Genomic DNA, 461,373 nt, shown 5'->3' with positions numbered 1-461,373 from the left:
AGTAATACGGCATGTACAACATCTGATCCAATAATTCGAATCATTGGCAAGTTCGGGAACATAATCACGAGTGCCATAATTCCAAAGGCACCAGCACCAACAGATGATAGTGTTACGAATACACCTAAAATGATGCCCATAATCACAATGTAGGTACGCTTATTTTGAATAGCTAATTGTTCATTTTCACTATGAGCAGTTTCTTTGTTGCGGAATTTACTAAAAAACTTCTCAATACGAGAGCGGAAAATAATAGAAACACCTGTCAAAGTCAGCATAAAGCCTAACACCATTGTTAATACGGCTTTATAGTGCGTAGATTGACTTAAATAGTGCTCGAGTACCCAAGTGGTAACGAAAGAAGCAGGAATACTACCGACTGCGAGCCATAAAACGATAGGCCACACGATATTCAATTTCTTTGCGTGAACCATTGATCCACAGAACTTTGAAATTGCGGCATAAAGTAAATCGGTACCAATTGCGATATGAGGTTCAATTCTAAAAAGGCCAATTAAAATTGGTGTCATTAATGACCCACCACCAACTCCTGTAATCCCTACACAGAAACCAACTAACATACCCGCTAAGATAAATTCAAAAGCACCAGACATCTTTATCGCCACTTATCACGAAACGCAGATATCTTATTCCTTTTAGAGATAAACTTTTGTCATGAATAATGATTTACTTATGCAAAAAAAAGCTAAGCAATGCAAATATTACTTAGTTTGTTTTATTTTTAATCATTATTTCTAATAAAGAGATTACTTTGATGGCTTGAGTGGATTAATTAAAAGTATCAGAGCAAAAGTTAAAGGTGTTGCAAATATCCACCAGCTAACAAAACCAATAGATAAACCATTTTTTCTGATAAGAATAAATCCGCTCAAAACAAACAACAGACAAGCGGATATTCTTAACAATGAGTGAGATTTCTGAGCTAAGGTTTTGAAATAACCAGTTGATTTCGGTGATCGATATTTCTCGCTCGATATGAATAGTAAATACATACCTAGCACAGTCAGGGTAAAAACAATAATCATCATGAATTCACCTCAATATTTAACTTACTCAGTTTCTTTTGAATTTTTTGTGTAGCTTTATGCTGAATAGGTCTAATTTTGCAGAATATGAAAAGTGCTAAAGCTGCAAATATCCATAAAAATACGTCTATACGTGCAAACGTCCAATAGTCGCTGAGGCTTTGAATGTAATTATATTTGATTAAATAACTTAGATTTAAGATTGGAAGTACAATACAAAGCAGAATAAAAATACTCAATTGAGTTCGCCACAAATGCTGCTTTTTAGTGATCAATGCAATAATTAGGCTCATCAGCCAGACTAAAAAGAAGCTATAAATTTCATAATTGATTGTAGTTATAGTGACGGTAAACAATCGATTCGCATATAAATAAGCAAGTGTTGCACAAGGCAAGCCTACAAATGTGGCAACATTTAAACGGTCAACTAAATAGTGCCCGAAATGAAACTTAGTATTTTTATTTTGAAGTTGGCGTTTAAGGCTCCAAAGTAACAAGCCAGACGCAATCATCACACAACCTAAAATGCCTGAGAAAAATAATCCTAAGCGAAGTAAAGGTTGAGCAAAAGTTGCCATGTGCAAACCATATACTCCCGCATAAAGTGTGGCAACGGCACTATGATTACGTGTATCACTTAAGACTTTGCCAGTTGTAGCATCTAGGATGATTTGCGCTTGATTACGAGTAATGGAGCGGTCTTCTTGCTGAATAAATGTAATTTGAGCCTGATTCGTATTTGGGTTTTTAACACTCATAGTTGCTAAAGTTTGATTTCCCCAGCGTTGTTCAAGTTGAGCTAATAGTTTTTCGATGGATAGATTTTGCGCAGGATGCGGAGCATTACTTTCTGAGGCTGTTTTGCTACGTATATCATTGAAATATTGATATGGATTATCTGGATAGAGTTTTTGCATTCCCCAAGGTAGATATAAATAGAAGAAAATAGCTAAGCCTGTAAAAGTAATAGTCAAAAAGAAGGGTAATGCAAGTACAGATGATACATTATGAAAATCTAGCCATGACCGCTGAGACTTAAAGGTGCGTAAGGTAAAAAAGTCGGTAAAGATTTTTTTATGGGTAATAATGCCTGAGACTAAGGCGATTAACATAATAAAAGCTGCTAAAGATACAATTAGCCGTCCAATGAATATCGGAACACCAAAAAGTTGATAGTGAAAACGATAAAAGAAGTCACCACCTTCGGTTGCCGAAAGTTTTAGTTCTTGACCTGTGTTTGCATCGAGTGTGGCATTGCCATAACCACCGTCAGGTTTTTCCCAATACATGGTGTTAACGGGGCTTTCTGCGGTAGCAACAGTTAAATACCAAGACTTGGCATCTGGAGCATGTTTTTGTAAATATTGATATGCTGTTTTAACTGCTACATCTTGTTTTATTTCGTACTGTGCAAGTGCTGGTTGCATCCATAAATTAATTTCATGGCGGTAATACGACAAACTTCCCATTAAAAAAATAGCAAATACGAGCCATCCAAAAATTAATCCAGTCCATGAATGTAGCCATGCCATAGATTGGCGTATACCTTTATGCATAACTCACCATCCGTGTCACAAAAAAGAAAAGAAGACATAACGCGATTGATAGCCCAGTGAGTTTCAAAAGTGATTGAATGCAGAAACCTATAATCACGAAAAGTACATAAAACAAAATAGAGATAAATGCTGCCAAATAAATGGCTTCAGGTTTGTCTAGGGTCAAATGAAAAATGCCAGTAAGACCAAGACTTAAATAAGCCATACAGGCATAACCCATACCGAAAACGACTAAGAATCGATAGAAAACTTTTATGCGATATGACATAGGGAGACTTAAAGTTTTGGACATCTTTACTGGCACATAAAAAATAGAAAGAAAGCCAACACCTAAACTGGAGTTGGCTACGCGATTAATATTTAAACTTTACAGCAACTGTATAGTTAGCTGAGGGTCCATAAAAACCTTGACCATTCGGGAAACTATACAAATATTTCTTATCGAAAATATTATTACCGTTGGCTTGAAGCGTAATGTGGTTATTCACCTCATAGCTCGCCATTAAATTCACTAAGGCATAGGAATCTTGTTTAATGGTGCTGTTTGCTGTCGAGTCATATAGTTTCACGGCGTCTTGCCATTGTAGCCCTGCACCAACTTTCAGCTTAGGTAAAACAGATGGTGTATAGGTCGTCAGCAAGTTAAGGGTTTGGTTCGGATTATACGTTCTCGCTTCACCACCATTTTTAATATCTTTAATACTAAATTGAGCATAGCCAAAAGCAAGATTGACGTTATCAGTGATTTGACCTGATAAGCCAACTTCAACACCTTGTGATTCTAAATCACTGGTTGGTACTTTTCGGTTAAATGGATTTCCGTCTGAGTTGCGTAGCGGATAATTATTTTGCTCAGTTTTAAATACTGAAAAAGTACCTGTTAAACGGTCGTCTAGCCATGAGCTTTTAACTCCCATTTCATAACTTTTACCCTCAACAGGTTTTAAAGCTTGATTGGTATTTTGGTCGATACCAGTTTGCGGGCGGAAAATAGACGTATAGCTCATATAACCTGTATATTCAGGCGTAAAGTTATAGGTTAGGCCTGCATAGGGAGAAACTTTACTTTCACTATACTCCATGGGTGAACCATAGCTTTCGCCTTTACTCTCGGCTCGCACATAGTTTGCGCCAAGCAAAAGTTTTAAATCTTCATTGAGATGTAAACGTGTAGCTGCATAAATTGAATCTATATTTTGCGTATAGTTCGCTGCTTCCGTGAAATCTGACCACGTTATAGATTGAGGTGTCCAGCTTGCCCAATTTGTAGTGGTCGAATTGATAACATTGGTGTCGTTAATTTTTCCCGTAGATTGATTATCATGCTGACGACTACGTACATAGTTATAGCCTAAAGTTGCTTCATGCTCTCGATTAAAAAGTTTATAAGTTCCTTCAAGATTAAAATCTATAGCATGTTGTCCTTGATGCTCTTGACCACCCCATGGTGTCAAAGACACTCCTGAACCATCAGCTTTTGGATAACCATAATAGTAAAGAAGGCGACTATTATGTTTACTATCAAGATAGTTATAAGTCAGCTTAGCTGCCCATTGATCATTAATTTTCTGTTTTAATTCAACAAAAGCATTTTGCGTTTCATTATCCCAATGTGCCCAGTCAGGGTTTGGGTTATAGGAGCGATCATAAGAAATTTGTTTACCACTGGCATCAAGTAAGGGTAGAGCACCCCAATTGTTTGCATTCGGTTTATTTTTTTCTTGGCTATAACCTACGGTAAGTAACGTGGTATCTGTTAAATCAGCTTCAACAATACCAGCGAAACCATTTTTTTCTGAAGAATATCGGTCAAGGTATGAGTCACCAGTTTGTTCATAGCCCATAATGCGACCACGGACTTTTCCACTCGGTAGAATTGAGCCAGAGACATCAGCCTCATAACGCTGAGTGTCCCAAGACCCGTAACTTATACCGCCGCTTGCTTGAAATTCTTGAGTTGGGCGTTTTCGAATATTGTTGATAGTTGCACTTGGGTCACCAAATGCATTCGTTAAAGAGTCAGCACCTTTAACGACTTCTACACGATCATAAAAATAAGTATCAGGATTGGTGTTGTTGTAGTTATAACCTGAGAGGGGAAAACCTACGCCGTCAGTCAATATATTTGAAATCTCGAAACCACGAGCCATATAAGTAGTTCGCTCGGTTTCCTGATTGGTAACTGTGACTCCGGGTGTGTTGTTTAGAACATCTCGGGTGCTGGTAAGGCCAAAGTCCTCAATTTGTTGACGAGTAACGACATTGATAGTTTGAGGCGTTTCTTTTGCTTCTATATTAAGCTTGGTTGCACTACTAGAGTTTTTAACATTATATGCTTTTGTTTGTTCAGAAGACTGCTCAGCATTGGATGCTTTAACTTGAATCGTCTGTAAAGATTGCACATCTGTGTCTTGAGCATAAGTGAGATTTGCGTAACAAATCGCGCAAGCGATTACAGAAAGTTTAAATGGTCGAGGTGGGAAGGTCATAATAGTAAAGATAATGTAAATAATTCTCATTTATTTTATTGTTTGTAAATGTAAGCTACAATTCAAATTGCATTGTTAATTTTGATTAAAATATAGTGAATGAGTGTAATTCTAGATTATGGCGTGCGGAGGTAGACTTTCGCCAGCATGTATCTAGCAAGTTCAAGATTAATAAACCTCTATGCTAGAATGCATTATTTCAAATTCTTGGGTAAACCGACTTGGCAAATCGAAAACTTAAAATAGGCATTGTAGTTGGGGAAGTTTCTGGAGATACGCTAGGTGTCAAACTTATGCGTAATTTCCGTGAGCAAGGAATTGATGCTGAGTTTGAGGGAATCGGTGGATCCCAAATGATTGCTGAAGGTTTTAACAGTTATTACCCGATGGAAACTCTATCTGTGATGGGGATTGTTGAGGTATTAAAAGACTTAAAAAAATTGTTCTCCGTACGAGATGGTTTAATTAATCAATGGACTCAGCATCCGGTTGATATTTTTATTGGTATTGATGCACCTGATTTTAACCTCAGACTTTCAAAAAGTATTAAAGTAAAGAATCTTCCAATAAAAACAGTTCACTATGTCAGTCCATCTGTTTGGGCGTGGCGCCAAGGACGTGTTCACGGTATTAAACAAAGTATCGATTTAGTACTTTGCTTATTTCCGTTTGAAAAAGTTTTTTATGAACAATATGAAGTTCCAGCGGCATTTGTGGGTCATCCATTAGCTAGACAATTACCACTTGAAAATTCAATTCAAATTGCCAAACAGCAATTAGGCCTTAATGAAAATCAAAAGCATATTGCTTTGTTACCAGGTAGCCGTAAAGGTGAAGTAGAGCGACTTCTTCCTATGTTGCTGGGTGCTGCTAATATTTTGCATACCAAATATCCAGACATCCAATTTTTAATTCCGGCAATTAATGATGCCCGTAAGCAACAGATTGAGCAGGGTGTTCAACAACTAGCACCTCATTTAAAGGCTTCTATTCATATTTTAGAAAATACTGATAGTGAATCTAAAATTGGCCGTATGGTCATGAATGCAAGTGATATTATTGCGTTAGCTTCTGGAACGGCGACTTTAGAAGCCATGTTAATGCATAGACCGATGGTCACTTTCTATAAGTTGCATTGGTTGACCTATATAATTGCTAAGCTTTTGGTGAAAATTCCTTATTATTCTTTACCGAATATTATTGCGGGTAAGAAAGTCATTGAAGAGCTGATTCAGGCCGATGCAACACCGGAAAATTTAGCTGCTGAAATAGAAAAACTGATGAATGTTGAAACAGCTCAAATTCAAGTGATGCAACATTTAACTATGCATAAACAGCTAATTTCTGGGAATACAGAAGATCCGGTACAGGCCATTTTGCAATGTTTGAATCGTTAATTTTTAAGATTTGATTGGCTAATTGCTTTTAATCCTGCCAATGAAAATTTTTTTAAATGTTCAATTAAATCATGCAATGGCATCTGAGCAATATTTTTAAGCGGCTCAGGTGCTTGAGCATTTGGTCCAGCAATAATGAGCATCATGCAAGGCGTCATCACGCTTAAAATACAAGGCAAAACAGCTGGATCATTTTCATTTAAACCTGCAAATTGACTAATGAGCTTACGAATAAGAAAAAATTTTCTCATACCTGCAAATTCAATAAAACTTAATAAGTGCTCAGAAGGTGAAAAGAGTTCACGAATAAAGACTTTGCCATGCCATAGGTGTAAGAGAATTTTTGTGGGTTATTGTTCTTATCAGTTTTAAACTTGTTAAGTTATTAAATTTAAATAATAAATTTTTTTATTATGGAGCTTTGATAGTCCAGCCAATGCTAACAACATCTATGCAAATCTTACCTAATCTAAAGAAAAAGTATACCTTTTAGTGTACCTTTTTTGAGTCAAAAGTGTGCGAAAGGTTAACTTAAATCTTCACGGTTGCCATCTGAAAAATTGAAACTGACTAGCAAAAGGATTCCAAAAATGAGCAAGGAAATAAACAATAAAAACAAAGTAGCTTTATCAGACCGTGCAATAGACAAGATGAAGGTCGGAGATCCAGATAAAAGTGATATTATTGCTGTAAAAATAGGGTTTTTCATAAATTTTCATATTTTTAGTAAGTCTAATCTAAACAACTTTTTTGAAATAAAATCCACAAAAGCCCTGATTTTGGGAGAAAGATGACGGTTTGACGGCCATAATGCCCAGAACTGAACGAGTTCCTGTTCTGCATTATTTAATACAATTTGAAGTTTTCCCTCTTCGAAAGCTTTATGCACCAAGAAATCAGGCATGTAAGCAATCCCGTGTCCATCAATCGTAGCAGTCAATACGGCCTCCATGTTGTTAAACGTTAAGATAGTTTGTAGCCGTAGTTGTGACCAGAGGGGATCGGCTGACATCGTCCATGCCATGAGCTTCCCAGTATTTGGAAAGCGATAACGTATGCAGTCATGCTGTTCCAATTCAACAGGTGTGCGTGGGATGCTCCTACGTGCAAGATATGCAGGCGCTGCACACAATACGTGACGACACGTTCCTAGCCGCTGCGACATAAGTTTAGAATCTGGCAGATCTCCACTACGTATGACAATATCAAAACCCTCCTTAATGACATCGACAAGTTGGTCATTAAAATCAATGTCTAGCTCAATTTCTGGATAAAGTCTGCGAAATTCAGGTAGCTCAGGAAGTAAGAAGTGGTAACCGATGGTTGGCAAGCTTAATCGTAACTTACCACGTGGTGTCTGGATGGCATGCGACAGCATGGCCTGTGCTTCGTCGAGATCGTCCAAGATCGATCGACAACGCTGATAGAACATCTCACCTTCAGTAGTCAAATGAACTTTGCGCGTGCTGCGCTGAAACAATCGTACTCCCATCGCATGTTCAAGCTTAGCAATACTTTTACCCACAGCAGATGCGGACACACCGAGTGAACGGGCAGCACCGACAAAGCTGAGTGCTTCAGCTGTTTTTACAAAGTAGACAATTCCATTAAAGCTATCCATGAAATACCCGATTAATTATAGAATTTTATTCCATTATAAGTGGAATTGTATCGTATTTATCTAATATTAAGTCGAATTTATACTCACCATAGCAATTCACTCACTGAATCCATTCTTCTCAGAAAAGATATTTCTATGACAAATACGACTTTCAACACTGTCCGCAGCAAAGTACTCATTCTGGTTTCGATCTGCCTTGCTGCGGTAGTTCTGCCATTAAGCTTTACCGGAGGAGTAGTTGCAACACCTTTGATTGGCCATACTTTGGGCGGTAGTGCCACAGCCCTTACATGGATCACCAATGCTTTTATGTTAAGTTTTGGCAGTTTATTAATGGCCACTGGGGTCTTGGCCGATAAGTTTGGCCGGAAACGTATGTTTATTCTAGGCATGACCTTATTCATTATTACTTCGCTGGTTTTAAGTATGTGCTCGACTGTAGTATGGCTTGATGCATTACGTGCCATACAGGGAATCGCTGCAGCGGCAGCGCTGTCTGGTGGTTCGTCTGCGCTGGCACAGGAGTTCGAGGGACATGCGCGTACACGCGCTTTCAGTATGCTAGGCACAAGCTTTGGGGTAGGCCTTGCTTTTGGTCCTTTAATGGCTGGTGCATTAATTGACATATTTGGTTGGCCATCAATTTTCTTTGCAATTGCAGGCATTGGTACTGTGGCACTGATTTTGGGAATGTCACAAATGCGTGAAACACGTGATTCCGATGCGGCAGGATTTGACTGGTTAGGTATGCTGACCTTTACAGGGGCCTTGTCACTTTTCACATTTAGTGTCATTGAGGTGCCTGAAAGTGGCTGGACGAGTCCAAAGGTGATAACTTTATTGATTGCTTCATTGGTTTTGTCAGTCATCTTTATTTTTATTGAACTACGGGTGACGAAACCAATGCTTGATCTCAGTTTATTTCGTTATCCACGTTTTATAGGTGTGCAGATGCTGCCTATCGGAACTTGCTATTGCTATATCGTGTTGATTGTATTATTACCGCTGCGCTTTATTGGAGTTGGTGGTTATTCTGAAATCGAAGCAGGTCAGTTGATGCTGGCTTTATCGGCACCATTGCTCGTGATCCCCATGCTGGTTGCTTCGTTGACACGCTGGATCTCAGCCAGTGTTCTGTGCGGAATTGGTTTTTTAATCGCTGCCATTGGGCTTTACTTGCTTGGCTTGATCAATGATGGTCACTCTGGGTATGCTGTCATCATTGCAATGTTACTTATTGGGATTGGTGCTGGTATGCCGTGGGGACTCATGGACGGGCTTGCAATCAGTGTTGTGCCTAAAGAGAGGGCAGGGATGGCGACTGGTATTTTTAATACCACGCGAGTTGCGAGTGAGGGTGTTGCGCTAGCCATTACCGTAGCTTTGCTGTCGACTTTCGCTAGCATGAAGCTACAGTTTTTATTATCAAATGGTGCGAGCTCTGTTACAGCTTTGCGAATCACGGAAGCGTCACAGCATATTGCAGTAGGTGATCTCTCTTCTGCATCTGTAATGTTGCCGGAGATAAGTCACAACCTTCTTCTTTCGAGTTATACCAATGCGTTCCAGAGTCTGACTCATGTTTTGATCATCATTACTCTCTTGTCTGCTGTTATTGCCTTCTTTTTCCTGAATCGCACATCGCATACGAATTGCGGTTATTCAGACAATGAGCATATTGAATCAAAGTCAGACACGATATGACTGGGGGATCTCACCAAACGTCACTACCTTAAGCCATCGTCAAGAACAGATTCGTTTTCTGAAGGTAGTGATGCTGAGTGGACTCTTACCTCAAATTATGCAGAGTCTCGACTTTGTTGTCATTCGGGCTGCCGACTCGCATAGCCGCTGCTACCATTCGTGCAACTGTTTCAAGATGCTGGTTGTCCGACGATCCACCAATGACTACCAGTCGCCAATAAAGTGCCGAGACCATGAAATCGGCTGCTGTCTCAATGTCAATTGTCTGTGGCACTTCACGACGTGCGATTGCGCGATCGATAAGAATCATAACTCGCTTGCGTCGGGCTTCAATAAAGGGCTGAATCGCGGCTTTCAATAAAGGTTCGCGTTCAGTTTCAGCATGGAGATCAATCAAAATCCGTCGGATGAGTGAGTGGCGCAAGACTCGACTAAGAGAGCACAAGAAAGCAAGCAAATCTGCCTCAAGGGAACCCTTATCAGGCAGATCGGTAAATCGAATCCCTACTTTTGATAGTAGGTCACTGGCCATATTAACTTTTGAAGACCAGCGTCTATAGATCGCAGCTTTTCCAGCCCCTGCATTCTTAGCAACTCGTTCAAGGCTGATCGCTGCGAAGCCTACTCGCGCCCATTCTTTAAAAAAAGCTCGAGTAAGGGCGTTAGTGACATCCGCTTGAAATACAGCAGCACCCGCAGGACGTCGCGTAACCAAATTATTATCATCGGAACTATTGCGTTCCATCGTAATGTCCTCTACATTAAATGTGGTGGAACGATTGCGTTCCGCTTAGGGAAAGCATAGCTGATTATTGATCTATTGAATAGTTTTATGATCCTAATGCACTAGGCTTTTTTTAGCGTAGTCTCAGGGCTATACAGAATCATGGATTTTCAAACTAAGCACCATTTTCCCGCACATATTGGAGAGCAGTCCATGAAAGTTGCATTCAAAGATGATTCATTTGCATTTGAGTTTGTTCGTAATCTGGGTTTTGTCTACTACGGTGGATCAGATATCGGTGAAATGATAGCAACCGCAGAGCGCATCACGGAAGGAGATTTTGAAAGTTGGTTCGCGGAGTGGGATGCACTTGCACGTCGGATTTTGTTAAGGGCCGACGCGAGTTTTAGCGCAGGTCATTTGGAAAGTGCGCGTCAAGGTTATTTACGTGCCTCAACCTACTTTCGGCTGGCCGAGTTCTATCTACATGGCAATCCTAGCGATCCCCGTATTCTGTCAGAGTCGAGGGCATCGCAACAGGCATATGCCGAAGCTGCGAAGCTTAGTGGCTCAACTTGGGAACCCGTGGAGATTCCCTATGAAGGAACCACACTCCCTGGTTATTTCTACAAAGTAGATAATTCGGGTAAGCCGCGCCCGACCTTGATCTTTCATGGTGGCTATGACTCAAGTTTGGAAGAACTTTACTTTGCCGCTGCGGCTGCGGCAGTACAACGGGGCTATAACTGTTTGACTTTCGATGGTCCAGGGCAAGGTGCACTTATTCGTGAGCAAAATCTTCCCTTCAGACATGATTGGGAAGCGGTGGTGACACCTGTCGTGGATTATGCGTTGACCCGCCCTGAAGTGGATGGTAATAACTTGGCACTGATGGGGATGAGCCTAGGTGGTATTCTTGCTGCACGGGCTGTGGCTTTTGAACATCGGTTTCGTGCAGCGATCTTGTTTGATGGCGTGTATAGCTTCGGTGAAAGTGTTCGAGGTGTACTGCCGAAAGAGGCCGTTGCTGTTCTTGATGCCGGAGATTCTGCAAGATTTGGGCAAATCATCGGCACTGCCACACAGCACAATACCAATCTACGTTGGGCCATTACTCAAGGTCTTTGGTCATTTGGGGCTTCGAGTATTAGCGACTTTTTGAGTAAATCAGAGCAATTTACGCTAGATGGCATCATAGAACAAATCAAGTGTCCAACTCTTGTGCTTGAAGCTGAAGAGGATATGTTCTTCGCGGATCAGCCGCAGAAAGTTTATGATGGATTGAAGTCTGCAAAGACTCTGTTTCGATTCACTAGAGAAGATGGTGCCGAAAATCACTGCCAATCGGGTGCTTTTGCTTACTTACACGAAGTCGTGTTCAATTGGTTGGATGAAACGCTCAATCTGCATAATCAAACTATAAAAGGGTAGAGAATAGTTTGCTGGGTGAGACAAGGATGCGTTCGTTGAACTCTTTGTTTAGCCCATGCGTAAACGGCAAGAAAAAAAGTGTAGGTAGGAATTGACCATCTACCATTATAGTTAAAAGGTACGTGGTCAAATCTGGCAGAAACGTTGGGTCAAGTCCAACTGGAAGGAGTAAGCAAGTTGAGTAGGATTTTGTACATATTTCATGATCAGCAAAAATAAGCCCCATGAAGCATCTACATTAATATTTTTTTATTTAAAGGTCCTTTTTTTAATTAATATATAAATTATGACGCACTCTAATATTCAGAATGCTTTTCATAGTTTGCGCAAATTTATGGCTATTGATTGGTAGTTTAACTAAATAACTAATATACTGTCATTAATAGTAAATATTTGCTTTTTTTATTATAGGGGTAGAATAAAATTGATTTTGAGTTTTGTTTTTTTATTGAAATCAATCTTTAGAAGATAATATAATAATATTATTTTATTCAAGTTATAAAATTGATTTTTGTTTAGTGGTTAAGAATAAATTTACTGTCCTAGAATACTAACTAATATTAAAAAACTTGAAGGGTCAAAAAATAATATATTTATATAAGTGTATATTTTAATTAAATTTAAAAAAAACTTTTATAAAACAATTATAGAAGATCCCCATGCCAAACATCTTTTTCAGTTAACTTATGCAGCAAAGTTTCAAGTAATAAGCTCAGCTTTTCTTCTGGTGAGTGAGTGCTCTCGACAAGTTCTAGTAAGTATTGTTCATCTAGATAGTGGGCATGCGCTTCCACCAAAACTGCTTGATATAGTCCATCTCGACCATCAAAGTGATAATTAATTGCAGCTAAATCGACATTGGCAGCGCTAGCAATTGTTTTGTTTGCTGTCTTTGCAAAACCATATTGGGCAATTAGTGGTCCTGCTGCCTCAATAATTTTAGACTTGGTTAAGTCACCATCACTTCGTCTAGATCTGGACATGTTTAAACCTAATTTTCATCCACCATAAAAGTATATCTTTTATTCAAAGATTGGAGTAATTTAAATTTAAATTGAATTTAAACTAAGAAAATTTGAATTTAATAAGAAGGATAATAAGATGAATAAAAAAGTGATTGCCATAGTCCTAGTTATTTTAGCTCTGGTTATCATCAGCTTCTGGGTATGGAAATATAATAATAAGAATCAAAAAGATAATGATTTAACTCTATATGGAAACGTGGATATTCGCCAAGTTTCCCTCGCATTTGAACAGTCTGGCCGTATAGAGAAACTCTTAGTTCAAGAAGGCGATAAAGTTAAAGCAGGTCAAGTACTGGCGACCCTGAATACCAATTCTTTAGAAATTCAGGCTAAGCAAGCTCAAGCACAACTTAAAGCTCAACAAGAGGCAATTGTTAAACAACAAGTCGGAGCTCGGCCAGAAGAAATTAGTCAAGCAAAAGCACAACTTGCTTCTACACAGGCTGACTTAGATAAAGCCAGTAAAAACTTGCAAAGGTTGCAAATATTGGTGAACAGTACCGATGGTCGGGCAATAAGCCAACAAGAGCTCGACTATGCCAAAAGCAATCAATATAGTGCTGAAGCAGCAGTCCGTGAAAGACAAGCTAATTTAGAATTGATCATTAAAGGGGCTAGACAAGAGGATCGGGAAGCAACCAAAGCACAATATGACGCAACCAAAGCTAATTTAGATCTAATCAACTATAACCTTAGTCAAGCTGAACTAAAGTCTCCTGTAAATGCAGTGGTACGGGCACGGTTACAAGAAGTTGGAGATATGACCACTGCGCAAAAGGCAGTTTATACATTGGCTTTGACTGCCCCTAAATGGGTTCGTGTATATGCAAATGAAAAAGATTTAAGTTCCATTCATATGGGGGGTACGGCACAGGTCATTCGAGATTCTTACCCAAATCAACCTATCAATGGAAAAATTGGCTATATATCTTCTGTGGCTGAGTTCACTCCTAAAACTGTACAGACTGATGAGATAAGAACAACTCTAGTTTATGAAGTTCGGGTTTATGTAAATGACCCGAATGATCAATTGAAAATGGGTCAACCAGTGACTGTAAAAGTACCACTTGTTTCAGGTGAGAAAGCTCATGACTGATAATAATGTAGTGGTTCAAGCCCATCATTTATCGATGACTTTTAAAGGTGAAAATAAAAAGTTAGCAAATACTAAGGCAATTGATGATTTGAATATGCAAATCAATAAAGGAGAACTTATTGCTTTAGTTGGCCCAGATGGCGCAGGAAAAACAACTTTATTAAGATTAGTTGCTGGACTATATAAAGCTACTTCAGGTTCTCTGAATGTGCTTGGGTTTGATATCGATAAACATCCTCAAGCTGTACAAGACCGTATTAGTTATATGCCACAACGCTTTGGGCTATATGAAGACTTAAGCGTACAAGAGAATTTAGATTTATATGCTGACTTACACGGCGTTCCAAGGGAAGTACGTAGTCAAAGATTTAAACGTTTATTGGAAATAACGGATCTTACTCAATTCACTGAGCGTCTAGCTGGGCAACTTTCTGGTGGTATGAAGCAAAAACTAGGTCTGGCATGTACTCTAGTTCGTTCACCAGAGTTATTGTTACTTGATGAGCCTAGTGTTGGAGTAGACCCTTTATCAAGACGAGATTTATGGATCATTATTGAACAGCTTGTTCAAGAGGAAAGCTTAAGCGTTATTATAAGTACAGCTTATATGGATGAAGCAGAAAAGTGTGACTACGTGTATATCATGTATGAGGGCAAAATTTTAAAGCAAGGTTCACCTGAGCAATTAAAAGAAATAGCGCATGGACAAACATGGAAAGTAAAGTTTTCAGAGCAAATTAAGGCACGGACTTTACAAGCTCAATTGCTTGGAAATTCTGTTGACATTATTGACGCTGTTCCAAAGGGTGAACAAGTAAATTTTATCGGTCGCCAAAAAGAATTATCAACAGATATTTTACCTCAGGGGCTAGTCGCTCATAGGCGATCAGCAGAACTTGAAGATGCGTTTATGATGTTGTTGCAGCAGACTCAAAAGCAACGAAAACTAGTATCTGTTCCTGAGCAGAATTTTCAATTAGAACAAAACAATCATTTGAAATCAGAACAACCCGTCATTGTGGTTAAAGATTTAGTTAGAACCTTTGGTGATTTTACTGCCGTTGCCAATACATCATTTGATGTAAAGCGAGGCGAAATATTTGGATTACTTGGGCCGAATGGCGCGGGTAAAACCACAACATTTCGGATGTTATGTGGATTGTTACCAGCAAGCAGTGGGTATCTAGAAGTTGCTGGTAAAAACTTACGTACAGCTCGTGCTGAGGCCAGAGCCAAAGTGGGGTATGTCTCTCAAAAATTTGCGCTTTATAGTAATTTAACAGTTTTGGAAAACTTAAAGTTTTTTGGTGGGGCCTATGGATTAACTGGCAAAAAACTAAATCAACAAATTGATAAAGCCTTACAGCAATACGATTTAAATCCAAATATTAAAAGCGGTGATTTACCAGGTGGTTATAAACAGCGCCTATCTATGGCTGCTGCACTATTACATGAACCAGAAATTTTATTTTTAGATGAACCTACGAGTGGTATTGATCCACTTGCACGCCGCTCATTTTGGTACAGCATTGGTGAGCTGGCAAATCAAGGGATTACTATCATTATTACCACTCATTTTATGGAAGAAGCAGAATATTGTGACCGCATTGCAATACAGGATGCTGGAAAGTTATTGGCCTTAGGTTCACCACAACAAGTACGCAATTTAGCCAGTCAAGATAAGCATGTTGGTGATATGAATGAGGCTTTTATAGCGATTGTGGAACAAGCACGTGCATTAAGGCACGCTGTTTAGGAGGTCTGCAATGAGCTTAGGGTTTTGGAATCGCTTGATCGCATTAGTTCGTAAAGAAACTAAGCAGCTCATTCGTGATAAAAGCAGCCTTGGAATTGGACTCGTTTTGCCTGTTATTTTAATTTTACTGTTTGGTTATGGACTTTCCTTTGACTTAAATCAGGCCCGGGTCGGAGTTGTAGTTGATCAGTCTTCACCACAAATCCATCAGGTTTTAGCGGGTTTGAATGGCTCACGATATTTAACAAGTCAAGAGTTTCATAATTTGCCTGAAGCAGAGCAGGCCATTCGAGATGGCGAAATTGATGCCATTTTGCATTTTCCTTCAGATTTCGCCACTCAGGCACAGCAAGGTAATGCAAAGGTTCAACTATTATTAAATGGTACATCCACCACCATAGCAACAGCCTTAGAAGGTTATGTTACAGGTGCTTTAGCTACCGCGCCGTCTATACAAGTTGACCGTGGGCAAATATTAGCAACGTCAAGCGCCGTTAATATTGAACAACGAATATGGTTTAACGAGTCTGCTAACAGTACTTGGTTTTTAGTCCCTGGCTTAATGGTACTTATTTTGACTTTAATCGGTGCATTTTTAACTGGTTTACTTATCGCCCGTGAAAGGGAGCGAGGAACACTAGAAGCCTTATTTGTCACACCTGTAAGACCATTTGAAATTGTATTAGCAAAGCTTATTCCTTATGTTGTTGTGGGCATGATTGATATCGTGATCTGTATTATTGCTGCCTATTTTATTTTTGAAGTGCCCATGCGCGGTTCATTATTCTCAATTTTATCGGCTTCATTTCTCTATTTAGTTGTTTCTTTATTACTTGGTTTAACTATATCCGGTTTTGCTCAAAGTCAGTTTCAGGCAAGTCAAATTGCTTTATTGGCAAGTTTTATGCCCGCACTTATGCTGTCAGGATTTGTTTTTGATACCCGTAACTTACCTTTAGTCGTGCAAATTATTAGCCAATTGCTTCCAGCTACACATTTTATGATTTTAATTAAAACTTTATTTATGGGAGGTGATGATTGGAAGTTATGGCTTAAAGAATGTGGCTTTTTACTGGGATATATCGTTGTTTTGATATGTGCCGTGAACTTTTCACTAAAAAAACGGTTGAGATAAAGTTATGTGGCAGCAACTAATCGCTTGGCTAAAACACTTAAGTTTTTTGGTCAAAAAAGAATTCTTAACCATTTTTAGTGACCCTGCAAATAGAGTCATTCTATTTGTACCTGCACTGATGCAAGCGCTTTTGTTTGGTTATGCTGCAACTTATGATGTTAACCGTGTGGATTATGCAATTTTAGATCAGAGCAATGGGCAAGTTTCACATGAGCTAATCTCAAAACTAGATGGCTCTGGTATTTTTAAGCGTGTTGCAACACTTGAATATACCGAACAAATCAAACAAGTAATTGATAGCCGTCAGGCACTGGTCGTGATTACGATTCCATCAGATTTTGAGGGCAAATTAAATGATAACCAAAGTTCACCTATACAAGTCATTGTTGATGGCAGGAATTCATCAACCGCGGTTGTAGCTGGTTCATATCTAAATAAAATAATTGGGGAGTTTAATCAGCAAAAATTTAACTCAGCTTTGCCGATTAGTCTTGAAACACGAACTTGGTACAATCCAAATCAAGAGTCTCGTTGGAGCTTAATGCCATCATTAATTGCAGCATTAAGTATGATGCAGACATTACTTTTATCTGCTTTATCAGTTGCTCGTGAACGTGAGCAAGGTACATTCGATCAGTTACTAGTGACACCATATACACCATTACAAATTATGATTGGTAAGGCCTTACCACCAATTTTTGTAGGGTTGATACAATCAACTATTATTCTCTTGATCATTTTGTTCTGGTTTAAAATTCCCATGAATGACTCGATTGGGCTACTTTATTTTGGTTTGCTAAGTTTTAATGTGGCTGTAGTTGGTGTGGGTTTATCTATTTCAGCGTTATCTTTAAATATGCAACAAGCCATGCTATTTACGTTTTTACTCATTATGCCTTTAATGTTACTTTCAGGCTTACTGACACCTGTAGAAAATATGCCGAAAGTATTACAAATAGCAACGTACGTAAATCCATTAAGGTTTGGAATTAACTTGGTACAACGAGTTTATTTGGAAGGTGCAGGCTTTGCACAAGTCAAATACAACTTTATCCCAATGATTATACTGGGAGTAGTTACTTTACCTTTAGCAGCTTGGCTATTCAGAAACAGATTATCTTAATTAAAAAGCCCCATTTTAGGGGCTTTAAAACTTATCTAGGCACGTATAATAAGCTCGTAACCCGTATATTTACGAATGTTGATAACACCAATATCAAAGATTAAATATTGGCCTTTAATACCCTGTAATACACCACGAATTTTTGGTGTTTTATCTAGGTTTAGAGATTTAATTTTTTCAGGATATTGTTCTACTGGGTAGACAAATTCTCGTGGTAACTCATCTTCTAATAATTCTACAGTTTCGTTAAATTCAAGATTTTGGCTAAATTCCTCACGAATCGTTTGAATTTTTGGTGCAAACTCCTTGATTAATTGATCACGCTGTTCTGTCAGTTTGAGAGGTTCAGCTTCACCCTTAAGGAGTTTACGCCAATCAGTTTTATCAGCAATTAAAGAACCAAACATAGTTTCAAGCTGACCAGATAAACGGCGTGATCCAACTTTCATAATTGGTAAAGCCTGAGTTGCTCCTTGATCTAACCAACGACCTGGCATATGACTAACACGAGTAATACCTACTTTTAAAGCACTCGAATTTGCCAAATAGACAATATGGGGTTGGAAACAAACATTATGGGCAAAGTCATCTTCACGACATGTACCTAAATGGTAGTGGCATGTTTCTGGTTTCATAATGCATAGGTCACATTCAGCTTTTGTTTTAAAACATTTAAAGCAGTGACCTTGAGAATAAGACTTCGGTGTTTTAGTGCCACAAGAAGTGCAATAAATATTACCTGTCCATTCGATTTCTAGTTCTTGTCCTAAATTAAAAGGAAGATCAATTTCTGAACGGTCTAATACAAATTTGTATTTAACATTTGCCTTGGTTGTCTGTTGATCAGTTACACTAGCATCTTTTAGGCCTGCATGCATTTTATGGCAAATGCCTTGTAGTTCCATAAAGTTTAAACTCACATCTTTCAATTAAGGGTTGCAGTTATGGCTGAACAAAATGTCATCACTTCTATGCTAGACGATTTATCAAACGAACAGCCCATTCATACTGCACTTTGTATTGGCCAGAAAATTGACCAGAATAACGCAATTCAATGGCACTATTTTACCGTAACTGAGCTTTTAAGTCTGCCTTTTACTCAGCGTTATGATTTGGGTTTTGTATTGTTTGATACAGATGAAATGCAGAACATAACTGAAGTACAAAAATCACAATTATTAGTGAAGCTAAGAGATTTGTTGGCAAAACGGATTGTTGTGGTAAGCAAACGCAGTGATGAACAGCTATTACGTTCTTTAGGCTTCACGCAACTTATTGATAAAACATCACATGATAGTGATTTTGCTTTATGGCAATTCAACATTTTGACCTATAAACATGTGCCAGACTGGTTTAATTCAAAGTTTTGGGCGAACCCAGAGAACTGGAATAAATTTCGCTGGTAAAAGGCAAGCAAATCTCTTTCAAAATTTAACAATTTGGCTTTTGCTGTGTTCATAAGAATCCGCGTATGCTCATGTATAAATCATGCATAAGAGATACACATGACAAATTTAAGCAGTATTGTAGAAGTTTTGGCTCAACAAGCTTTAGGTGGGAACCAGCAAGCATCAGGTCAAGGTGGTTTGGGTGGAATTTTAGGTTCTGTATTGGGACAAATGGGCGGTAATACTTCTTCTGGTGCTCAAGGCGGTCTAGGTGGTGTATTAGGTTCGGTATTGGGACAAGTGACAGGCAACAACAATGCACCTCAAACAGGAGGTGGCGTACAAAGTTTATTAATTGCGGTTGTACCTTTAATTTTAGGTTGGGTTCAACAACAAGGTGGATTACAAGCTGCTTTAGAAAAGTTAAAAGGCGCTGGCTTAGGTAGCCAAGTTCAAAGTTGGGTTGACCCAAATCAAAGTAATAGTGAAGTTCCTACCCAGCAATTACAAAGCCTATTTAACCCAGCAGATATTGAGCAAGTTGCCCAGCAGGCTCAAGCGCCAAAAGAACAAGTTTATGGTGCGATCGCATCTGTGTTACCTCAGGTTATTGACTCTTTAACACCTCAGGGTGACAGTACAGATCATCAAGAAGCAAATCAAGACATTCAAAATGTGATGAATCTGGTAAGTGGTTTCTTAAAATAAGAGATATACTTTAAAAAAAGCCGATCATTTTTATATCGGCTTTTTTAGTACGTACAATAAAATAAAAGGGCTTAAGCCCTTTTATTTTATGAAGGATGGTTAATAACTTAGAAGTTATATTCCATACCAGCACCTACAACAGTACGTTTGTCGTCTTGAGCAAGCCAGTCACGTTTTTGTTGAGCAACAATACCGTAGAAACGTGCTTGTTTATTGATTTTGTAGTCTAAGCCTACGCCGTATTGATCAATTTTACGATCTTGTTGACCATCTACAGAAGCTTTAGATGATTGGTATTGTCCTTTTACAACAAAAGGTGTTTCACCAATTTTGTAAGTTATAGCACCAACCCATGCATCTTCTTGTAAGCCTTTATATTTAGTCAACTCATCAGTTGGTTCAGCATGTTGCCATAAACCACCCAACACAAGACCAGTTGCACCAAGCTTGCTAAAATCGTAAGAACCAGTTACACGGTAAGCATCAGAGAAAATATTGCTAAGGCCATAAGCATTGTATTTACCTTGTACGCTGTAGTTAGCAGCAGCAGCCAATGCTAAACCAATGTCTTTATTTTCGTAGCCGAGAGAGCCTGAAACTGAGTCGCCAAAACCATTACGTTTGTCATCGTTACCAGATGCGCCTGGAGTTGGATCAGCAGGCGTTTCACCTTGTTGGAACATTACGTTGAATGTTACACCAGCAAGAAGTTTAGGATCAGATTCAAAGCCAATAACGTTATTTAGACGTTCTTCACCATACATTGTGTTGGTAATATCTAAAATAGTGTGGTCGTTATAGATGTCTTGGTAGTTACCAGCGGCATTTTTGAAGTAAGAGTCAAATTTACCAACTTTCAATGTACCAACATTATTTGATTTGATACCGATATAACGGTTACGTTGACCAAGATCTGTACCATCACCATCAGCATTAATTTGCCATTCAGCTAAATAAACTGCTGACAAGTTATCAGTCAATTTCTCTTCGCCTTTTACCCCAATACGAGACGCGTTAGAGTTAACTTCGGTAACGTCACTTTTACCATCGAAATTTTTGTTGTCAACTTGGTCAATGGTAACATTGAGTTTACCGTACAAAGTTGGCGCTGCTTGCACCGCGTTTACGCTTAGAGTTGCAACTGCGGCAGCGAGAAGCAATTTCTTCATTGAGATTTCTCCAAAAGGTATTTTTAAATGGCGTATGCCTAGCTAACTTTTATTTTCTAGTTGGCTTATGTACAAAAAGTTACAGAAGCTCACCAACTTGCTAAGAAGTATCTGTAAACTTTGTGACAGTGGAGTGAAGAAGAAATGACAGTTTTATGACAAATAAGAATTAGAAATACTTTATTTTATTTTGATTTTATTACACTTTTTAAATAAAAAAAGCGGAGCCTAAGCTCCGCTTTTAACTCTTTAAATCAAAGAGCTGCTTTAATTTTTTCGGCTAAAGCCTTGATTTTATCTTGATCTCCTAATTGCGCAGCATGTTTACCAAGCTGGTGAACATTTGTTGGAATTAGGTGAAAGTGAACGTGAGGGACAGTTTGTCCAGCAGCGGCCCCAGATAATTGCATGAGAACAATACCATCTAGGTTTAGTGCTGTTTCCATTGCTTTCGCAATCTTTTGCACAATCTGGATGGTGTAAGCTGCTGCCTCAGGGGGTAAATCAAGTAAAGTTACTGCAGGAGTTTTTGGAATAACTAATGCATGACCATCGGCTTGGGGCATAATATCCATAAAAGCTAGAACTTGATCATCTTCATAGAGTTTTATCGCTGGAAGTTCACCACGTAAAATTTTTGCGAAGATATTTTGATCATCATATGCCATGAATTATTCCTTTAAGTACTATTTACACTTCAATTCTTTTTGACGTTCTTTAATTGCGTCTAGACGTTGCTGCTCTTTATCAGAGAATTTTGGCTTAGTCGTATGACAGTTTTCATTACCATATTTTTCTTTAGCATCTTGGTCTTTAAAGCAAAAGCCTTTTGATGCATAAATCAAATTGTAATCATCTTGCAATTTTTGACATTCTTGCTCAGGTGTTGCAGCTTGAGCACTGAAGCCGGCAAGAGATACCATTCCAGTGAATACTGCAACCAATAATTTATTCATGAGCTTTTCCTCAGTTAAGGTATGAACCTGTACTCAATATAAGGTTTATTCCCAATATTTCAATGACTATTAATTACTCAAGTGTTATTAAAAATCATGTTTTATCTTATAATACAAAAAAGCTTTACATATCAATATCTTTTTTAAAATTTAAATTAAATCAATTGGTTATATTTTATTTTAGATTAAATAATAAAAATATATACATAATAAATATTTAAAACGATTATTAAAATTTCATAGTGATGAATTAAATACGCTATATGAGTAACATCGGTTCTTGTTTATGTAATCAAGAAAATTTCTATATTTCTTTAAATGAAAACTGTTTATTACGGTCATTGCAGTTTATGGCGAAAAAAAACGGGTATGGGAGCGAATGCGGGACTTTGGTCGAAGAAAGCTTTTTGTATAAAGTCAAAACATGAATGGGTAGGTTAGCGAACGCTCATAAAAGTTTCGACCCTTTGCCTGTTATTGAGGAATTCTTAAAATACTTCGAATAACATCTTTTTAATTTTATATCTTTTAATATTTCTTAAGTGTTCGTTACATAAATGATGTGTGTTCACTGTTGAATATATCCGGTATTTAATTGAGCATGAAATGACATAATTTAAAAAGGATGAATCACATGATAGATGAAGAAAAGCCTTTAAACTTTGAAGATGATGAAGAGCCTCTTGATTTTGAAGATGAAGAATTTATAGACGATAAAAAAGAGGATGAAATGTATAACTCGATCACTAAGGATGGATCTAGCGTTGATCCTGCCGATGACGGAACAAGACATATTCGCCCTGAAGATGGTGATCCGATAGAACTTGATGAGTAAAAACATCAATTTAAATAATATTATTCTTTTTAATATTTAAGTATAAGTGTAATATCCGATCGCTGTCACAAACAGCAAAAGTCCTGAATGATCAGCGCAAAAAATCAAAAGGGTAGAGCCTGCTTACAAAGCGGGCTTTTTATTTTTTGTATAAATTTAAACTGAAAAATTGGCTGAATGAGAAGAAAATATTCTTGTTTTTAAACTAATAAAATATGCATCAAAATAATAGCTTACACCTAAATACTCCACTTATTTATAGTGAGCATTTAAAAGAAGCACGAATGTAAATAATAAAAATAAAAAAAGTAGAAAAGCCATAAGTTAAAGCATATCGTTAAATTATTTAGGTATTTTACACAATTTAACATTTTATGCAAATTGGTTTGCATTTTATTAAGATTTGTTAAAAATCGATCAAAGCCTGATCGTTTTAAATATATGACAATTTTTGTTTAATTTGATAGGTTGTTTTATTTTTTACAACAATGGGTAGGCTGTATGGAAAAATTGTTATTCGCTTTTGCTGTGGTGCTGACGCTGAATGGTTGTGCATCACTCACCCATAAAGCTGATGAAAATTATGTTAGCAAGTCACCAGTTACTCCAGTGAATACCGCATTTAATGGAACGAAAGTACCTGAGCATGGAATTTTTACTGAGCAAGATATTGCTAACATGCCTGAACATTCAAATATCAATTCACGTTATGAGGTAGCATTTTAATAAGTGAACAGAATTTGAAATTGAATAGTTAAACTAAATAAACTGGTCAATTAGCTGAAATATTAAATTTACTAGCATTCTATTTAGTAAAAGCTGCTAAGTATAAAACCACCAGTTTGGTGGTTTTTAAAAAGATAAAATGTTAAATTTTAATCATTGAAAAAATTGGTTTTATAAATGAAAAGTATCATTATTTTTACTTCTATATTTTTATTATGCGGGTGCGCAATTAATACTAAGTCATTATCATCACCAAAAAGTAATGATGATAAAACGATATTAGAAGCTGAAAAATATAAGCAACAATATCAGAAAAAAATCTTTCGAACTTGGGATGTCCCATCATCTTCATCTGGTATGAGTGCTAGTGTTAAAGTTTTTTTAACTGACACAGGTCAAATTGAGCAAATTATTTTTCTTGATAAAGAAGACCCAAAGTTTAAATCAAGTATTGAAAAAGCTATATGGCGTTCAAGTCCATTTAATTTACCTACTAATCCTGAGGTTCGTAAGCAAGCTAGAAAATTCAATATAAAATTTATATCTAAGTAAATTTTTCAATATGAACTTGTTCTTTACTTCAAGAAACCACCGGCAGGTGGTTTCCTTGTTTTTATAGTGAATTTTACGATTGATTGATAACTTTAGGTTATTAATTATTTAAAAACTAATCATTATTTTTTATCAGCTTTTTCTTCTATGTTTAGTTTATCGAAAAAGAGGAATAAGCCATGTTGAATCAACATGAGATTAATTTAAAGCAGTACCACAATAAATCTTTAAGTTATTTGAATAGCACCGCTCATTCTGAAGGGGTTGAATTTGATAAATTTATTAAAGAAATTGAGAAATACCCAAATGCGGTTGTTTTAGATTTAGGTTGTGGTGGTGGTCATGTGGCTTATAGCGTTGCTCACCATGCTGATCTGGTTTTTGCTTATGATTTATCTCATGAAATGCTCGATACTGTTTCAAAAGCTGCCAATGACCGAAAAATAAAGAATATCTTTGTACAACAAGGTATAGCTGAAGATATGCCTTTTACAGATGAACAGTTTGATGTAGTCATTAGTCGATATTCTGCTCATCACTGGCAACATGTACCAACGGCCATGAAAGAAATAAACCGGGTTTTAAAACCTAATGGTACCGTTATTTTTGTTGATATTGTTAGCTCAAGTTTTCCCATATTAGATACCTTTTTGCAAACTATAGAAGTGATTCGAGACCCGAGTCATGTAAGAAATTACAGTATTAAAGAATGGGTTTACTTTATTGAGGACGCTGGCTTTGAGTTAACTGCTTTAGATAAACAATCACTCATGCTAGATTTTGATAGTTGGGTACAGCGTATGAAAACACCTGAAGATCAGATAAAAACGCTTAAGTATCTACAAGAAAATGCATCAGATATTGTCAGAAAATATTTCAACCTTCAAAAAGACGGAAGTTTCGAAAGTAAGGTAGGGTATTTTGTATTTAAAAAGATATCTTTTTAACTCGGTTGTATGTTCAAGATTTCTAATATTAGCAATCTTCAAAACTGATCAAATATACAGTTATGGTTTATAAAAAATGAAAAAGCCCTTTATATCAGGGCTTTTTCGTAGTCGTTTTTTAAATTATAGTCGAACGTTCCGTCAACCAATCTGCCAGTTTAGGCCAAAATTCTTGTGCACTTGCTTGGCTAGACATCAGTCCTAAATGACCTCCGGGAATAAGGGTAAAGGTTACATCTTGGCTACTGGTTAATTGACTTAATGGCTGAGCAGCATCTGCTGTGACTAATTGATCGCTACGACCTGCACCGACTAAAAGAGAACAAGCAATATTTTTTAATTCAATTTTTTTATCTTTTAATTGAATAGAGCCTTGATTCAACGGATTTTGTAGCCATACGTTGAATAACATGTCCTGATTAATACCACCAGGATAATCAATCATATTGTTTAAAAAACTACTTAATGTGGCGTGCTCTTGTACAAATTGAAGGTCATGAAGGTTTTTGAGTAATTGAATATGACCGTCGAACCAGCCTTTAGGGTCAAGAATTTTAAATCCCAAAGAATTTAAAATACCTGGAGTATGAATCAACCGCTTTGGTAAACCAGAATAAATACGTTGCTGAAGTTTTTTATTATGACTAATAGCATTATTTATGGTTCTGTAGAGTTTTCCAATATAACCAGATGCATAACTATTGATAGGGCTGCCTAAGACTATAAGGTTTTTGACATAATTAGGTTGGTTATGCGCCGTATATAAAGTAACGAATATGCCTGCCATACTCCATCCATGTAGTGAAATTTGATTGCTACCTGAATGCGTTCGTATTACCTCGATGGCTTTAGGAATAAAATCTTCAATAAATGATAAAAAGTTTAGATGTCTATCTTTAAATCCTAAACGTCCCCAATCGACAAGGTATACGTCGAAACCTGCATTCTGGAAATGTTTAATAAGAGAACGATAAGGATATAAATCATAGATCGCCATATTAATCGCTAAAGGTGCAACAAATACTAATGGTTCTTTAAAGCGCTTTTGAGCAGCAGCATAGTAACGAATGCGAGTTTCATTAAATTGACCAATAACTTCGTAATGCGTGCTTTGAGACAACACCAGTGTTTTGGGGTGGAATAGTCGGGTAGAGAGGTGCTTGATTTGACTTTGTTCAGAGACAAGGGACTTTAAGCGTTTCATCTTGTTTTACCAACTATACTAAAGATTGATTGAAGTCTAAGCGATAATTTTCAGGTTTACCTTGACCTTAAATACCCTAGGCACTCAAAATGATGATAGTTTTTAGTACATGACCAGTAAAGGCGAACATTTAATGAACCAGTCTGATGATTTAGAATACCAACTTGATACTTTAGCCATTCGTACCGGGCATACTCGTAGTTTTGAAGGTGAGCATGGCGAACCGATTTTTTTGACTTCATCTTTTGTGTATGAAAACGCTGCTGAAGCGGCTGCAAAATTTTCTGGTCAAGTTCAAGGAAATATCTATTCACGTTTTACCAATCCGACTGTATCGATGTTCGAAAAACGCTTAGCAGCTTTAGACGGTGCTGAACGTGCTGTTGCGACAAGTTCTGGAATGGGCGCGATTTTGTCAGTTGCTATGGCATATTTAAAAGCGGGTGATCATGTTATTTGCTCAAGAGCAGTTTTTGGTTCAGTTGTTGCCTTGTTTGAGAAATATATTGCCAAGTTTGGTGTAGACATTACATTTGTCGATTTATGTGATTTGGACGATTGGAAAAACGCAGTACGTCCAGAAACTAAACTTTTATTTGTTGAGTCACCATCGAATCCTTTAGCTGAGATTGCAGATATTCAAGCACTTGCAGATATTGCACATGCGAATGGTGCATTACTTGCAGTTGATAATAGTTTCTGTACGCCTGTTTTACAGCAACCATTAAAATTTGGTGCAGACCTTGTGATTTACTCGGCAACTAAATATTTAGATGGACAAGGGCGAGCATTAGGCGGTGCTGTTGTCGGTAATCATCAGTTGTTAGAAGAAGTTTTTGGTGTCGTCCGTACACTTGGGCCATCAATGAGCCCGTTTAATGCATGGGTTTTCTTAAAAGGTCTAGAAACCTTACGTTTACGTATGAAAGCCCATTGTGAAAGTGCTCAAAAGCTTGCCGAATGGTTGTCTACTCATGAAAAAGTAGAGAAAGTCTATTACGCAGGCCTTCCAACTCACGAAGGACATGAACTTGCAGCAAAACAGCAAAATGGTTTTGGCGGGATTGTTTCTTTCGTTGTTAAAGGCGAACGAGAAGGTGCTTGGAAGGTGATTGATAACACCAAATTTATTTCAATTACTGGTAATTTAGGTGATGTTAAATCGACAATCACACACCCTGCGACAACAACACACGGCAAACTTTCTGCTGAAGCCAAACAAGCAGCAGGAATTCAAGAAGGTTTAATCCGTGTTTCAGTTGGTTTAGAAGATATTAACGATATTATTGGTGATATCTCACGCGGATTAGATTTAATCTAATTAATTTATATATTTAAGACTGAGCCATACTGGTTTTAGTATGGCTTTTCTTTAAATTCACTTTTACTTTTAACCAACGATTGAAATAAAAAAACTACATTTTGTTGTAAATGACTTTAAAATCGAAACGTAAAAAAGTTCTAAAGTTAATAAAAATAACAAAGCGAGTTTTAACCATGCTTAAACCTATAATTTTTTTAGTCGCTATAGGGGCAATTGGTTTAATTGGATATAGAGTATTTGCCCAAAAAGATGAACCAACTCAAATCAGCGAAACTGTGTTGTTGATTAATGATGCGAACAAATCAGTTGAAGATGCCGATCATTCAATTGAAAAAGCAAATGCTTCTTTTCAGAAAATGCCTTTAAATGAATACAAATCTGACAATAAAAATCTTCAAGCTTCACAGTAGTGTCAGTTAAATTAGAGAACCGGTTCCTAAGTCTCAAAACTTTTGTATAGAAAACTTTAAATGGATGAGTTAACGAAAATAGTTTCATAGATACCAATAGAAAACATTAATTTATTGTGTCAGAATTGCGGATTAATTTTGATTTAAACGTAATGACCTCAATGATCTTGATGATCGGTGGGGGTAATAAAAGAGTTTAAGTTCCGAAGTGTTATGTGACTATCAATCATATTTGATAGAGATACGGAGTTAGGTTTATGAATATCAATATGCTCATGCAGCAAGCGCAGCGCATGCAAAAAGATATGGAATCAAATATAAAAAAGGCCAAAGAAGAGCTTGCTCAAACTGAAGTACATGCTGAGGCTGGCGGCGGTTTAGTTAAAGTAACAATGACTGGTCGTTATATCGTAAAACGTATCGAAATTAATCCAGAATTACTTCAAGATGAACCAGACATGATTGAGGATTTGATTGCTGCGGCAGTTAATGACGCTGTGCGTCAAGCAGAAGTAATTTCTGAAGAGAAAATGCAAAAAGCTAACTCAGGTATGGGTTTACCTCCTGGTTTAGCAGGCATGTTCTAAGGAAATTCAGTGTTTAGTGATAGATTTGAACAACTCGTTCAAGCTTTACGTATTTTGCCTAGCGTTGGACCGAAGTCGGCCCAACGTATGGCTTTACATCTGTTGATGAAAAATCGTGAAGGTGCCTTTGCTTTAGCGCATGCTCTCCATGAAGCATCAAGTTATATTCATGAATGTAGTGTTTGCCACTCTTTAACAGAGCACGAAATTTGTGACATTTGCGCCTCAACAGAAAGAGAAGATCAACTGCTTTGTGTAGTTGAGTCTCCGGCAGATGTGATGGCAATTGAGCAAAGTGGTAGTTTCCGTGGCAAATACCATGTATTAGGTGGTCATCTTTCTCCATTAGATGGTATCGGGCCAGAGGAAATAGGTATTCCTTACCTAATTCAACGCTTAAGCCAAGGTACTATTGAAGAAGTTATTTTGGCAACTAATGCTACAGTAGAAGGTCAGGCGACAGCACACTACTTGGTCGAAGCCACGAAACATTTACCTATTCATATGACACGTATTGCTCAGGGTGTACCACAAGGTGGTGAACTTGAATATGTTGATAGTCATACATTAAGTCAGGCTGTTCATAACCGCATGCGTATGAAATAAGTACTTCGGTGCTTATTTCAAAGTTTTTAAAATCAATCCTATTATTAAAAATAGTTTTAGAAGACAAAAGTATATTTTTAAAAATTATTTAGTGAATATATAAATTAAAAAGAAGCGGTTGTGGAAAAATAAATTTTATAAGGGTGTTAAATTGAAAAACTTTAAAATAATGATCAAAAAATTATCTCTTTTTAGGGAAATTGTTCAAAAATAGATTATTCATCCGAGATTCAGTAGCATTTTTCTATTGCTATGTTATATATACCAGAGTTTAAAGCACTCTTTGCATTTACTTGAGAAAGCATGTTTCAGTTTATCCAACAGCAAACCGAATTGGTTGATGTTCTTCAACAAATGGATCAATGTTCAACATATGGACTTGATACAGAATTTATTAAGGTTGACACCCTTTGGCCTAAACTTGGAGTATGTCAGGTCAATGTCAACGAAAACGTATATTTGTTGGATGGGGTATCGTTAGATTTAACTGAGTTTTGGAAAAAAATCTTTGTTGCTCAACAAAATATTTTTCACGCATGTAGTGAAGATATCGATTTAATTTACCATTATGCCGATGAACAAAACCTGTTAAATGTTTTTGATACTCAAGTTGGACTTTCTTTTCTCGGACATGGTTTACAAGTCAGCTATCAAGGTGCTTTAAAGCTTTGTTTAGACATTGACATTGAAAAAGATCAAACACGTTCAGACTGGTTGGCGAGACCTTTATCTCCTCAACAGCTATGTTACGCTGCAAATGATGTTTTATATCTTATGCAATTGGCTACCCATATTCAGGAGCAGCTTAAGCAAAAAGGGCTTTACGACTATGTTGTTGAAGATTGCAGTAGTCTCACCAAAGAAATTATTAGTGAAACACCAACTTCATTGCTTTATACAGATGTAGGGAATTATCGACATTCGCGTCGTCAATTAATGCAGTTGCAGAATTTGAGTGAATGGCGAGAACATATAGTGAAAGCAACTAACCAGCCACGTAGTTTTGTTCTTAGAAACTCGACAATGATTGATTTAGTCGAAAAGAATCCGCGTAATAATTTCCAATTATCTCAAGTCAGAGATATTCGTCCAAATGTTGTTCGTGAATATGGCAAGATTATTCTGGATCTTTTAAAAGACTTACCAATAGAAGGGCAATGGCCAGCTAAAATTGCTAAACCTTTTAAAATTACTTCGAAAGAAACTTTAGATAAAATGGATGCGTTAATTGCTAATGCTATAGAGCAGACCTCCATTCCAAAAGAAGTTTTGCTTCGTAAGAAATGGTTAAATGCGATTCATCAGCATGTGCTTTCTAAAGGTGACGAACAAGATTTACCTGATTACTTGTTGGGATGGCGTTACGAATTACTTACCAAACCACTTATTGAACTATTCACAAAAGAGAAGGCAAGTCTCTTATTTTAAATTTATAAAGGTGTTTTTAGTTCAAATAAACTCTTTGTATTTAAGAAATAGTTTGGTTGGTTAATATTTATTCAAATAATACTTATTAATATTACTTTAAAATAAGACTCTTTTGTAAGCACAGCTTTATGAAATTAATTTTTTATTTAGCTTTGCTTTATATTGGTAGACTTTTTTAAAGTTTAATTACTATAAATATGAGTTAATCTTAATTATATATACCTATGCTGAATTAAATTAACTTTATTCATGAGAAAAATTCAATTGCGTATATATACAGGTCTGTATATTCTTGGCAGCAAGAAAAACAATTTCAAAATAAATAATATATAACTATAAGTTTGTTTCGGTGCAGAAATATAGAGGCCTTCTCGGGGAGAGGAGGCCTCTAATTTTATTTGTGCAATCTTAAAAAGTTTTTAAAATCAATAATAAGTTAATATTGAAATTAATTTTTTATGCTATAAATAAAGCTTACTAATAACTAGAGAGATAAACATGACTAATAATTTTAATGCTGAACAGGCAAGAAAAAATGCTAAAGATGTAAAAATTGATCAAACAATATTGTTAGAAAAAATCTTATCTGGAACTGAGGAAATTTCCAAAGAAGGTAAACGCCGAGCAGTGTTTCAATTTCCAATAGATGCCTTACATCCTGAACATATTACCCAAGTAGAAGAAGAGCTAAAAGCTCGAGGTTTTAATGTTTCAACTAATATTGAACAGTCTGGTACAACAGTCAATATTGAAGTTAGTTTCTAAATTTTTTATCAGACGCCCATACTTTAGGGCGTTTCTTATAATTTTTTACAATCTAAATTTATAAAAATCAATATATTGTTTGACAGGCTTGTACTTCTTCTGTAGCTTTACTTTTTGAGTGGAATATGGATATGAACTTCCAAACAATACTTTCATCTTTCAAAAATCAATCTACTGGTACGGATGCATTTAAAAACTTAAAAAATGCGTGTGAGCAGTATCTAAAACAATCTCCAGATCTAAACCAAAAATCAGCGACTTATCTTATTTATGGATTTGCTCGTAGTTATGTAATCTTATATGAAGATGAAGCAGTGACTACCGAGTTTGCGCAAGCTTCAAAAGAAACATTAATGAATTACATGAGTCAGTTAAATGAGGCCTTACTTACTCAAGATGACAGCTTAATTTTGAGTGCGTTAAATCAGGTGAGTAATGACTATATGCAAGGCTCAAGAGTCTTTTAAAATCTTTGTTAGCTTATTAATAGGATACTTCTTTAGTCATCAAGTTAACCAAAGAAGTATCCAGTGGTAATTTTAATGTGATTTTTTCTTACCACCGCCATCTTGTTTATTGACGGTAGACCATGCAATACGTTCAGCTTCTTCTTGAGAATGACCTCTATCTACTTCACTCTCAACAATATGTTGAGCCTGACGCTTTTGCTTTGCTGTATAAGATGATTTATCGCCACGAGACATAGCATAGACCTCCTATTTATAGATCTATAGTTATTGAAACACATCCGAATTTATAATCGGTTAAATAATGTCTTATCCTGTATGCATAAGTTAAAGCTTATCAATGTTTAATTTAAAGCAGAATTTAAATTAAATTTATAATTTTCAATAAATTAAACTGGATTAACTTCAGTTAAATTAAAGTTTGATTGTTTTCAAAATGTAATTTTTTCATTTTATAAAAGTAGTTCAAAGGATTTTTTATGTAAAATTAATAGGTTATTAAAGGTAGAAAATTTAAAACTTTAGAAAATTAAAAGTTATTTGTCGACCTTAATGATTGTTGTGGGTTAATATTTCGCAAGAAAAGAAAAAACGACTGATGCGTAAACAAACCTGCGTGTGTCTGTTGTTTTTTTTCATGTATGCTGTCCTTAGTTCAAGAGTTGATTTGAAATGCACTGTGATATTTATAGATCGAGCAAAAAAGATGAAATGTACATTTATATTGCTCGTCCAAACTATCCTGATGATACGGAGCAAACCGATCCGTTTGAAAAAGTTCCAGAAGCTGTTTTACAAGCATTTGGTCGTGCAACGTTTGTCATGCATTTAGAATTGGCTCCAACACGTAAATTAGCGCGTGTAAATGTTTTACATGTTCTAGACTCATTACAAACAAAAGGTTTCTTTATTCAGATGCCGCCAGAAGGGTTAATTAACCCAAATGCAGTTGAACCAGAGGGCTTACGTGGTGCGTGAAGATCAAGCTGGAATTTTAAATCAATTACTTTCTTCTCTCGATGCAGTTCCTGAGGAAATCATTGCTTTAACAGCTTATGGCGTTGGCGCTCTTATTGCTTTGTGGTGTTGGTGGCGTTTAATGCGCCGCTTACCTACTACTTTTGGCGCAATAAGCTGGTTAGTTGTGTTTGCTATTTTATTGACGCCAACCGTTTCGGAAGGGCCTAATGCATCTGTAGCACCAGCTATTTTTGGTTTACTGTTTGGTGTGTTAACTAAAGACAGTCCTTTAATCTGGTCAAATTTATCCTTAATTCTGTTTGTGGTTGGTCTAGGTTTGGTTATTGGCTATTGTTGGTCAAAATATTCAACAAACAAGAGCATGCGTTCCATCTAACCATTGAAATAGAAAAATAAGGTCTCTACATGTCTGCTGATACCCAACATTTTACCGGTACAGATCAATATATTGCGACTGATAGTCTTAAACTTGCTGTAAAAGCAGCTCGTGCTTTGCAAAAGCCTTTATTGGTTAAAGGTGAGCCAGGTACAGGTAAAACTTTACTTGCTGAGCAAGTTGCAGAAAGTCTAGGTTTAAAACTCATCACTTGGCACATCAAGTCAACGACTAAAGCACAGCAAGGCTTATATGAATACGATGCTGTGTCCCGCTTGCGTGATAGTCAACTCGGTGATGATCGCGTTTACGATATTAAGAACTATATTAAGCCCGGTAAACTGTGGGAAGCTTTCACCAGTGAAGAGCGTTGTGTGCTTTTAATTGATGAAATTGATAAAGCAGACATCGAGTTTCCAAATGACTTGTTACATGAACTTGATAAGATGTCTTTTTATGTTTATGAAACAGGCGAAACGATTACGGCTACTCAACGTCCAATCGTAATTATTACTTCAAATAATGAAAAAGAATTACCAGATGCGTTCCTGCGTCGTTGCTTCTTCCACTACATTGAGTTTCCAGACGAAGCAACTATGCGTGAAATTATCTCGGTACATTTCCCAAGTATCTCTGCAACCTTAGTAAATGAAGCACTTCAAGTTTTCTTCAAACTCCGTGAAATTCCTAATTTGAAGAAACCACCATCTACTTCAGAATTAATTGATTGGTTAAGTCTGCTTATGGCAGATGATATGCCTGAAGATGTATTACGTAATCGAGATACATCAAAAGCGATTCCACCTTTGTATGGCGCACTCATTAAAAACGAGCAAGATGTGCAACTGCTTGAACGTTTGGCTTTCATGTCACGACGTTAAAGGAGGGAATAACCCATGTTTGTGCGGTTATTTTACACCTTACGTAAATACGGTGTTCCAGTTACTACACGTGAGCTCATTGACTTAAACCGTGCAGTAAGTGAAGGTTTAGTTTTTGCCGATCAGGAAGAGTTCTATCAGCTTGCTAAAACCATTTTAGTTAAAGATGAACGCTTTTTTGATAAGTTTGACCGTGCCATGAAAGATTACTTTGATGGCATAGAAACCTTTGATATCGATGAATTACTCAAGCAAGTCCATAAATTACCAAAAGACTGGTTCGATTTAGAACTTCTCGAAAAGCATTTAACACCAGAGCAAAGAGCTGAACTTCAAAAAGCAGGCTCTTTAGAAGAACTGATGAAAATGCTAGAGGAACGCTTACGCGAACAGCATAAAAAACACCAAGGTGGTAACCGTATGGTTGGCACAGGTGGAACTTCACCCTTTGGCGCTTTTGGTGACCATCCAGAAGGCGTCAGAATTGGTGGGCCGGGGCGTAAACGTTCGGCGGTTAAAGTCTGGGAACAGCGTAAATACCAAAACCTAGATGACGACCAAGTCCTTGGAACTCGTCAGATGCAAATTGCGTTACGACGTTTACGCAAATTTGCTCGTCAAGGTGCTGCTGAAGAGCTAGACGTTGACGGAACAATTCGGGAAACAGCCAAGCAAGGTATCTTGGATGTTCAGATGGTGCCAGAGCGTCGTAATCGAATAAAAGTACTCATGTTGTTTGATGTGGGTGGTTCAATGGATGCTCATATTGCCCAATGTGAAAAGCTTTTCAGCGCAGCTAAAACAGAATTCAAAACACTTGAATACTTTTATTTCCATAATTGTCTTTATGACTATGTTTGGAAAGATAACTACCGAAGAACAGCTACACGTATGAATACATGGGATTTGTTTCATACTTACGGACGCGACTATCGTGTAATTGTAGTCGGTGATGCCAGTATGGCACCGTATGAGCTGAAATCGGTAGGTGGCTCGGTTGAATATATGAATGATGAAGCTGGTGAAGTTTGGTTACGTCGCCTACGTCAACATTTTGATAAAACAGCATGGTTAAACCCTGAAACAGAAGGGTATTGGCATTACACACAAACAATTGGTTGGATTAAAGAGATTTTTGAAAACCATATGTATCCAATGACCCTAAAAGGCATTGAGGATTTAACGCGTTACCTTTCTCGATAAACTTGATAACTTTAATAATTTAAAAAGAGGGATGATATGCAACATCAAATTAATGGTATTGCTTTACCGAATGAACAAGGATTTTTTGGTGAGTATGGAGGACAATTTATTCCTCCACATTTAAAAGAAGCAATGGATGAAATTAATGTTGCTTATGAAGAAATTCGCCACACACCAGAATTTCAAAATGAATTAGCAGACCTCTTTGCAAATTATGTAGGCCGTCCAAGTCCCTTATTTCATGCAAAGCGTCTATCTGAACAGTTAGGTGGCGCACAAATTTACTTAAAGCGTGAAGACTTAAATCATACGGGTGCCCACAAAATTAATCACTGCTTAGGTGAAGCTTTACTTGCTAAATATATGGGCAAAAAGAAAGTCATTGCTGAAACTGGAGCAGGCCAACATGGAGTTGCTTTGGCAACAGCGTGTGCTTTAGTGGGTATTCCGTGTGAAATTCACATGGGTCAAGTTGATATTGAAAAAGAACATCCAAATGTCGTCAAAATGAAAATTTTGGGTGCACATTTGGTGGCAGTTACACGTGGTACAGCAACCTTAAAAGATGCGGTAGATAGCGCATTTGAAGAATATTTAAAAGACCCTAAAAACTTTATTTATGCCATTGGTTCTGTGGTTGGACCACATCCATTTCCTAAAATGGTTCGAGATTTTCAATCGATAATTGGCAATGAAATTAAAGATCAAACGCACCAGCGCTTTGGTAAAAATCCAGATTATGTGGTGGCATGTGTTGGTGGCGGTTCAAATGCTATAGGTGCGTTTACGGCATTTTTAAATGACTCAGATGTAAAACTCGTTGGGGTTGAACCAGCTGGGCATGGGTTAGACACCAATATGCACTCGGCAACCTTAACTTTAGGTAAACCAAGCCAAATTCATGGGATGGCGTGTTATGTCCTTGAAAATGAGGCTGGTGAACCTTTACCTGTGCATTCTATTGCTTCCGGTTTAGACTATCCGGGTGTTGGGCCACAACACAGTTTTTTAAAAGATTTAGGTCGTGTGGAATATAGCACTGCAACCGACCAAGAATGTTTAGATGCTTTTATGACACTTTCTCGTGTAGAAGGAATTGTTCCTGCACTAGAAAGCTCACATGCGGTGGCTTGGGCAATTCGTGAAGCACCAAAGCTGCCGAAAGAAACCATGATTGTGGTGAATCTGTCGGGTCGTGGAGATAAAGACTCCGATTATGTTGCAGAAAAGCTTAAGCTTTAAGCCAACTAGAGTTCATAAGCGGTCAGTATTTAAAGGCCGCTTTTTTGTTTCAGAGACTATATATTGCGCTACTTATAAAGTTCATTATTTCTTAATTAAAACAAAGTATTCTAATTTAAAGCCGTGATTTCTATAGATTGAGATGTAAAACACTGGTTCACAAGGCAAAGCGTTGCGTTGCTTTGTCTCACTCAGTAGAATAGTCACTTTGCAAAATTTGCCTTTGGAGACGCCTAAGTGGAGCGACCGACGATTAGCCCTGAACATTTACAGGAAGCTGCTGAAAATTTATCAACAATTCGAGACTTTATTCGTTTTGGGGTATCAGCATTACGTCAACATGATGCACATTTAGGACAAGGTACTGAAGATTATTTTGCAGAAAGCTCTGCATTAGTTTTACAAACCTTATCTCTTGAATGGTCAGCAGATGCAGAAATTCTAGATGCTAAGCTTTTACCAAGTGAAAAAGCAGAATTCTTAAGCTTGCTGGAACGTCGTATTAATGACCGTATTCCAACTTCTTATTTATTAAATTTAGCTTACTTCTTCAATAAGCCATTTTATGTTGATGAACGCGTACTTATTCCTCGCTCACCAATTGCAGAGTTAATTGAGCAGCGTTTTGCACCATATTGCTTAGATGAAAATGGTCAAATGCGTGAAGCGCTCAACAACTTACCAGAAAATACCAAACCTAAGACTCCGCAACGCATTTTAGACATGTGTACAGGTTCTGGTTGTATTGCTGTGGCTTTAGCTTATGCTTATCCAGATGCTGAAGTGGATGCAACAGATATTTCTAAAGAAGCTTTAGAAGTAGCCTCAATTAATGTTGAACACCACAATAAGCAATATCAAGTTGCGTTACTTGAATCTGATTTATTCGCCAAGATTCCAGCTGAAAATCAGTACGATTTAATTGTAAGTAACCCGCCATATGTTGATGCCGAAGATATGGCTGACCTACCAGAAGAGTTTTTACATGAGCCTGAACTTGCATTGGCAGCGGGTCAAGATGGTTTAGACTTAGTTCGTAAAATGCTTGCTCAAGCAGCAGATTATTTGACAGAAGATGGTTTAATTGTCATTGAAGTGGGTAACTCTGAATGGGCAATGCGTCAGAACTTCAATACAATTGACTTCAACTGGCTTACTTTCCAAAAAGGCGGTTCAGGTATTTTTGCTTTGACTGCTGAGCAATGTCGTCGTTATAGAAAATTATTTGCAGAACAATCTTAAGGAGTTGTACGTATGGCAGGGAACACTATTGGACAACTCTTTCGTGTAACTACATGTGGTGAATCACATGGTGTTGGCTTAATGGCAATTGTTGATGGCGTGCCACCGGGCCTTGCATTGACCGAAGAAGATCTGCAAACAGATTTGGACCGCCGTAAGCCTGGTACATCGAAATTTGCAACTCAACGCAAAGAACCTGATCAAGTTGAAATCATTTCAGGGGTATTTGAAGGGAAAACCACAGGTACTCCAATTGGTTTACTTATTCGTAATACTGACCAAAAATCGAAAGATTATGGAAATATTGCGCAAACCTTTAGACCGGGTCATGCGGATTATACCTATACACAAAAGTATGGTTTCCGTGATTATCGTGGTGGCGGTCGTTCAAGTGCTCGTGAAACTGCTATGCGTGTTGCAGCAGGTGCTATTGCGAAGAAATATTTAGCAGAAAAATTTGGTGTCTTGATTCGTGGTCACGTCACTCAAATCGGCAATGAAGTTGCCGAAAAACTGGATTGGAATGAAGTTCCGAATAATCCATTTTTCTGTGGCGATGTAGACGCTGTTCCACGTTTTGAAGCTTTGGTGACTTCTTTACGTGAACAAGGTACAAGCTGTGGCGCTAAGCTAGAAATTTTAGCTGAGAAAGTTCCTGTAGGTTGGGGTGAGCCTGTTTTTGACCGTTTAGATGCTGACATTGCACATGCAATGATGAGTATTAATGCGGTGAAAGGTGTGGAAATTGGTGATGGTTTTGCAGTTGCTGGACAGTTTGGTCATGAAACACGTGACGAATTGACGAGTCATGGCTTCTTAGCAAATCATGCTGGTGGAATTTTGGGTGGTATTTCAAGTGGTCAAACCATTCGTGTAGCGATTGCCCTAAAACCAACAGCAAGTATCACAACTCCGGGGAAAACGATTAATTTAAATCGTGAAGATACCGATGTATTAACTAAAGGCCGTCATGATCCGTGCGTCGGCGTTCGAGCAACTCCAATTGCGGAAGCAATGTTGGCTATCGTTTTAATGGATCATTTCCTACGCCATCGTGCTCAAAATGCAGATGTTGTTCCTCCATTTGCTCCGATTGAACCTTAGTCATAGCTCTGGTTGAATTAAGAAAAGCCACATAATTTAAAGTATGTGGCTTTTTATTTATTGATAGCAATTTTTTTAATTATATAAACTTATAAATAACTAAGTTAAGTCTACAATTTGTTCTTCATTTACAGCAATTTGATATTGATTACGACCATTTGTTTTTGCTTGATAGAGTGCATGGTCTGCGCGGCTAACAAAGGCAGAAATTGAATCATTTAAACGCGGAATAGTAGTTGCCACACCCACACTAATGGTTACATACGGTGAAACACTGCTACATGGATGAACAATTGCAATTTTTTTAATTGCGTTCATTAATCTTTCAACTTGAATTTGAGCCTGTTGTGGGTTTGTCATAGGGAAAAGAAGTAAAAACTCTTCACCACCATAACGAGCAACCAAATCTCCACTACGAGCGGCAATAGATGAAATTGCAGTAGCAATATCTCTTAAGCACTGATCACCCTTAAGATGGCCCAAGGTGTCGTTATATGACTTAAAAAAGTCGATATCAACCATCATAATGGTAAGTGATGTCTCATGACGTAGTGCACGTCGCCATTCATTATCTAGTGTTTCATCAAGATAACGTCGGTTAGCAAGCCCAGTTAAAGCATCTTGTTGTGAAAGCAAAGATAGCTGCTGCGCTTGTTGCATAAGTTCAATACGGTTGAGCTCAATCATACAGTTTTGTAAATAGTTTTCTCGGTGTTGACGGTCTGTCGCGTAAGCAAGGGTCATTCCTAAGAAACTACTAAACGTATATGTACGGTTTAAAAAGGTCCAATCAATATCACCTTTTACATAAGTACTGACTAAAATACCAACAAAACCACCAACCCATCCGGCAATAATGGCAGTATAAAAGCGCATACCTACAGCACCGTAGATAATCACAATTGCATACATCATCGCTGCATGAAAAAGAACATTATCTTGGCCATTTTCTAAAACGTTAATTAAAATAAAGGTGATAGCAACGGCGGAAGCAGAGCCAATTCCGACATAATAATCAAACCACTGATTTAATTTTTTAATAAATGATAAAATCCATGCAATTAAAACTATTATACCCACCCAAGAATAATAGTTTAACCAGGATAAAACTTGTTCAGTCGGTAAAACTTGGTATATACCAAAGCTTAAAAATAAATATAATATTAAAATAATAGGTGCTCTATAGCGAAACTCATAGGCCGCACCTTCTTGATATTGAAAACGATAAATCGTTTCAAGTTGCTTTGGAAACCTGAGGAAATTTAATCCGCGTGTGGTTAATAAATCTATTTGTTCCTGTCCCAATATATTGGAACCTTGCAACTTCATAATTAATGCTCTCTATATTGGAAGTTGGCATAAAATGAGACTTGGTTTATTAAAGTTCCATCTAAAAGTATTGGTTATATAATGTGTGGATTATTTAAAAATAATAATACAGATTTTTTAAAAAAGTAATGATTTTTATACTCTCTAATTGTGATAAAAATCACGACATTTCAATGATTAGCGTCACAATTATCTAAAGACCCCAAACCTTTGAGAAAAAATGACAAATGGTCGATTAAAGATTGTATCTTTATCATTTTCGGATAGACTTATAGCCGTGAAGTACAGATGATTGCTGTCATATAAATAGGAAAATTAGCAATGACTGCTTTAAATCAATATGGAATGAATTTAGAAATTACAGCGCATAATGAATGGTCTCAGCGATTTTGGGATAATCTTTTACCAGTTAAGGAGCGAGTCAGTAAACATCCGTTTTTTACTGAAATGGCCAATGGGGGATTGAGCCTAGAGAGTTTCCGTTATGCATTACTTAATTTCTATCCATTAGTAGCGCACTTTCCATCATATATGGCTGGTGCATTAGCTAAAGCGACTGCTTTTGCTGAACCAGGTGTAACGGAAGCACGAGACTGGTTAATTCAAAATATTAAAGTCGAAGAACGCCATTTGCGGTGGTATCGTGATTGGGCTAAAGGTTTTGGATTAACTATAGAACAGCTTGATAGCGTGCGACCACCAGCTGCAATGAATGCGGTGAACCATTTCCTATGGAACATGAGTCATCGTGGTAATTTAGCTGAATGTTTAGCTGCCACCAACTTAGCAATTGAATGGGCGACAGGTGACTGGTCTATTCAAGTCTATAAAGGTATTCATGTTTATACAGATCACCCTGAAGTCACGATTGATAAGCGCTCTTTAGCTTGGTTGCGTGCCCATGCGCATTATGATGATTTACATCCTTATGAAGCCATGGAGTTGATTAAACGTTTGTCGAATGGCCGACCCGATTGGCAGCAAAAAGCATTTCATGCTGCTGAAGAAGGATTGCGTTATTACGAGCTGGCTTTAGATGATTGCTATAGGATACAGCTTAAAGCTTCTGCTTAAGCTGATCTTGAAAATGGAGAATATTTATACAATATTCTCCCTTTTATTTTATTCAAGTTATTTTATTCAAGCAATTTTAAAAGCTTTACTCTATAAGGTGTATCTTCAGGTAATAATTCAAGTAAGCGTTCAACAGCATCAACTCGATCAGGCACACGACTGACTACACGTAACAATTGATCTATATCATCAATTTGATAAATCACATGGCTCAATCGAGCATCAAAACAATCTCTCCAAGCACATAAGAATGGGCTTTCTGATTTGGCTAAAAAACTACCTCTGTAGAGTGTTAAAGTGGTTGCAGTAAACCCTAGGTTTAACGCCTGCTCAGCCATAAGAAAGTCACATTGAATTTCACAGTTGAGTCTATATGGCCGTGACTCGATAACATCTGGAATTAAGTTTCGAAGTTGAGAGAGTTCAGATTTTAGTGTGGTTGTACTCACTGGGCGGTCGCCATATAAAGCGTAGTGTAGTTCTTCTAAGTTTATACCTTCTGGACACAAGGCAAGAATACATAATATTTCGATTTGGCGCTGTGTGAGTGTTAAGCCTTGTTGATTATATTGAACTTTAGGTGTGCCTAGAGCCTTAATATATAAAATGTTTTTTTGATGAAGTTGAATGGCTTGTTTTACAATATCTGCACATCGTTCAACTGCTAAAATTCCAAGTGAATTATGCTTTTGATACTTAGTGGATAAGTTCATAATGCCATAAAACTGGCCTGTGTTTGCATCGGTGATTGGGGCTGCATAACATACCCAGTCTCTAACGCTGTTCATCTGGTTTTCATGTGAATAAACACAGCTTGCTGAATGTGTATTGAGTGCAAGACCAATTGCATTTTGACCAACCGCTTGAGTAGACCATTGCCCACCTTCAACAAAGTGGACTTGTTCAGCAGATGAACGCATAGGTGTACTACTCCATGTCCAGAGTAAAGTACCGTGAGGATCTGTCACGCCAATTGCCATATCCGCATCTTCAGCAATATTCATCAAATTTCTATGGCACTCTTGGATTGAACGACCAAATAAGGAATGTTGCCATTCCTGATCAAGATCAAATAAAGGGGCTGCATCTAAATCGAGTGACGGCTTTTTCACTGAATAGGCTGTTTCAGAGGTTATTTCCGTTCTAAAGAAAGACGGAAGGTTATCTGTAGAAGGCAATAATAGTTGTTTTGACATATCCATATCGAAATTCCTTTATCGTTGAAATGGCGTATCCTTAGCCGCTCAACAGGTTTAACTTTATTATTGTGACAATTTCCTCTTATTTCATTTACCTTAAATAGTTTTAATGGGTTTGACCATTAGCCAATTGGATAAGTTTTGTTATTTCGGATTGCGCTAAGACAAAACATCTTCTCTTGAAAATGGCTTCGGTACAGGTTCTCCAAAGTATTGCCGATCGGCAAAATAGCTAGAACGTACCATTGGTGCACTCCAAATATTTTTAAAGCCTAAACGCTTTCCATGCTGAGTGTATCTTTCAAACTCTTTTAAATGGACAAAACGATGAATAGGGGCATGTGACTTTGAGGGCTGTAGATATTGCCCAATAGTCACTAAATCTACATCGTGATCTTTTAAATCATTGAGTAGAGCAAGCACTTCAGCCTCAATTTCTCCTAATCCAACCATTAGACCGCATTTGGTTTTAATATCTGGACAGTATTTCTTAAAACGTTTTAATAAATTTAACGAATGCTGATAGTCCGAACCAGGGCGCATCGCTTTATATAAACGTGGCACTGTCTCGATATTATGATTAAAAACATCGGGTGGCGATAAACTTAATGTCGAAAGTGCAGTTTCTAAACGACCACGAAAGTCAGGGACTAAAATCTCAATCAGCGTGTCTGGACAACGGTTTCTGATTTCTTCAATACATTTTACAAAATGTGCTGCGCCACCATCGTGTAGATCATCGCGGTCTACAGAGGTAATCACGACATATTTTAAATTTAGGTTGGCGACTGTTTCTGCCAGATGCTTAGGTTCATTTTCATCTAAAGGCATTGGACGACCATGAGCTACATCGCAGAAAGGGCATCGTCTTGTACAAATATCTCCCATAATCATAAATGTTGCCGTACCGCCACCAAAACACTCAGGTAGATTTGGGCATGCCGCTTCTTCGCAAACGCTATGCAACTTTTGTTGGCGCAGCAGATTTTTGATACGTTGAATTTCTTCGAAATCCTTTATTTTTGCTCGAATCCATTCTGGTTTTTTAGGTAATTCTTCGGTAGGTAAAATCTTAATCGGAATACGAGAAACTTTATCTATTCCTCTTAATTTAATACCTGTCTCTATTTGCCTTTTAAAGTCCATATATAAAATTCCATTTTATATTAAATTTATTTAAAACTAGGTTGTGTACAATAGAATCTTAATTTATAAAATAATAAAAAATGAATTTATTAATACACACAGTACACAGCAAATATTATAAATTAACAAAGGTTGGTTAAAGGTTTGTTTTATAAGTTAATGAAATAAATTAAAATTATTTTATTTTATTTTTGCATTACAAGTTTTTGAAAAATAAAAAACTAATAGTTAAAAACTTATTTAAAACTTTTTAGTCTAATAGCATATTAAATTAAATTGAGCTTTATTATTTATAGCGAAATATATAACTCTCGCTGAAACTTGGTTGATTTTTAATAATCAAGATAATAAAGGAAAAGGATATGCAATTAACGGAAGAGCAATTACTCGCAGCATACAAACGCATGCGTGATATTCGTGAATTTGAGGATCGACTTCACGAAGAAAATACCAATGGTGATATTCCCGGTTTTATTCATTTATATAGCGGAGAAGAAGCTGTTGCAGTTGGGATTTGCGAAAACTTAACCGACAAAGACTATATCACTTCAACACACCGTGGACATGGACACTGTATTGCAAAAGGCTGTGACATTCACGCTATGATGCTGGAAATTTTTGGTAAAGATGACGGACTCTGCCGTGGAAAAGGCGGTTCTATGCATATTGCCGATTTAGACAAAGGTATGCTCGGTGCCAACGGGATTGTGGGAGGAGGACCTCCTTTAGCAATTGGTGCGGCGTTGACAGCGAAAACCTTAAAGACTGGTGGTGTCGGACTGTCTTTTACAGGTGACGGTGGCTCAAACCAAGGCCTTACTTTTGAAGCGATGAACATGGCTGTTGTTCTTAAACTTCCAGTAATTTTCGTTTTTGAAAATAACGGCTTTGGTGAAGGAACAGGGCATGATTACGCAGTAGGAAGCAAAGACATAGCTGGTCGTGCAGCAGGTTTTGGTTTACCTGCGGTTAAAGTTGATGGTACCGATTTCTTTGCCGTCTATGAAGCTGCTCAAACTGCCATTGAACGTGCACGTCGTGGTGAAGGACCAAGCGTGATTGAAACCATTACAAACCGTTTTTATGGCCACTTTGAAGGTGACCCTGGCTTGATTCGTTCTAAGGAAGAAGTCGAGTTTATTAAAGAAAACAAAGATCCTTTGAAAATTTTCCGCGAAAAAGTCAAAGACAAAATTGATGATGCCAAACTAGACGAGATTGATGCAGCTTCAAAGGCAAATGTTGATGATGCCGTTGCAAAAGCTCGTGCTGCGGCATATCCAAAACCAGAACAACTCCTTACCGACGTCTATGTCTCTTACTAAAGGAATAGTAAAGATGCCAAATAAAAGTTTTCGTAATGCAATTAAAGAAGCCATTGAATCAGAAATGCGCCGCGACCCAACCGTATTTGTTGTTGGTGAAGATGTTCGCGGTGGACATGGCGGTAAAAACACTGAAGACAACCAGTTAGAAGGTTTCGGTGGGGTACTTGGCGTAACCAAAGGTTTATGGACAGAATTTGGTTCGGAACGTGTGATTGATACGCCAATTACCGAGTCTGCAATTATTGGTATGGCCGCTGGTGCAGCTGCAACAGGTTTACGTCCTGTTGCTGACTTAATGTTTATGGATTTCTATGGCGTCTGTCATGACATGCTTTATAACCAAGCCGCTAAATTCCGTTATATGTTCGGTGGAAAAGCAAAGGCGCCAATGGTTGTACGTGGCATGATTGGCGCAGGTTTTTCTGCGGCAGCTCAGCATTCTCAGTCGCCATATAATGTATTCGCCGCGGTTCCGGGCTTAAAAGTTGTGGTTCCATCTAGCCCATATGATGTGAAAGGACTATTAATTCAGGCTATTCGTGATGATGACCCTGTGGTGTTCTGTGAGCATAAAATGCTCTATGACATTAAAGGTGAAGTTCCAGATGATGCCTACACCATTCCTTTTGGTGTAGCAAATTACACCCGTGAAGGGACAGACGTGACCATTATTGCTTTAGGTCTGATGGTACACCGTGCCAATGAAGTAGCGGACAAACTGGCAAAAGATGGTATTTCGGTTGAAGTGGTAGACCCTCGCACAATTTCACCTCTGGATGAAGAAGGAATTTTAGAGTCTGTTGCATCAACTGGACGCGTGGTCATTGTGGATGAATCAGCAGCACGCTGTGGTTTTGGTCATGATGTGGCTGCATTGGTTGCTCAAAAAGGTTTCCACTATTTGAAAGCACCTGTTGAACTCGTAACGCCACCACATACGCCTGTTCCATTCTCTCCAGTTTTAGAAAAAGAATGGATTCCAAGTGTAGAGCGTATTGAGCAAGCTGTGCGAAAAACATTGGAGGCTTAGGATGAGCGAAATTAAAACGCTGGAGATCCCGAAATGGGGATTATCCATGGAAGAAGGCACGATCGCCCAATGGTTGATTAAAGAAGGCGATAGCTTTAATAAAGGCGATGAAATTTGTGAAATTGAAACCACAAAAATCGTCAATGTATTAGAAGCGCCTTTTGCTGGAACACTCCGTAAAATTTTAGCGAAAGATGGTGATACTTTACCTGTTGGTGGACTTATTGCTGTATGTGCTGAAAGTGAAGTTTCTGATGCAGAAGTTGAAACGTTTATTGCATCACTAGGTGGTTCAGCACCTAAAGCCCCGGAAGCACCTTCGGAGCAAAGTAAGGCGGAAACATCTGCACCTGTTGTTGAAAAAACAGAACAACCACAGTCTGTAGCTGCAAGTGCTTCAGCTCCAGTAAAGGCTGCTAAAGGTGACTACGCTGTACCAGAGCCATTACAAGGCTATCAAACACCTGATGATTTGTTTGCAACACCACATGCGTTAAAGCTTGCAGAAAAGCACAATGTAAACTTGGCAAAAGTCACAGGTTCTGGTCGTGAAGGACGTATTAGTGTTCAAGACATCCAGAAGGCTGTACAAGCTGCTGGTGGTCAATGGCCTGATGTTAAGCAGCAAACTCAAGCTAAAGTGGTTAAATCTACTGCCGATGATAGCCAAGTTTTAGCGACACCTGTAGCACGCCGTTTAGCAAAGCAATGGGGCATCAATCTAAATGACTGCCGTGTTTCAGGTACTCGTGGCCGTGTCTGTAAAGAAGATGTTGAAGCGGTTTACTATCGTGATAACCCTGCATCGGTAAATGAACAATCTACTCAATGTGCTGTTCAACAACAATCGACCGTTACTACTGTAGCGATGAATGGGATGCGTAAGGCGATTGCTTCAAGGCTACAGGCTGCAAAACGTAATGCACCACATTTTCGCTTAGTCGTCGATCTAAACGTAGAAGCTTTGCAAAATTTACGTAAGCAGATTAATGAGACTGTTCCACAAGTTAAACTTTCTATTAATGACATGCTCATTAAGGCAGCAGCAGCGGCGCTGATTAAAGTACCTGAGGTGAATGTTCAATTTGATGAGGCGACTCAATCAATTTTACAGTTCTCTCAAGCGGATATTTCGGTGGCTGTAGCGATTCCAAACGGTTTAATTACACCGATTGTAAAAGCAGCAAATCAGAAGTCTTTAGCACAAATTTCCGATGATATGCGTGATTTGGCAACGCGTGCCAAGACTGGCAAGTTACAGCCTGATGAATTTCAGGGCGGTAGCTTTAGCATTTCAAATTTAGGAATGTTAGGCATTAAACAGTTCGACGCCATTATTAATCCACCGCAAGGTGCAATTATGGCATTAGGTGCTTCTGAATCACGTGCTGTTGTTGAAAATGGCAATGTGGTGGTTCGTGAGATTGTCACAGCGACATTGTCTTGCGATCACCGAGTCATTGATGGTGCAGTTGGGGCGAAATTCTTGGCCAGCTTTAAGCAGTTTGTTGAAAACCCTGCTTTAATTTTGGTGTAGGAGAACCCGCATGTCAGAAGCTCAATTTGATTTAATTGTGATTGGCGCGGGACCGGGTGGGTATGTGGCTGCAATTCGTGCAGCCCAGCTCGGGTTAAAAACCGCAATTGTAGAAGAGCAACATTTAGGCGGAATTTGTCTAAATTGGGGCTGTATTCCAACTAAAGCTTTGCTTGCAGGGGCTGAGCTTGCAAACCAGTTTAAACATGCTGGACAGTTTGGTTTTCAGGTATCTCAACTCGATTTTGATATTCAAAAGCTTGTGCAGCATAGCCGACAAGTGTCAGCTCAGTTAGTACAAGGCATCGACTACCTGCTGAAAAAGAATCAGGTGACAGTGTTTAATGGCCGTGCTCAACTTACGGCTAAAGAAAAACTTGAAGTGACAGATGCTCAAGGTAAAAGTCAGGCTTTGAGTGCACCGCATATTATTTTGGCAACTGGAGCTAAAGCTCGACATGTTCCTCAGCTTGCTGTCGATGGAAAGTATGTGTGGAGTTATAAAGAAGCGCTTGTACCAGAGCAATTACCGAAAAGCTTATTAGTTGTTGGCTCAGGTGCAATTGGCAGTGAGTTTGCTAGTCTTTATCAAGATTTAGGATGTCAGGTCACGCTTATTGATTTAGCCAAGCAAATTTTACCAACTGAAGATGCGGAAGTTGCTCAATTTGTCAGAAAGCAATTTGAACAAAAAGGAATGAAGGTCTTAACCGATGCTGTTGTTCAAAGTATTCAAATTGAAAATGATCAAGTCCACTGTGTAATTGAAACGGCAAATGACGTTCAAACGATTATTTTCGACCGTGTGCTTTCGGCAATTGGTGTACAGCCGAATACCACAGGGTTAGGACTAGAGCGTTTAGGTGTAGAACTGAATCCACAAGGTTTTGTGGCAATTGATGACTATTGTAAAACCAATGTAGCAGGGCTTTATGCGATTGGTGACGTGGCTGGAGCACCGTGTCTTGCCCATAAAGCAAGCCATGAAGCCATGATATGTGTCGAGAAAATTGCTGGTGTAGCAAACATACATTCACTCGATCGTAGTCAGATTCCGGGTTGTATTTTTACTCATCCACAAGTGGCGAGTATTGGTTTAACGGAAAACGTAGCAAAAGCTCAGAATTTACCTGTACGAATCGGCAAGTTTTCTTTAACTGCAAATGGTAAAGCTTTGGCAATTGGAGATGCGTCAGGTTTTGTGAAAACTATTATTCATGCAGAAACGGGTGAATTACTTGGTGCACATATGGTAGGTCATGAAGTGACTGAACATATCCAAGGCTTTGCGATTGCCAAATATCTAGAAGCAACTGATGAAAGTTTAGCTCAAGTGATTTTCCCGCATCCAACATTATCAGAAGCCATGCATGAATCCATTTTGGCGTCCATGCAACGAGCGATTCATATGTAGAAATTCTACATTTACAGGAGTTGAACATGGTTAAGGGATTAAAAAATAAAGTCGTTTTAGTGACGGGGGCAGCTCAAGGCATTGGCCGTGGGATTGCCCTGCGCTTGGCGCAAGAAGGGGCACATATTGCATTAGTGGATATGAAACAAGATCGACTGAACGATGTGCAGCAGGAAATTCAGGCTTTAGGTGTAAATGCGAGCACATTTATTGCTGATGTAAGTGACCGAGAGCAAGTGTATGCCGCTATAAATCATGCTGAGCAGACACTTGGCGGGTTTGATGTCATGATTAATAATGCTGGAATTGCACAGGTTCAGGCGATTGCGGATATCACACCTGATGAATTTCAAAAAATAGTCGATATCAATATTGGTGGCGTACTGTGGGGTATTCAGGCGGCTGCTGCAAAATTTAAGCAACGCCAACATAAAGGTAAAATCATTAATGCCTGTTCAATTGCAGGCCATGATGGTTTTGCTTTACTCGGTATTTACTCGGCAACCAAATTTGCAGTACGGGCACTTACGCAAGCTGCGGCAAAAGAATATGCCAGTCATGGTATTACGGTAAATGGATATTGCCCCGGAATTGTCGGAACAGACATGTGGGTTGAAATTGATAAACGTTTTGCTGAAATTACTGGTGCCACTATAGGTGAAACTTATAAAAAGTATGTAGAAGGCATTGCTTTAGGTAGAGCCCAAACACCAGATGATGTGGCTGCATTAGTTGCTTTTCTGGCAAGTGAAGATTCAGACTATATTACGGGTCAATCCATTTTAACGGACGGTGGAATAGTCTATCGCTAAAACAACATCCTGATTTGAGGGAGATAATAATGAAAGCAGCGCGTTTTTATGACAGAGGCGATATTCGTATTGAAGATATCCCTGAACCAGAAGTCAGTCCTGGCACTGTAGGCATTAAGGTAGCTTGGTGTGGAATATGTGGTACAGATTTGCACGAATTTATGGAAGGGCCAATTTTTATTCCACCATGTGGACATCCACATCCTATTTCAGGTGAATCTGCACCGATTACCATGGGCCATGAGTTTTCAGGTGTTGTCTATGCTGTAGGTGACGGTGTTGATGACATTGAAATTGGTCAGCATGTGGTGGTAGAGCCTTATATTGTGGCCGATGATGTACCGACTGGACCGGGCGATAATTATCATCTTTCCAAAAATATGAACTTTATTGGTTTAGGTGGTCGTGGCGGTGGTCTATCGGAAAAAATTGCGGTTAAACGCCGTTGGGTGCATCCAATTTCTAATAAAATTCCACTAGATCAGGCAGCCTTAATTGAACCGTTATCGGTGGGTCACCATGCTTTCGTGCGTAGTGGTGCAAAGGCTGGTGATATTGCACTGGTTGGCGGTGCTGGGCCAATTGGTTTATTGCTTTCGGCAATTTTAAAAGCGAAAGGTCTTAAAGTCATCATTACCGAGTTAAGTGCCAAACGTAAAGAAAAAGCCAAAGAGTCGGGAGTCGCAGATTATATTTTAGACCCATCTGAAGTTGATGTTATTTCTGAGGTTATGAAAATTACCAATGGCGATGGTGTCGATGTCGCATTTGAATGTAGTAGCGTTAACAAGGTATTAGATACTTTAGTTGCAGCAGTGAAACCAACTGGTGTGATTGTCATAGTTTCGATTTGGAGCCATCCAGCATCAATTAATGTGCATAGTGTGGTAATGAAAGAGCTTGATGTACGAGGCACAATTGCCTATGTAAATGACCATCAGGAGACGATCAAACTGGTTGAAGAAGGTAAAATAAATCTTGAACCTTTTATTACGCAGCGTATTCAACTGGATGATTTGATTTCACAAGGTTTTGAAACCTTAATTCATAACAATGAGTCGGCAGTTAAGATTATTGTACAACCCTAAATAGAAACTTAAACATGTAAAAAAGAGCGAATCATCGCTCTTTTTTATTAAAGTAAATTGTTGTTTTTGGCTTCAATAATAGGAGGTAATGGCTGTCCTAAAGAGCTTAGAGACTCACGTTCAATCAAACGTACAATAGAATCGAGCGGTAAATCATTTTCTTGCAAACCAAAAGGTTCTTCAATTTGAGCACTTAAAGCATCTAGCCCTAAAAACATATAAGCGATTAAGCCAACAATAAGCGGTGTCCAAATACCTAAAGCAGCTTCAAGGCTAAACGGTAATATGAAACAAAAACAATAAACAGCGCGATGTAAAAGTACAGAATAAGAGTAGGGTAAAGGTGTACCGGCAATACGGTCACAACCTGCTTGAATATTGCCTAACTCAATAATATGTCGATTTAGCGTGCTATAGATAATGTCACTAATTTCGCCGTCCTTTAGTATTTTAACTAAATCTTTTTGAATGTTTTCGAGTACAAACTGTGGTGCATTAATATGTTCATTTAAATAATCAAGTGAAGAGTTATTTAAATACGCATGTTCGAGAAATTTGGTCGGTTCAGCGGTTTGCTGGCGCAGTCGATCACGTAGTAAATTACTAAAAATTAAAACCTGATGAATTAAATGTTCACGTTGTTCATTAGATAGAACATGGCTGTCTCTAACAATATGTCTGGCATTAGCAATTAATGCACCCCAAAGTTTGCGGCCTTCCCACCAACGGTCATAACAGGCGTTATTTCTAAAGCCAGTACAAATAGAAAGAATTACACCAAAAATAGTAAATCCAATCGCGGGTACGGTAGGAATTTGAATCCAATGATAATAGGAAAGCCAAACTACACATGCTGAAATAAATACAACAAAACTTAATGCTGGCAAGACCTTGGGTAGAACAGTTCCTTTCCATGCAAATAAGAGTTTAAAAACGTTGCTTTTATCGCGAACAATCATAGAAAGCCTTTGAATTTAATGGATCTAACCAACTGCAATATGATACGCCTTAGATCTAACAAATACCTAGCTAAAGCTTATGTTTTTGTCTATAACGCCAAAGCGTTGTACGGCTAATACCAAAAATATTAGCAACCATATTCAGGTTATGGTCATATTTTTCTAAAGCAGCTTGCACATTTTCTGGACTAAGCTCGGTATTTGTCTCAGGCAATTTAACGTAATCGTCAGCATTTAAAAGTTCATTTGGTAAGTCTTCAACTTCAATCTCATCCTTACCATTTGCCATCGTTAACGCATAAAGTAGGGTGTTTTTAAGCTCACGAACATTTCCTGGCCAGTCATAATTTAAAAGAACTTGCATGGCTTTTTGATTGACATGACGAGGCATGGTGTCGAGTTGAGTTGAGCTTTCTTTTAAAATCTGATCGACAATGAGTGGAATATCGACTTTTCGTTCTCTGAGTGGCGGTATAAAAATTGGAATTACGCGTAAACGGTAAAGTAAATCATGACGGAACCGTCCAGCTTTAGCTTCTTCGCGTAAAGCTTTATGTGTTGCAGTAATAATTCGGACATTGGCCTGAATCGGTTTTTCACCACCCACTGGAGTAAACTCACCTGTTTCTAACACTCGTAATAATTTAGCCTGAAGCTCTAAAGGAATCTCGGCAATTTCATCCAGAAAAAGTGTTCCACCAGCGGCACGTTCAAACACGCCTTTATGATCACGAATTGCTCCCGTGAAAGCACCTTTTACATGTCCAAACAGCTCACTTTCTAAAATATTTGCATTGAGAGCAGCACAGTTAATCGCTACAAAAATTTTGTTTTTGCGCTGGCTATAATCGTGAATGGCTTTTGCTACCAATTCTTTACCACTGCCAGATTCACCGCGGACAAGCACTGGAAACTCAGTTATAGCTACTCTTTGAATAATCGAAAACATACGAGCCATTTCTGGTGAGCAGCTATTAAAAACTTTGGCTAAGTCTTTCAATTGCTCTGTTATTTCTAACGGTTCTGTAATGTCATTTTCATTGCTTATCGGCTGTAAAATATGTAGCTTCCCAATAATCCGATGCTCGGCAATATAAATATCATGTTCTTGATAGATAAATCGCTTTCTAACTTTAGGAGTATTGATCTCAAGATATTGATTGTGATGATCTTGAGTAAGCGCTGCCATGCTCTCGACAGAAATATCATCTGTGTTAAATTTATAGTAAATTGCGTGAGTCGTTGTGTCTGCTAAAAACAGACTCGCATTTGGGAATAAAGCCTTAAGTTGCTCAAATAAAATATAAAAATCTTGTTCTGACTCAAAATTTAGCTTTGCCATTTTATATGTTTCACAATCGTTTCATTGAAACATACTTGAGTTTCACAGAAACATCAAGAAAAGTTTATATTCTCATTTTAATTTTAAATTTTTAATTAACTATATGATTTTTAAACTTATTATTTAAATAAAAATAATTGGCATTGTATTTGCAAAATATAGGATAGAAATAAATTATCGGGGTATAAATCATGTTCTTTAAGCAATTTTTTGAACAAGAAAGTTCGACTTATACATATATGCTTGGATGTGAAGAAACACGAGAGGCTGTTTTAATTGACCCAGTTGCATCAGATATAGAAATCTATGCAAAAGAATTAGAAAAGCATCAATTTACGCTCATCTATACCTTAGATACACATGTTCATGCAGATCATATTACTGCTGCAAATTTACTGCGTGAAAGTTTTCATTGTAAATCGGTTTTACATAAAAACTCAGATGTAAGTTGTGGAGATATTCTAATTACAGATGGTTGTACGCTGAAACTAGGCAAACTTAGTATTGAAGCACGTTATACACCAGGTCATACCAATGCTTGTACGAGTTATTTGGTGGGAAATATGGTTTTCACTGGTGATGCATTATTAATTGATGGATGCGGTCGAACTGACTTCCAGCAGGGAAATGCAGGCACACTATATGACAGTATTCATAAACAACTATTTAACTTGCCTGACGAAACAATTGTTTACCCGGGACACGATTATAAAGGTCGTTTATCTTCAACGATTGGCAATGAACGTTTAAATAACTCACGTTTAGGCCAGAATCGTTCGCGTGAAGATTTTATTAAATTAATGAATAATTTAAATCTTCCATATCCAAAGCAGATCGATAAAGCACTTCCTGCTAATCAGGCCTGCGGCTCAATTTCACAATCATAAGGTGGCAATATGGAAATTAAACGAGTTAATCAAGAATTTTATGTTGCTGCTCAAATCACCGCTGATGATGTCGCAAAAATTGCAGATCAGGGAGTAAAGACTCTGATATGTAACCGCCCGGATGGAGAAGGTGCAGACCAACCCAATGTGATTGAAATTGAAGAAGCATCTCAGCGACATGGCCTAAAGGTAATTTATCAACCTGTTAGCAGTGGCAAAATTACCGATCAACAAGTTGCCGAGTTTAAACAGCTTTATCAGAATGCCCAAAAACCTGTTTTAGCGTATTGCCGTTCTGGTATGCGTGCAATCAGTTTATGGGCTTTGGCCGAAGTTGCTCCAAAAGATGCAGCACTGTTAGTTGAATCGGGTAACAAACTTGGTTTTAACTTAAAAGGCCTAGTTCCACGTATTTTAAAAAGAGATCATGAACCAAGCTCAGTTCCTTGCTATAGCGTTGTGATTGTGGGAGCAGGCGCAGCTGGAATTTCTGTAGCATCAAGTTTACTGTCTCGTGAACCTCATTTGGATATTGTCATTATTGATCCGGCAGACACTCATTATTATCAACCGGGCTGGACTATGGTGGGTGGTGGTATTTTTAAACCGCACGTCACTGCACGCTCAATGGCAAGTGTGATTCCTTCAAAAGTAAAATGGATGAAAGCCGCGGTTGCTGGATTCGACCCTGAGCATAATCAGGTTATTTTGGAAGGATGTCAGCCCATTCAATATAAAGCCTTAGTCGTTTGTCCTGGTTTAAAACTCAACTGGCATGGAATTGAAGGTTTAGTCGAAACCTTAGGTAAAAATGGGGTAACGTCTAACTATCGTTATGATCTAGCGCCGTATACATGGGAACTGGTGCAACAGCTAAACGGTGGAAAGGCGATCTTTACTCAACCGCCTATGCCGATTAAATGTGCTGGTGCTCCTCAAAAAGCAATGTATCTTTCAGCTGACTACTGGTTAAAGCAAGGCAAACTAAAAGATATCTCTATACATTTTTATAACACTGGCGCTGTTTTATTTGGTGTGAAGGAATATGTGCCTGCACTCATGCAATACGTCGAAAAATATGGCTCTGAACTTCATTTTAATCATCAACTGATCAAAGTAGATGGGCCTGCAAAAAAAGCATGGTTTAAGGTAGTGAATGAGGAAAATGCAGCATTAGTCGAGACCGATTTCGATATGTTGCATGTTGTTCCACCACAACAAGCCCCAGATTTTATTCGTGCAAGTACTCTCACTGATGACGCAGGCTGGGTGAGTGTGAATCCTCAAACTTTACAACACACACAGCATGCCAATATTTTCGCTTTAGGTGATGTGATGAATGCGCCTAATGCCAAAACGGCTGCTGCTGCACGCGCACAAGCTCCGATCGTCGCTGTGAATGTGATAACGCAGCTCAAGGGTGAACAAAACTTCTGTGAATACAATGGGTATGGCTCATGTCCACTCACAGTAGAGCGTGGAAAAATCGTTCTAGCCGAGTTTGGTTACGGCGGTAAATTGCTTCCTAGTTTTCCAAAATGGGTGATTGATGGACAAAAACCATCTCGTTTGGCTTGGTTGCTTAAAGAACAGATTTTGCCACCGATTTACTGGCAAGGCATGCTCAAAGGCCGCGAGTGGATGGTCAAACCTGAGCGAGGATAAGTAAAGCAACGCTTTACCCTGAGAAGCGACTGAAGCTTCGTAAGAAGACGAGAACTATGTTCGAGTTAAGAGGTTAAGCAAAGCAACGCTTTGTACGAGCGCAAGGCGAGAGCTATGCTCGAGCGGAAGAGGATAAGTAAAGCAATGCTTTACCCTGAGAAGCGACTGAAGCTTCGCAAGAAGATGAGAATTTGCTTACTCATCAAATGGCAGTCCACAGCAAATGAAATATATGCAATTTTAGGCTTTTGATATGTTACTACTTGTCGTTGAAGGCATTGTGATTGGCTTTTTACTTGGTCTTACTGGTGCGGGTGGCGGTATTCTCGCTGTACCTGCACTTATGACAAGTCAAGGCTGGACAGTGGCTCAAGCAGCGCCTATTGGTTTGCTGGCTGTCGCGCTATCTACCCTGATTGGAACCATTGAAGGCTTATTTAAAAAGATTGTGCGCTATCGCGCTGCAATCTGGATAGCAATTATTGGTACTCCAATGGCCCATATTGGAATCTTAATATCCAATACGATTTCACCTGTCTGGCTCATGTTAATGTTTAGCTTGGTCATGTTTACAGTAGGCTATCGACTTATTAGTAACCGAGTATCAGACTTTCATAACCCGCCGTGTCAGGTCAACCCAAGTACGGGACGCTTTATCTGGAATTTTAAAACTGGTGGTGTACTTGCTGGCATTGGAATTATTGCGGGGCTTTTAACTGGTATGCTAGGGGTTGGTGGTGGCTTTGTAATTGTACCAGCGCTTAGAAAAGTCACAAATTTGGATATGCATAGCATTGTTGCAACCTCACTTATGATTATTTTTCTCATTAGTGGCATAAGTATTGTGATGCATATTGCAGAGGGTTTTCATTATCCAGTCGCCATTACGAGTGCGTTTGCTTTTGCATGTGTAGCAGGCATGCTATTAGGTCGTCGAGCTATTCGCTTTATTCCACCTGCGATTGTACAAAAAGTCTTTGCTTTAATGGTTTTTGCTGTTGCAATTTATATGGTCATTAAGATTGTTAATCTAACAAATATATGAGCGATATAGTATTTTAACTTATCTATATAAATATAAAGTTTCCAGAGATGATGCATTGAAATTGTCTATGGAAACTTTTTGATTTAAATCATATAAATTTTTGAGAAAGCGATATGAAGCGAGTTAACGTGGCAATTTGTGGTTTTGGACGGATTGGGCAACAAATTGCAAAGCTTCTTTTAAATCGATCGGCATACTATCAACAAAAATATCAAATTGATGCCCGTTTAGTGGGTGTCTGCAATTCATCATCAGGTTTAATTGATCAAGAAGGTTTACAAGCTGCAAAGTGGCTAGATAAAACACAATATCAAGCAGGTCTAACTGAGCAAAAATTTTTAGAACAGGTTCAGGCGGATGTCATTATTGAGACAGGGCCAAGTGACTATATGACAGGTGGGAAAGGCCTATTTTATTTAAATTATGCTTTAACACATAACATGAATGCGATTGCGGTATCTAAAGGCGCGTTAGTCGTAGATGGTAAAAAATTAATTAACTTGGCACATCAGCAGAATAAAAAACTATTTTTTAGCGGTGCAACGGCTGCGGCCTTACCGACGGTTGATTTGTTTGAATATAACTTGGCGGGCTGCCAAATTTTAGAAGTTGAAGGTGTGTTTACAGGCACCACGAATTTTATTTTGAATGATATGTTGCAACTTGAATGTGCGTTTACAGCATCTCTTGAAAAAGCTCAAGCAAAGGGTATTGCGGAACCTGACAGTTCTTTCGATGTAGATGGATGGGATACCGCTGCTAAAATTACCATACTAGCGAATACTGTTTTGGGAGCTGATATAAAAATTCAAGATATTCCAAAACAAAGCATTAGCCATGTGACTGCTGATCATATTCGTGATTGGAAAAAAGAAAACGTAGTTCCTCGTCTGGTCGGTTTTATTCATATTGAAAATCAGCAAATTCAAACAGGTGTTGAATTACGGCTAGTCCCAGCAAATCATCCTTTTGCTCATCTGCAAGGTTCTAATAAATGCATTCGAGTGTTAACGAAAGAAATGGGGGAGCTTGTTGTAAGTGGAGGAGCATCTGCACCCTTAGCCACTGCTGCTGCGGCTTTAAAAGATTTTGAGCTAATGCTAAAAACTTACTGCTAAATCTGTATCAGCACTTATAAAAAAGCAGGCTTTTAAGCCTGCTTCTCACAATTTTTTTGACTACTAAATAACTTTTTTCCAATTTCAAACTTACTAAACATTAAGTAGTTGCCAAGTAAGATTAATAAAATTCCAAATACAGCATTTAGCGTCCATACATAACCTTCAAAGAAAGTAGAAACAGTTAGAGCAACTAAAGGAAAAAGCAACGTGCTATATGCTGCTTTGGCTGCACCAATGCGCCCAACCAAAGAAAAATAAGCAGAAAACCCAATAACCGTACCAAATACAGCCAAGTAAAGTACCGAACTTAAAAATGGGAAATTCATCGGTGGCATTAAATCTTGTCCTGTAAATAAAGCTAGACTTAACATCACCAATGCACCATAAGTCATGGCATAACAGTTTGTTGAAAAGATATTTAGACCACGTTTTTGGTGTCTAACACTAATCATATTTCCTAAAGAAAAACCGTAAGTGCCTATTGCACATAGCCCAATACCCATTAATAACTGCGCATTAAACTGACTATTAATGAGGTCATGCCAAAACAGTAGAACAATACCACTTAGACCCAAAAGTGTAGCTGGCGCAAAGTTTGGAGAAGGTTTCTGTTTAAAAAAGATAAGCGCATTAATGGCATTAAAGAAAACAGCCATCGAAAAAATGACAGACTCTAAACCGCTATTTACATATTTAACCGCAGTATAAAAACAAATAAAGTTTAGGCCGAAAACACAGAGTCCTTGTAGCATACAAAACAAGTGATCTTTTAAAGCAATTCGCTGTAATTTTCCTGAAAATAGTAAAACAACCCACAGTAATAAGGCTGAAATGGCAAAACGCCATAAAATTGCGACAACGGGTGTTGCATAGTGGCTTTGAACGGCAATTCCAATCCATGTTGTTCCCCAAATCAACACCACCGCAACATAGAGTAAAATATTCATAACTTCATCCTCGATTACCAAGCTTAAGTATCTAGGAATGCTTCATTTTTCACGTATATATTCTTGTGTTATACATGCAAGATCTTGCGTTTTTTATAGATCTAAACTAGCTGAACTTTGCTGAATATGGTTAACTTAAGCTCAATGATATTCGTTTTAATTTTGCATGGCCTATCAAACTTTAGAACAGCTACAGCAATCTAAAGCCAAGCTTCACGAAACTGTGGTGCTTGATGAGAATATGCAACTTGCATTTTGGTCTAATCAGCAAGATCGTGTAAGTGTCTGTAGCGATCATCACACTCTAAGCCTATATATTCAAGATGGCTATGAAAGCTATCAAAAAACACCTGCGGGTTGGAAAAACGGCGGTGGGCCGGGGCGTTTTTGCTTATTGCCTGAGCATCAGGAGTCGACTTGGGATATACGTGGTGGGCTTAAATTCGTTCACTTGTATTATACCGACCAACATTTGCGTGATGTCGCCGAAAAAATATGGGACAAAGAACCCAATCAAATTGAACTAAACGAAGTTGTTTTTAACGATGACGAAAAGATTCGAGCGTTATATCAGTTTTTCCTATTAGATTGTGACTGGAGCGATTCAGCAAACCACTTACAAATGAGTACTACAGCCAGTTTATTGTTGAATCATTTAATTCGAAGATACAGTAGTGTTCAATGGCAACAGCCTGCCATTAAAGGAGGCCTTGCTCCTCATAAACTCAAATATATTCAAGAATGGATTGAAGGGCATTTAGACCAAGCACTCACTTTGTCTGATTTGGCAAATGTTGTGAATTTAAGTGAATACCATTTTGCTCATATGTTTAAACAATCTATGAATATGGCACCTCACCAATATGTCATGCAAAGACGCTTAACTAAGGCAAAAGGGTTAATTCAGTCATCTCAACTTTCTTTACAAGATATTGCCCTAGTATGTGGTTTTAGTTCAGCAAGCCATTTAAGCCATCGCTTTAAACAGTTTTATGGCATGAGTCCTTCGCAGTTACGTTAAAGGACTCATGACTCATTTTTTTATAAAAGATAAATACCTAAACCAATTAGTGCTGATGCAAAAATGACATACAGTACATTAATGTTAAAGCGGAATAAGGCAATAAATGCAGCTACAGTAATGAGGGCCGCGATAATATCAAAATGGCCTGAAAAACCCTGTGGCCATAACACGTGATAACTAAAAAATAGTGCTAAATTTAAAATGACACCGACCACAGCCGCGGTAATAGCAGTGAGTGGTGCGGTAAACTTAATTTCATTGTGTGTAGATTCAATAAAAGGACCACCTGCAAAAATAAATACAAATGAAAAGAGAAAGGTAAACCAAGTCACAATGACAGCACCGAGTGCTCCAGCAAAAAATAGATGTTCAGGCCCAAGTAATGAATGATTAACGCCTCCTAAAAAACCCACAAAGGCAACAACCATAATCAGTGGGCCGGGTGTAGTTTCCCCAAGTGCCAATCCATCAATCATTTGCGTAGGTGAAAGCCACCCAAAATGATTTACAGCGCCTTGATAGACATAAGGTAAAACTGCATATGCACCCCCAAAAGTCAGCAATGCAGCTTTAGTAAAAAACCACGCCATTTGGGTATAAGAATGATGCCATCCAAAATATGCGCCTAAAGCTAAAATTGGCAATAACCATAGAACGATTGCCACAAAAATAAGTTTAGCTAACCGCAACCAATGGAATTTAGCATGCTCTGGTGTCGGGGTATCATCATCAATAAATGCCGGACCATAATCCTTTTGACTAGCTTTATGTCCAGCCGCTGAGGAAAATAGTTCCGGGTATTTTTTACTTGTTAAATAGCCAGCAATACCTGCTGATAAAACAATAAGCGGGAAAGGAAGCTTTAAGACAAAAATGGCAAGAAACGCAGCAATTGCGATGAACCATAAAAATTTATTCTTAAGTGAGCGGCTTCCTATACGGTACGTTGCATGAAAAACAATTGCGGTAACAGCAGGCTTGATCCCGTAGAAAATGCCTGCGATAACGGGAACATCTCCAAATTTTATATAAACCCAAGACAACCCAATTAAAATAAATAAAGACGGTAGGACAAATAGAATGCCTGCGACTAATCCTCCCGCAGTTCTGTGCATAAGCCAACCAATGTAGGTTGCTAATTGCTGCGCTTCAGGGCCGGGTAACAGCATGCAGTAGTTAAGTGCATGGAGAAATCTTTTTTCAGATATCCAGCGCTTTTGTTCAACGAGTTCCTGATGCATCACAGCGATTTGTCCAGCTGGTCCTCCAAAGCTAATAAAGCCTAACTTGAGCCAAAATAAAAAGGCTTGCCAGAAGGTGACTTGAATAATACTTTCAGGTAAAGGGGATTTTTCGTTTTCCATTTTTTATCCCATCAAAAAATTGATTTATATAGATCAACAGCATCAAACTCAAAATTGCTAATGAATTAAGCAGGTGCGTTGTACTATGTAGTTATAAGATACAGAACAAAAATGAATTTCTTATTATTTTAAAAAGATATTCTTCTAAAAAAAGCTCTAGAAGAATATCTAACTTTTAGTTTTTAGTGATCATGTTCTAAATAATCTGGATTTTTCGGAAGCGCAAGGCTACATAAGAAACAGATAATCAGCATGACAATGACGTAAATAAAGAAAGTATTTTCAATTCCAGCAGCTTTGAACTGTAAGGCAACTGAAGGTGCAGAACCACCAAACAGCGCATTACCTACTGCATACGAAAAACCTACGCCTAAAGCTCGTACATGAGGTGGGAACATTTCAGCTTTTACCAAACCACTAATAGAGGTATAGAAACTGAGTAACATCATCATAAAGATGAGTAGCAGGGCAATAATAATCGGAGAGTCAATATTGGCTCGCATCCCGACCACCATGACTGGATAGATAAATATGGCGGACAATAAGCTAAATGCCAACATTGAAGAGCGGCGCCCAATACGATCGGATATTGCACCAAATACAGGTTGAGCACACATATAGACAAATAGCGCGAAGGTCATGATATAACCAACGGTTTTTCCATCCATCCCTAAATTGGTCAAATAAGTTTTTGAGTAAACAGTTTCTACATAAAACGTTAATGAACCAGCAGAAGTGTATCCGACCACCAATAAAAAGGTTTTCCAATGCTTTTTAAAGAGTTCTCTTAAGCTACCAGACTCTTTACGCTCACTGTCTTGATGAGAAAGTGTTTCTTCTAAACGACTACGAGCAAGTAAAGATAAAATTGCCGCGATACCACCAATCACAAATGGAATACGCCAACCGCCGTCATGTAATTGTTGCTCACTTAAAAATGCCAACAAAATAACGCCAAGTAAGCTTGCGAGTAACTGACCACCAGAGAGGGTGACATACTGGAAAGACGAGTAAAAACCACGCTGACCTTTTAAGCCTAGTTCACTCATATAAGTTGCAACTGCACCATACTCGCCACCCACAGATAAGCCTTGAAGTAATCGCACTACAAGTAAAAGAAAGGGTGCAAATAAACCAACTTGGTCATAAGTTGGCAAAGCTGCAAACAAAAATGAGCTTAGGGCCATCAGACAGATTGAGATAATCATCGACTTTTTTCGACCATGTCGGTCTGCGATGCGTCCAAATACCCAACTACCAATCGGACGCATAAAGAAACTTGCAGCAAACACACCCCAAACATAAATAGACTTAGTCGTACTATCCATATCTGGTGCAGTTAGGGCTTGAGTAAAGTAGGCAGCAAATACTGCATAGATATAAAAGTCGAACCATTCAACTAAATTACCAGAGGCTGCGCCTACAATCCCACGTATCCGGCTACGTTTTTCTTCCTGAGTATATGTCATATTTATTCCATCGTTTTGTAGACAAAAACTAGGAATTTTTTAGGTATGCTATACAGAAAATAGAATGAAACATTAAAAATCACTCGACCTTGAGCACTTCCTTAAAATTCCTAACCATTCATTTTTTCTAATTTTAAAATTCGATTCTAGTAAAATTACGTCCTTTTGTTCGATTTAAAGATAAATTAACCAATGATCGAACATTTCCTTTCATTCAATTTGATAATGAATTGCATTTAAAATCATTGAGGTAATTTTAAAAATATATCTATTGTTAAATTTCTCCTGACTCCTCTAGTTTTGAGCTTAGTTTCATTTTTGCTATTTTGTAATACTTAAAAAGTTATAACCTCAATTTCCAAGAAAATAAAAGAAATTTATATATTGATAAGTAAGTGCATAAAAGTTGCATCAAATTCACTTAATCGAAAAAATACAGAATGTGTTGTTTCTCAATATGGGTGCCTGTATTCTTGCGTGGCTGAAAAATAGGGCACATAACCGTTTTTTAGCTTTATAAATTATGCTCGCTATGGCAGGTAACTATTCAATGGAAAGACGCGCGTTAAATCTTCACTTCATGACATGCTCTAAAACAGCATTGGCTTCATCTATTGCACTTATAAGCTCTGTAGTTTATGCAAATGAAGCGGAGGTTTCGCAGCTCCCAACCATTACTGTGAATGCCACACAAAATAGTGATGCGCTATACACCTCAAAGAAAGTTAATCTATCTGGTTTTCAAACTGGCGATGTAAAGAAAGTTCCTGCCTCCATTACAACCATTACTTCTGAGCGTCTAGCAGATCAGCACGCAAAAACACTCACCGATGTTATTAAAAATGATTCATCGCTAGGCGATGGCTACGCTGCTATTGGCTATTATCCAAACTTTGTCGCTCGTGGTTTCGCACTCGATTTAGGTTCAAGTTATCTCATTAATGGTCATAGTATACGTGGCGAGCAAAATGTAGCTTTAGAAAATAAAGAGCAAGTTGAAATCTTAAAAGGTATTTCTGCGATTCAAAGTGGAATGTCTACACCCGGTGGTGTGGTTAACTACGTGACCAAAAGACCTGCCGATATTAAAACTATTACGGTCGATGCAAATTCAGAAGGCGGCTATACACTGGCAACGGATGTAGGCGGCTTTTTAAATGATAATTTTGGCTATCGAGTCAATTTAGCGCATGAAAGTATTCACCCAAACGTTGATCATGCAAATGGTAAGCGCGAGTTTGGTTCAGTTGCTTTAGACTGGAAAATTAATGATCGCTCTAAACTACTGTTTGATATTGAAGCGCAGCGTCAAAGCCAACGTTCGGTACCGGGTTATCAACTGCTTGATGGACAAGAAGTACCAACAAATGTAGATCAAGACCGTTTATTGGGTTACCAGTCTTGGAGTAAGCCTGTTGTAAATAACAGTGTAAATGCCAGTTTGAAATATCAATATGCATTTAACGATCAATGGAATGGTAGCTTAAGCGCATCACAAAGCCGTGTTGTGATTGATGATAATAGCGCTTTCCCATGGGGATGTTATAACGATATTTGTGAATATTCTGGTTTAGGTAATACTTTTGATAAACAAGGTAATTATGATATTTACGATTTCCGCAGCCCAGATGACACACGTATAACTAATCAGTTTGCTGCAGGATTAAATGGTGAATTCAACACTGGTAACATTCAGCATCAAATCGCTTTCGAATTACAACGTACATATAAAACCTTAAAGCACCATACACCTCTGAATGTAGCGGTAGGAACAGGCAATATCTATGAAGATACGGTCGACTACAGTCCATCATCAGAAAGTCCAGGCGATCGTTACAAAGCTCTAGAGAGTGATCAGACTGCATTTACTGTATCTGACCGAGTTCAATTTAATGATCAGTGGTCAACTTTATTGGGTGGGAAACTTATTCACCTTGATGAGCAAGCTTATAATTCAGATGGGCAGCAAAGCCGTGATACGGATTTAAACAAATTCTTGCCACAATTAGCGCTCATGTATAGCCCAACTACTACAACTAATCTTTATGCTTCATATGCTAAAGGTTTATCAGATGGTGGTGAAGCACCATGGTTTGCTAATAATGCTTTAGAAGTTCTATCACCTAAAAACTCTGAACAATATGAACTTGGAGTTAAACAACAGATACGCAACTTCTTGGTAACAGCAGCTATTTTTGATTTAAAACAAGATAATCAATATAGCAAAGTAAATGCAGATGGAACTTTCGATTTTGTTGAACAAGGTGAGCAACACAATCAAGGTATTGAGTTAGGTTTAACGGGTGCCTTAACCGATACACTCGATGTAAGTTCAGGTGTTACCTATACCAAATCTCGTCTTGTTGATATTGATACTGACAACTACAAAGGTCATCAGACTCAAAATGTACCGAAAATCCGCGCAACTGCGCAGCTATCTTATAAAGTTCCTTCTGTTGAAGGATTACGATTACTGAGTGGTATGCAATACAGCAGCAGTAAATATGCAAATAAAGAGGCAACGGCAAAAGTAGGTGGGTACAGTGTCTTTAATATTGGTGCTGCCTATAAAACAAATTTTGCTGGGCATGACACAACTTTTAGACTCAATATTGATAACTTATTTAATAAGAAATATTGGCGTGATGTAGGGGCATTTATGGGTGATGACTATTTATTCTTAGGTAATCCACGTACAGCCCAGTTCTCTACAACGTTTAGTTTTTAAAAAATTATGAAACAAATAAAAAGGAGCTTTAAAAGCTCCTTTTTATTTTTCAGGAATTAAGCCGACATTTTTGGTTTAACCATATTATTAATCGACAAGATATCATCAAGCACTTGAGTTGATAATAAACCTTCTTTTTGAACTAAAGCCAATACGCTTTGTCCAGTTTCGTTTGCAGTTTTAGCAATACGAGTTGTAGTTTCATAACCCAAATATGGGTTGAGTGCAGTCACAATACCAATTGAGTTTTCAACTAAAGCTTTACAGTGTTCAGGATTCGCCGTAATTGTATCAATACACTTGCTTTGGAACATTGCCATTGCTCTACCAAGTAAGTCCATAGACTCAAATAGTTTAAATGCAATAAGCGGTTCCATTGCATTTAACTGTAATTGGCCAGCTTCAGCAGCTAAAGTTACTGCCAAATCGTTTGCAATAATTTGGAAGCAAGCTAAGTTCATCGCTTCAGGAATAACAGGGTTTACTTTACCCGGCATAATTGAACTACCAGGTTGACGCGCTTCTAAGTTAATTTCATTAATGCCAGTACGTGGGCCACTAGAAAGTAAACGCAAGTCATTAGCAATTTTTGAAAGTTTCGTAGCAGTACGTTTTAATAGACCAGATAAAAGAACAAAGTCACCCATATCTGAAGTTGCTTCAATTAAATCTGGAGCTGACTTAATTTTCTTATCAGAGATTTTTGCAAGTGCCTGAATAGCCAGTTCGCGGTAATTATATTCAGTCGTAATTCCCGTACCAATTGCTGTACCACCAAGGTTCATATAAGCTAAAACATTTGGAATAAGCGTATTAATTTGCTCAAGATCTTTCTGCAAGGTAACTGCAAATGCACCAAACTCTTGACCTAAAGTCATAGGTACAGCGTCTTGTAATTGAGTACGGCCCATTTTTAAAATGTGCGCAAACTCTTGAGATTTGTTAAGAAAACTTAAAATTAAATTGTTAAAAGGAAGATTTAACTCATCTAAGCTTAATAACAGACCTAAACGGATTGCAGTAGGGTATACGTCATTTGTTGACTGCGACATATTAATGTCGTTATTTGGATGCAAGTATTGATATTGCCCTTTAGAATGGCCCATATATTCCAAAGCAACATTTGCTAATACTTCATTTGCATTCATATTAGTTGAAGTACCAGCACCGCCTTGCATCATGTCGATTGGGAACTGGTCATGGAAATTACCACGAATAAGCTGATTACAGCTGTATTCAATTGCTTCGAATTTAGTTTGATCTAGGTTTTTAAGATTATAGTTTGCTTCAGCACAAGCTAGTTTAACCATAGCTAATGCTTTAATTAAATTAGGAAAATTTCCAACTTTGCTATTTGTTAAGTTGAAATTTTCTAAAGCACGTAATGTTTGAACTCCGTAATAATGGTCATTGTTGATTTCTCGATGACCAATAAGATCCTTCTCAATACGGGTAGTAATATCAGCGTTCATCATTAAACTTCGATTCATTAAAGATGATTCATCTTAGAATTCGAAATGCTTCACTTCTAATGCATTTATTAAACCAATTATGCATTTTTTGCATATCAAAAAATGAGTTAAGCTAAAATGAATAGTTAAAAATTGAATAGATCAATAGACTTAATTTCTATTAATATTTAATTATTTCAAATAATTATATTCATAGTTGATGTGCAGAATTGTAAAAATAATTACGTCAATTGAGTGTTTTAAATATGGTTAGGCCATAATTTTATTTTTTAAAAACAGTAAATTTAATTGAAATTTCATGTGAATATTAATTTTAAAGAATAAATAATGAGCTTTGTTTAATAAATTTTAATAAAATTGTGATGCATTTCACATAAAAATACATATAATACAGAAAATTTTGATTTATTAAGTTTATGTTAAAAGTAACTGCTGGATTATTAATATTGGGAAGTTTTGCTTGCTATCTTCTTTGGTGCACTGAAGAAAAAGCTGAAACCAAAAGTTCACACATGCTTAAAGAGGCTGAGCAATCAATAAAAAATGCTGAGCTATCCATTCAAAAAGCAAAGCAAAATATTCCAACTGCATCGTATCGATGAGTTATAGCTTGAGATTGTTGTCTATTAAATAATCTCTTGATTCAAAATTATTGAGATGTAAGCGCTGTAAGAGACAAATGCATGAGAATGAAGTTTATTGCATATGACCCTAATTCTGGTGAAAAATTAAGCTTAAAAGAGCATGTTCATCACATGGATAAATATACAACTTATGTTTTTTTTAGCGATGAAAAAGACAACATGGTATTTAATCCACAAAAAAAACAAATATTTGAAATTAGTCAATATACTGCAAATATGATGGTTGAAATTTCAAGAAAATTATACTACTTGATTGGAGAGTATTAGTTTGCTTTGAATATCTCCATTGTCCATAAAGTCATTATTGTGAATGATGACTTTATAAGTTCAAAATAAGCAAATCGATACTTTAGTATAATAGTCGGAATTGAATTTTCACTTTATACTCTTTATAAATATTGTATGAAATACAATTAATTATTATCACTACATAGAACTTGAAAATAAGTTGTAGTAATTATTCATTAAATTTATTTTTACTTTATAAGCTATTGTAAGAGTAAATAAAAGATTCTTATTTCTTGGTGAAATAAAAATGGAAAATGTTGTTTAATCAGATTTTATGATTGCTCTTAAAGTTGAATAGTGTACTAATTTAATAGCATCAAAATTTAGTCAATAACTTAACAATAGGTTATTGAAACAGTTCATAGTCCGCATTCTTCCCCAAGGTGCGGACTTTTTTTATCCAAATTTTACTTCATTCCTGAAGCTATATTTTTTATAAAAAATGATTAAATAAAAGCCTATAGTTATTTCTAAAACTTATTTGGTTGAACTGAATTATTTATTTTTCTGATGTTCTTTTATTCATTGATTTCAAAATTTTTTTTTATTAGATCGTACTTATGTTCATCTCTTAACGTGTTAAAACAAAACCTATTATTCTCTTATCTTGTTTTCTATGTCAGAATTATTAAATACTTCATTTTCATAGTTTGGCATTGTCCAATCTTTTCTCGCATTTTTGCAGGTACTCCCTATGTTTTACCATTTTTATTCATCTCTACATTTATTCATACGACTTCCCAAAAATATCAATTAATAAAATTATAAATATAAAAGGGAATAGATAAGATGAATTTAGAAGTTCGCTGGGTAGAGGATCTCCTCACTCTAGAGCGTGAACGCTCAATTTCAAAAGCAGCAGAGAAAAGGTTCATTAGCCAATCTGCCTTTACTCGAAGAATTCAGCAAATTGAAGAAATGATTGGTGCTGAAGTCATTATTAGAAACAATAAGAACAATATCGAATTTACAGACATTGGACGAATTTTGTTGGTAATGTCTAAAAACATTGAAAAGCAAGTCGAGGAGACTGCAAAACTCATTAAAAATATTAAAAATGAAACTGAATCTACTATTCGTTTTTGTGTTGTTCACTCACTAGCTTCAGGTTTTTTAACAACATTTTTAAAGAAATTTCCTACTCTTATTCGTGATTTAAAAATTGAAATTGTCGCAACGAATAGTGGAGAAGGCCTATCTTTGTTAAAAGAAGGTGCCTGTGATTTCATGATTTGCTATGCAGATAAAAGCAATATTAGAAAAGTCGGAGATGATATTTTAAGTGGTATTAAAATTGCCGAGACAGTTATTGTTCCTGTTTCTGCTACAGAACCTGACCATAGCCCTAAACATACAATACAAAGCAATTTTGCATTGCTTGCTTATAGCAAACATGCTTACTTAAGAAAATTGGTAGACCAACTGATAGAAGGTAAACTTGTTTATAAAACGTTATATGAAACGGACAATGCAACTAACTTAAAAGAACTGGTTTTACAAGGTTTAGGGGTTGCATGGATTCCGAAAATTAACGTTGAAGAAGACCTTGCAGCTGGAAAATTAGTTATTTTAGATCAGCAAGAATATTGCCTCGCACAAGATATTTATATCTTTAAAAATAATTTGAGCGATAATAAATCGGTACAACAAATATGGAATGGTTTTAAAGCCCAGCAAGAACAATAACGCATACTCATTCGCAAGATGAAGTACACGATATTTATATATAAATTAATCAAATAAGTAGATTATGCTTGGGTCTTCATGATGAAAGGCATGATAAAGCATTGCCCCTCATCTAAGTTCTTTGCTAATTTAGAGTAAATTTCAATAAGTCAAAAGTAGGGCATAGGAATCTTTCTATCATTTATACCTGCTTTTGAACTTATTTCACTGGATTATTGAGTCCAAGCGGAGACAATTTTGTTTGATCTAGACAGTAGATTATTAAATATTTTTTATCATATTTATCGGTTCAAAAGTGTTTCAATGGCTGCAGATGCTATTGGTTTAACACAGCCGAGTGTAAGTAACGGTCTAAACAAAATTCGCCAACATTTTAATGATCCTTTGTTTATTCGAGTTGGAAATGAAATGATTCCGACCGAACTTGCAAAGCAGATTTTTCCTCTGATTAGTGAAGTGATTGATAAAGTTGAAAGTATTAATAACTTTAATGTGAACTTTGATCCGCTAACGTCAGATCAGCTGTTTACCATTGCAATGACTGATGTATCACATTTGGTTTTATTGCCACAATTAACTAACTATTTAAAAGAAAAAGCACCTCTCATTCGTTTAAATATTAGACCAATTACGCCAGAAACCAGTTATCAAATGGCAAATGGTGAAATTGATTTGGCGATAGGTTTCTTGCCACAATTAGAAGAAGGTTTTTATCAGCAGAAGTTTTTCCGTCAACACTATGTCGTGATTAGCTCAAAAAGCCACCCGCGTTTAGATCCGAATAACTTTACTTTAGAAGATTATATGCGCGAATATCATATCGATATTGATGCAGGTATTGGGCATTATCACATTAAAAATGAGTTGCAGAATAAAGGGTTGGATCGAAATATTTTGATCCGATTACCAAGTTACTTAGGGGTAGGTTTAGTTGTTCAGGAAACAGATGCAATTGCCACTGTTCCATATTATTTAAGCCAAGTTTTATTGGTTAGAGAGAATTTACAGATTTTACCTGCACCGCTTGATTTTCCAACTTATGACGTTAAGCAACATTGGCATATGTCTTGTCATCATAAGAGTAGCCATAAATGGTTCCGTCAAACTTGCTATGAGCTATTTAAAACAGCTTAAGAATTTTATCTATAAAAAAGAAGATGCAAGGAAAGTCCTTACATCTTCTTTTATTTTTTAATTAGATTTCAATTGCAACAGCAGTTGCTTCACCGCCACCAATACATAGCGCAGCAACACCTTTCTTTTTACCTAAGCGTTTTAATGCATAAATGAGAGAAAGGATAATTCTTGAACCTGTAGCGCCAATTGGATGACCTAATGCACAAGCGCCACCATGTACGTTAACTTTTGCTTCATCTATTCCTAGCTCATGAATTGGTGCCATTGCCACCATTGCAAAAGCTTCATTAATTTCCCAAGCATCTACTTCGTCAACAGACCAGCCAGCGCGCTCAAGCACTTTTTGAATCGCACTAATTGGAGCAATTGTAAATTCGCTTGGATGCTGCGAGTGAGTTGAAGTTGCAACAATTTTCGCCAAAGTATTTAAGCCATGGCTTTGAGCATATTCTTCAGTAGCAAGTACTAATGCAGCAGCACCATCTGAAATTGAGCTTGAGTTTGCAGCTGTAATTGTACCGTCTTTACTAAAAGCGGGACGTAGAGTCGGAATTTTCTCAAGATTAGCTTTTAAAGGTTGCTCATCTTGATCAACAACTTCCACGCCTTTACGTGTTTTTACTTCAACAGGAACAATCTCTTCTTTGAAGTAACCTTCGGTAATGGCAGTTTGCGCTTTTTTAAGTGAAGAAATCGCAAAGTTATCCATTTGCTCACGGGTAAAGCCTTTGGTGTTTGCCATGTCCTGAGCAAAAGAACCCATTAAACGACCTGTTTCAGCATCTTCAAGGCCATCTAAAAACATATGATCCTTAATTTCGCCGTGGCCCATACGGTAACCACCGCGAGCTTTCGGCAAAATATAAGGTGCATTGGTCATAGATTCCATGCCGCCAGCCACAACGATATTGGCACTGCCTGCTTTTAAAGTATCTGATGCCATTAACACAGCTTTCATAGCAGAGCCGCAAAGTTTGTTTATGGTCACAGCTCCGACATGATCAGGTACACCAGCTTTACGCATAGCTTGTCGAGCAGGGCCTTGACCAATACCTGCACTCAATACACAACCGAAAATAACTTCATCTACTTGTTCAGGTTTAACACCTGCACGTTGGATCGATTCACGGATGACAGCAGCGCCAAGATCTGGAGCGGTTAGAGAAGATAAACTACCCTGAAAACCACCCATTGCCGTACGGCTACCTGAAACTATAACTATTGAACTCATCTTAATATCTCTTATTGGTGTTTTTGCTAAATTTGCCTTTAGCCTAAACCAAAGGCGCCACTAAATTAAAAAGTTGGAGGGGTGTAACTGAGCGTTCTACCAAAGAACCACAGCAAGAATAAAACTAATGGAAAATGCACAACGAGCTGAGTGACTGTAAACCCAATCACATCTTTTGCTTTTAGTTTTAAAATGCCTAACATTGGAAGCATAAAAAATGGATTGATTAAGTTTGGTAAAGCTTCGGCTGCATTATAAATTTGTACAGACCAGCCCAAATGAACCTTTAAATCATTTGCTGCTTGCATAACATATGGGGCTTCAATAATCCATTTTCCACCGCCAGATGGCACAAAGAACCCAAGGATGGCAGAGTAAATTCCCATCACAATTGCAAAGGTTTCTTTTGAAGCAATTGAAACGAAAAATTCAGCTATATAATGCGACAGCGATAAATCTTGACTGTTTAAAGCTTGCGTCATAATAAATGCGATGCTTCCGTAAAGTGGAAACTGAATTAAGATTCCTGATACAGCTGGAACTGCCTTTGAAACAGCATTTAAGAAGTTTCGTGGTGTGCCATGTAACGCTAAACCAAGCATTAAAAACACAAAGTTGTAGGTGTTTAAACTTGAAATAGCAATGATTGGATTACTTTTTGAAAACTCAAAAAACATCCAGATTAAACCTAATGCGACCACAATAATCGTTAAGATAGGCGAGTTTTCCAACCAATCACCCGGACGCGTTGATTTCTCCTCATGTGGCTTGTCTTCTTCAAACTGCGCATCAAAACTATCAATCGTTTTAACACTATTGCCTTTTGGAGCTGAAAAATATGCAATCGCGATTGAAACAATCACCAAAATAATAGTCATCGCAATTGATTGCCAAAGGAAAATCGTTTCAGTAAATGGAATAACACCAGTTAGGTTGTAAATTGACTCAGGTAAGCTACTTTTATTTGCCTGAAGCTGTGCTGCTGAAGAACTGATTCCTAGTGCCCAAGTTGCACCCATACCAATGATTGCTGCCGCAGCCGCTGCGCGGTAATCCATATTCAGCTCTTTACGTTTTGCTAATGCAATCACTAAAAGCGCCGTAAGGATTGTACTAACAGCCCAATTGATCAGCGAAATTAATAAGCTGACGGTTGCTACCAAAACAATGGCACCGCGACCAGAGCTTGGAATACGTGCCATTTTTTGGATGATGTATTTGACGGGCTTAGATACAGAAACGACATAACCTACAATAATGAGCATGGTCATTTGTAGGGTAAAGGGAATAAGACTCCAAAAACCGTTACCAAATGAAGTGGCCACATCGTGAATTGGGGCGCCAATACTCAAAGCGGCAATAGACACAATAATGACGCCAAGCAAAGCAAAAATATATGAATCAGGAAACCATTTTTCAGACCAATCACTAATCCGAAGAGCAAATCTTTCAAAAATTCCTTGCTGTTTTTCCATAGCTGAAAAATCCTTCTCGTTCTTATTTATAAACAGCACATCCAGTGCTTAAAAGGGCTAAGACTCAAGCTCACTTTCTAACTTGAGTCTTGTACAGCTAACTAAATCTTAGAATTTACGCGACTAAGGTTTTATAAAACTCGACACCTGTAGCGGCTTGAATTTGTTCAAGCGTGACATCTTTAGCAAGTTCAATCAGCTCTACGCCTTGTGGGGTAATATCCATTACACCTAAGTCAGTAATGACTCGATGAACCACGCCTTTACCTGTTAAAGGTAAACTACAGTTTTTTACGATTTTTGGCGTACCATCTTTTGCACAATGTTCCATAAGAACTACAACTTTTTGGACACCAACAACCAAGTCCATTGCGCCGCCCATACCTTTAACTTTCTTACCTGGAATCATCCAGTTAGCCAAGTCACCATTTTCAGAAACCTCCATTGCACCTAAAATTGCAATGTTGACATGACCACCACGGATCATGGCAAAAGATTCAGAGCTTGAGAAAAATGCAGCACCAGCGCGAGCAGTAACCGTTTGTTTACCAGCGTTAATTAAATCAGCATCGACGGTTTCTTCTGTTGGGAACTCACCAATACCTAATAGACCATTTTCAGACTGAAGCCAAACATTAATATTTTCTGGAATATAGTTAGCAACAAGGGTAGGTAAGCCAATACCTAAATTGACATAAAAACCGTCTTTAAGTTCTTTTGCAGCACGTTGTGCCATTTCGTTACGTGACCAAGCCATTTTATACTGCCTCCGTGCTTAAAGTTTTATGCTCAATACGTTTTTCAGGTGATGCATTCAGTACAATGCGGTTTACATAGATACCCGGCAAATGGATTTCATCCGGATCTAATTCACCAATTTCAACCACTTGTTCCACTTCTGCGATTGTAATTTTTCCAGCCATCGCACATTCAGGGTTAAAATTTTGAGCAGTTTTACGGAATACTAAATTACCTGCTTTATCTGCCTTATATGCTTTTACAAGAGCAACATCAGCTGTTAAAGATTCTTCTAGAATGTAGTTTTTGCCATGAAAAGTACGTTCTTCTTTACCTTCCGCAATAAGGGTACCTACACCAGTTTGAGTATAAAATGCAGGAATCCCAGCACCGCCAGCACGTAACTTTTCAGCTAAAGTGCCTTGTGGTGTAAGCTCCACATCAAGTTCACCATTTAAATATTGGCGTTCAAACTCTTTGTTTTCACCAACATAAGAAGAAATCATTTTTTTGATTTGTTTGGTTTTAAGCAAAATGCCTAAACCAAAATCATCTACGCCTGCATTATTTGAAATACAAGTTAGACCAGTTACACCACTTTGCTTAACTGCAACAATTAGTTTTTCAGGAATTCCGCATAAACCAAAACCGCCTACAGCGAGTGTTTGATTGTCTGCAATAACATCTTTCAGTGCTGCCTCTGCATTGGCATAAACTTTATTCATTCTGTTGTTTTCCTATATCCCTTAGTAATTTAGTTTTAACATCACAATTTGCGTTATAGAAGTTAATTTTTTTAAAGGATTAATAAGTATAATCAATGAATAGTATCAAATTTATAACAAGAGATCAGTTTTTCACTAGGTAAAAAACTTTAAAAATAATCTTAATTTATTGAAAAATATCATAATTAATTAATTTTTATTAAACATGAGCGAAACCAACCCTAAAACACAGTATTTAATTTTTTAAAATTTATATTGAATCAAAGCCTCGATAAATTGAGTAGAAATATTTGAAATTTCAAAGTTCTTCTTATAAACAATTCCCACAGTCTTATGAATAGCTTCATCCTTTAACTCAATCAACACGTTATGTTCTTTATCAATGTGTTTTGCGAAGTGTCTTGGAATTGCACTTACCCCAATACCATAAGCCACAAAACTTGAGAGTGATGAAATTTGATGACATTCCACTTTTAAATCGAGCGTTATGTTATTTCGCAAACAATTTTGTTCAACTAAATAACGAACAATTGAAGGTTTCTGTAAGGTCACGAATGGATTTGAACAAAGCTCATGCCATGTAATAGAAGATGATTGAGCAAGTGGATGAGTCTTTGGCAATAGAGCCAAGAAATCTTCTTCAAATAGAGGTTTAAACTCTAAGCCTTCGGTGAGATCTGGTTCAAAACAAATACCAAGCTCAAAAATACCATCTTGTACTTTTTCTATAATGGTCTCATTTGGAATATCGTGAATTGAAAAATTAAGATTGGGATGAACAGCTAAAAACTGGTGAATTACTTCAGGTAAAATGGCATGAGTCACAAAGGGCATAGATGCAATACTTAAAGTTCCCCGATTAAGTTTAAAGCGTTGTTTAACATCATTTTCCATCTCATCCCAATTGGCGAGTAACTTTTTCGCATAGGGAATAAGAGATTTACCTTCCTGTGTAAGCTCAACACGGCGTGTATTACGGTTAAAGAGTTTACCGCCTAACTCTTCTTCTAAACTTTTGATGGTAAGACTTAAGGCAGATTGGCTTAGATGTAGCTCTAAAGAAGCATTGGCATAGTTGAGAGTACGTGCAAGAGCTAAAAAAGCTTTTAATTGTTTCAGCGTCATTTCTTACCTTTAGATTACTCAACTTACCTTGAAGAGTAATTTATACGAAAATTTGCCTAATATGATGTTTTTTGAAAAAATTATGAAAAATAAAAATCATGGACTTATTTGATAGAGAACAAAATCTAGGATAGTAAAGAACAAGTAATAAAGCTAATTTTCTAACGAGGATTTTAGCTTTCTGTACATGCTTATTAAGATATATCACTAATATTATTAAGACCAAGTATGCAAGATTTATGTATCAAAGCCCTTTGAAGAGAGCTTCTTCTAAATATTTACATTTGATATTTTTTCAGGAATTTTTTTATTTCAAGAGAATATTTGAAAGGGTGTGAAAATCGAAACATATGACCCGTACGCTTGATAATCACTTCTTCTGAGTTTTTAATATTCTTTAAAAGAGTTTTAGAAGCTTCTTCTCCAATTAGCTTGTCTTCATCAGGTGTAAGAATTAATGTGGGTACTAAAATGTTTCCTAAGAGAGAGAGATAGTTGATTTCTTCAATTGATTGAATACGATTGATATACGCTTTGTGAGGCGTGGATTTAATAAATAAATCTCTACTTAGATTTGTTGACCAGGGTATTTCTCCCTCTTTATCAAAAGATGAAGCGAGCTGTGCAGCATGAAATCGAAGTGTTAGTTGTCGATAAAATGGACCTAAAAAGAAAGGGGCAAGCATTGATAAAAATTTGAGTAGTGGAGAAGTAATCGGACTTTTAGCAAAACCGCCAGAAATGACCAAACCTGTTAAACCTTTTGGTTGACGTATTGCAACAGCAATTGCTGCTATAGCACCATAAGAATCACCAACTAAAACGTAATTATCTAGATCTATTACTTGGTCTATAATGAAATCAGCTAATTCTTCTATTTTATTAATATCATTCGGTAAACAAAAAGTGCGCATATTATAATTTTTTAATTCAGTAAGTTGGTTAAGTTGCCACGCTGCTCCTGAGAAGCAAGGAATCATGACTAGGGTTGGCTGGTTATTCATGAATTACTCCAATAATTTATATAATCGTATCAGAGTGATTCTAATCAGCTGAAATTATGATCTCTAATGGCATTCATTCATTGAATGCATGCATAAAATTAATAATTAAAAAAGAATTTTTTAACTGGCTGATTGCGCTGATATTAGTATGTTTGTAATCCATTCGATCATAGGTTCATTAATCCTATCTCTCGATCGAATAATATAAACCTCCCAAGTTGGTAATACCAAAGGTAGCTCAAAAATGCTCAATTGAGCAGTCTCTTGTAATTTTAATGCTACTCGCTCAGCTATTACTGCTATTGAATCTGAACTACCAACTAAGAATGGTACAGCCAAAAAACTAGGACAAATTACGCTAATTTTGCGTGTAAGCTTATGAGTTTTTAGTACTTCATCCACAATTCCTCGTATATCTCCATTCGGTGAGACTAAGATATGCGGAGATTTGATAAAATTATTGATATCTATGTACTTTTTGTTGTCGCGCTTGATTAAAGCTGGGTGATTTTTACGAGCAATCCCTACAAATCTTTCCTGATGGACAAATTGGCAGTCTAAACGCTGGGGGATTTGAAAAAAAGATCCTGAGCCAATTACAATATCAATATCTCCATTATCTAACATGCTTAAAGCTGATTCAGTATTAGCTTGTTTTAATTTCAAAACTATATCAGGAGCAGCCTTCTGAAGCTGAGCAAATGCAGGATTGATAACTGTTAATATTGCATGGTCAGTAACTGCCACTACAAGGGGCCTCTTTAAGTTCATTGGATCGAATTGCCCTCTAGGAGTAGCAACTTGTCTTATTAATTCAAGAGCTGTTTTTACTTGTGGCATTAATTCAACTGTTAGTGGAGTAGGCTCTATTCCTTTAGGGTTACGAATGAATAAAGGATCCTCTAGTGTATTACGTAGCCTTGATAAAGCATGGCTAGTTGCAGATTGTGTTATATGCAAGCTTTCTGCCGCACGGCCAACGTGTCTTTCATTCCATAAAGCTTCAAGTACAACCAGAAGATTAAGATCAAAGCGAGTAAGATCCAAAGATTTCATAGCTTGTAAACCAAAAGTTGAATTTAAAAAATTTAAGCTATACAGAATTTGAAATAAGTACGCTCAATGCTTTCATAGTGTTTTAAACTTATATTACTCTTATTAGAGTTCATACTAGAATGCTTTCAATAGATATACTTTAAATCTAAAAAATAAATGATTATATCTAGTTAAATATTTCAATTAACTCGACTCTAGCTTTGGCTGCAGAAGTAAGGCTAGCGATGCACAGACTGTAAGAACAAGGCCCAATTGTTGTACTAACCCAGCAAGTCCGAGCATACAACCCAACAGTAAATAATATGTTAGACCAAATAATGAACCAGCTTTTCCTGCTTGTTCTCGATAATGACACAATGCCCGACTAAGTATGTTTGGGATGGCAATACCATAGGCTAGAACGACCCCAGCCATCGGAATCAAGAGCCATACGGTTGTTTGTAATATCCAAGCAATCATGCTTGATAATATTGCGATGTAACAAGCATGTCTTACCAATATTTCTGGTTCAATATTTGAGGCAAGTAGTTTTCGATTTAGTAAACTACCCATAAGAGAAGAGATTGCTAATAATAATCCTGTCCAGCCAAATGTTTCTGAACTCCAGCCAAGTTGATTAAAAAGAAATGGGGCAAGGCTGTAATAACTGAAAATCATTGTATTAAGCAAGGCAATTAGCATGGCATTTTGCCAAAGCGAATTATCATGGAACATACGGCCAGCTAATGTTCGTATGCGAGTGTGAGTTATTGCGTGAGACTGAGTTTCAGGAAGAAAAGCAGCACTTAGTATTAACAATAGTATGGCAAGTAAAAATAAGGCAATAAATACGCCCATATAACCCCAATGACTTACTAACCAGCCTCCACTTACTAAACCAAAAACAGGGCTTATAGCTAGGGCGGCTCCCATAAGAGAAAATACACTCGCTAGTTTTGTCGATTTATAACTATCCCGAAGCATGGTTTGTACTACAACAGATCCAGCGGCAGCGCCAAAAGCTGAAATCATACGGGCGAATAATAAAATTTTGAAATTTACTGTTGTAATAGCTAATAGTGTCCCAGCCCCATAACAGATAAGTCCTAACATCATTGCATAGCGGCGACCAATTTGGTCACTTAACCATCCCCATAACCCTACACCTATAGCAAAAGCGATGAAATAAACTGAAAGCGTCTGAGCTGCTTGTTTACTAGTAACTGCAAATGAGTGGGAAATGTAAGGTAGTGCCGGGCTGTATATGGTTTCAACTAGTTGAGGGAACATAATCAGAAGTGTTAAAAGCCACAAGGGTGGACGATGTATGGCATTCATAAAATGTCTTAATAAATGAATATTAAAGGTTATTATTCTTGAAAGATGAAAGTCTGATTATCATAATAAGGACTGAATATATTAATTATTGGACAAATTTTGAAAATTGCATCAGATAGTATTTTTGATCCAGATATTTTCTCTGATCCAGTGATTGGTATTGCATCAGATATAGGAAAACATGATTCTGGTAAGCATTGTCATCTTCGTCATCAGTTACTGTTTTCGGCTGCTGGTAGTATCACAATAGAAATAGGTAAAATGACTTTTTTACTTCCACCACGACGTGCTGCATGGATTCCTGCAGGCACAATTCATCGAGTGATCATGCGTGGTGTAATGGCTTACCGCTCACTGTATTTTTTACCAACATCAAATTTATCTCAGTTGCCAGTACAGATTGTTGAAGTCAATCCATTATTTTTTGAAGTAATTGAAAGAATGGCATTTTGGCCATGGGGAATGCAGGCTGAACAACAAGCAAGTTTAATAACTGTTTTTTGTGAAGAGATATGTGCTGCACGAAGTGAAAATTGGCAATTAATGTATCCATCAGATGCCCGTCTAGAATCTTGGTTAGAGCACGTCCGTATGGGAGGACTACCTCCACGTTTAGGTCAGCTGGCTCAGCTAGTAGGTGCTTGCGAACGTACTATTAGTCGAATATTCATTCGTGATACAGGAATGAATTATCAGAACTGGAGACAACAATGGAGATTATTAAGAGCAATAGAAATGCTATCTGAAGGTATGCAAATAAGTGAGGTGGCGCAACAACTGGAGTTTATCAGTGATAGTGCATTTATCGTTTTTTTCCGTCAACATACAGGTACTACTCCAGTCCGTTATCTACAGAATATTTTTAGAGAAAGCTTGTATAAATAAAATTTTCTCTATCGGTAATATTAGAGTTAATCTTAAAACAAGTAGCAAAAAGACTCTCTTTTACTACTCTAATTTAATCCAAGTTCTTCATAAAAATTGATCTTATTAAAACTATTGAAAATAGGAAAGTGTTTAAAAAAGTTAAAGTATCTTCTGGATTTTTTATTCAAGTTAATTTATTACTTTTATGTTAAAAAGCAGTTTCTCATATAGAATTTCCACTAAAATCCCTGTTTTTTACTGATTACATTATGGTTATTTATGGGAAATTTAAGAATTTTAGGTGAATCTCTGGAAAATGCGGAAATATTAAAAGACGTTCAATATCATATTAAAGATAGGAGATTACCTATCTCTTTAAAAGATGATTTAAACAAACAAATTATTGAGATTGAAAAATATTTTGGTGAAGATGACTTTGAGAAACTGGAAGTTAAGAAAAACAAAATTAACATCTGGACAGGAATTCTTGCAGTTCCTATCTTAATTTATTGTATTGCCTTGTTCTTAAGTCGATATGTACATAATTTTGGAATTAATATTGATGTAGACATGATGAATCATATGTTATTTGAAAATATATTGAAGTACATATGGGTGATTATTCTTTATGCAGCAGTATTTTTTGGATTAATTTTTTACTTTTATTTAATGAATAATCAAAGTAAAAAATTAATTGAAAAGAATGTTGAGAAGCTTCTGAGTAAATAAATTTTAGAACATTTAAGCCTCGCATTGGCGAGGTTTTTTTGTCGGCATATTTAAACATTCTCTGGGCAATTTTTTCTAAAATTTCTTCTAAAATAAATAGTAATGATCATTTTTAAAAATCAGAAAATAAATTATGTATGTTTGACGTGATGATAGTGATAAGAGGATCCTTAAAATATTTAGGCATAAATTAGCAAGAAAATAATTAATGTTTAAAAAATGAATTATTTCAAGTATAAAAGAATCTATTACTTTATAAAAATGAGTTATTAAAAATGTCTCCTATCAAAGTACTTTTTGTTGCTGGATTTGGACCAATTACAAGAGTTAATGAAGAGAGTAAAGCACTCTATCAAGACACATTAAACCTTCCAATAAAAGCGATGGAAGGTAATGAATCTTATATGAGTACAGAAGATGGCGAGCTTGGCGGTGTAAAACACTTTGCACTGTGGCCATTACATCAAGCAGCAGAGTCCTGCTTTGGTCGAAAAGAATGGCCCGACGAGTTTACTGTTCCTCAAAGTTGGATTGAGTTTGAAGTTGAGGATATTAATCAAGCTTCAGCTCATATGATTTCTAAAGGATATCAACTACTGGTAAATAATCGTTTAGAACCATGGGGGCAGTCAGTTACTCGCTTTTTAAGTCCTGAAGGAGTACTTACTGGGTTAACAGTTACGCCATGGCTACGTACCGCAAATGAATAAATTAGTAATTTTATCTAAAACATATGAGAAAAAATGTTTACTCAGGAATACCGTAGTTTGGTTTTATTTGTCAGAATCTTGATAATCTTAAAGACCTGATTATTCAGTCTTATTTTTTGATGAATGGTGGCATTGTCAAGTTGATCCCATAGTTCAAATGGGAAAAACTCTGAACTATGATCAAATACCCATAACCATTGGTAACTATGAGTCAGTGTATTACTATCAAAACGAACATCTTGAACTTTGACAATCTTAAATTGTTTATGATGTTCGTCTTGAAGAGTGATTTCATGGTTCTCCATTAGACATCCACAAATTAAAGACAGTTTAATTTTACTAAAATTAAAAGTATCTGTTTAGTTGATTAAGTTGGCATTCATTTACAAAAGATTTCTGCTTGTTAAAGTTTGTCATTTTCAAAATGATAATAATCTTTACTTTTGAAATACAAGGTTTTAAGTAGGCCGCATTGTAAGGATAGAATGTAAGTGTCAGAATGCACCATTGACATTTATCTTCGAGTTATCGCTATGAGTTTAATAGGCTTTATGTATGCAAGTAAAACCAATAGTGAACATAGTCAAATAAAACAAGATTTAATTGATATTCTTACAGAAGCTGTCAAATTTAATTCTAAAAATGACATTACTGGTGTGCTTTACTATGGTAATGGTTACTTCTTACAATACTTAGAAGGTGAGAAAGAACAAGTTGAGGCGCTGTTCTATAAATCAATTTTGAAAGATTCGAGGCATCAAAACTGCGAAATCATCTTTTTGGAACCATCTGAACAACGGTTATTTAAACATTGGAGTATGAAATTTGCTCCTATCAATACAAAAATAAAAGATTTCTTTTTTCATCATCATGTTGATGAATTTAATCCATATTTGCTTAACACTACATCAATTCCATCTTTTATTGAGTTACTTGTAGATCAACCCAATTTGAAAGCGGATCAATATCAAGTTTAATCAATATTATAATTTTTGTTTAGATATAACTCGAAAAAGAAAATAGTAAAGGGCGATTATATTACAGCTTCTAAAAAAGCCCTGCATCATCAGGGCTTTTAAATTTTTATCAAATATAAATATGACAACTTAATGTTTATGGATGACTACTAACTAGTGATTTTTCAAACGCCATTTCCGCATCTTTTACAATACTAGAAAGTTTTTCTGGTTGAATAAATGCATTGGTTTGTCCAGCGTCTTTACGCGCCTTATTGCCCAAGACATCTGCAACTTCTGGATGACTAGTAAGCACAATATCTGCCTTCATGTTTTTCAAACGCTCAAAACTCTTACGATAATCTGCAACAATATTAGGATACTGATGATTATTTTGTAAAACATTGCCAGCAACAGAGAGACTGCAAGGGAAAACAACTGTTAGGTTCTTATCGTTAGATTTAACTTCAGTTGACCAAGTTGTACAACCTGGGGTATGTCCAGGAGTAAGCGTGGCTTTAAGTTTAAATTTACCTAGTTTAACTACTTCTCCATCGTGAATGACTTTATCAACTTTAACTGGAGTAAAAGGAATAGTTTGGAAGGTGTTTTCACCTATAGGTTTTCCTATTTCTAAAGCCTTAACATCCTGCTGCATTGTAATTAATTTAGCACCAGTATCTTGTTTAATGCGTGCAAGTGCACCTACATGGTCCCAATGAGCATGGCTCGTAACCATAATTTTTACATCTGATAACTTAAAACCTAATTGTTTAATGTTCTGCTCTATTTTCTCTGTATTTTCTGGAAGGCCCGTATCTATCAATAGGGCTTGGTGACCAGAAGCTAACAAATAAGCTGCAAGACCATGAGTACCTACATAGTATATATTTTCAGTAATTTGAAATGGCTGAGTATTTTGAGTCCAGTCATCGGGTAACTTTAATGGTGCAGCTGAGGTAGATAAAGAAGTCAACAATATACTTCCTATAAACAACATCTTTTTCTTCATCTTTATTGGACTCGTAGGTTGGTCACAGTAATTAAAGTTTTATATTTTAACGCCTTTACCATGATTAGGCCCTAATCTATTCATTAAAAACCTGATTATTCGGATAAAAAATTTTCTGCTTAATTATTAATGTAATGGATGGAATGTATTTAGTAATGAGAAGTTAACCTCCTTAATATTTATTAAGTTCATTTAAGAAAGTTAATTAAACTATGGGTAAGTAAAGCACTAGTAGTATTAAAGCTCATCATTTGGTGGGCTTTTTTTGTTATAATCAAAAATAAACTAGCATCGAAAATAAAAAATGATCAACAAATTATTTGAAGATATTGGTGAGGCTGCACAAGCAGCTTTTGATCACCTTAGCAAACACAAGTAAGAGATCCCATTAGCTGAGATTGTGCTACTGATTTATATATTTGGAGATAGGTGAGTGAGACTAATAGCTATAGTAATTTTAATGTCAGTTGGAAGTCTTTTGCATGCTGAAGAAAAAGAATCAACGGTCTGTGAAAAGCTTAACAGTGCAGCATATCAAATCATGTTAGAAAGGCAGACAGGTATTAAGCCTCTTGATTTGCTTGAAAAGCTAATGATTCCTTTGGACCAAGATAAGGAAAATATGATAATCAATTACCATATCAATAACTTTTTTGGTCATGTAAGTGGTTTGGCTTATGACACACCTCTATATACAAAAGAAGATGAAAAACAAAAAGCGGCTACAGATTTTGGCTTGAGAATTGAAAGAATTTGCACAAAGGATAAGACGGCATTATTTGCTCCTCCGGAATTTCAGACTTTTGAGGAATAATTAACCTAATGCAAAATCAAAATGAACAGATTAATAATGTTGAGCAATTAGATACCGAGAATGAGCAAAAGCAAGAAAACTCGGTGCTTAATTATGTTAATCCTGATCTAGTTGAAGTTAAAAATTTAATTGTAGAAATCGGAAAAGATATAGTTGATTTTGCATCATCTGTTTTCGATAACATCGATATCAATTTTTAACTTAAGACCTCCCTAATAGTGAGTTTTTATATGTTATAAAAAGATTTCCAATAATAAGGAGATCGAAGTGGAACTTACGCAAATTAAGGCAACAATAGATCGAGAATATGATCTCTTCGTAAATTCACACGAATTTAAGACGTGTCAGCACGATAAAGAAAAGCAAGCTAAATTTTTAGGCCATGCATTAACAATATTGAAATATCCTTATACGAACATCATTATTTTAGGTGGTGGAAAATATAAAGTTGTATGTCATCATGATTTAAATGTTGATATCGATCTATTCCAAGCTCCTTCTTTCGTCTCAAAGCAAGCATTTAATACGTGGTTGGCTAACATCCTATTCCAACACTTATATTCTTAAAATATATTGTAAATACATATTTTAATTTGTATTATCAGTATCAAATACTGCGCTGAAAGTTTTTTGTTTTTATGGCCCGTTTCTATTTGAAAGCGGGTTTTTTAATTTATAATTTGATTTCATTACAATAATTTAGATTGGAAATTTATGAAACGGGGATCCTTTTAGAAAAATCTTTAAACATGATTTTAGAACTTAAAGACGAGATTATTAATAGCGAAGTGACTGATTGTGGACCACGGTTAGACTTGGTTGAACAAAGTGTTTATATTTCATTTGAGCATGGAATAGGGGTTAATACATTATTGACATTAGATATGCCAATTCAAGCAATGGTTTTATTCCGTTCACAGTTTGAGTCTGCAGTACGAGCTTAATGGCTATTGTTTTTGGCATCTGATCATCAAATATCTAAGTCAAGTTTTAGTTATATTTTTGAGGAGCAGTTTATAAAAGATAAATTCCCATCCTTAAGTGAAATGTTGGAAATGCTTCATAGTGCTGATTTACCAGCCAAACCTGTAATTAATATGTTAGTTGAATTTAAAAAGTATCATCTCAACCAGCTGAACTCATTTGTTCATACAGGTAAACATTCTTTTACTCGCGATAAAATAGGTTTTGATGAGAACCTTGTGATGACATTAATGAGGCAATCTAATAATTTAATTACAGCTTCATCGCAAATTATATTGGCACATACTGTTCCGGATAAACAGAAATTTTTACACTTTTTGATTGAAAAATATCGGGATTGTTTCTTTATGCAAGAAGATTTAGATCCCAAAGTGAAAGCTAAAGTAGATAGTTATTTTAGCTAATTTTTAATTTGCCAGACCAATTACGGCACAAGAAGTCCCGCTAAATATCGATTATTGGCGGGGCTTTTGGTTTATAATTCATATCCAATAAATTTTTAAGAATAATATTAATGAAGTTATTTTCAATTTTCCTTTTTATTATTATTTGTAGTTCAACATATCTGCATGCTGAAAAACTAGGCAAAGAGAAAATTGAAGTTTATGCAAAATTGATGGAAAATTATCGAATTGCTGATCAAAATTTAATAAATTACATAAGTGAAATTCATACGATAGGACAAGCTAATTTTAAAGATCAAATGAAGTTGGCTGATCTTTACTGTGAACTAGGGAAGGCACAAGAACCCCTAATAGAATTCATGAAGTTAAATAAAGCATTTTTTGGATTGAAAGATGAGGAAGTTATAACTCTTTTCCCACCTGAACGACAAAAATTACTTGAAGAATTAGAAGAAGTAAAGGATACACCCTATGAATGTGGTAAGCAGAGTTATAAACACTTACTGTAATGATTTTAAAAATTATTTGTTTTAAAACTATTTTCCTCTTTAGCGATATACTTTATCAATAAATCTATCTCCTTATAGTGTTGATTAATATGAAATTGCATTTAGCAATAAGTTTATTACTTTTGGGACTTGTTTCATGTCAGGCATATCCAAAATCAAAATTAGAGTTTTTAACAGAGGCCACTGAGCTATTTGATGCACGTGCAGATGCTATCAATAGATTTCAAGCATTGGGAATGCTATCAGAGGAAAGACAACTTAACTTTAAAGAGCAGTTGGAACTTACAAATTCAGTTTGTGATCTTGCTAAGGCAAATGAGCAGATTAAAAAATTTTATAATGATAATTTTGAACAATCTCAAGAATTAGCAAAAGAGAAAACCACCCGTGAACAATTGAATCTGAAATTAGAAAAAGAAAATCAGTCCTATCTTGATATTGCTAAACAATTAATTGGTACACCTTATGAGTGCGGTAAGCAAAATTATAAGAAGTTGCTGTGATAGTTTTAATATTTAAAAACCACCTTGGGGTGGTTTTTTTATGGGTGAAATATGGAAGCTACTGAATACTTTTGGCTTACACAAAAAAAAGAACCAAGAACAAAACCCAAAAGTCGTCCACTACCAAAAGCAACTCAAAAATATCTGGAAGCAGAAGAAGAATTTACCCAAGCCTTAGATGTACTTGAAATCAAATACGAAAAGAAATTCCAATTTAAATCAACGAAGCATTGGCGATTTGATTTTTATTTAATTGAACATCGCATATTAGTTGAAATTGCTGGTGGACCTTGGTCTGGCGGTCGTAAGGGCAAACTTAAAAATAAAGCATGGAGTCTTGATCGTTACGATGTGGCTGAAGAGAAGATGGGCTATACTGTAGATGGCATTTTCATTCATAAATCATTTAATGGTAAAGAGGCCACCGAAACTCCTTTGCCAAGTTAAAAGGTACTCCATGGTTAATACTGATTATGTGCTTGAGTAGTACATTTCACCGTTTAAGCAAGTGCAATACATGCTGGCAAGAAGTTAAATAATAAAAAGGTTTTAAAGAAATAAAAATTACCGCTTGTCAGTTTTTAATCAATATTTTTATATGCTTGGCTATACTGCTTGTTCAAATAAAAATGGAAGATTACATGAATAAAATTATTTTGGGTTTATTAATCACCAGTGGAATTTCAGTAAATACTTATGCTGCCTGTACTTATAGTTTTGATGCAACTCAGGCTCAAGTCGATGCGGTAAATGCAGCAGGTGGAAGACAGATAAAATTAATGTTTCCAATCAGTATTGCTGAGCAAAAAGGGACAGCAACAATTACTTATGTGGGAAGTACGCCTGTAGACCAAGTTGTGACTTCTAGTAAACTTATAGGTATAGCTTCTAGTCAAACTCCACTAGTAGATAAAGCGGTTGTAGGAACTAATATTGTAGCTACAGAATTTGTTTTTGATGCTTCAAATCTTAAAAATGTTGTGCTTGGTGACAGTTATGAAACTCAGCAAATGGCCTTTCAGATTTTGGGTGCTTCTAATTTAAAAAATGAAATAAGTATTGATCTAGGCTATGCATTAATGAATAAAGATTCAACACGTGCAGATGGAAGTTATGTCTCTCTTCTTGGAATTACTAGAACACGAGATTCTTCAGGTTCAATAGTTGTTAAAGATATTGCTCAAAAAACAATACCTATTACTTTACCTTCAGATGGCAAAGTTAGAGTTGGACTTTACTTTAATCAAGTTAGTAAACAAGTAGGATATATCATCAATGGTACAAATTATGGATATCTTAATTTAATTGCTGAGAATGCCCTTAAAAATATTGGCTTTAATGGTGTGGGTTTACAATCACCAAACCCTAATTCTAAATTTTTAGGTAAAACCGTTTCAGTACAGTTAATTACTAGTAAAGCAAATATGCAGTTTACATATCCAACAGGTACCACTGATATTTGTGGAAGTACTAATTAAGAACTTTTTGAAAAAGAAAAAACCACTCTTATCTGAGTGGTTTTTTTATGGAGAAATTTATGGGATGGAAGGGGAAAAAGCCAACTGACTTTATTTTTGATGTAACTAAATCAGAAGAAGATAAAGTAAAGAAAATTACTATGGATACTGTCCAGTCTTTGGTCGTTTCAAGTCCCGTTGATACTGGCGCTTATCGTGCTTCTCACATTGTTTCTATTGGATCTGATGATTATGGAGTACGTGGTCCTGAAACAAATGCAGTGCAAGATGCAGCTATTCAAGCCGTTAAGTTTAAGCTGGGTAATTTGGTCTATATTCAGAATAACCTTCCATATGCTGAACGTTTAGAAAACGGTTGGTCTGATCAAGCACCACAAGGTATTTACAACACTACTTTTAACTATATTTCTCAAAAGTATGGTGGTTAATATGGCAATGACTTTAGAGCAAACAAGACAAGCTATTATCGATCGAATGCAAAGCTTTACTGGTATTGCCCAGGACAGAATCCATTATCCAAATGTACCAGGTTTTAAGGTCCCACAAGAAGGCTTATGATGTCGTTTAACGATCGCTGGTGGGCCTAGTTTTATAGTTGTGATTGCCGACAATCCTTGTGCCGTACAGGAAATATTATGGTCCAGTGTTTTGCTCGTCATCATACTGGTGTCAAAGGTTTAACAGAGCTTGGCGGTGCTTTACTTGCTCATTTTGAGTTTTTCACAAAAGATCATCTTGAGTGCTTACAAGGACAATCTAGTTATGCTGAACAAAACAAAGATTTTTTTCAGAATAACTTAATAATTAATTACGTAATTAATTAGTAATTCTAAATTATTTTTATTAATATTATGTAAAAATGTAAACAATGTGGATTAATCCTTTTCTTTATTTTTTTCATATTTTATTTTAGTACCAAATATTATTTTTTATAAATGAGAAATATGCAAAATAAAAAGTTTATGTGGTTAATTGTCTCAATATTAATAATTGTTGGTTTTATCTATTACCTCTATCCTAAAAATCAAGAGGATAGGGTAAATTCTAAGCAAGATAGCTCGCAAATAAAAGATCAGTTAAATAAGAATAATTCAATAGCTTCAAATGAGGCTAATCAAAAAGTTAAGTTCGAGAAATTCAAACCACAACTGAATTGGAAGGATAAAAAACTCACAATTAATGGTAAAGAAATTAATTATAGATTTGGAGAAGGCAATCCAGATGAAGTAGCCTTAAAACCTGAAGATTACCAAGCTAAAGGTGATCATGATGGAATTCCGTATGTAACTCCAGAAACTGAAAAAAATCTTAATGATTTTTTGTCTGACTCAGATTTACCGGATATTTTAGATAAATGTGAAAATTATAATCGTAATGAGATGGCTCGGCTTAATCCAAATATTCCTGCTGATCAATTACCTGTTTTATTAACCTCAAGTGACTTTGATATTGAAAATTTGATGAAGGTTGATCCAAATACTGGCCGCAAAGAAATAGATTTATCAATTATTAATAGAATAAATGACTTCATGAATACATTAAGTAATCCTATGTCAGGAGATGAATTCGCTGTGAAATGTGCAGGGACTTCTTATCTACAAAGTATTGATCGTATAAAACAAAAATTTACTACATTGAATAAATCATATACCAATACGGGAGGAGGCGTATTAGGTAAAGAGTGGACGCGCTAATTTAAAAAACTTAATTATTCCTTTGAGGATATTTCTATGAGAAAAAAGCTTCCTACAATAATAATGGCTGCTATTTTAAGCACATCTGTACTTGCTGATGCACCGCGTAAATCACCTTGGAATTATACGTCAGCTTCTAATTATGCTTATCAATGGGCCTTGTCTCGCAATGCAAATTATATAAATTTTTCTAATGATTGTACTAATTTTGCTAGTCAAGCTTTAAGAGCTGGTGGGTGGAAAGATACCGTTTCTTTGCAATCGACGCAAGCTTCAAGTTGGTACTATAAATCTGCTACAAGTTATGCTCAAACATGGTCAACTGCAAATGGTCTACGATATCGTTTTACTAATGGCTATGAGCTTGGAACAACTAAACTACCGAGAAGTCTTTTAGGAACCGTACCTGAGTATTTACATACAGATATTCGATTAGGAGATATTATTTTTGCTGATTGGAATGATGATGGAATTTATGACCACACTATGGTCGTTACTCAGGTAAATCTAACATCAACTTTGGTTAGTTATCATTCCAATGATAATAGAGACAAATCTATGTTAACTATCTCTTTGGAAAATCCAAATGCTCGTTTTGAGGTTTACCACATAACTTAATTTGCAGTAATTTAAAAGGGTGCATTTAGCATCCTTTTTATTGTTTTTTATAGCGACCTCATAGGTGGTTTTTTTATTTTTACAGGAATCACTTATGAGCAATTTTGTTTTTAAGCTTGGTGACACATTCAACTTGAATTTGCAGCTCGTTGATACAGATGAGGCTTTGCAATATCCACCCGATAATGTACGCCGTGCCATCGACTTAACAAGCTATATATTCACATCGCAAATTAAATCGTTAGTCGATGGTACTACGGTAGCAACTTTGACTTGTGCAGCTTTAAGCCAAAGCACACAGAAAGGTTGGCTTAATGTGAAATCTGGAGCAAGCGCAGCCGCATGACCTGTAGGTTTATGTCAGATGGATATTAAAGCGGTTGTGAGTGGTAATACACAACACACCGAAACTTTGACTTTCCAAGTGATTGATGGGGTAATAGCATAATTGCAAATCTTGTATTTAAATTTAATTGGGACCATCGACCGCTCCCATATAATGCCTTACAGGGGAAGCGGCAATTTATGCTGCCGTTTGCATCCGGCATTCCTAATTTAGACCCTAACTTTTCACAAGTAATTGGTACAGCAGCTATCTCCCAAGGTGGTACCGGAGCGACAACCGCAGCAGATGCTCGAAATAATCTTGGAGCTGCTGAAAAAGGCGTGAATAGTGATATTACTCAAATTAAGGGCTTAACAACTGCTCTTGCTATAGACCAAGGCGGTACAGGTGCATCTACTGCTGCAGGAGCTCGCTCAACTCTTGGGTTGGGTGATAATGGTACACAAGGATTCTCGGGTAGCAAAACTAGTGAATTATTTGACAAGGTATCAGTCCCCCAATGGGTTGCTGCACTCGGCGATAACAAGTTTGCATTTATTTCGAATGGTGATTGGCAGGGCGGTAATGTAAATAACTCTTTAAATATGCCGAATCGCTATGGATCATTAATGTCATATTTGGGGTCAAACTCATACGGAACTTATTCTTGGCAAATGTTTAAGTCAGTAGTTGGAGGACTTCTTTATTATCGATATGGTGCAGGAAATGATGTTTGGTCATCATGGGGACATTTAAAGACAAGCTTTAACACTTCCGTCGATGCAAACGGATTCTTAAAGTCAGCTTCTCCTGTAGTGAAGTTATTTAAAGATCATATTGAACTTAATAGTGATGCAGAAAAACAGCCGATTGAATTGAAGAAAGTCGATTTAGGCGACTATTTACTTAAAAGCTCTTTAGGCTTTGCTCAAGAAGGTTGGTATACCGAAGTACCCAAAGACGCAAACGGCAACACAATTGTCGCTGTAGTGTATGACACCCTAGAAAATGGTGACATCTCAATTAAAACTTATAAACGTAAGTTCGATTTTGAAATTGCTGCTGTAGTTGCAGATCTTGAAAATCCAGTTGAAATTCCTGAAGCACGCTGGATTGATATTCGATTGCATGAAGAACGCGAACCAGAGCCTGAAGAAGAACATTCATCAGAAATACCTTTTAATTTCCAACATACCAATTTATCAGAAGCAGTTTCGGCTGCCATGGTCGGCGTAGCCCCGCCAGAACTCTCAGAAGAAACTAAGTAATGACCAGCTAATTTAGCGGTTTTTTTTACGCCCTCTATTTTTACCGACCCGCTCATGAAGCGGGTTTTTTTATGCCTAAATTTTGGAGAACTATAAATGAGTTCAGGCGCGAAAATTCGATTATATGCTTGTGAAGAAGCAGTATTAGGGACGACTCCAGCAAACCCAATTTGGTACACAGTTCGCCGTGTAAGTGATGGCTTATCAGAAAACGTATCTACAGAAGAAAGCAGTGAGGTTGTAGATTCACGCTATCGACAAGGTGGTGTTGTTACTGAATCTGAAGTTGCTGGTCAGTTAGAGTTTGAATTGTCACTTGGTACCTTTGATTTATTCTTAAGTGCCTTAGCCTTCAACAAGTGGGCAACAAACAGTTTAACTATTGGTGGTACCGTCCGTAAGTCATTAACGTTAGTTAAAGTTTTTGAAGATGTAGGTCAGGTATTTATCTACCGTGGCGTGCAGGTAAATACGGGTGAAATTACCATTCAGACGACAGGAAAGATTACTGATAATTTTGGTTTAGTAGGTAGCTCATTTACACTCCAAACAACAAGCCCAGTTGTAAACCCTGTTGCAGCTTCAACTCGACCACTGGTCAGCATGCCAAACGTTGAAAATTTACTTGTGAATGGTCAATCTACTCAAGGTAAAGCATGTATGCAGTCGCTTACACTTTCAATCAATAACAACCTTGAAGCAATTCGCTGTATCGGCTCGGGCAAGTACACACCAGAGTTTTACTTAGAGAAGATGATGGATATTGAGGCGAAAGCTTCCTTCATGTTCTCAGCCACAGCTGCAGGTTGGATTGATGCCATCAAAACTCGTGATGTGTTTACGCTGGCCTTTGACATTAAAGACAGCAAAGGCAGTAAATACTCGTTCAACTTCCCGCAGCTAGAAGTCATGGAAGCTAATCACCCAGATGGCGGTGGTGATGACATCATCACTTTAGATATCAACTTTGCTCAAGTACGAACAGCCCCAACGATTGTGCGCGCTCTTTTGTAATTCAGTTTAAATCAATAAAGGCCCGTGGAATCCCATGGGCTTTTTTATTTTCAAATTATTCGAGGTAGATATGGCTTTAAAAGTCGGAATTGTACGAAGCTCAGAAGTGGCGAAATTGAAGGTAAGACTGTTGAAACTGAGCAGCCCTATACACCTGAGAATGCCTCTAAGCTACTAAACCTTGGTGATATTAGCCTAGTAATTTGGACATTTATCAAAGATCAAGCTCAAAAGATTCAGGAAGACGCAGATAAAGACAAGGCGACGATATTGGGAAAGTCCTCGAACTCTACAAATATCAAAAAACCTACGCGTCGAAAACGCCGCACGAAATCGAACAAATCAAGTTCTTAGGTGGACTTGTTCCAGAGCCACCAGAATATTCTTATGCGGCTCAGTCCATTCTTTCAGCATTTAGCACTATTTGCAGATCTAGGAGATATGAGTAAGGTATACCGCTATCGTTAGATCAGCAGGCTATTCATGTCTATGCTGAGCATAATGATTTACCTGTTGATGCTCATATCTTTAATGACTGTATCTTTGCTTTGGATAATTTATTTATTGATGAAGTACATAAGAAAATAAACTCTAAGCACCTAAAAAATAACCCTAGAGGTATTTAATAAAAATAACCCTAGGGTTATAATTATCTCAACAAGTTAAAAAGGGAATGGCGTGAAAAGTCTGGATTTAATCAAAATGATTGAAGCAGGCGGTTGGTATGAGGTTAGGGTTACAGGGAGTCATCATCACTTCAAACACCCAACCAAAAAGGGGCTAGTAACAATCCCACATCCTAAAAAGGATTTACCAAACGGAACTGGTAAAAGCATTTTGAAGCAAGTGGGTCTAAATTGACTCGCTGTTCCCGACTTTAAATACAATATCCCTTATAACTAATCATAACGCAGTGGGCGATATGTTTATGCCAAGGGCATGGAGTGTTGAGATGTTATATCCAATTGCAATTGAACGAGGATCAGATACCGAGGCGTTTGGTGTCAGTGTTCCTGATATTCCAGGTTGTTTTAGTGCAGGTGATACACTTGAAGAAGCTATTGAGAATGTCAAAGAAGCTATTTCAGGTCATTTAGAAATCTTGGCAGAAGATGGTGAAGAGATTCCATTAGCTTCAGAACTAGTAAAATTTATTGATGATCCTGAATTTAAAGGAATGATCTGGGCCGTTACCGAAGTTGATGTTAGTCGTTATCTGGGTAAACCAGAAAAAATCAATGTAACTTTGCCAAGCCGATTAATTCGAAAGATTGATGACAATGTAGGTAAAGATAAAAGATTTAAAACTCGATCTGCTTTTTTAGCTGCAGGTGCTGAGAAACTATTACATGCATAACCTGATTTAAAAGACCACCTTCGGGTGGTTTTTTAATATATATCATCTAGAAATAATGAATTTAAATAATTATAAATATATAATTTTTTATAAAATAATTTGTATTTAATATTAATATGTTAGTAAAACTTTTTTATACATTGGGGTTATCTGTTTTTCTAGTAGCTTTGGTTAGCTGTACTAAACAAGTGGAAAATAAAACACTTCCTCCTTCAGTTGAAGCGCAATTCATGAGTGCGGATCAACAAATAGGAAAGATGCTCGATGATTTAAATAATCAGAATGTGCCACTCGATCGGAAGCGGGAGATCCTTTGTAAGACATACCGTGAAGTCTAAAAAACACAGTACATGCCAGCTCTACTGAAGCTTTCCCCTCATGACTACACTGAGCAAAGTATTACTAGAGATTTTGAGGCTGTGATTAGCTTTTATAAAAAACTTTTATAGTTAAATGTCTTTGAAATCATTTATAATTTTATTGCTTTTATACTTTCAAATAAATAATTTACTTCTTGGATTAATATGAAAATTTTCTTAAAATTTTTATTAAGTTTAATGTTTGGTTTCTCATTTAATGTGTATGCCAATGATTCAAATGATGATTTAACAGATAATATTTCTTATTATCGATGGAAAAATCCTCCTCAAGTACATATAGATACCTCTTATCTTGAAGGATATGATAGGGAAGTTATAGTAATTTTTGAGGCCAATAAAAGAGGCAAGATAACAAATACAGCTATCATTAAAAGTAGTGGTATCGAGTATGTAGATAAACAATGTGAAAAAGCAGTAAAAAAGGCTAGTATATATCCTTATCAAAAAGATGGAGTATATTATCCTTCTCGTTTCACACAACCATTTATTATAGAAGTTTCTAGAAAACCAATTTTTGAATTTTTTCCTGAGATCAAAGTAAAAAAAGAGGATCTTAAAGGACAAATTAGATATTTGAGTATTTATTCAGAAGCAGATGATAATGGAAACATCATTGTTGCAAAGATTCGAAAAAGTACTGGCTTACAAGAATTAGATAATCTAGTCTTAGATGAATTTCGTAAAAAGGCTAAATTCTTTCCTTTAATAATTAACGGTAAACCTTATCCGATTAGTGATACTACAAATTTAACATTAACGAAATTTTTTACTCTTCATTACTAAAATATCATGAATGAAAAAACCACCTTTTGGTGGTTTTTCTTTATGTGACAATTAGTAACCAGTTTGTTAAATTAGTCTCATTAATAATAGTGGTTAATTTCATGAAAAAAATAATTTTATTAGGTAACCTAGTCCTTTTTTCTCCTTTTACTATTGCTGAGAACTCTATTTCAAGAACCAAGGATACTGAAGCAATCTTTTAATGAATGGAACATGCACAGAAGCATTAATTAACTCAAAAGAAGAAAACTTGTGCAAAGGTATACTTTCACATTCTGTTTTTAAAAGTGGCACCCTATTGTTCATATATGTCTTTTCTAAAAGTGAGACTGATTTTTTCGCACTGAAATTCTTTGGTGATTCAGAAATAAATACAGGGTATGATGAAAAAGTTATGCCTGTTAGTTATATTGAAGTTAATTCTTCTAACACTAAAAAGAGTTATAAAGCTGTGGGGAAGTGTATTTTTCAAAATCCTTATAATGGTATGCCAGCTAAAATAGAGTGTGAAGCAGATACAGGGAATGGAGTTATGAAAGCTAAATTTTTAACAGATGGAAATGAGCCAAAGAATTTCTAGAGATTTATTACAAGATTTGAAGATTATTTAAGGTTGGTTGATATGAAAAAGATTGTTTTATTTGGTTTTGTTTTTGAGTTTAAGGATGACTTCATAGGGAAAAGCTAATGGAACAAAAAATTTTAGGGGAACTTTTTGGAATTAATGTTCATTCGCCTATCATTAGAGATGAAGTGCGTGAGGTCTTAAAAAGACAATTAGAATTTAAAGCTGCATTACAAACTGAAAAAGCTTTAACAGAAGATCAAGCTTTCCTGGAGGTAGCTGATATTTTTGAAGGATTTTTTAAAAACATCTCAGTAGAGGATAAAAGGATCTTTGAAAAACTCATTCTGAAGAAGTTAACGCAGCACCAAGAGAATGGTTTAATGTAGAAGGTAACAGTTCTATCCATAATGCAGAATTCATAAAAGCAGGTAATGCAGGTGAATTATTTGGAGTAAATGTCACTTACCCTTTTACCAGAGAAAATATTAGAAAATTAGTTCTTCAAAGAACCGAACTTATGAAATCTTTAGCTAATTCAAAGGGTATAAGTTTATATCAAGCATCTAATGATTTGAGTGATATACAAAATGAGTTTATTGAAAGATTTAATTATGATGACCAAGAAAAATTTTTAAACATTATGACTGATGAAATGTTAGCCCATGCTAATGCAACAAACGACGAGGTGGAAAAACTAAATCAACAAGTATTCAAACAAGAAATCTCAAATATTAATCTTACCAATACCATGGCGGGAATAATTGTATTTTGCTGTTTGATGTTTTTATTCTTTGTCGTATTTAAATAAAAGATATTTCTTGAGAAGAAAACACTCTAGGGTGATTTTTTTATATAGTTCAAATTATGTTGAATTTACTTATTTTTTAGGTATCTACTAGGCTGGCCAATAACATCAATATTTTAGCGTTAGCGAATGTTGCCGACTTATAAAAATGGAGCAATGACAACCGAGCTATTTCCAACTTCTAATTTTGCCGATGCTTTGGTATCGATGGCTCTCGATGACAAGATAGGCCGCCGTACGATCGACGAAATTGATATCGAAAACATCTATCGTACTTATAACGATATTGTCGATTATTTCGGAACTCCTTTAGCAGCAGAATTCTGTACGACTATTGATGATACAAACCTATCTTTTGAAGAGCTTGTTACTAATCTTTGTGATGCTGTGTTTTGTACTGCCTATCGTCAGAACAACAAGCTTAAAATCTACTTTGAGCGACCTACGGATAACTCAGTATTGCTTTTTAACTTCAGGAATATCATCCCTGATAGTTATAAGCATGATCTGACTTCGGTGTAATAGATGATTACGATAGACTGATCTACGAATACACGGATCCGACTGATGATAGTCGTATTAATATCTACTTGCCGGATAAGGGTGCCAAAAACCCCAAAGAGGTTAAATCAGTAGGAGTACGGAACAAGTGGCAAGCGCATTTCAATGCATATCGGCTCTGGAACAAGCTCCGCTTTCAACGTAAATCCATTACTTTCGATGCTGCTCCTGAATCTGAGTTACTTGTTTTACGTGACCGGATTGCCGTTGCAGATTATCGAAATGGTATTCATCAAAGCGGTGATGTAATTCAGCAAGAGGGCTTAATCCTTACATTGAGTCATGATGTCGATTTCATAGCAGGCAAGAGCTATGTGATTTATCTGCAAATGGGTAATGGTACAGTGGACCTTATTCCTGTTACTGCTGGATCTGCAAAGAACAAGGTAGTTTTAGGCCGATTACCAAACGGTGCATTAAAGCTAAGTCCAGATGATTTTGTTAATACGATCTATACGGTTGTTAATGACGATACAAAAGACTCATTACCATACCTTGTCGCTAAAAAAGATCCAGTTGATAAGTTCTCAAATACGATTACGGCAGTCAATTACGATGGGCGCTATTATCTCAACGATAAAGACTTCATTGACGTACCCGTAGATGATTCACCGATTTACATTCGATATGACCAGCTAGACATTAATTTAGCTCGCTTATATCAGATGCAAAGAGGTGACTTACCAACGACTGGAGAAATTAGTTTTGTGGTTGAAGCTGGTGCTTTGGTTTCAAGTTCAAGTTCGCTTAGAACTGAAACACGAATGATTTATAAGCATACGAATAACTCAGAAACTAAAGAGTATGTTGTTCCTGCTGCACCTGAATTACCAGCGATCGATACAGGGGAATTTCCTTCTGGCCTTACAGTCAATCTAACGATCAAAGGTTCGGTCGTTGGACGTGGTGGTGATGGTGGATTGCCACATTTGGCATTTGGTGCCTGGTCAAGTGATCCAAATTATAGCTTTACCAGAACACGCCGTGATGGGTTCCAAGGTGCACCAGGTTTAAAGAACCGACACAGCAAATTGAACCTCATTATTGATGGCGGAACACTGGCCCGAGGTGGGTCTGGTGGAGGCGCTACTCCTAGTGGGATTTACACTGAACTTGGCTATGGGGTGCAGGGTGTTCCCGGTGGAGCTGGTGCGCCATTCGGCCGAGTTATGACAGGGCAACCAATTTACAATGATACTCAGGACTGGCGCTGGTATTTAGATGGCGGTTACTTGCTGGTCTTTAAAGTTACTGATGCTGAAGCTTCAATACCTGGCAAAGGTTATCGCTTTCAAGATGATCGATACGGATCTCCATTGTCTGGTGATGGTGGAGGCTGGGGCCAACGTGGTACCAAGTCGACTAATGATGGTACTTGGAACTGGCAATACCATGGCACAACTGAAAGCGAACCAGGTGCAGGTGGAGCTGCAATTGTGGGAGTTGCTCCACTTACAACTAAATTGATTAATGGAGGGAAAATCTTACAAACCCTTTAATACTTTGAAAGAACTTAGAGCACCCAACTGGGTGCTTTTTTATTACCCCTCCAATGATGGATTGGACACCGAACAACTATCGCTTTCTAGCGATTTTTTTATTTCTGGAGATATCAATGGAACCAGTTTCCACTAGCGGTTTAACAGCATTATTAAAATTTTATGGAGCAGCAATTATGGTGACTTTAGCAGTCGCTTTAGTTGCAGCAGTTGTTTTGATGACACGTATGCCTCGCTCACCACAAGAATGGGCTGTTGGTCTGATTTGTACAGTTGTATCAAGTTTGGCTGGCGGCTCTTTTATTATCGTGAAGTGGGGACTACATGAATGGATTACAGATATTTGGGGAATGATTACGCTGGGTGGATTCTTCTTTATTTGTGGCATCCCCGGTTGGGCTTTGGTCCGGTGGATCTTCAATTTTATTGATAAGCAGGAAGGTAAGACGATTGTTGAAGTACTTAAAGAAGTAAAAAAAGCCAAGGATGATATTCAAAATAGTTAACCGCCTTCGGGCGGTATTATTAGCTAGAACACATATACTTTTGTCATTTGTCGGATTTAATTAAATTATTTAGAGACTTGTATATACTAAATGTTCAAAATAAAAAATAGGATAACGCCGTGAAAAAGATAATTTTAGCAACAGTAATTGGTTTTAGTGGAATAGGTAGTGCTTTTGCCGAGTGTACCTATAGCTTTGATGCAACTTTACAGGACTTAAAAGCTTATGAAGCAGCGGTAGCTGGAAATACAGCAAATTACCGTTATATTGAGAAAGTTGCCAATGTAAATAATATTAATCAGTCTGGTTATGATCTTATAAATTATTATTCAAATAAAAATGTAGATTTATACTTAGCCTCAAAGAAATATGCACAATTTAAAACCTTGTATCATATTAATACACCAGATAATGTTGTTTTAATTGATAAACCTATTACTACTTCAGATATTTTTGCTCAGGAATTTGTTTTTGATGTTAGCAAATTGCAAGTCGATCTTGGTACTACTTCGCAAGTTTATAATTACGGTTTTTTAGTCACAGGTTCTTCGCAGAGCAAAATAGAGTTAGCCTTAAATGTAATTTTTATTAAAGCAAATAATCATCCAAGCGCGATAAATGGAAACTCTATTACTGTGTTAGGTGTAACTAACAAGTCAAATGGTGCAGGTTATCTAGCGCCTTTAAGTGCTGATAGCACAAATATTCCTGTACAAATACCAGCTGATGGAAAGGTCAGAGTAGGTATTTATATAAACCAAAATAGCAAACAAGTTGGTTATATAATTAATGGTACTAACTATGGCTATCTAAATATTGTTATGGAAAACAAATTAGGGAATATTAGCTTTACTGGCGTAATTAATCAAAATCCATTTGCTAACTCTGCTTTAACTGGGAAAAGTGTTGGGCTTCAATTGGTAACCGATAAGTCAAAAATGCAGTTTACTTATCCAACAGGGACTAAAGATATTTGTGGGGTAGCTTTGTAAAAAAACTATATAAGTAACAAGTTTCTCTCAACAACCGCCTTCGGGCGGTTTTTTATTACATGGAAATCGGGCCGGAGGAAACTCATAGCCAAGTTTTCTATGATCAAAAAGCAAAAACCTCAGTGTTGACGCACTGAGGTTTTTTATCAACTTAACCAGAGCTAGATTAAGGAGAAGATATATCTATATGGAGCATTTTAAACCAATAGTGGAGCTTATGAAAGTATCTATTGAAAAGTACGGCTTATGGCAAACAATAGTTGCATTTATTCTTTTGTTTTCCATACCAATCTTAATATGGAAGTTGGATGTAATCATTGCTTCTATAAAAGCATGAACCAACTTGAAAATCTGTGCCACCTTCGGGTGGCTTTTTTACGTCTAAAGGAAAGTGAAATGAATATTGAACAATATCTTGATGAGCTGATAAAACGCGAAGGTGGCTATGTTAATAACCCAGCAGATCGAGGAGGGGCAACAAAGTACGGTATTACTGAAGTAGTTGCTCGAGCAAATGGTTTTAAGGGCAACATGAAAGATTTACCGCTTGAAACTGCTAAAGCCATTTATAAAAAGCAGTACTGGACAGCTCCGCGATTTGATCAGGTGAACTCGATTAGCTCAGTTGTTGCTGAAGAGCTTTTAGATACAGGCGTGAATTGTGGTACCAGCTTTGCAAAACCACTTTTACAGCGTGCTTTGAACTTGCTCAATAATGAAGGTAAAGCCGGATATGCAGATTTAAAGATTGATGGCGTTTATGGTTCTAACACTTTAGGAGCTCTCAAAACTTACTTGGCCAAACGTGGAAAAGAAGGTGAGAAAGTTCTGGTGCGAGTTCTGAACATTATGCAAGGTCAACGCTACATTGAAATCTGCGAGCGTAATCCAAAGCAGGAACAGTTTTTCTATGGCTGGATTGCAAATCGGATTGTTATGTGAAAGTCTTTCATTGCAAACGCTTAAGAATAGCTTCCGTAATTACATTGCTGTGCATCTTATTATCAGGATGCACAGCTCATACGATGAATAATAAGGATAGTATTCAGATCCTTGTACAAGCCCTGAGGGGTTGTTTAAGTTAATTCGTGTTAGTTCTTTTGCCTAAAGGACTGGGCGAAAACAGGCCAGCCAAAAAACCGACAACGGATGTAAAAATAGCTAATACGGTACCACTAGCAATATTATCATGATCCACAAAGACTCCAATACATAAACTAATTGTTGTAATTAACATAACTCCACTAAATGCAAGTATGACTATTTTCCATAACACGTCATTTACTTCTTTAGATGGTTTTTCCACACCAGTGATAGGGTATTCGTCTTTTACTTCATTGTTTAAACGTATTAAAGTGGGAAGTGGATCACTCTTTAGTTCATCGATTAATTCATTACTCGATGATAGTTTTTGTAATAAGACATCAGAGGATCTCTTTTCAGTTTGTTTAGGATTTACATCAATTGTATTGGGTTGAATATTATTAAAATTTGACATGACATTCTCCTTTTAATTTTACCAACTAATACCAAGTTTTTTTGCTGTTTTGGGGCCAACAATTCCATCAGGAACTAATCCATTCTGATTTTGAAAAGCCCAAACTGCTGCAATAGTAGACTGTTCATAATTTCCATTGATTTCATATGGATAGTAACCTTGTTCTCTTAAAATCTCTTGAATTTTTTTTACAATTTCTCCATGGGTCACTGGATTTGTTAAAGTTAAAAACTTAGGTTTGTCAGGAACACTAACAGGAGCATTTGACTTTGAATATTCAACTCCTGGAATCATCAAATAATGATCCCAACCCCCAGATAGTTTTTCATTAACGACTCCCCATAATTTTCCTTTGGCCTGAACTCCATTGCCTTTACCATCAGAAATTACTATATGTCCCATTTTTCCAGGACCAGGAGGGTCTCGTAGTAAAATTACTCCCGGAGTAGCAAGGGCAGTTTTAAAATCTGTTTCACTAAAGAGTTTTTTATTTACATCATTAACCCAGTAACCAGTATAGGCATCTTGGGTATGTGGATTTCCATGGTTATTTGCACAACCAAATAGTTTATGTGTTGTTTGATATACGACCCAACTAACGAATTCTGCACAGTCCCATGGACCATGATAATTAGGGTCATCCTTGGGCACCACTTTGTGCTCATATTTTTCGCCTAGTCGTGTTAAACCAAGTTTTACAAGATCTTGTCCATTTGGCATGACTATCTCCTAGCTTTTGTTGTGGTTGTAATAATTATTATTGTGTATTTCTATTTATAAAATTATTCCCTATATTAAATAAAGTCTATGAAAAATAAAAAAATTTAATTAATTTTTTCTTATTAAGAATATATATTATTAAAAGCAAAATTGATAAGAATTGAGTATGAAATTTGAAGGGAGGTTTTTAAGTTATTTAAAGCTAAAACATGAAGGAAGAAACGACGTCAAATTATCTTGTAAAAGGGGTATAAGATTAATAGATTTATAAATTAGTAAAATTTTTTCTTATGAGATAAAGCAAACGATATATTAAAAACTGTGAGCGTAATCCAAAACAAGAGCAATTCTTTTACGGGTGGATCGCTAACCGCGTTTCACTATGAAAGTTATGATTTTGCTGTGCATCCTTAAAACAGAATGCACAGCCCATTGATTTAACAAACGTTCATGTCGCTGAATGTGTATAGTGTGCCAATTAAGAAAGTCTATAGATATAAATGCATTGGAATTCCTGCTTTAAATACAGATATTCCTTTTCTAGCAACTTCACTATCCTCGACAATAAAGCCATGGCCCTCAAAGAAAGGTATGAGGTCTATATTTGCAGCTGTTAGACTTATTTGATTTATGTCATGCTGTGTACAGTATAATTTTGCATTTATAATGAGCTGAGAAAATGCGTTTAGCCCCTCATACTTTTGAAGTGTGTATTTTTCCTTTGGTTTAAATATGTTTTGAAAACATACATCATGTATTTTTAGTGGACCTTTTAAGGTGGTTGATAAGAAAAGCTCAGCTACAGGAGTAGGGTTATCGTCAATAAACACTTTCGTTGCGATTAAATCATCAAAGATTAGCGCCCCAACCCTTTGTTCGATTTGCTTATAAAGTATTTTATTATCAGCATTGAATGACTCACCAATTTGAGATTGTTCTTTAGGTACTTGATTTTTTATACAGTGATTGTGCCAACTTGATGCACAGTTTTCGAAAAAGGCGCCTTTAAGTTCAGAATTTTGTAGAATAGATTCTAAATCTCTAAAATATTTAATTTTATAATTGTACTGTCTACCAAGAGTCTGTTGTATTAACTCTAATGGCAATATATCTTTCAAATGCATCGCGTCAGATATAGGTGAGACTCGCTTACTAAAATCCGCGTAATTTTCAGTTTGCGCAATCCCTACTGCGCCCTCGGATTGTTTTTTTTGGTTTTCCCAAAAAATATTCGTTTCGATATTACATCGCTTTGCTGTACTCTCAAGATTTTTTATATAAGCCATATCAATACGAGGTAATTTATCTTCAAGTACAGTAAACTCTTCTGCATCTGGCAAAAATAATATTTCTTTGTTGCATTCTAAATCGAAACTTATTTCATATAACTCATTTTCATTATTTTTCCAAACAGCATGTCTTTCAGCCATAATATAAGCATCTTCTAAGTACCAGATTTTATAACCTGCAACCAATGTGCCTCCATCTCTCTGAATTTTATTTCTAACATTGATATCACAATTGTTTAATGAAGAGTCTGGTTCGGGTGTAACTTTTAAATAAATGGGTTCAACTTTAGAAATTTGATTACAAAAACTTTTAACTTTATCGTCGATTATTCTTGGGACTTTAAGGTTAGTTGGATCTTTAAGTAATTCTTCATATTTCTCATTAGAATATAAATTTACAGCTTTTGCTTCGGCTAATTTTATACGTTCTGCTAAGCTTCCGCGTTGTTTTGCTTGTCCCATAATTTTCTCTAAATTTTACAATCGTTTGTAAGTTATTAGACTAATCATTAATAGTCAACATACTTTCCAAATTAAAATAATCTCGTATCAAAACATTGAGATGTGAAGCTGAGTAGAAGCTTTTTTTGAAATTAATAGTCCATGAAATTAATTTCAAAAGATTTCCGAGAATTCTTAAAGTGAATTTCATCGGAATATTGGGTTTATATGTTTTTTATGAGGAATAGTGTAATTTATAAGCAGTATGCGGGAAAGTATATTGTTTTGTAATCTTCTTAATAATATTGGACTTTCATCATGGCTAATATCAGTTATTTATGGTCAATAACTCATTCCACCTAAACGGATTTCTACTTAACTTATCCCTACTCATTGACCAGTTTCGATTAGGGATAAAGCAGGGACCCACACTAATCTTTTTCTTTCCAAATTTACTATGGATACCATCCATAGCCTGCATCAAACATTCCTTTTTCTCTATATGTTTAAAATCAGAGCGTAGGGGATAAGCATGCGAGTTGATGGTACAACTTGATTAAATGATAAAGCCTCAGATAAAACAATATTTTGAAGATATGGCTTTATCTGAATAATGGATGGTGCAATTTCACTCATAGACTTCCCCTAGCTTGATTTTGTTACGTAATCAAAATGATATGCTAGAGCTAAGTCGAAATTCAAATTTAAAAAGCTGTGGATAAACAAGCAGAAGTCAAAAATTGACGTCTGCTATTGTGCATTTGGTCGGAAATTCTACAGCCTTATTTGTCACCTTTTGTCTTGCTTGTAATATTCATTATAAATATTCTAAGTACAGAAAATTCTGTATATCTATCAACTAATTGTCAATTTTACCTGAAACAGTTAATTCTAAGTAAATACAAGATTCCATTCAAAATAGATATATACATCTTTTAATAATTGGTACGGAAAACTTTATGAAAATTGTGGCTAACATTCTCTTAGGTGCCTTATCCCTAACATTCAGTTCGATTTCAATAGCAGAAGAAACTGCAAAGTCTAAATATGTATTAAGCATAAATCTTGTAAAGCATTGCGCCACTGAATATGGCTTTCGCAAGCTAGGTTCCGGTTGGATAGATACTAAAACTGAATATAAAACTTTTAATTATATAAAAGAAGAAAATGAATTGAACTATTCTCAAAAGGATGTCTCTTTAGTGCAGGATTGTGTGCAAGAGCAGTTACCAATAATTATATATGGTTATGGATGGACTAAACTTAGTAAAGCAGAACTTAATATCAAAAAAAAAGAAATGGATGAACTATATAATTCGTTTGAGTATTCTCAAAATACAATTATTGATAAAAGTAAGAAATTTAAATTTGAACTTACAAATGTAGTTCCGCCAAAACGTGCAGAAATTTGTGCGGATAAGAAAGGCAAGTTCGATTATGGCTTTGATGAATATGCATTCTGCATGGGAACAAAAGTACATCAATCACCGACCTGCCAGAATCAATATGGCGACCCTTGCGGTACAAAGTATGATAAAGGTCGAGCAGGCTATACAATTAAAGAAAGCTAACATTATTTTTCAATAATTAAATTTTTTAAATTTAAAAGGCTACATTGGCCTTTTAAATTATTAATTTGTAGATTTTCTAGGTTTAGGAAAATAGTCAGCAGTAAATTCACCTAGTGGCATTTCAAAGAAAAATTGGTGCGCTTCTTCTTTTTTACAATTCAACCAGTCATTTCTGTATTTATCAGGAATAACAATAATCGATCTTTTCTCATCTTCTGGTTTATGGAACTGGTTCATAAAAGCATGATTGTCTGCATTAATTGTCAGCATAGACATAGATCTAATTTGTTTGCCATCAATCATAGTTGAATCGTATATTGCTGCAACGGTGAAAGGTAATCCATCTTCACGATAAATTCCCCATCTTTCGGCTTTGCCATTCACATACCTAGGCTCATAAATTTTTTCTACAGGTATTAAAGCAAATTGGCTTTTAGCCCATGCATGCCTAAAACTTGGCTTTTTATCTACCGTCTCAGTTCTAGCGTTATATGTATACTTGGAGAACTTTAAATCGTGCTGCCAAGTTGGGATCATACCAAACTTAACTTGGCGCCATTCTATATGACCGTCTTTAGAAAAAATAAGAGGGCAGTCGTAACCAGGATAAACATCAACTTTATAATCGAAGGTTGGTTCGAATAGATCTAAGAGGTGTACTCGGTCTTTTGATATCGGCTCATAGTTTGCACACATAATCTGCTCATTCATATTTTTTATAATTCTTGATAGATTATAAGTTTATAAAAACCTTATGAACGTAAGACTATGGTTAAAAATGTTGTAAAAGTTGGGTGGATGCTTACTTTTATCTGGATTTTAATAATTGTTTTTTTATTAATTAAGAAACCAATACCCTCTACATTAAATGAAATAGGAGATTTTATAGCAGGTGTATCATCACCACTTGCTTTTCTTTGGGTAGTAGTTGGTTACTATCAAAGTCAACAAGCTTTAGTTATGCAAGCAGAAGAGTTGAGCCACAATACTCAAGCTTTAACTGCTCAAGTTGAAGAAATGAAAAAAACAACTGAAATACAAGAAGATCAGCTCTCAGAGATGAAAGCGCAATATGAAGAAACAGCACTTAATGAACAAAAGAAATTACAACCTTTTTTTCACATCAAAATTGAAAATGTAGCTAATATGAAGGAATATCAAATTATTGAGTTGGGCCTTTGCTGTGAAAATGGATTCGCAAGAAATATTGCTATTGAACATGTAGAAAGTGGGAGTATAAGTGATTTTCAAAGTTTCATAAAAAGTAAAGATAAGCTTAATTTGAAAATTAATATAATAGTAAAAAGTATGAGTGAATTGAATAATAATTCTTTTGATATAATTTATTGGGATATTAATCATCAATATATGAAACAACGATTTAAATTTTTCAAAAACAATATGGATAATAATAATTTTTTATTTGATAAATTTATTTATTCTCAAAAAAAAGCACCCTAGGGTGTTTTTTTATATCTACATATTTTTATTTGATAAATTTATCAATAATTTACTCTCCGCTTCTAGTCGAGCCTTTTCTGATAATTCTATTATTTGTGATAATTGGTTAATCATTTCTGTTTGAGACTTTACTAGATTTCCTAAGTTAATCATTTCTTGTTGATAAACTTCTATGTTCTCAACCAAAGAATGAATATGTTCAGCTGTAATATCAGTTGAGAATCCAAAACTTTGCTCTAGACGAGCAATGATATCAGCATTCATAGAGCGATTGTGCTTTTTAGCTGATTCAACAATCTTGTCTTTAAGATCCTGCGTCATACGCATCTTATATTCAACATCCGCCAGATTGCGCCCCATATCTATCACTCTAGTAAAATTTCAGTTATTAAATTAATAATAATATCCCTAGCAGGGATTGACAATATATTTTTATAAGAATAAATTACAAAACATCCCTACTAGGGATATAAAACACCCCGATGACTTTGGACGGCTATCGGGGCATGTTATCAACCACATGAGGTAATTGATATGACTAGTTTAGCATTAAGCTTTAACGATGAGAAATTTAAACCCATTGTTCAGCGTGATGGTCAAATTTGGCTTTCATCTGGCGAATTAGCGCAAGCATTGGATTACAAGAATGTTAAGTCTGTAAGTAATCTTTATAGCTCAAATAAAGATGAGTTTTCAGATTCTATGACTCAGGTCATCGAATCAGTGACCTCAGGAAATTATAAGAAAAAGTCACGTATCTTTTCGCTACGTGGTTGCCACCTAATAGCAATGTTTGCTCGTACTGCTGTAGCAAAGCAATTCCGTAAATGGGTTTTAGATATTCTAGATCGGGAAGTTCAACCAAAACATAAGACACATAAATCCGAGCGTACCTCTTTACATGATGCACATGCTCTTCTTGTAGCTAAAACAAAGCATCTCAGCTCAAGTGATGCATGGAAATTAATTCATCAGAGGTTCAATGTGGATCACATTGAAGAGATCCCTTACGACATGATTCCTGTAGCAGTTGAATACATTCATCATCTCATTGCGCTTATGAGCAATAAAAACGGCAATACAGGACTAGACACTAACGTTAAAGCTATGGCGATTTATTTAGCTTGGTTAAGCGGCTGGTGGAGACAATTTGGACCTGCCGTGAAAGGGATCAATCCTCACATGGCCGCAGCAATCCATGACTATTTCAATGATGGCGGCTTTGTCGCTTGGTCATTCATTGAGAAAGATAAGAGGGCCGAGCTACATAAACGTATAGATACCCATCCTTGGCATTTACCACCAATGGATCGATATAATTTACTGAATAGAAACTAATATTTCGTTGAAGATGGCGGGAGTTGAACCCGCGTCTTTAAGAGCTCTCTACGGAGGGCTTTTTTATATAATGAGCATATAAAAACTAGAAAATTAATATTTTTATGCTTTTGTAATTCCTATCAAATATCAGTACAAAAATAACTCTAATAGATGTAATGTCTAGATGGTTATTTACATGAAAATTACAACATCTTGAAAAAGAAATCTTTAAAGAAAGCTTCAAAATAGATGTTGTCACTTATGTCAGTAAAATGATTATTAGATTTAACTGTTTTGCAGGAATTTTGCATTTATTTTGCAGGACATCGAAATAAATCTAATAAACTTAAAATTAATCAAATAGATATGGAATTTCTAAAATATTTATTCTTTATGGAGAAAGAATATATGTGGGAATTATTTGTAATTCTACTTTCACTTGGGCTGTTAATGTATACAGCTTACAAGGGCTTTTCTGTCATTCTCATGGCACCCATTTGTGCCTTACTTGCAGTTTTACTGATTAACCCAGCCAATGTTTTACCGTTTTATTCGGGTGTATTTATGCCCAAAATGGTGAACTTTATTAAAGATTACTTTCTTGTATTTTTACTCGGGGCAATTTTCGGTAAAGTCGTTGAAATGTCAGGAATTGCTGAGTCTATTGCTAGAACCATAGTAAGATGGATTGGAGCAAAAAAAGCAATTTTAACCGTTGTATTGTTAGGTGCAATTTTAACATATAGCGGTGTAAGTTTATTTGTTGCTGTATTTGCCATTTATCCTTTTGCAAACCAGCTATTTAGACAAGCCAATATTCCAAAACGTTTAATTCCGGGAACTATCGCGCTTGGTGCATTTACATTCACTATGGATGCATTGCCGGGTACTCCACAAATCCAAAACGTAATTCCAACCACTTTCTTTGGTACCAATATTTATGCCGCACCTTTCTTAGGAATTATTGGTGCTATTTTTGTTTTATGCATGGGTTTAAGCTACTTAGAATGGCGTCGCCGTGCTGCTGCAAAAGCTGGGGAAGGATTCTCTGATTTTGGTATAGACAATATGCACTCTCAAGAAATTGAAGCTGATATGGCTCTACAAAATAATGGAAGTTCGGCTCGTCAGTTTCTAGCATTTGTACCGCTCATTCTTGTTGCAGTAATGAACAAATATTTATCTAAAGCAATCAAAGAATGGTATCCAAATGGCTTTGATTTTTCCTCAGTTGGTCTTGCTGATTACACCGTAGATGTTGCAAAAACTGGTGCGATCTGGGCGGTTGGTCTTGCGCTAATTGTCGGGATTATTACTGCAATTTTGTTTGATTACCAACGTGTAGTGACGAACTTTAAAGAAGGCATTAATGCCAGTATTGGTGGCTCACTTTTAGCAGTGATGAATACGGCTTCTGAGTATGGCTTTGGTGCAATTATTGCGTCATTACCGGGCTTTGCCATGATTAGTCATGCAATGAGCAGTACCTTTACAAATCCTTTAGTGAATGGGGCGGTGACGACAACCGTTTTAGCAGGTATTACCGGTTCAGCTTCTGGTGGTATGAGTATCGCTTTAAGTGCGATGGCTGAACATTATAACGCCGCGATTTTAGCTGCGGGTATTCCACCAGAAGTTATGCACCGTGTGGTTGCAATGGCCTCAGGTGGTATGGATACCTTACCGCACAATGGTGCTGTAATTACTTTACTCGCTGTTACAGGTTTAACCCATAAACAATCGTATAAAGATATTTTTGCAGTTACGGTAATTAAAACATTAGCAGTATTTGTGGTGATTACGGTCTTTACCCTAACGGGTATTGTTTAAATCAGCACGTTATAAGTATTAAGGAGTAAATAGATGACTAAACTTTTAGACGGTAAAGTTGCTTTTATTACAGGTTCTGCAAGTGGTATCGGTCTAGAGATTGCTAAGAAATTTGCTCAAGAAGGCGCCAAAGTTGTCATTTCTGATATGAATGCCGAAAAGTGCCAAGAAACGGCGAATTCACTTAAAGAGCAAGGCTTTGAAGCATTATCTGCACCATGTGATGTAACTGATGAAGATGCTTATAAACAAGCGATTGAGCTGACTCAAAAGACCTTTGGTACCGTTGATATCTTAATTAATAATGCTGGCTTTCAACATGTTGCGCCTATTGAAGAGTTTCCAACGGCTGTTTTTCAAAAGCTAGTTCAGGTTATGTTAACAGGGGCATTTATTGGTATTAAACATGTTTTTCCAATTATGAAAGCTCAAAAATATGGACGTATTATTAACATGGCTTCAATTAATGGCTTGATTGGTTTTGCTGGAAAGGCAGGTTATAACAGTGCTAAACACGGCGTGATTGGTCTAACAAAAGTTGCGGCATTGGAGTGTGCACGTGACGGTATTACTGTAAATGCTTTATGTCCGGGTTATGTAGATACACCATTGGTTCGTGGGCAAATTGCAGATTTGGCTAAAACCCGTAATGTAAGTTTAGACAGCGCACTTGAAGATGTAATTTTGGCAATGGTTCCTCAAAAGCGTTTACTCTCTGTTGAAGAAATTGCTGACTATGCGATTTTCCTTGCGAGTAGCAAAGCAGGTGGGGTAACAGGCCAAGCTGTTGTTATGGATGGTGGTTACACAGCTCAGTAATTTAAGTATTTTATAAAAGCCGCTTATTTTAAATAGGCGGTTTTTTTATTCATTAAAATTTACGATAGTCTACTGTTCAAAATAATGATTTATATCTACTCTATATGTTTATAAAAAATCTAATAAAATAAGTTTGTTAAAGTATGAAATTATACTTTAAAGGTATTTAACTTATTTCCATTTTTAAAATCTAATAGAGTATGAGAAAGTAATCTTTACTCTCTTTCTTGATTAGATATTTTTCAGGAAAATTCGTCAATTAAAGGATATTAATTGGCATACAAGTTGCTTTTTAAGCAATAAGTTATTTAGCTAGGTGAAAAGGATATGATATCACTCAGCCAACAGACGGAACTCAATCATTATTCACGCAGAGCTGAATTTGCGCAGAATTTGATGTCCACAATTTGTGGTGAACACCGTCTAGACACAATTTACAAAGACACTCTCGATTTTCACTATGACGGAATGCGTTTGCCCAATAAAAAAATGGCAATCGGCACAATCAGTTATGGTGCAAACGTCGCTATCAACATCTCAAATTTAAAAGCTTATAGCATTAGTTTACCTATACAGGGGCGACAAGCTCTCAACATTCGTGGTGCACATTATCAATCTGATGAAAACAGAGGCCTAATTGTTTCAAATAATGATCAACAAGATCTGATTATCGATAAAGATTGCAGAAAATTTCAGGTGGTTATTCCTGAGCGAAGTATGCAGATTGTTCTTGCGGATCTACTCAATAAACCTATAGAAACGCCTATCATTTTTAACCCTGAAATGCACTTAGACTCTGAGCAACTGATTGGAGCGTGGTGGAAGAATATTCAGAATTTTTTACAGCTAAAATCGCAATATAGCAATTTTTATGGTTTACAGATGTTATCTGAAGACTATGAAAATTTTGTAATTAAAGCCTTACTATTATCTCAAGAAAACAACTACTCTAAAGCTTTAAAGTCACTCTCACATCAAGATGAGCCAGCTTATATTCGAAAGGTTCGTAATTTTATTATTGAACATGCTCACGAAGAAATCTGTGCAGAAGACTTGCAGCGTTTGGCTGGGGTTTCAAAATCAAAATTGTATGACGAATTTCAACAATACTACGGCACAAGCCCTATGTCGTATTTAAAAAAATATCGTCTCCAACAAATTTATAAAATCTTGAGCACCACAGGAGCAGATAGGAAGGTTTCTATTTCAAAGCTTGCCTATGACTGGGGCTTTAACCATTTAAGTCGTTTTTCTCAAGAATATCGCGAAGAATTTGGCGAAAATCCAAGTGAGACTAAAGGCAAAATTTTCTGATATTTAATTTTCCCAATAAAAAAACTGATTTAATTACTTAAATCAGTTTTTTTATTTATTGATTAATATTTATAGACTTTCTTCTAGCTTTAACACTTGTTTGTTTTTAGATTTCTCATAAATCACTTTCAGGCTAAGTGCAATAAATGAGATGAATGTTGGTAGCGCGAGAATAAAGAAAATACCGCTTAAGCTTAGGTTGAAAGTGAAAATGAGCGAGCCAAAGAAAGCACCTAAAATTGCACCGATACGACCAATACCATGCATCCATGAAACACCAACTGCGCGGCACACTGCTGGATAGAACATAGCTGCAAGTGGCAGTAATGAAGACTGAGCACCTGCGAGTAAGGCCCCAATTAAAAAGATAGTAAGACCTAGCAAGAAAATATTTGAGCTCACCAGACCTGCAACAATGAATAGTCCAAAAGCAATGAGATATGAATATTTAATCACTGTAGTTGGGTTCAGTTTATCCATGTACCATCCGATAATGGTTGCACCAATGACACCACCAAAAGGGAAAATCGCTGCAATTAAACTAAACTGCTGAGTACTAAAACCTGCTGTTTTTAAAATCGTTGGCATCCAGCTTGTTAAAAGATAAAACACCAATAAACTGGTAAAACAGCAGAGCCAAAGCATGCTTGAACCCCAAAGATATTTTCCTAAAACCACTTTAACTGGATTTTCATCAGAGGCATTTTCTGCTTGAGTTAAAACAAGTTTTACCGGCTCTTGAAAAGAATGACCTTGAATGCTTTCTAAAATACGCTGAGCTTTGTCTTGTTGATGACGTGTAATTAAGTATTGAGTTGATTCAGGTAATTTAAGTAATAAAGCAACCACTAAAATGAGCGGAATGCTTCCGCCAATAATAATCACCTTAGCCCAGCCATAGCTTTCTAATAGATAAGCTGAAAGGACACCACCACAAGAAATACCCAGCATGAAACCACAGCCAGCAAGACCTGTCAGGAATGCTTTACGTTTTACAGGCATATATTCAGAAACAATGGTACTGATGTTTGGCATGGCTGCACCTAAACCAACACCTGTAATAAATCTATAAATCATTAAGTCTTGGGTTGAATTAGCAAAGCCACACAAAATCGTAAATATGGAAAATAAAAGACTTGTAAAAACAATGACGCCTTTACGTCCAAATTTATCGGACAGAGGCCCCGAAATGATTGCACCGATCGACATGCCAACTAAAGCAGCACTTAAAACTGGAGCAAGTTGCGGCTTGGTAATTCCCCAATCATCGAGCAGTGCAGGGGCAATAAAACCAATAATTCCGGTGTCTAGACCATCACAGAAAAAGACGAAAAAGCCTAGGATAAAAACCATCCACTGTAGCGGAGACAGTTTCTCACGGTTGATAATCGTGTTTGCATCTATCGTTTTCATAGGTATTCCTTATTCATTAAAATTTTTTGCTGTAATTGACGAATAAACGGTTTTCAGAGAAATCGTTTCCATGTTTAACGTCGTAATTGATGAAGATGTACTGAAGAGCTAAGCCTTTGAGGAATGGCTGTTGAAGGGCATAATTGACAATAACGTTTGCTTCACTTTCTTTGTTTTTTAAGCCATCTGCTTTTTTGAAGTGATCGCCGTATACATACTTCAAAGTGGTATTTAGGCCCGGCACATGATCTTTAAAGTCATAGCCATAAATGAAGTGATAAGACTTTTCATCTTGTTTGAAGAAACCAGTCGTATTCCAGTTAATGAAATAAGTTTCAGGCAAGAAACCATCAGGTAGTGGGTAGGCTGACTCGCCAATAATTTGCTGATAACCCACACCAAAGCTGTGATTTTTTACTTTAAGTGTTTCTAGTAACCCTACATTTTGCGCATCGATGTCAAAAAGGTGTCCATTATCTTTGGCATTGAAATATTTGAATTTTGAATTAACTGAAAAATTAGCGTTTTTCCATATGTGGTCGACGCCGACATAATGTTTGTTATATAAATCCTCCATATTTCCAAAGTAATATTCGCCCTTCAACGTAGGCGTAAATTGATAGCGAAAATCTATATAGTTAAGGCCATCAGAGTAGCCAGTCACACCTTTTGAAGTAAAAGAAAATCGATGGAAATCTTCTTCATTTCGCGGTGATACTTTTTCAATACGGCCAATTTCAGCAAAAAGCTTATCGTTTAGCTGGCTCTTAAGATTAGTTCCCCAATAAGACGTGAGGAGTTGTCGACTTGCATCTACAGTGGTTACGGGTAAATCCAGCCATAATTCACCAATGCTTAGTAGCGTCTTGTTATAGCCTAACTTTAAAGTCGCGCCATATTTTAGATAATCAGGTGCTTGGGACTGCGTGGCTTTATCAAAAGGTAACACCGTATCGGCAACATGTTTATCTTGGCTTAAACGAACCGCATATTGTGCTGAAGCATTTGCGCCAATTTGAATTGGAGTTTCACCAATTTCTAACGGCGTATCATGCATATTTGAGTTGTAAAATAGAGAAACTGATTGTGACCAGCTACCTGTGTCTTTTACATCTGGATTGTCATAGTTTCTATCTATATATGCATTTTTTGATGTAAATTTCCATTCTTCATCCGCTGAATAAGCCTGAGTAGAAAATGCACTACAACATAAAATATTGATGAGCATTAACGTTTTTTGTTGTCCATAAATTGGCCATGGTCGATGCATAAATAAACGCCTTAATTTAGAAAATGACTGGGCTTTTTTTATGTAATCAAACGAATTACATGACTTGATTGAACTATTTTTAGCCAATAGTCACTATCCAATAAGTCCTAATCTTCATCCATTTTTTCCAAATTAGATAAAAAGTATTAATTTAATTTTTTAATTTAAAGTTATGAAATTTATTAGTTTTCTTATTTTTTGTGTTTTATCCAGTTTGATGAATTTTGATAATTGCGCAGAGATTGGATAGTGCTTGCAGCTTTTGGACAGTCTAAAAAAATATTCGGATAGAAGATAAAGCCATAACAATGTCAGGAGTTGACACTATGGCTGGTCAAACCGTTCAAATTAAAACTGCATCTGGAAAACAGTTCAGTGCGTATCTAGCAACACCAGAAACAGGAAAAGGGCCGGGCGTCGTACTTTGTCAGGAAATCTTTGGGGTGAATGCAGCCATGCGAGAAAAAGCAGAATTTCTTGCAGAAGAAGGCTATACCGTTTTAGTTCCTGACTTATTTTGGCGTGTAGCACCTAATATTGAACTGGGTTATACACCAGAAGATTTTCAAAAGGCTTTTGAACTTTATCAGCAATATGATGAAAATCTTGGGGTTGAAGATATTCAAGACAGCTTAGCTTTTTTAAAGACACGACCAGAATGTGATACCTCTACAGGTCTCGGCGTGGTGGGCTATTGTTTAGGTGGAAAGCTGGCGTATCTGGCAGGCTGCCGACTTCCTGACGTGGCATGTGCCGTAGGTTATTACGGTGTAGGCATTGAAAAAGCGTTAGATGAGTTAGCCAACGTAAAAGGGCGATTGGTTTTACATATTGCAGAACTGGACCAATTTACACCGCCAGATGCAAGGCAAGCGATTGTGAATGCAGCCAACCAATATTCAAATGTACAAACTTATGTTTATGAAGGTGTTGATCATGCTTTTGCACGCCCTAAAAGCAATCATTATCACAAACCGTCAGCACGTTTTGCCCACGAGCGTACAGTAACCGCTCTACATGACACGATTGGACCGAAATATGACTTAGTTGCGCTATGGGAAGAGCATATTCGTCATGAGTTTGATACGCGTGATGTGCCAGCAACCATGGCAACGATGGTCGCAGAACCTTATGTCAACCATATTCCAACTTTAACTGGTGGTGTAGGCCAAAGCCAGCTTGCTCGTTTTTATCAATATCATTTTGTTCACCAAAACCCAAAAGATATGAAGATTACTTCGATCTCTCGTACGGTTGGTTCAACGCAAGTGGTAGACGAGTTCATTATGAGCTTTACACACGACGCTGAAATTGACTGGTTATTACCGGGTGTAAAACCAACTGGTAAATACGTCGAAATTCCAATGTTAGGTGTAATTCAGTTCCGAGGTTCAAAGCTGTGTCATGAACATATTTACTGGGACCAAGCATCGGTGCTCGTTCAAATTGGTTTATTAGACCCAACAGGCTTACCAGTTGCAGGTGTCGAGACAGCGCGAAAACTTCTTGATGAAGATCTTCCTTCCAATACGTTGATGCCATCTTGGTCAAGTAGTGAAGGCAAGCCAGTTAGTTAAGGAAGATCTGCAATGAATATAGATTTAAAAGGAAAAGTTGCTGTGGTGAGCGGCGGTGCAACACTGATTGGTAAAGCTGTTGTACAAGCCTTGGTGAGTGCAGGTGCTCATGTCGCTATCTTAGATATCGATGCCAAAGGCAAGGCAATTGCAGAAAGCTTTAATCATGATGTGATGTTTATTCAAACCGATTTAACCAGTGATGCGGCTATTCAACAAGCTGTAGCAGATATTCACCAACATTTAGGTGAAGTGAGTTACTTGGTGAATTTGGCATGTACATATTTAGATGATGGTTTTAAATCTTCACGTCAGGACTGGTTACAAGCACTCGATATTAATTTGGTGTCTACAGTTGAGCTGAGCCGTGCTTTATACCATGACCTAAAAAAGCAGCAAGGTTCAATCGTTAACTTTACTTCAATCTCGGCCAAAGTAGCACAAACAGGGCGCTGGTTATATCCAGTTTCCAAAGCCGCAATACGTCAACTCACACAAAGCATGGCAATGGATTTTGCTGCCGATGGTATCCGCGTCAATTCAGTTTCTCCCGGTTGGACATGGTCTCGTGTCATTGCAGAAGTCAGCGGTAATAACCGTGAAAAGGCAGATAGCGTGGCAGCCGATTATCACTTACTAGGCCGATTGGGGCATCCCGAAGAAGTCGCCAATGTTGTTTTGTTTTTATTGTCACCCGCTGCAAGCTTTGTTACCGGAGCAGATTATGTGGTCGATGGCGGATATTCAGTGATGGGCCCTGAAGGATCACAGCCCGCTATTCCGCGTTTAGCCGAATAGCACAGCGTTTTAAAAGCACATTTAGAAAATTATGGAGAATATTATGCGCCGTATTGCAATTGTTGGAGCAGGACAGTCTGGTTTACAGCTTGGTTTGGGCTTATTAGATACAGGTTATGACGTGACCATGTTCACCAATCGAACTGCCGATGAAATCCGTCAAGGTAAAGTCATGTCAAGCCAGTGTATGTTTCATACCGCTTTACAAACTGAACGTGACTTGGGACTAAATTTTTGGGAAGAACAATGTCCAGCGGTAGAAGGTATTGGGATGGCTTTAGTTAACCCTGAAAATGGTGGTAAAGCATTTGAATGGAATGCTCGTCTTGAACGCTACGCTCAATCGGTCGATCAACGCGTCAAAATGCCATATTGGATGGAAGAATTTGAACGCCGTGGCGGTCGATTGGTGATTCAGGATGTGGGAATAGAAGAGTTAGAACAACTTGCAAATGATTACGAGCTTGTATTACTCGCCGCTGGTAAAGGTGAAGTCGTTAAACAGTTTGAGCGTGATGATGCACGTAGTGTTTTTGATAAACCACAGCGCGCTTTGGCATTGACCTATGTCAAGAACATGAAGCCAATTTCACCTTATTCACGAGTGACTTTTAACATTATTCCTGAAGTCGGTGAGTACTTTTCATTTCCAGCACTTACCGTGAATGGACCCTGCGACATCATGGTGTTTGAAGGAATTCCAAATGGGCCAATGGACTGTTGGCAAGATGTCAAAACACCGGAACAGCATTTGCAGTGCAGTTTGGACTTACTCAAGAAATTTGTGCCTTGGGAACATGAACGCTGCGCAAATGTTGAACTAACCGATGCTGGTGGATATTTAGCAGGCCGTTTCCCACCGACAATACGCAAACCAATTTTGACATTACCCTCTGGCAAGCAAATTTTTGGTATGGCAGATGCCTTAGTGGTCAATGATCCAATTACTGGTCAAGGCTCAAACAATGCTGCTAAGTGTAGCAAGATCTATTTCGATGCCATTTTAGCCAATGATAATCAAAGCTTCAGCGAACAATGGATGTTTCAAACTTTTGAACGTTATTGGGCTTATGCAGAAAAAGTCGTGGCTTGGACCAATAGCTTGTTATTACCTCCAGAGCCTCATGTCGTTGAACTCCTAGCAGCTGCAAGCCAGAACCAAAGCATTGCGTCAATTATGGCCAATAACTTTGATGACCCGCGCTCTTTTGCCCCTTGGTGGTTTGATGCAGATCAAGCTCAAGCATTCTTGGCCTCAAAAACCACAGCAAAAGTGGCTTAAGGGCAAAACAGCAAAGGGAGAATGAAAAATGGACACAATTGAAACTTTAGCTTTACAAGCGATTAATGCGGAGAACCCAAGAGAAATCCGTAATTTACTTGGGCAATTCGCAACTGGCGTTACCGTGATTACAACTCGTGGTAAAGATGGTCGGAAAATAGGCATGACCGCCAATTCATTTTCCTCACTGTCTTTAGACCCACCATTAATTTTGTGGAGTCTTTCAAAAACAGCGCCAAGTTTATCTGATTTTGTAGAGGCTGAATATTTTGCCATTCACATGTTGGCACAGGAGCATCACCAGCTTTCGGGACATTTTGCTCGAGGTGCTGAAGATAAATTTGCAGGTATTGCCCATCAACAATGCAATGCAGGCGTTCCAATTTTGTCCGATGCACTCGCAACCTTGGTTTGCCGTAATGTAAATCAGTATGAGGGCGGAGATCACCTGATTTTTATTGGTCAAATTGAACAATACCAACAGCGCCAAGGTGAACCATTGGTATTCCACGCAGGAAAGTATCGGATTGCCGCTGAGCATCCAGAATTAGCAGGTTAATTCACCACAATCACGATCAATCCGGTCGTGATTTTTTTATAGGAAATAAGAAGATGAAAAGCACTTTAATTAAACATGGCTTTTTAGCAGGGACATTGTTGGGTTTGCCCTTGGTTACACATGCCTATGATTTACCGACCGTAAACTTAGGTATGACCAGCTTTCTTGATGGTGGATTACCCGCAGGGCCCGGCTGGTATGCTCAAACCTATCTTCAAAATTACGATAGCAATAAACTGGTCGATGCCAATGGACAAAAACTCGGTTTACCTAAAACAGATTTAAATTATCATGTACTGGTTGAGCAGATTAGTTATTTATCGAATGTCCGAGTAAAAGATAAAGCCAGTCTAGGCATAAATTTTTTAATTCCTTTTGTCAGCAAAATGGACATGGATGATGGCTTGAATAATGCTGCTATTAAGGCTCAAAGTGGCTTTGGGGACATTATGATCGGTCCCTTTATTCAGTTTGATCCAGTTATAGGTGCACAAGGACCGAAGTTTGTACATCGTTTTGAGTTTCAAGTGAATTTACCTACTGGCGAATACAATCAACAAAAAGATATTAACCCAAGTAATAACGCCGTTTCATTTGACCCTTATTGGGCTGCCACATATTGGTTTAATCCAAAATGGACAGCTTCAACGCGTATCCATTATCTCTATAACTTTAAAAATGATGACCCAAGCTATGCGTTTGCAGGTGCAAATGATATGCAAGCTGGGCAAGCAATTCATGCAAACTTCGCAACAGACTATGCCATTACTGAACAGTTCCGCTTGGGACTAAATGGCTATTGGCTAAAACAAATCACTGACACCGAAGTCGATGGTGAAAAAGTTAAAGGTCGACGTGAGCAAGTCTGGGCAATTGGTCCGGGGGCGATGTATAGTTTTTCTAAAAATGATCACTTGGTTGCAAATGCCTATTTTGAGCAAGACGCTGAAAACCGCCCAGAAGGTACGCGACTACAAGTTCGTTATGTTCATCATTTCTAAGTCATAAAAAAAGCCTTTTATATCAAAAAATATAAAAGGCTTTTATCTATTTTTTAGTTTAAGAAAAAATTGAAGTAATGATGCCTGAGCCTTCATTTTGACCAGATCGGCGAGTAGACGAAGGTAACTCACCATAACGGCGTTTGTACTCTTGTGAAAAACGGCCTAAATGGGTAAATCCCCATTTAAATGCAACATCAGTGACAGATAGATTTTCATTGTGCATGAGCTCTAAATGGGCTTGTTCAAAACGTAATTCTTTTAAATAAGACATTGGGGTTGTCCCCAAATAATTTTTAAAACCAGTAAATAGGGTTCTTACGCTCACGCCTGCATGCTCGGCCAGAATTTCGACATTAAGCGGCTCATGCAAATGTTCTTTAATATAGGCTTCTGTACGCTTCACGAAATAAGGAGATACCGTTTTTTCTTTATAATGATCAAGCTTATGTAATGCATTGTTGGGTTGACCATAAATCAGTGCATTAAATAGATTTGACTCAAATTGTTTAAAGGCTAATGGATGATGGAGCGGGTGCTGATCACATGCTAAAGCATCCATCAATGTTCTAACGAGCTGTAAAAAATAGGCTCCACCTTGGGTAGAAAAATCTAATTTAGGGTCAAAAACGAGTAAGTTATTCTCTGAATCCGCAATGTGTTGACGGCAATGGTAAGTAAAATCATCCTTTGACACTTTTAGAATAAGCTGGGGTGAGTTCGCATGCCAGCGCATACGTAAAGATTGCTGAGGTGAAATAAGAGAAGCAACTTGAGAATAAGAAATAAACTTTTGCGAACCAAACTCGATTTCTGCATAGCCTTGAGTTGGAATCTGAATTAAGTAAAAGTTATCCAGATGATCTGGTTCAATAATGACATCCGCGCCATATTCCAAGCGGCTAATAGACAATGCGCCTGTTTTAACATGGTGCATAGTTGCACTGAAATCTCGCTTCTGATGAGAGATTTTAAGATCATGCGGTTTAAAAATTTGGCCTACATTGCGGCAGGTTTCGCTTAAATCGTGGTGATCGAACACCAAATTATGATTGGTAAAGATAGACTCATTTTGAAAATGACGTCCATTGAGTTCGTGGGAGTTGGCTTGGTTCATATTTATCCCTTTTGGCTCACTCCTGTATTTACCTATGTTGCAAAAGTTTTAAACTTTCACTGTGCAATAAGTAAATACGGCACTTAAAAATTAAGTTAAGCGTAAAATACAATGAGATATAAGCAAGATATAGACCAATCTAACCGCTAGTTATTGTGATTTTCTCAAACTTTTACGTCGGATTTTGTCCATCAATTTAATACATTCGAGCAATAGAATAGGGGGATATAAAAGGTGCTATAACTTAATCTCATCATGATCTTATTCCTTAAGATCTATCAAAATTTATAACAAATCCGTGCGAACTGGTCAATTTATTTTGTCGGAATTCATTATTTTATATTATTGATATATAAAAGCTTTTAATTTAAATGCAAAAATTCAATATACCCCTTATAAGAGTATATTGAATCATTTCAGGTTTAGTAGTTTTTAAGCTATTTATACTTTTAACGTGAGGTATTGCTCTGTAAAAATTTCTCGCTGTAGATACGGTAGTTTTGCAAAGCTTGTTCATCTAACCAATTTTTAACGGCTTCAATCATTGGCGGTGGGCCACATAAATACATATCAAAAGCTTGCTCGGCCAGTTGATCTTTATTTAAGTGCTCATGGATATAACCGGCTTTACCTTGCCAAGTTTCCGTTGCCTTAGTCACAATCGGGTGATAGCTAAAGTTGGGTAGCTGTTCTGCATAGGCCTGTAAACGCTGTTGTTCACACAAGTCGGTTTCACTATTTACGCCGTAGTACAACTGAACTGCAGGCGAGTTAGGCTGATCAACCAAGTTATCAAGCATTCCCAAAAAAGCAGATAAACCAGTTCCACCTGCCACAAAAACCAGTGGTCGCTCTACTTCACGTAAATAGAAACTACCAAGCGGTGCTTCAATAAGTAAGCTTTGTCCAACCTGACAACGATCACGCAGGTAATTACTCATCACACCGTCTGGTAAGAGACGAATGAGAAATTGCAATTGATTGGTCGCATTTGGTCTATTTGCAAATGAATATGAGCGCCAATCTTCAGTATCCGGTATTTGCAAACGAGCATATTGACCCGGTAAAAACTGAAGTTGTGCAGCATGACTACTTGCATCAAGATGCAAAATTGCTGTGGTTTCAGAAACTAGCTCAACAGCGGTCACTTTGGTTTCAATTTTTAAAGTATCACCAGCGTTACAGATAGCAGAATCATGATCGAAATAAAAAGCAGCATCGGATTTCACACGCGTCTGGCAAGCTAACATTTTACGCTCAGCCAAATCACGCTCACTTAATGCATCTTCATCAACATATTCTTGTTCATAAATACCAGTTTCACACTGCCCCTGACAGGTTCCACAAACACCTTCACGGCAGTCTAGCGGTAAGTTAATTCCTTGACGAACTGCTGCATCAAGCAGCAATTCATCGTTATTTACTGAAATGAAAAAGGTTTTGCCATCGGCAAAGTTAAGTGCAACTGAATGTCCCATTTTCATTCCCCTTAAACGTGATAGAAGTCTAAAACGGAATCAATTTTGTCATTAAGCAAAATGCTGTGCTGACGACGAATACGGAAACCATCTGCAGTTTGGCGTAAAAGATAAGTAGCGTGTCCATAAAAACAACCTTCTAATCCTTGACGGTTATACAGCGTTTGCCATGCAACTTTTGCTTCAATTAATCCATCATCAAGTGTTTTAACTCGAATGTTGTTTATGCTGTGCAAAGTACGTGGTAACGGCGTTGCAGAGGCTGCTTTTCCGGTACGAATACGGAATACACGGTCTTCGAGTCCAGTACGGTCTGCATAATAAATATAAGACAAGCCCTGATTTGGATCTTGAACATAGTTATGGTCATCAATCCACTGTGGAATATGATATTCACTATCTTCATCGTAAAGCTCTAGGTAGGCATCCCAGTCATAAGCGTCACAAAGTTCTGCTTTTTTGTACAAAAACTGAGATACAGCAAAATTTAGTTCTTGTGACATGGTTACACCTCATCCATTGCGGCATTGTTTTCAAAAGTAATATCTTGCATTTTCAAGGCTTTCTTGTTTAAGCCATCGAGCATTAGACGTTGCCAGTGTCCATGTTGATTTACATAGAGTCCTTCATGGGTAAATTCACGGCCAGTAATAACTGGTTGAATGCCTAAATCTTGTGAGTTTTTGGTCGCGCCATATTCCCAAGACTGACAACCGCGAGAAATATCGCTCCAACGTTCAAGTCGTGCTTGGAAACCTTTTTGTTGCTCACGGAATTCAACTAAATCGTCTGGTGTACCAAGGCCGGATACGTTAAAGAAATCTTCAAACTGGCGAATACGGTTACGACGCGCTTCAGCAGATTCACCTTTAACACCAATACACTGACTAATGACTTCAGTTTTATTCCAAGCCACTGGACGAACAATACGAAGTTGTGAACTAATTTGGTCCATAAAAAATAGGCTAGGGTACAAGTTCAAGTTTCTTAAACGGTGCATTGCCCATTCAGCATATTTGTCACCATATTTTTCGACCATATATGGCATAACCGTGCTGTAGCCCGGACGAACTGTTGGGTTCGGCATGTCACTAAATAAAACACTATGACCATTTTTAAAACTAAACCAGCCATCGTCAGTTTCTGAATCACCGGCACCTAACTTGCTGTAGTCAAGCGTATCGAGTTCTTCACCTTTTGATGCATTGACTTGCTGACGGTGTTGAACTGTAGAGACATAGTTATAGTGAACAGTGCTGACATGGTAGCCATCTAGGCCATTTTCATTTTGTAGCTTCCAGTTACCTGCAAAGGTATAAGATGACTTGCCTTGAAGTACTTCGAGTTCACCTGTTGGCGACTGGTTAACCATTAAATCAAGGAACAATTTGGCATCGCCCAAAAAGTCTTCTAGAGAATCTGTTGCTTGAGTATCGAGGCTTACAAATACAAATCCACGGTAGCTGGCAATACGGCCTTGTTTTAAGCCTCGGCTTGATTTATCAAAATCTTCACAATATTCACCAGGTGCTTTGACTTTCACCAAGCGACCATCTGACTTATAGCACCATGCGTGGAACGGACATGTAAAGGTTGACTGGTTGCCTTTAGCAACGCGTGTTAAAGTTGCGCCACGATGCTCGCAAGCATTGACCATCGCATGTAATTCGCCTTTACCATCACGGCTCACAATAATCGGTTGGCGACCAATTTGAACTGTTAGGAAATCATGATTGTTTGGAATCTCACTTTCGTGACATGCATAAATCCAAACCTTTTCAAAAATAAGTTCCATTTCCAAGTCAAATAGTTCAGGCTCAGTAAACATATTGCGTGCAATACGAAACACGCCATCGTTAGGACGGAAGTCGATACATCCATCTACAAAATCATTCCATTGTTTTAAATTAGATGAGGTCATTTGCTCAATCCTATTCATTCAGCTTTTAACTGATTGAACCGCGATTAGGCTTTGGCCTCTATCCGTTTTTTCCAGATCTTTATCCACTTTGTGCAGTTTTGATTTTTTTAATTGAACTCTTTTTAGGAAAGAGTAGAGATTTAAATTTGTATATGTCTTAGCTTGTTAAATTTCCCTATAATGTTAACGAGCATAAAATAAACTTTTGTGAACTAAGTCTATGAAAGAACAAAACTTAAAATTACAGATTAGAATTCTTTTAGAGCAGAACATTGCGTTTGGTCCGGGTAAGGCAGACTTACTTGAAGCAATTGAGAAAACTGGTTCGATCTCACAAGCCGCAAAATCTATGAATATGAGCTACCGCCGTGCGTGGCAGTTGGTAGACACCATGAATCAATGCTTCGAAACAGCTTTGGTGGAAACTCAAACAGGCGGAACACATGGTGGTGGGGCAGCCGTTACAGCTTTGGGACAGAAAGTCTTACAACACTATCGTCAAATGGAAATCAATGCTCGACAAGCCTTAGAACATGATTATCAAATTATGAGTAGCTATTTAAAGAAATAAGATGAGAAATACTTTATAAATCAAAAAATTTAAGTGCGAATCAGTTTTACTTACCTATAATTTTTAACTGCTTAGAAAAAAATATCCATCTTTATAAATAATTTCTACTTTTCATTGTATATGCTTATCGCTATATTCTTGAGTATATATCGCTGCAAAAAACGACAAAAAGGTAAATATAATGGTAAGTGATACGAAGATAAAAAAGTTGGCTTTAGCGTATTCGGTGCTCAGCATAGGATTGGTCTTTAATGTTCCAGCTAAAGCTGAATCGGTTACCGTTTATGCAGCAGCGAGCTTAACCAATGCGATTAACGATTTAGAAAAAATTTATGAAAAACAAAATAAAGTAGAAGTTAAAACTTCATATGCAGGCTCATCGACCTTAGCGAAACAAATTGAAGCTGGGGCACCAGTGGATGTATTTATTTCAGCAGATACCCAGTGGATGGATTATCTGCAAAATAAAAAATTAGTTGCAGCAAATGACCGTATAAATTTACTAGGTAACCGTCTGGTTCTAATTACCCCTAAAGGGAAGTCACTAAATATAAAACTAGATAAAACGATCGATCCAAATAAAGTATTTACAGGCAAGATTTGTACAGGGGATACAAAAAGTGTGCCTGTAGGCAAATATGCCAAACAAGCTTTTACTAACCTAGGTTGGTGGAGCCGTATTGAGCCAAAGTTAGTTGAAACAGAAGATGTTCGAGCTGCATTAAATTTTGTTGCGCGTGGTGAATGTCAGGTTGGGATTGTCTATGCAACTGATGCAGCGATTAGCAAAGATGTGAGTGTAGCTGGCGTATTTCCAGAAAATACCCATTCGCCAATTACTTACCCTGTAGGGATAGTTAAAAAGAATCCGAGCTCAACAAAGTTCTATCAATTTTTACAAAGCAACCAAGCCAAAGCTGTTTTTAAAAAATATGGCTTTAGCGTATTGGCTTCAGTCAAACCATGATGTTTTCTTTAACCCCAGAAGAGCTCAGCGTGCTACAACTTTCTTGTAAGGTTGCAGCAAGTTGTCTTGTGGTCAGTATTATTCCTGCAATTTGTGTGGGATGGTTTTTGGCACGTAAAGAGTTCTGGGGTAAGTCATTTATTGAAACATTGGTGTTTTTACCTTTGGTGTTACCGCCAGTGGTTCCTGGTTATTTGCTTTTACAAGTTTTTGGGAGCCGAGGCATTATTGGGCAATATTTGGCACCGCTCGGAATTCATTTTGCATTTAACTGGAAAGGTGCCGTTCTTGCTTCAGCAGTAATGGGTTTTCCGCTATTGGTACAATCTATTCGATTAGCGATTGAACTGGTCGATCAACGTTTAGAAATGGCAGCAAAGACATTAGGTGCCTCATCTTTAGGGGCATTTTTTCATGTCACGATGCCGCTTGCCAGCAGTGGTATTCTAATTGGTGCTATTTTATGTTTTTGCCGCAGTTTAGGTGAGTTTGGTGCGACCATTACCTTTGTGGGTAATATTTCAAATGAAACACGTACTTTGCCTTTGGCCATGTATAGCCTAATGCAACAACCCGATACCGAGGCCGCTATTCAAAGGCTAATTATTTTATCGTTAAGCGTGGCTTTTTTAGCCCTATGGTTTGCACAGTGGTTTCATCGTTATCAAAAAAAGCGCTTAGGACGGTGAGATTATGTTGATTGAATGCCGTTTTCAGCTACAGATGGGTCAATTTCATATTGAAGCTAGTTTCCAGTCAGATGCTACTGTTATTGGGCTATTTGGTGCCTCTGGGTCAGGTAAAACATCGATTTTACATGCCATTGCAGGGCTGAACACACCGCGTAGTGGATTCATTAAGATACAGGACCAAACATGGTTTGATTCAAATCAAAACATTAATTTGAGCACCCAAAAGCGGCATGTTGGATTAGTTTTTCAAGATGCTCAGCTTTTTCCCCATAAAACGGTAAAGCAAAACTTATTATTTGGTCTTAAGCACCTTTCCCAACAAGAACGTCACTTTGAAGCAGATTATATTATTGAGTTATTAAAATTAGAGCACTTATTACAACGTATGCCCATCAAACTCTCTGGTGGGGAAAAGCAGCGCGTGGCACTGGGTCGAGCATTATTATATTCACCTAAGTTGTTACTACTTGATGAACCTTTATCGGCACTAGATGCGAATCATAAAGCTGAAATTATTCCTTTTTTTCAGAAAGTAAAACAGGAAATAAAAATTCCAATGATTTATGTGAGTCATGATATTCAAGAAATTAAACAACTGACCGAAACAATGTGGGTTTTATAATTTCTCATATTTCACACATTGTTTCAGCTATGTTGATTTATGGTTGTTAGCTAGCCCATAAACTGCCCGTTGGAGCAGATTTTCGACGATCTTGAGCTTGTTGATAAAAACGCCAGAAAGCAAAAGCAAAAATGATAGCTAAGAAATCAACCACTAAGATTTCTCCACCATGTACCCATAAGCCACTTTGAGGAATGACGTAAGCTAAAAGAGATGTAAGTGGAATCGCAAATAACACTAAAACCACGGTTAACAGCAGTTGCGGTAAAGCTTTTGCATAGCCAATCACAAAGGTGTAAATCATAGTCAGTAGGAAAATCGCATAATAACCATACATAAAGAGGTGATTCATGCTTTCAATGTTAAGCGCTGCGAAAAGCCAACGACTGGCCAACATTGTACCTACGACAGCTAAAACACAACCTAAACATGCACCTATCGTTAAGTTCGCAAGGAACACTACATCTTTACGTTGAACAGGAACAGGATCTTCAGCACGCTTTTGCTTACGTGCGCGGGTTTCAACCCAAAGGATGTTTCCCGTATAAAACAAGAAAGCGCCACCGACACCTAACACAAAATAAATCCAACGTACGCCCGTACCACCAAAACTTCCAAAATGTAGGCTAAACATGGCATTGATTAACTTATTCCCAGCATCAGTCTGTGTGTTAATGCCTTTATGATTAAAGTGCTCAACTGCATATGGGTTCATACGCATAAAGTCATGATTTGCACCGCGCAACATCTGATCTGCGCTATAGAGGGCAATACGTGCATTGGCTTTTTCAGGTTTGTCTAGGCCACTGAACTCGATATAGTCAACTGAATATTCAGGTGCAACTTTTTTTGTTTGAGCTAGTATTTGCTGTACATCAACCTGTGTTTGTTTAGGTTGAATAAGCGCAGGGGGAGAACGCTGAAAAACAGGCTGTCCTTTGAGTGCAAGCTGACCAATCGCATCGTAAAAAAAGTCATGAAAAGCAAAGACAATAACGCTAATGCTTATAATGATGTGAAAAGGTAAGCTGGTAATTCCAATCACGTTATGCGCATCTAACCAAAAACGCTTTTTATTTTTACCAGGGCGAATAACAAAGTAATCCTTTACCAAAGTTGGTAAAAGAATAATCACCCCTGAGAGTAAAGCAAGAAAATATAAAATAGAAACCACGCCCATCACATAGAGACCTAAACCGTGATGGCCTGCCATGCCCGGTATGCCTGCTGTTTCATGCAACTGTTCGATTAGCCAGCCTGCTTTAGATAAGTTTTCTTGAGCAACGATTAACTGACCTTTATCATCTAAGCTTGCCATCCACGTAGTCTGAGCCGCATTAAAGCCATCTCCACGTTCATGTTCACTCCAAGTAATGGGTGCATAGTGAAATTCATTGGACGCTAAGTTTAGTGTGAAGTTCTTTTGTGCAGCAGGATAGGCAGCCTGAACTTTTTGAATAAGTTCATTATATTGATCGGGTGAGACTTTCGGTAGAACTTGCTGTGTTGGCGTAGCCCACTTACTAATATGGTGCTGAAACATGCTGAGCCCACCAGCAAAGAAACAGATAAAAAGCAAAATCCCTGCACATACACCCACCCAAGTATGCATGCTTTTTGCTAATTTCATGATGTCTGAACGTACTTTCATGTTTAACCCCGTAAGACAAAAATACAGCTATACGCTAGGGCATTCGCAATCGATAAATAGATCAGCGCTTTTCGTCCAGTCGTAAAAAAATAACTGCCAAACATAATAGGCATCCAAAACCAAGGAACACTCCACATTCCCACTTGCACTAATAAATCCATGGCAACATAAGGTTGGCCTAATAAAACAATCAAATTACCAATCGCAATAGAAAGACTTAGACCAAAAACCCCACCTGCAAAAGTTTTACTCCACCAGTCTGGCTGAATCGGAGACTGAATTTTAGCTTTCATGAAATCAGTTTCCGTTTAAAAAGCGCCATAAAAGGAAGAAACGACCACGCAAAAATGATGAGCATGAACCAACAAAAAGCGGCAACCACTTTTGGTAAGCTTGCAAAGAGCGCAATAAATCCAATGCCTAATAGCACTAGACCCAAATACTTAAAGAAAGTAGGAAGATGTTGAGACAACAGATTTTGGTTGCTATGACTACAATAAATACTGACCGCTCCCAACAGGGTCAAAAAAAGTCCTATAAGTTTCATAATCGATGTTTATAAGTAAATTAAAGTCAAAATTTACCCAATAGTATAAGTAAATAATAATTATTATCAAATGATAAATATAATTATTTATAGATTTGCAGTAAGTAAGTTAAGATAGAAGATAACTCATTAAAAATATTTATTTTGAAGTCGAATACAGTGAGTCATTATCTATACATTCCTGAACAACTCAGTACATCAATTTATGAAATTTCGAATCCTATTTTTTTTACATCAGAGCTATTTTGTTATGGGCTAGATTTATCGCAAACAACGCATTTGCATATAGACCAACAATTAGAGCATCCTCTAAAAATTGCTCAAGCGCGTGTCAAACGTAAAAATGAGTACTTATGTGGCAGAGTATTAGCTCAGGCAGTTTTAAATCATCATTTCGGTCTAGATCAGCCAATAACTTCTATGCACGAACATTTACCCATTTGGCCATCCCATGTTTTGGGGAGTATTAGTCATTCACAAAATAAGTTAATTGTTGCGCTATCTAGCAATGCGGTTTATTTGGGAATTGATATTGAGCACTGGGTGACCTCAGAATTTGCTCAAGAGAGTGCACATCTAATCTTAACGCCATGTGAGCTTGAATTATGGAAAAATAAAGCCTGTGAGTGTTTTGGTTTTGATTTTGCCCATTATGTGAGCTTAATTTTTTCTATAAAAGAAAGCCTATATAAAGCGGTTTATCCCACTGCAAAGCAATATATCGATTTCTTAGAAGCATCTATAGTTGATATTAATTTTGAAAATCAAACATTAACGCTAACTTTTTTGCCAGAAATTCAACAACGCTATCAACTTTTAGAACAATATCAAGGTGGCTGGGTCGTAGAGCAAGACCATATTATGACTTGGGTTTTTAAAGCGAATACATCTGCTTAAAAAAGAAGGCAACGAATTGCCTTCTTTTTATTTAGGGTTTAATTTTCTTGTAATTTAGGATCTTGGAACCCTGTTTCACGCATATCTTGAGAGTTGAATAAGAACATAAATCCTACTGCAAAGCTTAGTATGCCAAAGAAGAGGATACTTCCTGATATTGGTAAAAACCGAGTTAAGAGACCCAAAGTTGTAGTGGCAATCGAGTCGCCTAACGCATCTTGTGCGAGCCAGATTGAATTAATACGTCCTAAATATTCATCAGGCGTATGTCCTTGCACAATGCTGTATTGAAGCAAGTTGGCAATCGACATCAAATATCCAAACACACATAAAATGGGTAAAGTTACGATGAACCAAGGTGAAAGCCCAATCATAATCATGCAGCTAAAAACACCTAAGCACGTATAGAGCATAACTAAGCCGGGTTTGAGTAACCTTGTTGTCCAACCACTGAGCAAAGCACCTAAAGTCGAGCCTAACGGAACAGCTGAATACATAAGTCCGAGTTCAAATGCGCCGCCGTGAAAAATTTCATCTGCCATTTGCGGAAAAATAATACGAATAGCACTGCTAAAACTGAGCAATGTTCCAATTAAAATGGTACTACCGACCACTTTATTTTTAAAAACAAATTTAAACCCTTGAGCTAATTGGCGAAGAGGACTTTCGCCATTTGATGCATGTTGTGGTTTAAGCGCAGGTAGCCCCATCAATAAAAATACGGTAAGTAAAGTACCCACCGTTGAGACCCAATACACGGTCGCAACACTGCTAGCAGCAATTAAAATACCGCCGATTGCTGGTGAAATAACGGTTGCAAGACGTACGGATACCATACTGATCGCACGGGCTTGTACAATATTTTCGCGTCCTACAATCACAGGCATAATCGCCATCATTGCGGTTACACCGAGTGCACCAAAGAAACCATCCCATGCCGATAAAAAATAAATCGCATAGAGCGAAGGGTGCTCAAACATGGCGTTGATGGCAAGGCCTGCAAAGCCTAACCCACACACACCACGTGCCAATAAAATTAGCCATTTTCGATCTTTGCGATCTGACAGCAAACCGCCAAGTAACAAACCAATAAACATAGCAATGCCTTCAAAAGCCATTGCGACAGCAACGTTAAGCGAGTTCCCCGTAATGTCATAGACTTGTTTTGGAATAGCTACGACCAGCATGCCAATCGTTAACAATGACAATGTGCGAGCAATAAATACATGTCGGAAATGAGCATTACGTTTTAAAAGACTAAAATCGGTCAATATAGATTTGAAGCTCATGGCGTGTGCTCCTCTAAACCGCGTGCCTGACAGATCATGCGGTTTAAAATCGGGCCAAGTGTTTCAAGCTGCTGCGGTGACAATATATCGGTATGGTCTGCTTCGCTTAGTCGAACAATATTGAGTTTTTTAACTAAAGGTGACCATTGTTGTTCTGGTTGGATATACGGAAGCAAGTCTTTTTCAGCGACAACTAAGTGTAATTCACCATCAAAGTTCGGCATCTTATAAGGTTTTAATAAACGGACGGCATCGCGATAGTTCGCAAAAATATCCTCTTGTAAACGACGGGTTTCTTCACTTAATGCCGTATCTGCATCGGCTAAAATATCATTGAAGAATTGAAGCTGTTCTTGTTCGGCTTCTGCATTCATTTCCTCTACCGACAAATCTAACCATTGATGAATTTCAGCAGGGTAAGTGTCTAATAAGCCGAGATAATCAACTTTTTCACCTTGTTCAGTGAGCTTCGCCGCAACTGCATAGGCCACAGTGCCGCCAAGTGAATAACCTAGTAATGTATAAGGGCCTGTTGGTTGTTGCTTGCGAATAATCTCAAGTTGTTTTTCAACCAGCTCATCCATATCTGTACTATTTGCCAATAGGCCATCTGGTCGAGGAGACTGCAAACCGATAATTGGTAAATCAGGATGTACATAACGATTCAGAACCGTATATTGCCATGCTGAACCAGAACCTGGGTAGAAACAGAACAATGGATGCCCTGAGCCGGAACGGATTGGTAAAATAGGTTGCATGCCAGTTTGTTCAACTTCTGCCAAACGTTCTTGTGTAAGAAGTAAAGCCGATAAACGTTGAATCGTGACATGACTCATTAACTGGCCAATTGGAATGGTCCGCTTAAATACTTTTCGGATCTCAATTGCAAGCCTCATCACCAAAATGGAATGCCCACCAATCGCAAAGAAATCTTCGTTCACACCAATATTTTGATCTGTATTTAAAACTTGCTGGAAAATACGTGTCAGTTCATGTTCAAAAGCAGTGGTGGCGTACTGTTTTTCTGTATTTGAAGGATTAATTTTTGGTTGCGGCAGTGCTTTACGATCTAGCTTCCCATTATGGCTTAATGGGAATTGTTCGACCAACATATAGTGTGTTGGCACCATATATGCAGGAAGCTGTTTCGCCAATTGTTTCTTTAGCTGCTCAATGTCCACAGGTGCTGTTGTTTGTAAGTAAGCAACTAACTGAACATCAGCTTTATTTTGTTCAGAAGAAATAGGGTGTACAACCACATCAAGACCGCTGAGTAAGCGTAATTGTTGTTCAATTTCGCCCAGCTCAATACGTTGCCCACGTATTTTTAACTGGTCGTCAGCACGGCCCACATATTGAATGCTGCCGTCTGCATGCCAACGGGCAATATCACCAGTACGGTACATGCGTTGACCTGCTGCGAATGGATTTGCCACAAAACGTGTTGCTGTTAAGTCCGCTCGATGCAAATAACCCATGGCCAGTTGATGGCCTGCTAAATAAAGCTCACCATCTACTCCAACAGGAACGGGGCGTAAGTATTGATCCAAGATATAAAGCTGGGTATTCCAGACTGGATAGCCAATTGCAACGCTACTTTCTTCTGGGTGTAATCCCAGTGTTGCATCCATATAACTCACATCTACTGCAGCTTCCGTTGGGCCATATAAATTATGTAGCTCACAGCTAAAGTGCTCGGTAAATGATTTTGCTAAAGCCGTTGGTAAGGCCTCACCACTACAGAACACTCGGCGGATTGGCAAACTTTGGCGCTGAGCAGATGACAAAATTTCGGTAGCAGCATTTTCAAAAACAACCAACATTGAAGGTACAAAATGTAATGTTGTTACCTGATATTTTTGAATGAGGGTTAACAATGCCAATGGATCACGGTGTGCATCCACAGGTGCCATAACCAATCGTGCACCCACTAAATATGACCAGAAAAACTCCCATACTGAAACATCAAAAGTGCATGGCGTTTTTTGTAAAATTGTATCGGCTGCTGATAGTGGATACTCTGATTGCATCCATAAAATACGGTTCACAATGGCTTGGTGAGAAACCATAACACCTTTTGGTTGGCCTGTTGTACCAGATGTATAGATTAAATATGCCGGATGCTGTGGCGTAATGACTGTTGTTTTATAGCTGCTTAAATCAACCTTTGTTTCATCAAACAATTCATTAAAAGCAAAGGTAGCTATTGATTGAGGGGCAATAGCAGCTAGATCTTTTTGTTCACCAATCACAAGTTTAGATTTGGCATCCTGCAACATAAATTTGATACGTTCGGACGGATGTTGTAAATCAATAGGTAAATAAGCTGCACCTGCTTCAATCACCGCTAAAATGGCAATACTCAGTTTGACTGATCTTGGTAGGGCAACAGCAACAATATCTCCCGCCTGTACGCCCGCGTTTTGCAATTGCTGTGCTAACGCACAAACTTGCAAACGTACTTCAGTGAAACTGAGCTGATGATTTTCATCAGATAACGCCGTTTGTTCAGGCGTAATTCGAGCTTGTTCTCTGAGTAATTGCTGTAACGTGCTCTGGCGAACATAGTATTGGGTTTGATTAGTTTTCTGGATTAAATCGCGTTCTTCGGCCAGTTGTAAGCGATAGTGAGCTAGAGAAGTCTCTGGTTCATTTAATGCAATTTCAATCAATTGAACCATTCGCTCTAAGAAATGTTCAGGCTGATCAATTACACCACGCTGTTCGAGTAATAGCTCAATTTGATGATCAGGAATAACCAACAAAGCAAGCGGATAATGGCTATAACCACGATTTGTGAGTTTTGAAATCGCAGCATCACCAAGTTTTTGCTGTAAATACTGATTATCAGGATAGTTTTCTACGACTAACAAACTATCGAAAAGATTGCCTTGAGCCATCAATTGCTGAATTGCACCCAGTCCCAAACCATCGTGTTCTAAATGTTCAACATGCAATTGCTGTAACTGAGGTAATTGTTCCCAAAGTGTTTGCTGCATGTTGAGCTTTACACGTACCGGAATCGTATTTAAAAACAATCCAATCTGCTGCTCTAAACCATTGATAGGTGCCGAACGCCCAGAAACAGGTGTACCAAACACAATATCTTCACGATGAGCATAAATATTTAAAGTCATTGCCCAAATCATTTGCATGAAGACATTCAGTGTGATGCCTTGCTGGCGTAATTTGTGTTGAAGTTTCGCACCCAACTCGGCACTTAAACGATATGAAGTTTCTTGCACAGCTTGCTGTGGTTGATTAAATAAAATAAGTGGTTGTAAATCAGCTAAATCACGTTGCCATATAGCTTTTGACGTTTCATGATCACGCCCAGATAAAGCTTTAATCACCGTTTCATAACTATGTTCAAGCACTGGCAGTGGTTGGTTAGTTTGCTGATAGGCTTTAATAAAGTCTTGTAAAAATAGTGGAGTTGACCAGCCATCTGTTAAAAGATGATGCACCATAATCAATAGTTCTGACTGTTCTGGAGCATGTTGAATTAAGGTTGCCCGAATTAAGCCATAGGGTTGGTCAAGGTGAATCGGTTGCTGCAATGCTTCTTGAATGGTTTGCTCAAGCAGATCGGGAGTGACTGAGCAAAACTGAACTGGCCAAGCTTGAGTAGGATGTAATGAATAGATAAAAACAGGTTCTTCAGCTAATTCACTATCAAAATGTCCACCTAATTGAGGGTGACGTTTTAATACGGTAATCAACGCTTGCTGTAAACGTACCGGATCAATATCTCCATTTAAACTAAGACGAGTAAAGGCATTATAATTCGATTGTTTTTCTACTTGAGATAAGAACAGCATGCCTTTTTGCAAAGGAAGCAAAGGTAAAATGGTGCTATTTTTTCCATATTTTTCTTGAACTTTTTGTTCTAGCTCTGCTGAAAATAATGGTTTTGAAATAGCCGCTTGTTGTTCATCTAAACGGGTGAGTTGTGGTGCCATAGCGGCGACTGTTTTAAATTGGAATACATCACTTGGTCTTAAGCCATAACCATGTTGGCGCAATTGAGTACAAAGCATAATGGCCGAAATACTATCGCCACCTGTCATAAAGAAGTCGTCATCAATTCCAATTGCGTCAAGCTTAAGAACAGACGCAGTAATTTGACATAAAAGTTGTTGTTCAGACGTTTCGGCCATTCGGCTATGGGTACGAATTTGAGGTTTTGGCAGTGCTTTTTTATCAACTTTGCCACTTACATTTCGTGGAAATTCGGACATAACCGTCAGGGCAGAAGGCACCATATATTCTGGTAAGTTTTGACGTAACTGACTTAAATACTGCTGACTTAATTGCTCACTGGTTTTTTCATCAAGCTCAATGTCTTTGATCACACAATAACCGAGTAAACGATGACTGTTATTAATCGGTTCTGCAATCACGACTGCACTTTCAACATTGGCTAAAATTGAAAGCGCATTTTCAACTTCACCAATCTCAACTCGATAACCACGAATTTTAATCTGGTCATCACAGCGCCCCATAAATTCAAGTTTACCCGCGCTATTCCAGCGGACTAAATCACCCGTACGGTACATGCGCTGTCCATGTTCAAATGGATTTGCTACAAAGCGGGCAGCACTTAAGTCAGCGCGACCTAAATAACCATTGGCAATCCCAAAACCAGAAATATAAAGCTCACCAATGACACCAGTTGAGCATCGTTGCAAGTAGCGATCTAGTACATAGGCCTGTGTATTACCAATAGGGTTGCCAATGACAGGGCGAGCTGTCTGTTTTAATTCTGCTCGGAAAGTATCAACCGTATATTCTGTTGGACCATATAAGTTATGAGCAAAAAGCGCTGGCTGAGCATTCAGCTGTTGCCATAAAGCTAAAGGTGCAGCTTCACCACCAATCAAAATAAGACTTGGGTGGTGCTGATTTTCAGCAAATAAACCATTCGTCATCATTTGCGCACAAAAAGATGGCGGTAAATCAAGTGTATCGATTTGTCGTTGCTGAATTTCTTGCACTAAACCAAATGCATCACGACGCATGTTTTCATCAAAAATATGTAGCTCTTGGCCCCATAACATCCAGAAAACTTGCAACCAAGATGAGTCAAACGAGAAAGAGTGTGTATGCGCTGCACGTAACGGACGGTCAGGGAAACGCTGATTTACAGCTTCTAATACTGGCCAGTAAATGGTTGGTTTATGTGACAAAATGAGGTTGAGTAAAGAACCATGTGTGTTCATTACCCCTTTAGGACGACCAGTACTACCTGAGGTAAAAATCACATAAGCAATGTCTTGGAAATCAAATTTACGATTTTCGGCAGGAATATCACTCGCATCTTGCTTTCGAATTTGTGTTTGAACATCTTCATGATCAAGATATAACTGCTGAATGCTTTGTGGTAGTTGCCGTGCGAGTGCTTGTGTGGTTAATACAAATAATGGGTTGGCATCTTCACACATCATTTGCATACGATCGATTGGGTAATCTAAATCGAGAGGCAAGAAACTCGCACCAGAGTTTAGTACAGATAACATCACCACAACTGAATCAATCGAACGAGGAATAGCTCCAGCAATGACCGTTTGCTTTTTGGCTCCATTTTCTTGTAAAAAACGAGTGAGTTGATTCACTTTTACTGCAAGCTCAGCAAAACTCAGATGCACAAGGTTTGGACGTTCGCCACTCACGATTGCCGTACGTTCGGGATACTTTTTAACTTGTTCATAAAAAATATCTAGAACATTATTATATTGTTCAGGGTGATTAACACGTGGACCAATACCACTTTGGGTCAGGGCAGCAAGTTCCTGCTGTGGGGTAATATTAAAACTATTCCATTGTTGTTCTGGTTGAATCAGCGCTTGTTCAAGCAATAGAGTTAAACGTTGCCCATGCATAAAGAGCTCATCTTGTGTATAGCGCTCTGCATCTGCACGCAGTTCTATAATGAGTTCTTGATCTTGAACAATAAAAGAAAACTCAAAATCATCAATTGGACCTGTAGAAATGTGGTGTGTTTTGACCTTTTCACCATCTAACACCAAATCTTGGTCAAAAGCTTTATAGTTTAAAATAGGGCCATACATTCGTTCATAAATGTCGATACTATTTAAATCTCTTAAAATTTGTTCAGCATCATATTTTTGATGTGGACGTATCTGTTGCAGTTGTGCCTGCACATGCAGCGCTAAACTCGCCCAACTATCTTTTTCACTCACACTGAACTTTACCGGTAAGACATTTACTGCGGGTAAAGTCGAGCGAATTGCTTTTGAACCTAAACGGCGCATAAATGGAATACCGACAACCAATTCTGCTTTTTCGGTCATTTTGTAAATATATTGTAATGACAATGACATCATCATGTCATTCAAACCGACTTTGAGATTTGAAGCAATCTGTTGTATCAGGGCTAAAATTCCTGAAGAAAATCGAAGGTGATGCTTAACAAATTGTGCTGTCGTTTTTGCTGCCAAGTGATGAGTACTTAAAGTGACAGGAGTTGGTAAATCTTGACAGTAGTCTTTCCAGAAGTTCTGATCTTGCTTAAATTGATGGCTATTTTCATAAGCCTGACGTTCTTGAATAACATGTCGAACTTCAATAAAAGGCGAAGGACTAAGATCTTTTCCTGATTGTAATTGCTGGTATAAATCAACAATACGTTTAGTCAGGTTAATCATGCTAAAACCATCAAGCATGATGTGGTGATAACGCTGATACCAATACACTTTGTCATGCGTCGTAAATAACACCTGACGGTATAAGTGATTATCGATTTCTTTAAGTGATTTTGCGCATAACCGATCGGTTGGCATCCAATCCCATAAACGTTGCTGAGCTTTTTTAGGTGTTAAATGACAAAAATCAAACTCCTCTATTTGTATTTGAACTTGATTGTTAAGCTCAATAAACGGTTGAGACGGGTCAGATGAATATGAAGCAATGACCGTATCGGCTTCATTTAAACCAATTTGAATGGCTTGTTTAAATAATGAAAGATCAACCGATTTAGGAAGTTCAAGACAGTGAGCAATGGTATATAGATCATTAATAGAACTTAAATGATCGGCTAGAAATATCCCCAATTGTGTAGAAGTAAGCTCAAAGCGTATTGGCCCAGAAAGCTCTTGGGTAAATTCATTATGTAATGCTTGATTCATGACTGTTCTCCATTACGCTTGTTGAAAAGGATTAATGGTTAACCAATGCTTTTCTACATATGCAATACATGAAGCCCGCGTATCTGGTCCATGCTGAATATCCCACCCCGATGGCACCTGATGTTGAGCAGGCCATAAACTGAACTCACCTTGCTGATTTTTTAAAACCTGAAAAGACAAACTTTCGTTATCAAATGGATTGATATAATTTTCCTGTAAGTTGCTCATGATATTGTTATCCTTGATGAAACAAATGGTTATAGTGAAAGAGTTTTTTGCAATCCCTTAAGCAAGTCAGTACGCCAATTCACAGCATCATGTCCGCCCTGAAAAGTCTGAAAACTCACTTGATTGAATGATTGCAATTGTTGATAAAGTTGAAGGGCATCGTCCCGCATATCGGTTTCATACGTGCCGGCACTGATATAAATTTGAGTTGTTTTTGATAATTGATCAGATAAGTTTTGAAGCAGTTCTAAAAAATTACCTTTGTGTTTTCGCCCTAAAATACTGTTTGAAAAATCTGACCACCAATAAGATCCAGACTGTAAAATCAGAGAAGTAAAAATGGTCGGAAACAACAAGGCGCTATGTAAAGCGCATAATCCACCTAAACTTTGGCCACATAACGTAATGTCGGTTTTAGAAATAAATGCATATTCTTTTAAGAGTATTTCAATGAGTTCATCAACCAACGCCTGACTAAATGCATCATGGCAACCATAATCTTGTTGACGTTGTTGACGTTGTTGACGTTGTTGACTATTTAAACTATGAACAAAAACATAAATTGCTGGACGAATCTTATTTGAATCAGTCAAATGTCGAATTTCGGGCAGAATTGAAAGCTCTCGACTCCAGATTTGTCCATCAAGCAAAATAACTAATGGCAGACTTTCTTCTGCTAATTCACCACTAATAAAAATATCAACCAAATAATCCTGTTGGCATAAGCGACTTGACCATTTAAATGTCTTTGTAATTGGGCAATCGCTTATTAAAGATTTTGTGTTCTCGAGTTGAATCTGATTGATATAACGCGCTAAATGTCCTGTATAAACTGCTTGGTGGCTTAAAGGATCAATTTGAGCATTTTGTTTAAGCTGTGTCTGCCACCATAAGCGGCGTGTGGACGCGCAATCTGTTTCTGGCGCTTCTTCACTAGCCGTAACTACAACATAACTACCAGCCCAAGCTAGGGGCAGCACTATTTCAAAAAAATACACATCTGTCCCAGCTATATGGCTAAAACGATTCCACTTTTGATAGATAGAAGGGCTCTGTGAATAGATATCAATATAGACAAAGGTACTTTCTTCAGGCTCAGGACTACGCCAAACAAAGGTACAGAGCGCTTTATTTTTTTGTAGGTTAACTAGTGGACTACCTATTTTTTTAACGATATTCCACCAAACCTCACTCCCAACATTGAGTTGTTGAAATAGGGGATGTAAGGGATGAGAAAATGGCTTCATTTTGAGTCCATCTCGACAAGAAAGCGCGGTAAAATTATCAAAATGATTATCACTAGTAAATGAAAACAATTATCATTATAATCAATAAAGAAATGCTTATTTTTATAATATCAATTAAAAACAATAACTTAATTTAAAATTATGGTTAATAAATAGCTTAATTTAGATTGTAATCATATGTTTGATATTTATTGCACTTGATAATAATGATAATTATTTGCAATTATGTTGCGCAATTTAATATTGCTTCAAACAGGAGTTAAATATGAGCTCTACCATCGTGGTCACAGGTGCTGCAAGAGGTATTGGAGCTGCTATTGCAAAAAAATTATTGCAGCAAGGGTATCAAGTGATTGGTATTGACCAACAGGAAAACCCAGAACAATGGGAAATCATTCAAAAGCTAGAAAACTATGAAATATCACGTTGGCAAGGAATTTCACAAGACATTACACAGCAACAAACTACTCAAAATTTGATTGCGGAGCTTTTGGAAAAGCACAACATTACAGGCTTAGTAAATGCAGCGGGCGTATTAATTATGCGGTCTATGCTTGAAGCAAAAACAGAAGACTGGCAAACACTTTTTGCTGTAAATGTCATGGCACCCATTGCGATTAGTCAACAACTTGCTAAACATTTTTGTGAAAAAAAGCAGGGAAGCATTGTCACGATTAGCTCGAACAGTTCACGTATGCCACGTATACAACTTGGCATGTATGCAACGAGTAAAGCTGCACTGAGCCATTACTGCCGTAATCTTGCACTTGAAATCGCACCTCACCAAGTCAGGCTCAATATTGTTTCACCAGGCTCTACGCTCACTCAAATGCAGCAGCAGCTTTGGACAGATAATTCGCCTCCACCTGCTGTTATTGATGGTGACTTAAACCAGTACCGCACTGGTATTCCACTTAGAAAACTTGCTCAGCCTGAAGATATCGCTAATACCGTTAGCTTTTTACTTTCAGACCAAGCAGCACAAATTACTATGCAAGAAATTGTGGTCGATGGGGGAGCCACATTAGGCGTTTAAATATTAATTCATCACAACAAAATAATTTTATAAGGAGTTGCGAGATGTCGGTACAGCATCCGTATTTTATCCAACGAGAAAATTTTACTGAAAGCAGAATTACACTCGCAAAAGAAGTTTTAAATTGCACTGATAACGCTGGTTTTATATTTACGACTCCTGAATACATCATATCGAGTCATCAAAAACTTAAAGATATTGAGGTTACAAAAGACACTCAGTTAAAAGAGTGGCTAAACGAAGCCCGTCTACAATTACAACAAGCAATTGCAGATGGTTATAGCGATGCCAAGGTTATGGGTGGGTTGCCATTTAGTTCATCGGCAGATGTCAATTTAATGCTGATGCAAGATGCCAAGGTTTACCAGAAAGCTTTATTTTCACAAACTGATATTAATCTTGATGACTTAATATTAAAGCAGGCCGATTATTTACCTTCAGGTGAACACTATCAACAGCAAGTTGAATATTTAGTACAACAAATGCGGGCACAAAAGCTAGATAAAGCAGTACTTGCTCGTATTTTACAACTTGAATTTGAAGACAATCTTCCAATCTCGGATGTATTTTATAACTTGGCCAAGCATAATCCTGAAGGATATAACTATGCAGTCGCAAGACATCCTCAAAGCGAAGGTTGGTTTGTTGGTGCAAGTCCTGAACTTTTAATTGCAAAGCAAAATAATAAAATCTGGAGTAAACCTGTTGCGGGCACATTAGCACGCGATGATGATCCGATTATTGACCAAAATAACGCCAGAGCATTACTTGCTTCACAAAAAGATCAACATGAGCATGCTCTTGTCATCGAAATGATTGCCGATGAACTCACTCCTTTTTGCAAGCAACTGCATGTGCCCAAACAGCCTTCACTTATTCGCACCAAACGTCTTTGGCACTTGGCCTCACACATTACGGGTGAACTTAAGCAAGCCGATACTCATGTTTTTGACTTAATTGAACGTCTACATCCGACACCTGCAATTTGTGGTGAGCCAAGCGCCGTAGCAAAAAATTTGATTCAGCAACTTGAACCATTTAACCGTGAACTATTCGCCGGAACCATGGGGTGGGCCGATGCCGAAGGTAATGGTGAATGGTCGGTGACTGTTCGCTGTGCTCGTATTTATCAAAATATTGCCCGTTTATTTGCCGGTGCAGGAATTGTGGAAGCCTCACGTCCACAAGCTGAACATGCCGAAACCGCTGCAAAGTTTCGTACCGTACTTGATGGCTTCCAGATTTCACCAGACCAATTACCATGATAAGGAATAAATAAATGACAACTAAGAATTATTTAGTTGGCGCTGTGCCATATCCAGCAGAATTTGCTGAGGTTTACCGTAAAAAAGGTTATTGGCTTGGACAAAACTTGAGTGATTTTTTGCGGGAAAGTACTCAAAAGTATGCACAAAATATTGCAGTATATGATGGGGATAAAGCTGTTAGTTATGAAGAATTTGATAGCTTAGTTGACTGTTGTGCAAGCCATTTATATCAACATGGTTTACGTGCGGGTGATAAAGCCGTCGTACAAATGCCAAACCGCTATCAGTTTTATGTTCTATTTTTCGCACTGATTCGATTAGGTGCTTTACCTATCATGTCTTTGCCTGCCCATCGATATGCTGAACTCAGTAGCTTTTTTAAACAAACGCAAGCAAAAGCTTATTTCTGTGCAGATTTTGGTGCACAAAAATTTGATTATCGAGAACTTGCCGAAAAGCTTCAGCAAACTGCAGCTTGCTTAGAGTATGTATTTGTACTTGGAGATGCTGGTAATTTTGTCGCTATCGAAAACCTATTAAAAGAAACAGAAATTCTAGCGGAAGCAATCTCGCCAACTACAGCAAATCAAGTGGCTTTTTTACAGCTTTCGGGGGGTAGCACAGGTGTTCCAAAACTGATTCCACGTACTCATGATGATTATCTCTACAGTGTGCGTGAAAGTGCCAAAATTTGCGAACTCAATCAGATTTCACGTTTATTGATGGTTTTACCTGCGGCACATAACTTTTCAATGAGCTCGGCTGGTTCTTTAGGCATTTTTTATGCTGGTGGCGCAGTGGTTTTAGGTACAGATCCAAGTCCGGAAACTGCATTTCCACTTATTAAAAAACATGGTGTGACAGATGCTTGTTTAGTTCCTGCATTGGTTCGACCGTGGATGGACAAAGCAGCCAAAGATCAAGATCCAATATTATCGACTCTACGTTGTTTACAAGTCGGAGGAGCGCGTTTACCGGATGCTGTTGCCTTACGTTTAATTGATGAGTTTAAGGTTAATTTGCAACAAGTCTTTGGAATGGCTGAAGGGCTGGTGAATTACACCCGTTTTGGTATGTCAAAAGAGCAAATTATTCATACTCAAGGTTTAAAAATATCACAAGATGATGAAATTTTGGTATTGGATGATCATGACCAACCCGTAGACGCTGGAGAGGTAGGGCATTTACTCACTCGTGGTCCTTATACCATTCGCGGCTATTACCAAGCACCAGAGCACAACGCTCGTTCTTTTACACCAGATGGTTTTTATCGTACAGGCGACCTAGTTCGTATTCGTGAAGATGGCTGCATTGTTGTAGAAGGGCGTTCAAAAGAACAAATCAATCGTGCTGGTGAAAAAATTGCGACTGAAGAAGTGGAGCAAGCTTTATTAACTCATCCACAAATTCGCCTTGCAGCGCTGGTTGCTATGCCTGATGAGATGATGGGTGAAAAAAGCTGTGCCTTTATTGCATGGCAATCACAAACCGATGATCCAAGCCCAATTCGCCTTGCGATGTCAGTTCGTCAACATCTGAAAGACTATGGGCTTGCTACCTACAAAATTCCCGATCGTGTCGAATTTATCGAACAGTTTCCATATACAGCCTTTGGAAAAATTGACAAAAAAACACTACGTCAACAACTTGAAACTAAAACCAATGTTCTTGCTTAAAGATAAAAAAGGAAAAATTTGATGAGTATTCCCAAAATTACCAGTTATAGCATGCCTAAAGCCCACGAATTTACAGCGAATAAAACACATTGGCAGTTGCATACCAATCGCGCCGTATTATTGGTCCATGACATGCAGCAGTATTTTTTAGATTTTTATGATCAAACTCAAGCGCCTATTCCAGAGCTCATTAAAAATACCAAAGAACTGATTGAAACTGCGCGTAAGTTTAATATCCCTGTCGTCTATACTGCACAGCCCGGTAACCAGACACCTGAACATCGCCAGTTATTAACTGATTTTTGGGGAACTGGTCTAAAAGATGATCCGTATATTACTCAAATTTTGCCGGAAATATCACCTCAGAAAAATGATACCGTTTTAACAAAATGGCGTTATAGCGCATTTAAGTTTTCACCACTTGAACAACTCATGCGCGAGTCAGGTCGTGATCAACTTATTATTTGTGGTGTTTATGCCCATATTGGCTGCCTCATGAGTGCCGCAGAAGCATTTATGCTCAACATACAACCATTTTTATGTGGTGATGCACTCGCTGACTTTAGCCGTGAAGAACACGACATGGCATTAAAATATGCAAGTACACGTTGTGCTCAAGTCATGACAACTCAACAAGTGACTCGCACTTGGACACTTGAACAAGCAGCCTCGCCATTAACCCAAGCAGGGATTGTTCAAGCGGTAAGTGAGCAACTACAGATTCCAGCTTCAGACATTCAGTTAAATGATGATTTACTTATGCTTGGGCTTGATTCAGTTCGTTTAATGACTTTGGTGGGCAAATGGCAGGCTTATGGTGCTCAAGTGAGCTTTGAAGATTTAGCGGAACAACCTACATTAGAAGTATGGATTGAGAAACTAGTCGCTTAAAATTAAATAATAAAAAAGCAGATCATTGATCTGCTTTTTTTGTTCTATAAAGAGGAATGATCTTTTCTATATTTAGATACACGTCTAAACAAAACCCGTCTAAGCGACCATTGTAACGTCGGTAAACTATGTACCAAGACAAAGAAAAACACCGTAAATACAGGGACTAGTACGGTTCCAATAACCACACTACCAAATACACTCATACCAATTTCATGGCGACTCACTGCACCAGCACCTGTGGCAACAACAAGGGGAATAACACCCGCACCAAAAGCCAGCGAGGTCATTAAAATTGGACGTAAGCGTAGAGCTAAAGCCTCACATGCCGCAGTAACATAGCCTTTACCTTGTTTTATGGCTTTAGTTGCGAACTCCACAATTAAAATCGCGTTTTTACAAGACAAACCAATACCCGTTAGTAACGCGATTTGAAAATATACATCGTTTGGTAAGTTAAAAATTTGAGCAAATACAATAGTTCCAGTAATTCCTAGCGGAAGTCCTAGTAAAATAATAAAAGGTACTTTCCAGCTTTCATATAAAGCGGCTAAACATAAGAAAATAAATAAAATAGAGATAATGTATAAGAATAAGGCTTGCTGACTCGATTGCTGCTCTTGTAAAGAGAGGCCACTCCATGCGACATCTACACCAGACTGTTTACTCACCATATCACTTAACTGTTGCATTGCCTGACCTGAGCTAAAGCCAGAACTAACACTTGCTTCAAGTTGTATTGCAGCAAGTCCCATAAATCTTGTTAGTGTTTCTGGACCACCAGTCCACTCACTTTGTCCAAAATGCGCAAGAGAAAGCATTCCACCTGTATTATTACGGACATGCCAATAAGCTAAATCTTCAGGTTTAGAGCGAAATTCAGCATCACCTTGCATAATGATTCGTTTAATTTTGCCTCTTTCAACAAAATCACCCACATAGTTTCCACCCCAAGCAGTCGATAAAGTTGAACGAATCGCTTGTTGATCAATCCCTAATATCTTGGCTTTATTCTGATCGAGTTGAATAAAAACTTCAGCCTTATTTTCATCTACAAGCGGACTTAAATTTTCAAACGCAGGATAATTGTGAGATTCTTTTTCTAAAGCTTTATATTGTTTAATGAGTTCATTGCGTCCTTGACCATTTACATCTCTGAGCCAAAGTTCTAGGGCATCAGATTGGCCCAAACCAGAAACACTTGCAGGCATACCCACCATAACTTTGGCTGGTAAGTTTTTTTGCAAGTAATTTTGCGCACGCTCACGTATAGCACTTGCAGTATTAGCTTCACCTTTACGTTCATTCCAATGTTTTAAGGAAACAAACGCCATGCCTAAATTTGGACCACTTCCTGAAAAGTTTTGTCCATTGACTACAAGAACAGTATTAATATTTTTAGCTTCATGTTCAAAGAAATAGTTATTAACCAGTTTACCTACTTCTTGTGTTTGGCTCATAGACGCACTGTTATGCAAACTATAAGGCACAGCTAATAAACCCTGATCTTCATTGGGAATAAAGCTCGTCGGTAAACTACGATAAATCACAATTAAAACAGCAGCTAAAGCTAACACCATAAGACATGAAAGTGCTTTAAATTTGATTAAACTTGTTGCTAAAAAACTAAAACCAACTTTAACTTTTTCAAGCAAAGTCTCAAGTTTTTGTCCCCATTTAGGTTGTTTAGTTTGTTTTTTTAGTAAGACAGCACACAAAGCTGGCGTAATAAACATGGCTACCAATAAAGATAACAACATCGCAGCCGCTAGGGTGATTGAAAACTGGCGGTAAATCATACCCGTTGAACCACTAAAAAAAGCCATCGGGATAAATACGGCGGTTAGTACCAAGGTAATACCCATCAATGCACCGCTAATTTCTTGCATCGATGCTAAACATGCATCCCGAACACTTAATTGTTGCTCATGCATAAGCCGTTCAACATTTTCAACCACGACAATCGTGTCATCGACCAATAATCCGATTGCTAAAACCAGTGCAAACAGGGTAAGTGTATTAATACTCATTCCAGATAAATACAACACAACAAAGGTACCGCAAATCACAATAGGTACAGTAATGGTTGGAATAAGTGTAGCGCGCCAATTTTGTAAAAAGAGATACATGACAATGACGACCAACACCACAGCTTCAAGCAGAGTAATGATGACTTGTTTAATCGACTCTTCAATAAATGGTGTATTGTCACGTGGATAAACAATTTTATATCCAGCAGGTAGATGCTGCTTGAGCTGTTCAATTTTTGCTTTAATTAGACCAGAGGTTTCAATGGCATTCGCATCAGGACTGAGTGAAATGCCTAAACCAGCAGAAGGATAGCCATTTAGCGTATTAATACTTTCATAGTTTTCGGCACCTAATTCAACTCTCGCTACATCTTTTAAATAAACCAGACTGCCATCTACATTCGCTTTAACCACAACCGATTTAAAATCGTTGACTGTTTTTAGCCGAGAACCTGCAGTGACTTTGGCATAAATATTCTGGTCAGAAGCCGAAGGCATGGCACCAATCGAACCTGCAGCAATTTGGGTATTGTAGTCTTCAAGTGCCTGTTCAATATCACTCGGCATAAGTTGATAATTTCTAAGCTGATTTGGATTTAACCAAATACGCATGGCATAACTTGAACCAAATACATCCACCTCACCAATTCCTTGCAATTGTGAGAGTGGTTGTTCAAAGTGATTGACCATATAGTCCGATAATTCGATATTGCTGGCTTTACCTGTCTCATCGTATAGACCCACAATTAACAGCATATCACCTGTGGTTTTCCAAATATTTACCCCTTGCCGTTGTACTTGCTCGGGGAGACGGTTTAATGCACTGTTAATGCGGTTTTGTACTTGTAGTTGTGCCTTATCAATATCTGTACCAATTTTAAAATGAATATCAATACTGGCCGTTCCTGAAGATTCACTATTTGATGTGAAATAGAGTAAGTTATCCAGTCCTTTGATTTGTTGTTCTAAAATCTGAGTTACGCTTTCTTCAACAGTTTCAGCAGACGCACCTCGGTAATTAGCAACCACTGTGACACTTGGAGGAGCTAAGTTTGGATAACGCTCAACGGGCATTGCACGAATAGAAAAAAAACCAAAAATAAGAATAGTGATGGCAAGGACAGATACAAAAATAGGGTGATAAATAAAAAATCGAGAGAGCATTGTTATGTCTACTTTAAGCTTGTTTTCAATAGGTTTTTAGGCACACCAAATTGCAATATTAACTTTTTTAAATCAAATTAACAATAATGATTATCATTATATAAATAATAATTACTTTTATCTTGAACAATAAAAGTCATGAGGCTATCATGCTCGGCACATCATAAATGATAACAATTATCATATGGTAATCGTTATAAAATATAAGGACCGAGAAATGACATTAACGAAAAAGGCGCTGGTGGTCGCTCTCTCAACACTGCTTCCATTCGCAGTCCAAGCAAATACAGATATTGAGCAACAGGGTACAAATGAACCTGTTCAAAAACTTAAAACTATTGTGGTTTCTGCTGCTTTAAAAGAACAAGATGTAGATAAAGCACCCGCATCGATTAGTGTCATCACAAGTGAAGATATTGAACGTAGTGCAGCACTGAGCCTTGCAGACGTTTTACAAAAACAAGCAGGGGTTTATAACTATAACAGTGGACAGGACAAAATTATTATCCGAGGGATGCAAGATACGTCTGGTAGTTATACTTTAATTCTAATCAATGGAAAAAGAACATCTTCTCTGGGAGCAATGTGGCGAGGTAATGATTTTGACTGGAGCGCAATTCCTTTAAATAGCATTGAGCGTGTTGAAGTGATTCGTGGGCCTATGTCATCACTCTATGGCGCAGATGCGATGGGCGGTGTCATTAACATCATTACTAAAAAAGCAGAAGATGGACAATTACATGGTTCTATTTTTGGTCAATATAACCGAGCAGACCGAGGCGATGGTAAAAACCAGTACCGTTATGGATTTAACCTATATGGTGGTTTAACCGATAATTTAAGTTTCACTCTGGCAGGTGATGCCTATAACCGTGATGCGTGGTATAGAAAAGGCAAACCAGATCCGGACGGTGCATATTTTGTAGAAAAAGACACCAAGAATGTAAATGGTACTTTAAGCTGGAATATTAATGATCAGCAAACTCTAGATTTAGATTTGGGTTATAACAACGATAAACGCCCGCTGACGCAAGATGCAGCTACATCTATTCAAGAATCTGAAATGAAGCGAACCAATGTAGGCATTGCTCACCGTGGTAAATGGGCTTGGGGTAAAACAGAAGCTTATATTGGTAAAGAAACAGCTAAAATCTATGACTATGACAGTGAGTACGATGCGCCGCAAAGCCGTCACTATAAACAAGAAAATTTAATTGGCCGTGCTTTTGCCAACTTTGACTGGCTCATGAATAATACGACCAGTGGTTTTGATTATAAAGATCAGAAAATTACAGATGTCGTAAGTTATATCGGCACAGGGAAAAACCAGCAAAAAAGTTATGGCATTTTTGTGCAAAACGATACCCATATTAATGATGCACTTACCTTAACATTAGGTGGTCGTTACGACGATTTTGATGACTTTGATGGTAAAACGACGGGTAAAGCCTATTTAGCATATCAACTCGCTGAAGGAGTCATACTTAAAGGTGGTGTGGGACAAGCTTATAAGGTACCAGCACCTGCTCAGCTAGATATTAACTACTCGATGATTTCATGTGGAGGTAGTTGCCACATTCGAGGTAATCCAAACCTAGCGCCAGAAGAAAGTACAAACTATGAAGCATCCTTAATTGTGACACGTCCAAACTGGAATGCTGGCGTTACAGTTTTCCAAAACGATGTGAAGAACTTGATTGAAGCCATTACCTTGAGTAATGGGGACCCGCGTTTAGTAGGTGATTTTAGAAAAATCTGGACCAATGTCAGTCGTGCAGAACTCAAAGGTGTTGAGCTTACAGGTGGATATGATTTCACTGACAATTTAGGTGTTAAGGCAAACGCAACTTATCTGGATGCGAAAAACAAAACTACAGGTAAAGACTTAACTGAACGACCAGAATGGCTTGCCAATGGCTCTATTTCTTGGGCACCAGTTCAAGACTTTCGTGTAAATGCAGGCGTGAGTTATGTAGGCAAACAAATGTACTCTGCAACTAAGGAGTTACCAGCTTATACGACCTATGACCTTACGTTTACCTCGCCAATTTCGCCACGTTTAACACTGGACTACGGTGTAAAAAACTTGACCGATGTTGACTTGGAAGATAAAAACAAAACTTTTAATACCAAACTTTATGGCCGCAATTACTTTGTGAAAGCGACTTATAGTTTCTAAGTTAAATCTAGGCTCAAAGCTTATTCATAGGGGAATAGGCTTTGAGCTTTTTAGTGAGTAAATATCCATAATTTTCAGGTAAATATAGACAAAATAATTTTAAAACTTTCTATATTTCTAAACTTTAAGGTTAATTAACATGACGACAATATCAAAATCATTATTAAATGGACTACCGATAAAAAAATCGAGAATACAGGTTTTTGAAATTTTAAATCAGAACCCACATGGCTTAAGTGCGGATAGCATTTATGCACAAATTAAAAATGAATATAAAATTACACTAGGCACCATTTACCGAATTTTATCTGAGTTTGAAAATCGCAAACTCGTTAAAAGAGTGTTTCTGGGAAAAAGTAAAAGTATTTATAAACTCAGAAAAGATAAAATGAGTTGTAACCTGATTTGCCTAAAAACTGCTGAAACCTCAAGTTTTGAGCATGAAAAAGTGAAGGAACTATTGCATGAAGTTATGGATATTATTTTTGCAAATACTGGAGCAGACATCAGCAGTGTAGAACTTAATCTCTATACTGAATAAAAGCGCTTTTAGCTTTTCATATAAAAAAATAAAGGACAGCTTCGTACTGTCCTTTATACGTCATTAAATGAAATTATTTGATGACTTTAATTCGAGTTGTAGCCGGAATAATGAGTGGTGAATTTTTAGCAACATAGCTTTCAAAGGCATCAATATCTTGACCACCACCAACACGGTTCTGACCATCTTTTAACACAGTAAAGTTGTCACCACCATCTGCCAAGAAGCTATTGACTGTTACGCGATACACCTTGATGTCAACTAATGGAGAGCCTGCCACCATAATATTGCTTGCTCTCGGTGAAATAGTTGTATTTGCCGAATATTGATAACTTAACTCTTTAGATGGCTGTAAAATTTTAGGTGAACTTGCATTTCCACCAGACCATTGTTGCTCAAGGACATCTCGAATTTGTTTACCGGTTAAACTCAGCGTCACAATCGAATTACCAAAAGGCTGAACAGCAAAAATATCACCAAAGGTAATTTGGTTACTGCTGTTAATCAGTAGATCGGCACGTACACCACCTGGGTTCATGAGTGTAAAGTCTGAACCTTGGTCGCTTGCTTTAAGAGCAGAGGCTTGTTGTGCATCAGCAATCATATCGCCTAGCGGACTTTCACCACTTTCAGCCTGTGTACGACTCACGACGGCCGTTGAAGTTCCAACCACGCGTCCAGAAATGGTCGTTACTGCCTGACGGTATTTGTCTAAAATCGCTTCGATACTTGGTGTCTTACTAAATTTTTGATAAAGATCTGTAAGGCTTACAGTGGTTGTACCTGAAGTATAGGCCTCACTTTGAACCGGAACTTGTTTAGCATCTTTTTTAATAATGTCACCAGTTTTACCATCTAGCTCAATCTTAATATCGGTAATCAGCGTGCCATATTGGCCAGCGGAAGTCAGTAAGAACGGTTTAGCCGGATTTTTAGTTGCATAGTCACAAATATAAGATTGATGCGTGTGACCTGAAACAACAATATCAACTGCTGGATTTAAGCGATCTAAAATACCTAAAATAGGTCCACTTAAACCATCACATGTTTTTTGATTAAGCTTAGTACTTGGTGCTGCACCTTCATGGACTACCACCACAAAAGCCTGAATTCCTTGTTTTTGTAGTTCAGGAATGAGGGCATTTACCGTATCGGCCTCATCACGAAACTCAACGTCTTTTATACCAGCTGCAGATACAATGCTTGGAGTTGCTTTAAGTGTTAAACCAATAAATGCAACTGGAATTCCGCCATAAGTTTTGACTTTATAAGCTGGAAAAATTGTTTTGCTTGCATCGTTTTTCATTGCAACGTTGGCGGCAAGGAAGTTAAATTTTGCACCACTAAAGTTTTTATTAATTTGGCAGGGTGCTGTACTTGTGTATTGTTGACAGCCACCATTTTGCAAACGACGTAACTCATCTGTACCGCGGTCAAATTCATGGTTACCCACAGCATTAAAGTCAATTTGAATATCATTCATGACATCAATCGTAGGTTCATCTAAAAACAACGAAGAAGTGAGTGGGGAAGCGCTAATTAAGTCACCCGCTGAAACAACAGCATTATTAGGGTTTTGAGCTCTAAGTTTCTTAATTGCGTCTGCGAAGTAACTCACACCCCCAACTGGAATACGTACTGTCTGAGATGCATCATTTGGGTTAGTTGCATCAACATAGCGTTTAGGTGGTTCTAAATTTCCATGAAAGTCGTTAAAAGCTAAAATATCGACCGTCTGGTTACTTCGGGGTGCAGATGTATTTGAATCACTGTCATTGTTATCATTACAACCAGCTAATAAAGCCATTGCCAGACATAAAGATGTTGTCTTAAATAATATATTTAAAGTCGTCATTTTTTATCAATTGGTGAATTAAGATGCATAAAAAATACGCATACTATATGAATATTTAATGAAAACTAAATCTTTATCAAAATCAGATGATCTTTAAAAAATTAATGCTAAGATGATAATAGATACCCATAAACGTAAGGAAACAAGCAAAAGGTTAAAATAGATCGTAATTTTTAAGGTTTTCATAAAAAATTCATGAATTTGCAATAAAATAGTTACAAAATGTCCGGTGAATAAAATCGGTTATACATTATTAAATTAATCTTTTTTATTCATGTACAATTTTTATCAATTATAAGAGTCAAGAATGACATCATTACCTACATTATCTAGCCCAAACCAGCATAATTTAGAAACGTATATTAATAGAGAACTCTCTTTATTAGAGTTTCATAAGCGAGTGCTTGCTCAGGCCAAAGATATTGAACATCCATTACTTGAACGTTTAAATTTTTTAATCATTTTTTCGCGCAATCTGGATGAGTTTTTCGAAATCCGTGTGGCAAGTTTAATCCAGAAAATTAGCTTAATGAGTCAAGCAACTGGGCCAGAAGGCTTGCCATTAGCAGAAGTATTAAAACAAATTTCGAAAAATGCGCATGAAGCCGTTGAAGAACAATATAACATTTTAAATTATACCTTGTTGCCACAGCTACAAGGCTATGGCGTTCATTTTATTCAGCATGGCGATATATTAGAAAAGCATAAAGACTGGATTAAAGAATACTTTTTCAAAGAAGTACAACCTGTCGTTACTCCAATTAGTTTAGACCCAGCACATCCATTTCCACGGTTAGTTAATAAAAGTCTTAATTTTATTGTGACTTTGGAAGGCAAAGACGCTTTCGGACGACAAATTGATTTAGCTATTGTGCCGGCACCACGCTCTTTACCAAGACTGGTTAAAATTCCCGAACATATTTCTGGTGGTGCAGAACATTACATTTTGCTCTCGGCTATTATTCATCAGCACATTTCAGATTTATTTCCGGGCATGAAAGCCACAGGTTGTCATCAATTTCGTGTTACTCGAAATGCCGATTTAACCGTATCAGAAGATGTAGAAGACTTGGCCGTGGCTTTAAAAGGTGAGTTATCTTCACGCCGTTTTGGTCAAGCGGTTCGTTTGGAAGTTGCAAAAAAATGTCCTGAAGAAATTGCAAACTATTTATTAGAGCAATTTGATTTAGATGCTGAACATCTTTATTACGTCGATGGTCCCGTCAACCTAGCCCGTTTTATTTCAAACTTTGATTTGCCAGATTTACGCTATAAACCGTATCAACAAGTTTTACCAAAACTCCTCTATAGCAAAAAGCCAATTTTTGATGTGTTAAAAGCAGGGGATGTTTTACTTCATCATCCGTTTGACTCATTTGCACCTGTCATCAAGTTTCTTCGGGAAGCTGCCCAAGATCCAAATGTCTTGGCAATTAAACAAACCTTATACCGTAGTGGAGCGAACTCGGAAATCATTCAACTTCTTGCAGAAGCTGCACGTAATGGAAAAGAAGTTACTGCGGTCATTGAGTTACGGGCACGTTTTGACGAAGAGTCCAATATTGAAGTAGCTAACGTATTGCAAGAAGCAGGTGCAGTTGTGGTTTACGGCATTGTTGGTTATAAAACTCACGCTAAAATGATTTTAGTTGTTCGCCGTGAACAAGACAAAATGAAAAGATATGTCCACTTAGGTACAGGCAACTACCATGCGGTGAATGCCAAAATTTATACCGATTTTGGCCTACTTACCAGTGATGCTGAAATTTGTGAAGACGTGCATAAGATTTTCCAAGAACTTACTGGTATGGGAAAAATGGCAAAGCTTAAAAAACTTTTTCATGCACCATTTACCTTGCACTCTCAATTGCTAGAGCTTATTGAGCAGGAAATTAAAAATAGTCTTGCTGGCAAGAAGGCACATATCATCATTAAAGTGAATGCGCTTACTGAACCACAGCTCATCAGCGCGCTTTATAAAGCCTCTCAAGCAGGTGTACAAATTGATTTAATTATTCGTTCCATTTGCTGTTTAAGACCACAAGTTACAGGACTGTCAGATAATATTCGGGTACGTTCAATTGTTGGCCGTTATTTAGAACATACTCGGGTTTACTATTTTTATAATGATGGCGATACAAAAGTGTTTTGCGCTAGTGCAGACTGGATGGAACGTAATTTGTTCTCTCGTATCGAAACTTGTTTCCCAATCGAAAGTAAAAAATTAAAGAAACAAGTGATTGAAGATGGACTAAACAATTATCTAAAAGACAATCGTCAAGCGTGGGAATTACAAGCCGATGGAACTTGGGTGCAATGTCAGCCTAAAGAAGGGCAAGAGCTTTATATTGCGCAGCAACACTTAATGAACTTAGCCGTGTAAAACATCTGCCATAGCAGAATATTCATTTGCTATGGCTTTTTTAATTGCCTTTGATTGATAAGGAGTTATTAAAATTTGGACAAAAAACACAATTATCGAACAATATCTTGTACCAACCTTATCTACAAACGTGACATTTTTAATTAGAATAAATTTTTAATTGCTTTATAAGATTTGATCAAGTGATTCATTTCACAACATTAATCCTGACTGGAGAAAAATTTATGCAATGGACAAAACCAGCTTTCACTGATTTACGTATTGGTTTTGAAGTAACAATGTACTTTGAAGCACGTTAATTATTTCTATTCAAATCTGTCATAAGCCCTAGTTTTGTTCTAGGGCTTATGTCTTTCTAATAAGATATTAATTTTATGTATATTTATATTTTAGGTTCAGCAGCTGGAGGCGGCTTCCCTCAGTGGAATTGTAATTGTCCTAATTGTCATGGTGTCCGTACAGGTACGATGAATGCCAAAGTGCGTACTCAATCTTCAATTGCGGTTTCAGAAAACGGCGTAGACTGGATTTTATTAAACGCATCACCAGATATCCGTCAGCAATTATTTGACTTTAAAGCAGCTCAACCTGCGCGTAAATTACGTGACACGGGCATTACCAACGTTATTTTAATGGATAGCCAGCTTGACCATACCACTGGACTTTTAACTCTACGTGAAGGCTGCCCAATGAAAGTGTGGTGTACTGAAATGGTCTATCAAGACCTGACCACAGGTTTTCCAGTCTTTAATATGTTGAAGCACTGGAATGGAGGTCTTCAATACAATGAAATTAATCCTAAACAAGCTTTTAGAATTGATGGTTTCGAAAATCTAGAATTTTTACCTTTAATTATTCAAAGCGCTGCACCACCATATTCACCACATCGCCATGACCCGCATGAAGGCGACAATATTGCTTTAATCATCAAAGATCATAAAACACAAAAACAGTTGTTTTATGCGCCAGGGCTTGGAAAGATTGACGATCAAATCATGCAGATTATGCAAAATTCAGATTGTGTCATGATTGACGGTACTCTCTGGACCGATGATGAAATGCAGCAAACGGGTGTAGGTAAAAAAACTGGCCGTGAAATGGGGCATTTATACATTAGTGGTGAAGGTGGTTCGTTGTCTTATTTGAACCAACTCAATACACCCCAAAAAGTGCTGATTCATATTAACAATACCAATCCAATTTTAAATGAAGACTCCGCTCAGTTTGCCGAACTAAAGGCAAATGGTGTAGAGGTTGCCTATGATGGCATGCAGATCGAACTCTAAGGTGCGCTATGACACAAACACCTGAAGCTTTAACAACCGAACAATTTAAACAGGCTATTATTGATAAAGGTCAGTATTATCATATCTATCATCCATTTCATGTAATGATGTATGAAGGTAAAGCGACTCAGCAACAAATTCAGGCTTGGGTTGCAAACCGTTATTATTATCAAATCAACATTCCACTCAAAGATGCCGCGATTATGGCAAATTGTCCAGACCAGCGCGTGCGTCAGGAATGGATTCAACGCATGATTGACCAAGATGGTGAATATCCTGACGGTGGTGGTCGAGAGGCATGGCTACGCTTGGCAGAAGCTGTTGGTTTGAGTCGTGAGCAAGTGATTTCCGAAGAATTGGTTTTGCCAGGTGTTCGCTTTGCTGTAGATGCCTATGTAAATTTTGCACGTCGTGCATCATGGCGTGAGGCAGCAAGCAGCTCTTTAACTGAATTATTTGCACCTCAAATTCATCAGTCTCGCCTTGAATCATGGCCACAACATTACCCTTGGATTGATGACAAGGGCTATGAATATTTCCGCTCTCGTTTAAGTCAAGCACGCCGTGATGTTGAACATGGTTTAACAATCACGCTTGATTCATTTACTACTCATGAACAACAACAAAGAATGCTAGAAATATTGCAGTTTAAACTGGATATTTTATGGAGCATTTTAGATGCCTTAACACTGGCATATGTACACAATGAAGCACCGTATCATAGCGTGACTCAAGAACGGGTATGGCACAAAGGACTATTTAAATGAATAAAGAGCAATTTGATGTAAATCTTGTGCCGACATGGCGACAAGGTTATCGTTTCCAATTTGAACCCGCTCAAAATGGTTTTGTGATTTTATATCCTGAAGGCATGATCAAGTTAAATGAAAGTGCAGGGGCTATTGGACAGTATATTGATGGGAAAAATAACGTTTCTGCCATTATTGCCCAACTCAAACAACAATTTGGCGATATAGCTGAAATTGACAACGATGTTATTGATTACATGTTAGTTGCCCAGCAACAGCACTGGATTGATTTTATATGACCAATGGTGTTGGTTTACCATTATGGCTACTAGCGGAGCTAACGTATCGTTGTCCGCTACAATGTCCATATTGTTCAAACCCTTTAGACTATGCACAGCACAAAAATGAATTGACCACACAAGAGTGGTTTGACGTTTTCGATCAAGCGCGTCAAATGGGTTCTGTGCAACTCGGGTTTTCAGGTGGTGAGCCTTTAGTACGTCAAGATCTAGAAGAGCTTGTAGCACATGCGCACCAACTTGGGTTTTATACCAACCTCATTACCTCTGGTATGGGCCTTACCGAACAGCGTATTTCCCATTTAAAGCAAGCTGGCCTAGACCATATTCAAATTAGCTTTCAAGCAAGTGACCCAGTTGTTAATGACGCTTTGGCAGGTTCAAAACATGCTTTTGAACAAAAGTATGAAATGTGTCGTCTGGTAAAAGAATATGATTATCCGATGGTTCTTAATTTTGTGATTCATCGACATAACATTGACCAGATTGATAAAATTATCGAGCTTTGCCTTGAACTTAATGCAGATACAGTCGAGTTAGCTATTTGTCAGTTTTATGGTTGGGCATTTTTAAACCGTCAAGGTTTATTACCAACACAAGAACAACTCATACGTGCAGAGCGTATTACCAATGAATATCGCGACCAGTTAAAAGCAAAAAATCATCCTTGCAAACTTATTTTTGTGGTGCCTGACTATTACGAAGAAAGACCAAAAGCCTGTATGAATGGCTGGGGCAAAATTTTCTTTACGGTAGCTCCAGATGGTATGGCTTTGCCTTGTCACGCCGCTAGACAGTTACCTATTTCTTTCCCAAATTTTCGTGAACAAAGCCTTTCCGATATTTGGTATAAATCTACAGGTTTTAACCACTTCCGTGGCGATGCATGGATGCCAGAAGGTTGCCGTAGTTGCCCAGATAAAGACCGTGACTTTGGCGGCTGTCGTTGCCAAGCTTATATGTTAACAGGCGATGCAAGCAATGCAGACCCTGTCTGTGGTAAATCGCCATATCATCAGCTGATTGAACAGGCACGTGCCGAGAGTGAACTCGATTCCTCTCTAGAAAAACTAGTGTTCCGTAATACTAAAAATTCAAAGCAATTTACGGTTCAGCAAAACATTCCTGTTCAAAATATTGCAGATGAATAGTGGTGAGAACGTAAATATGAACCATAGCTCAATTCCTGTTTTTGATGGTCATAATGATGTACTAACGCGCCTTTGGTTAAGCGATCATCGCAATCCTGCTCAAGCTTTTATTCAGGAACGTTTAGCAGGGCATCTCGATTTAAAACGCTGTCAAGAAGCGGGTTTTGTTGGCGGTATGTTTGCTATTTTCTTACCACCTTTTGCCTATGTTCAGCAGCACCATCCTAATAAGCTTTTTGACCAAACTTCATCTGACTTCACACAACAGCAAATTGAACAAATTTGTCTGGAACAACTCGATTTAGCAAAACAACTCGCCGAGTATTCTAATGACATTCAAATTTGCACAACTGTTCAGGATATTCAGCACTGCTTAGCAAAACAAAAGTTAGCCATTGTATTGCATATGGAAGGCGCCGAAGCACTACAACTTAATCCAGATTTACTCGATGTATTTTATGATGCAGGGCTTCGTAGCATCGGGCCGCTTTGGAATAGACCTAGTCGTTTTGGACATGGTTTAAATGCTAAGTTTCCACATTCACCAGATACGGGAGCCGGCCTTACACACGAGGGGAAAGCATTTATAAAGCGCTGTGTTGATAAAAAAATGGTGGTTGATGTTTCCCATATGAACGAAAAAGCTTTTTGGGATACCGCTAACATTCTTCAACAGCCCATTGTCGCGACTCATTCGAATGTCCATGCCTTATGTCCACAAGCCAGAAATCTGACAGATGACCAACTCAAAGCGATCAGAGACTCTAAAGGGATAGTTGGATTAAATTTTGATGTGGCTTTTTTACGTAAAGATGGACAGCGTGATGCAAACACATCCATTGATATCATTTTAAAACATCTAGAATATTTAATAGACGAAATAGGGATAGATCATGTTGGTTTTGGTTCCGACTTTGATGGGGCGCTTATTAGTCATGAAATTGGAGATGTAAGAGGACTACACCTACTCATCGAGAGAATGCAAAAAAGGCACTATTCGCATGAAATCATAGAAAAAATCTGTTTTTCTAACTGGTTGACTGTGCTTAATCGTATTTTAGATGAATAATCTATCGCTAAACTTATTGAAAATAGCGAATTATTTTACATTTTTTATTGGCCGAAATGACTAGAAAAAGTACAACTGGTTTAATTGTCAACCATTCGGTAAATTAACTAGAATCAATATTACTGAATGTAAGAACATTTGGTATTTCAGGTCTTTAGTGGTTTTCACTTGCGCCCATTTTTTCTTGAGAAGTAGAAATGGGCGTTTTTTATTGGTTATAAAAAATGAGAATTTCATCACAGAATTTACTAATTAACTGCAAATCATCTCTTTACTATCTTGACTAAAAGTTCAGCATTAAATACATTTAAGTTGTATTCAAAGATAAATAATATTGCTTCAAGCAATTAATAATACTGCTTAATCCTGAAATACAGTAGAAAGCCTATTCTTTTTTAGAATAGGCTTTTTGCTTTGTATGAAAATTTATTTTTGAAACTATTACACTCTTCAATTAACATAAAAATTAAATACCTTACAAAAGCGGTTCAAATCAAAGCCCTTAAATAACAAAGAATGTGCTATTAATTTAAGCTGATTTATAAAAAGTTTCTCCGTCGATTAAAGAGGTGTAAAATGTTAAAATCAATTTTAGTACTAGGAACAGGTATTGCAATTGGCATGTGCATGTACAAGAAAAAGCAGAAAAATAGTAAGAGCTTTAGCACAGGTAGTGACACTGACTCATTAATTAATAAAGATAATAACAAAGTTAAAGATGATAGTTCACTCGATAATGCGGTACAAGTTTAGAACTTCATAAGGGTTCATCAGTGAACCCTTCTAATATTTAAAATTAACTTTATCTAAAATAAAAATAAGACTAATAAGTTAATTTAAAAATAAATTTCATGTTATATAAAATTTTATTATTCATTTAATTATTTGAGACATATTTAATAAAACAAAAAGAACACTTTAAATGTTAAATTTTACACATTGTAGCAAAACAAACTCTATTATTTTTTATGTTAAGAATAAGAAAATGGAGACTAAAATGTCTAAACGTCATATTTTAAAAGAAGTTAATGCGAAAAGTATGTGCGGTATGGAAATTGTAGTAGAACAAATTTTCGAAAATACATTTGAAAAAAATTTGGCTTCAAGTGAAATACAACAAAACTGGTTACCTCTTTCTAAGATTGTGATTTCAGACAAAGTCATCAATTTAGATCAAGACAATACCTTTGCTCATCCTAGAACAGGTAAAGTCTTTAAGGTGTTAAACTCTTAAATAATTTGGCTTTAGATGAATATAAAAGAAATGATTGAGGCGAAACACTTAACTGTCTCGCCTCAATGAGTTTTATGAGTTAGTTTTCTTCTTTAAAAATAGTTTTTCTGCTGCTCCCAACACAAAAATAAAGAAGACCGGTACGAAAAATATAGCCAGAATTGTCGCAGAAATCATACCTCCAAACACGCCAGTCCCTAACGCATGCTGGGTTTCAGAACTTGCACCACTTGCAATTACCAGCGGAATCACACCAAAAGTAAAGGCAAGAGAAGTCATTAAAATTGGACGTAAACGTAACTTCGCTGCCGCAACCGCCGCTTCAATTAAGCTCATACCTTCTTCTTTAAGCATTTTTGCAAACTCAACAATTAAAATCGCATTTTTGGCAGACAAACCAATAATAGTAATCAGACCAATTTTGAAGAAAATATCATTTGGCATTCCTCTTAACATAATAGCCAAAATAGCTCCAAAAATACCTAAAGGAACAACTAACATAACTGAAAGTGGAATTGACCAACTTTCATAAAGTGCAGCTAACACTAAGAATACGACCAACATCGATAAAGCAATGAGAAATGCCATTTGCGATTCAGACTGTTTTTCCTGCAAAGAAATACCTGTCCATTCATAGCCAATTCCTTGAGGAAGTTTGGCAATCAATTTTTCCATTTCTCGCATTGCATCGCCTGAAGAAACTCCAATATTAGGAACCCCAGCAATACTTAATGAAGGACGGCCATTATAGCGATTATATTGCTGCGGCAACTTGTTCCACTGTGGAGTGACCACCTCAGATAAAGACACCAGTTGTCCATTTGCCCCAGCAACTTTCAAGCTCAAAATATCTTTTAAATGCATGCGTGATTGTGGATTGGCTTGAACAATCACTTGTTGCATACGACCCTGATTTGGGAAGTCATTGATATACATTGACCCCATAGAAGTTGAAATAATATCTGAAACAGAAGCAAAGCTTACGCCTAAGGTATTTAATTTCTCACGGTCTATTTTCAAGCTAATATTGTCGCCTTGTGGCAGACCTTCAGGGTAAACCATATAAAACTTTTTGTTTTGAGCCGCCATTTCCATGAGTTTTGTTTGTGCTGCGATTAAAGCTGGCATTCCTAAATTTGCTTTATCTTGTAAGCGCAAACTAAAACCTGAAGAGGTACCTAATTCATCAATGGCTGGAGGAAGTACTGACATCGTTGTACCTTCCTTACTTTTCGCCATTTCTGCATTAACGAAATTGGTATAGTCGGTTGTAGATTTATTACGTTCACCAAAATCTTTTAAGGTTGTAAATGCGAGCGCGACGTTTTGACCTGCACCACTAAATCCCCAACCCATAATTGAAATATTGCTTGTTACATCAGACTGTTCATTTAAATGATCTTCAAATTCTTCAACAATTTTTTGAGTGCGTTCAGCAGTTGCATCTGAAGGCAATTGGAACGAAGTTAAAAACCAGCCCTGATCTTCTTCAGGCATAAAAGCGGTTGGCCAATATCTCATACCAGCAAAAGTCAAACCTGTAATCACCACAAAAATGATGAGAGTCGGAATTGTATGCTTAACAACTTTTAGCAGGATAACTTCATACTTTTTTGTGACCTTATCAAAGCTTCGATCAAACCATGCGAAAAAACCTTTCTTTTGATGATGAGCATCAATTGGTTTTAGCAACGTTGCACAAAGTGCGGGAGTGAGGGTTAAAGCTAAAAATGCCGAGAATAAAATTGAAACCGACATGGTAATCGTAAACTGACGATAGATAATGCCGACCGAACCACTTGCCAAAGCCATAGGTAGAAATACAGCCGCCAACACTAAGGTAATACCAATAATCGGGCTGGTAATCTCTGTCATGGCCTTAGAGGTCGCTTCTTTGGGCGATAAGCCTTCCGTTGCCATAATCCGTTCAACATTCTCCACCACCACAATTGCGTCATCGACAATAATCCCGATTGCAAGCACCATACCGAACATGGTCAACACATTAATTGAGTAACCTGTCAAAAGCATGATGGTAAAGGTGCCGAGCAGGGCAATTGGCGCTACAATCGCAGGGATTAAGGTGTAGCGAACATTATGAAGAAATACATACATCACAATAAAAACCAGCACCATGGCTTCAAGTAATGTATGAACTACTTTTTCTATCGAGATTTTAACAAAAGGCGCAGTATCATAAGGAATACTGAATTGCATACCTTCAGGCAGGTTTGGTTTTAATTCATCAAGTTTCTGTTTTACTGCATCAGCTGTTTTTACTGCATTTGCACCAGGACTAAGCTGAATTGCCGCAGCCGTCGCAGGTTTACCATTTTCTAAAATTGCAAAGTTATATGATTGTGCGCCCATTTCTACATCGGCTACATCCGATAACTTAATATGGGCTCCGCTAATATTGCTCTTTAAACTAATGTTTTTAAACTGTTCAACTGTTTCGAGTTGACCTTGGGCAGATAACGGCACTGTTATTAGCTGCCCGTTGACTAAAGGGCGGTCACCAAGCCGACCCGGTGCAATATCAATGTTATTGCTGCGAATCGCATTGTTTACATCACTAATTGAGAGTCCATAAGAAACCAATTTGTTTGGATCCACCCAAATCCGCATTGCTTTTTCAGCACCAAAAGACTGAATTTTTCCGACACCCTCAACACGTTTAAGCTCTTCGACCACATTACGGACTAAATAATCACTTAAATCGACTTCTGAATAACGATGGTTAGGTGAGTTTAAACCGACTAGCATTAAAAAGCCCGAGGATGATGCTTCGACTGCTAAACCTTGTTGACGAACAACTTGCGGTAAGCGGGCTTCAACCGCTTTAATCTTATTCTGTACGTCAACTTGAGCCATGTCGACATCAGTACCCGGTTTAAACGTCGCAGTAATTTCAGCAGTCCCTGACGAATCAGTTGTAGCGCTATAGTAGAGTAAATTTTTTACTCCAGACATTTCCCGTTCAATGAGCGTAATAACACTATCATTAATTGTTTTAGGAGTAGCGCCAGGATAGCTTGCCGTAATATTCACCTGAGGAGGTGCAACACTTGGAAAGCGTGCAATAGGCAACTTTGGAATACTCAGTACACCAAATAAAATAATAAAAATTGCAATTACCCATGCAAAAACAGGACGGCGAATAAAGAATTGAGACATCATTTAGCATCTCCTTGCTTCACCGTATTTGCTGCCGAAGCGGCTTTCCATGCTGAAATCGCTAGCTTTTGGTTGGGCTGAATACGCTCAATCCCTTCAACGACAACTTTATCTCCAGCATTTAGACCTTTATTGATGAGATAAAATTGTTGATATTGTTGGCCTAGCTCTACAGGGCGTACATCTGCACTACCTTTGGCATTTACAACATAAACTTGTGGGTCGCCATTCATATTGCGCTGAATAGCTTGTTCTGGAACAAGTAAAGCCTGAGGAACAGAGGCGCGTTCAATGTTGACGCGAACATACATGCCCGGTAATAATTTTCGTTCAGGATTAGACACTTCAATACGGATAGTGACATCACCTGTTTCAGGGTCGACATTAATATCTTCAAAAAGCATTTTTGCCGATACGTTATAAGGCTGTCCCAAACTATTTAAGATTTGTACACCTTTTTGATTGTTGGCAGATAACTCGCCACTTTGTAAAGCTTCCTTTAAGCGCTCATATTCACCAATAGATTGTTTTACATCGACATAAACACGGTCAATTTGTTGAATGGTAGCCATTGTATTGCTATCAGCTTGGCTGACTAGAGCACCTTCGGTCACAAACGATTTACCAATACGGCCTGAAATTGGTGCTCGTACTGTGGCGTACTGTAAATTAAGATTTTGACGAGCCAGCAAAGCTTTCATTTGGGCAACATCTGCAATCGCTTGTCGATATTGCGACTCGGCATTACTTACTTCTTGCTTACTAATTGCGTTGCTTGGTAAGAGTTGTTGATAGCGTTCAAGTTGTACTTTTAAACGATTAACTTCTGCTTCTGCTTTATTTAGGCCAGCTCGATTACTATTTACATCAGCTTCAAAAATTTCCGAGTTTATTTTATATAAAGGTTGTCCAGCCTTGACTTCACTACCTTGGGTGAACAGAACTTTTTCAACAATACCGCCTACCTGAGGACGAATTTCGGCTGTACGGAAAGCCTGAACACGTGCAGGTAGATTTTCACTAAAGTTCACAGACTGTGGCTGAATTGTTAAAACGGTGACTTTAGCCTCTTGCGCTTGTGTTTGATCTGTCGCTTGTTCTTTACCACAGCCATGCAAAACAAGACTAATTGAGAATATGAATGGAACTAAAAAATGCTTCTGCACTTTTGTAACACCTAATGGACTTCTAGATGCTGACATTATTTTTGATGTGTGTGTAACCAAAATCGCTAATATGTGGAAAAAGTGTGGAGACTTAAGAAAAAATGTGCGTATCATAAATCAAATTTTTATCGCGTTTTATTGCTATGTTTGAGTCAACCTTTACGTTTAATTGTCAGGATAAGCTTATTCTTGTGGTAGAAGATGACTATGATATTGGCGATATAATTGAGCATTATTTAAAACGTGAAGGCATGCGTGTTGTACGTGCCATGAATGGTAAACAGGCCATTGAAATACATGCAACTCAACCTATTGATTTAGTCATACTTGATATAAAAATGCCCGAATTAAGTGGATGGGAAGTTCTAAATAAAATTCGGCAAAAAGCAGCCACACCTGTAATTATGTTGACTGCTTTAGATCAAGAAATTGATAAAGTCATGGCTCTAAGAATTGGGGCAGATGACTTTGTTGTAAAACCATTTAATCCCAATGAAGTGGTTGCACGCGTACAAGCAGTATTACGGCGCACCCAACAAAATCAGCAAATGTCTAACCGAAATCTGATTTATAAAAATATTGAAGTAAATACCGAAATACATACTGCCTATATATATTTAGATAACAAGCAACAAGCGCTTAATTTGACCCTAACTGAATATAAAATTTTGCTGTTGATGCTACCTCATCCACATAAAGTTTTTACCCGCTCGGAACTGATGAATCATTGCTTACCAGATCGGGATGCTCTTGAACGTACTGTTGATAGCCATGTCAGTAAGCTACGAAAGAAAATGGAAGAGCTGGGTTTAGAGAACATGCTTATTAATGTTCGTGGAGTAGGCTACCGTTTGGATAATCCGTATGAAAAATAAAACCGGCATTAGTAAACAACTGATTATTGCACTTAGCTTTACCAGTCTAATTGTTACGTTGAGTTCGCTCATATTAGGTTATGGTACTTATTATGTTGCGATCGAAGTCGGTCTTATTTCTCTTAAAAAATTAAAAGAAAGCGATGAATTTTTCCACTATTTAGACGGCATATGGCTGTTCGCCGTGCTTCTGTTTGGTACGGCATTTTCCATTATTTTGGGTATTAAACTTGCTCAACGTTTTATTGTTCCAATTAATCTACTAGCAGATGCAGCAAAAAAAATTAGTCAGGGTGATTTAACTGCACGTGTAGAAAGCTCTATGCATCATACTTCTGAAATTGCTGAACTCATGCATAATTTTAATGATATGGCACAAAAGCTTGAAACTTCTGTACAGAACGCTCATGTCTGGAATGCTGCGATTGCACATGAGCTAAGAACACCTGTCACCATTTTACAAGGACGGCTACAGGGTATTATCGATGGTGTTTTTAAACCAGATCCGGTTTTATTTAAAAATTTACTGAGTCAAGTTGAAGGCTTATCAAACCTTGTGGAAGACTTACGCACTCTAAGTCTTTTTGAAAACCAACAGCTCAGACTTAATATTGAAACGATAAATTTTAATGAGACTGCCTATAAAGTCGTGCATATGTTTCAAGAAAAACTACAGACTGCTCAACTTAAAGTAACTTTCAATATTCAGGCACCAGAAGTGAAGTGCGATCATAGACGAATTGAACAAGTTTTAATTGCTTTACTTGATAATGCCACGCGATATGCAAATCCGGGCAAGTTAAAAATTTCAACCCAATGTGATCAACAATATTGGGTTTTAGAAATAGAAGATGAAGGCCCAGGCATTTCAGCTGAGCATCATAAAGAATTATTTAATCCTTTTTTTCGGCTTGAGCAGTCAAGAAATAAAGAATTAGGTGGAACTGGTTTAGGGCTTTCGGTTGTACAAGCACTAGTGATTGCACATAAAGGAAGGGTAGATTACATCAACGAGAACTCACATAGCATTTTTAAAATCAGCATACCTCAACAATAGGATATGGAATAACTTAACGTTTTGATTAACAGAATTTGCATTTATTGACTCGTGATTAATCTGAAAATGCGTTAAGTTATTTATAAACTTTGAAGTAAATACTGATTTTTTATGATAATTGAGATAGAAACCCATCCACTACAACCATTTTTACCTGAAAATGCTCGTTTACTAATGCTAGGGAGTTTTCCACCACCTCGTAATAAATGGAAGATGGATTTTTATTATCCAAATTTTCAAAATGATATGTGGAGAATTTTTGGCTTAATTTTCTTCAAAGATAAAACCTATTTCTTAAGTGAAAGTCAAAAAACATTTAATGAAGAACGTATCCGAGAGTTTTTAACTGAAACAGGTATTGCTATTTTCGATACGGCTTATCAAATTAAACGGCTCAAGGGTAATGCTTCCGATAAATTTCTGGAAATTGTGATTCCAACGGACTTGGCTGCTTTACTTCAGCAAATTCCTTTATGCCAGACAATTATGACGACAGGCGATAAAGCCACTGATACCTTAATTTCAGTTTTACCTGAAAATACGGAAAAACCTTTAATTGGGACATCGACATCAACCTACTTTGCAGACCGCGATATTGATTTATATCGGTTACCATCTTCTTCTAGAGCATATCCTTTAGCACTTGAGAAAAAAGCAGAGGCCTATCAACAATTCTTTAATAAAATCGGATTCTTGTAATATTGAAAAATTACATCATCCATTCAATAGGCAGGTAAGAAACAGCTTTAATCATTGTTCGTTGAAAGCGGCTAGTTCCCGGGTCTTTATTATATTCAATCACTTGCCCATTCGACTGGTAATCGAGCCAGACAATTTGTCCTTCGCTATTTAATTTCAGTTGATAGGCCACTTGAGTTAAGTGTTGATCTAACATAACGGAAATTTGGGTTTGTAATTGATTAGACTCAATCACTAAGCCAACTTCGGTATTTAAATAGGTAGAGCGGGGGTCAAAGTTAAAAGAACCAATAAATACTTTGCCGTCTACATCAAAAAATTTAGCATGCAAACTGGATTTATTTTTACCTTTTGCTGGTATAACGCTACCCGTTACGATTTCGTACCAAGTTCTACGCCGCCGTTCTAGCACAGGTTTAAACTCATAAAGCTCAACACCATTTTTAAGCATTTCTACGCGGTATTGACTATAAAAAGCATGTACGATCGCAACATCATTTGCGGCAAAAGAGTTGGTTAACGCGCGAACTTTAATTCCTTCAACTCGTAGTTGTTTTAAGTAATATGTACCTTGTTGGGTTGGTACAAAATAAGCCGAAGCTAATTCTAAATGCTGCTTAGGTTTACCCATAATAGACATGACTTGTCCATATAGCATTTCATGTTCAGTTGCTGTTCCTAAAATCTTCTTGGGTGAGTCTGCCACAAAGTGTGCTTTAGACCACTGAATAGGATTATGCTCTAAAAGCTCTTTTAAATAACTCTGGGCATCATAAAGCTTATCTTCTGTGAGGCTTTGGCCTTCATGATGTAATTGTTCATAATGCTCTCTTAGAGCTTTTAAATGATGCTCAGCACAAGTTCCAATAATATCAGTTGCATTTACACTTAAGGTACTTTCCCAAAAATCAGTAAATACAGCTTGGGCATGTCTTACGGCATCTCCATAGAACAAAATATCCATATCAGTAAATTGAAACTTACTGCTTGCTTCAAAGTATTCACTACTAATATTTCTACCGCCTGTTACTGCAATCGTGGCATCCGCAATAATAAGTTTATTATGCATGCGGTGATTCACTTTTTTGAAGCGAAAAATATAATCAAATATTCTTAAGTATCTAAATTTATAAGGATTAAAGAGTCTGATTTCAAAGTTGGAGTGCTGTAAAAGACTTCTTAATATGCCATCAAGCTTTATACCGTTTTGATCATCAATTAACAGTCGAACTTTTATTCCTCGATCTGCCGCTTTGAGTAACTCATGCAGAATCAGGTTACCTACAAAATCATTAGTCCAAATATAATATTGTAGATCTATACTTTCCTTGGCATTTCTAATGACATATATACGTGAGGCGATACTCATAAATGCATCATCGAGGGCTACAAAGGCGGTAAGACCCTGACGCGTTTTTTCTTCTGCTGCATCATCATTCAACCAACTATTTGTCTTTATCACTATATCTTTCTCATTAGGATCGTATCTGTCTGTATAAGAAGGTAAATCAGTAAAACCCCAAGCACTTAAGGCCATAGTACTATATTGCTCGTACATCTGATGAAATTTAGTCATATATTTTGGTTAACATTACCAATTTGACTATTTTTTGCATATTTTTATGAAACTAAAAAGAAAGTGAAAAAAATAGAAGTGAAGCTTATCTTTTACGATGTTAAAAATATATCTATATAATTAATATATATAATTTTTTTAATTAAATCTCTTTAAATATTCAAGTTGAATTTAATAGTTGTAAAATAAAAAATTTAAAATAAAAGGGTGCATAATCCTTTGATAATAATTCATAAATTAAGAAAAAATCGTAATTATATTAATCAATATAATAAAGAAAAATAAATTAATTTTTATCTCATCTTTAGAAGATTTTTCTAATACTGTTATCTTATATATTATTTTTTGGTAAATTTTACCTTTCAAAAAAGACTAACCTTTAAATCCTTCTTTAAAGATTAGAATCATTAGCTATGAAAACGATAACTTTAACGACATTAAAAGCTATGAAAGAACAAAAACAAAAAATAGCTGTTCTGACTTGTTATGACTCTACCTTTGCTAAGGTCGCAAATAATGCAGGAGTAGACGTTTTGCTAGTTGGAGATACTTTAGGAATGGTATTACAGGGATATGACAGCACTTTACCTGTAACAACTGAACAAATGGTATATCACACTGCTTGTGTTAAAAGCGGAAATACTAACGCATTTATTATTTCTGATATGTCATTTATGACCTATGGAACGCTGGAAGATGCGCTAAAAAATGCTGGCCTTTTAATGCAAGCGGGAGCGCATATGGTAAAAATCGAAGGAGATTCATGGCTTGCTGAATCAATTCATAAATTAACTCAAAATGGCGTACCTGTATGTGCTCATATTGGATTAACACCTCAATCTGTAAATGTTTTGGGTGGATTTAAAGTTCAAGGTAAAACTGAAGACCAAGCAAAAAATTTAATTAATACAGCAAAGCATTTAGAAGAAGCTGGAGCAGCAATGCTGTTGATTGAATGTGTGCCTTCTGTTGTTGCAACACAAATCAGTCAATCAGTTTCTATACCAGTAATTGGAATTGGTGCTGGTGCCGATACAGATGCACAAGTATTGGTCTTACATGATATGTTGGGTTTAAACGATAAGCCTGCAAAATTTGTGAAAAATTTCATGAAAGGACAATCAAGTATTGAGTCTGCTATTAAAGAATATGTTAAAGCTGTAAAAGAAGGTTCTTTCCCAAGCGAAGCACATCAATATATTTAGAAAATTGATTTAAACATAAGGGAAGATAATCAAAAGTTAAAAATGATTATCTTCTTTTTTTAAAATTGATGTAGTTAAGTATTTTGAAAGCTGCTATTACCAACACTAAAAATTTATCGTTAAAAACCGAGACACACCACATCTTCAGTCCAAATACTGTGAATTATTTATCAATAGAATTTCACAACTAAACATTAATTACATTTAGATATTTAAGAATCACAAGAAAACACATGTTTTGTATCATACTTCTTTAAAAGGCTGAGTAAGCAACCGACTAAGAAGGAAGGTAAAAAGGAGATAGGACATGCCCCAATATTTGATGATTGCTGAAAAGGTTTATAAACGATTTAAAGATCAAGATCTTTTTTCAAATATTCCCACCGAACAACTAAACAACTTAATAGCAGTGATTCGTAAAGAAATTAAAGACACCAAGTTTAAGCTTAAATATAACTTCATTGATTTTGAAGAGTGTCTAACCAAACCACTAGATCAGTGCGCCGTTAAAATTGATATTAGTTTGATGCCTAGTTATAAAAATAAAGATGAGTATATTTTATGGCTAGCAGGATTCATTGAAAGAATCACTACTGGTGGAGAAACCAGACTTCCGTCTATTTCAAAGTTAATTCCCCCAGATTTTAAGTTTAATAGTGAGTTTGACCACTATAAAAATTCGTCAGAAACTGCACAGAAAAATGATGATGGTGAACTGATCATTAAGTACTTTAAATCGGAAGATTTTAAAAAAATGGTAAAAGAAAGAAAATAATTTAAAGAATATAGAAGTGTTTCCACCACACTTCTATATATCGCTGTTAAAATTCAGCAACCGCCTTCTGGGGCGGTTTTTTATTCAAAATTTCATTAAGCCGAGTTAATTTATCACGGTTCATGACGTGGAGCAGAATTCATCTCATGTCTAGTTCTACTTATATCTTCGTAAATAATTTTACGCATTCTATTTATTCCGCCTAAAGGCTTATGCTCAGGTAAAGCATGCCACGGCGTAAAAGAGAGATTTTCACAAAATTGATTTTGCTCAGGTGTATCAAAGCTCTGTTTTGGTATATGAAGAGTCGCAACTTGGTAAAAAGGTGCTTCCGTTTCTTTCCACTCAGTCATTGCATCTTCAACTTGCATTTTATTTGAAGTTCTTGGCTGTATTAAAAATTCCATACAAATATCTTGCTTCTGCAAAGTATCTTTTAAAGCTTCTCTTAAAAAATTATGGCTTGGATGATCAGGGAAAGCTGGGGACACCGCCGAGCAATTTCTTACTGAATATTTAACAGCTTGACGGTCATTACCTAATCCTAATTGATAGGGCACCATAGACCAATAACGTGCATAGAGTGGATTGGAAATTTTAGAATTACGAGCTCCTAAAGCATTGATTGTTCCTTTAAAACCTAGGGCAAAAGGAATGTGGAGTTTATTAAAGAAACCCTTATTGTTCACATCATGAATAAATGAAAGATATCTTTGACCGTCATTTACAAAAAAGACTGGATGATTGATCATGATAAAATCTTGAGTTGTCGCTTCCTTTTCACTCTCTAAAATTTTGTCACCCGGTACACCTAAGACTTTTATAGCCATGCCGCGGGCATCTTTTTCAATATCTGCTTGAGAAGCATCGTTAGATGCATTGGAAAAGCGAATCCATGCCTCATAGCTTTTATCGGGAACAAATACACCTTTTGCAAGTTGAGTTGGAATATTTTTAAGTACATGAAACTCGGCACGAACACAGCCATGTGCTTTCGGATGTGCATCTCTTAAGGCTTTGCCGGGTGAGTATTCTTTTCGAATAGATTCTTCAATAACTGTGGATATTTGCTGAGCCACTAACTTTTCATTTGGTTGCAGCTTTTCACCCAAGTATGTATCTGGCTCAGGATAAGATTTCGCAATACTTGAAGAAATAACTGTGGGCTTATTATTTTTATGAAATGCTGTATCAGTGCAACCATTTAATAATAAAGCTGGAGTCAAAAGTAACACTATTCTAAAGTGTCTTAACCGAGAAGGATTTGGCATTCATTGTTCCTTATTGCAAAGTCCACTTTAGAATTAAAATAATGTGTTAGGTTCATATTATTTTAATAATCATAATAATTATCTACTCTTCGTAGATTAAACTCAATTGTTACTTATCCTAACAATATAAATAAAATAATTATTTAATATAAGACTTCTTAAAGCCATTAAGAGCATTATGACATGATAAATAACTCACAAAATTTACAAAATAATTCTACGGTTTCTCCTCAACCCATTACTCAAAATATACTTATTGATAGGTTCAGTCCAAGCTATTGGACAATAGATGGCCCACAAAGTATGTCTTTTGCTATTACCAATTATGGCAATGGTTTTGAGGCAACTTTCCGCTCACGTATGACTACAGACTTAGCAGGTATTAGTTGGAACTCGTATGACACTAAAGATCATAAACTTTTAGCTTATGAAACCAAGTATAGCTATTCAGGTGTGATATGGGACTTTGACATTGAACTGTCATCCTCTATGCCTGTTTTAAATAATGAGTCATTAACCCCAACTCTAACTGTTTACTATAACGACAATGGGGTAGATAAAATCGCGTATATTGTTTTGTTCAACTACGCGAATAATCCATCTTCAAGATCTGCTCATATTCATATTAATTGGGATACAGTTAAAGCAGGTTTCTCAGCTACAGACAGCTTTCCAGTTACCAATATTCAGCGAATTTCATTTTCAGCGTTTACGAGTAGCTATAACGCCCACTCATCTTTGCCCTTGAGTCAGTCAGAAGATGGTTATATTCGTATTACTAATTCAGTCGTTACTGGTACAAATGCACAGTTAAATCTAAGCCGAGTGATCGTACCTCAGCATAATTATGGCTTATGTACCAGTTATGACGACCATTACGATCTAAATCCACAGCGAATAGTAAATAACATGGCTGCTTTGGGATACCACGGTTTTATTAATCACTACTGTGGTATGTCACATTATCCTGAAATGATCTGGAGAAGTGATATTAATAGATTCCAGATTCCAGACACACTCGTTACAGGCCAAGATGTCGTTAACCCATGTACCCGTAAATGGCATGAGAAATATGCTCAAGCTCTGCATAATGCAAATATGCAGCCCGTTTTTGGGGTAAGTTTTGAGATGTACTCGTTAGGAGCAAATGAGTTTTGGGCACAGCGCGACTGGAATAGTAATTTGGGTAAAACAGGCTACCAGCCACCAAGTTATTTCTTTAGTTTATGTGATCAAAATGCTTTGGCATACTTACATAAAGTTTTTATTGAGTTTGCAGATACCTTGGTGACGGGCGGGTGTGATGTCAACATGCAAATTGGTGAGCCTTGGTGGTGGTACAACACGGATACGAACTTACCATGTGTCTATGACTATCCAACCAAGTTAGCTTTTAATGCAGATACAGGTTTATATGCGCCAGACTTGGGAACAATTTATGATGCAATGAATAAGACTGGAACGCCTTACGATGAGTTTAAGTCATGGTTACGAAATAAATTAGGACAAACATGCCAAGATATTCGAACAGCGATTAAAGCAAAATATTCAAATGCTCAAGTGTGTCCATTAATCTTTTTCCCATCTATTCGTTCTCCAATACAAACCTTAGCAACTTATATCAACTACCCAAGCGAACACTATTCTTATCCAAATTTTGATTACATCATGACGGAAGCCTATGATTGGCTTTTAGAAGCGAAACTAGATTTAGCTCATCAGGCTGTTTCACAAATACCCACTCAAGATTTAGGCTACCCTGTAAATAAAGTGGCTTATTTATCGGGATTTGTACCAGATGCATCTATTGCTTATATCTACGGGTTCGATAAAAACAAACCATATCGTACACCGATCTGGCAAAGGATTTTTGGAGATATGCAAAACAACTTATCGCTTGGTCTGATGAAGCAGTTTATCTGGGCATATCCACAAGTGATGTTTGACTCGATTACAATTGATACTACTCAAGCTCCAAATGGCTTTTTTGTTGAAAATACGCTATATACACCTATTAGTGATAACACACCATATCCACCAGATATTTACCTATAAGTAAAGACAAGCTGTTTAATATATAAACAATTTAATCAAAAGCCTCTTAACATAAGAGGCTTCTTGTTTTTGAAAAACGTGCTTGCCTAGACGTACTTGACTGGCTATGCTGTGATGGATTGTCATGAAAGCCAATTTAATTTAAGCAAAATTAAGCTCTTGTATTACCAATATATAATCTATTTTGCTCGACTATAAATACCGAATGATTTAAAGGAAACCCAAAGATGAAATCTCGTGCAGCTGTCGCCTTTGCCCCAGGAAAACCTTTAGAAATTGTTGAAGTTGATGTTGCACCACCTCAAGCAGGTGAAGTTCTCATAAAAATTACTCATACAGGCGTATGTCATACCGATGCTTTTACACTATCTGGTGATGATCCTGAGGGTGTTTTCCCTGCGATTTTAGGTCATGAAGGCGCAGGTGTCGTAGTTGAAGTGGGTGAGGGCGTAACAAGCGTTCAGCCGGGTGATCATGTTATTCCTCTTTATACTGCAGAATGTAAAGAATGCTTATTCTGTAAATCTGGAAAAACAAATCTATGTGTTGCCGTACGTGCTACACAAGGTAAAGGTGTAATGCCAGATGGAACTACACGTTTTTCATATAATGGTGAGCCGATTTACCACTACATGGGTTGTTCAACTTTTAGTGAATATACGGTAGTTGCTGAAGTATCTTTAGCTAAGATCAATCCTGAGGCGAATCACGAGCAAGTTTGTTTACTTGGATGCGGCGTGACGACTGGTATTGGCGCCGTGCATAACACAGCTAAAGTACAAGAAGGTGACTCGGTTGCGGTATTTGGCTTAGGTGGTATTGGCCTAGCTGTTGTACAAGGTGCACGTCAAGCAAAAGCAGGACGTATTATTGTAATTGACACAAACCCAGATAAATTTGAACTTGCTAAACAGTTTGGTGCTACAGATTTCTTAAACCCAAAAGATTATGATCAACCTATTCAGCAAGTGATTGTAGAAATGACAGGCTGGGGTGTAGATCATTCATTTGAATGTATTGGTAACGTAAACGTTATGCGCTCGGCTCTAGAGTGCGCACATCGTGGTTGGGGACAATCCGTTATTATTGGTGTTGCTGGTGCAGGTCAAAAAATTTCGACACGCCCATTCCAGTTAGTGACAGGCCGTAAATGGTTAGGTACTGCTTTTGGTGGTGTGAAAGGTCGTACACAACTCCCTAAAATGGTCGAAGATGCGATGAAAGGCGAAATTCAACTTGAACCTTTTGTGACTCATACTATGCCTCTACAAGAAATTAACGAAGCTTTTGATTTAATGCATGAAGGTAAATCAATTCGTACTGTCATTCACTTTTAAATGAAATAAAAAAAGGGCTGTGATTCAGCCCTTTTTTTACGCTTCATAGTTTTATATTTCAAATAGCATTACCGCACATGTCAGTTGTGCCTTGAGGATAGCTAAACTGTAGAGCATTACGGTCAGTAATGAGTTCATTAGATAATTCTTGTCCAAATAATTGATTAGAATATATTCCTATACTACTTGAGACAGAAAAACGTATATTCTCTAGTGGAGCAGGTAAAGTAGATTGATACCCCTGATCAACACCATTTACAATAAAGCCAACCTGCTTAGTGTTTTGATTAATATACATCCCTAATCTTTGGTATCCATTTGAATTATTTGTCATATTTTGACCTTTATAATATGGATTGTTAGGCCCACTATTATCACTAAGTCGATAAGCTACATAATATTTTAATCTAGCAGGATTCTCACCAAAATCTGGATCATACCCACCCATATCAAACCAATAGCCAGATCTAACTGTATAACCATTATTTGTTACCCCACTAAATCCAATGCTAGCGGAGTAATAAGTAGAATTTCCAAGTGATGAACTTCCAAGAGTTGATGTTGGAATTTTAAGTTCCATTTCAAATGCAACAATACCTGTGTGAGGTATCGTTAAATCACCAATTTCATTAACCGAATTCAGACTGTCTACTTTACTTGTAGCTACATAATCTACGTAGCCATACTGACTTTCTGGCGTAGGTTCTACTTTAAAACCAAATTTTTGACCAGTTATCAATGGGAATATTTTCATAGGAAAATCAGGGTATTCTTTATTCCATACATCGAAATCTTCTTGAGTTGCATCAAAATTGTATTTGCAGACTGGGGCTGAAGAATTAAGGGAGGTAGTTTGAGCCAAAAGCATTTGAGGCGCTAATTTTTCATTCTTTGCTGTTGATGAAAAGTTTTTAGATGCTACTTTTTGACTGGATTCATTCTGCGATACGGTAGTCGTATTATCAGGAGATACCTCATACATAGCCCAACATAATGTCACTGCACCAACAGCAACTATACCGATTTTTTTCATAGATATTCCTATTGAGTTGAGTATTAAGTTCTTAGAAAGTATTAAGAAAAAAGTTATTATTAATATTTAAATACTTGATATTTTTTTAATTTATAAACTATTGAATATGATTAATCATATTCAATAGTTACAGTTGCCATAGCACGTACTTTACCAGGTGAAACATTCGTTGCTGTTTGGTAGTAGCGGGCAGTCATTGGTACGTTATATTGAAGTGTCTGGTTAGAAGACAAAGTACCTAAGGCTAATTTATCGCCTTTTTTAATGACTTGATTTTTATTTTGATAGTTCCAGAGTAATTGTACACCCACACCATTCGCTTTTTCAGAAGCTGCAGCTGTATTTGCCAATACCTGATTGTTTGTACCGTCTTGTGTAAAGTCGTAACTTAAACTAATGACGTTTTTCTCTTCATAACCCGTTGGGTTAATACCGCCATTACAAAGAATGTTCATATCAAAGGTTTGTTCACCTTGAGTAGAGCCAACACCTTTGAAGCCTGCTTTTGTAACTGTTGGGAGCTGTACAACTTTATTAATATTACCCTGGATTTCACACGAAGAAGACGCAATGGTAATCGCATTAGCATTAACAGTACTTGTTAAAAAAGGTTTATCAGGATAGCCACGGATATAATAACTACTATATCTGCCTGGTACTAAGGTTCCAGAGCCAGTTTGTGGAGCAATTTTAATGATTTCCACCACAAAATACCCAGATGCTAAATAGCGAGTACCTGAAATTCCACTACGCACATAAGGATAGTAACCCGAGAAATTCGCATTATTCTCCGCTTCACGATATAGACGAATACCAATGCCAGGAATATTAGTGGTATAGATGCTATTGCCTAAAGAGCTTAAAGGATAAGCTTGGGTTAATTCCGCAACTACTACATCTCGACTATCACAGTTATTCGCTTGTGTATCAGTACGACTAATAGGAAAAGTCGCTTTTCTTAATATTGCACCAATTGGATCACTAGGGCGAACTACAACACGTCCTACAGCCATAAGTACATCATTTGGTTGATAACCAGTTATGTAGCATGAAGCATTAGCCTCACCATAAATCCCAAGACCAGCAGTAAATAAAGCACCAGTTAATAATATTTTTTTCATTTGCAGACAGCCTCAGTCATTACTACACTTTGTTGCTTGTTTTGCAACTGATTACTAATGTTGTACTCAACAGAACAACGCTCATTACTTTCATCACCCCATTTTACATAGAGGTGATCTTGAGCTTGTGGGGTACGCAAGTAAATCATACTACCTTGTGCAACAATACCTACAGCTTCGTCTTTTTGGTTAAAGACTTGTGCAGCAAACGGTAGACTGTTGCCATCTACAGTTTTACTAGTAATATAAACTGCATAGCCTGTTTTGGTTGCAAAGTCGACTTTAGCAATTGCACCAGCAAAAGGAGCAATACGTTGACTTGTTTCTTCAAGTTCTACTTCACTCGACATTTCTTGTGGGTCAAGGGTAATGTCATTAAGGCGATAAGGCGTAACATAAGGAACTACAGCATAACCCTGTTTATTTACGCTTAAACCAACAGCATTGTTGACTTTTGCTCCAGCAGCTTCTGGTGCATGCACAAGTACCATCGTTTGACCTTGTTCAGGTCCAAATAAAATACCTTCTGAGTGTGCAACCACACTACCAGTTAAGCTAACCATTGCTTGTTGGTAAGAATCAGCCACACTATAAGATCCACCAACAGTTGTATAGTTAGTACGATAACGTCCATTTATGTTAAATGATGGATTTGAATAGTCCTGATGTGACATTGAAGCGCCGTAACTAAAGCGATCTCCCACCATGCCACTTGCACCAACAGTACGACTGTCTTCAGAAGCAGTAACGTTGACGTTAACCGAGTTCTTCTTGAAATCAATCGGGAATGACAACGTCATTAAGTATTCAGTATCGTGTGTCTGGCTAGTTGAGCCATATTCAATCTTACGGTTAATTGCAGATAAGCCATAAGTTAAGCCATGGAAGTTATTACTGTAACCAACCTGATATTGTTTAGTACTTTCACTGCGATTCCAATAGTCAACCCACGAACCCACTACATAAAAATTACCCCAACCTTCAGGTAAGCCTTGGTTTAAGGTAATTTGGAACTCACTACGTTGACGACCAGCAGAATAGGTATTAATACCTTTTTCTTCAAAATCACGAATCAGCAAGGCATCACGTAATTTATAGAAGTTTTCTGTTGAGTAACGATAAGCTGCTAGTGTTAAGTTTGTGTTAGTTGGAGTGATTAATTTACTATAGCTTAAACGGAAACTTTGACCAGATTGAGATGACTGTTTCTCAAAGTCAGCTTCAGAGTGGGTAACGTCAAATGCAATCGCACCAATTGGTGTAGCAAAAGCAGCACCTAATAAAACAGCCGCATAATTTTCTGTTGCTTGTATACCCGTATAGCCAGTTAGGTAATTATTAATACCTTGTTGATATTTACCCTGAACCACCCAAGGATCCAAATCAATATCAGAGTCGCGGAACTGACCTATAGTCAAAGAATAACGATTCATACCAGGACGTAACATCTGTACAACAGATGCATAAGGCACGGCAAATTTTTGTATTTCACCATTTGCTTCAATAACAGTGACTTCGATTTCACCACCAAAACCAGTAGGGTAAAGGTCATTAATTTCAAAGTTACCCGGTGCTACCGTTGTTTGATAAATCAGTTGACCTTGCTGACGAACTTCAACTTTCGCATTGGTTTTCGCATTACCACGAATACGTGGAGCATAACCCAACATACTATTTGGTAACATTCGATCATCACTTGAAAAATCGATACCACGGTAGCCATAAGAGTCAAAAATTTCGCCGTTGGTAAAGCTATCACCCAGTGTCAACACGCCGCGATATTTTGGGAACGCACGTTGTAAATAAGTACTAGTTTCGTCGTAGCTCGATTTAGACTGATTTTCGGCAGGAGTATCTTGCCATTGCCATTGACCATTATGACGTAATTGCCAGCCACCTAAATTTAGTCCAGCTGTAATCCCCATAAAGGCATTCGACGTTTCACTTGTATCATTAGAATTAGTAAACGTTTTATAAGCACTACCGTTATAAGATAAAAAGCCAGCATTAATACCACGATCCCATACACTTGGGTCGACATAACCTTGAGCATTTTTTTGTAATGCGACTTGAGGAATTGAGATATCTACACGTAATCGTGAGTTATCAAACTCATAAAATGCATTTTCTACCCAATCTTCTATTTTATAACAAGCATTATTTTCTTTTTGAAGTGGGGCATGTTTAGACAAAATTTCTTGTTTTACACCATATTCAAGAAGATTCATTCCTGTAAAGCAGGTCACAGCATTTTGTTGCGTCGAATCTATTGCTTTAAATACCATGCGACGTTTACCAAACCATTGACCATTTACATATACGTCAACGTTATATTCGCCTGGTAAAACAGGATTACCATATTTAAAACGAGAAATATCAACTTTTTTTGCATCGCCAATTAAAAAAGCAGAATCAAACTCAGCTTCGACAGGAGCATTCGCAGCTGTTTCTTCAGCATGTACGAATACAGGCATTGTCATTGTAACAACACCAGAAGCCAAGTAATAACAAATATGGCGTTTTAATAATTTATAAGATTCTTGCCGTTTTTTTGGCATAGCTAAGTCCGCCTACTCACATAATAGGTGCTTAAAATTTATTAAAAATATAAATCTGATTATTGAAGCTTTATTGTGTGTTCGACTCGACCACCGTAGTCATTCACATTAATAAAACTCATATCCTGAACATTGCCATTCTTAAGCTGAACGGATGCATCAGAAAAAGGCTTTACCATTAGCCCTTCAGGTAATAAATCAACTTTTTTATCACCGACTTTCTGAAAAACTGAAGTCATTGTGATATGAAAAGGAGTTGGATTTTTTACCGTTAAGTTTTGACCAGATTTAACCCATTGAAGTTTATCTGCTGCTAAGTTCGCGTCATCTTTAATCGAAGCTGGACGATAAAAGAATTTAATGCGTGAGCGAATGGCTAATTGCAGAAAATTATCAGGTGTCGTATCTGCACCCTTTGAGGTTGGTCTTGGAGGAATATCCAAAACGTTTAACCATAAAACAGTTTCTTGCTTTTGATTCAATTGAGAAGCTGTAGGGAGGGCCGTAATACGAAAAGTCTGACTTTTAGTTGCTTCAACACGAGAAATTGGAGGAGCAATCATAAAAGGAACTTTTGATTGGTCTGGAGTACTTTTTGCATCACCTTCATCAATCCAAGCTTGAACAAGAGCTGGTTTTGAACCGTTATTGCTAACTTGTAGCGTCACTTCACGAGCATCTGATGGATAAATTACACGAGTACCATGAATTACAATTTCTGCATGAGTGGCAGGTACAACTACCGCCGAAGCAAATGCCAAACCTAACAAAAAATTATAACTGTTCAATTTCATTTCAGATTCTCAGCCAACGAAGTTTGGGAAAGTGCTACACAAAATAGGGTTTCTATACGAATATAGAAACCCTATGATCCATCAATTATTGATAGATAATTGTGTATTGAACAGAAGTGTTCACTTTACCAGCAGTAGAAGCGCCAGTTGCATAGTATTCAGCATAGTAGTTAAGGTCTGCGCTACCAGCTGCAGCTACGTCAACCCATTGTGAGTTAGCTTGAGCACCGTTTGCACCAGCAGCAAGAACTGGGATGAAGTTGTTGTTGCTACCTAAAAGTTGAACGTTAACGTTTTTAGCACCAGTAGCGTCTTTGTTAAGTAAACGACCAGTATTAAAGTCAACATTTGCACCTGGTTCAAAGTAAGTAGCTACTTTACCTTCAGAACAGTTAGCTAATTTAATTTGGAAAGGAGTACGACCAGCAACATCCCCAGCAACAGCTAAAGTTTGTTTAGAAACAGTTGGAAGAGTAACTGTGAAATCTTTACCAGCAGGTGTAACGATGTCACAAGTTTTGTCTGTTACTAAACCATTAATTGTAATTGTACCATCAGCAGCTTGAGCGTTCGCAATTCCTACAACTGAAAGAGCAGCGATTAGAGCAAGTTTTTTCATAGTGTTTTCTCAAAAAGTCTGGATAAAAGTTTAATCTCTTACTTTTCCAGAGTTTGGCATCTTGAAAAGTAATGCGGCGATACTAACACTTTTAAAACAAAATGCAAACTAGATCACAATATTTTTAAATAAAAAGAAATAAAACACTGATTTTGACTAAAATCCAAGGATATAAAAAAACTAAGTCTATGTTTTAAAAAGAATTTCTAGTTATTGTAAGTATGAGAAAAGTACTAAAAAAGTATTTCAAGAAAAAAATAAATACTTATAAAAAATTTGGTAAAACAATTATATACGATAGTTTATCTTTTTGCTAAACAAAGTGTGATCAATTAATCTTTTTTTAAGGTAAAAGGTGAATTGCTTCTTTTTTGACTAAATAATAAGCAATTCACCTTAATCTTTACATAGAGTACTTCATCCAGAGCAACAAATCTGGACTAATATTTTTAGTGATAATTTAGAACTACTACTTTTTTATTAGCAGTTATTGTTTCAATACTTGTATCCATTTTTTCAGTATGTCGTGCCAAGTTGAATACATTGTCTTTATTTAAATATTGAGTATCGATAGTCGTATTCAGCGTATTGATTTGAGCACATGCTTTTTCAACATTTACTGTAGAACAAGTGTCTTCAACAATATTTCCTTTAATCATTATTGTGTTATTTGCATAACAAAATAGTGGGGAAGTGGAAATTACCGCTAAAACCATAAGTTTAAATATATTATTTTTCATTTTATATATACCTATTTATTAAATAGTTAATATAAGAGATACAATAATTTTTATTTAAAAACAATATAAAAATTCATTTTAATAAAAAATAAATAAATAACATGTGACCTATATCTCACTCATTATTTTATTTATATAAGTAGTTAATACTTTATAATTAATTTAATAAAAATGATAATAAAATCACACTTTTACAATAATAATGAATTACAGTCCATATAAATTTAAATTACTGATAATAAATGCTTTTAATCAAAACACGATCTTTTAGCGATAGATTAAACTTATTCTTAGATATTTTTTATTAATAATGGAATTTATATAATATAATTTTTAAATAATCACAAAAATAATTGATAATATAAAATACAAACCTTTAAAGCTCTTTCAAATTTTCAACTAATAAAAATAGCCATATTTTAAAATATAGTTAAATAATTGCAAAAATTTATTTAGAATAAATTAATAGTTTTGAAATTGAACTTTGAAGCCACTTAAAGCTCCAAAGGCTAATTCTTGTGCTATGACAACTGCTATCTACTTGTATGAATTTGTTTTAACCCTTAACTTTGAACAAAAAAGAATTATCTAATGATATTCATAAGAGTAAACACAAAAAAGTGCCTAGAGAATGTTGTAGTGACTCTTAGGGCTTTATAAGTCTCTTAAATTTGTATTAGTGGATAAAGCTCAATACATAGTCAGCAAACAAGAAGCCAGAGTTGGAAATATATTGCTAGCTATGGCCAAATATACATTACAAGATAGTTCGCATAATGTATATTATGTTAAATAAGATATGTAGAAATCTACCTATATAAGACTCTGGCTGCTCTACGTTGTTGCTGCGCCGTTTATTCTTTACTGTGGTTAATTATTAAGCTTGCACCTCTGTCTGCTGGGCCTTAGCGCTCTTAATTACCTTTGGTATAACCCTATTTCTAGTTTTAACCAGAATAATTCTCTAGGCAGCCTTCTACAAAATGTAATTACACTTTTATATTTGCCCCTAGTGAGCTGAGTTATTCACTACATCCTAAATTTACGACCTGCATTTGTGGTTGCTGGCTACCTAGAGATTATTTTGCTAAATTGCCTTTTGGTTCTTAAAGTTATTAATTTGCTTAGGCTAAATTGCAACATACAGAATATTTTCTATCTTATTGAAATTTATATAAATATTTTTAAAAACCCTCTTTACATGCTCTTAAAAAATGATATAGTACGTGTGTGCAGCTATTCTTTAAATTTAGCCTGCTGCTAGATCTCAAATTATATAAACCATAGCTAAATCACAAAAAAATAAGATCCAACTCAAAGCTGTCTTTTGACCTTTTCTCTTTAAATTTTTATTGAGGTGTCATATCTAATTTAACCAAGATTCATACAATAATTTTTATAATTTAAATAATGGATAATTAAATATGGATCGTTTGAAAGTTATTTTATTGATTACAAGTACCTGTTTAACAACAACACTTTATGCCAAACAACAAGTTGTCTGTGTTTTTGACCCAATTGGTAAGTCTGGAGAAGCTTTTGCTTTAGCAAAGGATTATGCTCTTGAAGCTAAAAATTGGGGAGCTGATCTATCTTTAAAAGCATATGTTGATGAACGTGTTGCGGCTGAAGACTTAAAAGTTGGAAAATGTGATGGCGCTATTATTAGTGGTTTACGTGGCCGTCAATTTAATAAATACACAGGATCCTTAGATGCGGTTGGCGCATTAACAAATATGAAAACGGCAATTAATGCCTATAAGCTGTTGTCATCACCTATGGCCGCAAAAAATATGGTGGTAGGCCCATACGAAATTGCAGGTTTAGGGACTATTGGCCCTGCATATTTATTTGTAAATGATAGAAGTATAAATACACTCGCTAAAGCTGCCGGCAAGAAAATTGGAGTATTTAAATATGATGAAGCTCAACCAAAGCTTGTGCAACAGGTTGGCGGTCAGGCTGTATCGGTAGACGTCACCAACGCTGGCGCAAAGTTTAATAACCATGAAATTGATATTGTGCCCGCTCCTATTGTGGCCTTTAAACCTTTTGAGCTATATAAAGGTTTAGGTGAGAAAGGCGCTATCGTTCGTTTTCCTTTGACTCAAATTTCAGCAAACTTCATTATTCGTAAAGACCAATTTCCAGCAGGTTTTGGGCAAAAGTCTCGAACTTGGGTAGCCAGCCAACTAAACAGAACGTTTGGCGTTATTGCTAAATATGAAAGTGATATTCCTTCAAAGTACTGGATGGATATTCCTAAAAATGAACAATTAAACTATATGAAAATGATGCGCGAAGCACGTATACAGCTAACCAAAGCAGGTATTTATGACCCTAAAATGATGATTTTTTTGAAAAAGGTAAGATGTAAAGAAACCCCAAGTAATTTTGAATGTGCGTTAAATGATGAATAAATTAAGCAAACTTCTTCTTTCATCATTAACTTAAACCAATTTTCTTACACGGATGTTTTGAGATATCCGTGTTTATTTAATTAATAGCAAAATTCTAATCATTGACTCAAACTATAAGTCTTATGCGCAGCTATTTTTTATTAAAATTTTCTTTTAACGCATCAATTAAGATATTTAATAAAGGTGCTTGCTCACGTCTGTGGGGATAATACAGATGATAAGGTTCATAGCTATGTCGCCAGTCCTTTAGCGTTTCTTCCAGTTCACCACTTTCAATATAAGGCTGAACCATATCAATAGGTAAATAAGCGATTCCTACACCGCTCCTTACTGCTTGAAGCACTGGAGATAAGGTTGTAAAAACGATTTTAGCATTAACAGTAATTATTTGTGTTTTACCTTGTTTGGTAAATTGCCAACGATAGAGTTCACCATGTGTTGGTAATCTTAAATTAATACAGTGGTATTCCACTAAATCTTTTGGATGCTTTGGGTGACCATAACGAGCTAAAAACTCTTTGGTTGCAACAGTGAGCATTTGTATTGGCTCACTCACCTGTAAAGCGATCATATCTTTAGAAACTAAACCACCTCTTCTAAGTCCTGCATCAAAACGCCCTTCTACAATATCAACAAGACCATAATCAGATATGATCTCTACTGAAATTTTTGGAAATTGTTGTATGACTTTTTCAACTGCTGGCCATAAAACACTTTGTATTCCATATTCATCTGCGCTAATACGTAATGTTCCTGCTGGATCATTTTTTAAAGCACTAATTTGATTTATGCCATTTTCTATTTCTTCTATTGCAGGTTGAAGCAAATTTAATAGATATTCACCTGCTTCTGTCGGTGCCACACTTCGTGTTGTTCTTGATAATAGTTTTATGCCAATTCGGTCTTCTAAATTACGGAGTGTTTGACTAATGGCTGACTGTGAAGTCCTGAGTTTTGCGGCTGCGCGTGTAAAGCTACGTTCCTGAGCAACGACCATAAAAGTGTGCAAATCATTTAAATTTTCTTTCATTATTTATAAGTATTCAGTATAAGTGCTATCTGATTATAGTGGATTATCATAATAAATCACCACGGTTATATTAATTTCATCGACCTAGTTCTTCTTTCGGAGAGAAGATGATGAAAACTGTAACTTTCAAAAATAAAAACATCGATGTTTCTGCAACTATACGTTTTCCAAAAGATTTCGATGAAAACAAAACATATGCAGCCATTGTATGTGCGCATCCAATTAGTAGCTGTAAAGAACAAACTGCCGGCGCAATCTATGCTGAAAAACTCACTGAAGCTGGGTTTATTACTTTAGCATTTGATGCATCGTATCAAGGTGCTAGCGGTGGTGAACCTCGTTTTCTTGAAGACCCTGCAACACGTGTAGAAGATTTCCGCTGTGCAGCCGACTATTTAACAACGCTTGCTTATGTTGATGAAAACCGTATTGGTGTATTAGGTGTGTGTGGTGGCGGTGGTTATGCTGTTAATGCTGCTATGACTGAACGCCGTTTTAAAGCAGTCGCAACTGTGGTTGCAGCAAACTATGGTCGTTTAATGCGTGAAGGCGACCAAACACCTGAAGCTGCCATTAAAACTTTAGAAGCCATTGCAGCACAACGTACAACGGAAGCTCGTGGTGCCGAACCGTTTATTACCCAGTACATTCCAAACTCACAACAAGAGCGTGAGCAAGCTGGCATTCATGATATTGATATTAAAGAAGCTGTAGATTACTACAAAACCCCGCGCGGTCAGACAGAAGGTTCACCAAATAAACTTCGCTTTTCAGGTTTAGCGGCTGCTGTTGGGTTTGATGCCTTTCATTTGGCAGATCACCTACTCACCCAACCCTTACAAATTGTGATTGGTGGAGTTCCGGGAGGCTTCGGTTCATATCGTGACGGTTATGAGCTATATAACAAAGCGGCCTCTAAAGATAAAAACCTCTTTGTGGTTAAAGATGCAAGCCATTATGACTTATATGATCAACCTGAACCTGTTGTTCAAGCCTTAGAAAAAATTATTCCATTTTTTCAAAAACATCTTTAATTCATAAATTGGAAAGTTTCCCAAGCGGGGAAACTTTCCAAATAGATAGGCTTTAGCGATAGTTAAACAAGCCTTTTATAATAAATCGCTGTACCGTCATAGTTCCCATTTGAACTTAATGCAAAACTTGGAATTACTCCCACACGAACAAATCCAATTTTACTATATAAAAGTTCGGACACATCACCTTCACGTGTATCTAAGACAAGTAAGCGCAAATCCTTTTCTCGTGCAAAGTTTTCTAGTTCGTTCATTAGTAATGTTGCTATTCCTTGTTTTCTTGCAGAAGTAAGCACCATGAGTTTTTCAACCTCGGCTCTATGAACGCCATTCTTTTTACTTACCAAAGACAATTGAACACTACCTACAATTTTTCCTTCTCGTATGGCAATCCATAGACGGCTATTACCTTGTGCTAATTTATGGTTGACCTCACGCCAGTAATTTAAGACTTCGTTCTTTTCTATAGGGGCTAAGAAACCTATTGAGGCTCCGTTATTTACAGAATCTTCTAACAATAGCGATAGGCCTTGTTCATGGTCATCAATTTCCTTTATTTCTAAAATTTCAATATCTTTCATATTTTTCTCTACGTTATTGGATATTAATTGAATAATTATTTGTGAAGAAATTATATATAAAAATGACTTCATTTTTACCGACCATCTTCATGAAGTTTCTTAAATAAAAACATACAGAACCGTCTACCTACCATTGCTATCATTCTGACACTTCTCAAGAAAATAAGAAGGAATCGTTTTGGCAACACCATATATAACAATAGGCTGCCCAACTTCAAGTGGTGGTCAAGTAATTTCTGGGAACAGTATGTTCCTCATTGACGGTATTCCCGTTGCCTGTGTCGGTGATAAAGCTACATGCCCAACTCATAAAATCGTTGCGACAATTGTCTCAGGCGATTCATACATGCAAATTTTTGGTAAAGCTGCCGCGCGTGTAAATGATTCACTTTCATGCGGTTGCAAATTATTGCCTCAACAAAATTTAGTTGTTCAGGATAATGGCGGTGGTTCGTCTCAAAGTGCAGCTAATACCAATACGGCTGCTCAAGATAGATTTGTAGAAGATAAACCTAAAGAATATGGAATTCAGTTCCAGTTAAAGGATGAGAAGACACAAAAGGTCTTTTGCGATATTCCCTATTCAATTATTTATAAGAAGGATGGAAAGGTAGAAACTGGTTGGACTGATAAAGAAGGTAAAACTCATGTTATCAATGCTGCTACACCTGATGAGGTGGAGTTTCAGACGATTGATGCTTCTAAACCGCTACCACCGCTTTAAGGATTGATAATGGCACAAGATAAAGTATTTTCACCGACATTAATTCCCTCTTTGGATAACGAAGTTAAAGTCTGTCATGCGGATGAATTACTAGATCCTCTCTTATGTAATAGCATTGTTAAGATTCTAAACTATCATACAACAGTACCTTATACTTTTATGATGAACCAAGCACAATGGGACTGGGTGAAACAGCATTATCCATTTGAGCATGATCTTGCAATACGCTTTGGTCTTGAATTCGATTTACGTCAATTTTCAGATGAAGTATTGGGACGCTATTCATTTCATACGATGATGTACTTAAAGTTCACTCTATATGCTCAAAAGCACTCTAGGAATAAAGGTGCTGAGATGATTACAGAGCTTGCAAAGGATACCTTTAAAGCTCGTATGGCAATTACTAAACAAAACTTTGGTGAAATAATAGATTTGGCCTTATCCAATGCGAGTAAACCTGTTCTTGCCGCTAATGCTTTAGCAACGTTTACCAACAATGGACCATATGGTATTAACGAGTATATGTACAAAAATGTATTTGGTCGTCCTTACGATCAAGCAACTGTTTCGTTATATATTCAGAATTACCACTACTCTCCACCTAATAACCGCTTCTCAATATGAAAATTACATTAATACCAATACTTTTACTTTCCTGCTTATTCCTGACTTCTTGTAAAGCTTCAACAGATAAAGAAGACATTGATAACTATGTGAAAGTAGACCTTAAAAATTATGCTACTGACAATTATAGATTGATCATTGAAGCAAATAAGAATGTGAACAATGAGCCTGCTTTGAAAAACTCTTTGTTTAACAATTCCTATGTTAAGTTAGAAACAGCACGGAACCTTTTAAATGATGAGTATCCAGATTGGGTTCAAGGCTTAGATAAAAACGGTTATGACTATGGTGACCTCAACACAATATGTTGGATGACTGTATTCATGGAAAATTACGTGAACAAAGTTGAAGGTTCATACAAAAGCCAGCTTAAAAATGAAACAGTAAATGATGTTCACAGTCTTTATGGTGAAAGAAAGAAAATTATTAAGTTACGCGATAGCAAAGATAAGACTGCTCGAAACTTTGTAGAAGTATGTGAATAGATCATTATTATAAAAGCTCTGAATATTCAGGGCTTTTTAAATTGCTTTAACGAAAATCGAAGCATCTGACTTAAGCACTTTAAGCTGGCTATATATTTCGTTAGTAAGCCATGTTTTATATCTCACGGCAGTTGTATAAGCTTTTGGAAGTTTTTTCTAGTTTCAAATAAGCTTTTTATAATAAATCGCGGTGCCGTCATAGTTCCCGTTTGAACTTAATGCAAAACTTGGAATTACACCCACACGAACAAATCCAATTTTGCTATATAAAAGTTCGGATACATCGCCTTCACGTGTATCTAAGACAAGTAAATGCAAATCCTTTTCTCGCGCAAAATTTTCTAGTTCATTCATTAGTAATGTTGCTATTCCTAGTTTTCTTGCTGTTGTCAGAACCATGAGTTTTTCAACTTCGGCTCTATGAACGCCGTTCTTTTTACTCACCAAGGACAACTGAACACTACCTATAATCGTTCCTTGTTGAATAGCAATCCATAGGCGGCTGTTACCCTGTGCTAACTTATGGTTGACCTCACGCCAATAATTTAAGACTTCATTCTTTTCTATAGGAGCTAAGAAACCTATAGAAGCTCCACTATTGATAGAATCTTCTAACAATAGCGATAAGCCTTCTTCATAATCGCCTATTCCTTTTATTTCTAAAATTTCAATATCTTTCATATTTTTTCTCAAATTTATTTGAATAAAATTTACTAGAATAGTTCGCAATCCTTAATTAGATTTAGCATGTGTAGAAAGGACAGCTTTCAATTAAGAAATCTTCTCATCATTGTTAATATTTTCATAGTTTTATATACTAAATCTATATGAGGAATGTTAAATTAACTTATAAATTTTAGAGTTTTCATATGAATAAAAAATTATACTATTGGGGTGATAATTTAGAACAATATTCTTCTGATAACGAGGAAGACTATGGAGAAATTATTGAAATAAAGCGTCTAAATTTTTTTATTGGTAAAAATAATTCTGGAAAAAGCCGTTTCCTTAGAAACTTATTTGTTTCTAATTACCCTAGCAATTTTTTTAGTCATATTGAAATTTTAAAAAATATAAAAAGATTAGAAGAATTTTTAACCAATAAAAATTCTTCTCACCATTTTGAAAGTTTAGGTGACTTGAAAAGATTTCACGGTCAGTTTCTTTCAGAAGCTAAAATAGGAAAAGTTGATAAATTTATTTTTAATCTTTCAACAATAGATCAACTATTTTCTACGTTACCTGACACTTATCGTTCAGAAGCTAATTATAAAAATATTGAATTTACGAGAGATGATATAGAAAAGATAAATGACCTTTTTCAAGATAAATTTTATATTCCCACTTTAAGAGGTATGCGACCTGTAACAGATATAAATAATAAACAACCTTATCTGGAGCGTGCCCAAAAGGATTATTTTAAGGATAAGTCTAGGTTTAATGCTCAAAATATAATTACTGGTGAATGTTTATATTATGAATTAAAAGTTCACTTACTTGGCAAACCTGAACAACGTGAACTTATCAAAAAATATGAAGAAAAATTGAGTCAATATTTTTTTGATAATGAATTAGTTACTCTAATTCCGATGTTTGGTGAAGATAAAAATGGAAATGAAAATGATGTAGTACATATTAAAATTGGTGATGATGAACAATTTCCAATTTATGATCTGGGAGATGGTTTACAACAGGCTATTATTATGACCTATGAAGCTTTTATCAAAAAAGATAAGACACATGCTTTTTTTATAGAAGAACCTGAACTGCACATGCATGCAGGAATGGTGCGTCAGTTAATGAATTTCTATTTAAATGAAACACCGCATTACTATTTTTTTACCACACATTCTAACCACTTGTTAGATATGGTAGATGAATCAGATCAAGTCATTATCCAAAAAATTATCAAAGAAATAGATAAAGATAAGAGGTTTTCGTTCAAAATTTATAATTGTGACAAAGACCATGAATTATTAACTTCTTTAGGAGTTCGCCCCTCGTCTGTTTATCTAGCCAATTGCACAATTTGGATCGAAGGTGTTACTGATAGAATGTATTTATCTAAGTTAATGGATAAATATTTAAAAGAAATTGAACTATTAGAACCTGAAAACTATAAAAAATATAAAAGTTTTATGCCTAATTTTCATTATACATTCATCGAATATGCAGGTGGAAATATTACACACTGGAGTTTTATTGACGATTATCCTTCAAAAGAAGCAGCTCTTGAATTTCTTGAACACAATAAAGGCCTTACTGCCAAAGCCATTTCTAAAAATATCTTATTATTAGCGGATGGAGATAATGAAGGAAAAGCAGAAAGGCTACAAGAATGGGAATCTGAGTTAAAACCAGAGAATGTATATATTCTTCCTTGTAAGGAAATTGAAAACACAATCGATCCATCAATAATTTATAAAGCTTGTTTAATAAAATTCCAAGGAATAAGCAATACAAAAGATCAAATCACATTAAATGATGAAACCATTAGTAAGCTAACTCATAGAGGATTTGCTAGAGATACTTCTAATTTTGATATTAGCCAATTGAACCCTTCTATTAATTTTATAAGCAATAAAGGTATCGGAAAAATTATTGATGAGATTATTATCAAAGATAAGGACTTATTACTTCAGTCAAATCCACCTCGCTTATTTTCAGATGCTTCTGGTACAATTGATGATAAAGTTGGTTTTTGTGAAATATGCAAAATTTTAATGACTTACGAAGATTGGGTGCTCACCGAACCTGCAAAAGAACTTTGCGAAAAGATCTTTAAACATATTGAAGACTGCAATACTTAATTTCTTCTCAGAAAAGCACCTAAACTTATGTTCTAAAAAGGGTATTATAAAAGGCTTAAATAATACCCATCCCCCTCAAAAACACCCCCAACACTCTCTCATCAACTTCATCTGAGCTTAAACGCTGAATGATTGCACCATCAATCATATATAGAAATAGTTTGGCATCGGTAAAAGAAACATCGGAGTTAAGTGTTCTAAGCTGGCTATATATTTCGTTGGTGAGCCATGTTCTATATCTCACGGCGATTGTGTACGCGTTTGGGTAGTTATTTTTCGTTTCAAAAATGGCTTTAAATAGCAGGTAATACAGCCCGTCTATGTCTACGTGTAAGTCATAGAGCTTTTTGAGTTTATCGGCTGCGCTGGTGTATTCGTCGTATTCGACCATAGAAACTACTTTTTCTTGTAGTCGTTCTTTTTGCACGATCAGGCAAATATCAATAAAGCGTTCTTTAGAGTGAAAGTAGCGATAAAACGTCATTTTGGTTATTTCGGACTCGCTCGTAAGTCTGTCGATACCGACCAAATGAAACCCGTGGTAATGGAACAGCTCAATTGCTTTATTTACGACGTTAAAAGCACGTGTTGGGAGAGTTAAATTTTGCATATTTTTACCGTTATAAATTAAATTTTTGTTGTATATAAATGAGATATAAAAGTCTTCCACTTTTCTAAAGGTGAAAAAAAGGCGTAGCAAAGCCGTAAAGACTGTGCCGAGCACATCTCAAGTTTTAGTTGTTGATGAAAGTTTTAAGTAATAACGAGCTAAAGCCTGAAAAGCCTTACGGCGATCAAGCTGCGTTAAATGTTTTAAGCTGTGTTGTTATAGCTTTTGGCAAAGGTTGCCAAGAAATGATGGATGTGCAAAGCCAACTCCTTATATATGGAGTTCTGCCAGAGCATAAAATTTATGGTGGCAGAACGGAAGAGGGTTAGCAGACTTGGTAATACACAAGCACACCCGAAGGTGTCCCTCTCCCGTCCTACCGCTACGGGAGGAGACTAGGAGCTTACACACAAAACTATCCCTCAGAAAGGAATAATTCTGATGCGGTATTACAAGCGGTCTGCTAAAACCGACTGGCAATGTGGCCAGCAGGCAAATGGTAATCTCCAATATTTGAGGTGTCAATGTGAAATTGGCTAGAAATTATTTAAATAGTTATTATTTTTCATTTAATTAGATAATTAAGGAAACTCTTAAGTAATATTTACAATCTACTTTTATATCATTAAGTTAAAGTTTAAAATTTTAAGGACTTAATTGCTCTTATAAAAAGTTATTTTAAATATCTCATAAAAAATATTTATTAGAAAATAATATTTTCCCTATAAAAATATGCCCTTAAGGGCATATTTTTTAGGACTGATTCACACACTTTAACTTATCTTGCAAATTGAGTATTTGTTGTTGATATTCTTTAGCTATTACTTCGTTATCAGCTCTGATTTCTTGATCTGTCTTGTTATCAAAAACTGACCTTGCATGACCATTTCTAGCATTTTGTTTCTTTAATTCCAGATTACTGATTTTTTGAAGAATATCAGCATTTTCCTGATAGTTTTTAAGATGTGCCAGCAACTTTTGATTATCAGCATAGGCTTGGTCTAATTTTAAATTCAAAGTATCCTTTTCATTATTCAATTCTTTAATTTTGTTATTTAAATTCTGTACATTGTAATGATTTACTGTTAACTCACTATTGCTCTTATGGAGGTTGGTACTGAGCGTATCCTTTTTGTCCCCTAGATCCTGAGATTCTTTTTTGCTGGCATCTTTTTCATCTTTCAATTCGTTGTTTCTAGTCTGCAAATCTTTATTGATAATCTCCAAAGCTTCAACTTTAGGGGTATAGACAAACTGATTAACGAACCACAAACAAGCTGGAAAAGATATAACCATTGAAGCCATAAATGACGGCGCATTTCTTTTCACAAAATCAACAACATCCATAAATTTTCCAAAGTATTTCTAAATTATCGAGTTAACTAATTGATTTAAAGTTCTAAATATTGATGAAATAGTACGATATTTTATCATTAGCCACATCTATTTTGTCTTCTAAAAAGGGCTTTACAGGAATTTTTTATTTGACTGTAGAAACCTTTATTCTGTTTATAAATCCCATTTATTGTTAATTTTTCTATTAATTAAAATAAGTATATATTTTCTAAAAATACTTTTGCGCATTAATCACTTACGGCGAACCTATCTCAGGCTTAAATACGACCAACCTCTAGGTATGGAATCAGGTTTTTAGCAAAATTTGATCATGGTTAACCTTTAAAACAAGTATGTCTCACTTAGCTATTCAGTATAAAATTATGACCTAAGCGACTAATCTCACCCATTAGGCCGCCTCATATACTTAAATTGATAAGAGCAAAAAATGACTCAAAATCAAGTTGAACTCGCAGAAAAATTGTCAAAAGAATCTCATCAAGGTCAAAAGTATGGCCCTCATGATTACTTTGAGTACCATATTAAAGGTGTGGTCAATTCATTAATCGAGCATCAATTTTCAGAAATCTACATTATTACCGCCCTTCTACACGATAGTGTTGAAGACACGCCTCTTACGCTAGACAAAATCGAAAGCTTATTTGGAAAAGAAATCCGCGATGCCGTCGATGCACTAACTAAACGTGAAGATGAAACACGCGAAGAATACTTACTCCGTTGTGGTTTAAATCCAATTGCTAGAGTGGTGAAACTTCATGATGCAGCCTTTAATGCGCATAACTCACATAAGGACAATAATCACTCACGTGTCGATTATTACCTTCAAACGATGCTAGCTGTTTCAACGGCGCAAGATAAGTTGGGCTAAAGGGTCAAATTTACTAGGTTTATTAAATCCAAAACGAGTTATCTTGATTTTGTAACGTAATCAAAATCACTGTTAAAAAGTCTCTTGCTCTAGCGAACATTCATCATTTTGCGCATATATTTGCTCAAATCTATTTAATTTGCCTAAAAATGAGCAAATTTTTGCGCATTCATGACCTACGGCGAAGCTATATAAGGGTTAAATACGCCCAACTTCTAAGTACGGAATCAGGTTTTTATCAAAATTTGGTCTTGGGTCGCCCTCATAACTAATAAAACCATGCATACCTGTTAAACGCTCACCTTTATAGAACTGGTTTAACTGATAACGCGGGTCTTTATGGGAAAGCGTAAAACTCACCACACCAACACCTTGATGTTTTGACTGGTTATAGGCATCTTCAAGCATTTTATGATGCAAAGCTAAATCTTCAGGATGGCACATAAGCGTATGCAGTACGTGGTACTGAATAGAGTCACCCAGTTTAGGCAAACGCATGCCTTTGGTAATTGGGGTTAGCAAGTTATAAACGGGTCTAAGCACACCTATAGCCGAACTATAATTTAAAATTTTGGTTTGCTTAATACTATGCTGATCCCACAAGCCAAACATACCCACCAGTTTTTCACCGTTAAAGTAAAGTGAAAAGTCTGAGAGTTTCATCCCTGAAAAATATTGATGCCCTTGAGCAAGTTCTTTAAAGTCATAGGCAGGTATAAAGTTATAGTGTTCTGCCATGTCGGCAATAAACTGATTCATTGCGGCTACATGTTCAGCTTTGGCTATACAACTATGAATCTCTTGAAGATGACTCTGTTTAGCAGTCTGCTTTAAAAAAGCCGTGATTTTTCGTTTTGCGCCAGTACTCGTCAGGCTGAGTGTCTCTATAAGCCCTTCATCATAATAATCAGGCATTCCCGTTTTGCCCGTTTGTATAGCGGCGCGTGCGGCATGGTTATCATCAAAAATAATCATTTGGCTAAAGTTGGGTGCATGCATGGTCTGTTTTACATGCTTGGCTAATACCTTCACCAGTGATTTACCACGGTAGTTGTGATCTACCCGTAAGTCGCCAGCGTATCGCAAGTTTTGAACGCTCCGATCGACATAACAAGGACGATAGCCATTGCTATAACAAGCGAGCTTCTTTTGACTCTCGGTGTCTTCAATCACAACATGCAGTTTATGCCGATAGACAATGTCAGACGCTTTAAAATAACTCGGTTCACGCTGAAAACTAATTTGTATGCCTTTGGTGGTCATGGGCACCGCAATTAAGTCTCGTAAAGCCTCATCATCTGCCAAAGTTGCTTCACGGGTAATCAGGGTATTTTCTGCGAGTGGTGTATTTGTTTTATTCATTATTCACCTGTTGTACGGTCTGCATAGGAACCAAACTGTTTAAACGTCCCATTTGATCGAGTAGCTGATAAACAAACACTACTTCGTCTTGGTCATTTACGGTTTTTTGGGTTTGTGCATCGAGTAGCTTCTGCTCGGTATTAAGCAAATCAAAGGTCGTTTTGGTGCCGACATCAAACTCTTTACGTGTATAGACAAAGGCAATAGATGCTGCCTCTATAGCATTTGCCAATGCGTCTTTATTTTGTCGAATGGTTTGAAGCTGCGCATAGGTGGTACGGGTACGTTTATTTAAGTCCAGTTCAAGGCTTCGTATTTTCTGGTGAGCCAAATCGATATCGGCCTGCGCTTTTTTGACATTGGCGCGATTTAAACCATCGTCATAGAGCGGTACATTAAGCTGTAACCCGACCATATAGTTGTTACTTTCAGAACCTATATAACTTGCTTCATCCTGCTTTCCGGCACGACTGGTCAGCATAACTGTTGGCCAGAGTTCCCGTTTAGTTAAAGCGTATTGTTTCTCTGCGGCTTGCATTTCATATTTAGCGCGCATTAAAGCCGGATGGTTCTTGGTTTGCGCCAAAATTTCATCTAGTCCATTCGGTATAGCAGGCAATTGTTTAATTGCAACAAGGTTGTCAGGTGTTGTACCTGTTACTTGGTAAAACTGTGCTTCGCTTACGGTCAAATTAGACTGCGCCTGTGTAATATCGGCTTGACCTTGTGCAACTTGTGCCAAAACTTGAGCCAAGTCTGCACGGGTAATCATACCGACATCAAAACGGCGCTTTGACTCATATAGAGACCGTTGTAGGTTCGCCATGGTCTTTTGTCTGAGTTCTAAAATGGCTTTCTTTTTTAATACGTCGGTATAGACCATGACGGTATTTAAAATGGTTTCCGACCGTTGATCTGACAAGCCTTGGTGTTGGGCGGAAAGCTGACTCTCGGCAATATCTACACCTAAACGATGCCGCCCAGAGGTATAAATCGGATAATCTGCCTGTAACTGCAAACTTCGTCCTTTACGGTTTCCTTCAGTCGGAAACATGACTTTTGGTGGCGTATCTATTCGTTCATAGTCAAGCTGCCCAACTAAATTGACTTTGAGTCCATCACGCTGTTTAGCCTGTTCAAGCATAGCGGTAGACTGGTTTACGCTTAAACGGCTGACTTCAAGCTGACTTTCATGTCTTAAACTGGCAGACAACGCCTCGTCTAAAGTCATGGCATGTGTATTCGACACAACCAACACGCCTAAATACAAGGCGTGTCGAAGTGTTAAAAATCGAGTATTAAATGACTTCATCCCTTTCATAGTTGTTCCAAACTATTGAGGGTGACTTTTTTAAGTGGCTCAGGTTTGATATTGCCTTCGATAATGCCATCAAACATGACCAGTTGCTTATACGCATTCCAGCCGTTATTGGCTTGTCGAATTTGAGGCTGGTCGAGCTGTCCCAAGTTTCGTGCAAGTTCATAGTGGAAGTTTTGACGTAAAATACTATCGATATATTCATTGCTAATGCTGTGGTGAATTTCACCTTCAAAAAGCACGCAATAAAATGGTTTAACCTGTTGTTGGGTATCAATCGCAAGTAAAGAAATCGCTTTCGATTCCGTTTCATTTAACTGAGACAACAACTGCTGGGCGGTTTCAGGTGCAAGTTTCTCACCGACCAGATCTACCCCAAAACGGCGGCCTTGGAACTCAAAGCAAGGTATTTGCTCTATAAAGCCAGTCACTTTTAAGCAGTCATCTAAACAGTAACGTAGCAAACCATTACCCGAAGTAATGAGCGGGCTAACCACATCTCCTTGTTTAAGCTGCCATGAAGGAACGATTTCGCCTTGTTTCTCACCTTCTAAATATTCAAATTCATAGAAATGACTTTGGTAAGCCAATGGGTATTGGTCGTTATAGGGAATAGTCACTACACCTTCCGTCGCCCATAACCCTTTGCCTTCAAACTGAACGCTGGGTAATTTCTCTTTTAATTTTTCGGCCCAAGCTTTTGAGCCTGCGGTATCCCAACTCGAAACCAGACTTAACTTTGGCCAGAGCTTTTTAAAGTCGATCTGTGCGCCGTTTGAACTTGCAATTAATGCTTGAGCACTTTCAGGGCTATGCGGTGCAGTGACTTCTTTTAATGAAGTCTGACGATTGCCCCATTTACCACTGTTAAGCACCTCTATCACGTCTTTTTGTAGTGACTCTAAACGCTCAAGTAATTGCAGTGCAAAAGTCGGACTCCATACCGAAATCATGGCTAAGTTACGGTTTGCGACTAAATAACAAATGGTGGCAAAGAGAGCATCATCTGCATTGGCTGCAAAGGCAACGTTGCTTGGAACCGCTTGGGTAAACTTAGACAGTATGCGTTTACCTACGCCAAGTAGCGCACTATCATCATTTAAGTTTTTATCTTTTAAAACTTCACGCTGACTTTCAGGTAACCATGACACCGACCAGTAGTGTGTACCCGAACTCAGCTCTGGACACTTACGGTATAAACTTGCCATCCACGGCGCAATTGCATGGTCAAGTTCATCTAAAAACAGCTTGGTATATGGAATAAACTTGATTTGTTCACTCGAACCACTGGTTGGCTGGAAACGAACCAGTTTACTGCTAGACAAAGACAACTTTTGTTCACGGTAACGCTGAATGTCTTCTCGCCATGCGCTATAACGAGTCGCGGGAAATGCTTTTACAAACTGCTCATAATTTTGAACCTTTTTATCTTTGGCAAAGGTGGAAGTCTGTAATATCGAATGCAAAATTTGACGTTGTGTGGTTTCTAAAGCATTAAACTGTTTTTGGAAGTTACGGTCAGATGCATCACACCATTTTTTTAAAATAAGATGCGAGCCTAGAGTCAGCCATTCATTAGATTTCATTGGATAGCCTCTCTACGTTTTGTTTTATGGGTTACACAAGCTTCAAACTTTCCTTTACTGGTCGGCTTCGTCATGAGCTTAACTGGGAAACGGGCAATATCTTTCCAGCCCAGACGGCCTATACACGGTAGTTCTGTGCCTGCTTTCCAAGTTGGATTTTTTTGTTCAAAGAAATGAATGTTTGGATTCTTTTCTCGCATTTCGGCGGTAATGGGTGCAACTTCGCCTTTTAGTGGCTGATAGTCATCACCAAAGTTGAGTAAACCAGCTTCACGGTCGTAATATTCACCAAAGAATTTCTCACAGTAGTGCTCAACCACTTCCGAAAGGTGTTGGTTTTCATCTTTAATGTTTGGGTAATAGACATAGTAGTTATTGGCAAGTAATAGATAGGTCTTATAGCCCTTAGAAATGAGTAACCAATAGAGTTCGTTAAAAGGATATTTGATTCGAAGCTTAATCATGAGTTTAAGCATGGTACTTTGTAATGTACGCGTGCCCCAGAACTTCTTCAAAATGACCGTATCACCGCTAAAGAGCACGGTGTAGTCTTTACCGTTTAAGTAGAAATGCTGCACCACCACAGTCGAGAAACCGACTATTTCGTCTGTTTCTGAGTCAAAAATTAATATCGCACCGCTTTTATTTTCAAAATCATCTACAAAAATAGAAAATCTGGTATTTTCATAATACTGTTCGTAAATGGAATACATCTCTTTTAGTCGATCAGTATCAATTTGCTCTTTTTCAAAATATTGCCCATAAGTTGCGTTTTTCAGGTTCAATTTTGAAATCAGTTTATATGTTGTATTAATCATAATACTTTAATCTCCCACATCCAGATCTGTGAGTTCCGCTCGCTCATAAGGCGATGTTGGAAACTCGTATAAATGTTCTTTTTCTAAGAAGGGATACGTTTTGATATGCCCTATTGTTTTTCATTCTTTAAAAGCTGCCCTCTACTGCTAAAACTTTACATATTCATTTTCTTCCCCCTGTCCATAAAGATGGTTAAAAAGGCGGTCACAAACATAATGATTGCGAGCATGCGTAATAAATCATTGAAGCTAGATGTCAGTGCTTGAAAATGAATGTCGCGGTAAATCACACTCAGCGCGATTTGCTGAGCATTTGCACCGACTTCTTGATATTGCGCCGTGAGCTGATCAAGTCGCTCTGTAAATATCCAGTTTTGTGGTGTCATCGCCTGATTAATTTGGGTGACATGCATAGCGGTCAACCAGTCTAAGGATGAGTTAATCAGCGCCAGTCCAACCGCGCCGCCGATATTGCGCATGAGGTTATAAATACCGCTGGCATCGGCCACTTTACTAAGTGGCAAAGTGCTCATCGCCAAATGCGACACCACAATTAGGCAAATCATAAGACCAATACCGCGGTAAATTTGCGGCCAAAACATAAAGTCATAATCGCTGTGAATGCTGAGGTGCGAATTGAGCCATACACCAAAACCAGCCAGAACCATTCCGACAAATACGGTTTTACGGGTATCAAAGTTAGGAATAAGCCACGCAAGGAACGGCGCAAAACAGAACATGACAATGCCTGTCACCATCATGACGTGACCAATTTGGCTACTGTTCATTTCACGGACTTGCCCAAGAAACACGGGAATCATGTAACCCAAGCCATACAGCGCCATACCGATCACAAACGTTGTGATGGCACTTAAGGTAAAGTTTTTATTTTTAAATACCGATAAATCGAGCAAAGGCTTAGGCTGGGTAAAACTTCGAGAGAAGAAAATCATGCCGCCTATTAGGCAGACCATAAAAGCAATACGAACGCCTGTGTCTGCAAGCCAGTCATGTCGTGCACCTTCATCGAGGAAATATTCAAGCCCTCCCAAAAACATCGCCATACCCACCAGACTAAACCAGTCCATGCTTTTGATGAGTGAATAGTTCGCTCGGTCGATATTTGGGCCTGAGTAAATGACCGTGGCAATGATAATGCCCGGAATAATATTAATCAGGAACATCCAGTGCCATGAGAAGTTATTGGTGAGCCAACCTCCTATGGTGGGGCCAATCGCTGGCCCTAAAGTACTGATCATGCCAAACATGACCAAAGGCAATGACCGTTTTGGTTCGGGGAACAGTAAGTACAACGCCGTCATTGAAGTCGGAATCATCCCGCCGCCCATAAAGCCTTGAATGCCACGGAACACCAGTAAACTTTCCAAGTTCCATGACAAAGCACAAAGTAAAGAACTAACCGTAAAGCCGATTGCACACATGGTGTAATACACCCGTGTTGAAAGCACCCGCGAGACAATACTCGACATTGGAATTGCAATAATTTCGGCAATTAAATAAACCGTTTGTACCCAAGTGACTTCATAACGACTTGCACTCATGCCAGCTTGAACTTCGTTTAGAGAACTCGCCACAATCTGAATATCAAGAATCGCCATGAAGTTGCCAAAAATCATGGCAGCAAAAATTGCCCATGCAGTTTTTGCAGGAAACCTCCACTCGGCTTCAACATGCTTATTCATTTTCTTATTACCTAAAATTTTTTATTAAGTTCTTAGGTCAACGGTGGCACTCACCGACATTCCAGGTTTTATCAAATCAATATGCGGGCTTGAATCTATGGCAATACGTACAGGAATACGCTGTACAACCTTGTTAAAGTTGCCAGTGGCATTGTCTGGTGGCATGAGTGAGAAAGTTGCGCCTGAAGCTGGTGAAAAACTCTCAATTTTTCCGGTATAGGTGAGGCTCGGATAAGCATCAAGTTTTAACTTCACCTTCTGACCAACATGCATTTTTTCAATTTGGGTTTCTTTGAAGTTGGCTTGTACATACAAACTATTTTCAGGAATGATTGCCATTAAGCGGGTTTGTGGAGAAACACGTGAGCCTTTTTGAATTGCAAGGCTACCGATCTTGCCGCTCACAGGACTAACTACTTTTGAGGAAGCCAGATCGACCTGATAGAGATTCAAATTTGCATTGGCACTTTGAATATCTGCTAAAAGCTGCGCTCGACTCGCTTGTAAACTCCCCAACTGAGCTTCTGCTGCATTTACTGCGGCTTGTGCTTTACTGAGCTGTGCTTGAGCGGTTAAATATTGAGACTGAACACCCTCAAAGTTTTGTCGGGTAATCACGCCATCTTTTAATAAGTCTTGATAACGCTCAAACTCTTTTCTTAAGCGAGTTAAATCGGCTTGTGCTGCCACTACGCCACTATTTGCTTCTGTAATTGATGACTTGGCAGACTTTTCATTTTGTTGTTGTACACCGAGTGCGGCTTCTTTCAAACTCACCACAGAACGGGCTTGATCATAACGAGCTTGATAATCGCGGTGATCTAATACCGCTAAAGTTTCCCCTTTTTTTACCACCTGATTATCATTAATTAATAACTCCATCACTTCGCCTGAAATCTTTGGCATCACCCAAGTTACATCGGCTTGCACATATGCATTATCAGTAGATTGATAAAATCGGTATACAAAAAAATAATATACGATACCAGCAACTAAAAATAACAACAGGACACTAAAAACACCCCATGTTATTTTCTTTCGACTTTGGAAATTAGTATCAGTTTCTAGCTGAGCTACGTTATCCATATTCATTCCGCTTATTTGTAATATTCGATTTTTTATTTAAGCCAATAAAATTATTGGTTTCTTATTTACGTAACTTTTCACTTGGTTTTATTCAATGAATCGTGACAGCGTAAAATTTGGTGCAAATTATGGTTCTGAAGTGAATTAAATATCATTGACCTCTTTGCCATATATTTTTTCTATTTATGTCAATAAATCATGTTATATAAACTATATTTAAAAAATATTTAATTCTAATTACGATAGATTTCTCTTAATAAATCGATTTAAAAATCAAACATAAACATTTGTTAATTAACAAATTACTAAAGTTATTTATATTTTATTCAAAACTCCAAATCGGTTAATTTATTGCAGAAATGTTAACAAAAAGTTTTATTGTGTAATATTTAAGTATTATTAATTAAAATAACATGTAATTTAAAAATGAGTTAATAATCAAAATTTTTATACTTATACATATAGAATACATATAATTTATAAATATTATATTTTTTAAAAACAACAATAAGAAATCTAACAAAATCATTAAAGATGATAAACGGTAATTTTTAATAATTAAGTCACTCTACCGAGTAAAGTGACTTATATTTTTCCAGATAAAATAAAAGCAGAAAACAACCTCAAACCCATTATTTAAAAGCAAAAACAAACCTTTAAAAATAGTAGTTTAAGTGATTTTTTATTGATTTAAACCTTTGAAAATTTTTTCTAAAGTTATTCCAATAGCAAGTATTTCACTATCTTGATGAGCTAAGCCATCTATTTCTAAACCAACTGGCAGTTTTGATTTCGCCCCCTTTCCAATAGGTAAACTCAGCCCTGGTATTCCTATATTACTCCCGGGATCTGTATTTCGCATGAGGGTCTGGAAAGTTTCAATTGAATAGACTTCTTCATTTGCTAGTGGTGCCACAATTGGTGATGTTGGGAATAATAAAGCATGTAAATTATGCGCTTTAAATGTGTTTTGATAGAGTTCAAGCAATTGTGGCCGAGCTTCACTAATCGCTTTTTCATACAAAGGTAAAACAGGAACAAGTTGACCATTCGGATCTAGAGTTAACTCAGGAAGAATATTCAGTTTAAAAATTGCCTGTACATCTGGACTTGAGATCTGATCGACTAAAGATTCTAAGGTTAGGTCTAGTTGTATTCGCCAAATTGTTGCCTGCTATTTGGAAAAAATAAATTTCCTCTAAAAAGACTAAAAGCTAACCTCTTTTAGCTTTTAGTCTTCTGAAAATCAAAAGTATTTAGTAAACTTACTTATTAGCTTACTTCATTAGATTTATTTATATCAAAAGCCACTAGTAATCTTGTTATAAAAGTAATAGGTTCTATGTTTTATTCTGATGAGAAAATAAAAATCTCATTAATTACATTGCTATTAATCATATGAGTGGAGCAAAAGGAGGATTTTTATTGTAATATTTTTATTAGATATAAATTTATAAAATCAGAATAAAAAGGAATAATTATGGATAATATTAATGCAGATCTATATCAACTTAAAGAAGATATAGCTTATGAAATCAAAGTGACTAAAGCAAACCGTGAAAAAGATAGAGATAAATCTACTTTTGTTAGTATATATACTGGTCTAATATCGGCCCTTACCACATTTTGTATTGGCCTAACTCCTTACGTATCTGAAGATTACACCAATTTTATTGGAGGTTTTTCTTTGTTTATTAGTGCTTCTCTAACTGTTGTTCTGGCCTGGAATGGGCTCTTTAATCATAAAAGTCTATGGATTAATTCCGCAATAAAACTATCAGAGCTTTACGATTTAAATACAGATATAAAACATTCTGAAAGTAGTAAATCAATAAATCAAAATTTAGTAAACAATTTCTATAAGCGCTATAAAACAATTATGAATGATGCAAATGTTCGTTGGCTGAAAATTAGAGAATAGTAATACTTTAAAAAGTATAGTTTGCTGTGTCACGTATGGGATATGGTTTGCCATTAATTATTAGAGGATAAAATTTTGCTTGTTTGCAAAAAACTTCTAATACAACCGTGTCTTGTTCGTGTAAACCACTATTACTTTGGATCTTTGCAAGGGCTAAGTTTCTAATATCATAAGTTTCTGAATAAATACTTATATATCTAGTTTCTCCTTTAAGATCGCTTGTATTAATGTTAATTTTTAAAAATACTTTAAATCTCAGTTTTCTAGAGGCTTCTTTATAAAAAGAATTTAATTAGAGATATAACTTAAACCTCAGTCGCTAAATACCAATTTTTCCAAGAACTGGTTCCTCTGGTTTCAATTGCTACTGTAGGAATTAATTTCTCTTTTAATATTTCAGTTTGTTCAACCGCTTTTGCAAGTCTCGCTTTGACTGAATGAATACATTCACGGTCACCAAATTCACAGCGATCTAAAGTTGTACCGCCACAAGGCCCATTGGCTAAACCTTTTGGACACGTTTCAGGACAAATATATAAAGTGTCACCTAAACGACACTGACCACAGCTTTCACAGCCCACTAAGCTATGTTTACTCAGTACTTCTGTTTTAAGTAATACTTTAGCAACTAAAGTGTTATCCCAAAAAGATGCTTTAAAAATAAAACGTCCAACACCTTTAGCAATTTTTGATCCAAACATTGCTTCATGCATAACATGCAATTGGCGATATTTGATTAATTGTTTAGACGTTGGCTGACGCGAAAACCGAGCAATTTCAGGTGAAAACTCGTTGCCTGACGTGACTTGCCAAAGTGAATTCCAAAGCTCTTCTAACGCTTTAAGCTCCAAATGTCTGTATTGCTCAATGTAACTTTCAAGCAGCATTTGCTCTTCTGGCTTATGACAAGCAGATAAGTGAATTCCTGCAAACCCTAAATGTTTACATATCAAAATCTGTAAAGCACAGCGCAAATAAACTCGGTCCGTATGCCCTGCTTGTTTTTCGTCTGCCAAGACTTTTAGCATGTGTGGAGTAATTACAATACCCGCAACTTTATGCTTCACCATAAAATTGGCACGACCTAAAGTCAGTGGCATGACGCAAGCCAGTATTTGCTGTGAATAATTGTTTTTGGTTAAAAATGCTTTGGCTTGTTTTAAAGCTTCAATATCATAGCCCAATTGGGTAATGATAAAGTCAGCACCTGCTTTAATTTTCTTATGTAGTTTTAAATACTGTGCATCACGCTCAGCTTCAACATATTTAAATGGGTTAAAAGCAACCCCAATACGAAACCCGCCATGTTGCTTGGCAGCCATTACGGAGTTTACTGACTCTAAGTAACGACTACGAGGCTGCCCATCTCGACCATTATGGTGTTCTTTAAGTTTATCGCCTGTAAGCAATAACAAGTTTTGAATATTGGCTGCTTGAGCTTGTTCTAAAAATTGCTCGAAGTCTTGTATGTCTCGGGCCTTACCTGAAAAGTGTAAGACTTTATCGATTGAGTCAGGGTAACTTTTGCTGGCTTCAAGCGGAGCAATATCATGATCTGAATGTACACGATCTGCCAATGTCATTGCAGCCGGATATCCCGCAAACTCATGTTTCACAGGATAAATTTCATGCAGTGAAGTGAGATATTCCACCAACACAAAAAACTGGTTTTGTTGGAAGCAGGGAGAAACGTGTGACATAGGCAAAGTGCTGATCAAAACATGACATCAATCATAAGCGCGGCATTATAAATCAAAGTGCATCAAGATGCGCTAGTCAGAAAGCTCATTGTTTTGCTTATCTTCACCCTCTTTGTTTCTAGGTAATTCGAGTGAGCGAGGAAATATAAAATCAAAAGAATCGAGTGCATAGCGGTAAAGCTGAGCTGGTCGTTTGCCTACAATTTTCCTTTGATTGGTTTCTTCAACTGCACCCGCTTCTATCATACGGCGTCTAAACGCTTTTTTATCTAACGATTGCCCAAGAATAATTTCATAAATGGTTTGTAGCTCAGTTAGCGTAAACAACTCAGGCATAAGACTCGCTGGCAATGCGGTATAGCGGGTTTTATTGGTTAAACGCTCTAAAGCTAAGCTGAGCAATTCATTATGATCAAAAGCTAATGCTAAATCTTGTGCTTTTGCTACGGGCACCCATTCACTGTATTCAGCCAAAGCTTGGTGTTCATAAGCGTTAAAATCAATTAAAGCAAAATACAAAATGGTTACGGCCCAACCACGTGGGTCACGTTTAGCATTACCCACAGAGGCAACTTGTTCCAAGTAAGGTGAAGCAATTCCTGTTTTTTCGACCAGCTTACGATAAGCCGTGGCCATCAAATCTTGATCGTGCTTTAAATCGGCAAAACCGCCCGGTAAAGCCCATTGGTCTTTGGCTGGAAAGTTGGGCCGCTTAATGAGTAATACCTGCAACTGACCATTAAATACCGAGAAAATAGCCATATCTACAGTGAGTAAAGGTGCGTCATAATCTCGGCGATCATAACTGGCAAGGAATTCTTGTTCAGTTTGAATAGTCACGTTCAGTCTCTCAATGAAAATGATGAGCCGATACCCATGCAACGGCTCATCTAAACTCAGTTATGCGATGGATAAACGCTCACGTATTTGATCCAAAGTACACTCATATTGAAGTTTACCATTTTCAAAGACGGTTTTTAGTGCTCCACCTTGTTCTTGTTCGGCTGTTTGCTCATCAAACAAGGTAAAACCATTTTCACTTTCTTCGATGCGTAAAAGACCTTTCGCAGATTTTTTCACACCTGAGTCAGTAATTGGGTCTTTGAACAGCTCTCGGCCTACACCATTCACTTGGCCCCAAGTTGCTTTCACAGCAAACCCAAAGGTATCTCGAGTTAAATAGTTATAGGTAAAGCTACCGATCCCAAACACCAAGTTGTTTGATGCAAAACCTTTGGCTTCTAGCCCTTCTAAAATGCGCTGCGCACGTTCTAGTGTAATCGAGTCACCGTAAATTAAACCGACACGCTCATTAAGTACTTTATAGCCTTGCTCAGTTGTTGTACCGCTAAACACTTCCCATAAACATTCAACTGCGCCTTTATACGCTGGGCTGCCAAATTTGGCATCTGGGTCACCACAAATAATTTTAACAGGGTCACCAGAGTCAGGACGGAAAACCAATTTAGCCAAGCCTAAAGCATTAGGTTGTCTTGCTAAAATTTCAGGTTTTAAAGCCACCGTAAACTCTGTAATCACTCGCCAAAAATCCCAAGTATCAGACACAATACTGACAACACCCGACGGATAAAGTTCACAGATTAAACGCTTAAATGTTTCTAGCTCACTGTTTTCTGTGCCCATACACATCACACTGTGTTCGGTCGCTGGTACAGATACCCCAATCACACCTGTGGCATTGTAATATTCTTCTGCATAGTCAATTGAAGCAACCGAATCTGTTCCAATAAAACTGGTTAAGTGTCCCACACCCGATTGTGCCGCATCATAAATTCCACTCATACCACGGCTACTAAAATCGTGTCCTTGCACAGGTACAAAATCGAGCGGTGCGCCAGTTTTTACAGCATATTGCGTTAATAAACGTTTGTACTCATAGGCAATTGTGGCCGTAGTACAGCTTTTCCAAAGTTCAGCACTCAATACGGTTTCAATATAGTTCGTTAACCAAAAGAAACGTGGGGCAGTGTTAATCACGGTGAGCACAGGTACACGCATATTGACACGGCTGCCTTCTGGCAAGGCTTTAATGCGTAATGGTAAATAGCCCAAGTCGTGTAACGCTTCAATGTGATCAACAGGTACTGCGTCTTCACCTAGTGAACTATCCATACGGCGTTTATAAGCAGCCACAACTTTTTCTTTAGGTTGTTTGAAAAAGCCTTCATTCCATGTATTTATTAAAAAGTGTTTGATAAAACCCTGAAGCCCAAAGAACACAACTTTATCGTCAAAGTCAGGTAGCATTTTTGCGAGTCGAGATGAACGCGGCGTAAAGTTTGCATATACGTACTCTGTGCCTGCTGGATACTGACGTCTGTGATCCGCTTTATAAAAATCGATAGCGTTTAATGGATTAAGTTTAATAGTCATCTTTGTTCTCTTTATTTTGCTGCAAAAGCAATTACTGAAATTTTGTCTGTTTCTTGTTGTGGAAAGCTGTCCGAGGTAAATAGTTGGTCAAGCAATCCATCAAAAACCTCTATTCCTTTACTGAAAATACCGTGGGTCACGTATAGAACGACCTTATGGCAATTGAGACGACGGAGTTCTTTGGCAATACCAATAAAGGTTGCACCGCCGTCGCAAATGTCATCGGTAATGACCGCTGTTAGGCCTGATAAATCAGTCGCATGTACATGTGTGCCCAAAATTTTGCCAGTTACAGGGTCACGTTTTTTATCACACTGAACAACAGTGATGGGTTGTTTGCGCTCCAGATTAAAAGCGTCTGCAACCATTTGTGTGCGTGCTTTTGCGCCTTTGTCTGGGCAAACCAGCACTGTTTTTTCATCTTTTAACAATTTGCTTAGCACTTCACTCTTCGCGATGATGTCGACTGAACTGACATTTACAACTTCTTTAAAAGAAGTATTAGCAGCAAGTAATGCTGTTGTTACTTCACTATGGCAGTCCCAAACAGTCACCTTGCCTTGTTTACCCGCTTTTTTTTCGGCATTGATGTTAAGTAGCTTGGTCATCACATCGAGCGAGAACGCTTGGCCTACTGCACAAATACGGTCCTGACGAGCGTATGGAAAATATGGAATTTCTAAGTCAACTGTTAGCCCGTGATTCAGCAATATATTTTCAAGTAACAAATAGTCCATCACATCGTGACTTGAGATCATTTGCGCACGCACCAATACCTTGCCAGATAGTGAACCTAACGTTGTCTCATCAATCTGAACATGACGCTCTCCACCAGAAAACTGCGTGAATTTCACTGGAATTTCATTTCTTGCCGCATCTAAAAGCTGGATAGCCATATCATCCTCTTTTTGTCTGATGACCTTCGATGAATATATAGTGGCATAAAGCCACTATATATTTCAAGTCTATTTTTCAAACTTTTTTCAAAACCATTTAAGGCATAAAATTTACGGTTTTAGAGTATTTAGAGATTTAATTTTTAAGAGGGATTATTCTTTAATTAATTGAAATAAAAAGTTAATTTACAAAAAGCATGACGAGTAGAACTATTATTAAAAGTAGCGGATACAATCTTGCCCGCCATAAATCAGGTAGTTTTGAGATAACTTTTTCTGAAAAATATAGTCCAATCCATGTTCCAGCAACCAAGAATAAAGCAGCTTCAAACCAAATTAGACCGATAAATCCGTTGACTGCCCATGTAGATTGCCAAAGTGACAATACACAATAAGTCAGCGTTGCAGTTAAAGACAAAGGCAGCGTGAGAATGTTTGCAATAGCCGCAGCCTCTGCCATAGAACTACCCCGCCGCCGTAATAACGGAACTGTCATTACACTGCCACCCACACCTAAAAGCGCTGCAACCCAACCAATAATTCCACCTTTAATGAGTTCACAGTTTTGACCATAGTTTTGCGTTTGTCTTGATGCCACCATAAAGCCTGGTCGGTAATAACAATCTAGAATGGTTATGAATACATAACCCATAAATATCCAGCGAAGCCAATTTCCATTAAACAATGAGGCCATTACCGCACCGACAACCCCACCCAATGCGATACCACTCCATAAAAAGCGGATTTTTTGCCAATCAATCTGTCCGGACCGATAGTGTCGAAAAGTTGCAAAACTTGCCGAACACAGCATCACAAAAGCTGATGTAGCTACGGCGATTTGCATGGCATGTATCCCAACCATACTTTCGCTACTGTACTTTTGAATAATGACTGTATAAAGCAAAGGCACAGCAACAAAACCGCCGCCAAAGCCAAATAACCAAGTGGTAACGCCTGAAAGTAGTCCAAATAAAAATAGCTCATATAGCATCGTTATCTTCCTCACATTTATAGAGGCATGATATAAAATAGCCCTATGGCAAACTAACGTAGAAAAGCCATATTTTTAATTATTTCAGACAAAAATATATGCGTAATATTCCAATTAACGATGTAGACCATCTACCGCAAGCGGTTTTAGCGTTAGGATCGGACTATCCTGCTGATACTTTGTTAGATACGCATAGCCATCGCCGTGCTCAGTTCTTATATGCACCCGAAGGGCTTATGAAAGTTGAAACTGAAGATGGACAATGGCTCGTGTTACCGTACAGTGGTGTATGGATACCCGCAGGCAAACCACATCAGGTATGGCTATCTAAAGTCAGTACTTATAGTTTGTATATAGAAGTAAGTAATGCTCCAAGACAGGCAAACTATTGCGAGGTCGTGCAAGTTTCACCGTTAATGCATCAGTTACTGATTCAAGCAAATCAACTGCCTGTTGACTACCAACATGCAGGCCGAGACGGAGCGGTTATCGATTTATTGTTATATGAATTAGAAGCTGCACCAGCCCTGCCTCTGTTTATTCCATTGCCTCACAACACATTACTATCTAATCAGTGTGCTGAGTTTATGGAGCATCCTGATATTCATAGCAGCCCTAAAGATTGGGCACATGTCCACAATAAAAGTGAACGAACTTTTCATCGTTGGTTTAAGGCAGAAACGGGCATGTCATTTCAGGCTTGGCGTAATCGAGTCTGCATCATCTATGCTTTAGATGCGTTAAAAGCAGATATCTCGATTACTGAAATTGCCTTTAGTTTGGGCTATGAGCACTCGGCAGCATTTACTGCAATGTTCAGTAAAATTATGGGTTATCCACCTACCCATTTTCAAAAAAGATTTCATACGCATAATAAAGCGCTATAAAGATTTACTCATGTGAATGGTGTCATAGGTCTCGATCCACTCACGGTTAATGACATCAAAGCCTTGTAGACGCCAAAACTTTTCAGCCGCTGGCAAAAATGGATGAGTGTGCAAATACAAAGTCGTAATTTCATTGTTTTTTGCATGGCTAAACAACATGTCACATAGCTGAGTTGCGATACCATTACGGCGGTATTCAGGCAATACAAACAACTTAACCACTTCCACTGTATTAGATGGCAAATTTAAATCAAAACGATGGTCATACGCCCGATATGCAATAGTGCCAATAATACGGTTTTTATCTTTTACGGTAATAAAGCAACCTAATGGATCATTAACATAATATTGCCCAAAATTTTTTAAATCTTTGGGAACTTGCCCATGATAGATTTCTGGGAATAATAAATGTCTTGTATAAAGTGCAAACTCTACAGCAGATGCATAGTCTGATTTGTCTGCTAGATGATAGTGAAAAGTCATATTTATAGCCAAGAATGGTCAGGGATAACAATGGTTTTGTCTTGAATCATGGCTTCATGGAACTCAACATCATAGACACTTTTTAAAAACTTCGGATCGGTGATTCGTGTTTTAGATTCAGGCTTAACTACTTCATGTTGGCGCATAAAAAACAAATGATCTGCAAATAAAAAAGCCAAGTTGGGATCATGCATAATCGCAATCACCGTAAAATTTTGCCGCGACAACTGACGCAATTTTTTCATTAAATAAGACTGGTAATAAACATCGAGATGATTGGTTGGCTCATCAAGCAAAATCACTTTGGGTGCTTGCACTAAAATTCGGGCAATCATAACCAATTGCCTTTCACCACCTGATAGTTCTGTATAAGGACGGTCACGTAAATGCTCAATATCTAAATCAAGCAAAGCTTGATCCACACGCTCCCAGTCTGATTTTGAAGGTCTATATCTGCTAAAAGCGGCACGTCCCGTAATCACTACATCTTTAACTAAAAATGGAAATACGGTTTTATGAAACTGTGGTAAAAAGCCAAGTAACGCAGCCCGATCTTTGCCTTTAAAGTCTGATAATGGTTTTCTAGAGTAACGGATCAACCCATCTTTTACAGGTTCTAAGCCAGCCATCAATTTAAAAAGTGTCGATTTTCCACAGCCATTGCGCCCTAAAATGACGGAAAACTGATTTTCAGGAAACTCCAGATGGATGTTTTTGAGAACCTGTTTATGCCCATAGGCATAATTTAACTGATCAATTTGAATCATGCCCAATGAGTCCTCTGTGTTTTCATTAATAATAAGAAAAATGGCGCACCAAGTAGCATGGTAAAAATGCCAATTGGTATTTCAAAGGTTAGTAAAACACGTGAAAAGTTATCAATCATGAGTAGGAAACTGCCGCCCAAAATCATATTGGCAGGAATACTGTAGCGGTGATCTGGCCCCACCAACATTCTCACAATATGCGGCATAAAGAGTCCATATAAACTAATAATGCCAGCAGCAGCCACAGAAGTTGATGTACATACAGTCACTAGTACAATTAAAAGAAACTGCTCCCAGCGTGGATTAACACCAACCGCCTGCGCTTCTTCAGCACCGAGTGCCATTAAGTTTAAACGCCAACGCATTGCAAATAATCCGACAAGGCCAATACAAATCGGTAGCACAGCGTATTGAACTTTTTGCCAAGAAGCTTGATGTAAATTGCCCATCGTCCATTGCACAATGGCTTGTAATTTAAATGGATCACTTAGATATTGAATAACTGTAAGTCCTGCCAAAAACAGCCCCGACACAATCATGCCGGATAAAATTACCATCACTAAAGACGTCTGGCTTTCATGTTTTTGATGTGCAAATAAATACGTTAAGGCAACAGCACAAACACCAAAAATAAAGGCGGATAGATTGGGCGAAAGCCAACTTAGAGAAAGTGCCAAAGCTGCACCAAACGCTGCACCGGAAGAAATACCGAGTACATACGAGTCAACCAAAGGGTTACGAAACAATGCTTGCAAACCATTACCCGCGGTTGCTAACGCAGTTCCCACCATAAAGGTCAGTAAAATTCTGGGTAATCTGACATTGACCAGTATGTTCTGCATCAGTCTAAATTGTTCAGCATCAAAATATGGGGTACCAAAGACTGCTTGCACACCCCACCGCAAATAGTCCCATGCACTCAAAGTCTGCGTTGGCCCAATGAGCAAAGAGATAAAAATCATCATGAACGGTAACGGGTAAAACCAATAATATTTGAGCTTTTCCATATTCATGACACCAACGCTTTCGCAAGGTGCTTACCATACAACTTGGTTAAAATACGCTGCTGTAAAGCACTTACTGGTAAATCGGACTGTTCAGGGTAAATGCTGTGGTTCAAATAAATCGCCGTAATAATGATTTTGATGGTATGTGGGTTATAAATAAATGCAGGGCTCAAATTAAATACCTTACGGTTTTGTACGGCACTTAAGCCTTGTAATTCTTTTCGTTCATAAATCAGTTTTGGGTTGGTGTTCCAAAGCACAATATTGTCAGGGTTCCATTCAATGAGAGTCTCGGGATTTACATTGGGTTGGTTAGCATTGGTCTGAACAATGTTGTAAGCACCTGCCAGCTCAATAAAATCATTGGTAATAGACTGACGTCCCGAAGTGGAAAAAATTCGCCCACCTGACCACGCATAGTAAATCGATTGCTTATTTGGCTGACGTGCTGTTTTGGCTGCGACTTCTGCCATAATTTCATCAGAAAAACTCAAAATTTCTTGAGCTCGCTTTTGAGCTCCACTTAGAACAGCAATTTCAGATAGCTCTTCTTTCACTTGCTGGTAAGTGCCAGACTCCATTACATATACAGCAATACCAAATTGTCGTAATAGTGCGATCGTTTGGGTCTGCCCGCTTCCCAAAATTACTAAATCGGGTTTCAACAACACAAGACTTTCAATATTGGTTGCATTGGCACCTTGTGAAGGCGTTGCAAGCTGTTGATTGGCAATGCGTTGATCTATTTTTGAATAGGCGTTAAATAATAAAGGTTGAATGTATACTTCGGCTGGTATGCCAATCACTTTATGACCTTGCCCTAGCATATATAAGCCATCTAAACCTGACTCAAATAGAGAAACAATTCTTTGCGCTGGCTTGGCTACACACACTTTTGTATTTGTACTATCAAAAACGCATATCGAATGAACTGCTAAGCTTTCTTTAGTTTTTCTACTTTGTTCAGATGAAGAACATCCACATAGAATGAGTAAAGTGAGTATTGAAGCCCCAAACCTCATTACACCTCTCCATGCACAAATATGGTGCAAAATAAAAATATGTATTTATTTGGTGCAATTTTCATGTAAAAAAAACACCATAAGAGAGCAAAACGGTTTGAATCATCATTTATATGGGGTGCAAATTAAATGTTTAATTGAAGATATGAATAATTAAGCAATAAAAATGCCAGAATTAAAAAATAAATTTACCCATCAATCGGTTGTCATACTTGTTTCAAGTCAGAAAAAATATTTATGGGCTTTCACACTTCTCTAATAATGAGTTAACTAATACCAGTTATTTTAAAATCTAATTGAGTAAAATATTTAAAAATAATGAGATCTAAAAACATAAAAATTAAAAAAACGAAACACAATACTCAAAAATATAGTTATTTTCTCATTTTTAATTTTATCAATTAAATAAATAATTAATAATAAACAAAATCTTAGTTAAAATAATAAAATTAAGTTTTTCTAAAAAATTACAGCTTTAAAAATTAAATTAATCTAAAGTTAATATTAAAGATAAATCTTTAATAATGACTATTTTATGTGCTAGATTAATGTACAAGAATTATCCAATTATTTGGAAATTTCTCATACTACAAATAACTTACGAACTATAAGAATATTAAACACAATAAGGATTTTAAACCATGAAAAGAAATTATTATATATTAGGCACTCTTTTATGTGGCATGAGCTTAGCAACACATGCCGACTCACTGCGAATGAGTGCCACGGAGTTTGCAAAAGACCCAGCCAAAGTAAGCGCACTGCAAAAAGGTCTGGAAAAAATGCGAGCAAATAATAATGCAAATCCATTATCTCCGGAGTTTCGTACAAGTTTTAATTATTGGGCAAATACTCACGGCTATTTTGGTACGGGCACACATGGCACTGATAAAACTACATATCTTAAAAACCGTATGGCAGGTTGCTTACAAGATAATAGTCAAGCCTTGTGTGATAGTTACTATAAACATATTCAAAATTCTACAGTTCCAAAAGATGGTTTTACCGATGAAGTTTGGGGTACATGCCAACATGGCAATCTAAACTTCTTACCTTGGCACCGTATGATGCTTTATTTTTACGAGCGAACAGTGCGTAAGTATGTTGGACAAGATTACTCTCTTCCTTATTGGGACTATTACCAAGAAAAAGCGGCTAATGGGAAAGGACTAGCGCTGCCTCAATTGGTTCGAGGTAAACAAGCAGGTAGCTTATATGACCAGTTCCGTACACCTGGTTTAAATGAGAATATCAGCGCTATAGATCCAGACGATGCCAGCGCTGCCCAAGCATTTAAATGGAATGACTTCACATCATTTTCCAATCAGTTACAGTCTCAGCCCCATGGTGTAATGCACTGCGCGGTAGGTAAAAACTGTGTGCTGCCAGATATGGGATTTGTACCAATTGCAGGTTTAGACCCTGTATTTTATATGCACCATGCCAATATCGACCGCTTGTGGCAATGTTGGCTAAATAAAAAAGCCAATGGGCAACCCATTACACTTGAGTGGGCAAAGAAAAACTTAGGTATGCCAGATAGCTGGTATGACACTCGATACACCTTTGCAGACGAAAACGGCAATAAAGTCACCATGACCATTGCTGATGTATTTACCCCTGGTAAAATTCCGGTGCGTTATACCAATGAAAACGCATGTAAAATTCAAGCACCAGTTATGAGTAGTCAAGCAGGAAAAGTAAATCTATTTAAAAAAGCGCATAAACCAGTCAGCAGCAATAAAACCATTAAACTGATGGGTGTAAGTCAAAAAGTAGCTTTAGCGCCTCAAACCACAACGTTCTTAAAAAGTGCTAGTCAACTTTCTCAAACTACACTTTCATCAGGACAAACTTATTTAATCTTAGATAATGTACAAATGGTGGGTAATCCAAATCTAACTTATAAGATTTATTTATCTCCTAAAAATAAACCTGACCAAAAAATTTATGTTGCCACAATTAACTATTTCGGTGTGTTAGATCATAACCACAGCGGGCATGCGAGCAATGGTGCTATGGGTCAATTGGTCTATCAAGTCAGCGATCAAGTTAATCAATTAGGCGTACCTGCTGAAGACTTAGAGGTTCAGTTTGTTGCTACCGATTTAACCCTTAACCCAGTGAAGCAAAAAGTAAGTTCTCAAGGACTGAGCATTTCTCAAGTTCGCTTAGAAACTTCAAAATAATAATTAAGGGAGAGGCCTGATTTTTCAGGCCTATATTTATTATGAAAATAGCTCATTTAATAGTATGTACCCCTCTAACGTTAGTGAGTGGGTATGCCTTAGCAGAGGAGTCTTCTGAACGTATATTAGAAGACCCTCCTGAAATGTCTGTTGCACGTAATCATCAAGCTTTACTTGCGGCACCAAGCCCTACTACTGCCACAACAAACGTTCCGCAAATGCAGTCTTCAAATGAAGCATTGTTTACTTGGGAGGTAAAAAAAACAATAAATAGACTCTGGAACCCAGCAACAAACAGTTATGACAAAGTCATGTTACGCAGCTATCAAGGCACAAATACACAGCCCAATACGCCTTATATTGCTCCAACCATTGAGGTGTTTCCTGGTGAAACTGTACGAGCAACTTTAGATAATCAGCTTGATATAGATCCAATTACCCATAAAAAACTTCCAAAAGACCCAAGTTGCACTGGCGATCATTTTGACGTGAATAAACCACATTGTTTTGATGGTACCAATATGCATACACATGGGTTATGGATTAACCCAGCAGGAAATAGTGATAACGTTTTAGTTTCGATTAATCCAGGTGTTAACTTCCAGTATGAATACAACATACCGCCTGATCATCCAGCCGGAACATTTTGGTATCATCCGCATCGACATGGTTCAACCGCGATTCAAGTCGCAAGTGGTATGGCAGGTGCTTTGATTATTCGTGGATATCGTCAACCCACACCAAATAAAACAGGTGATTTAGATTTACTCACCTATGGTTTTAAAGAAAGAACGCTGGTTTTTCAGCAAATTCAATATGCTTGCTATGATGCTAACGGTAAAATCCAAACTGACTCAAAAGGTAATTATATTTGCCCAAATAATCAAATTGGTGAAATTAGGGATTATCAGGGCTTTGGTGTCGGCGGTTGGGGGAAATCAGGACGATATACAAGCATTAATGGTGAAGTTCAACCTTTCATTACTCAAGCTGTAGCAGGACAAGTCGAACGTTGGCGAATGGTTCATGCTGGTGTGCGCGACAGTATTAACCTGAGCGTTCGTCAAATGCAAAACATCCCTTCTAAACTCGATTTAACACCAACGGGTGAAAAGCAATTATTAAGAGAAAGCTGTACAGGCCCGATTGTAAGTCAACACCTTATTGCAGCCGATGGCTTAACTTTCAAACAAGTCATGGATAAAACAGTCACTGTTTTTCAACCGGGTTACCGTTTTGATGCCTTAATGCAATTCCCGCAAGAAGGCCGCTATTGTCTGATTGATGAAGCTGCTTCAGTTTCTGCTAACGTGGACCGTATATCTTCTGAGAGACGCTTACTTGGGATTATTCAAGTCAATAAATCCACTTCAGCACCTCAGTCTTTAACAACAGCATTAAGTAATAATGCAACACGCAATATTGCACCAGATATGCGTCCCGCTGTGCTTCAAGATTTACAACAAAATTTAAAGCTCAGTCATTTTGTTCCTCATCAGGATTTACCGGCAACACCAAATAAACAATTTTTAGAATTTAATATTGATACTAAGGCTAATCCAACTCAATTTCAGGTCGATGGAAAACCATATAAACCAGACCGAATTGACCGTACGCTCGAGTTGGGCAAAACCGATGAATGGATACTCACCTCTAAATTAGCCAGCCATCCATTCCACATTCATGTAAATCCATTTCAGATCGTTGAGATTAGAGATCCGAGTGGAAAAGATGTCAGTGATATCAACGCCGTTGATGACTACGACAAATCCGCTCCACCCGACCCACAATACCGTGGTCTAAAAGGCACATGGAAAGACACCATTTGGGTTAAAAATGTAAAAGGAGCCAGTTATAAAGTCATTGTTAGAACCAAGTACCAACGCTACATTGGTGACTTTGTATTGCACTGCCATATTTTAGATCATGAAGATCAAGGCATGATGCAAAACATTCGCATTAGCCTTCCAGATGGTAATGGTGGTGTTTCACAGGGACATCATTAACCATAAATCTTTTTGAGACAGAATTAAAAAGGCCGCTTCTCGCGGCCTTCGTTTGATCCTTTATATAGAACGCTTATTTTCTTGATAATTCATATTCTTTAAAAATAAATCGACTACATATTCAACCCAAACACTAATTTCACTCTCAGATATTAAATAATCAGGATGGGTCAGACATTTTAAATGAGCATCACTTCGTAAAAGCGATAAAAAGATATTTGCCGCAGCTTCAGAGGAAGAACTTAACTCAATTTCTCCTTGTTTGACCGATTTTTCAAGATAACCCGCAATAATATTTGCCAGTTTTTGTGGTCCAAGTTCAAAGAATTTTTCAGATAATTCTGGGAATCTGACTGCTTCAGCAATACAAACCCTAAAAAAAGCCAAACCTGAATGTGACAATATAAAGCAGAGATAAGTTTTACCCATCTCTGTTAAAGCTGAACTTAAATTTTTAGCTTGCGTTTCAACTAAAATAATTTGCTTTTGCATGTTGGTGCATTGACGTTCAATGACTGCAGCGAACATCGCTTCTTTATTTTTAAAACAACCATACATGGTGGCTTTTGAAACACCAGCTTCTTTTTGAATCATGTCTGTCGTTGTGCCACTAAAACCGTGGATCAGAAAAAACTTTGTTGCTGCATCCAGAATTTTTTGATCTTTCTCATTGGCTTTAATGCAATCAGACATACGAACCTACAAATATATTTAGAAATTTCATGTTTAGTGTAACTCATCGAAAAGTTCAAAATCGATAATTGACGTAATTTTAATAAGATAGTACAGTACCGATCGGTACAGTTGAGCTCAATAACTGCTCTATGCAACGAGTTCATTTTTAAAATTTAAGGTAAAAGATGAATATACGACCACTCATCGGTTTGGCAGGTGCAATTTTTGCAGCAATGACTGTCGAATTTAATAACCGAATTACCAGTATTACTTTGGTCGATATTCGCGGTGCAATGGGTATTAGTGTCGACTCTGGTTATTGGGTCAGCAGTATTTATGCCAGTGCCATGATTATTGGCATGATCCTCTCTACCAGTTGGGCCGTTATTTTTTCAATGCGTAGAGTCCTTCTTTTTGCCATAGGTCTTTGTCTCGTCTCTAGCGTTTTAATTCCTTTTAGTCCCAACATTGAAATATTTTATTTATTGCGTGGCTTGCAAGGACTTGCCAATGGGTTAACCATTCCTTTACTCATGGCCTGTGCACTTAGATTTTTAGGGCCAGAAATCCGTTTATGGGGTTTGGCCTGCTATGCGCTAACAGCAACTTTCTTTCCCAACTTAAGTGCTGCACTCTCAGCTTTTTATTTAGATGTGATTGGTTGGAAAATGATATTTTTCCAAACCATTCCTTTTTGTGCACTAAGCGCTGCGCTAGTTTATTTTGGTATTCCCCAAGATCCATTAAATTATTCAAAAATAAAAACTTACGATTGGACAGGTGCCATTTTAGCCATTATTAGCTTAGCAAGCTTAAGTACCATGCTTTTACATGGCAATCACTTGGACTGGTTCCATTCTAAATTGATTAGTGTTTTGGCTTTAATCAGTGCCATTACCTTACCTTTATTTTTAATACATGAATGGCGCTATCCAACTCCATTAATTAAACCGCAAATGCTCGAAATACGAAATTTTGCCTATGCCGTTATTGCCCTATTTTGTTTTGTGGTTATTGGCATGTCAACAAGCACTTTACCACTCAATTACTTAAGCGCTGTACATGGTTATAAACCAACTCAAACCATGTGGATTGGTTTACAAATTGCGGCCTTACAATTTATTTATATTCCAATTGTTATTAAGCTTTTAAATCAAGCTTGGGTCGACAGCCGTTATGTACATGGCTTTGGTTTGCTTCTGGTGATGGCCGGTTGCCTAGGTGCAAGCCAACTCGATACCACTTGGAATCAAGACCAATTTTACTTTTGGCATGCCATCTCATGTTTGGGCCAAACCTGTGTCGTGCTCTCACTCTTAATGATGGGTACAAACAGTGTTCATCCAACCATGGCAATTTATGCATCACCGATGATTAACACGCCGCGTGCGATTAGCGGTGTACTGGGTGTGTGCATATTGGATTGGGTCAATCGCGTACGTGGTGAATACCATTCAACACGGTTGATTGAAAATACCGCACAACATGTTTTCCAAAATATTCAAGGCCCTGTCATTAATCCGCTTACTCCCCCTGTACTTAACGCAAATGGTGCAGATCGTGTTTCAGGCGGTTTATCTGCCCTAAATTCTGCGATTCAAGCGCAACAATCTGTTTTAGTAATTAGCGATCAATATCTAATTTTAGCTGGCCTTACTGCAATTTTATTCATTGTGATGCTGATTTTACCCGTTAGAACTTATCCACCACGCATTGCTCTCATTAAGTTAATGAATAGTCATAACTCAGGAAAATCTTTATGAGTACTCTAGAAGCCCAAGATCACTCTGCGACCGAGTCAGCCAAATTAACAAAGGTGCAATATCTCAAAAAGCATTGGGTTATGGTTATTGCGTTCATTATTGTTTTAGTCTCTATTTTATGGGTTTTAAAACTTATATTTTTACCATCTTCGACTATTGAAACAGACGATGCACGTGTAGATGTAGAGTACTCAACCATTGCTCCTAAAGTCTCTGGAAATATCGAAGAAATTTATATTAAAGATCATCAGACCGTAAAAAAAGGCCAGCTTTTGGCACGGATTGATGCAAGAGATTATGAAGCTGCTTTAGCTGAAGCAGAATCTAATTATGCTAAAGCGGAAGCTGATTTAAATGAAGCAAAACTGGCAGTAGAAAGACAACCGACTGTTATTCGAGAAACAGAGGCTCAGCTTAGAAAAGTAGAAGCTGGAATTAAACTCACCAAAGATAATACAGCGCGTTATGAGCAACTACAGGCACTTGGTGCTGAGTCTAGATTAATTACACAACAGTCAAAAACCACATTGACTGAGCAATATGCTGACTTAGACAGCAGTAAAGAAAAAGTTACCGATGCACAGTATCAGCTCAACCAATATAAAATTCAGGTTCAAGCCAAACAAGCTGCTCTTAAACAAGCACAAGCGGCACTTGATAAAGCAAAACTGAATTTGAGTTATACAGAAGTTCGAGCACCTATTGATGGCATGATTGGTCAAAAGTCAGCTAACGTAGGTAACTTTGTAAGCGCTGGTAATCCACTCATGGTCGTTGTGCCTTTAGATCAAGTCTATGTAGAAGCAAACTTCCGTGAAATTGAGCTAAAACAAATTAAAATTGGTCAGCCTGTCACTGTCTATGTTGACGCTTACAATGTTGAGTTAAAAGGTATAGTAGACAGCTTCTCTCCATCTACTGGCGCATTTTTCTCTCCAATATCGGCGACCAATGCGACAGGTAACTTTACCAAGATTGTTCAGCGTTTACCTTTACGCATCAAGCTTATTGAAAATCAAAAAGATATTAAGTTGTTGCGCCCAGGTCTATCTGTTGTAGTTTCTGTGGATACGACTAAAAAGTAAATTTGAGGATGCTGGGGCAATTAAGAAAAAAGAGACCTTAAATGGTCTTTTTTTTATTTATAACAAGTATATAGACGCTAAGATGAATCAATATTTTCCTACTCCTATATAAAAAACTATAAGTTTGTTGGTGTTTACTCCAATAAAAAAAGCCCATCTTCCGATGAGCTTTTTATTTAACTAAATTTAAGAATATGCATTAGACTTTAAATTCTGCTAATACAAAGTTTTTACTATTTCATCAAAAGTTGGTTTCAGAAGAGCTGGCTTGCTATCTTTTATAGTTTTATACCAATAACTTGCTGCAACTCCCATGCTAATCAAAGCTAACAATTTCATTGCTCACCTCACTTATTGGGAAGAGTGGAATTCAAATTAGCATCAGCGTTTGTAGCGTTCCAACTCGTTTTAAAGAGGTTTGTGTATATTTTTAATCAATGTGTAATAAGAAAGCTCATCTATCGATGAGCTTTCTTTTAGAACAATAGTGAAATTTACTGATGCTTAGTCCACTATAATGCAATCCTGTATTTATTTGTTTACATCTTATCGTTATGCATTCTTACCTTTAAGGGGCATGATTGCGTTATATTTAGGAAAAAAACCAACTTTACGGAAAATACAAAAGTTGGGTTAGGTTTTATAAAAAATATTTAATTAATTAAAAAAAGAGACCAATGTATGGTCTCTTTTTTTATCATTATTTTTTATAAATAATTACCATCAGCATCCACTTCATCTTTGGGTTTATTATTATGATCAGAAATTAAAAATGAAAAATAATCCATCATATTAACAACTATACTTCTTGATATACTTAAACTCATATAAGCACCATACTTTATATCACGATTTGAATCAAAAAAAGTCTGCACCAAAATATTAAAAAAAGCTAACCAGTCTTCATTAATATTTTTTTTATTTTTATTAGTAATATTAACTAATAAAAATTCATTTCTTTTTTCTAAAAAAATACCAGTTAAATATCCTCTTAAATAATCATGAAATGAAGATAAGTTCCCTCCAAATGATTTTGTATTAACAAGAATATCATTTAAAGACTCCCGACCATTACCATACACACATTCACCGAATAAATTATAAACTTCTTGCAAAAATTCAAAATCAGATATATCAAAAGAAATATCAACAATCAGCTTATCAATATTATCTTGTTCACAATAAAAATGACATATATCATCTTGTAATTTTATACTCTTCACATCAAAAATCCTATATTAAAAATTTTAAGGTAATTTTCCTAATACACGCCAAGTATTAGTCGCTCCTGTTTGTGCAGTGCCATAATGATTAGGTGTGTAATATAATATTCCAGTATCTCTATCTATGACAATTCGTTGATTACCTCTACTAGCAATTCCAGGTGTTGGTACAGTCCATTCTTCAAAATTTTTACCAGTTGAAACAGGCATGCCAGGTTGTTTATAAGGGATAGATGGTTTAGAAATATTTTGGTATTTTACTCCATCACGACTATTTAAAGGTTTATTATTAATAATACGGTTTAATGTTGTTGTTAGATCAACATCTATTGCTTTACCACCTACTGTAACTTTTTGCTTAACTATAGTCTGAGGTAATTGAGTAATCCACGCATTTTTTTCAGCTTGGGTTAGAGCCCTAAGTGTTACCATGTCTGGATGATATGGTGTTTTAGGTAAGGCTGGTGTATTGACATTTTTTCCAGCTAAATTCTGAACAAATGCTTTATCACGTATCAATTCTTCTACTTTTCTAGAAGCAATACCATTACCTTTCTTTAAATCGGTTCCAACGATTAAATCAATTGCTGCCAGAACTCTATCAAAATTAGAAGTATTTCTTGCAAAAATGCTATATAAATCATCTGCCATTCCGAGCAAATCGTCAGCACCTTGTTTTTTTATAGAAGCTTTTAAATCATTTACCGTAAAATTTTTCCCTGCTTTTCTAAGAGCATTTATCTCATCTAATGATTTAACTAAAATTTTACCAGTAGTAGAGGCTAATTTTACTAATGAATTATTTTGTATAGCTATATCTGCAGAATTAGCAGCAGTATTTACATCATAGCCCGCGTAAGCAGAAACTACACCAGCAACAATTTTTCCAGTGCTTTTAATTTTGAACTTTTCTTCGTCATTATATTCGATTCCGTTGACTGGGTCAGGCATCAGACTAGCAACGATTTCCCCAACTCCTGCTCCAATTGCACCTGCCTCACAACTTTGCTTGGTTACAGCTGCTGTTGCACATCCTACCGCTGCATGTGCAATCTTATGAATAGTATATTCCCATACATTTGGATCTACTTTATCTAAATTATCTCCAATTTGACTTGCCAGCTCACCTTGTAATGCACCAGCTAAACCAGACAGTAAAGCTACTTTAAGGTTCTCCTCTAAGTCTCCACCTTTAATTGCGGTTTGCACTAATGTTGAACCAACTGAACTTGTAAAGTTATTAACTAATCTATCTGATAAAACCGTACTATCAGGTTTTAAGTTCAGTGCCGAGCTAACCTGACTCATTAAACCAGCTGTTACAACAGAAGCTGCCAAGTTCTTAGCCGCGTCTTTACTTCCCAACTCTTTAAGCGTTTTCCCTATATTTCCGCCATTATTAATTAAACTTACACTTGCTTGGGTTGCTAAACTTGTAACAGCTGCATTTGCCATAGCACCTAGAGCAGATGGAACGATTGCTCCTGCTGCTGTGGTAGTCACACCAGCAGCACCAATCATACTCGCACCAAGCCCAACAGTAGTACCACTTGCAGCCGCACCTCCTGCTGCACCAGCCGCAGCGGCTGTACCTGAACCCATCGTAGCAATAGTTACAATGATAACAATAAGTGCAGCACCAGCAGCCGTTAACCCTTGTGACTTATAGTCCCAATCTTTTTGAGTAAGAAGGACTTGCTGCCAATCTACATCTTTACGGTTAACTAATTCTTTTAAGTAAGCATTTCCGGGCTGATTTGCCAGTTTTAAAATTTCATCTCTTAATTCAGCTTTATTCGCATCTTTTTCACTAATAGGAACTTGGACTACTAAACCTCCTGCAGCATTAATGGTTGGTAAAACAGGCCCATTGAATCTTGGCAATTGAGCTGTTTCGGTAATTGACCCTTTATCTTGCATCGATTGCCAAACCACAGAATTTTTTTCTTTTTTCACGAGGTCTGTAATAGATGTTTTCGCGGCAATTAACTCTAACTTACCACCAGCTTCAATTGATGCACCTTTTAAATACTCAAACTCTGTTCCAACAAGTCTGGTATCAAAACCCGATTTAGTACCAATATAGTCAGCTTTTAAAGTTGCAGGTAACTCACTCACTTGGGTACGTGTTGCGTTGGTTTTAGAAGTATTGTATTTAATACCGGCAAATGATGATTTTTTAGTAATATCTACATTACTGCTAGTACTCTCTTCTACCGAGTAAAAATTAAGATTACCACCAGAGTTAATCGAAATTTGTCCACCATCAGCAGTGAATCGGCCTGAATAAATATCAATATTATTATCTGGAGTATTTAAATATCTAGAAGGGTCTAATTTTTTAGTTTCAATAAAAATATTTTTACCAGAAATATCAACTGAAGCTGCATTAGTACTATTACTTTCAGCTACAGTAGTAATATATTTTTTCTTTAAACCACCCCATGATTTTTTCTTCTCGGTAGTTGTTGAGCGGTCATAACTTTGTTCAATTGCAACATCAAATAAAATATTTTTGTTTGATTCTATTTTTACATCACCATTTTTTGAAGTAATACCTGTAGCTTGTAAAACTAAACCATCACTTGTACTTTTACCTACAGTTCTTATACTAACCCCTTTATCACCATTAATAATAGTAGGGCTGACTAATGTTCTGAAGCTATAATTTTGATTACTTTCATTCCCTTTATCATAAAAGTCTGAATGTCCATCTATAATAATACTTGCACTAAGTGTTTTTGATTGTGTGCTTGCACCTATAGTAGTTGCAGGACTGTATGATTGTGTCAAAATACCATTTGCTTCTAAGTTAACTTGACCTGACTGGGCAGAAATATTAGCACCCGTAATAGACAAACCTAGAACAGAAGATATATTAATATTTCCAGTTCTTGAAATTAAATTAGATTCAGCATGTTCAAAACCATTAACATTAGAACTAAAATAGTTAAAATAATTAGTTTTCTCATCCAATAAATTATTTAATTTACTTTCTTGATCGATAATATATTTAAATTTATTTTTTAAATTTTCTCTTTCTTGCTCCAAATTCTTTAGTTGTTCCCAAAGTCCTCTTTTTTTTGCATGAAGATCATCACTTACTGCCCGTTCATACTCTTTTTTCTTTTTTTCAACTGAAATATTTATATTATTAATACTATTTTTATACAAATTATAGTTTTCACTATTTTTAAATTGTTGTATTAAATTATTAATATTAGCTAAATCTTGTTTAGTATACTCTAATTTACTAGTGCTTATTTTATTGATAATATTATTTTTCACCCCATCAATCAATAAATCATCATGACTTGCAGTAATTTTAATATCTTTCTGTGCTGTTAACTGTGAACCTTGAATATCGACTTTGGCACCTTCTAAAGTAATACCACCATTGGCTGTATCCAACTTAACAACTTGTTCAGATCCATTACCCGCAGTTCCTTCATAGCCTTTTAAAGCTAAAGTGCCATTCTTGGAAATAAGTTCAATATTACCTGCTGCTTTTAAGTTGTGAATTTTAGGATCAATAGTCAAGTTTGAATTCGTTTGGATACTTAAATCACCATTAAGGTTATTTAATTTGGCATCATTTTTAAGTAAATCACTTCCTATAGCATTTAAGTCTACTGATTTTGCAGTATTTAAGAACTCACCTTCAATTAAAACAGCTCCGCCTGTAAGCTTAGTATTTTGAACATTTAAGCTTCCTCCACCAACTAGTGACAACACACCTGTTGAATTCAGCTCACTGCTTTTGGTCGAGCTAAAATCTGCTACTCCATACGCATTCACATGACTATTTATATAAAGGTTCTTTTTAGAATTTAATGCGGTATGCTGTTGCGATGTAGATTTAACACCATCTAGAGTAAGGTCATCTGTAGCAAATATTTCAATGTTATTTTTAGCAGTTAACGTACTATCAGTTAACGTATTTTTGGCCCCACTAGTCGCAACAATATTGCCATTTTGGCTTTCTAAAATTGCATTCTGTACTGTTAAATTACCTATGCCAGTAGTTCCAACAGTAACACCCTGACCACCTTTTAATACTGTGTTGGTTGTGCCTGCATTAGTGAAGAGAGTATCTTTTGCACCTAATATTGAAAGTTTGCCTTGAGAAGACGTTGCATTTAACCCCGTTGCAGTAATTTTTCCATCTAAAGATGTAACGTCAATATTATTTTGTGCAGTAAGTGTTTTATTTAAATTTAGATCACTTTGAGTCGCATTAAGGCTTAAGTTTTTGCCAGCATTTAGATCTGTTCCTATATTTAGAGCCTTAGCTTGTAGTTTTAAATCTCCTGTACTCGATAGATTAGAGCCTTTTAAATCAATCAAGTTAGCTGCTTCAACTTTTACATCACCACCAATTTGTGGTAATGCTCTACCTGTGCTATCCCAAACTAAATTACGGCCACTATAAGCAGTAATATTTTTGGCGCGGGTAGCAGAGTTCTCAAGTACAAATCCTAAATTCTTTAAATTAATATCACCTAAACTATATAAATTGATATCTTTTCCTACATTAAAACTATCTGAATCCAATATAAGATTTGAATTGGTGTTTGCAGCATTAAGATTTAGGTTTCCCAAATGGGCCCAAAGATAGGTATTATTGAATGATAATAAGCTTCCAGCATATAAATTCACATCATACATACCAGAAATATTTTTAACATAATCTGCTATTAGATTTTGCTTGGCTTGTAATGAAATTGAACCATTTACACCTAAATGTGTATCACTACCAATATTGATATTATTTGCATCTAAGTAAAGGTCTCCACCTTCACCAAAGTTTTGTATATTTGCACTGTTTTTGATATTAATGTCATTTTTTGCGCTTAAAGAAACAATATTTTTATTATCGGCACCGTGTTTTTCTATTCTAGCATGATCGACTATTATATCTTTTCCAGAATCTAATATTAAATTACCATTTGTGATCATTGTTCCTGTATGAACAATATCATTTCCCTCACCTGAACTTAGGCTTAATAAACTATTTTGAGGATTTTTATTGTAGAGCGCTCCTGTGTTTTCAATTTTACCAGCACTCGTCACAACAAGACTGTTTAATGCTTCAAGAGTTCCAGCATTACTAACACCCAAACCTTTTTCAGTTCCCATCAAATAGATATTATTAGCATACATCCCACCCAGTGCTTTAACATCTACGGCTAATGTTGGCGCAGTCCCCGCTCCTGTTTTAGCTGTAACATCCTGTAAATCTGCACTAACATCATTTGCACCTGCAATGACCTGAATATCATTTTTGGCACGAAGTTCAGCACTGAGTTCTAATGCACGTGCATAGAGGTCTACATAATTTGCATCGTTATTATTTCCGCCCAGTCCAAATTTAGAATTAGGGTTTGCTGAGACCGTAATTTTTCCTTGATCTACAGTGAACTGCTTGATACTGCCATCAGCATTTAACTGAGGTTTACCAGTAGTGAAAATTGCTTTATTGGCATTAATAAAGCCACCACCTTTAATATTGATACCAGACGGGTTGGCAATAATTACATCCGCCATTTGCCCTGCAACTTCCAAGTTCCCTTCAAAACGTGAAGCGGCTGATGAATTTACTTCATTTAAAATAACTCTCGCTTCACCTGTAGCCAAAAATGGGTTGGCAGATACATTACCGACGGTTTGAGTAGCAGCACCTTGGCGACTGTTGTTCAATACAGCACCTTCAGCTAATACATCAAATTGTTTATAAATATTATGAGACACACCATTTTTTGGCGTTTGAATATTGACCACAGGAACAACTGTACCTGCCGAGTTCTTACCAGCACCAATCACTGCTCTATTCGCAGCATTTGCAGCACTGTCCGCTACAATATCGGCATATACAGGTGCTAAAGGCATCCATAGGCTAATGCTGGCAACCAACGCTTTTACTTGCCAGAGTTGATGAAATGCCTGAGATTCAGTATGCGCAATATTGTTCGGTGCACTTGCTTCACTTTGGCCCGACGTTTTGGTTTGGCTTTTTACATTTTCAGCCACGGCAACAAACATTTGACGTGCTTTGCTATAAATAATGCGATAACTATTCTTGTTCATGAATTAAGTCTTTTCTAAAGTAAATTAATAAGAAAGGTTGATACTAAAACCGGTAATCCAGTCTTTTTTTATGCTGTCAGGTGCAATAAGCCCCCGACCTGTAAAGGCATCCAGATAAAAACTATTTTGATAGGTGCGTAGCCCTAAAACACTGCCGAGTAAATAACGCTGCCCCGGTATGCTATTACGCCCATTGACCCAGCCCTGATCAACCGCCATATAAAACTGAGTGTTAGGCATAGGAGTATTTAGGCTAATTTCTTGCTGCAAATACTGTCCGTTATCCCCTGAAAGCATGAGCTCGCCATCAAAACCGCGCACGCTATAGCGTCCGCCAATATAAAAACGGTCATTAGGTACTAAAATTTTCGGTGCATATTGTCCACGCCAATTAAGGCGATATTGCGCGGGGGTCTCTAGCAAAAGAAAAGGCATGGTAAAACGGAGGTCGGCACTCCAAAGCGGAGCGCGAGAGTAACCTTCTACAGCAAGACGTTTACCATTAATATCGGTAATATTTTCTTCTGGTGCAGTCAGTGCATTTATTCCCATACCATGACGGTAATCAATGCTGCCATCTAATACGGCATTTCCCAAATATTGACGGTGCTGTAGACCCAAAACCCAACCTGAAGTTTTACGATGTAAGACATTAATCTCAATATCATTTAGAAAACTTTGACTTTCTTTATGATAAAGCTTGCCATAAATGCTGGTTTTATGTTGACCACTACGGCTAATGACACGAGAGAGATTTAGGTTGGCTTGCTGACTATTACCATGATAGATAACAGGATATTTAGGAGTAACCGTTCCTTGTCTATATTGATAATCGTTATAGCTAACACCTAAATCATAATAGCCAAAAGGTAATTGATAACTAATGAAGTAACTTCGATTTAAGTTTTCATGGAAGTCATCTAATGAATGGCTCACGTTTAAAGATAAAATATCATTTAAATGAAATGGGTTATTAACTCCTACACCTATATTACCCATATAGGTACCAGTTTCCTGATTACCTGAGTTATCTACACTTAAATTGAAATTAACTTTTTGTAAGGGTTGTAGTTTAAGTATTAAGTCGGTATAGCCCATTAATTCTTTATCTGTAGAAACTGCTGGGGTAAGTTGCATATCTACAGCATAAACACGTTTTAAGTTTTCCAATCCTTGATCTAATTTTTTTAGATTAATGATATCGCCCGTTTTAAATGGTAGTCCTGTTTTAAGCTGTAATGACGATATTTTTCCTTCTTGTATAACGACCTTATTCAATCGACCAATTTGTATACTTAAATATAAGTTACCCTGATTTAAATCTTGAGGATTCACGACAATTTGACTGGTAATAAAACCCTTCTTTAAAAGCTCATTTTGGGCATAGTTCACAATGTTATGTAGGCTTTGTGTGCCAATACATTTTCCTAAAACAGCCTGAGGATGTTTTTGAATAGCTCTTACCACAAAGTCAAATTGCTGCAAGTCTGCAACAGACTGCTCTTTTAACGGCACAAGACTAATTTTTTTAACTGCTACACAGGGGCTCTCTTCAACAACCAGATGTTTAAAATCCTGTAAAGTCTTGCTGTTTTGATAAGGAGTTTGCTGAGTAATTTGGTCTTGTAATTGCTGATTCAGCTCTTTGAGTCGTTGTTCCTGTAGTACTTGACCTGGTAAAGAGACATCTTCGATGGCGTAAACATATTGAATAAAACCCGTAAAAAGAATAATGGAAGAAGTTATAAAGTTTTTAGTTAACATCTAATATACAGAATTGTACGTATAAAAACATTATTTTACATAAAAATACAAATTATTCAATTTCCCCTTTACTTACATAAGATTAACTTTCAAACAAACAGTTAAATTTTTTATTTCATTGAATAGATATATAATAATCACTCAAGATTAATTAGTATAAAAAGATAATTAAACATTAACTTTCTTTTCAATTTCTTACTTAATAAAAGAGCGCGAGTTTAAGAACTAGAAATTAAAAAGAATCATTATCTAACCCTAAAAAACCTCTCCACCACCACATCCCTTTCATCCAAACTATTTGAGCTTAAAATCTGGAACATCAAGCCATCTATTAGGTTTAAAACCAAGTCAGCATTTGGTTTTAACTTATGAGTTTCTAAACTAAAAATAAGGTCAAAAATCTCATGATGCAGCCATTTTCTATATTCCATTGCCATACGGTAAGCCTGTGGATAAGCGATTTTAATTTCAAAAAAGGCTTTGAGTAAAAGGTAGTACAGGCTATTAAAGTTGGCATGTAAAACGACAATCTCTTTGAGTTTGTCTTTTGAAGTGCGGTAACAGCTTGAGTAAATAATGGCGAGCACTTCTTCTTTAAGTTTGCTCTTTTGAAAAGCAATGCACATTTCAATAAGATGCTCTTTCGACCGAAAGTAGTTATAAAGGGAGCCTTTCGGTATTTTAGCTTCTTTGGCAATGAGGTCGACCCCTGCTGTGCAAAATCCGTAAGTTGTAAATAGGCGTATAGCAGTTTGAACAACATGTAGTTTTTTCGAAGATATTTCTAAATTTGACATAGTTTTACCGTTTTAAGTTCTTGTTGTTTCTAAAAGAGATTAAAAAGCCTGTGCCTTTTCTGGGAGAAAAAAAGGCACAGCAAAGCCGTAAAGACTGTGCTTGGCACATCTCAAGTTTTATTGTTGAAGCAAGTTTTTTAGACGTAATGATTTAAAGCCCTGAAAACCTTACGGCGATCGAGCTGCTTTAAAGTGATTTAAGTGGTGTCGATATAGATTTTGACAGTGACTGCCAATAATTTATGAATGTGCATAGCCAACTCCTTCTTTTGGGAGTTCTGCCAAAGCATTATAAATTATGGTGGCAGAACGGAAGCAGGTTGACGGACTGGTTTGAACTCCAGCACACCCAAAGGTGTCCCACTCCCGTCCTACCGCTACGGGAGGGAACGGGGTGTGCACACAAGACTACTCCTCAGAAGAAATAATCCTGATGTGGTTCAAATAGCGGTCCGTCAAAACCGGCTGGCAATGTAGGCCAGCCCGCAAATGGTAATCTTCAAAAATTAAGGTGTCAATGTGAAATTGGCTAGAAATTATTTAATTAATTATTATTTTTCATTAGATTACATAATTAACTAAAACTATAAATATCAACTTAATAATATCTTATAAATACAATCATTTTCTTAGACTAATACGAACCCTTAATAGCTTATTAAGTGGAATTGTGTTACTATTTTTTTAGTAGTCACCATTAAGTTGATTAATTTGATATGAGTAAAAATAGCAATCTTGAAGTCTGCCCAATTGCCAGAACACTTTCAGTTTTAGGTGATGCGTGGAGCATGTTAATATTACGAGATGCTCATGCAGGTTTTACACGTTTTGATCAGTTTCGTAAAAGCTTAGGCATTGCACCAACCATGCTAACAAAACGGTTATCTGTTTTAGTAGAAGAAGGCTTACTCGAAAAAAGACAATATTCTGAACACCCACCACGTGAAGAGTATGTATTAACTCAAGCAGGTAAAGATTTTTTACCAGCTTTATTTGTGATTGGTGCATGGGGTCGAAAATATAAACCCTTTGAGCAACCTGAAAAAATGGTGACTTTTATTGATGCAGAACAAGGCACAGAAATTAAGCCTATTGTGATTGACCAAATGACTGGCGCCGAAATTGGCACCCGCCCGATCAGTCAAAAGTAATGAATGATTTAAATATAAAAGCACTCAATTGGAGTGCTTTTTATTGGCCTGATGTAAAGTAAATGGGTTATTTTGCTCGGCTACGTTGGGTGGCATAAGTTCCCCAACCACTGCGTAAAACTGATTTAATAAATGCCCATAAGCCACTTTCTTTAGGTTTCGGTTCTTTACCTTTTCCAATGCGTTTTAGTTGTTGGGTGTACCAAAGTACTTCCATAATACCTAGACTATCGACCTTCTTAATACCAGTTTTGATGGGTTTCACCGACTGAAGACCATTTTTACCTGCCAGCAAATATTTAGGGACATCAGGTTCAATCGCCATAATTCTTGCAATCCCAATAACATCACATGCTTGAGACTGCAAAGCTTGATCCATACCTTCTACAGTTCGGAATCCACCTGTTACCATCAACGGCGTTTTTACGAGTTTTCTTACTTTTTCTGCGAAATCAATAAAGAAAGCTTCGCGTGCGATTGTCGATGCTTTTTGTGGTGCTTTGGCTACGCCAGACTCATAGGTACCGCCTGATATTTCAATCAAGTCAATGCCTGCATTTGCTAAAGCCTGAATTGTTTCTAAAGAATCTTGTTCAGTAAAGCCACCTTTTTGAAAGTCTGCCGAGTTAAGCTTAATGGCAATCGGAAACTCTTTACCGACTTGTTTACGGATTTCTGCATAAACTTCCATTAAAAAGCGACGACGTTTTTCAGGTGTCCCGCCCCATTCATCATTTCTTAAATTATGTAAAGGCGACAAGAACTGATTAATCAGATAACCATGTGCAGTATGAATCTCGACTCCACTAAATCCAGCCTTTTTACATATCGCAGCACTACGACCAAAACGCTGAATAATTTCTAAAATCTCTTCGTGGGTTGCTTCATCAGGTGTTGCAAATAAAGACTGCATTTCTGCACCAAATGGTACTGCAGACGCAGAAATATTACGTACATTTAATCCTTTCGGTGATTGTTTCCCTGGATGATTCAACTGTGCCCACAATTGAGAACCTTGTTCGGTCACGATTTTGACCATTTCTGTAAAATTGCAAAATCACGCTCATCCTCAACCACCACATTGCCAGCCTCACCTAAGGCTTTGCGGTCAATCATAATGTTGCCAGTTATGATCATCCCAATCCCTGATGCGGCCCAACGCTGATATAGCCGAACATGTTTTTCGTTTGGATTATTTGAATAACTAGCTAAGGTTTCACTGGTTGCAGCCTTTGCTAAACGGTTTGGAATGATGACACCATTCGGTAAAGTTAAAGGCTGATTCAAAAGATTCGTTTTTAATTGCAAATGAGTCATGGCCTTATCTCACACGGTTAAAGAAGGTTTTGAATGAGGTTGAATAAAGTCCACTAAACTTTGAAACCACATCACATCTACATAATTTCCCGTAATAACAAGGTCTTGTGTTTTAAGTGCAGTTAAAAAAGTGTTTACACTGTCTTTCGCTGACAACACGGCAAACCCTTTGCTACCCGTTTTAAACGTAAAGGTAAAACTTGGTGATTTGGTTAGCCCTGAGTAAGAGTTAATCTTGCCGTTTTTTACTTCGAAATAGCGGCCTTCACCACTTGCTGTTTGAATCTGAAAGATGACATTTTTATCTTTCACATACGCTGCACATTTCGGGTTCTTTTTTACAGCACGCTGCATGAGCTTGGTCAGCATCCACAGCAATAATTTAAATTTCATCATTTTTATCTTCTTAATTCATCAAATTGAATGGACCGAACTCATGGGCATTATTCATCTAAAAACTGGATTGCATGTTTTACGAAGCGTTCAGGGTACTGAAATTGGGCACCATGTCCTGCATCGGGATAAATAAATAGCTGAGCGTTTGGAATGTTAAGTGCCATGTGATATGCATTAATGGTCGGAATCATCACATCATCGACACCATTTAAAATGAAAGTAGGTTGTTTAATCTCACGTAAATGTGCAAAAGGATCTTGTTCATCAAGTTTAGGTAAAAAATGCATATTGGCTTCTATCTGTGCCTGCATGACTTCAACTGAACTTGCTGGATCTTGGTTTTTACGCTCATGGCGACGTTGCCAAAATTCATGCCCCGCCTGAATAGCAGCTTCAGATCGGCCAAAAAATAAAAAGAGGAAGTTTTCTTCAGAAGGCACAGCAGTTGTTGCATGCTTCAATACCAAAGCCGCGACTTCTGGATCATCGCCACGTGTTTTACCCCCTCTTGGCCCTGTACCTAAAAGCATCAGTTTTCTGACGAGTTCAGGATGGCGGCGTACTAAATCTTGTGCCTGAAACCCGCCCAGTGAAAAGCCTAATAGGTCAACCTGCTTTAAGCCTAGTGCACGAATAACTGCTGCCGCGTCGTCTGCCATATCTTCAATGCGAGTACGGGGCTGGCCAGTAGATGAAGCAATGCCGCGACCGTTAAACAAAATGACTTCACGTCCTTGAGCTAAACCATCAGTAATCAGTGGATCCCAATTGTCTAAACCACCTCGGAAATGCTGAAGAAAAAATAGCGGTGGTTGCTCTGTATTTGCATTACCCCATCGACGATAGGCAAAATTTGCTCCATCTACTTCAATGAATTGGGTCTCGGCTGTTTGGTGTGTAATTGTTGTCATGGTCATAGTCCTAAATTTAAGTTCTTATTTCGCTAAGAATGTAAGTGACTGTTTTACAAAATCTTCATTAAACTGAAATATTCCCCCATGACCTGCATCTGGATAGATTACAAGTGAGCTATTCGGTAAACGCTTTGCTAAATCATAAGTATTTACTGTTGGCACCATTCGGTCATGATCACCGTTGGCAACAAGAACAGGTTGTTGAATCACAGAAAGGTCAGCAGGTTTTTTACTTCCCCATTTTTTTAATGCTTTAAGCTGGGCACGATAGGCAGAAATAGTGATTTCTTTATCACGGTTTTCAGTACGTTCATTAATACGTTGAATAAAGGCTTTTGCAGAAGCTTTACCATTTTCTGTACGAGTGAAGAAAAGATAAACCTTAGGGTCTTGACCAGTCACCATTCCACGAACTAAATCCCAATTAGAAACTCGCCCGACTGTACTAATTCCAGTACCGCCCGCAGGGCCAGTTCCCGATAAAATCATTTTTCGAACTAAATTTGGCTGCTTCAAAACAATCTCTTGTGAAATCATGCCGCCCATCGAGAAGCCGAATAAATCAACCTGCTTAAAGCCTTTTGCTTGAATGAAAGTAATCGCATCATCTGCCATTTGTTCAATTGACTTTGCTAGTTCACCAGTCGAAGCACCAACGCCGCGATTATCAAACACCACAACATGATGTTTAGCCGCAATTCCATCAATAATTCGTGGGTCCCAGTTATCTAGTACAGCAGCTAAATGGTTTAAGAAAATGACAGGTGTTCCACCGTTTTGTTGACCATATTCTCGGTAAGCGAAGTTAACGCCACCTGCACTAATAAATTGAGTTGGTACATTCTTCCAATTTGTATCTTGCTCGGCGTATTGCCCTGCTTGCGGATTGCTAACAGCACTTGATGACACTTTATTTGCCTGAATTGATGTTTCATTAAAAGAAACCGATGGCACAACTTCTGCCTGAGTTAAGGGAGCGCTAAAAACAGATAATGCCGTCAAACTCATAGCAACTGTATTTAATAAAAATTTCATTTCTCTGATCCTCAAATTTAATTCATTGATCTGATTCATCTGTTTTTTATGAGTGATCTTTCAAAGGGAGAAAAGATAAAAAACAGAGTTAATATCGATTTAGTACTAACTATACATGGACAAAAATGTATTGTCACTATCTTTTTAGTAGTAACTATTTTATTTTTAGATTATGATTAAAAAATCAAGTCGAAATTCATTCGTGAATTGACTACAAAATTTAAGTGAGGAACATGATATGGCTGGTAAAGTAGTTCTCATTACAGGTGCATCATCGGGTATTGGTTTGGCAACAGCAGAGCTTTTACATGAAGCAGGATTTACGGTTTATGGCACAAGCCGACGAGCAAAAGATTCATCAAATCATAAGTTTCATCTTATTGAGTTAGACGTAAATCAAGACAATTCAGTTGCCCAAGCCGTTGAGAAAGTAATAGCGACCGAAGGAAAAATTGATGTCTTAATTAATAATGCTGGGTTTGCAATAGCACCTGCTGGTGCCGAAGAAAGTTCAATGCAGCAAGCACAGGCTATTTTTGATACCAATTTTTTTGGTGCGGTTCGAATGACTCGTGCAGTGATTCCACATATGCGCCAGAAAAAATCAGGACTTATTTTAAATATCAGTTCAATTCTTGGGCTTTTACCTTTGCCTTTTGGCGCACTTTACTCTGCATCAAAACATGCACTTGAAGGTTACTCTGAATCTTTAGATCACGAATTAAGATCTCAAGGCATTCGTGTGTCACTTATTGAACCTGCTTACACTAATACTTCTTTGGGAGTAAACTTACTCGAAGCAGATAATAAAATTTCTTTTTACGATCAAACGCGTGAAAAGCTACATAAACAAATGATTAATTCAATTAATAAGTCAGATGACCCGAGTGTGGTTGCCAATACAATTTTAACCGTCATTCAAAGCCAACAGGTCGTACCACGCTATACAGCAGGAAAAACTGCAAAAAGCTTAAAAGCGTTAAGACGATTTGCACCAGCAAAGATCTTTGACAAATTAATTCACCGCAGCTTGAAAGTTTAGAACAAACCCAAGCCTATAAAACTTTAAAAATAATTTTGAGAAATAGAGGTTTCAAATGAAAGCAGCCTACATTAGCCGTTATGGCAACATTGATGACGTACAGCTCGATGAACAATCTCAACCACCACTAACAGCAGACGCTGTGCTCGTTAAAGTTCATGCAGCCAGCATTAACCCTCTCGACTTAAGGGTTTTAGAGGGTGAATTTAAAGCAATTCTTCCAGTGAAGTTTCCGTTTATATTAGGCAATGATTTTGCAGGTACAGTTGTAGAAATAGGCTCGAATGTAAGCCAGTTTAAAGTAGGTGATGAAGTTTATGCCAAGACTGATTTAAACGGTGCATTTGCTGAATATACAGTCGTTCAACAGTCTTCACTTGCACTTAAACCGCAAAATATTTCGATGGAACAGGCAGCAGCCCTGCCTTTGGTTGCCTTAACTTCATGGCAAGCACTGGTTGAAATTGCAAAAGTTAAAGCTGGTCAAAAAGTGCTGATTCATGCAGGTTCTGGCGGTGTGGGTTCAATTGCAATTCAACTTGCAAAATCATTAGGCGCCATCATAGCAACCACCACCAGTGGCAAAAACATAGGTTGGGTGAAAGAGTTAGGTGCCGACATCATCATTGACTATAAAACCACAGATTTTGAGCAAGAGCTTAAAGATTACGACGTAGTCTTAGATACACAAGGCGGGAAAACCTTAGAAAAATCACTGAACGTTCTTAAACGTGGTGGACGTCTTATTAGTATTTCAGGACCGCCTGACCATGCTTTTGCAGAGGCAATTAATCCGAACTGGTTCCTAAAATGTGTTATTCCGATGTTAAGCTGGTCAATTCGACATAAAGCAAAAAAACGCGGGATTACTTATACATTTTTATTTATGCAGCCAAATGGTCAACAGCTCTCAAAAATTACTGAACTGGTAGAAGCTGGAAAAATTAAACCCGTAGTTGACCAAACCTATGACTTTATTCAAATTAAAGAAGCGCTTCAATATGTAAATACTGGACGAGCAAAAGGGAAAGTTGTTTTACAATTTGATGAATAAGGTACATAGCTCAAATATTATCTAGATTACGCAAGGGTTCGAAAATTATATAGCCGCTCATATGGCGGCTATAGACTATTAATAAGATGAATTAAAAGGTCTTATTCATTATTTTTGAGCCTAAAAGAAGCAATATTCGTACAAGCTTTTATTTAGTTAAGTTCTTTTATTGTAGATAAAAAAGTTAAGGCTTGCTCAGTTGACCCTTCATTTAAAGGGCTGTGGTTGGGATTAAAGTATCGCAAACATGCAAATATTATATTATCAATTTTAGGCACACGGTCTTGTCGAGCTGCTCGGAAATAATCTTTGAAACGAAAACGATGTGGTAATTGCGCATCTTGTTCTACTAGATTTTCGACAGCAACATAAGCCAAAACAATAAATAGAGGGAACGTGAAAACCGCTGCCCCCACTCGAAGTACATTACTATTGCTAAAATATCTAAACATTGCATCGGCTACTTCACGGTGCTCTACCTCTTCAGCTCCGTGCCATTGCAATAAACGTAACATTTCCACATCGACAGGTGCTTGTTGTAATCCCTCTGCATTGAGAACCCAATGCCCTAATACTCCTGTTAGATGCTCGGCAGCAGCCACCATTGCTAATCGGGTCGTTAGCCACATCGACTTTAAGCGTGGATGCTTCAATTCATAGCCTAATGGTTTTGGGCCAATCATGTCATTAAATATCCAATTCGTCATCTTGGTATAACGACTTAAATCAATCCCTAACGCCTCTATATGCCGAGTTCCGAGAGTGTGCCCATAACTATGAGCACCCTCTTGTTTAATGAAAGCAATTGCTGCCTCTTTCAGTTTTTCATCTTTAATATAAGGCAATGCATCTCTAAACGTCTGACAAAACCAACGTTCTGGTGCAGGTGTAATTGGGTTAATTGAATTTAATATCTGTGAAACTATGGGATCATCATAAATCCAATGACATGGGGTTTCAGTAAAATTAAATACTGGACGCCGCGGCACAATGACATGGTTTTGTCTGATTAAACTATTCATGATAATAAATCCTTATATATCAAAAGCATTTACCATTAATCCTGAGTCAAAATGTTAAAACCCATACGTGGACCAAAGGCAATCAATGTTCGCACTAAGCCCTTAATCGCTTTGGGTTGTTGCCCACTGCTAATACGGCGAAATTGCGAAGCATGCCAAGCGAGTTGCAAATAGGCATCTACTGGTTTGTATCCAATGGCTGGAATTTTTGCTGGTTCTAATACCGATTTTCCTGCTAACAGTTGTTTGGCTAAATCAGGCTGTACTGCAAAAGGTCGAGCCAATCCAACCAAATCGACCGTACCATTGGCAACAATATGGTTCATAAAATCTACATCGCGCAGTCCACCTGTTAACATGAGTGGTAATTTGCTTTGTTTACGAAGTGCAGTGGCATAGTCAATAAAATATGCATCACGCTGAGCAGAACGATCTGGTGCATAACCTAACTGTGCAGGGGACTCATAATTCCCGCCTGAAATCTCTAAGAGGTCGATCCCTTCTGCTTCTAAAGCTAATGCAATGTCTATCGATTCTTCCTGACTTAAGCCACCTTTTTGAAAATCGGCAGAGTTGAGTTTTACACTTAATATTTTGTCTTTGCCTATTGCAGCTCGTACAGCTCGAACCGTTTCGATCAATATACGGCGTCGGTTTTCAGGACTACCGCCCCACTTATCTGTCCGAACATTGGCTAGAGGTGATAAAAATTGTGAGAGTAAATAGCCATGTGCTGCATGAACCTGTACTCCATCAAACCCGGCTTTAACAGCAAGCTCTGCGGTTGTAGCAAAGCGTTTAATTTGCTCTAAAATATCTGCTTCAGTCATTGCTCGTGGAATACGAATAATATTCATAGCAGGTAAATCAAGCCCAACTGCTGAGGGCGCGATCGGCTTTTTCAAAAGTGGTAAAACTGCAACACGGCCGGGATGGTTAATCTGCATAATAATTTTGCTGCCATTGGCCTGAGCAGCCTGAGCCCATAACTTATTTGCTTGCAGAAATTCTGCTGACTCTAAAACCACATTTCGTGGTTCCACAAAAGCACGATGGTCAATCATGACATTGCCGGTAATTAACAACCCTGCTCCACCTCTGGCCCAAGCTGCATAGAGTTGCTGTAAGTCAGTGGTCGGTGAACCATGCCGATCAGCAAGTTGTTCACTCATTGCAGATTTGGCAATTCGGTTTGGAATGGTAATGCCACAGGCTAACGTTAAAGGGCTTGCTAATGTGGGCTTTGGATTAGGTTTTGTCATTTTCTTTCTTCCTAAATTTAAAAAATCATTCATTGAGATATATGTCTTTTAATTTCATCATTTGCTCACGGTTATCGTGTTGCCAAGGGTGAAAATCTTTAGAATAAAAATCTAAGTAACTGCGGCTAATTTTTCGGATCACACCTTGACCGCCAAGCAAATATTTCAAACCCACATATAGATTTTTAAAATCTCTATTTTTGCCAGAAGCCTTTAAAAGCTCTTTTGTTCCTCTGGTGGTAATGATGAGAAAAGAAAGCGTGGTTTCTAACATCACCAACCGTAAGAAGTAAGGTCTATTCACTAAAGATTGGTAGACATCAAACGCCACAGCTTTATGCTCTGTTTCTTCAATGGCATGCCAAGCCCAAATTTTTCGCAAATGAACATTAAACAACTCTAAGTCTTCGGGCGCGATACTAATAAAATAGTCCGCTAAAATTGCCGTTAAATGTTCCATACATACCGTGCAAGCCAACTGATGCTCTAAAGAAAATCGTTGCTGCAACATACGGTTCATTTTTTTAAAACGTTTATAAATAGGTTCAACTGGATAACCTTTTTTAAGCATGACAGCGTTAAGCGCATCGTGCTCTTTGCCGTGATGGGCTTCTTGACCAATAAAAGCTCGGACTTGTTTAAGCAAAATAGGATCGCTAATTTTGTCCTGATAATTACGCACACTATGAATAAATTGACGTTCACCATCTGGAAATGCGCTCGATAATGCAGTCAACAACATCGTAAGTAAAGCATTGTTATCAAACCAGAACTCAGGAATTTCATCTGGAAAAGTAAAATCCATTGTTCTTACAGGAATATCAATTGAAGCCGAGATTTTAGAAAAATCATGTGTTTGTTTTGACTTAAAGAACGCATTCATCTTTATTCTCCAGTTATAAAACGCGAGGATTAAATTGGCGCAATAAAAATAACGGCGTGCGTAGACGAGGTATTTGAATTGGAGGAATTAACCCACCCGATAAATCAACTCGATGCAATCTTGCCTCAATGACTTTCCCTAGTCCCATATCATGTAAAGGATCATTTTCAGTGCCCGTAAAACGTAAGTTCATTTCTACACGACGGACTTCAAGTGGGTGTTCTTTAGGGGTAAATCGAACCTCACGTGGTAGACCAAGGCCCAACCCACCTGTGATATTACGATGTGGTAGCCCTAAAATTGGAGGCGCATCATCAATGACTTCACCAAGCTTAGCTTCCATTTCAATGAGTGTTGTACCGCGGCGTGAGGCATTGCTAACAATACGTTTGCCATCATTTTCCCAACTAATCTCACCCATCTTTTTAGGATAGCCAAGCAACTCACGTCCAATAATCATGGCGCGGTCATCGTCTAAAATCATCCAAGGGCAAAAGATTCCGGTTTTATTGCCTACTTTAATATGAACGAATAAACCCGCTTCATGGTAAGCACCCGTATAGACGTTTTCCGGGAAATAAGCACAGAACAAATCAGCTCTGGCAGGCTGAACCAGTGTCATCCCAGACGGTAACCAACGAGCCATCGCTTTTTCATCCACTTCAACAACAGCCGTCAAATACTGCGCATTGTGGTACAGCTTATTGCCAAGATTGGCTAAGCCCACTGGAACACTTAAATCATTGATGAGTTGTCTCATGATTTTAATCTCGAAAATACTTGTTTCAGAATTGGGAGCAAGATGATGCGCGGGGTATAACGTCCCCCGAAAGTTTGCGCCTGCGCAATAAAACCGGGAATCACAATACGGCGATTGCAATCCATGCCTTGAATCGCTTCTTTAGCTACTCGTTCTGCTGTTACCCAAACAAAATTTCCACCGACTCCATCAATTTTGGTAATTCCAGCAACTTCATTAAAACCTGTTTTAGTAGGACCCGGAGCAAGTAAAGTACAGGTCACGCCTGTACCACTTAATTCGCTATGTAAAGACTCTGCAAATGAGTTTGCAAATGCTTTAGTTGCCGCATATGTGGCATTTGCCGGAGTGGGTTGATGACCAGAAGTAGAGCCTACAATCAGTATTGCTCCAGATTTTCGTTTGAGCATTTGTGGCAACACCGCTAAAGTCAGATCATGAATTGCCACCGAATTAACTTCAACTTCTTCGCGCTCTCGATCTGCATCTAAGTCTTGTAGGCAGCCAAAAGTTGCAAATCCAGCGTTATTACAAAGAATGGCTACTTCAATATTTTCTAAATAATCACGAAATTTAGCTCGCGCCGTCCGATCACCCAAATCACATGGATATAAATCTACAGATATTTGATATTCGGCTTTTAGTTTTTCTGCGAGTGCCTCTAATTTCTCTACACGACGTGCCACCAAAACTAAAGAATAGCCTCGTACAGCAAACTGTTTTGCTAGCTGTTCACCAATGCCCGATGAAGCACCAGTAATCACAACTCGAGAGGAAGCTTGTGGAATATGTAAGCTCATAATTGATGCTCAAAATACAATAGTTTGATTATTCCGAACTTTTAACTTGAGCGTGAGATGTGGATCAGACATACTGATAATCATTTTCGGCCAAAACAAAAAGTAATATGAAAGATCCGTATGGGCTTTCCAAAGCCAGCATTCCTATTTCTTATGCGCATTTATTATTTGAAATCATGGTCGACAAAGGATTTTCAGCCCTTGAGATTTTGAAGAAAAGTAAAATTCCCTTAAACCTTTTAGATCAACTAGATGCGCGAATTACTCCTGTGCAGTGGTCTAAGCTAGCGTGGGAAAGCTTGTTATTGTCGAAAGATTCTGGCTTAGGATATGAATATGGACTAAAACTGCGTTTAACTGCTCATGGCCCGATGGGATACGCCCTTATGAGTAGTCCAAACCTTCGTCAAGCCATTGAGGTTTCAACGCAATTCTTTAACATGCGATTAAAAGATTATCGTATTGCTTTGCTTGAAAATAATGAGTTTTCTATTATTGAAATAAATGAAACTCACCCAATTGTCAGCAATCAACCCGAACAAGCTGAAACGCTTAGACGATTTTTTTATGAATGTTTAATGATTGGTGTGATTCAAACTGGCCAATTTCTAATAGAGCATGATTTTGCTGAAATCGAGTTATGGGTGGATTGGCCAGAACCTACCTATCACAAAGCCTATCAACACGTATTGCCACCTATTCGCTTTAATCAAGCGACTAATCAAATTCGATATACCCAAAAGCTTCTAGATTTACCCATTAAAATGGCAGATCCCATTGCTTTTAAACAAGCTCTGGCGCAGTGTGAAGCTGAACAAATCCGTTTTTCAGAGCAAATTAAAGATATATGCCTGACCGTAAAAGCCGAACTAAACTTAAAACCACAAGTGGGTTATCCCTCATTTGATGAAATTGCGACTCGCTTAAACATGTCTAGCCGAACATTACGGCGCCATTTGAACCAAGTCGGTTCTTCATATCTACAACTGCTTGAAGAAGCTCAACAAAAAGAAGCTGAACATTTGTTAATTCATAGTGATATGGATATACAAGAAATTGCGCTTTATCTGGGCTATATACAACCTACAAATTTCACACGAGCCTTTAAGAAATGGACAGGTCAAACACCCATTACATTTAGAAAAAATTCGATATAATTTTAAGAAAAGCACTCTAGCTAGTTAAATTATAAACTTAATAAAATGGGGCCTGTAAATACGCCCCATTTTGGTTAATCCTTTCTATTTATTAGTTTTTATTTAAAAATTCCAAGTCATAGATAAAGTTGCCTTTAAAGGTTCACCAGGTTGTACCCATTCATCTGTATAACTTGAAACGTAATAATCTTTATCAAAGATATTATCAACATTTAACTGCACCCTTAAATCTGGGCGCACTTGCATATACCCACCGACATTAACCACTGTAAACTCAGGCAAACTTGTTCCATTATCAATATAGTTGGCACTACGTTTCCCAAAGTAATTGACGTTGCCTACTAAGCCAGCTGCCCTTCCAAATAATTCAAACTGATAATCTGCGTTTAAGTTTGCAGTGTGCTTAGGAATATTTTTAAGGCGAGCGCCTTTCGCATCGACTTCACTTTCTAAAACAGAAGCTTTCGTTAAAGTATAATTCGCGCCTACATTAAGATGATCGCTAAACTTGTGCTTTAACTCTATTTCAACACCATGACTTTGGACGCGACCACTATCTACATAACTGTCGGTTATACCTTCAGTCAGTAAATGTTGTTTATCTAAATCAAAATAAGTTAGACCAAACCAGCTTTGCGGTAAAAATTGGTATTTTGTCCCAATTTCCCAACTCTTGGTTTTCTCTGGGTCATACAGTCGATTATCTTTATTAAGACCTGTATTTAACTCAAAAGATTTCCCCCAATTACTATAGAAAGAAAGCTTTGTTGTAGGTTGATAGTTCACTCCAACACGTGGACTCAAGGGTGTAAATTTTTGCTGAGCCGATATTCCTGTTCTGTAGTCATCAATTTGTTGTTCAAGACGATTAAAACGCCCTCCAAGCAACAAATTCCATTGATCATTCAAAAAAATCTGGTCTTGTAAGTTCAGTCCCAGCATATTTTGAATTTCTTTGGTATTTTTGGTTGTTCTGGTCAGAGCTAAAATATTTTGTCCGTAAACTGGATTATAAATATTAATCGGGCTAGATGTACCGACTGCATTACGAAGCTGAATTTGGTCAATGGTATAGTGCCCAGCTTCAATGTTTGCGACTACTTCGTGCCTGATTGTTCCTGTATTTAGTTTCCCGCGTAAAATCGATTGGAACTGAAATGTATCTGTTTCAAATTGACGGTAACGTCTAAATCGGTTTGCAGTTTGACCATCTGCTGAAATACTCGAAATTTCAGTAGAGGTTCCTTCCCGTTCGCCATGACCGTAGCTTAAAGCTGTCGTGTTATTCCAGTTTTCATTAAATTGATGATTTAACCGTAACTGGTACAGTTGATCTTTAACCTTAATGTCCCCATCTGAAGGCTCACCCAAAAAGGACTTTTTATTGACAACAAATGCCCCGTTTACCATTGGAACACCGCGATCAAACACGCCTTGATGTTCAGAAAATTCTGTATCTAAATTAAGCTGTGTCTGATCCGAAATTTTCCATGCAAGTTGTGGAGCAATAAAATAATGCTGACTGTCGACATGGTCTCTGAAACTCTGATTATTTTCATAAGCCAGTCCAAGCCTATAGGCAACAGCATCATTTAATGCGCCTGTGCTATCTAGTGAAGCTCGATATTCTTCTAATGTACTACCACTTAAACTTACTTCATTTTTTGGCGTCCATTCTGGTTGTTTGGTGGTAATGTTCATAATGCCACCTATAGCTCCTTGCCCATACATGGCTGCCATAGGTCCTTTTAAAAAATCGATTGCCTGAACATTCACCATATCTCTTGCAGTATGAATACCACTTAAAGAACTCAAACCATTACGTAAATAGTTTGTTCCCATGTTGGGGTCGGTACTAAAACCACGAAATGAATAGTTATCCCAAAAACCACCACCATAACTATCTTGATACACCACACCATTAACTAAAGCTAATGCATCACTCACACGTTGAATATTATTATTTTTAATATCTTGAGCCGATACATGAGACTTAGTAAATGGAACATCTAACAAACTATGGTCAAATTGGGTTAACACTGTTGAAGAATTAGAGTTTTCACTGCTCTCTTCGGCTTTAACCATAATTTTTTCTAGCTCGGCAATCTGGCTCTCAGGTTGGCTTTGTGCCATGGCTGACATAGAAAATTGAGCAAATAAAATGCTCCACGCAAGTGGATGAAGTAAAAATTTAGACATGACAAACTCTGTTTAGTAATTAAATAGGAACAGCCACGTACCTAGTAATAAATTAAGCAAAACAAAGTTGTTTAGGCGGAGCTCGCCCTTGCGGTGAAAGAAATAAGCGTCTTAAATAAAATAATATATAGCTCATCGTTGCCAGCATAATAAGACGAACAACGACACCAATTGCAAACAAGGTGAACTTGAAGCCATCAATATTTGCAATGTGGCTATAGAGATAACAAAAATGACAGCTTAAGCTTGAGTCGTGCTGAACGTTTTTGTTTAAGAGCTTTTCATGAGAATCATTTTTTATATGGTGAGATAAATGTGGTTCAGACTGCATAGTTGAATGATTCATCATTCCACTAATTTGTTCACATACCATTTGCTGATGCATTTCGCTGGGCAATAGGCTTTGCCAGAACACGAGGTTCTGTAGCAATATTGCTAGTAAGCCGATTAAGAGCCCAAATCGATACATGAAAAATTAGTCTCACCAAAGTGCTGTGAAAAATAGCATATTTTTTTATAGGCCACAAAGTAAACCAATCGCAAAAAAATATTGAATATACTTTTTAAATCAATAATATATTAATCAAACATTAACTTATATAAGATAATCTGCCTAAGGTATAAGCTTTCATGATTTTTTTTCTTAATCGATTAATATTTTTAACTTTAACTATTATTTTTCTACAAAGTACTGTTTATGCCGAAAGTAGAACTATCAATATGGAAAAAGTTTCAGCAGCTGTTGCGAAAGGAGATGTAGAAGTTATTCACTTCATGGGCAATTCATACTTTGAGGGATTATATGGGAACCCTAAGGATTATCATAAAGCATTTGAATGGTATGAAAAATCAGCAAAACTTGGCTATACCAAATCACAAATTGCTGTAGCAGATATGTATTTTAATGGTTTTGGAACTGATAAAAATCCTGTCAAGGGTGTTGAATGGCTTCAAAAAGCCATAAATAAAAATGATACGAATGCAATGGTCCTCTTAGCTATAATGTACTCAAAAGGTAATATCATTGAAAAGAATAATAAAAAGTATCTTGAACTATTAAAGAAAGCAGACGCTCTTGGAAATTATGGAGCTACATCTCTATTAGGTGTTGCTTACCTACAAGGAGATGGCTTAGAAAAAAATCAAGATAAAGGGATTGAACTTTTAACCAATGCATCTAATCATGGCAATACTGTAGCTCAATCAATGTTAGGTTCTATTTATTATCAAGGTAAATTAATAAATCAAGATTATACAAAAGCACTTACTTATTTATTAAAGGCAGCTGAATCTAATGATAATTCTGCTGAATTTCTACTAGGCTATATGTATGAAAAAGGGCATGGCGTAGAAAAAGACAAAGTTAAGGCAAAAGAATGGTATGAACGATCAAAAGCGCATGGCAATAAAATAGCTGAATTAATGATTAATCTTTTGTTTTTATCCTAATTATTACGCAAATATTTTGATTCACTTGCACTTTGCTAATTTCGGTGTATGATTGAGTAATCACTCAATTAATATGTTTGTATATGGCTCGTCCTCGTAGTGAAGATAAACGTAATGCAATTTTAAGCGCTGCTATTGAAACATTAGCAGAGCTTGGCGAACGTGCATCTACCTCAAAAATTGCAAAAGCCGCTGGTGTCGCGGAAGGTACTTTATTTACCTATTTTAGTAATAAAGGAGAATTGCTGAATCAGTTATATCTTTCGCTCAAGGCTGAGCTACGTCAGGTCATGATGCTTAGTTACCCAACTAACGCTGACCTACAAACACAAATGTCGCATATCTGGCAAAGCTATTTGGACTGGAGTTTAGAAGCTCCCCTTAAGCGTAAAGTAATGGCACAGCTTTCGACCTCGGAACAAATTACCGAGCAAAGCAAACAAATTGGCATGCAAACCTTTTGTGATCTCACCCAAAACATTCAAGAACGTATTAACGATGGCAAATTAAGAGATTATCCACCGTTATTTATTGCTTCAATTTTAGGTGCGCTTGCAGAAGTTACACTTAATTTTATTGCCCAAGACCCTTCTCAAACCGAGCGTTACCGCAAATCTGGCTTTGAAGCGTTTTGGCATGCGGTTTCAATATAGATAAAAGAGTAAGGATGCACGGCGTCCTTATTTTTAAACCAATTAATGAGTGAGTAAATACTCATTTAACTAAATCAAAATAAGTACTTAGCCCAAGTTCTTATTTGCATATATAGGTTTGTTCCAATAAGGAAAAACAAGATGACGATTTCAAACACAACAGACTTGCCTTCTCCCTTAATGCCATCTCAGCAGCACAATGGTAAATTTAGAAATACGCGTCCAAACCAACACAAGCCTTCTTTTGGCAAAACGCTCCAACTTATGTGGAAGTTTCTATTTAACAAGCCCAAAGATACAGTACCCAACAAAGAAATTCCTGTTTTAAGCTTAACCAAAGAACAGCTTTTAACTGCGCCTGACCGCTCTCTATTTCGTTTGGGCCACTCAACCATTTTGTTAAAACTACGCAATGAATTTTGGTTAACCGACCCTGTTTTCTCGGATCGTGCTTCACCTTTTCAGTGGATTGGTCCAAAACGTTTCCACCAACCACCGATTAGCATTGCCGAATTACCACCCATTAAAGGTGTGATTTTGTCGCATAACCACTACGATCACCTCGACTACCATGCGGTTATGCAACTTAACGATAAAGTTGAGCATTTCTTAACACCGCTTGGTGTGGGCGATACCCTTATTAAATGGGGAATTCCAGCAGGAAAAGTTCAACAACTTGACTGGTGGGACACCACGCATGTAGATGGGCTTAAATTGGTTGCCACCCCTGCTCATCACTTTTCAGGCCGTGGTATGGGCGATAGCAATGCGACGCTTTGGGCTTCGTGGGTGATTATTGATAATGACTTACGTGTATTTTTTAGCGGTGACACGGGATATTTTGATGGGTTTAAAGAGATTGGACACCGTTATGGTCCGTTTGATTTGACTATGTTAGAAACTGGTGCTTACGACCCTGAATGGCCCGATGTTCATATGCAACCAGAGCAAACTTTACAAGCACATATCGATTTAAAAGGTCGTCATTTGTTGCCTGTACATAACGGTACTTTTGACTTAGCGCTCCATGCTTGGGACGACCCATTTGAACGTATTGTCGGTTTAGCTCAAGAAAAAGCGTTAGCGATTAGCACACCGCAAATGGGACAACTTTTGAACTTAAACAAGCCGAATGTTGAAAATTATTGGTGGCGTTCATAGTTTGATATAAATAAGCCGAGCACTCATTTTAAGTGTTCGGCTTATCTTATTTATAACTTTGAGTGATTTTTACGAAGCACTCTTTTCAAGCGTTTCTATAATCGCTAAAGCTGTTCTTTTAGCAGAAAACGGGTTTTGTCCCGTAATTAAGTTGCCGTCTTGAACCACATACGGTGCAAATGGAATAAAAGCTTTTTCATAACGGGCACCATTTTCTTTAGCGAGCTCTTCGGCATTGTACGGCACTTTTTTCGCTACCCCTGCCAGAACCTCTTCACTCCATGCAAAGCCTGTTAATTTTTTGCCTTCTATGAGTCGTTTACCATTTGAAAGTCTGACATTGAGCAAACCGCAATATCCGTGACAAACACTCGAAACAATCCCACCTTTTTCATAAATATTTTTGGTGATTTCTTGCAGTTCAGGATTATCTAAAAAATCCCACATCACACCGTGACCACCCGTATAGTAGATCACGTCATAATCTTGCCAATTAATATCGGAAGGTTTAAATGTATTTGCCAGCAGCGTAATAAAAGCTTGATCTTTTTCTCGGTCTTTAACAGATTTATCAGCAACTAACGGCAAAAGTGACTTAGGTTCAATCGGTGTTTTACCACCATTTGGACTGACGATATCCTGCACATAGCCTTGCTTTTCAAACTCATCATAGGCATGGGTGAGCTCGCCCAACCACAGTCCTGTCGGTTCATCTACATCCTTATAGCGTGAAATATTCGTCACGACATGTAATATGCGTTTAGACATTTTCTCACCTCATTTTTCATATTTATAATTCTATTCTTTCATCTATCAAAGCATAGAAAGCTGTTACTGAAAGTGTGTGCTTGGTAAAGTTATGAACCTTGCTTTTAAGCGACTATAAGTCTAAAGTTAACTTGAATGTTAATAGAGTATGTGGCTATGAATATTAGCGAGTTATCGAAACTAAGCGGTTTAAGTACCCCTACAATTCGTTATTACGAACAGATCAAACTCTTACCTAAAGCAAAAAGAAAATCGAATGGTTATCGTGAATATACCGATAACGATTTGAAGCAACTTTCTCTCATTCAGCAAGCCCAGCAAGTTGGTTTTTCTTTAGCAGAAATTAAAGCTTTTTTGCCTTCAAAAGTTGCCACTTGGAACCATGACGCACTCATCCAAACAATTGAATTAAAAATTCAGGAAATAGAACTTTTAGAACAAAAGCTAAAGGTGAGTAAGCAAAACTTACGTACCATGATTGATGCAATCAACAACAAACCCGATGAAATTACCTGCGAGCAAAATGCAGAACGTCTTATGAATCTCTATTTCGACAAAGCAAAAACACCGTAATTTTTTAACAACTCTATTGACCTTAAAGTGTGCTTTAAACATACGATTGGCTACAGGTGATAAATGAGGAGCCTGTGATGTTTAAAGTTTGGAATTTTCAGCGTTGGTTAAGCATTATTTTTGCCATTTTTTTGACTACAGATGTGGTACATGCCGCAGAGTCAGATAAAGCTCAAAGCCTTACCAAAGCAAATGGAAAAATTTTAGTCATAATGACCAATCACTCGGTTTACCCTTCCCGTTCGGATACAACAGGACTTTGGCTGACTGAACTCACTCATTTTTACGATGTGGCCTTAGATGCTGGCTATGAAATGGATTTTGTAAGCCCTTTAGGTGGTGAAGTGCCTCTAGATGAACGTAGCTTAAAGTCTATTTACCTAGACAAATCTGCTCGTCAGCATTTAGCGGACCCAGCATTTATGTATCGGTTAAAAACCACATTAGCTCCGAACGCGATAAATCCTACCCAGTACAAAGCTATTTACTATACTGGCGGGCACGGCACCATGTGGGATTTTCCAAACAATAAAGCTTTGCAAAATATTAGCGAACAGATCTATCGCCAAGGTGGAGTCGTTTCAGCGGTGTGTCACGGCGTGGGTGGTTTATTGCCTTTGCAGGATGAAAGTGGCAAACCCTTAATTGCAGGTAGAACTGTTACAGGTTTTGCAAATATAGAAGAAACACTTTCAGGTATTAAGTCTCAAGTTCCATTTTCTTTACAAAATGGACTCATTGAACGTGGAGCAAAATACAAAGAAGCATTTATTCCGTTTACGTCGTATGTGGTTTCAGACGACAGAATTATTACTGGACAAAACCCTCAATCAAGTAAAGAAATTGCTGAAGCAGTGATTAAGCGTTTAAGTACAATTCAATAAATCTAAAAAGACGAATTACAGACTACCCCTGTAATTCGTCTTTTTCATATAAATATTATAGAAAAAATTAACTTATCTTTTGATAGTGAAGAGCTATCGCACCAGAAGCAAAAGTTTTATTTTCAATAAGCTTAAGATTGGTCTTTTCCTGAATACCTTGGAATAGTGGTAAGCCACTACCAATTAAAACGGGCGAAACCGTAATTTTATATTCATCAATTAAACCAAGTTGCATGAGATAGTGCGCGAACCGTGGACTTCCCAGAATCACCATATCTTTACCCGCTTTTTGTTTCAGCTTATTAATTTCTTCTTCGACATGGTCTTTTACAAGACGGGAATTATTCCATTCAACTTTATCTAGGGTGGTTGAAAAAACAATTTTTTCAGTCTTTTCAATCCACTCAGCGTGATTTCGTTCATGCTCCGAAGCTTCTGGATTTGAAAGCATGGTTGGCCAGTAATTATGCATCATTTGGTAAGTCGCACGTCCCCAAATCACCGTATCGGCAGTGCTCAAAATTTCTTTTGCATGATTTGCCAAATCGACATCGTAAGCAATCCAGCCTATGTCCATTGCCCCATTTGGACCTTCCACAAAACTGTCTAGCGATGCATGTAGAAAGAGTATAAGTTTTCTCATTATTCTCATTCCTTTGTTATGAAAAATATTTATCGCTTTTTAGTATATTCAATTTGAATTATTTCTTATGGAGTGTTTTGTTTTCTGTTTTGCTTTTTATCTATAGAAAGCTATATTTAATTGAAATATTTAAAAATAACCCGAACAAGAATGACTCCTTATTCGGGACTATCAATCAACATGCTGTTTTAATAAGGGCTTTATTAATTAATGACTAACGGACCAGAACCCGGCAGCTCAGTCACTAGTTTATAACCCATCAGTTTTGCTGGCGTATATGTACCGCCTTTCACGGTATTTTTGAGTAAATAATTCACTACAGTCAGTGAGCCATTTACGGTAAGGCTATACGCATTTTCTGTTTGAATACGGGCAGTTTTGATTTCCCCACGGGTATTTCTTGCCTCACCCCAAACATAGGTAGGTACTTTCGCTCGAAGCTCTTCATTTGGTCCCACGACTGTTTTTTCAATACGCGACTTAATAAACTTCTGCACGGCATTGATTTTTAATATTGGACGTACATAGTTCATCATTTTCGCACCAAAAATCATTTTGGGAAATGCGGGTACAAATACTTCAATGTTTGGAATACCTGTTGTATAGAACGCTGTAGATACGTCTCCCCATGGAACACTCATGGCACTTTTTTTACCGTCACCAAAATCAATAGTCCGGACATAATGTGCTAATGGAACGGTGGTAATTTTTCCGTTCTTACGAATTTTTCCTCCTTCGGCCATGCCTTCTGTACTTGTTTTAGCAGTACCCGGTGAAAATCCTGTTCTAGAGTCAAAACCAAGTGCTAAATGGGTCGCATCTGGCAGTGCTTCTTTTAGTGCAGCAGCAACACAATCTGTCGGAATCACATCGAAGCCAACACCCGGACAAATCACAATATCGGCTTTTTCAGCTTGGCTGTTCAGTGACTGTGCCAGTTCAAATACAGCGATTTCACCCGTAATGTCGAGATAATGAGCGCCGGCATTTATACACGCTTCCATCATGGGTTTTGAGGTTGCTGAAAATGGCCCTGCACAGTGCATAACCAGTTTAAAACCTTGGAGTTGCTCACTGACCGCATTTACGTTATCAAGTCCAAAAGCTTTATAATCAAGCCCCAACTCTTGAGCAAGTGCTTCAACCTTAGCTTTGTTACGGCCAGCCAAAGTCGGTTTTAGACCTTGGCGTACAGCTTCACGAGCGATTAACTCGCCCGTGTAGCCATTTGCTCCATAAATTATCCAGTTTGAATCGTTAAGATTTGTCATAACACAACTCACTTTTTAAGAAGCAAATAAATAGTCACGCATGCCTTTTTTATACTGGCGAGTACGGCATGACATCGCTGATTGTTGCAAAATTAAAGCCCAAGCTGGTGAAACATTTGGGTTTGTTTTTTTACCAGCACTTACATTACGTAACTGGAATTTGACCACAGCCATATTGGCAAGTGAAGCCAATGTTTTATTTTCCCATGTAATTGGCTTGAGTTCAGGTGAAATATGTTGACCTTGTTTCCAAGCATTTGGCAAATTAGGTTCAATGGCTAAAGCTGTGGCAATGCCAACCATATCGACACCGCTTTCAATTACTTTCTCTGCCACTTGTTTACGGCGTATACCACCTGTCACCATAACAGGCATTTTGGCAACTTTACGAATTTCTTGTGCAAATTCTAAAAAGTAAGCTTCGCAAGCAAGTGTGCGACCATCACGTACTTGACCTTGCATGGCTGGTGCTTCATAGCTACCGCCTGAGAGTTCAACCAAATCAACTGCATGTTCATTTAGCATTTTAACCACTTGTTGAGCATCTTCCGCGCTAAACCCACCACGTTGGAAATCGGCTGAATTTGGTTTCACTGCAACAGTAAACTGAGGCGAAACCACTTTACGAACTGCTTCCACAATCTCAATTAAAATGCGAGCACGGTTTTCTAAAGAACCACCCCATTGATCTTGGCGTTTATTGCTCAGTGGAGAAAGAAATTGGCTTAACAAATAACCATGTGCTGCATGAATTTCTACACCAGTAAACCCTGCTTTTTCACCTAAACGCGCCGTGTTTGCAAAACGCTGAATCACCTCTGCAATCATAGATTCAGTCATTTCGATTGGCGTATTAAAGCGATTTGACATTTTGCCAAGATCAAGTGAAATAGCCGATGGCGCCCAAGTCTGCTGACCAAGGTTCGCTTGCATTTGACGCCCCGGATGGTTAATTTGAAGCCAAATCTGAGCACCTTTTGAGCGACCAATTTGTGCCCATTTTTTAAAAGTATCCAGATGCTTTTCATCTTCAAGCACTACACCGCCCGGTCCAGTCATCGCTCGGCGATCTACCATTACATTTCCAGTAATGATTAGACCGACACCACCATTTGCCCAAGCTTGATATAAAAGCATTAATTCTTCTGATGGTGCGTGGTTTAAATCAGCCATGTTTTCTTCCATTGCTGCTTTAGCAATACGGTTAGGAACATATGAGCCATTTGGGAATACTAATTTTTCGAACACTTTCATTGGAATGACCTCATTCAGTATGGCTTTACTTTAAGGTTAAAGCTAACTTTAATGTCAATACCTTTTAGCATTTCTATATTTATTAGTTTTAATTTCATTTACTTATAAAGAAAAAAGAGGCACTTAGTAGGCCTCTTTTTAAAGTTTAAAGCTTTAAATTATTCACGAATAAATGCCAACAAGTCAGCATTAATCACTTCATGGTTTACAGTTAACATACCATGAGAAAAACCCGGATAGATCTTGAGTTGGCTATTTTGAAGTAACTCTGCAGATTTTACGCCAGACGTTTTATAAGGCACGATCTGGTCGTCGTCACCATGCAACACCAAAACAGGAACCGTGATTTTCTTTAAATCTTCGGTGAAGTCAGTTTGTGAGAATGCCACAATACCGTCGTAATGTGCTTTTGCACTGCCTGTCATACCCTGACGCCACCAGTTAGCAATAATACCTTCTGATGGTTTCGCATCTGGTCGGTTAAAACCATAGAACGGGCCAGATGGAAGGTCTCGGAAAAATTGTGCACGGTTTGTGAGAACCTGATTTTGCAGATCGTCAAAAACTTCTTTTGGTAAACCATCAGGATTATTTTCAGTTTTAACCATCAATGGTGGAACCGCACTCACAAGAACAGCTTTCTTAACATTTTCCTGACCATGGCGTGCAATATAGTGAGCTACTTCACCGCCACCTGTTGAGTGGCCAATATGAATTGCATTTTTAATATTCAGATGCTTCACCACTTCTGCAACGTCATCTGCGTAATGGTCCATATCATGACCATCCCACACCTGACTCGAACGCCCGTGCCCACGGCGGTCATGAGCAACTACACGAAAACCTTCTTTAAGGAAAAAAAGTAATTGAGTATCCCAATCATCTGAACTTAAAGGCCAACCGTGATGAAAAAATAATACTTGGGCATCGCGTGGACCCCAATCTTTATAGAAAATTTCTACGCCGTCTTTTGTGGTTACATATCCCATCTTTGTTCTCCTGCTGAAAAACTGCTTGTTGATTCGTTATAAGGGTTTAGATAGTTATATTAAGCTTAAAGTTAACTTTAAGGTCAATCACCTTAATTGCATTTTAAAATCAAATTTATATGAAAGTTCCGCCTTAAATTCTTCTCATCTTTCCCCTTTTTTATTTCATTTAAATGTCAAAGACTTTCATCATCAAAATTAAAATCTTGACTTTAAAGTTAACTTTAAACTTATAGTTTCTGAACTGGTTCTAAATTAACACGTCTTGAAATATACAGCATTAGCTACTCGGTCAATTAATGTAAAGGTGAACTTTCATGAATACAAAACAACAGTTTACTGAAGTTGAATTTGGGCAACAAAAAGTCAAAGTACCCAAAGGTGGTTATTATGACCGTTTCAGAATGAACCCCGATTTAGATGAAGTCGCTCAAGATCCTGCTGTTGGTGACATCGACTTTTTCCGTCATGTTCCTAAAAAAATTGTGGAATCACGTGTAGGTCCTGTCTGGGCACCCAACTTTTATTATCGTAGTGCGAATGTACAACTGCTCATGCTTGCGCCTATTAAGCAAATTAAAGCAAAACTTCCAGCTGGCTTAACACCATTACAACCATTTCCGGGTTACGGGTTGGTCGCTGTTACTTTTTTTACCTATTCTGTTTGTGACAATGACCCTTATAACGAAGTATCGATTGCGATTGTGGTCCGTAAACCTAATGCTCGTGGTTCACATATTGCAGAGTTAATGAAATCGATGCGTCAACGTCATTTTTATGCACATGTTTTAGCTTTGCCTGTTGATACTGAAATCGCCAGAGTACGTGGTGTATATGGTTACCAACTACCAAAATGGTTAACTAAAATTGACGTCGACATTAACTCAAAAGAAGCTCAAGCCAATATTTTTGATCTTAATGGAAAGTTAGATTTAAGCTTAAAAACCCCTGTACCGACTTTAAAACGTGTCGATTCTGAAACACATATTAATAAAGCAACTATGCTGCATGTAGTTGATGGAAAATGGCACCGAACAGACGTTCAATCTAATATCCTTTCTTTTGCACAAAACCTTTTTCCAAAGAATGTTCAACTTCAGAAACACGATGGGCCTTTAACAAAGTTGCTTAATGAAGTTGGCGCTTCAAAAATTCTCCGTTTAGATGTTATTGAAGATGCGCAAGTCGTCCTTAATTTGCCGACCTTAATTCAATAAAAATTAATTTTAACTGCGTTTGGAAGTTTAAATTTACACCTAACTTTCAAACGTAGTTAATGAGACCATTACTCATAAGTTTAACTTAGAACACCTTTTTTACAGACACTGTAAAAGTCGAATCGATTGGATTTGAAATAGGTGCACCTGCCTCACCATTGCTATACTTTTTATAATAAGCATTTTTATCCCATGCTTTTGTATACGCTAGTCCTGTACTCCAACCATCACCTAAATCTTTAATAAGTTCGGCTTTAACATCCTGAAAATTCGACTCTGAAAAGTTTTTGATTCTTTCATAGCCATAGTGAGCGCCAAAAGTCCAAGTATCACTGATAGGCTGTGTAAAGTTAAGATCTAAATAACTTGATCCTCTCGACCTTTTACCAGCAGGTCCCCCCATGGTTTTAGAGTTATAACCAGCATAATCTGGTGTGTAAGTCACAAAGTATTTAAGGCTTAAAGGACCATAGCCAATTTGAGGTACGATCTCACCATAGTTATAACTGCTACTCCCCGTTTCTGGTGTACTTTTCGCACCTGGGTAGTAGTAGTAAAAAACCGACATCCCAATTGAAAATTTATCGATTGTTTTTAAATAACCTGTATAAAAATCCCATTCAACCGAGGCATCTCGCAGATAGTTAGAGCTGACACTTGATGCCCAAGTCCCTACAAAAAAACCATTAGGATTGGCATAATCCAATCCACCTTGTAAGGCTGGTTTACCCCATGTTTGTTGGAAACCACGTGAAATATATTGACTAGCAAAAGTAACATTTGCGCTATATGGAGAGGTTTTTTCTTGTTCTTTTAATTGTTCTGCATGTACAACGCTAGTAGACATAATAAGTGAAACTAAACCTAAAATTTTTCTCATTCAATAATTCCTTTTACATATTACCTATAGGTTTAAAGTTTTAAAATAACATGAAATATCCACTTTAAGAACCTTAAAGGTTTATAAATTCAAGTTTCTAGACACATCTTCTTCGCTATAAATCTCTTCAATGCAATCTAAAATTTTAGGAATATAGGAACTTTGATCCATGTTGCGCATGGATAGAGAGATTGGACTATAGGCTTCTAAATCCAAGATATTTAAGTAAGTTAAATTCTTCATACCAATATCACAAGCACTTTCCGGAATAATACAAATACCTTCGCCAGATGCCACTAGTCCAAGTGCCATATGAATTTCTCGGACTTCTGTCAGTTTGGCTGGAACTAGACCTAATTTGGTAAATAAAGCTTGAATAGTGGTCGAGAAATTCGGTTTAGGTGTAGTTGGATAAGAGAAAATTGTCTCATTAATAATTTGAGATAAATAAATTCCTGACTCTTGGAACTCACTTAAAGGATGTTTTTTATGAATCGCGAGTTTTAATTTTTCTTTGCGAAGTAAAAGCCTTTTAATGGCAGGGTCACTAATTGGCAAGCGACCAAAACCTAAATCGATTTTACCGAGTTTTAATGCTTCAACCTGATCTCGTGTACCACACTCAATAAGCTCAACATGAATGTCAGGATTTTTTTGTCTAAATAGATAGATGACCTGTGGTAATCGCCCATAAAGAAGCGAGCTTACATACCCTACTTTAACAACGTTCTCGACTAGCTTCATTTTTTTAGCCATCGAAGCAGCTTGAGCGGTGTGCGTCAAAATTTGCACCGCATGTTGGTAAAAAAACAGCCCTGCTTCCGTTACTTTTAATGGACGAGAGCCTTTTTCGAATAAATCGATCCCTAATTCTTCTTCTAGTTTTTTGATTTGGCGTGTTAAAGGCGGCTGGGCAATAAAAAGCTTTTCTGCGGCTTTGGTCAGGCTCTGTTCTTCAACCACGGTAACAAAATAACGTAGATGTCTTAATTCCATTAATATACCTTTTTAGTATCTTAAAATACCGTTCTATATCTATTTTAGGCTATTACATTCTTCTATGGTATACAAACAAGTTCGTAATAGTTGAAACTTCATGTATAGAACCATAGAAACCATACTTGTGGATATTCCAACTATCCGTCCTCACCAGTTGTCTGTGACTACTATGCGTACCCAGACTTTGGTACTCGTTAAAATTACGACCACGGATGGTATTGTCGGTTGGGGTGAAGCCACCACCATTGGTGGGCTGAACTATGGTGAAGAAAGTCCTGAGAGTGTCAAAGCCAACATTGATACTTACTTTGCACCATTACTGACATCAGTTAAAGATTTAAATGTTGCACAAACGCTAAAACTGATTCGTAAAAATATTAATGGTAACCGCTTTGCCAAGTGTGCCATTCAGACTGCCCTACTTGATATTCAGGCCAAACGTTTAGGTGTGCCATTAAGCGAAGTTTTAGGTGGACGTCTGCGTAATAGTTTACCTGTGCTTTGGACGCTTGCGTCTGGTGACACGGAAAAAGATATTGCTGAAGCTCGCAAAATGATTGAGCTAAAGCGTCATAACACGTTCAAGCTTAAAATTGGTGCACGTCCTTTACAGCAAGATGTTGACCATGTGATTGCGATTAAAAAAGCATTAGGTGCTGATGTTAGTGTACGTGTAGATGTAAACCGTGCATGGTCAGAACTTGAATGTATTCATGGTATTCAACAGCTCCAAGATGGTGGAATCGATTTAATTGAACAGCCATGTGCAATTCAAAATACCGAAGCACTTGCTCGCCTCACCCATCGTTTTGATGTAGCCATTATGGCGGATGAAGCTTTAACTGGACCTGACAGTGCATACCGTATTGCAAAAAATCATGGTGCAGATGTATTTGCCGTGAAGATTGAACAATCAGGTGGCCTGATTGAAGCATGTGAAGTTGGCAAAATTGCTGGTTTAGCTGGAATCGACCTATATGGCGGTACCATGCTTGAAGGCCCTGTAGGAAGTATTGCTTCTGCTCATGCATTTGCAACTTTTGAAACGTTAGCGTTCGGTACTGAATTATTTGGTCCGTTATTACTGACCGAAGAAATTTTAAAAGAGCCGCTACGTTACGAAAACTTTGAATTGCATTTGCCAACAGCTCCGGGCTTAGGCATTGAAATTGATGAAGATAAGATTGAGAAATTACGTCGTTAAGGCAACAGGATAAGGAGTTTCCCATGTTATTTCATGTACGTATGGATGTGCATATTCCACTTGATATGCCAGCCGACAAAGCAAATGAAATTAAAGCTGTTGAAAAAGCTTATTCGCAAGAATTACAACGCCAAGGTAAATGGCGTCATATCTGGCGTATTACAGGCCAGTATTCAAATATCAGTATTTTTGATGTTGAGAGCAATGAGGAATTGCACAACATTTTACAGGGCTTACCTCTCTATCCATATATGGACATTGAAGTGATGGCACTTAATCGCCACCCTTCTTCTGTTCGTGATGATGATTCGTAAACCAAAAGAATTTTTTAAATGTGATCTCTGAAGTCCATTTAAAAACCAAGCAGATTATTCAGAAGGTAACAAGGAACGTGGCGGCACTTATTCGCTAGCAAAACAAAATGCCCGCAGCGCTGCCACACAAAACCGTATTGCATACTTAAGGAGTTTTAGTATGAACCGTCAACAAATTGATGCGCTTGTAAAACAAATGAATGTCGACACTGCTAAAGGTGAAGTCGATGCACGTGTTCAACAAATTGTTGTGCGCCTTCTCGGGGATTTATTTCAAGCCATCGAAGATTTAGACATCCAGCCTTCTGAAGTTTGGAAAGGTTTGGAATATTTTACCGATGCAGGCCAAGCAAACGAACTTGGACTTTTAGCAGCTGGCTTAGGTTTAGAGCACTATCTTGATTTACGTGCTGATGAAGCTGATGCAAAAGCTGGCGTTACTGGTGGTACACCACGTACCATCGAAGGCCCACTTTATGTAGCTGGTGCGCCTGAAACCGTTGGTTTTGCGCGTATGGATGACGGAACTGAATCTGGCAAAATCGATACCTTAATTATTGAAGGTACTGTGACTGATACTGATGGCAATATCATTGAAAATGCTAAAGTTGAAGTATGGCATGCTAACAGTTTAGGTAACTATTCATTCTTTGATAAGTCGCAATCTGACTTCAACTTACGTCGTAGTATTTTGACTGATGCAGATGGTAAATATGTTGCATTAACCACAATGCCAGTAGGTTATGGTTGCCCGCCAGAAGGTACAACTCAGGCCCTTCTTAACAAATTAGGCCGTCATGGTAACCGTCCATCTCACGTTCACTATTTCGTTTCTGCACCAGGTTACCGCAAGCTGACTACTCAATTCAACATTGAGGGTGATGAGTACTTATGGGACGACTTTGCCTTCGCAACTCGTGACGGTTTAGTGGCAACGGCAGTTGATGTAACTGACCCTGCTGAAATTCAACGCCGTGGTTTAGATCACGCTTTCAAACACATCACATTTAACATCGAACTTGTTAAAGATGCTGCTACCGCTCCTTCAACTGAAGTTGAACGTCGTCGCGCTAGTGCTTAATTGAAAATATATGTGAGTTAAAAGTTCTCTTTTGACTCACAAAATTTATTCCATTTATTACTACCATTAAGAATTTCAATAAATTTTTAGCGGTAGTAATACATCACGTTACCTCATGCTCTAAGGTTTCTCACATGATTGACAAAAGTAAGTCCTCACTAAGCGAGGTTCTATCGCAAATTAAAGATGGTGCAACCATTCTGATTGGTGGTTTCGGTACCGCTGGACAACCCGCTGAACTCATTGACGGTCTTATTGAATTGGGTATTAAAGATTTAACCATTGTCAGCAATAACGCCGGTAATGGCGATTACGGTCTGGCGAAACTTCTTAAAGCTGGTTCAGTTAAAAAAGTGATTTGCTCTTTCCCACGTCAGTCAGACTCTTATGTGTTTGATGAACTGTACCGTGCTGGGAAAGTTGAGCTTGAAGTGGTACCACAAGGTAATCTGGCTTGTCGTATTCAGGCAGCTGGTATGGGTTTAGGCGCTGTGTTTACCCCAACAGGCTTTGGAACACTTTTAGCTGAAGGCAAAGAAACTCGTCAAATTGATGGTAAAGATTACGTACTCGAATATCCGATCAAGGCTGACTTTGCTTTGATTAAAGCTTACAAGGGCGATCGCTGGGGCAATCTGGTTTACCGTAAATCTGCACGTAACTTTGGCCCGATTATGGCCATGGCTGCTGATGTGACCATTGTTCAGGTTTCTGAAGTGGTTGAACTGGGTGGATTAGACCCTGAGCACATCATCACCCCAGGTATCTTTGTACAGCACGTTGTACAAGTACAGCCCGCACAGTAAGCAATAAGGAGAAATAACATGAGCTACCAGAAACTCAGCCGTGACCAGATTGCAAAACGTGTGGCACAAGATATTCCCGATGGTGCCTATGTAAACCTAGGTATTGGTTTACCAACCAAGATTGCAAGCTACTTACCTAACGATAAAGATATTTTCCTTCATTCTGAAAATGGCCTGTTGGCTTTTGGTCCTCCTCCAGCAGCAGGTGAAGAAGACCCTGAACTGATTAATGCAGGTAAAGAATTTGTGACCATGCTTGAAGGTGGTAGCTTTTTCCACCATGGCGACTCATTTGCCATGATGCGTGGTGGTCACCTTGATATTGCGGTACTTGGTGCATTTCAGGTTGCAGCCAATGGTGACTTGGCGAACTGGCATACCGGTGCGCCAAATGCGATTCCTGCGGTGGGTGGTGCAATGGATTTAGCAGTAGGTGCCAAGAAAGTATTTATCACCACAGATCATGTGACTAAGCAAGGTGAGCCGAAGATTGTGGCTGAGCTGAGCTATCCGGTTACAGGTAAGCACTGTGTGGATCGTATTTACACCGATCTTTGTGTGATTGATGTGACTAAAGATGGTTTGAAAGTGATTGAGAAAGTAGAAGGTCTTAGCTTTGAAGAGTTACAGGCTTTAACAGGTGCAACTTTGATTGATGCAACGAATTAAGTTTGTAAATGATGTAGTCGCTACAGTTAATAAATAGCATCACGGCCTTGAATTACATTGATATTCAAAAGCCTTTTGTATAGGCAGTACCTTACTTTTCAAAGATGAAAAGTAACAAAAATCTATGTTGAACAGAGGAGGCTTCCTTGCCTCCCTGTCCAACGGGTGACATCCATGTCACCTGTCACGATAGCAAACTGCTAGTGGATACGAGGTGGCGACATGGATGTCGCCTCGTTGCTCAGCACAACAGGGATGTTGTGTCTGAGTAACAAAGGGTTTTGTCACTTTTGCCCTGTCAAAAGTGAGGCATTGCCTATGCAAAGGAAGAATGGATAAACCCATCATTTGTGGCAATGACAGCAACAGATTTCAAAATGGAAATGTAAGAATGAAAAACGCTTATATCATCGATGCCATCCGTACTCCATTCGGCCGTTATGCCGGTGGCCTTGCACCTGTCCGTGCCGATGACCTTGGCGCTGTCCCGATTAAAGCCCTCATGCAGCGTAACCCAAATGTAGATTGGGAACAGGTCGATGATGTGATCTATGGCTGTGCCAACCAAGCCGGTGAAGATAACCGTAATGTTGGCCGTATGTCAGCACTGCTTGCTGGTTTGCCGTATCAAGTACCAGCAACCACCATTAACCGTTTATGCGGTTCATCACTCGATGCGATTGCTATTGCTGCCCGTGCTATTAAAGCAGGTGAAGCAAATCTAGTAATTGCAGGTGGTGTAGAAAGCATGAGCCGTGCACCTTATGTGATGGGTAAGTCTGACAGTGCCTTTGGCCGTAGCCAGAAGATTGAAGACACCACCATGGGTTGGCGCTTCATTAACCCTAAACTTAAAGAATTGTATGGTGTAGACACCATGCCCCAGACTGCCGAAAACGTCGCTGAACAGTTCAACGTCAATCGTGCAGATCAGGACCAGTTTGCCTTGGTGAGCCAACAACGCACCGCAAGCGCGCAAGCCAAAGGCTTTTTTTCTAAAGAAATCGTGGCAGTTGAAATCCCTCAGCGTAAGGGTGATGCTGTTGTGATTGATACCGATGAACATCCACGTGCATCAACCACCCTTGCAGGTTTAAGCAAACTTAAACCTGTTGTCAAAGCAGAGGGTTCTGTGACTGCGGGGAATGCTTCAGGTATTAACGATGGTGCAGCAGCTCTACTGATTGCTTCTGACGAAGCAGTTCAAGCTTATAACCTCAAACCACGTGCCAAGATCATTGCTTCAACAGCAGTGGGTGTAGAACCCCGCATTATGGGGTTTGCTCCTGCACCAGCCATTAAGAAACTACTTCAACAAGCCAACCTGAATTTAGATCAGATGGATGTGATTGAGCTTAACGAAGCCTTTGCTGCACAAGCTTTGGCCGTGACCCGTGATTTAGGCTTGCCAGATGATTCTGAAAAGGTGAATCCAAACGGTGGTGCAATTGCTTTGGGCCATCCACTTGGTGCATCCGGTGCACGTCTTGTGACTACAGCCCTAAACCAGCTTGAGCAAACAGGTGGTCGTTACGCTTTGTGTTCAATGTGTATTGGTGTAGGACAAGGTATTGCTTTGATTATTGAACGTGTTGAAGCACTTTAAGGAGAAATAAATGCCATCTTTTCAATCTGCCGATGCACAAATTAACTATCAAACCTTTGGCGAACCGTCTTCCCCTGCTCTGGTATTTTCCAATTCTTTGGGCACCAATTATGGTATGTGGCAAAAACAGTTTAATGAGTTAAAAGATCAATTTTTTGTGATCTGCTATGACACTCGTGGTCACGGTTCATCATCTACGCCTGACGGCCCATATACTCTAGAGCAATTAGGTGAAGATGTTGTCCGTTTACTGGATCATCTGAATATTAGCAAAGCTGCTTTTTGTGGTATTTCAATGGGCGGTTTAACTGGTCAATGGCTTGCGATTCACTACCCTGACCGTTTTAGTCATGTGGTTGTGGCAAATACTGCCGCTAAAATTGGACAAGAACAAGCATGGCTTGACCGTGCAAAATTAGTACGTGAGCAAGGTTTACAACCAATCGCAGCTACAGCAGCTTCGCGATGGTTTACAGATCCCTTTATCCAAAGTCATGCTTCAATCGTCAACAACCTGTGTAACGACTTAAGTGCTGGCAGCGCAATGGGTTATGCCAATTGTTGTGAGGCTTTGGCTAAAGCGGATGTCCGTGAACAGTTAAAAGACATTAAAATTTCTGTATTGGTGATTGCTGGAACTCAAGACCCAGTCACTACAGTTGCAGATGGTGAATTTATGCAGCAACGCATTCCACAATCAAAACTTGCAGAAATAGATGCCTCTCATATTTCCAATGTAGAACAGCCAGAAGCTTTTAATAAAATCTTAAAGAACTTTTTATTAGGTTAGTTTTAATGTTAAAAATGGCCTATAAAGGCCATTTTTTTATATCTTGTAGCTTTTAAACTTAATACCGAATCATAACCGATTTTAATTCGGTGTAATCTTCAATAAATGCATCTGAAAACTCTCTGCCAATTCCTGAAGCTTTTACCCCGCCAAATGGAACAGATGGATCTAAGAACGTATGCATATTGACCCACAAGGTCCCTGCTTCAATTTTAGGAATTAAACGCAAAGCTTTAGATAAGTCATTTGTCCAGATACTAGCGGTTAAACCAAAGCGCGACTGATTCATCAGTTGAACGAGTTCTTCATCAGTTTCGAATGACATTACCCCAACTACTGGACCAAAAGTTTCCTCTGAAAATAAAGGATCATCCGTATTTTTGAAGGAAATCAAAGTCGGCTGTACAAAATACCCTGTCTGATCTAGAGCCTCTCCCCCTGCAATAATCTGGTTGTTGGCTTTAGCCATATCTAAATAATGTTTCACTTTATTAAAATGTGGCTGATTAGAGAGTGGACCAAACATACTTCCTTCATCCATAGCCGATCCAATTTTGAACTGCGAGAGTACTTTCGAGAGTTTCTCGACAAGTTCATCATATTTTGTGTGGTGTACAAAAAAACGCTCTGGGGATGCACAAACTTGACCTTGATGCACAAAAGTTGCTTGCAACAAAGTCGGTAAAATCTCATCAATATTTGCATCTGCCAAAACGGCTATGGCATTTTTACCGCCTAACTCCAGACTTACACGGGTTAAATCACTGCTAATTGCAAGTTTACCAATCGCAATACCTGTTGGTACTGAACCTGTAAACGAGACTTTCTTAACCAGCGATGATTCAATTAAATATTGTCCTGTCTCCCCCTTACCCGTAACCACATTAATTACACCAGCCGGAATACCTGCCTCAATGGCAAGTTCAGCTAAACGTAATAAAGATAAGCTGGCAAACTCACTTGGTTTAAGCACAATGGTACAGCCAGTTGTTAAGGCTGAACCGATTTTCCAAATACCAATCATCAGTGAAAAATTCCAAGGCACAATTCCTGCAACCACGCCAATCGGTTGTCTTAAAGTAAAGGCCGTATATTTTTCACCTTGCATAGACGGAATAGAGGGCTGCATGGTTTGACCATTAATTTTGGTTGCCCAACCAGCAAAATATCTCAAGAAAATAACGGATTGTACGACCTCAAGATGACGGGAAATATTGATAAGTTTTCCAGTAGACAACGATTCGAGCTGTGCAAGTTCTTCACTATATTGCTCAATTAAATCGGCTAGCTTGTTCAGTTTAACGCCACGTTCATACGGCGTTGTTTCAGCCCAAGCATTTTGAAAAGCATGTTCAGCATTTTTTACTGCACTATCTACATCTTGTTGACTACCAATACTAATTTGAGCAACAACTTGTTCAGTCGATGGATTCACAATATCCACTTTATCTAAAAGCTCGGCAGCAACTAACTTTCCATCAATAAAGTGTCCATGTTGACGTGCCATAAATTGCTGTACGCTTGCTAAAATCTGAACTTCACTCATTTTCTTTTCCTCTTTTCATTTCTAAAATTTTGTTATGACAGCAACTACGCGACTTGATTCAAAATAAAGTCTGCACCGCGTTCACCAATCATGATGGCAATTGCATTGGTATTACCGCTTGGAACTTGTGGGCAAATAGAACAATCCACCACACGTAAGTTTTTAAAACCATGTACTTTAAGCGTCTGATCTGTGACCGAATCTTGCGGAGCATTGCCCATTTTGCAGCTACCCGCGGGGTGATAGACCGTTTTAATGTTCTGACGCATCCATTGATCAATCGCTTCAATATCATCAGGATCGATATTTGCAGGCTCAATCACTTCTTTGATAATCGCTTTCAATGCTGGTTGTTGTAATAGGCGAAGTCCGGCCTGTACCGCACGGATATTTGCGTCAATATCTTCTTGATGACCTAAATAATTAGGGTCAATAACAGGTAAATCTTTTGGATCTTTACTGCTTAAACGTAAAGTCCCACGTGCTTTTGGCTGTACATGTCCGACTTTAATGGTAAGGCCATGTGCCTGAGCCGCTGCTTTTTCACCAGGGGTATTATCGAAATTATCCAGCACAGGTAAAAAATGAAATTGGACATCAGGTCGACCGTTGTTATTGGTGTCAATAAAACCACCACCTTCTAGAATATTGGTGGTTAACAATCCTGAACGTGTAAAACACCATTGTAAAAAGTGTCGTACTGCGGCTAAACCTTGGTCTTCACCGAGCAGACTATTATTGGTTGTTACTGTTGCATTAACCGACATATGCAAATGGTCGTGAAAATTTTCACCTACCGGTAAGTCACGAATACATTCAATGCCGAGTTCATCTAAATGCTGTTTTGGACCAATTCCCGAAAGTAATAAAACCTTAGGACTGCCAATTGCACCAGCACTCAGAATGACTTCTTTTTGAGCCTGTACCGTAATTGGTGATTTTCCGCCAACACTATAAGTCACCCCAGTAACCTGATCACTTTGAGTTTCAATTTTATGTACCAAGGCGTCTGTAATGACCGTAAGGTCTGGGTGGTTTTCGACTGGCTTTAAATAGGTTTTAGAAGTACTCGCCCGAGAACCGTTTTGAGTAGTAGTTTGATAAAACCCTACGCCTGCCTGATCCCAACCATTAATATCATTGACATAATTCATCCCCATTTGTTGACCTGCTTTAATACAAGCAAGCGTTAAAGGATGGCGATAGCGATTTTCACTGACAGGTAAAATGCCATCTTGTCCATGATATTCATCAGCAAGACTTTCATTTTTTTCTGCTTTCTTAAAAAAAGGCAGTACATCCTGATAAGACCACTGATTGCATCCCCATTCCGAGGCCCATAAATCATAATCCTGTCGTTGGCCTCGGCAATAGATCATGCCATTAACCGAGCTTCCACCTCCCAACACTTTTCCTTGTGCAAGGATCATTTCACGATGATTACAATATTTCTGCGGAACAGTCATGTATTGCCATGATTTTTGCTGGAATACTTTAACTACTGTTGCAGGTATAGTATGAAACATACTGCTATCTCGGCTTCCTGCCTCTAGAACAAGAACACGCCCTGCCTTGGCTTCTAATAGTCGTGCTGCGACTACACAGCCTGCTGAGCCAGCACCAATCACGATATAGTCATATTGTTGATTCATCTGATTTCATCCTAAGTTTATTTTTATGAATGCACCGCCAATAAACACGGTCTCCTTCGCTCTGATTTAATAGATGTATTGCAGAATCAACTGCGCATACACATTGGTCTTGTCATCGTAGTTTTGAGTACCACCACTATGGATATCGTGTTTTGGTTTATAGAGTCCCACTAAAGGAATAACATTGAATTTTTTATTGACCGACCAGACCGAAAATACATCCAGCTCCTGTCCATCCACATTACTTAAAGACTTATTTACTGTTTTGAACTTATAGGCCAAAGCACCCAGCATAAAATTTTCTTTCAAGTTCATCATGTAAGAAACTTGATGAATATCTGCATTTTTATTGAGTGGACCAGCATAGTTTCCGGCAACTTCACCCTGAAACCATGTGCCAAAGCCGACTGTATTTCCATAAAACATGGTGTCGTATTGGTCTGAAAAATGGCTAAAACGGTAGCCAAGTGAAGGTGTATATTTTGAAGATAAAAAGTTATAGTTCAGCCCTACGTAACCTGCATTTTCTTGACTATCTTTTTTATCTTGTACAACAAACTCAGTTTTAACTTGTAACTCTGGCAAAGGTTGATAATTCAAACGTAAAGCATAGTTTTTAAGATCTTCGCGCCCTGAAACGTGTTCAGCATCTTCAAGGTCTAATACATTTAAGTAAGTAAACCCAACGCCCTTATCTTTAAGCTGATACATCAGATCAGTTACAAAGAGTTCAGATGAAAATTGTGCTTTATTATTCGATTTTAAATAAGCCAGTTTTAGCGTTGTATTCTCTTGCGGTTTGTATTGAAGCAAACTTGTAAAATCAAAGCTTCGACGAGCTGCTAGATAATATGCTCCGCCCCGATCTAGTGTGCCGTCCGCAGGCGCTTTACCGAGATTTAATGCATCACCCGCAATAAAGAACCCATCACCAATCATGATATTTTGTCGACCGATACTTAAATCATAGGTCGTTAACTCATCTTTATTGGTACCGTCTTTAAAACCAATGATCCATTCATTCACATCCGTTTTACGTTCTTTGCCATTACTATTTTGGCCTGCGTCGCCATCACCAAATGTTGCCGAGCTAATACCGCTCAAGCTTGCATAGAGTTGATTGTTTTTAAAGGTATATTGCCCTTTAGCACCATATTTAAGATGGCCTTCTTGCCAATTGATTCTTTCATCATCTAGGTTTTCACCGTTATAGCTTTTACCACTACTAAAAGCCCCAAAAGTTGCTTCAAAAGTTGGCTTAATTTCAAGCTCACCAGCATGCACAGTTGAAAAAAATGAGACAAAGAGAGTCCCTCTCATAACCTGAGAAAATAAATTTTTCATTTAGAAATTCCTTTTGCGAACGGCCTAACCGTGCTCACGTATGGGTAACCGATTCGTTACCCATTCTGGCTTATTCACATTTTTAGTGATGGTCGTGGTGTGTGTTTTGCTCTTCTTCACCCAAATTTAAAGTCGGGGTGTTGTCAAAGAAGTTCCAAGGTTTGATGAGTGTATTCACCCATTCTGTCGGCATGATTGGCCACTCTTCAGCACGTGCCACATGGGTTGTCCCTGTTGTCATCCACACCACAAGGTCTTTATTTTCAATATTTTCATTGTTGCCAATGAATTTTCCTAATCCTGTGTCATGAGTCGAACGGTTTGAATATTTCCCTTCAGGATAGCGTTCGTCTGGATTGTACTGAGTCACCCAAATTTGCTTATCCATAAAGTTCAAACGTTTAAATAACCATTCATCTTTAGAAAAATTGGCTCCTTTTGCCACAGGGTGTGTTCCACCTGCAAACGGAATCAATTGGTAAGAAACTGGATTACCTAATTTATTTTCCTTGTTGAAATTCGTGAGTAAGCGAATGGTAGACGGATCAAATTTTTCAGCCGCATTTTGCTCATTCGTAATGACTTTACTGTCAATTTGCATTGAACTTGTACGAACACCACCTTTCTCATTGGCTTTCACCACTGGGTCCATATGCATAAAGCTGTTGTTTTCCCCATCTACATCCATATCTAAGCGGAAGTTATAGATGTGCTGATGCGTTGTGCCCACAATATTATGGTCAATTAAAGTTCCATATTTGGTGTCTTCTTTGGCAGTACTGTCATGCATGGTGCGTGATTTAACGCCTTTAACAGCTTCAATACCGGTTGCACCCGCATTAATCCCAATTACACCATTTTGGGCAAATACCCAGTCAAACATGTAATCGTAGTTTCCAACCGTACTAATCCAGCGCACCACAAGTTCACGGCGAGCTTCACTCGCATCCTGATTGCCAAAAATTTCATGATGTTTATATTCAGGTCCAGCATAACGTTCAAATACAGCTATGGCATTTGGAATCACTTGTGGCTGACCTTTATAGTCTGCAATCACGGCATCAAGTAAAACAGAGTTGTCAGGTGCATCTGTTCCCGGAAGAATAGATGATGTGAGTGTTCCCATACCGTATTCGCCAGAGTCTAAATAAGATTTGAAGTACCAGCCAATATCAGGGTCACCATATGGAACTACCATTCCACCCAAGTTCCCTTCATACATGACTTTACGCTTCACACCTTTATCTTTATAGGTCACTGTTGAAAGCTGCAAGCCAACACGAGAGTCTAACGCCACATGCAAACACCAATTCCCCCAATGTATGGTTTGGCCAGTAATACTAAAGTTCTTACCCTCGGGTTCAGTAATATTGAGTGGTTTTAGCTTACTTGCTACGGGCTTATTCGACATATAAGGTCGATTTGCCATTGGCACAGGAATGATTGCGCCTTCTTCAATCTTGATAATTTTTTCTTTATCTAAATCGACTACAGCAACTAAATTTTCAATTGGATGCGCCCAGTAGTTACCATCACCGACATCGAGGTAAGCGACGACTTTTAATATATTGAGTTGTTTGTCCAGACCATCTTTACCGCCAAAATATCCAACAGTTAGTGGAGTAGCAATCACTTTCTTCACATCAGTAATGCCGCGTTTCCGTAAAGCCTCCTGATATTCTTTACTTGTCTCAATTACACGCTGTACGGCTTCAAAATTATCGAGCAACACCATTCCATGAGTGTCTTTAAGTACATTCCATTTGGTGACTTGTTGAGTGTTAAGGTTAACTTCACCTTCAATCGCTTGACTCCCCTTTAATAAAATAAATGAGGCAATACGATCTTCTTTAAATTCTTTGTGATTAATAAAGTAATCCCAGACTTTGGCTTTTTCAGGTTCTTTAAGCTTTAACTCGGCAAAACGCATATTTTTATAGGCGTATTTCGAGCGGTTAATCACATCAAAGGTCTTTTTGATTTCGTCAGAATTTAAGCTATTGAGCGGGTGAAACGTATTTTCAATTTTGAAAGTTTGATCTAACCCAGACTGGAATACTTCATTAAAAAAATCTTTTCCAATAACAGGCTTACCATCCTTAATTAATAAAGGCACGCTGAGTTTGAAAGGTTTGCCATTCACCAAAACCTGATCTGAATTGGGTTTGGCCCGAACCACCATAGAACCTTTGGTGATCATATAAGTATTGGTAAAATCATCTTTGACAACTTTAGCGCCTTGCTCACTCATGTTTTGATAAAGTGAGACCATTTCGGCCTTGCCACCATGCGCAAACGCTTGAGTATTGAGTCCCCAAAAGCTTGCAGCGATTGATAAGTTAAGTGCCAGTATTTTTTGTATGTCATTCAATAATCGTTGTTTACGCATTGGTTTCATCCTTTTCATCTATCCCTGAACTATCTGAATCAGATAGTTAAAATGCACTTCCTGTGAGTGAAATTCATTAGACCAACTTAATAGTTTTATGGTTATTAAGCTTATCTAACCTGCTCTAATGAATTTAATTTCAACACAGTTACATAGGGCTAGCTTGTTCAAGAATGACGTCGAACTTGTCTAAAAATGACATTGAGAGATGAAAGAATTAAACCGACATACCCTCTCTAAATTCTTTAGGGGAAATACCATAAGTCTTTTTAAAGATTTTTGAAAAATGAGCGCCATCCCAAAAACCCCATTTCAAGGCAACTTGGGTAATTGAGCTTTGTTTGTTCTTTTTATCAAGCAAATCTGCTTTAACTTTTTCTAGGCGTTTGAGCTGTATATATTTGTTAATAGATAAATTTTCTTGAAGAAATAGACGGTAGAGATGACGTAGCGACACTCCAATATGCTCTGCAATTAATTTAGGTGTTAAATCTGGTTTTGCTAAGTTTTCTATAATATAACGCTCAGCTTTTTCCATTAGATTATTGGAGCTATTAATATTTTTATAATTAATTGTCGGTTTGATTAAGGCAATCAATGCATCTTCAAAAGCATTACCATCTTCAGTTGCGTACCAAAGTTTGATGTTTTCAGCAGACATATTTTTCAAAATATTCTTGAGTAAAAAACCACTCATATTTTGCGTAATCAGTTTTCCAAAATACTCGGTACTAATATTTTCTTTAAGTAATTTTTCACGCGACAGATGGACTGAAATCTGACTTACCAAACCTTGCGGATACATCGAAATTGTTTCGACCGGGTCCACCAACACAATATCGCCTTCATTTAGGCTTAAGATTTCATTTTTATACTCAAGCAGCATTTTTCCCGAATACTGCAAAATCAAAAAACAAAAACGATTATTTACTCGATCGATTTCATCAGCTTTTCGGACAATCTTATTTGCATTGTTTTTGATAAAAGCAATTTCGGTATCACCCAATAAAAAGCACTGAACTTCACCAATGAATAAATTACGGGTTCCGTCAAAATCGGTTTCAAAATTGCCACACACACTTTTAATATGGTGCGTCCATTTGAGTAATGCATCGCTTACATATTGGTTCATCCCTTACCTCTCTATACATGTGCCACCGTTCAAGATTTTGCATTTGTGGTGGTGCACTGTCTTGGCTTATTTACAATCATGTTTTATTGATAAACAAATTGTGTGCCAAAAATTCCTTATCCTTGGAATTGTTTTGATGATAGTCAGCTAGATGTAAAGAAGCTGATAAATCAATTCAATTTATCAGCTTAATGGGACTTATGCTACTCCTGCAAAATCTCGCAGCATGGTAATAAAAATATCCTTTTGTTCCTCAGAATACTTTTTAAACACCTCATTTTGATGGCTATCGGCAATATCAAACAAATACTGTGCTGTTTGTTTACCTTTCTCGGTCAATGCATACAAATTATCGTGATCAACCAATAACCCTTCAAATTTTAGAATTTCAGCCGACCGTTCAACTTCCTGCATTGGCATAGCAATATCACGCGGTAAATCTTCCTTACTTGAAGCAGTACCACTGGCTAAAACGAGTAAAAGACGTGATTCACTGGTACGAAAACCAGAAGCCATTTGCTTAGGGATATAGTCGGTTTGATACGCTTTAAAAGCACGACTCATCAAATAGCAAACATTATTATATAAATGCCCATAATGTGTTTGGTCTACGCCATTCTCTTCAGTTTGCTTAACTTGAAGGCTTGGATGCGGCATGACACAAGAATATGCACCCTGATGGTAAACTAGCGGGCTTCGGCCTTGGTCATGGAAACGAACCACTTTGCCAACAATAATCCAGTGGTCACCACCTTCAATCACTTGATAGCGTTCGCACTCAAACACAGCAGAACAATTTTCTAAGATTGGTGCACGTCCTGCACCAAGTTGAAAATTGGTGTCTGCAAATTTATCAATATTTCGTCTCGAAAACTTATTAGACAACTCAATTTGGGTACCCGATAAAATATTGACTGCAAAATGTGTCGCCTCTTCAAACACTGAAAAACTTGAAGACTTTTTATCAATACTCCACAAAATAAGCGGTGGATCGAGTGACACCGAGTTAAAACTATTTGCGGTTACACCGACTTTCTCACCTTGTGCATTTTGTGCGGTAACAATGGTAACGCCTGTTGCAAAATTTCCTAATGCTCGTCGGAACTGTAATGGATCGACCGTAAACTCATCTATTTGTTGTAATACATTCATCATCTTTCTCCTAAACCTTCTCTTACATCCATATAAATCGCGAGAGCATTAGATATCTAAAACTAGTCTCGGTGTTTTAGAGCGCGAACAGCACACCAATATTTGTTCATTGCTGGCTTTTTCTTCGTCAGTAAAATAAACATCTCGATGATCAGGTTCGCCTTCAATTACATCGCACATACAGGTTCCGCATACGCCTTGCTCGCAAGACATTTCAATGTCGATGCCTTCTTTAGCCAAAGCCTGCAAAATTGTTTCGCCAGCTTCAACCATAATGATTTTTCCGCTACGCTCAGCCACCACCTCAAATGAATCTCCAGAAGTATCAGTTTCAACTTGAAAATATTCTTTGTGGATTTGCTGCTCAGGGAAATCGTGAGTCGTGGCAAGGTTAATCACCCAGTCCATGAAACCGACTGGACCACAGGTGTAAATATGGCTTTCCGAGTCAATATCTTTAATGGCAGATTCAAAAAATGCTCTGTGGCTTGCACCTTCGGATTTAAAATGGAAGGTTGTGTATTTTGCTAACTCACCATTTTTAATTTCATCAACAAAAGCACAGTGTTCAGCGCTAGCACCACAGTAATGAAGCTCAAATGATTCACCTTCATGTGCAAGTTGATATGCCATCGTGATTAACGGCGTAATTCCAATTCCACCGCCAATCAATACGCTGTGTTTAGCTTTTAAAAGTGGAAATAAGTTTTTCGGCTCACTGACCTGAATTTGCATGCCATCTTTAATTTCATCAAAAGCCGAGACTGAGCCACCACGTGATTCAGGGTCACGTAAAATTCCAAGGCGGAACTTTCCTTCGTCATTTGGATTTTGACAAAGTGAATATTGGCGCACCATACCATTTGGTAAGTGCACATCAATATGCGCACCCGCTTCAACTTTTGGCAATGTTGCAGAAGTTGCAGATTCAAATTCCATGACTGCAATATTTCCACCTTCCACATGGCGATTTTTAACGACAACATCATAAAGTGTAGTCATGATTTAACTCCCTTTTCATGGTTAAGCGATTGGCTTAACGCATGAATAAACCACCGTTAATATCCCATGTTGCACCAGTCACAAACCCCGCATTTGGACTCGCAAGCAACCCACAAGTTTCGGCAATAAAATGCATACTTCCTAAGGCTTTAACTGGAATATTTTGGATGAACTGTTCCATTTTTTCGTCAGACACTACGCTATGAACGATTGGTGATTCCATCGGTCCCGGTGCAACCGCATTGACCGTCACCCCTTTTGCAGCAAATTCTTTGGCAAAAATTTTTGTTAATGTCACAATCGCACCTTTGGTTGCCGCATAGTGTGCACCCGTTGCCGTACCGCCGTTTTGTCCCGCTAAAGACGCCATATTAATGATGCGTCCATAGCCTTTTTTAGCCATATATTGACCAATAATTTGGCAAGCTTGAAAGGTGCCACGTTGGTTGACTTGCGTGATCCAATCAAAATCGGCTGCGGTAATTTCAAGTACTGGCGTTGCTTTAGTGACGGTAGCATTGTTAATCAACACATCAAGTTTAGAAAATTTCTCTTCAATCCATTGCACCGCAGCATGAAAATCTGCTTCAACCGAAATATCTAATTTCAAGGGAAACATATTTTGTGCATATTGACTTTGTACCTTGGCATTTTCGGCTTTTTCAAGCGTACTTGCTGACAAAATCACTTGATGGCCTTGGCTCGCAAAATATTCAGCAATCACATTACCGAGTCCAGAAGCAGCACCTGTCACTAAAACAACCTGTTTCATATTACTGCTCCTAAAGAATGTAGCTAATACCAGCTAAGGTATCGGTTGAGTTAACCAAGTTAATGATTTTACGGTTAATCTTAAAGCCTGTAGCCGCATCACGCGTCAAATGGTACGTAATATCTGCGGTGTAATGCTTGAGGTTTTCTTTGCGAAACTCACGTAAGTTTTGAGCACAACGCAAAACGATTTCATTATCTTGGTCTTGAATAACACGTACTCGAGAAACACTACGTACGGTATTTGCTTTAGGTGCTGTAGAAATTGCTTCACCATTTTCAAGACGCTCTACACGTAAAGTACGCATATGATTATCGTCATAGGCATAATTTAAGTTGTTTTCGTAGTCAGTGAGGTTTGGGTCAATCGGAATGATATAAACACCTTTTTCATTCCATAAATTGAGCCATTCACGATATTCACTGTGGTCTAACATATCTGCTTCAGCCCAGATGAAAGCAGTGACTTCATTTAATAATTGCAGATTCATATTCATTGCTCTCTCCTTAAGCCTTCATCATCTTTTTCCACTGCTGATATGCTGCACGCATACCTGTTTCAGCACTAACATCACTTTTTAAGCCATCTTCGGTTTTGACTTCGCCCGGTAAACCGCGGTTGAGCATGATCCATAAATCATTGCCAGCATTGGCGCCGTGTTGTACGCGCTCCCAAGCTTCTGAGTCATCTGGTGTACCAAAACCAAATGGACCTTGGAAATGTTCATGCAAACGTAAGCGATATTGGTTGGCAATTTGCGGGCCACCATCCATGGTAATCACCGAGTGATGAATTTCTGTTTCAGCAACTGAAATTGGCTGTAACACACGGAAGAACGCCATTGAACATGCAATATTTGGGAATAAATTTAAGTTAAAGCCAGAACCACCGACTGCACGAACAATGCGGCGTACTTCTAACTCTTCATGGCCTTCGTCGCGCAAAGCTTGAGCCAAGTCTTCAAAGCGCTCTTGAATTGGTCGCTCCATAAGCTCTTCGTCTAAATCAACCAGTTCAGGAATCATCACCATAACACTGTGACCATTACCTAAGTCTTCAACAAAGCCAGGTTGGTTTTCGAAGTTAAAGAGTTCTTCTGTTTTTTCATCTACAGAACTCAAGAATGACTTGTGTACCAACGGGAAGTGATAGGCATCAGTGGTATTTTCAAGCTGGATTTTCCAGTTACCCGGGAAACGGAAACGGTGTTCACCCAACACTTTAATTGGATAACCCGCACCTTGTTTCATAAACAGGTCAATCCATTTTTTTGCTGGCCCAAGGAACTCTTCAAGCGGTTGAATGTCTTCTTTAAATGAAGCGAAGATCATGCCGTTATATTCTTCTACACGAAGGCTCACCAGTGGTAATTCAGACTTATCTAAACAATCGCCGTAACTTTCTGGAGATGGCACACCGCGTAAACTGCCATCAAGTGCATAACTCCAACCGTGATATGGGCACACAAAACTATTAGTCTTTCCTTTTTTATGTTCGCATACGGTTGCGGCACGGTGACGGCAACGGTTTAAAAGTACATGGACTTTCTTTTTACGGTCACGCACTGCAACAACAGGCTGTTTACCGATATTAATGGTTTTATAGCTTCCACCTTCTGGAATTTCACTCGCATGTGCAACCCACACCCAAGTGCTATAAAAGATTTTTTCCATTTCTTCATCAAAAATGCGTTCATCTTTATAAAGAGAAGTATGGGCACGGTCACTTTGAACCAAAGTATCGTAATCAGTGCCAATGTTATGCGTTGGGATAATACTGTTCATATCAATAGTCCTTTTAAATATGTCCTGGGTCATTCCTGGGAAGGTACTGGCAATTCGGCTTCACTGTGCCAATGCGATACGGGACGACTGAAAATATTCTGTGTTTGGAAATGTTTAATTTTCCATGTTCCATCTGCTTGCTTTTGAAACTTCACATTGAGCTTTGCTGCATTTAAATGACTAAGGCCATCTTTAAACGTTGAAGTCTGCAACATCAGCCATGAAGCATTTGCATCATTTTGATTTACATTAATTTGTTCTGAATTTACAAAGTGTGCATTCATAACAAAGTGAGATTCTTTTTGGGTGTAGCTTTTAAACATGTCGTAAATCGACTGCCAAGAATCATAACGGCCAAAGGATTTGGCATATTTCTCGCCAATACCCTCCCAAATGCAGTCTTGATCAAAAAGATTCATCAGCTCATCAAGATCTGTATTTGCATTAAGCTCATCACAGATTTCCATATAACGGTTCAGACAATTACGAATGGCGTTGTGCGCTTCTAACTGTTCTAGTCGCTCTAAGATTTCTGCAATATTCACTTTGTCATTCATTGCCATCGCCTTAACGTTGGATAATCAATTCGCGTCCAACACGAGCTTCAACTTTGCAATATTTCCAAAGCTTGTATGGCCCTTCACCCACCACCGTCGTTCTAAACAAATTACAAGCCGCATGTACTGTCTCAATATCAGGAACATCTGCAAGCAAATAAGTGGTCCAAGGCCAACCTGCACTTGGGCCAACCATGCTTTGGTCATCATCAAGATTTCCAAAAACATGTACACCCGGTAAGTCATGAATGCCATTCCACATTTCACCAAACGCTGCCCAAACTGCTTTTGCTTCAGCAGGTTCTGCATCAAAAAAGTTTTGGTTAATCCCCATGCAGAACAAAACGCGTAATGATTTTTTAGCTTCCATCTCAATGTCCTTTTAAAAATTAAACTTATAAATAACCTGGGGTTGGCTTTAACCCGAAACTGATTGAGCCTGCATTTTGTAAAGTCGCATCGCCCATAAAGGCATGCTGAGTGACCACGTTGGTGTCATTCACAAAACGGCTAAATGGATTGTTGGTATAAATTGCTGTCATGCCCGCGAGCATTTGCATTTTTCGGGTGACTTTGGCGCAAACTCGCGCTGCATGGGTACATGCCAAACGCATATCGCTAATTTGTTCAGCAGTAGCTTCACGACCAGCAATAATTTCATTCCAAACAATATCCATGGTTTGATAAAACCAAGATTTTGCAGCCTGAAACTCTGCATCAGCTTGAGCAAACTCATATTGAGTCACTGGGCGGTTGGCAATTTCTGACCCACCTGTAATCGATGCTTTACCCGGCGCCAATTTTTCAAATTCTTCTAATGCGGCAGCTGCAACACCAATACCCACCACGGTTAAGACTTGCGTCGCTAAAGACAGTGACGGATATTTAAAAAATGGCTCGCTTAGTTTTGACGGTTCACCACGGACAAAGGTCCATTTCTTTTCGACCAATACATCTTCGACGACTAAGTCATGACTTCCTGTACCTTTTAGGCCAACGGTGTCCCAAGTCATTTCGATTTTGGCTTTTTTTGCAGGCATCACTGCCATACGTGGTAAGCCTTGCATTTCATTGTTTTTAAGCGGTGAAATCCCCACACCAACAATGTCAGCGCCCATACAGCCACTTGAGAATTTCCAACGTCCACGAACTACGACACCTTCATCAGTAATTTCAGCAGGTTGCGGTGGAAAAATACCTCCAGCAAACACCACATCTGGGCCGTTTTGATACAATTCTTTAAGTGTATCTTCAGGCAAACTTCCCAAATACGCAGGGCTCATACCGAAACTTGCTACCCAACCGACTGAACCATCAGCTTTAGATAAAGTCTCGATCAATTCGCAAAATTGTCTTGGTGACCATTCTTCACCACCAAAACGTTTAGGAACCAGTGCACGGTAAACACCGATTTGCTTTAGCTTTTCGATAATGTCTTGGCTTACATAAGCCTGATTATCAAATTCACCTGTACAGGCACGCTCACGAATTTCTTGGCACAAAGCATCTAAGTCAACTGCTTTGTCTTGAGAAGCAAACTCCATTTTAGACAACTTATTCATCATCTAACTCCTTGTAATTTATTGCATTGCATCAACACAAAATTTAGCTATAGCACATAATTGCTCATCTTTTTGATGCTTTGATACGATCTGTAAGCCCACAGGTAAACCTTCACTGGTTTCAAGTGGCACTGAAATAGCTGGATGTCCTGATAAATTAAATGGTCGAACTAAACCGGTTAGGTTCAAAAAAGCGACCGTATTTTCAGCTTCAGAAACTTTTGGTGGAATTTGCGGAAGTGTCGGTAGAACCAATGCATCATATTTTTCTAATAAGGCATCGAGTTCTTGGGTAAGCTGCTCTTTCACAGCTTCCGCTTTTTGCACTTGCTCTAAAGTGGTATGTGCCGCTTTTAATAAACGACCATTTACATCAGAACCAATTAAGCCGGTTTGAGTTAACTCGCCGTACGCTTGCCAGTTTTCATAATTAATAATCTGCATGCCTGCATCATAAGCTGCTTCAAAATGTTCAACTTTTTCTAAAGTGGTCTGTAAATTGGCTTTTTGAAGTGCGTGATGAATACAGTTCCAAATAACCTCATCTGCTTTGACATCTAAAACCGCAAGTTTTGGTGTACGAGTAAATTCAGTAGGTTTGAAAGTTGGATCAATAATTTGCATAGCCTTTTCAATCATCTCGACTGAATTTGCAAAAGGACCAACGCAATCTAAAGAACTTGACGGCGGATATACGCCTTTTCTGCTCACGCGACCAAAAGTTGGTTTTAAACCAAAAACTCCGCAGCACGCAGCGGGCATACGGATAGAACCGCCCGTGTCTGTACCTAAAGTAAAGTCAGCTTGTTTAGCAGCAACTGCCGCAGCGGAACCACTCGAAGAGCCGCCTGGAATAAGTTCAGGATATTTTGGGTTGATGGGTGTACCAAAAGCATGGTTAATGCCTGTAATACCAAAAGCCAATTCATGCAAATTTGTTTTGGCAATAATTTCACAGTCAGCTTTTAAAATGTTTTTAACCACCTCAGCATCATCTTGAGCAGGTTCAACATTTAATAAAGCTCGACTACCAGCAATGGTTTTTAGACCTTGAATATCAATTGTGTCCTTGACCATCACCTTGAGCTTGCCACTTCCTTTGTGCACGCTTTGGCTAACAATATTCATTCACTTTTCCATGTATTTTTATTCATTAATTAAAATATCGGAAAATTTAATGGAATTGTCAAGTATTTTTTATAATTTGTTCTCAAGGAAATATCCAAAATTTTGTTTATAATAGGATTACCCTTTTTCACTAAGTTATTGCTTTTAGCTATGCTTGATCATTTAGAACAATTTCTTCCTAATAAAGAACCGTCGAGTATTCAAAACTTCCCTTTTTTTTGGGTTTCTCAAGTTAACGGAAAATACTCACAACTCATTGAAAAATCAATAAAAAAACTAGGTATTGATAATACACGCCGTAAAATCATTTTAAGTACTAATGCTTTGGGTGAAGCCAGTATCACCGATATCGCTAATCTTTCTACCTTAAAGTTAACTACGGCAACAAAAGCTGTATATCGCTTAGTAGAAGATGGTATTGTCGAGGTCTACTCTTCTACCACCGATGAACGCATCTCAATGGTGAAATTAACTGCCAAAGGTGTTGAGCTGGTTGAACAGATTAATCAAATTAGTGTGGTTACCTTGGCAGGCATCCTAAATGCCTTTTCAGAAGATGAGCTTCACAATTTAAATCACCAGTTAAAAAAATTATTTGACCTCATGCCCTCAAGTTAATTATTTGCCTTGTTAATGGGTTCCATACACTCAAGAGCAGCATGAAACAGTTCTTCTTTTCTCGCTGCTCTTTATCAAAATAAGTTTTAATCTTAAAAAATAAATAAAAATCAGTTTCTTAATTCAATAAATTATTACTATCTGTTTACTTAACATACTTTTTAGGTATTCTAACATACTCAATAGGTAATGGAATTTTACATATAAAAAGAAAATAATAATTCCATTATATTTAAAAACCTATTAATTCCTAATCGGGTTTAGACACACTCTTCCGGTCTGTACGAGACCAAACTACTCATTTCTAGCCTATTTATTATTCTTATCTAAAGGGGGAAATATCGAAAACTTCAGAGGAATAATAAAAGTTAGATATCAATTTCTTAAGCGTTTTATACATAAGGATTAAGTGTATGAACCAAAGTAATATCGCTGTTGAAAGGACACAAAAGAAAAGCAATGCTTATGCATGGTATGTGGTCACACTTTGTATGTTGGCATATATATTTTCATTTATTGACCGCCAAATTCTGGCGCTGATGATTGAACCCATCAAAGCAGATCTCCAACTTTCAGATACACAATTTAGCCTGTTACATGGCCTTGCCTTCTCACTGTTTTACGCTGTTATGGGTTTACCCTTAGCCTATATTGCCGATCGTTTTTCACGACCAAAATTGATTTCAATCGGGATTATTGTTTGGAGTCTGGCAACAGCCACTTGTGGTTTAAGTAAAAACTTTATTCAACTGTTCCTGAGCCGTATGGCGGTCGGTGTGGGTGAAGCTGCGTTATCTCCAGCCGCTTATTCAATGTTCAGCGACATGTTTAGTAAGGACAAACTAGGTCGTGCTGTCGGAATTTATTCAATTGGCGCTTTTTTAGGTGGTGGTATCGCCTTTTTAGTTGGTGGTTATGTCATTAACTTGCTTAAAGGCGTGACACTCATTGAAGTTCCACTATTAGGCGCACTTAAAGCATGGCAAATTGCCTTTTTTGTAGTAGGTTTACCCGGCATCATTATTGGTCTGCTATTTATTCTGACCGTTAAAGACCCTGCACGTAAAGGCCAACAGCTAAACCAAAACGGGCAAGTTGATCAAGTTAAATTCACACAATGTCTTCAGTTTATTAAAAAGCATTCGAAAACCTTTGCCTGTCACTATTTAGGTTTTACCTTCTATGCTATGGCGCTCTACAGCCTAACTAGCTGGACACCTGCATTTTATATTCGTAAGTTTCAACTCGCACCGACTGAAACAGGTTACATGCTCGGCACAATTCTGTTAATTGCAAATACCTTAGGTGTGTTTTGTGCAGGTTGGTTAAATGATTGGTTTATTAAAAAAGGTCGTCAAGATGCGCCGATGTTCACTGGTGTGATTGGGATTGTTGGCCTGATTATTCCAATTGCATTTTTTACCCAAACAGATCAACTATGGCTTTCAGTCAGCTTACTGATTCCTGCAATGTTTTTCGCATCTTTCCCTTTAGTGATTTCAGCGACTGCTTTGCAAATGTTAGCCCCTAACCAGTTTAGAGCACGCCTTTCTGCCCTATTCCTTTTGGTGAGTAACTTAATTGGACTCGGTATTGGTACAACATTGGTGGCCATTATCACAGATAAAGTTTTTGGTAGTCCGTTAATGGTGGGTTCTTCTTTATCTATTGTGGGTGGCCTGTCGTGTGTACTGGCTTTGGTCCTACTTTTTAAAGGCTGCAAATTCTTTAGTGAAAGCATAAAGCTTGAAAAATTAAATTAATAGATCTCACCAATTGCCAAAATGTACTCTCTAATTAAACGCTTAGAGAGTACCGAAATATTCAAAATTACGTAGTGCCGAGGACTGGCATACATCTGGGAAATGGATTATGGAATTATTTCACCGTTTTAAACCACACACTTTAGCCGTTGCTACTTTATTACTTATGTGCAGCAACTCATGGGCCGCAAATCCAAATCAGCAAACTGAAGATGAATGGAAATTCACTTTAAAAAATGCCTATATCAACCGTGATTTTGATAACGATGCCTTAAAAGATACAGGTAGTTGGTCTCAGGCAGCATCATTATTCTATAAATCGAAAATGCATGACACTCCACTAGTCATAGCAGATAAGCAAATCACGATTGGGGCTGATGCTTCTGTTCAATATGCTGTGCGCTTAAGTTCAGACAAACATGTCGCAGATACTGTTCTGCCTTTTAATAAAGAAACGCAATCTCAGGCTTCAGACTATTTAAAATACGGCGCGACTTTAAAGCTGGGCTATGACAAAACACTTTTAAGTGTCGGTGAGCTCTGGTTAGACCTGCCTGTAACGGCTGTCGATGCCAGCCGACAATTACTTGCTTCGTATTGGGGAACCAACTTAAAGTCACAACTTTCAGATCAGCTCTATGCCGAAATTGGCCGAGTGGAAAAAGTATCTCCACGAAATGAAGAAGACTTTAAAAAGTTTTCGTTCACATCAAATGGAATTACCAAAGAATCTGATGGTTTGAACTACATTGACCTGCGCTATCAATTTACGCCGTCACTTAAGGGTGAATATTATTTTGGCAATTTGGAAGATCTCTACAACAAACACTATGTAGGACTTGAGCATAATTGGAAACAACCTAACTTTGCGCTTACTTCTAAGTTTAAGTACTTCAATGCAAAAAATGACGGCAATACTTTTGATATCGATGCGCAAAACATTGGAGTACTTGAAACAGTTAAAGTAAAAAACCATACCTTTGGTTTGGGTTACCAACAAATTATTGGTGAATCAGCTTACCCGCTACCAGATGGTTTTTTACCAGAGACTTATTTCATTAACTGGAATGCCACTGGCTTCTTTAAAAAAGATGAAAAGTCTTACCATGTCATGTATGGCTACGACTTTAAAGATTATGTACCAGGCTTAAACGCGATGGTGAAATATGTTTACGGAAATGACTTTAAAGCAGCCAATGGTGAAAAAAACCATGAAACTGAGTCTAATTTGATTTTAAACTACGCATTTCAGCAACCCTTCTTAAAAGGCGTTGCCCTGCAATATATTCGGATTGATTACAACGTAAAACACGGCAATGATTTTGGCGAAGACCGTTTTTTTGTCAATTACACCAAAAAGTTTTGATTGAAAAATACCCCCTAAATTTAGGGGGTATTTTTTATCCTAATTTATTGACCAATCTTAAAGGCAAAACCTTCATGGCAATACTCATTGGTAACCATGGCCACTGTGGCACATAAGCTTTTACAGGTTGTTTTTCGATAGCTTTGACTAAAGCTTTACATCCAGTTTTGGCATCGACTTCAAAAGGTAAATGTTTAGCGCCTTCATTCATTTCAGTTCGGATGTAACCCGGGAAAATGGTTGAGACTTTAATTGGTGTATCTAATAATTCAGCTCGAATACCTTCAGCCAAGTGAGCAACAGCAGCTTTACTTGCCGCATAAGTCGATAAATGTTTTGGTAATCCGCGCATCGCACTCATAGACGACATGACCACCAAATGTCCTGCATTTTGCGCTCTAAAAATTTCAATCGCTGCCTCACACTGTGCTAAAGCAGAGATAAAGTTTGTTTCAGCGGTTGCCTTATTAATTTCAAAATTACCTTTACCAATACGACGGCCATTTCCGACTCCCGCATTTACAATAATTCGGTCTAAATAGCCAAACTCTTGTTTAAAGGCGCGAAATACTTCAAAAACCTGATCGTAATTAGTTACATCCAAGCTTTTTGCAATTACTTTAATACCATACTGATTTTCAAGTTCAGTTTTTAAAGTTTCTAATCTGTCTAAACGGCGTGCACAAATCGCTAAGTTATAGCCTTTGGCTGCAAATTCATGCGCCATACCTGCGCCTAAACCAGAACTTGCGCCTGTAATTAAAATTGTTTTTGCCATGCTTTTATCCTTATTTTAAATCCATGTCAGTAAATCTGGACGCTCAGCTTTTATAAAATGATGTTCATTTAAACTTAAAACCTGAGCTTCATTTCCAACCAAACGCAAAGTCGTGAGGCTTGTATTCGCAATTGCCCAATTCAACGCAAAAGTTCGATTGGGACTGAGTTCAAGCAGTTTTCCAATTGCTACAGAAATCACACCACCCGAGGTAAAAACGACTGCATAGCGAGGTTTGGTTTTTGCTAACTCATCACAAAGTTGCTGCAATGCTGTTTCGACTCTTTCTTTAAAGTGTGGCCAAGACTCATCATATTCATGATGAAAATCGCCATCGGTCCATCGCCCAATGGCACCTTCAAATATTTTGGCAAGATACGCGCGTGGGTTTTGTTCTTGTGCTACGTCAGCTTTTAGCAGTTCAGGCTGTTCAAAACGTGGCTCATAGCGTGCAAAAACTTGTTGATGGTTAAACTCATTCCATAAATTATTATATTGAATCACCGCATCTGGAAAGCATTCATTAAGTGCGAGCTTTGCAGTCTGCTCATGGCGCTGCATAGTTCCAGCAACCACATAAGGTTGTTCTTTCAATATTTGCTTAAAATATTGGCCTAACAAAGTCGCCTGAGCCTCACCATTTTCAGAAAGCTCATCATAGTTACTTTTACCAAATGATGCCTGTCCATGTCTTACCAGATAAATTGTGGTCATTTTCTTAAAATACCTTGTATTTTCTGTAAAGATTGCTGAGCAAATTCCGATTCTTGCAATTTTTGCTGTGCGATAAGTTTTAAAGCTCGGATATGTAGCGCATGAATCACGATCCAGAAATCTTTAAAAGCAGGGTTTCGAGTTTGTTTATGGTAATAACGGTAATAGATTTGCTGGGCAATCACTGCTAAACGGAATACACCAAACACTTCATAAAAAGCCCAGCTTTGAGGCTCCAATCCTGTTTTTTGCAAATAATACTCAACGACTTCTTTACGAGAGAACATTCCCTTTAAGTGAGTAGGCTGACGGCGTGTTGATCTAAAAATCATATTATCCGTTGGCTCAACCCAATAGGCCAAAGCGCTACCCAAATCCATCAATGGATCACCTAAGGTCGCCATTTCCCAATCCAACACCCCAATCACTTCTGTTGGATGCTGTGGATCTAAAATCACATTATCAAAACGCCAATCATTGTGAATAATACAAGTCGTAGAGTCTTGAGGGATATTATCGTTTAGCCATTTTCGAACATATTTAAATGAAGGAACGTTGATTGTACGGACTTTTTCATAGCGTTTATCCCAACCTTCAACTTGTCTGCGGCAATATCCTGTTCCTTTGCCTAGTTCAGCTAAAGGCGTGTTCTCATAAGGAACTTGATGTAATTCAATCAACTTATCAATAACATTTACACAAAGTTGATGAACATCTTCTTCATTAAAACCAAGTTCAGGCGGTAATTTTGCACGAGGAATAATTCCTTCAATGCGTTCCATGACATAAAAATCACAGCCAATGACCGATTCATCCTGACAAAGTGCCACCATTTTAGGAAGCACCGGATAATAAGGCGCAAGATTTTTTTGCACCATATATTCACGGGCCATATCGTGGGCTGACTTCGCTTTTGTTCCTTTTGGAGGTCGGCGCAAAATTAAATCGGTATTTTCATACTTTAAACGATAAGTCCAATTCGATGCCCCACCTGTATATTGAGTAACGACCGCTGGGCCAACCAACTCAACACCTTGGTTCTTTAACCAGTTTTCAACTGCCCCAATATCAAGCTCTTCACCTTCACGTACTTCACCGCCTATATCAATTACCGACATATTCACTTCCTTTAAACTTATACTTTCTTATGACGACCGAAATAACCACGTTTGGCCAACTCTAATTTGGCAATCATGCCTTTATGTACTTCATCCGGACCATCAGCTAAACGTAAACTGCGTGCTTGGGCAAAGAAACCCGTTAATGGCGTATCTCTTGAAACACCTGCACCACCATGTAGCTGAATTGCCATATCGACTACTTTTTCTAAAACGCTCGGAGCGACTACTTTAATTGCAGATATTTCTGTTAAAGCAGCCATATTTCCTAAAGTATCCATTTTATAAGCAGCATACAAGGTTAAAAGTCTGGCTTGATCTATGGCTACCCTTGCATCAGCTACGCGTTCAAGGTTCCCACCAAGTTTTAAAATTTCTTTGCCAAACGCCGTTCTAGACATGCCTCGATCAATCATAAGCTCTAAAGCTTTTTCAGCAGCTCCAATACAACGCATGCAATGGTGAATACGCCCTGGTCCTAAACGACCTTGTGCAATCTCAAAACCTTGGCCAGCTCCACCAATAAAGTTTTCAAGAGGCACTCGAACATTATTAAAATGGACTTCACCGTGTCCATGCGGTGCATCGTAGTCACCAAACACAGGTAACATCCGTTGAATTTCGACACCTGCTGTATCAATTGGTACTAAAACCATAGAGTGTTGATGGTGACGGTCTTTGGTTTCATCTGGAGTATGCGCCATAAAAATAATGACTTTGGCATTTGGGTCACCTAAACCAGACGACCACCACTTTTTTCCATTTAAAACAATTTTATTACCGTCGATGAGTGCAGTGGCTTGCATATTGGTTGCATCGCTTGACGCGACATCTGGTTCAGTCATACAAAAAACAGAGCGAATTTTTCCGTCCAATAAAGGTTCTAACCATTGCTTTTTTTGTTGCTCACTGCCATAGCGCCATAACAATTCCATATTTCCTGTGTCTGGTGCATTACAGTTAAAAACGGTAGGTGCCAATAAACTACGGCCTGTTAATTCAGCTATGTGCGCATATTCTTGAACAGTTAACCCTGCACCGAGTTTTTCATCGGGTAAAAACATATTCCAAAGACCGGCTTGTTTAGCTTTAGATTTCAGAGTTTCTAAAAGCTCAGGCCACTGCCAATTTTTCCAGTTTCCATCTGGATTTAACTCATGAACTTCTTCCCAAAATTTTGCTTCGATAGGTTCTATTTCTTCTAGAATAAATTTTCTTGTTCGCTCGGTAAAATCCTGAGCTTTTTTTGAGAGTTCAAACATTCTTTTTCCTTTACATCATTATCTGGTCTTTACATCAACATAACTTGAAACTTAATATGAATGAAATGATTTTATTAAATACCGTCACATGAATAATATTCATAACCTTCACGGTTTAGACTTAAGCTTTTTTCACCGAATTGATATCAATTTATATCCGCTATTTATCGCAATTTATGAGCAAAAAAGTATTTCAAATGCGGCAAGTAGTCTCAATATTACGCAGTCGGCAGCAAGTCATGCTTTACAACGATTACGCCAGCAACTTGAAGATGATGTGTTTATACGAGTAGGCAATAAAATGTCTGCCACTCCTTTTGCCGAGCAGATTTACCCAACTGTGAAGCAAGCACTTTTAACCATTCAAAACATTAGCCAACAGAAACATGTGTTCGACCCAACAAGTTTAAAAAGCTTAAAAATCGCCGTGCATGATGAAATTGAACCAATTATTCTTCCAAAGCTTGCTCAACATTTTCAAAATCTTAATTTAGATTTGCAGTTTGTCAGTATGAAGCTAGATCGAAAACATATTATGGCGGACTTGGCGACGCAGCAACTCGATTTCGTGATTGACCTAGAACAATACTTATCTCCTAAAATTACCTTTGATCATTTGGTCACAGACAAGTTCGTCATTTGTAGTCAATTTAAAGAAGTCGATTTATCTCGTTATATTAATGGACGACACATCGGTGTTTCATCACGCCGTACGGGCGCTTTGCTTGAAGATATTTATTTAAACCAACATCAGAAAATTTCAAGAAATGTATTTATGCGCTGTCAAAACTACTCAACGGCGTTACAAGTTTTGGGAGCTCAAGCCGACGCAATATTGACCATGCCTCGTATGATTTTGCAGCATTTATCTTATAGTCCTAAAATTTGCTTACATTCTCTACCTTTTGAGATAACCAATATTAAAATGGGTATGTTTTGGCACGAAGATTTAAGGGATAATTTAAGACATCAATTTTTGCGACATGAAATTATTAAACTTTTTCAGTAAAGCAAATTGATCTACTAAGCTTCTATTGTACAAGGACCAGTAATGAGTAAAGATGAACGGATAATCCAGAATCAGGACAACAAAAAAACGATTCGTCATGAAGATTACATTGCTGGCATCGGTAAAGGCATGGCGATTTTAGATAGCTTTAGCAGCAATCAACATCGTTTAAACATTTCTATGGCGGCTGAAAAAACTGGACTCACCCGAGCGGCAGCAAGACGTCATTTATTAACTTTAGAATATTTAGGTTATCTTGAGTCAGATGGTCACTATTACTATTTAACCCCGAAAGTTCTTAAATTTTCAGGAGCTTATTTAGGTGCAGCTCAACTTCCAAAAGTGTCTCAGCCTTTGTTAAATCTTCTAACTAACCAAACTTCTCTCATTTATTCAGTGATGGTGCTTGATGGTTATGAGGCCATTACCATTGCCCGTAGTGCTGCCCACCAACAAACCGACCGTGTAAATCCATATGGTTTGCACTTGGGTAATCGCTTACCTGCTCATGCGACATCGGCGGGTAAAATTTTACTGGCACATTTAAGCCAGCAAGAACAATTGGACTGGCTTCAAAAATATCCTCTTCAGCGTCTAACCAAATATACGCATGTCGAAAATGATAAATTTTTAGAGTTACTAAAAGAAATTCGAGAGCAAGATTGGTGTTATTCACGTGAAGAACACGAATTAGGTGTTCATGCGCTCGCCGTACCCATTTATGGACAAGACTTTAAAGTGGTTGCAGCTTTAAATATTGTTTCTCCAACTATGAAAACAACTGAAGAATATTTAATCCAACACATTTTGCCGTTATTGCAAGAGACTTCGCGGGATTTAAGACAAGTTCTTTAAATCTTGCTTAGGCTATTTTACAGAGTTAATTTTATTAGTTTCTTAGGCTATTCAAACACCTAAAATGATCGAAACGAATCTGCTTAGGCTATTTTTAGAAATAGTTGAATGGGATTTTCAAATAACGGATGCCATTTGATTCTGGTTCCGGAAAGTTTCCACCGTTCATATTAATTTGAATTGAAGGCAGAATTAATTTTGGCATTGCCAAAGTAGCATCTCGCTCTTGACGCATTTTTATGAATGAGTCTTTGGAAACTCTTTGGTTTAAATGAATATTGCTTTGCTTTTGAGTTCTAATATCTGTTTGACAGACATATTCATCACGGCCTTCGGGTTTATAGTCATGGCATAAAAACATGCGCATGTCGTCAGGAAGTGTATAAAGCTTTTGTATCGAATCATAAAGCTCAGCAGCGCTTCCTTTGGGAAAATCGCATCTGGCCGAACCATAATCAGGCATAAATAAAGTATCACCGACAAAAACAGCATCACCTATCACATAGCTTAAGCAAGCTGGGGTATGCCCAGGTGTAGGCATGTTATAGGCTTCTATATCCCCTATTTTGAAATGTTCATGATCTTCAAATAAATAATCAAAAGGCTGATTTTCATTAAATTTCTTAAAATCAAAATTATAAATAGCAGAAAATGTTTCTTGGACGATTGAAATCTTTTGACTAATCGCAATTGTACCACCCAATTGAGACTTTAAATATTGAGCCGCGGTCATATGGTCGGCGTGTACATGGGTTTCTAAAATCCATTGTACTTTGAAGTTTTGCGCCAAGACATAATCGATAATTAAATCAGCGTTGGTTGTTTTTGTAGTTGCTGAAGCTGCGTCGTAGTCAAGCACACTATCAATAATCGCGCATTGACGAGTCGCTAAATCTGCAACAACATAGCTAAAAGTATTGGTGTTTTCATCAAAAAAATCTTTTACTAGAGGTTGTTGCATATCTTTAATTTCCTTTATTTAAAACTCGGTAAATAAACATTCCTAATAACATTGCAACAATAAAATAAAGCGCTTCAAAATGTCCTAATCCGATAAGTGTTAAAGCTGGCGCTGGACATATTCCAGCTATTCCCCAGCCTATCCCGAAAATAAAAGCACCAGCAATTAGCCTTTGGTCAATCTGTGTATTAATTGGTAATTGAATTTGTTCATTAAAGATTGTTTTAGGACTTTTTATAGCCTTTTGAAATGGAATAAATGCCACAGCAATCGCGCCTAACATCACAAACATTAAGCTGATATCCCATTGCCCAAAGATATCTAAAAAACCTAATACCTTTTCTGGATTAGACATGCCAGAAATCATTAAACCTAAAGAGAACAAACTACCAAATATAAAAGCCAAAATGTTTTTCATGACATTACCCCAAAACATGACGAACGATATAAACAGTTAACATGCCAGCAAACATAAAAACTGCTGTTGCTATCATGGAGCGTTTTGACAATCTGCTCATCCCACAAATACCATGACCACTTGTACAACCTGATCCAAGCCGAGTACCAAAACCAACCAATAAACCTGCTAAGATAAGAGCAAACATATTCGCTTTAATTTCAATTTCAGGTTGAAAAAAATAGCCATAAATAAAGGGTGTAATAATTAATCCAGCAATAAACCAGAATGCGGAGCCTTTAAAGATATCTTTAGTCGGATTAATGACTTGAGCAAGCAAACCACTAATTCCAGCGATGCGACCGTTTATATATAAATAACCGACTGTTGCAATGCCCAGTAGCAAACCACCTAAAAAGGCATAAACAATATTTGACATGTACCCACCCAAACAATATATGTTTTTATAATATGTATTATACGCTTATTTATTTAGAAATACTTAAAATAAAACTCTTAAGTCTATAAATATTCTTAACAAGAAAAAGCCCCAAATTGTGGGGCTTTTATCGTTAGATTAAATCTTTGATGCCTAATTGTTCAGGTAACTTTTCCATAACTTTATTTAGTCTGTTGTTTGCTGGAGAAATACAACCTGTGTAATGGCTTAATTTTGTTTCCGTGCCATTAGGTTTAATCCAAGTAATGTAATAGCTAGACATGTCAGTTGCAGTTTGCTGGCAACCCGCAGTTTTTGATTGAGTTCCTGTTTGAGGACGATAAGTTTTTAATTCACTGGCAAGTTTTTGATAATCTTTTACACTACCTTGGATTTCTTTAACACCAAGTGTTTTTGTATATTGTTTACCTTCAAATCGAATTAAACCAGTAGGTGTTACTTCTACAGAGTATATTGGACATGCACCAAAACATGGACTAGAAGCATAACGAATTGTTTCTTGTGTATTAGGTGCTTGCTGAACAGAAGCACAACCCATTAAAGCTAAACCAGATAAAGTTGCAAGAACTAAAAATCTCATTACATCACCTATTATTATCAAGTGGCTTTAATCTAACAAATCATATCTAAATTGTCATTAAAGACTCATTTTTCGTCTCTTTATTTAGTAATGCTTAGGCTATTTTCAAATTTTTATAAAATTAGGATAGAATGCACATAAAAAAAGGCCCATCTTTCGATGAGCCTTAAGCCAATTAAAGCTTAAATTCCTGAAATACAAATTATTACTGGGTAGTAATAACCTGCGCCAACCATTCTAGCGTAATGCAATAAATTATATAAATATAATATAAATATATATTTACGCTCGTTTTTCCAACAAAAAAAACTGGTTTTTGATGATTAAAAACTGAATAATGTTTATTTTTAATTAAAATTCACAATCTTAAGTTAAACAAAACTTAATAAATTTTTAAAGTTTATTTATAGTTAAAACATTATAAAAAATTGCTTAATAGTTAGGCTATGACTAGTGTTCGTGTCGAATCGTTTATAAGAATTTTCTAAGTTTAGTAATAACTTCAAGCACTTTTTTACTATTTGGTAAAGCTATCTAACTAAAAATATAGAATTTCCATAAATACCTTAATATAAAAAAGATATAAAAAAATAAGGGCAAAAGAAAATTTATCCTTTTGCCCTCTTTAATCACTTCTCTAAGCTATATGCGATTACATAATCACCGTGGTCAGGAGACTGACGTGCTCCTCCCGCAGAAACAACCACATACTGTTTACCTGTTTTAGGCGAAACATAGCTGATAGGTGTTCCTTGGCTACCAACAGGCATACGTGACTTCCAAAGTTCTTTACCTGTAGAAGAATCAAAAGCACGTAAATAGTAATCTTGAGTTGCAGCAAAGAATACTAAACCACCCTGAGTTGCCATTGGGCCACCAATAGTCGGCATTCCAATTGGTGCTTTCAAGCCCATCTTAATACCCATAGGTCCCGTGTCTTCAACTGTACCCAATGGTACTTGCCATGCAACTTGACGAGTTTTCATGTCAATTGCAGTCATGGTACCAAATGGTGGTTTTTGACAAGGAATACTTAAAGCAGACATAAAGCGGTTTTTATTCACTTTATATGGTGTACCTTTCATTGGTACTGCGCCCATACCTGTATTTACTTTTTCACCGCCACTCGCCTGAATCTTAATGTCTTCAGGTGTTTGTTTAATCAATTGAACCCATAAACCAAGACGCATGTCGTTTACGAACATGTAACGATGAGTCGGGTCAAAAGCAATACTACCCCAGTTCATACCACCTAAAGAACCTGGGAAACTTAATGAAATATCAGTACCCGGTGCAGTGAATAGACCTTCGTAACGCATTGACTTAAAGTTAATACGACACATAAGTTGGTCAAACGGCGTTGCGCCCCACATATCTGACTCAGTTAAAGTCTGATTACCAATTTGAGGCATTTCAACAGAACGAGGTTGAGTCAAACTATATTGTTCACCCGGAATATTTGCAGCTTTAACAGGCTGCTCAATCACTTTAGTCAGTGGTTTGCCTGTAACTCGGTCAAGAACAAAGAATTGTCCAGATTTGGTTCCAATCACAACAGCTGGTTTCGTCGTACCATCTTTTAATGGGAAGTCGACTAGACTCGGTTGCATTGGTAAGTCAAAGTCCCATAAGTCGTTGTGAACAGTTTGATATACCCACTTCTCTTTACCTGTTGTCGCATCAAGTGCTAAAACTGAAGTGTTGTATTTATGGTCTAATGGATTACGGTTACCACCCCAAATATCAACAGATGAACTACCCATAGGTAAGAAAACTGTATTCATTTGTGGGTCATAAGACATAGCAGCCCAAGAGTTTGCCGAGCTACGTTTATACGTTTCACCCGGTTTTAGAACATGATTAGGATCAGGATTACGAGGGTCAAATGCCCAGCGGAGTTTACCTGTAATCACATCATAACCACGGATAACACCACCCGGCATATCCGCTGCTACGTTATCAGCAATACGGCTACCCACCACAATGGTGGTACCTGCAATCGTTGGTGCAGAAGTGACTTCAAAACGTGGAGCTTTTGTTCCATCGCCTAAGCCTTCGAGTAGATTAACTGTTCCATTCACACCAAAGTCTGCACAGCGCTCACCAGTGTCCGCATTCACTGCAATTAAACGAGCATCTGGAGTATTGGTATATATACGGCGTGGACATGCTGTATTGGTTGCAACCGTAGTTACTGCATTCGCACCAGCCAAAGTTGGTTGAACAAGTGGTTTAGTCGAATCAAAGTATGCAACACCACGGCAACGCTCCCACGCATCGGCTTTAGAGTTCACTTCAGCTTTCCAGAGCTGTTTACCGGAGTCAGCATCTATCGCAAAAATGTTGTTATGTGGTGTACATAAAAAGACTTTATTTCCAACTTGTAGCGGGGTCATTTGGTCTTCAGCACCATTACCACTACCCGTTGTAAAATCACCTGTTCTAAAGCGCCATGCTTCTTTTAGCTTATGAACGTTATCTCGGTTAATTTGATCGAGAGCAACAAAACGACTACCGCCCGTATCGTTTCCATAATTTTCCCAATTTACCTTTTTTTTTGCAGGATCAACTGGTACTAAAGGTAGCTTTTCACCCGAACTTGCTACTGTTGGATGCGGCTGGAACATTTGGTAAAGCACAATCAACATACCGACAACGACTAGACCACCAACAGCATACGCTGGAGCTGCCGAACCGCTTTGAAATTGGTAACGTCGAATTGAAGGCAAAGTAAATAGCAATGCAGCAAAAAGACCAGCAGGAAACATTAAGCGCGAGAATAACGGCCAAAATTCCCATCCAGCGTCAACAAATGACCAAATTACCGTACCGATAAAAACAACTGCAAAAATCCAGACACCAAGTGCTTTTTTACGGAAGATACTAATTGCCGAAATGGTTATAAACAGTCCTGAGATAAGGAAATACCAAGAACCGCCGAGTGATACTAGTTTTCCACCACCGACAATGTAAAAAACACCGGTAGCCAATAAAACTAGACCTAAAATAAAACACCATATTTTGAATAAGATATGAAACTTAGAATCTGACTCAGACATAGATCCTACTCCACATATACTGAACACAAATAGTTCAAGCATTTGGGCCAGTTAAACCATGTCTAACCAGCCATCATCATTGTTAAAAATTGACTTTCACACTCAGGCCCGCCACCCAAACATCGTCAACCTCTTTTACACCAGCAGGTTGATGGATATATTGAATATTTGGACGCAACATGACAGCTGGAGACCATTGATAGGTATAGTTCAGCTCAATATTTAATTCGTCGTCTTGAATTGGAATATAGTTCGATGCGATCGGATCATAGCTATAATATCCACGGCTTTCGTTTGTTGCGATTTGCTTATCTTTAGCACGATCATTGACTACATAATTGGCAATACCAAATCCAATCGAATCATTTGGACGGCTGTCAAATGGCCCTTTATACCAGAGCGCAAGTTGTTGGGTACTTTTAACAAAAGTCGTTGCTTTATCATTTACAACGCCATTAAAACTTACATATAAACCGCGTTTTGGATCTTGGCCGGCATGGCTAAGTTGTTGTTGAGCATTGATCCAGAAACTTTGCTTTCCGTCATGAACTTTACCGGCAGTTTTAATATCATTTGCTTCTGCAGTTGAGTACAGCGCACCGACTTTATATTCACCCGGTAAACCATTAAAGACTGCAAGTTTTGGTTTCCATGCGAGCTCAACTGGTATAGTTGCGCCCTTCACATTATTCATATCCAGATTAAAACCATCACTATTTGATGCTGTTTTAATATTGTCTGGATTGACCTCATACGCACCAATTCCAAAAGTCCACTCAGGTGCAAACTGATATTTAACGTTTGCACCCCAAATACCAACTGGTGAGTTATACCAAATTGAACCAATTGATTTTCCTAACTGTCCACCACAAAGCAATAAGTTCTGAAACTCACATTGAGAACTATTAAAATCCTCTGACATACCCATACGGCCAAATTTGACTTGTACGGTATTATCAGCAAAACCTTTTTTGATCCATGCTTGAGATAAGCGCCAGATTTTTCCACGACCATAAATTTCTTGCGCGTTGCCTAGTTGGCTAGAGCGTGGGTCTTTAATACGCTCTAAAGTAAGCGCATTACCATCACGTTTAGTCACAACGAGACTCGCTGTTGTATCTTTCCACCCAGCGATTTTTTCTAAATCAAAGTTTGCACCTAAAGAAAGCTGTGCAGCATTTTCAAAAGTATTATTGTCGTTGTAGCCACCATCTAAGTTTGTAGCAGCTTGGCTCATGATAGAAGCTGTAAATTTATAGCCTTGTTGCTCTAGCTGTTGGCGCTCGCCATTCCAATCACCAAGTAACCATTGACGGTCTTGCGACCACGGTTCATTTGCAAGAGCAAATTGGCTACCCATCACAGCAATCGTTAACACACTCAGTTTCATTAAATTTGGCATTTTAAATCCTTTTATCTTTTCTAAATGCGCCCCTGTTTGAGGCGCTTTATTTGTTGTTATTTAATTTGCGTAAAGCCAAGCTCAGAAGTGGCGCCAAAGTGATCTGTTACATTCGCTGTAATTGATGCAACTTTGACACTTGGTTTCCAATTGGCTTTTGCGTTGCCTTGTGTATCTGTAGCAACTGTTATTGTTCCTAAATATTGCTCAGCTTCTTTTGAAGTCACTTTTTGGTTGCCAAAAAACTCAACTTGATAGCGCTGGTTTGGTAAACCATTAACTTCGATATTAACTGAACCATTATTTGCTGTTAACTTAGGTGCTTTAATGCCCTGATTAGGTTGAGGGTTACAGCCTTGTTCATTTGGTTGAGTACAAGTTTTTTGTAGCTTAGATGGCTCAATCACTACACCGCCACCACGTGAACCAACAAAACCTTCATGTTCAAGTGCAGGTACACCAAATACAATTGCACCTAAACGCTGATTTGGCACACACGATCCACCAGCTTCACAGCGTTTAATATCTTTAGAATTGTCCCAAATTAAGTTTTTAGTCAATGTAATTCTTGCATTTGCATCTTTTTCTGAGCGAATGGCAACACCAATACGGTTACCATGAACTTTATTGCTATCAAGAATATTGCCATCACCAGTCATATTTAGACCAATCGAGTTATTGGTCATTTCGTTGTAGGCAATATAGTTACGTTTACCCCAGTTAATCTGTAAGCCATCCGAATAATTTTCAAACTTATTACCAACTACAGCATTGTCGTTCCCCCACAAGATTTCAATACCTTGTGAAGGCTCAGGGTTTACTTTAGTAGAAATAAAATGGTTATTTGCAATCAGGTTAAAAGCAGCGCCACGTGTTAGCTCTAAACCATCACCATTGTCTTGGAAAATGTTATCTAAAACTTTGTTGTTATTTGTAGTGGTTGCTGTCGGATTACCTTTACCATCATCTCCCGTAATCATGACACCAGCACCACCATAGTTATTACTAATACGATTATGCTGAATAAGGTTATTGCTTGAACGGTTAACCAATACCCCAATACAGAAGCGATGGATATCTAATCCTTTTAAAGTCACGTTATTGACATCACGTAGTACAAAACCCGGTAAAGTCATAGTACGGACATTGGTACCATACTGCTCAGGGTTTGCACCTGGGCAAGCTTTTGCTCCTTCGCCTTTAATGTAATTTGATCCATCAATTGCGATGTATTCACCAGTTTTATCCCACTCTGTACCAATAATTTTGACAGGTGCTTTAATTTCAGGAAGTGCGCTATTTAATTTAATCGCATAAGGTGCTTTGCCTACCGCCTGAATCAAGATCTCGCTCGATTCACTTGGGTTAGCATTAGCTTGCTCAATTGCCCAGCGTAAAGAACCTTTGTTGCTATCATCTTGATAACGGTCAACAACATAAGTTTGTGCTGCGGTTATTCCTGAAACCATTAAACCTAATGCAAGAGTAGTTAAACGTAATGTATTCATTTCATCATATCCTTATGATTTATGGGTTTGTTGGTTGAACAGTTTGTAAAATCTGTTTGAGCTTAGTCACATCGATTTGACCCGGCGCAGAAGCCTGACCAATCATGCCAAAGCTATAACTTCCGCCCATATTGGCAGTTGCAACACGAGAAATCGTACCTAATTGCCCCATCGACATTGTCAATAATGGCTTACTGGTTTGCTGACTTACTTTTAAAGTGGCATTCATTAAAGTGAAGACGTCTTGTTTAGATTTCGGCATTACCGCAATTTTGAGAATATCTGCACCCATCTGATCTTGTTTTAACAAGCGTTTTTCAATTTCATCTTGGCTTGGTGTTTTTTGGAAGTCATGATTAGACATAACAACCAGCACTTTCTTTTGATGTGCTTTTTGAACAATTTCTGAAACTACTTTTTGATCACGGAACATTTCAACATCTAACCAGTCCATGAACGGATTTTTTAAATAAGCTTGATAAGTCTTCCCATAATCAGCATCGCTAATTTCGAGCTGACCACCTTCATTTTTAGTACGAATGGTGGCGATCATTGGCTTATGACCTAAAATCTTTTTCAATTCATGTCCTAATGCAATCACTTGTTTTGTATCACTTGCAAAACTGAGTAAATCGATACGAAACTCAGCTAAATCAGCATCCGCTGTATTTGCAATGACTTGAGCTTGAGCTAAAGCTTGCTCTTTAGTTTTTGCAGTGATCGGAACAATCGTTTTAACTGTTGTCATAGCAGGTTGTGTCTGGGAAGCCAAAGCAACAGGTTCAGCATTCACCTGTGCTACAAAAAATGGGAGTGTAAGCAAACTTAAGCTTAATAATGTTTTCATTTTCATATCATTCATCCTTAAAAAGGCTACACATATCCATGAATAATCAGGTGTAGCCTTAGGTGTTCCTTAAATATCAAAAAATACAGTTTCGTCATCGCCTTGAATACGAATATCAAAACGGTAAACAACTTCACCATTCTCTTCAGAACGTTTAGCAACAAGAGTTTGGCGACGCGGTGCCCACTCAATGCTATTTAAGATCGGATCATTAGCATTGGCCTCAGCTTCATCGTCAAAATAAACACGTGTATGAAGACCTAAATTAATACCACGAGCGAAAATGACTAATGCAATATGTGGTGCCTGAGTTGAACCTTTACGGCCTGCTGTCGCACCTGGCTTAATTGTATTAAAGCTCCAAACACCTGTTTCAAAGTCTGCACCTGTACGGCCCCAACCTTGAAATGTTGGATCAGCTTTTTGCTCACGGGTATCTGCCTGACTTGGGTAAATACCATTTGCATCAGCCTGCCAAATCTCAATGAGTACATCTCGTAACGGTAGACCTAAACCGTCAAATACTTGACCTTCAAGACGAATGCGCTCACCTTTAGTCTGGTCTTGCACCAACTGGTTATTAAAGTTGTTTTCAAACACTTCAATATTTGCTTGTTGTGGCAATAACCCAATATGAACGTAAGGACCACCTGTTTGAGATGGAGTTTCTTTTAATTCCTGAAAATTCCAGTTGTTCATGCTCGTGCTCCTGATTAAGTCAATTCGTTTTCGAAGTAAGTCGCTCGACGACCACGCAAAGTGATGTCAAAACGGTAACAACGGCTATCGGCTTCGATAAAGTTGTTTTTATCTTCTAGCGCAATCAAGGCACGACGTTGATCTTCAGAAGGAATTGTTTTTAAGATCGGGCAAGTGTCAATGAGCGTATCGCCTTCAAAATAAAATTGCGAAATTAAACGCTGAGCCCAACCATCAGCAATTAAAGAGAAATGGATATGGGCAGGACGCCATTCATTAATACGGTTACGCCATGGATATGGACCTGGTTTAATGGTACGGAAAATATAAAAACCGTTTTCGTCAGTTAAGGTGCGACCACAACCACCAAAGTTAGGATCCATTGCACCAATAAACTTATCGTTTGGATGGCGATAGCGACCAGAAGCATTGGCTTGCCATACTTCTAAAAGTGCATTTTTTACAGGACGACCAAATTGATCACGAACATAACCATGCACAATGACACGCTCACCAATTGGTAAACCATCTTTGGCATAGTTCAAAATCAAGTCGTTATCTTTTGGACCAAACAAGTTTGAAGAAAAATGCGGCGCAGTAACTTCAGTTAGAGTCTCGTTAATAGAGATCAATGCATTTTTTGGCGAACGCAATACACTTGTTTTATAACCTGGCGTATACGCTGGTGGATGATCATCTGTATTACGTTGGGCGTAAGCACCCCAGCTATGTTGTGACATCTTTATCTCCTTAATCCTGTTCTTTCGCTGCAATTGGGTTTACTTCTATTCCCAACTCTTTAAAGACTTCTTCAGCCATATGCATTGCAGCGTTTGCCGCAGGTAAACCTGCATAGAGTGAACTGTGTAAGATCAACTCTTTTAAATCTTCTTTAGTTACACCATTGTTGAAACAAGCGCGTAAATGCATGCGTAGTTCATCTTCACGGCCAAGCGACAATAAAATTGCGATAGTGACTAAACTACGTGTATGACGCGGTAGGCCCGGACGAGACCACACCTCACCCCATGCGTAACGGCTAATAAAGTTTTGAAAATCTTGGTTAAAGTCATTTAAGTTTTGCAAAGACCGACCAACATGCTTTTCACCCAAAACTTCCGTCCGCACCTCAATGCCTTGTTTATAGCGTTGTTCATCATTCATCGTGATAGACCTCTATTAAGTTGCATCGGTATGCGCAACAAGTGATTTTACAAATACAGCAACAGCCGCAGCAGACGCCGGAATTAGTAGTAAGCTAAGAATGGCAGTAAATGACCAATCATTACCTAGTAATACAGCCCCAATCCAAGCACCAAATACCGCACCGAAACGACCAATACCTGTCATCCAAGACACACCCGTAGCACGGCATTGTGTTGGATAGAAACGAGCACTCAAAGCTGGCATTGAAGATTGTGCACCGTTAATTGCGATACCAGCACAAAGCACCAATACAGCAAGTAATGTTGAGTTTCCTAAGCTTTGACCAACAGCAATCGCAAATAGACCCGCAGCAAAGTAGAAAATGGCAATGACTCGGTTCGGGTTGAATTTGTCCATCGCCCAACCGATGAACAATGCACTTACCACACCACCGAACTGGAACAATCCACCGATAAATGCAGCACGTTCCATTGAAGCACCCGTTTCACGCATCAATGTTGGTAACCAGCTTGTAAGCAAGTAAACAACTACTAAGCCCATGAAATAGGTCAACCAAAGTAAAAGTGTTCCTTTCGCATAAGGTTTAGAAAACATAATCCCAAAGACATTTTTCTTTTGAGCTGTTTCAGTTTTCTCTTCAGGTACATGAAATGCAGTGGCATCTTGAACCTGAGTTGGTGCTATATGATTTAAAATTTTGCGTACTTTTTCTGGGTTTTTACCTTTAACAATTAAGAAGCGGTAAGATTCAGGTAAAACTAAAACCACTAGAACCATTAAAATTAAAGGTGACCAACCACCAAGTAAGAATAGACTGTGCCAACCATAGGTCGGAATGAGCCAACTGCTAATAAAACCACCTGTTGCCATTCCTAAGTTATAACCACAGAACATACATGTCACGAGCAGTGAACGAATGCGAGTTGGACAGTATTCAGAAAACAATGTAGTGGCATTTGGCATCGCTGCGCCCAAACCAATACCTGTCAAAAAGCGTAAAACAACAAGGCTATCTAAGTTGGTTGCATAAGCAGAAGCTAAGGTAAAACCACCAAATACAAGCATAGAAATAGCTAGAACAATTTTTCGGCCAAAGCGGTCAGCTGTTGGGCCAGAAACCAAAGCTCCAATAATCATTCCACCAAGTGCAGCACTCATTACTGGACCTAACTGAGAGCGATCAACACCCCAGTCCTGAGCCAATGCTGGTGCAATAAAACCCATTGCAGCTGTATCGATACCATCAGTAAAAATAATCAAGAAACAAATAATTGCGATCATCCACTGATACTTACTGAGTGGTGCATCATTAATTAGTGCTTGAGCATCGATACTTTTATTTGGTGCAGCGTAATCCTGAGACGCCATATTTGCCTCCTTAAGGCCAATTCCTTTTAAACTACTAAGCTATTAGATTTGTTGAATAAACCTAGTCAATTCCTGAGTAAATCTTTGCGGTTGCTCAATATTAGAAAGATGAGATGCTTCCAATTCAGCAAGCTGACTATTCTTAATAGCCTTCTGCATAAACTCAGCATCGGCTACTGTAGTTACCGGATCTTCTGTTCCTGCAATCAGCAACACTGGAATTTGAATTTCTCCAATTTCATCTCTTAAATCAGCATATGCTAAAGCACGACACGCATTGGCATAACCTTGTGCTGGTGTGTTTGCCAGACTTTGAATCGTCGTTTGTGCAACTACATTATGTTGATAGTCGAATTTTTCGCTAAACCAACGTGTATGTGTAGTTTTTACCAACTCAGCGAGTCCATTTTGTTCTACTGATTCAGCACGACTTAACCACGCTTCAGCCTGTCCAATTTTGGCTGCCGAGTTCGCAACCGTAATACTTAGAAAGCGCTCTGGATAATGAATACCCAACCAAAGCCCTGTAATTCCGCCCATTGAAATTCCACAAAAATGGGCTTTTTCAATATCTAAGGCATCTAAAATATCAACAACATCTTCAGCTAAGTTTTGCAATGTGGTGTCAATAATTACATCGCTTTCACCGTGACCACGTGTGTCGTATGTAATGACATTAAAATGACTTTTAAGCTCATTTACTTGCGGCTGCCACATTCCATGATCTGTTCCTAACGAGTTAGATAACACAAGTGCTGGAGCATCTTTTAGACCATCTGTATAAACTGCTAACTGTTTTCCTTGACGATTACGAATAGTCTGTTTCACTTTGACTCTCCTTGTGCTTCTTGCAGAACAGCATCAATTTGAGCTTGAATGTTGCCCAAATAGTTTTCTGCTTTAAATATTTCCAAAATTTCTGTTTGACTAAAATGTTCTTTTACTTCATCTAACTGACTAACAACCTCAGATAAATGCTGCTTTTGAGCCACGGCTGTTTTACAAGCTGCTTCAACAACATGATGTGCATTTAAACGTCCAATTTTTGGAGCAAGCGCCATCATCACAGCTTCTGCCATAATCAGCCCGTTGGTACACTCAAGGTTCTGCTGCATATGCTCAGTATTAACTTCGAAACCTTGTAAAACTTCACCAGTACGACTTAATGCGCCAGCGCAAAGCTGAAAAATTTCAGGAACAGCTAACCATTCTGCATGCCATGCACCTAAGCTACGCTCATGTTCCTGCACCATGCTTTGATAGATACTAGACATAAGTGCTGGTACACGATTTGCTGCCGCAAGTACTGAAGCTGCTGCGACTGGATTCCGCTTATGAGGCATGGTTGATGAACCACCACGACCCTTTGCAGTAGGTTCAAACAATTCTGCAATTTCAGTTTGCATCATGAGCGACCAATCACGTGCCATCTTGCCCGTATTCCCAACAATCATGCCAAGCACACTTGCGATTTCTACAATACGGTCGCGCTCACCATGCCATGTACTTGTCGGTACAGTCAGATTTAGTTTTTTGGCAAATGCACTGACCACAGATGAACCTTGATCTTGCAAAGAAGCTAAAGAACCCACAGCCCCACCTAACTGAGCAGTAAATACACGTGATTTCATTGCATTTATACGATCTAAATCACGCTTAAATGCAGAAGCCCAACGAGCAAGCTTGTGTCCCAAGGTAATAGGCAAAGCTTGCTGTAACCATGTACGCCCAATCATGACTTGATAGCGATATCGCTTGGCTTGTTCTAATGCAGTCGCATAGCAGTGTTGAAGTTGAGCTTCTACAATGTTCAATGCATCACGGCATTGCAAAATACAAGCTGTATCTAAAATATCCTGACTTGTTGCGCCCCAATGCACATAACGTGAAGCATCTTCATCAACATCTTTAACAATTGCCGTTAGTTGTTTTACGAACGGAATTGCAATGTTTCCAGCTAAGCCAGTTGCCACGGCTAAGGCTGAAAAGTCAAACTTTTCTATTGCTTGCTCAGCTACTTGGGTAATGGTGTTAGCCGCATTTTGAGGAATCACGCCAACTTGTGCCTGTGCTTGAGCTAACGCGACTTCAACCTCAATCATATATTTGATTAAAGATGAGTCACTAAAGATGTCCGTGACATCTTTTTGATAAAACAAACTGGCATATAACTGGCTCATGATTAGACTCTCTCAATAATCAAAGCAATACCTTGACCTACACCAATACACATTGAACATAAGGCATAACGACCACCTATTTGTTCAAGCTGGTTTAAGGCTGTGGTCACGAGGCGTGCACCTGATGCACCCAGTGGATGGCCCAATGCAATTGCACCACCATTTGGATTTACCTTGTTGCTATCGTCTGGCAAACCTAAATCACGGGTAACTGCTAAAGCTTGTGCAGCAAAAGCTTCATTCAACTCAATCACATCCATCTGATCTAAAGTCAGGTTGGCTTGTTTAAGTAGTTTTTTAATGGCTGGTGCCGGAGCAAAACCCATAATGCGTGGTTCTACACCCACCGCTGTTGAAGCAATAATCTTGGCACGCGGTTTGAGGTTGTAAGCTTGAACTGCTTCATCAGAAGCAATCAGCAATGCGGCTGCACCATCGTTAATCCCTGAAGCATTGCCCGCAGTGATTGTGCCATCTGCTTTAACTACAGGTTTAAGTTTGCTTAAAGCTTCAAGCGTAGTAGATGCACGTGGATGTTCATCGGTATCAATCACAACAGCATCACCCTTACGCTGAGGGATTTCAACTGCCACGATTTCTTTAGAAAAAAAGCCTTTGGCTTGCGCGCTTGCGGTGCGTTGTTGGCTCACCAAGGCAAACTGGTCCTGATCTGCACGATTCACGTTAAATTGTTCAGCGACGTTTTCGGCAGTCTGGGGCATGGTGTCTACACCATACAATTCTTTAAGTTTAGGGTTAATGAAACGCCATCCCATGGTGGTGTCTTCAATCTTCTGGCTACGGCCAAAAGCACTGTCGGACTTACCCATCACATAGGGTGCACGGGTCATGCTTTCCACACCACCTGCAATCACTAAGCTCGCTTCACCTGCTTTAATGGCACGGGCAGCAATAGCAATCGCATCGAGTGAAGAACCGCACAAACGGTTAATGGTGGTTGCTGGTACTTGATAAGGTAAACCAGCAAGCAGTGCTGACATACGGCCGACGTTCCGGTTATCTTCACCGGCTTGATTGGCACAGCCATAGATCACATCATCGACGTGTTCCCAATCTACATTTGGGTTACGCTGCATGAGAGCTTTAATCGGCACAGCACCAAGGTCATCGGCACGGACAGGTGCAAGGCCACCGGCATAACGGCCGAATGGTGTACGGATGGCATCGATGATATAAGCGTTTTTTAATGTCATTTCCCTACTTCCTTACCCTTGAGTCGCATCAATCAAAGTCGCACCCGTTAAAGCCTGTAACTCATCAAAGCTAAGACCTTCCACTTTCTCAATCACCTTTAAACCATCTTTGGTCACATCAATTACACAAAGATCGGTGTAAATACGGTCAACGCAGTGCTTCCCCGTAACCGGATAGCTCAGCTCAGCCACAATCTTCGGTTCACCTTGTTTGGTCACATGGTCTGTGGTGATAAATACTTTCTTGGCACCCACAGCTAAATCCATCGCCCCACCTACCGCAGGAATCGCATCCGGTGCACCCGTATGCCAGTTCGCCAAGTCACCATTCGCAGCAACCTGAAACGCGCCAAGCACTGCAATATCAAGGTGACCACCACGCATCATCGCAAATGAGTCACCATGGTGAAAAAAGCTGCCGCCTTCAAGCATGGTCACAAACTCTTTACCCGCATTGATCAGTTCAGGGTCTTCTTCACCTGCCGCTGGCGGTGGGCCAAATGCCAACAGGCCATTTTCAGAATGAAGGAAAATATCTTTATCGTTAGGTAAGTAACTAGCTATCTTGGTTGGTAGGCCAATACCCAAGTTCACATAGGCACCATCTGGAATATCTTGTGCCACACGTTTTGCAATCTGGTCACGGCTGAGTTTCTGGTAGCTCATGTTCTTTCTCCTTATTGCTTACTGTGCGGGCTGTACTTGTACAACGTGCTGTACAAAAATACCTGGAGTGATGATGTGCTCAGGGTCTAGTCCACCTAGTTCAACCACTTCAGAAACCTGAGCAATGGTGACATCTGCAGCCATGGCCATAATCGGGCCAAAGTTACGTGCAGATTTACGGTAAACCAGATTGCCCCAACGGTCGCCCTTATAGGCTTTAATCAAGGCAAAGTCTGCTTTGATTGGATACTCAAGTACGTAATCTTTCCCATCAATCTCACGGGTTTCTTTCCCTTCAGCTAAAAGTGTTCCAAAGCCTGTTGGGGTAAACACAGCGCCTAGGCCCATACCCGCTGCCTGAATACGACACGCCAGATTACCTTGCGGAACCACTTCAAGCTCAACCTTTCCGGCACGGTACAATTCATCAAACACATAAGAGTCTGACTGACGTGGGAAAGAACAAATCACTTTTTTAACTGAACCAGCCTTCAGCAATTTAGCTAAACCATAGTCGCCATTACCGGCATTATTACTAACAATCGTTAAATCTTTAATACCCAGTTCAATAAGACCGTCAATGAGTTCAGCGGGTTGTCCTGCGGTACCAAAACCACCAATCAGAATGGTTGCACCATCTTTAATCTGCGATAGAACCTCGCTTAGTGAGGACTTACTTTTGTCAATCATTAGACAACTCCATTGTGCTCATTGAAGAAGAGAAAGGTAAGAAAATAGGCACACTGGGGTAATAAGATAGATAAATATTTCACTCAATCCCGAGTGTTTCCCTTAGATTTCCCTTTTGATTATTTTTGATAATTTTCAGATTTTGATCTAGTAAGCTACATACACTTTTGTTCGATTTAGGATTTTTTTGTTCGACTATCGAACATTATCTAATTAAATTACATAATGATGTTATCTACTTCCGCTATAAAAAAATATAAATTATTTTGAATAGATGTGTAGAAATGAAACGTATACTTAGGCTATTTTAAAATAAAATAGCCTGCTATTAAGTATATAAAATATTAAGATTGTGATTGCAGAATCAAACGCGCAAGTTCTAAATCATCGGGATAAGTAATTTTTATATTATCAGACCGTCCCATAACTACATGTACGCTCTCCCCCATAAACTCAAGCGCGCTTGCCTCATCAGTAATAGTCAAATTATTAATTAGCGCTTGTTCAATCGCCTTTTTAAGTGTCCCAATTTTTGCAATTTGAGGAGTTTGAGCCTGCCACAACAACTCTCGACTTACCGTTTTGTTAATCTGCTGTTCTTTATCTACAAGCTTCAACGTATCGCGCACAGGAATTGCCAAAATAGCACTTTGATTTGAACTTATCGCATGCAAAACAAGAGCATTTAAGCAATTAAGGGTTACACAAGGTCGTGCAGCATCGTGTACCAACACCCAATCATCTTCATCTGTAATTTGTGACAGATAATTTAGCGCATTTAAAACCGAATGGACTCGCTCAGCACCACCATTACAAAAATGTGCCTTATGCTTTTCGCTAAAAGCTAAAGTAGAAGCAAGAGTATCCTGCGCACCAATTGCTAAGACATAGCCAGCTAATGGAAGCTCAGCTAAACGCTTAACAGTATGCTCTAACACTGTCGCATCTTGAATGTATTGATATTGCTTTAATTCAGTTTTGGAAAAACGACTTCCTGAACCAGCAGCAGGAATAACTGCCCATAGTTTAGTCTGGGATATCTGGTGATGGAGGTGTCTCATTAGTTTCCAAATCTACTTTAGCGTTCGGGTCAATATAAATAGGTTTATAATTAGTACTGATCGTACTCATTTGAACAAATGTTTCGTGAGGCTTAACCAAACCAAGATCCAGACGAGCATGTTCTTCTATCGCTTCCGTACCATTTTTTAGGTCGAAAACCTCAGCTGCCAAAATACGGTTTCGCTCTTTAAGCTCATCATTTACTTCAGCTTGTTGTTGAATTTGCTGCATAAGTGCTTGATGAGGAAAATAACCACCCTCACCTAACCAGAACTGATATTGCAATATAGCTACTAAAACAATAACCAGTAGCAAAATAAGTTTGCTTGAAGTGGATCGAAATACTTCTAACATAGCATTAAGAGCTTTAATTAAAAACTTTATTAAGTTTTTGTATTGTATGACAATTTACAAGCGACATGCAAAATTCCTGCAACATTCCTGCAAAACTATGAATGGCCATATTACTTTAAATTGACCATTGTGACATGTTTCATTTTGTCAAAATTAAACTCAATTGGAAAGGAAAATAATGCTTATAAACACAACTGTTTATAAATCAATCTATGCATATAAAAGTTACTGTTAAGAATGATTAAAAACTGCCAATATCATCGAAAAACCAGCAACTACCAACATACAATCTAGCAATAAATCAAAAGTTTTCTCAGACATCTTTATTACAAAAGTTTTGCCAATATAATTGCCAATAATTAGAGAAAAACCAACAGCAACTCCCGCAATTAAAATATTTTGTTTTAAAACGCCTAGTGCACCAAAAGTTAAGCTTTTTGTTACGTAGATACCAAATGAAGCGGCAGCCTCTGTCGCCAAGAGAGCCCCCTTCGTTAAACCGAAACCATTAAAAACTGGGAGTAATAAGGGGCCTGTCGAAAAAACAACACCTGTGATATAGCCCAGCACTCCCCCAGCAATGACCATTTGCCATGAACTAAATTTAAAACTATGACGTTTAGCGTAATGTCTAATCGGTATTAAACAGAAGAAAAATACACCTATACATAAGTTGGATAACATAGGTGACATCACCCATAATGTATTGGCTCCTAGTATCGTTGCTGGTATGCCGAAACTTGTAAATAAAAGAAATGCTCTAATATTAAGCTCTTTACGCCACATTATCACACGTGAAATGTTCCCCATAATTGCAGCAATTGCCATAATAGGTACAGCAAGTTTGGCCCCAAAAATATAAGCAAGAATTGGTAATAAAATAATTGATGATCCAGTTCCAACCACTCCACTAATCAGCCCTGAAAGAACTCCAATAAAAGCAAGTGCCACATAGATCATAGTCCAAACCAAAATAATTATTCTTAAGAGACTACAATAATCTATGTTTTAAAATCGCACTACGAATTTCATTTATTTTTAATTAATACACGATCACACATCTTTTATACTTTTAACCAATAACCACTTAAAAACTATAGTTTTTTGATTTTTATTTTGCTATGAATTTTAAATCTACCCTATCTGTAAAATTTGAAAAAGCGAGATAAAGATGGATCTTTCTAATATTTTTATTGGTGATACCACATGGGGCTTTGCTTTAGAAGTTTTAATAAGATGCACTGTCATGTTCATTATTATCATTAGCTTTTTAAGACTATCTGGTAAACGTGGTATTCGACAACTCTCTTTATTCGAACTGGCTATCATTTTATGTTTAGGATCTGCAGCTGGTGACCCTATGTTTACTAAAGACGTTCCAATTGCACACGCTTTAGTAGTTTTTGTTGCAATCCTCTTTTTATATCGCCTTATCACTTGGGGTATGGTAAAGCACAAAAAAATTGAAACATTATTAGAAGGAAGAGCTCTTTGCGTCGTCAAAGATGGTCTTTTGGTCTACAAAGATTTTCAGAAACAAATATATTCTCACGATGAATTTTTCTCAGAAATGCGGCAACAGAATGTAGAACATTTAGGTCAAGTCAGAACAGCCTTACTTGAATCCGATGGGATTTTGAGCTTGCTTTATTATGAGGATGAAGACGTTAAATGGGGTCTTCCTTTATTTCCCGATGCCTATAACAAAGCTAAAATACTTAAGACGAATACTTTTTATTCTTGTATGAAATGCGGTGAAACTAAGATTTTAAATAAAATTAACCAAGAATGTTCCCGTTGTCACCATCATAGTTGGGCTGAATCTTTAAAAACTCGGCGTTTAGGATAAATAAAAAAGTGCTATTTCTAAGAAGTAGAAATAGCACTTTTATTTTAAATATTAATTTTTCATCAATATTTAAATAAGCAAAGCATTATTCAAAAGATTAGTTTAAACCTTTGAACTCAGCTTTACCGCGGTAAGCCGCTTTAGTCATTTCTTCAATACGAAGCAATTGGTTATATTTAGCAACACGGTCAGAACGGCAAAGTGAACCAGTTTTGATTTGACCAGCTGCAGTACCTACTGCCAAATCAGCAATAGTTGAATCTTCTGTTTCACCAGAACGGTGAGAAATAACAGTTGAGTAACCATTTGCTTTAGCAAGGTAGATTGCATCTAAAGTTTCAGTCAATGTACCAATCTGGTTGTATTTGATAAGAATCGAGTTACCAACTTTCTCATCAATACCACGTTGTAAAATCTTAGGATTAGTTACGAATAAATCGTCACCAACCAATTGGATTTTATCACCAAGGATTGAAGTTAAGTAACTCCAACCTTCCCAATCAGATTCATCTAAACCATCTTCGATTGAAATAATCGGATATTGATTTACAAGACCAGCTAAGTAGTCTGCAAATTGATGACTTGTAAATGCACGGTTACCTTCACCTTCTAAAACGTATTGACCGTTTTTGTAGAATTCTGAAGATGCACAGTCAAGTGCAAGCATCATATCTGAACCAGCTTTATAACCAGTTTGTTCAATTGCTTGAAGAATTACAGTAATTGCTTCTTCGTTTGAACGAAGGTTAGGCGCAAAACCACCTTCATCACCCACAGCAGTATTCAAACCTTGTTTCTTTAAAACTGATTTTAAAGAATGGAATACTTCAGCACCAGCACGCAAAGCTTCAGCAAATGAAGTGAAGCCTACTGGCTCAATCATAAACTCTTGAATATCAACAGTGTTGTCAGCATGCTCACCACCGTTCAAGATGTTCATCATCGGTACAGGCATTGTCAAAATTGTTTGACCACGAAGATCTGCGATGTATTGAAAAAGAGGAAGTTTCTTTTCTTCAGCAGCAGCACGTGCAGCAGCCAATGACACAGCCAAAGTTGCGTTAGCACCTAATTTTTCTTTGTTTTCAGTGCCATCAAGCGCGATCATTGTGTTATCAATGTCTTTTTGCTCAAAAACTGATTTACCCAACAAAGCATCACGAATTAACGTATTAACGTTATTAACTGCTGTACGAACGCCTTTACCTAAGTAACGTGATTTATCACCGTCACGCAGTTCTAAAGCTTCACGAGAACCAGTTGAAGCACCAGACGGTGCACATGCACGACCAACAACGCCAGATTCTAAAATTACGTCTGCTTCGATGGTTGGGTTACCACGAGAGTCCAAAATTTCACGTGCACGAATGTCAACGATTTGGCTCATGAACAATTCCTCTGTTGAATGAATAACGAGATGCAGATTACTGCATCAATGGGTGTCTAACTTTTTGAATCCTTTAACTAAAGTATCCAATTCTTTTATTTGCGCCAAGAATGGCTCAAGTTGTGACATACGTAATGCACAAGGTCCATCGCATTTTGCATGTTCTGGATCTGGATGAGCTTCCAAGAATAGCCCAGCCAAGCCAGTTGCCATTCCAGCACGTGCTAAAGTTGTAATTTGAGCACGGCGACCACCTGCCGAATCAGCACGACCACCAGGGGTTTGCAACGCATGTGTCACATCAAAGAAAACTGGCACATTCATTTCTTTCATGATGTCAAAGCCAAGCATATCTACAACAAGATTGTTATAACCAAATGCTGAACCACGTTCACAAAGAATGAGTTTGTCATTTCCTGCTTCTAAACATTTGTGCAGAATATGACGCATTTCATGAGGTGCTAAAAACTGAGCTTTCTTAATATTAATGATAGCTTGTGTTTTTGCCATCGCTTCAACAAGATCAGTCTGACGACTTAAGAAAGCAGGTAACTGAATAATATCGGCTACTTCTGCAACTGGTGCAGCTTGATATGGCTCATGCACATCAGTAATGATCGGAACATTAAAATGCTTTTTAATATCACCTAACCATTCAATACCTTTTTCAAGTCCAGGGCCACGGAATGAATGTAGACTAGAACGATTTGCCTTATCGAAACTCGCTTTAAAAACATAAGGAATTTCTAAACGTTTGCAAATATCTACATACGTTTCTGCAATTTCAAAAGCTAAATCTTTTGATTCAAGTACGTTCATTCCGCCAAATAATACAAATGGCAAATGATTTGCCATTTGTATATCGCCTAAACGTACAACTTCTTGTGGTTTTAATTGTGACATTTAAACTTTCCCAGTTTATTTAAATCGCATTATTTACTTTTTTGATGCTGAGTTTTCGCAGCGTCAATAAAACTAGCAAATAATGGATGTCCATCACGTGGTGAACTTGTAAATTCCGGGTGGAATTGTACAGCAATAAACCAAGGATGTTCTGGAATTTCTACAGTTTCAACCAAATGTTGTGCTGAAGAATAACCAGAAATTTTCATACCAGCTTTTTCAATCGACTCGATGAAACGGTTATTCATTTCATAACGGTGACGATGACGTTCAGTGATCTCAGCTTTTCCGTAGACTTCACGTGTTTTTGTGCCTTCAACCAATTCTGATTTTTGTGCACCTAAACGCATTGTTCCGCCCAAATCAGATTCGAGACTACGTTGTTGTAATTCACCACGCTCATCCAACCATTCAGTGATTAAACCAATAAGTGGATATTTTGTAGAGCGGTTAAATTCTGTAGAAGAAGCTTCTGGCATACCTGCAACATGGCGAGCATATTCAATAACTGCCAATTGCATGCCTAAACAAATTCCTAAGAAAGGAATACGATTTTCACGAGCGTACTGAATAGCTTTCATTTTGCCTTCAGTACCACGCTCACCAAAACCACCCGGAACTAAAATTGCATCAGCTGTACTTAAAATAGATACATCTTGACTCTCAAGCTCTTCAGCATTGACGTAATCAATTTGTACTTTTACTCGATTCTTAATACCAGCATGTAATAATGCTTCATTTACTGACTTATAAGCATCTGGTAATTCAACATATTTACCAACCATTGCTACACGTAAAGTGTATTCAGGGTTCAACAATGCTTCGACTACATTGTCCCAATCTTCTAGATTTGCTTCTGGAAGATCATTAAATCCAAAACGTTCACAGATCAAGTCATCAACGTTTTGTTCATAGAATGTACGTGGAATTTGATAAATTGTTTTCGCATCTTTACATACCACTACAGCGCGCGCTTCGACGTTAGTGAACAATGCAATTTTGCGTTTAGTATCAACATCTACATCATATTCAGTACGGCAGATCAGAATATCTGGCTGAATACCAATTGAAAGTAACTCTTTTACAGAGTGCTGAGTTGGTTTAGTTTTCAACTCTGCTGCCGATTTAATATATGGCAACAAGGTTAAATGCATAAGCATGGTACGTTTATGACCAAGCTCAACCATTAACTGACGAACCGACTCCATGAACGGTAATGATTCGATATCACCTACGGTGCCACCAATTTCTACAATAGCAACATCATAGCCTTCGCCTGCGCGAAGAACACGTTCTTTAATATTATCGGTAATATGAGGAATAACCTGAACTGTACCACCCAAGTAATCACCACGACGCTCTTTATTTAAAACGTCTTGATATACGCGACCACTCGTAAAGTTGTTTAGCTTGGTCATTTTAGCGCGACGTAAGAAACGTTCGTAATAACCCAGATCGAGGTCGGTTTCTGCACCATCTTCGGTAACAAAAACTTCACCATGCTGGAATGGGCTCATTGTCCCTGGATCGACATTAATATAAGGATCCATTTTAACCATTGTGACTTTCAAGCCACGAGCTTCCAAAAGTGCAGCAACAGAAGCAGCAGAAATACCTTTACCTAGTGATGAAACCACACCACCAGTGACAAAAATAAAATGGGTCATTAAGTTTCTCATACAATCAAGCCGAAATCGGCCTACAATGTTTGGCAATTTTACTGTACTCTGCCCCTATAAAGCAAAGTCAAACCGCATCAATTCAAAGAACAATAAACAACTGGTTATTCTAGCAGCATTTTTAATAAAAAATTAGCTCAATCTCACATGATTTTTTCATTGCTATTTACTGTTATAATGCCAATTCCTCAATTAAATGTTGTTTAGGGCAATGGCAAATAAAAAACTTTTAATCTGTGCTGCAATTGCGGCTGGACTATTGTTAACCGCATGCGTTAAAAAAGAGACACCCAAAGAAGAAGAGCAAGACAAGGTTGAAACTGCTGTTTCAGAACCTCAACCAGCGAAGCCTGCAAAATTTGAGTCTTTAGAGAGTGTGGATACTCATCAAGAAGCTCAAGTTGAAGCACAACCACAAGTTGAAGTTCATCGTGAAGAAACAAACAACACTACAACTGAAATTCGCCGTGAAACTCGTCCTGCACATTCTGATGAATCTTCACAGACACAAGTTGCTGAACAACCTAAATCTGAGACACCAAAAGTAGAACCTAAACCAGAAAAGAAAACTGAGGCTAAAGCAGAACCTAAAGCTGAAAAAGCTCAGTCAAAACCAGCTAAAGCAACTGAATCTGCTAAGACAGAAGATGATGCAGTGGCTGCTGCAATTGCCGCTGCAACACCAGCGCTTAAGAACTAAGCGTGTGTCGGATAATGCCCAAATTAATTTTTTGATTTGGGCATTTATATAATATTCATAATAAAAATAAATTTAATTTCTTTGCTTTTATCTTCAAAACTTCTCTGCCTATCATTTCGGGACAATCTAGTTTCATCCATTCAAAAATCATTGACTCCAACTCTATCTACTTATACTTTTTATCTACAAGTTCCCTTTTGGAACCTATGGATAAAAAGATTGGAGCAAGAAAATGGAAACAGCTTTAAACCGTGCACCCGCCTCTTTTCCAGTACGTCGTATGGACTACAATTTTGAAAATATTCCACGTTATTGGTGCAATCACGAGCCCTCACTCACCCATTATTTCACAGGTCTTTCTACTTTGTTTCCCGAAGGAGAATCATACTTTGTTAGATCTGTCCGCGCTTTACGTGCTAAGGCAAAAGAGAATGAAACTTTAGACAGAGAGATTGGTGCGTTCATTGGCCAAGAAGCAATGCATTCTAAGGAGCATCATGCTTTTCATGTTTAGTGCACAGCAGCATGGTTTAAATCCTGAGTCTCTAGAAAAAGCAACAGGGATTATTCTTAAAGGTATTGAAAAAGTTTTTAGCAAAAAATGGAATTTACTTGTAACAGTTGGTTTAGAGCACTACACCGCAGTACTTGTAGTTAGCATGATGCAATCAGTAAATGAGCTTATGACTGACACAACTATTCGTAACTTATGGCTATGGCACAGCGTAGAAGAAACCGAACACAAAGCTGTTGCATTCGACTTATATCAGCATTTATATGGCAACGGATTAAGTGCTTATATTCCACGTATTTCAGTATTTACTTTTAGTTTAATCCTGATTACCGCTTTTTCGACCATTTACCAAATTGTTTTAATGAAACGCGACAAACAACTGACTAATTTTAAAACTTGGCGCAACTTTTTTGGTTTTGCAAGCACACAATATAAAGCTTTAATTCCAAAGTTTCTTGAATATTATCGTTTTAACTTTCACCCCAACCAGACAGATGAGAAAGCTCTGGTTGCTGCTATCAAAGTAAAACTTGGAATAAATGATAGATCACTACTTTTATCTTAAAAAGTAAAAAATAAAGCCCAAAGTCTGGGCTTTAATTATGCATCTGATGATTGTCTATTTATTACGTTCAATTAAAAAATAATCAGACATGAGACGTGCTGCCCATGAAGTGCTACGCCACCCTTCATAAAATGCACAATGACTCCCTTTTTTAGTTGTCACTACAGCTACAGTACTCATTTGTTGAATTGGCTCTTTATATGGCTCCAAATTTTTAATTGAACAAACTGGGTCATCTTCAGCATTCAGAATCACTAATGGAATTTTAATATTCTCAAAAACATAAATCGGGTTAATAGATTTACAGTAAGTTTCGTAATCTTGAAAACCAGCCATTTCAAAGTATTCTTTTTCAAATTCTTCTAAATTGGTAGTCGATAAAACTTTTTCTAAAGATGCAATTTTGCTCCACGTATTTTGATACGGATAAATAAAATACTTAAAGAGCTTTTTGGTCATCATTTTACTGTAAAAAGGATGAACATTTTTAAAACCAATTTCCGTGTTATAACCTGGACACATCGCAAAGGCAGCTTTAAAAGGCGTATCTTCACCTTGCTCACCCAAATAGCGAACAAGTAAGCCTGTACCTGCCGATGAACCTACCGCATATAAATCTGATGCGGGAAATAAGCTTTGAATATGGTCAAGCTGTTCTTTTAAATCACGAGTTGAACCAAAAAGAGAAATTTGTGGCACAGGCATTGGTAAACCTGCGTGACCACGGCGAAGGCATAATGCAATTCGCCAGCCTGTATATTGATTTAAATCGCGCACCAACTCACGCATACTCTCAGGAGTACCTGTAATGGTATGCATGATTACAACCGTTGGTGTATCTGCTGATAAATTATAGCCATACCAAGCAATTGCGGTAATACCGCCATCACTCATCGTAAGTTGATCAATCCGGTCATATTCCAATTTTATTGATTGTTTTCTAATAAGATCGAAATAGAGTAAATGAACATGATTATTCGTCAACCAAGGTGTAGGACGATATTTCTGCTTGAGTTGAGGGAGCTTCTCCAACACATTTTTTATTTGCCCTTGAGGATCATAATAAACTTTTGGATGCTCCGCACCTAATACTAAATCGAACAACTCTGAACCGAAATCTTTAATTTTACTAAAAACAGATATGCCCATATCCAATGACTACCTATGACTATGAGTGAAATGATTGCCGCACCAAAGCTGCAATCTGCCTTCCCCAAATTTCGTAAACTTCCTTACTAGGATGAAAACCATCACTTGCCATTGTCAAATTCATGGCTTGAAAAGTTTCAATATCATATTGAAGAAATTTAAACTGGCTCTGTGGTGCTAACCATTGCTGTAATTTTTGATTCATTTGCTCTGCATATTGCCCAAATAACCAAGCCAATGGATTGGGTAAAGCTGGGAAATGTTGCATTGGAGGCACTCCAGAAACAATGATCAGTTTTGGTTGAAAACGTTTCTGAATATGCTCAAACAATTGTTTTTGTTGTTGGATCCATGATTTGGCAGAAGTCAACTTAGTAACATCATTTACACCAATAGATGTCACAATTACATCATACTTCCGCTCTTCTAAATGCTGTAAAGCATGAAAAACTTGTCGGGTCGTATCACCAGTTTTGGCATGAAGTTTCCACTGGAGGAAAAATTCATTTTGCAGTTCTTGAATAATAGCACCAGACAAAGCATCTTTTTGTGTTTCTACACCCACGCCAGCTGCTGCTGAATCTCCCAAAATAAGCAGAGATAAAGGCTTGCCTTGACCAATGCCACCTTCTCGTTCACCTTTAGGCTCTAATAAACGTGGAGTATTCTTTCGGACTTTATTGCCTTGCACAAATAATATAGGCAATAAAAGCAATGTTGAAAGTTTTAACCACATTTAATATACCTCAAAAAACTTAGGCTATTTAATAAAAAACTATTGAGGTTTGAACTGAGTAATTCTTGCACCCATTTGCTCAGCCAATGCAGCTAAACTACTCATTGGACGAATCATTACTTCAAAGTCAATAATTTTACCGTGCTCATTAAAACGGATCATATCAATTCCTTTCAATGATTTGTCACCTACATTTGCACTAAACTCAAGCACTACATTTTCGCCATCTTCTGTGTAGAATTCTCTGTGATAGGTAAAGTTTTCAAATACCTGAATCACGTTAGTAAGAATAAAGAAAACAACTTGTCTTCCCTCATAAGGTTTATAAGCAACCGGTGAACGGAAAACGACATCATCTGCGAGCAAATCATTTAAGTTCGATAAGTCGTTTGATTGAATCATTTGGTGCCATTTTTCTAATGACTGTTTCGTTGTTTCAAGTGTCATTTTTCTTTTCCTTCAAATTGGTTTTAGTAGTGAGCATTCTCTTATTTAAGACAATGCTCACTTAACTCATTAAAGAACCGCTGCTAGTTCAGCACCTTGACGAATAGCACGTTTAGCATCCAACTCACCGGCTTCTTTAGCACCACCAATCAAATGAACATTCTTACCATCTGCTTTTAATTGGTCATACATTGCAGTAAATGATTCTTGGCCCGCGCAAATTACAACATTATCAACTTCAAGCACTGTTGGTTTTCCATCAACCGTAATATGAAGACCTTGATCATCGACTTTTTCGTAGTGTACGCCTGCTAACATTTTCACGTTTCTATTCTTAAGCCCTGTACGGTGAATCCAACCAGTCGTTTTACCTAGTCCCGCACCTACTGAAGAAGCTTTACGTTGTAGCAAATAGATTTCTCGTTCAGAAGCTTCAACTTTCGGCTGCTTTAAACCACCAACGTGTTCATAGTGAGTATCAATACCCCACTCTTCATAAAATTTTTCTGGATTTAAACTGCCACTTTCACCTTCATGGGTTAGGTACTCAGCTGTATCAAAACCGATACCACCTGCCCCAATAATGGCAACACGCTGACCTACTGGTACACGCTCTTTAAGTACTTGTAAGTAGCTCAACACTTTTGGATGATCAATACCTTCAAATTGTAATTGACGAGGTGTTACACCAGTTGCAACTACAATTTCATCAAAGCCTGATTGGCTTAACTCTTCATAAGTCGCTTTATGATTTAATACAAGTTCAATGTTCGGACGTAATTCAATTTGACGATTAAAATAACGTAATGTTTCGTAGAACTCTTCTTTACCCGGTACAGTTTTAGCTATATTAAACTGACCACCAATTTGATGGCTTGCTTCAAAAATTTTAACTTGGTGTCCGCGATCTGCCGCATATACAGCAAAACTTAAACCTGCTGGTCCTGCACCAATAACAGCGATATTCTTGTGATTTTTAGCTTCTTTAAAAATCAGTTCTGTTTCATAACATGCGCGAGGGTTAACTAAACATGTTGCGATTTTCATAGAGAAAATATGATCAAGACAGGCTTGGTTACAGCCAATACAGGTATTGATTTCATCACTACGACCTTCACTTGCTTTTAAAACAAACTCAGGATCTGCAAGCATTGGACGTGCCATTGAAACCATATCAGCATGACCCGATGCTAATACATGCTCAGCCATTTCAGGTGTATTAATACGGTTTGAGGTAATTAATGGAACTGAAACTTCGCCTTTTAATTTTTCGGTGACCCAGGTAAATGCAGCTCTTGGTACTTTTGTGGCAATTGTTGGAATACGGGCTTCATGCCAGCCAATACCCGTATTAATAATGGTAGCGCCTGCTTTTTCAATTGCTTTAGCAAGCTGAATAACTTCTTCTAAAGTAGAGCCGCCTTCAACCAAATCAAGCATTGATAATCGGTAAATAATAATAAAGTTTTCACCAACTATTTCACGTGTGCGTTTTACGATCTCGATAGGAAAACGAATGCGGTTTTCATAGCTACCACCCCATTCATCATCACGATGGTTTGTTCTTGCCGCAATAAACTCATTAATTAAATAACCTTCAGAGCCCATAATTTCAACACCGTCATAACCGGCATATTGCGCAAGCTTGGCACAGTTTGCAAAGTCATCAATGGTTTGTTGAACCTCAGCAGAAGTCATTGCTTTAGGTTTAATTGGGTTAATTGGTGCTTGAATTGCCGAAGGTGCAACAATTTCAGGCTGATAAGAATATCGGCCCGTATGTAATATTTGTAATGCAATTTTTCCACCAGCAGCATGGACGGCTTCGGTAATGACTTTATGTTTTTCAGCTTCTTCTGTGCTATCTAACTTAGAAGCATGAGCAAAAGTTAAACCTGCCTGATTGGGTGCAATACCGCCAGTAACAATGAGTCCAACATCCCCTTTAGCACGCTCTGCATAAAAAGCTGCCATACGTTCATAACCACCTGGCGCCTCTTCTAGACCAACGTGCATAGATCCCATCAATACGCGATTTTTTAATGTCGTAAAACCTAAATCTAATGGTTTTAATAAATGCGGATATAACGACATAACAACTCCTTGGCTTGCTAATCTGCTTGCTTAATGCAACTTGTTGCATAAATTTATAATCAAATTTTGACTTTTATGCAACATGTTGCATAATCTTATGAGTCACACTTTACTTTTGCTTACAAACGGATTGCCATGTCACTTCCCCATGTTTTACTAACCAGCTTACTAGAACGTCCAAGCACTGGCTTTGAACTTGCTCGCCGTTTTGACCGTTCTATGGGCTTTTTTTGGAATGCCACGCATCAGCAAATTTATCGTGAACTCAACAACATGCTTAAAAAAGGCTGGGTCTCTACTTTAGAAAATGAGATGGATAGTGGCCGAAAAAAAACTTATCAGGTCGAACAACTTGGGCGTATAGAACTGGCTTCATGGATGACACAGCAAAGTGAACCTGCACAGCTTAGAGATGACTTAATGGTAAGATTGCGTGCAGAAGCACAATTGAGCAATAATCAAATATTGCCCGAACTATTGCGACATCTTGGTTTACACAAAGAAAAGCTTAAGCTTTATCAAAGTATTTATGATAAAGATTTTAAAGATAACGATGACTTGAATAATCGAGTGCTATATATCCACAAAATGATTTTGGAACTCGGTATTACCATGGAAACTGAATGGATCAAATGGTTAGAACAAGTCATTCCTCAATTAAAACTTTTTGCTCAAGATAACGTATCTGGAGAATAACCATGCCTTATTACACCATGCCCGATCAGGAAAGTTTATTTGTACGCCGTGTTGGTCGTGGTGAACCAGTATTAGTATTATCTGGATTAGGTATGCAGAGTTGGCAATGGCTACCTTTTATCTATGCAAATCGTAAAGAATACGAGTTTATTATTCCTGACTGGCGTGGTTTTGGCGGTTCAAAAAATTGTGCAATTCCCGACCAAGACGCCATATCCAGTCACTGGCAAGATGTTGCTCATTTAATTGAGCAACTAAAACTTGAGAACTTTATTTTAATGGGTTACTCAATGGGTGCCACCACTGCAATGCATGGTATGAAGCATGCCCATCTTGCACAGCAGTTAAAAGCGTATTTACACATAGATCAAACACCAAAAATATCTGTAGATTCGACATGGCAATATGGCTTATTCGGCCCTTTACATGCCCAATTCAAAAAACTACTCAATGATATTTATCAATTATTATCAAAGCACAAAAATGCCAAGTATCTTTATGAATTAGCGCTTCCAGACCGCCAAGAATTGGTACGCTTATGGGTAGATTTTATTGAATTGCAAAGTAGCAATCCATTTAGTCCTTTTGTTTTTAAAACTGCATTAAAACAACCTTTTTTACAGAAGTATTTGCTGCCGATTCAGCGATTAGATTATTTATTTTGGTATGTCGAAAATTATCTTTTTCACAATGAAGATTATCGTGAAGCGCTTCAGCAACTACAGTGCCCAACAACTTTCTTTATTGGGCGTAATTCGACACTTTACCCAGAAACTGGTCAAACACTTATTGCACACAGCGTTGAACATGCAAAAGCAATTTATTTCGAACGATCAGGCCATACGCCATTACTAACTGAACCGAAAAAGTTCGGTCATGAAATAAGCACTTTTTTATCCGAACTAAAACATGCTTCTTAAAAAAAAGGGATCTGCTAAAACAGATCCTTTTTTAAACCTATAAAATATTAAGCTGAATGAGCTAACTCATTCACCTTTAATTGTTCAGCAACGCTTAACAAAAGCTGCTCCGTTTTATCCCAGCCTAAACAACCATCTGTCACTGACTGACCATAAGTCATTTCACATGAAATTTTCTGATTACCATCAACTAAATGGCTTTCAATCATGACACCCTTCACCTGAGTTTTTAAGCGTTCAGCAACGATCTGCTGCAAAACCTCTGGCTGACGTAAAGGGTCTTTACCACTGTTGCCATGACTACAGTCAATGACTAATGCAGGAAGATTTTGTTTATGTTTTTCACGTATTGCCTGAATTGAAGCTAAATCATAATTAGGACCATGATTCGCTCCACGCAAAATTAAATGTGGCAATGGGTTACCAGCACTCTGAATGACAGAAGGTAAACCTTGCTGATTCATACCTAAAAATTGATGCTCATTTTGTGCCGACTGAATAGCATCTAAAGCAATTTGAATTGAACCATCTGTACCATTCTTGAAACCAATGCTATATGGCATGTGACTTGAGATTTCACGGTGAATCTGAGACTCGCTGGTACGAGCACCAATTGCTCCCCAAGCCAACAAATCATCAAAATAACCCGTTGCCATTGGGCTTAGAATTTCGCTCGCAATTGGCAAACCCTTTTCAATAATTTGTAAATAAAGCTTACGTGATTTTTCTAAACCTAATTGTAGATTAGATGATCCATCAAGATTTGGATCATACATATAACCCTTCCAACCTACAGTTGTACGCGGCTTTTCAATATAAGCACGCATCACGATGAATATTTGATCTTTAACTTTTTCTTGTAATTTTTGCAGTTTTTCTGCGTATTCAAGAACCGCAACTGGGTCATGAATTGAACATGGTCCTGTAATAACCATTAAGCGCTGATCTTTACCAGCAAGAATATTTTGAATAATTTGGCGGTGTTCTGCAATTTGACGTGCGAAGGTCTGCACAAGCGGATATTTAGCTTTTAACTGGACAGGTAAACTAACTGGTGTTTCTTTTGTATTACTTTGAGTTAGTAGAGTATTTAAAGCATTCATTGGTCTTTTCCTTTGGACTGAAACCGAATCAGTCCGATCATTTATTTAAGCGTTTTGGATCTATTCGTTGGCAAAGGTAGGCAAAAGTAAAACCAATAAAAGTTGCTAAAGTATGAATAAGTCATGTTGTTCATTTTGAGTTCCTCGATTTGAAAAAGATAAAGCATAAAAAAACCTGATCGGGGTTGCCGATCAGGTATTAACTGTGATGGGCAACTTTCGTGCCCGAATACGCTCAGGCAACTATCTAAATTGCCAGAAATAAAAGTAAGCGTTAGAATTCACAGATTGATTTAACATCTTTATCTCAAATATTAAAAAATGTTCCTTAAATCTAAAATACGCATTGTTGATGAGTTTGACAAGTGTTTTTTTTGAAAAAATTTCTTATTTTTCACTGAAAATTTAACTAACCACTTTCATTTTTAGCGGATTAATCCTTGCGGCTGTAAAATAATCAAACTTGCACCACAAAGCACAATCAAGCCGCCTAAAATATCCCATCTCGTTAAAGCAATCTGATCGACAAAACGCAGCCACATCAGCGCAGTAAAAATGTAAATACCCCCATAGGCCGCATAAATTCGTCCAGAGGCAGCGGGATGTAATGTAAGCAACCAAACAAAGAGAGCCAAGCTTAAGGCTGTTGGCAACCATAACCAAGCAGACTTCCCTTCTTTCAAAATAAGATAAGGAAAGTAACAACCTAATATCTCAGCGATGGCAGTAATAATAAATAACCCGAACACACTGAGTATTCGGGTTATAGAAAGACTATCAATTAACATAAATTAAGCTGGTTCTGCCGTGTGGTGATCTTCAAAAACTTCAAGTTTAAGACCAACTGCTTTACCATCTTCTTTCTTCACAGATACCGCTACATTACCGCCATGATCTGCAAGTTCACCAAACAGAATCATTTCAGCTAATGGTTTCTTCAAGTGTTCTTGAATGAGACGTTGCATTGGGCGAGCACCCATTAAACGGTCATAACCATTAGTTGCCAACCAATCACGCGCACTTTGATCTACATCTAGAACCACACGTTTTTCATCTAACTGTGCTTGTAATTCTGTTAAGAATTTATCAACAACAGATTCAATCACTGTGGTTGGTAAAGCTTTAAACTGAATAACACTGTCTAAACGGTTACGGAACTCTGGTGAGAATGCACGCTTCATTGCATCTTGGTTATCTAAGCTATGGTCTTGCTCTGTAAATCCAATGCTTGCACGTGAAATACTTTCTGCACCAATGTTTGTCGTCAATACAATAATGACATTTCTGAAGTCAGATTTACGGCCATTATTGTCTGTCAACGCACCATGGTCCATGATTTGCAACAACAGATTAAACACATCAGGATGTGCTTTCTCAATTTCATCAAGCAACAAGACACAATGCGGATTTTTATGGATCGCATCTGTGAGCAAACCACCTTGGTCATAACCTACATAACCTGGAGGAGCACCAATTAAACGAGAAACAGCATGACGTTCCATATACTCAGACATATCGAAACGAACAAGCTCAACGCCTAGCAATTTCGCTAATTGTTTAGTAACTTCAGTTTTACCAACACCGGTTGGACCAGCAAATACAAAGCTACCCACAGGCTTGTCTGGTGATTTCAAACCAGCACGTGACAACTTGATTGCAGAAGCCAATGCAGTGATTGCTTCGTCTTGACCAAATACAACACGTTTTAGGTCACGCTCAAGATTTTCAAGTACTGATTTATCATCTTTAGACACAGTCTTAGGCGGAATACGCGCAATTTTAGAAACAATGTCTTCGATATTTTCTACAGTAATTAAGCTGTCTTCACTTTCTGCTTTTAAGCGACGCTGAGCACCTGCTTCATCGATGACATCAATTGCTTTATCTGGCAAGAAACGATCATTAATAAATTTCGCAGAAAGCTCAACCGCAGAAACCAAAGCTTTGTCGTCATACTGTACGTGGTGGAAATCTTCAAACTTAGTTTTCAAACCACGTAAAATATCAATAGTTTCAGAAATACTTGGTTCATTTACGTCAATTTTTTGGAAACGACGAGATAACGCATGATCCTTTTCAAATACCTGACGATATTCTTGGAAAGTCGTTGAACCGATGCAACGTAACGTACCATTTGCCAAAGCAGGTTTAATGAGATTCGATGCATCCATAGTGCTACCCATACTTGAGCCTGCACCAATAATCATATGAATTTCATCAATGAATAAAATCGCATTTGGATTTTTCTTCAAAGCATTCAGCAATTGTTTTAAACGTTTTTCAAAGTCACCACGGTATTTTGTACCCGCGACCAATGCGCCAATGTCGAGACTATAGACTTCTGCATTGCTCAGCGGTTTTGGTGCTTTACCATTTACGATGAGCCAAGCAAGGCCTTCCGCAATTGAAGTTTTACCTACACCTGGATCACCCACTAGCAATGGGTTGTTTTTACGACGGCGGCAAAGAATTTGCGCTGTACGCTCAATTTCTTTTTCACGGCCAATAAGTGGGTCTGTTTTTCCTTTTTGCGCTTCAACATTTAAATTAAGCGTATAAAGTTCCAATGGCCCTGCATTGCCTGAATTGCTTTCACCCTCAATGTCTTCAACTTCTTCTTCAACCTGAACTTCGTCTTTACGTGTCCCATGAGACAAGTATTGAGTCAAAGTCAAACGATTAATTTGATGACGTTTAAGTAAATAAACAGCAAAAGAATCACGCTCTGAATACATTGCGACCAAAACATCCGCACCTTCAACAGTACGATCACCACCACTCGATTGAACGTGGAAAATTGCACGTTGCAAAATGCGGTCGAAACTTTCAGTTGGATGTGGAGCTTGCTCGCTATTTTCGCCAAGCTTAGGAGTATGTTGTTCTACATATTCTTCTAATTCTTTACGTAAAGAAACAATATCAGCTCCGCATGCTTTTAATGCATTCACAGCCGAATCGTTATCGAGTAAGGCTAATAGTAAGTGTTCAACTGTAAGAAACTCATGTCTCTTTTGACGAGCCATGCTAACAGCCAAACGTAATGATACTTCTAATTGACGACTGAGCATGTGACCCCCTTATGCTTTAGGCTCAATCTGGCAAAGTAATGGATGACCTTGCGATCGAGCGTAATTATTAACAAGGTTTGCCTTGGTTTCCGCGATGTCTCTTGGATATACCCCGGCAGTACCTTTACCTTCATAGTGTACTGTTAGCATTACTTGAGTTGCTTGGTCAAGATTCATTGCAAAGTATTGTTGTAAAATTTCAATTACAAAGTCCATTGGTGTGTAATCGTCGTTCAATAATACTACTGCATATAAGGGCGGACGCTTGAGTTCGGGAGGTGCTGTTTGAACAACAACCTCTCCATCATGATCTTCGTTTTGCGAATCACTTAAGCGTGGATTGAAGTGCCAATCGACATAGCCAGACTGCTGAAAAGAAGCCTTAATATCTTTTAAATTTGTTTGACGCTTATTTGTTCGCATATGATGTTACTATTGTGAATTTGCTTCAGCTTGGGGAATTTCTGCAACAAAAGCAGAAGGTGTTTCGACAGGTGCACCACGCTGCCAACTAAAACGCTTAATCACAGGTGTATCAGAACCACCCGTTAAACGCACTTCAATAAACTGAGGTGTGAAACCCTTAGGCATGGTCCAACGGCCTGTTAAACGCTCAAAATCAGTGAAGTTAAAGTTCTTATCTTCAAGCGGTACAACCAAAACTTCTGTATCTTTAATCAGCCTAATCTCTACTGAGCCAGAAGCACGGCGTTTACTTGGACTCACTTGTACCAGATCGAGCTGATATTCATAAGCATTTTCTGGTAATGGCTTAATTGCCAAATTTTGAATCGTTAAGCTTAAACCACCGCGTTGTCTTAAAATTTCTCGGTAGATATTACTCATACCTTCTTGTTGTGTTTTATCAGCATTTGCTTGATTCAGTGCTGTAAACAGATCATTCGCATTTGTAACAGCAACATCACGCTCTTGTACAGCAGCATTCAGGCTTTTATTGACTGCATCTAACGCTGTTTTTTGCTTTTGCACTACTTCAACCAATTGCTCTGCATCTGCATCGTAACCTACAACAGTTAAACCTTGACGGTGTCCAATTGTATAGCCGAGCGCAAAACAACCACTTATTAAAATAGCAGCACCAATAAACAAAGGCTTATTAGTGTTTAAAAATTTTTTCTTTTGCAACGAACTTTCTACAGAAGTCGTCTGTTCCGAGTTTTGCATCGTCATCTCAGTGTTCAAGATCAGAGTCAAGACACACATTTAAATCGAAATTTAAATGTGTGTGAAGCAAAAAAGAGTTTTTTATGGTAATAAACCAATCCCTTGTAAGCCTTCGTCTTCATTAAAACCAAACATAAGGTTCATATTTTGTACAGCTTGACCAGATGCACCTTTTACAAGGTTATCTTGCGCCGCCAAAATAATGAGTTTATTTGGTTGTGGTTTATACAAAGCAATACGTAACTCGTTTGCTCCACGTACACTACGTGTTTCAGGTGAGCTGTTTGCAGGCATAACATCTACAAATTTTTCATTTGCATAGAAGTTTTCATACAAAGCTTGTAAGTCTGTTTGCTTACCTGTCTCTGTCAAGTCCACGTAAATTGTACTCAACATACCACGAATCATTGGCACCAAATGCGGTACAAATAATAGACCATCAAACCCACCTTTCTGTCCCGCAATATTTTCTAATGCTTCGACAATCTCTGGATGATGGCGATGTCCTGCAACACCATAGGCTTTAAAGTTATCGGCATTTTCACTGTAAATCATGCCTAAGCTTGCTTTACGGCCAGCACCTGAAACCCCTGATTTAGCATCAATAATAATGTTTTTAGTTTCAATCAATGCTTGTGCAGATTTTAAAAGTGGAGCCAAACCTAATTGAACAGTTGTTGGATAACAACCTGGATTACCAATGACTTGAGCCTGTTTAATTTTTTCACGATTTAACTCAGTTAAACCATAAACAGAATCTTTTAGTACATCTGGGCATGCATGTTCCATGCCATACCATTTTTCAAACTGTTCAAGATTTTGCAGGCGAAAGTCCGCTGCCAAATCAATAACTTTGGTCCCTGCTTCGATCAAATCTTTTGCATGTTGCATCGCAACACCATGTGGGGTCGCAAAGAATACAACATCACATTCTTTTAATGCATCAATGTTTAAATCTGAAAATTGAAGATCTGTATGCCCACGTAAGTTTGGGAACATATCAGCAACTGGTTTGCCTGCTTCTGTACGTGAAGTCAGAACTCGAACCTGCGCTTTTGGATGTCGTAATAAAATACGTAATAGTTCAACGCCTGTATAACCAGTTCCACCAACAATTCCGACAGAAATCACGTGCATTACCTCAAATATTGAATCTATACTTGCGGTAGTATGACAGGATGTCCAGGCTTACAAAACCATTTCATGCTTGGTAATTTTAATTTTTTTATTTTTAGCCTTAATTACATAGCACTTGCTGGTCTGTCAGAACCAAACAAATATCAGTAAATAAATACCAGATTCATTTTTGGAGAGCTAGGATGCTTGATCAATCAAAAGAAACAAAGTTGCGCACTTATCTCGGCCTTAGTACTTTAATTTTAAGCGCAGCCCTTGTGGGATGTGGTGGTGGCAGTAGTAGCGGTTCATCTAATACAACGACACCTACTGTGCCAACTCCTGAAGTTACGACAGATTTCACACTTAAAACCCCTGTCGAAATGCGTAATGTTCAACTTAAAGTCTATGACAATACCGATAATAGTATTTTGATTGATACCCAAGTTGCGAGTTTAACAAGTTATAATATTAAACTTCCAAGTACTAAATTGAACCGTCTTTATCGAGTTGAAGTCATAACTCAGGCTTCATCTCAAGTATTTGACCCGATTAATTCTAAATATCAAAGTATTTCTGGTGTTTATCACGCTTTTATTACACCAAGCTCAATCAGTAATAAAACTCAACTGATTAGTCCAACTTCAGAAGCAATTTATCAGCGTGCTGTAATCCGATCAGGGCAACTGCCACAAGAAACTATAAATCCGACTCTGATTGAAGTATCTCATGCTGACTTGGCTTCTCAAGATGTTTACACAGCACTTATTAGTGCATTTAAAGATGCAGCCATACCAAGCTTGAGTCCAGCTAGCCCTCTGACTGTTCTAAATTTATTACAGTATTCAACAAAGCAACCCAGTACTTATGTGGACAGCTATCTTAGCTTTGGATATTTACAATATTGGAATACGATCCACGGCAATTCGAACGCTTATCAAGAACTTACAAATAGCCTTGCAACCGATTTAAAAGATGGATATTTAGATGGCAAAAAACTTATTGGTGATAATACAACCATGACACCTATTTTTAGCCCTTCACCAGATAATATTGAGCCTGTAAAAAATACGCTTTTGGACATTGCAGCTAATCAAAAAGCAACTCGTGATTATTTTGCTACTAATTTAAAAGCTGCCACATTGCAACTGGCAGATTCACAAAGTCAGTCTAGTTTAGACCAAACAGGATATGCTCTTTTGCAGAAAAAACTCTATTCTGGGGTTGTGCCTTCTGGAAATACGACTGATTTTTTCCGTATAGATGGTGCGGGTGATTATCGACGTGCAGTGGGCTTTAGCGGCATTACAGCCACTTGTAATGGTTCAGCTTATCCATGTAAACAAGGTTTGACCAGCATCAATATAGCTGACCCAAAACTACCTGCCACAGACTATTTAGTCGGTCACTATGAAAACAGCGCATCAGGCTGCCAACTTAATTTCCGTGCAAATGGACAAATTGAGTTAATTCAAGGCTCTCAGATTTATCGTTCTGCATTGAGTGCGGATAGTACAGACAACTTACTGCAAACAGATGCTGCAAGTTATAGTTACTTACTTAACTCAAGCTCATCTGAACCAAACAATTCAACGCAGCAATATAATTTTATACAATTACACATTAAAGCCAATAAAATTGTCAGCGCACAAGCTGGCCTTGATAGCCGCAAAGCACCAGATGTATTACAAACAAAACAATTGGAATGTAGCTTTAGCTAAGCTGTTATATACCACCAAGCAGGCAATGGATTGGCTTTTAATTGTCTGCGGTTCTGCATATAGTGAGGGTCGAACTTTGCAACTTCGGCCCAAAATGCAGGGCTATGGTCGAAGTGTTTAGTGTGTGCCAATTCATGAATACAAACATAACGGGTAATTTGGGCTGGCATAAGAACCAGACCTGCATGCAACATAATATTGTGCTGACTACTACAACTCCCCCAACGAGTTTTAGGACGTCGAATTGTACATTCAGAATACGTTAAACGTGTTTTTTGGCTAAGCTCTGACAAAAGAAGTGGCAACTCTTGTTTGGCATAAGCAATCACGGCATTTTGTAAAGCTTGATAAGGTTGTTGGTCTTTAATGAATAAATAATTATTTTCCCAATCAAATTGAAAAATACGATGTTGCTTTTGTACAACAACTTGAAAAGGCTGTTCTCTATTGAAAAAAGAAATCTCTGAAGGAATCTCAAAGGATGCTGATTGAACGTGTTGCTGTTTACTCCACGTCTCGATCAACCATTGCTCAGACTGCGCCAAAAACTGCTGAATCTGTTTCTTGCTACAAAATAGCGGGACAGTCAGTCGTATAGAGGCAGGCTCAACACGTAAGCGCAATTTTCTTGCCCTTACGTGACGAACAATTTTAATTTCTGGCATTTCCACAGACATTACTGTGCAGTACGCTCTTCAATACCATTATTTGTCGCAACAATTGCAATTGTTGCAGGGTTTAACGCAAAAATACCGTTAGTCACAACACCCGGGATATTGTTGATGGTCTTTTCCAAATCAATTGCGTTTAAGATGTTCAAATTAAATACATCTAAAATAACGTTTCCATTATCTGTCACCACACCTTCGCGGTAAACTGGATCACCACCTAAGCTGACCAATTTACGAGCTACAGCAGAGCGCGCCATTGGAATTACTTCTACTGGTAATGGGAAATCACGACCAAGTTGATCTACCCATTTCGAATCATCAACAATACATACAAATTTTTTAGCAATTGAAGCTACAATTTTTTCACGAGTTAATGCTGCTCCGCCGCCTTTGATCATATGCATATGACGATCAATTTCATCTGCACCATCTACATATGCATCTAAGCCACCTACATGGTTCATATCAACCACTTCGATACCTAATTTTTTAAGACGGTCTGCTGTTGCTTGCGAACTTGCTACCGCTGCTTCTAGCTGTAATTCAGGCAATAAATCAATTAGAAAATTTACAGTACTTCCAGTTCCTACCCCTAAAATGCCACCTTTGGGTAAGTGTTTTAAAGCAGCTTTCGCAGCAGCTTGTTTCTTTTCATCTTGGGTTGCATATAGGCTCATTACATCACTCAACTATTTTTTGACATTTATGCGCCAATAATCGGCGCAAATGCACAAGGGTTTGCTACAATAATTTCCTATTTTAAACTGTTATAGGGAAGATGAACATGCTGTCTCGTGTGGTACGACAAATTTTACAAGCAACGGTTTATGATGTTGCAATTGAAACACCTCTCGAAGCAGCTCCACGAATTAGTCAAAAATTAAATAATACAATTCGTTTTAAGCGTGAAGATTTACAACCAGTTTTTTCTTTTAAATTACGCGGTGCTTATAACCGTATTAGTCAAATACCGAAAGACCAACTTGAGCGCGGTGTAATCTGTGCATCTGCGGGCAACCATGCACAAGGCGTGGCATTGTCTGGTCAACGTTTAGGCATTCCTGCAATTATTGTTATGCCAAGCACTACTCCTGATATTAAAGTTCAGGCAGTTAAGCGATTAGGTGGCCAAGTTGTATTACATGGCGATAGCTTTGATATTGCAAACAAATATGCTCAACAACGTGCCGAAGCAGAAGGATTAGTTTTTATTCCTCCTTATGACGATGAACTGGTTATTGCTGGTCAAGGTACTATTGCGAATGAAATCTTACGCCAATGGCGCGATGTGGAATATGTATTCGTTGCTGTTGGTGGTGGTGGTTTAATTGCTGGTGTAGCAGCCTATCTAGGTGAAGTTGCACCACATGTAAAAATAATTGGTGTTGAATATGAAGAGTCTGCTTGCTTAAAAGCAGCTTTAGAAACCAATGAACGTGTAGTGCTACCACATGTAGGCTTATTTGCAGATGGTACAGCAGTTGCCCAAATTGGTGCTTTGCCGTTTGATATTATTCGTCTTCGCAAATCAGATAATTCGGGCCCAATTGTTGAGCCAGACATTGTTACTGTAAATACAGATGAGATTTGTGCCGCAATTAAAGATACCTTTGATGAAAACCGCAGCATTGTTGAACCATCAGGCGCAATGGCGTTAGCTGGTATTAAAAAATATGTAGCTGAGCATAAAATTAGCGGTAAAAACATGGTGTCGATTGTTTGTGGTGCCAACATGAACTTTGACCGTTTACGTTACATTGCAGAGCGTACTGAACTAGGTGAGCAACGTGAAGCAATTTACGCGGTGACGCTTTCTGAAGAAAAAGGCGCATTCTTAGGTTTCTGCCGTGCCCTACAAGGCCGCAATATTACCGAGTTTAACTACCGCGCAAATAACACAGAAGAAGCACAAGTTTTTGTGGGTATTAGCTTAAAAGGTGGTGATGCTGAACGTCATGAAATTTTAGAGCAACTTAAACAACAAAATTATGTTGTCGATGATTTATCTGATGATGAAGTTGCTAAATTGCATATTCGTTACTTGATTGGTGGTCATGCCAATCTTGACGATGAAAGATTGTTCCGTGTTGAGTTCCCTGAACGTCCAGGTGCATTACTCACATTCTTAACTCGTTTAGGCCCAACCCACAATATTACCCTGTTCCATTACCGTAACCACGGTGCTGCTGAAGGTCGCGTATTGGTTGGTTTACAAGCAACAGATGCCAAACAAAATCCAGATGGCTTAATCGAAACTCTAGAGCAAATTAGCTATCCATATGCAGAAATTACTGACAATGTGGGTTATAAGCGTTTCTTGAAATAATCTTTTATTTTGATAAAAAGCCGGCAAATTTGTCGGCTTTTTTATAATTTAAGCTCAATATTTTTTATATTTACATTGCTTGTCTTTATCTCAAAGAAAATTTCATTAAAAATAAAGCCCTAATTAAGTATAAAAGGTTATTTATGGCACAGTTCGCGGTCATCGGCTTGGGAAGTTTTGGAGCAACAGTTGCTCAAGAACTCACAAAATTAAATCATGATGTTATTGGCATTGATACAGTCAAAAAGAATGTAGAGAACCTTGCCGATGTTTTAACTCATGCGGTCATTGCTGATGCTACAGATGAACATGTACTAGATGAATTAAACATTCAAAATTGTGATGCAGTTGTCGTTGCAATTGGTGAAGATATTGAAGCCAGTATTTTATGTGTGCTGAATTTAAAAAATCTCGGTATTGATAAAATCTGGGTAAAAGCAAAAACTAAAGCCCACCACACAATTTTGTCTCACCTCAATATCAATAAAATCATTCATCCTGAAGAAGACATGGGCGTACGTGTTGCGCAAGCACTCAATTACCCTATGGTGAGTCGTTACATGTCTTTAGATGATGATCACTATATTGTGAAAATTGATATTCCCGAGAAATTAAATGGTATTAACTTGTATGGAATTATGCAGCAAGCACCACAGGTTAAAACACTACTTGTAAAAAGACAGCAGCAAATTCTATTTGAAACTGATGAGACTTTTACCTTAAAAATGCATGATATTATTATTTTGGAAGGTCATTTACAGCAACTTAAAAAACTCTCACATTGTTTCTTATAAGAAAACGAACTAGAAAATATGTCTCTTAAACCTAAGCCACACAAAACACTGAATTTAAGTCCTCCATCTTTATTAGCGTTAGGGTTTCTAGCATTTATTATATTCGGCACATTGTTGCTTAAGCTTCCTATTGCCAATAACGGACATGTCAGCTGGATGGATGCATTATTTACAGCAACCTCAGCGGTTACGATTACAGGTTTATCTGTTTTAAATATTCATCAATCTTTTACACTTTTTGGACAAGTCATTATTTTATTACTGATTCAGTCAGGTGGTTTAGGCTTCATGACTTTTGCAATTTTGGCTGCACTAAGTCTATCGCCGAAAGTTGGTCTTAAGCAGCAAATGATGGCTCAAGACAGTCTTGGTCAAACCAGCCTCTCTAAAGTGACCTTTGTTGCAAAAGGTGTTGTCGCCTATACTTTTCTTTTTGAATTGATCGGAACCATAATTCTTACGACTGCATTTACACCTGCGTTTGGTTTTGCTCGCGGTTTGTATTATGCAATTTTTTATAGTATTTCTTCATTTAACAATGCGGGTTTTTCTTTATTTAATAATAGTTTAATGGGGTTCCAAAACAACTATGTCATCTGTCTAACAGTGAGTTTACTTTATATCTTAGGTGGACTTGGCTTTTTAGTTTTGATGGATATCAAACAGAATAAAAAGTGGAAAAAACTAAGCCCCAATAGCAAACTCATACTTACAACAATAGCGATTATTAATTTAGTCGCCTTCATATTAATCTGGGCTTTAGAAGCGCAGAACCCACATACATTAGGAATGCTGAGTGTAGGCGATCAAGCTTTACATGCTTGGTTCCAAGCGACTGTTCCACGATCTTCAGGGTTTAATACTATTGATACAGGTGCAATGACTAATAGTAGTTCCTTGGTTATGATGCTGCTCATGTTTATTGGTGGCGGCTCACTCAGTACCGCTGGCGGTATTAAGGTAGGAACCTTTGCGATATTGGTTTTAAGTGTACTTTCATTTCTAAGACGTACAGATGAAATTAGAGTCTTCAATCATTCTGTTTCTCATGAAACTACTTATAAGGCCTTAGCAGTTACTGCTATTACCAGCATTCTTATATTTATTGGGTTCTTTATACTTTTACTTTTAGAACCGAAAGCTGACTTTATGAACTTATTATTTGAAGTGGTATCGGCAGCCTGCACAGTTGGACTTTCTCGTGGTATTACACCAGATTTACACAATGGTAGCCTGTTTATCTTAAGCCTACTTATGTTTGCAGGAAGACTTGGACCTTTAACTCTGGCATATTTGATCGCCACACCTAAAAAGAGTCGCCTCAAACATCCTCAGGCCAACATTCAAATTGGTTAATAAAAAAAAGCCGCTTTTACAGCGGCATTTTTATTAGCTTGAACTTAGTACCAGTTCATGAGTGAAACACCCAAACCTGCATAAGTTGCACGGTGGTTATAGTCAATTAAGCTTTCACCATATCCATTAAATAGCTGAAAGTGACCACGTAACTTACCACTAATTGGGAACGCCCAGTCAAACTGAACTGCACCATGAGAGTCATCACCACCTTTTAGAGAGTGGCGTAGCATTAAAGAGAAATCGTTATCTTTCCACTTATAAAAAGCAGTTAAATCCCCACGCCCAACATAATCTTCAATATCAGGGTTGTTATCATCTTTGGCAGTTTCATTAATGCGTACCCAAGGACGAAGCATGACAGCAAAGTTACCACGCTCTAAGCCCACATTAAAAATGACACGGTTCCAGCTACGAGATAATGGATCTGAACGACCATTTGACTGGTGATTTAAAGTTACACCTAATAAACGACCATCTAAACCGAGCAACTCATAGTTTGTTCTAAACATTAAACTTGCTTCAGGCTCATAGTTCGTTTCACGGAAAGGACGAGATTCTTTAGCATTAAATGTCTGCCAACGTGAAGATTGCGTATACCCCACCCACAAATCACCATTGTTGCCAAAAATATTTTCCAAAGCTTTAGTTTTTAAAGAAATTTGAAATTTAGTTTCCGTCGATTTCAAATCTTGAGCTTCTTTAACAGTGTTATTGGGATTTGGACTACTTGGAAATTCATTTTTATCACTAGTCCAAAATACAGGTAGTAAATAGACAGGCTGATAAGCACGAATATTCCAAACACCAAGCTTACTCTTTTCAGATAACTCCCACCGTTGGTCTAGTAAAGAAGTGGTAGGCTCAATTTTTGGAGCCTTCCCTATTACTTTAATGTTACTAACCGTATCTACAATCTTCTCTTTAAATGTTTCAGGCTGAACAGCAGGCTCATCAACTTTTTTAACAGGCTCTGGGACTGCTGCAGCTTGCAGAGCGGGCAAAGCCGAGGGTTTAAATACAGAGTCATAACAAGCTAGGCGATCAGCATTTGAAGCAAGGGCAACACATGCATCTACGGTCGCAGGTTTTACAGGGGCTAAGGTGTCAGCATATGCCACCGACGCACATAAACAGCTAAGCAGGGTTCCCATACTTAGCTGTAATGATGTGCGTTCAAATTGTCTGAACGCCATGTTCATCTCCAATTTTTATTTTAATTAACTTGTTTAATTGTAAAGCCCAGTTGCTGCAATTCATCACGTTTTGCAAAAGGTGCAACCACAGCTTTTACAGGTGTTTGTTCAACTAAATATTGACGCGCAACACGTTGTAAGTCTTCTAGAGTCACATGCAATAGTCTTTCACGTAAGGTACGGCGGAAAGCTGGAGTTCTTGCATGTAACAGTGCATAACATGCTGTAATTGCTTCACCTGCCGGTGAACCAGGTTTGTCCATACTCGCCACCAGACCAAGAATTGCTTCTTCTAGTTGATGAGGTTGTTGCTCTGTATTTAGCAACCATTGCACACTCGCTTCAAAGTCTTTAAACGTCTCAGCTAAACGTGGGTCACGGTAACTAAAGAAACGGAATGAACATGCATTTCCATCATAACTAGCACCACCACCATAAGCACCACCTTTTTCACGAATAGCGCTGTGTAAGAAACCATTACGCAAGTAGGCTGCCAACACCATTAAAGGTGCTGCATCTGGATGAGACACTTCAACTGCTTGATATGCAGAAGCACAGAACTGAACATTGGTTTGAATTAACCATGCTTCATGTTCGTTCGTATTTTCTTGTTCAACTTGGTTTAACTCAGCCGCTGCTTTATCAACGTTTAGCTTATCCCAAACATTTTGAATTTCTTCAACTAAACGCTCTGACTGATGCTCTTCACATACCAATAAGAACTGTTTAGGTGCTTGCAATAATTTGGTATGGATATGCTTCAATTCAGCAATAAGTGTATCGTAAGCGGCATCGTCTTGAGTAATTTTAATAACAAGCTCACCCAACCAGTTCAACGCACCTAAGCCAGTGTTTTGATAGTCGCGTTGAGCTAATGCACTCATATTACGAGATGCAATCTGCATCGCATAACTATGACCAGCTCCTGATAAACGAGACTGCCAACGTGTCTTACGTTGCTGTAACAACTCAATAATGCGCTCTTTCTCATCGAAGCGAAGTTGTTCAAATGCTAGTTTTAATAAATGAATCGCATCGAACTTCTGAGTTAAAGATTTAGTCGTTAAAGTTAACCAAGCACTAATTTTGTCTTTATCATCAACTTTACTGCGTAACGAAGCACCCATTCCCAAACCACCACTTACAGCTGTTTGTAAGTTTTGTAGTTCAAGATAGTCATACTCACCTGCACCAACTTCACCCATTAAGATAGAGAGCAAATTGAAATATGGTGAGCTAACAACATCATCAGGAATCTGAATGAGGACTTGTTGATAGTAAATACCATTCGTTCCGGCATGATACAAATTCAACGGCGTATCCATTCGATTACAGATAATTTCACGCAATTGACCTTGTACAATGTGCAAGTCAGCAGGAACGTCTTCTAGACCAACTTTAGGTAATAGCTCAAGATTGTCTGGTGTATCTTGACGTTCTTGTAATGCTTTGGTTTTAGCAACGATCTCTGCTTTGTCTTCTTCAGTGAGTTTTTCACCAATCGCAGCTAAACGTGCTTTTTCAGCTTCTTGCTCTTTTACTGACTTAGTTGCATCCGGTACTAAAGTCATTTGGACACGATGCGGGTTATCCAGCAAATGTGTTTGAATTAAATTAGATAACCACATTGGGTCTTGGAGTTCTTCTTTGACCTGAGCAATCGCACTATCAACATCCCAAATCTGAATTGGGTCATTATGGTGAATAGCACCACTTAAACCATTTAAGATCAGGCTTAAGCCATATGGTGTACCGTCACCATTAATTTCACGTTGATGCAATTCGATTTGATGCAAAATCGCATCAACCAAAGCAGAATCAATTGGTTTTGCAGCTACTTCACGTAAAATATTTAAAACACCATCTTTAAAGCTTTCTGCATACTCTGGGTTTGAACCTTGAACTCCACAATAGAATGTCATTTCAAAGTTACTGTCATCTACGCCCATTAATGGACCAGTTGACTGAGCATAACCACAAGTTTCTAAATAATGACGTAGTGGCGACGCGGAGTTTTCAAGTAAAACACCTTCAACCAAACGCATACCTAGACGTAGTTTGATATCACTCGCTTGCGGTAACAACCAAGACAATACATGGTAAGTTTTATCTTTTAACTCATCTCCATCAACAGCATAGTTTTCTGTAACTTCTACAGGTGCTGTTAAACGTTTTTCTGGTTTTGAATATAAAGTTGTACCCGCAGCAAACTTATGTAGAGCTAGTTTTTCAAATTGCTCTTGTAACTCATATGCCGTTTGGTTACCGAAGGTCATAAATACCGCATTACTTGGATGGTAATGAGTTTTATAAAATTCGACTAACTGTTCATAGGTTAAATCAGGAATATCTTTAGGATCACCACCTGAGTTGTAGTGATATGTAGTTTCAGGGAATAGATGATGAGCCAACTGGTGATAAAGCTGATCAGACGGTGCACTCATTGCACCTTTCATTTCATTGAACACTACGCCTTTATATACAGGTTGGTCATTTTCAAGTTCAATACGAATACCTTCTTGAGCAAAATCAAGAGGATTTAAATTTGCTGAAAAAGCCGCATCAAGATAAACAGAGAGTAAGTTTTGGAAATCTTTCTTATTTTGAGTTGCAAATGGATAGGCTGTCCAATCTGCTGCTGTAAACGCGTTCATAAATGTATTTAATGAACGGCGAATCATTAAAAAGAATGGGTCACGAACAGGAAACTTTTCAGAACCACATAAAGCTGTATGCTCTAAAATATGTGCAGTTCCTTTAGAATCCATCGGTTGTGTTCTGAACGCAACAAGGAATACATTTTCATCATAATCAGTTGCCAAGTGATAATGCACCGCACCTGTGACTTTATGCTTATATTCAGACACTAAAATATCTAATGCTTCAACATGGTGCTGACGTAGCAACTGAAACGCAGGGTGAACAGTTTGAGAAATGGTTTCAGTGACATCTACAGTCATGTGATCTCCTAACATATCGGATAAGTGAATAAGTCTCATTATAGCCTGAGTCGGCTTGAGATTGGCGAACAAAAGCCAAGTAAAATACTATGTTTTTGTTGAGTATTAGTTTTTATGGGCATAGCTTTGATATCAAACACATAGCCCACGTGGTTGTATCCTAGCAGAACAAAACCTTTTAATACTATCTATATGCTATACAACACACAAAAAAGCTCATCATTTCGATGAGCTTTTTTGATATTTGTTAATTAAAAACGATAGCGAAGTGCGACTTGTGCATTTAGCGGGTCACCCATCATGTTTGAATCATTTGCTCCACTATGACCTGAAACAAAGTAATCGCGATCAAATAAGTTATTAAGGTTCAAGTTCACATCATAACGTTCACTTTGATAACCTAAGGCCGCATTCACAACTGCATAACCTGGTAACACGTTTTTGTTGTCTGGCGCGCTAAAACGTGATGATTCACCGCGTCCGCCTACAGCCGCATACCAATGATCATTAATTTGGTATTTTAACCACAGGTTAGCTGTGTTGTTTGGCGTAAGCGCTGAGTGATTACCCGTAAATCCAATGGTCGATTTTTCAATCTTACCATCCATATAAGAATAGCCAGCTAGCACTGACAACTGATCAGTCAACTGACCTGTTAATGAAAGTTCAATACCTTTGGTTTTTTGCTCACCTGCTAAGATTGCAGTTAAACCCTTAGGATCATTCGGATCTTGGTTTTGAATATTGGTTTGACTCATCTCAAATAAAGCCAATGTCACATTCAATTGATCATTTACATCCCACTTCGCACCAACCTCATAATTTTCAGTTTTTGTAGGACTTAAATCAGCACTATTTGTATATAAAACAAATGAATCAGCCAAAGGCTGGAAAGAACGGTTATAAGAAGTATAAAGTGAAAGATTGTTTACTGGCTGATAAACCAATCCGATTCGTGGAGAGTAAGTGTTATCAGTTCTATTTAATATTTGAGACTTTACTTTATTGTTACGATCTTGTGATAGATTGTCATAACGTAAACCAACTAAAACTTTAAGCTGATCTGTCACTGTCATTAAATCTTGTAAATAGATGCCGTAGTTTTCAAAAGTATTACTATTATTAGTTCCCGCAGCTACACTTGTATCTAATGGAGCCCAATTTTCGAGCTCTGGGTTAAATATATTGGTAATTTGACGAGCTTTACTCCACACCAGTTCGTCTTTATGTTGCTTACTATATTCAGCACCAATTAATGTATTGTGCTTTAAAAAACCTGTATTAAATAAAGTACTCAGTTCTTGCTGAATATACACACCATCTTCATTACGTATCCGTTTACTTTGACTTAATTGAACTTGATCAGCAGGCAATTTATTTTTTGCAGAATCTTGATGGGATACAACACTATATTGACGGTCTAATGAATAGTTATAGTGGCGAACTGCACCATGATATTTGAGTTGATCATTAAACTCATGGTCTAAGCTGATAGTTTGACTTGAGATTTCGGTGTCAACATCTCCAACTTCTTTACCGTTTAATGCGCCATAAAAAGTTTTAGGATTTGTTTTAACAGGTTTACCTGTAATTGGATCTGTCGGGAAGCCTTGATCCGCTAAACGGTCATCATGCAAATAGTCAGCCTGTAGTAAAAGTTTAGTTTTATCGCTAATATCCCACTGTACTGATGGAGCCACAGCCTGACGTTTTAAAAAAGCCTGATCTCGATACCCATCGGAGTCTTCAACTGCACCAGTTAAACGAACCTTAACATTCTCTGCTACTTTTTCATTCACATCGACTTCTGCACGGCGTTGCCCTGTAGTACTACCAATTAAGCTTACTTCACGTAAAGATTCATCCATTGGCTTTTTATTGATCTTATTAACTAACCCACCCGCTGAACCACGACCATAAAGTACAGAAGCAGGTCCTTTTAGTACCTCAACTCGTTCAACATTCGACATATCGCGAAAATACAATGCATCATCGCGAATACCATCTACATAATTATCTGTGATTGCTGAGAAACCGCGAATCATGACCTGATCACGCTGTCCATCACCGACACTAAAGCTTAAACCAGCAACGTTTTGCAAGGCACCCTGCATAGAAGTCACAGTCTGCTCTCTTAGGATTTGTTTAGGTACGACATTTACAATTTGAGGAACATCTTTTAATTGCATAAGTCCCTTAGTGGCACTGGATGCTTGTCCCACTTCTTGTTTTAAACTGATTTCCTTGTCAGCTTTGACTGAAATTGTTGGAAGATTGGTTACAGCTTGTGAGTCTGCCTCTGCGGCATATACTTGGCCTGTTATAACCCCAAACGATGAAATAAATAAAATAGAACGCTTCATGTAAGTTCGCTACGAATAATTTCACGCGAAGTTTCAATGAAATACTATACCTTTGTAAATATTATCAAGAATCATTATTAATTGATAATATTTATTAAAAGGATTATTTCAATAGCCTAGCCAAAACATACTTTGTCTGCTAACCGCTGAATTACCTGAATTTTATTCAACAAACTACAGCAAAGGTGAGCAATGGTGTAAACTTATAAATCTGATTTTTTACTCTGTGACAACACATATGGCAACTGTAGATCTTTTTGCAATTGGTAATGCATTAATCGACCAAGAATTTAAAGTGTCTGATGATTTTCTTAGTCAGCAAGGCTTACAAAAAGGCACCATGCAGTTGTCTGACGGTGAAACACAATCTGCTTTATATGAAAAATTAAAGCAAACTCAAGATTACAAAGGTCAAGCAAGTGGTGGTTCTGCAGCAAATACAACTGTAGCCTTTAGTGCATTAGGCGGTAGCGCTTTTTATGGATGTCGTGTTGGTCATGATCAATTGGGCGAAATTTATCTACAAGGTCTAAACGAAGCTGGCATCCAAACCACTCCTAAGTCAATCAGTGAAGGTGTAACAGGTACCTGTATGGTACTTATTAGCCCAGACTCTGAGCGTACCATGCATACTTATTTAGGTATTACGGCTGAACTTTCTCATGATCAAATCGATTTTGAGCCGTTAAAAACAGCAAAATGGCTCTATATTGAAGGTTACCTCTCTACAAGTGAAACAGCTCGTAAAGCAGTAAAACAAGCACGAGAAATTGCAAAAGCTCACGGCGTTAAAATCGCTTTATCTTTATCAGATCCTGCAATGGTTCAATATGCCCGTGAAGGCCTAGAAGAGCTGATGGATGATGGTGTAGATTTATTGTTCTGTAATGAACAAGAAGCTTTAATGTATACCAATACGACTACCGTAGAAGATGCACTTGCTCAATTACGCTTTAAAAACCACACCATTGTGATTACACAAAGTGCAAAAGGTGCTTTAGTTGCAAACCCTACGCAACATTTTCATGTGGCAGGTCGTCACGTAGAAGCTGTAGATACAAATGGCGCTGGTGATGCTTTTGCAGGCGCATTCCTCTATGCATTAAACCATCACGAAGATTTAAATGCTGCTGCACAGTTAGCCATCCTAATTTCTAGTGAAGTTGTGTCTCAATTTGGTCCTCGTTTAGCCATTAATGACTATGCTAAACTTCTTGAAAATTTTCAGAAGGAATGTGCTTGAAATGGAAAGGATCTGTATGACGGAAGAAGTTCCTGAGCGTGAAGCTAGAGCTTTTGACACTTTACAAGGAACGACTATTTTCATTACACAGCGTGATGGCTCATTCTATGCTTATCAGAATTTATGCCCACATTTGCAAACAGAACTTGAATACTTAGAAAATCAATTTCTAGATCAAGACCAAGAATATATTCAATGTTCTACTCACGGCGCTTTATTTAACGTGGAAACTGGTGAATGTATATCAGGTCCTTGTTTAGGTGATTTTTTAAATAAAGTTGAGATTAAAGTCCATTCAGATGGCGGTATTTATATCGTAGACTAAGATCATCAACATTAGAGTTTCTACCATGGCTGATTTCTTTTTTAATTATTATCTTATGCCATTCCATTTAAGTGTTGTGGCTTTGATATTGCTCAGCGTGGTAGAAACCATTGGTATGTATATTGGATTACGTCCAAGCCAACTACTTAAAAAAATTGCACCCGACTGGCTTACTAACTCACCATTACTAAATGTTAAATTTTCTAAAGCTCTAATTTTCGTTTTTTTACTTATTAATTTCAGCTTTGCAGGTTATTTCTTACAACTCTCTTTCTTTGCAATACAGCATTACTTTATTACTCCTTTTTATTTAATTATTCCTGCACTGGTCATCGCAATCTTTTTTACTGTATTCATGATCCACTGTCTTGACCAAGTGATTAAACCAAAGCTCACTCACACCAATTACAATCTGTTAGGACGACTAGCAACTATCTCAAGCGGCAGTGCTAGACCAGGTTTTTCAGCTCAAGCACGCGTAAGAGATGAATTTGGTCAACTACATTATGTTCAAGTTGAACCAGAATATGGTGAATTAGAATTATATTCACAAGTGATTTTAGTGAGAGTTCAAAAAAGCCACTATCTTGCAAAAAAGATTTCGATGTCCAACGACTTATTTGCACCAGACTAATTTTTATACTTTTATACCCTTTTTAAGATTTATCAAAACAATATTTTTTATGGATGCTCTTTCTTAACTGAGTCATATCCACTCCCTTCTATTTGTTCATTTTTTATTTTAAACCAACCAAAACACTCAGAATAAAAAATAACCAAGTATTTTAGTTGGATTTAATTTTTATTATTTACAAGTGTTTTAGTTGGATTTAACAATCAATCCAAACCATTTTAGTAAGATATTTTATTTTAAATTATTTAAACAAATAAGTTTTTGTTTTACATAAAAAATATAATTAAGTTTTTATTTAAAATATATTTATTGTTTATTTTTAATATATTTTGATTAATAATAAAATTAATATGTATCGAGGTTTATTTTATGAGCCTTAAAAATCTAGATATTAATGCCAAATTAGTTAGAGAAATCACGATTATTCTAATAATTAAAGTCGTGCTTCTCTTAACAATCAAACATATTTGGTTTGATGCTCCCACCATCCCCAAAAATTTCGACAATCAAGTCGCTGAGCATATTGCTGGCGATAATACTTCCCATATTAAGGAGACACGTTGATGATTTCTGAAAGCGTGGTTGATCTTTCGCGGTTCCAGTTTGCGATGACCGCAATGTATCACTTTCTTTTCGTACCCTTGACCCTAGGCCTTGCATTCATTCTGGCTATTATGGAAACCACTTACGTTATATCGGGTAAAGAAATTTACAAGGATATGACTAAATTTTGGGGAAAACTATTCGGTATTAACTTTGCCTTAGGTGTAACTACTGGCCTCACCATGGAGTTCCAATTCGGAACAAACTGGGCATATTACTCACACTATGTTGGTGATATTTTCGGTGCCCCATTAGCAATTGAAGGCTTGATGGCATTTTTCCTTGAGTCAACATTTATCGGTTTATTCTTCTTCGGATGGGACCGTCTGAGTAAAGTACAGCATTTAGGGGTTACTTGGTTAGTTGCCCTTGGCTCTAATATGTCAGCACTCTGGATTTTAGTTGCCAATGGTTGGATGCAAAACCCTGTAGGTGCAGCATTTAACTTTGAAACAATGCGTATGGAGCTTGTAGATTTCGGTGCACTTATTTTTAACCCTGTAGCACAGGTTAAGTTTGTACATACTGTTTCTGCTGGGTACGTAACAGGTGCAATTTTCGTACTCGCAATTTCAAGTTACTACTTACTTAAAAAACGTGATCTGCCTTTTGCCCGCCGTTCATTCGCGATTGCTGCCATTTTTGGTCTTGCCTCTACACTTTCAGTAATTTTGCTTGGTGACGAGTCTGGTTATGAACTAGGTGATGTACAAAAAACTAAACTCGCTGCAATTGAAGCAGAATGGGATACTCACCCTGCTCCTGCTCCATTTACTTTATTTGGTGTGCCAAACCATGAAGAAATGCGAACAGACTATGCAGTTAAAATTCCTTATGCATTAGGTCTAATTGCAACTCGCTCAACAACCAAAGAAGTCACTGGTCTAAAAGACTTAATGCAACAACACGAAGTCCGTATTCGTAACGGTATGCTTGCTTATGCTGAACTTGAAAAACTACGTGCTGGAGACCGCTCACCAGAATTATTAGCTTCATTTGAAAAAAATCAAAAAGATTTAGGCTATGGCTTACTTCTTAAGAAATACGCACCAAATGTCGTGGATGCAAGTGAACAAAACATTCAAGCCGCTGTTAAAGACACCATTCCAAATGTGACTGCTCTATTCTTCTCATTCCGTGCAATGGTGGCCTCTGGTTTCTTAATGTTGCTTCTTTTCATTTTAGCCACTTGGGCTGTAGCAAAAAGAAATGCTGAAAATAAACCGTGGTTACTCAAATATGCATTGTTTGCGTTACCACTTCCATGGATTGCAGCTCAAACAGGCTGGTTCGTTGCTGAAGGTGGCCGTCAACCTTGGTCTATTGGTGAAATTCTACCAACTCACTTATCAACTTCGAGTTTAAGTACAGGTGATGTATGGGGCTCTATCATCGCGTTAGCAGCGTTCTACACTGTCCTGCTTATTATTGAAATGTACTTAATGATTAAATTTGCTCGCTTAGGACCAAGCTCACTTCACACTGGTAAATATCATTTTGAAAAGCAAGAGACAAAAGCAGCTGTTAATGGGGAGGCTTTATCATGATTGAATACGAACTCCTAAAAATCATATGGTGGGTGTTAGTTGGAGTATTACTCATCGGGTTTGCTTTAACCGATGGCTTCGATATGGGCTCAATGGCACTTATGCCTTTTGTTGGTAAAACTGATAATGAACGCCGTGCGGCTATTAATACTATTGCACCGCACTGGGATGGAAATCAGGTTTGGTTTATTACTGCAGGTGGTGCCTTATTTGCTGCATGGCCAATGGTTTATGCAGTTGCATTCTCGGGAATGTATTGGGCCTTATTACTTGTGCTATTTGCCTTATTCTTACGCCCAGTAGGTTTTGACTATCGTTCTAAACTTGAAAATACAAAATGGCGTAACTCTTGGGATTGGGGACTATGTATAGGTGGTGCAGTGCCTGCTCTAGTTTTCGGTGTAGCGTTCGGTAATTTATTCTTAGGTATCCCTTTTAGTTTAGATAGCACATTGCGCTCTGAATATTCAGGTAGCTTCTTTGCTCTTCTTAACCCATTTGCCTTAGTTTGCGGTATTGTTAGTTTATCTATGTTGTGTGCGCATGGTGGTGCTTGGCTAATGCTACGTACAGACGGCGCTTTAAAACAACGTTCTGCTAAAGCCACACAAATTATGGCAGCAGTATTCTTAATTTGTTTCCTTGTCATTGGTGCATGGTTGTACTTCGGTCAAGTACCAGGTTATAGCTATGCAGCCGCAATTGATCCAAATGCTGCCCTTAATCCTTTGGCGAAACAAGTCATCACAAATAATAACCCTGGTTGGATGAACAATTACAGTAACTACCCAATCACTAAAGTTGCTCCAGTTCTCGCAATTTTAGGGGCAGTTATCGCACTCTTTACCGCATCTAAAGCAAAAGCGGGTTTAAGTTTTGCTGGAACAAGCTTAATGATTGTAGGTGCAATCTTAACTGCTGGGTTTGCTCTTTTCCCATTTTTGTTACCATCGAGTGTTAATCCGAACTCTAGCTTAACAATGTGGGATGCTGTATCAAGTCATCGTACTTTAGGTGTTATGACAGTTGCTGCTTGTATATTTGTTCCAATCATTTTGATATATACCACTTGGTCGTATTACAAAATGTGGGGCGTGATTACCAATAAACATATCGAGTCAAACTCGCACAGCTTGTACTAATAAGGAGAAGCATATGTGGTATTTCGCATGGATTCTTGGAATTTTGATGGCATGTTTTGCGGGTGTACTCAGTGCGCTTTATATCGAACATCATCAAGATTTAGATGAGGAATAGATCATGGCAAATGCAATGACAACATCAAATCAACGAAAAGCTCAAGTATTTGCAATGGCCATTTCATTTCTGTTGGCATTGCCGCTTGCTGCAATTTTATTGGTTCATCCTTCACTGATGCTAGATGCAAACGGACACTACAACCATAGTCAGCTTATGCTGGTTATGGTGGGAATTTCCGGAGGGTTTATCTACGGTGTTGGTTTCGTACCGCACTTCTGGTTATGGAAATGGTTATTTAGCCCATGGATAGCTTGGCCTCTTATGCTGTTAGGCTATTACATCTGGTTTTTAACCTAAAAAAAGGACCTCATTTGAGGTCCTTTTTCATTTCAATCAGTTGTATAGGCACAAGAGGGAATCCAACATCTGCTTCATATGGATATGGTTCTACATGACCTGTTTTTGTATATCCGCGTCTTTCATAATAAGCAATCAGTTCTGAACGAACATCTAATACATACATGATCGCACTGTCTAATTCAGGGACTTTTTGCAAAGCAAACTGTTCTGCATATTCCAAAACACAGCGGCCTACTTTCATGTTCTGTAAATTAGGATCGGTACAGAACGTTCCAATCTCAACATTATTATCCTGAAAATTTAACCCGATACACGCAACAATTTTTGAAGAATCTATTTCTGCAACTATTAGTAATGAATTAGACAACTCTAATTGCTGTTCTAGTTGCTCTTGGCTAATACGTTGCCCCTTTACAAATTCAATTTCAGTTGTCCAGCTTCTACCTTGTTGTTCTCTATACGATTGATTAATTAAATCGACCAGTGACGTTATGTCACTCAATTCTGCTAGACGGAAATTTAAGTTCATCATAAATATACTTAGGCTATTTAAAATATTATAAAAATAAAGCCGATATTAAATCGGCTTTATTTTGAATAGCAATAATTTAATTTGATTGTTCTGCCAACCAAGCCATAAATTTTTGACGCTCAGCTTTAGAAGATTTCTGCCACACTTCAACCAACCGTTGATCATTACTTTGCGCAGCACCTGTCGAAGGAACCGTTGCAGCAACAGATGTAGTAACTTGAGAAGTAGATGGCTTGGCAGCAGCATAAACAGCTTGAGGCTGAGGTTTAGAAGGTTTTGTTGTAAAGTCTGCTACCTTACCCAACAAGCCAGTTGCAAACCAAGGTTTTGCTTCGTTGTTTGCACCAGTTTGCTGAACAACTAGTTCATTATTTGAATTATATAAAGCCACTGTTGGTTGCTCAGCATATTTCTTTGCTTGCTCATATTTTTTTGGCACATCAACCATCGCCAGCTTATAAGTTTGGCCGTCTTTTAATGTTGGTGTTTGAATTGTAACCACGCCCGACTTAACGATATCGTGCTCACCATTTAAATGTTCAAAATATTCTTGATAACGTACACTTAAGTTTGTTTCGCCGGCATCGACTTTGTAACTATTTTTAGAAGAACGAAATAATCCAGAGTTGACTTCTTGACCATTCACCGCAAGGATTACAATTTCCTCTGGTGCTGTAATTGTAACTGCTGAAAATACTGAACCGCTGAGTAATAAACCAATCGCAGCAACACTTAATCTTAAAGTCATCTGTTCACGTCTCTATAATATTTAATAGTTTGTAAAAACATGAGCAATATGCAACATGATTATGACCATTTTATGACAAGCTTTATTTATACAAACTTAGCCTTAATTTTTTTAAAATATATTATTGAATTTTAGTCATTATCTATTTTAAAACAAAGTTACAACCCATTTTTCAAGCATAAAAAAAGAGCACCTACAAGGTGCTCTTTTCATCAACTAAACTTAGTTGAATGTTTTAAAACGATCTTCATCGCTAATAAATGCTTTCTCACCAGCAGGAGCTTCAACAGAACCAAATACTAACTGAGCACGTAATTTCCAATTTGCAGGTACATCAAATGCAGCAGCAGCATCTGCGTCAACAATTGGGTTATAGTGCTGCAAAGAAGCACCTAAGCCTAGCTCTGAAAGTGCTGTCCAAGTTGCGAACTGAGCAATTGCAGTTGAATGTTCAGACCAAACTGGGAAATTGTCTGCATACAATTCAAATTGCTCTTGTAAGCTTTTAATAACAGCTTGATCTTCATAAAATAATACTGTACCAACACCAGCAACAAAACTATCAATTTTCGCATTTGTACCAGCAAAAGAATCTGCAGGAACAATTTTACGTAATGCTTCACGAACTAAATTCCAAAATTTAGCATGTGATTCACCATAAAGTGTCACTACACGTGAAGATTGCGAGTTGAATGATGATGGACTATGTTTAACCGCTTCACGAATTGTTTCTTCAATTTTAGTGCGATCTAATGCAACATTTTTACCAATTGCATAAATAGTACGACGGTTTTTAATTTTATCTAAGAAAGTAGACATTTTGTTATTTCCTACCTATTTGATTGACCATTGGTCGTTGTTTGGGAATGAATATAGTCTATGAAACTCATTTCTTATAATCAGCATTAAAAATATGACAGTTCGTTTTATTTTCGCAACAATAAAAAAAGATATTAATATAAAAAAACCTCACTATTTTGTGAGGTCTTATCAACTTAACTAGACATTATTTTTCTGTTTCAAATAATGCTGCTACAAACGATTTCGCCGAGAACGGTCTTAAATCATCAATTTTTTCACCAACACCAATAAAACGAATTGGTACATGAGTACGGCTTGCAATATTGAACAGTACACCACCTTTGGCAGTACCATCTAACTTAGTAATAGTAATACCAGTTAAACCCACTGCTTGGTCAAATTCTTGTACTTGGTTAATTGCATTTTGCCCTGTACCAGCATCCACTACTAACATAATTTCATGCGGTGCGGTTGCATCAATTTTTTGCATAACACGCTTAACTTTCTTAAGCTCTTCCATCAAGTTGCTTTTGTTATGTAAACGACCAGCCGTATCAGCAATTAGTACATCAATACCTTTTGCACGCGCACTTTCAAAAGCATCAAAAATAACCGAAGCACTGTCTGCACCGTGGCCTTGAGCAACAACAGAAATATCGTTACGCTCACCCCAAATTTGCAATTGTTCAGTAGCAGCTGCTCGGAATGTATCACCTGCAGCTAGCATTACTTTTTTACCTTCGCCTTGTAAACGCTTAGCAAGTTTACCAATTGTCGTTGTTTTTCCAACGCCATTCACACCAACCATTAAAATCACATATGGCGATTTATTTGGGTCAATATGTAAAGGCTTAACACGAGGCGCAAGCAAAGCAACCAACTCTTCTTGTAAAGCTTTATAAAGTGAATGTGAATAAATCAAATCGCCACGAGCGGTACGTTCAGTCAAGTTGGTAATAATTGTTTTGGTTGCTTCAACACCAATATCAGCAACCAATAACTGCTCTTCCACCTCTTCAAGCAACTCATCATCAATTTCTTTACCACCAATTAAGATGTTAACCATACCATCAGTGAAATTACGACGGGTTTTAGTCAAACCATCTTTCATTCGTCCAAAGAAACCAGATTTTGGCTTTTCTGATTCTAAAGAAGGTGCAGTTTCAACAGCTTCTTCAACTTTTACTTCTTGCTTAACAGGTGATTCAACGATAGGAACATCGATAGCAGGTAAATTAGGCAATGTGACATCGTCATCCCCGATCTCAGCATCTATCAAGAATTTATTTTGCATATTCGATTGTTGTTGCATGCCGATTCCTTGAAAAGCAGCGTGTTAAAAAACGGAAAGTTTAGCATAAATTCAAGTTTTTGCCTGCTCCAATAACGAGCAAAACCTTTTTGAAATAAAGACAATACTTATTGAGTATCTTCTTGCGCTAATGCTGGATATTCTTTGATATGATTGTGTTCAAATTGATAAGCATGCATTAATTTCAGATACTCTGCTCGATGAATCTCAGATTGAGTCATAATCAACTCAGCCATATCCTGAGTTCTAGGATAAGTCGCCTGTCGAGAAAGTTGTACAATTCTTTGGTATTGCTCTGAATTGACAGGACGAAGTAATGCTAAATAAGAAAGTACAAAAATACAGGCAATAATAATAATCACAACTAGATTAAAACATTGCTCTGCCTTTAACTCAGACTTTAATTTAAGAAAATTTTGTTTGAATGTGAGCATGACCTACCTCTAATTTATGTAGTGTAGGGTTCAATGCACTTCAGCACAAGATCAAAATCCAGTAAGGCTAATATTCTTTATCCCTACTGGATCGCAAACTTTAGCTGATTAGAGATCGAATTACAGAGAAGTATAAAATTGCAGCAATAATCACTAAAACAAGGAACATAGCAAAAATGCTCAAACCTTCTTCTGCATCTGCTGGGTGCAATTCATCTTCATCTGCAATTTTTCTGAGCTCACCGTCATATATATTATAGAACTGAGCTTTTTGACTAGGATCTAATTGGCTAGCATAATCAAAAACGCGTTTCCTTTGTGCCAAACAATAATCACCTAAATGTATTTCTTGATGAAAAATTGCTTCGTCTAATAATTTACGATGATAATGAGCAAGCTCTATTATTTGGTCCTCTTTAGGAGGAGTATCAAAAACAAAGCCATCGATTGTATTTGTCATAGTTATTCTCCTTGTCTTTTATTCTCATATTGATTTTACTCAAAATTATTTGCGAATAATGTTTAATCATGTATCCTAATAGTGAAATAAAGAAAGCTGATCAATAGTTGACAAATCAATTAATCTGTAATATTAGTTTAACAATTCTAAGTTAAATTAGATTAAAGGCAGCGACCTTTAGAAAAAGTAATCATAATTACAATAAGGAGTTTTATATGATTCAACGTATCTCTCATCATGATTTAGAACATGTATACGCAACTGCGGTTAACACAATTCACTCTCAAATGAATTTCCAAGATGCAGTTGCACAGTTAGAAGAAGTTGCTCGTGCTGGTCACGGTAAAGCTGCACTATTCTTAGCAGAATTATACTATCAAGGTTTCCGTGTTGAACGTGACTCCCTGAAAGCACAATATTGGCAGAAACTGGCCACCATGCAAGCATAAAGAAACGTCACTTAGGTGGCGTTTTTTTATACCTGTAAAAAATTCGATATAGACAAATTTAGCTGTTGTTTTTCTTGCGCTTCGCCAAAGCTTTAGTCGCTTTGTCTTGCTCAGGTGGCGTTTTTTTTTACCTCTATAAAAAAACAAATGAATCATAAGCCTAATAAGATTCTTCAATAACCAGGAAAACAATATTTTCATTTGGTATTTATCATTGATATTTCTAGTCATCAATATTTGTTTACGTTTTGACACCTGTTTAAACTGAAATGTCATGTGATTCTCTTATAATGAGCTAGATAAGTTAAAACCTTTAAATTGAAAAATGAATAATTTAAGTAATCTACAACCGGTTTCTAAAGACTTGATGATCAAGATTTATATTTTAAGAACCATGATGTACTGCGGGGTTCTTTGGGGACTATTTGATGAAGGATGGGCCATTAAATCGGATCAGGAAGATTTCATTTTCCCGTTTTGGTTAAATGGAGTTCAGGCGCATCGATATGCTAAAACTCACTGGCCTAATTACAAACCTAGAAAAATCACTCCAAAAGACTTCCATGAATCTCTACTACCAACCTTAACACGGTTAAAAGTTACCCCTGCTTTGTTTAATTCATCTCACCGCAAGTTAAAGCTATCTACTCAGCAAATGCATCATTTCTTTTTTAATCATCCTAAATGGCAGGTAGCTTAATTTTTAAGCCACCACATATAGAGTGCTTTTTGAACGCTTGAGCATAAAACTTGTATTTGAGTGACTATCAAGTCTTTGCAATTTTCTAAAATCAGGCTAATTTAAATCAAAATGATAAAACAACAGGACAGAAGAAATGACTATCGTTGCACAAGTAATTAAGAACAAATCACAACAAGCTATTTTCACAATCTCACCCGAAGCAACTGTCCTTGAAGCAATCACGATTATGGCTGAAAAAGGAATTGGAGCTTTAGTCGTAGCAGAGGGTGAAACAGTAGTTGGAATACTATCTGAGCGTGATTACACTCGAAAAGTAACTCTAATGGAACGCTCGTCTTATAGCACAACAGTTGCTGAAATTATGACAGCAAAAGTAATCACTGTAGGCCTAAACAATACAGTTGAAGAATGTTTACAGCTCATGACCGATCGTCATTTACGTCACTTACCTGTATTAGAAAATGGAAAACTAGTTGGTTTTATTTCAATCGGTGACTTAGTTAAAGCAGCAATGGAAGACCAAAAAGTTTTAATTGAACAATTAAAGCAATATATTTCTGGCTAAACGTACAAAATAAAAATGGGCGTTAATCGCCCATTTTTATTGCCTTTAAAACTTAAAGATAATTGGTAATTAAAGTAACTAAACGTTCTAACAAAATATCAGCTTGAGCTTGGGTCATATTAATTGGAGGTAATAATCGAACTACAGAACCTGCTGTTACATTAATAATAAGCTTGTATTCATCACGAGCAATCGCAACGAGTTCAGCACAATCTTTAGGTAATTGAATACCAATCATCATACCAAAACCGCGCACTTGTACGCCTTTATCTGCTAATTGAGCACGTAATTGATCAACAATATAATTACCTACCAGTGCCGCATTTTCGACAGCATTTTCCTTCTGGATTGTATCAATTACTGTATAAACCACACGAGAACCCAATACCGTACCACCATAAGTCGACCCATGGCTGCCAGGCCCTAATAACCCTACAGCTTTACCTTGGGTCATTACAGCACCCACAGGAAAACCATTCCCTAATCCCTTAGCAGTGGTTAAAACATCTGGAATAATATTGGTATGTTGATATGCAAAGTATTTACCAGTACGACCATTACCAGTTTGAATTTCATCTAACATCATCAACCAGTTATGCTGATTACAAAGGTGGCGAACTTCTTCTAAATAGCTAAATCCCTGTGGCGCAGTATTAATACCACCTTCACCTTGGATCGGCTCAATCAAAATAGCAACAATGTCTGGATGTTGTAGAGCAGCTTCTTGAATCGCTTCGATATCACCAAATGGCACTCGAATAAAGCCTTCTACTAAAGGAGCAAAACCATCTTGTACTTTCTTGTTACCAGTTGCAGAAAGTGTAGCCAAAGTACGACCGTGAAATGATTGTTCAGCTACAATAATCTTTGGCAGACTTATACCTTGTTGAGTACCAAATTTACGAGCAATTTTGATTGCACCTTCATTCGACTCGGCACCACTATTTGAAAAGAAGATTTCTTCCATACCAGAAACTTCAGCAAGCTTCTGAGCAGCAGCAGTTTGCCAAGGAATTTCAAATAAATTACTGGTATGTACGAGCGTTGCTGCTTGTTCAGCAATTGCTTCAGCAATAGCAGGATGAGCATGTCCTAAACCACAGACAGCAATACCCGTTAATGCATCTAAATATTCTGTACCATCTTGTGTGTATAGATATGCCCCTCGGCCTCGGACAAAACTGATCGCTTGGCGACCATAAGTAGCCATTAAGTGTGTTGGTTGATCAGGTTGTACTGGAGCTAGGGTAATATCAGTCATCACGAACTCTGTCTGTATGAGGTTTTAAGAAGGGTTTATATAAGCAAAAACTTGCGCTGATGGAAAGTCTCATCACTCATTTATCTAAAATTTCGTCTGCTTTTTACTATCACTTCGGTTTATACAATAAAATATTGAATATTCTATGCAACTTTAGACAGCAAGGTGGTTTGCAAACCAATGTGAACACCCCCTATAATGCTGCAAGATTAGTTGAGGATCTACATATGACTGAACAAGCACGTGATACTGAAGCGTTAATTCGCGATCAAATTGCGAAGCATCCCGTTTTACTTTACATGAAAGGCACTCCACAGTTTCCACAATGTGGTTTCTCTGCACGTGCAGTAGAGGCGCTCAGTCAAATTGGTCGTCCATTCGCATATGTGAACATCTTAGAAAACCCTGATATTCGTGCAACTTTACCAAAAATTGCAAACTGGCCTACTTTCCCACAGCTATGGGTAAATGGCGAACTTATCGGTGGTAGCGATATCATGCTTGAAATGTTCCAAAATGGCGAATTAAAACCATTAGTTGAACAATATAGCGCAGCTCCAGAAGCTTAATAATAAAAAAGCCAATCGAAAGATTGGCTTTTTTATACCCATCAAATTAACAATCACTTATGCCGACATAACGGAACAAACCATCAACACCAAGATCTGATTTTAAAATAGTCAAATTTTTATATGATGTGCTCGTTATCGCTTCAAAAACATTCATATTTGGATCTTCATGTAACTCATCTACGTTTTGATTCATAGATTCTTCAAAACGGTCAGCCACAAATTCAAAGCCTAAATCCATTGCAATGAACAATGTATGTTCACAAGGTTGGACGTATTGCTCTTGTGACCAATCAATAACTGCAAGCTTACAAATTGGGCAAAGAATATTTGCAGTTGCATCTTTTAATTCAACTAACTGGTAAGACATACTTTAAAAAAAATTTGATAAAAATATATTTTATGAAAAATAACGTATGAACACCATATTTGATTTTTAATTCGAAAAACGACACACAAAACAATTTCAACGTCATTACATTTGCATTTCAAACCGTTTGAATTTGCTTTTCGAGCCCTTTTTATATGCTTTTTACAAAAAATTAAAATCAAACTTTATCGTTGCAAAAATAATAATGTAAAATCTTTAGTGTTGCATAAATAGGATATTTTAATGCTCACCGATCTTGATGATTTTTATTGTTTTGCCCTTGTTGTTGAGCATGGTGGATTTAGCGCCGCTGAACGTGTTACTGACATCCCAAAATCAAAATTAAGTCGTCGTGTTTATAATTTAGAAGAAAATTTAGGAGTCCGTTTAATACAACGCAGCTCACGCCATTTCGCTGTTACCGATATCGGGATGGATATCTATAGACATGCTCAAGTCATGATGAATGCTGCTCAAGCTGCTCATGATCTAGTCGACCACTTAAGTATTCAACCTAGAGGTGTGGTCAAAGTAAGTGTTCCTGTAGATATTGCCCAAAACCAACTACCTAAAATTTTGCCAGCCTTTTTAAAAAAATATCCTGAAATACGCTTACAACTTATCGTAAGTAACCGCCGTGTTGATGTTATTAATGAAGGTATTGATGTTGCTTTACGTGTCAGATCTAAATTAGATGATGATCCAAGCTTAGTATTAAGACAATTTTCACTTATAGAGCAAAGTCTATTTGCAAGTCAGGCTTATTTAAATGAATTTGGCAATATCAAGACGCCAGAACAACTGAGTGAGCATCGTATTTTAAGTCTATCTGAAGAGCATTTAGACCAACAATTCACTTTACATGGACCAGACAACCAATTGAAAAAAGTCAAAGTCAGTCCAACTGTGATGGGAACCAACCTTTATATGCTTGCCCAACTTGCAAGTCAAAATTGCGGTATTGCCTTATTACCAGAAACAGCTGCTGAAGATTTTGTGAAATCCGGTCAGCTTGTACAAATTTTGCCAGACTGGAAAGCGGCTCATGGTATATTTCATGCAGTTTATCCGTCTCGTAGAGGATTGCTTCCAGCAGTACGCGTATTCATTGACTATTTGGTAGAGCATCTTTCCGAGCATTCATAATATGAAAAAATGAAAAAGTTCGATGAGACATCGAACTTTTTATACTTTTAGCGATTAAATTTTCGGATAGCTTCCCACACCTTCTGGCCATGGTGTCAACAATTCAAAACCTGTATCTGTAACAGCAACCATGTGTTCCCATTGGGCAGATAAAGAAAGATCTTGAGTAATAACCGTCCAACCATCGTTTAATTCTTTAACTTGAGGTTTCCCTGCATTCACCATAGGTTCAATCGTAAAGACCATACCTTTCTTCAAAACTAATCCTTGTCCACGTTGCCCATAATGCAGAATATTAGGCTGCTCATGATAGACTTTACCAATCCCATGCCCACAATATTCACGAACAATGCTATACCCTTCGCGATGAGCAACTGATTGAATAGCGTAACCAATATCGCCTAAAGTCGCCCCAGGTTTAACTGTGTGGATACCGGCAACCATTGCCTCATAAGTTGTTTCAACTAGTTTTTTGGCATGTGGATTGACATTGCCCACATAATACATACGGCTTGTATCACCAAAGTAGCCATCTTTAATAATCGCTACATCAATATTAATAATGTCACCATCTTTTAAAATTTTATTTGGTGAAGGAATACCATGACAAACCACCTCGTTAACTGAGGTACATATTGTTTTTGTGAAACCGTGGTAACCCACATTGGCAGGAATCACTTTTAAGGTATTTACGATGTAATCATTACAAATATTATCTAAATATTCGGTTGTTACACCGGGTTTAATATACTCACCTATCATTTCTAAAACTTGTGCAGCCAAACGGCCAGAAATCCGCAATTTTTCCAGGTCTTGTTCAGTTTTAATTGTAACAGTAGAAGCTCTCATTCAATTTTATCCTCGTAGACATTGCTTTTACCATGTCTACAAAAATGTAAGTTAATTTCGAATATTTTAGAACGGATGTAGAGTAGGCAGGAAGCTGTAAATGCCCAAATATTCAACATTCATAATAGAAATTGATATTTTTATTTTTACATAATTTTCTTAAAAAGTCAGATATAAAAAATCTTTTCTTTATTTCTTTCAAAGGTTTTTCAACTAGATAACTTAACCACTTGATATTTTTCATATCTCTGAATGATTTATAAGGTCGGAAAAAAAGCTTTTTCACATAAAATAGCGCTTGATCATGCTCTCGTTTGCTCTAAAATTCTTTCTTTTTTCTTAAATTTGATTTATGCAACAACTTCGTACTGGAGATATTATTGCTTTAGGTTTTATGACCTTTGCGCTCTTTATTGGAGCTGGCAATATTATCTTTCCTCCCATTGTCGCTCAACAAGCAGGTGATCATGTATGGTTGGCAGCCATAGGATTTTTGATTACTGCAGTTGGCCTACCTGTTATTACGATTATGGCACTCTCTCGCATGCAGGGTTCCATTGAAATTATTAGTTCTCCTTTAGGCCGAATAGCAAGTCTGATTTTAACTGTTGTTTGTTATTTATCAGTAGGTCCTTTATTTGCGACTCCACGTACTGCAACTGTTTCATATGAAATCGGTTTTTCATCATATTTTGGAACATCAAGTAGTAGCCTTTTAATCTATAGCGCAATCTATTTTTCCTTTGTAACTGTAGTTTCGTTATATCCAAATAAGCTTTTAGATACTGTTGGACATGTACTCGCTCCCCTAAAAATTATTGCTCTCGCAATTTTAGGAATTGCAGCGGTTATGATTCCTTCGGGCTATGTTCCTGCGCCTATTAATCATTACGTGAACTCTCCTGTTTCAGAAGGTTTCGTAAATGGTTATCTCACTATGGACACTTTAGGCGCTTTAGTATTTGGTATTGTAATTATTCAAGCAATTTACTCGCGTGGTGTTACCGATAACAAACTAGTAACCAAATATGCAATTATTGCTAGCCTTATTTCAGGTGTTGGTCTTACTTTAGTTTACTTAAGCTTATTTAAATTAGGTTTGGGTAGCCACGAAGTTGCACCAAATGCAGCAAATGGTGCTGTAATCTTACATGCCTATGTTCAACATGCTTTTGGTAATATGGGTTCATTATTCCTAACTGGCCTCATTTTCTTAGCCTGCATGGTGACTGCAATTGGTTTAACTTGTGCATGTGGTGAATATTTTGCCCAATTGACCAAGTTACCTTATAAGCTTTTAGTTTTCATTCTAGTTGGTTTCTCTTTCATTATTTCTAATCTTGGATTGACCAAACTGATTGCCGTATCTGTTCCAGTTTTAAGTGCAATTTATCCACCTGCTATTGTGGTGATTATGCTTAGCTTCTTCTGGAAATTTTGGCATAAGCCGTCTTTTATTGTTGGTTCGGTAACAAGTATTGCTTTCATTTTCGGAATCATCGATGGGCTTAAAGTTGCAGGTTTTGGAGATAATCTTCCTACTTTCCTTCAGCATTTACCATTAAATGAACAAAACCTAGCATGGCTGATCCCATCCTTAATTGTTCTTGCGGTAACAACCCTTATCGACAAAGTTAAACATAAAAACATTTAATCTGGTGTTTTTTTGAAATCGAGTTTTACCCAAACATGATTTTATATATCGAATAAAATGCTGCGTTTACCCAACCAGCATTTTATTTCAAACACCAGTATTTGATGACAATTCAACTATAGATATAATTAATTTTTACTGTAATATTACACTAAAATAATTTTTAGCTTACTCAGGAAAGAAGAGCATAAATGAAAAGTAAATATTATCTGACATTAGCAGATGCAGAGTTTTTAATGGAAGAAGCTCAAAAATATGCAATAGAACATAACTTTAAAGTTAGTATCGCTATTGTTGATGAAACAAGTTCTTTATTACTTATGAAACGTCTAGATGGCGCTTCTCCTCTCAGTACACATATCTGTCTAGAAAAAGCTAAATGCTCATCAATGAGCGGCCGCCCTTCAAAATTTTACGAAGAACTTCTTCAAAATGGCCGTCTTGGTTTCTTAAGTCTGCCAAGTGCTAAAGGTATGCTAGAAGGCGGAAAAGCGATTATTTATGAAGGCCAGATTTTAGGCGCAATTGGTGTTTCTGGTGTCCAATCTTTTGAAGATGCCGAAATTGCACAACACGCAATTGATGTGTTTTTAAAGAAACAAAGCAACTAAAGTAAATTTAAAGAAAAGAGAAATTATTATACTTTTCACCTATAAATTTCTCTTTTCTAAAATATTAAGTATTTTATACAAAAATATTTAATATTTACCTTTCTTATACCTTAACTATTTATAAATATAGAGGTTTTCATAAAACTGTTCAAAAATTTTTCAATTGACTATTGAATTAAGCTAAAAATACAAGTACAACATTAAACTTATTCTTGACTAAAACATTTGGTTTTAGCGCAACCACAAGGAGGGATGGAGATGTTATCATTACATTTCAACAAACAAGTCTTCATTAACACTCTGAACAGTAAAGATTCAGTTGTGTATGGAGTAACCACGCTTGCTCTTATGCTCACTTTACTGTTTCAAGGTATGATTAAAGGGAATCTGAAACCCGAGTACTTTGTATACGCCATGGTTGTTTCTTTTGTATTTTGTGTATGGGCCTTTGTCGATCACAAAATGCGAAAATTAGCTAAAAGACGAATGAGTCGACAGAAATAATAGAATTTAAAAAAATGGATGAGCGATCATCCATTTTTTATTTACCTAAAAATAATAGAATGGTTCCCATTAGTAAAATAGCGGTGGCTAATAACTCAGTAATAATTAAAGCAATCATCATTAAAGTCATCAACCATGTCGGTAAACTTAAATGCCCTAACCTATGTGGTTGTTTAAACTGATTGCTCGTATCCTGCAAAAAACCATGAATGATATAAACTAAAATTGAGAAACTAAAAAATAGTATATTTGCAAATACACACCATAGAGCAATATCTTCACTTAAAACCGTAAAATAGCTTAATGCAGCCAAAGTGAGTGTAGCTGCTGCATAAAGCAAACTACTTCTATGTGCAATGTCTACATAATAATGTGCACGGCTTAATTCAGAACGGCGAATTTGCCAATATTTCCATACTCCTGTTAACATTCCTATCCATAAAAAGACACCACTAAAGACAATAGCCAACTGTACAGCTTTCGATATTTCCATCATTTCCTTTATTCGTTTTATTAAAATTTGAAGAGCTGTATAACATAAATCTTGACTTTATAGTCACATTTTAATCAAGTGCCTTTTCAGAACTCATGTACATTAAGATGAATGATTAAATAATTAGCTTTAAATATATGGATAAGACTTTTGAATCTTTTTGGATTACCTGTAAAGATGGCTATCAACTTGCAGCACAATTTTATCCTGCTCAAGAAAAGAAAGCTGACCACCCTATTCTTATTTGTCCAGCAACGGGTATTACTAAAAACTTTTATCACTCCTTTGCGGCGTGGTTAAGCCAACAAGGCCACGATGTATTGAGTTTTGACTTCCGAGGAATTGGTGAATCATTACATGGTACTTTAAAGCAAAGTAGTGCAAGCATTACCGATTGGGGCATATTCGATATACCAGCTGCCATTGATACTCTATTAATTAAAACTGGAGCAGATCAGGTTATTCTTATTGGACACAGTGCTGGCGGACAATTACTTGGAGTCGTGCCTAATTATAATAAAGTCGCAAAAGTTATAGCCGTTGCATGTTCAACAGGAAATATTAAAGGTCTTAAAGGAAAAACTAAGTTTCTAGCGCCAGTGATGTTTAATCTTATCTTCCCTATTTCTAGTCTCGTTAAAGGATATGGCGCAACTCAATTCATTGGTATGGGAGAAAACCTACCTAAAAAAGTTGCTCAACAATGGCGAGAGTTTTGTAGCCATCCCGGATATGTCAAAAATGCCATCGGCAAGACTATTTTTCATGATTTTCATTCAGAAATTCAGTGTTCAATTACTGCGATTTGGGCTGATGACGATGAGATTGCAACCAAATACAATGTAAAAGAATTATTAAGTCTATATCCAAATGCAAATAAAAAAATGATTGAACTTAATCCAAAAGATTTAGGATATAAATCAATTGGCCATATGTTGTTATTCAAAAAATCACATCAAAAACTTTGGTCTATTTTAGAACAAGAAATTAATCATTAATCACTGGTTTTATTTTCGCCTCTAAGTCAGTAATCCTACTTAGAGGTTTTTTTGTATTAAAAACGAACTACTTTTTACTTAAATGCGTCGATATACATTTAAAGTTCTGCTAAGGTAATTCATCTGAAGCTGTTGTCAAAAATAAGTAAATATACTTGTTTAATGCATACAGCTTCTTTTTTTCTGTTTTAGCTAAAGCCAAAGAAATTGTTCAAGGATAATTATGCTAGCACTAGAGCCTCAACATATTCATATGAATCAACATGCTGTTGATAAAACACATGCATTAAAGTGTCTAGTAGATATATTAGAAAATGATGGGTTAGTTACACCTGAATATATAACAGGACTCATCAATCGTGAACAACAAAGCGCGACTTACTTAGGCCAAGGTATTGCCATTCCCCACGGTACTCCACAATCACGTGAATATATTTTAAAAACAGGTATTCGCTTAGCCCATTTTCCGGAAGGCGTAATTTGGGATGGAGAAAATAAAATCTATTTAGCTGTCGTTATTGCAGCAAAATCTGATGAACATTTGCAAGTTTTGCAAATTCTTACTCGTGCATTAATGCATGATGTGAGTGAACAAGTAAAAAATGCTTCTAAACCTGAACAAATTATAGAATTACTACAAGCTCAGCCTCTATCTTTAGCTCTTCATGAAAATCTCATTCAAACTGAAATTGATGCGCAAGATATCGAAGACTTATTTTGGACAGCTTCTCAGACACTAAAAAAACATAATTTTGTAAAATGTGGTTTCTTAAGTTCACTAAATCCAGAACAAGCCATCCAATTACAAGATCAAATTTGGTCTATTTCTAGCAATCAATTTGTTCAACAACCTGCTATTAGCATTACTAAACCATCAAACGCTTTAGAACTAAATGGGAAAAAGCTAAATACATTAGTTTGTATAGCAGCGAATGATCAGCTCGATAATGCAAGATTTAATCGTTTAATTGATATTTTATTTAACCCAGAACAAGTTGCAGAGTTAGATAAAACCCAAACTCCAAACGAAATTGCTAAAATTATTGGGGCTGATGTTATTCCAGACTGGCCTCAACGTTCAGTTGTATTAGCAAATGCACATGGCTTACATGCTCGACCAGCTACGCACTTAGTCAATTTGACCAAAACTTTTCAAGGCGACATTCAAGTTGCTGTAGATGATGGCAACTTTGTTTCCGCTAAAAGTTTAACTCGTCTTTTAGCCTTAGGTTGTAAACGTGGTCAAACTCTACGTTTTATCGCAGAACCAGAAACCGATGCAGTAGATGCCTTAGATAAAGTGATTTTTGCAGTAGAGCAAGGCTTAGGCGAAGAAGTCGAAGCAATAGCAATAACCAGTCAAGTATCCGAACAGGTTTCTTTACAACCATCTATATCAAGCGTAAAAATTCTAGGAAACAACAACACAGGAATCGCGGCATCGAGCGGTTTGGCTTTTGGACAAGTACATGTGATTAAACCAAAGGTTTATCAATATGAACGTATGGGTTTAAGCGTAAAAGCTGAAAAAGAAAATTTAGATATTGCATTACATGCAGTAAAGAACAATATCCATCAAGTTATTGCCAAATCCGATGTTTCTGAAATTAAGCAAATCTTTCAAGCTCATTTAGAAATACTTGATGACCCTGATTTGATTAATGGTGTCTATCAAAAAATTAACCACAATCTATCAGCGCCAGCTGCTTGGCATGAGCACATTGAGGCTGCAGCTAAAGCGCAGGAAGCATTATCAGATCGTTTACTCGCGGAACGTGCAACAGACTTACGTGATATTGGTGACCGTGTTTTAACACAACTATGTGGTGAAGTGGTTATTGAAGAGCCTAAAGAGCCGTATATTTTAATTATGCACGATGTTGGGCCAAGCGATGTGGCTCGTCTTAACAAAGACCGCGTTGCAGGTATTTTAACTGCTATAGGTGGTGCAAGTGCTCATAGTGCAATTGTGGCACGTGCTTTAGGCATTCCAGCTATTGTTGGTGCTGGTGAACAAGTCTTGGAAATTGATCAGAAAAGTACCCTACTCATTAATGGTGACACAGGAACTTTTGTTTTAAATCCAGATACAGTTCAAATCGAACAAGCCAAGCAAGAGCGTGAGCAACAGCGTCAAATTCGTGAAGAAGCCGAACGTCATAGCCAAGAACCTGCTATTACTTTAGATCAACACCAAATCGAAATTGCGGCAAATTTAGGTAAAGTTCAAGCAACAGCACAAGCAGTAGAATGTGGTGCAGAAGCGATTGGATTACTTCGTACAGAGCTGGTTTTCATGTCTCATAGCAGTGCACCGAGTGAAACTGTTCAAGAAGCTGACTACCGAATGGTATTAGATGCACTTGCTGGCCGCCCACTTGTAGTACGTACATTAGATGTAGGTGGTGACAAGCCCTTACCTTACCTACCAATTGCTGACGAAGAAAACCCATTCTTAGGGTTACGGGGAATCCGTTTAACTTTAAGACGCCCTGAGCTTTTAAGACAGCAATTAACTGCTTTATTAAAAGCATCAGATAATCGTCCATTACGAATTATGTTCCCTATGATTGGGCGCGTTGAAGAATGGCGTGCTGCGAAAGCGATTCTTGATGAAGTAAGGACTCAACATCCATGTGAAAATTTACAAGTTGGCATTATGATTGAAGTTCCTTCTGCTGCTTTGCTTGCACCAATTCTTGCACAAGAAGTCGACTTTTTCAGTATCGGTACAAATGACCTGACTCAATATACTTTAGCGATTGACAGAGGCCATCCAATACTCTCAGCTGAAGCAGATGGGCTACACCCAAGTATTCTGAACTTGATTGATCAAACTGTTCAGGCTGCCCACAAACACGGCAAATGGGTGGGAATCTGTGGTGAGCTCGCAGCAGACCCGAAAGCTGTACCTATTCTCATGGGATTAGGCGTAGATGAACTGAGTATGTCGCCAAATAGCATTCCACTAGTAAAAGCCCAAATTCGTACGCTGAGCTATAGCCATGCTCAAAAACTTGCGCAACAAGCTTTACTGTGTGATAGCGCCCCTGCTGTACGCCAGCTCTCTGAACAAGACTTATAAGATTGGGAATAGTAATGGCTAAAATTTTAACAGTTACTTTAAACCCTGCAATTGATGTAACCATCCAACTAAATGAGTTACAGGTAGGTGAAGTGAACCGACAAGAGTCGGTAGAAATTCATGCGGCTGGTAAAGGCCTTAATGTTGCACAAGTATTAAAAGACTTAGGTCACGATGTCATCGTAACTGGTTTTTTAGGCGAGCATAATCGACAAATTTTCGATACACATTTTACCCAAGCTCAATTTCAATCCGAATTTATTTATATTGATGGAGAAACACGCCAAAATATAAAAATTGCTGAGCACTCTGGGCGGATGACCGATTTAAACGGCAAAGGTTTCTTTGTTTCTGAAACAGACAAACAAAGCCTATTTAATAAGATTGAAGCTCTGTTACCACAAGTTGAAGTGGTTGCAATAGCTGGTAGCCTACCCCAAGGTTTTAGTATTGATGAGTTACAACAACTTATTCAACTAATCAAAAAGCAGAATAAAAAAGTTGCATTAGATACCAGCGGTAAAGCTTTGGTTGCCGCAATTGCATGTCAACCTTGGATGATCAAACCTAATACTGATGAGCTCTTAGAAAGTTATCAACGCTCTGCAACAAGCTATGCTGAACAAAGAAAACTTTTTGACAGCTTAAGCGATATTGAGCATGTGGTTATTTCAATGGGTGAAGGTGGCGTAAATTGGCTGCATGCCTCACACCCCCTACATGCTCAAGCACCAAAAGTTATTGTAAAAAGTACAGTTGGTGCTGGGGACTCCCTCTTAGCAGGTATGATTCACGGACTTGTAAGTCAACTTTCTCCTGAAGAAACTTTAAAAACTGCGACAGCAATTGCAAGCCATGCTGTAACACAAATTGGTTTTCGAATTCCTAGTCCAGAAGTTCTAGACCAATTAAAAGCACAAACTACTATCAATTCATTGAGTGAATCTGATGCAAACTGCTAAACATTTATTATTTGTCACGAATAGTCCGCAACAGCAAGTTAATGCTTTGATTTTAGCTCGTAAACTTGCTTTAGTTGCAACACAACATGGCTATAAACACAGTGTTATTTCACTCGACGAATTTGAATCAAGTGATGACTTTAATCATGTGATTATTATTGGGCAAGAGCCTAAAAACCTAAATATTTTTGGTCAAAGCGATTTAGCTTTAGTATCTATTGAAGATATTAAAGAAGATGCAGATAAAGCACTGTTAACTGCGCTTGAACACTCGAAACCAGCGAACGAATGGGTTCAAAAACCTAAACAGGCTTCAAATACAGCAACTCACTTTGTTGCAATTACTGCTTGCCCAACTGGAGTTGCCCATACATTTATGGCGGCCGAAGCATTACAGCAAGGTGCAGAGAGACTTGGATATCAAATCGATGTAGAAACTCAAGGTTCTGTAGGTGCGAAGAATATTTTGTCAGCACAAGCGATTGCGGATGCCGATATTGTTATTCTTGCAACTGACATTGAAGTCAACACAGACCGTTTTGTAGGTAAACGTGTTTATCGATGCAGTACTGGCTTTGCATTAAAACAAACAGACAAAGCTTTTGCCGAAGCAATTGCAAATGCACAAGTTTTAGAACAAGGTAAACAACAAGCTAAAACGGAAAATAAAGAGAAAACTGAAAAAGTTGGAGTATATAAACACTTATTAACTGGTGTTTCTTATATGCTACCTATGGTTGTTGCAGGTGGTCTGTTAATTGCACTTTCTTTATGTTTTGGCCTGAATGCAGCAGAACAAGCTGGTAGCCTACCAGCTATATTAAAACAGATTGGTGCAGCAGCATTTATGCTGATGGTACCGATGTTATCAGGTTACATTGCATATTCCATAGCAGACCGCCCTGGTCTTGCCCCTGGTTTAATTGGTGGATTATTAGCTGCACAGCTACAAGCGGGCTTTTTAGGAGGCATTGTTTCTGGCTTCCTTGCTGGTTATATCGCATTATTTATTGCTAAAAAACTTAAACTACCAACTAGCTTAGAGTCTCTTAAACCTATTTTAATTATTCCATTATTAGGAACGTTATTTGTTGGTCTCATTATGTTCTATGTGGTTGGTCAACCTGTAGCACATATTTTTGAGTTAATGAAAGATTTCCTCAATAACATGGGCACCACAAATGCCATATTAATGGGAATTATTCTGGCAAGTATGATGTGTATTGATTTAGGTGGCCCAATTAACAAAGCAGCCTATGCTTTTACGGTTGGTTTACTTACAACCAATACCTATATGCCAATGGCAGCCACTATGGCAGGTGGTATGGTTCCTGCAATAGGTATGGCAATTGCAACCTTCCTCGCTAGAAATAAATTTAGTACAGGCGAGAAAGATGCTGGCAAAGCTGCTTTCGTGCTTGGCTTATGCTTTATTTCAGAAGGTGCAATCCCATTTGCAGCAAAAGACCCAATGCGTGTTATTCCAACTTGTATTTTAGGTGGCGCAGTAACTGGAGCACTGGTTGCTTTATTTCACTGTGAACTCGTTACCCCACACGGCGGTGTATTTGTACTTCTAATTCCAAATGCAATTAATCATGCTTGGTTATATCTAGCAGCAATTGCAACTGGAAGCATCGTAACAGGTGTAAGTTATGCCATCCTAAAAAGGAACCAAGAAGAAAAACTATTAACAAACTCATAAGTTAATAAAAAGGGAGAATATTAATTCTCCCTTTTTATTGCTAGCTAATTTTTAATGTTGAATTTGCACTGCTCGCGCCATAACTTGTTCAGGAAGGTCTTGGGCCAACATTACTGTAAGCGTTGGTTTTTGCTTAGCATCTCCTACTAAGTTTTGAGCTTCTAAAACTGCATTTACATCTTTCGGCGCTAATGTATACATTGCACCAGTAGCAGGGTCTACAATTAAAAGACCAATCAAACCACCAAAAATAATATTACCCAAATACCAGCCGCTTAGAGTGCCTGTAACCTCTACAGTTTTACTTTGATAACCTGATTTACTGAAAGATACTTGGTAACTTTCAGGTTTAAAATAACCTGCCCCTTTCTTCAAGCTTACTGTGGCAGGTGTTTGCCCTGTATGTACTTTCATCCCATTACGATTTTTAATTTCGATAGTTGCCGATTCAGGCACACTTGTAAAAGTAAGTGTTTGCGAAGAGCCAGTAATAATACTCGCACAACCATTTAATCCTAAAGTCAAAGCTAACATTGAAGTAAGTAATAATTTGTTCATCATTAATCCGAAAAAATTTATCTATCATTATTTGAAAACGCACTATATTAAAACAAACAAAAAATAACAATTAAGATACAATGCAACAGTTTAACAATTAAGCAAATCATTAATTGAAATACACTTGTAAAGTTTAATTTTATTATTAATATATCAATCATGTTAAATGTCTGGTAAATTTTTTAGCCGCAAATATAGAATAATTATTTGATTATATTAAATATTTCTTTATTAAATGCATTTATTTTTTATGGTTATGACTTTGTAGACAAAAAATATTTAGAGAAATGTCACGTTCAAAACAAATTTTTTTTTCTAGGATTCTCTGGCAAAGAGATATCGTTCATTTTACGAACAAGCGAGCAGCCAAGTTCAAATCAACGGTAAGAAATAAGTTTTATCAGATTAGTAAAATTTATAGTTTGTCCTTGTTAAATCAAACAATATAAATTTTGCTCACGACCTAAAGTCCTGATATAACTTGCTTAGTGAAACTATATTTTTCAACTATTAAGATTAGTTTCATAAAATGCGATCCACCAAGGTATGGGGAAAAGTCAATGACAAAGAAGTATGCGCGTTTTTTACCTACAACAGAATCTTTCACTCTTGAAGATTTTCCATATTATTGGATTACTCAGGTCCATGCTCAATATGTTCAGAATATTGACAATGCCCTTAAAAAATATGGCTTAGATAACTCACGTCGACGGATTATGCTTGCTCTCAGTAGCAAACCACATGCTAGCGTTTCTGAGCTATCTGACATGATCATTTCAAAGATGTCGACAACAACCAAAATTGTTTATCGCTTAAAAGACGAAGGTTTAGTTGAAACATATTCTTGCCAAACTGATGGACGTATTACACGTGTATATCTTACTGAACGTGGCACTGAAATGATAAATAAAATTAATGACCTAACCAGCGTCGTACTTGAGCAATCTTTTGAAGGCATAACCCCTTTACAGTTAGAAAAAATGATGGAAAGCTTAAAAATGCTTTTAAAGAATTTATCTCGTTAATTACTTTCTATAACCTACTGAATTTTAAAGCCCTCTTATGAGGGCTTTTTTATATTTACTGACCATGACACGAAACTTAAATTTCATAAAGTAGTCAATTAAACACTATGCGTGTTGACTTGTTCTTTCAACTCCAGTAGAAACTCTCTTCTATTATCTACATCGTAATTTTTGGAAAAATGGCTAAAAGAAAATATAAAAGTGATAAGTTTCAGGTACGTCGTATTAACCGTCAATGGTGGGTACTTGAGAAGGATTTAGAAACTAATTGTTATAATAAGCATGAACAGGTAGCTACAAAAACTTTAGCTAACAATTATGCTGATGACTATATAGAGCAGTATTATATGAACCTTTATATTCAACAACAATTGAAAAAACCAGAAACCGTATAAAAAGCCATCATGGCTTTTTTTATATAATTTAAAAGTTAATAAACAGTAACATGATAAAATTATGGCATAAAAAAAACCTACATCTTGGGGAAAATGTAGGCTATAAAATGCACAAAAAGGATGTATATATCCTTTTCGACAAAAAGAATTCTACGATAATATAAGGCCTTATTTTATGTTACTTTTGTAAACTTAATAGTAGTTATTGTATTTTTACTTAATAATTTAAATTAATTATTTATATAAATTTTTCTAAGTAAAATATTGAATCTAACCTAACTTGCGCCTTAAAAAATATTTTATCTCATTTATATATCTCCATAATCTCTTCTTTTTTCTAATATATAAACAACTGTTTATAACAATTTTTTTACAAAAATAAGCATAATTTTTTAAAGTTAAAACTCTATTTTTAGCAACCTAAATAGAATTAAAAATTAATAAATAACATACGCATACATGAGTAATTACAATTATATTTTAGAAAAATATTTATTCAAGCTCAAAAAAACACCAAATGTCGAGTTTTTATAGCTTTTGTGCTGAGGACACAACTATTACAATACAGTTTATAAATAGTTTAATTCTTCAGCAATTTTTAGGCATGTTATGACTTCAATGTCGAACACTACCCAAAAGCATTTTATTGTTGAGCAGATTCCTCTACCGACATGGGTTAGTGATGAAAAAGGCTTAATTTTATATTGCAATACGGAGTGTACAAAATACTGGCACGATACTTCTCCCCCATTATCTCAACAATGGTTAGATTTCGTGTACCCTGCCGATTTAGAAGAAGTTAAAAACAAATGGTTAGATGCTATACGACTCCAATCAAGAATCGAATTTAAATGTCGTCTTTTACATAAAAGCCATCACTATCGATGGTGTAAGCTTTCAATTCAATTGTCAAAATATCATGAATCTTTGCCTAAAAATGAATGGTTTATTAGTTTTTTAGATATTGATCAAGACATCCAAGAACAACAAAGCTTACGTAAAGATATTGATATACAAAATCAAATGCTTGATATCAGTGTCGATTGTATTAAAGTTTTAAATACAGATGGCACAGTCTCTCATATGAATAAATCAGGATGCGTTGCTCTAGGCGTGCCTGAAAATGAAAAAAAATTTGGAATGCCATGGTTAGACCTTTTACCACCTCATATACGTAAACGAGGAAGAGTTGCTTTAAAAAAAGCCTTACAAGGTAAAGTAGCTCGATTCGCTGGCATGAGTTCTTTACCCAATCAGGATCCTGAACATTGGGACAATATACTTACTCCAATTCAACATACAAACGGCGAAATTATTCAAATATTGTGTGTTTCTCGGAACGTTACTCAGCAACATCTTACTGAAAACCGATTAAGAGATATTAGTGAGCGTGATGAACTTACCGGATTATTTAACCGACGCTCATTTAAGCTTCAACTAAAACGTACCCTAGCCTACTCACGAGAAACCCAAACAAGTGTAGGGTTACTTTTAATTGATTTAGATCATTTCAAACACATTAATGACACTATAGGTCATAGTGCTGGTGACCACTTACTAAAAATTCTATCGAAACGTTTTAATCAGTGCGTAGATCATGAAAGATGTATTGTTGCTAGATTAGGTGGAGATGAATTTGCGGTCATTATTAGTCATTTAAAAGATGAAGATGATATTCGAGGTATCGCTGAAGTATTACTCCAACAACTCAATCACCCTATTACATATGCTGGCAATGTGCTCAACGGCGGAATGAGTGTCGGCTGTGCCATTTACCCGCAAGATGCTGTTGATCAGTCGAGTTTATTAAGCTGTGCAGACATGGCATTACATGACTTAAAAGCTCGAGGTCGTGGTGGTATACGTATGTATAACCCCAGTATGATGCAGTTGACTGAAGCAATCGCATCTCAGCTTAACATTGCTAGGCAGCTTATTCGTCACCATACCATCCAACCTTACTATCAACCTAAAGTTGATTTAAAAACTCATGCTGTCCTAGGATTTGAAGCATTATTACGTTGGCACACAACATCAGCTCAAACAGGTTTGCCTTCACAAATTGCTGAAGCTTTTAAAGACTATGATTTAGCCAGTAAGATCGGTGAAATTATGCAGCATCAAGTTTTGCATGATATGGCTAAATGGATAAAATTAGGTTTTCAGCCACTTCCTGTATCTCTGAATGCAGCGCCAGTTGAATTTTTAAGAGACAATTACGCTGAACGCCTATTAAAAAAGATTTATCAGTTTGAAGTTCCTACACATTTAATTGAAATAGAAGTTACTGAGCATATGCTTGGTGATCGTGGTTCTGAATATGTTATTCGTGCACTCAATAAACTAAAACAACATGGGGTGCGCATTGCTTTAGATGATTTCGGAACAGGATCTTCTTCTCTAACGCATATACGAGACTATCCAATTGATTGCCTAAAAGTCGATTGTAGCTTTATACAAAAGATGCAACATGACCCATCAATTTATGCAATCGTCCAAGCAATTGGCTTACTTGCACCCAATCTTTCCCTTAGACTAATAGCAGAAGGTATTGAAACACCTGAACAACAAGAGTTACTGCTCCAGTTCGGATATAACATTGGACAAGGTTTCTTATTTGAACAAGCTATTGATGCGAATCAGGTTATATCTATTCTTAAACAAGGTCAGGCTTATATAGAAAGCCACTATTCTATGAATTAGTCTGAATATTCAAAAGAAGTCGCTCGCTTTACACACTAAAAACACACAATAAAAACCATAAAATTGGCGATAATATAATCATAACGATAACTAATTTTTAGTTCTTCAACAATAAATATTGTCACAAGGCAATAAGGAGCAATATATGAGTTATCACCATATTTTAGTTCCAGTCGATGGTTCTCCTACTTCACTTATTGCGGTTAATCATGCTGCAAGTCTTGCAAAAGCATTTAACAGTAAAGTCACTTTAGTATATGCGCTCACTATTGATCCTTTTATTTCAGTTGAAATCATCGATAGTACAGAAATCGCGCAAGATTACTTTAATAAAGCGAGAGCTTCGATTCAGGGCATTTTAGATCAAGCTAAAGAGCAATTTAGTCAACACGGAATTTCTGTTGAAACAAAGATTGTTGAAGGTCAAACAATTCACACAGAAATTATCAAAGCAGCAACTGAGCTAAAAGCTGATTTATTAGTGATTGGTTCTCATGGGCGAAAAGGTTTTAAAAAGTTCTTCTTAGGAAGTGTGACTCAAGCACTGTTAGGAGAAATCCATGTACCAGTATTAGTCGTAACTGAATAAATAAATCTAACCTTGTATAAAAAACCCAGCTATAGAGCTGGGTTTTTTACATAAACTACTTTCCGTTATACGTAAATTTAATAAGAGAACCAGGATTCTCTAAAGTATGCGTTACAGAACCATCGTCTTTTTGCACATTCCCCGCTGTATCGGTCAGTACATATAAAACATTGCCCTCTGGACTTGCAATCACGTCACGATAGCGGTTATTGCTTTTAAACATCGGGATAGCATCATCCAAAGTCGCACTATATGTCGGATCTAGCTTAATACGGAAAATTACCCCACGTTTTAAAGATGGTACCAATAATGTATTTTCCCATCCCGGAATCGCTTTTTTGCCTCCCGTATATACATATGCCGATGACGGTGCAACCGTTGGCCAGCAGACATAAGTCATATCACCACAAATTGGATCATTGTAGTTATAGGTATCTTGTACGGTATATAACGTTTTTAAAGGCGCTACAAAGTTTTTCCCAGTCCATTCAGACTCTTTAGTCACTGGAACGCCTTCGGCTACTTTTACTCCATTTTGACCCAAATCTTTAATTTGTGATTTATTAGTTGCAGCCGAATAGTTGGCATAAGCATAACCACTGTCATCTTTGTAACCCGCTACATTTGGCCAACCATAGTTCCCACCTTTTAAAATGAGATTAATTTCATCATCAGAATTTGGACCTTGCTCAGATTGTAAAAGCTTTCCATTTGGAGCAAATGCCAAACCTTGTGGATTACGATGCCCTAAAGTATAGATATGACTAACTACCCCATTAAAGCTTGGGTTATCTTTAGGAATACTTCCATCCAGATTTAAGCGTAATACCTTGCCCATATAGGTATGGTAGTCTTTGCTATTCAGCTCTTGCTGAGTTGGGGTATGCTGCGCCTGATTTGGTAAAAACAAATAAGCCAACTGGTTACGACCTTGGTCACCAATTGTATAATAGATTTTTTGATCTGGACCAATAACAAGGCGGCCAGACTGATGGTCTTTCGATGATGGTAAGCCTGCAATCAAATCAACAGGTTTTTCAAATGTATCTGTTGTTTTATTATAGGTATACCTACGGATAATCGTTTGGTTTGGTAGTTCTTTATCTGTAGATTTTGGATTTTTAAAAGTACCTGAAATATAGATATAAGGATTATGTTTAAAATCAGGATGAAAGGCAAAGCCTAATAAACCATTTTGTCCATCTGCATCATTCACAATTTCAGGAACCTGAAACACTGTTTTTGCACTACCGGACTCAGGATTGACTCTTATAATCTTTCCCGTTGCTCGTTCAGTTAACCAAATCTGATTGTCTGGCCCCCATAACAAAGCATGCGGTTTATTTAAGTTAGACAAAATAACTTTTTTATCAAAATTTTCTGTTCTTGCTTTAGCAAATTGTGCAGGGGTAAGAGGAATATCAGCAAACGCTGTATTGAATGCAAATATCTGGGCAGCACCCATTAAAGCAATTTTAGCCAATAAATGTTTATTCATATGTCCACCTTATAAATTTTCAAAATTTACGAGAATTTTTAAACCTTTAGCAAAAGTTTGGTACATGCTCTCTATATGATTTGTATTATGATGAATAGCACATTTATTAAAATCCAAATTTATGAAAGGCTCTGTTGCATAAAAGTAGCTATTAAAAAGAGCTCAACATCTTTATAAACGTCTTTTAAGTTAAACAACTTAAATTTATTCTTATCTCTTTTATTAATTTTTAGATCTTATGCTATTCTTCAAACACTTTTAAATGCTTCAAACTCTATATCCATGATGCTTACGCCACCTTAAGTTTACATCCTCTTATTTCTTGTAAATAACTCATCACTGTTTAGTGATGTCGTGTAGTTACGTGTGAAGGGATTGCTAATATTTTGCTTCAGGTTTTTTGGGTGGTATGGCCGGTTGTGCCATGATTGGTCAATCAATGATTAATGTAAAATCGGGTGGCCGCACACGTTTATCTACTTTCTGCTGTGGAGTTCACTAACACAATTTCAAAACAATCCTAAAAGCAGTAATGTTGTTATGATTGCTACAGTTATCGTGGTAGTTGCCACTCATAACTTAGCGTTAGGCGTATTGACGGGCGTATTACTTTCAGCACTTTGCTTAGCAAATAAACTTGAAAATGATATTCGTATAGAAACCTCCTTAGAAGGTGAAGCTCGTCTGTATAAGTTAAGTGGTCAAATATTTTTTAGTTCATCTGAAAAACTTATGCAAAGCTTTAACTTTAAAGAAGATATTAAAGAAGACATTATTGACCTTACCCATTCTCATATTTGGGATGTGACTTCAGTTGCTATGCTAGATTCTGTAGTAAATAAATTTCAAAAGAACAATATTAAAGTAACTGTTCGCGGTCTAAATGAAGCAAGCTCAATTATGATAGATAAATATGGTACTCATGCAAAAATTTAAAAAATGCCCTTCAGGACCTTTCTTTTTACGTTTGAGGAGCAATTATATAAAAATATAAAAGCATACTTATTAAAACAACTAGCATAACAGTCAAATAAGTACCAAATGTATTAAAACTTTTTAGAAACTTCAAAATATCCATAAAATCATAGAAACAACCAAACTTTTAAAAATTATTTAAAAATTCAATCAAATTATCAACCATAAGAATTTTACAATTTATTCAACTACAAATTTTTCGTATCAGAAATGTATAAATATATTAATTATTGATTTAGTTCTTAATAAAAAATACCCCCATATTAAAAAATATGAGGGTATTAAAAAATAAATAACTTTACAGACGCAGTATATGCTTGAACTACTATAATCGCTTAAAGATGTATTTTCAATACCTCTTTGATAAATTTAGTGACTTATGACTATAAGTATGAGCAAATTTGATGATTTTATGTACTAAAATATTTTTTCAAAAGAAGTTTAAAAATAAAAAAGTCCGTATCTTGGGAAGCTACGGACTATAAAACTCATCTAAGCAACAGCTAAACAATTTGTCGCGTAGAGAGAAAACACTATCTTTTTAATCTAATCGAGATATTAGTTTAGGTCAACTCTAAAGCATATATATCAATAAAAAAGTTAATTAAATGTGAAAAAGTTCACAGTTCAATCCACATATAATAAACAATGAATATATATCATTAAAATTTAAATAAATATATATAATCTAGCTTTAGGTTCAAGTAATTGATTTACCATATAAGGTCTAACAATCACTTAAACTCGTCTATAAACTTAAGTTAACAATTGAGATGGAGGCATTCTCTTTTATAGAGCAAGGATAAGTTTTTGATTTTTAAAATCTATAATTTATCCAATTTAATTCCCGAAGTTTTCTATTTCGCATTTTTCGATTTTATTAAAATATATACTTAAAGTAATAATCTAAAATAGAATAATGATTAACTTCTGAAATAATATCTAATGACATAAGATTCTGATTTTGTTTGCACTTATGATCAAAATAGTTTTGGCTTTGCCATTTCAACTCACTTAGCTCCAACTCTCCACACAAAAGCGTACAAGGAATATCAACATTCTCTTCCCGATGAATAGGGCTATATTTTAAAATATCGTCTTGTGATAACTTTAATGCATGGTTTAAATGAGTCGCTTGTATAGGTGCTAAATCATATATTCCACTTAATAAAGCCACCTCAGATAACAAAGGGTGGCTTAAACATAATGCTCCGAGATGCGCCCCTGCTGAATGGCCCACTAATAAAACCTCATCCGTTTTCCAATTCTGCTGTGCAATAAAATCTAGGGCTTTTTGAGTCTGAGCCACAATTTGCGAAATATGGCTTTGAGGAGCCAAGTCATATTCTACAAGTACACACTGCGCTCCTTTTGCCAAAATATACGGTGCTATAAAGGCAAAGTCCGATTTATCACACCACTGCCAATATCCCCCATGTATAAAAATCACGGTTTTATTGGCATGTTCTAAAGGGAAAAAATCCATCGTTGATCGGTTCTGTGAACCATACTTAATATCTTTTACGTGATGATAGGCCTGATAACTTAGCAAGCTTCTATATTGAAAGCTTGCTAATATTTCACCTTCATTTGCTACCGTTGTAGCATTGTCATATTGTCTCATATCGCGATTACTTCAATGTCTCTTCAGTAGACTTAAGACTTACTTTTAAGGTTGAACGTTTTAAGTAGAAGCAAAATATCAGAACAAGCACCAAAGGTACGCCAAACTGTAAAGTAGACTTAAACTCATTCGTAAACCAAGTAGTTACTGTAATACTCAAAATCGCAATAAAACCAAATAGTGAGATGAATCGACTAGCAGGAATTTTAAATTTCAGCTCGATGCTTTGCTGAGCCATATGTTTTCTAAAAAACATATGTGTTACAAAGATGCTGCCCCACGTGAACAATGCACCAAACATCGATAGCGCAATCATGATTGGAAACGCAGAAGCCGGATTAATCGTATAAACAATACTCGCAATACCAATCCCCACCGCTGATAACAACAGTGCATTTACCGGTACACCGTTGCTACTGATTCGGCCAAAAACTTTTGGTGCATCACCTGCACGGGATAAGCTAAACAACATACGAGTTGAAATATAAAGCATGCTATTCATTGCAGATAAGGCAGCTACAATTACAATAAAATTTAAAATGCTATCGGCATATGGAATACCAACAATCCTCATGACCATAACAAAAGGACTTGTTGCATCTGCTCCAATCAAAACCGTCCATGGCACCAAAGTAACGATGAGAAATAAGGACAATAAATAGAATAAAATGAGTCGGAGTGCTGTGCTTTTAAATGCCTTTTTTACTGCTTTTTCAGGGTCTTTTGCTTCACCAGCTGCGACGGCTATCATTTCTATACTTAAATAACTAAATATTGAAATAATGACACCAATCCATACCCCACTAAAGCCATTGGGGAAAAAGCCTCCATGCCCTGACAAATTAGTCACAACTTGCTTCATTCCCTGATTGCTTTGAGTCAAGATACCAATAGCCAAAAGAATAAACACGATAATGGCAAAAACTTTGATTGTGGAAAACCAGTACTCAACTAGTCCGAAGGCTTTAACACTATAGGCATTTACAACAAGTAAAGTTAGTGAAAAAAAACCAATCCAGACCCAAGAGCCTACATTGGGGAACCAAAGCTTCATATAGTCAGCTACAGCGGTAATCTCAGTGCCTACAGCCAGCACAATACAAGCCCAATAACAGTAGCGAACTAAAAAACCAGCAAGTGGACTCATATAATGTTCTGCATACGCCCCAAATGAGCCCGAGGTAGGATGCTGAACTGTCATTTCAGCCAAGCAAGCCATAAGTGCAAATGCAATTAAACCACCAATCGCATAGCTGACGATGACTGCGGGACCTGCAAAGCTAATTGCAAATTTGCTTCCCATAAATAATCCGGTTCCAATTGCTCCACCAATGGCAATCATAACCATCTGTTTTGCAGATAACTTTTTATGTAGCCCAGCTTCTCTATTTTGTATTTCATCAAAACTACTCATAGGCCCTCCTAGCCATTTGTTTTATTTTGATTCCTTAAAATCAGGTCACTTCACTGCGAACTAAATAGCGCTTGTTTTTCCATTCACTATTCAGCATGGTTTCTTTTAAATGCTGTACTGCATTCCAAATATCTTCAAATCCTAAGTACAAAGGTGTAACACCAAATCGCAACACCGCAGGTTCCCTATAATCACCAATCACACCACGTGCAATAAGCGCTTGAATAATTTCATAACCGAATTCATGGCGATAACTGATATGACTACCACGATATTTATGATCTAAAGGCGTAATTAACTCAAAACCAAATTCAGAGCATTCTTGCTGTACCAGTTGAATGAATAAATCAGTTAATTTCAGAGATTTCTCACGGATTTTTTGCATATCGGCATGTAGGAAAATATCTACGCCGCATTCAATAAGACTCATAGAGATAATGGGCTGTGTTCCACATAAATAGCGACGAATGCTATTAGCAGGCTCATAATGCTGTGCCATATCAAATGGTTTCTTGTGACTCCACCAGCCAGATAAAGGTTGCCAAAACTGATCACGGTGCTTTTCATTGACCCACAACATTGCTGGAGAACCAGGACCACCATTTAAATATTTGTAGGTACAACCAATCGCAAAATCACTGCCGCTTTGGTTCAGGTCCATTGGAACAGCACCAACGGAGTGACATAAATCCCAAATCACCAAAGCGTCTTTAGAGTGAATCTGCTTATTAATAGATGACATATCGTAGAAATACCCAGTACGGTAATTCACATGTGAAAGTACCACTACAGCAACATCTTTCTCTAACGCTCGAGCTAAACCTTCTACACCCTCAATCAATTCAACTTGATAGCCCTTTTGAATTAAATCAATGAAACCTTCAATAATATAAATATCTGTTGGAAAAGCATCTTTTTCTGCCACAATGATTTTGTGTTCAGGATTTTTTTCAGCCTGAATTTTTACCGCTGCTGATAAAACTTTAAATAAGTTCAGTGTAGTTGAATCTGAAATAACAACTTCGCCTTGCTCAGCACCAATCAATGTGGCTACCTTATCTCCCAGTCTAGTAGGTAGCCCCCACCAATCAGCCTTATTCCAGCTATTGATCAAATCTTCTCCCCATTCTTGGGAAATAATGTGCTGGGCGACAGCCAAAGATTTCTTTGGTCTAGCACCTAAAGAGTTACCATCTAAATAAATGACACCTTCTGGCAATGCAAATTCATCTTTAAATTTTTTGAGTTCATCTTCCTGATCCCAATATAGACACTGTTCACGAGTAATCATTTGGTATTGCACCTATTTCAACATTTCCTTTGTATTTGAATTTGAATTTGAATTTGAATTTGAATTTGTATTTGAATTTGAATTTGAATTTGAATTTGAATTTGAATTTGAATTTGAATTTGAATTTGAATTTGAATTTGAATTTGAATTTGAATTTGAATTTTATCATGCCAATTCTTGTGATTTATTCGATAATATTTGATAAAAAATGACTAATTTCGTATAAAATTCTAATTAAAATTAAAAAATATGGATGTAATTCGAAAATGAATGTGGATGCAATCGATCTAAAAATTTTGAAGTATTTACAAGATAATGCCCGCTTAAGTAACCAAGAACTTGCTGATCTAGTCAATCTCTCAGCATCTGCTTGTCACCGACGTGTCAAGATTTTAGAAACCAACGGGATCATTGAAAAATATCAAGCGAAAGTTAACTACGAAAAATTAGGTATAAAAATTGAGGCCATAGTTGAAATTAAACTTGCTCAACTCACTGAAAATGATCATCAGTTTTTTTTAAGCCAGATCAAGAATTTTGATGAAGTGATTAATGCTTATATCATTACAGGCGAATCTAATTATGTTCTGCATGTCGCCACTAAAGATCTAAATTCTTTTTCTCACTTTGTTATTAATACACTCAATAAAATTAAAGGAGTGGTAAGCATTAATTCTAAGATTATCTTACAGAAAATTATACAAAAGCCACTGTAGACTATATGGTTAAATTAAAAATTATATTTAAAGAGCTTTTACTATGATCGAAACAGAACGTTTAATCTTAAGACAATGGAAAGAAACTGATGCTGCCCCCTTTATCGAAATGGGATTGGATAAAGATGTTATGCGTTTTTTTCCAAAGCTTTTATCTGCTACTGAAAGTATAAATTTAATTCAAAGAGCATCGGCCCTTATTGATGAAAAAGGTTGGGGATTTTGGGCTGTAGAATTAAAAGAAAGCCACGACTTTATTGGTTTTATTGGCCTACACGACCAACCAGAACAATTTGATTTTTCCCCTTGCATTGAAATTGGCTGGAGGATTGCTACAAAATACTGGAAAAAAGGTTATGCCACAGAAGGAGCAAAAGCAGCATTAGACTATGCCTTCAATGTGCTTAATAAAGATAAAGTGGTTTCTTTTACAGCAACAGTGAATAAGCCTTCTCAAGCTGTAATGGAAAGACTAGGAATGCGTAAAGTTAAACACTTCAATCATCCCAAGCTTCCAGATGGGCACGCACTTCAAGAACACGTTCTTTATGAAATATACAATCCTTAATTTGAGTTATGAGTATATTAAATAGTGATATGATCAAAGATTACTAATAAATTTAAACCAGAGCTATTCATCAAAGTCATAACCTACCGAAGTTGAATGCTCCCAATACTCATTAATTTTATCTGCAATAGCTTCTTTGTCCATTGTAGTTAAAACATAGAAAAGTTTTGCCTCTTTGTTTTTTCTCAAAATTAATAAATTGTAATAGTCATATTCAGGACCATTTAGTCCTAGTGATGGTTCTTGACAGTGCTTTTCAGCCTTGTAATGCCATTCAAGTTTATAAGTATCAATGCCATTTGCGGCATTGATAACTATGCCATCATTGGCTCCTCCAATAAATCCAATTTTCATTGCCTACTCTAAATTATTATTCGGATAATTTTTAATATAACTTTAAACATGCACAGTTCAATTTATAAAATGTTCGTCAATACGTACACTATGTAAATCAAAATAGTGCGATTACTACTTTTATAGACATAAGAGTACTATTGATAGATTCCCATCATTTAAAGTTCCATTTATTATTTTGAATAAATTGATCAGAATTGCGATCACTCAATTTTCATTAGACTCTCCATCTAAAAAATAACAATCAAGTCCTTGGCAGCATTTGAATTTATCACTTTTAACAATCATTATTAATCAGCCTCGATAGACCTCTAAATGATGAAATAATAACAAATCAATCCGTTTTTATAGGCTTTAATGCTTATAATCTTAGCCTAACTTTCTTCCTTGTCTATTCAAATTGGAGTCCCTAAAACATGGCTAAAATAGTGCTTTTCGATATGGACGGAACTTTGTTAGATTTGGCTTTTGACGACTTTATCTGGAACGAATGTCTACCTGTACGGCATTCTCAGACGCATCAACTCTCTTTAACAAAAAGCCAAGAAATATTGACTCAGTTTTATCTTAGTAATAAGCACACTCTTTCATGGTACTCCTCAAATTATTGGACGAAAACTACTGGAGTAGATGTTTTAAATCTTCAGAAAGAATTTCAACACAAAATTAAAACGCGATCAGGATGTATGGAGCTACTTAATGCTCTAAAAGAACAAGGTTATCAATGTTGGTTAGTGACCAATGCAGACTGCGCAAGTTTACAATTAAAACTTGATAACATCCCTATTCAAGATTTTTTTGATGTGATTGTATCTAGTGAACAAATGGGTTATGCGAAAGAAGATCTTCAGTTTTGGCAAGAGTTACAACGCTTGCATTATTTTGAACCAAAAACCACTATTTTTTTAGACGATACTCTTCAAGTTTTAAAAACTGCAGAAAAATTTGGTATAAGACACTTGTTTACTATATTACAGCCCTCAACTCTTAAGAGTAAAAGACAGCCACAAGATTTAGAGTATAAAGCTCTAGATCAGCTTACAGAGCTACTGTCTGTTTTGAATCAAACTGATAGAAAGGATAATGATGTCAAAATTGCATGAAAACGATGCTGTAGACACGATGCGTGTCGACAAATGGTTATGGGCAGCACGTTTTTTTAAGACTCGTTCTATTGCTAAAGCTGCAATTGAAGGTGGTAAAGTACATCACAATAATGAGCGTGTAAAAGTTTCTAAAGAAATTCGTGTTGGAATGGAACTTGTTGTTCAACAAGGTTTCGAAAAAAAGACAGTTGTTATCAAAGCACTTTCCAACACCCGAGGACCAGCTCCAGTTGCGCAGCAACTTTATGAAGAAACTGAAGTAAGTATTGCGAGACGGGAGTTGATTGCTTCCCAACGAAAATTGCATAATCTAGCTCGACCTGACCATAGACCAAGTAAGAAAGATCGGCGACAAATCAATCGGTTTAAACAGGATAACGATCAACATTATGAAGACCATTGGTCTTATGATGATGAATAGAAACGTCGAGTTATGTCGCACTCACATATATAAGATATAGAAGCTAAAGAAAAAATCTGTCACTATTAGCCCTGTGAAACAAGTTGAGATTCAATGCATCCACTTGGGTTAAACGTGATGAACATAGAGTATTGAGGTTTTTGAGATGGATGAGAATAAAAGCAAAGCATTACAAGCCGCTTTGAGTCAAATTGAAAAGCAATTTGGCAAAAATACGGTTATGCGTCTCGGTGATAACACTGTTCAAGCAGTTGAAGCCGTATCTACAGGTTCTTTAACTTTAGACATCGCATTGGGGATTGGTGGTTTACCAAAAGGCCGTATTATCGAAATTTATGGTCCTGAATCTTCTGGTAAAACCACAATGACATTGCAAGCAATCGCCCAATGTCAAAAGTCTGGTGGTACATGTGCATTCATCGATGCCGAACATGCCCTAGATCCTCAATATGCACGTAAACTTGGTGTTGATATTGACAACCTACTTGTTTCACAACCTGATAATGGTGAACAAGCACTTGAAATCGCCGATATGCTTGTCCGTTCAGGCGCAATTGATTTAATCGTTGTGGACTCGGTAGCTGCCCTTACACCTAAAGCAGAGATCGAAGGTGAGATGGGTGATTCTCACATGGGTCTACAAGCTCGTCTTATGAGCCAAGCGCTTCGTAAAATTACAGGTAACGCTAAACGTTCAAACTGTATGGTTATCTTCATTAACCAGATTCGTATGAAAATTGGTGTTATGTTTGGTAGCCCAGAAACTACAACGGGTGGTAACGCTCTTAAGTTCTATGCGTCAGTTCGTTTAGATATTCGTCGTATCGGTCAAGTAAAAGAAGGCGACGAAATCGTTGGTTCAGAAACTAAAGTTAAAGTCGTTAAAAACAAAATGGCTCCTCCATTTAGAGAAGCTATTTTCCAAATCCTATATGGCAAAGGCACTAACCAACTTGGTGAACTTGTAGATTTGGCAGTTCAACAAGATATCGTTCAAAAAGCTGGTGCATGGTATTCATATCAAGGTAATAAAATTGGCCAAGGTAAGAATAACGTGATTCGTTATTTTGAAGAAAATAAGCAAATCGCTGAAGAGATTGAACGCAATATTCGAGAGCAATTGCTGACCACAGGTACAAATGGCGCAGTACAAGTTGAAGATGACGAAGAAGAGCCAGATCTATTATTAGAATCTTAATTATAGATGAGTCATAAAACGCCCTTCGGGGCGTTTTTTACAAGGAAACCTATATGTTCAAAAGAAACGACGAGCAATCTCAACAGCGTACCCCTCTTACTGGCCAGCGTTTACGATCATATGCTTTTGCTTTACTTACTCGCCGAGACTACTCTAAAGCAGAACTGATTGAGAAATTAGCCCGTTATGCACAAAATATAGAAGAAGTGAAACAACTCGTTGAAGAGTTATCTGAGCAAAACTATCAAAGCGACCAACGTGTTGCAGAGCAAATGCTTGCAAGTCAGATTCGTAAAGGTAAAGGTCCAAAACGCATTCAACAAGCTTTAAAAACCAAACAGATTGAGAACGATTTAATCGCTGATGAAATTCACGAAATTGATTGGGTAGAGCAAGCTTATCAGCTTAAAGTTAAGAAATTTGGAGAAATGGTTGAAAAAGACCCAAAACTTAAAGCAAAACAAATTAGATTTTTACAGTATAGAGGGTTTGATTTAGATGTAATTTTAAAAGCAATCCAAAGAAAATTGGATTAAAAGAAAGGTGGCAGCCCCACTAGCAAAACTTCGGCACATCATAGATCTGCTACCGTTGCTACCTTCCGGTCCTGGCGGGGTTCACAGAGTACAATTGCGAAGCCACCAGCGGGGCTACCATTGCAAAACAAAGTATAGAGATTTTTAAAAGAGATGCAACCCTTCTATACCGTTTTCAGCAAGTTTTTGTTTCGATTGATTAATTCATCAACAATAATCGCTTAAAATTTGAAAATGTAATTTTATGAGCTTAAGTTCTTTTTTCATTTTGCATAAAATATGCTTGAAGATTGTAAACTATCCTTGCATTTAAACTGTTAACTGTTTTAATTGCATTGATCAATGAAAAACCTTAGATATTTAGTGAATTGATTTTTATATTCCGGTGTTCAAGGTGGCTTTTATATAAAATTATGGATTTATACACATGCAAATGAAGAAGCATTCTTTATTATTTATTGCCTTAATGAGTACCACTTCTCTATACGCAAATATTCCTATCGAGTCTCGTGGTTTAAGTCAAAATGATGGTAGTGCATCTAATACTTCTTCAAGCAATATTTCAGTTCCCACCAATTTAAACTGGGAGTTGATGCAAAAAAATCAACAATTAGAGAATGATATCCGCACATTAAGAGGTCAATTAGAAGAACAAGCGAATGATATTGAGCAACTAAAGAAAGATCTAGCCAACCGCTATACAGACCTAGATCAACGTTTAGAGCTACTACATCAAAAAGTTGACCCAGACAGTGCGACCCAAGATGATAGCTCAAATACGACTGCCGATAGTAGCGCCACTACAAATACATCAGCACCTTCTTCTCAGCCTACAGATGGCAACAAAGTAGTTGCAGCTCCACCTACTCCAACCGCCTCTGGACAACAACCTAGCGCACCAGTAACAAACGCTCAACCAACCACTGCTGCTCAAAACCAGTCAAATCCACTTGAATTAGAAAAAGCCGCTTATACAGTAGCTTTAGATGCTTACAAACAAGGTGGAGCAAAAAAAGCTATTGCTCCAATGCAAAACTTTATTAAAAACCACCCTAATAGTATTTATACAGGTAATGCTTACTTTTGGTTAGCTGAATTTCATTTAGCCACAGACCCTGTGAACTACAATGAAGCGAAGAAAAACTATAATATTGTTGCGAATCAATATCCAAACTCTAGTAAAGCTCCTCGAGCATTGTATCAACTGTATAGTATTGCAAAGGATGTTGATAAGAATACTGCATCAGCAAACCAATATAAGAACAAATTACTTACGCAATACCCTAAATCTGAAGAAGTTAAATTCTTTAAAAAATAATTTAGACATAAAAAAAGACACTGTTTAACAGTGTCTTTTTTTATGTCTTATTAATTAGCGTACAATTCCACGCTCTGATTGCTCAATAGAATCAATTAATAATTGAGCTTCCGGAACAGAAGGCAAAATTTCACTTTTAATTTTTTCAACAGCTTGAACAGAGGTTAGTCCAGACTTAAATATCAATTTATAAGCTTCTCTTAAACCCTGAATTGTATTTTTAGACCAACCTTTTCTTCGCATACCTTCAGTATTTATACCAAAAGCATGAGCAGGATTACCAGAAGCCATCACATAGGCAGGTACATCTTTAAGAATTAATGAAGCACCACCAATCATGCTGTAAGAATCAATTTTACAGAATTGATGTATCCCAGAATTCCCGCCCACAATAACGTGATCACCAATATGTACATGCCCAGCGACACCAACATTATTAGCAAAAATATTATGGTCACCTACGATACAGTCATGTGCAATATGCGTGTTTACCATCAATAGATTATGGCTACCTATTTTGGTTAATGCATTATCCTGCACTGTGCCTCTATGTAAGCTGCAATGTTCGCGAATTAAATTATAGTTACCAATTTCAAGCCAAGTTTCTTCACCTTTATATTTGAGGTCTTGGCAAACTTCACCAACACTTGCAAATTGAAAGATTTCATTATTTTGGCCTATTCTGGTAAAACCACCTACTACCACATGAGAATGTAATTTAGTACCAGCACCAATAGTCACTTGAGGACCAATAACACAATAAGGTCCTATTTGAACATCTGCAGCAATTACTGCAGATGGATCAATAATGGCGGTAGAATGGATTAAATCGTGATTGCTCATGCCTGCTCTGTTTTTTGGTGTGAAATCATAATCTCAGCGGTTGCTGCTACAATGCCATCAACGCTAGCTGTACAATTATATTTGTAAATGCCGCGCTTCTGCATTACCAACTCAGATTTTAATACAAGTTGGTCACCTGCAACTACTTGTTTTTTAAATCTAACTCTTTCAGCACCAGCAAACAGGAACAAAGAACCTGGTTTTGGCGTTTCATTGTTCATAATAAAACCAAGAACACCTGAAACTTGAGCAAGTGCTTCAACAATTAGAACACCAGGCATAATTGGATATTCTGGGAAATGTCCTTGTAAGAACTCTTCATTGATAGAAACATTTTTATAACCAACAATACTATTGTCAGTAACTTCAGTCACACGATCAACCAACAAGAATGGATAACGATGCGGCAAATATTGACGAATCGTTTGAATCTGCATTGGTAATTCAGGGATGGCAAATTTAGGGGTAGTTGACTCGGTCATAATATTCTATTTACGCAAATTAAAAGTTGATTCAAGAGACTCTATTTGAGCTTGTATATGATCAAGTCGTTTAGTGATTTGGGTCAATGGCACATCTGCTAATTGTCGCAAGCGTACAACAGTCTTTTTCCAATGACTATTTTCAAATAATCCAATTCCCGATGAATAAGTTCCTGCAACAGAAATATTTTTTGTGACCATTGACATTGCAGTAAAAGTCACATTATCGGTAATTGAAAGGTGACCTGATACTCCACATGCTCCACCTAGAATACAGTTTTTGCCAATTTTTGTACTTCCAGCAATACCACACTTGGCTGCAATAGCAGTATTTGAACCAATATGAACGTTATGTGCAATTTGCACAAGGTTATCAATAATTACTCCATCTTCCAAAATTGTATTATCAAGTGCGCCTCTATCAATACTACAATTTGATCCAATTCGAACATCATTTCCAATTAAGACCGAACCTAGCTGAGCAATACGATGCCACTTACCTTGATATGGCGCAAAGCCAAAGCCCTCACCGCCAATCACAGTACTCGAGTGTACACGCACACGATCTTGTAATTTAGAGCTACCCGTAATGGTGACATGAGAATCGATAAAACAATCTTTTCCAACTTCTACATAATCATCAAGTTTAGTATGTGACTCAATGATCGTATTATCACCTACCACACAATTTTCACCAATAACCACATAGTGACCAATATATGCCGTTTCCGAAATAATAGCAGAAGGATGAATTTGAGCAGTGCTTTCTATCCCCGTTATGGAAACCTTTTTATCAAACACATGAGTCAAAATTGCAAATGCAAGGTAAGGATTTTCAACAATAATGAAATTATGTTTTTCTGGAAGAAGTTCTTTTAAAGTAGCTGTAACAATGAAGGCACCAGCATTACTCATTTTGGCTTGCTCAAGATATTTCTCACCATTTATAAAAGTAATATGGTTTGAATTAGCTTTTTCTAAACTTGCCAAGTTCGAAAGTTGAAGACTACCTTCACCAATTAGCTCACCTTGAACCAGATGAGCTAATTCATCTAAACGATATTGTTGCACTTTCATTAATTTATTTCATTGAATTAACCTTTTGAATCATTTTATCAGTTAAATCATACTTAGGGTCATAGGCAACAGTTGAATTTTTATTCAAAACAAAGTCAAGATTATTTTCTTTTCGTAACTGTTCAGCAGCTTGCTTAACTCTTGTTTCAAACGTTGTATTCATACTTTGTAAGCTAGTTTGAACTCTAGATTGTAAGCCTTGTTGTGTTGAGTTAAATTCATTTAGTTTCGATTGATACTGAGATTGCAATTTCTTAATATCATCTTCTTTCATTTTTTGGCCTTGAGTTTGAGCCTGACGTTGAAGTCCTTCTAACTCTTTACCAAGTTGTTCAAGCTTAGTTGTCGTTGGTTTTACTGACTGGTTTAGGCTTGCATTTTGTTGTTTCAAATAAGTACTACTTTCAACAACTTTAGCTAGATCAATTACACCATAACCAGCTGCATTAGCTGCTACAGAAGCTACCGTTAAACCCAACCCTAACATTAATGCATTTAATTTTTTCATATAAATAACTTTCCTTATTTCGTTGTTCAATGAAGTCGTACTTAGAAAGTACGACCAATTTCAAACTGGATTTCTTTAGTTTCATCACCCGGTTTATCATTTAACGGGAATGCATAGCTAAGTGACAGTGGCCCAATCATAGTAATCCAAGTTACACCCACACCCACGCTATAACGTAAATTACCTAAATCGAAGCCATAATTATCTTCACAATATTTCTTAACATCTGTAATTGTCTGGCCATTAATCATCATACCTTTATCGCCATACATAGAGTTATTAATATTACACTTAGTATCGAAAACCTGCCCACCTTCAGCAAACAGTACAGGACGTACCTGACGAGTCCAATCCCCTTTAAATGGCATAGGTAATGCTAACTCAGCCCCAAATTGAACAAGGGCATTACCCCCCACATTTTCTGGCGAAGAGTCATCTTTTTGATTTTCTTGTAAATTTACACTGGCATATTTAGGTCCCAAAGTACTATTGTCATAGCCTCGAACAGAACCGTAACCACCCGCATAAAAGTTCTTATAGAATGGTAAATCATTACCATAACCAAGCTTACCATAACCACGAAGTACAAAGCCTGAATTACCAATCGGTAAGAATGCTTGCGTATCATAAGTTAGTTTTTGATAGTCAACATCACTACCTGGTAAACCAATTTCAAGGCCTACTCGGTGAGACATACCTGATGTTGGGAAAATTGGTCTATTTAACGTATTATATGACCAACCTAAATTCAGGTTATATGTAAAAAATTCACCTTCAAATGCACTTCCATAAGTTGAAACTTTATCAGGTGGACAAGTTTCTCCAGTAGGTACATCCACTAAACAAGAAGTATTCGTTGAAGTGGTTTTTCCGCCATTCGCTAACAAATAATCTCTTACATAAGTAGATACAAACTGTCCTGTAGTTACCTTAGTATTATCAACACCAACAGAAGCACTTAAACTTTGGTTTTCATCAATAGGATAACCAAAACTTAAACTACCACCTAAACTATCGGTTACATAGTTATTAACGTTATAGTTATCATTTAGCTTAGTTTTACGATAATAAACGTTATAACCACGGCTTACTCCATCAATGGTGAAGTATGGGTCAGTGACACTTAAATTATAATAATCTTGAGTTTCTGAACGAGACAAATCAATTGCAACTCGGTTACCAGTACCCATGAAGTTGGTTTGACTAAGTCCTGCTTGGAACGTGATACCACCATTTTGCGAATAACCTACCGCCAATGTTGTGGTACCTGAATGTTGTTCTTCAACATTTACATTCAAATCGACTTGATCAGGTGAGTTTGGAATTCGGGCAGGTTTAATATCAACAGTTTTAAAGAAACCTGTACGCTCCAATCGAACTTTAGACAAGTCAATTTTTTCATTACTTGCCAAAGCGCCTTCCATCTGACGCATTTCACGACGTAATACTTCATCAGAAGTTTTACTATTACCAGTGAAATTAATACGACGTACGGTAACTTGCTGACCTGGATTAACATAATAATTTAGATCAACAACACCAGTTTCATTATTAATTTGCGGAACAATATTTACATCAGCAAAGTAATAACCTGCATTACCATACTTGCGCAAAAGTAATTGCTTAACAGCATTTACCTTTTCTTGAGAATAAGTATCGCCATCTTTATAAATTTTTAAGGCTTGTAATTCTTCAGGCTTATACAGTGCATCACCCAAAAATTTAGTTTGGCCAAATTTAAACTGATTACCTTCCTCAACTGCAACTTCAATAAAGATATGTTTTTTATCTTCACTAATATTAAGCTGAGAGTTATTAATATTGAAATTAATATAACCCTTGTTAAGGTACATAGCACGTAATGCTTCAAGGCTTGCGGCCATTTTTTCACGCGCATAGCGGTCATTACGTGTAACGATTGAAGCCCAGCCGCTTTCTTTAAGAGCAAATGCTTGCTTGATTTCACTGTCTTTAAAAACAGTATTACCAATTACATTGATATCAAAAACTTTTGCTGCCGTTCCTTCGTTGAAATTAATTTTTAATTCAACGCGATTATTTGGTCGCGCAACGGTATCAACAGTAACGCTAGCATCATAACGACCTTGTTGAGTGTATTGCTGCTCTAATTCTGTTTGAATGGTTTGCAAAGCAGATTTCTTAAAAACCTCACCCTCTGCAACACCCATTTTTTTAAGGCCTTGTTCTAACGCCTCTTTAGGAATAAGTTTATTACCCTTAAATTCAAGTTTTGAAATAATAGGGCGTTCAATAACATTAAAAACCAAAGTATCGTTATCTTTTGACGCTTTAATATCATCAAAAAGACCCGTGGCATACAATGTTCGAATTGCTTCGGCGATCATCGGCTCATTAACGCGATCGCCACTGTTGATTGGCAACATGGTATAAACATTTGCAGGAGTAAGACGGACTAAACCGTTTACACGAATATCTCTAACAACGAAATCATCAGCTGCATATGCTTGTTGTACCGCTGCCATAGCGCTAACAAGTGCCAAAGGCATTAAAAAATGTGTGTGCCGCATGCCAGTTTTTTCCAGTAAGTTATAAATCCATACACGTTTACAAACGCATAAAATCATTAAATAAAGCTAAAAGCATCATACTACCGAGCAGTACCATACCAATTTTCAGACCAAACATTTGTATTTGTTCAGAAACAGGCTTTCCTCGAATAGCTTCAATGATGTAATACACTAGATGACCACCATCTAACATTGGAATTGGTAATAAATTTAAAATTCCAAGACTTACACTCATCAATGCCATGAAAGAGATAAAAGTTTGCCATCCCATTTCTGCACTTTGCCCAGCTACTTTTGCAATAGTGATAGGTCCAGAAAGATTTTCTAATCCAATAAGTCCTTTTACCATTTTCACTATTGAATTCAAAATCATGCTAGAGATCTGGCCAGTTTTATCAAGAGCCATTTCAAAAGCTTGTATTGGAGTATATTGGATTGTTTGCTTATATTCGTCAGGAATTGTAATTTTTCCAGCGTCACTTTTTACACCAAGAACACCATTTACTTGTCCCATGTTATCGCGTTTTCCTTGTGGCATCACTTGCAAATGAACCAACTGTTGATGACGCAACACATCAATATTAAGTAACTTTTCTGGAGAGCGCTGAACAATCTCAACAACATCAAACCAATCTTTCATAGGCTGACCGTCAATCGCAACAATACGATCACCCACTTTCATTCCTTGACGAATTGCAGCACCATCTGCTGTTAAATCTGTTACAACAGCAGGAATTACAGGTCGATAAGGTAAGAAGCCTAATACATCGAGTGCAGATTCATTTTGGTTTTTTAAAAAATCTTTTATCGGCAATACAAAATTTTTCTCGGTGCCTGCACGATTTACATCGATATTTACAGTACCGGTTTCACCTACCCGATCGATCAAAGCAAAATTTAACTTTTCCCAAGTTGCTGTTTCTTTGCCATCAACAGCAATAATTTTATCACCAACATGTAACTGAGCAGCTGCAGCTGGCGAGTTTGGTATAATTTTACCGATTTTAGTATTTAATTGTTGTTGCGCTGGCAAAAATAAAACCCAAAAAAGTAATACGGCAAAAATCAAATTAATTAATGGCCCTGCCGCAACAATAGCTATACGTTTCCATGGTTTTTGACGGTTAAAAGCATATGGTAAATCTTGTTCTGCCACATTACCTTCTCGCTCGTCTAACATTTTAACGTAGCCACCTAAAGGTAAAGCAGAAAGCTGATATTTAATGCCGGACTTTTTAGAGGTCCATTTGAGTAAAGTTGGACCAAAACCAATTGAATAAACTAAAACTTTAACACCAAGTTTACGTGCAACCCAGTAATGACCAAACTCATGAATTGCAATTAACGGACCAAGTAAAAGAGCCGCTGCTGCAATCATAAAAAGAGCATTCATTTCAGCCTCCAATACTTGATATATATTGTTGAGCTACTGAGCGAGCCATTTTATCTTTATCTAAAATGCACTCAATGCTCTCAGCGGCTGCATTCTCTAAATCTTGCAAAGTATGCTCTACCACTTGCGGAATATGTGTAAATCCAATCCTTTCCTTTAAGAATGCTTCAACAGCAATTTCATTCGCTGCATTCAAAATGGTAGGCGCCAAACCTCCTGCACGCATTGCTTGTCTTGCAAGATTTAGTGCAGGAAATTTTTGGGTATCCGGAGCTTGAAAATTAAGTTGAGAATACTCAAATAAATCTAAAGCAGGAACACTTGTTTGTAAACGCTCAGGCCATGCTAATGCATGTGCTATTGGCGTACACATATCAGGATTACCCATTTGTGCTAATGTTGAACCATCAACATACTGCACCATAGAGTGAATAATACTTTGTGGGTGAACAACAACTGTAACAAAATGTTCAGATATTGAAAACAAATGACATGCTTCGATTAACTCTAACCCTTTATTCATAAGAGTGGCTGAGTCAACTGAGATTTTTTGGCCCATAGACCAGTTTGGATGTTTACATGCTTGTTGTGGTGTTACATGTTCCAATTGTTCTAGGGAATGATTTAAAAAGGGACCACCAGATGCCGTCAGTAGTATTTTGGATACACCTAATTGTGGTTGCCCAGTTCTCTCAACTTCTAAATAATTATGAGGTAATGACTGGAAAATAGCATTATGTTCTGAATCCACTGGCAATAACAATGCTTGATGATCAAGAGCAGCTTGCATCATGATTTCACCAGACATCACCAATGCTTCTTTATTTGCAAGCAATACTCGTTTACCTGCTTTAACAGCTGCCAAAGTAGGTAAAAGACCTGCAGCACCTACAATTGCAGCCATTACAATATCAACGTCAGAATGTGATGCAATATCAATCAGACCATCTTGCCCAACTAAAATCTCAATGTCTTCTATGTTTTGTTGCGCAAATAATGTTTTTAATTCAGCTATCTTCAGTTCAGGAACAACAACAACTTTAGGGCGAAACTGTTTGCAGATTTCAACAAGTTCAGAAATTCGACTATGTGCCGAAACTGCAAAGACTGAATACTTATCTGGATGCTGACTTAAAATTTTTAAGGTACTTTGCCCAATAGAACCAGTTACACCCAATATGCAAACAGATTGTGTCATCTATAAATCTACACCAATAAGCTTTAATATATACATTCCCGTTGCAAAAATCGGGGCTGCTGCGAGTAAAGAATCAATACGATCCAACACACCACCATGACCAGGCAACACACGGCCAGAGTCTTTAATACCAGCACGACGTTTGATCATTGATTCAAACAAATCACCTAATACTGAACCAAATACTGTAATTAAAGATAAGATCAGGAATAAAAGTTGTTGAACCCAAGTTAGGTTTAAATATTGATATTGCACTACAAGCATGACAATCACTGTAGTTAAAATACCACCATACAATCCTTCTACCGATTTATTTGGACTTACTGTGGGTGCCAATTTTCTTTTACCAAATTTGCGACCTACAAAGTAAGCTCCACTATCTGCACCCCATACAAGCAAGAACAAATACATCAACCACCATGGTGAGCTTTGCCATACTACAAAGATTGCAGTCACTGCTGCACAGATAAGAATTAAACCAATAATATAGAGAGTCGCGTTATACCAACCATCAAATTCAGGAAAAGACTTAACCCAATATACACTAACGAGCCAAGTTAAAATTGAAGCAGACCATAGCAACAATGCAATGTCATGAAAGAATAAGGCAACACCAGAAACAAAGGCAACAAGTAGACCATAACCCCATGCTCTAGGCTTTACTACCGCACCAGCTTCATGAGGCATTAACTTATACCATTCATATCCCGCAACCGCTGCCGCCACAATCATAAGTACCAACATTGGATAATGTGATTGCGTAGCAAACATACAGCCCAAAACAACTGCAACAAGTACCAATGCGGTAACAATCCGCTCTAACATTATAATTTCTCGATTTTCTCTTGCTGAATTTGTTCAGATGTTTTACCGAAACGACGTTCACGCCCTGAAAACACATTCAGTGCATGATCGAATTCCTCGACTGTAAATTCCGGCCATAATGTATCCGTAAAATACAGTTCCGCATAAGCTGCTTGCCACAACAAGAAGTTAGATATACGGAAATCTCCACCTGTACGGATCAACAAGTCCACAGCTGGCAGATCGTTTAGACTGACATATTTTCCGAACAAATCAACATTTATTTGATCAGCGTCAATTTCACCACGAGAAACTGCTTGTGCAACCTCTTTAGCTGCATTTGCAATATCCCACATACCACCATAGCTAATCGCAATAGTTAATGTCATGGCGTCATGATGTACTGTTTGTTGCTCTGCATCTTCCATTAAGGCAACTAAATGTGAAGGTAATCTAGAACGATCCCCTATAAAACGCAAAGCAATATTGAATTTTTTCATGCGAGGTATTTGCTCATGAATCGTTTCTTCAAGAAGCTTCATAAGCAGATCGACTTCATATTGTGGTCGATTCCAATTTTCACTCGAAAATGCAAAAACAGTTAAAGCACGGACGCTAGTTTTTATACAATGCTCAACAATAGGATCAAGAATATTTTTACCTTCTCGATGCCCATCGCCTTTTTGCATTTGATTTTTCTTGGCAAAGCGGTTGTTGCCATCCATGATGATGGCAACATGCTGAGGAAGATGATACTCTTCTGATTCGGTCATAAAATTAGACCTTCATCAATTCTGCTTCTTTCGCTGCAAGACGCTTATCTACTTCTGCAACATATTTATCAGTAATTTTCTGAATATCATCACCTGCACGACGTTCATCATCTTCAGAGATTTCTTTCTCTTTCAAGAGTGCCTTGATATCACCTAAAACATCACGACGAATGTTACGAATAGCAACTTTTGCATTTTCAGCTTCACTGCGTGCAACTTTTTGCATATCACGGCGTGTTTCTTCAGTTAAAGCTGGTAAAGGCACACGAATTGAATCAGCAGTAATAGGGTTTAAACCTAAATCACTTTCACGAATTGCCTTATCAATTGCAGAAACCATTGTACGTTCAAATGGTTGAACGATAAGCGTACGAGAATCTTCAACACCAACGTTCGCTACTTGGTTTAAAGGCACATCAGAACCATAGTAAGGAACCATTACCCCATTTAAAATTGATGGGTGTGCACGGCCGGTACGAACTTTATTAAACCCTTGTTCCAAAGACTCAAGAGTTTTCATCATACGCTGTTCGCTGTCTTTTTTCAGATCGTTAATCATATGATCTTCCTTACTTATTTATTCAAGGATGTATATAACAAATTTAATTTAGCGCTAGTATAAAGAGCTTTGCAGCACACGTACATTATTTAGTAACGCGCGTACCCTCTTTTTCACCCATCACAACTGATAAAAGCGCACCAGATTTATTCATATCAAATACTTGCAATGGCACATTGTGGTCACGGCATAGGCAAATTGCTGTTAAATCCATAACGCCTAGCTTCTCATCCAACACTTGATCAAATGTTAAATGATCATATTTCACTGCATCTTCGTATTTGCTTGGGTCTTTATTATAGACACCGTCTACTTTGGTTGCTTTCAAAATTAAATTTGCTTCAATTTCAATACCACGTAGACATGCTGCTGTATCAGTTGTAAAGAATGGATTACCTGTTCCTGCAACGAAAACACAAACTTCGCCTTGGCTTAAATGACGGATTGCATCACGGCTTGAATATGACTCTACAACAGTACCAATTGGTAATGCAGACATAAGACGAGTTCTAATGTTTCGACGCACTAATGCATCACGCATTGCCAAACCATTCATGACAGTTGCAAGCATACCCATCTGGTCACCTGTTACGCGGCCAACTAAGCCATCTTTTTGTAACTGGCTACCACGATATAAGTTACCGCCACCAACAACGATACCTACTTGCACACCCAAGCCCACCAAATGTGCAATAGAAAGTGACATCTGATCTAAAACTTGAGCATCAATACCCATATCTTTATTACCTGATAATGCCTCACCAGATAATTTTAATAAAATTCGTGAATAACGGGGGCTTATTGTTTCCGCCATGATTTTGCTCCAAGACCTCTTAAACTGAATGCTTTTTGAATCGTGATTCGATTAGACCGATTTAATTTTAATTAACTTTGCAAATAAGTCGTATTCATCCGCATCGGTAATTTCGACTTCCAACATATCGCCTGGTTGAATCGTGCTCTTATCGATATCTTCTACGAAGACATTACCGTCAATTTCCGGAGCATCGGCATAAGAACGTGCAACAGCAACAGGATATTCATCTTCCAAATCATCGACTAATACAGTCATCGTTTGACCGATACGTTTTTGTAATTTGGCAGCAGATATTTGCTGCTGCACTTGCATAAAGCGCTCGTAACGCTCTTGCTTAATTTCTTCTGGCACATGATCTGGTAAATCATTGGCCGTAGCGCCTTCTACTGGTGAGTAAGTAAAGCAGCCTACACGATCAAGTTGAGCTTCAACTAACCAATCTAGCAAAATCTGGAAATCTTCTTCAGTTTCGCCTGGAAAACCAACCACAAAAGTAGAACGGATCACAAGATCCGGGCATTTTTCACGCCACAATTTAATTTTTTCTAGAGTATTTTCACTATGCGCCGGACGCTTCATTAATTTAAGAACACGTGGGCTCGCATGTTGGAATGGAATATCTAGATAAGGCAGGATTTTACCCTGAGCCATCAAATCAATCACAGCATCAACATGTGGATATGGATATACATAATGTAGACGCACCCAAATTCCAAGCTGACCAAGTGCTTCACACATGTCAAAGAATTTGGTTTTTACTGGCTGCCCGTTCCAAAAATCCAACTTATATTTAGTATCTACACCATAAGCTGAAGTATCTTGTGAAATAACCAATATTTCTTTCACACCTGCGCGTTTTAACGCAGCTGCTTCTTCTAACACGCTACCAACTGGACGTGATACTAAATCACCACGCATGCTCGGGATAATACAGAAGGTACAACGGTGGTTACAGCCTTCAGATATTTTTAAATAAGCATAATGCTTAGGCGTTAAACGGATACCTTGTTCAGGAACAAGATCAATAAAAGGATTATGTTTCGGCGGTGCTGGTACATATTCATGTACAGCTTCCATTACGTCCTGGTAAGCTGCTGCACCAGTAACCTTTAAAACGTTCGGATGCATTTGACGAATTTTATCTTCGTCCTTACCTAAGCATCCTGTAACGATTACTCGACCATTTTCACTCATGGCCTCGCCAATTGCATCTAGCGACTCTTGTACCGCAGATTCAATAAAACCACAGGTATTAACAACTACTAAATCAGCACCATCATAATCTGATGCAACTTGATAACCTTCAGTCTTTAACTGAGTTAAAATTCGTTCAGAATCTACCAATGCCTTAGGACAACCTAAAGAAACAAAACCGACTTTGGGGGTCTTCATGAATCTGCGCTCCACTTGAATGCGCGTATTGTATGTCTTTTCTCGTCTCACGCATAGGTGGAAACCCCACTCTTTGTGTAATGCACCAAAATACAACCAATATTTGCACCAAAACCCAATATTGCACCAAGTTGGAACATGTTATTATTAGCAAGCAGGCTGCTATTTTTGACCAAAAGATATTAAGAACGATTTTAGCGCGCTTTAATTACGCTTGAAACCTCAAAATAATCCATAAACAAAGTTGGCGTACATTTTGCATCATTCATGTTCTATAACGGTGAATACCGATAACCAATGAAGATGCCATTGCGCCATTTTAAGACAGGAACGATTCGCTAATGGATCAACACGCACCTATCGACTATCGCCTTTTGGTAGACAATTTAACTACTGCGATTTTATTAATCGATAGTAATTTTAATATTTTTTATTTGAATTCAGCTTGCGAAGCACTTTTCGACATTAGTTTGCTACGTGCTTCTGGGCAGCCGGTTTTAAATTTACTTCATGCGCCCGATGATACCTTTAATACACATGAAGCTTTACTCAATACTTTAAAAACAGGACAACCTTATACACGTCGTGAAGCTGTGATTAATGTCAACTTTAAAGACTTACATGTTGATTATACGGTTTCACAATTAAATGCAGGTAAAAGTTACCATCCGCTTTTACTTATTGAGTTAAATCCAATTGACCGTATGTTGAAAATTTCTAAAGAAGAAAACTTAATTCAACAACATCAAGTAGCTAGACAGTTGGTTCGAGGCGTTGCTCACGAAATTAAAAATCCGCTGGCTGGGATACGAGGTGCCACTCAATTACTTGCTCGGAGCTTGAATGACGAGAGTTATGCAGAATTTACAGATGTTATTATTAATGAAGTAGATCGTCTTACCAATTTGGCTGACACTATGTTAGGTTCAAGACAACTGCCGAGTTATGAGAACGTAAATGTTCATGAACCTTTGGAACGAGTTCGATCTTTAATTGCAAACCAAACCAAGAAAAAAATTAAAATTACGCGTGACTATGATTTGTCTTTGCCAGATGTGAATGCTGACCGAGACCAATTAATTCAAGTTATGCTCAATATTAGCGTTAATGCCATTCAAGCGATTACAGAAAATAAGTCATTTTTTATAGATCAAGAACCCGAATTAATTTTACGTACCCGAATTCAACGTCTAGTCACTATTAATGGTGTGCTCAACCGCTCGGCGGTTCGAGTTGATATTGAAGACAATGGACCGGGTATTCCAGAAAGCATTTTAGAATCTGTGTTTTACCCGTTGGTTACAGGGCGAGCAAAAGGTACAGGGCTTGGCCTGAGTATTGCACAGAACATTATGCATCAACATAACGGAATGATTGAATGCCAATCAGTTCCTGGAAAAACAATGTTTAGCTTATATTTACCTTGGGAGTCAGACCGTGTCGCGAAATAAAATATGGGTTATTGATGACGATCGCGCCATGCGATGGGTACTTGAAAAGACCTTTAAAGAAGAAGGATTTGACGTCACCAATTTTGAAGAAGCTCAAACAGCACTCGAACGTTTACATCATGATGCGCCCGATGTCATCTTAACTGACATCCGTATGCCTGGTATCGATGGGTTGACTTTTTTATCCAAAGTAAAAAACACACACCCCGACTTACCCGTCATTATTATGACAGCTCATTCAGACTTAGAGTCAGCTGTATCAAGCTATCAAACTGGTGCGTTTGAATATTTACCAAAGCCATTTGATATTGATGAAGCTTTAGCTTTAGTCAATCGTGCGATTTTGCATATCAATAAATTGCAGCAGCAAGAAGCTACAAAAACTGCTTCTCCTCTACAATCGACAGAAATTATTGGTGAATCTCCTGCCATGCAAGAGGTTTTCCGAGCAATTGGGCGGTTATCGCAATCACACATTACCGTTTTAATTAATGGCGAGTCAGGAACTGGTAAAGAACTCGTTGCACATGCTTTACACAAGCACTCACCACGCCGTGCCAAACCATTTATTGCACTAAACATGGCAGCAATTCCGAAAGACTTAATCGAAACGGAATTATTTGGTCATGAAAAAGGTGCTTTTACTGGCGCAAACACTCAACATCAAGGTCGTTTTGAACAAGCCAATGGCGGAACTCTCTTTCTTGATGAAATTGGTGACATGCCATTTGAAACACAGACTCGTTTACTTCGCGTACTTGCAGATGGTGAATTTTATCGAGTTGGTGGACATATCCCTGTTAAAGTTGATGTACGAATTGTCGCTGCGACACACCAAGATTTAGAAAAATTGGTGAATGAAGGTCGATTCCGTGAAGACTTATATCACCGTTTAAATGTAATTCGTATTCATATTCCTAAGCTTGCGCATCGTAGCGAAGATATACCAATGCTTGCTCAACACTTCTTGGCCCGTGCAGGCAAAGAGTTAGGTGTAAGTCCAAAGATTTTACGTACTGAAACAACAGACTATATGCAACAACTGCCATGGCCAGGTAACGTACGTCAGCTTGAAAATACCTGCCGTTGGTTAACTGTCATGATTACTGGTCGTGAAGTTTATCCAGAAGATTTACCTTCTGAACTAAAACAAGTGCCACTTCAAAAAACTAGTGAAACAAGTCAGCCAGCCCCGTCTTTTGAGCGTATTTCTTTACATCATTGGGATGAATTGCTAAACCAATGGGCGATTCAAAAGCTCAAAAATGGCGAAATGAAGATTTTAGATATTGCAACACCAATGTTTGAACGCACATTAATTAATGCTGCCCTACAACAAACTCGTGGACGCAAACGTCATGCAGCTGAACTATTAGGTTGGGGACGGAACACCCTAACCCGAAAGTTAAAGGAACTAGGAATGGATTCTGCTGATGACGATGATGAGGACGAACATAAAGTAACTTTGTCTGAAGCTTAATTGTAAAATACATAACAAGAGCGGCTAATTGATTTTAGCCGCTTTTTATTTATATCTATTGATAAGGAAATTAATCTTTAAATTAAAACGTGAACATATAGTTACATCACTAAAAAACTCCAAAAGATCGTGTAAGCTTTTATATTTTAAAATATTTATTCAGTTTCATACTTATATGATTGTTTAGCAGACAATCTAAGAATATAGCAATGTCCATCGGTAAAGATAGTTTTGATATACTAGCTAAGCAGTATTAATCGTTGTTATTAAATTTTATGCATGATCCAGTCCTTGAGTCACATCATCCTATATGTGACAAACCTCAGACGCGCCGCGGTATCGAACGTCGTTTAGCTTTATTGCTAAGCGCAACCGAGCTGTTTTTGGAAAAAGGATATGATGCTGTATCTCTTGACGATATCGTAAATCATGCAGGTGGTTCAAAGGCCTCTATTTATAAATATTTTGGAAACAAAGAAGGACTTTTTACCGCTATTTGTGACTATAAGCGTGAAATGTTTTTTAAAGATGTGTGTATTCCATTTAATCCTGAAAAAAGTACTTTAAAAGAATATCTAATTCAAACGCTCGAACGTGTTTACGTTCATATCATTCAACCGGAACATATCGCGTTTTTACGACTTATTATCGAACAGACAGAATGTAATACGGTCCTCATACAATACCTTTATGACAAATGGGTACACAACTTACAGAATACTCTTACTCAAGCATTAGAGTTTGCACATAATGCAGGAGAAATCACATGTCCTTCTCCTTATCATTCTTCACTCATGTACTTTGGGATTTTACGCGATATTGAGTGGCGTATGATTATGGGTATGCCAGCTCTACCCAATGAGAAAGAAGCTTTTGATTATATTGAATATTGTGTAGACATTTTCTTAAAAGGCCACCATAAAGTCTAATTCTTTTGCATTTTGAAATGCTTATAGTATAGTAGACTTCTTTTTCTCCACATCCACCCAGCCAACAACAGATAATTGTTGTATTTCAAAGACAATTATTATGGAGTAGCTACATGGCTCTAAGACATTTCCTGACTTTACGTGATCTATCCACATTAGAACTTAACCGCATCTTAGAACGCGCAAGTGAACTAAAAAAAATGCAACAAGGCAATAAGGTTTATCAGCCTTTTGTTGGTAAAGTATTGGGAATGATTTTTGAAAAATCGAGCACACGCACTCGTATTTCTTTTGAGGCTGGTATTAACCAATTTGGTGGCAGTGCCATCTTTTTGTCACCTCGCGACACACAACTAGGTCGTGGTGAGCCTATTGAAGACTCAGCACGTGTTATATCAAGCATGCTTGATATTGTAATGATTCGTACTTTTGGTCACGACATTGTTGAACGCTTTGCATCTTACTCAAAAGTTCCTGTGATTAACGGCCTAACTGATGACCACCACCCTTGTCAGTTACTTGCAGATTTACAAACTTATATTGAGCATCGCGGTAGTATTGAAGGTAAAACCGTAGCTTGGATTGGTGATGGCAATAATATGTGTAATTCATATATTGAAGCTGCACATTTAATGGGTTTTAAATTAAAAATTGCTTCGCCAAAGGGTTTTGAACCTAAACCTGAATTTTTAGCAGAGTTTGGACATTGTGTTGAGCTTTTTGACAACGCTGAAGATGCCGCTGTAAATGCTGACCTTATCGTTACAGACGTATGGGCAAGCATGGGGCAAGAAGAAGAACAAAAATTACGTAAGAATGCTTTTTCAGCGTTTCAAGTCAATGAAAAACTGATGAGTCTTGCACATCCAGATTGTTTATTTATGCATTGTTTACCAGCACATCGTGGTGAAGAAATTTCAGAAACCATGCTTGATCATAAAAATTCAGTCGTATGGGATGAAGCAGAAAACCGCTTACATGCTCAGAAAGCTTTAATGGAATTTTTATTGAATGAAAATTTGAAAAAAGCTTAATCTCGATAGAAAAACAGCATCTTTAAGGTGCTGTTTTTTTTATTTCCATAAAACTCTTATTTTTCTTGTTTATTTTTAAAATTTTTCACGATGTTGCTGAATATATAAACAGTCTATATTTCAACTACACTCTAGAATCGTGTATAACATTCTACACAATAAGCCAAGCCTACTCTTGTAGAGTGCGATTATGACAACCCTTGAAGAATCACTATCTCAAATCCCTGCATTTTCAATTATTCACGAACACTTATTTAGTTCAGCACAACCTTCTGTTGAACAGCTCAAACTCATTAAAGAGTATGGCTGTAGTACTGTTATCAATTTAGCTTTGACAAATTCATCGAATTGTATTGAAAATGAAGATCAGGTTTGTCTTGAGCACGGTTTAAATTACATTCATATTCCAATTGACTGGGAAACACCTTCTTCTGACCAATGCTTATTGGTTTTAGATTTAATTGATCATTTGGTTCAAAATGAAATCGTTTGGTTACATTGTGCCAAAAACAAACGTGTAAGTTGTCTCATGTATGTATACAGACAATTTTATATGAATATGGACATGCCAACTTCTCAAGATTTACTACACGAAATTTGGGAACCCAATGAAACCTGGACAGGACTAATCCATAGCATTACCTTACAGCTACAAGGCCGTAAGGCTACCTTAGAACTTCAACAGTCTTTGCAACAAACTGATGATTTAGTTTAATTAGAGATTAATACCGTCGCTGTTGCTAAAATTCCTTCTTGGCGACCCGTAAACCCAAGTTTTTCGGTAGTGGTCGCTTTGATACTAATTTGATTTAAATCCACATTCAAAACATCTGCAATGCTTTGGCGCATCTCTAAATTATGTTTCGCTAATTTAGGACGTTCGCAAGCTACAGTAATATCAGCATTATTCAAACGATAACCACGGTCTAATATTAATTGGTAAACGTGTTTTAGCAGTACACGGCTATCCGCTCCTTTAAACTCGGGATCGGTATCTGGAAAATGCTGACCAATATCACCAAGCGCCAGTGCACCGAGTAAAGCATCACATAGCGCATGTAACACAACATCGCCATCAGAATGTGCTTTTAAGCCATGCGTATGTGGAATCTGAACGCCAGCCAAAGTTACGAAGTTACCCTCTTCAAAGGCATGTACATCCATTCCTTGTCCAATACGAATTTGAGCAACCATATAAACTCTTCCCTTCTATAAAAACTTAAGAAATCTTGTATTCAGCTGTTGTGTTTCGCTATAGTACACTTAGCAAAGTAGACTGAAAGTATAAGCGATCATGCCGTCGAATACTGATATGAATCAATTGAAAAGATTAAGTTTTGTCGTGACATTGAGTTGTTTATGCTCACCATTTGTTTTTGCGGAATCTATCGACTGCTTAAATTCAAAATTTGAGCTCAAAATCTGCTCAAAAACCTTTAGTGAAGCGCGTAAGCAACTCAACAATCAATATCTTTCTGCATACTTAGTTACAGATGCCCCCTTAAGACTTCTACAAGATACACAGACTTTGTGGTTTAAACATACTCAACAATGCAAAAACACTTCATGTTTTCAACAACAGTTTGATATACGTGGGGATGATTTAAACTTTTATGCATCACTTAAGCAAACCCTAACGCAGCATTATCTTAAATTTGAAAATGGGCATATTGCAGCTCAACCTGTTCATTTACAAATTCATCAACTTGCTAAAGATAAAATCAAAATCGAAGGATTAGCTTACCGTAATCCAAATAACCGAAAAGATACTCAAACTATTTCACTCATGGCTTATAGCTCTCCTGAACAGAAAAGTGAAATTTTAGACAATGAACATAACTGCAAATATAAGTTCGATTTCCAAAAAGCCTTACTTGTAGTGAAAACCCAACAAAAAGGCTGTGAACGATTTACTGGTGTTTATCGACTATATGATTAATTGATATAAAACAAAAAACCAGTGAATCTACACTGGCTTTTCTTTTTTAAGCTGGATATTTTTGCAGAATATCTTGACTCACCAATACAGCAGTCGCTGCTGATAAAGTCCAACCTAAATGGCCATGTCCGGTATTATAAAAAACTCGTGGCTGTTTAGACTGTTTTACGACTGGTAACATATTTGGCATCATTGGTCTTAAACCTGCCCACGGCACAACATGCTCAGTTGAAATGTCAAAATTACGATTCACCCAATTCACTAAAGGTTGAATACGATCCGCTCGAATGTCTCGATTATAGCCGTTAAACTCAGCTGTACCTGCAATACGTAAACGATCTTGGCCTAAACGAGATGTTACAATTTTGGCGCTTTCATCAAGCAAACTCACCCATGGCGCATTTTTAATACTTTTCTCATCTTTCAATTGGACAGTAATTGAATAGCCTTTTACAGGATAAACATTTACACGCTCACCAATCATGTCAGCCAATTGATAACTTCCAACACCACCACAAACCACCAGAACATCACCTTCTAATTGAAAGCTATCTGTTGGGGAAAGATGCGGATGCTCAGCACTTGGCTGACAATTCAGTACCACTTTATCTATATGACACTTAATATCAGTAACTTCTAAGCCAAACTTATACTGCACCCCATATTGTTTAGTCTTTTCAGCTAAAGTGGTTGAATATTTATGAATATCTCCAGTTGCATCGCTTGGTGTGTAATAACCACCAAAGTACTCACCCGTTAAAGAAGGTTCGATTGACTTCATTTCTTCAGGTGAAACTGAGTAGCGCTCCAAAGTTCCTTTATTCAAGACATCATTAACTCGCTTAGCAATATCATAGTCATCCTTAGTATGATACATATGAAGAATACCGCGTTTCTCCAAATCAAATTGAAGCTGCTCTTTTTCAGCGACTTCAAATAAGCGCTTACGAGCAAGCAATGCTAAACGAACAGTTTCTATCGTATTAGCCTCATAATTTTTAATATGAGATAAAAACTCAACTAACCAGCTATATTTGTGCAAACTAAAAGAAGGATTAAGTAATAGAGGAGCATCTTTTTGCCTCATCCATTTAAAACCTTTTATAACGGTCGCTTTCTGGTTCCAGACTTCTGCATTACAAGCAGATAATTGCCCTCCGTTTGCAAATGATGTTTCCATAGCTGGATAAAGATGGCGATCAATCACTGTGACTTGGTAACCTAATTGAGATAATTCATAGGCTGAAGTAACCCCTGTGATTCCTGCACCAATCACAATAACATGTGGCATAACAGACTCCTCTGAAATGCAAAAACATTTCATCAGTACAGCCCATCTGTCATTTGTACCTGAGAGTTTCGACCTAAATACTACCTTTTAGCATTTCGATCTTCCCCTTCGGTGAGTTTATGACTTATAAGTTTTTATTCTTCATGCTTATAAATCTTAAGCTGCTCTCCAGATTTTTTAATTATTACAGTCCTTTTGCCTGAGAGTTTCCGGGCCTGTTGCTCCTTCGGCGGGTTCTTAAGAACCTCTCTCCCGCAATAATTTTGTATTTATATAAGCAATGTATCTGCCACTTTTAAAAAAACGCATTCTTTTCTTGTAAACTTTTGTACAGCAATTCAATTAAATATGAAAGTATTTGATTTAATTACAAAAAAAGGTGAATTATTTAAATTCACCTTTTGCCATTTATTAAAGCTTTCCTTCAAGCACTTGGTCTGAAACATGACCTTTCCACTGCTCTCTCAAGGTTGGTAAATAAAACTTCTCACCAATTGTGACCAACTCAGCATCAATGAGTGCATGAATTTCGTGCATAAAAATGTAATCTAAGGCAACTAAAGAGAGTTGATGATTTTTTTGCGCTACTTTTTTTCGCTTCACTTGAGCTTGTTTAATTAACTCATTTGCAAAATTTTTATCTTTATATGTGGTGATTGCATTTAAACGAAGCTCAATAACACCCCAACCGGCCAACAATTTTTTGAAAATTTCAAAGTCTTTTGTCGTTGATTCCCAAGTTACATTTTCCAGATTATTATCTTCAGGCAAAACAGGTAACAGCAAATCACCAGTACTTGGAAAAATCTTTTTAAGATTTAACAGAAATTTAACAGGCTGATCACTCGGGTAATCATTAAACTGCACATGTTGTTCGGTATCTGTTAAATAAATCGAGAGCATTCAAAAATCCTTAGCTAAACAACTGTTTATTATGTGTTTAATTTCCATATCGCAAAATAAATAAAAATTAAAAACAATAGAAAAACAGGATAAGGTGGGCATTTTAACAATTATGGCAGCTTATTCAACTCTAAGTTGGTTTGATAAAGCTTAATCAAGAAATAATTACAACCTAGAAACTTACAAATAAATCTCATACAACTTCAAAAATTTAAAAATGCATATATTTTAAATATATTATTTTTTAGTCTACTGTTAAATTTAATGTTATAATACATTGATTTACTCAATTTCATATGGGCTTCCAAAGAAATGAATAGATCAAAATTAATTTTATTATTTTTAAGTATTAGTACTTTTTCTTCTTCGGTATTTTCTGAAACGATTACTTCCCCAATTAAACAAGAATTTTATGACCAAGAATCGAACCGCCATAGAAGTATGCTTGAGGTAAGTAACACTTCAAGTCATAAGTTTAGTGAATCACAACACAATTCTTTTCACTCCGATTCACGCAAGCAAAAAGTAGATTTTTTTGAAATTGCCAAGCAATACCAAGAAGATAAACCTCAAAATACCTATTCCCACTCTCCTGACCAGACAGTAAATATGAGCGATCATGATCGAAGTCTCTACTATATTAGAAATCATGATGATATAGGTCTTAAAAGGGATATTCGTATTCAACAATATAGGTCATTAAAACAACAATACGATAAAGGGGTTATTTCCAATGATGAATACAAAGAGAAAGTTTACAAAATTTTAAAATAAGCTTTTATATATTTTGAAGCCTTCTTTTAGTGGAAGGCTTTTATAATAGTTTTGATATAGATTGTTAAAAATCTTTAAATAACAAAGATTCATAGTAAATAAGCAATAAAAATTAAACAGTTTTAACTGCTAAAAGAAGCCAGACTATTCAAATCTTCTCTACACATAAAGGAGAGATCAATGAAGATCCGCGCTTCACGTACCTATTCAACTTATTCAAATCATTACTTTATTTCGAAAGAATATGAATGCAACGTTATTCCACTAAAAGGAATGTGTTTTACCGATCTTGGTTTGACCGAAAATGGTGTAATCGCACCTATAGAAATTACAGAGGTCACTATAGATCCAGCCTCTAATTCATATCATGTTCTTTTAGCAAAAGACGCCCACGAATATACGAAAGAAGAACTAAAAAGAAAATTTGAAGAAATGAAAGCAAATGGTTGGGAATATATAGAAGATCTACTAGTGTAGTTTTTATTTTCAACCTATACGTTAGAGCACATATGAAAAGCTCTAGATTTAATGTGTAAACATAATAGCCATCAGTAGTACTGTACATTCAATATAAAATGATACTGCTGATGGCTATATAGACCGCTTATTTACTATTTGGCGAAACCATTTTTTCAGGTTTAACGACTTCATCAAATTGTTCTGCTGTTACTAAACCAAGCTCAACAGCCACTTGTTTTAAAGTCTTATTCTCTTTATAAGCAGTTTTCGCTACTTTTGCAGAGTTTTCATAACCAATAACTGGATTCAATGCAGTAACTAACATGAGAGAGTTGTGCAAGAAGTGATCAATTCTATCTCGATTAGGTTCAATTCCAACCGCACAATGATCATTAAAACTATTGCATGCATCGCCAAGAAGCTGAATAGATTGCAATAAATTATAAGCAATCACTGGCATAAATACGTTTAACTCGAAGTTACCAGAAGCACCAGCGATATTAATAGTGGTATCGTTGCCAAGCACTTGTGCAACCACCATAGTCATTGCTTCACTTTGAGTTGGGTTCACTTTACCCGGCATAATGCTTGAGCCAGGTTCATTTTCAGGAATGCGAATTTCACCAAAACCACAGCGTGGGCCACTTGCTAACCAACGAATATCGTTAGCAATCTTATTTAAGCTTACTGCTAAAGTTTTTAAGGCGCCTGATGCAAAAACAGCAGCATCACGCCCTGCAAGTGCTTCAAATTTATTAGGAGCAGTAACAAATGGCAAACCTGTTAAAGCTGCAAGCTGAGCTGCGGCCTTAACAGCATAATCAGGATGAGCATTTAAACCAGTTCCTACTGCTGTACCACCCAATGGCAACTCATACAAACCCGTTAAGGCTTGTTGTAAGCGTACTAAACCATGCTCAAGCTGAGAAACATAACCACTAAATTCTTGGCCTAAGGTTAATGGCGTGGCATCTTGCAAATGAGTACGCCCAATTTTAACAATATCTTGAAACTCATCGGACTTCTTCTGCAAAGTCGCTTTAAGCTGTTCTACAGCTGGAATTAGTAATTCATTGATTTGCAAACTTGCCGCAACGTGAATAGCCGTTGGAAATGAGTCATTGGTAGACTGTGCACGATTGACATGATCATTTGGATGTACTGGTTTTTGTGCACCCAGTGCTTCGCCTAATTTTTGGTTGGCAATATTGGCAATCACTTCATTACAGTTCATGTTGCTTTGCGTACCAGAACCTGTTTGCCAAACTACGAGTGGGAACTGTGAGTCCCATTTCCCTGCAATCACTTCTTCGGCAGCTCCCACAATGTATTGACTTAAATCTTGTGGTAACTGTCCTAACTCGGCATTGGTTATTGCTGCTGCTTTTTTTACCAATCCCATCGCTCGAATCATGGCACGGGGTAAACGCTCCTGCCCGATTTTGAAGTTCTGTAAGCTACGTTGGGTTTGTGCTCCCCATAGCGCTTCATTTGGAACTTCAATCTCACCCATAGTGTCATGTTCAATTCGTGTTTGCATAGAAACCTCGGTTATCTGGTTAAAGAACTCACGGGCTGAAGCAATTTTTGCTTTGGCTAGTTAATTTTAGTATCGTACTCAAGCATTCCATTATTGTAAATAAGAATCATTATCTCATCTTCCATTTAATGTATTTTGATAGAATCTCCACTCATCTTCAATCATTTGCTTCAAAGTTCGTTTCGGATCCCATTGTAATAAATTTTTTGCTTTTCCTATATTTGCACCAAGTTGAGCCAACTCTTCGTGCTTATAAATTGCCGATTGTGTCGGAATTTCAGCTTGGGTCACTTGTGAAATTTCATCTAATAATTGACGAATTGAATGTACTTGGTCATGTGCAATATTAAAAGCTTCACAGCAGTGAGTTTGATCACGCAACCAATGTAGAGTTGCACTTACCGCGTCACATACATCTAACACATGTAGAAAGCTACGTTCCACGGTATGGTCTTCGGTAGTCACCTGATCTTGTAATTCAATTAAATCACGCTGCATCGCTGCAACTTGTAATGCAAGCGGTACAATATTTTTAGGGAGCTGCGCAACATACTCACCTAATACACCATGCTCAAAAGCACCTACAATATTTGATAGGCGTAGGATTGCAATTTTCCATTCATGATCAATTTTATGAGTATCTCTAATGATTTCTTCAATCATCTGTTGAGATTTGATATATGGATTAGGATAACCGTAGTTGAAATCTTCTGTTTCGCTTAACTGCAAACCAGATTTTCCATAGACTGCCAAGCTAGATAAATGAATGAAATGACGAACCCCTGTACGTTGCATCGCACGTAATAGGCTCATAATGCAACTGACATTATCGTTGTAATATTCGAGCGGTTTTAAATTAGATTCTTCAATAGATTTAAAACCAGCTGTGTGAATGACTGCATCGATTGAGTACTGTTCAAATACTTTGTTCAATGCAGGTGTATTACGTACATCAAGTTTAACAAACGGAACGTACATACCAGAGATGTATTCTAACCGCTCAAGCGTTTGCAAGGTCGAGTTAGCCAAATTATCGACAATAACCACTTCTTGGCCTTGAGCCAACAGACTCAATGCAATGTGTGAACCGATAAAGCCTAAACCACCTGTCACTAAAATCATTGTATACTTACCTTTCTCTTAATGTATCTACGCCCATTTAGACGTATGACCATAGTGAATTCTCAATGAGTACATTACTACTAATAACCTCTGCTCCTACTTCAATCCATGCTTGGCATGCACTGGGCCTTGCTCAGGCACTCAAAAGTAAAAATGAAGACTTTCGTGTATTCTTTTACCAAGATGGCGTTCAGGTTGCGAATGATTTTCAGTGGGTTCCTGACGACCAGCGTAATTTAACGCATGAATGGCAAAAGCTCTCGATCCGACTTCCTGTCTGTGTCAGCGCCGCCCTTGCACGTGGTATTACCGATGCAGAAAATGCGAGTCGCCATCAACTTAGTCATCACAACCTAGCGGACAACTTTGAGTTAGTTGGACTAGGTGAACTTGCTGATGCAGTACAGTCAGCCTCTCGTCTTCTTCAATTCTAAGTTACTTTGTTAACTTAGATTGTTGCTTTTAAAAGGTATATTGTGTGAAAACTGTACTCGTTATTTTGACCCAAGCCAATCTAACCAGCCTACAAGTCAATGAAAGCCTCGCCGCTACTATGGTTTTAGCAACCTTTGGCTCACCAGTCAAAGTATTATTGAAAGATGCAGCTCTTAGCCTCTTACAAAATGAACATAACTTTGACCAGTTGCAGCATGCTTTTAAAATTGCTTCAAACATGGTGGATAGCTTTGAGTTTTATGACTTGAGCCCCATTCTTGTTGAGACCAAAAATAAACAGCATCCTTTTGTTCAAAACAGTGAGCAGGAGCTAGAGTTTGTTCAGTTAGATACTGAACTCATCCAATCCTTCAATCATGTCTTATATTGGTAGATAAAGGTGTAAATTTAATGACGCAATCAACACTTTATCTGGTGCAAGCTTCTTATCACCATACCCCTCGTATTATTGAAGAACTTGAAAAACTTTTTCATCAAGACGATCAGGTTGTTTTTATGGGCGATTCAACCGCACAGCTTTCCCTAAGCATTTGTCAGCAGTTTGGCTCAGTTTCTTGTTTGTCTCATGAAAAAGATTTAATTGATGCAGAAACCTTAGCTCACGTTAATGTATTAAACTATGACCAGTTTGCTGATCTGGTTTTACAATTTAATCGATGCATTTCTTTGAAATAATATAGTTAGGCTCATTTTTATGAATTTAGAATTAGATCAAGATGGTCATTTAGTCGACTATACGATTTGGAATCCCGAAGTCGCACAGGAACTTGCCAAATCTCTCGATCTTGAATTAACAGATTGGCATTTTGAAGTTTTAGCTGCGGTTCGCCAATTTTATCAGCAATTTGGTCATTCTCCAGCGACTCGTCCCCTCATTAAATTCTTAATGAAAACTGTCAGTCCTGATATCAATAATGCTGTTTTACAGCAAAAATTTAATACTGGTTTAGTTGCGCGCCATCTCAGTCGTTTAGCAGGCATTCCTAAACCAGCAAATTGTTTATAACTTTTTTATGCGAACTTTTTAGCGGCAGCGACACATAGAATTGTTACTGCCGTTACCATTAACATCGACCAACTTACATGTTCATGTAATAACAGTGCGGCAATCGCGAGTCCCATTAAAGGTTGTAAAAGCTGTAGCTGGCTAATTGCAGCAATACCGCCTTGTGCAAGCCCTTTGTACCAGAAAAAGAACCCGATAAGCATACTAAATAACGATACATAAACCAGCCCTGCTATCGCCGATGTAGATACATCTTGGAAAGAAACAGGCATATAAAAAACGGTAGCAAACAGCATAATTGGTAAAGCTAAAATAAGTGCCCAACAAATCACCTGCCAGCCACCTATTTTTTTCGAAAGTACTCCACCTTCTGCATAGCCAAATCCACATAGAATAATTGCAATAAGCATGTATAAATCGCCGATGCAAAAAGAAGCTTCACCCGACAAAAAAAACATGTAGGTAAAGACAACCAGGCTGCCTAAAATTGCAAATATCCAAAAAAATAAATTTGGTTTTTCTCCACCTCTCACTACTGCGAATATGGCAGTAGCGAGCGGTAGAAGACTCACAAAGACAATTGAATGTGCTGCATTCATATATTGCAAAGCAAGTGCCGTAAATAAGGGAAAACCCACCACAACACCTAAAGCAACTATTGCGAGTGGCCACCAATCTTGTTTAGCTGGTCTTTTTTCTTTAAGCAAAAAGATAAGAATTAATCCTAAAACACCCGCAATAACTGCTCTTGCCGCCGTCAGAAAACCAGGCTCAAAACCTGTTACCGCAACACGGGTAGCCGGTAATGAACCGGCAAAAATTGCAACCCCTATAAAACCATTCACCCAACCGTTCATAAACTTTTGCATATTATTCTCCGGAACTATACGAAGAATTTAAGCTGTGATATGGTGTTGAAACCAGATACAAAGCAGTACAATTTTAAAAAACTGTTATGTATAAATAAGCAGTACAGTTAGAGATGATTAACGTGAACCAGTCAAAAACAAAAATCGAGTTTGTTATTTCACAGATTGAACAACAAATTAAAAATCGTTCTCTAACCCCAGGTTCCCGTTTACCTTCTGTACGCAAACTGGCAAAAGATTTAGGTTTTTCTGTTTCTACCATTGTCGAAGCTTATGAACGATTAATTGCCGTAGGTAAAATTGAATCTCGAAGTGGTTCCGGTTTTTATGTAGTTGGGCCACTTGCACCTTTAGCCTTAAGTGAATTAGGCCCTAAATTAGATCGCTCTATCAATCCATTATGGATTTCACGTCAGTCATTGGAAGCAAAACCTGATGCTTTTAAACCCGGTTGTGGCTGGTTACCAAATGACTGGATGCCGCTTGAAAGTATCCGCAAAGCATTAAGGTCAGCCACACGTAACGAAGATGATAACTTAATGGGCTATTCTTCACCTTTAGGACTACCCGCATTACGAGATTTACTCGCTCGACGAGCACAAAGTAAGGGCATAGAAGCAAACTTGAACCAAGTTCTTTTAACTGATTCGGGTACCCAAGCAATTGATCTGGTTTGCCGTTTCTTACTTAAACCAGATGATGTTGTTCTGATTGATGACCCTTGCTACTTTAACTTCCATGCCCTACTTAAAGTTCATCAAGTTAAAGTTATTGGTATTCCTTACACACCAAATGGTCCAGATTTAGAAGCATTTAAAGAAGCGATTGAGACCTATAATCCGCGGCTTTATATTACAAACTCTGGAATACACAATCCAACTGGTGCAACACTCTCACTCTCGATCGCTCATCAATTATTAAAACTCATTGAGCAGTCTAATTTGATTGTGATTGAAGACGATATATTTTCAGATTTTGAACATACTTCAGCGCCACGGCTTGCGGCCCTAGACAACCTTTCACGCGTGATTTTTATTGGAAGTTTCTCTAAAACGCTCTCTGCCTCTATTCGCTGCGGCTACATTATTGCGAAACCAGAATGGATTGATCAAATTACCGATTTAAAAATTGCTACTAGCTTTTCTCACAATGGACTCTCAGCCAAGATATTACATACAGCTTTAACCGATGGTTCATACCGTAAGCATCTAGATGTGTTGAAAGTTCGTTTAGCCCAATCCATGCAGGAAACGATAGCAAAACTTAAAGCGATTGGAATAGAACCGTGGATTGAACCAAAGGCCGGAATTTTTGTGTGGTGTCGTCTACCAGAAGGAATAGATGCAGCAAAGATTGCACAGTTTTGCTTGAATCGAGAAGTGATTCTTGCTCCGGGTAATGCCTTTAGCCAATCAAAATCGGCAGGCCAATTTATTCGTTTTAATATTACCCAGTCAAACCATGATTATATTTATAAGACTCTTACAGAAGCACTTCAGCAAGAGTCTTTAAACAAAGAGCTTTAAGCTTGTTTTTTCTTTTGTTCCATATAAGCAAAGTAGCCCGGTCCAGCCGAAACTTGAACTTGTTTTGCATGTAAAGGTTCACGGCAGACTGAACATACCATGACTGGTTCAAATTTATGACCACAAGCTTTATGGCGATATTCCAAAGGTTTACCTAAACCTTGATCCATCCATTTATCTGCCCAATTCGCCATAGATAATATAATTGGATAAAGCTCAAATCCTTTATCAGTGAGACGATATTCAAAACGTTCCTGACGGTCAAAATAAGGAGCTTTGACTAAAATTTCGTATTCAACCAAACGCTTTAAACGATCCGACAACACATGACGAGTGACACCTAGTGATTTTTGAAAATCATCAAAACGGCGAATTCCCATAAAAGCATTACGTAATATTAGCATCGTCCAGCGATCACCAATTACCGATAGCATACGGGCAACAGAACAAGGTTGATCACCGATGTCATCCCATTTCATCTTTATGCTTACCTCAATATAGAACTGGCCTACTTGCCTTATTATTTATACCCTAAACCACTTAATATGTTATATGCAATATTCAGCTTAAAAATAAGTTTTTAATATACTTATGACGCCTATTTTTTAAATAACCATGAATAGAAATACTTATAAAATATGATTAACTTATAAGTATAAATTAATCATATTCAGCTTATTTATAGGCTAATTTGAAATAAAGATTCCTTTTAATAAAGTACCTGACTCTAGTTTTGTACTCGCAGGAATACGGACTAAACAATTGGCTTGCATAAGGTTACTCAGCATATGAGACTGCTGCTTAGCCAAACTTTTTACTCTAAGTTGTCCTGCATCAAAATAAGCATACATTCGCAAAAAACGCTCACGTGCATCTTCTTTTAAATCATGCTCTAAAATTGCGGTAAACCATTCTGGTCCGTGTCTATTACCCTGCAATGCATCAAGCAAAGATTTACCGTAAACTTGCATTGCTACATATACCGCAGCCGGATTGCCTGGTAGGCCGAGCAAATAGCAAGAATGGCTAGCTTGTGAATTATGGTATTCGGCAAAGAATAAAGGTTTACCCGGTTTTTGTTTAACTTTCCAAAAGATTTGTTCAAACCCAACTTCGAAAGCACAGGGCCGGACAAAGTCGTAGTCTCCGACCGAAACTCCGCCAGTCGTTATAACAACATCATGGCTGTCTTTTAGCTGGTTAAAGTATTGGGTGACCTGTTCAGCTTCATCTGCAACATGAATGAGTTCGATATCTAAACCATAATCTTCAAACCAAGCTTTTAATAAAGGCCCATTTGCATCAAAGACTTTTCCATCAATTAAATCATCTACCGTTTGAGCAACTTCATCACCTGTGACTAGTACTGCAACTTTTGGTCTACGATAAACAGTAAGCTCTTGCACTCCCGCCATACTTAAAGCAGCCAAGCTTCCAATATTTAGAAACTGTCCTACTTGAGCAAGCAACTGCCCCTGCTGGATTTCTTCACCGGTAAAGCGGATATCAGCTTGAGGGCGTATATGTTCCGTTAAACAAATTTCTTGAGCCGAAATAACCGATACGATTTCTTGCCGAGCTACATGCGTTGTCCCTTCAGGAATTTTACCGCCCGTAAATATACGAATTGCCTGACCTTCACCGAGTATGTCGTGACTCTCACTTCCGGCACGAATCTCGCCAGTAACCTGAAACTTTTGATTATTTAAGTCTTCTGCATGGCTACAAAGTGCATAACCGTCTACTGCACTTTGAGAAAAGCTAGGTAGATTAATTTCAGAGTAAATATCTTTAGCAAGATAGCTACTTAGGCTATTTATTAGAGTCTTTTGAATAGAGTTTAAGTCTTTAGGCTTATTAATCACTAAATCTAGCGCTTCATCTATACTGATTAATCCACGCTCAGCACCACAACCTGACATTATTCATAGCCTCCCGGATGCGGTAAATCACGGCAAACATCAAAAATATGGACTAAGGCAGGTAAAATAGCAGCCATTGATTCGCTTGCTCCACCACGGCTTCCCGGTAACGTCACCACTAACGAACGGTCAATAAACCCTGCTACTCCGCGCGACATGGCAGCATACGGTGTACGCTTTTGTCCAAATGAGCGAGCAGCTTCCATTAAGCCATCTAATTTACGTTCTAAAAGAGGCTCTAGCGTATCAACCGTAATATCACGCTTGCCAATTCCTGTACCACCAACAGTCATAATGCAAGCATATGATTTGCTCAACTCAAGCACTAAGTTTTTTAAAGTTTCCGCTTCATCGGGCAAAATTTGGTAATGAATGGGGTCAAACCCTGCTTCAGTTAAAGTTTCAACCACAGATTTTCCGGCAGTATCCGGCTTTCTACCCGCCGCTACGGTATCTGACAATACAATAACCGCAGCCGAAACAGGCTGACGAAGAACTCGCTTGAAGTGTGATTTACCACCTTTTTTCTTAAGTAGTTTACATTGATCCATCCAGAGCTCTTCTGGTTCACAATGTGGCTTTAACATGTCATAGATGGTTAAACCTGCAAGACTTGCCGCCGTTAAAGCTTCCATTTCTACGCCCGTTGGCCCAATGGTCTCAACGACCGTAATAATTTTTACAAAGTCATGTTCTAATTCATATTCAATATCTGCCCGATAAATCGGTAGCGGATGACATAATGGAATCAGCTCATCAGTTCGTTTTGCTGCCAAAATTCCTGCAACACGTGCTGTTTTTAATGCATCACCTTTTTCCGTGTTTCCTTGTCTTAATAGTTCAATACAGTGCGGTGGTGCATATAAAATCGCTTGTGCTTCAGCAACACGATAACTTTCCGGCTTCATTCCAACGTTTTTCATTATTTATCCTAGTATTACATATTTCAGTGTGAGTGCTCATGGCCGACATGATGGTGATGCTTATGGTCGTGTGGTGCATCCTTACGAATACAACAGCCCTCTACGTAATGACTTGTGCCATCAGTAAAGAACTCTTCTTTAAAGACAGGCACTTCATGTTTTACCCGTTCGACTGCTTCCTCACATGCTTGAAAAGCTTCACGGCGATGGGCTGCATACGCAATCGCAATAATGGCTGTTTCACCGACATCTAGATATCCAATCCGATGAACCACTCGCACATAAGATACCTGATACTTTTTCTCAATTTCTAGTTCAATTTCACGTATCATTTTTTCTGCAAGCGGTTTATACGATGTATATTTCAGCGCTTTTACAGCCTTACCTTCGTGGTGATTACGAACCGTACCTATAAAAATATCGATACCACCACATTCAGGAAAAGATTGAATCGGATCAAAAGCATCAAGGCTTAAAACTTGCTCTTGTATTCTTGCGAACTCTTTCATTATTCATCCTCCCGCAACTGGTGATAATAAAACCAAAGTACATGGCTCACTTAAGGTAGCTTGTCTGGTGATGACATTATCACCAATCGCACATGCACATTTTTCCATGGCTTTTGTAGATTCTGGATGTAATGAAACAATTTCATCTAATACATCTTTAACCAAACTATGGTTAGGACAAACTAGCGAAAGATTTTGAGGTAGCAATTTTTCGATTGCACCAAATGCTTCGACTTTAATTTGGATAGATTGTTGCATTTATCCCCCAAGCATATGCATGCTGATTTTACGGGTTTGTTGATGTTGTAAGGCATGGAAACCTTTGGCTTTGTGCCAGATATAAGGATGAACCAAATGATTTAAATTTTGGACCGTCATATCGTATTCTGGCGTATGTTGTTTACTTACCAATGCTTCAAGCTGAGGCTTAATATTTAAGCCTTTCGGTGCAAACAAACAGTTATATAGTTCGCCTTTTGCTGTAATTCGTATGCGGTCACACTGATGACAAAATGAATGCGTAATTGTGGAAATAATTCCTAAATGGTAGCTACCGTTAATTAGATATTGACGCGCTGGCTCATGTTGCTGCTCGATGACTTGTACCGAATAATGTGGTTGCAATACCTGTAAAATTTCAGCCTCGCTTACCACATCTTTATTTGACCAAAGTGCATCACCATCAAGCGGCATAAACTCGATAAAACGTAAAGGAATATGATTAGCAATTGACCACTTCACCATGGGTAAGATTTGATCATCATTTTTATCTTTCATTAATACGCAGTTAATTTTAAAAGGTAGTCCTGCATCTTTAGCAGCTTGAATACCCTCAAGAACTGGTTCTAACTTTTTCTTAGTGAGCTCTTTAAATTGAATTGAATCAAGACTATCTAAACTAATGTTTAAATCATCTAATCCAGCGTCTTTTAGTTGTTTAGCGTATTTAGCAAGGTAATGACCATTGGTAGTCATCGATATACGTTTTAAACCTAATGCTTTTAAGGCCTGCAAATCACGAACAAAATGAACAATGCCTTGACGCATTAATGGTTCACCACCCGTAATGCGAATACTCTCGATACCTTGCTGCACCATAAAATGACAAAATTGAAAGAGCGCTTCAAAACTAAGCAAGTCCTGTTTATTTAACCATTCTGGATGCTCAGACATGCAATATACACACTTAAAATTACAGCGATCAGTTACAGAAATTCGTAACTTACGCTTGATACGTCCATATTGATCTTGCAGAAGGCTTGGCGCATTTTCAGAGTGATATTGTTTCATCATTTGCACTCATATCTAGAACATTTCAAATCTTGCGAGCACCGATTATGAACAATCAAATACAAAAAATTGCATCTTAATAGTGCTTTGATTTTTAATAGCAAAATTTGTTCCAGCTCTACTTATTTTCCATAATATTTAAATTTTTTATAGACTTTTCATCGCACTACCTTAAGAACAATTAAAAAATAAATCTCAAGTTAGCACGGTAAAATCTATGTTTTACTTGATTCTATTTCTAACACTTTTCTAGACGGATGGGTACATATTTATGGTACGGCGTTTTCGACAATGGATCACAATGTTCAGCAGAAATAAGTAAGTTTAATTGTGGCCCAATCGGTGCTCCATTCTGAAAGCGCATACCGTAGCCATGTGGCAGTGACACAACACCTCTTCTCATCCCATCATCTAACTCAATAGCTACCTGAATTTCTCCATGCTGTGAGATACATTTAAGCTGCTCTCCTGTATCTACATTTAAGTGCTTTGCATCTTCGGGATGAATACGTAGTGCACCTTCTGCATCTACTTTTCGCCAAGCAGGGTCACGGTAAATTTGGTTGGCGTTATAGCTACGGCGTTCACCTGACAAAAGGATGAAAGGAAACTCTTCAATATTAACGTTATGGCTTTTCAAGCTTGCGAGTTCACTTAACATCTCGGGAATTGCAAGACGTATTTTCTTATCTTTATAAGCCACCAGTTTCCAGACTTCATCATATTCATGTTGCGATAAAACCATACCTGAACGTTGCTTTAATATCTGCTCAAATACTTTGACACCTTGTGTTAATGGATTACCTTTATAACCTGCACGGTGTACTGCTTTGGTATGTAAAACAGCATATTGAATAGATAGCGGCAATAAAAAAGCAACTGAATCTGCAGAATTGCCAAGTCGTTTGCCAAGAGTTCGATAAATGATAGAGGCAGCAAAAGGGATATATTTTTTATGCCGTGCCAAGGTAAGTCCTAGCGCCGACAAGTATGGTAAGTAGGCTGTTTTTTTCGAGTCGACCGCAGCTATTTTTTCTAGAATTGGAAAGCGTTTTGGAATCACCTGCATTGCTTCAAGTAATCGAGTATAAATTTCGGCTTCCGGTAAAGTATTTGCTTGAGCAGCCAATATGGGATGACGCAGGTGAAAACCATTCTTAGGAAATTCCAAGTTAAAACCGGTAAATTCCCATTTTTCAAACTGAGTATGAGCAGGCAAAATATAGTGTGCAAGTCTCGCGGTTTCTGTCATCGCAACATCGATTACAACCAATAAATCTAAGGCTTTAAATGCTTCCTCAAAAGCTGGTGTATCAGGGTAAGTTAATAGTGGATTACAACTATCTACAAACACAGCACGAATTCGCTTTTCCCCTGCTTTTAATATTTCATCGGGTAAAATATTAGGCGGGAAAAACCCAGAGATCGGGAACATTTTATGATAAACGCTACGTCGATATTTTGCTTTTCTTTCATCTGTATCACTTAAAATTGGAATAAACATGGTATGTAAATTATTGGTACCCTGTTTTCCAAAGTTCCCTGTCAGCAAGTATAAAAGCTTTTCTAAATAACCATTTAATGTCGTATTCAAAGTATGTTGAATACCTAAATCGATACGTACACAGCCTCTTTTTGCCTTTGAAAAATCTTGAACAACCTGATAAATCAAATCGACAGGTACATCAGCTTTAGCAATATAGTCTTCAATCGGGACATGATTAAATGCAGCTTTTACTTCTTCAAACCCATGTGTATGGTGCTCAATAAATGCTGCATCATAAAGCTTTTCTTTAATAATGATCGCAATCATGGCCGACATTAAAAAAGCATCTGTTCCCGGTTTTAACTGCACGTGAATGTCTGCTTGTTTTGCCGTTTCGGTAACACGCGGATCGAACACCACCATGGTTCGATTCGGATCTTTCTTAATATGTTTTAGCGTGTCTCGTGCGTTGGGAATACCATGTGCCTGAAACGGATTCGTCCCAATAAAAAGAACATAATCGGCATATTCTACATCTTCTGTAGTATGGCAGGCCTGACTACCGAATAGGCGACCATTGAGCCAGAAATCACCTGTTTTTTCTTGGGCAAGTGAGTTGTATGCATAATAACTTTTCATGGCCAACAAAAGCTGTCGACCATACGCTGCACCCAAGTGGTTACCCTGACCACCGCCCCCAACAGAGGCAAAAGCTATACCTCCAAATTTATCTCTAATCTGAACTAATTGATCTGCAATTTCTTGTATAGCCACATCCCAACTAATTTCTTGAAATGAGCCATCTGGCTGGCGTTTTAAAGGTGTAGTCAAACGGTCTGCATGTTTCTGGTAATGCTGTAATCTTGCGGCTTTTTGGCAAATGTAACCTTGAGAAAATGGATGCTCAGGATTACCTTTAATTTTGACAAATTGGTTATCTTTAATTTCTACGCTCAAACCGCAGTTTCTTGAACATAAAATACATGCGGTCACATCTGTTTTACTTTGCTGAGCTGCGTCCATCATTTTTCTGGCTCCGTTTATTTTTATACATCTGGCTAGAATGAAAACCTCAAGTTCCAAAATAGAACTTAAATTCTAAACAGTCAATAACTCAAAATTTAAAAAATGATTTCAGGCTATCAATGTAAATTTTAAAACGATATTGCTGGTGCTTTAATTTGTCGAAAAAATCTCTTTAAATGCTTTAATTTGTTTGTATTGTTGAAGTTCATCTAAAGAATTAATGCTATGGAAAAATAAGTTTTGCTTTTGAAAAATGGCGACTTGTGCATGTAAAAGTTTAAAGCAATTTTTTAAACTCAATTGTTGCTTATCAACTTGCTGCTGCAAAACTTCTAGACTCTCACGTTTTAACAAACAAAATGGGTATAAGGCATCTCCATTAATTGAAACATAAGCTGCCTGAGCCTGTTTATTTTTGCGAAGAGCACTGTGTAATTTCGCAACGACTTGCGTAGGTATATAGGTCACATCACAAGGAATAAACAAAACATAATCTGCTTTTACATGTGACCATGCGCTTTTCATGCCCATGAGTGGGCCGAAAAAACCGGAAGCATCATCTTGAAAACACTTAATATCAGGCACAATACTTTGATAAATCGAATAATCACGATGACTATTTACCCAAATTTCAGATACAGAAGACTTTAGTTTTTGATGAATTTTGAGTAGTTGCGTATCGCCATCAAATTGCTGCAATAGCTTATTTAAACCATTCATACGGCGGGCTTGTCCACCCGCCAAAATGACTAAATCAGTTACGGGATATCCCTTATTCACACTTCCACCTCTTGTTGGCAAGCTTTAATCAAGCCACGAATCTCAGGTAAACATGAACCACAGTTCCCACCTGCTTTTAAACATGCAGTAACCTGTTTTTCATGGGTAATGTTTTGTGTTTTTATCACGTCGATAATTTTATTCTTACCTACTTTAAAACAACTACACACTAAAGGCCCATCATTATTAGTAGCCGACATTGGCATACCCGCTAGTAAAGCTTTTCGGTGCAAGGCGCTCAAACGTTCTCGTTTAAACAGACTCGCTACCCAATCACGGTCTGGCAATAAATCTGGCGGTGCAATATATAGACTTGCAATTACAATGCCATCTTTCAAAATAACGCTATGGCTCAGTTGTGAAGAGATATCTTCTATGCTTAACCATTCAAAAGTTTCATCGGCAAATGGTAAAAAGCTTTTCAGATTCTTTTGAGTATCGTGAAAAGTTTGGCGGTCTGCAAGTTCATAACGATTGGTTTTCACCATTTTGACTTTGGTCCACCATGCACAGTGATGTAGCGATTCTTGAATATGCGAATCGTATCCTTCACGAATATAGAGCACGCCCTGCCAAGTGGTATAGAACGGCTGAATGATTACAGGCGTATGTTTGAACTCAGGTTCACCTGAAATTGCATCAACTTCTGGATTAACGACTTTACCAATGCGGGCGTCGGATGCAACCTGTTCAGTCCAGTGAATCGGTGCAAAAATTTGCCCACGACGTACCCCCGATGAGAAGGTCACACGTAGTACACAACTGCCCCATTTCGAACGAACTTCTACTAAGCCTTGATCACGTACACCAAATTTCAAGGCATCACTTGGATGAATCTCACAGAATGGTTCAGCGCGGTGACTGGTCAAATTTGGTGACAAACCAGTACGCGTCATGGTGTGCCATTGATCACGAATACGTCCCGTGTTCAAAATGAGCGGATAATCTTCTGAAACTGCATGTACCGGATCAATTGCAACAGTCGGAATCAATTTTGCCTTGGCATTTTTATGACTAAACTGGCCATTGCCAAACAGTTGTTGAACGGCTTTAGCGTCTTGGTTTTTATCCCATACTGGCCATTGCACTGGTTGTAGAGCATCGTACTCAGCATTACTTAGATTCATTAAACCTTTCAGGTTGAAATAACGAAAATTATTACTCTCTTCTCGCATATCCATGTCTGCATTGTCTTGTGCAGATAACGCTGCATGCTCATTAAAGATGTCACTTGCATTCGCAAAGTCAAAACCTTTAAAGCCCAATTTTTTCGCGACTTGGCTAACAGACCACCAATCTGCTTTTGCTTCACCCGGCGCAGGTAAAAATGCGCGCTGACGTGAAATACGACGCTCAGAATTGGTCACTGTGCCATCTTTTTCGCCCCAACCTAAAGCTGGAAGCAATATATCGGCGTAAGCCGTAGTATCGGTATCGGCACAGATATCTGATACTACGACTAACTCGCACTTCTCTAAAGCACGTTTAACTTGATCGGCATCTGGCAAACTCACCACCGGATTGGTTGCCATAATCCAGATGGCTTTAATTTTTCCGGCTTCAACCGCATTAAATAAATCAACTGCTTTTAAGCCAGCTTGTGTTGCAATAAATGGACTATCCCAAAAGGTTTGCACAATTTTTTGGTGTAATGGATTATCTAAGTCCATGTGCGCAGCCAACATATTGGCTAAGCCACCCACTTCTCGACCACCCATCGCATTGGGTTGGCCTGTCATTGAAAATGGTGCGGCGCCGAGCTTACCAATTTTGCCTGTTAGTAAATGACAATTAATAATACTGTTGGCCTTATTTACGCCCTGACTTGATTGATTCACACCCATTGAAAATAGCGTGATTACCTTTTCAGTCTGCGCAAATTTCTCAAAAAACTGCTGTAATTTATCGAGTGCAATTCCCGTACGCTTTGCCACATATTGAATATCAGTTTCTGGCTGGCTGCTCGCCAAAACATCTTGCAGACCTTCGGTATAAACCTCTACAAACGTCTGATCGGCACGACCATTTTGATATAAATATTGAAATAAGCCATTAAATAAAGCGACATCTTGGCCCGGTAAAATCGGCAAATGTAAATCCGCTTGCTCACAAGTACTGGTAAACCGTGGGTCAATCACCACCACAAACATATCGGGATTGTGGCTTTTAGCCTGCATAATCCGCTGATACAGCACAGGATGGCACCATGCGGTATTAGTACCGACCAATACCACCATATCTGCATGTTCAAAATCTTCATAACTTGCAGGCACAATATCTTCACCGAAACTCCGTTTGTGACCTGCCACCGCAGATGACATGCAAAGGCGTGAGTTGGTATCAATATTTGCAGTACCCAAATAGCCTTTTACAAACTTATTCACCACATAATAGTCTTCAGTCAAAAGCTGACCTGAAACATAAAATGCAATGCTGTCACGACCATATTGATCGATACAAGATTGGAATTTATCAGCAATTTTATTGATTGCCGCATCCCATGTCGTTACCACCCGATCAGCTTTGCGCCCCATCATTGGTTGTAAAACACGTGTTTCTAACCCTAAAGTATCCGCAAGACGGCTACCTTTAATACATAAGCGTCCAAAGTTGGAAGGATGCTCGGCATCCCCCTCAACTTGCACCAGAGGTCCTTTAGGTTTTTGCTGGACATTTACGCTAACACCGCAACCTACACCGCAATATGGACATGTTGTTTTAGTGTTTTTTGCAACTGCAACATGGTCGGAGCTATCGATTTCAACGCTTGGAATACTGTTCATAACTGCTCCTTTCCCTATTTAGCCTGCATTTTTTAATGCAAAATCTCGACCAAATAGCAGCTTATTTCTAAATGATGAGACTGGGGTTTGGTCTGCAATTAACTCTGCATACCACATGCCATCTTCAGTATCACCGAACAGTACTGCACCGATTACTCGATCACTTTGAATGATAATACGTTTATAAATCTGGCGTTTTTCATCGTTTAAAATAATATCTTCATAGTCATCTTTCGGCTCAAAATTGCCCGCAGAGAACACATCAACACCGCTGACTTTTAACTGAGTCGGTACGGTCGGTGCTTTAAAAGTTAAGCTGCCGTGTTCAGCCAAATGGGTCGCGCAAATAAAAGCTTGGCCCCATAGTGGCTCAACTAAACCAAAGGTCTGTCCACGGTGTTCAATACACTCACCCACTGCGTAAATACTTGGGTCAAACGTTTGCATGGTGTCATTGACCAACACACCGCGGTTACAACGTAAACCTGCACTTTGCGCCAAGCTAATATTTGGACGAATGCCCACTGCAAATACCACAAGGTCAGCTTCTAAAACTGTGCCATCTTTCAAACGGATTTGTTTCACATGACCATTTTCATCACCAATCAATGCTTCAGTATTGGCTTCGGTAATGATTTGAATGCCTTTTTGTTCAATACTATGGCGCAGTAACTGGCTCGCACGACCATCCAGTTGACGTTCCATAATACGGTCCATCAAATGCAGGACAGTGACATTCATACCGCGTTGTTTTAAACCGTACGCAGCTTCTAAACCGAGTAAACCACCACCAATCACGACTGCATTAGTTTTTGAACCGCAGTACTCAATCATGGTGTTAACATCATAAATATCACGGAAAGTTAAGACACCTTTTAAGTCGACACCTTGAACTGGTGGAATAAACGGAGCCGAACCTGTTGCCAGAATCAAACGGTCATAATCAACTGTCTGGCCTTTTTCGGTGTAAACCACTTTACGCGGACGATCAATTTTTACGGCTTTATCACCAGCAATAAATTTAATGCCTTTATCGTCGTACCACTTCGGTGGATGCAACATAATGTCTTCAATAGTTTTTTCACCCGATAAAACCGGAGATAACATAATGCGGTTATAGTTACCCCAAGGTTCTTCACCAATCACCGTGACTTCATAACGGTCTGGTGCCATATCAAGTAAATCTTCCAGACAACGCATCCCTGCCAAACCATTCCCGATCAGCACCAGTCTAAGTTTGTCTTGTGATACACCTGTATTGGTAATATAAGTTTTTTGCGGTACTGCATTGACCCAAACACGGCCATCAACAATTTTGCTCGGATAAACTGAAAGCTTTTGGTCTTTATCTTCTAAACAACGCCCTGTTGCTAAGCTGAAATGTTGTTTATAGATTGGTGATGCAATAACACGCTCACCTTGTAAATCTCCAATAATCCCACGGCTCATGACATTGGCTTGGCTAAACGGATCTTTATTGCTCAGCACGTAAACACGTTTTTCATGTCCCACACGGAAGATTGCTACCGCTTGACTACCCACTAGCGCTCCTGCACCAGTGTTTGGGGTTAAATCATCGAGTGCGCAAACGTCAATCCACTGATCATCAGGAAGCATATTTTTGTCTTGTACAATATTCATAGAAACTCTCCTTTATGCTTCAACCATTGGAATATGGTCTTCTGAACGTTCAGCTTCTGTTAATGGACGGATTTGGCCACGTTCAGTTGTAAATTGAATGTGTGGATCAGCCTGTTCATTTGCATCTGTATTGATATAAGTCTGGAAACGTTTACGAACTTCGGGGTTCTCGACAGCTGTACGCCATTCGTCTTGATATGTGCCAATAATATGTTCCATACGGCGCTCAAGCTCGGCAGCCAAACCAAGAGAATCATCAACAACTACAGATTTAAGGTAATCTAGACCGCCTTCCATGTTGTCGCGCCATACACTGGTACGTTGTAAACGGTCTGCTGTTTGGATGTAGAACATATAGAAACGGTCGATGTAACGGATGAGCGTTGTTTTATCAAGGTCAGATGCAAGTAATTCTGCATGACGTGGTTTCATACCACCGTTACCACATACATAAAGGTTCCAGCCTTTTTCGGTCGCGATAATACCCACGTCTTTGCCTTGCGCTTCCGCACACTCACGAGTACAGCCAGACACAGCCATTTTCAATTTATGTGGTGAACGCAAACCTTTGTAGCGGTTTTCCAGTTCAATCGCCAAACCAACTGAGTTGTCTACGCCGTAACGACACCAAGTACTACCTACACAAGATTTCACTGTACGTAACGACTTACCATAGGCATGACCAGACTCGAAACCAGCAGCATTTAACTCTTCCCAAATGAATGGAAGCTCGTGAACTTGGGCACCAAACATGTCAACGCGTTGACCGCCAGTAATTTTGGTGTACAGGTTATATTTCTTCGCGATTTGGCCAATGGCAATCAAACCATCTGGAGTCACTTCACCGCCAGCCATACGTGGTACAACCGAGTAAGAACCGTCTTTTTGGATATTCCCCAAGTAGTAGTCATTACTGTCTTGTAAGCCTGCGTGACTTGGCTCAAGGACGAAATCATTCCAGCAAGATGCCAAAATATTTGCGGCAGCAGGTTTACAGATATCGCACCCTAAACCATGACCATGTTGATGAATCAAATCATCGAATGTCTTAATTTCATTAACACGAACCAAGTGATACAGCTCTTGACGCGAGTACGGGAAGTGTTCGCAAATATGGTTATTTACAGTTACACCTTGGCGTTGCAACTCAGACTTCAATACTTGAGTCACTAATGATGCACAACCACCACATGCAGTTGCTGCTTTGGTGCATTTCTTTAATGCACCTAAAGAGGTCGAACCATCGCTAATCGCTTGGCAGATGTCTGCTTTTGATACGTTGTTACACGAACAGATTGTTGCACTGTCAGGTAGTAAATCGACTCCGCTACCACCAGATTTTCCTGCCGACTGCTCAAAGCCCGGCATGATTAAACTTTCAGGCACTTCCGGTAAAGCCAAACCATTCAACATCATTTGTAAAAGGTCGTTGTACTCTTTCGCATCGCCCACCAAAACCGCGCCCAGCAATTTGGTTTTATCCGCATTTACAACAATCTTTTTATAAACCAGTGCATGCTCATCTGCATAGAAGTAGCTTAATGCACCCGGAGTCATGGCATGCGCATCACCAACAGAAGCAACATCCACACCCATCAATTTCAACTTGGTGCTCATATCCGCGCCAGCAAAGCAGTTACACTCTTCATCAGAAATATGTTTTGCTGCAATACGTGCCATGTCATAGCCCGGTGCAACCAAGCCATAAATTTTATTTTGCCAAAGCGCACATTCACCAATGGCATAAATGTTTTGATCTGAAGTTTGGCAGTAATCATTAATCACAATACCGCCACGCTCACCAATCGCGAGACCACTGTTGCGTGCAAGTTCATCACGTGGACGAATCCCAGCAGAGAATAAAATGACATCTGCTTCAAGCTCGCTACCATCTGCAAATTTCATTACATGTGTAGTGCTGTTACCACATTCGATAGATTGTGTCGCTTTTTGTGTATGAACTTTTACACCGAGGTCTTCAATTTTACGGCGTAAAACCTTGCCCCCTAAGTCATCAATTTGAACTGCCATCAAACGTGGTGCAAACTCAACAACGTGTGTTTCTAAATCTAAATCACGTAATGCTTTGGCTGCCTCAAGTCCAAGTAAACCACCACCAATCACCACACCTGTTTTAGCGTTTAAACTTGCTGCACGAATCGCGTCTAAGTCTTCAATCGTACGGTAAACAAAACAGTTTTCACGGTCATTACCCGGAATTGGTGGAACAAATGCATATGAACCAGTCGCCAGCACCAACTTGTCATAGCTGATGACATCGCCATGATTGGTTGTTACGGTTTGCGCAGTCGTATCAATTGCAGTTGCTTTGGTATTTAGGCGTAAGTCAATTCCATGAGCATCGGCAAAGTCAAAACGAGCTAAAGATAAATCTTTTGCCGATTTCCCAGAGAAATATTCTGTTAAATGTACGCGGTCATAGGCGATACGAGGTTCTTCTGCGAGAATCGTGATTTCCAGTTCATCATCTGCTTTTTCTAAAATAGCCTCGATGAATTTGTGGCCCACCATACCATGACCAATCATTACCAATTTCATAGTGTTTCTCCTCAAATCACGTTGCTTTTAAGCTGCGTTATTCCATTCCCAAATAGACATTGTTCTTTTGCTTTGTGCTCTATCGAGAAATGAATCAAGCTCACATGGCATATAGCTGCTTGAAACCAATTTTTTTCACTCGTTAATGACACCCAATGCACAGCAAAATCAAAAAAAGAAATAAAAAAAGCGAGCCCCCTCTTAGAGAAGGCTCGCATCGCTGGAACTGAAAATTTAAATAATTCAGATGTAACTTTTTTATGCAATAAAAATAAAGACATGACCTTCACTCCGACTGAACGTAACTTCTTTGTATGTGCGGTTGCACTCACAAACTCGATCAGAACGGACATCGTTGGCCGTCTTTAAAACTTATGGTCGTCTTCGACCTGTAATTAACTAAGCATTTTACATGCCAATATTTTAAAAAACTTAATTCAATAATACTTTTATGTTTAATTTCAAATAGATATAAATTTTCAATATGTAAGAAAAGAATCAAACCTTTTTTTGCTTGCTCTATCACTGCACATTTATATGGTTTCAACAAAAATAAGTTTTGCCACAAAATGAACCGTATTTTTGCACCAAGATCGAACACACCAACTCTTTAGCATCCCAAATTGCCACCAAATCCTGATTTTTGAGTAGTTTTTGGGTGGCACTAATCTTGCTTAAAACTTAATAACAAAAAACGCGTCGAATTGGCGCATTTTCTTAGCCTGATTTTCTGAACTTATGCCAAAACTCAAAATAGCTCTTATCGATGATGATCATGCGCGGGCCGACTATATAAAAAACAGTCTGCTTGAAAATGACTTTGAAGTGGTGGCCTGCCTTACTTTGGACCACTTAAATATTTTTCGTCTTGAAGATTTACAAGCCGATGTCATCTTGCTCGATATGGACCATCCTCACCGAGACATTATTGAAAGTTGTGTGAGTAACTATGACCTACCGACTGTCCTATTCACTAAAAATTCAGATAAAGACACCATCAAACAAGCGATAGATGCAGGCGTAACGGCTTATATTGTAGACGGCATAGACCCTGCCCGCTTACATACCATTTTAGAGATTTCAATTGAGCAATATAAAAAACATAAAAAGCTCGAAGGTGACTTAAAAGAAGCTCAAACCAAACTGGCAGATCGTAAAGATGTTGAAAAGGCCAAAGTGCTGCTCATGCAACTGCATGGCTTACCTGAAGATACGGCTTTTCAATTACTCAGAAAAAATGCCATGAGCCACCGTATAACGATTGGAGAAATGGCACGGCGTTTACTTGACGCTCAAAAACTACTAAATGATCAACTAAAGGACGAATAAATGAGCACATTAGAAAAGACTCAATTGCAACTCGGCTATATTCCTTTACTTGATTGCATCGCTTTACTATGGGCAAAACAGCAAGGTTTTTTCGAAGAAGTTGGTTTAGATGTTACCCTAGTCAAAGAAGCATCATGGGCAAGTCTTCGAGACCGTTTAGCTTTTGGGCTATTAGATGCTGCACATTGTTTATCTGCCATGCTACCTGCAGCAGCCGTGGGTGCAGACCAAATTGGTATTGCACTGCAAACCCCTCTTATTTTAAGTAAAAACCGTGCCTTTATTAGCTTAAGCCAAAAATTAACTCATCAACTGGCTATTCAAGAAAACGATAATGCACAAGCTACAGCCCAAAAAGTGACGAGCTATATTGAAGCAGATCATTCTTTGTCCTTAGCCCACGTATTTAAACATTCAATTCATCATTATTGTTTAAGAGAATGGCTTGCTTTGGCAGACTCAAAAATAGCTCAAACACTTAAGCTCAAAGCCCTTCCACCACCGTATATGGTCGAAGCTTTAGATAATCATGTCATTGATGGTTTTTGTGTAGGAGAACCGTGGAATACACAGGGCGAACTTTTAGGCTTAAGTAAAATCGTATGTTCAAGTCAAGACATTATTCCAAATGTGGCAGATAAAGTTCTTGCAGTAACTCAAGAATGGGCTGAACAACATCCTCAAACTTTAATTGCACTGACCAAAGCAATTATAAAAGCTCAAAAGGAATTGAGTAATTTGAAAGACTTTTCACCTGTCTTAAAGTTGTTGGTCGATTTTGGAATTGTCCGCTTTCACTGTTCTGAAGAAGTACATGTAGATAAATACTATATGATTCAAAATATTGTAAAAAACTTAGTTAAAGAAAATGCTGCTCCACAACCTGAAGATTTCCATTGGCTATTTGAACAAATGCAAAAGTGGGATGAACTTCAAATTGACCAAGCACAAATCACAAGCTTGGGTGCTCAATGCATTAATCTTGAGGCTTATGAACAAGCCAAACAGCTATATTCTTCATAAGCTATCTAAGAGTCAAATCAGCATAAAAAAAGCTGTCTTTTATAAAAAAGACAGCTTGAAAGACCCATAAGACAAAATGCGAAACACGCATTACTATATTTTTCAGGCTCAACTGATCCATTGAAAATATAGCGCTTATGGAAATGATCATATCTATCTAAACATATCATTTTCAGACATTTTCATATCAATAACTGACAATTCATTACTTTTACATCCTTTTCATAATTTCGACGAACAACCAGAACTCCCCTAGATATCTGTGCATAATTTTGTTAACTTGATTATGTTACAAATTCAAAATATGAATTTTGAGTTGATGAATTTGGGGGGATGAAATAATGAGAGAGATCTCACACCGCGAAGTTTATGCACTGGTTGATATCAATAATTGCTATGTCAGCTGTGAACGACTTTTCAACCCCAAACTCATTGATAAACCTGTAGTTGTTTTATCTAACAACGATGGTTGTGTTGTGTCACGTAGTGAAGAAGCAAAACTTTTAGGTATTAAGATGGGAGTACCGTGGTTTCAAATTGAGAAAGATGCCGTGCAAGCTGGTGTTCAAGTCTATTCAAGCAACTACACTTTATATGCCGAGATGTCCCGTCGTTTTTTTGCTGTTCTCGGTGAATTTTTCTCTCCAGATGATATAGAAGCTTACTCTATAGATGAGTGCTTTATTCATCTCACTCCTTACCTTCAATCTATTGATATATCTAACTACTGCTTTAAGGTGAGAGAAACTCTCCTCCAATGGTTAGGTCTACCTTGTTGTATTGGAATTGGATATTCAAAAACACAAGCAAAACTTGCCAATCATTTTGCTAAGAAAATTAAAAGTTTTAAGGGAATCTGTAATTTCATTACCTTAGATCCATTAATTATGGAAGACCTCATGCAACAGACATCGGTCAAAGAAGTATGGGGAATTGGCTACCAATTAGTCAAACAACTACAAAGTTATGAAGTATATTCATGCCTAGACTTAACTTTTGCCAATGAACACCATATGGCAAAGGCATTTTCTGTGGTCATGGCACGCACTATTCGTGAGCTAAAAGGCCAATCATGTATTGAACTTGACGATCCTAGTATTCCAACTAAACGGATTTTAGCATCACGAAGTTTTGCTCAAGCTTTATCCAGTATCGAGATTATTAAACAAGCACTTATTTTTCATCTTAATCGAGCGCATCGTCGCTTAATGAAACAAGAACAACTTTGTGCCTGCATTCAAGTCATGCTTTATGAGAAAACCGATAAGCCACCTTATAAAAAAGCCACTTCTCAGGCCATTGGTCTTCACTATGCAACAGATGACTTATGCATAATCACAAAAGCAGCAATGCATCAAATTGATGTTTTATATAAAGAAAATAAAAGTTATATAAAAATTGGAGTATTATTTTGTGGTCTACACGCGCGTCAACAACATATTGATGATTTATGGCAACCTTTGGAACTTATTCATCAAAGACAACAATTAATGGAAACTTTAGGTACAGTTCGTAAGCGTTTTGGTAGTCATTATTTACAAGTGGGATATCACTCGCGTAATCCATCTTGGCAAATGAAACAATGCCATCGCTCAAAAAACTACCTAACTCGCTGGAATGAAATGTTAACAATTGAAGATGCCCATACCGTCGTTACACAAAATACATGAACTGTTTTTGTCAATTCGGTTTAAAATGAGCCTTGTTAAATTACTTGAAATTTTGTCATTTTTTAACATTGCTAATTCGTCGCAAAATTTACAATATATAAGCCGAATTTGGTGTACCCTTTCTGCGACAATTAAAAGAAATTATAAAAAACTTGTAGAAACATATGCCATAATAAGCAAACTTTGCAGATATCTTGCAAAGACTATTTGCAACTTTAGAGCTGGAGCAATCTGAATGAGTTCGACCATTTTGGTAATTCATGGACCGAATTTGAATTTGCTGGGAAAACGCGAACCAGAAGTATATGGTCATCTTACCCTAGACAATATCAACCAACAACTTATTGCTCAAGCTAAACAAGCCTCTATTACACTAGATACTTTTCAAAGCAACTGGGAAGGTGCCATTGTTGACCGTATTCATCAGGCACAAACAGAAGGCGTAAAACTTATTATTATTAACCCTGCTGCTCTTACCCATACTTCAGTTGCTTTACGTGATGCCCTACTTGGCGTTGCCATTCCATTTATTGAAGTACATTTGTCAAATGTTCACGCACGTGAAGCATTTAGACACCACTCTTATTTATCAGACAAAGCAATTGGCGTGATTTGTGGTCTAGGTGCAAAAGGTTATAGCTTTGCACTTGATTACGCCATTGAAAAAATTCAACCATCTAACCCAAACTAGTTCAGGAATAGTCGCCCATGGATATCCGCAAAATTAAAAAACTCATCGATTTAATGATTGAGTCTGACTTGCAAGCGATTGAAGTTAAAGAAGGTGATCAATCGATCGCTTTAACTCGTCGCAATCCTGTCGTTGCTGCGGCTGGTGTAGCACTTCCAGCAGCTCCTGTTGCTGAAGCACCTGCTGCAAAAACTCCACGTGGAGCAGTTGAAACTTCTCCTATGGTTGGTGTGTTCTATGCTGCTCCAAGCCCAGGCGAAGCACCATTTGTTAAAGTAGGTCAAACTGTATCTGCTGGTGAGACTTTGGGTATTATCGAAGCAATGAAAATCATGAACCCGATTGAAGCAACTCAAAGCGGCGTGATTGAAGAAATTTTAGTGAAAAACGGTGATGTGATCCAATTCGGTCAACCTTTATTCCGTTATCGCGCGTAATACCTCGGGGACAACTATGTTGCAAAAAGTTTTAATTGCAAACCGTGGTGAAATCGCTTTACGAATTACCCGGGCTTGCAAAACATTAGGAATCAAAACTGTCGGTATCTATTCAGATGCTGATAAAGATTTGATGCATTTACGTTTCGTTGATGAAGCAGTATGTATTGGTCCGGGTGCAAGTAGTGACAGCTATTTAAACATCCCAGCAATTATTACTGCTGCAGAAATTACTGGTGCTGATGCAATTCACCCAGGCTATGGCTTTCTTTCAGAAAATGCCGAGTTTGCTGAAATTGTAGAAAGCTCAGGCTTCACATTCATTGGCCCTCGCCCAGAACATATTCGTTTAATGGGTAACAAGGTTTCTGCCATTGTTGCAATGAAAAAAGCTGGTGTACCTACAGTACCTGGTTGTGACCATGCTGTAACCATCCACAACGCTTTAGCAGAAGCTAAAGAAATCGGTTTCCCGCTCATTGTTAAAGCGGCAGCTGGTGGTGGTGGTCGTGGTATGCGTATTGTTGAGCGCGTAGACACATTACTTGAGTCAGTTCAAGCGGCTCAACGTGATGCAGAAATGTGGTTCGGTGATGACACCGTATACATGGAACGCTTCTTACAAAAACCTCGCCATGTCGAAGTTCAAGTTTTAGGTGATGGTAATGGTCATGCGATTCATTTATATGATCGCGACTGTTCATTGCAACGTCGTCATCAAAAAGTTTTAGAAGAAGCTCCTGCTCCAAATCTACCAGAAAAAGCACGTGCTGATATTTTAGAAGCTTGTGTTAACGCATGTCAGTTAATGCAATATCGTGGTGCAGGTACATTTGAGTTCTTGTTCGAAGATGGTGAATTCTTCTTTATCGAAATGAACACTCGTGTTCAGGTTGAGCACCCTGTAACTGAAATGGTTACTGGTGTTGATATTATTGAGCAACAATTACGTATTGCAGCTGGTTTGGGTCTAGAGCTTCAACAAAAAGATATTGAAGTTCGTGGTCATGCTATTGAATGTCGTATTAATGCAGAAGATCCAACAACTTTCTTACCTTCACCAGGTAAAATTGAGAGCTTCTATGCGCCAGGCGGTGCAGGTATTCGTTTAGATTCTCATATCTATCCTGGATATAGTATTCCTCCATACTACGACTCAATGATTGCAAAATTAATTTCTCATGGTAAAGATCGCGAAACTTCGCTTGCTCGTATGCGTCAAGCGTTAGACGAAATGATTCTTACTGGAATTAAAACCAATATTCCTTTGCATAAAGATCTTATCTTGCAAGACAAAAGCTTCTGTGAACAGGCAATGGACATCCATTACCTTGAAAAGCACTTGTTGAAGCAATTGGAAGAAAAGAAGAAAGCTGAAACTGCATAACATGCATAATAAAAAAGCCTCTTAAATAAGAGGCTTTTTTATATCTATTCGGATTTATGGCAACATTCGACGTAAAGTTGCAAAGCATTGCTCACCTTTAGCAGTTGAGCAGAAATTAATAGTATGGTCATTTTTCCACTGTACAAAATATTGGGAAACATCACCAGTCTGATCTTGCTGCTGACCAGAGCAATCGACTTTATTATTATCAAATTTAATTTGCATCACTAAAGCTGATAGCTGCTCTTTAGGGTCATCCGATGGCTGGTATTCATAAATACCATATGACCATTCTTCACCGCTTTTAATCACCACATCATTACTACTACGGAAGTTATAGTACTCTACACATTTCTTATTATTTGGAATCTCCATTCCCCACAATCCCATAATTTCAGGACGAGTAACAATACGTATAGCGTTAGGATTACTTGCAGTGCGAACAGGTTGTTCTGCTGGCTGTTGAGTCACTGTCTCAGCCATAGCAAAACCAGAAAAAGCCAATAATAATCCCATAATATAAATATTTTTCATAGATTTATTAATCATTAAACGCATGAGTTTAAGTTAGCACATTTTTTTAGAAAATCATTGCTTCATAACCATATAAAAACAATATTTTTCAACCGTAACGAATAGATACTTTCCATAAAACAATTTAGCCGCTTAACCATGCAATGTTAACAATGTTAGTGATGTTTCGATTAAGAAGCTGGCTTTTCAATTTGTTTAGGTAACCAAAATACAAAACATAAACCGAATAGCACAACGAGCGCAGCAATCATAAAAATATGCTCACCCGTCAGAGTTTTCCAATAATGACCCGCTAAAATACTTCCAAATGCCACTCCCAATCCCCACATGGTACTGTATAAAGCCTGTCCACGACCTTGCTGTCCTATTGAAAAGTTTTGGAAAATAAGCCGCATTGCAATAAGGTGAAATAGACCAAAACTAAAAGCATGTAAACATTGTGCAAATAGCTGACCTATAAAGTAATGAGAAAAGAGAGCGACTAGCAACCAACGTATGCTGGTTAAAACCAAACATATAGCAACAAGACTACGCCAAGAAAAATATTTGAAGAAAGTAGCCGCACATGCAAACATTACGATTTCAGAGACAACCCCCATTGCCCATAAGAAGCCAATTTCAGTCGTACTGTAATTTAAAGATTTTAGAAAGTTACTATAAAAACTATAAAAAGGTGCATGCGAAAAAAGGAGAATAAATTCGATTGTAAAAAAAGCAGCAACTTCAGGACGCTTTAACACAGGTAATAAAGGCTCTAAATGCTTTTGAGAAGTTGGAGCTCCCTCAGGCTCATGAATAGTGAAAGCCCAAATAAAAGCAAGTGAAGCAATAACAAGCAATAAAATAGGCAACATAGAAATTGGAATAATTTCTAAAATGGCACCTATAGTAAATACACCTACAATAAATCCAACTGATCCCCATTTTCGAATCTTCCCATAGAGTTTTGCTCTTTGATCACCTAACCAAAATAAGGTTACCCCCTCAAACTGAGCTAAAATTGCATTTTGGAAAAAACTAAAAATAAGCATGAGTAAAGCGACAGATTGAAAGGTATTAGGAACTATAAAAATAGCCAACCATATACAGGCTTCCATCCAAGTTGCCAGTCGCACCAAAAGCATTCTTTTACCAGATTTATCTGCGATCCACCCCCAAACTAAAGGTGCAAAAAATCGTGTCACAATCGCAATAGATGATAAAATCCCAATTTGCTGATAATTAAACCCTTGATCTTGAAGATATAAATTCCAATACGGCATGAATGTACCAACAATGGAATAATAGAAAAAGTAGAATCCACCAAGTCTGGTTTGGATTGTAAGTGATGGGAGCAAGTGATAAACCTTTGTATTTTCAATAGGTTAAAATTTTAGATGGTTGCATATGTATATCTACATTTACCCTTACTTGTAGTTCAACAGTCTACAAACTTAATCTTAAACATTTTGTAGACTGTGCATTAGTTAGACAAAGTAGATATCAACTTACCGACCGTCGCAATTCTATCATTTACATAAAAAACTCATAGCGTTATTCATTATTCATAATAGAAAATATGGAATTACAAGATTTTCATTTAATAAATATTGATTAAATCTTGTCTTAATTTTCATAAATAAGTGTTTGTCCATCATCGGGTACTTGTACACGGTCAACTACATCCATTCCATGCAGAATTTGCTTTATCTCATCTCGTTTTACAGGACAGTGATTTAATGCTTCAAGATGATTAGCAATAATATATTTAGGCGAAAGCTCAATAAATTCGCGTACTTCATCTTTCGACATAAGAATAGGCTGCCCCACATCCATTTGTGCTTGCCCCGCAGCAACTACCGCAATATCAGGTCGAAATTTAAGTAAGGCATTTTTAACATCATGAGTGAGTACGGTATCACCACTAATATATAAAGAAGGTTCATTTGGCAATTCTAAATAGAAGCCACAACCATTCGCCATCAATTTACTAATCCAGCCATGCCCATGGCGCGCCGGTATCGCGACCAATCTTCCACCTAAAAACTCGATTTCTTTCCAATAATCAATACCTGCCTGAACATTTATCCCATATTTAGATAAATACGACACATCATTTTTAAAGGAATAAACAGGAATTTGCTTTTGAACAAGAAAGTCCTCGCCCTTTTGATCTAGATGATCAGTATGTTGAAATGCTTTGATTCCAAAAGTTTGGCTATGAGTAATTAGACAATGGGTAACTTTGTTTAATAATTCTTGAGCATTCAAAGGCAAGTCAATTAAAGGATTCTTTGCAGCTTTAAAACGAAAGTATGAAAAAGCAGGAAGCGAACCTTTATCACCCAACATCGGATCAATTAAAATAAAATAAGGGCCAGTTTCAATAATAAAAGTTGCACTTCGCAAATGATGAATTTTCATAGCCATATAAATTTTTTAATTATATAAAACTTAATTATAAACTATGAATTTAATAGAAATTTAATCATCGATAAATTATTTCTCATACTAACCCAATCAAAGGCTTAAGTTTGCCCCATAACCATAAATGAATATATTTTTCGACACTAATTCAATGTAGTCAACATAGCCTACTTCTATCTTCTAATCTATTTATTTAAAAAGCCTTTCTTATAATTGCTTAGATATACAAAACACCCTCACCCCTTAATTATTTTAAAATTTAAGAATAAAGTAGATATACTTCACACCAAAGTTTGTTTGATACCTCTCAACATGCCTCATACCCCTAGCTTTTGGCTTAGTCTTTTTCGTCTTGTGCATATTTATGCTGGTATTTTTATTGCCCCATTTATATTCATTGCGGCATTTACAGGTCTTCTATATGCAATTACTCCTCAGATAGAACAATCTATCTATAAAGATACATTGTATGTTCAGCCTTTAAATAAAGATATGCGCCCCCTAAGCCAACAGGTTGAGGCAGCAAAAAAAGTGATGCACGAATCTGCACAAATTACAGAAGTTAGGCCAGCTCCAAGCTCCACACAAACAACACGAGTTATTTTTTCTGACAAGGCTCATCATTTAAATAATGAAGCTGTTTTTGTAGACCCTTATACACTCTCTATAAAAGGTCAACTTGCAGTATATGGGACCAGTGGAGTACTTCCATTTCGTACCTTCTTAGATCAACTGCATAGTAATTTATTATTAGGGAAATGGGGTCGTTTTTATAGTGAGCTTGCTGCAAGCTGGCTGGGCATTTTAACCCTAACGGGCCTATATAGTTGGTGGAAGCGTCGTCAAAATTTTAAAATCAGACAAACATCTAAAAATCGTTTATTAAAATGGCATAGTTCTATCGGCTTGACCCTATTACCACTTTTATTGTTCATTTCGATTACTGGTCTTACATGGTCCCAATGGGCTGGCGATAATATTCGTATCGCTCGTCAATGGTTAAATTGGCAAACCCCAACATTAGCCACAACTTTAAATAATGCTCCATTACCCCAAATGTCTCATGATGAGCATAAAGAACATCATGGTATGGTTATGGAAACTTCGGATTTAGAAATCATACCAACTGAATTCGACTCTGCATTAGCAATTGCTAGAGCAAATGGAATTCATTCAGCCCAAATACAAATCAAACCACCAGTTGATGCAAATCAGGCTTGGACTGTTACTGAACTAAAGCGCAAATGGCCAACTCAAGCGGACAGTGTAGCGCTTGATGTAAATCAACACAAAGTCATAGACAAACTGGCTTTTAAAGATTACTCGTTATTTGCAAAACTTACACGCTGGGGGGTCGATGCTCATATTGGAGTGTTATTCGGTTGGATCAATCAATTGATACTCGCCTTATATGCTCTTGGGCTATGTATCATGATTATTTATGCATATAAAGCTTGGTTTAAAACTTCTAATTTAAAACTTACGACTAGCCATTTTGTTAGCCAAACTTTATTGGTCTGGAAGCGTGCAACCAATCAACAAAAAATAATCACGGTACTTACACTTATTATTTTAGGAATTAGTTTGCCTATTTTCGGATTTAGCTTATTAATCACACTGTTTATATTGCTAATACGAAAACAAAGCTCTCTACGAACTAAATAAGACTCATAACAAACATACACTTACCAACTCACCATCTGCTTACTTTAAGTGAATAGTGAGTTGGTAAATAATTAATAGGTCACTGTAACAACTATGCTATCTGAATAGTTACCAGGCGTACTTGAAATAGCTGTTCCTTGTGGAATTATTCCGTATACATTTGAAATTTGACTAGTGCCAGATCCTGTCTTTGACACTCCACCGGAACCACCCACCGTTGTTGTACCACCTGTAGCATCCCACACTGTGCCATAAGCAGAATCTTTGTATAACTGATAAGGGATATATTGACTGCTTCCATTAGTCATACGTCTAAATCCACCGCTTATACGATTATTACCGTCCCCCAAATAAATGCTATAAGGTGTTCCATTGTTGCAAGTTGCATTAATCGCACCTTGAGCCGTGTAATCACGACTAGTTATACCAATATCACTAATATTGCCAAAATCGACATTTGATGTGGAATCTAACTGACAGAAACTTGGTACTACATAATTAGCCGTGATAGTCGTATTACCTGAGTCCCAGCCACCGCCACTATCACCTTCGCATACAGTGCTTGAACTTGCTTGCATATCCCAATAAAGCTGAACTCTACCCGTGTATGTTCCTTTAGGATAGGCAACTAGCGTCCCCGATCGAGCTGGTACTTTTATATTAACTGAGTAGCTAACTATATTATTTGTAGCGATTGTTTTCACCGGCCCATACCAAACATTTGACGTTTGATTGGTCGTAGTCGAACCTGCCCCGCCTACTGTTGCCGTAACTGTATAGGGTAATGTCACACTACTATTCGCGGTAGTAGCCCCTGTAAATACTGTCTTCATACACATATAGGGGGATATTTCTGGAGTAGTCTTCCCACCAATACAACTAATCGTTCCCGAGAAATTAATAGTTGCATCGTTATTAATATTTGCCGCCGTATAATTATAAGTACTATTTGTGGTTCCAGTTACCGTACAGGCAGCATGTGCTGAACTAAAAAAAGCATAAAGCACAAATAACAATAAACTAACTAAAACATACTTTAAAGTAGATGAAAACTTTTTGGCTAGCATGTAGGAACTATGACTTACAATACTTATTGACATACATAAGGCCCCAATTTTTTAGCACTGTATTGCTGACTTTCGTAAGTGAAATTAACTTGACATGAACCATGATCAAGAAGGTCTATTTCAAGTTTATTTTGCTTTAATAGGTTTGGAACGAAGACCTCACCATCATAGCCCACTACGGCATCTTGTTGCCCATTAATTCGAACGCTATAACCCGGTAATAATGGCGAGTTATTTTTATCTACAACTTTGACTAATCCTGAAACAACTCGATGAGCACCAAAGTCAACTAAAGTTCCTTGACGATAGCCCACAAGTGCTGTTCGATTAGTCGTTGTCACATCCCATTCCAGTGGTAAATAAGATGGGTCTAGATAGATATGATGAGATTGATACGGTCTTAAATTCGCAATTAAGAATCTTCCTGATTTATCTGTCTCTCCTAAATTTACTCCACCATTTAAAATTTGGCTTTGCGGTCCGGCATTGGTGACAACAGCATAACCATCTCCAATTTCATTGGCCGCAAATATACGGCCTGCTGCTGCAACTAAAGATCCTGTCGCTGAAAGTGCAACTTGGTCATTATCTCCAATTCGGTTATAGCGACCTGCCAGGTACGCAGCCCGTGCGCGATAAGAGCCATAGACCGATGCATTGTTAGCATGTGCATCTTGATCCCGTTCAACATAACCCCCCCATCCAAATGAACCAATTTGCGGATCTGTAAATCCATTGATTTCTTGTCTGTAGGTTGTTTTACCACTGTCATTAGATATACTTGTAATTGCATTGACTCTGGTAGATGGCGTATAGCGCAGCGCAAAGTAAATGCCATAGTCCTTATGGTTCTCATAATCCTTATATGCAGAACTATAAAAACCCCAGTTCTTGTTCAAACTTCCGCTTAAGTTGGCAGACAGTAACTTATACGAGTTATCACTGTATTTGATCTGGTTATAGCCGACATAAACACCATAACCTGTATAAAAGTTATAGTTAATCCCTGCCCTAATAATCTCGTCTGCCAGCGCGCTGTAGTTTAAATAGTTTTGTGATTCAGCATTAAACTGATTTTCTTTTAAATATCGAATTTGAGAAACACGGGCTAAGTCAAAGTAGTTATCAAATACTTTGCGGTAGCTGGTGTTAAATGAAATATTCTTGCTAATTCGCCCTTCTAAACCAACCAGAGCCGAATAGCCATTTTCATCTTTATACTGACTTGCAGCAATGTCGGCATTAATCACCCCAACACCAAACAGGTTCTTGGCAAAGCCTGTTCCAACGTTGGAAAGACCATCTGTGGAAGCTTCTGCACCACCACTTAAAGTCAGTGAGTTGCTATAACCATAACGAATTGCACCAGAGGCAAAAGTGGCATCATCATAATCATTTGAGTACAGTCCGTAGTTATAACGCGGAACCCCAACATCGACTGAAAACTCATTTATACCTTTTGCCAAAATCTTCGATGAAAAGTAATAAGATTTTTTAGTAATGGTTTGCTGACCTGTTGCATCGGTGGTGACCAGTGTAACTTCATTTCCTGAAATAAACGGGAGCTGCTTAACATCAAATGGACCTGAAGGAACAAGGCCTGAATAAATCTTTTGCTGGTTAACGTATAAGTCCAGTGTAGAAGGCAGCGCCGCTGAACCGGAAAACTGTGGCAGCGCCGAAGTAACAATATCCCCACGTTGGGTATAGGCACTCGACCACTGCAAACCGGCAAGACGTACACTACTGCCCCAGTCAGAACTATTGGAAATAAAGTCACCTAGGGTATATATCCTAACTTTTTCAGGATCTACATATTGCCACTTGCTCTCTAAGCGCACCCACTTCTCATGGCTATAACTATTTTCATTATTACCGTTGTATAAAACACCTGATGAAAAATTACCAAGCGCGCTGTTAAAAATCCCTTCTGCCGAACCTGAGAAAATATTCTCATCATTGGTAATGGTGTGATACATGCTGTAATTCAGAATTGCAGCATTTAAAGGTTTCATTTTTAGTAAGTTGGTGTTTGTAGTCGGTTGACCAGTTAAGTCAACAGAATAATCACTCAACATACTCGCAGGAACCTGTAAGTTTAGAGACTGCTCATTTTCCAGATACTTAAACTGGATTCCTTTCAATTCATTAATACATACCCATTGGCTGTCAGGGATATGTTCATCCATTTTCAGTCTTAAGGCTTTTAGGTCATGGACCCGTATATATAATTTTCTATCTTGGTCTTGATGTACCGATATTAAGTCGGTAGAAGTATTAGAATTGATAGAAATATTTAAAAATAGTTGTATATAGCCTTTATCAGAACCAGAGGTCTGAAAAGCGGAGTTTGTAACTTCCGGAATATTAGGCAAAGCGGCATTAGTGTTGTCTTGTAATGATTCAGCAAAAGCATGAATCGGCAAGTACATAACACACAAAGCACTTACGAGATATTTCATATGTGCCTCTTTAAAGAGATGCCGGCTTACCGTTAATATTCAATGAAATATTATATTTATGATCAGCTTGGAATTTAAAATCCGGGCTAATATTAAAATTTCTTGATTTTCCTGAAAGAATATAACCATTTACGGTATTTACTTTAATCGGATAACTTTTATTTGAAGTAGTATCCACAAGTGTTAAATTATTTAAAAGCGCATGGCGATTGCCAACATTACTAATAGTAAGATAAGCGTTGTTTTGTTCTTTCTGTATTGACCAACTCAGCTTAGTAATCGCATCTTTATTCACTACAAATACAGGTAATGATGAGCGAAGTAATACATTTACACCTTGCGATGCTTTACGACTATCGATAGGTTTTGGTAATTCATCAAGAATAATACGATAAGTTTTTTCACCAGAAATTGGTTCTGGCTTAATACGGACTACACGCAAATTATAAGAATCATTCGGTTTTAATTTTAAGAAAGGTGGACTAATTGCAATATCATCTGTTGGAATTAATTGATCTTGTCCAGCATTCTGAGTCCATTCAAATATACGTATTTGTAAGTCAGCACTTTCGTTCGACTGATTATATAAACTAATTGAGGATGCAGATTGATCACTCAATATTTCAACATTCACAGGAGAAAGACGTATTGAGGCAGCATTTAACACACTAGGCAAAAATAACAATAAAATTGTAGCAACAAAGATATTTTTTTTCATAACTTGCCCAGAATTACTTTTCTCAAATTAAGCTAGAGCTAGCTCTTACAAAAGAGCTAGCGACAACAATGAACAGAACTGATTTAAAATTAATAAGTCACAGTCACAGTTACTGTATCAACATAGCTACCAGCGCTTGGTAAAACTGAACCAGCAGGGATACGGCCATATACGTTCACTGTTTGTACTGAACCAGTGCCATTCCCACTGTAGGCAGCCGTTGCAATAGCGATTGCTGTTGCACGGTTAGTATCAGAGAAAAGGTTATAAGGGATATATTCGTTACTTGTTGCCCCACCAATCATACGGCGTTGAGTAGTCTGAGCATTTTTACCCGCGTCAAACGCCAAAGTCCATGGCACAGTGTTGTTACAAAGGACTTTAATTGCAGTACCACCTGTAGTAGTCGTGTCTGCATCTACATTGCTCGCAAGAGAACTTAAAGTACCGAAGTCTAAGATTGCATTTGCAGTTGTGCCTGTAGCTGAAGTATTAAGTACACAGCTATTCGTAATAGTGGCTTTAACAGTTAATGTACCAGTAGCCGTTGCAGCATTTGCAGCGGTGATAGACATTAAACCCATAGCAATTGCAGATAAACCGATGAGAGATTTTTTCATGATTGAAAACCTTTTTACATTACGCCAATAAGAATTAATAGATGTAAAAACTAGCCTTCCCCAATCCAATCACTAGCTTCTTTGACTGTTTTTTCAAAGCGTCTTTTTTTTTACTCTACTGTGCGCGCATCATACAAAAAAACAACAAAAATATAGCTATTCATTTCATTTTAAATATCTATTAACAAGTTAAATTTCGATGGATTTCTCAATTATGAGTATTTATATGGTATATACCACTTTTTAAAGAAATTTCCGGTAATTTTATTCAATTTTTTTATTAGTTTTATTAAAAAATCATAAAATTTCATTAGTTAAATTTTACCATCATTTTTTATATTTTATTATTTTCAGAACTAAATTCACAATAAGTGATTAAAAAATAAGCATTTTTTTAATTCTATATATTTTAAATGAATAAGAAATTAAAATTTAATGAATAAGAATTCTAAGAGTTTAGAATATGCTTTGATTGATTTCCTTAACTTTAGAACAAGATAAAATTATTGATAAAGAAAGACATACTTGCTTAAGTATTCCTAAATACCAAATGAAAAATGAACCCCAACACCCCACCTACCATCGCAAAGCTAAGCTGAACATAAGCCTTTCCGTACCAAGCCAACTTATTAAATGGATAATTTTCACTATATGCATCAATGATCAAAATATTTTTTATGTCCCAAGTATGAAATCCTTTAGGTCTTACAGCAAAAAAATCAAGAATAGGTGTGAAGCCTAAAATAAATAAAATACCTAATAAGGGATAGACAATACTTCCTGGAAAAATAGGTTTCTTTTTTCTTTCCATAGCATCAAAAATGATAGCAACTGCAACTAGACAAGATTCAACTAAAGCAACTTTTTTAAAAGTTTCAAAATCATAACCTAGATAAAACATTAAAACTAATAAAAATACATCAGTAAAAAAAACAGAAATTGTTAATAATTTCCAGCTCATTCCAATTCCCTACTTAATTTTTAGAGTGCTATATAGTTGTAATAAGATCGGTCTAAAATACTATATCAATCTACAAATATTACCAAAAATCAAATCTAAAAAATATCAGATCAACAAGTCAAAATTTACACTTACGATCAAATTACAAGCAAACAAGGCTCTAAGAGCCTAGCTAAATATTTAAGAAAACAGCAATAAACATAAAAAAATAATTTTTTATAACATTAAAGCTCGGGTTAACAAAATTTATTTCTGTAATTATTCAAATATTTAAAATCAATAAACGCTCATATTAAAAGTATAATATATAAATATTAATAGACTTATTCCTAATCTAAAACTTAATAATATCTAAAATATCCAAATTTTAAAAAATGAGTAAATAGTGCTCTGGGCATATAAGAATATTAAACTTTTTAATCTTAAGCATCATCGACTACTTTTGAGCTCCACCTCATTGAAACTAACAATTCCATACTTGTAGTTTAAGTTGCTTCTTGGCAAGGTATCTACCAGTAAAACATTAGGAATTTGTTCACATATGGCGAGTCCAGCACAAATTATTCGACATAAATTTCTCAATACATTTTTTTCACGCCATTCTCTCTGGTTCTTATGTATTTTTACTGCACTTAGTATCACTTGGTTCAGAACTGTATATACCCCACATAGTATCTATTATTTTATTTCTGATACTTTACTCAACGGATTATGGGTGCTTACAGGTGTATTGAGTCTATTAGGCTTATATGACGTATTACAGAATAGGCACTCTATCTTAAGAAATTACCCGATCATGGGCCATTTTCGTTTTCTATTTGAAGACATACGTCCTGAAATTCGCCAATATTTCATTGAAGCCGATCAAGATGCACTACCCTTCTCGCGCATGCAAAGAAGTTTAGTTTATCAACGTGCTAAAAATGAAAATGCAGACAAACCTTTTGGTTCAATTATTAACGTATATCAAGAAGATTACCGATTTATTGTTCATTCAATTAGCCCATGTCCACCGGCAGACCCAAAGAGCTTTCGGATTCAAATTGGTAATAGCCAATGCCTTCAACCTTATAGCGCTTCTATTATGAATATTTCTGCGATGAGTTTCGGTAGTTTAAGCGCAAATGCAATACGCGCATTAAACAAAGGAGCACAATTAGGCGGGTTTTATCACGATACAGGTGAAGGTAGCCTCAGTCCTTATCATTTAGAAAATGGTGGTGATATTGTTTGGCAAATTGCCAGTGGCTATTTTGGTTGCCGTACTTTAGATGGAAAATTTGACGAGCAAAAATTTGCTAAACAATCTCAACTACCACAAATCAAGATGATTGAGTTAAAGCTTTCACAAGGTGCTAAACCTGGGCATGGCGGCATTTTACCTAAGCATAAAATTACTGCTGAAATTGCCGAAATTCGTGGTGTCTCACGGGATCACGATTGTATTTCTCCTGCAAAACATTCAAGTTTTTCTACACCAATTGAAATGATGCAGTTCTTACAGAAGTTACGCACATTATCTGGCGGAAAACCTGTTGGTTTTAAACTGTGTATTGGGCAACCTTGGCAGTTTATGAGTATTGTGAAAGCAATGCTTGAAACGAAAATTGTTCCTGATTTTATTGTAGTAGATGGTTCTGAAGGTGGAACTGGCGCAGCGCCAATTGAGTTTAGTGATTATATTGGAACACCGTTACGTGAAGGCCTACGTTTTGTACATAATACACTTGTAGGTGCAGGGTTAAGAGACCAAGTTAAAATTGGTGCAAGTGGTAAAATTATTAGTGCATTTGATATTGCTAGCACATTTGCATTAGGTGCAGATTGGGTCAATTCAGCACGAGGATTCATGTTCGCAGTTGGATGTATTCAAGCTCAAAGTTGCCATACGAATCAGTGCCCTGTAGGTGTAGCAACCCAAGATAAAGATCGCCAAAAAGCCTTACATGTTCCCACTAAAGCAGAACGTGTATTTAATTTTCATAAAAATACATTACATGCTTTATCTGAAATGATTGCTGCTGCTGGCTTACGCCATCCTTCGGATATTAAAGCCCATCATTTGGCACAACGTGTAAATGACCGTGAAATTAAGAATTATGCTCAATTGCACTTTTTCTTAAAAGATGGAGAGCTTTTACAATCTGAACTTAATAATGATGGTGATAATTTTTATTACCGAATGTGGAATATGGCTGATGCCAATCATTTTTAATTTATATTAACTTGATAATTTGAGCATCATAGTTAAGTGTGATGCTCTTTTCTATTTTAAACTTATATGTGATTTCTACTTAAATTAGTTTCTTATTTTAGTTTGTATTTAATGTATTTTTCACCTACTATTAAAGTATAAATAATATACATGCTTTAATTTTATTAAATAAATATCCTCAAATTGTTATAACAAGAAGGTGTATTCTCATGTTAAAGAAAACATTCATTTCATCTTTTGTCGCATTGGCTGTAGGGTTAAGTAGCTATGCAGTTGCTTGTACACGTGCAGTTTATTTAGGCAATAATCAACATGTTATTACTGCCCGTTCGATGGACTGGAAGGTTGATACGGGTACGAATTTATGGATTTTGCCAAGTGGTGTTGCCCGCGATGGAAGTGCAGGATCTAAATCAATAAAATGGACTTCTAAGTATGGCAGCGTTATTGCAACCGGTTACGAAGTCTCTACGACTGATGGAATGAATGAAGCTGGTTTAGTTGCAAATGTCTTATGGCTAGTTGAATCTCAATATCCTGACGTAAAAAAATCAAATAAACCACTGTTAAGTATTGCCGCTTGGGCACAATATGTTCTTGATAATTTCGCAACCGTAGATGAGGCTGTGAAAGCGCTTGAGAAAGAACCTTATACAATTGTGACTGATAGTGTTCCAGGTGAAACGAGATTAACGACACTACATTTATCTATTTCAGATAAAACGGGTGATAGCGCAATTATTGAATACATTGGTGGCAAGCAAGTTATTCACCACAGCCGAAGTTATCAAATCATGACTAACTCACCTACTTTTGATAAACAATTGGCATTGGCAGAATATTGGAAACAAATTGGTGGTACCGTTATGCTTCCTGGTACAAACCGAGCTTCTGACCGTTTTGCTCGCGCTTCATTCTATATCAATGCAATTCCTAAAAATGATGATATGAAACAAGCACAGGCTTCTGTATTTAGCGTGATTCGTAATGCATCGGTTCCATACGGTTTAAACACACAAGAAGAGCCTAATATTTCATCGACTCGCTGGAGAACTGTTGCAGACCATAAACAGATGCTTTATTTTTTTGAGTCAGCCTTATCACCAAATGTATTTTGGGTTGACTTAAAGAAAATAAATTTTAAAGACGGTAAAACGCGAAGACTTGATCTTGGACCTGAGCAGAGCCATATCTATGCAGGTGACGCGACATCTGAATTTAAAGTTACGAAACCATTTGCTTTTTTAAGTCCAAAAACTCTTTAATGAGGGGTAAAATTTATCATCTTTAAGATAAATAATATTAAACGTGCTTTCTTGGAATTACATTATGAAAAAAGCCCTATTTTTATTAGGTACTTGTTTACTTACAGCAGCTTGTAGCACAACCTCGTATAAGTCTAATACCACGACAGCAACATCTGAGCTAAAAACAGCTGGTCAGCTTAATTGCTTACCCACAGAACTTTGTCCAAGCTTACTGGTTAAATGGAATGAAAAACAGAAAAATCAAGTTCGTGTAGACGTTCATTTAAGTAGTAGTTACAACTTCTATGATATTAATTCGTTAGTATTTGATATTGATGGAAAGCAGTTTAGTTATAAACCAGCTCAAGCTACTGAGAAAACGAATGTTAGTCGACTTGTTCCTAAGCACTCGACGACATACTTTATTATTCCAAGTCAATTCTTACAAGAATTTAAAAATGCTCAAAACATTAATGTTCTAGTTAAAACTGACAAAGGTATTATTGAACGCAATATGTATTCTCCGCAGAAACAATCTTCGGTCTATAAAAACTTCGTTGAGCTTTATAAGAGTTTAAAATAATCATCTGATTTAATTAACTGATGCACTCAACCTATTGACTAGATTGAGTGCATTACTTTTTTAATAATAAAAATGCTTTGGCTTTGCATGTAAAAAGGCTGGAATCAAACCTGTTAAAGCTGCACGTATATCTGCACGCTCATTAATTAATTGATGAGACCCCTCTTCAAGCATTAATAAGGTTTGAAGCCTAAACTTACGGCGAATAAACTCAATGTTATAACGCCAATCTACTGTTTGATCTAATGCACCTTGCGCCAACCAGACAGGAATACGACAAGCAGGTCGTTCTTCCATTTCCTGCATCCATTTCGACATTGCCAAAATCCAGTCCATACCCATCATGCGTGGCTGCAATGGGTCTTTTAAACGAATAAAACGTAAAAATTCAGGATTATGATTATTACGTCTAAAGTGTCTTGGTACTTGGCGTTTAATGCGGCGAATAATGCCAAGTCCCACTGGATTATGCCACCATGCTGTTTTAGCTGGTCGAATTAAAGGTGAAAGCAATAAAACTCTATCAACAATTGGATCTTGGCGTTTTTCTGCATACTCAAGCAAATGGTGCATCCAAATTGCACCACCCGTACTTTGACCTATCCCTACCCAAGGCTTAGGTAACTGATCTGCATGTTTAACATATCGATAAACAGCCATCAGAACTTGTTGGTAATGATCAAAATTTTGAATACTTGCTGGTGAACCATTACTTAAACCATGGCCAGGTAAGTCATAGGTAATTACACTAAAACCTTGTTCAAGTATTTCACGAATAATAGGCTGATATATTCCACTATGTTCAAGATAACCATGTAATAAACAGACCGTTCCTTGTACTTTGTCTAATTTAGGTTTAAAAACTTGAACATGTAGACGGAATAAAGGCATTTGGACATAGCCTTGCCAGTGATCACAGTCGAGTAAATGTAACCCGTATAATTTGCGATATGCTAAAAGTTCACGAGAAGGTTCTTCTAATGTATTTAAATTAAGAGGGCTTAAAACTTGCGGAGTGAGATCACGGTTAGGCACCGGTAAATCTAGTTGTTTTAATACGGCAGGATTGAGAAATGGAATCTCAGACATTAAGGCACCTCTCGACAATCACTTGAACCAAATAGCATGTCACGAATTGTCGCAAGTAATTCATAATTTGCACGACGACTATGATCGTAGTTTTGTACACTCGGTTGCCAACGTGTAAGTGATGTTGGCATTGGAGCAATAACAGGAATCGTTTCAATACCATTCAAAGCAAATAAGCGACGTGTACGCGGCATATGATATTCATCTGTGACTAACATTACCGTAGGAGCACCACCTTTCTTTTGAAGCAGTAACGAACTAAAACGAGTATTTTCACAAGTATTCATACTTTTTTGTTCTAATAACTTTGCATCGACCCCACGCTTTTTTAGCCATGCCTGCATATAAGGTGCCTCAACACCACTCAACACAATCGGTAGGTCATTTTGTTGCTCAACTTCTAACGTTTTTTCCAGTCTTAAACGTGTATAACTATTAACTACAATGTCTTTGCCATTTTTATCTAAAGTTAAACCACCACCTAACACCACAATTGCATAAGGTTCTGATAGTTTTTTTGGTTGAGGTTGAAGTGGATTTTTACTGACATCTTCAACTTTCTGCTCAGGTTCGCTTACCGCTTTTTGATGCTCGGGTACTACAGGTTTTCTTGTCAAAAACTCTGTGTATTGTTCTGTAAGCGCTTTATTTTCTGAGCTGTTAATAAAAAGTGCTTCATCAATAGGACCACTTGTTTCATCAGCTGCATCTATTTCTGAGTTTTTAGCAACTAAAGGAACACTTACAGCTGAAGTTTCTTGCTCTTCTTCCATTTCTTGTTCTTTTTCTTCTAAAAGAATAATTTGCTGCAAAGCTTTATAGTTTTCTTGTATGTAGCCCAAATCTGCTGCTTTTTTCTCACGTAAAGCATCTTCGGTCAACTTTAAATAAGCTTGACGAGCAATCCATAAATTTGAACCTGGCTCTAAGTTATCATGTTCACTTAAGGCAGCTTTTCTCTGGCTTTCCGCAGCCACTTCATTCACATCCACAGGTACAAAATAGTTAAGCCCAGCTACAATAAGTTTTGAATAAAATGGTGAATATAAAAAAACTACGAAACAGCCTAATAGTACAAATAGCACAGTGACTACTTGTACAAAACGTACCATTAAATGTACTTTTGGCATAAAACTATTCCGTATGATTTTCAATTAAACCTAAACTGTTATAAAGCACAGGTTCTGGTTCTAACATAACATGGAAATGCTGATCAACATCATGCTGTACAGCCTGATAAGTTTTCTTCACATCAGCAAGAGATGCATTGGCATAATTCACCAAAACCAATGCTTGTTTGTGAAACATACCCACCACACCCAACTGCTTACCTTTCCAACCTGCTTGATCAATTAACCAACCAGCTGCAATTTTAACGTTACCGTTAGCTTGAGGATAATGTGGAATTGTTGAAAATTGTGTGATTAAACGTTCAAACTCATGCGCATTTACTATTGGGTTTTTAAAGAAACTTCCTACATTTGGATATTCTTTAGGATCAGGAAGTTTACTTTGTCGAATGTTAATAACCTGATTTTGTAAATTTTCAGCAGTTAGATTGTCTCCAACTGCCTGCTTTAAATCACCATAATTTAACTTTAAATGAGGCTGCTTAGGTAATTTAAAGGTGACATGCGTAATGATGTAGCGTGTCGGATCATCTTTAAAAATGCTATGTCTATAAGAAAAATGACAGTCTGCTGCTAAAATTGATTTGATCTCTTTAAATTGCCGGTCATAGACTTGCACTGACTCAATGAACTCACCAACTTCAACGCCATAAGCACCAATGTTCTGTACTGGTGAAGCACCAACTAATCCAGGAATAAGTGCTAAATTTTGCAATCCATACCAGTTCTGCTTAGTACTATATAAAACAAAATCGTGCCAAACCTGCCCTGCACCTACTTTAACTTGAACAAAATCCTGATTTTCAGATAAAACTTCTATACCTTGAATATCAAGATGTATAACTAGCGCATTAATTTGCTGCGGCAACAACATATTACTACCGCCAGACAAAACAAGTACGTTTAACTCATGCTGTTTAGCAAAATCCAAAGCAGCTTTAATATCTTCGATAGAGGTGATTTTAGTGTAATGGGATGCTGTCACATCTAAACTTAAAGTGTTGAATGGCTTAAGCTGTACTTGATTTTGAATTTGCATTGTATTGAAAAACCTATTTCTAAACATTCAACTGTTTTTTTAAGATATTAACCCACGCTAAAGTACTTGATTCACATTGGTCAAGTACACGCTCAAAGCCTTCCTGCCCACCATAATAAGGATCAGGTAAAGCTTGTTTTAGATATTGCGGATCATGCTCACTCATTAATGCAATTTTTGCTCGAATTTGATGACTACCAAATTGAAATATAGCGTTTTGTAGCAAATCATGAATATCTTCAAAATTTTGATGATCCATTGCCAAAATCAAATCAAAATCTAAAAAATCTCGAGTTGAAAGTTGTCTAGCACGTAAAGACGACAAATCATAGCCTCTTTTTTTAGCATGCATTTGGCTACGCTGATCAGGTGCTTTATTGGGATGATAATTACTCGTTCCAGCCGAATCGACGATTACATTGAGTTGATGCTTATCACAATAATGTCTGAAAACCACTTCAGCGGTGGGTGAGCGGCAAATATTTCCTAAACAGACACATAAAACCTTATATTGTGTTTCCATTAGAAATTAGTTCCAAACATTTGAATTACATAAAAATAAACAGATTGCTTGCAAAGTTACTGCAAAATTCCCACAAGCTACAAATCTGGTCAAGTCTTTCTTGACCGTAATGGCCTGTTGCATTTTGTCAAAACTCAGTTGGGTTGAAAAGGAAAATAATGTTTATCAATAGATTAAAAGTTGATAAATCAGGCGATAAAGTCACTAAACTTTTATTTTGAATTTAATTAGAGATAGCAATCATATTTTGAATAAAATCATGTTCAATTATAAAAGCCCTACTCATAGGGCTTTAGATAAATCATTTTGCTGAAGTCATTAACTCAATCATTTCCTTCGTTGGCCTTAAGCTCCCTAATTGCCACTGCTCAGGTGGATATTCATCAATACGAATCCAAACATGTTCCCGAAAAGCAGGATTACCTTTACCTTCTATTTCTACAAATAAGTCTGTTATGCGTTTAAAAAGTTCGGCCTTACTGTCTTTATCGAGTAAACCTTCTATAGTTTGTATATTTATAAATGGCATAATGCTACCTGAATTAACTCTAGGTCTAAATTAAAGACTCATCCTAATTGGAGCCTCCTCTAATGTCAAATCAATTTATTCCAGAACATAAATTTCCCGTAGACGTCTGTGGGATATTCAAAATTACAGAAATATTGAACGACAGATGGACGATCTTATTATTAAGAGAAGCTTTCTATGGGGTAACGAAATTTAATGATTTTTTAGAAAATACAGGTATATCAAAGCAAGTTTTAACCGATCGTCTCAAACATCTTGTCCAATTAGAAATATTCGAACTATCAATTTATAAAGAAGTTGGCGTACGAGAGCGTAAAGAGTATTTACTCACTAAAAAAGGCAAAAGCCTAAATATCGTTCTACTCGCAATGCTTGAGTCAGGTGGTAATTTTATTGAAGAAGGTAAAGATGTAGTCAAAGTTTTTGATAAAAGTACCGATGAAGAACTGAAATTAAAACTTGTTGATTCATCTAATCAAGTTATAGATTTGAAGAATTTGGAACTTAAACTCATCCATTCTAAAAAATAAATTTCTACATCTTAAGTTCAGTGATGCAAGTTCGGAAAGCTATCATATTAAAAATAAAAAAAGCCTACTCTTTCAAGTAGGCTTCCCCTTATGACTTTTGCGCTGATCATTAAGGTTTATTGTTGTTTAAAGCAACCCCATGATCTTACAGAAATACTTAAAAATAAAAAAGACCTTTCGAGTTTGCTAAATCATACCCTTGTAAGACTATTCAACCACCTATAAGAGCACTTATCTTTACGATTTTATTTATAAATTAAAACTAAAAGATAAGCTCTTCTGTAGTGTTTACCTTAGCAAAAGCATTCCTAAAAATCTGGCTGTGATGATCAATTATATATTGGGCACTTAAATGTATTGAATCAAATGTAGTGTGTGCATCGGAGGCTACCATTACTTTATATCCAGCCTCTGAGGCAGCTCTAATAGTCGTGTCTATACAATATTCAGTTTTCATTCCAGTTACTATAATTTGTTCAATATCAAGTCTCTCTAACAGTTCTTTTAACTCCGTATTCTTAAAGCTACTCGGATAAGTTTTCTCAATAACAAAATCTTTATCTGAATTAAAAGATAAGTCTGCTATTAGTTGAGTATTCGGACTATCTGGATCTAAGGGTGTATTTTTGTCGCCCACATGACGGACAAAAATAATGGGTCTGTTATTCAATCGGTGATGTTCTATCAGCTTAAGAATATTTGAAAGTATGAGTTGATGGTTACAAGGTTTCGACTCTGCATTGAATAGGCCATTTTGCATATCAATAACA

425 protein-coding genes, 1 other RNA gene, 17 pseudogenes and 1 riboswitch (2 of these 444 running past the window's edge) are annotated in these 461,373 nt (G+C 37.6%); of the genes and pseudogenes, 214 read left to right on the top strand and 229 right to left on the bottom strand.

The window, feature by feature from the left end:
• The 5 genes from NE363_RS09920 to NE363_RS09900 form a co-directional block, all read right to left on the bottom strand.
• Positions 1 to 614 carry the 5' portion of a sulfite exporter TauE/SafE family protein gene (locus NE363_RS09920; protein WP_077163982.1) on the bottom strand. 274 nt of this gene lie to the left of the window's left edge, so only the first 614 of its 888 coding nucleotides appear in the window; it begins with the start codon at positions 612 to 614; the stop codon falls past the left edge of the window.
• A gap of 153 nt (positions 615 to 767) precedes the next feature.
• On the bottom strand, positions 768 to 1,049 hold the full coding sequence (locus NE363_RS09915; RefSeq protein WP_151683042.1) for a DUF1634 domain-containing protein: 282 nt from the start codon (positions 1,047 to 1,049) through the stop codon (positions 768 to 770).
• The gene (locus tag NE363_RS09910) at positions 1,046 to 2,602 is read right to left on the bottom strand and encodes a PepSY-associated TM helix domain-containing protein (RefSeq protein ID WP_445534958.1); all 1,557 of its coding nucleotides are present in this window, start codon (positions 2,600 to 2,602) and stop codon (positions 1,046 to 1,048) included. The genes NE363_RS09915 and NE363_RS09910 overlap by 4 nt, the downstream gene beginning before the upstream one ends.
• On the bottom strand, positions 2,595 to 2,894 hold the full coding sequence (locus NE363_RS09905; RefSeq protein ID WP_445534957.1) for a hypothetical protein: 300 nt from the start codon (positions 2,892 to 2,894) through the stop codon (positions 2,595 to 2,597). Before NE363_RS09905 ends, NE363_RS09910 begins: the two co-directional genes overlap by 8 nt.
• 61 nt (positions 2,895 to 2,955) lie before the next feature.
• Positions 2,956 to 5,091, bottom strand: a complete 2,136-nt coding sequence (locus NE363_RS09900) for a TonB-dependent siderophore receptor (protein WP_445536376.1) — start codon at positions 5,089 to 5,091, stop codon at positions 2,956 to 2,958.
• Between the two features lie 221 nt (positions 5,092 to 5,312).
• Between NE363_RS09900 and lpxB the strand changes: the two genes are divergently transcribed.
• On the top strand, positions 5,313 to 6,488 hold the full coding sequence (lpxB, locus tag NE363_RS09895) for a lipid-A-disaccharide synthase (protein ID WP_445534956.1): 1,176 nt from the start codon (positions 5,313 to 5,315) through the stop codon (positions 6,486 to 6,488).
• Here lpxB and NE363_RS09890 read toward each other — a convergent pair.
• Both NE363_RS09890 and NE363_RS09885 read right to left on the bottom strand, forming a co-directional pair.
• Positions 6,485 to 6,817, bottom strand: a pseudogene (locus NE363_RS09890) (CerR family C-terminal domain-containing protein); the annotation flags it as partial. The gene lpxB and the pseudogene NE363_RS09890 overlap by 4 nt on opposite strands.
• 386 nt (positions 6,818 to 7,203) lie before the next feature.
• Complete coding sequence (locus NE363_RS09885; protein WP_445534955.1) at positions 7,204 to 8,109, bottom strand: LysR family transcriptional regulator; 906 nt, start codon at positions 8,107 to 8,109, stop codon at positions 7,204 to 7,206.
• 135 nt (positions 8,110 to 8,244) lie between these two features.
• Here NE363_RS09885 and NE363_RS09880 point away from each other — a divergent pair, with 135 nt between their 5' ends.
• Positions 8,245 to 9,813, top strand: a complete 1,569-nt coding sequence (locus NE363_RS09880; RefSeq protein WP_445534954.1) for an MFS transporter — start codon at positions 8,245 to 8,247, stop codon at positions 9,811 to 9,813.
• Positions 9,814 to 9,898: 85 nt separating this feature from the next.
• Here the strand turns inward: NE363_RS09880 and NE363_RS09875 are convergent, their stop codons facing one another.
• Positions 9,899 to 10,558, bottom strand: a complete 660-nt coding sequence (locus NE363_RS09875) for a TetR-like C-terminal domain-containing protein (RefSeq protein WP_445534953.1) — start codon at positions 10,556 to 10,558, stop codon at positions 9,899 to 9,901.
• A 141-nt stretch (positions 10,559 to 10,699) separates the two neighbouring features.
• Between NE363_RS09875 and NE363_RS09870 the strand changes: the two genes are divergently transcribed.
• Entirely contained in the window at positions 10,700 to 11,968 is a 1,269-nt protein-coding gene (locus NE363_RS09870; RefSeq protein WP_445534952.1) for an alpha/beta hydrolase family protein, read from the top strand.
• A 656-nt stretch (positions 11,969 to 12,624) separates the two neighbouring features.
• Here the strand turns inward: NE363_RS09870 and NE363_RS09865 are convergent.
• Positions 12,625 to 12,951, bottom strand: a pseudogene (locus tag NE363_RS09865) (TetR/AcrR family transcriptional regulator); the annotation flags it as partial.
• A gap of 118 nt (positions 12,952 to 13,069) precedes the next feature.
• Here NE363_RS09865 and NE363_RS09860 point away from each other — a divergent pair.
• From NE363_RS09860 to NE363_RS09845, 4 genes are read left to right on the top strand one after another with little or no spacing between them, the layout of a single operon-like run.
• Entirely contained in the window at positions 13,070 to 14,089 is a 1,020-nt protein-coding gene (locus tag NE363_RS09860; RefSeq protein WP_445534951.1) for an HlyD family efflux transporter periplasmic adaptor subunit, read from the top strand.
• On the top strand, positions 14,082 to 15,845 hold the full coding sequence (locus NE363_RS09855; RefSeq protein WP_445534950.1) for an ATP-binding cassette domain-containing protein: 1,764 nt from the start codon (positions 14,082 to 14,084) through the stop codon (positions 15,843 to 15,845). Before NE363_RS09860 ends, NE363_RS09855 begins: the two co-directional genes overlap by 8 nt.
• A gap of 10 nt (positions 15,846 to 15,855) precedes the next feature.
• The gene (locus NE363_RS09850) at positions 15,856 to 16,980 is read left to right on the top strand and encodes an ABC transporter permease (protein WP_348902119.1); all 1,125 of its coding nucleotides are present in this window, start codon (positions 15,856 to 15,858) and stop codon (positions 16,978 to 16,980) included.
• Positions 16,981 to 16,984: 4 nt separating this feature from the next.
• Complete coding sequence (locus NE363_RS09845; RefSeq protein ID WP_445534949.1) at positions 16,985 to 18,103, top strand: ABC transporter permease; 1,119 nt, start codon at positions 16,985 to 16,987, stop codon at positions 18,101 to 18,103.
• 35 nt (positions 18,104 to 18,138) lie between these two features.
• Here NE363_RS09845 and NE363_RS09840 read toward each other — a convergent pair whose 3' ends face one another.
• Positions 18,139 to 19,008 carry a DUF2797 domain-containing protein gene (locus NE363_RS09840; RefSeq protein ID WP_445534948.1) on the bottom strand — a complete coding sequence of 290 codons (870 nt, stop codon included), beginning with the start codon at positions 19,006 to 19,008 and terminating at the stop codon, positions 18,139 to 18,141.
• A gap of 39 nt (positions 19,009 to 19,047) precedes the next feature.
• Here NE363_RS09840 and NE363_RS09835 point away from each other — a divergent pair, with 39 nt between their 5' ends.
• Together NE363_RS09835 and NE363_RS09830 are read left to right on the top strand one after the other, a co-directional pair.
• Positions 19,048 to 19,509 (top strand): DUF6231 family protein, encoded by a 462-nt coding sequence (locus NE363_RS09835; protein WP_016138231.1) that lies wholly within the window; start codon positions 19,048 to 19,050, stop codon positions 19,507 to 19,509.
• Between the two features lie 99 nt (positions 19,510 to 19,608).
• Entirely contained in the window at positions 19,609 to 20,199 is a 591-nt protein-coding gene (locus tag NE363_RS09830; protein ID WP_068934515.1) for a YidB family protein, read from the top strand.
• Between the two features lie 107 nt (positions 20,200 to 20,306).
• Here the strand turns inward: NE363_RS09830 and NE363_RS09825 are convergent, their stop codons facing one another.
• The 3 genes from NE363_RS09825 to NE363_RS09815 all read right to left on the bottom strand — a co-directional run bounded on the left by NE363_RS09825 (position 20,307) and on the right by NE363_RS09815 (position 22,324).
• Positions 20,307 to 21,368: a porin gene (locus tag NE363_RS09825; RefSeq protein WP_004701846.1), complete on the bottom strand. Its 1,062-nt coding sequence runs from the start codon at positions 21,366 to 21,368 to the stop codon at positions 20,307 to 20,309.
• Positions 21,369 to 21,622: 254 nt separating this feature from the next.
• Positions 21,623 to 22,036: an HIT family protein gene (locus tag NE363_RS09820; protein ID WP_000312749.1), complete on the bottom strand. Its 414-nt coding sequence runs from the start codon at positions 22,034 to 22,036 to the stop codon at positions 21,623 to 21,625.
• Between the two features lie 18 nt (positions 22,037 to 22,054).
• On the bottom strand, positions 22,055 to 22,324 hold the full coding sequence (locus NE363_RS09815) for a YARHG domain-containing protein (RefSeq protein ID WP_004701840.1): 270 nt from the start codon (positions 22,322 to 22,324) through the stop codon (positions 22,055 to 22,057).
• 634 nt (positions 22,325 to 22,958) lie between these two features.
• Between NE363_RS09815 and NE363_RS09810 the strand changes: the two genes are divergently transcribed.
• From NE363_RS09810 to NE363_RS09795, 4 genes are all read left to right on the top strand, one after another.
• Positions 22,959 to 23,159 carry a hypothetical protein gene (locus tag NE363_RS09810; protein ID WP_019459061.1) on the top strand — a complete coding sequence of 67 codons (201 nt, stop codon included), beginning with the start codon at positions 22,959 to 22,961 and terminating at the stop codon, positions 23,157 to 23,159.
• A gap of 501 nt (positions 23,160 to 23,660) precedes the next feature.
• The gene (locus NE363_RS09805; RefSeq protein ID WP_077165366.1) at positions 23,661 to 23,885 is read left to right on the top strand and encodes a hypothetical protein; all 225 of its coding nucleotides are present in this window, start codon (positions 23,661 to 23,663) and stop codon (positions 23,883 to 23,885) included.
• A 177-nt stretch (positions 23,886 to 24,062) separates the two neighbouring features.
• Positions 24,063 to 24,437, top strand: coding sequence for a cell envelope integrity protein TolA (locus tag NE363_RS09800; protein WP_086496259.1), 375 nt, complete (start codon positions 24,063 to 24,065; stop codon positions 24,435 to 24,437).
• A 179-nt stretch (positions 24,438 to 24,616) separates the two neighbouring features.
• Complete coding sequence (locus NE363_RS09795; protein ID WP_445534947.1) at positions 24,617 to 25,384, top strand: class I SAM-dependent methyltransferase; 768 nt, start codon at positions 24,617 to 24,619, stop codon at positions 25,382 to 25,384.
• Positions 25,385 to 25,502: 118 nt separating this feature from the next.
• On the opposite strand, the gene NE363_RS09790 is transcribed toward NE363_RS09795, so the two are convergent.
• Positions 25,503 to 26,588 (bottom strand): alpha/beta fold hydrolase, encoded by a 1,086-nt coding sequence (locus NE363_RS09790; RefSeq protein WP_077168561.1) that lies wholly within the window; start codon positions 26,586 to 26,588, stop codon positions 25,503 to 25,505.
• A gap of 133 nt (positions 26,589 to 26,721) precedes the next feature.
• On the opposite strand from NE363_RS09790, the gene NE363_RS09785 reads away from it, so the two are divergent.
• The 7 genes from NE363_RS09785 to NE363_RS09755 all read left to right on the top strand — a co-directional run bounded on the left by NE363_RS09785 (position 26,722) and on the right by NE363_RS09755 (position 32,175).
• Positions 26,722 to 27,909 (top strand): O-succinylhomoserine sulfhydrylase, encoded by a 1,188-nt coding sequence (locus tag NE363_RS09785; protein WP_174742014.1) that lies wholly within the window; start codon positions 26,722 to 26,724, stop codon positions 27,907 to 27,909.
• Positions 27,910 to 28,085: 176 nt separating this feature from the next.
• Positions 28,086 to 28,322 carry a hypothetical protein gene (locus NE363_RS09780; protein ID WP_445534946.1) on the top strand — a complete coding sequence of 79 codons (237 nt, stop codon included), beginning with the start codon at positions 28,086 to 28,088 and terminating at the stop codon, positions 28,320 to 28,322.
• Between the two features lie 257 nt (positions 28,323 to 28,579).
• Entirely contained in the window at positions 28,580 to 28,909 is a 330-nt protein-coding gene (locus tag NE363_RS09775; RefSeq protein WP_002113538.1) for a YbaB/EbfC family nucleoid-associated protein, read from the top strand.
• Between the two features lie 9 nt (positions 28,910 to 28,918).
• Entirely contained in the window at positions 28,919 to 29,515 is a 597-nt protein-coding gene (gene recR, locus NE363_RS09770) for a recombination mediator RecR (RefSeq protein ID WP_004701819.1), read from the top strand.
• Between the two features lie 303 nt (positions 29,516 to 29,818).
• Positions 29,819 to 30,943 carry a ribonuclease D gene (locus tag NE363_RS09765; protein WP_445534945.1) on the top strand — a complete coding sequence of 375 codons (1,125 nt, stop codon included), beginning with the start codon at positions 29,819 to 29,821 and terminating at the stop codon, positions 30,941 to 30,943.
• A gap of 498 nt (positions 30,944 to 31,441) precedes the next feature.
• Complete coding sequence (locus NE363_RS09760; protein WP_004701816.1) at positions 31,442 to 31,708, top strand: hypothetical protein; 267 nt, start codon at positions 31,442 to 31,444, stop codon at positions 31,706 to 31,708.
• Between the two features lie 131 nt (positions 31,709 to 31,839).
• Complete coding sequence (locus NE363_RS09755) at positions 31,840 to 32,175, top strand: hypothetical protein (RefSeq protein ID WP_445534944.1); 336 nt, start codon at positions 31,840 to 31,842, stop codon at positions 32,173 to 32,175.
• 72 nt (positions 32,176 to 32,247) lie between these two features.
• On the opposite strand, the gene NE363_RS09750 is transcribed toward NE363_RS09755, so the two are convergent.
• Positions 32,248 to 32,412: a hypothetical protein gene (locus tag NE363_RS09750; protein WP_212511431.1), complete on the bottom strand. Its 165-nt coding sequence runs from the start codon at positions 32,410 to 32,412 to the stop codon at positions 32,248 to 32,250.
• A gap of 480 nt (positions 32,413 to 32,892) precedes the next feature.
• Between NE363_RS09750 and NE363_RS09745 the strand changes: the two genes are divergently transcribed.
• From NE363_RS09745 to aroC, 7 genes are all read left to right on the top strand, one after another.
• Positions 32,893 to 33,153 carry a YcgL domain-containing protein gene (locus NE363_RS09745; protein ID WP_240061235.1) on the top strand — a complete coding sequence of 87 codons (261 nt, stop codon included), beginning with the start codon at positions 32,893 to 32,895 and terminating at the stop codon, positions 33,151 to 33,153.
• On the top strand, positions 33,146 to 33,532 hold the full coding sequence (locus tag NE363_RS09740) for a hypothetical protein (RefSeq protein ID WP_445534943.1): 387 nt from the start codon (positions 33,146 to 33,148) through the stop codon (positions 33,530 to 33,532). Before NE363_RS09745 ends, NE363_RS09740 begins: the two co-directional genes overlap by 8 nt.
• Positions 33,533 to 33,561: 29 nt before the next feature.
• Positions 33,562 to 34,413, top strand: a complete 852-nt coding sequence (locus NE363_RS09735; RefSeq protein WP_004701808.1) for an AAA family ATPase — start codon at positions 33,562 to 33,564, stop codon at positions 34,411 to 34,413.
• A 15-nt stretch (positions 34,414 to 34,428) separates the two neighbouring features.
• The gene (locus tag NE363_RS09730; RefSeq protein WP_000498059.1) at positions 34,429 to 35,616 is read left to right on the top strand and encodes a vWA domain-containing protein; all 1,188 of its coding nucleotides are present in this window, start codon (positions 34,429 to 34,431) and stop codon (positions 35,614 to 35,616) included.
• Positions 35,617 to 35,652: 36 nt separating this feature from the next.
• Entirely contained in the window at positions 35,653 to 36,858 is a 1,206-nt protein-coding gene (trpB, locus tag NE363_RS09725) for a tryptophan synthase subunit beta (protein WP_445534942.1), read from the top strand.
• A gap of 237 nt (positions 36,859 to 37,095) precedes the next feature.
• The gene (prmB, locus tag NE363_RS09720; RefSeq protein WP_019459074.1) at positions 37,096 to 38,100 is read left to right on the top strand and encodes a 50S ribosomal protein L3 N(5)-glutamine methyltransferase; all 1,005 of its coding nucleotides are present in this window, start codon (positions 37,096 to 37,098) and stop codon (positions 38,098 to 38,100) included.
• 12 nt (positions 38,101 to 38,112) lie between these two features.
• Positions 38,113 to 39,204: a chorismate synthase gene (gene aroC / locus NE363_RS09715; RefSeq protein ID WP_151750271.1), complete on the top strand. Its 1,092-nt coding sequence runs from the start codon at positions 38,113 to 38,115 to the stop codon at positions 39,202 to 39,204.
• Between the two features lie 99 nt (positions 39,205 to 39,303).
• Here aroC and NE363_RS09710 read toward each other — a convergent pair whose 3' ends face one another.
• Entirely contained in the window at positions 39,304 to 40,533 is a 1,230-nt protein-coding gene (locus tag NE363_RS09710) for a GGDEF domain-containing protein (protein ID WP_039251287.1), read from the bottom strand.
• Between the two features lie 321 nt (positions 40,534 to 40,854).
• On the opposite strand from NE363_RS09710, the gene NE363_RS09705 reads away from it, so the two are divergent.
• The gene (locus NE363_RS09705) at positions 40,855 to 41,607 is read left to right on the top strand and encodes a TenA family transcriptional regulator (RefSeq protein ID WP_445534941.1); all 753 of its coding nucleotides are present in this window, start codon (positions 40,855 to 40,857) and stop codon (positions 41,605 to 41,607) included.
• Between the two features lie 62 nt (positions 41,608 to 41,669).
• Here NE363_RS09705 and NE363_RS09700 read toward each other — a convergent pair whose 3' ends face one another.
• On the bottom strand, positions 41,670 to 42,809 hold the full coding sequence (locus NE363_RS09700) for a transcriptional regulator (protein ID WP_445534940.1): 1,140 nt from the start codon (positions 42,807 to 42,809) through the stop codon (positions 41,670 to 41,672).
• 156 nt (positions 42,810 to 42,965) lie between these two features.
• A complete protein-coding gene (lipA, locus tag NE363_RS09695) occupies positions 42,966 to 43,952 on the bottom strand; it encodes a lipoyl synthase (RefSeq protein ID WP_445534939.1) in 987 nt (328 codons plus the stop codon).
• Between the two features lie 362 nt (positions 43,953 to 44,314).
• Between lipA and NE363_RS09690 the strand changes: the two genes are divergently transcribed.
• The 6 genes from NE363_RS09690 to NE363_RS09665 are packed head-to-tail and all read left to right on the top strand — an operon-like array spanning position 44,315 to position 51,161.
• Entirely contained in the window at positions 44,315 to 45,277 is a 963-nt protein-coding gene (locus NE363_RS09690; RefSeq protein WP_445534938.1) for a thiamine pyrophosphate-dependent dehydrogenase E1 component subunit alpha, read from the top strand.
• Positions 45,278 to 45,290: 13 nt separating this feature from the next.
• On the top strand, positions 45,291 to 46,310 hold the full coding sequence (locus NE363_RS09685; RefSeq protein WP_191106449.1) for an alpha-ketoacid dehydrogenase subunit beta: 1,020 nt from the start codon (positions 45,291 to 45,293) through the stop codon (positions 46,308 to 46,310).
• A gap of 1 nt (position 46,311) precedes the next feature.
• The gene (locus tag NE363_RS09680) at positions 46,312 to 47,847 is read left to right on the top strand and encodes a 2-oxo acid dehydrogenase subunit E2 (RefSeq protein WP_445534937.1); all 1,536 of its coding nucleotides are present in this window, start codon (positions 46,312 to 46,314) and stop codon (positions 47,845 to 47,847) included.
• A 10-nt stretch (positions 47,848 to 47,857) separates the two neighbouring features.
• Complete coding sequence (gene lpdA / locus NE363_RS09675; RefSeq protein ID WP_445534935.1) at positions 47,858 to 49,261, top strand: dihydrolipoyl dehydrogenase; 1,404 nt, start codon at positions 47,858 to 47,860, stop codon at positions 49,259 to 49,261.
• A 26-nt stretch (positions 49,262 to 49,287) separates the two neighbouring features.
• Positions 49,288 to 50,073, top strand: a complete 786-nt coding sequence (locus NE363_RS09670; RefSeq protein WP_151683057.1) for an acetoin reductase — start codon at positions 49,288 to 49,290, stop codon at positions 50,071 to 50,073.
• 29 nt (positions 50,074 to 50,102) lie between these two features.
• Entirely contained in the window at positions 50,103 to 51,161 is a 1,059-nt protein-coding gene (locus NE363_RS09665) for a 2,3-butanediol dehydrogenase (RefSeq protein WP_151683058.1), read from the top strand.
• 47 nt (positions 51,162 to 51,208) lie between these two features.
• Here the strand turns inward: NE363_RS09665 and NE363_RS09660 are convergent, their stop codons facing one another.
• Together NE363_RS09660 and NE363_RS09655 are read right to left on the bottom strand one after the other, a co-directional pair.
• Positions 51,209 to 52,120: a bestrophin family protein gene (locus tag NE363_RS09660; RefSeq protein WP_174740648.1), complete on the bottom strand. Its 912-nt coding sequence runs from the start codon at positions 52,118 to 52,120 to the stop codon at positions 51,209 to 51,211.
• A gap of 70 nt (positions 52,121 to 52,190) precedes the next feature.
• Positions 52,191 to 53,462: a sigma-54 interaction domain-containing protein gene (locus tag NE363_RS09655; RefSeq protein ID WP_445406230.1), complete on the bottom strand. Its 1,272-nt coding sequence runs from the start codon at positions 53,460 to 53,462 to the stop codon at positions 52,191 to 52,193.
• Positions 53,463 to 53,653: 191 nt separating this feature from the next.
• Here NE363_RS09655 and NE363_RS09650 point away from each other — a divergent pair, with 191 nt between their 5' ends.
• The 4 genes from NE363_RS09650 (at position 53,654) to NE363_RS09635 (ending at position 58,177) form a co-directional block, all read left to right on the top strand.
• Positions 53,654 to 54,349, top strand: coding sequence for an MBL fold metallo-hydrolase (locus NE363_RS09650; protein WP_445534934.1), 696 nt, complete (start codon positions 53,654 to 53,656; stop codon positions 54,347 to 54,349).
• Positions 54,350 to 54,358: 9 nt separating this feature from the next.
• A complete protein-coding gene (locus NE363_RS09645; RefSeq protein WP_445534933.1) occupies positions 54,359 to 56,014 on the top strand; it encodes a TIGR01244 family sulfur transferase in 1,656 nt (551 codons plus the stop codon).
• A 253-nt stretch (positions 56,015 to 56,267) separates the two neighbouring features.
• The gene (locus NE363_RS09640; RefSeq protein ID WP_445534932.1) at positions 56,268 to 57,059 is read left to right on the top strand and encodes a sulfite exporter TauE/SafE family protein; all 792 of its coding nucleotides are present in this window, start codon (positions 56,268 to 56,270) and stop codon (positions 57,057 to 57,059) included.
• A 113-nt stretch (positions 57,060 to 57,172) separates the two neighbouring features.
• Positions 57,173 to 58,177, top strand: a complete 1,005-nt coding sequence (locus tag NE363_RS09635; protein WP_445534931.1) for a homoserine dehydrogenase — start codon at positions 57,173 to 57,175, stop codon at positions 58,175 to 58,177.
• Between the two features lie 32 nt (positions 58,178 to 58,209).
• Here NE363_RS09635 and NE363_RS09630 read toward each other — a convergent pair whose 3' ends face one another.
• Positions 58,210 to 59,127 (bottom strand): DMT family transporter, encoded by a 918-nt coding sequence (locus tag NE363_RS09630; RefSeq protein WP_445534930.1) that lies wholly within the window; start codon positions 59,125 to 59,127, stop codon positions 58,210 to 58,212.
• Positions 59,128 to 59,293: 166 nt separating this feature from the next.
• Between NE363_RS09630 and NE363_RS09625 the strand changes: the two genes are divergently transcribed.
• Positions 59,294 to 60,148 (top strand): helix-turn-helix domain-containing protein, encoded by an 855-nt coding sequence (locus NE363_RS09625; RefSeq protein ID WP_396463744.1) that lies wholly within the window; start codon positions 59,294 to 59,296, stop codon positions 60,146 to 60,148.
• 20 nt (positions 60,149 to 60,168) lie between these two features.
• On the opposite strand, the gene chrA is transcribed toward NE363_RS09625, so the two are convergent.
• Both chrA and NE363_RS09615 read right to left on the bottom strand, forming a co-directional pair.
• Positions 60,169 to 61,515 (bottom strand): chromate efflux transporter, encoded by a 1,347-nt coding sequence (chrA, locus tag NE363_RS09620; protein ID WP_445534929.1) that lies wholly within the window; start codon positions 61,513 to 61,515, stop codon positions 60,169 to 60,171.
• A 182-nt stretch (positions 61,516 to 61,697) separates the two neighbouring features.
• Complete coding sequence (locus tag NE363_RS09615; protein ID WP_004701769.1) at positions 61,698 to 62,984, bottom strand: MFS transporter; 1,287 nt, start codon at positions 62,982 to 62,984, stop codon at positions 61,698 to 61,700.
• Between the two features lie 523 nt (positions 62,985 to 63,507).
• On the opposite strand from NE363_RS09615, the gene NE363_RS09610 reads away from it, so the two are divergent.
• Positions 63,508 to 65,712 (top strand): TonB-dependent siderophore receptor, encoded by a 2,205-nt coding sequence (locus NE363_RS09610; protein WP_445534928.1) that lies wholly within the window; start codon positions 63,508 to 63,510, stop codon positions 65,710 to 65,712.
• A gap of 56 nt (positions 65,713 to 65,768) precedes the next feature.
• On the opposite strand, the gene NE363_RS09605 is transcribed toward NE363_RS09610, so the two are convergent.
• Entirely contained in the window at positions 65,769 to 67,187 is a 1,419-nt protein-coding gene (locus tag NE363_RS09605; protein WP_019459095.1) for an aspartate ammonia-lyase, read from the bottom strand.
• A gap of 413 nt (positions 67,188 to 67,600) precedes the next feature.
• Between NE363_RS09605 and NE363_RS09600 the strand changes: the two genes are divergently transcribed.
• The 4 genes from NE363_RS09600 (at position 67,601) to NE363_RS09585 (ending at position 70,936) form a co-directional block, all read left to right on the top strand.
• Entirely contained in the window at positions 67,601 to 67,786 is a 186-nt protein-coding gene (locus NE363_RS09600; protein ID WP_445534927.1) for a hypothetical protein, read from the top strand.
• Positions 67,787 to 67,873: 87 nt separating this feature from the next.
• Entirely contained in the window at positions 67,874 to 68,095 is a 222-nt protein-coding gene (locus tag NE363_RS09595; protein WP_077164232.1) for a hypothetical protein, read from the top strand.
• Between the two features lie 810 nt (positions 68,096 to 68,905).
• On the top strand, positions 68,906 to 69,802 hold the full coding sequence (locus NE363_RS09590; RefSeq protein ID WP_019459097.1) for a LysR substrate-binding domain-containing protein: 897 nt from the start codon (positions 68,906 to 68,908) through the stop codon (positions 69,800 to 69,802).
• Between the two features lie 237 nt (positions 69,803 to 70,039).
• On the top strand, positions 70,040 to 70,936 hold the full coding sequence (locus NE363_RS09585; protein ID WP_004887299.1) for a LysR family transcriptional regulator: 897 nt from the start codon (positions 70,040 to 70,042) through the stop codon (positions 70,934 to 70,936).
• Positions 70,937 to 70,997: 61 nt separating this feature from the next.
• On the opposite strand, the gene NE363_RS09580 is transcribed toward NE363_RS09585, so the two are convergent.
• The 8 genes from NE363_RS09580 to NE363_RS09545 all read right to left on the bottom strand — a co-directional run bounded on the left by NE363_RS09580 (position 70,998) and on the right by NE363_RS09545 (position 79,610).
• On the bottom strand, positions 70,998 to 72,170 hold the full coding sequence (locus NE363_RS09580) for a thiolase family protein (RefSeq protein WP_445534926.1): 1,173 nt from the start codon (positions 72,168 to 72,170) through the stop codon (positions 70,998 to 71,000).
• Positions 72,171 to 72,235: 65 nt separating this feature from the next.
• Positions 72,236 to 73,645, bottom strand: coding sequence for a short-chain fatty acid transporter (locus tag NE363_RS09575; RefSeq protein ID WP_445534925.1), 1,410 nt, complete (start codon positions 73,643 to 73,645; stop codon positions 72,236 to 72,238).
• Between the two features lie 115 nt (positions 73,646 to 73,760).
• Positions 73,761 to 74,402: a 3-oxoacid CoA-transferase subunit B gene (locus NE363_RS09570; protein WP_019459100.1), complete on the bottom strand. Its 642-nt coding sequence runs from the start codon at positions 74,400 to 74,402 to the stop codon at positions 73,761 to 73,763.
• A gap of 1 nt (position 74,403) precedes the next feature.
• A complete protein-coding gene (locus tag NE363_RS09565; protein ID WP_019459101.1) occupies positions 74,404 to 75,108 on the bottom strand; it encodes a CoA transferase subunit A in 705 nt (234 codons plus the stop codon).
• Between the two features lie 243 nt (positions 75,109 to 75,351).
• Positions 75,352 to 76,233: a LysR family transcriptional regulator gene (locus NE363_RS09560; RefSeq protein ID WP_049065395.1), complete on the bottom strand. Its 882-nt coding sequence runs from the start codon at positions 76,231 to 76,233 to the stop codon at positions 75,352 to 75,354.
• 278 nt (positions 76,234 to 76,511) lie between these two features.
• Positions 76,512 to 77,237 (bottom strand): alpha/beta hydrolase, encoded by a 726-nt coding sequence (locus tag NE363_RS09555; RefSeq protein ID WP_445534924.1) that lies wholly within the window; start codon positions 77,235 to 77,237, stop codon positions 76,512 to 76,514.
• 120 nt (positions 77,238 to 77,357) lie between these two features.
• Positions 77,358 to 78,293, bottom strand: coding sequence for a LysR family transcriptional regulator (locus NE363_RS09550; protein WP_445534923.1), 936 nt, complete (start codon positions 78,291 to 78,293; stop codon positions 77,358 to 77,360).
• A gap of 183 nt (positions 78,294 to 78,476) precedes the next feature.
• Positions 78,477 to 79,610, bottom strand: a complete 1,134-nt coding sequence (locus NE363_RS09545; RefSeq protein WP_445534922.1) for a multidrug effflux MFS transporter — start codon at positions 79,608 to 79,610, stop codon at positions 78,477 to 78,479.
• 99 nt (positions 79,611 to 79,709) lie between these two features.
• Here NE363_RS09545 and NE363_RS09540 point away from each other — a divergent pair, with 99 nt between their 5' ends.
• The 3 genes from NE363_RS09540 to NE363_RS09530 all read left to right on the top strand — a co-directional run bounded on the left by NE363_RS09540 (position 79,710) and on the right by NE363_RS09530 (position 81,916).
• Positions 79,710 to 80,495: an AraC family transcriptional regulator gene (locus NE363_RS09540; RefSeq protein ID WP_445534921.1), complete on the top strand. Its 786-nt coding sequence runs from the start codon at positions 79,710 to 79,712 to the stop codon at positions 80,493 to 80,495.
• Positions 80,496 to 80,756: 261 nt separating this feature from the next.
• Complete coding sequence (locus tag NE363_RS09535; protein ID WP_445534920.1) at positions 80,757 to 81,206, top strand: DUF6097 family protein; 450 nt, start codon at positions 80,757 to 80,759, stop codon at positions 81,204 to 81,206.
• A 275-nt stretch (positions 81,207 to 81,481) separates the two neighbouring features.
• Positions 81,482 to 81,916 carry a glyoxalase gene (locus tag NE363_RS09530; protein ID WP_445534919.1) on the top strand — a complete coding sequence of 145 codons (435 nt, stop codon included), beginning with the start codon at positions 81,482 to 81,484 and terminating at the stop codon, positions 81,914 to 81,916.
• 41 nt (positions 81,917 to 81,957) lie between these two features.
• Here the strand turns inward: NE363_RS09530 and NE363_RS09525 are convergent, their stop codons facing one another.
• Positions 81,958 to 82,221 (bottom strand): hypothetical protein, encoded by a 264-nt coding sequence (locus NE363_RS09525; protein ID WP_445534918.1) that lies wholly within the window; start codon positions 82,219 to 82,221, stop codon positions 81,958 to 81,960.
• Between the two features lie 228 nt (positions 82,222 to 82,449).
• Here NE363_RS09525 and NE363_RS09520 point away from each other — a divergent pair, with 228 nt between their 5' ends.
• Positions 82,450 to 82,893, top strand: coding sequence for a BLUF domain-containing protein (locus NE363_RS09520; RefSeq protein ID WP_052319520.1), 444 nt, complete (start codon positions 82,450 to 82,452; stop codon positions 82,891 to 82,893).
• Positions 82,894 to 83,029: 136 nt separating this feature from the next.
• On the opposite strand, the gene bla is transcribed toward NE363_RS09520, so the two are convergent.
• A complete protein-coding gene (gene bla, locus NE363_RS09515) occupies positions 83,030 to 83,884 on the bottom strand; it encodes a putative subclass B3 metallo-beta-lactamase (protein ID WP_445534917.1) in 855 nt (284 codons plus the stop codon).
• 460 nt (positions 83,885 to 84,344) lie between these two features.
• Here bla and NE363_RS09510 point away from each other — a divergent pair, with 460 nt between their 5' ends.
• The 26 genes and pseudogenes from NE363_RS09510 to NE363_RS09385 all read left to right on the top strand — a co-directional run bounded on the left by NE363_RS09510 (position 84,345) and on the right by NE363_RS09385 (position 101,888).
• Positions 84,345 to 84,698, top strand: a complete 354-nt coding sequence (locus NE363_RS09510) for a hypothetical protein (RefSeq protein WP_445536375.1) — start codon at positions 84,345 to 84,347, stop codon at positions 84,696 to 84,698.
• An 8-nt stretch (positions 84,699 to 84,706) separates the two neighbouring features.
• Positions 84,707 to 84,898, top strand: coding sequence for a hypothetical protein (locus tag NE363_RS09505; protein ID WP_445534916.1), 192 nt, complete (start codon positions 84,707 to 84,709; stop codon positions 84,896 to 84,898).
• Between the two features lie 67 nt (positions 84,899 to 84,965).
• Positions 84,966 to 85,265 carry a hypothetical protein gene (locus NE363_RS09500; protein WP_445534915.1) on the top strand — a complete coding sequence of 100 codons (300 nt, stop codon included), beginning with the start codon at positions 84,966 to 84,968 and terminating at the stop codon, positions 85,263 to 85,265.
• Positions 85,266 to 85,447: 182 nt separating this feature from the next.
• A pseudogene (locus NE363_RS09495) lies at positions 85,448 to 86,086 on the top strand (DUF6988 family protein).
• A 110-nt stretch (positions 86,087 to 86,196) separates the two neighbouring features.
• A complete protein-coding gene (locus NE363_RS09490; RefSeq protein ID WP_445534914.1) occupies positions 86,197 to 86,595 on the top strand; it encodes a hypothetical protein in 399 nt (132 codons plus the stop codon).
• Between the two features lie 89 nt (positions 86,596 to 86,684).
• Entirely contained in the window at positions 86,685 to 87,098 is a 414-nt protein-coding gene (locus NE363_RS09485; RefSeq protein ID WP_445534913.1) for a hypothetical protein, read from the top strand.
• A gap of 51 nt (positions 87,099 to 87,149) precedes the next feature.
• Positions 87,150 to 87,479: pseudogene (locus NE363_RS09480) on the top strand (hypothetical protein); the annotation flags it as partial.
• Positions 87,480 to 87,739: 260 nt separating this feature from the next.
• On the top strand, positions 87,740 to 88,576 hold the full coding sequence (locus NE363_RS09475; protein ID WP_445534912.1) for a DUF4882 family protein: 837 nt from the start codon (positions 87,740 to 87,742) through the stop codon (positions 88,574 to 88,576).
• 59 nt (positions 88,577 to 88,635) lie between these two features.
• Positions 88,636 to 89,004 (top strand): HK97 gp10 family phage protein, encoded by a 369-nt coding sequence (locus NE363_RS09470; RefSeq protein WP_445534911.1) that lies wholly within the window; start codon positions 88,636 to 88,638, stop codon positions 89,002 to 89,004.
• 1 nt (position 89,005) lies between these two features.
• A pseudogene (locus NE363_RS09465) lies at positions 89,006 to 89,400 on the top strand (hypothetical protein).
• A gap of 120 nt (positions 89,401 to 89,520) precedes the next feature.
• Positions 89,521 to 90,270, top strand: a complete 750-nt coding sequence (locus tag NE363_RS09460; RefSeq protein ID WP_445534910.1) for a hypothetical protein — start codon at positions 89,521 to 89,523, stop codon at positions 90,268 to 90,270.
• A 36-nt stretch (positions 90,271 to 90,306) separates the two neighbouring features.
• Complete coding sequence (locus NE363_RS09455) at positions 90,307 to 90,888, top strand: amidase domain-containing protein (protein ID WP_309167015.1); 582 nt, start codon at positions 90,307 to 90,309, stop codon at positions 90,886 to 90,888.
• 94 nt (positions 90,889 to 90,982) lie between these two features.
• Positions 90,983 to 91,336 (top strand): annotated as a pseudogene (locus tag NE363_RS09450) (hypothetical protein).
• Positions 91,336 to 92,481, top strand: a complete 1,146-nt coding sequence (locus NE363_RS09445; protein WP_445536374.1) for a phage tail fiber protein — start codon at positions 91,336 to 91,338, stop codon at positions 92,479 to 92,481. Before NE363_RS09450 ends, NE363_RS09445 begins: the two are co-directional and overlap by 1 nt.
• 96 nt (positions 92,482 to 92,577) lie before the next feature.
• On the top strand, positions 92,578 to 93,495 hold the full coding sequence (locus NE363_RS09440; RefSeq protein ID WP_445534909.1) for a phage tail tube protein: 918 nt from the start codon (positions 92,578 to 92,580) through the stop codon (positions 93,493 to 93,495).
• A 114-nt stretch (positions 93,496 to 93,609) separates the two neighbouring features.
• Positions 93,610 to 93,849 (top strand): annotated as a pseudogene (locus NE363_RS09435) (hypothetical protein); the annotation flags it as partial.
• 324 nt (positions 93,850 to 94,173) lie between these two features.
• A complete protein-coding gene (locus NE363_RS09430) occupies positions 94,174 to 94,356 on the top strand; it encodes a type II toxin-antitoxin system HicA family toxin (protein ID WP_445534908.1) in 183 nt (60 codons plus the stop codon).
• Between the two features lie 91 nt (positions 94,357 to 94,447).
• Positions 94,448 to 94,852: a type II toxin-antitoxin system HicB family antitoxin gene (locus tag NE363_RS09425; RefSeq protein WP_445534907.1), complete on the top strand. Its 405-nt coding sequence runs from the start codon at positions 94,448 to 94,450 to the stop codon at positions 94,850 to 94,852.
• 524 nt (positions 94,853 to 95,376) lie between these two features.
• Positions 95,377 to 96,015: a TonB family protein gene (locus tag NE363_RS09420; RefSeq protein WP_445534906.1), complete on the top strand. Its 639-nt coding sequence runs from the start codon at positions 95,377 to 95,379 to the stop codon at positions 96,013 to 96,015.
• Positions 96,016 to 96,217: 202 nt separating this feature from the next.
• Positions 96,218 to 96,595 (top strand): hypothetical protein, encoded by a 378-nt coding sequence (locus NE363_RS09415; protein WP_445534905.1) that lies wholly within the window; start codon positions 96,218 to 96,220, stop codon positions 96,593 to 96,595.
• 107 nt (positions 96,596 to 96,702) lie between these two features.
• The gene (locus NE363_RS09410) at positions 96,703 to 96,969 is read left to right on the top strand and encodes a hypothetical protein (protein ID WP_445534904.1); all 267 of its coding nucleotides are present in this window, start codon (positions 96,703 to 96,705) and stop codon (positions 96,967 to 96,969) included.
• A 131-nt stretch (positions 96,970 to 97,100) separates the two neighbouring features.
• Positions 97,101 to 97,391: a hypothetical protein gene (locus NE363_RS09405; protein WP_445534903.1), complete on the top strand. Its 291-nt coding sequence runs from the start codon at positions 97,101 to 97,103 to the stop codon at positions 97,389 to 97,391.
• A gap of 123 nt (positions 97,392 to 97,514) precedes the next feature.
• A pseudogene (locus NE363_RS09400) lies at positions 97,515 to 99,448 on the top strand (host specificity factor TipJ family phage tail protein); the annotation flags it as partial.
• Positions 99,449 to 99,564: 116 nt separating this feature from the next.
• On the top strand, positions 99,565 to 99,954 hold the full coding sequence (locus NE363_RS09395; RefSeq protein WP_445406172.1) for a hypothetical protein: 390 nt from the start codon (positions 99,565 to 99,567) through the stop codon (positions 99,952 to 99,954).
• 119 nt (positions 99,955 to 100,073) lie between these two features.
• Positions 100,074 to 100,946, top strand: coding sequence for a DUF4882 family protein (locus NE363_RS09390; RefSeq protein ID WP_445534902.1), 873 nt, complete (start codon positions 100,074 to 100,076; stop codon positions 100,944 to 100,946).
• Positions 100,947 to 101,342: 396 nt separating this feature from the next.
• A complete protein-coding gene (locus NE363_RS09385; protein ID WP_445534901.1) occupies positions 101,343 to 101,888 on the top strand; it encodes a glycoside hydrolase family 108 protein in 546 nt (181 codons plus the stop codon).
• A 139-nt stretch (positions 101,889 to 102,027) separates the two neighbouring features.
• Here the strand turns inward: NE363_RS09385 and NE363_RS09380 are convergent, their stop codons facing one another.
• From NE363_RS09380 to NE363_RS09360, 5 genes and pseudogenes are all read right to left on the bottom strand, one after another.
• Complete coding sequence (locus NE363_RS09380; RefSeq protein ID WP_445534900.1) at positions 102,028 to 102,444, bottom strand: hypothetical protein; 417 nt, start codon at positions 102,442 to 102,444, stop codon at positions 102,028 to 102,030.
• Positions 102,445 to 102,462: 18 nt separating this feature from the next.
• Positions 102,463 to 103,164 (bottom strand): peptidoglycan-binding domain-containing protein, encoded by a 702-nt coding sequence (locus NE363_RS09375; RefSeq protein ID WP_445534899.1) that lies wholly within the window; start codon positions 103,162 to 103,164, stop codon positions 102,463 to 102,465.
• 488 nt (positions 103,165 to 103,652) lie between these two features.
• Positions 103,653 to 104,915 (bottom strand): hypothetical protein, encoded by a 1,263-nt coding sequence (locus NE363_RS09370; protein ID WP_445534898.1) that lies wholly within the window; start codon positions 104,913 to 104,915, stop codon positions 103,653 to 103,655.
• A 307-nt stretch (positions 104,916 to 105,222) separates the two neighbouring features.
• Positions 105,223 to 105,435 (bottom strand): annotated as a pseudogene (locus tag NE363_RS09365) (DUF4113 domain-containing protein); the annotation flags it as partial.
• Positions 105,408 to 105,530 (bottom strand): annotated as a pseudogene (locus tag NE363_RS09360) (LexA family protein); the annotation flags it as partial. The pseudogenes NE363_RS09360 and NE363_RS09365, both read right to left, overlap by 28 nt.
• Before the next feature lie 323 nt (positions 105,531 to 105,853).
• Between NE363_RS09360 and NE363_RS09355 the strand changes: the two are divergent.
• The gene (locus NE363_RS09355) at positions 105,854 to 106,465 is read left to right on the top strand and encodes a hypothetical protein (RefSeq protein WP_445534897.1); all 612 of its coding nucleotides are present in this window, start codon (positions 105,854 to 105,856) and stop codon (positions 106,463 to 106,465) included.
• Between the two features lie 60 nt (positions 106,466 to 106,525).
• On the opposite strand, the gene NE363_RS09350 is transcribed toward NE363_RS09355, so the two are convergent.
• Positions 106,526 to 107,161: an SOS response-associated peptidase family protein gene (locus tag NE363_RS09350; protein WP_445536373.1), complete on the bottom strand. Its 636-nt coding sequence runs from the start codon at positions 107,159 to 107,161 to the stop codon at positions 106,526 to 106,528.
• A 72-nt stretch (positions 107,162 to 107,233) separates the two neighbouring features.
• On the opposite strand from NE363_RS09350, the gene NE363_RS09345 reads away from it, so the two are divergent.
• Positions 107,234 to 107,926, top strand: coding sequence for a hypothetical protein (locus NE363_RS09345; protein ID WP_445534896.1), 693 nt, complete (start codon positions 107,234 to 107,236; stop codon positions 107,924 to 107,926).
• A gap of 15 nt (positions 107,927 to 107,941) precedes the next feature.
• Here the strand turns inward: NE363_RS09345 and NE363_RS09340 are convergent, their stop codons facing one another.
• A complete protein-coding gene (locus tag NE363_RS09340; protein ID WP_445534895.1) occupies positions 107,942 to 108,286 on the bottom strand; it encodes an Arc family DNA-binding protein in 345 nt (114 codons plus the stop codon).
• A 174-nt stretch (positions 108,287 to 108,460) separates the two neighbouring features.
• Here NE363_RS09340 and NE363_RS09335 point away from each other — a divergent pair, with 174 nt between their 5' ends.
• The 4 genes from NE363_RS09335 (at position 108,461) to NE363_RS09320 (ending at position 113,209) form a co-directional block, all read left to right on the top strand.
• Positions 108,461 to 109,264, top strand: coding sequence for a BRO-N domain-containing protein (locus NE363_RS09335; protein WP_445534894.1), 804 nt, complete (start codon positions 108,461 to 108,463; stop codon positions 109,262 to 109,264).
• Between the two features lie 390 nt (positions 109,265 to 109,654).
• Positions 109,655 to 111,076, top strand: a complete 1,422-nt coding sequence (locus NE363_RS09330) for a GntP family permease (RefSeq protein WP_445534893.1) — start codon at positions 109,655 to 109,657, stop codon at positions 111,074 to 111,076.
• Between the two features lie 33 nt (positions 111,077 to 111,109).
• On the top strand, positions 111,110 to 111,895 hold the full coding sequence (locus NE363_RS09325) for a 3-hydroxybutyrate dehydrogenase (protein ID WP_275290025.1): 786 nt from the start codon (positions 111,110 to 111,112) through the stop codon (positions 111,893 to 111,895).
• Between the two features lie 327 nt (positions 111,896 to 112,222).
• Positions 112,223 to 113,209 (top strand): AraC family transcriptional regulator, encoded by a 987-nt coding sequence (locus NE363_RS09320; protein ID WP_445534892.1) that lies wholly within the window; start codon positions 112,223 to 112,225, stop codon positions 113,207 to 113,209.
• 69 nt (positions 113,210 to 113,278) lie between these two features.
• Here the strand turns inward: NE363_RS09320 and NE363_RS09315 are convergent, their stop codons facing one another.
• Together NE363_RS09315 and NE363_RS09310 are read right to left on the bottom strand one after the other, a co-directional pair.
• A complete protein-coding gene (locus tag NE363_RS09315; protein ID WP_445534891.1) occupies positions 113,279 to 114,622 on the bottom strand; it encodes an MFS transporter in 1,344 nt (447 codons plus the stop codon).
• Between the two features lie 16 nt (positions 114,623 to 114,638).
• Positions 114,639 to 115,850 (bottom strand): OprD family outer membrane porin, encoded by a 1,212-nt coding sequence (locus NE363_RS09310; protein ID WP_445536372.1) that lies wholly within the window; start codon positions 115,848 to 115,850, stop codon positions 114,639 to 114,641.
• Positions 115,851 to 116,218: 368 nt separating this feature from the next.
• On the opposite strand from NE363_RS09310, the gene NE363_RS09305 reads away from it, so the two are divergent.
• Genes NE363_RS09305 through NE363_RS09285 form a run of 5 tightly spaced genes read left to right on the top strand, consistent with a single transcriptional unit; the run spans position 116,219 to position 121,109 of the window.
• Entirely contained in the window at positions 116,219 to 117,469 is a 1,251-nt protein-coding gene (locus tag NE363_RS09305) for a dienelactone hydrolase family protein (RefSeq protein ID WP_445534890.1), read from the top strand.
• 12 nt (positions 117,470 to 117,481) lie between these two features.
• Complete coding sequence (locus NE363_RS09300; protein WP_437140462.1) at positions 117,482 to 118,267, top strand: SDR family oxidoreductase; 786 nt, start codon at positions 117,482 to 117,484, stop codon at positions 118,265 to 118,267.
• Positions 118,268 to 118,310: 43 nt separating this feature from the next.
• The gene (locus NE363_RS09295) at positions 118,311 to 119,549 is read left to right on the top strand and encodes a styrene monooxygenase/indole monooxygenase family protein (RefSeq protein ID WP_445534889.1); all 1,239 of its coding nucleotides are present in this window, start codon (positions 118,311 to 118,313) and stop codon (positions 119,547 to 119,549) included.
• A 28-nt stretch (positions 119,550 to 119,577) separates the two neighbouring features.
• On the top strand, positions 119,578 to 120,108 hold the full coding sequence (locus tag NE363_RS09290) for a flavin reductase family protein (protein WP_032003622.1): 531 nt from the start codon (positions 119,578 to 119,580) through the stop codon (positions 120,106 to 120,108).
• Positions 120,109 to 120,161: 53 nt separating this feature from the next.
• Positions 120,162 to 121,109 carry a SphA family protein gene (locus tag NE363_RS09285; protein WP_445534888.1) on the top strand — a complete coding sequence of 316 codons (948 nt, stop codon included), beginning with the start codon at positions 120,162 to 120,164 and terminating at the stop codon, positions 121,107 to 121,109.
• A 58-nt stretch (positions 121,110 to 121,167) separates the two neighbouring features.
• On the opposite strand, the gene NE363_RS09280 is transcribed toward NE363_RS09285, so the two are convergent.
• The 4 genes from NE363_RS09280 to antA form a co-directional block, all read right to left on the bottom strand.
• Positions 121,168 to 122,226 (bottom strand): AraC family transcriptional regulator, encoded by a 1,059-nt coding sequence (locus tag NE363_RS09280; protein WP_445534887.1) that lies wholly within the window; start codon positions 122,224 to 122,226, stop codon positions 121,168 to 121,170.
• Positions 122,227 to 122,675: 449 nt separating this feature from the next.
• The gene (gene antC / locus NE363_RS09275) at positions 122,676 to 123,710 is read right to left on the bottom strand and encodes an anthranilate 1,2-dioxygenase electron transfer component AntC (RefSeq protein ID WP_445534886.1); all 1,035 of its coding nucleotides are present in this window, start codon (positions 123,708 to 123,710) and stop codon (positions 122,676 to 122,678) included.
• 5 nt (positions 123,711 to 123,715) lie between these two features.
• Positions 123,716 to 124,207 (bottom strand): anthranilate 1,2-dioxygenase small subunit, encoded by a 492-nt coding sequence (gene antB, locus NE363_RS09270; RefSeq protein WP_078220806.1) that lies wholly within the window; start codon positions 124,205 to 124,207, stop codon positions 123,716 to 123,718.
• Between the two features lie 2 nt (positions 124,208 to 124,209).
• Complete coding sequence (gene antA, locus NE363_RS09265) at positions 124,210 to 125,625, bottom strand: anthranilate 1,2-dioxygenase large subunit (protein ID WP_191106421.1); 1,416 nt, start codon at positions 125,623 to 125,625, stop codon at positions 124,210 to 124,212.
• 220 nt (positions 125,626 to 125,845) lie between these two features.
• Between antA and NE363_RS09260 the strand changes: the two genes are divergently transcribed.
• The 4 genes from NE363_RS09260 to modC all read left to right on the top strand — a co-directional run bounded on the left by NE363_RS09260 (position 125,846) and on the right by modC (position 128,477).
• Entirely contained in the window at positions 125,846 to 126,196 is a 351-nt protein-coding gene (locus tag NE363_RS09260; protein ID WP_068565815.1) for a winged helix-turn-helix domain-containing protein, read from the top strand.
• A gap of 181 nt (positions 126,197 to 126,377) precedes the next feature.
• Complete coding sequence (modA, locus tag NE363_RS09255; RefSeq protein WP_445534885.1) at positions 126,378 to 127,163, top strand: molybdate ABC transporter substrate-binding protein; 786 nt, start codon at positions 126,378 to 126,380, stop codon at positions 127,161 to 127,163.
• The gene (gene modB, locus NE363_RS09250) at positions 127,160 to 127,852 is read left to right on the top strand and encodes a molybdate ABC transporter permease subunit (RefSeq protein WP_200001412.1); all 693 of its coding nucleotides are present in this window, start codon (positions 127,160 to 127,162) and stop codon (positions 127,850 to 127,852) included. Before modA ends, modB begins: the two co-directional genes overlap by 4 nt.
• A 4-nt stretch (positions 127,853 to 127,856) precedes the next feature.
• Complete coding sequence (modC, locus tag NE363_RS09245) at positions 127,857 to 128,477, top strand: molybdenum ABC transporter ATP-binding protein (protein WP_445534884.1); 621 nt, start codon at positions 127,857 to 127,859, stop codon at positions 128,475 to 128,477.
• 46 nt (positions 128,478 to 128,523) lie between these two features.
• Here the strand turns inward: modC and NE363_RS09240 are convergent, their stop codons facing one another.
• A complete protein-coding gene (locus NE363_RS09240) occupies positions 128,524 to 130,128 on the bottom strand; it encodes a PepSY-associated TM helix domain-containing protein (RefSeq protein ID WP_445534883.1) in 1,605 nt (534 codons plus the stop codon).
• Between the two features lie 2 nt (positions 130,129 to 130,130).
• Positions 130,131 to 130,421: a hypothetical protein gene (locus NE363_RS09235; protein ID WP_263613711.1), complete on the bottom strand. Its 291-nt coding sequence runs from the start codon at positions 130,419 to 130,421 to the stop codon at positions 130,131 to 130,133.
• A gap of 413 nt (positions 130,422 to 130,834) precedes the next feature.
• On the opposite strand from NE363_RS09235, the gene NE363_RS09230 reads away from it, so the two are divergent.
• Positions 130,835 to 131,572, top strand: coding sequence for a 4'-phosphopantetheinyl transferase family protein (locus NE363_RS09230; protein ID WP_445536344.1), 738 nt, complete (start codon positions 130,835 to 130,837; stop codon positions 131,570 to 131,572).
• A 38-nt stretch (positions 131,573 to 131,610) separates the two neighbouring features.
• Here the strand turns inward: NE363_RS09230 and entS are convergent, their stop codons facing one another.
• Genes entS through fes form a run of 4 tightly spaced genes read right to left on the bottom strand, consistent with a single transcriptional unit; the run spans position 131,611 to position 141,484 of the window.
• Entirely contained in the window at positions 131,611 to 132,861 is a 1,251-nt protein-coding gene (gene entS, locus NE363_RS09225) for an enterobactin transporter EntS (RefSeq protein ID WP_445536343.1), read from the bottom strand.
• Positions 132,858 to 140,009 carry an amino acid adenylation domain-containing protein gene (locus tag NE363_RS09220; RefSeq protein WP_445536342.1) on the bottom strand — a complete coding sequence of 2,384 codons (7,152 nt, stop codon included), beginning with the start codon at positions 140,007 to 140,009 and terminating at the stop codon, positions 132,858 to 132,860. Before NE363_RS09220 ends, entS begins: the two co-directional genes overlap by 4 nt.
• Before the next feature lie 12 nt (positions 140,010 to 140,021).
• Positions 140,022 to 140,237 carry an MbtH family protein gene (locus NE363_RS09215; protein ID WP_039253723.1) on the bottom strand — a complete coding sequence of 72 codons (216 nt, stop codon included), beginning with the start codon at positions 140,235 to 140,237 and terminating at the stop codon, positions 140,022 to 140,024.
• A gap of 29 nt (positions 140,238 to 140,266) precedes the next feature.
• On the bottom strand, positions 140,267 to 141,484 hold the full coding sequence (fes, locus tag NE363_RS09210; RefSeq protein ID WP_445536341.1) for an enterochelin esterase: 1,218 nt from the start codon (positions 141,482 to 141,484) through the stop codon (positions 140,267 to 140,269).
• A gap of 265 nt (positions 141,485 to 141,749) precedes the next feature.
• Between fes and NE363_RS09205 the strand changes: the two genes are divergently transcribed.
• The 5 genes and pseudogenes from NE363_RS09205 (at position 141,750) to NE363_RS09185 (ending at position 146,355) form a co-directional block, all read left to right on the top strand.
• Positions 141,750 to 142,520, top strand: coding sequence for an SDR family oxidoreductase (locus tag NE363_RS09205; RefSeq protein ID WP_046812794.1), 771 nt, complete (start codon positions 141,750 to 141,752; stop codon positions 142,518 to 142,520).
• A gap of 44 nt (positions 142,521 to 142,564) precedes the next feature.
• Positions 142,565 to 143,785 (top strand): isochorismate synthase, encoded by a 1,221-nt coding sequence (locus tag NE363_RS09200; RefSeq protein WP_445536340.1) that lies wholly within the window; start codon positions 142,565 to 142,567, stop codon positions 143,783 to 143,785.
• Between the two features lie 14 nt (positions 143,786 to 143,799).
• Entirely contained in the window at positions 143,800 to 145,464 is a 1,665-nt protein-coding gene (locus NE363_RS09195) for a (2,3-dihydroxybenzoyl)adenylate synthase (RefSeq protein ID WP_445536339.1), read from the top strand.
• A gap of 21 nt (positions 145,465 to 145,485) precedes the next feature.
• Positions 145,486 to 146,136: pseudogene (locus tag NE363_RS09190) on the top strand (isochorismatase family protein); the annotation flags it as partial.
• An 18-nt stretch (positions 146,137 to 146,154) separates the two neighbouring features.
• Positions 146,155 to 146,355 carry a phosphopantetheine-binding protein gene (locus NE363_RS09185; RefSeq protein WP_373368118.1) on the top strand — a complete coding sequence of 67 codons (201 nt, stop codon included), beginning with the start codon at positions 146,155 to 146,157 and terminating at the stop codon, positions 146,353 to 146,355.
• A gap of 44 nt (positions 146,356 to 146,399) precedes the next feature.
• Here NE363_RS09185 and NE363_RS09180 read toward each other — a convergent pair whose 3' ends face one another.
• Positions 146,400 to 149,549 carry a multidrug efflux RND transporter permease subunit gene (locus NE363_RS09180; RefSeq protein ID WP_445536338.1) on the bottom strand — a complete coding sequence of 1,050 codons (3,150 nt, stop codon included), beginning with the start codon at positions 149,547 to 149,549 and terminating at the stop codon, positions 146,400 to 146,402.
• A 217-nt stretch (positions 149,550 to 149,766) separates the two neighbouring features.
• On the opposite strand from NE363_RS09180, the gene NE363_RS09175 reads away from it, so the two are divergent.
• Together NE363_RS09175 and NE363_RS09170 are read left to right on the top strand one after the other, a co-directional pair.
• On the top strand, positions 149,767 to 151,728 hold the full coding sequence (locus tag NE363_RS09175; RefSeq protein WP_445536337.1) for a TonB-dependent receptor plug domain-containing protein: 1,962 nt from the start codon (positions 149,767 to 149,769) through the stop codon (positions 151,726 to 151,728).
• A 139-nt stretch (positions 151,729 to 151,867) separates the two neighbouring features.
• A complete protein-coding gene (locus tag NE363_RS09170; RefSeq protein WP_004701669.1) occupies positions 151,868 to 152,269 on the top strand; it encodes a transcriptional repressor in 402 nt (133 codons plus the stop codon).
• 73 nt (positions 152,270 to 152,342) lie between these two features.
• Here NE363_RS09170 and NE363_RS09165 read toward each other — a convergent pair whose 3' ends face one another.
• On the bottom strand, positions 152,343 to 154,124 hold the full coding sequence (locus NE363_RS09165; RefSeq protein ID WP_445536336.1) for a bifunctional metallophosphatase/5'-nucleotidase: 1,782 nt from the start codon (positions 154,122 to 154,124) through the stop codon (positions 152,343 to 152,345).
• A gap of 307 nt (positions 154,125 to 154,431) precedes the next feature.
• Here NE363_RS09165 and ppk1 point away from each other — a divergent pair, with 307 nt between their 5' ends.
• The 9 genes from ppk1 (at position 154,432) to NE363_RS09120 (ending at position 162,295) form a co-directional block, all read left to right on the top strand.
• Positions 154,432 to 156,507 (top strand): polyphosphate kinase 1, encoded by a 2,076-nt coding sequence (gene ppk1 / locus NE363_RS09160; protein WP_445536335.1) that lies wholly within the window; start codon positions 154,432 to 154,434, stop codon positions 156,505 to 156,507.
• Positions 156,508 to 156,731: 224 nt separating this feature from the next.
• Complete coding sequence (gene pqqA / locus NE363_RS09155; RefSeq protein ID WP_001982218.1) at positions 156,732 to 156,806, top strand: pyrroloquinoline quinone precursor peptide PqqA; 75 nt, start codon at positions 156,732 to 156,734, stop codon at positions 156,804 to 156,806.
• Positions 156,807 to 156,881: 75 nt separating this feature from the next.
• A complete protein-coding gene (gene pqqB / locus NE363_RS09150; RefSeq protein WP_445536334.1) occupies positions 156,882 to 157,793 on the top strand; it encodes a pyrroloquinoline quinone biosynthesis protein PqqB in 912 nt (303 codons plus the stop codon).
• 8 nt (positions 157,794 to 157,801) lie between these two features.
• The gene (gene pqqC / locus NE363_RS09145) at positions 157,802 to 158,560 is read left to right on the top strand and encodes a pyrroloquinoline-quinone synthase PqqC (RefSeq protein WP_000195110.1); all 759 of its coding nucleotides are present in this window, start codon (positions 157,802 to 157,804) and stop codon (positions 158,558 to 158,560) included.
• On the top strand, positions 158,557 to 158,841 hold the full coding sequence (pqqD, locus tag NE363_RS09140; RefSeq protein ID WP_039253697.1) for a pyrroloquinoline quinone biosynthesis peptide chaperone PqqD: 285 nt from the start codon (positions 158,557 to 158,559) through the stop codon (positions 158,839 to 158,841). Before pqqC ends, pqqD begins: the two co-directional genes overlap by 4 nt.
• Entirely contained in the window at positions 158,838 to 159,992 is a 1,155-nt protein-coding gene (pqqE, locus tag NE363_RS09135) for a pyrroloquinoline quinone biosynthesis protein PqqE (protein ID WP_445536333.1), read from the top strand. The genes pqqD and pqqE overlap by 4 nt, the downstream gene beginning before the upstream one ends.
• 16 nt (positions 159,993 to 160,008) lie before the next feature.
• Positions 160,009 to 161,061, top strand: a complete 1,053-nt coding sequence (locus NE363_RS09130; RefSeq protein WP_445536332.1) for a dipeptidase — start codon at positions 160,009 to 160,011, stop codon at positions 161,059 to 161,061.
• A gap of 576 nt (positions 161,062 to 161,637) precedes the next feature.
• On the top strand, positions 161,638 to 161,814 hold the full coding sequence (locus NE363_RS09125) for a hypothetical protein (RefSeq protein WP_151821048.1): 177 nt from the start codon (positions 161,638 to 161,640) through the stop codon (positions 161,812 to 161,814).
• 244 nt (positions 161,815 to 162,058) lie between these two features.
• On the top strand, positions 162,059 to 162,295 hold the full coding sequence (locus NE363_RS09120; protein ID WP_019459145.1) for a hypothetical protein: 237 nt from the start codon (positions 162,059 to 162,061) through the stop codon (positions 162,293 to 162,295).
• A gap of 72 nt (positions 162,296 to 162,367) precedes the next feature.
• On the opposite strand, the gene NE363_RS09115 is transcribed toward NE363_RS09120, so the two are convergent.
• Together NE363_RS09115 and NE363_RS09110 are read right to left on the bottom strand one after the other, a co-directional pair.
• On the bottom strand, positions 162,368 to 165,475 hold the full coding sequence (locus NE363_RS09115; RefSeq protein ID WP_445536331.1) for an AdeB/AdeJ family multidrug efflux RND transporter permease subunit: 3,108 nt from the start codon (positions 165,473 to 165,475) through the stop codon (positions 162,368 to 162,370).
• Positions 165,472 to 166,638: an efflux RND transporter periplasmic adaptor subunit gene (locus NE363_RS09110; RefSeq protein WP_445536330.1), complete on the bottom strand. Its 1,167-nt coding sequence runs from the start codon at positions 166,636 to 166,638 to the stop codon at positions 165,472 to 165,474. Before NE363_RS09110 ends, NE363_RS09115 begins: the two co-directional genes overlap by 4 nt.
• A 143-nt stretch (positions 166,639 to 166,781) precedes the next feature.
• On the opposite strand from NE363_RS09110, the gene adeR reads away from it, so the two are divergent.
• The 3 genes from adeR (at position 166,782) to NE363_RS09095 (ending at position 169,269) form a co-directional block, all read left to right on the top strand.
• A complete protein-coding gene (adeR, locus tag NE363_RS09105; RefSeq protein ID WP_086496781.1) occupies positions 166,782 to 167,513 on the top strand; it encodes an efflux system response regulator transcription factor AdeR in 732 nt (243 codons plus the stop codon).
• Positions 167,503 to 168,570 carry a two-component sensor histidine kinase AdeS gene (adeS, locus tag NE363_RS09100; protein WP_191001644.1) on the top strand — a complete coding sequence of 356 codons (1,068 nt, stop codon included), beginning with the start codon at positions 167,503 to 167,505 and terminating at the stop codon, positions 168,568 to 168,570. Before adeR ends, adeS begins: the two co-directional genes overlap by 11 nt.
• A 111-nt stretch (positions 168,571 to 168,681) precedes the next feature.
• Complete coding sequence (locus tag NE363_RS09095) at positions 168,682 to 169,269, top strand: uracil-DNA glycosylase family protein (protein WP_445536329.1); 588 nt, start codon at positions 168,682 to 168,684, stop codon at positions 169,267 to 169,269.
• A gap of 10 nt (positions 169,270 to 169,279) precedes the next feature.
• Here the strand turns inward: NE363_RS09095 and NE363_RS09090 are convergent, their stop codons facing one another.
• Entirely contained in the window at positions 169,280 to 170,845 is a 1,566-nt protein-coding gene (locus NE363_RS09090; protein WP_100192906.1) for a phospholipase D family protein, read from the bottom strand.
• Between the two features lie 413 nt (positions 170,846 to 171,258).
• On the opposite strand from NE363_RS09090, the gene panB reads away from it, so the two are divergent.
• Together panB and NE363_RS09080 are read left to right on the top strand one after the other, a co-directional pair.
• Positions 171,259 to 172,050 (top strand): 3-methyl-2-oxobutanoate hydroxymethyltransferase, encoded by a 792-nt coding sequence (panB, locus tag NE363_RS09085; RefSeq protein WP_445536328.1) that lies wholly within the window; start codon positions 171,259 to 171,261, stop codon positions 172,048 to 172,050.
• A gap of 307 nt (positions 172,051 to 172,357) precedes the next feature.
• Entirely contained in the window at positions 172,358 to 172,825 is a 468-nt protein-coding gene (locus NE363_RS09080; protein WP_004701645.1) for a hypothetical protein, read from the top strand.
• Positions 172,826 to 172,938: 113 nt separating this feature from the next.
• Here the strand turns inward: NE363_RS09080 and NE363_RS09075 are convergent, their stop codons facing one another.
• Entirely contained in the window at positions 172,939 to 174,096 is a 1,158-nt protein-coding gene (locus NE363_RS09075) for a catalase family protein (RefSeq protein WP_445536327.1), read from the bottom strand.
• 183 nt (positions 174,097 to 174,279) lie between these two features.
• Between NE363_RS09075 and NE363_RS09070 the strand changes: the two genes are divergently transcribed.
• Both NE363_RS09070 and NE363_RS09065 read left to right on the top strand, forming a co-directional pair.
• Positions 174,280 to 176,151 carry a non-contractile tail sheath protein gene (locus NE363_RS09070; RefSeq protein ID WP_445536326.1) on the top strand — a complete coding sequence of 624 codons (1,872 nt, stop codon included), beginning with the start codon at positions 174,280 to 174,282 and terminating at the stop codon, positions 176,149 to 176,151.
• Between the two features lie 227 nt (positions 176,152 to 176,378).
• Complete coding sequence (locus NE363_RS09065; RefSeq protein WP_445536325.1) at positions 176,379 to 177,488, top strand: S-(hydroxymethyl)glutathione dehydrogenase/class III alcohol dehydrogenase; 1,110 nt, start codon at positions 176,379 to 176,381, stop codon at positions 177,486 to 177,488.
• 58 nt (positions 177,489 to 177,546) lie between these two features.
• Here the strand turns inward: NE363_RS09065 and NE363_RS09060 are convergent, their stop codons facing one another.
• The 6 genes from NE363_RS09060 to NE363_RS09035 form a co-directional block, all read right to left on the bottom strand.
• Positions 177,547 to 178,521 carry a DUF4882 family protein gene (locus NE363_RS09060; protein WP_445536324.1) on the bottom strand — a complete coding sequence of 325 codons (975 nt, stop codon included), beginning with the start codon at positions 178,519 to 178,521 and terminating at the stop codon, positions 177,547 to 177,549.
• 110 nt (positions 178,522 to 178,631) lie between these two features.
• A complete protein-coding gene (locus tag NE363_RS09055) occupies positions 178,632 to 179,642 on the bottom strand; it encodes a fimbrial protein (protein ID WP_445536323.1) in 1,011 nt (336 codons plus the stop codon).
• Positions 179,639 to 182,200 carry a fimbria/pilus outer membrane usher protein gene (locus tag NE363_RS09050; protein WP_445536322.1) on the bottom strand — a complete coding sequence of 854 codons (2,562 nt, stop codon included), beginning with the start codon at positions 182,198 to 182,200 and terminating at the stop codon, positions 179,639 to 179,641. The genes NE363_RS09055 and NE363_RS09050 overlap by 4 nt, the downstream gene beginning before the upstream one ends.
• A gap of 59 nt (positions 182,201 to 182,259) precedes the next feature.
• Complete coding sequence (locus tag NE363_RS09045) at positions 182,260 to 182,994, bottom strand: fimbrial biogenesis chaperone (protein ID WP_019459160.1); 735 nt, start codon at positions 182,992 to 182,994, stop codon at positions 182,260 to 182,262.
• A gap of 85 nt (positions 182,995 to 183,079) precedes the next feature.
• Entirely contained in the window at positions 183,080 to 183,613 is a 534-nt protein-coding gene (locus NE363_RS09040; RefSeq protein ID WP_000731817.1) for a fimbrial protein, read from the bottom strand.
• 449 nt (positions 183,614 to 184,062) lie between these two features.
• Complete coding sequence (locus NE363_RS09035; protein WP_134261736.1) at positions 184,063 to 184,353, bottom strand: hypothetical protein; 291 nt, start codon at positions 184,351 to 184,353, stop codon at positions 184,063 to 184,065.
• A gap of 1,424 nt (positions 184,354 to 185,777) precedes the next feature.
• Between NE363_RS09035 and adeT1 the strand changes: the two genes are divergently transcribed.
• A complete protein-coding gene (adeT1, locus tag NE363_RS09030) occupies positions 185,778 to 186,773 on the top strand; it encodes a putative multidrug efflux protein AdeT1 (protein WP_445536321.1) in 996 nt (331 codons plus the stop codon).
• 130 nt (positions 186,774 to 186,903) lie between these two features.
• Here the strand turns inward: adeT1 and NE363_RS09025 are convergent, their stop codons facing one another.
• Positions 186,904 to 187,803, bottom strand: coding sequence for a LysR family transcriptional regulator (locus NE363_RS09025; RefSeq protein WP_033850090.1), 900 nt, complete (start codon positions 187,801 to 187,803; stop codon positions 186,904 to 186,906).
• Between the two features lie 110 nt (positions 187,804 to 187,913).
• On the opposite strand from NE363_RS09025, the gene NE363_RS09020 reads away from it, so the two are divergent.
• On the top strand, positions 187,914 to 188,837 hold the full coding sequence (locus NE363_RS09020) for an alpha/beta hydrolase (protein WP_445536371.1): 924 nt from the start codon (positions 187,914 to 187,916) through the stop codon (positions 188,835 to 188,837).
• Between the two features lie 62 nt (positions 188,838 to 188,899).
• Here NE363_RS09020 and NE363_RS09015 read toward each other — a convergent pair whose 3' ends face one another.
• Complete coding sequence (locus tag NE363_RS09015) at positions 188,900 to 189,418, bottom strand: GNAT family N-acetyltransferase (protein WP_445536320.1); 519 nt, start codon at positions 189,416 to 189,418, stop codon at positions 188,900 to 188,902.
• Positions 189,419 to 189,596: 178 nt separating this feature from the next.
• On the opposite strand from NE363_RS09015, the gene NE363_RS09010 reads away from it, so the two are divergent.
• The 3 genes from NE363_RS09010 to NE363_RS09000 are packed head-to-tail and all read left to right on the top strand — an operon-like array spanning position 189,597 to position 191,251.
• Positions 189,597 to 190,142, top strand: a complete 546-nt coding sequence (locus tag NE363_RS09010; protein ID WP_445536319.1) for a PAAR domain-containing protein — start codon at positions 189,597 to 189,599, stop codon at positions 190,140 to 190,142.
• Between the two features lie 9 nt (positions 190,143 to 190,151).
• Positions 190,152 to 190,766, top strand: a complete 615-nt coding sequence (locus tag NE363_RS09005; RefSeq protein ID WP_445536318.1) for a hypothetical protein — start codon at positions 190,152 to 190,154, stop codon at positions 190,764 to 190,766.
• Positions 190,763 to 191,251, top strand: a complete 489-nt coding sequence (locus tag NE363_RS09000; RefSeq protein ID WP_445536317.1) for a hypothetical protein — start codon at positions 190,763 to 190,765, stop codon at positions 191,249 to 191,251. Before NE363_RS09005 ends, NE363_RS09000 begins: the two co-directional genes overlap by 4 nt.
• A gap of 57 nt (positions 191,252 to 191,308) precedes the next feature.
• On the opposite strand, the pseudogene NE363_RS08995 reads toward NE363_RS09000, so the two are convergent.
• Both NE363_RS08995 and NE363_RS08990 read right to left on the bottom strand, forming a co-directional pair.
• Positions 191,309 to 191,398 (bottom strand): annotated as a pseudogene (locus NE363_RS08995) (TetR/AcrR family transcriptional regulator); the annotation flags it as partial.
• Positions 191,399 to 191,413: 15 nt separating this feature from the next.
• Positions 191,414 to 191,932: a GNAT family N-acetyltransferase gene (locus NE363_RS08990; protein ID WP_445536316.1), complete on the bottom strand. Its 519-nt coding sequence runs from the start codon at positions 191,930 to 191,932 to the stop codon at positions 191,414 to 191,416.
• Positions 191,933 to 192,120: 188 nt separating this feature from the next.
• On the opposite strand from NE363_RS08990, the gene NE363_RS08985 reads away from it, so the two are divergent.
• Entirely contained in the window at positions 192,121 to 194,061 is a 1,941-nt protein-coding gene (locus tag NE363_RS08985) for an AAA family ATPase (RefSeq protein WP_445536315.1), read from the top strand.
• A gap of 55 nt (positions 194,062 to 194,116) precedes the next feature.
• Here the strand turns inward: NE363_RS08985 and NE363_RS08980 are convergent, their stop codons facing one another.
• On the bottom strand, positions 194,117 to 194,671 hold the full coding sequence (locus NE363_RS08980) for a TetR/AcrR family transcriptional regulator (RefSeq protein ID WP_445536314.1): 555 nt from the start codon (positions 194,669 to 194,671) through the stop codon (positions 194,117 to 194,119).
• A 134-nt stretch (positions 194,672 to 194,805) separates the two neighbouring features.
• Here NE363_RS08980 and NE363_RS08975 point away from each other — a divergent pair, with 134 nt between their 5' ends.
• Complete coding sequence (locus NE363_RS08975) at positions 194,806 to 195,000, top strand: hypothetical protein (RefSeq protein WP_445536313.1); 195 nt, start codon at positions 194,806 to 194,808, stop codon at positions 194,998 to 195,000.
• Between the two features lie 424 nt (positions 195,001 to 195,424).
• Here the strand turns inward: NE363_RS08975 and NE363_RS08970 are convergent, their stop codons facing one another.
• The gene (locus NE363_RS08970; protein WP_445536312.1) at positions 195,425 to 196,018 is read right to left on the bottom strand and encodes a hypothetical protein; all 594 of its coding nucleotides are present in this window, start codon (positions 196,016 to 196,018) and stop codon (positions 195,425 to 195,427) included.
• 436 nt (positions 196,019 to 196,454) lie between these two features.
• On the opposite strand from NE363_RS08970, the gene NE363_RS08965 reads away from it, so the two are divergent.
• Positions 196,455 to 196,895, top strand: coding sequence for an HD domain-containing protein (locus NE363_RS08965; RefSeq protein ID WP_200002263.1), 441 nt, complete (start codon positions 196,455 to 196,457; stop codon positions 196,893 to 196,895).
• A 198-nt stretch (positions 196,896 to 197,093) separates the two neighbouring features.
• Here the strand turns inward: NE363_RS08965 and NE363_RS08960 are convergent, their stop codons facing one another.
• From NE363_RS08960 to NE363_RS08930, 7 genes and pseudogenes are all read right to left on the bottom strand, one after another.
• Entirely contained in the window at positions 197,094 to 198,257 is a 1,164-nt protein-coding gene (locus tag NE363_RS08960; RefSeq protein WP_445536311.1) for a hypothetical protein, read from the bottom strand.
• Complete coding sequence (locus tag NE363_RS08955) at positions 198,250 to 199,578, bottom strand: TolC family protein (protein ID WP_445536310.1); 1,329 nt, start codon at positions 199,576 to 199,578, stop codon at positions 198,250 to 198,252. The genes NE363_RS08960 and NE363_RS08955 overlap by 8 nt, the downstream gene beginning before the upstream one ends.
• Positions 199,575 to 201,161, bottom strand: coding sequence for a GH3 family domain-containing protein (locus NE363_RS08950; protein WP_445536309.1), 1,587 nt, complete (start codon positions 201,159 to 201,161; stop codon positions 199,575 to 199,577). The genes NE363_RS08955 and NE363_RS08950 overlap by 4 nt, the downstream gene beginning before the upstream one ends.
• Positions 201,158 to 201,946, bottom strand: coding sequence for a hypothetical protein (locus NE363_RS08945; protein ID WP_400200688.1), 789 nt, complete (start codon positions 201,944 to 201,946; stop codon positions 201,158 to 201,160). Before NE363_RS08945 ends, NE363_RS08950 begins: the two co-directional genes overlap by 4 nt.
• 188 nt (positions 201,947 to 202,134) lie before the next feature.
• A complete protein-coding gene (locus NE363_RS08940) occupies positions 202,135 to 203,682 on the bottom strand; it encodes a DHA2 family efflux MFS transporter permease subunit (RefSeq protein ID WP_019456767.1) in 1,548 nt (515 codons plus the stop codon).
• Between the two features lie 24 nt (positions 203,683 to 203,706).
• Positions 203,707 to 204,768 (bottom strand): HlyD family secretion protein, encoded by a 1,062-nt coding sequence (locus NE363_RS08935; RefSeq protein WP_039250962.1) that lies wholly within the window; start codon positions 204,766 to 204,768, stop codon positions 203,707 to 203,709.
• Positions 204,769 to 205,450: 682 nt separating this feature from the next.
• A pseudogene (locus tag NE363_RS08930) lies at positions 205,451 to 205,918 on the bottom strand (amidase family protein); the annotation flags it as partial.
• 330 nt (positions 205,919 to 206,248) lie between these two features.
• Between NE363_RS08930 and NE363_RS08925 the strand changes: the two are divergent.
• Positions 206,249 to 206,689 (top strand): SLATT domain-containing protein, encoded by a 441-nt coding sequence (locus tag NE363_RS08925; protein WP_445536308.1) that lies wholly within the window; start codon positions 206,249 to 206,251, stop codon positions 206,687 to 206,689.
• A gap of 305 nt (positions 206,690 to 206,994) precedes the next feature.
• Here the strand turns inward: NE363_RS08925 and NE363_RS08920 are convergent, their stop codons facing one another.
• From NE363_RS08920 to NE363_RS08900, 5 genes are all read right to left on the bottom strand, one after another.
• Positions 206,995 to 208,389 (bottom strand): methylenetetrahydrofolate reductase C-terminal domain-containing protein, encoded by a 1,395-nt coding sequence (locus NE363_RS08920; protein ID WP_445536307.1) that lies wholly within the window; start codon positions 208,387 to 208,389, stop codon positions 206,995 to 206,997.
• 72 nt (positions 208,390 to 208,461) lie between these two features.
• Positions 208,462 to 209,229, bottom strand: coding sequence for an ADPR responsive transcriptional repressor NtrR (gene ntrR / locus NE363_RS08915; protein ID WP_445536306.1), 768 nt, complete (start codon positions 209,227 to 209,229; stop codon positions 208,462 to 208,464).
• Between the two features lie 60 nt (positions 209,230 to 209,289).
• Positions 209,290 to 210,783, bottom strand: coding sequence for a nicotinate phosphoribosyltransferase (locus NE363_RS08910; RefSeq protein ID WP_445536305.1), 1,494 nt, complete (start codon positions 210,781 to 210,783; stop codon positions 209,290 to 209,292).
• Between the two features lie 11 nt (positions 210,784 to 210,794).
• Positions 210,795 to 211,679: a phosphoribosyltransferase family protein gene (locus NE363_RS08905; protein ID WP_445536304.1), complete on the bottom strand. Its 885-nt coding sequence runs from the start codon at positions 211,677 to 211,679 to the stop codon at positions 210,795 to 210,797.
• Between the two features lie 181 nt (positions 211,680 to 211,860).
• Positions 211,861 to 212,670: a sulfite exporter TauE/SafE family protein gene (locus tag NE363_RS08900; protein WP_445536303.1), complete on the bottom strand. Its 810-nt coding sequence runs from the start codon at positions 212,668 to 212,670 to the stop codon at positions 211,861 to 211,863.
• Between the two features lie 98 nt (positions 212,671 to 212,768).
• Between NE363_RS08900 and NE363_RS08895 the strand changes: the two genes are divergently transcribed.
• On the top strand, positions 212,769 to 213,557 hold the full coding sequence (locus NE363_RS08895) for an AraC family transcriptional regulator (protein WP_445536302.1): 789 nt from the start codon (positions 212,769 to 212,771) through the stop codon (positions 213,555 to 213,557).
• On the opposite strand, the gene NE363_RS08890 is transcribed toward NE363_RS08895, so the two are convergent.
• Genes NE363_RS08890 through NE363_RS08875 form a run of 4 tightly spaced genes read right to left on the bottom strand, consistent with a single transcriptional unit; the run spans position 213,552 to position 216,836 of the window.
• A complete protein-coding gene (locus NE363_RS08890) occupies positions 213,552 to 214,040 on the bottom strand; it encodes a GNAT family N-acetyltransferase (protein ID WP_004701494.1) in 489 nt (162 codons plus the stop codon). The genes NE363_RS08895 and NE363_RS08890 overlap by 6 nt on opposite strands.
• Before the next feature lie 2 nt (positions 214,041 to 214,042).
• Entirely contained in the window at positions 214,043 to 214,807 is a 765-nt protein-coding gene (locus tag NE363_RS08885) for an ABC transporter ATP-binding protein (RefSeq protein ID WP_077166264.1), read from the bottom strand.
• Positions 214,804 to 215,814: a FecCD family ABC transporter permease gene (locus tag NE363_RS08880; RefSeq protein WP_445536301.1), complete on the bottom strand. Its 1,011-nt coding sequence runs from the start codon at positions 215,812 to 215,814 to the stop codon at positions 214,804 to 214,806. The genes NE363_RS08885 and NE363_RS08880 overlap by 4 nt, the downstream gene beginning before the upstream one ends.
• A gap of 2 nt (positions 215,815 to 215,816) precedes the next feature.
• Positions 215,817 to 216,836: an ABC transporter substrate-binding protein gene (locus NE363_RS08875; protein WP_445536300.1), complete on the bottom strand. Its 1,020-nt coding sequence runs from the start codon at positions 216,834 to 216,836 to the stop codon at positions 215,817 to 215,819.
• A 641-nt stretch (positions 216,837 to 217,477) separates the two neighbouring features.
• Here NE363_RS08875 and NE363_RS08870 point away from each other — a divergent pair.
• Both NE363_RS08870 and NE363_RS08865 read left to right on the top strand, forming a co-directional pair.
• Positions 217,478 to 219,025, top strand: coding sequence for a tyrosinase family protein (locus NE363_RS08870; protein ID WP_445536299.1), 1,548 nt, complete (start codon positions 217,478 to 217,480; stop codon positions 219,023 to 219,025).
• Between the two features lie 41 nt (positions 219,026 to 219,066).
• Positions 219,067 to 221,031 (top strand): multicopper oxidase family protein, encoded by a 1,965-nt coding sequence (locus NE363_RS08865; RefSeq protein ID WP_445536298.1) that lies wholly within the window; start codon positions 219,067 to 219,069, stop codon positions 221,029 to 221,031.
• A 60-nt stretch (positions 221,032 to 221,091) separates the two neighbouring features.
• Here the strand turns inward: NE363_RS08865 and NE363_RS08860 are convergent, their stop codons facing one another.
• Positions 221,092 to 221,724, bottom strand: coding sequence for a TetR/AcrR family transcriptional regulator (locus NE363_RS08860; RefSeq protein WP_445536297.1), 633 nt, complete (start codon positions 221,722 to 221,724; stop codon positions 221,092 to 221,094).
• A 167-nt stretch (positions 221,725 to 221,891) separates the two neighbouring features.
• On the opposite strand from NE363_RS08860, the gene NE363_RS08855 reads away from it, so the two are divergent.
• Both NE363_RS08855 and NE363_RS08850 read left to right on the top strand, forming a co-directional pair.
• Positions 221,892 to 223,469 carry an MFS transporter gene (locus NE363_RS08855; RefSeq protein WP_445536296.1) on the top strand — a complete coding sequence of 526 codons (1,578 nt, stop codon included), beginning with the start codon at positions 221,892 to 221,894 and terminating at the stop codon, positions 223,467 to 223,469.
• Positions 223,466 to 224,554, top strand: coding sequence for an HlyD family secretion protein (locus tag NE363_RS08850; protein WP_445536295.1), 1,089 nt, complete (start codon positions 223,466 to 223,468; stop codon positions 224,552 to 224,554). Before NE363_RS08855 ends, NE363_RS08850 begins: the two co-directional genes overlap by 4 nt.
• A gap of 199 nt (positions 224,555 to 224,753) precedes the next feature.
• Here the strand turns inward: NE363_RS08850 and NE363_RS08845 are convergent.
• The 5 genes and pseudogenes from NE363_RS08845 to NE363_RS08825 form a co-directional block, all read right to left on the bottom strand.
• Positions 224,754 to 224,893 (bottom strand): annotated as a pseudogene (locus NE363_RS08845) (hypothetical protein).
• Between the two features lie 368 nt (positions 224,894 to 225,261).
• Positions 225,262 to 225,777, bottom strand: coding sequence for a hypothetical protein (locus NE363_RS08840; RefSeq protein WP_445536294.1), 516 nt, complete (start codon positions 225,775 to 225,777; stop codon positions 225,262 to 225,264).
• Between the two features lie 24 nt (positions 225,778 to 225,801).
• Complete coding sequence (locus tag NE363_RS08835) at positions 225,802 to 231,864, bottom strand: two-partner secretion domain-containing protein (RefSeq protein WP_445536293.1); 6,063 nt, start codon at positions 231,862 to 231,864, stop codon at positions 225,802 to 225,804.
• A gap of 24 nt (positions 231,865 to 231,888) precedes the next feature.
• The gene (locus NE363_RS08830; protein ID WP_445536292.1) at positions 231,889 to 233,628 is read right to left on the bottom strand and encodes a ShlB/FhaC/HecB family hemolysin secretion/activation protein; all 1,740 of its coding nucleotides are present in this window, start codon (positions 233,626 to 233,628) and stop codon (positions 231,889 to 231,891) included.
• Between the two features lie 245 nt (positions 233,629 to 233,873).
• Positions 233,874 to 234,425 (bottom strand): TetR/AcrR family transcriptional regulator, encoded by a 552-nt coding sequence (locus NE363_RS08825; RefSeq protein ID WP_445536290.1) that lies wholly within the window; start codon positions 234,423 to 234,425, stop codon positions 233,874 to 233,876.
• A gap of 716 nt (positions 234,426 to 235,141) precedes the next feature.
• Here NE363_RS08825 and NE363_RS08820 point away from each other — a divergent pair.
• On the top strand, positions 235,142 to 235,576 hold the full coding sequence (locus tag NE363_RS08820) for a winged helix-turn-helix transcriptional regulator (protein WP_347912824.1): 435 nt from the start codon (positions 235,142 to 235,144) through the stop codon (positions 235,574 to 235,576).
• A gap of 67 nt (positions 235,577 to 235,643) precedes the next feature.
• On the opposite strand, the pseudogene NE363_RS08815 reads toward NE363_RS08820, so the two are convergent.
• The 4 genes and pseudogenes from NE363_RS08815 to NE363_RS08800 form a co-directional block, all read right to left on the bottom strand.
• A pseudogene (locus NE363_RS08815) lies at positions 235,644 to 236,893 on the bottom strand (NADH:flavin oxidoreductase/NADH oxidase family protein).
• Between the two features lie 9 nt (positions 236,894 to 236,902).
• The gene (locus NE363_RS08810) at positions 236,903 to 237,289 is read right to left on the bottom strand and encodes a helicase (protein WP_151761222.1); all 387 of its coding nucleotides are present in this window, start codon (positions 237,287 to 237,289) and stop codon (positions 236,903 to 236,905) included.
• A 47-nt stretch (positions 237,290 to 237,336) separates the two neighbouring features.
• Complete coding sequence (locus NE363_RS08805) at positions 237,337 to 238,200, bottom strand: alpha/beta fold hydrolase (protein WP_445536289.1); 864 nt, start codon at positions 238,198 to 238,200, stop codon at positions 237,337 to 237,339.
• 24 nt (positions 238,201 to 238,224) lie between these two features.
• Positions 238,225 to 239,238: an alpha/beta fold hydrolase gene (locus NE363_RS08800; RefSeq protein ID WP_445536288.1), complete on the bottom strand. Its 1,014-nt coding sequence runs from the start codon at positions 239,236 to 239,238 to the stop codon at positions 238,225 to 238,227.
• 238 nt (positions 239,239 to 239,476) lie between these two features.
• Here NE363_RS08800 and NE363_RS08795 point away from each other — a divergent pair, with 238 nt between their 5' ends.
• Together NE363_RS08795 and NE363_RS08790 are read left to right on the top strand one after the other, a co-directional pair.
• On the top strand, positions 239,477 to 240,280 hold the full coding sequence (locus tag NE363_RS08795) for an oxidoreductase (protein WP_445536287.1): 804 nt from the start codon (positions 239,477 to 239,479) through the stop codon (positions 240,278 to 240,280).
• 55 nt (positions 240,281 to 240,335) lie between these two features.
• Entirely contained in the window at positions 240,336 to 241,334 is a 999-nt protein-coding gene (locus tag NE363_RS08790) for an NADP-dependent oxidoreductase (RefSeq protein WP_445536286.1), read from the top strand.
• 152 nt (positions 241,335 to 241,486) lie between these two features.
• On the opposite strand, the gene NE363_RS08785 is transcribed toward NE363_RS08790, so the two are convergent.
• Genes NE363_RS08785 through NE363_RS08765 form a run of 5 tightly spaced genes read right to left on the bottom strand, consistent with a single transcriptional unit; the run spans position 241,487 to position 246,061 of the window.
• Positions 241,487 to 242,356, bottom strand: a complete 870-nt coding sequence (locus tag NE363_RS08785; RefSeq protein WP_445536285.1) for a metal-dependent hydrolase — start codon at positions 242,354 to 242,356, stop codon at positions 241,487 to 241,489.
• Positions 242,357 to 242,391: 35 nt separating this feature from the next.
• Positions 242,392 to 243,618, bottom strand: coding sequence for an NADH:flavin oxidoreductase/NADH oxidase family protein (locus NE363_RS08780; protein WP_445536284.1), 1,227 nt, complete (start codon positions 243,616 to 243,618; stop codon positions 242,392 to 242,394).
• A 25-nt stretch (positions 243,619 to 243,643) separates the two neighbouring features.
• The gene (locus tag NE363_RS08775) at positions 243,644 to 244,501 is read right to left on the bottom strand and encodes a metal-dependent hydrolase (protein WP_445536283.1); all 858 of its coding nucleotides are present in this window, start codon (positions 244,499 to 244,501) and stop codon (positions 243,644 to 243,646) included.
• Positions 244,502 to 244,514: 13 nt separating this feature from the next.
• On the bottom strand, positions 244,515 to 245,261 hold the full coding sequence (locus NE363_RS08770) for an acetoacetate decarboxylase family protein (RefSeq protein ID WP_045431675.1): 747 nt from the start codon (positions 245,259 to 245,261) through the stop codon (positions 244,515 to 244,517).
• Positions 245,258 to 246,061, bottom strand: coding sequence for an SDR family NAD(P)-dependent oxidoreductase (locus tag NE363_RS08765; RefSeq protein ID WP_445536282.1), 804 nt, complete (start codon positions 246,059 to 246,061; stop codon positions 245,258 to 245,260). Before NE363_RS08765 ends, NE363_RS08770 begins: the two co-directional genes overlap by 4 nt.
• 107 nt (positions 246,062 to 246,168) lie before the next feature.
• Here NE363_RS08765 and NE363_RS08760 point away from each other — a divergent pair, with 107 nt between their 5' ends.
• Positions 246,169 to 247,218, top strand: a complete 1,050-nt coding sequence (locus NE363_RS08760) for an AraC family transcriptional regulator (RefSeq protein WP_445536281.1) — start codon at positions 246,169 to 246,171, stop codon at positions 247,216 to 247,218.
• 102 nt (positions 247,219 to 247,320) lie between these two features.
• Here NE363_RS08760 and NE363_RS08755 read toward each other — a convergent pair whose 3' ends face one another.
• Positions 247,321 to 249,417 carry a TonB-dependent receptor gene (locus NE363_RS08755; protein ID WP_445536280.1) on the bottom strand — a complete coding sequence of 699 codons (2,097 nt, stop codon included), beginning with the start codon at positions 249,415 to 249,417 and terminating at the stop codon, positions 247,321 to 247,323.
• A 52-nt stretch (positions 249,418 to 249,469) separates the two neighbouring features.
• Complete coding sequence (locus NE363_RS08750; protein ID WP_288420533.1) at positions 249,470 to 249,886, bottom strand: DUF2946 domain-containing protein; 417 nt, start codon at positions 249,884 to 249,886, stop codon at positions 249,470 to 249,472.
• A gap of 251 nt (positions 249,887 to 250,137) precedes the next feature.
• Between NE363_RS08750 and NE363_RS08745 the strand changes: the two genes are divergently transcribed.
• The 3 genes from NE363_RS08745 to NE363_RS08735 all read left to right on the top strand — a co-directional run bounded on the left by NE363_RS08745 (position 250,138) and on the right by NE363_RS08735 (position 252,680).
• On the top strand, positions 250,138 to 250,866 hold the full coding sequence (locus NE363_RS08745; protein WP_445536279.1) for a tetratricopeptide repeat protein: 729 nt from the start codon (positions 250,138 to 250,140) through the stop codon (positions 250,864 to 250,866).
• An 83-nt stretch (positions 250,867 to 250,949) separates the two neighbouring features.
• A complete protein-coding gene (locus NE363_RS08740) occupies positions 250,950 to 251,519 on the top strand; it encodes a TetR/AcrR family transcriptional regulator (RefSeq protein ID WP_445536278.1) in 570 nt (189 codons plus the stop codon).
• 141 nt (positions 251,520 to 251,660) lie between these two features.
• Positions 251,661 to 252,680 carry an MBL fold metallo-hydrolase gene (locus tag NE363_RS08735; RefSeq protein WP_445536277.1) on the top strand — a complete coding sequence of 340 codons (1,020 nt, stop codon included), beginning with the start codon at positions 251,661 to 251,663 and terminating at the stop codon, positions 252,678 to 252,680.
• 69 nt (positions 252,681 to 252,749) lie between these two features.
• Here the strand turns inward: NE363_RS08735 and NE363_RS08730 are convergent, their stop codons facing one another.
• Positions 252,750 to 253,448 (bottom strand): type 1 glutamine amidotransferase domain-containing protein, encoded by a 699-nt coding sequence (locus NE363_RS08730; RefSeq protein ID WP_445536276.1) that lies wholly within the window; start codon positions 253,446 to 253,448, stop codon positions 252,750 to 252,752.
• Between the two features lie 156 nt (positions 253,449 to 253,604).
• Between NE363_RS08730 and NE363_RS08725 the strand changes: the two genes are divergently transcribed.
• Positions 253,605 to 254,021: a MerR family transcriptional regulator gene (locus NE363_RS08725; protein ID WP_004701448.1), complete on the top strand. Its 417-nt coding sequence runs from the start codon at positions 253,605 to 253,607 to the stop codon at positions 254,019 to 254,021.
• A gap of 77 nt (positions 254,022 to 254,098) precedes the next feature.
• The gene (locus tag NE363_RS08720) at positions 254,099 to 254,905 is read left to right on the top strand and encodes a type 1 glutamine amidotransferase domain-containing protein (RefSeq protein ID WP_445536275.1); all 807 of its coding nucleotides are present in this window, start codon (positions 254,099 to 254,101) and stop codon (positions 254,903 to 254,905) included.
• 67 nt (positions 254,906 to 254,972) lie between these two features.
• Here NE363_RS08720 and NE363_RS08715 read toward each other — a convergent pair whose 3' ends face one another.
• The 4 genes from NE363_RS08715 to NE363_RS08700 form a co-directional block, all read right to left on the bottom strand.
• On the bottom strand, positions 254,973 to 255,548 hold the full coding sequence (locus tag NE363_RS08715) for a dihydrofolate reductase family protein (protein ID WP_445536274.1): 576 nt from the start codon (positions 255,546 to 255,548) through the stop codon (positions 254,973 to 254,975).
• Positions 255,549 to 255,751: 203 nt separating this feature from the next.
• The gene (locus NE363_RS08710; RefSeq protein ID WP_410565072.1) at positions 255,752 to 256,819 is read right to left on the bottom strand and encodes a saccharopine dehydrogenase family protein; all 1,068 of its coding nucleotides are present in this window, start codon (positions 256,817 to 256,819) and stop codon (positions 255,752 to 255,754) included.
• A gap of 15 nt (positions 256,820 to 256,834) precedes the next feature.
• Positions 256,835 to 258,073, bottom strand: coding sequence for an NADH:flavin oxidoreductase/NADH oxidase family protein (locus NE363_RS08705; protein WP_445536273.1), 1,239 nt, complete (start codon positions 258,071 to 258,073; stop codon positions 256,835 to 256,837).
• A 158-nt stretch (positions 258,074 to 258,231) separates the two neighbouring features.
• The gene (locus tag NE363_RS08700) at positions 258,232 to 259,062 is read right to left on the bottom strand and encodes an alpha/beta fold hydrolase (protein WP_445536272.1); all 831 of its coding nucleotides are present in this window, start codon (positions 259,060 to 259,062) and stop codon (positions 258,232 to 258,234) included.
• A 317-nt stretch (positions 259,063 to 259,379) separates the two neighbouring features.
• On the opposite strand from NE363_RS08700, the gene NE363_RS08695 reads away from it, so the two are divergent.
• Entirely contained in the window at positions 259,380 to 260,279 is a 900-nt protein-coding gene (locus tag NE363_RS08695; protein ID WP_445536271.1) for an acetoacetate decarboxylase, read from the top strand.
• An 85-nt stretch (positions 260,280 to 260,364) separates the two neighbouring features.
• Here the strand turns inward: NE363_RS08695 and NE363_RS08690 are convergent, their stop codons facing one another.
• Both NE363_RS08690 and NE363_RS08685 read right to left on the bottom strand, forming a co-directional pair.
• Positions 260,365 to 261,159: a TorF family putative porin gene (locus tag NE363_RS08690; RefSeq protein ID WP_445536270.1), complete on the bottom strand. Its 795-nt coding sequence runs from the start codon at positions 261,157 to 261,159 to the stop codon at positions 260,365 to 260,367.
• 81 nt (positions 261,160 to 261,240) lie between these two features.
• The gene (locus tag NE363_RS08685; protein WP_019458833.1) at positions 261,241 to 262,155 is read right to left on the bottom strand and encodes a LysR family transcriptional regulator; all 915 of its coding nucleotides are present in this window, start codon (positions 262,153 to 262,155) and stop codon (positions 261,241 to 261,243) included.
• Positions 262,156 to 262,255: 100 nt separating this feature from the next.
• Here NE363_RS08685 and NE363_RS08680 point away from each other — a divergent pair, with 100 nt between their 5' ends.
• The 7 genes from NE363_RS08680 to pcaD (NE363_RS08650) all read left to right on the top strand — a co-directional run bounded on the left by NE363_RS08680 (position 262,256) and on the right by pcaD (NE363_RS08650) (position 268,628).
• The gene (locus NE363_RS08680; RefSeq protein WP_039252198.1) at positions 262,256 to 263,362 is read left to right on the top strand and encodes a muconate/chloromuconate family cycloisomerase; all 1,107 of its coding nucleotides are present in this window, start codon (positions 262,256 to 262,258) and stop codon (positions 263,360 to 263,362) included.
• A 23-nt stretch (positions 263,363 to 263,385) separates the two neighbouring features.
• Positions 263,386 to 263,676, top strand: a complete 291-nt coding sequence (gene catC, locus NE363_RS08675) for a muconolactone Delta-isomerase (RefSeq protein ID WP_060466463.1) — start codon at positions 263,386 to 263,388, stop codon at positions 263,674 to 263,676.
• 160 nt (positions 263,677 to 263,836) lie between these two features.
• On the top strand, positions 263,837 to 264,757 hold the full coding sequence (catA, locus tag NE363_RS08670; protein ID WP_445536269.1) for a catechol 1,2-dioxygenase: 921 nt from the start codon (positions 263,837 to 263,839) through the stop codon (positions 264,755 to 264,757).
• 134 nt (positions 264,758 to 264,891) lie between these two features.
• The gene (locus NE363_RS08665) at positions 264,892 to 265,563 is read left to right on the top strand and encodes a 3-oxoacid CoA-transferase subunit A (protein ID WP_005305950.1); all 672 of its coding nucleotides are present in this window, start codon (positions 264,892 to 264,894) and stop codon (positions 265,561 to 265,563) included.
• An 18-nt stretch (positions 265,564 to 265,581) separates the two neighbouring features.
• Positions 265,582 to 266,232, top strand: a complete 651-nt coding sequence (locus tag NE363_RS08660) for a 3-oxoacid CoA-transferase subunit B (protein WP_445536268.1) — start codon at positions 265,582 to 265,584, stop codon at positions 266,230 to 266,232.
• A gap of 391 nt (positions 266,233 to 266,623) precedes the next feature.
• On the top strand, positions 266,624 to 267,838 hold the full coding sequence (gene pcaF / locus NE363_RS08655; RefSeq protein WP_445536267.1) for a 3-oxoadipyl-CoA thiolase: 1,215 nt from the start codon (positions 266,624 to 266,626) through the stop codon (positions 267,836 to 267,838).
• Positions 267,839 to 267,848: 10 nt separating this feature from the next.
• The gene (gene pcaD, locus NE363_RS08650) at positions 267,849 to 268,628 is read left to right on the top strand and encodes a 3-oxoadipate enol-lactonase (protein ID WP_445536266.1); all 780 of its coding nucleotides are present in this window, start codon (positions 267,849 to 267,851) and stop codon (positions 268,626 to 268,628) included.
• A 58-nt stretch (positions 268,629 to 268,686) separates the two neighbouring features.
• Here the strand turns inward: pcaD (NE363_RS08650) and NE363_RS08645 are convergent, their stop codons facing one another.
• The 14 genes from NE363_RS08645 to NE363_RS08580 all read right to left on the bottom strand — a co-directional run bounded on the left by NE363_RS08645 (position 268,687) and on the right by NE363_RS08580 (position 284,648).
• On the bottom strand, positions 268,687 to 270,174 hold the full coding sequence (locus tag NE363_RS08645; protein ID WP_445536265.1) for an NAD-dependent phenylacetaldehyde dehydrogenase: 1,488 nt from the start codon (positions 270,172 to 270,174) through the stop codon (positions 268,687 to 268,689).
• Between the two features lie 44 nt (positions 270,175 to 270,218).
• On the bottom strand, positions 270,219 to 271,826 hold the full coding sequence (locus NE363_RS08640; RefSeq protein WP_151767790.1) for a GMC family oxidoreductase: 1,608 nt from the start codon (positions 271,824 to 271,826) through the stop codon (positions 270,219 to 270,221).
• A 66-nt stretch (positions 271,827 to 271,892) separates the two neighbouring features.
• Positions 271,893 to 273,110 carry a hypothetical protein gene (locus NE363_RS08635; protein ID WP_445536370.1) on the bottom strand — a complete coding sequence of 406 codons (1,218 nt, stop codon included), beginning with the start codon at positions 273,108 to 273,110 and terminating at the stop codon, positions 271,893 to 271,895.
• Between the two features lie 142 nt (positions 273,111 to 273,252).
• A complete protein-coding gene (gene tynA / locus NE363_RS08630; protein ID WP_445536264.1) occupies positions 273,253 to 275,568 on the bottom strand; it encodes a primary-amine oxidase in 2,316 nt (771 codons plus the stop codon).
• Positions 275,569 to 275,776: 208 nt separating this feature from the next.
• Positions 275,777 to 276,691, bottom strand: a complete 915-nt coding sequence (gene feaR / locus NE363_RS08625) for a transcriptional regulator FeaR (RefSeq protein ID WP_445536263.1) — start codon at positions 276,689 to 276,691, stop codon at positions 275,777 to 275,779.
• Between the two features lie 198 nt (positions 276,692 to 276,889).
• Positions 276,890 to 277,846 carry a p-hydroxyphenylacetate 3-hydroxylase reductase component gene (locus tag NE363_RS08620; RefSeq protein WP_080592267.1) on the bottom strand — a complete coding sequence of 319 codons (957 nt, stop codon included), beginning with the start codon at positions 277,844 to 277,846 and terminating at the stop codon, positions 276,890 to 276,892.
• 45 nt (positions 277,847 to 277,891) lie between these two features.
• Positions 277,892 to 278,845, bottom strand: a complete 954-nt coding sequence (locus NE363_RS08615) for a PDR/VanB family oxidoreductase (protein WP_416700620.1) — start codon at positions 278,843 to 278,845, stop codon at positions 277,892 to 277,894.
• 34 nt (positions 278,846 to 278,879) lie between these two features.
• On the bottom strand, positions 278,880 to 279,617 hold the full coding sequence (locus NE363_RS08610; protein WP_216984976.1) for an SDR family NAD(P)-dependent oxidoreductase: 738 nt from the start codon (positions 279,615 to 279,617) through the stop codon (positions 278,880 to 278,882).
• Positions 279,618 to 279,627: 10 nt separating this feature from the next.
• Positions 279,628 to 280,113, bottom strand: a complete 486-nt coding sequence (locus NE363_RS08605) for an aromatic-ring-hydroxylating dioxygenase subunit beta (protein WP_004792056.1) — start codon at positions 280,111 to 280,113, stop codon at positions 279,628 to 279,630.
• Between the two features lie 10 nt (positions 280,114 to 280,123).
• Positions 280,124 to 281,401 carry an aromatic ring-hydroxylating oxygenase subunit alpha gene (locus NE363_RS08600; protein WP_191017363.1) on the bottom strand — a complete coding sequence of 426 codons (1,278 nt, stop codon included), beginning with the start codon at positions 281,399 to 281,401 and terminating at the stop codon, positions 280,124 to 280,126.
• A gap of 29 nt (positions 281,402 to 281,430) precedes the next feature.
• Positions 281,431 to 281,964 (bottom strand): nuclear transport factor 2 family protein, encoded by a 534-nt coding sequence (locus NE363_RS08595; RefSeq protein WP_445536262.1) that lies wholly within the window; start codon positions 281,962 to 281,964, stop codon positions 281,431 to 281,433.
• 4 nt (positions 281,965 to 281,968) lie between these two features.
• Positions 281,969 to 282,328, bottom strand: a complete 360-nt coding sequence (locus NE363_RS08590; RefSeq protein ID WP_000387554.1) for a hypothetical protein — start codon at positions 282,326 to 282,328, stop codon at positions 281,969 to 281,971.
• A 25-nt stretch (positions 282,329 to 282,353) separates the two neighbouring features.
• A complete protein-coding gene (locus tag NE363_RS08585; RefSeq protein WP_081274192.1) occupies positions 282,354 to 283,502 on the bottom strand; it encodes an acyl-CoA dehydrogenase family protein in 1,149 nt (382 codons plus the stop codon).
• Between the two features lie 36 nt (positions 283,503 to 283,538).
• Positions 283,539 to 284,648, bottom strand: a complete 1,110-nt coding sequence (locus tag NE363_RS08580; RefSeq protein WP_445536261.1) for an amidase — start codon at positions 284,646 to 284,648, stop codon at positions 283,539 to 283,541.
• Positions 284,649 to 284,798: 150 nt separating this feature from the next.
• Here NE363_RS08580 and NE363_RS08575 point away from each other — a divergent pair, with 150 nt between their 5' ends.
• The 3 genes from NE363_RS08575 to NE363_RS08565 all read left to right on the top strand — a co-directional run bounded on the left by NE363_RS08575 (position 284,799) and on the right by NE363_RS08565 (position 288,395).
• Complete coding sequence (locus tag NE363_RS08575) at positions 284,799 to 285,266, top strand: MarR family winged helix-turn-helix transcriptional regulator (RefSeq protein WP_009392094.1); 468 nt, start codon at positions 284,799 to 284,801, stop codon at positions 285,264 to 285,266.
• Between the two features lie 413 nt (positions 285,267 to 285,679).
• Positions 285,680 to 287,029 carry a spinster family MFS transporter gene (locus NE363_RS08570; RefSeq protein ID WP_445536260.1) on the top strand — a complete coding sequence of 450 codons (1,350 nt, stop codon included), beginning with the start codon at positions 285,680 to 285,682 and terminating at the stop codon, positions 287,027 to 287,029.
• Between the two features lie 109 nt (positions 287,030 to 287,138).
• Positions 287,139 to 288,395, top strand: a complete 1,257-nt coding sequence (locus tag NE363_RS08565) for an OprD family outer membrane porin (RefSeq protein WP_445536259.1) — start codon at positions 287,139 to 287,141, stop codon at positions 288,393 to 288,395.
• A 34-nt stretch (positions 288,396 to 288,429) separates the two neighbouring features.
• On the opposite strand, the gene NE363_RS08560 is transcribed toward NE363_RS08565, so the two are convergent.
• Genes NE363_RS08560 through NE363_RS08545 form a run of 4 tightly spaced genes read right to left on the bottom strand, consistent with a single transcriptional unit; the run spans position 288,430 to position 292,267 of the window.
• Positions 288,430 to 289,173 carry an SDR family oxidoreductase gene (locus NE363_RS08560; RefSeq protein WP_445536258.1) on the bottom strand — a complete coding sequence of 248 codons (744 nt, stop codon included), beginning with the start codon at positions 289,171 to 289,173 and terminating at the stop codon, positions 288,430 to 288,432.
• 15 nt (positions 289,174 to 289,188) lie between these two features.
• Positions 289,189 to 289,887: a histidine phosphatase family protein gene (locus tag NE363_RS08555; protein ID WP_086497213.1), complete on the bottom strand. Its 699-nt coding sequence runs from the start codon at positions 289,885 to 289,887 to the stop codon at positions 289,189 to 289,191.
• Positions 289,884 to 291,005, bottom strand: a complete 1,122-nt coding sequence (locus tag NE363_RS08550; RefSeq protein ID WP_445536257.1) for a phosphotransferase family protein — start codon at positions 291,003 to 291,005, stop codon at positions 289,884 to 289,886. Before NE363_RS08550 ends, NE363_RS08555 begins: the two co-directional genes overlap by 4 nt.
• 17 nt (positions 291,006 to 291,022) lie before the next feature.
• Positions 291,023 to 292,267 (bottom strand): acyl-CoA dehydrogenase family protein, encoded by a 1,245-nt coding sequence (locus NE363_RS08545; protein ID WP_445536256.1) that lies wholly within the window; start codon positions 292,265 to 292,267, stop codon positions 291,023 to 291,025.
• 88 nt (positions 292,268 to 292,355) lie between these two features.
• Between NE363_RS08545 and NE363_RS08540 the strand changes: the two genes are divergently transcribed.
• Together NE363_RS08540 and pcaU are read left to right on the top strand one after the other, a co-directional pair.
• Positions 292,356 to 293,276, top strand: a complete 921-nt coding sequence (locus tag NE363_RS08540) for a LysR family transcriptional regulator (protein ID WP_445536255.1) — start codon at positions 292,356 to 292,358, stop codon at positions 293,274 to 293,276.
• Between the two features lie 42 nt (positions 293,277 to 293,318).
• The gene (pcaU, locus tag NE363_RS08535; protein ID WP_004701378.1) at positions 293,319 to 294,131 is read left to right on the top strand and encodes an IclR family transcriptional regulator PcaU; all 813 of its coding nucleotides are present in this window, start codon (positions 293,319 to 293,321) and stop codon (positions 294,129 to 294,131) included.
• Between the two features lie 94 nt (positions 294,132 to 294,225).
• On the opposite strand, the gene NE363_RS08530 is transcribed toward pcaU, so the two are convergent.
• The 20 genes from NE363_RS08530 to NE363_RS08435 form a co-directional block, all read right to left on the bottom strand.
• On the bottom strand, positions 294,226 to 295,092 hold the full coding sequence (locus NE363_RS08530; protein WP_445536254.1) for an MBL fold metallo-hydrolase: 867 nt from the start codon (positions 295,090 to 295,092) through the stop codon (positions 294,226 to 294,228).
• Positions 295,093 to 295,096: 4 nt separating this feature from the next.
• Entirely contained in the window at positions 295,097 to 295,510 is a 414-nt protein-coding gene (locus NE363_RS08525) for a DUF6691 family protein (protein ID WP_263613826.1), read from the bottom strand.
• 4 nt (positions 295,511 to 295,514) lie between these two features.
• Positions 295,515 to 295,928, bottom strand: coding sequence for a YeeE/YedE family protein (locus tag NE363_RS08520; RefSeq protein ID WP_263613827.1), 414 nt, complete (start codon positions 295,926 to 295,928; stop codon positions 295,515 to 295,517).
• A 133-nt stretch (positions 295,929 to 296,061) separates the two neighbouring features.
• Positions 296,062 to 296,529, bottom strand: coding sequence for a DUF6438 domain-containing protein (locus tag NE363_RS08515; protein WP_004701369.1), 468 nt, complete (start codon positions 296,527 to 296,529; stop codon positions 296,062 to 296,064).
• Positions 296,530 to 297,158: 629 nt separating this feature from the next.
• Positions 297,159 to 299,588 carry a glucose/quinate/shikimate family membrane-bound PQQ-dependent dehydrogenase gene (locus NE363_RS08510; protein WP_445536253.1) on the bottom strand — a complete coding sequence of 810 codons (2,430 nt, stop codon included), beginning with the start codon at positions 299,586 to 299,588 and terminating at the stop codon, positions 297,159 to 297,161.
• A gap of 82 nt (positions 299,589 to 299,670) precedes the next feature.
• Positions 299,671 to 300,990 (bottom strand): carbohydrate porin, encoded by a 1,320-nt coding sequence (locus NE363_RS08505; RefSeq protein ID WP_445536252.1) that lies wholly within the window; start codon positions 300,988 to 300,990, stop codon positions 299,671 to 299,673.
• 56 nt (positions 300,991 to 301,046) lie between these two features.
• Positions 301,047 to 302,498, bottom strand: a complete 1,452-nt coding sequence (locus NE363_RS08500; RefSeq protein WP_445536251.1) for a NosD domain-containing protein — start codon at positions 302,496 to 302,498, stop codon at positions 301,047 to 301,049.
• A gap of 19 nt (positions 302,499 to 302,517) precedes the next feature.
• The gene (gene aroD / locus NE363_RS08495) at positions 302,518 to 303,345 is read right to left on the bottom strand and encodes a type I 3-dehydroquinate dehydratase (protein ID WP_445536369.1); all 828 of its coding nucleotides are present in this window, start codon (positions 303,343 to 303,345) and stop codon (positions 302,518 to 302,520) included.
• 69 nt (positions 303,346 to 303,414) lie between these two features.
• A complete protein-coding gene (gene pcaG / locus NE363_RS08490) occupies positions 303,415 to 304,044 on the bottom strand; it encodes a protocatechuate 3,4-dioxygenase subunit alpha (RefSeq protein WP_445536250.1) in 630 nt (209 codons plus the stop codon).
• 14 nt (positions 304,045 to 304,058) lie between these two features.
• Positions 304,059 to 304,784 (bottom strand): protocatechuate 3,4-dioxygenase subunit beta, encoded by a 726-nt coding sequence (gene pcaH / locus NE363_RS08485; protein ID WP_000077913.1) that lies wholly within the window; start codon positions 304,782 to 304,784, stop codon positions 304,059 to 304,061.
• 10 nt (positions 304,785 to 304,794) lie between these two features.
• Positions 304,795 to 305,208 carry a 4-carboxymuconolactone decarboxylase gene (gene pcaC / locus NE363_RS08480; protein WP_004701356.1) on the bottom strand — a complete coding sequence of 138 codons (414 nt, stop codon included), beginning with the start codon at positions 305,206 to 305,208 and terminating at the stop codon, positions 304,795 to 304,797.
• A gap of 15 nt (positions 305,209 to 305,223) precedes the next feature.
• Positions 305,224 to 306,579, bottom strand: a complete 1,356-nt coding sequence (locus NE363_RS08475) for an MFS transporter (RefSeq protein ID WP_445536249.1) — start codon at positions 306,577 to 306,579, stop codon at positions 305,224 to 305,226.
• A 42-nt stretch (positions 306,580 to 306,621) separates the two neighbouring features.
• On the bottom strand, positions 306,622 to 307,407 hold the full coding sequence (gene pcaD / locus NE363_RS08470) for a 3-oxoadipate enol-lactonase (RefSeq protein ID WP_445536248.1): 786 nt from the start codon (positions 307,405 to 307,407) through the stop codon (positions 306,622 to 306,624).
• On the bottom strand, positions 307,404 to 308,759 hold the full coding sequence (gene pcaB / locus NE363_RS08465; protein WP_445536247.1) for a 3-carboxy-cis,cis-muconate cycloisomerase: 1,356 nt from the start codon (positions 308,757 to 308,759) through the stop codon (positions 307,404 to 307,406). The genes pcaD (NE363_RS08470) and pcaB overlap by 4 nt, the downstream gene beginning before the upstream one ends.
• A 2-nt stretch (positions 308,760 to 308,761) precedes the next feature.
• Entirely contained in the window at positions 308,762 to 309,973 is a 1,212-nt protein-coding gene (pcaF, locus tag NE363_RS08460; protein WP_445536246.1) for a 3-oxoadipyl-CoA thiolase, read from the bottom strand.
• 12 nt (positions 309,974 to 309,985) lie between these two features.
• Positions 309,986 to 310,639, bottom strand: coding sequence for a 3-oxoacid CoA-transferase subunit B (locus tag NE363_RS08455; protein WP_004792017.1), 654 nt, complete (start codon positions 310,637 to 310,639; stop codon positions 309,986 to 309,988).
• 18 nt (positions 310,640 to 310,657) lie between these two features.
• Positions 310,658 to 311,329, bottom strand: coding sequence for a 3-oxoacid CoA-transferase subunit A (locus NE363_RS08450; protein WP_019458793.1), 672 nt, complete (start codon positions 311,327 to 311,329; stop codon positions 310,658 to 310,660).
• Positions 311,330 to 311,673: 344 nt separating this feature from the next.
• Complete coding sequence (gene ispD, locus NE363_RS08445) at positions 311,674 to 312,390, bottom strand: 2-C-methyl-D-erythritol 4-phosphate cytidylyltransferase (RefSeq protein WP_151761691.1); 717 nt, start codon at positions 312,388 to 312,390, stop codon at positions 311,674 to 311,676.
• Positions 312,356 to 312,745: a cell division protein FtsB gene (gene ftsB / locus NE363_RS08440; protein ID WP_004701341.1), complete on the bottom strand. Its 390-nt coding sequence runs from the start codon at positions 312,743 to 312,745 to the stop codon at positions 312,356 to 312,358. Before ftsB ends, ispD begins: the two co-directional genes overlap by 35 nt.
• 231 nt (positions 312,746 to 312,976) lie before the next feature.
• Positions 312,977 to 313,705, bottom strand: coding sequence for a sulfite exporter TauE/SafE family protein (locus NE363_RS08435; protein WP_445536245.1), 729 nt, complete (start codon positions 313,703 to 313,705; stop codon positions 312,977 to 312,979).
• 211 nt (positions 313,706 to 313,916) lie between these two features.
• Between NE363_RS08435 and NE363_RS08430 the strand changes: the two genes are divergently transcribed.
• A complete protein-coding gene (locus tag NE363_RS08430) occupies positions 313,917 to 314,594 on the top strand; it encodes a DUF421 domain-containing protein (RefSeq protein ID WP_445536244.1) in 678 nt (225 codons plus the stop codon).
• A 97-nt stretch (positions 314,595 to 314,691) separates the two neighbouring features.
• On the opposite strand, the gene eno is transcribed toward NE363_RS08430, so the two are convergent.
• From eno to NE363_RS08415, 3 genes are read right to left on the bottom strand one after another with little or no spacing between them, the layout of a single operon-like run.
• Positions 314,692 to 315,981, bottom strand: a complete 1,290-nt coding sequence (gene eno / locus NE363_RS08425) for a phosphopyruvate hydratase (protein ID WP_004701335.1) — start codon at positions 315,979 to 315,981, stop codon at positions 314,692 to 314,694.
• 45 nt (positions 315,982 to 316,026) lie between these two features.
• Positions 316,027 to 316,884 (bottom strand): 3-deoxy-8-phosphooctulonate synthase, encoded by an 858-nt coding sequence (gene kdsA / locus NE363_RS08420; protein WP_004701333.1) that lies wholly within the window; start codon positions 316,882 to 316,884, stop codon positions 316,027 to 316,029.
• A 29-nt stretch (positions 316,885 to 316,913) separates the two neighbouring features.
• Positions 316,914 to 318,551, bottom strand: coding sequence for a CTP synthase (locus NE363_RS08415; protein ID WP_004701331.1), 1,638 nt, complete (start codon positions 318,549 to 318,551; stop codon positions 316,914 to 316,916).
• A 223-nt stretch (positions 318,552 to 318,774) separates the two neighbouring features.
• On the opposite strand from NE363_RS08415, the gene NE363_RS08410 reads away from it, so the two are divergent.
• Positions 318,775 to 319,263 carry a hypothetical protein gene (locus tag NE363_RS08410; RefSeq protein WP_004701329.1) on the top strand — a complete coding sequence of 163 codons (489 nt, stop codon included), beginning with the start codon at positions 318,775 to 318,777 and terminating at the stop codon, positions 319,261 to 319,263.
• A gap of 232 nt (positions 319,264 to 319,495) precedes the next feature.
• Positions 319,496 to 320,342: pseudogene (locus NE363_RS08405) on the top strand (metal-dependent hydrolase).
• A 54-nt stretch (positions 320,343 to 320,396) separates the two neighbouring features.
• Here NE363_RS08405 and NE363_RS08400 read toward each other — a convergent pair.
• From NE363_RS08400 to NE363_RS08385, 4 genes are all read right to left on the bottom strand, one after another.
• Positions 320,397 to 321,491: a YheT family hydrolase gene (locus NE363_RS08400; RefSeq protein ID WP_100193560.1), complete on the bottom strand. Its 1,095-nt coding sequence runs from the start codon at positions 321,489 to 321,491 to the stop codon at positions 320,397 to 320,399.
• 19 nt (positions 321,492 to 321,510) lie between these two features.
• Positions 321,511 to 322,227: an SGNH/GDSL hydrolase family protein gene (locus NE363_RS08395; protein WP_077166052.1), complete on the bottom strand. Its 717-nt coding sequence runs from the start codon at positions 322,225 to 322,227 to the stop codon at positions 321,511 to 321,513.
• 39 nt (positions 322,228 to 322,266) lie between these two features.
• On the bottom strand, positions 322,267 to 322,674 hold the full coding sequence (locus NE363_RS08390) for a nuclear transport factor 2 family protein (RefSeq protein WP_445536243.1): 408 nt from the start codon (positions 322,672 to 322,674) through the stop codon (positions 322,267 to 322,269).
• A 69-nt stretch (positions 322,675 to 322,743) separates the two neighbouring features.
• Positions 322,744 to 324,768, bottom strand: coding sequence for an NADPH-dependent 2,4-dienoyl-CoA reductase (locus NE363_RS08385; RefSeq protein WP_174741413.1), 2,025 nt, complete (start codon positions 324,766 to 324,768; stop codon positions 322,744 to 322,746).
• Between the two features lie 135 nt (positions 324,769 to 324,903).
• On the opposite strand from NE363_RS08385, the gene NE363_RS08380 reads away from it, so the two are divergent.
• Positions 324,904 to 325,464, top strand: coding sequence for a PadR family transcriptional regulator (locus NE363_RS08380; RefSeq protein ID WP_004701316.1), 561 nt, complete (start codon positions 324,904 to 324,906; stop codon positions 325,462 to 325,464).
• Between the two features lie 2 nt (positions 325,465 to 325,466).
• The gene (locus NE363_RS08375; protein WP_445536242.1) at positions 325,467 to 326,384 is read left to right on the top strand and encodes an alpha/beta fold hydrolase; all 918 of its coding nucleotides are present in this window, start codon (positions 325,467 to 325,469) and stop codon (positions 326,382 to 326,384) included.
• Positions 326,385 to 326,431: 47 nt separating this feature from the next.
• On the opposite strand, the gene NE363_RS08370 is transcribed toward NE363_RS08375, so the two are convergent.
• From NE363_RS08370 to argC, 6 genes are all read right to left on the bottom strand, one after another.
• Positions 326,432 to 327,487: a 3-deoxy-7-phosphoheptulonate synthase gene (locus tag NE363_RS08370; protein WP_445536241.1), complete on the bottom strand. Its 1,056-nt coding sequence runs from the start codon at positions 327,485 to 327,487 to the stop codon at positions 326,432 to 326,434.
• 425 nt (positions 327,488 to 327,912) lie between these two features.
• Entirely contained in the window at positions 327,913 to 328,275 is a 363-nt protein-coding gene (locus NE363_RS08365; RefSeq protein WP_445536240.1) for a YnfA family protein, read from the bottom strand.
• A 3-nt stretch (positions 328,276 to 328,278) separates the two neighbouring features.
• Positions 328,279 to 330,555 carry an ATP-dependent Clp protease ATP-binding subunit ClpA gene (clpA, locus tag NE363_RS08360; RefSeq protein WP_004701310.1) on the bottom strand — a complete coding sequence of 759 codons (2,277 nt, stop codon included), beginning with the start codon at positions 330,553 to 330,555 and terminating at the stop codon, positions 328,279 to 328,281.
• A 9-nt stretch (positions 330,556 to 330,564) separates the two neighbouring features.
• Positions 330,565 to 330,978, bottom strand: coding sequence for an ATP-dependent Clp protease adapter ClpS (gene clpS, locus NE363_RS08355; protein ID WP_001260033.1), 414 nt, complete (start codon positions 330,976 to 330,978; stop codon positions 330,565 to 330,567).
• Positions 330,979 to 330,987: 9 nt separating this feature from the next.
• Positions 330,988 to 331,746 carry a DUF6776 family protein gene (locus NE363_RS08350; RefSeq protein WP_445536239.1) on the bottom strand — a complete coding sequence of 253 codons (759 nt, stop codon included), beginning with the start codon at positions 331,744 to 331,746 and terminating at the stop codon, positions 330,988 to 330,990.
• A 75-nt stretch (positions 331,747 to 331,821) separates the two neighbouring features.
• Positions 331,822 to 332,877: an N-acetyl-gamma-glutamyl-phosphate reductase gene (gene argC, locus NE363_RS08345; protein WP_100193565.1), complete on the bottom strand. Its 1,056-nt coding sequence runs from the start codon at positions 332,875 to 332,877 to the stop codon at positions 331,822 to 331,824.
• Between the two features lie 182 nt (positions 332,878 to 333,059).
• Between argC and NE363_RS08340 the strand changes: the two genes are divergently transcribed.
• On the top strand, positions 333,060 to 334,577 hold the full coding sequence (locus NE363_RS08340) for a hypothetical protein (RefSeq protein WP_445536238.1): 1,518 nt from the start codon (positions 333,060 to 333,062) through the stop codon (positions 334,575 to 334,577).
• Here NE363_RS08340 and NE363_RS08335 read toward each other — a convergent pair.
• Both NE363_RS08335 and rpiA read right to left on the bottom strand, forming a co-directional pair.
• Positions 334,574 to 335,254: a YgjP family zinc-dependent metalloprotease gene (locus tag NE363_RS08335; RefSeq protein WP_134263040.1), complete on the bottom strand. Its 681-nt coding sequence runs from the start codon at positions 335,252 to 335,254 to the stop codon at positions 334,574 to 334,576. The two genes, NE363_RS08340 and NE363_RS08335, sit on opposite strands and share 4 nt — an antisense overlap.
• Positions 335,254 to 335,925 (bottom strand): ribose-5-phosphate isomerase RpiA, encoded by a 672-nt coding sequence (rpiA, locus tag NE363_RS08330; protein ID WP_004791976.1) that lies wholly within the window; start codon positions 335,923 to 335,925, stop codon positions 335,254 to 335,256. Before rpiA ends, NE363_RS08335 begins: the two co-directional genes overlap by 1 nt.
• Before the next feature lie 101 nt (positions 335,926 to 336,026).
• On the opposite strand from rpiA, the gene ilvA reads away from it, so the two are divergent.
• The 3 genes from ilvA to NE363_RS08315 all read left to right on the top strand — a co-directional run bounded on the left by ilvA (position 336,027) and on the right by NE363_RS08315 (position 339,724).
• A complete protein-coding gene (gene ilvA, locus NE363_RS08325) occupies positions 336,027 to 337,574 on the top strand; it encodes a threonine ammonia-lyase, biosynthetic (protein ID WP_171220315.1) in 1,548 nt (515 codons plus the stop codon).
• Between the two features lie 143 nt (positions 337,575 to 337,717).
• Positions 337,718 to 338,368, top strand: a complete 651-nt coding sequence (locus tag NE363_RS08320; protein WP_049066688.1) for a potassium channel family protein — start codon at positions 337,718 to 337,720, stop codon at positions 338,366 to 338,368.
• Positions 338,369 to 338,386: 18 nt separating this feature from the next.
• On the top strand, positions 338,387 to 339,724 hold the full coding sequence (locus NE363_RS08315) for a TrkH family potassium uptake protein (RefSeq protein WP_039249846.1): 1,338 nt from the start codon (positions 338,387 to 338,389) through the stop codon (positions 339,722 to 339,724).
• Between the two features lie 44 nt (positions 339,725 to 339,768).
• On the opposite strand, the gene NE363_RS08310 is transcribed toward NE363_RS08315, so the two are convergent.
• The 3 genes from NE363_RS08310 to NE363_RS08300 all read right to left on the bottom strand — a co-directional run bounded on the left by NE363_RS08310 (position 339,769) and on the right by NE363_RS08300 (position 346,243).
• Positions 339,769 to 340,920: a phospholipase A gene (locus NE363_RS08310; RefSeq protein ID WP_445536237.1), complete on the bottom strand. Its 1,152-nt coding sequence runs from the start codon at positions 340,918 to 340,920 to the stop codon at positions 339,769 to 339,771.
• Between the two features lie 20 nt (positions 340,921 to 340,940).
• Entirely contained in the window at positions 340,941 to 343,880 is a 2,940-nt protein-coding gene (locus NE363_RS08305) for an insulinase family protein (RefSeq protein ID WP_445536236.1), read from the bottom strand.
• A gap of 251 nt (positions 343,881 to 344,131) precedes the next feature.
• The gene (locus NE363_RS08300; protein ID WP_445536235.1) at positions 344,132 to 346,243 is read right to left on the bottom strand and encodes a TonB-dependent receptor; all 2,112 of its coding nucleotides are present in this window, start codon (positions 346,241 to 346,243) and stop codon (positions 344,132 to 344,134) included.
• Positions 346,244 to 346,481: 238 nt separating this feature from the next.
• On the opposite strand from NE363_RS08300, the gene NE363_RS08295 reads away from it, so the two are divergent.
• The 8 genes from NE363_RS08295 (at position 346,482) to NE363_RS08260 (ending at position 352,152) form a co-directional block, all read left to right on the top strand.
• Positions 346,482 to 347,486 (top strand): adenosine kinase, encoded by a 1,005-nt coding sequence (locus NE363_RS08295; protein WP_049066492.1) that lies wholly within the window; start codon positions 346,482 to 346,484, stop codon positions 347,484 to 347,486.
• Positions 347,487 to 347,502: 16 nt separating this feature from the next.
• Complete coding sequence (locus tag NE363_RS08290; RefSeq protein ID WP_004701295.1) at positions 347,503 to 347,811, top strand: Rieske (2Fe-2S) protein; 309 nt, start codon at positions 347,503 to 347,505, stop codon at positions 347,809 to 347,811.
• Between the two features lie 25 nt (positions 347,812 to 347,836).
• Complete coding sequence (locus NE363_RS08285) at positions 347,837 to 348,445, top strand: OB-fold-containig protein (protein WP_004701294.1); 609 nt, start codon at positions 347,837 to 347,839, stop codon at positions 348,443 to 348,445.
• 369 nt (positions 348,446 to 348,814) lie between these two features.
• On the top strand, positions 348,815 to 349,009 hold the full coding sequence (gene cydP, locus NE363_RS08280; RefSeq protein WP_004701293.1) for a cytochrome oxidase putative small subunit CydP: 195 nt from the start codon (positions 348,815 to 348,817) through the stop codon (positions 349,007 to 349,009).
• Positions 349,009 to 350,595, top strand: coding sequence for a cytochrome ubiquinol oxidase subunit I (locus NE363_RS08275; protein WP_445536234.1), 1,587 nt, complete (start codon positions 349,009 to 349,011; stop codon positions 350,593 to 350,595). The genes cydP and NE363_RS08275 overlap by 1 nt, the downstream gene beginning before the upstream one ends.
• The gene (gene cydB / locus NE363_RS08270; protein WP_445536233.1) at positions 350,592 to 351,737 is read left to right on the top strand and encodes a cytochrome d ubiquinol oxidase subunit II; all 1,146 of its coding nucleotides are present in this window, start codon (positions 350,592 to 350,594) and stop codon (positions 351,735 to 351,737) included. Before NE363_RS08275 ends, cydB begins: the two co-directional genes overlap by 4 nt.
• 13 nt (positions 351,738 to 351,750) lie before the next feature.
• Positions 351,751 to 351,852 carry a cytochrome bd-I oxidase subunit CydX gene (cydX, locus tag NE363_RS08265; protein ID WP_002120988.1) on the top strand — a complete coding sequence of 34 codons (102 nt, stop codon included), beginning with the start codon at positions 351,751 to 351,753 and terminating at the stop codon, positions 351,850 to 351,852.
• On the top strand, positions 351,853 to 352,152 hold the full coding sequence (locus NE363_RS08260) for a cyd operon YbgE family protein (RefSeq protein WP_445536368.1): 300 nt from the start codon (positions 351,853 to 351,855) through the stop codon (positions 352,150 to 352,152). It abuts the gene before it with no gap.
• 10 nt (positions 352,153 to 352,162) lie between these two features.
• Here the strand turns inward: NE363_RS08260 and NE363_RS08255 are convergent, their stop codons facing one another.
• From NE363_RS08255 to NE363_RS08230, 6 genes are all read right to left on the bottom strand, one after another.
• Complete coding sequence (locus NE363_RS08255) at positions 352,163 to 352,687, bottom strand: GNAT family N-acetyltransferase (RefSeq protein ID WP_445536232.1); 525 nt, start codon at positions 352,685 to 352,687, stop codon at positions 352,163 to 352,165.
• A 76-nt stretch (positions 352,688 to 352,763) separates the two neighbouring features.
• On the bottom strand, positions 352,764 to 353,435 hold the full coding sequence (locus tag NE363_RS08250) for a YccT family protein (protein WP_039250578.1): 672 nt from the start codon (positions 353,433 to 353,435) through the stop codon (positions 352,764 to 352,766).
• Between the two features lie 222 nt (positions 353,436 to 353,657).
• Positions 353,658 to 354,254 (bottom strand): nitroreductase family protein, encoded by a 597-nt coding sequence (locus NE363_RS08245; RefSeq protein WP_004701282.1) that lies wholly within the window; start codon positions 354,252 to 354,254, stop codon positions 353,658 to 353,660.
• A gap of 187 nt (positions 354,255 to 354,441) precedes the next feature.
• Positions 354,442 to 355,548, bottom strand: coding sequence for a signal recognition particle-docking protein FtsY (ftsY, locus tag NE363_RS08240; RefSeq protein WP_019458763.1), 1,107 nt, complete (start codon positions 355,546 to 355,548; stop codon positions 354,442 to 354,444).
• 107 nt (positions 355,549 to 355,655) lie between these two features.
• Entirely contained in the window at positions 355,656 to 355,982 is a 327-nt protein-coding gene (locus tag NE363_RS08235; RefSeq protein WP_004701277.1) for a hypothetical protein, read from the bottom strand.
• Between the two features lie 100 nt (positions 355,983 to 356,082).
• On the bottom strand, positions 356,083 to 356,442 hold the full coding sequence (locus NE363_RS08230; protein WP_004701275.1) for a hypothetical protein: 360 nt from the start codon (positions 356,440 to 356,442) through the stop codon (positions 356,083 to 356,085).
• A 215-nt stretch (positions 356,443 to 356,657) separates the two neighbouring features.
• On the opposite strand from NE363_RS08230, the gene NE363_RS08225 reads away from it, so the two are divergent.
• The 3 genes from NE363_RS08225 (at position 356,658) to NE363_RS08215 (ending at position 358,159) form a co-directional block, all read left to right on the top strand.
• Positions 356,658 to 356,891: a hypothetical protein gene (locus NE363_RS08225; RefSeq protein WP_002121063.1), complete on the top strand. Its 234-nt coding sequence runs from the start codon at positions 356,658 to 356,660 to the stop codon at positions 356,889 to 356,891.
• A gap of 325 nt (positions 356,892 to 357,216) precedes the next feature.
• Positions 357,217 to 357,591, top strand: coding sequence for a DUF2750 domain-containing protein (locus NE363_RS08220; RefSeq protein WP_004701273.1), 375 nt, complete (start codon positions 357,217 to 357,219; stop codon positions 357,589 to 357,591).
• A gap of 136 nt (positions 357,592 to 357,727) precedes the next feature.
• Positions 357,728 to 358,159 (top strand): CBS domain-containing protein, encoded by a 432-nt coding sequence (locus NE363_RS08215; RefSeq protein WP_004701271.1) that lies wholly within the window; start codon positions 357,728 to 357,730, stop codon positions 358,157 to 358,159.
• Positions 358,160 to 358,211: 52 nt separating this feature from the next.
• Here the strand turns inward: NE363_RS08215 and NE363_RS08210 are convergent, their stop codons facing one another.
• Complete coding sequence (locus NE363_RS08210; protein WP_445536231.1) at positions 358,212 to 359,420, bottom strand: aspartate aminotransferase family protein; 1,209 nt, start codon at positions 359,418 to 359,420, stop codon at positions 358,212 to 358,214.
• Between the two features lie 227 nt (positions 359,421 to 359,647).
• Between NE363_RS08210 and grxD the strand changes: the two genes are divergently transcribed.
• Positions 359,648 to 359,989 carry a Grx4 family monothiol glutaredoxin gene (gene grxD, locus NE363_RS08205; RefSeq protein ID WP_002120913.1) on the top strand — a complete coding sequence of 114 codons (342 nt, stop codon included), beginning with the start codon at positions 359,648 to 359,650 and terminating at the stop codon, positions 359,987 to 359,989.
• Between the two features lie 46 nt (positions 359,990 to 360,035).
• On the opposite strand, the gene NE363_RS08200 is transcribed toward grxD, so the two are convergent.
• Entirely contained in the window at positions 360,036 to 360,359 is a 324-nt protein-coding gene (locus NE363_RS08200) for a hypothetical protein (RefSeq protein WP_049065685.1), read from the bottom strand.
• Between the two features lie 243 nt (positions 360,360 to 360,602).
• On the opposite strand from NE363_RS08200, the gene NE363_RS08195 reads away from it, so the two are divergent.
• Entirely contained in the window at positions 360,603 to 361,505 is a 903-nt protein-coding gene (locus NE363_RS08195; protein ID WP_039250583.1) for a LysR family transcriptional regulator, read from the top strand.
• A gap of 54 nt (positions 361,506 to 361,559) precedes the next feature.
• Here NE363_RS08195 and map read toward each other — a convergent pair whose 3' ends face one another.
• A complete protein-coding gene (map, locus tag NE363_RS08190) occupies positions 361,560 to 362,354 on the bottom strand; it encodes a type I methionyl aminopeptidase (protein WP_004701262.1) in 795 nt (264 codons plus the stop codon).
• A 352-nt stretch (positions 362,355 to 362,706) separates the two neighbouring features.
• On the opposite strand from map, the gene brnQ reads away from it, so the two are divergent.
• The 3 genes from brnQ to NE363_RS08175 all read left to right on the top strand — a co-directional run bounded on the left by brnQ (position 362,707) and on the right by NE363_RS08175 (position 365,123).
• Positions 362,707 to 364,008: a branched-chain amino acid transport system II carrier protein gene (gene brnQ / locus NE363_RS08185; protein WP_019458757.1), complete on the top strand. Its 1,302-nt coding sequence runs from the start codon at positions 362,707 to 362,709 to the stop codon at positions 364,006 to 364,008.
• Positions 364,009 to 364,199: 191 nt separating this feature from the next.
• Positions 364,200 to 364,619: a GlcG/HbpS family heme-binding protein gene (locus tag NE363_RS08180; protein ID WP_002050687.1), complete on the top strand. Its 420-nt coding sequence runs from the start codon at positions 364,200 to 364,202 to the stop codon at positions 364,617 to 364,619.
• Positions 364,620 to 364,877: 258 nt separating this feature from the next.
• The gene (locus NE363_RS08175) at positions 364,878 to 365,123 is read left to right on the top strand and encodes a hypothetical protein (protein ID WP_004701257.1); all 246 of its coding nucleotides are present in this window, start codon (positions 364,878 to 364,880) and stop codon (positions 365,121 to 365,123) included.
• 37 nt (positions 365,124 to 365,160) lie between these two features.
• On the opposite strand, the gene NE363_RS08170 is transcribed toward NE363_RS08175, so the two are convergent.
• A complete protein-coding gene (locus NE363_RS08170; protein ID WP_191109482.1) occupies positions 365,161 to 365,616 on the bottom strand; it encodes a hypothetical protein in 456 nt (151 codons plus the stop codon).
• A 137-nt stretch (positions 365,617 to 365,753) separates the two neighbouring features.
• Here NE363_RS08170 and NE363_RS08165 point away from each other — a divergent pair, with 137 nt between their 5' ends.
• From NE363_RS08165 to NE363_RS08150, 4 genes are all read left to right on the top strand, one after another.
• Complete coding sequence (locus NE363_RS08165) at positions 365,754 to 366,614, top strand: alpha/beta hydrolase family protein (RefSeq protein WP_346789463.1); 861 nt, start codon at positions 365,754 to 365,756, stop codon at positions 366,612 to 366,614.
• Positions 366,615 to 366,837: 223 nt separating this feature from the next.
• Positions 366,838 to 369,699: a phosphoenolpyruvate--protein phosphotransferase gene (ptsP, locus tag NE363_RS08160; protein ID WP_445536230.1), complete on the top strand. Its 2,862-nt coding sequence runs from the start codon at positions 366,838 to 366,840 to the stop codon at positions 369,697 to 369,699.
• A 14-nt stretch (positions 369,700 to 369,713) separates the two neighbouring features.
• Positions 369,714 to 370,661, top strand: a complete 948-nt coding sequence (gene pfkB / locus NE363_RS08155; RefSeq protein ID WP_445536229.1) for a 1-phosphofructokinase — start codon at positions 369,714 to 369,716, stop codon at positions 370,659 to 370,661.
• The gene (locus tag NE363_RS08150) at positions 370,648 to 372,366 is read left to right on the top strand and encodes a fructose-specific PTS transporter subunit EIIC (protein ID WP_445536228.1); all 1,719 of its coding nucleotides are present in this window, start codon (positions 370,648 to 370,650) and stop codon (positions 372,364 to 372,366) included. The genes pfkB and NE363_RS08150 overlap by 14 nt, the downstream gene beginning before the upstream one ends.
• 51 nt (positions 372,367 to 372,417) lie before the next feature.
• Here the strand turns inward: NE363_RS08150 and NE363_RS08145 are convergent, their stop codons facing one another.
• A complete protein-coding gene (locus NE363_RS08145; protein ID WP_445536367.1) occupies positions 372,418 to 372,924 on the bottom strand; it encodes a hypothetical protein in 507 nt (168 codons plus the stop codon).
• 560 nt (positions 372,925 to 373,484) lie between these two features.
• Between NE363_RS08145 and NE363_RS08140 the strand changes: the two genes are divergently transcribed.
• The 4 genes from NE363_RS08140 to NE363_RS08125 all read left to right on the top strand — a co-directional run bounded on the left by NE363_RS08140 (position 373,485) and on the right by NE363_RS08125 (position 377,636).
• On the top strand, positions 373,485 to 373,949 hold the full coding sequence (locus NE363_RS08140) for a MarR family winged helix-turn-helix transcriptional regulator (protein ID WP_002050629.1): 465 nt from the start codon (positions 373,485 to 373,487) through the stop codon (positions 373,947 to 373,949).
• Between the two features lie 179 nt (positions 373,950 to 374,128).
• On the top strand, positions 374,129 to 374,344 hold the full coding sequence (locus tag NE363_RS08135) for a hypothetical protein (protein WP_004701241.1): 216 nt from the start codon (positions 374,129 to 374,131) through the stop codon (positions 374,342 to 374,344).
• Between the two features lie 609 nt (positions 374,345 to 374,953).
• Complete coding sequence (locus NE363_RS08130; RefSeq protein ID WP_134263026.1) at positions 374,954 to 377,047, top strand: EAL domain-containing protein; 2,094 nt, start codon at positions 374,954 to 374,956, stop codon at positions 377,045 to 377,047.
• Between the two features lie 145 nt (positions 377,048 to 377,192).
• Positions 377,193 to 377,636 (top strand): universal stress protein, encoded by a 444-nt coding sequence (locus NE363_RS08125; RefSeq protein ID WP_002050707.1) that lies wholly within the window; start codon positions 377,193 to 377,195, stop codon positions 377,634 to 377,636.
• A 55-nt stretch (positions 377,637 to 377,691) separates the two neighbouring features.
• Here NE363_RS08125 and NE363_RS08120 read toward each other — a convergent pair whose 3' ends face one another.
• Complete coding sequence (locus NE363_RS08120) at positions 377,692 to 379,134, bottom strand: glucose/sorbosone family PQQ-dependent dehydrogenase (protein ID WP_134263025.1); 1,443 nt, start codon at positions 379,132 to 379,134, stop codon at positions 377,692 to 377,694.
• A gap of 368 nt (positions 379,135 to 379,502) precedes the next feature.
• On the opposite strand from NE363_RS08120, the pseudogene NE363_RS08115 reads away from it, so the two are divergent.
• Positions 379,503 to 380,070, top strand: a pseudogene (locus tag NE363_RS08115) (STAS domain-containing protein); the annotation flags it as partial.
• A 919-nt stretch (positions 380,071 to 380,989) separates the two neighbouring features.
• Here the strand turns inward: NE363_RS08115 and NE363_RS08110 are convergent.
• The 3 genes from NE363_RS08110 to kynU are packed head-to-tail and all read right to left on the bottom strand — an operon-like array spanning position 380,990 to position 384,438.
• Positions 380,990 to 381,733: an alpha/beta hydrolase gene (locus NE363_RS08110; protein ID WP_077166298.1), complete on the bottom strand. Its 744-nt coding sequence runs from the start codon at positions 381,731 to 381,733 to the stop codon at positions 380,990 to 380,992.
• Between the two features lie 7 nt (positions 381,734 to 381,740).
• Positions 381,741 to 383,147, bottom strand: coding sequence for an amino acid permease (locus NE363_RS08105; RefSeq protein WP_445536227.1), 1,407 nt, complete (start codon positions 383,145 to 383,147; stop codon positions 381,741 to 381,743).
• A 40-nt stretch (positions 383,148 to 383,187) separates the two neighbouring features.
• Complete coding sequence (kynU, locus tag NE363_RS08100) at positions 383,188 to 384,438, bottom strand: kynureninase (RefSeq protein WP_445536226.1); 1,251 nt, start codon at positions 384,436 to 384,438, stop codon at positions 383,188 to 383,190.
• Between the two features lie 266 nt (positions 384,439 to 384,704).
• Here kynU and gigD point away from each other — a divergent pair, with 266 nt between their 5' ends.
• On the top strand, positions 384,705 to 385,154 hold the full coding sequence (gigD, locus tag NE363_RS08095; RefSeq protein WP_004708427.1) for an Lrp/AsnC family transcriptional regulator GigD: 450 nt from the start codon (positions 384,705 to 384,707) through the stop codon (positions 385,152 to 385,154).
• A gap of 43 nt (positions 385,155 to 385,197) precedes the next feature.
• Positions 385,198 to 385,722, top strand: a complete 525-nt coding sequence (locus NE363_RS08090) for a GNAT family N-acetyltransferase (protein WP_004701226.1) — start codon at positions 385,198 to 385,200, stop codon at positions 385,720 to 385,722.
• Between the two features lie 63 nt (positions 385,723 to 385,785).
• On the opposite strand, the gene NE363_RS08085 is transcribed toward NE363_RS08090, so the two are convergent.
• A complete protein-coding gene (locus NE363_RS08085; RefSeq protein WP_004701224.1) occupies positions 385,786 to 386,076 on the bottom strand; it encodes a hypothetical protein in 291 nt (96 codons plus the stop codon).
• A 416-nt stretch (positions 386,077 to 386,492) separates the two neighbouring features.
• Here NE363_RS08085 and NE363_RS08080 point away from each other — a divergent pair, with 416 nt between their 5' ends.
• The 4 genes from NE363_RS08080 (at position 386,493) to NE363_RS08065 (ending at position 389,337) form a co-directional block, all read left to right on the top strand.
• The gene (locus NE363_RS08080) at positions 386,493 to 387,179 is read left to right on the top strand and encodes an HAD-IA family hydrolase (RefSeq protein WP_004701221.1); all 687 of its coding nucleotides are present in this window, start codon (positions 386,493 to 386,495) and stop codon (positions 387,177 to 387,179) included.
• The gene (locus NE363_RS08075; protein WP_077166178.1) at positions 387,163 to 387,603 is read left to right on the top strand and encodes an RNA-binding S4 domain-containing protein; all 441 of its coding nucleotides are present in this window, start codon (positions 387,163 to 387,165) and stop codon (positions 387,601 to 387,603) included. Before NE363_RS08080 ends, NE363_RS08075 begins: the two co-directional genes overlap by 17 nt.
• A 145-nt stretch (positions 387,604 to 387,748) precedes the next feature.
• Entirely contained in the window at positions 387,749 to 388,801 is a 1,053-nt protein-coding gene (recA, locus tag NE363_RS08070; protein ID WP_004701217.1) for a recombinase RecA, read from the top strand.
• Positions 388,802 to 388,854: 53 nt separating this feature from the next.
• Complete coding sequence (locus tag NE363_RS08065; RefSeq protein WP_445536225.1) at positions 388,855 to 389,337, top strand: regulatory protein RecX; 483 nt, start codon at positions 388,855 to 388,857, stop codon at positions 389,335 to 389,337.
• Positions 389,338 to 389,351: 14 nt separating this feature from the next.
• On the opposite strand, the gene ffs is transcribed toward NE363_RS08065, so the two are convergent.
• An RNA gene (gene ffs / locus NE363_RS08060) (signal recognition particle sRNA small type) lies at positions 389,352 to 389,448 on the bottom strand.
• 316 nt (positions 389,449 to 389,764) lie between these two features.
• On the opposite strand from ffs, the gene NE363_RS08055 reads away from it, so the two are divergent.
• A complete protein-coding gene (locus NE363_RS08055) occupies positions 389,765 to 390,655 on the top strand; it encodes a YbgF trimerization domain-containing protein (RefSeq protein WP_445536224.1) in 891 nt (296 codons plus the stop codon).
• Between the two features lie 54 nt (positions 390,656 to 390,709).
• On the opposite strand, the gene lpxA is transcribed toward NE363_RS08055, so the two are convergent.
• From lpxA to rimO, 12 genes are all read right to left on the bottom strand, one after another.
• Complete coding sequence (gene lpxA, locus NE363_RS08050) at positions 390,710 to 391,498, bottom strand: acyl-ACP--UDP-N-acetylglucosamine O-acyltransferase (protein WP_445536223.1); 789 nt, start codon at positions 391,496 to 391,498, stop codon at positions 390,710 to 390,712.
• Positions 391,495 to 391,980, bottom strand: a complete 486-nt coding sequence (gene fabZ / locus NE363_RS08045; RefSeq protein ID WP_000140523.1) for a 3-hydroxyacyl-ACP dehydratase FabZ — start codon at positions 391,978 to 391,980, stop codon at positions 391,495 to 391,497. Before fabZ ends, lpxA begins: the two co-directional genes overlap by 4 nt.
• Positions 391,981 to 391,986: 6 nt before the next feature.
• Positions 391,987 to 393,057 (bottom strand): UDP-3-O-(3-hydroxymyristoyl)glucosamine N-acyltransferase, encoded by a 1,071-nt coding sequence (lpxD, locus tag NE363_RS08040; protein ID WP_004701209.1) that lies wholly within the window; start codon positions 393,055 to 393,057, stop codon positions 391,987 to 391,989.
• A 4-nt stretch (positions 393,058 to 393,061) separates the two neighbouring features.
• Positions 393,062 to 393,565, bottom strand: a complete 504-nt coding sequence (locus NE363_RS08035; RefSeq protein WP_004701206.1) for an OmpH family outer membrane protein — start codon at positions 393,563 to 393,565, stop codon at positions 393,062 to 393,064.
• A 41-nt stretch (positions 393,566 to 393,606) separates the two neighbouring features.
• Positions 393,607 to 396,114, bottom strand: coding sequence for an outer membrane protein assembly factor BamA (gene bamA / locus NE363_RS08030; protein WP_445536222.1), 2,508 nt, complete (start codon positions 396,112 to 396,114; stop codon positions 393,607 to 393,609).
• Between the two features lie 37 nt (positions 396,115 to 396,151).
• A complete protein-coding gene (rseP, locus tag NE363_RS08025) occupies positions 396,152 to 397,507 on the bottom strand; it encodes an RIP metalloprotease RseP (protein ID WP_004701202.1) in 1,356 nt (451 codons plus the stop codon).
• 1 nt (position 397,508) lies between these two features.
• On the bottom strand, positions 397,509 to 398,705 hold the full coding sequence (gene ispC / locus NE363_RS08020) for a 1-deoxy-D-xylulose-5-phosphate reductoisomerase (RefSeq protein WP_445536221.1): 1,197 nt from the start codon (positions 398,703 to 398,705) through the stop codon (positions 397,509 to 397,511).
• Positions 398,706 to 399,530, bottom strand: a complete 825-nt coding sequence (locus NE363_RS08015; RefSeq protein WP_445536220.1) for a phosphatidate cytidylyltransferase — start codon at positions 399,528 to 399,530, stop codon at positions 398,706 to 398,708.
• Entirely contained in the window at positions 399,530 to 400,282 is a 753-nt protein-coding gene (gene uppS / locus NE363_RS08010) for a polyprenyl diphosphate synthase (protein WP_019458734.1), read from the bottom strand. The genes NE363_RS08015 and uppS overlap by 1 nt, the downstream gene beginning before the upstream one ends.
• A gap of 4 nt (positions 400,283 to 400,286) precedes the next feature.
• The gene (gene frr, locus NE363_RS08005) at positions 400,287 to 400,841 is read right to left on the bottom strand and encodes a ribosome recycling factor (RefSeq protein ID WP_004701195.1); all 555 of its coding nucleotides are present in this window, start codon (positions 400,839 to 400,841) and stop codon (positions 400,287 to 400,289) included.
• An 85-nt stretch (positions 400,842 to 400,926) separates the two neighbouring features.
• The gene (gene pyrH, locus NE363_RS08000) at positions 400,927 to 401,655 is read right to left on the bottom strand and encodes a UMP kinase (protein ID WP_000852257.1); all 729 of its coding nucleotides are present in this window, start codon (positions 401,653 to 401,655) and stop codon (positions 400,927 to 400,929) included.
• Positions 401,656 to 401,706: 51 nt separating this feature from the next.
• The gene (rimO, locus tag NE363_RS07995; RefSeq protein ID WP_445536219.1) at positions 401,707 to 403,050 is read right to left on the bottom strand and encodes a 30S ribosomal protein S12 methylthiotransferase RimO; all 1,344 of its coding nucleotides are present in this window, start codon (positions 403,048 to 403,050) and stop codon (positions 401,707 to 401,709) included.
• Positions 403,051 to 403,391: 341 nt separating this feature from the next.
• Here rimO and glnL point away from each other — a divergent pair, with 341 nt between their 5' ends.
• The 5 genes from glnL (at position 403,392) to NE363_RS07970 (ending at position 408,659) form a co-directional block, all read left to right on the top strand.
• Positions 403,392 to 404,501: a nitrogen regulation protein NR(II) gene (gene glnL / locus NE363_RS07990; RefSeq protein ID WP_004701192.1), complete on the top strand. Its 1,110-nt coding sequence runs from the start codon at positions 403,392 to 403,394 to the stop codon at positions 404,499 to 404,501.
• Positions 404,488 to 405,981 (top strand): nitrogen regulation protein NR(I), encoded by a 1,494-nt coding sequence (glnG, locus tag NE363_RS07985; RefSeq protein ID WP_445536218.1) that lies wholly within the window; start codon positions 404,488 to 404,490, stop codon positions 405,979 to 405,981. Before glnL ends, glnG begins: the two co-directional genes overlap by 14 nt.
• A 275-nt stretch (positions 405,982 to 406,256) precedes the next feature.
• Complete coding sequence (locus tag NE363_RS07980) at positions 406,257 to 406,910, top strand: TetR/AcrR family transcriptional regulator (RefSeq protein WP_004701188.1); 654 nt, start codon at positions 406,257 to 406,259, stop codon at positions 406,908 to 406,910.
• Between the two features lie 113 nt (positions 406,911 to 407,023).
• On the top strand, positions 407,024 to 407,944 hold the full coding sequence (gene argF, locus NE363_RS07975) for an ornithine carbamoyltransferase (RefSeq protein WP_004701186.1): 921 nt from the start codon (positions 407,024 to 407,026) through the stop codon (positions 407,942 to 407,944).
• 190 nt (positions 407,945 to 408,134) lie between these two features.
• Entirely contained in the window at positions 408,135 to 408,659 is a 525-nt protein-coding gene (locus tag NE363_RS07970) for a protein tyrosine phosphatase family protein (RefSeq protein WP_004701184.1), read from the top strand.
• Here NE363_RS07970 and ispF read toward each other — a convergent pair.
• Positions 408,656 to 409,138 carry a 2-C-methyl-D-erythritol 2,4-cyclodiphosphate synthase gene (gene ispF / locus NE363_RS07965; RefSeq protein ID WP_004701182.1) on the bottom strand — a complete coding sequence of 161 codons (483 nt, stop codon included), beginning with the start codon at positions 409,136 to 409,138 and terminating at the stop codon, positions 408,656 to 408,658. The two genes, NE363_RS07970 and ispF, sit on opposite strands and share 4 nt — an antisense overlap.
• 100 nt (positions 409,139 to 409,238) lie before the next feature.
• On the opposite strand from ispF, the gene NE363_RS07960 reads away from it, so the two are divergent.
• Positions 409,239 to 409,883: an A1S_1983 family putative colistin resistance protein gene (locus tag NE363_RS07960; protein WP_445536217.1), complete on the top strand. Its 645-nt coding sequence runs from the start codon at positions 409,239 to 409,241 to the stop codon at positions 409,881 to 409,883.
• A 46-nt stretch (positions 409,884 to 409,929) separates the two neighbouring features.
• On the opposite strand, the gene NE363_RS07955 is transcribed toward NE363_RS07960, so the two are convergent.
• Together NE363_RS07955 and NE363_RS07950 are read right to left on the bottom strand one after the other, a co-directional pair.
• A complete protein-coding gene (locus NE363_RS07955; protein ID WP_308961641.1) occupies positions 409,930 to 411,174 on the bottom strand; it encodes a D-amino acid dehydrogenase in 1,245 nt (414 codons plus the stop codon).
• A gap of 177 nt (positions 411,175 to 411,351) precedes the next feature.
• Positions 411,352 to 411,439: riboswitch (glycine riboswitch) on the bottom strand.
• A gap of 146 nt (positions 411,440 to 411,585) precedes the next feature.
• Positions 411,586 to 412,077 (bottom strand): hypothetical protein, encoded by a 492-nt coding sequence (locus NE363_RS07950; protein ID WP_004708388.1) that lies wholly within the window; start codon positions 412,075 to 412,077, stop codon positions 411,586 to 411,588.
• A gap of 312 nt (positions 412,078 to 412,389) precedes the next feature.
• On the opposite strand from NE363_RS07950, the gene NE363_RS07945 reads away from it, so the two are divergent.
• Positions 412,390 to 412,851 carry a hypothetical protein gene (locus NE363_RS07945; protein ID WP_445536216.1) on the top strand — a complete coding sequence of 154 codons (462 nt, stop codon included), beginning with the start codon at positions 412,390 to 412,392 and terminating at the stop codon, positions 412,849 to 412,851.
• A 180-nt stretch (positions 412,852 to 413,031) separates the two neighbouring features.
• A complete protein-coding gene (locus tag NE363_RS07940; RefSeq protein ID WP_445536215.1) occupies positions 413,032 to 413,328 on the top strand; it encodes a hypothetical protein in 297 nt (98 codons plus the stop codon).
• A 127-nt stretch (positions 413,329 to 413,455) separates the two neighbouring features.
• Here the strand turns inward: NE363_RS07940 and fumC are convergent, their stop codons facing one another.
• Together fumC and galE are read right to left on the bottom strand one after the other, a co-directional pair.
• Positions 413,456 to 414,850 carry a class II fumarate hydratase gene (gene fumC, locus NE363_RS07935; RefSeq protein ID WP_445536214.1) on the bottom strand — a complete coding sequence of 465 codons (1,395 nt, stop codon included), beginning with the start codon at positions 414,848 to 414,850 and terminating at the stop codon, positions 413,456 to 413,458.
• Positions 414,851 to 414,964: 114 nt separating this feature from the next.
• On the bottom strand, positions 414,965 to 415,972 hold the full coding sequence (gene galE, locus NE363_RS07930) for a UDP-glucose 4-epimerase GalE (RefSeq protein ID WP_445536213.1): 1,008 nt from the start codon (positions 415,970 to 415,972) through the stop codon (positions 414,965 to 414,967).
• Between the two features lie 65 nt (positions 415,973 to 416,037).
• On the opposite strand from galE, the gene tusD reads away from it, so the two are divergent.
• From tusD to NE363_RS07910, 4 genes are read left to right on the top strand one after another with little or no spacing between them, the layout of a single operon-like run.
• The gene (tusD, locus tag NE363_RS07925; RefSeq protein WP_004701165.1) at positions 416,038 to 416,406 is read left to right on the top strand and encodes a sulfurtransferase complex subunit TusD; all 369 of its coding nucleotides are present in this window, start codon (positions 416,038 to 416,040) and stop codon (positions 416,404 to 416,406) included.
• A 44-nt stretch (positions 416,407 to 416,450) separates the two neighbouring features.
• Complete coding sequence (locus tag NE363_RS07920) at positions 416,451 to 416,801, top strand: hypothetical protein (protein ID WP_077163348.1); 351 nt, start codon at positions 416,451 to 416,453, stop codon at positions 416,799 to 416,801.
• 17 nt (positions 416,802 to 416,818) lie between these two features.
• Positions 416,819 to 417,103 carry a DsrH like protein gene (locus tag NE363_RS07915; RefSeq protein ID WP_288421074.1) on the top strand — a complete coding sequence of 95 codons (285 nt, stop codon included), beginning with the start codon at positions 416,819 to 416,821 and terminating at the stop codon, positions 417,101 to 417,103.
• Positions 417,104 to 417,122: 19 nt separating this feature from the next.
• Positions 417,123 to 417,434 (top strand): TusE/DsrC/DsvC family sulfur relay protein, encoded by a 312-nt coding sequence (locus tag NE363_RS07910; protein WP_001047539.1) that lies wholly within the window; start codon positions 417,123 to 417,125, stop codon positions 417,432 to 417,434.
• Positions 417,435 to 417,439: 5 nt separating this feature from the next.
• On the opposite strand, the gene NE363_RS07905 is transcribed toward NE363_RS07910, so the two are convergent.
• Complete coding sequence (locus NE363_RS07905; RefSeq protein ID WP_445536212.1) at positions 417,440 to 418,303, bottom strand: DMT family transporter; 864 nt, start codon at positions 418,301 to 418,303, stop codon at positions 417,440 to 417,442.
• A gap of 122 nt (positions 418,304 to 418,425) precedes the next feature.
• Between NE363_RS07905 and NE363_RS07900 the strand changes: the two genes are divergently transcribed.
• The gene (locus NE363_RS07900; protein ID WP_445536211.1) at positions 418,426 to 419,829 is read left to right on the top strand and encodes an aminotransferase-like domain-containing protein; all 1,404 of its coding nucleotides are present in this window, start codon (positions 418,426 to 418,428) and stop codon (positions 419,827 to 419,829) included.
• Here NE363_RS07900 and NE363_RS07895 read toward each other — a convergent pair.
• From NE363_RS07895 to NE363_RS07840, 12 genes are all read right to left on the bottom strand, one after another.
• Complete coding sequence (locus NE363_RS07895; RefSeq protein WP_049066221.1) at positions 419,826 to 420,308, bottom strand: winged helix-turn-helix transcriptional regulator; 483 nt, start codon at positions 420,306 to 420,308, stop codon at positions 419,826 to 419,828. The two genes, NE363_RS07900 and NE363_RS07895, sit on opposite strands and share 4 nt — an antisense overlap.
• Positions 420,309 to 420,515: 207 nt before the next feature.
• A complete protein-coding gene (locus tag NE363_RS07890; RefSeq protein WP_445536210.1) occupies positions 420,516 to 421,751 on the bottom strand; it encodes a molybdopterin molybdotransferase MoeA in 1,236 nt (411 codons plus the stop codon).
• The gene (gene moaCB / locus NE363_RS07885) at positions 421,751 to 422,674 is read right to left on the bottom strand and encodes a bifunctional molybdenum cofactor biosynthesis protein MoaC/MoaB (protein ID WP_308964881.1); all 924 of its coding nucleotides are present in this window, start codon (positions 422,672 to 422,674) and stop codon (positions 421,751 to 421,753) included. The genes NE363_RS07890 and moaCB overlap by 1 nt, the downstream gene beginning before the upstream one ends.
• Positions 422,675 to 422,697: 23 nt before the next feature.
• Positions 422,698 to 423,183, bottom strand: coding sequence for a molybdenum cofactor biosynthesis protein MoaE (locus tag NE363_RS07880; RefSeq protein ID WP_191107821.1), 486 nt, complete (start codon positions 423,181 to 423,183; stop codon positions 422,698 to 422,700).
• 3 nt (positions 423,184 to 423,186) lie between these two features.
• Entirely contained in the window at positions 423,187 to 423,441 is a 255-nt protein-coding gene (locus NE363_RS07875; RefSeq protein WP_445536209.1) for a MoaD/ThiS family protein, read from the bottom strand.
• Positions 423,442 to 424,482, bottom strand: coding sequence for a GTP 3',8-cyclase MoaA (moaA, locus tag NE363_RS07870; RefSeq protein ID WP_445536208.1), 1,041 nt, complete (start codon positions 424,480 to 424,482; stop codon positions 423,442 to 423,444).
• 229 nt (positions 424,483 to 424,711) lie between these two features.
• A complete protein-coding gene (locus tag NE363_RS07865) occupies positions 424,712 to 426,985 on the bottom strand; it encodes a molybdopterin-dependent oxidoreductase (RefSeq protein ID WP_445536207.1) in 2,274 nt (757 codons plus the stop codon).
• Positions 426,986 to 427,135: 150 nt separating this feature from the next.
• Positions 427,136 to 427,765 (bottom strand): molybdenum cofactor guanylyltransferase, encoded by a 630-nt coding sequence (gene mobA, locus NE363_RS07860; protein WP_410564885.1) that lies wholly within the window; start codon positions 427,763 to 427,765, stop codon positions 427,136 to 427,138.
• Positions 427,762 to 430,548, bottom strand: a complete 2,787-nt coding sequence (locus NE363_RS07855; RefSeq protein WP_445536206.1) for a molybdopterin-dependent oxidoreductase — start codon at positions 430,546 to 430,548, stop codon at positions 427,762 to 427,764. Before NE363_RS07855 ends, mobA begins: the two co-directional genes overlap by 4 nt.
• Before the next feature lie 18 nt (positions 430,549 to 430,566).
• Entirely contained in the window at positions 430,567 to 432,189 is a 1,623-nt protein-coding gene (gene nirD, locus NE363_RS07850; RefSeq protein WP_445536205.1) for a nitrite reductase small subunit NirD, read from the bottom strand.
• Between the two features lie 12 nt (positions 432,190 to 432,201).
• Entirely contained in the window at positions 432,202 to 434,748 is a 2,547-nt protein-coding gene (gene nirB / locus NE363_RS07845; RefSeq protein WP_445536204.1) for a nitrite reductase large subunit NirB, read from the bottom strand.
• An 11-nt stretch (positions 434,749 to 434,759) separates the two neighbouring features.
• Positions 434,760 to 435,029 (bottom strand): hypothetical protein, encoded by a 270-nt coding sequence (locus NE363_RS07840; protein WP_308756480.1) that lies wholly within the window; start codon positions 435,027 to 435,029, stop codon positions 434,760 to 434,762.
• A 457-nt stretch (positions 435,030 to 435,486) separates the two neighbouring features.
• On the opposite strand from NE363_RS07840, the gene NE363_RS07835 reads away from it, so the two are divergent.
• Both NE363_RS07835 and NE363_RS07830 read left to right on the top strand, forming a co-directional pair.
• On the top strand, positions 435,487 to 436,077 hold the full coding sequence (locus tag NE363_RS07835) for an ANTAR domain-containing response regulator (RefSeq protein WP_419297537.1): 591 nt from the start codon (positions 435,487 to 435,489) through the stop codon (positions 436,075 to 436,077).
• Positions 436,078 to 437,100 carry an ABC transporter substrate-binding protein gene (locus NE363_RS07830; RefSeq protein ID WP_445536203.1) on the top strand — a complete coding sequence of 341 codons (1,023 nt, stop codon included), beginning with the start codon at positions 436,078 to 436,080 and terminating at the stop codon, positions 437,098 to 437,100.
• Position 437,101: 1 nt separating this feature from the next.
• Here NE363_RS07830 and NE363_RS07825 read toward each other — a convergent pair whose 3' ends face one another.
• Positions 437,102 to 437,221: a hypothetical protein gene (locus NE363_RS07825; RefSeq protein WP_100192615.1), complete on the bottom strand. Its 120-nt coding sequence runs from the start codon at positions 437,219 to 437,221 to the stop codon at positions 437,102 to 437,104.
• Between the two features lie 220 nt (positions 437,222 to 437,441).
• Here NE363_RS07825 and NE363_RS07820 point away from each other — a divergent pair, with 220 nt between their 5' ends.
• The 4 genes from NE363_RS07820 (at position 437,442) to accC (ending at position 441,285) form a co-directional block, all read left to right on the top strand.
• Positions 437,442 to 438,770, top strand: a complete 1,329-nt coding sequence (locus NE363_RS07820; protein WP_025465240.1) for a Y-family DNA polymerase — start codon at positions 437,442 to 437,444, stop codon at positions 438,768 to 438,770.
• 235 nt (positions 438,771 to 439,005) lie between these two features.
• Positions 439,006 to 439,461 carry a type II 3-dehydroquinate dehydratase gene (gene aroQ / locus NE363_RS07815; RefSeq protein ID WP_004701126.1) on the top strand — a complete coding sequence of 152 codons (456 nt, stop codon included), beginning with the start codon at positions 439,006 to 439,008 and terminating at the stop codon, positions 439,459 to 439,461.
• A 17-nt stretch (positions 439,462 to 439,478) separates the two neighbouring features.
• Entirely contained in the window at positions 439,479 to 439,898 is a 420-nt protein-coding gene (accB, locus tag NE363_RS07810; RefSeq protein WP_263613924.1) for an acetyl-CoA carboxylase biotin carboxyl carrier protein, read from the top strand.
• Positions 439,899 to 439,914: 16 nt separating this feature from the next.
• The gene (accC, locus tag NE363_RS07805; RefSeq protein ID WP_004701123.1) at positions 439,915 to 441,285 is read left to right on the top strand and encodes an acetyl-CoA carboxylase biotin carboxylase subunit; all 1,371 of its coding nucleotides are present in this window, start codon (positions 439,915 to 439,917) and stop codon (positions 441,283 to 441,285) included.
• A 54-nt stretch (positions 441,286 to 441,339) separates the two neighbouring features.
• On the opposite strand, the gene NE363_RS07800 is transcribed toward accC, so the two are convergent.
• From NE363_RS07800 to NE363_RS07790, 3 genes are all read right to left on the bottom strand, one after another.
• On the bottom strand, positions 441,340 to 441,843 hold the full coding sequence (locus tag NE363_RS07800; RefSeq protein ID WP_445536202.1) for a hypothetical protein: 504 nt from the start codon (positions 441,841 to 441,843) through the stop codon (positions 441,340 to 441,342).
• A gap of 146 nt (positions 441,844 to 441,989) precedes the next feature.
• Entirely contained in the window at positions 441,990 to 443,156 is a 1,167-nt protein-coding gene (locus NE363_RS07795) for an MFS transporter (protein ID WP_288421098.1), read from the bottom strand.
• Positions 443,157 to 443,424: 268 nt separating this feature from the next.
• Positions 443,425 to 444,228, bottom strand: coding sequence for an MBL fold metallo-hydrolase (locus tag NE363_RS07790; RefSeq protein WP_445536201.1), 804 nt, complete (start codon positions 444,226 to 444,228; stop codon positions 443,425 to 443,427).
• A 309-nt stretch (positions 444,229 to 444,537) separates the two neighbouring features.
• On the opposite strand from NE363_RS07790, the gene NE363_RS07785 reads away from it, so the two are divergent.
• The gene (locus tag NE363_RS07785) at positions 444,538 to 445,890 is read left to right on the top strand and encodes a PepSY-associated TM helix domain-containing protein (RefSeq protein WP_445536200.1); all 1,353 of its coding nucleotides are present in this window, start codon (positions 444,538 to 444,540) and stop codon (positions 445,888 to 445,890) included.
• Between the two features lie 71 nt (positions 445,891 to 445,961).
• On the opposite strand, the gene NE363_RS07780 is transcribed toward NE363_RS07785, so the two are convergent.
• From NE363_RS07780 to NE363_RS07760, 5 genes are all read right to left on the bottom strand, one after another.
• Entirely contained in the window at positions 445,962 to 446,990 is a 1,029-nt protein-coding gene (locus tag NE363_RS07780; RefSeq protein WP_445536199.1) for a Csu type fimbrial protein, read from the bottom strand.
• Complete coding sequence (locus NE363_RS07775; protein WP_445536366.1) at positions 446,981 to 449,389, bottom strand: fimbria/pilus outer membrane usher protein; 2,409 nt, start codon at positions 449,387 to 449,389, stop codon at positions 446,981 to 446,983. The genes NE363_RS07780 and NE363_RS07775 overlap by 10 nt, the downstream gene beginning before the upstream one ends.
• Before the next feature lie 40 nt (positions 449,390 to 449,429).
• The gene (locus NE363_RS07770) at positions 449,430 to 450,137 is read right to left on the bottom strand and encodes a fimbrial biogenesis chaperone (RefSeq protein WP_347914314.1); all 708 of its coding nucleotides are present in this window, start codon (positions 450,135 to 450,137) and stop codon (positions 449,430 to 449,432) included.
• Between the two features lie 89 nt (positions 450,138 to 450,226).
• The gene (locus NE363_RS07765) at positions 450,227 to 450,757 is read right to left on the bottom strand and encodes a Csu type fimbrial protein (protein WP_068933623.1); all 531 of its coding nucleotides are present in this window, start codon (positions 450,755 to 450,757) and stop codon (positions 450,227 to 450,229) included.
• Positions 450,758 to 451,286: 529 nt separating this feature from the next.
• The gene (locus tag NE363_RS07760; protein ID WP_077163370.1) at positions 451,287 to 451,718 is read right to left on the bottom strand and encodes a hypothetical protein; all 432 of its coding nucleotides are present in this window, start codon (positions 451,716 to 451,718) and stop codon (positions 451,287 to 451,289) included.
• 541 nt (positions 451,719 to 452,259) lie between these two features.
• Between NE363_RS07760 and NE363_RS07755 the strand changes: the two genes are divergently transcribed.
• The 3 genes from NE363_RS07755 (at position 452,260) to NE363_RS07745 (ending at position 455,763) form a co-directional block, all read left to right on the top strand.
• Complete coding sequence (locus tag NE363_RS07755; protein ID WP_019458696.1) at positions 452,260 to 453,933, top strand: FMN-binding glutamate synthase family protein; 1,674 nt, start codon at positions 452,260 to 452,262, stop codon at positions 453,931 to 453,933.
• 209 nt (positions 453,934 to 454,142) lie between these two features.
• Entirely contained in the window at positions 454,143 to 455,198 is a 1,056-nt protein-coding gene (locus NE363_RS07750; RefSeq protein WP_004701100.1) for a linear amide C-N hydrolase, read from the top strand.
• A 61-nt stretch (positions 455,199 to 455,259) separates the two neighbouring features.
• A complete protein-coding gene (locus tag NE363_RS07745; RefSeq protein ID WP_445536365.1) occupies positions 455,260 to 455,763 on the top strand; it encodes a hypothetical protein in 504 nt (167 codons plus the stop codon).
• 60 nt (positions 455,764 to 455,823) lie between these two features.
• Here NE363_RS07745 and NE363_RS07740 read toward each other — a convergent pair whose 3' ends face one another.
• From NE363_RS07740 to NE363_RS07720, 5 genes are all read right to left on the bottom strand, one after another.
• Complete coding sequence (locus tag NE363_RS07740) at positions 455,824 to 456,852, bottom strand: alpha/beta hydrolase (RefSeq protein WP_004701095.1); 1,029 nt, start codon at positions 456,850 to 456,852, stop codon at positions 455,824 to 455,826.
• Positions 456,852 to 457,982 (bottom strand): YdcF family protein, encoded by a 1,131-nt coding sequence (locus NE363_RS07735; protein WP_445536198.1) that lies wholly within the window; start codon positions 457,980 to 457,982, stop codon positions 456,852 to 456,854. Before NE363_RS07735 ends, NE363_RS07740 begins: the two co-directional genes overlap by 1 nt.
• A 4-nt stretch (positions 457,983 to 457,986) precedes the next feature.
• A complete protein-coding gene (gene murB, locus NE363_RS07730) occupies positions 457,987 to 459,021 on the bottom strand; it encodes a UDP-N-acetylmuramate dehydrogenase (protein ID WP_077169254.1) in 1,035 nt (344 codons plus the stop codon).
• A 19-nt stretch (positions 459,022 to 459,040) separates the two neighbouring features.
• On the bottom strand, positions 459,041 to 459,544 hold the full coding sequence (locus NE363_RS07725) for a low molecular weight protein-tyrosine-phosphatase (RefSeq protein ID WP_347914312.1): 504 nt from the start codon (positions 459,542 to 459,544) through the stop codon (positions 459,041 to 459,043).
• 301 nt (positions 459,545 to 459,845) lie between these two features.
• Positions 459,846 to 460,073 carry a tautomerase family protein gene (locus tag NE363_RS07720; protein WP_004701091.1) on the bottom strand — a complete coding sequence of 76 codons (228 nt, stop codon included), beginning with the start codon at positions 460,071 to 460,073 and terminating at the stop codon, positions 459,846 to 459,848.
• Positions 460,074 to 460,135: 62 nt separating this feature from the next.
• Between NE363_RS07720 and NE363_RS07715 the strand changes: the two genes are divergently transcribed.
• Complete coding sequence (locus NE363_RS07715; protein ID WP_191010050.1) at positions 460,136 to 460,603, top strand: winged helix-turn-helix transcriptional regulator; 468 nt, start codon at positions 460,136 to 460,138, stop codon at positions 460,601 to 460,603.
• A 262-nt stretch (positions 460,604 to 460,865) separates the two neighbouring features.
• Here NE363_RS07715 and NE363_RS07710 read toward each other — a convergent pair whose 3' ends face one another.
• Positions 460,866 to 461,373, bottom strand: the 3' portion of a protein-coding gene (locus NE363_RS07710; protein WP_445536197.1) for a cysteine hydrolase family protein. The gene runs 35 nt beyond the window's last position; only the last 508 of its 543 coding nucleotides appear in the window; its start codon lies off the right edge, out of view — the gene reads right to left on this strand; the stop codon is at positions 460,866 to 460,868.

This window comes from Acinetobacter sp. G18 (assembly GCF_052660225.1).
Note: the sequence above shows the minus strand (reverse complement) of the source record. Positions and strands in the feature narration are given on the sequence as shown.

Bases quoted from the DNA above. Each gene is read 5' to 3' on its own strand.
- NE363_RS09915 (WP_151683042.1), bottom strand. From the start codon at position 1,049: ATGATGATTATTGTTTTTACCCTGACTGTGCTAGGTATGTATTTACTA.
- NE363_RS09910 (WP_445534958.1), bottom strand. From the start codon at position 2,602: ATGCATAAAGGTATACGCCAATCTATGGCATGGCTACATTCATGGACT.
- NE363_RS09905 (WP_445534957.1), bottom strand. From the start codon at position 2,894: ATGTCCAAAACTTTAAGTCTCCCTATGTCATATCGCATAAAAGTTTTC.
- NE363_RS09900 (WP_445536376.1), bottom strand. From the start codon at position 5,091: ATGACCTTCCCACCTCGACCATTTAAACTTTCTGTAATCGCTTGCGCG.
- NE363_RS09885 (WP_445534955.1), bottom strand. From the start codon at position 8,109: ATGGATAGCTTTAATGGAATTGTCTACTTTGTAAAAACAGCTGAAGCA.
- NE363_RS09880 (WP_445534954.1), top strand. From the start codon at position 8,245: ATGACAAATACGACTTTCAACACTGTCCGCAGCAAAGTACTCATTCTG.
- NE363_RS09875 (WP_445534953.1), bottom strand. From the start codon at position 10,558: ATGGAACGCAATAGTTCCGATGATAATAATTTGGTTACGCGACGTCCT.
- NE363_RS09870 (WP_445534952.1), top strand. From the start codon at position 10,700: ATGGATTTTCAAACTAAGCACCATTTTCCCGCACATATTGGAGAGCAG.
- NE363_RS09860 (WP_445534951.1), top strand. From the start codon at position 13,070: ATGAATAAAAAAGTGATTGCCATAGTCCTAGTTATTTTAGCTCTGGTT.
- NE363_RS09855 (WP_445534950.1), top strand. From the start codon at position 14,082: ATGACTGATAATAATGTAGTGGTTCAAGCCCATCATTTATCGATGACT.
- NE363_RS09850 (WP_348902119.1), top strand. From the start codon at position 15,856: ATGAGCTTAGGGTTTTGGAATCGCTTGATCGCATTAGTTCGTAAAGAA.
- NE363_RS09845 (WP_445534949.1), top strand. From the start codon at position 16,985: ATGTGGCAGCAACTAATCGCTTGGCTAAAACACTTAAGTTTTTTGGTC.
- NE363_RS09840 (WP_445534948.1), bottom strand. From the start codon at position 19,008: ATGGAACTACAAGGCATTTGCCATAAAATGCATGCAGGCCTAAAAGAT.
- NE363_RS09835 (WP_016138231.1), top strand. From the start codon at position 19,048: ATGGCTGAACAAAATGTCATCACTTCTATGCTAGACGATTTATCAAAC.
- NE363_RS09830 (WP_068934515.1), top strand. From the start codon at position 19,609: ATGACAAATTTAAGCAGTATTGTAGAAGTTTTGGCTCAACAAGCTTTA.
- NE363_RS09825 (WP_004701846.1), bottom strand. From the start codon at position 21,368: ATGAAGAAATTGCTTCTCGCTGCCGCAGTTGCAACTCTAAGCGTAAAC.
- NE363_RS09820 (WP_000312749.1), bottom strand. From the start codon at position 22,036: ATGGCATATGATGATCAAAATATCTTCGCAAAAATTTTACGTGGTGAA.
- NE363_RS09815 (WP_004701840.1), bottom strand. From the start codon at position 22,324: ATGAATAAATTATTGGTTGCAGTATTCACTGGAATGGTATCTCTTGCC.
- NE363_RS09810 (WP_019459061.1), top strand. From the start codon at position 22,959: ATGATAGATGAAGAAAAGCCTTTAAACTTTGAAGATGATGAAGAGCCT.
- NE363_RS09805 (WP_077165366.1), top strand. From the start codon at position 23,661: ATGGAAAAATTGTTATTCGCTTTTGCTGTGGTGCTGACGCTGAATGGT.
- NE363_RS09800 (WP_086496259.1), top strand. From the start codon at position 24,063: ATGAAAAGTATCATTATTTTTACTTCTATATTTTTATTATGCGGGTGC.
- NE363_RS09795 (WP_445534947.1), top strand. From the start codon at position 24,617: ATGTTGAATCAACATGAGATTAATTTAAAGCAGTACCACAATAAATCT.
- NE363_RS09790 (WP_077168561.1), bottom strand. From the start codon at position 26,588: ATGAAACGCTTAAAGTCCCTTGTCTCTGAACAAAGTCAAATCAAGCAC.
- NE363_RS09785 (WP_174742014.1), top strand. From the start codon at position 26,722: ATGAACCAGTCTGATGATTTAGAATACCAACTTGATACTTTAGCCATT.
- NE363_RS09780 (WP_445534946.1), top strand. From the start codon at position 28,086: ATGCTTAAACCTATAATTTTTTTAGTCGCTATAGGGGCAATTGGTTTA.
- NE363_RS09775 (WP_002113538.1), top strand. From the start codon at position 28,580: ATGAATATCAATATGCTCATGCAGCAAGCGCAGCGCATGCAAAAAGAT.
- NE363_RS09765 (WP_445534945.1), top strand. From the start codon at position 29,819: ATGTTTCAGTTTATCCAACAGCAAACCGAATTGGTTGATGTTCTTCAA.
- NE363_RS09760 (WP_004701816.1), top strand. From the start codon at position 31,442: ATGACTAATAATTTTAATGCTGAACAGGCAAGAAAAAATGCTAAAGAT.
- NE363_RS09755 (WP_445534944.1), top strand. From the start codon at position 31,840: ATGAACTTCCAAACAATACTTTCATCTTTCAAAAATCAATCTACTGGT.
- NE363_RS09750 (WP_212511431.1), bottom strand. From the start codon at position 32,412: ATGTCTCGTGGCGATAAATCATCTTATACAGCAAAGCAAAAGCGTCAG.
- NE363_RS09735 (WP_004701808.1), top strand. From the start codon at position 33,562: ATGTCTGCTGATACCCAACATTTTACCGGTACAGATCAATATATTGCG.
- NE363_RS09730 (WP_000498059.1), top strand. From the start codon at position 34,429: ATGTTTGTGCGGTTATTTTACACCTTACGTAAATACGGTGTTCCAGTT.
- trpB (WP_445534942.1), top strand. From the start codon at position 35,653: ATGCAACATCAAATTAATGGTATTGCTTTACCGAATGAACAAGGATTT.
- aroC (WP_151750271.1), top strand. From the start codon at position 38,113: ATGGCAGGGAACACTATTGGACAACTCTTTCGTGTAACTACATGTGGT.
- NE363_RS09710 (WP_039251287.1), bottom strand. From the start codon at position 40,533: ATGAAGTTGCAAGGTTCCAATATATTGGGACAGGAACAAATAGATTTA.
- NE363_RS09705 (WP_445534941.1), top strand. From the start codon at position 40,855: ATGACTGCTTTAAATCAATATGGAATGAATTTAGAAATTACAGCGCAT.
- NE363_RS09700 (WP_445534940.1), bottom strand. From the start codon at position 42,809: ATGGATATGTCAAAACAACTATTATTGCCTTCTACAGATAACCTTCCG.
- lipA (WP_445534939.1), bottom strand. From the start codon at position 43,952: ATGGACTTTAAAAGGCAAATAGAGACAGGTATTAAATTAAGAGGAATA.
- NE363_RS09690 (WP_445534938.1), top strand. From the start codon at position 44,315: ATGCAATTAACGGAAGAGCAATTACTCGCAGCATACAAACGCATGCGT.
- NE363_RS09685 (WP_191106449.1), top strand. From the start codon at position 45,291: ATGCCAAATAAAAGTTTTCGTAATGCAATTAAAGAAGCCATTGAATCA.
- NE363_RS09680 (WP_445534937.1), top strand. From the start codon at position 46,312: ATGAGCGAAATTAAAACGCTGGAGATCCCGAAATGGGGATTATCCATG.
- lpdA (WP_445534935.1), top strand. From the start codon at position 47,858: ATGTCAGAAGCTCAATTTGATTTAATTGTGATTGGCGCGGGACCGGGT.
- NE363_RS09670 (WP_151683057.1), top strand. From the start codon at position 49,288: ATGGTTAAGGGATTAAAAAATAAAGTCGTTTTAGTGACGGGGGCAGCT.
- NE363_RS09665 (WP_151683058.1), top strand. From the start codon at position 50,103: ATGAAAGCAGCGCGTTTTTATGACAGAGGCGATATTCGTATTGAAGAT.
- NE363_RS09660 (WP_174740648.1), bottom strand. From the start codon at position 52,120: ATGATTGTTCGCGATAAAAGCAACGTTTTTAAACTCTTATTTGCATGG.
- NE363_RS09655 (WP_445406230.1), bottom strand. From the start codon at position 53,462: ATGGCAAAGCTAAATTTTGAGTCAGAACAAGATTTTTATATTTTATTT.
- NE363_RS09650 (WP_445534934.1), top strand. From the start codon at position 53,654: ATGTTCTTTAAGCAATTTTTTGAACAAGAAAGTTCGACTTATACATAT.
- NE363_RS09645 (WP_445534933.1), top strand. From the start codon at position 54,359: ATGGAAATTAAACGAGTTAATCAAGAATTTTATGTTGCTGCTCAAATC.
- NE363_RS09640 (WP_445534932.1), top strand. From the start codon at position 56,268: ATGTTACTACTTGTCGTTGAAGGCATTGTGATTGGCTTTTTACTTGGT.
- NE363_RS09635 (WP_445534931.1), top strand. From the start codon at position 57,173: ATGAAGCGAGTTAACGTGGCAATTTGTGGTTTTGGACGGATTGGGCAA.
- NE363_RS09630 (WP_445534930.1), bottom strand. From the start codon at position 59,127: ATGAATATTTTACTCTATGTTGCGGTGGTGTTGATTTGGGGAACAACA.
- NE363_RS09625 (WP_396463744.1), top strand. From the start codon at position 59,294: ATGGCCTATCAAACTTTAGAACAGCTACAGCAATCTAAAGCCAAGCTT.
- chrA (WP_445534929.1), bottom strand. From the start codon at position 61,515: ATGGAAAACGAAAAATCCCCTTTACCTGAAAGTATTATTCAAGTCACC.
- NE363_RS09615 (WP_004701769.1), bottom strand. From the start codon at position 62,984: ATGACATATACTCAGGAAGAAAAACGTAGCCGGATACGTGGGATTGTA.
- NE363_RS09610 (WP_445534928.1), top strand. From the start codon at position 63,508: ATGCTCGCTATGGCAGGTAACTATTCAATGGAAAGACGCGCGTTAAAT.
- NE363_RS09605 (WP_019459095.1), bottom strand. From the start codon at position 67,187: ATGATGAACGCTGATATTACTACCCGTATTGAGAAGGATCTTATTGGT.
- NE363_RS09600 (WP_445534927.1), top strand. From the start codon at position 67,601: ATGTTAAAAGTAACTGCTGGATTATTAATATTGGGAAGTTTTGCTTGC.
- NE363_RS09595 (WP_077164232.1), top strand. From the start codon at position 67,874: ATGAAGTTTATTGCATATGACCCTAATTCTGGTGAAAAATTAAGCTTA.
- NE363_RS09590 (WP_019459097.1), top strand. From the start codon at position 68,906: ATGAATTTAGAAGTTCGCTGGGTAGAGGATCTCCTCACTCTAGAGCGT.
- NE363_RS09580 (WP_445534926.1), bottom strand. From the start codon at position 72,170: ATGAGTTCAATAGTTATAGTTTCAGGTAGCCGTACGGCAATGGGTGGT.
- NE363_RS09575 (WP_445534925.1), bottom strand. From the start codon at position 73,645: ATGGAAAAACAGCAAGGAATTTTTGAAAGATTTGCTCTTCGGATTAGT.
- NE363_RS09570 (WP_019459100.1), bottom strand. From the start codon at position 74,402: ATGGCTTGGTCACGTAACGAAATGGCACAACGTGCTGCAAAAGAACTT.
- NE363_RS09565 (WP_019459101.1), bottom strand. From the start codon at position 75,108: ATGAATAAAGTTTATGCCAATGCAGAGGCAGCACTGAAAGATGTTATT.
- NE363_RS09560 (WP_049065395.1), bottom strand. From the start codon at position 76,233: ATGACGCTGAAACAATTAAAAGCTTTTTTAGCTCTTGCACGTACTCTC.
- NE363_RS09555 (WP_445534924.1), bottom strand. From the start codon at position 77,237: ATGAATAACCAGCCAACCCTAGTCATGATTCCTTGCTTCTCAGGAGCA.
- NE363_RS09550 (WP_445534923.1), bottom strand. From the start codon at position 78,293: ATGAAATCTTTGGATCTTACTCGCTTTGATCTTAATCTTCTGGTTGTA.
- NE363_RS09545 (WP_445534922.1), bottom strand. From the start codon at position 79,610: ATGAATGCCATACATCGTCCACCCTTGTGGCTTTTAACACTTCTGATT.
- NE363_RS09535 (WP_445534920.1), top strand. From the start codon at position 80,757: ATGGGAAATTTAAGAATTTTAGGTGAATCTCTGGAAAATGCGGAAATA.
- NE363_RS09530 (WP_445534919.1), top strand. From the start codon at position 81,482: ATGTCTCCTATCAAAGTACTTTTTGTTGCTGGATTTGGACCAATTACA.
- NE363_RS09525 (WP_445534918.1), bottom strand. From the start codon at position 82,221: ATGGAGAACCATGAAATCACTCTTCAAGACGAACATCATAAACAATTT.
- NE363_RS09520 (WP_052319520.1), top strand. From the start codon at position 82,450: ATGAGTTTAATAGGCTTTATGTATGCAAGTAAAACCAATAGTGAACAT.
- bla (WP_445534917.1), bottom strand. From the start codon at position 83,884: ATGAAGAAAAAGATGTTGTTTATAGGAAGTATATTGTTGACTTCTTTA.
- NE363_RS09510 (WP_445536375.1), top strand. From the start codon at position 84,345: ATGTCAGTTGGAAGTCTTTTGCATGCTGAAGAAAAAGAATCAACGGTC.
- NE363_RS09505 (WP_445534916.1), top strand. From the start codon at position 84,707: ATGCAAAATCAAAATGAACAGATTAATAATGTTGAGCAATTAGATACC.
- NE363_RS09490 (WP_445534914.1), top strand. From the start codon at position 86,197: ATGAAGTTATTTTCAATTTTCCTTTTTATTATTATTTGTAGTTCAACA.
- NE363_RS09485 (WP_445534913.1), top strand. From the start codon at position 86,685: ATGAAATTGCATTTAGCAATAAGTTTATTACTTTTGGGACTTGTTTCA.
- NE363_RS09475 (WP_445534912.1), top strand. From the start codon at position 87,740: ATGAATAAAATTATTTTGGGTTTATTAATCACCAGTGGAATTTCAGTA.
- NE363_RS09470 (WP_445534911.1), top strand. From the start codon at position 88,636: ATGGGATGGAAGGGGAAAAAGCCAACTGACTTTATTTTTGATGTAACT.
- NE363_RS09460 (WP_445534910.1), top strand. From the start codon at position 89,521: ATGCAAAATAAAAAGTTTATGTGGTTAATTGTCTCAATATTAATAATT.
- NE363_RS09455 (WP_309167015.1), top strand. From the start codon at position 90,307: ATGAGAAAAAAGCTTCCTACAATAATAATGGCTGCTATTTTAAGCACA.
- NE363_RS09440 (WP_445534909.1), top strand. From the start codon at position 92,578: ATGAGTTCAGGCGCGAAAATTCGATTATATGCTTGTGAAGAAGCAGTA.
- NE363_RS09425 (WP_445534907.1), top strand. From the start codon at position 94,448: ATGTTATATCCAATTGCAATTGAACGAGGATCAGATACCGAGGCGTTT.
- NE363_RS09420 (WP_445534906.1), top strand. From the start codon at position 95,377: ATGAAAATTTTCTTAAAATTTTTATTAAGTTTAATGTTTGGTTTCTCA.
- NE363_RS09415 (WP_445534905.1), top strand. From the start codon at position 96,218: ATGAATGGAACATGCACAGAAGCATTAATTAACTCAAAAGAAGAAAAC.
- NE363_RS09410 (WP_445534904.1), top strand. From the start codon at position 96,703: ATGGAACAAAAAATTTTAGGGGAACTTTTTGGAATTAATGTTCATTCG.
- NE363_RS09405 (WP_445534903.1), top strand. From the start codon at position 97,101: ATGAAATCTTTAGCTAATTCAAAGGGTATAAGTTTATATCAAGCATCT.
- NE363_RS09395 (WP_445406172.1), top strand. From the start codon at position 99,565: ATGGAACCAGTTTCCACTAGCGGTTTAACAGCATTATTAAAATTTTAT.
- NE363_RS09385 (WP_445534901.1), top strand. From the start codon at position 101,343: ATGAATATTGAACAATATCTTGATGAGCTGATAAAACGCGAAGGTGGC.
- NE363_RS09380 (WP_445534900.1), bottom strand. From the start codon at position 102,444: ATGTCAAATTTTAATAATATTCAACCCAATACAATTGATGTAAATCCT.
- NE363_RS09375 (WP_445534899.1), bottom strand. From the start codon at position 103,164: ATGCCAAATGGACAAGATCTTGTAAAACTTGGTTTAACACGACTAGGC.
- NE363_RS09370 (WP_445534898.1), bottom strand. From the start codon at position 104,915: ATGGGACAAGCAAAACAACGCGGAAGCTTAGCAGAACGTATAAAATTA.
- NE363_RS09355 (WP_445534897.1), top strand. From the start codon at position 105,854: ATGAAAATTGTGGCTAACATTCTCTTAGGTGCCTTATCCCTAACATTC.
- NE363_RS09350 (WP_445536373.1), bottom strand. From the start codon at position 107,161: ATGTGTGCAAACTATGAGCCGATATCAAAAGACCGAGTACACCTCTTA.
- NE363_RS09345 (WP_445534896.1), top strand. From the start codon at position 107,234: ATGGTTAAAAATGTTGTAAAAGTTGGGTGGATGCTTACTTTTATCTGG.
- NE363_RS09340 (WP_445534895.1), bottom strand. From the start codon at position 108,286: ATGGGGCGCAATCTGGCGGATGTTGAATATAAGATGCGTATGACGCAG.
- NE363_RS09335 (WP_445534894.1), top strand. From the start codon at position 108,461: ATGACTAGTTTAGCATTAAGCTTTAACGATGAGAAATTTAAACCCATT.
- NE363_RS09330 (WP_445534893.1), top strand. From the start codon at position 109,655: ATGTGGGAATTATTTGTAATTCTACTTTCACTTGGGCTGTTAATGTAT.
- NE363_RS09325 (WP_275290025.1), top strand. From the start codon at position 111,110: ATGACTAAACTTTTAGACGGTAAAGTTGCTTTTATTACAGGTTCTGCA.
- NE363_RS09320 (WP_445534892.1), top strand. From the start codon at position 112,223: ATGATATCACTCAGCCAACAGACGGAACTCAATCATTATTCACGCAGA.
- NE363_RS09315 (WP_445534891.1), bottom strand. From the start codon at position 114,622: ATGAAAACGATAGATGCAAACACGATTATCAACCGTGAGAAACTGTCT.
- NE363_RS09310 (WP_445536372.1), bottom strand. From the start codon at position 115,850: ATGCTCATCAATATTTTATGTTGTAGTGCATTTTCTACTCAGGCTTAT.
- NE363_RS09305 (WP_445534890.1), top strand. From the start codon at position 116,219: ATGGCTGGTCAAACCGTTCAAATTAAAACTGCATCTGGAAAACAGTTC.
- NE363_RS09300 (WP_437140462.1), top strand. From the start codon at position 117,482: ATGAATATAGATTTAAAAGGAAAAGTTGCTGTGGTGAGCGGCGGTGCA.
- NE363_RS09295 (WP_445534889.1), top strand. From the start codon at position 118,311: ATGCGCCGTATTGCAATTGTTGGAGCAGGACAGTCTGGTTTACAGCTT.
- NE363_RS09290 (WP_032003622.1), top strand. From the start codon at position 119,578: ATGGACACAATTGAAACTTTAGCTTTACAAGCGATTAATGCGGAGAAC.
- NE363_RS09285 (WP_445534888.1), top strand. From the start codon at position 120,162: ATGAAAAGCACTTTAATTAAACATGGCTTTTTAGCAGGGACATTGTTG.
- NE363_RS09280 (WP_445534887.1), bottom strand. From the start codon at position 122,226: ATGAACCAAGCCAACTCCCACGAACTCAATGGACGTCATTTTCAAAAT.
- antC (WP_445534886.1), bottom strand. From the start codon at position 123,710: ATGAAAATGGGACATTCAGTTGCACTTAACTTTGCCGATGGCAAAACC.
- antB (WP_078220806.1), bottom strand. From the start codon at position 124,207: ATGTCACAAGAACTAAATTTTGCTGTATCTCAGTTTTTGTACAAAAAA.
- antA (WP_191106421.1), bottom strand. From the start codon at position 125,625: ATGACCTCATCTAATTTAAAACAATGGAATGATTTTGTAGATGGATGT.
- NE363_RS09260 (WP_068565815.1), top strand. From the start codon at position 125,846: ATGAAAGAACAAAACTTAAAATTACAGATTAGAATTCTTTTAGAGCAG.
- modA (WP_445534885.1), top strand. From the start codon at position 126,378: ATGGTAAGTGATACGAAGATAAAAAAGTTGGCTTTAGCGTATTCGGTG.
- modB (WP_200001412.1), top strand. From the start codon at position 127,160: ATGATGTTTTCTTTAACCCCAGAAGAGCTCAGCGTGCTACAACTTTCT.
- modC (WP_445534884.1), top strand. From the start codon at position 127,857: ATGTTGATTGAATGCCGTTTTCAGCTACAGATGGGTCAATTTCATATT.
- NE363_RS09240 (WP_445534883.1), bottom strand. From the start codon at position 130,128: ATGAAAGTACGTTCAGACATCATGAAATTAGCAAAAAGCATGCATACT.
- NE363_RS09235 (WP_263613711.1), bottom strand. From the start codon at position 130,421: ATGAAAGCTAAAATTCAGTCTCCGATTCAGCCAGACTGGTGGAGTAAA.
- entS (WP_445536343.1), bottom strand. From the start codon at position 132,861: ATGAGCTTCAAATCTATATTGACCGATTTTAGTCTTTTAAAACGTAAT.
- NE363_RS09220 (WP_445536342.1), bottom strand. From the start codon at position 140,009: ATGAATCAAGCATTACATAATGAATTTACCCAAGAGCTTTCTGGGCCA.
- NE363_RS09215 (WP_039253723.1), bottom strand. From the start codon at position 140,237: ATGAGCAACTTACAGGAAAATTATATCAATCCATTTGATAACGAAAGT.
- fes (WP_445536341.1), bottom strand. From the start codon at position 141,484: ATGAAGCCATTTTCTCATCCCTTACATCCCCTATTTCAACAACTCAAT.
- NE363_RS09205 (WP_046812794.1), top strand. From the start codon at position 141,750: ATGAGCTCTACCATCGTGGTCACAGGTGCTGCAAGAGGTATTGGAGCT.
- NE363_RS09200 (WP_445536340.1), top strand. From the start codon at position 142,565: ATGTCGGTACAGCATCCGTATTTTATCCAACGAGAAAATTTTACTGAA.
- NE363_RS09195 (WP_445536339.1), top strand. From the start codon at position 143,800: ATGACAACTAAGAATTATTTAGTTGGCGCTGTGCCATATCCAGCAGAA.
- NE363_RS09180 (WP_445536338.1), bottom strand. From the start codon at position 149,549: ATGCTCTCTCGATTTTTTATTTATCACCCTATTTTTGTATCTGTCCTT.
- NE363_RS09175 (WP_445536337.1), top strand. From the start codon at position 149,767: ATGACATTAACGAAAAAGGCGCTGGTGGTCGCTCTCTCAACACTGCTT.
- NE363_RS09170 (WP_004701669.1), top strand. From the start codon at position 151,868: ATGACGACAATATCAAAATCATTATTAAATGGACTACCGATAAAAAAA.
- NE363_RS09165 (WP_445536336.1), bottom strand. From the start codon at position 154,124: ATGACGACTTTAAATATATTATTTAAGACAACATCTTTATGTCTGGCA.
- ppk1 (WP_445536335.1), top strand. From the start codon at position 154,432: ATGACATCATTACCTACATTATCTAGCCCAAACCAGCATAATTTAGAA.
- pqqB (WP_445536334.1), top strand. From the start codon at position 156,882: ATGTATATTTATATTTTAGGTTCAGCAGCTGGAGGCGGCTTCCCTCAG.
- pqqC (WP_000195110.1), top strand. From the start codon at position 157,802: ATGACACAAACACCTGAAGCTTTAACAACCGAACAATTTAAACAGGCT.
- pqqD (WP_039253697.1), top strand. From the start codon at position 158,557: ATGAATAAAGAGCAATTTGATGTAAATCTTGTGCCGACATGGCGACAA.
- pqqE (WP_445536333.1), top strand. From the start codon at position 158,838: ATGACCAATGGTGTTGGTTTACCATTATGGCTACTAGCGGAGCTAACG.
- NE363_RS09130 (WP_445536332.1), top strand. From the start codon at position 160,009: ATGAACCATAGCTCAATTCCTGTTTTTGATGGTCATAATGATGTACTA.
- NE363_RS09125 (WP_151821048.1), top strand. From the start codon at position 161,638: ATGTTAAAATCAATTTTAGTACTAGGAACAGGTATTGCAATTGGCATG.
- NE363_RS09120 (WP_019459145.1), top strand. From the start codon at position 162,059: ATGTCTAAACGTCATATTTTAAAAGAAGTTAATGCGAAAAGTATGTGC.
- NE363_RS09115 (WP_445536331.1), bottom strand. From the start codon at position 165,475: ATGATGTCTCAATTCTTTATTCGCCGTCCTGTTTTTGCATGGGTAATT.
- adeR (WP_086496781.1), top strand. From the start codon at position 166,782: ATGTTTGAGTCAACCTTTACGTTTAATTGTCAGGATAAGCTTATTCTT.
- adeS (WP_191001644.1), top strand. From the start codon at position 167,503: ATGAAAAATAAAACCGGCATTAGTAAACAACTGATTATTGCACTTAGC.
- NE363_RS09095 (WP_445536329.1), top strand. From the start codon at position 168,682: ATGATAATTGAGATAGAAACCCATCCACTACAACCATTTTTACCTGAA.
- NE363_RS09090 (WP_100192906.1), bottom strand. From the start codon at position 170,845: ATGACTAAATTTCATCAGATGTACGAGCAATATAGTACTATGGCCTTA.
- panB (WP_445536328.1), top strand. From the start codon at position 171,259: ATGAAAACGATAACTTTAACGACATTAAAAGCTATGAAAGAACAAAAA.
- NE363_RS09080 (WP_004701645.1), top strand. From the start codon at position 172,358: ATGCCCCAATATTTGATGATTGCTGAAAAGGTTTATAAACGATTTAAA.
- NE363_RS09075 (WP_445536327.1), bottom strand. From the start codon at position 174,096: ATGCCAAATCCTTCTCGGTTAAGACACTTTAGAATAGTGTTACTTTTG.
- NE363_RS09070 (WP_445536326.1), top strand. From the start codon at position 174,280: ATGATAAATAACTCACAAAATTTACAAAATAATTCTACGGTTTCTCCT.
- NE363_RS09065 (WP_445536325.1), top strand. From the start codon at position 176,379: ATGAAATCTCGTGCAGCTGTCGCCTTTGCCCCAGGAAAACCTTTAGAA.
- NE363_RS09060 (WP_445536324.1), bottom strand. From the start codon at position 178,521: ATGAAAAAAATCGGTATAGTTGCTGTTGGTGCAGTGACATTATGTTGG.
- NE363_RS09055 (WP_445536323.1), bottom strand. From the start codon at position 179,642: ATGAAAAAAATATTATTAACTGGTGCTTTATTTACTGCTGGTCTTGGG.
- NE363_RS09050 (WP_445536322.1), bottom strand. From the start codon at position 182,200: ATGCCAAAAAAACGGCAAGAATCTTATAAATTATTAAAACGCCATATT.
- NE363_RS09045 (WP_019459160.1), bottom strand. From the start codon at position 182,994: ATGAAATTGAACAGTTATAATTTTTTGTTAGGTTTGGCATTTGCTTCG.
- NE363_RS09040 (WP_000731817.1), bottom strand. From the start codon at position 183,613: ATGAAAAAACTTGCTCTAATCGCTGCTCTTTCAGTTGTAGGAATTGCG.
- NE363_RS09035 (WP_134261736.1), bottom strand. From the start codon at position 184,353: ATGAAAAATAATATATTTAAACTTATGGTTTTAGCGGTAATTTCCACT.
- adeT1 (WP_445536321.1), top strand. From the start codon at position 185,778: ATGGATCGTTTGAAAGTTATTTTATTGATTACAAGTACCTGTTTAACA.
- NE363_RS09025 (WP_033850090.1), bottom strand. From the start codon at position 187,803: ATGAAAGAAAATTTAAATGATTTGCACACTTTTATGGTCGTTGCTCAG.
- NE363_RS09020 (WP_445536371.1), top strand. From the start codon at position 187,914: ATGAAAACTGTAACTTTCAAAAATAAAAACATCGATGTTTCTGCAACT.
- NE363_RS09015 (WP_445536320.1), bottom strand. From the start codon at position 189,418: ATGAAAGATATTGAAATTTTAGAAATAAAGGAAATTGATGACCATGAA.
- NE363_RS09005 (WP_445536318.1), top strand. From the start codon at position 190,152: ATGGCACAAGATAAAGTATTTTCACCGACATTAATTCCCTCTTTGGAT.
- NE363_RS09000 (WP_445536317.1), top strand. From the start codon at position 190,763: ATGAAAATTACATTAATACCAATACTTTTACTTTCCTGCTTATTCCTG.
- NE363_RS08990 (WP_445536316.1), bottom strand. From the start codon at position 191,932: ATGAAAGATATTGAAATTTTAGAAATAAAAGGAATAGGCGATTATGAA.
- NE363_RS08985 (WP_445536315.1), top strand. From the start codon at position 192,121: ATGAATAAAAAATTATACTATTGGGGTGATAATTTAGAACAATATTCT.
- NE363_RS08980 (WP_445536314.1), bottom strand. From the start codon at position 194,671: ATGCAAAATTTAACTCTCCCAACACGTGCTTTTAACGTCGTAAATAAA.
- NE363_RS08975 (WP_445536313.1), top strand. From the start codon at position 194,806: ATGAAAGTTTTAAGTAATAACGAGCTAAAGCCTGAAAAGCCTTACGGC.
- NE363_RS08970 (WP_445536312.1), bottom strand. From the start codon at position 196,018: ATGGATGTTGTTGATTTTGTGAAAAGAAATGCGCCGTCATTTATGGCT.
- NE363_RS08965 (WP_200002263.1), top strand. From the start codon at position 196,455: ATGACTCAAAATCAAGTTGAACTCGCAGAAAAATTGTCAAAAGAATCT.
- NE363_RS08960 (WP_445536311.1), bottom strand. From the start codon at position 198,257: ATGAATAAAACAAATACACCACTCGCAGAAAATACCCTGATTACCCGT.
- NE363_RS08955 (WP_445536310.1), bottom strand. From the start codon at position 199,578: ATGAAAGGGATGAAGTCATTTAATACTCGATTTTTAACACTTCGACAC.
- NE363_RS08950 (WP_445536309.1), bottom strand. From the start codon at position 201,161: ATGAAATCTAATGAATGGCTGACTCTAGGCTCGCATCTTATTTTAAAA.
- NE363_RS08940 (WP_019456767.1), bottom strand. From the start codon at position 203,682: ATGAATAAGCATGTTGAAGCCGAGTGGAGGTTTCCTGCAAAAACTGCA.
- NE363_RS08935 (WP_039250962.1), bottom strand. From the start codon at position 204,768: ATGGATAACGTAGCTCAGCTAGAAACTGATACTAATTTCCAAAGTCGA.
- NE363_RS08925 (WP_445536308.1), top strand. From the start codon at position 206,249: ATGGATAATATTAATGCAGATCTATATCAACTTAAAGAAGATATAGCT.
- NE363_RS08920 (WP_445536307.1), bottom strand. From the start codon at position 208,389: ATGTCACACGTTTCTCCCTGCTTCCAACAAAACCAGTTTTTTGTGTTG.
- NE363_RS08910 (WP_445536305.1), bottom strand. From the start codon at position 210,783: ATGACTATTAAACTTAATCCATTAAACGCTATCGATTTTTATAAAGCG.
- NE363_RS08905 (WP_445536304.1), bottom strand. From the start codon at position 211,679: ATGGCTATCCAGCTTTTAGATGCGGCAAGAAATGAAATTCCAGTGAAA.
- NE363_RS08900 (WP_445536303.1), bottom strand. From the start codon at position 212,670: ATGCTATATGAGCTATTTTTATTTGGACTACTTTCAGGCGTTACCACT.
- NE363_RS08895 (WP_445536302.1), top strand. From the start codon at position 212,769: ATGCGTAATATTCCAATTAACGATGTAGACCATCTACCGCAAGCGGTT.
- NE363_RS08890 (WP_004701494.1), bottom strand. From the start codon at position 214,040: ATGACTTTTCACTATCATCTAGCAGACAAATCAGACTATGCATCTGCT.
- NE363_RS08885 (WP_077166264.1), bottom strand. From the start codon at position 214,807: ATGATTCAAATTGATCAGTTAAATTATGCCTATGGGCATAAACAGGTT.
- NE363_RS08880 (WP_445536301.1), bottom strand. From the start codon at position 215,814: ATGGAAAAGCTCAAATATTATTGGTTTTACCCGTTACCGTTCATGATG.
- NE363_RS08875 (WP_445536300.1), bottom strand. From the start codon at position 216,836: ATGAGGTTTGGGGCTTCAATACTCACTTTACTCATTCTATGTGGATGT.
- NE363_RS08870 (WP_445536299.1), top strand. From the start codon at position 217,478: ATGAAAAGAAATTATTATATATTAGGCACTCTTTTATGTGGCATGAGC.
- NE363_RS08865 (WP_445536298.1), top strand. From the start codon at position 219,067: ATGAAAATAGCTCATTTAATAGTATGTACCCCTCTAACGTTAGTGAGT.
- NE363_RS08860 (WP_445536297.1), bottom strand. From the start codon at position 221,724: ATGTCTGATTGCATTAAAGCCAATGAGAAAGATCAAAAAATTCTGGAT.
- NE363_RS08855 (WP_445536296.1), top strand. From the start codon at position 221,892: ATGAATATACGACCACTCATCGGTTTGGCAGGTGCAATTTTTGCAGCA.
- NE363_RS08850 (WP_445536295.1), top strand. From the start codon at position 223,466: ATGAGTACTCTAGAAGCCCAAGATCACTCTGCGACCGAGTCAGCCAAA.
- NE363_RS08835 (WP_445536293.1), bottom strand. From the start codon at position 231,864: ATGAACAAGAATAGTTATCGCATTATTTATAGCAAAGCACGTCAAATG.
- NE363_RS08830 (WP_445536292.1), bottom strand. From the start codon at position 233,628: ATGTTAACTAAAAACTTTATAACTTCTTCCATTATTCTTTTTACGGGT.
- NE363_RS08825 (WP_445536290.1), bottom strand. From the start codon at position 234,425: ATGTCAAATTTAGAAATATCTTCGAAAAAACTACATGTTGTTCAAACT.
- NE363_RS08820 (WP_347912824.1), top strand. From the start codon at position 235,142: ATGAGTAAAAATAGCAATCTTGAAGTCTGCCCAATTGCCAGAACACTT.
- NE363_RS08810 (WP_151761222.1), bottom strand. From the start codon at position 237,289: ATGATGAAATTTAAATTATTGCTGTGGATGCTGACCAAGCTCATGCAG.
- NE363_RS08805 (WP_445536289.1), bottom strand. From the start codon at position 238,200: ATGACAACAATTACACACCAAACAGCCGAGACCCAATTCATTGAAGTA.
- NE363_RS08800 (WP_445536288.1), bottom strand. From the start codon at position 239,238: ATGAAATTTTTATTAAATACAGTTGCTATGAGTTTGACGGCATTATCT.
- NE363_RS08795 (WP_445536287.1), top strand. From the start codon at position 239,477: ATGGCTGGTAAAGTAGTTCTCATTACAGGTGCATCATCGGGTATTGGT.
- NE363_RS08790 (WP_445536286.1), top strand. From the start codon at position 240,336: ATGAAAGCAGCCTACATTAGCCGTTATGGCAACATTGATGACGTACAG.
- NE363_RS08785 (WP_445536285.1), bottom strand. From the start codon at position 242,356: ATGAATAGTTTAATCAGACAAAACCATGTCATTGTGCCGCGGCGTCCA.
- NE363_RS08780 (WP_445536284.1), bottom strand. From the start codon at position 243,618: ATGACAAAACCTAATCCAAAGCCCACATTAGCAAGCCCTTTAACGTTA.
- NE363_RS08775 (WP_445536283.1), bottom strand. From the start codon at position 244,501: ATGAATGCGTTCTTTAAGTCAAAACAAACACATGATTTTTCTAAAATC.
- NE363_RS08770 (WP_045431675.1), bottom strand. From the start codon at position 245,261: ATGAGACAACTCATCAATGATTTAAGTGTTCCAGTGGGCTTAGCCAAT.
- NE363_RS08765 (WP_445536282.1), bottom strand. From the start codon at position 246,061: ATGAGCTTACATATTCCACAAGCTTCCTCTCGAGTTGTGATTACTGGT.
- NE363_RS08760 (WP_445536281.1), top strand. From the start codon at position 246,169: ATGAAAGATCCGTATGGGCTTTCCAAAGCCAGCATTCCTATTTCTTAT.
- NE363_RS08755 (WP_445536280.1), bottom strand. From the start codon at position 249,417: ATGTCTAAATTTTTACTTCATCCACTTGCGTGGAGCATTTTATTTGCT.
- NE363_RS08750 (WP_288420533.1), bottom strand. From the start codon at position 249,886: ATGTATCGATTTGGGCTCTTAATCGGCTTACTAGCAATATTGCTACAG.
- NE363_RS08745 (WP_445536279.1), top strand. From the start codon at position 250,138: ATGGAAAAAGTTTCAGCAGCTGTTGCGAAAGGAGATGTAGAAGTTATT.
- NE363_RS08740 (WP_445536278.1), top strand. From the start codon at position 250,950: ATGGCTCGTCCTCGTAGTGAAGATAAACGTAATGCAATTTTAAGCGCT.
- NE363_RS08735 (WP_445536277.1), top strand. From the start codon at position 251,661: ATGACGATTTCAAACACAACAGACTTGCCTTCTCCCTTAATGCCATCT.
- NE363_RS08730 (WP_445536276.1), bottom strand. From the start codon at position 253,448: ATGTCTAAACGCATATTACATGTCGTGACGAATATTTCACGCTATAAG.
- NE363_RS08725 (WP_004701448.1), top strand. From the start codon at position 253,605: ATGAATATTAGCGAGTTATCGAAACTAAGCGGTTTAAGTACCCCTACA.
- NE363_RS08720 (WP_445536275.1), top strand. From the start codon at position 254,099: ATGTTTAAAGTTTGGAATTTTCAGCGTTGGTTAAGCATTATTTTTGCC.
- NE363_RS08715 (WP_445536274.1), bottom strand. From the start codon at position 255,548: ATGAGAAAACTTATACTCTTTCTACATGCATCGCTAGACAGTTTTGTG.
- NE363_RS08710 (WP_410565072.1), bottom strand. From the start codon at position 256,819: ATGACAAATCTTAACGATTCAAACTGGATAATTTATGGAGCAAATGGC.
- NE363_RS08705 (WP_445536273.1), bottom strand. From the start codon at position 258,073: ATGAAAGTGTTCGAAAAATTAGTATTCCCAAATGGCTCATATGTTCCT.
- NE363_RS08700 (WP_445536272.1), bottom strand. From the start codon at position 259,062: ATGGGATATGTAACCACAAAAGACGGCGTAGAAATTTTCTATAAAGAT.
- NE363_RS08695 (WP_445536271.1), top strand. From the start codon at position 259,380: ATGAATACAAAACAACAGTTTACTGAAGTTGAATTTGGGCAACAAAAA.
- NE363_RS08690 (WP_445536270.1), bottom strand. From the start codon at position 261,159: ATGAGAAAAATTTTAGGTTTAGTTTCACTTATTATGTCTACTAGCGTT.
- NE363_RS08685 (WP_019458833.1), bottom strand. From the start codon at position 262,155: ATGGAATTAAGACATCTACGTTATTTTGTTACCGTGGTTGAAGAACAG.
- NE363_RS08680 (WP_039252198.1), top strand. From the start codon at position 262,256: ATGTATAGAACCATAGAAACCATACTTGTGGATATTCCAACTATCCGT.
- catC (WP_060466463.1), top strand. From the start codon at position 263,386: ATGTTATTTCATGTACGTATGGATGTGCATATTCCACTTGATATGCCA.
- catA (WP_445536269.1), top strand. From the start codon at position 263,837: ATGAACCGTCAACAAATTGATGCGCTTGTAAAACAAATGAATGTCGAC.
- NE363_RS08665 (WP_005305950.1), top strand. From the start codon at position 264,892: ATGATTGACAAAAGTAAGTCCTCACTAAGCGAGGTTCTATCGCAAATT.
- NE363_RS08660 (WP_445536268.1), top strand. From the start codon at position 265,582: ATGAGCTACCAGAAACTCAGCCGTGACCAGATTGCAAAACGTGTGGCA.
- pcaF (WP_445536267.1), top strand. From the start codon at position 266,624: ATGAAAAACGCTTATATCATCGATGCCATCCGTACTCCATTCGGCCGT.
- pcaD (WP_445536266.1), top strand. From the start codon at position 267,849: ATGCCATCTTTTCAATCTGCCGATGCACAAATTAACTATCAAACCTTT.
- NE363_RS08645 (WP_445536265.1), bottom strand. From the start codon at position 270,174: ATGAGTGAAGTTCAGATTTTAGCAAGCGTACAGCAATTTATGGCACGT.
- NE363_RS08640 (WP_151767790.1), bottom strand. From the start codon at position 271,826: ATGAATCAACAATATGACTATATCGTGATTGGTGCTGGCTCAGCAGGC.
- tynA (WP_445536264.1), bottom strand. From the start codon at position 275,568: ATGAAACCAATGCGTAAACAACGATTATTGAATGACATACAAAAAATA.
- feaR (WP_445536263.1), bottom strand. From the start codon at position 276,691: ATGAACCAATATGTAAGCGATGCATTACTCAAATGGACGCACCATATT.
- NE363_RS08620 (WP_080592267.1), bottom strand. From the start codon at position 277,846: ATGATGAATGTATTACAACAAATAGATGAGTTTACGGTCGATCCATTA.
- NE363_RS08615 (WP_416700620.1), bottom strand. From the start codon at position 278,845: ATGACTACACTTTATGATGTTGTCGTTAAAAATCGCCATGTGGAAGGT.
- NE363_RS08610 (WP_216984976.1), bottom strand. From the start codon at position 279,617: ATGAAACAGGTTGTTTTAGTGACAGGTGCTGCTTCTGGACTCGGTAAT.
- NE363_RS08605 (WP_004792056.1), bottom strand. From the start codon at position 280,113: ATGAATATGAATCTGCAATTATTAAATGAAGTCACTGCTTTCATCTGG.
- NE363_RS08600 (WP_191017363.1), bottom strand. From the start codon at position 281,401: ATGAACAGTATTATCCCAACGCATAACATTGGCACTGATTACGATACT.
- NE363_RS08595 (WP_445536262.1), bottom strand. From the start codon at position 281,964: ATGGCAATGAATGACAAAGTGAATATTGCAGAAATCTTAGAGCGACTA.
- NE363_RS08590 (WP_000387554.1), bottom strand. From the start codon at position 282,328: ATGGAAGCTAAAAAATCATTACGCGTTTTGTTCTGCATGGGGATTAAC.
- NE363_RS08585 (WP_081274192.1), bottom strand. From the start codon at position 283,502: ATGGAGTTTGCTTCTCAAGACAAAGCAGTTGACTTAGATGCTTTGTGC.
- NE363_RS08580 (WP_445536261.1), bottom strand. From the start codon at position 284,648: ATGAATATTGTTAGCCAAAGCGTGCACAAAGGAAGTGGCAAGCTCAAG.
- NE363_RS08575 (WP_009392094.1), top strand. From the start codon at position 284,799: ATGCTTGATCATTTAGAACAATTTCTTCCTAATAAAGAACCGTCGAGT.
- NE363_RS08570 (WP_445536260.1), top strand. From the start codon at position 285,680: ATGAACCAAAGTAATATCGCTGTTGAAAGGACACAAAAGAAAAGCAAT.
- NE363_RS08565 (WP_445536259.1), top strand. From the start codon at position 287,139: ATGGAATTATTTCACCGTTTTAAACCACACACTTTAGCCGTTGCTACT.
- NE363_RS08560 (WP_445536258.1), bottom strand. From the start codon at position 289,173: ATGGCAAAAACAATTTTAATTACAGGCGCAAGTTCTGGTTTAGGCGCA.
- NE363_RS08555 (WP_086497213.1), bottom strand. From the start codon at position 289,887: ATGACCACAATTTATCTGGTAAGACATGGACAGGCATCATTTGGTAAA.
- NE363_RS08550 (WP_445536257.1), bottom strand. From the start codon at position 291,005: ATGTCGGTAATTGATATAGGCGGTGAAGTACGTGAAGGTGAAGAGCTT.
- NE363_RS08545 (WP_445536256.1), bottom strand. From the start codon at position 292,267: ATGTTTGAACTCTCAAAAAAAGCTCAGGATTTTACCGAGCGAACAAGA.
- NE363_RS08540 (WP_445536255.1), top strand. From the start codon at position 292,356: ATGAATAATATTCATAACCTTCACGGTTTAGACTTAAGCTTTTTTCAC.
- pcaU (WP_004701378.1), top strand. From the start codon at position 293,319: ATGAGTAAAGATGAACGGATAATCCAGAATCAGGACAACAAAAAAACG.
- NE363_RS08530 (WP_445536254.1), bottom strand. From the start codon at position 295,092: ATGCAACAACCTCTAGTAAAAGATTTTTTTGATGAAAACACCAATACT.
- NE363_RS08525 (WP_263613826.1), bottom strand. From the start codon at position 295,510: ATGAAAAACATTTTGGCTTTTATATTTGGTAGTTTGTTCTCTTTAGGT.
- NE363_RS08520 (WP_263613827.1), bottom strand. From the start codon at position 295,928: ATGTCAAATATTGTTTATGCCTTTTTAGGTGGTTTGCTACTGGGCATT.
- NE363_RS08515 (WP_004701369.1), bottom strand. From the start codon at position 296,529: ATGAGATTTTTAGTTCTTGCAACTTTATCTGGTTTAGCTTTAATGGGT.
- NE363_RS08510 (WP_445536253.1), bottom strand. From the start codon at position 299,588: ATGTCTGAGTCAGATTCTAAGTTTCATATCTTATTCAAAATATGGTGT.
- NE363_RS08505 (WP_445536252.1), bottom strand. From the start codon at position 300,990: ATGCCAAATTTAATGAAACTGAGTGTGTTAACGATTGCTGTGATGGGT.
- NE363_RS08500 (WP_445536251.1), bottom strand. From the start codon at position 302,498: ATGAATACATTACGTTTAACTACTCTTGCATTAGGTTTAATGGTTTCA.
- aroD (WP_445536369.1), bottom strand. From the start codon at position 303,345: ATGAAAACATTATTAAGCTTAAGTTTGCTTACACTCCCATTTTTTGTA.
- pcaG (WP_445536250.1), bottom strand. From the start codon at position 304,044: ATGAACAACTGGAATTTTCAGGAATTAAAAGAAACTCCATCTCAAACA.
- pcaH (WP_000077913.1), bottom strand. From the start codon at position 304,784: ATGTCACAACATAGCTGGGGTGCTTACGCCCAACGTAATACAGATGAT.
- pcaC (WP_004701356.1), bottom strand. From the start codon at position 305,208: ATGAATGATGAACAACGCTATAAACAAGGCATTGAGGTGCGGACGGAA.
- NE363_RS08475 (WP_445536249.1), bottom strand. From the start codon at position 306,579: ATGGCGTCTCAGGATTACGCTGCACCAAATAAAAGTATCGATGCTCAA.
- pcaB (WP_445536247.1), bottom strand. From the start codon at position 308,759: ATGAGCCAGTTATATGCCAGTTTGTTTTATCAAAAAGATGTCACGGAC.
- pcaF (WP_445536246.1), bottom strand. From the start codon at position 309,973: ATGACATTAAAAAACGCTTATATCATCGATGCCATCCGTACACCATTC.
- NE363_RS08455 (WP_004792017.1), bottom strand. From the start codon at position 310,639: ATGAGCTACCAGAAACTCAGCCGTGACCAGATTGCAAAACGTGTGGCA.
- NE363_RS08450 (WP_019458793.1), bottom strand. From the start codon at position 311,329: ATGATTGACAAAAGTAAGTCCTCACTAAGCGAGGTTCTATCGCAGATT.
- ispD (WP_151761691.1), bottom strand. From the start codon at position 312,390: ATGAGACACCTCCATCACCAGATATCCCAGACTAAACTATGGGCAGTT.
- ftsB (WP_004701341.1), bottom strand. From the start codon at position 312,745: ATGTTAGAAGTATTTCGATCCACTTCAAGCAAACTTATTTTGCTACTG.
- NE363_RS08435 (WP_445536245.1), bottom strand. From the start codon at position 313,705: ATGATCTATGTGGCACTTGCTTTTATTGGAGTTCTTTCAGGGCTGATT.
- NE363_RS08430 (WP_445536244.1), top strand. From the start codon at position 313,917: ATGGATCTTTCTAATATTTTTATTGGTGATACCACATGGGGCTTTGCT.
- eno (WP_004701335.1), bottom strand. From the start codon at position 315,981: ATGAGCCAAATCGTTGACATTCGTGCACGTGAAATTTTGGACTCTCGT.
- kdsA (WP_004701333.1), bottom strand. From the start codon at position 316,884: ATGTCACAATTAAAACCACAAGAAGTTGTACGTTTAGGCGATATACAA.
- NE363_RS08415 (WP_004701331.1), bottom strand. From the start codon at position 318,551: ATGACCCATTTTATTTTTGTCACTGGTGGTGTGGTTTCATCACTAGGT.
- NE363_RS08410 (WP_004701329.1), top strand. From the start codon at position 318,775: ATGGCAAATAAAAAACTTTTAATCTGTGCTGCAATTGCGGCTGGACTA.
- NE363_RS08400 (WP_100193560.1), bottom strand. From the start codon at position 321,491: ATGGGCATATCTGTTTTTAGTAAAATTAAAGATTTCGGTTCAGAGTTG.
- NE363_RS08395 (WP_077166052.1), bottom strand. From the start codon at position 322,227: ATGTGGTTAAAACTTTCAACATTGCTTTTATTGCCTATATTATTTGTG.
- NE363_RS08390 (WP_445536243.1), bottom strand. From the start codon at position 322,674: ATGACACTTGAAACAACGAAACAGTCATTAGAAAAATGGCACCAAATG.
- NE363_RS08385 (WP_174741413.1), bottom strand. From the start codon at position 324,768: ATGTCGTTATATCCGCATTTATTAAAACCATTAGATTTAGGTTTTACG.
- NE363_RS08380 (WP_004701316.1), top strand. From the start codon at position 324,904: ATGTCACTTCCCCATGTTTTACTAACCAGCTTACTAGAACGTCCAAGC.
- NE363_RS08375 (WP_445536242.1), top strand. From the start codon at position 325,467: ATGCCTTATTACACCATGCCCGATCAGGAAAGTTTATTTGTACGCCGT.
- NE363_RS08370 (WP_445536241.1), bottom strand. From the start codon at position 327,487: ATGAATGCTTTAAATACTCTACTAACTCAAAGTAATACAAAAGAAACA.
- NE363_RS08365 (WP_445536240.1), bottom strand. From the start codon at position 328,275: ATGTTAATTGATAGTCTTTCTATAACCCGAATACTCAGTGTGTTCGGG.
- clpA (WP_004701310.1), bottom strand. From the start codon at position 330,555: ATGCTCAGTCGTCAATTAGAAGTATCATTACGTTTGGCTGTTAGCATG.
- clpS (WP_001260033.1), bottom strand. From the start codon at position 330,978: ATGCGAACAAATAAGCGTCAAACAAATTTAAAAGATATTAAGGCTTCT.
- NE363_RS08350 (WP_445536239.1), bottom strand. From the start codon at position 331,746: ATGACGATGCAAAACTCGGAACAGACGACTTCTGTAGAAAGTTCGTTG.
- argC (WP_100193565.1), bottom strand. From the start codon at position 332,877: ATGCACGTGATTTCTGTCGGAATTGTTGGTGGAACTGGTTATACAGGC.
- NE363_RS08340 (WP_445536238.1), top strand. From the start codon at position 333,060: ATGCTTGATCAATCAAAAGAAACAAAGTTGCGCACTTATCTCGGCCTT.
- NE363_RS08335 (WP_134263040.1), bottom strand. From the start codon at position 335,254: ATGTCTGTGGAAATGCCAGAAATTAAAATTGTTCGTCACGTAAGGGCA.
- rpiA (WP_004791976.1), bottom strand. From the start codon at position 335,925: ATGAGCCTATATGCAACCCAAGATGAAAAGAAACAAGCTGCTGCGAAA.
- ilvA (WP_171220315.1), top strand. From the start codon at position 336,027: ATGAACATGCTGTCTCGTGTGGTACGACAAATTTTACAAGCAACGGTT.
- NE363_RS08320 (WP_049066688.1), top strand. From the start codon at position 337,718: ATGGCACAGTTCGCGGTCATCGGCTTGGGAAGTTTTGGAGCAACAGTT.
- NE363_RS08315 (WP_039249846.1), top strand. From the start codon at position 338,387: ATGTCTCTTAAACCTAAGCCACACAAAACACTGAATTTAAGTCCTCCA.
- NE363_RS08310 (WP_445536237.1), bottom strand. From the start codon at position 340,920: ATGGCGTTCAGACAATTTGAACGCACATCATTACAGCTAAGTATGGGA.
- NE363_RS08305 (WP_445536236.1), bottom strand. From the start codon at position 343,880: ATGACTGTAGATGTCACTGAAACCATTTCTCAAACTGTTCACCCTGCG.
- NE363_RS08300 (WP_445536235.1), bottom strand. From the start codon at position 346,243: ATGAAGCGTTCTATTTTATTTATTTCATCGTTTGGGGTTATAACAGGC.
- NE363_RS08295 (WP_049066492.1), top strand. From the start codon at position 346,482: ATGGCAACTGTAGATCTTTTTGCAATTGGTAATGCATTAATCGACCAA.
- NE363_RS08290 (WP_004701295.1), top strand. From the start codon at position 347,503: ATGACGGAAGAAGTTCCTGAGCGTGAAGCTAGAGCTTTTGACACTTTA.
- NE363_RS08285 (WP_004701294.1), top strand. From the start codon at position 347,837: ATGGCTGATTTCTTTTTTAATTATTATCTTATGCCATTCCATTTAAGT.
- cydP (WP_004701293.1), top strand. From the start codon at position 348,815: ATGAGCCTTAAAAATCTAGATATTAATGCCAAATTAGTTAGAGAAATC.
- NE363_RS08275 (WP_445536234.1), top strand. From the start codon at position 349,009: ATGATTTCTGAAAGCGTGGTTGATCTTTCGCGGTTCCAGTTTGCGATG.
- cydB (WP_445536233.1), top strand. From the start codon at position 350,592: ATGATTGAATACGAACTCCTAAAAATCATATGGTGGGTGTTAGTTGGA.
- cydX (WP_002120988.1), top strand. From the start codon at position 351,751: ATGTGGTATTTCGCATGGATTCTTGGAATTTTGATGGCATGTTTTGCG.
- NE363_RS08255 (WP_445536232.1), bottom strand. From the start codon at position 352,687: ATGATGAACTTAAATTTCCGTCTAGCAGAATTGAGTGACATAACGTCA.
- NE363_RS08250 (WP_039250578.1), bottom strand. From the start codon at position 353,435: ATGACTTTAAGATTAAGTGTTGCTGCGATTGGTTTATTACTCAGCGGT.
- NE363_RS08245 (WP_004701282.1), bottom strand. From the start codon at position 354,254: ATGTCTACTTTCTTAGATAAAATTAAAAACCGTCGTACTATTTATGCA.
- ftsY (WP_019458763.1), bottom strand. From the start codon at position 355,548: ATGCAACAACAATCGAATATGCAAAATAAATTCTTGATAGATGCTGAG.
- NE363_RS08235 (WP_004701277.1), bottom strand. From the start codon at position 355,982: ATGCTCACATTCAAACAAAATTTTCTTAAATTAAAGTCTGAGTTAAAG.
- NE363_RS08230 (WP_004701275.1), bottom strand. From the start codon at position 356,442: ATGACAAATACAATCGATGGCTTTGTTTTTGATACTCCTCCTAAAGAG.
- NE363_RS08225 (WP_002121063.1), top strand. From the start codon at position 356,658: ATGATTCAACGTATCTCTCATCATGATTTAGAACATGTATACGCAACT.
- NE363_RS08220 (WP_004701273.1), top strand. From the start codon at position 357,217: ATGAATAATTTAAGTAATCTACAACCGGTTTCTAAAGACTTGATGATC.
- NE363_RS08215 (WP_004701271.1), top strand. From the start codon at position 357,728: ATGACTATCGTTGCACAAGTAATTAAGAACAAATCACAACAAGCTATT.
- NE363_RS08210 (WP_445536231.1), bottom strand. From the start codon at position 359,420: ATGACTGATATTACCCTAGCTCCAGTACAACCTGATCAACCAACACAC.
- grxD (WP_002120913.1), top strand. From the start codon at position 359,648: ATGACTGAACAAGCACGTGATACTGAAGCGTTAATTCGCGATCAAATT.
- NE363_RS08200 (WP_049065685.1), bottom strand. From the start codon at position 360,359: ATGTCTTACCAGTTAGTTGAATTAAAAGATGCAACTGCAAATATTCTT.
- NE363_RS08195 (WP_039250583.1), top strand. From the start codon at position 360,603: ATGCTCACCGATCTTGATGATTTTTATTGTTTTGCCCTTGTTGTTGAG.
- map (WP_004701262.1), bottom strand. From the start codon at position 362,354: ATGAGAGCTTCTACTGTTACAATTAAAACTGAACAAGACCTGGAAAAA.
- brnQ (WP_019458757.1), top strand. From the start codon at position 362,707: ATGCAACAACTTCGTACTGGAGATATTATTGCTTTAGGTTTTATGACC.
- NE363_RS08180 (WP_002050687.1), top strand. From the start codon at position 364,200: ATGAAAAGTAAATATTATCTGACATTAGCAGATGCAGAGTTTTTAATG.
- NE363_RS08175 (WP_004701257.1), top strand. From the start codon at position 364,878: ATGTTATCATTACATTTCAACAAACAAGTCTTCATTAACACTCTGAAC.
- NE363_RS08170 (WP_191109482.1), bottom strand. From the start codon at position 365,616: ATGGAAATATCGAAAGCTGTACAGTTGGCTATTGTCTTTAGTGGTGTC.
- NE363_RS08165 (WP_346789463.1), top strand. From the start codon at position 365,754: ATGGATAAGACTTTTGAATCTTTTTGGATTACCTGTAAAGATGGCTAT.
- ptsP (WP_445536230.1), top strand. From the start codon at position 366,838: ATGCTAGCACTAGAGCCTCAACATATTCATATGAATCAACATGCTGTT.
- pfkB (WP_445536229.1), top strand. From the start codon at position 369,714: ATGGCTAAAATTTTAACAGTTACTTTAAACCCTGCAATTGATGTAACC.
- NE363_RS08150 (WP_445536228.1), top strand. From the start codon at position 370,648: ATGCAAACTGCTAAACATTTATTATTTGTCACGAATAGTCCGCAACAG.
- NE363_RS08145 (WP_445536367.1), bottom strand. From the start codon at position 372,924: ATGAACAAATTATTACTTACTTCAATGTTAGCTTTGACTTTAGGATTA.
- NE363_RS08140 (WP_002050629.1), top strand. From the start codon at position 373,485: ATGACAAAGAAGTATGCGCGTTTTTTACCTACAACAGAATCTTTCACT.
- NE363_RS08135 (WP_004701241.1), top strand. From the start codon at position 374,129: ATGGCTAAAAGAAAATATAAAAGTGATAAGTTTCAGGTACGTCGTATT.
- NE363_RS08130 (WP_134263026.1), top strand. From the start codon at position 374,954: ATGACTTCAATGTCGAACACTACCCAAAAGCATTTTATTGTTGAGCAG.
- NE363_RS08125 (WP_002050707.1), top strand. From the start codon at position 377,193: ATGAGTTATCACCATATTTTAGTTCCAGTCGATGGTTCTCCTACTTCA.
- NE363_RS08120 (WP_134263025.1), bottom strand. From the start codon at position 379,134: ATGAATAAACATTTATTGGCTAAAATTGCTTTAATGGGTGCTGCCCAG.
- NE363_RS08110 (WP_077166298.1), bottom strand. From the start codon at position 381,733: ATGAGACAATATGACAATGCTACAACGGTAGCAAATGAAGGTGAAATA.
- NE363_RS08105 (WP_445536227.1), bottom strand. From the start codon at position 383,147: ATGAGTAGTTTTGATGAAATACAAAATAGAGAAGCTGGGCTACATAAA.
- kynU (WP_445536226.1), bottom strand. From the start codon at position 384,438: ATGATTACTCGTGAACAGTGTCTATATTGGGATCAGGAAGATGAACTC.
- gigD (WP_004708427.1), top strand. From the start codon at position 384,705: ATGAATGTGGATGCAATCGATCTAAAAATTTTGAAGTATTTACAAGAT.
- NE363_RS08090 (WP_004701226.1), top strand. From the start codon at position 385,198: ATGATCGAAACAGAACGTTTAATCTTAAGACAATGGAAAGAAACTGAT.
- NE363_RS08085 (WP_004701224.1), bottom strand. From the start codon at position 386,076: ATGAAAATTGGATTTATTGGAGGAGCCAATGATGGCATAGTTATCAAT.
- NE363_RS08080 (WP_004701221.1), top strand. From the start codon at position 386,493: ATGGCTAAAATAGTGCTTTTCGATATGGACGGAACTTTGTTAGATTTG.
- NE363_RS08075 (WP_077166178.1), top strand. From the start codon at position 387,163: ATGTCAAAATTGCATGAAAACGATGCTGTAGACACGATGCGTGTCGAC.
- recA (WP_004701217.1), top strand. From the start codon at position 387,749: ATGGATGAGAATAAAAGCAAAGCATTACAAGCCGCTTTGAGTCAAATT.
- NE363_RS08065 (WP_445536225.1), top strand. From the start codon at position 388,855: ATGTTCAAAAGAAACGACGAGCAATCTCAACAGCGTACCCCTCTTACT.
- NE363_RS08055 (WP_445536224.1), top strand. From the start codon at position 389,765: ATGCAAATGAAGAAGCATTCTTTATTATTTATTGCCTTAATGAGTACC.
- lpxA (WP_445536223.1), bottom strand. From the start codon at position 391,498: ATGAGCAATCACGATTTAATCCATTCTACCGCCATTATTGATCCATCT.
- fabZ (WP_000140523.1), bottom strand. From the start codon at position 391,980: ATGACCGAGTCAACTACCCCTAAATTTGCCATCCCTGAATTACCAATG.
- lpxD (WP_004701209.1), bottom strand. From the start codon at position 393,057: ATGAAAGTGCAACAATATCGTTTAGATGAATTAGCTCATCTGGTTCAA.
- NE363_RS08035 (WP_004701206.1), bottom strand. From the start codon at position 393,565: ATGAAAAAATTAAATGCATTAATGTTAGGGTTGGGTTTAACGGTAGCT.
- bamA (WP_445536222.1), bottom strand. From the start codon at position 396,114: ATGCGGCACACACATTTTTTAATGCCTTTGGCACTTGTTAGCGCTATG.
- rseP (WP_004701202.1), bottom strand. From the start codon at position 397,507: ATGAATGCTCTTTTTATGATTGCAGCAGCGGCTCTTTTACTTGGTCCG.
- ispC (WP_445536221.1), bottom strand. From the start codon at position 398,705: ATGACACAATCTGTTTGCATATTGGGTGTAACTGGTTCTATTGGGCAA.
- NE363_RS08015 (WP_445536220.1), bottom strand. From the start codon at position 399,530: ATGTTAGAGCGGATTGTTACCGCATTGGTACTTGTTGCAGTTGTTTTG.
- uppS (WP_019458734.1), bottom strand. From the start codon at position 400,282: ATGACCGAATCAGAAGAGTATCATCTTCCTCAGCATGTTGCCATCATC.
- frr (WP_004701195.1), bottom strand. From the start codon at position 400,841: ATGATTAACGATCTGAAAAAAGACAGCGAACAGCGTATGATGAAAACT.
- pyrH (WP_000852257.1), bottom strand. From the start codon at position 401,655: ATGGCGGAAACAATAAGCCCCCGTTATTCACGAATTTTATTAAAATTA.
- rimO (WP_445536219.1), bottom strand. From the start codon at position 403,050: ATGAAGACCCCCAAAGTCGGTTTTGTTTCTTTAGGTTGTCCTAAGGCA.
- glnL (WP_004701192.1), top strand. From the start codon at position 403,392: ATGGATCAACACGCACCTATCGACTATCGCCTTTTGGTAGACAATTTA.
- NE363_RS07980 (WP_004701188.1), top strand. From the start codon at position 406,257: ATGCATGATCCAGTCCTTGAGTCACATCATCCTATATGTGACAAACCT.
- argF (WP_004701186.1), top strand. From the start codon at position 407,024: ATGGCTCTAAGACATTTCCTGACTTTACGTGATCTATCCACATTAGAA.
- NE363_RS07970 (WP_004701184.1), top strand. From the start codon at position 408,135: ATGACAACCCTTGAAGAATCACTATCTCAAATCCCTGCATTTTCAATT.
- ispF (WP_004701182.1), bottom strand. From the start codon at position 409,138: ATGGTTGCTCAAATTCGTATTGGACAAGGAATGGATGTACATGCCTTT.
- NE363_RS07960 (WP_445536217.1), top strand. From the start codon at position 409,239: ATGCCGTCGAATACTGATATGAATCAATTGAAAAGATTAAGTTTTGTC.
- NE363_RS07955 (WP_308961641.1), bottom strand. From the start codon at position 411,174: ATGCCACATGTTATTGTGATTGGTGCAGGAATCACAGGGGTTACTTCA.
- NE363_RS07950 (WP_004708388.1), bottom strand. From the start codon at position 412,077: ATGCTCTCGATTTATTTAACAGATACCGAACAACATGTGCAGTTTAAT.
- NE363_RS07945 (WP_445536216.1), top strand. From the start codon at position 412,390: ATGAATAGATCAAAATTAATTTTATTATTTTTAAGTATTAGTACTTTT.
- NE363_RS07940 (WP_445536215.1), top strand. From the start codon at position 413,032: ATGAAGATCCGCGCTTCACGTACCTATTCAACTTATTCAAATCATTAC.
- fumC (WP_445536214.1), bottom strand. From the start codon at position 414,850: ATGCAAACACGAATTGAACATGACACTATGGGTGAGATTGAAGTTCCA.
- galE (WP_445536213.1), bottom strand. From the start codon at position 415,972: ATGATTTTAGTGACAGGTGGTTTAGGCTTTATCGGTTCACACATTGCA.
- tusD (WP_004701165.1), top strand. From the start codon at position 416,038: ATGAGTACATTACTACTAATAACCTCTGCTCCTACTTCAATCCATGCT.
- NE363_RS07915 (WP_288421074.1), top strand. From the start codon at position 416,819: ATGACGCAATCAACACTTTATCTGGTGCAAGCTTCTTATCACCATACC.
- NE363_RS07910 (WP_001047539.1), top strand. From the start codon at position 417,123: ATGAATTTAGAATTAGATCAAGATGGTCATTTAGTCGACTATACGATT.
- NE363_RS07905 (WP_445536212.1), bottom strand. From the start codon at position 418,303: ATGCAAAAGTTTATGAACGGTTGGGTGAATGGTTTTATAGGGGTTGCA.
- NE363_RS07895 (WP_049066221.1), bottom strand. From the start codon at position 420,308: ATGAAATGGGATGACATCGGTGATCAACCTTGTTCTGTTGCCCGTATG.
- NE363_RS07890 (WP_445536210.1), bottom strand. From the start codon at position 421,751: ATGTCAGGTTGTGGTGCTGAGCGTGGATTAATCAGTATAGATGAAGCG.
- moaCB (WP_308964881.1), bottom strand. From the start codon at position 422,674: ATGAAAAACGTTGGAATGAAGCCGGAAAGTTATCGTGTTGCTGAAGCA.
- NE363_RS07880 (WP_191107821.1), bottom strand. From the start codon at position 423,183: ATGAAAGAGTTCGCAAGAATACAAGAGCAAGTTTTAAGCCTTGATGCT.
- NE363_RS07875 (WP_445536209.1), bottom strand. From the start codon at position 423,441: ATGCAACAATCTATCCAAATTAAAGTCGAAGCATTTGGTGCAATCGAA.
- NE363_RS07865 (WP_445536207.1), bottom strand. From the start codon at position 426,985: ATGATGGACGCAGCTCAGCAAAGTAAAACAGATGTGACCGCATGTATT.
- NE363_RS07855 (WP_445536206.1), bottom strand. From the start codon at position 430,548: ATGAACAGTATTCCAAGCGTTGAAATCGATAGCTCCGACCATGTTGCA.
- nirD (WP_445536205.1), bottom strand. From the start codon at position 432,189: ATGAATATTGTACAAGACAAAAATATGCTTCCTGATGATCAGTGGATT.
- nirB (WP_445536204.1), bottom strand. From the start codon at position 434,748: ATGAAATTGGTAATGATTGGTCATGGTATGGTGGGCCACAAATTCATC.
- NE363_RS07840 (WP_308756480.1), bottom strand. From the start codon at position 435,029: ATGTCTTTATTTTTATTGCATAAAAAAGTTACATCTGAATTATTTAAA.
- NE363_RS07835 (WP_419297537.1), top strand. From the start codon at position 435,487: ATGCCAAAACTCAAAATAGCTCTTATCGATGATGATCATGCGCGGGCC.
- NE363_RS07830 (WP_445536203.1), top strand. From the start codon at position 436,078: ATGAGCACATTAGAAAAGACTCAATTGCAACTCGGCTATATTCCTTTA.
- NE363_RS07825 (WP_100192615.1), bottom strand. From the start codon at position 437,221: ATGGATCAGTTGAGCCTGAAAAATATAGTAATGCGTGTTTCGCATTTT.
- NE363_RS07820 (WP_025465240.1), top strand. From the start codon at position 437,442: ATGAGAGAGATCTCACACCGCGAAGTTTATGCACTGGTTGATATCAAT.
- aroQ (WP_004701126.1), top strand. From the start codon at position 439,006: ATGAGTTCGACCATTTTGGTAATTCATGGACCGAATTTGAATTTGCTG.
- accB (WP_263613924.1), top strand. From the start codon at position 439,479: ATGGATATCCGCAAAATTAAAAAACTCATCGATTTAATGATTGAGTCT.
- accC (WP_004701123.1), top strand. From the start codon at position 439,915: ATGTTGCAAAAAGTTTTAATTGCAAACCGTGGTGAAATCGCTTTACGA.
- NE363_RS07800 (WP_445536202.1), bottom strand. From the start codon at position 441,843: ATGCGTTTAATGATTAATAAATCTATGAAAAATATTTATATTATGGGA.
- NE363_RS07790 (WP_445536201.1), bottom strand. From the start codon at position 444,228: ATGGCTATGAAAATTCATCATTTGCGAAGTGCAACTTTTATTATTGAA.
- NE363_RS07785 (WP_445536200.1), top strand. From the start codon at position 444,538: ATGCCTCATACCCCTAGCTTTTGGCTTAGTCTTTTTCGTCTTGTGCAT.
- NE363_RS07780 (WP_445536199.1), bottom strand. From the start codon at position 446,990: ATGTCAATAAGTATTGTAAGTCATAGTTCCTACATGCTAGCCAAAAAG.
- NE363_RS07775 (WP_445536366.1), bottom strand. From the start codon at position 449,389: ATGTACTTGCCGATTCATGCTTTTGCTGAATCATTACAAGACAACACT.
- NE363_RS07770 (WP_347914314.1), bottom strand. From the start codon at position 450,137: ATGAAAAAAAATATCTTTGTTGCTACAATTTTATTGTTATTTTTGCCT.
- NE363_RS07765 (WP_068933623.1), bottom strand. From the start codon at position 450,757: ATGAAAAAATCTCTCATCGGTTTATCTGCAATTGCTATGGGTTTAATG.
- NE363_RS07760 (WP_077163370.1), bottom strand. From the start codon at position 451,718: ATGAGCTGGAAATTATTAACAATTTCTGTTTTTTTTACTGATGTATTT.
- NE363_RS07755 (WP_019458696.1), top strand. From the start codon at position 452,260: ATGGCGAGTCCAGCACAAATTATTCGACATAAATTTCTCAATACATTT.
- NE363_RS07750 (WP_004701100.1), top strand. From the start codon at position 454,143: ATGTTAAAGAAAACATTCATTTCATCTTTTGTCGCATTGGCTGTAGGG.
- NE363_RS07740 (WP_004701095.1), bottom strand. From the start codon at position 456,852: ATGTCTGAGATTCCATTTCTCAATCCTGCCGTATTAAAACAACTAGAT.
- NE363_RS07735 (WP_445536198.1), bottom strand. From the start codon at position 457,982: ATGCCAAAAGTACATTTAATGGTACGTTTTGTACAAGTAGTCACTGTG.
- murB (WP_077169254.1), bottom strand. From the start codon at position 459,021: ATGCAAATTCAAAATCAAGTACAGCTTAAGCCATTCAACACTTTAAGT.
- NE363_RS07725 (WP_347914312.1), bottom strand. From the start codon at position 459,544: ATGGAAACACAATATAAGGTTTTATGTGTCTGTTTAGGAAATATTTGC.
- NE363_RS07720 (WP_004701091.1), bottom strand. From the start codon at position 460,073: ATGCCATTTATAAATATACAAACTATAGAAGGTTTACTCGATAAAGAC.
- NE363_RS07715 (WP_191010050.1), top strand. From the start codon at position 460,136: ATGTCAAATCAATTTATTCCAGAACATAAATTTCCCGTAGACGTCTGT.